Consider the following 344,808-nt stretch of genomic DNA (forward strand, 5'->3'; position numbering starts at 1 on the left):
CCTTGGCGGGCGTGAATGCAAGCTTTCTTGCTGCGGCAACCTTAATTGTGGCGCCAGTCGCGGGATTGCGTGCTTCCCGCTCGGGCGTGTCTTTCGGCTTAAACTTACCAAATCCCGGGATCGACGTTTCAGCGCCTGTGGTCGCGGCCGTGGTGATCTCCCGGAATACGGCTTCGACGATCGCCTTGCTCTGCGCTTTGGTCAACTGATGGTCGGCGGCAATCTTGTCGGCGATTTCATTGGCTGTGGTCATGATCAGTCCCTCTCTAAAAGCATGACCATTTCATCGAAGGACGGTCGATGTCACCTTCCCGGCCGGTCGCCTTGTCCGGTTCATGTGGCATTTCCACAGTTTCCGACGGGAATGTAGCCCTTCTGGCGTTTCCGCCGCGCCAATTCCAGGAAGTGGCGTGCCGCGTCCCGCTCGGTTGAAAAGACCTCGCATTTGATGCCGCCGCGTTTGCCGATCCGCCCCCAGGACCGCACGACAGCCGTCTCGCCGAACAACGTCGTCTCGATCGCCAGCATATAGTAGCGCGCCATGTTGCGTGTGGCGTCAACGCGCTGACAGTAGAGTTTGAACGAATAGAGAGCCATGTCTCAAAGAATCGTGGCAACCGGGCGGCCTGTCCAACGACTGTTTTGAATCGATCAGGCGGGACTGATTCATGGCGTTGATAGATGGATCGCTTCGCGCGGAGCGAGCGGATGAGGCGGTTGCCACACGGTGCCAGATCGCTCCCCCGTTGTCGGCGGCAAGGCCCGTGCCCTGTTGCTGTCAGAGGGGACCCCAGGTGTTGGCGTCACCGGCGCCGGGGACATGCAAACAGACCGCACCGTCGCGCCTACTGCGTTGACCGGCCAGAGCCGCCGCCCGGCTGTTGCCGGGTGTGGCACACCGACGATCTCAGTTGGCCCCAGTGACGGATGGAAGCCGGCGCTCAATTTCCCCGTCGGCGGTGGGGACGAGGAGGCGGGCGATCCTGATGGTCTCGAAATTCGTTCACGCCGTCAGATCTGGCCCGGCGCAATCGGATGGCCATTGCTGCATCAACCTTCGTTCGCGCTCCGGGGCCATTCCCGTTCTCTATGTCGCCTTTCTAAGGGACCGGCCGCAACCAGCGTCAACCCCGCAAGGGGGTTCCCCTGCGCTCCGCTCCGGTGACGCCTGCGGCGCGGCCCCTTCTTCGGGCGCCATCGGGAATGGTCCCGAGCAACCGAAGGAGTAACTACCATGGCCACCACGATCGCAACCCTCACCCAGAAGACTGACGGCAGCCTCGAAGGCATCTTCGCAACCATCCGGGTCAACGCCCCGATCGCCATCGTCCCGAACAGCCACAAGGCAAGCGAGGAAGCCCCCGACTACCGCATCATCCACCGCAAGACCGGTTTCGAGATCGGCGCCGGCTGGAACCGCATCGCCCGCCAGACCGGCGAGGAATACCTCTCGGTCAAGCTGGAGGCCCCTGAGATTGGCGTCATCTTCGGAAACCTCGCCCCCGCGCCCGGCGGCGAACCGAACCGCAAGGTCATCCTCTGGAACAACCCGGCCTGAAGGCCGGCGACCGGCCCCTCAAGGGGCCGGTCCCATCCCGGACACGACACCGCTCCGAAAAGGACCTTCCCATGAGCCGCTACACCATCACCGTCGCCCAGCTTGCCAGCCAAGCAACCGATCCGGATGCCATTATCGGCTACGATCGTCCACTGCAGACCTTCTTCCTGCAGGCATTCCCCGACTCGGAAGGCGAGGATCTCGCCCTCTGGCTCGGAACCGATTTCCGAGCCTACGAAACGCTTTCCGCTCTGCGCACCGCGGCACTGGCTCAGGGCTACGACTTCCTCCCGATGGCCGCCGATACGGTCAGGTCTCTCGCCGACGATCTCGCCCGCGAAGGATGGCGCTCTCATGCCGACCCTCTCCTTGAAGCGCTGTTGAGCGGCAAGACCACCCCGACCTGATCTCGCGGTAACGTCTGAGCCCGCAGTTATCCGATGACGGCCGCGGGCGATATCTGATCCAGAATTTCGTCGGCGCCATTTCGCCGAGCGTGCCTTCCGGGGCTGCTCTCAGAGGCGGCAGCTTCGCTGCCGCTCGCTTTTTGGTGCCACACGAGAGGTTGGTTTTCTGCTCAGACTGTCCAAGTCTGTCATGAGGCAAGGAAGGCCTCAAGGCCCGAGCGGCCCCTCGCAATTTTTCCTCCGCTGCGTTGCACTCCGCTCCAGAAAAATCGGTTCCTCCGCTCGTCCGGCTCCGCCGGTCGCGTTCCGCGAGCCTTGACCCCTTCCTTGCCTCATGACGGCCGTCGGCATCTTTCACGTCAACAAGGATGACGACGATGACGAACAGCTACTATTTCACCCTTGAATGCACCATCGAGGAACTGCGGGCCGAGGCCAAAGAGGCGGCGTCCCTGGAAGAGCGCCGCATGATCGAGGCTGAACTGGAGGTGCTGAAGTCCGAGCTCGAGGAATATGCCCGGGAGCAGCTGCCGTGAGGCAGCTTCTTTCGCTCGGCTCTGGAGCGCGAGAGGCTGGATCGACCGGCCCCTCGCGCTGGCACCGTGTTCCCACAGTTGCGCTATGGCTTGATCGCGATTAGACTCGTGCAGAAACGCCAGTATATGGCAACAGCCGGATTTCCCGCCGTTGCCAGCAGATGCAAGTGAGAGCGCCCTCGTCGCACGCCGCAACCGGATGTCCTTTCATGACAATTGATCCTCACGCCACGACCGATCATTCCGATCCAATTCGGAAAGCTCCCTATTGGCGCTTGCTTGCTTTGCCTTTTGAATTTCTCAAAGCCGTCGGCCGCATCGTCCTCTATTGCATCTGGTATGTCGCCTTCTATCTCCTGTGCGCGTTTCGGCCGTTCACCGGGATGCTGGTTCTGGCGGCAATCGTCATGCCGCCGATGTCGATCGTCGTCCTTGCCCATCCGCAGGCGGCGGCGGGCATGCCGTTTTGGCTGATCGGCCTCATAGCGATCGGGTTTGTCGCCTTTGCCCTTGGCTATACAATGTTCGTCGATTGGTTCACGCCGCCTGGTGCTGAAGAACCGTTCGAGCGATATCGGCGTCAACGGTAGAAACCCGCCGACTGGCGCTACCACGAATGCTGCAAGATTTCTTCAATCCATCGCTCGCCGTCATAGGCAAATTCGACGTCGATCGACATGACAGCTGGGTCGTCGGAAAATCGGGTGCGAACCATCGAAGCGGCAAACGCATTCGAGGCCCGCTCTTCGGCGAGCGAGTCGACAATCTCGGGCGCCACGCAAATGTCTTGCAGGCGCCGACGAGCCAGAGCGTGATATCGTCATGGCCATCCGACGCTCGCCGATCGTCAGCCAGCATACCGTCCAGTAGCTCGGAATTCACCGACTAGCCGGGACCGTGGCAAAGCCAGGCTCTGCTCTGCGTGTGATTGAGAACGGCTGCGGCGATACATGGCCCCATGCCGAACGAACCGATCCTGTTGGGCGCTTCAGCAACGCGGCTTTGCCCCTGTTCCACATCGACCAGTTCACCGTCCATTGTCTTGACCGTATGGTCCTCACTTGGTGTTATCGTCAGTTCTTCACGAAGCGGTTGCGCTTGGACGCCGCGTGCATGTCCTTGCGCCTAAAGTAGATCGCCCGCCCGCAACGCAGCGGCGCTTGGCCCTGGACTATTATGATCTGCTCGTCCTTGCGCATCGATTGGGTGATCTCGTGCGGCATGATCAGCGGCCGGCGCTGGAAGTTGACACTCTCCGATTTGCGCGATGCGCTGTTCTTCGTGTCCCAGCCGATGTTGCGTGAACTTCCCTTCACCTCGACAGTCATCTCGCCGCACTGGGCCGAGACATTGCGCGCCGTATCGAGCGCCTTGATCGCGGCATAGCTCGCGAAGGCGCATCCGTCGATCCACGACGTCGCGCCGTCCTTGCCGAAATGCCGCTCGAGCTGGCCGACCGACTGGTACATCAGCATCATCGAGATGCCGTACTTGCGACCGCGATCCCGCGCCTCCTCAAGCACGCGCATATAGCCGAGGAGATCGACCTCATCGAGCATGAACAGCGCCCGGCGCTGGAACGCGCCATCGGCCTGCACCATGGCATTGATCAGTGAGCCAATGATAACCCGCCCGATTCCTGGATAAGAGCGCAGGATCGAGGCGGGGATATTGAGGAACACGTCCTTCTTGCCCGAAACAATGTCGCTCGACCGGAAAGCATTGCCGCAAACGAGGGCGGCGTAACTGTCGAGCGATAGCCACTGCGTATCCTTCGAGGCGGTCGAATAGACGCCGGAGAAGGTCTGCTCGGTCATGTTGGTGAAGACGCCAAGCGTCTCACGGATAAAGGCGGAGGCGGAATGCTCCTGAATGTCGCGCAACATCGCAAGCACCGAGGGTTCCGGCTCGGAAACGATCTGCCTGAGACTGCGCAAGGTTCGCCGTCCCTCGTAGTCCGGAGAGAGCATCACGTGCGCCAGCAGGCCGGTCAGGAGATTGTGCGCCTGGTTCTGGAAATAAGACCCGGTCGAACTTTCAAAGCGCAGGCTCTCCGACAGCAGCATGTGCGCGATGCCGACGATATCCTCCTCCTTTTGCTTTGACGTCTCGATCCCGTCCAGGACGTTGAAACCCATAACCGGATTGGTCGGGTCGAGCACCATGACCTCTCGGCCAAGGCCGCTCGTCCGGTGCTCGACCACCATCGGCGTGACTTCGGTTGACGGATCGAGGCAGATCAGCGGCCCGGTATATCTGAGCGCCGTCGGCACCACATTGCTGGTTGTCTTGTATCCGCCCGAGCCGGCGAAAAAGAGCATATGGGTCGAGTCGAAATCCTGTTTGTAGGTAAGCAGCGGCGCCTTGCCGCCTTGACCCCAAGTTGCCGGATCGTTGGGATCGAAGGGCAGCTCGTGGACGATTTCCCTGTCGACGCGATAACGCTCACCGACGACGATTTCGCCGTCCGGCGGAAACACTCTTGCCGCCGCCGACATCGGCAGCCAGTCCGCGTCTCCGAAGGTCCCGTGCCTGGCACGCTTCACCGGCTCGGGGACGACCGTCGAGATACGCGCGGCGACCGCGACTACCATGAAGGCTGTGACCGCGCCGAGGACGGCGACCATGTCGAGAAAGGAAAGAGCCCGCTCCCAGGTGACCGTGCCGCTCTCGACGAACGGCGCCAACCGGCCGAACTCGCGTAGCGCATAGAAGCCGGCGACCGTCAGAAAGCACGCGAGGCTGGCAATCGCGATCGGCCGCCGGCGATGCATGGGCAGGGCCCATACGGTCAACATCCCCGAGAGCGGCCCGAACAGCAATGCCGGTAAAGGTGCGGCCCGCAAAAACCAGTATTCGGCTTTTCCGGATAGTCCGGCGGTAAGCCCCTGCCACCGCCAGCCGGTGACATAGATGGCAAACGCAGTGACCGCGACGGGCACAAGAATGAGCAGGAGGCTCGGATGGAGTTTCGACTTCAACGCCATTCCAGCATCTCCTCGACGGGCGTGATCTCTTCCGATTGAGGAGAGGTTCTGAATGCCTTTTCGCCGATGTCGCGCAGTCGCCGATATTCCGACGAGCCTGCTTCCACTCTCGCCATTTCCATAAGTCCGCCGAGTAAAAAGGCCCGGTCGGACGTGGAAAGGCCCGCCCTGACGACGATGCCGCCCAGCAGGAATTTCTCCCGCGCCGCGCGCTTGCGATCAGCTGTCATGAGAAACCTCCGTCGCCGCTCCAGCCCCACTATCTGCTGGTCGACGCACTTGAGGAGAAGCGGCAGCAGTCGCCTTCTTTTCGCTTTGGCGAAATCGCGCGGCGACCTCTTCGAAGATGCGGTCAAGTTCGTCGTCGGGGATCTCCATTTCCGCCAAACCGGACTTCGTGGCGGCGCGAGCAAAACGCTCCGCCGATCTGACGACGAGCAGTTTCCTGCGTTCGCGCAGTTTTTCGATCTGAGCGTCGAGATCAGTGATCGAAGTCTTGGCAGCCATTCCAGTTTCCTTCCCGAGTCGAGACAATCTAAACGATAACGATTATACCGGCTAGAATGCGCCAGTAAAATAGGTTATTTTGCATTTACTCCGAAAACGTAGCTGCCGGGAATCCGGCCATGGCCGCCATCCGGAAAAGCGGCATCGGCCCTTCGGTCCGATCGGTTTGAGGGCGCAATATACGTCGCTGGCGCGACGTGCTTGAGAGGTCTGGAGGCAGTCGTGGCGATCATGTTCGTCAGAGCGCAGGTGATCAGCAGAGGGGCGGGGCGCAGTATCGTCTCGGCCGCCGCCTATCGCCATCGCGCCCGGATGATGGACGAACAGGCCGGCACGTCCTTCAGCTATCGCGGCGGAGCCGCCGAATTGATGCATGAAGAGCTCGCATTACCGGAGGACGTTCCGGCCTGGCTGAAGGCGGCGCTCGACGGCCAATCAGCTGTCAAGGCGAGCGAGGCGCTCTGGAACGCGGTCGACGCGTTTGAGAAAAGAGCCGACGCACAGCTGGCGCGGGAACTGATCATTGCCCTGCCGGAGGAACTGACCCGGGCCGAAAACATCGCCTTGGTTCGCGAATTCGTCCGGGACAACCTGACGTCCAGCGGTATGGTTGCCGATTGGGTGTACCACGACAAGGACGGCAATCCGCACATTCATCTGATGACGACGCTTCGACCCCTGACCGAGGACGGGTTCGGGCCGAAGAAGGTCGCGGTCACGGCAGATGACGGCACGCCGTTGCGCGTCGTCACACCGGACCGGCCGAAGGGCAAGATCGTCTACAGGATCTGGGCCGGTGACAAGGAAACGATGAAATCGTGGAAGATCGCCTGGGCGGAAACCGCCAACCGGCATCTCGCACTGGCCGGTCATGAGGTCCGCCTCGACGGCCGCTCCTATGCCGAACAGGGTCTGGACGGCATCGCGCAAAAGCACCTCGGCCCGGAAAAGGCGGCGCTCGCGCGAAAGGGCGTCGAGATGTATTTCGCGCCGGCGGATCTTGTGCGGCGGCAGGAAATGGCGGACCGGCTGCTTGCTGAACCTGAGCTGCTCTTGAAACAGCTCGCGAACGAACGCTCCACTTTCGACGAGCGTGACATCGCCAAGGCGCTGCATCGCTATGTCGACGATCCCACGGACTTCGCCAATATCCGCGCGCGCCTCATGGCCTCGGACGATCTCGTGCTCTTGCGGCCGCAGCAGGTCGACGGGCAGTCCGTTAGGGTCTCCGAACCGGCGATCTTCACAACGCGAGACATCCTGCGCATCGAATATGACATGGCGCAGTCGGCAGAACATCTCGCCAAGCAGAAAGGCTTTGGTGTTTCGCCGAGGCACGTCGCGGCCGCCGTCGCCAGCATCGAGACGGCCAATCCGGAAAAAGCCTTCAAGCTTGATGCCGAACAGGTGGACGCTGTCCGCCACGTCACCGGTGACAACGGCATTGCCGCCGTCGTCGGTCTCGCCGGTGCCGGCAAGTCGACGCTGCTGGCAGCCGCCCGCGTCGCATGGGAAAGCGAAAGCCGCCGGGTGATCGGCGCAGCTCTCGCCGGCAAGGCCGCGGAAGGGCTTGAAGACAGTTCCGGCATCAGGTCGCGCACGCTCGCCTCCTGGGAGCTCGCCTGGGCCGGCGGCCGGGAATTGCTCCATCGCGGGGACGTGCTTGTCATCGACGAGGCCGGTATGGTGTCGTCTGGGCAGATGGCGCGAGTCCTCAAGACCGTCGAAGATGCAGGCGCGAAAGCCGTGCTGGTCGGCGACGCGATGCAACTGCAGCCGATCCAGGCGGGTGCTGCCTTCCGGGCGATTTCCGAGCGTGTCGGTTTTGCCGAGCTTGCCGGCGTGCGCCGCCAGCGCGATGAGTGGGCGCGCGACGCATCCCGTCTTTTCGCCCGCGGCAAGGTCGAACAGGGCCTCGATGCTTATGCGCAGCGCGGCCACATTACCGAGGCAGAAAGGCGCGACGAAATCATCGGTCGCATCGTTGCCGATTGGACGGAAGCACGTCGTGACCTGCTCCAGAAAATCACCGACGGGGGGACTGCGCCTCGGCTTCGTGGCGACGAACTGCTTGTGCTGGCGCACACCAATGAGGATGTGAAGCGTCTCAATCAATCCCTGCGCAAGGTGATGATGGAGGAGAGCGCACTGACCGACGCGCGCGAATACCAGACGGCACGCGGGCTTCGCGAGTTCGCCGCCGGAGACCGGATCATCTTTCTGGAAAATGCCCGTTTCCTCGAACCGCGTGCGCGCCGCCACGGGCAGCAGTATGTCAAGAACGGTATGCTCGGCACGGTCGTTTCGACCGGTGACAAGCGAGGCGACACGCTGCTGACGGTTCGCCTCGACAATGGCCGCGACGTTGTTCTGAGCGAAGACAGTTATCGCAATATCGACCATGGCTATGCCGCAACGATCCACAAATCTCAAGGGTCGACCGTCGACCGGACCTTCGTCCTTGCCACCGGCATGATGGACCAGCATCTGACATATGTGGCGATGACCCGCCATCGCGACCGCGCCGACCTCTATGCGGCGAGCGAGGATTTTGCGGCGAAGCCGGAATGGGGACATAAGCCACGTGTCGATCATGCCGCCGGCGTCACCGGTGAACTCGTCGCAACCGGCTTCGCGAGATTTCGGCCCGAAGACGAGGATTCGGAAAATCCCTTTGCCGATGTCAGGACAAATGACGGAACCGTTCATCGTCTCTGGGGCGTCAGCCTGCCCAAGGCGCTCGAGGAGGCGGGCGTCTCGGAGGGCGATACCGTCACGCTACGGAAGGACGGTGTCGAGAAAGTCAAGGTGACGATCCCGGTCATCGATGAAAACACGGGCGAAAAGCACTTTGAGGAACGCGAGGTCGATCGCAACGTCTGGACCGCCAAGCTGATTGAGTCCGCCGAGGCTCGCGTGGAGCGGATCGAGCGGGAAAATCATCGGCCGGAGCTGTTCGGTGAGCTTGTCGAGCGCCTTGGTAGGTCCGGCGCCAAGACAACGACGCTCGATTTCGAAAGCGAGGAAGGTTATCGCACGCTGCGCCAGGACTTCGCACGGCGGCGCGGCATCGACACGCTCGCCGGGGTCGCGGCGCGACAAGAGGAGGGTATTTCCCGGCAACTGGCGTGGATCGCGGAGAAGAGGGAGCAGGTCGTAAAGCTCTGGGAGCGTGCAAGCGTGGCGCTCGGCTTTGCGATCGCGCACGAGCGGCGCACGGCTTATAACGAGGAACCGCGCGAGTCCCTCGCAGCGGACATCCCGGCGACCGGGAAATATCTGATTCCGCCCAGCACCATATTCGCCCGCAGCGTCAATGAGGATGCACGCCGGGCGCAACTCGCCTCGCCGCGGTGGAAAGAGCGGGACGCCATCCTGCGGCCGGTGCTCGAAAAGATTTATCGCGATCCGTACGCAGCACTTGTCCGCCTGAACACATTGGCGTCGGATGCAATGATCGAACCCCGCAAGCTTGTCGACGATCTTGGCGTCAAGCCAGAGCGGCTCGGCCGCCTGCACGGGTCCAATCTCATGGTTGACGGTCGGGCAGCACGCGATGAGCGTGCCGCCGCGACGGCCGCGATCAAGGACTTGCTGCCGCTGGCTCGGGCGCATGCGACCGAGTTCCGCCGGACCGCAGGCCAATTCATCGAGCGCGAGGGGACGCGCCGGGAATACATGTCGCTGTCGATCCCGGCGCTTTCGAAACCGGCGATGGCGCGCCTCGTCGAAATCGAGGCGATCCGCGAACGAGGCGGCGAGGGCGCCTACAAGACCGCCTTCGCCAATGCCGGTGAGGACCGAGCGCTTGTCCAGGAGGTCAAGGCCGTCAACGACGCGTTGACGGCACGATTCGGCTGGAGCGCCTTTACTGCCAAGGGAGACGCAGTCGCCGAGCGCCACATCGCGGAGCGCATGCCCGACGATCTTTCCCCTGAACGTCGCGACAAGCTCACCCGCCTCTTCGCCGTCGTCCGGCGCTTTGCCGAGGAACAGCATTTGGCCGAGCGGCAGGACCGATCGAAGATCGTTGCCGGCGCAAGCGTCGCGGCTGTTTCAGAGGCGGTGACGGTCTTGCCGATGCTCGCCGCCGTGACCGAGTTCAAAACGCCGGTGGAAGAGGAGGCGCGGATACGCGCAACGGCGGCCGCCCACTACCGTCATCATCGCACGGCACTCACTGACACCGCGACCCTCGTCTGGCGCGATCCCGCCGGCGGGGTCGAAAAGATTGAGGCGCTCCTCGTCAAAGGCTTTGCTGGCGATCGCATTGCGGCGGCCGTCAACAATGATCCCTCCGCCTATGGAGCGCTCAGAGGGTCCAGCCGGCTGGTGGACAAACTGCTTGCCCCCGGCCGCGAGCGAAAGGAAGCCCTTCTCGCCGTGCCGGAAGCAGCAAGCCGCATCCGTTCGCTCGGTGCGTCCTACGCCAGTGCGCTAGATGCCGAAACACGAGGCATTATCGAAGAGCGCCGGCGCATGGCTGTCGCCATTCCCGGATTGTCAAAGGCGGCCGAAGACGCCCTCAACCGGCTGACGGCCGAAATGAGCAAAAAGGGCAGCAAGCTCGACATCGCCGCCGGTTCGCTCGATCCGGCCATCGCCCGCGAGTTCGCCACGGTCAGCCGGGCGCTCGACGAGCGTTTCGGCCACAAAGCCATTCTGCGCGGCGAAAAGGACGTCATTAATCGCGTGGCGTCGGCCCAGCGGCGCGCCTTCGAGGCAATGCGGGAGAAGATGAAGGTTCTGCAGCAGACGGTTCGACATCAGGGCAGCGAACAGGTTCTCTCCGAACGCCGAAGGCGCGCCATCGATCGCGCGCGCGGCCTCAGTCGATAGCACTTTAGAGACATCAGAGAAGTGAAAGGAAAAGCACATGGCAGGTCAGGACATGCCCTACGAAGCAACCATCCGCACCGAAATCGCCATCAGGATTCTCAATCAGGCGCGCGCCATCGTCACGACACGCGTCTATGCGCTCGAGGAAGAGAATCCCACCGCGGCCGACCAGTTGCGCGACCGCCGCCGCGATCTTTTGGAGCTCCAAGAGAGCCTTGGGCCGGACAATCCTGACGCGGTGGAACATGTCATCGCCATCTGGGGACCGCGCGTCCAGGACGAGACACGCTTCTGGGCGGAGTTTTGATCATGGCGGAGGACGTGGTCGGGTTGCTCTCGCCCGAGAGGAACGAGAAGATTTTTCAGAAAGACATTTTACGCGATTATCTGCCGGAGGGGATGAGACGATCGGAGCGGCCGCGCCTGATCCTGATCGGCGGCCAACCGGGCGCCGGCAAGACGGCGGTTCTAACCGCGAGCCATTACGAACTTGCGCAATCAGGACCGACCATTCGCATTGTTGGTGACGACCTCAGATCCTATCATCCGCAATTTCTTGCCTTCCAGCGTCAGGATCCGGAGACCGCGTCCCAATTCACACAAGGAGATGCCGGACGCTGGACCGAGAAGCTGCTGTCGATTGCGGCTGAACGGCAGGTCAACATCGTCTTCGAGACCACGATGCGCACGCCGGAAAATGTCGCCCGGGTAATTGAAGTGGCGCGGCATGCCGGCTACGCGGTCGAGGTGCGTGCGGTCGCCGTCAATCCTCGCGTCAGTTGGCAGGCAAACCATTACCGCTTCGAGGAAATGCTGCATGCCGGGCTGGCGGCACGGATCCCCCCGCAGCACGTTCATGATGCCGCCATCGACGGTCTTCGCGTCAGTCTCGACAAGATCGAAAGCGAGCATTTGGTCGACCGCGTGCAATTGCGCACACGTGGCGGCTCCGTCATCTACGACAATGAGCGCCGCGACGATCAATGGACGCATCGCCCCAGTGGCCGGCTGGCATTGGAGCGCGAGCAGTCACGGCCAATGACACCTGGAGAGTTGCAACGCTTCGCGGACGATTGGAACCATGTGCTTGCCCGAATGGAAGCGCGCAGCGTTTCGAAGGATCGGATCGCAGCAGTGGAAATCCGTGCACAAGAAGATGTTGCTCATCTGTTGGCGCAACGCCGGGACACAGAGGGCGCCCAAAGCAAAAGACGCGGCAGGACAATCCTGCAGGAACCCGTCGACGGTCATCGCCTGTTCGTCGAGCTCTACGAAAATGCGATCCGCGACGCCGAGCGCCGTCCGATCGGCAATGTCGAGGCTCATGCCGTCGGACGCCTCACGCAGAGCTACATGGCTTTGAAGCTGGTCGAGGTGGCACGCGATCTTGGCCTGCTGCCGGACGAGAGCAAGATCGTCGCAACGCGGGCCTTTGCACAGGACAAGCGCGGGTCGCTCGAATTCCCCGCGGCGCATCGCCTGCCGGCGGACCTCGCCGTGGAAATGCCGGATGGGATCCGACGGCGGCTGACCGACAGTATCCGTCCGAGCGAGACCGCCTTTGAATATTGGATAAAACTGTTCAGACCCTGTCCTTATTCCCAGGCATAAGGACAGTTGGGCAGATGGAGATTTTTGAAGGGGACAGCGGGTCTCGGGTGAGCCGTCTTGAGGTGATCAACACCGGACGGCGGCGTCGATTTACTGAGGATGAGAAGCTGCGGATTGTCGCAGAAAGCTTTGCGGGGAGAGGCCGGGCGTCGGCCACGGCCCGTCAGTACGGCATCAGCCGCTCGCTGTTAAACCGTTGGCGCAAATCGGTTCGCCAGGGTTTGCACAGCCAGAAACAAACCGATGGTTTTGTGCCGGCGTTCGTCATGCCGGAAACTTTTGTGCCGGTGAAGCAGGTCACTCCACCTGCTGCGATGGAGCATCCGGTAGCGCCTCCTTCCGGCCGCATGGAGATTGTCGCGGCGAACGGCCGTCGTGTGGTCGTGGACGGCAGCGTCGACGTTGAGGCGCTGCTGCGGATCATGCGGGGTCTGGAGACGTTGCGGTGATCACGCTTCCTTCCGGTCAAAATGTGCGGGTGTGGATTGCAACGGGCCATACCGACATGCGGTGTGGGTTTCCATCGCTTGCGTTGCGGGTGCAGGAGGTGCTGAAACTGAACCCTCTGGACGGCAATCTTTTTGTATTCCGCGGTCGTAGCGGATCGCTGATAAAAGTGATCTGGAGTGACGGCCAGGGGAGCTGCCTTTTTACAAAAAAGTTGGACCGCGGCCGGTTCGTCTGGCCGTCTGCGGAAGGCGGCGCGATCGCGATATCACCCGCGCAGCTGAGTTATCTTCTGTCCGGGATCGACTGGAGGCACCCTCAAGAAACCTGGCGGCCGACGAAGGTCGGCTAGCATTATTCAATTGAAAATACAGGGGAAATCTGATCGAATGGCTTCATGATCTCAAAGCCTGTCGATCTTCCTGTGGATGTTGTTGGCGCTTACCTGGCGCTGCTTGGCGAGCATGAAGCCTTGCAGGCTAAACACGCTATCGCAGTTGCGGAAGCGGCCAATGCGCAGGCGATGCTCTCTGACAACGAGGCGCTGATCGTTGCTCTGGAATTGAAGATCGAGAAGCTCAGGCGCGAGTTGCGAGGCCAGCGCTCTGAACGCACGGCGCGCCTGCTCGACCAGTTGGAACTGCAGCTCGAGGAACTCGTGACGGCGGCGACGGAGGACGAGGTCGCGGCACAGGCAGCAAGCGCCAGAACCTCGAGCGTACGTTCGTTCACGCGCAAACGACCGGTGCGCAAGCCATGGCCGGACGATATCGAGCGCGAACGTATCGTCATCGAGCCGCCGACGACTTGCGCCTGCTGTGGTGGTTCACGCTTGTCGAAGCTGGGCGAGGACGTCACCGAGACGCTGGAAGAGATTCCGCGCCGGTTCAAGGTGATCGAGACGGTGCGGGAAAAGTTCACGTGCCGTGACTGTGAGGCGATCAGTCAGACGCCGGCACCGTTCCATGCCACGCCGCGCGGCTTCATCGGTCCTCATCTGTTGGCGACGATCCTGTTCGACAAGTTCGGCATGCACAGCCCGCTCAACCGGCAGAGTGCCCGGTTCAAATGCGAGGGGATCGATCTTTCGACCTCGACGCTGGCCGACCAGGTCGGGTACGCAACAGCCGCTCTCATGCCTGTCTTCGATCTGATCGAGGCGCATGTCTTTGCGGCCGAGCGTCTTCACGGTGATGACACCACCATTCCCATTCAGGCCAGGGACAAATGCACGACCGGACGCATATGGACTTACGTATGCGATGACCGGCCATTCGGGGGAACAGCGCCGCCAGCCGCAATCTATTATGCGTCGAGTGACCGGCGCGGCGAACATCCGCAGAAGCACCTGGCCAGATACGGCGGCATTCTACAGAGCGATTGCTACAATGGCTTCGAGCCGATCGCTGTTGCCGCAACGAAAGAGGTGCCGATCACCTTCGCCTTTTGCCATGCGCATGCGCGGCGTAAATTCTTTGAGCTGGCCGATATCCAGAAGAATGCGCGGGATCGCAAACGCAAGGGCAAGCCGATCTCGCCGATCGCGCTTGAGGCCGTCAAGCGCTACGACGAATTGTTCGGGATCGAGCGGCAGATCAACGGATTGAGTGCCGAAGAACGACTGGCTGCGCGGCAGGAGAGAAGCAAGCCGCTGTTCGATGACATGCACGAGTGGTTGACGAAGGAACGCGCCACGCTCAGCAGATCGTCCGAGGTCATCGAGCCGATCGATTACATGCTCAAGCGCTGGGAGGGCTTTGCCCTCTTCCTCGAAGACGGTAGAGTTTGTCTCACGAACAACGCAGCCGAGCGGGCGCTGAGAAGTGTCGCATTGGGAAGACGGAACTGGACCTTCGCCGGTTCCCAGCGTGGGGCCGATCGTGCCGCTGTCATGCTGACCGTCATCACCACCTGCCGCCTCAACGATGTCGACCCAAAGGCGTGGCTTGCCGATGTCCTGGCTCGCATCGCCGACCATCCTGTGACGCGCCTGCACGAACTGCTGCCCTGGGAGTGGAAACGTGCATCGCCGGCAACCGTAATGCTGGCGGCCTGACGATGGTGGCTTCTGCCGTCCGCCTGAAGGTCACCCTCGATCATGTCGAGCCGATAGTGATGCGGCGCGTTGTCGTACCGTTCACCATCAGGCTCAGTCGGCTGCACGAGGTATTGCAGGCGGCGATGGGCTGGACCAACAGCCACCTTTACGAATTCCGCATGCGTGACGTCGGCTTTGGTTTGCCAGACGAGGAATGGGGGGATGGTCCGATCGATGCCCGCAGGGTCTCGCTGCTGTCGGCAGTCCAGGACACCGGTGCGAAATCGTTCAAATACCTTTACGACTTTGGCGACGGTTGGGAACACAGCATCAAGATCGAGCGCACCTTTCCTGCAGTCGGCACGGAAGGACCGATGCTCCTCGAAGCAACGGGACACTGCCCGCCTGAAGACGTTGGTGGTCCATGGGGTTATCAGGAGTTCCGCGAGGCGCTTGCAGACCCGGCGCACGAGCGACATGCCGAAATCCTAGAATGGTGGGGCAGCAGCGATTACAATCCCAACAGCGCCAACTTCTCGCAGCTCAACAAAGCCGTCGATGACCTCGCCGCAAAATGGGTCCGAAAAGCGCGACGCAAAACCTGAACACCGGGCTGTGGGTGAAAGCCGAAACTGGATTTTACCGTGTAAACAACCGGCGGAATAGTTCTTCCGAACGCCGTAGACCTTCGTCCGTCAGGACCAGCGACTTCGACTTGTTCAACGGATCACACAGGACCGCGTCATCGATTTTGTCCTCGTCGATCTCCATTCTGCTATGCTACCACGCGCGAGACCCCAAGTCCCGCGGCCCACCTCGGATGGATACGACCGACATGTTCGGCCTGGAACTCAATCGGGTGGCGATTGACCGCGAGGTGTTCAGTCCGATGGACCGCATGTCGCGTCTCGCCAATGTGGCCGATTCCTGGGCGGAGGCCGCCGGCATGCGAAAAGCCCTCGCCGGGGCGGCAAACGCCGTGGTGCGTGGTGTATCTGCCGATGAGGCGATGTCGCGGATTATCGAGCCGGGATATGCGGTTGCGATCGCTCAAACCCGGCGCCGGCTCGAGCGCAATCTGATGCTCACCGAAAGGGCGGCGATTGCAACCTCGATTGTCAATGTGAACGGAGAGCCCTGCGCGCGATGCGGGACGTCCTTCGCCTCCGCTCGGCCGAGCTGGACAACCGCGCCCGCGCCAAGGCCATGTTGGAGGCCGTGCTCTCCGAGACTGCACGACATGACAGTCTGGAGCCCGCTAAGCGGCGCGCCGCGGACGTCTTCGCGCAGGGCATTGCCGGGAACGAGCGAATGCTGCGGATTGAGACGGAGCGTCACGTCGAGCATGCAGTGGTCTCACCGCGGCCGCTTGTTCCGGCGCGGGAGCTTCCGGACCTCAGCGAAAGCGAAATCGGCGCGCGTCTGCGTCAATCCACGCGGCTTGCCGACAAGCGGACGGAGATCGAACATCTGTCGCGGCTGGTCTTCGGCAACAGCCAGACGGCTTCGCTGGAGGCGATTACGGATGCGCGAACCGGCGCTGCCGCCGGCGACGACGTGCGGGCGGGCCGGCGCGGCGAGTTGGCCGGGGAGGGGCGGACCTGGTGGCGCGGCCCGAGCCCCGAGCGCCAGACGGCCGAAGCACATATGCAGAAGCTCGCAGCGGCGTTGGCCGACTATGGATTGGCGATCGACTTCGAGCGGCATCAGCTCGTCACACAGCACCTTGAGGAACAGGCCCGTCAGCGTGTGGAAATTCCCTCACCGTCCAGCAAACTTGCTGGGGTCCTGTCATCGGAGGGTGAGGAGCGGTTTCGATCCTTCCAGAGTGATGAGGGTCTCAGACGCGAATTTGAACGTCTGTCCCTGGCGGTGACGAAAAGACTTTCGCCGGCCGACCTTGCCCAGTTGAAGGCCGGCGATCTCTCGAGGGTCGCCAAGACCCACGGAATTGACGAGCAGCAGGCAACGAAGGTGAAAACGACAGTGTCGCAGGTGCGTAGCGTGCAGCAGGACATGACGGCGCGTGTCCGGGAACGAGCGCGAACGGAGGCTGTCACTTTGGTGAGGCGCTGAGGCCTCGGAGAATTTCTACGAGATGATCGTAATGCGGGCACGCAGTCATTGTCGCGGAGCTCGAGAACAGGGCTCGTATTCGAAGCGAATGGCCGGGAATCCCTGATCTTCAACTCGTCCGCTGCGATACGATCCACGAATAGAACAATACGTTGATCGGGATCAAATTGACGGGACGCCAGATCAGGCCGTCGATATCCACCGACGCACCGTGAATGGCCTGCGCCCACGAAACGCTGTCAGCGTAGGTAGACTTCGACGTTTCGATCGGGTCTGAGAGGCTAAGGCCCCATGCCTTCAAGTCGGACGCAAAAAGGCTTGCCAGCAGCAGATTGGGTTACGGACAATGATAGTGATCGTCCGCTGTTCGACAGCGGAAAGGCGAACGGATCTCGATTTCATGAAAAATCGATTCAAATACCGTCGCCTCTCTGCTTCTTGCGGCATAGAGCGTCGCCATGCAGTTTCCGCCGCCGTCGTTAACCGGTGCTAAACGCGTAGGTTGCCCCATGCAGAGATTGAATTGTGCTGTGCCAAACGAGGAAAGGTGGTGGGGATGAAGTTTGGTTCCACCTTGAGCGTCCACCTGTTGATGTTCGGAAAAGGCGAAGGTGGCTCGGCCTAACTCGGGATATCAACCGACGACCTCTTGCTGTTCACGGTCGGCCGCAGAAGCAATTTCTTCGGGATGATCCAGGATGTCGACCGGTGTCTTATCATCAAGCCAGCCGTTGGCAGATACGAACCAGAAGGCGCGTTGCCAGGCGGAGAAGGATTGCGGCAGCGGTGCAAGCACCGCATGATTGCCGGATGCGGCCGACCATAATGGAACTGGAACGCTAGGAGATTTTCTGTGCCGCGACGCTGAACCGAAAAGCTGTCTAGCGCCTTTTTCCCGCGCGCCGCTGTTGCATAGGGATTTTTGGCGGAGGATCCTGCCAGGCTTGAGACTTCGGCACTGGTCAACTGCGCGACTTCTCGTATGAACCGGTCGCGAAGCTCGAGGTTGTCCTCGGCAAGAGCGCGTCGCGCCTCCCCAAGTTCATCAGGCAGGATGAGATCGGCAAAATTGTTGATGGCCTCCTCCAACGAGGCCCTGGCCCGAATCAATGTCTTCAGAAATGTCTCGAGAGTGGTCCGATAGTTCTTGGGCATCGCCGGTCGCAATGTCGGTCATGGCACCGGCAAGCCCAGCAAGCTCGGCGTCGTCTTTACCACCTGGTACCGCATTGAGTTTGAAAAGCGTTCGCAGAAAGGCGTTCATGAACGTTTCATGAATTGCCGGCCGATCTCGCGAACGTCTGGCACGCCCCCAGCACGACGGCGTGGGACCGCAAGGCGCTCTTTTGCACACTCATCGGGGAGATCACCCTCCATGTCTCCCGAGACGAGGCGTTGGCACGTCTCGTCCTGCCCTGGAACGGCGGTAAGGCCGCGCTCGCGGCCGGCGACGGTTCGCACCGACGAGTATACGCTGGCGCTGCGGCGGCTGGCACCGCAGTACTCCGGTGCCGTCATCGCTTGCATTCTCAACCGCCAGACCGTCACATCAACGACGGCCTCATTAAGGGCGAACAGATCACCTCAGGTGCCACCTGGCGCATTCGCCTGACGGCGGAACTCAACGCCCGTTTCATCTCCACATGCGGTGACGGCTTCGAACCAACTGCGACGCCACGGAGACCCTCAGCCTGTCGCGCCAAAGTCTGTTGCAGTCGATCAAGTGCGGCGACCTGCAAGCCATCCACGGCGCCCTCGAACAAAGAAAAGGTCTACAGAACATCCGCCACGAGTTAGGGGGCATTATGGCATCGATCGAAAAATTTTTTCGACGTAGGGTTCCGCGCTCACAACGCAGCGAGGCAGCTGCTAAACGAACTGTAGAAGCTGCAGGCAGACGCATGGCACAAATGGGCGATCGTCGTTATTCGACGACCAGTTGTGTGTTCATCTTTTTCCGGTTCCAGGCGTCGGTGTTCGTAACTCAAGTATTCCAGTGCGAAACGCATGCCTTGTCCCTTTCTGGGACAACCTCCTCCTTGGCACCCAGATTGTGAGGGACTCCGTTAGACGATCGCGGTCTCGCCCGGCCGAGGAAGTTTAAAGGAAACTTGCTCAAACGAACCGAATAGACACTGCACAGTTGAGCGGTCCTGCCACAAAAGCATTGCTCGTCTGTCACGGCTGCCGCTGTCACTCCCTCAGCGGCGACCTTGGTTCTTTCCTCGCCTGACGGGCGGTGGCGAGATCCGCCACATTCAAATGGGGCTCAGGCTTCGCGGCAAGTTTGACGATACGACCCAGAAAGCTTTTATTGGCGCGGTTCACTGTCCTCGTCGACTGGGATATCGACAAGCCTCCGGCGATCTTGATCATTGAGAAGCTTGCGCTTTGCCATCGCCCGACTCCATTCATGACCAATCTGCGTGAAGCGTTGTCGAGTCGGGCCGAACAGAGAAATCAAAACTGGCGCATGTCGATGGCAATCCACAGAGATCGGATGTTGCACATCCGAACTACGACATCGTTCCTGTTCCGTTCGGCCTTAGCGTACGATTTCGGACTGCTCTTGTTCTGACCCCCTTCTGCATCGCGGCGCTCATCTGATTGCGGGTGGCAGAGGATAGCCTCCTTTGCCCAGGCCCGGCAAAACCTAACTCGAACTCGGTGTGATCAACTCGGCAATGTCGGATTTTCAACGGTGTCATACATGCGACACCTCTGTGTTAAGATGGGGTGTTGTTTTCGAACAGTTTTTCTGTTGGCACGCCAAGTGCATCGCTTTTCGCAAGTGCAACTTGGAAACGGGGGAAACGGGTTATGATAACGCTCACCGACAGTGCCATTGCCGCAGTGAAATTTGCGCTTTCAAAGGCTCCCAAGCCGGCGACTGGATTACGCATCAAAGTGCAAGCGGGCGGCTGCTCTGGTTTCAAATACCACCTGGTTTTGGAAAGGGAGTCACGCAACGGCGATGCTGTCATTGAGGCGGGAGGGGTTAAAGTATTCGTAGACTCAGACTCTGAACCTCACGTCGGCGGCATGACAGTCGATTTCAAAACGGATGTGAATTCACCCGGATTCATCTTCGACAATCCCAACGCGAGCGAGAACTGCGCCTGCGGGAAGTCCTTTAGCTGACCGGGCAGAACGAGAATACAAGATCATCATGAAAAAGGATCAAGAATGCCGCATCAGTGCTGGTGTCCCAGCGTGCTCCTGGCGTCATTTAAGTAGGCGGAGGGCCACCTGGATGTCGATCTATCTCGATAACAACGCAACGACACGCGTCGATTCCGAAGTTCTCCAGGCAATGCTGCCGTTCTTTGCGGACCAATTTGGCAACCCCTCGTCGATGCACGACATTGGCGCCGCTGCCGGCGCAACGATGAAGACGGCGCGCCAGCAATTGCAAGCGCTGATCGGTGCCAAGTTCGATCATGAGATTATCTTTACGTCGGGCGGGACCGAAAGCAACAATACGGCGATTCTTTCGGCGCTGGACGTCATGCCCGAGCGATCAGAAATTGTCACTTCAGCGGTTGAACACCCGGCGGTTCTAACGCTCTGTGGTCACCTTGAAAAAACAAGAGGAATCAAGGTGCACCGGATCCCGGTCGATCAACATGGCCGACTCAATCTCGACGCCTATCGGGCCGCCCTCACCCATCGTGTAGCAATCGTCTCAATTATGTGGGCGAACAACGAGACCGGGACGATCTTCCCCGTGGCCAGGCTTTCTGAGATGGCCAAGAATGTCGGCGCAATTTTCCACACTGACGCAGTGCAGGCGATCGGTAAGCTTCCAGTGGACCTGAAATCGACCGCAATCGACATGCTGTCGCTCTCCGGTCACAAGTTCCATGGACCGAAAGGCGTCGGAGCACTCTACATAAAGAGCGGCGTGCCCTTTCATGCACTTATCATGGGTGGGCACCAGCAGCGCAACCGACGCGCGGGAACAGAGAACACGCCCGGGATTGTAGGTTTGGGCAAGGCAGGCGAACTTGCCTTGTGGCGCATGGACGAGGAAATCACATGGGTGAAATCGCTTCGCGATCGTTTGGAGGAAGGACTTCTCGAACGCATTCCCAAGACCTTCGTCACCGGCGACCCGCTTGCGCGGTTACCTAACACGACAAATGTGGTCTTCGAGGGCATCGGCAGTGAAGCCGTTCAGTTTCTCCTCAATCGCCACGGCATCACCTGCGCGTCTGGCTCCGCTTGCAGTTCTGGCTCCTCGCGAAAGAGCCATGTTCTCGAGGCGATGAACCCCGACGCTGCGGCACTCGGCGCAGTTCGCTTCTCCTTTTCACACTTCAGCCGCGAGGAGGATGTCGATCAGGTACTCGAGGTGATACCTGGAATTGTGATGAAACTTCGCGGTTCGTTTCCATTCTCTGCGGCAGGTGAAAGGCGGAGGATAGACAACTCCGCGGCCGCAGCACGCTGATCATTTTACGGGAACGGCTTGAAAGGTCCGCTGCCGGGTCGGCTTCAGCGTCTAGCAAGCAACTAGGACCAGAAAACTAATTCCACCTATAGGAGAATGCAATGACTTGTGATGGCGGGGCCGTTTCGAGTGACGCAATTTTCGCGCGGCTACTGAGCTTGTCGACTGCCGAGGAATTCTTTGAGGTCCTTGACGTTTCGTATGAGTCGAAGGTGCTCGACGTCTCACGGCTCCACATCATGAAACGCATGGGACAGTACCTGGCTGAGGAGAACTTTTCAGACCACCGCGCACGTGCGCGCGACGCGCTGGAACGCGCCTACGCGGATTTTGCGACTTCTTCGCCACTATCACATCGGGTGTTCAGGGTGCTTGAGCAACGCGATCCGACTAAAACTGCCGCGCCAGGACAGACGTTTGTACCGTTGGAAACCGTGCTGAAGTCTTTCGGAAGCGACAGGTGAGTTTGGTTTACGACATATTACGTCCCAAATCCGACAAGACTGTCAGCAATCCGATCGTACAGAAACGAACAATGCTTAAATTCCAGTCGGTTACTGACAAGTCATGTGGTTGGCATGATTGGTGCTTTGAAGACAGGCGAAACCTTCGGGCCCAAATGCGATCGGAGCTAAAGAAACCTCATGCACATTGTAGTCTGTATAAAGCAGGTACCGGACTCAGCGCAGATACGCGTCCATCCCGTGACAAACACGATTATGCGCCAAGGCGTGCCGACCATTATCAACCCTTACGACCTGTTTGCTCTCGAAGAAGCCCTCAAAGTGCGCGACCTCCATGGCGGCGAAGTCACGGTGCTCACCATGGGCCCGCCCATGGCAGAGGAAGCACTGCGCAAGGCACTCACTTATGGCGCAGACCGGGCGATACTCCTGACTGACCGTCACTTTGCCGGCTCTGACACGTTGGCGACTTCCTTCGCACTTTCTCAGGCAATATCGCAGATTGGCAACAGCTTTGACATGCCCGATATCGTCTTCACAGGCAAGCAGACAATCGACGGCGACACCGCCCAGGTCGGCCCTGGAATAGCAAAGCGCCTGAACCTCGTGCAGTTGACCTATGTTGCGAAGATTACCTCCATAGATCTCAGCGCGCGGGCGATTACGGTCGAGCGCCGCTCGGAAGGCGGAACGCACGCTCTGAAAAGCAAATTGCCTTGCCTCATCACCATGCTAGAGGGCACCACCGTCATTCGCCGCGGCTCACTTGATGACGCCTTGCGCGCAGCGCGCAGCGAGATCGTCAAGTGGAATGCGGGGGAAGCCGGCATTGAAGACATCGCCAAATGCGGGCTGCGGGGTTCACCGACGGTCGTCAAGCGGGTCTTCGCTCCAACCCCGCGAGAACAAAAAGCGGTGCAAATCGACACTACCGAAAAGAGAGTGCACGACATAGCTAAAGAGCTGGTCGCGTCCATCTTCACTCACCAGCCGGCGCTGCAACACGAGCTCTCCTCTGCTGATAGCGCGTGACGAGATAGGAGCAGATAATGGGAACTCGAAAAACTAAAGCACCGCCACCCGCTGCGCTCGGTCGAGCCGGCACCAAGAAGAACCTTCCTGACCACTTCAAGAACTACCAGCACGTCTGGGTTTTCATCGAGCTGGAGCGCGGTCAGGTCCACCCGGTCTCGTTCGAGCTTCTCGGCGAAGGACGCAGACTAGCTGACCAGCTGGGCGTGCAGCTCGCGGGTGTTGTTCTCGGGCCGCCCGGAGATTCTACCCAGCATGCTGTCGCTGAGGCCTTCGCCTATGATGCCGACCTGGTCTACCTCGTCGAAAAGCCGCTGCTCACCGATTATATAAACGAGTCTTTCACCAAAGCATTAACAGATCTCGTCAACACCTATAAACCCGAAATTCTGCTTCTCGGCGCGACGACGCTTGGTCGGGACCTCGCCGGTTCCGTAGCTACCACACTGCTGACGGGGCTCACAGCCGACTGCACTGGACTTGATGTGGATGCCGACGGTTCCCTCGCAGCCACCCGGCCCACATTCGGCGGCTCCTTGCTTTGCACGATCTACACGCTCAATTGCCGTCCTCAGATGGCAACTGTGCGACCAAGGGTCATGCGCATGCCACAGCGGTCAAACAAGCGAATCGGGCGGGTAATCCGGCATGATTTGCGGATGCTCGAGGATGAGATCGTCACGAAAGTCGTCGGTTTCCTTTCCGATGGCCAATCGGAAAACGCTAATCTCGCCTATGCGGATGTAGTAGTTGCCGGCGGGCTTGGACTCGGCGCTGCTGACAACCTGCAGCTCCTGAAGAATCTCGCGCAAACGATCGGCGGCGATTATGGCTGTTCTCGGCCGTTAGTGCAAAAGGGGTGGATGGCGGCTGATCGGCAGATCGGCCAAACTGGCAAAACGATCCGGCCGAAACTCTATATCGCGGCTGGGATATCGGGCGCGGTCCAGCATCGCGTTGGCGTCGAGGGAGCTGATCTCATAGTCGCTATCAACACTGATCCGAACGCGCCAATCTTCGATTTCGCCAATATCGGTGTTGTCGCCGACGCGGTCAGTTTTTTGCCGGCACTGACGGAAGTTTTCATCAGACGGTTGGCACCGGGCAATCATATCAGACTAGTGAACTGAGGTAGGACCCTATGACCAACGAGAAATTCGACGCTATCGTCGTCGGCGCCGGTATGTCTGGAAACGCGGCTGCTTACACGATGGCAAGACGCGGCCTAAAGGTGCTGCAGTTGGAACGCGGAGAGTACCCGGGCTCCAAGAACGTCCAAGGCGCCATACTGTACGCCAACATGCTGGAGACAATCATTCCGAATTTTCGGGATGACGCACCTCTTGAGCGGCATCTAATCGAGCAGCGTTTTTGGCTGATGGACGACACTTCGCACACCGGAGTGCACTACCGGTCGGACGATTTTAATGAGCCGACGCCGAACCGCTACACGATCATTCGCGCCCAGTTCGACAAGTGGTTTTCGCGCAAAGTGCGCGAGGCCGGTGCGACAGTTCTGTGCGAGACGACCGCGACGGAGCTGGTTGTCGATGGCGGGGGCAAGGTGATAGGCGTACGCACCGATCGTGCTGGCGATCCCATCCACGGGGAAGTGGTCGTCCTCGCAGAAGGTGTCAACGGCCTGCTCGGCACGAGAGCAGGATTTCGCAAGGTGCCGAAACCCGAGGCCGTGGCACTCGCTGTCAAGGAAATGCATTTCCTGCCGGAAGAGGTCATCCGCGAGCGCTTCGGCCTTACCGGCGATCAAGGCTGTGTTATTGAAGCGGCTGGGACAATCTCGCGCGGAATGGCCGGATTGGGATTTCTTTATACCAACAAGGAATCAGTCTCACTCGGTTTCGGCTGCCTTGTCTCCGATTTCGCAGCGACCATGGAAAGTCCGTATACCCTTCTTGACGGCTTCAAGGACCACCCATCAATCCGCCCACTACTTGCGGGTTCGGAGGTTAAGGAATATGCGGCGCACCTTATTCCGGAAGGTGGGTACAAGGCAATTCCGCAGCTCTTTGGAAACGGCTGGGTTGTGGTTGGTGACGCGGGGCAGCTTAACAATGCCGTGCATCGCGAGGGCTCTAATCTCGCCATGACGTCGGGCCGCATCGCCGGCGAGGCGATCTCCATAATCAAGAGCCAAGGATGCTCGATGGCCCAGGAAAACCTCTCCCTTTACAAGGCCATGCTGGACAAATCTTTTGTTGTGAAAGACCTAAAAAAATACAAGGACATGCCTGCCCTGCTCCACACGAACTCACGCAACTTTTTTCTTACGTACCCGCAGCTGCTGTCCAAGGCAGCGCAAAATTTCGTGCGCGTCGACGGCACACCCAAGATCGAGAAGGAAAAAGCGACTACGGCCGCCTTTGTCAAGGCACGTTCGCGATGGGGACTGTTCAGCGACGCGGTCCGCTTGGCACTTGCTTGGCGCTAAAGGGAGAAACGAGATGACAGCTCCATTCGTTCGCATCGAGGACAGGCTTTACCAGAATCGCTATCTGGTGGACGCGGGGCGGCCGCATATTAAAGTGCGACCGCATCTGTCTCCGAGCGCAAACTTGCTCGCACTGACGCGGATCTGCCCAGCCCAATGTTATGAGGTAAATGAAAACGGACAAGTCGAAGTTACTGCTGACGGGTGCATGGAGTGCGGTACATGTAGAGTATTGTGCGAAGCAAACGGTGATATCGATTGGAGCTACCCACGAGGTGGATTCGGTGTCCTCTTCAAATTCGGTTAATAGCAGCTAACTCTAGTCCTCATGAAACCCAAAAGCATCTCGCTTTTGTCGAGCAAGACGGCTACATTCGCGTACTCTCAAGTGCCGATGTAAGCACCTAATAATATTAGCATCGCGGTGGGTTTTCGTTGGGAGCATGAGCGGTCCAGACGGTGTCTCCAGGCTGAAATGCTGCACAATGGGCTCAATGAGGGTATGACTGAACGATCCGCTCAAACTATGCACAAACCGGATTTTTGGGCCAGCGGTATCTATCGGGTATCGAAAGTCTTGATTGGTCCAGCCAGTCTCGAGGCCAAGCTTGCCAATGTCATTAGCGCCCTCTCCGCAATGCTCCCAATGCGGCGCGGCGCAATCGTCGTTCTGAATGCTGGAGGAGCGCCCGAGATGGTTGCAGCGCTTGGCGTGGAGCAAGCATCTCAAGGCGCTCGCTGCATTCCGGCGAAGGCTGCAATAGACAGAATCGTCGCAAAAGGCGCGCCACTGGTCGTGCCGGACACTTGCAAGTCGGACCTGTTCCAGGCTGAGCTCCAAACCAGCTCGAATGCCACCGGCCCGACCACCTTCCTTGGCGTCCCGATGAAGGTGGATCAAGAAACGCTTGGAACGCTATGGCTCGACCGCATCAAGGATGGCGGCACCAGGATACAATTTGAGGAAGAGGTACGTTTCCTGTCCATGATTGCCAACCTTGCGGCCCGGGCCGTTCGGTTGGATCGCCACCAGAGCCGCGATGGTCAACCAACCTTGGGCGAGGAAGGAGCCCGCAAAACTAGTTCAGGCAAGAAGGAACTCCCCGAACCTGGCCAGCGCCTCACAAAAATCGATTGGATCGTTGGGGAAAGCCCTGCGCTCAAACAGGTGGTCGAAAGCGTGAAAGTTGTTGCAATAACCAATTCTGCAGTACTTCTCAGGGGCGAAAGCGGCACAGGCAAGGAGTTCTTTGCAAAGGCCATTCACGAGCTTTCACCTCGAAGAAAGAAGCCCTTCGTGAAGTTGAACTGCGCCGCACTGTCTGCAGGTGTGCTGGAATCGGAACTGTTTGGACATGAAAAGGGCGCCTTTACTGGGGCCATCTCCCAGCGCGCCGGTCGTTTCGAATTGGCGCACGGTGGAACCCTGCTGCTCGATGAGATCGGCGAGATTTCGCCGGTCTTTCAAGCGAAACTGTTGCGCGTCCTGCAGGAGGGTGAGCTTGAGCGAGTCGGCGGCACAAAAACACTCAAGGTGGACGTTCGACTCATATGCGCCACGAACAAGGATCTAGAGGCGGCAGTCGCGGATGGGGAGTTCAGGGCCGACCTCTACTACCGGATCAATGTGGTACCCATATTTTTGCCGCCTCTCAGGGAGCGAAATGGAGATATTTCACGCCTTGCGAGGGTTTTCCTCGACCGATTCAACCGAGAAAACAATCGGGATCTCACATTCACGCCGGCTGCGCTCGAGCTCTTGTCAAAATGCAACTTTCCCGGCAACGTCCGAGAGCTTGAAAATTGCGTCCGGAGGACCGCCACTCTCGCGCGTTCGGGGACGATCCTTCCATCAGATTTCTCCTGTCTGAAAGACCAATGCCTTTCTTCAATGCTCTGGAAAAGCGCTGACCGGCCACTTGCGGGCAATACACTCAATGGGACGGTCGAATCCCCGGTCAGCTTCGGTTACTCCACCGGACCGGCCGGCTTAACGGTGGCACCACATCTAACCGACCGCGAGTTGCTAATCAGTGCTATGGAGAAGGCCGGCTGGGTTCAGGCAAAGGCAGCTCGGATTCTAGGCCTCACACCGCGGCAAGTTGGCTATGCATTGCGTCGCCATCGTATACAGGTGAAGAAGATCTAAGTGGTGAGCCGACGTTATCTTGGGCGTGAGCAACCCCTCTTCCTCAGGCACGCGGGTCTATTGTCCAATTTGGCCGCTTATTGTCGCGACTTCGACAAAACGGCGTCGGAGCAATTGGCGCAAATCGAACACGAAACAACAACGTGTTGAAATTACGATCTGATTTGGTTGGCACAGCGCTTGCATATTTGACAACGACCTTACTCACCAGTGGAGCTGTTCGATGAGTGCACCGATTATTTCGCTTGAAAGCCTGGCCAAGACGACATCCTCTGGGCAGTTGCTGACAACCGCGAAATCCGGTGGCTGCGCATCCTCGTCCTGCGGCTTGTCCTCGAGGCCAACCCACATGGATTCGGCTACCTGGGAGAAGATCAAGGATCACCCATGCTTTTCAGAAGAAGCGCACCACTATTTTGCGCGTATGCACGTCGCAGTCGCACCAGCCTGCAATATCCAATGCAATTACTGCAATCGTAAATATGATTGCTCCAACGAAAGTCGGCCTGGCGTCGTTTCGGAAAAGCTGACACCGGACCAGGCGCTGCGTAAGGTGATTGCCGTCGCCAACGAATTGCCGCAGCTTTCCGTTCTCGGCATCGCGGGTCCGGGCGATGCCTGCTACGATTGGGAGAAGACGAGGGCGACTTTCGAACGCGTCGCTAGGGAGATCCCGGACGTCAAGCTATGCATTTCCACCAATGGACTTGCCCTGCCGGAGCGTGTCGATCAGTTGGCCGAATTGAACATCAGCCACGTGACGATCACCATCAACATGGTTGACCCCGCAGTCGGCGAGAAGATTTACCCGTGGATCTTTTATCGTCATCGCCGATACACCGGTATGGATGCTGCCAAAATTCTGCATGAGCGGCAGATGTTGGGGCTTGAGATGCTGAGCGAACGCGGCATCCTAACAAAAATTAATTCGGTGATGATCCCCGGCGTCAATGACCAGCACCTGATCGAAGTCAACAAATGGGTCAAAAAGCGCGGCGCATTTCTGCACAACGTCATGCCGCTGATCTCCGACCCGGCACACGGCACCTGTTTTGGCCTCACCGGACAGCGCGGCCCAAATGCGCTCGAACTGAAGGCGCTTCAGGATCGTCTCGAAGGTGGCGCCAAGCTGATGCGTCACTGCCGACAGTGCCGCGCCGATGCAGTCGGCCTTCTCGGCACTGATCGCGGCCAGGAGTTCACGCTCGACCACATTCCGCCCGAATTTGGCTACAACGGTGGCAAGCGTCGTGCCTACCGCGAGGTGGTTGCACGCATCCTCGATGACCATTTGGCAGCTAAGAACGAGGCTATGACGACGCTTGCATCAATGAGCACGCGCGGGTCGCTTCAAGTGGCTGTTGCGACGAAGGGGGGCGGACGCATCAACGAACACTTCGGCCATGCGAAGGAGTTCCAAGTTTATGAAGCCTCGAAGACAGGGATTAAATTTGTGGGGCATCGCAAGATCGAGCCGTATTGCCGTGGGGGCTGGGGCGAGGAGGGCACCCTCGGTGGTATCATTGCTGCACTCGAAGGCATAGACGTAGTGTTGTGTGCCAAGATTGGAAATTGTCCCAAGAAGCAGCTCATGGAAGCTGGGATCCGGGCAACGGAGGCATTTAGCTATGATTACATCGAAGCCGCGATTAGCGCTCTTTACGCCGCTGAGCATGGCATCGATCCATCGCAGGCAACAGCTTGAGCTTGCCTATCCAGACACAAACAGGAGTTGATCAATGGCCTTCAAAATCATCGCATCCCAATGCACCCAATGCGGTGCCTGCGAGTTCGAATGTCCTTCCGATGCCATCGAGTTGAAGGGCGAGAAGTACGTGATTGACCCTGACAAGTGCACCGAATGCGAGGGAGTTTACGAGGCCCAGCAATGCGCCTCGGTATGTCCGATGCCGAAGACCTGCGTGCCGGCTTAAACCCGGAATGCAATGGCCGAGCTTACGCGCGCGGCCGGCCATGAGTCTTCCCTGTGTAACCGCAACGATGAAAGAAATGGGGATGGGTGTTGGACGCGAAGAGGAGGTCGAAATCCATAATCCTCCGCGGTTTATGCCGGGTGAGCGGGTTTGTGCCACACGTCACATCAAGAATGACGGCACCTATCCCGGGAAAGAGATCGGAGCAAGCCTCGTCAGGAAAGGCGACGCGGGTTTTGTGCGCGATGTGGGGACTTTTCTCCAGCAGTTTTACATCTATGCCGTCGAATGGATTGATCGTGGCATCGTCGTAGGAATGCGTGCGCGTGAACTGATGAGCCTCGACGAGGTCCCAAGTCTGAAAACTGCTACTGAATGCACGCATCGGAGCGAAGGAAAAGGCAGATGAAAGTAACAATTCGCAGAACCGACAATGGCTTATCAGCATATGTTCCCAGGAAGGATCTCGAAGAGCCGATCGTCGAGATGGAGAACGAAAGCCTATGGGGTGGCGTTGTGGTGCTTGCAAACGGCTGGCGGCTCCTACTGCCCGAGCTTCCAAAGGACACCCGTCTACCGGCCACCGTCGAGGCAAGAAAGATCGTGAACGACGATGTTGGTATGATAGCCCAAAGAGAAACATCATGAAATCAACACTGACTTCCGGGCGTCGTCATTCGGAGCCCCGATCCGACGCAGCGTGACCCGGCGCGGATGAACCTGTGGCGTCGAATAGGTCAGGTCTGCTTGGTACGTACCCTCTGCTCTCGTGCGGTAGAGCAGCCGTTGTCCTTCACGCCGGCGGTGCATCACTCTCAAGCCCCACGACTTGCCGCAGTGCGCCTGCCAATGGAAGGGACCCCGTTGCTGCCGTGGGGAACTGAAGTCTAACGATCGCGGCGTGACGACGACGCGATTTGTGGAGCGCGAAGGTTTGGCCAGGATGATTAACGGTGTCACCGTCTTCGGCCGTAGCATCCCAATCCCCGTGCACAAGAGGAATTGCGAAGGTCGTGTGATGGTTCTCGGCGCCAAGCGATCCGACAAGTCGGCTGCATTCACTGCTAATTTGTCCCAACGGATGAGGCTTTGATCCGGCCAAAGGCGTCGCACCGCTTTATCTACCCGCTCGGCAATGCAAACGACGCGAGCTATATCGCACCGAAGGTCACCTATTACGCGACCGGGCGTCCTATGGCCGATGATGCGTGATGAGTAAGTACGGTGCGTCAGTTGCCAAATTTGCCCTCACTCTCTCGCTGAGAGCTCTTAGCGGTTGGGTGATATGGCACTTCGGTATGCCGCTCGCCTGGTTCGCCGGCGCAATCATCGCCACCGGCGTGGCTGCGCTGTTCAAGCTGCCGGTGGCGATGCCTCCCTTGGCTCGACTGCCAATGACCGCTGCAATTGGTGTAATGCTGGGAGGGTCGTTCTCGCCTGCGGTCTTCAAGCATGCCGATTCACTGTAGGCGCTGTTCTGACAGCACGGTATTCAACGCTTGACGTGTGTCATTGTCACTGCAGGGCCGCAAGGCGCTCCGCTTCAGCCATTGCTGCGACTTTTGTTTTGAATGGCCCGATATCATGTTCCACAGTATCGGGTAGCCATTTCGCCAGGAACCACCAACCGCCGGGGCGGTAGCTGACGTTGCTTCGCAACGATCCGACGTCCTTGGCGAAGAACCAACCGGAATCAATTCCGTCCTGTTCCCAAGTGTTTTTCTCGGTCATGACATACCCGCTCGTGGACTTATCCGAGCATTTTATCCGGGCGATATGACCATGGCAACAAGTCATCGATCTGGCTGTTCGGATGGCCATTGACGATCTTGGTGATGACGTCCGTGAGATAGGCTGTGATTAGGCATGGAATAAGGACCCCGCAAATGGGGTGATCGGCGTCCAAACGGGACCCCCATCTGCGATGGGGTTACAACAGCCTCCGGTTTCATCGGAGGCTTTTTATTTGGATGCTTGTTGTGGAGACAATTCTGAAGATACGGCGGCTTTCCCGTGTGCAGGGTAAGTCGATCAAGGCGATCTGCCGGGAGCTGGGCATATCGCGGAAAGTGGTGCGGAAGGTTCTGCGCACCGATGAGACGGAATTCAAATACGAGCGGACCCGTCAGCCTCAGCCGAAGCTCGGCCCTTGGCGCGATCAGCTCGATGGAATGCTGCTTGCCAATGAAGCCAAATCCTCCCGCGAACGGCTGACGCTGATCCGGATATTCGAGGATTTGCGCGATCTGGGCTACGAAGGCGGTTACGACACCGTCCGACGCTATGCCCGGACGTGGGCGAAGGAGCGCGGGTCCGTGACGGCGGAGGCCTATGTGCCACTCTATTACGCGCCGGGCGAGGCCTACCAGTTCGATTGGAGCCACGAGATCGTCGTGCTGAACGGTGTGACGACGACGGTGAAGGTGGCGCATGTCCGGCTCTGCCATAGCCGGATGATGTATGTGAGAGCCTACCCGCGCGAGACGCAGGAGATGGTCTTCGACGCCCATGACCGGGCATTCTCCTTCTTCGGCGGGGCCTGTACGCGCGGCATCTACGACAACATGAAGACCGCGGTGGAGACGGTCTTCGTCGGCAATGAACGGCAATACAATCGCCGCTTCCTGCAGATGTGCAGCCATTATCTGATCGAACCGGTGGCTTGCACGCCGGCGTCGGGGTGGGAGAAGGGCCAGGTCGAGAACCAGGTCAATCTGGTGCGGGAACGCTTCTTCACGCCGCGGCTGCGCTTCAAATCCTGCGTATTCCGACGAAGCCGGCCATCGATTCCGATTTGAAGCCGGCCAGTCATTCCGATTTCATTCCGGCCGGCGTTCCGATTTGAAGGCGGCCATTTCTCGGACTGATCCTGGGTCTGTCTGATGTTTGGATCTGGTTTCGTTTCAGGTCAAGCTTTGGTGTTTTCGGGTGCGACTGGCGAGCGCTGTTTTCGCATGCTTTCGCCGGTGAGATCGATGCGATAGGCGTTGTGAACGAGGCGATCCAGGATGGCATCGGCAAGCGTTGGGTTTGCGATGATTTCGTACCAGCGATCCAGGGGCACCTGACTGGTGATGATCGTCGAGCGCCGCTCGTAGCGGTCTTCGATGATCTCGAGGAGATCGCGCCGCTGATCATCGTTGAGTTTTTCCGGTCCCCAGTCATCAAGGATCAGCAGGTCGGTCTTGGCCAAGGATTTGAGGATCCTGCCGTATCGCCCGTCGCCTCTTGCAAGTGCGAGCGTGGCGAACAGCCGAGGAACCCGGTGATAGGCGACGGAGAAGTCTTCGCGGCATGCTTTGTGACCAAGCGCGCAGGCAAGCCAGCTTTTGCCGACGCCGGCTGGCCCAGTGACGAGGAGACTGTGATGCTTTCTGATCCAGTCGCAGCCGGCAAGCGCCATGAACAGGTTGCGATCGAGGCCGCGAGCGGCCCGAAAGTCGGCATTCTCGATCTGTGCATCATGGCGTAGTTTGGCGGCCCTGGCACGGGCTTCGAAGCGCTTCTGTCGGCGCATGGTGGCCTCCCGTTCGAGCAGTATGGAAAGCCATTCTCCATGCTCAAGACCGCGGGCTTCGGATTGTGCGTCAAGCTCCTGGAAGGCTGTTGCCATGCCGTAAAGGCCGAGTTCGCGCAGCATGTCGATGGTGGGATTGCTCAGCATTGGTTTGTCTCCTCAATGAAAGTAGTCGGGGCCACGCAGATTTGCGTGATCAACGATGGCCGTCGGTTCGGTGGAATGGCGCGCGGCCCTGTGGTTGGCCAGGAGCGAGGCGATGCTCTTGCAGTTCAGACCGCCGATCTCGACAGCGCGAGCTGACACCGCCTCGGCCCGATCTCGCGTGATATCGCGAAACAGGCGCAGAATGCCCAGGCATGTTCGAAAGCCCTGTTCAGGATGCGGACGACTGGCAAGAACAGCAGTGATCAAACCTTCGGTCTGCGGCCCAATGGATGCAGCCCAGCGCCGAAAGCGATCGGGTGTCCACTCGGCATATCGCCGATGGGAACTGGGCATATGATCCGGGTCGGTTCCATGCCGAGTGCCGCCATACCGCCGCTGATGAACGGCGACGCGCTTGCCGCGGTGGAAGATCTCGATGGTGCGTGCCGTCGCTCTCAAATCAACCTGCTGGCGAATGAGGCCATGCGGTACGGAATAGAGGAAGGTCTTGAACTCGACGTGATAATCGGTCGACACGCGGACCAAACGCCATTCGGCGAATTCGTAGTCTTCACCGGGAAGATTGGCGAGCGCGGCGCGCTCGACACTCTCAAACAGCTGCCGGCGACTGACGCCGAGCCGGCGCATGACATGATCATTGATGCGATCGAGTGCCTGGCCAATGGCAGCATTAGCCTCAGCAAGCGAGAAGAACGTGTGATTGCGCAGACGCCCTAAGATGCACGATTGGGCAAAACGGACCCCGTTCTCAACTTTAGATTTGTCCCTGGGCTTTCGTGGCCGTGCTGGAAGAACGCCGACGCCATAGTGAGAAGCCATCATGCCGTAGCTGCGGTTGATCTCGGGATCATAGAAACTGGCGCGACTGACGCCTGACTTCAGATTGTCGGGAACGATCAGCCGGGGAACGCCGTCAAAGAAGCGGAACATCCGGACATGTGAGCCGATCCAGTCCGGCAGTGTTTGCGTCCAGGTCGCCTCCGCATAGGTGAAGCTAGACGCGCCCAGCACCGCCACGAATATCTCCGCTTCGCGGATCTCGCCGGTCTTGCGATCAACGATCGGAATCTTCTTGCCGGAATAGTCGACGAAGACCTTGTCGCCGGCCGCATGCTCCTGGCGCATCGTCGGCGAAAGCCGTTGCTCAAAGCCACGGAAGAGCTCACAAAAGCGACTGTAGCCGTAACCCTCTGGATGCGACCCACGATACTCATCCCAGAGGATAAGCAGGGTGACGCCGGGCTTCTTGAGCTCGACGGCAAGCTCGGCCCAGTTGGGTTCGACGCGTCGTCTCGTGCCCTGTTTGACGCCATTGCGCGCAAAGAGCTTGTTCTCGAGCGCGTCATCGGTCAGTTCCCCCGGTAGGGGCCAGCTCAACCCAACTGCTGCTGCGCGCTGAAGATTATCCTGCACCGTACTGCGGGCTATTCCCAATACGACGGCGATCTCGCGGGAGCTCGTCCCGCTTCCGGCAAGCCGAAGCATTTGTCTTAATTGTCTCATGGTCAGCCTTCTCTTTGCCGGCATCAAAATGTCCTCGTTCATCGCGAGGTGATTGATGCCAAAGTTGCTGACCCAGGGGGTATCTTCAGTGTCGAAAACTGGCCGGATTTTGATTGGAATGGTGGCCGGCTTCAAATCGGAATGGTGGCCGGTCTTTGGTCGGATTGGCGGCCGGCTTCACGTCGGAATCCGCATCAAATCCTACGACGAGCTGAATGGCTGGCTGCTGGACAAGTGCATCAGCTACGCCCGTGCTCATAAGCATGTCGATCAGACGGAGCGCACGATCTGGGAGGTATTCGAAACGGAGAAGCCGCATCTGGTCAGCTATCCGGGTAAGTTCGACGGCTTCCATGCTGTGCAAGCCTCGATCGGCAAGACCTGCCTCGTGCGTTTCGACAACAACAAATACTCAGTGCTGTCGACCGCGGTCGGTCGCCCAGCCGAGATACATGCCTATGGAACGTTCGCAAATCCTCGACATGATGGGCACGCTGAAGCTGTTCGGCATGCGCAGCGCCTATGACGAGATCATGGCTTCCGGCATCAAGCGCCAGCACGAACCGCCGCGCATCGTCGGTGACCTGCTGAACTCGGAGATCGCCGAGAAGCAGGCGCGCTCCATCAAATACCAGATCACCGTTGCCAAGCTGCCGCTGGCCAAGGACATCGACGACTTCGACTTCACCGACACGCCGGTCAACGAAGGGCTGGTGCGCCAACTCGCGACCGGAGCCTTCCTCGCCGAGCAGCACAACATCGTTCTGGTCGGCGGGACCGGCACGGGAAAGTCCCACCTGTCCATCGCGCTTGCCCGTGCCCTGATCCGCAACGGCGCACGAGGCCGCTTCTTCAACGTCGTCGACCTCGTCAATCGGCTCGAGACAGAAGCACGTAGCGGCAAACAGGGGCGGCTTGCCGACTTCATCACCAGGCTCGACTTCGTCATCATGGACGAGCTCGGCTATCTCCCATTCGCCCAGGCCGGTGGACAGCTCCTCTTCCATCTGATCAGCAGGCTTTACGAGCGGACCTCGATCATCGTCACGACGAACCTGGCGTTCGGCGAGTGGCCGGCCGTGTTCGGCGACGCGAAGATGACCGCCGCTCTGCTCGACAGGCTCACCCACCATTGCGAAATCGTTGAGACCGGGAATGAATCCTGGCGCTTCAAAAACCGCTCTCAAAGCTAAAGCCGAAAAGACAAACAACCCGCGCCCGCAGGCCCCTGCGCTAAATGGACAGCTCCGGGCCTACGCGCGCTGACCCTATGCAACCAGAGGAAGGGGTCCCTTTTGGAAGCCGATATGGGGTCCCGTTACGAAGCCGATTGACATCTTCCGTGCGAGCGACCGGGCTGCAAAGCGCGGAGACATCAATTTGCATTACGGCAGCGAACCCGGATCGAAATTCTATAGCCATCTGTCTGATCAGTACGGCTATTTCAGCATTTTGCCCATCAGTCCGACCGAGAGCGAGGCGGCCTATGTGCTCGATGGGCTCTTCGATCAGGACACGGTCCTCGACATCCATGAATACTTTACCGACACAGGCGGGGCCAGTAATCATATCTTCGGGCTGTTCGCATTGATCGGAAAGCGGTTCTCACCGCGACTGCGCAATCTCAAAGACCGGAAGTTCCACACGTTCGAGAAGAGCGACGCATATCCGACCCTGTCGAACCATATCGGGGCGCCGATCAACACCACCCTGATTCTCGACCATTGGGACGATCTACTCCATCTCGCCGCGTCAATCACGACGCGGTCCGTGGTGCCGTCTACAATCCTCAAGAAACTGTCCGCATCTCCGAAGCAAAGCCATCTCGCGAGGGCGCTCCGCGAACTCGGGCGTATCGAAAGGTCGCTCTTCATGATCGAATGGTACTCAAGCCCGGCACTACGGCGGAGATGCGAAGCCGGTCTCAACAAGGGCGAGGCCGCCCATAAGCTGAAACGCGCTGTCTTTTTCCACGAGCGAGGCAAGATCCGCGACCGGTCGTTCGAAAGCCAGGCGTTCCGCGCCTCTGGTCTCAACCTCGTCGTCAGTGCGATCGTCCATTGGAATACCGTCTATCTCGACCGTGCAATCACACAGCTGAAACGAGCAGGTCAAGATATTCCTGATACTCTGTTGAAGCACATCTCGCCGCTCGGTTGGGAACATGTGTGGACGGCTCCTGCGGCACAGTGGTGATTCATACGATATCTCTCGGTCGATTGCAATCATGTGTCCGGCCTACTCGTGCGACCTACGGGTCGCTGGCCATGATGAAGTCCGCAGACAAGGTCCCAAACACATCATCGGGCTTTACAAGCTCAATGCTCCCAGGGGCTTTCCTCGTCTCCGGTCCGACCGGCTTGATCATCACATTTCAGCACCTCTCCGCCATCTCGGACGTAAAGTTACGCCCGAAATCTCATTCAAGCCGCAACGGACTTCATATACTGCTGCTCGCGGACCAGGAGCGCCCAGATAATCCTCGCTGTTTTGTTCGCGAGCGCGACGGTTACGACCCTTGCTGGCTTTCGGTCCATCAGGCTCACAGCCCAATCGTGACTGGCGCTGCTTCCATCCTTTGCGAAACGGATTATTGCGGTTGCACCGACAACCAATAGCTTTCGAATATATCCGTCGCCCTGCTTGCTAATGCCGCTCATGCGTTCCTTTCCGCCGGAACTGTGCGGTCTTGGCGTCAATCCCAACCAGGAAGCGAAGCGCCGTCCGGAGGAAAAGTTTCTAATGTCCGACACCGCCGCGGTGATGGCGCTCGCTGTTATGGGTCCCACACCTGGTATCGAGAGAAGGCGTCGTGCTGCTGCGTCAGCTCTGACACTGTCTACGATCTTCTTTTCGATCTTTACGACTTCGGCGCCTAATCGCTGCAATTGATCAATAATCGTCCACAGCATTGCGCGCGCCAGCTCCGGCAAGCTGCCCTGGATCTCGTGAAAATGCTCGACAAGTTTGGGGACGTTCTTTGCCCCGCCAGCACCGATGACGCCGAATTCGCTCAAGTGCCCACGCAATGAATTGATCAGCATCGTTCTCTGGCGAACAAGAAGCTCACGAACCTTGTGCATCATCAGTACCGACTGTTGATCGGCAGACTTCGCAGCGACGAACCGCATCGTCGGCCGTGTTACGGCCTCACAAATAGCCTCAGCATCGGCTGCATCTGTCTTGCCTCTTTTCACGTAGGGCTTCACGTACCCAGCCGGCATGAGTTTGACGACATGCCCAAGCTTCTCGATTTCCCGAGCCCAGTAATGCGAGCTTCCGCAGGCTTCGATGCCCACAAGGCACGGTTGGATACCGCGGAAAAACCGTAGTACCTCGCCTCGCCGAAGCTGCCGCCGAACCATAACGTTCCCGAGGTTATCGATGCCATGTACCTGAAAGACATTCTTCGCCAGATCAAGGCCAATCGTCGTAATCTTTCTCATGAACTGCTCCTCTATCGTTTCTGACCGCATGCCACTATGGCACAGCGGTTGCGGAGCAGGAGCCGTCCATCTCAACACATCACATCAACCTTACCGGCATCTACACCTGGGATGCCGAACATCAGATGCCGAACGGATTTCGATCGCTCCGTCTGCCAGCCGGGCTACGGCGGGTCGCATAAGTTCTCATTCCGTTCGCCCTAAGCGTACGATTTCGGACTGCTCTTGTTCTGACCCCAGAAGGGCGAAGCGTAGAGGCTATAGCGGGCAGCGCGTCGGACGAAACGCGCTGACTGTGGGGAACTCCGTCTTTTGCCCTGCTCAGCGGCGGGGACATCCACAGAAGCATCAAAATCGTGTTGGGGACCGCTCAAGAGGCGGGAGCGGTCCTCAAGGTTTCGAGAATGTTCTGCGGAGAAGAGACCTCATAGGGATCGGACTCGCAGTTGTCAGAGAGACCTTCCTCTTCAAACCATTTTTCCACTACGCCATCATTGACCACGGCAGCGTAGCGCCAAGAGCGCATCCCGAAGCCAACATTGTGCTTTGCGACCAGCATGCCCATTTTGCGAGTGAATTCGCCGGAACCATCCGGAATGAGATTGACCTTTTCTACCCCTAAGGCCTTACCCCACGCATTCATGGCAAAGGCATCATTGACTGATAGGCAATAGACCGACTCAATCCCCGCATCCCGGAACTCGTCATATAGCTTCTCGAAATCGGGCAATTGCCGAGTCGAGCAAGTCGGGGTGAACGCACCGGGAAGCGCAAATAGAACGACGCGCTTGCCGCTGAAGTAATCCTCGGTTGTTCTGACTTCCCACCGGTAGAGATTCGGCCCCTTCACTGTCTCGTCGCGAACGCGCGTATGAAAGGCAACGAAGGGAATTTTTTTTGTCATTGGCATCTGCATTTCTCCTTCTTCATTGGCATCAGCATCCTTCGGAAGAGAACCGGCGTCTTCGCCGCGATTGGCAGCTTGGCGGCTACCGACGAGCAAGCAGCAAGAGCCGTGCCACTTGACATCCAAACTGCAGCAGCACTGCTTTGTGGCGCGCATGGCCATGTTGGTGTGCGCGTATTGCCTTTGGCCACAAACTCCAGCAGGCGCCTTTCAAGGCTCAGCCCGTCGGCGCGATGGGCCGGTAGCTGCTGGCGCGTACTATCGCCTGCGAGGCCGATTTGCCGCGTTACGGTTCGGCGTTTCCTGTTGAGTATCCGGCCGCTACTCTTGGCAGAGAACCGACATCTCATGTTATCCTTGTCGTCCTCCTGACACGGCCGCATCCCCCCGAGCTCCTGCCAGACTTTCGTTTAGTCCTTGAATAGCAACCACAAAATTACCTCTTCGGCTCGGCAGATTCGATTGGCACGACACTTGAACCGACTTGGCCAGAATTGCCTTGCGGCAAGCACCCGCGGGCGCTCGGTGTGGTGGAACGAAGAGGGAAGGAAGCAACATGTCAAATCTAGCTCAAGTCCGCGCTTTGTCGAAAGGGAGAACAGTCCTTGGAGCCGGAATCTCCGATCGGCCCGGTTGGCGACAATTGTCCAAACTTCTAGCCCCCGGAGTCTGGCCGTCCGTAGATCTCAAAATGGATTTCGATCAGTACGTGCTTACTTGTGTCCTTTCGCGTGCGCTTGAGGAGATCGATGCCGGCGAGGCAACTGCGACAGAGGCAACGGGCCTTTCGCAAGTCGAGCTTCGAGACATCGTGAACCGCAGTTTTCCCGCACCAACGATTCACGCTTTCTCCCTGGAAGACGTCAGCGATGCGGAGCCTGGCATGGAGGAGGAGCTTCTGCGCGGTCTGCTGCTCGCGCATGCTCGACCGGACGATCCCGCGAGCGTAAGTTTCGCCAAGATCATAGCCCGCCGTGCTTTACGCCACGACCATCTCTGGAGGGAGCTCGGCCTTTTCGATCGGGTCGAACTCAGCCGTTTGCTCTCAACCCATTTCCCCAGGCTTGCAGCCGGCAATACCGACAACATGAGGTGGAAGAAGTACTTTTACCGCAAGCTCTGCGAGGCTGAGGGATTTTCGCTGTGCACGGCGACCGCTTGCCAAGAATGCAAGGAAATGGAGAGCTGCTTTGCCCCTGAGGAAGGGGAAAGTGTTCGCGTGGAGCCCTAGTAGGAGCCAACATTGAGGTAGGCACCGCCGACTCCGGCTGCGGGCCGCTGCGCTTCGCCGATTCAGCGTGCCCGGTTTACGACACATGCATGCACCCGTGGAGGCTATCATGTCGATCGCAGAACTTTACGCGGAGGTCCGCGGCAAGACACCCTTTTATCGTCACCTCTATGTCCAGGTGCTGGCAGCGATCGCCGCAGGCATCCTGCTCGGGCATTTCTATCCGGATATCGGCACTGAGCTCAAACCGCTCGGCGACGCCTTCATCAAGCTCGTCAAGATGATCATCGCGCCGGTCATCTTCCTGACGGTCGCGACCGGTATTGCCGGCATGACCGATCTCGCGAAGGTCGGCCGTGTCGCCGGCAAGACAATGCTCTACTTTCTAACGTTCTCCACTCTCGCGCTCGTCATCGGCCTGGTGGTCGCGAATGTGGTGCAGCCGGGCGCGGGTATGCATATCGACCCGGCCACGCTCGACGCCAAGGCGGTAGCCACCTATACGGCCAAGGCGCATGAGCAATCCGTCACCGGCTTCCTCATGAACATCATCCCGACGACGTTGGTCAGTGCTTTCGCCGAGGGCGACATTCTGCAGGTGCTCTTCATCTCGGTCCTCTTCGGCATTTCGCTCGGCATGGTCGGCAACAAGGCCGAGCCCGTCGTCCATTTCCTGCAGGCGCTGACGCTGCCGATCTTCCGGCTGGTCGCCATCCTCATGAAAGCCGCGCCGATCGGCGCCTTTGGCGCCATGGCCTTCACCATCGGCAAATACGGCATCGCCTCGATCGCCAACCTCGCCATGCTGATCGGCACCTTCTATCTGACGTCGTTCCTGTTCGTCTTCGTCGCGCTTGGCGCGGTCGCGTGCTACAACGGCTTCTCAATTTTCTCGCTCATCCGCTACATCAAGGAGGAGTTGCTGCTGGTGCTCGGCACCTCGTCCTCGGAAGCCGCGCTGCCGGGTCTGATGAACAAGATGGAGAAGGCGGGCTGCAAGCGCTCGGTGGTCGGCCTCGTCATCCCGACCGGCTATTCCTTCAACCTCGACGGCACCAACATCTACATGACGCTTGCGGCGCTCTTCATCGCCCAGGCAACGGACACGCCGCTCTCCATCGCCGACCAGGTCCTGCTCCTGCTCGTCGCCATGCTGAGCTCGAAGGGGGCCGCCGGCATCACCGGCGCCGGCTTCATCACGCTCGCTGCCACTCTGTCGGTCGTTCCATCCGTACCGATCGCCGGCATGGCGCTGATCCTCGGCATCGACCGCTTCATGTCGGAATGCCGGGCGCTAACCAACTTGGTCGGCAATGCGGTCGCGACCGTGGTAGTCGCGAAATGGGAAGGCGAGCTTGCCGGGGCGCATCTTGCAGCCGCCCTTGCAGGCAAGGCGCCGGTCCAGACCATGCCGGCGGTTGTCAAGCCAGCGGAGTAATGCCCTTGAGGCCGGATGATAAATGCCTTTTTTTTCGCGACCTGTTTCGCAGATCGCGCCCACTTTCTTGCGGCGCGACCACGGGCTGCCTGTCTGTGCAGCAGGTATTTACCCCAACCTTCCCGCATTCTTGATTGTCGCCCAAGGGGCAAAGAGCGATTTTGACGGAATTCTCCCGATCGGTTCCGCTCAGATCCTCGACGGCCCACGCAGTTAATGAGTGATTGACAGAAGGGACAAAGCGCGTGAAGACCAACACCATTCCAGATCATGTACCGCGCGAACTGGTGCGGGACTTCAGTCTTTCAGTTCACCTGGCATGGCTCCGACGCCTAACGGCGATCCGCACGCTGCCGTGGCCTGTGTTCATGACGGGCCACCGATCTTTTACTCTCCGTCCAACACGCGTGATGGGCGAGGTACCTGGGTCATAACACGCGCGAGAGACCAGCGCCGGGTGCTGCAGGATACAAGGACCTTTTCCAGCCATCGTAGCATCTTCGCCTCCGCACTGGCCGAACATTGGCCGGTCATCCCGCTCGAACTGGATCCACCGACCCATGGTGTGTTTCGTGCACTGCTAGATCCTCTGTTCTCATCCGAGCGGGTGATTGCACTCGAGCCGACTATCCGCGAGAGAGAGCGCGCTGATCGACCGCATAGCGAGAGAGAGCCAGCTGTGACGTCATGAGGGATTTTGCCTTGCCCTTCACGGTCAGCGTCTTTCTTAGCTTTCTGGGGCTTTCGCAGAGGCGATCCGAAGTATTTGTTGGCTGGGTAAGCGATTTACTCCACGGTAACGCAGACAAGCGAACGGCAGCAGGCCGGTCTATCGTGGGCTTCATTGACGAACTTGCAGCCAGGCGCCGCAGGACACCAGCTTTCGATTTCATGACTTTTGTCGTGCAGGCGGAGATTGATGGCCGCTCCTTAACAGAAGAGGAAGTCCGTGGCATCGGTGTGCTTTTCTTGGTCGCGGGACTCGACACGGTCGCGGCTGCGATAGGCTTTGACATGGCCTATCTCGCACGCAATCCAAAGGACCAGGAGTTGTTGCGGAACGAACCGGATCGGGTCATGCTCGCCGTTGAAGAATTGCTGCGCGCCTATTCAACCGTTCAGATGATCCGCGTGGCCGCAAGGGATATCGTGTTCGAAGGCGTGCCGATCCGTAAGGGATTATGTTTCCTGCGCCACTATGTTTGCCAATCGTGATCCATCGGAATTCGAGTGCCCTGAGAATATCGATCTGGCACGACGGGGGAACCACCACACCGCTTTTGGCTATGGTCCACACCTTTGCATCGGAGCGCACCTTGCACGGCGAGAAATCGTCGTTGGCGTACGCGAAAGGTTGGCGCGCATCCCGACTTTCCGCATCAAAGAAGGTGCGGCGCCGATTACCCATAACGGTCATGTATTCGGGATCAGGGATCTTATTCTGACTTGGACCTGATCGGGAACCGGCCGTACGCAGACGCGCACGGCTCAAAACGCCCAGCCGCTCAACGACCTCCTCAACAAGCAGCGGCTTTAAGGCCGTTAAGACGACTGTCGCCTTTGTCGGCCTGACGACACAGGCTCGTTTGAGCCCATTTCTCGTATATCGCGGCTAAGTAGCTGAAAAAGACACTATAAATGCATTCTTTGGGTGGTCAGCCAGATTGGCATGAACTTTGAACGTGTTCGATTGAGCGGCGGCGCCAAGTTGCTAGTGAGCACACCACCACGGATCTCAGGTTCGAGTGGCCGCGGTTTCAGGAACCATTACCGCACATTCGGTTGAGTTCTCGTGACGCGTCAACGTGGAAGCATAGACCGTCGTAAGCGAAAGGGAAGAACGAGGTGATGAAGACCGCAGAAAGGCCGGCCCTTTTGGGGAAATCTCGAAAACTCCGTTGTCCGGTCCAGGCGGGGCAGCGATGAGCTTCGCGCCGGAAACCGCGTATCTTCGCCGATAACGCGTGGTCCTGCGGACACGCTTCATAGAATTCTGAACCTCTATTGAGCCGATGCATCAGGCAACCATTACCCAACTCTTCGACCGGGAAGCAATCCGCGACTGTCTCCATCGTTACTGTCGAGGGATCGACCGGGCAGACGAGGCCGCTTTGCGCAGCTGTTATTGGCCCGATGCAACTGACAATCACGGAAGCTACTCCGGCTCTGCCCGGGGGTTCATTCAGCTTGCGCTTAGTGTCTTCAAAACCCAGCCGCGCAACGTCCACCAGCTTGCAAACATAATGGTCGAGTTCCTGGGCTCGGCAGAGGCCGCGGTAGAAAGCTATTTCATCGCGCTGCAGCGCGGACCCGACGAGGCAGGCGAGATGAGGCAGATGCTCCTGTGCGGACGATACTGTGATTTGTTTCAGAAAAGGGAAGGGGAGTGGCGCATCTTCGAACGCACCGTAGTCTATGATTGGGTCGAAGAGCAGAGGCCCCCGACGTCCACGGAAGCTGAGCTGTTCGGTCCTCGCCAGCCGATTGGGGCACCGCACCCGAATGATCCCGTCTACGAACTTTTGAAGCGGCGCGCTCCTCTGAAAACTCATCTAAAGAACCGGGTCGGCGGTGGAGAAGAAGAATAATGATTCGACTTCGCTACCCTCCTTTTCCCCCCGCCACCGCCTGCCCGGTGAAGACACGCCTGGACGATTGCCCGGTTCAGCCAGGGCGGGTCATCATCGTGACAGGTGCGGCAGGGGGTATCGGCCGTGCGCTGGTCGATATTTTTGCCACGAGTGGAGACATTGTAGTCGCGGTGGACCTTCCAGACAGCGGTGTGATCGAACTGGGCCGTTATCTCGGCCAGCCCAATCTCGGCCTTGAGTTCGACGTGTCGCGACACGACGATGTCCTCGCATTCTGTACCCTTCTGGAAAAACGATTCTCGCAGATTGGAGTGCTCGTCAATAATGCGGGGATAGGTCCGACGATGGCTGCGACCGTCGACACTCCCATCCAAGATTTTCAACGCGCTCTAGCAGTAAACCTCATCGGGCCGTACTCGATGGCGTGCGAAAGCGCCAAGCTGATGAAACCTGGCGCAGCCATCGTCAACGTCGCTTCGCTTGCTGGCCTCCTCGGCAACCCGAAGCGCAATGGCTACGCCGCTTCGAAAGCTGCGCTGATCTCAATCACGAAATCGCTGGCGTGCGCATGGGCTTCGCGCGGCATCCGCGTGACAGCGGTAGCCCCCGGTTACGTGCGTACGCCAATGGTCGCGGAATTAGAAACAGCTGGCAAGTTGGACGTCAGGGCAATAAGGCGCCGCGTGCCGATAGGCCGACTGGCTCGTCCCGACGAGATCGCGCGACCCGTGCACTTCCTGGCCAGTGAGCAGGCAGGTTTCATCACCGGATCGACGCTTGTAGTCGATGGTGGCTGGATGTCATTCAACCAACCAGGTGCAGCCCACCCAACTCAGGGTAGGACGCCCGGAGCAGAACTCTTACGCCCGGTCGAGGACACCGGTGCGCGAACGGTGGTCGTCATGGATGGTGCTAAAGGCATAGGCGCGGCTATCGCTCGCCGCTTTGCCGCGAGCGGCGATACGGTTGTGATCGCTGACGGAGACGGTGGTGCAGCGGTAAAGCTCGCTGACTTGCTCGGCGACAAGCACCTGTCAAGCCGCGTGGACAGGACAGTCGAGAGCGAGGTCGTCGCGCTCTTCGAAGATTTGCGGAAACGCTTCGGCCACATCGACGTCTTCGTCAACGGCCTTGGCGTGAATGGCACATTCGTCCCCGATCTTGAGCAGGCCACGGCAGGGCTCAAAAACACTCTGGGGATAAATCTTACTGGCGCCTTCACCTGCGTGCGCGAGGCCGCGATATCGATGCGACCTGGTAGTGTAATCCTGAATCTCGCAACTAGTTGCAGGCTCTTACCTCTCTCGATGAAGCATGCTTACGCCGCGTACAACGCTGGCCTGGATATGCTTACCCGATGCATGGCGGCCGAATTCGGGCCGCTTGGGATCCGCATAGCCACAGTCGCTCCAGGTCACATCCGCGCGTCTGGCGACCTCCAGTGCGAAACGGCTACAGGCACACGCCCGAGATCGCTCCGACAGGAGATCCCTTTAGGCAGGTTTGGGGAACCGGAGGAAGTCGCCGAAGCAGTCTACTTTCTGGCATCGTCTGATGCCTCCTACATCAACGGCTCGATCCTGCACGTGGACGGAGGCTGGAGCTCGTCCGGAGACGCGGGGAGCTGAGATTTCCCATGTTGGCTGTGGAGCTCTCACAATGACCCCTTCGACACAGTCGCTTCATCGATCATGGGAGCGTGCTCGTGAATCGAGGTCGTGCCAGGCACGCCTACATGCCCGTACTGACCGCCCGGTCATCACGAGCTGTGTCATCCCCTCCGCAAACAAGGAGACACCATGGAGTTCGCAACGTTCATTCTGGCTGCCCAGCGAGGCTATCATCAATCTTCCGATAGCGTCATCCGCAACTCAGTGGAGCAGGCCGTTCTTTCGGAGCAGGCTGGCTTCCGCACAGCTTGGTTCGCCGAGCACCACTTCAACAACTACAGCCTCGTCCCGTCGCCCTTGCTGATGGTCGCCCACTGTGCCGGATTGACGAGCACCATACGCCTCGGCACCGCGGTCTGCGTGCTGCCACTCTATCAGCCGCAGCGCCTGCTGGGGGAAATCGGCTTTGTCGATATCGTTGCGAACGGCCGACTCGAGCTCGGCGTTGGTTCAGGATACCAGCAGTTTGAATTCGACCGCTTCGGCGTCAATGTAGATGAGGCGCCGGCCGTCTTTTCGGAATACCTCGACATCTTGCTCAAGGGTCTCAAGCAAAAGATCTTTTCCCACAATGGTCACTACACGCAGATCCCTGCGACGGCAATTTCGGTGCGCACTCTTCAAAAGCCAACCCCGCCGATCTGGATTGCCACCGGGTCCTCCAAAACAATGCGCCGAGCCTATCGTGAGGGACACAACCTTTTCGTTACGGCCCTCCATGAGGGCTTGGAAACTCTGGGCCTGCTGCGAGACATCGTCCAGACGGCCGCTGTATCCGAGGGCAAAAAGGTCCGTGACGCCAAGCTGTCGCTTTTGCGCTGCTGCTATGCCAGCGATGATGGAGCGGAAATCAACTGCTATCTCGATAACGCCCGCTTTCAGCGCCGGCTGTCCGAGGCCCTGCATCAGCGTCGGCAACAGAGCAAGGACGGCTACATGTTGGAGGAGGTGCCGACTCATCAGGACTTCTCGTTCGATACTATGCGTAAGAACCTGCCCATCGGGAACATAAATTGCGTGATTGATCGCCTTCTGGAGGAGATCGAAGTCCTGAAGCCGGACCAGATTGCAATTCAGACGCAGTTGGGGGATTTGAACCAAAGAACGATGCTGCGCCAGATAGAGCTCTGGGGAGACAGGATCATCCCAGCAGTCCAGAAATCTCTCGGGCAGCCGGACACTTGAAGTTGTCTGCCTGACTTTCAGATCAGCTCACCTTCCTCACACGCTACCGCGGTACCCGGCAAGTGCAAGCCGGGCCTCCAGATGTAGGGCACGCATGGAGCTCTTCCGAAGGCACCAGCTGTGGATCGTCATAGGACGCATGCACATTCATACGACAGTACCCATTTGAGCTCCGATGGCCGAAGTCACGGTTAAATCCAGTGAGGGCCGGGAAGCAGCGTGAAGCACGCTTGAACGAACGTTTGGCACTTCGCGTTGATAAAGCCTCCACGAGAAGAGCGCTCCCATCCCCTCCTCAGCCCTGATCGGCAGCATCGTCTTGTCGGATCTTAACGTCTGATAGGCGACTGAACCGCGCCGGGTTTGCCGGAGGCTCCAACTTCTGAGAAAGTGGAGCCGATATGAGCAAGACAACAAACAAATTTTCACCTGAAGTCCGCGCCCGAGCAGTGCGGATGGTTTTGGATCACCAAGGGGAATATTCCTCGCGATGGGCGGCGGTTTCCTCGATCGCCGCCAAGATCGGCTGCATGGCGCAGACGCTCAATGAATGGGTGAAGAAGGCGGAAGTGGACGATGGTTCCCGGCCTGGACTCCCAAGCGAAGTCGCCGAGAAGATGAAGGCTCTGGAGCGGGAGAACCGCGAGCTTCGGCAGGCCAATGAGATACTGCGCAAAGCGTCCGCTTATTTCGCGATGGCGGAGCTCGACCGCCCATTGAAGCGATGATCTCCTTTATCGACGAACACCGCTCCGTATTCGGGGTCGAGCCGATCTGCAGGCTGCTGCCGATTGCCCCATCAACCTACTACGAGAACGTTGCCAAACGCCTGGACGTGGACCGGTTATCGGTCCGCGCCCGCAGCGACATTGCCTTGAAGATCGAGATACGCCGTGTGTTCGAGGCGAACTTCCGCGTCTACGGCGTGCGCAAGGTCTGGCGGCAATTGAAGCGGGAGGGCTTCGATATAGCCCGCTGCACCGTCGCCCGGCTCATGCGATCGATGGGACTTCAGGGTATCATCCGGGGCAAGCCGATCCGCACGACGATCCCGGACAAGACGGCTCCGAGCCCGCTCGATCGGGTGAACCGCCAGTTCAAGGCTCCTGCGCCGAACAGGCTCTGGGTTTCGGATTTCACCTATGTGGCCACCTGGCAAGGCTTCGTCTACGTGGCCTTCGTCATCGACGCCTTCGCGCGCCGGATTGTCGGCTGGCGGGTGAGCCGGACGGCGCATGCCGGGTTCGTCCTCGATGCTTTGGAACAGGCGCTTCATGAGCGGCGTCCCGTTCATGGTGGCGGCCTGATTCACCACTCGGACAGGGGCGTTCAATACGTGTCGATTAAGTATTCGGAGCGATTGGCGGAGGCAGGCATCGAGCCTTCCGTCGGAAGCGTCGGCGACTCTTACGACAACGCCCTCGCCGAAACGATCAACGGCCTCTACAAGGCCGAGGTCATCCATCGGCGAGGACCGTGGCGCAGCTTCGAAGCGGTTGAACTCGCCACTCTGGAATGGGTCGACTGGTTCAACCATCGACGGCTTCTGGAGCCCATCGGCAACATTCCCCCCGCCGAAGCCGAGGAGCAGTATTACGCCATGCTGGACGAACCAGCCATGGCTGCATAACTTAAACCAAACAGCCTCCGGCAAACCCGGCGCGGTTCAGACGCTTACGACAATTGCTGGTTACAATTGTCGGTTCCGCGACAAGGATTTGATTTGTGATGCAGGTAGTCTCGTTTCCGCATAAGTAACTGGTAACGTACAACAATGTAACTCTATTCGGTCTACCCGCCGAGTTGGCACGGGTCTTGTAACCATCCTTACGCAGGCGGCAAAAGCTGCCGGCGACATTCATTCTGCGGGCAACCGCGATGGTTCGAACAAACGAAGGAAAGCAACATGGCAGGTCTGCGTCAAATCGCATTCTACGGCAAAGGTGGTATCGGCAAATCCACCACCTCTCAAAATACGCTCGCGGCCCTAGTCGATCTCGGGCAGAAAATCCTTATCGTGGGCTGCGATCCCAAGGCCGACTCCACCCGCCTCATCCTGAACTCGAAGGCGCAGGACACGGTCCTGCATCTCGCGGCAAAGGAAGGTTCGGTGGAAGACCTCGAGGTGGAGGACGTGCTGAAGGTCGGTTACAAAGGCATCAAATGCGTAGAGTCGGGCGGCCCCGAGCCGGGCGTCGGTTGCGCCGGGCGCGGCGTCATCACGTCGATCAACTTCCTGGAAGAAAACGGCGCCTACGATGATGTCGACTACGTCTCCTACGACGTGCTCGGCGACGTGGTGTGCGGCGGCTTCGCGATGCCCATCCGCGAAAACAAGGCCCAGGAAATCTACATCGTAATGTCCGGCGAGATGATGGCACTCTATGCCGCCAACAACATCGCTAAGGGGATCCTGAAATACGCCCACTCGGGCGGCGTGCGGCTCGGCGGGTTGATTTGCAATGAGCGACAGACAGACCGCGAACTCGATCTCGCCGAGGCACTCGCGGCCAAGCTCAATTCCAAGCTCATTCACTTCGTGCCACGCGACAACATTGTCCAGCACGCCGAGCTCAGGAAGATGACGGTTATCCAGTATGCACCGGACTCCAAGCAGGCGGCGGAATATCGCGCGCTGGCTGAAAAGATCCACGCCAATTCGGGCCAGGGCACCGTCCCGACCCCGATTACCATGGAGGAACTCGAGGACATGCTGCTCGACTTCGGCATCATGAAGACCGACGAGCAGATGCTTGCAGAACTCCAGACCAAAGAAGCGGCGGTAGCAGCTGCCCAGTGACTGCCTCGCAGACGAGGTCGGAACTTTACCCGGCGCAACATTCCACCAACGCTGCCTCCTCTTGGAGGCATCACCCGAACCGCGAAAAGGGGCAGGCGAATGAGCCTCGATTACGAGAATGACAGTGCTCTCCATGAGGAGCTTATCACGCAAGTGCTGTCGCATTACCCAAACAAAGCGGCGAAACGTCGCCAAAAGCACCTCAGTGTCGCATCGGATAGCGAGGAGGCCGGCGAGGAAGGCCAGGCCATCTCCGAATGTGACGTAAAGTCGAACATCAAGTCCATTCCAGGCGTGATGACGATCCGCGGCTGCGCCTACGCTGGCTCGAAAGGCGTGGTCTGGGGCCCGGTCAAGGACATGGTCCATGTCTCGCATGGGCCGGTCGGTTGCGGTCAATATTCATGGTCGCAGCGCCGCAATTACTATGTCGGCACGACAGGTGTCGATACATTCGTAACGATGCAGTTCACCTCCGATTTTCAGGAGAAGGACATCGTCTTCGGTGGCGACAAAAAGCTGGAAAGGATCATCGATGAGATCGGGGAACTGTTTCCCTTGAACAAGGGCCTCACCATCCAGTCCGAATGTCCGATCGGTCTCATTGGCGACGACATCGAGGCGGTTTCGCGCAAGAAGGCCAAGGAGTACGAAAAAATAATCGTGCCGGTACGCTGCGAAGGCTTCCGCGGCGTCTCGCAATCGCTCGGCCACCACATCGCCAACGACGCCATCCGCGACTGGGTGTTCGACAAGACGGACATCGAATTCGAACCCGGTCCCTACGATGTCAACGTGGTCGGCGACTACAACATCGGCGGCGACGCCTGGGCCTCGCGCATCCTGCTTGAAGAGATGGGCCTGCGCGTCGTCGGCAACTGGTCGGGGGACGCGACGCTTGCGGAAGTGGAGCGTGCCCCCAAGGCCAAGCTCAACCTCATCCACTGCTACCGCTCGATGAACTACATCTGCCGGCACATGGAAGAAAAATACGGCATTCCCTGGATGGAATATAACTTCTTCGGCCCCTCCCAGATCGAGGCCTCTCTGCGCAAGATTGCCAGGCATTTCGGCCCGACGATCGAAGAACGGGCCGAGAGGGTCATCGCCAAGTACCGGCCGCTGGTCGACGCCGTGATCGACAAGTACTGGCCGCGCCTCCAGGGCAAGAGAGTGATGCTCTATGTCGGCGGTTTGCGCCCCCGTCACGTCATCACCGCCTATGAAGACCTCGGCATGCAGATCGTCGGCACCGGCTACGAATTCGCCCACAACGACGACTATCAGCGCACCGGCCATTACGTGAAGAAAGGCACGCTGATCTATGACGACGCAACCAGTTACGAACTGGATAAGTTCATCGAGAGGATTCGTCCCGATCTTGTTGGCTCCGGCATCAAGGAAAAATACCCCGTGCAGAAGATGGGCATACCATTTCGCCAAATGCACTCATGGGATTATTCCGGCCCGTACCACGGCTATGACGGCTTCGCCATCTTCGCCCGCGACATGGACCTGGCCATCAACAATCCGGTCTGGGACCTCTACGACGCGCCCTGGAAGAAAGTGACCACGCCTGCGGCAGCGGTTGCAGCCGAATAGAAGCGTGGTCTTCCGCGGACCGGAACCCGCGGGAGACCCGACGTCTCAAAAAGTTTTCCTGTGCCGCCGTTTGACGAGGCCAGATGAAAAAGGGTGACCAGTATGCCGCAATCGGCCGAAAAGATTCTTGACCATGCTCCCTTGTTCCGCGAGCCGGAATACAGAAAGATGCTAGCGGAGAAGAAGCTGAATTTCGAATGTCCTCACTCCGATCAAATCGTCACTGACCAAGCTGAATACACCAAGACCTGGGAATATCGCGAAAAGAATCTTGCCCGCGAAGCGCTCGTGGTGAACCCAGCCAAAGCCTGCCAGCCGCTGGGCGCGGTATTCGCCGCCGCGGGATTCGAGCGGACCATGTCCTTTGTGCATGGCAGCCAGGGCTGCGTTGCTTATTACCGGTCGCACCTTTCGCGGCATTTCAAGGAGCCTTCATCGGCAGTCTCATCCTCGATGACTGAGGACGCGGCAGTGTTCGGCGGCCTGAAGAACATGGTCGATGGGCTCGCCAATACTTACGCGCTCTACGACCCGAAGATGATTGCTGTCTCTACCACCTGTATGGCGGAAGTCATTGGTGACGATCTGCATGGCTTCATTGAGAACGCCAAGAGCGAAGGCTCAGTCCCTCCCGAATTTGACGTACCCTTCGCCCATACGCCTGCCTTCGTCGGCAGCCACGTCGACGGCTATGACGCCATGGTCAAAGGCATCCTGGAGCACTTCTGGAAAGGCAAGGAGCGTACGGAGGCGGCTGGCACGATTAATATCATCCCGGGCTTCGATGGCTTCTGCGTCGGGAACAATCGCGAACTCAAGCGTCTGCTCAACCTTATGGGCGTGTCCTACACCTTCATCCAGGATGCCTCCGACCAATTCGATACGCCGTCCGACGGCGAATTCCGTATGTATGACGGAGGCACGAAAATCAAAGACGTAAGAGCGGCACTTAATGCGGAGGCGACGCTCTCGCTGCAGCACTACAATACCCGCAAGACGCTCGATTATTGCCAGGAGTTCGAGCAGGCTACCGCCTCCTTCCACTACCCGCTCGGGGTCAAGGCAACCGACGAGTTCTTGATGAAGGTGTCGGAGATTTCCGGCAAGGAAATCCCCGAGACAATACGCTTGGAACGCGGCCGACTGATCGACGCCATGGCAGACAGCCAATCCTGGTTGCACGGTAAAAAATATGCAATCTACGGCGATCCTGACTTCGTCTACGCCGCAGCCCGGTTCATCATGGAAACTGGCGGCGAACCCATCCATTGCCTCGCCACCAACGGCACGACCGCCTGGGAAGCCGAGATGAAGGAGCTGCTTGCATCTTCTCCCTTCGGCAAGGATGCCCAAGTCTGGCCTGGAAAGGATCTGTGGGCAATGCGATCGCTGCTCTTCACCGAGCCGGTAGACCTGCTGATCGGCAATTCCTATGGCAAGTACCTCGAGCGCGATACCGGCACGCCGCTCGTCCGGCTTATGTTTCCGATCTTCGACAGACACCATCACCATCGTTTTCCGCTCATGGGCTACCAGGGCGGACTCCGTGTCCTAACAACGATCCTCGACAAGATCTTCGACAAACTCGATCGCGAGTCGATGCTGCTTGGTGTGACGGATTATTCTTATGACCTCACGCGGTAAAAGGAGCGGTTGGCTGAGACGCGGCCAACCCTCTTCCGATGGACTGGGAGAATAGCGTAATGCAATCGCCCACTGCTAAAATCCAGGATGTTTTCGACGAGCCCGGCTGCGAGATAAATCGAGCCAAAGATGACAAGGCGCGCAAAAAGGGCTGTTCGAAACCGCTAACCCCCGGCGCGGCAGCCGGAGGCTGCGCCTTCGATGGCGCCAAGATTGTGCTGCAGCCAATCACCGACGTCGCGCATCTGGTTCATGCACCGCTCGCCTGCGAGGGCAATTCCTGGGACAACCGAGGTACGGCGTCGTCCGGTCCCACGCTGTGGCGCACCAGCTTCACCACTGATCTAACCGAACTCGACATCATCATTGGGCAGAGCGAGCGGAAGCTGTTCCACGCGCTGCGCCAGATCAAGGAAGCGTATGCGCCGCCAGCGATCTTTGTTTATGCGACCTGCGTAACCGAACTCATCGGTGACGACATCCAGGCCGTCTGCAAGCGCGCGGCGGAAAAATTCGGCTTACCGGTGGTGCCGATCAATGCGCCAGGCTTCGTTGGTTCAAAGAACCTCGGCAACAAGCTCGCCGGCGAGGCATTGCTCGATCACGTCATCGGCACCATGGAGCCTGATGACGTCGGTCCTTACGACATCAATATCCTTGGAGAGTTCAATCTGTCTGGCGAGTTCTGGTTGATAAGGCCACTTTTGGACCGGCTTGGCATCCGCGTTCGCGCCTGCATTCCCGGTGACGCGCGCTACCGAGATGTAGCCTGCTCGCACCGCGCACGCGCAGCCATGTTGGTGTGCTCGACGGCACTCATCAACCTTGCTCGGAAAATGGAAGAGCGTTGGCAAATCCCCTTCTTTGAGGGGTCCTTCTACGGCATCACCGCCACCTCGGAAGCTCTCCGACGGATTGCGGAGCTGCTCGTAAAGAGAGGTGCCGATGCACAGATCCTCGATCGCACCGATACACTCATTGCAGAGGAGGAGGCGATTGCGTGGAAAAGACTTGAATTATATCGCCCCCGGCTCCAAGGCAAGCGGGTGCTTATCAACAGCGGCGGCGTGAAGTCCTGGTCGCTTGTACATGCATTGATGGAGATCGGCATGGAGATCGTTGGCACCTCGGTCAAGAAATCGACGGCCGGAGATAAGGAGCGCATCAAGCAGGTGCTGAAGGACGAGCACCACATGTTCGAGTCGATGGCGTCTCGAGAGCTCTACACCATGCTCTCAGAGCACAAGGCCGACATCATGCTGTCAGGCGGGCGCACCCAGTTCATTGCGTTGAAGGCAAAGACACCTTGGCTTGATATCAACCAGGAGCGCCACCATCCCTATGCCGGCTATGACGGCATGGCGGAGCTCGTGCGCCAGATCGACCTGGCTATTCACAACCCTATCTGGTCCGAAGTACGGGAGCCCGCACCGTGGGAAATCGATTCTCATGCGGAGGAACAACCGAGCGCGCACACGCTCACCGAGGCTGCGGGTGTCGCGCCCTCAAAAACTCGCCGGCACGACGTCGGTGACTTGTCTGAGTGTTGAGGTAACGTAAATGGTTCACGTCTATCCCCAAACCAAATCAGCAACAGTCAATCCGCTCAAGTCGTCCCAGCCGCTGGGTGCCGCGTTAGCCTTTCTCGGCGTGGAGGGTGCGGTTCCGCTGTTCCACGGCAGCCAAGGCTGCACCAGCTTCGCGTTGGTTCAATGTGTACGCCATTTCAAGGAAACGGTCCCTTTGCAGACTACGGCAATGGACGAATTGGCAGTAGTCGTGGGCGGGGCAGGCCATCTGAAAGAAGCGATTCTCAACTTGAAGGAGCGCGCGAACCCGCGGCTGATCGGGATCTGCACGACGGCTCTAGCGGAAACCCGTTCTGAAGATTTCGCAACGCAAATCGCCAACATCAAAATGATGCGCGCGGATGAACCTGGCACGGAGATAGTGCTGGCAAATACGCCGGATTTCGATGGCGCCCTCGAGGAGGGATGGTCCAAGGCGGTCACCGCAATGATCGAACGGATTACCCGGCGGGGCCAGCAGCCGCGTCGCGCGAAAAAGGCACCAGTGATCGAGAGGATTAGAGAGCCTGGCGAGCAGCCGTTGAAACGGAAGAAACTCGCGATCTTGCCCGGCTGGCATCTCACGGTCGCTGACATAGAGCATTTGCGCGAGATCGCGGAAAGTTTCGGGCTTAAGCCGGCGATCCTTCCGGACGTATCCGGCTCGCTTGACGGAACGGTGCCCGACCGCTGGATACCTGTCACCTACGGCGGCACCAGCGTTGAGGATATCCAGGAGTTGGGCACGGCGGTGCAATGCATTGGAGTCGGAGAACATATGCGGCGGCCGGCTGAACTGCTGCAGAAGCTGACGGGTGTGCCATACACCTTATTCCAGTCGCTGACGGGATTGAGGAACGTCGACCGGTTCGTCTCGCTTCTTTCCGAGATTTCCGGCGTGCCGGCACCGGCAAAGATCCACCGTTGCCGCTCACAGCTGCAGGACGCGTTGCTCGACGGACACTTCCATTTCGCCGGCAAGAAGATCGCGATCGCCGCCGAACCGGACCAGCTTTACCAGTTCGCCACCTTCTTCACCGGGCTTGGCGCCGAGATAGTGGCGGCTGTTACCACTACCGGTGCATCACGAATTCTCGAGAAAGTGCCCGCCGAATCGATCCAGATCGGCGATCTTGGCGATTTCGAAAATCTGGCCGGCGGCGCTGATCTTCTCGTTACCCACTCGCACGGCCGCCAAGCGGCGGAGCGCCTAGGCATTCCTCTCCTGCGCGTCGGCTTCCCGGCATTTGACCGTCTCGGCAGCCAGCACAAGCTCACAATTCTCTATCGGGGCACGCGCGACATGATCTTCGAGGCGGCAAACATCTTCCAGGCCAACCAGCACACGCCATCGCCCGAGATGGTCTATGCACTGCGGAACCGGAGTAATGCCGGATGAATTCGGTTCGTCGCCTGTCGCTCGTCGCTGACGAGATTCACCCGCGGAATCACGGCGCATTGCGCATCGCGATTGCGACGCAGGATATGAAAGCGCTTAATGCCCATTTCGGATCGGCCAAGCACTTTGCAGTCTACGATGTGACGCGTAACGGCTGGGATTTCGTGGAAGCGGTGAGCTTCGATGACGTCTCCGACGAGACCGGGAAGCATCGGATCGAGGGCGATGACCGGATCACACCGAAGGTCAACGCGTTGAGCGGCTGTCACCTCCTCTTTTGTGTGGCTATCGGCGGACCTTCCGCAGCCAAGGTGGTATCGGCGAAAATCCACCCGATAAACGTGGGGCATCCTGAACCCATTCAAGACGTGCTTTCGCGAACCCAGAAAATGCTTAGCACGGCTCCGCCGCCGTGGCTGCGCAAGGCTCTGGCGCAAGCAGGTGTCGCCGAAAAGAAACCGTTCGAGGACGAGGACTGATGTCATGAAAGAAATGTCGGCCACTGCGGGCACGCCCGCTGCCAACGAGCACGAGGCGGCCCTTGCCACCCCTTTCGTCAGATGCCTCATACGACTGATCCGCGCTGAGGATGCTTATGGCTGGCAGGACGGCGCATCGGACGTGGAGCTGTTGGCCAAATTCATCGTCACCGAAGAGCAGCGCCGTCAAATCCCGATCATCTGCGATCCCGATCCGGATGTCATGTTGAGGCTCAATCTCTTTTACACCGCCGTCGGCCTTACAATCGAAGCGCGCACCGGTCTGGTGGCGTCGCCGACTATGATGATCAGCCATGAGGGCTTTGGGCGAGTGCTTCTCACGACGGGGCGGCTGGTCGTCTTTTCGAAAACAGTGCGCGACGTCCACCGGTTTCGCTTCGCGGCGCTTCGGAACCTCGCAGAGGCCGGGGCAAAACTCGTCGACGATGCGATCGCTCTTATCGAAACCTACCCCGAAGTGGCGCGAGCCTGACGGTTGAACCGTCAATAATTTAATCGCTGGCCCTCTCTGCGCTTGAGGACCGACGTGGGCAGCGGCGAGCTTTGCTGTCGACACCACCTGCCGGCGAGGAGCAATGTGTAGCGATCCGAACGGTGGCGTCGAGATTTGTCGGTTCAGCGACACAGGCTCGTTCACCAAACTTTTCTTTGCCTCTGAATAAAGGACTGAAAAGCAGCAACAAACTCCGTTTTTCGTCCAGCCGCCAACTGGCACAAGTCTTGAAGACATTCCATTGAGAGGCGCCGAAAACTGCCGATCGGTAGGGATCAACGAGGGAAGGTAAACATGGCAGGTCTGTGTCAGATCGCATGGAACTGCAAGGAGCGCATGGGCACGTGCGCCGCCACGAGGAAGTATGCTCGCCTCCCTTATCGATCTCGAACCAACATGCATATCGTCAGTGGCGACAGGAGGATCGATTTCAGCTCCCTTATTCTGAACTTCAAGGCGCGGGACTGCGCGGCAGCGCCCATACGTTTCAGATTGTCGGCGGTTCCGACCCTTTCCACATCACCGTCGCGCTTGCGACGCGCGCACCGGCCGCCGGTGGCTCCCCGGATTAAGACGAGAGGTCAACGAGGGCTTCTGGATGCCCGAACCTGGTCGTATTCACCGACGTGTGTCGGTTGGGCTTCGAGACGCTTGGAAAGCTCGCCGGCCGCCGGTGCGAAACTGGTGGGCAATGCGAGCATTGAGATCCATGGGTGTACCGAAGTGGCAGGATTGATGGTCCACCTTGGCAACGACGAACCTCGGCCATCCCGTTCTCCCCGCGGGGCCGACATCAGGCAGCGGGGCCACTCTCTCCACATGCCCCACAGTCCCGCTGCGGCGACCGTCTCAAAGGTCGAGGCTTGAAAAAGCCTCGGCACATTTTTGCAATGGCGGACCGATGATCAGCAGACCGCCACCGATAGGCTGAATAACAAAAAACGGGGATACGGACGGACGAAGACGGTTGTGACGGGATGAGATCGTGTCCGACTTGGAAGACATTCCACGTTCGGCAGCTGCCGAGAGCAGCCTGCGTTGGAGAACTTACGATGACCAATCATTTCTTTACCCGCGATGGCTCGACGTGGATTCCGCAATATCTGACGGCGATTGATGCCGTGACCTGCATTGGCTGCGGCCGCTGCGTCAAAGTCTGCTCGCGCGAAGTCATGCACCTGTACGGCGTCGACGAATCGGGTGAAATCCTCGGCGCCTGCGACGGCGAGGAGGAGGACTTCGATGGCGAGCTCAGTCGTACGATCATGGTTATCGACCACGCCGGCCGCTGCATCGGCTGTGGAGCCTGCGCCCGCGTCTGCCCGAAGAAGTGCCAAACCCATGTCGCGGCTGACCAAATTGTTGGTTGATCTGACGGAGAACCAGGAGAACTGGCGTTGCCTTTCAAGTCCTTATGTCGCGTCCTCGCACGCAAAGTAATCATTATAGCACTGGGTACTTCGGTGCTTCTTCAAGTTGCATATTTCGGAAGCGTTCGTTTTTTGGTTTGGCGGGAGAGGGAGAGGTGCACTCGGAGAACTATCGAAAGGACCGGGCAGAAAGGGCCGGCTCTCACCATTCCCAATGCGCATGGCTGCAAATGCATTTTGCATGGTGGGGAGCGGCTATCTCGCACTAGCATCGGACGGTGCCCGAAGAACGCGTAGTAGATATAAGACTAAGGTAGCATGAAGAATAAGGACTAAAACGATCGGCACATTACCGAATCCCGCTGTTATCCCGGATCTCGACCACGACAAGGTCGTTACCGCTCCTTTTATCAAGTGTCTTGTGCGATTGATCCGCGCGCAGGATGCCAACGGATCTTGGAAGGAAAAGTGCGACGTTGATGTGCTTGACCTCTTAAGTGCTATGCGCTTCCACCCATAGGCGATCCCAATCCGGACGTACTGTGGAGGCTCGACGTGTTTTACCAGGCCGTCGGGTTCGCTATCGAGGAGCGCTCCGGCCTCTTGGTGTCGCGGACTATGAAAATCAGCAATGAGGGCTTCGGGCGTATGCTTTTTACAACCAGACGGCTCGTCCTTCTGTCGAAAACCCTGCGCGATATTTACCGATTCGGCTTCAGGTCTCTTCGTAAACTAGGACGGGCGCTAAGCTGGTCAACGATGCGGCCCGAGTCACCGAAGCTGATCCGGACGTGGCACGGGCGTAGCGCCGCTGTTTTAGAGGAAAAGATCACGCCACAACTGAACCGCGCCGGGTTTGCCGGAGGCTCCAACTTCTGAGAAAGTGGAGCCGATATGAGCAAGACAACAAACAAATTTTCACCTGAAGTCCGCGCCCGAGCAGTGCGGATGGTTTTGGATCACCAAGGGGAATATTCCTCGCGATGGGCGGCGGTTTCCTCGATCGCCGCCAAGATCGGCTGCATGGCGCAGACGCTCAATGAATGGGTGAAGAAGGCGGAAGTGGACGATGGTTCCCGGCCTGGACTCCCAAGCGAAGTCGCCGAGAAGATGAAGGCTCTGGAGCGGGAGAACCGCGAGCTTCGGCAGGCCAATGAGATACTGCGCAAAGCGTCCGCTTATTTCGCGATGGCGGAGCTCGACCGCCCATTGAAGCGATGATCTCCTTTATCGACGAACACCGCTCCGTATTCGGGGTCGAGCCGATCTGCAGGCTGCTGCCGATTGCCCCATCAACCTACTACGAGAACGTTGCCAAACGCCTGGACGTGGACCGGTTATCGGTCCGCGCCCGCAGCGACATTGCCTTGAAGATCGAGATACGCCGTGTGTTCGAGGCGAACTTCCGCGTCTACGGCGTGCGCAAGGTCTGGCGGCAATTGAAGCGGGAGGGCTTCGATATAGCCCGCTGCACCGTCGCCCGGCTCATGCGATCGATGGGACTTCAGGGTATCATCCGGGGCAAGCCGATCCGCACGACGATCCCGGACAAGACGGCTCCGAGCCCGCTCGATCGGGTGAACCGCCAGTTCAAGGCTCCTGCGCCGAACAGGCTCTGGGTTTCGGATTTCACCTATGTGGCCACCTGGCAAGGCTTCGTCTACGTGGCCTTCGTCATCGACGCCTTCGCGCGCCGGATTGTCGGCTGGCGGGTGAGCCGGACGGCGCATGCCGGGTTCGTCCTCGATGCTTTGGAACAGGCGCTTCATGAGCGGCGTCCCGTTCATGGTGGCGGCCTGATTCACCACTCGGACAGGGGCGTTCAATACGTGTCGATTAAGTATTCGGAGCGATTGGCGGAGGCAGGCATCGAGCCTTCCGTCGGAAGCGTCGGCGACTCTTACGACAACGCCCTCGCCGAAACGATCAACGGCCTCTACAAGGCCGAGGTCATCCATCGGCGAGGACCGTGGCGCAGCTTCGAAGCGGTTGAATTCGCCACTCTGGAATGGGTCGACTGGTTCAACCATCGACGGCTTCTGGAGCCCATCGGCAACATTCCCCCCGCCGAAGCCGAGGAGCAGTATTACGCCATGCTGGACGAACCAGCCATGGCTGCATAACTTAAACCAAACAGCCTCCGGCAAACCCGGCGCGGTTCAGGCCTTTGACACTCCTTCAATCAAGTTTAACCGACTCGGATCATTCACATCGAACTCAATTACCCGTGGTACAAAAAGGCGAGCATAGCGTGTAAAGGCGCTCGTCGGCGGGAAGCGAATTACAGTGTCGCATCGCCCTAGTAGATACATCTCAAGGATAGCCGAAATTCCGCCGTCAACCCCAAGCTCTGGAACGTGCAATGGGCCAGTCTGATGCGATCGGAAACGCTTAGGGATGGTGATAAGATCGGGGAACATGTCCGACAAGTAGGCCACCACCTGCGCGTTGTCCGTCGACAAGAATATCCGCACAGGTTTTGGGTGGCCTAAAGTTTTTGCCTTATCAATGGCAGTGCATACTCGGCGCATCGCCAGCTCCGGATCGGCCCAATAGGGTGCATGGTCCATAATGTCTTCGCCGTTGCCATGCCGAACATGAACACCAATGACACTGTGTCCCGCAAAGCTCTCCTGATAGATGGTCTCTATGCGGCTTTGAATCTCAGACCGAGGCTTGACACTCCGAAAAATCTGCCGTTCGGCTCTCTCATCGCAACGCCACATTAAGCACGCGTCGCACACCACAGTTTTAGCGCCCACATCACCTTGGGCCTGAAAAAGCTCGCTTAGTTCATCGCGTTCTCGGAAGACCTGCTCATCTGGTCGGTAAAGGCAATCGATTGACGGCTTATTCCACCAGTCTGGGTAGAATGGTCCCGGGAATGAGAATTCGTTGATCTGGTCGTCGCAAATAACCGACACGCCATCGATGTCTTTGACCGGTTCGAAGAACACCGGAAATGCGTTCGCGAAGGGTTGGTCAAGATAGCACGATCCACGCCAGTCAATGGCGAGCATTCGCCCCGTGCGCTGCGCGTACTGCCAAGCGGCCGCTAACGACCACAGACAGTCACCAAAACCGGTACGCCTCCGAGAGACAACGAACCGATTCTCGATCAACTGACCATCAAGCATTCGCGGCGGCCCCGTTTCCGAATGCAAGGGGGCGAGTTGGATCTGGCGCGGGCGCTCGGTCCATGATTGTTCGACCACGGCGCCGGCCAGTGTGGTGGCGGACCCTGCAGCACCGTGAGAACCTGATGTTTCCTCTTGAAGGCCCACTATTTTTTGCGTCGCTTGCATTTGCCTGATGCACTCTCCTCCACTCAAACTCAGCGCTTTCTAGTGTGGCCAGTGGCATCGGCAAAATTTATTGTTTGGATAGCACCCATCCATGAGATCGATGCAATGCAGTCCGGTCGCGTCCCGGGGCGAGGTGTAATTCGACGGTAGCTAGGCCGCTCGCGAGCGCGCCCACAACAGCGCTGTAGGGAGTGAGCGGCGTAGCGGGTGATCATCAGTGTTTTCCGGTAGGGTCGGGTTGTTCAAGCTCAAACCTGATGGAAAGACCACTGATGACCGACGATATGATGAACTTGCGCTCGCTCGTTGAGAAGAGCGCCGATGCCGATTTGTTGCGTGAGATGATCGGCTTTGCCGCCGAGAAGCTGATGGAGCTGGAGGTCGGCGCCAAGACGGGCGCGCCCTATGGCGAGAAGAATGCACTTCGGCTTGCCCAGCGCAACGGCTACCGCGAGCGGGACTGGGAGACGCGGGCCGGAACCGTCGAGCTGCGTATCCCAAAGCTCAGGACGGGCAGCTATTTTCCGAGCTTCCTGGAGCCGCGCCGCATGGCCGAGAAGGCTCTGACGGCCGTGATCCAGGAAGCCTACATCCAGGGTGTCTCGACCCGCTCGGTCGATGATTTGGTCAAGGCGATGGGGATGAGCGGCATTTCCAAGAGCCAGGTTTCCCGCCTGTGCGAGGAGATCGACGACAAGGTCAAGGCTTTCCTTGCCCGGCCGATCGAAGGCGATTGGCCATACCTGTGGATCGATGCCACCTATCTCAAGGTCCGGCGCGGCGGGCGCATTGTCTCTGTGGCCGTCATCATCGCTGTCGGCGCCAACACCGACGGGCGGCGCGAGGTGCTGGGCATGGAGATCGGCACATCGGAAGCCGAACCGATCTGGACGGAGTTCCTGCGCAAGCTGACCAGACGCGGTCTCAGCGGCGTCAAGCTTGTGGTTTCCGATGCCCATGAAGGCATCAAAGCTGCCGTCTCCAAAGTTCTTTCCGCCACTTGGCAGCGTTGCCGGGTGGGGCTGTTGAAAAATCGAATGTTGGCGGCTGTTATGCGGAGGCCACCAGCAATCCAAATGCAAAGGCTTTTCCTTCTCGCAGCCGATCTCGAACTGAGTTGGGGGCTTCTCGGCAGCACACGAGCAGCAAAATGGCCAGAAATGCGCTCGCCAGGCGTTTCAAGTTGACTGCTGCGGCTGTCAGATAGGCTTGAATCTTCATATTTGTCAGGCCGCGCCGGATCGCTCTCGATAGCCCGTGCGAGGTCTTGGCTTCACCATGGTAGCCCTCTGAGCGCCAGCGGTGGCGCTGGTACAAAGCTCGGTCTTCATCCGACCAGCGTTCTCGACGGCGGCGAGCTCGCAGAAGTGCAGGATAGTCGTCGCCCAGCACCACAGCTTTGTTAACACGTCCCTTCGAAAGACAGAGTCGGGACATATCGCAATGCCGGCAATCGGCAGCTCGCGATGTGAAGAAGCGCCCATGTTTGACAGCGCGACCCGCCTTCAACATCTTGCCGCGCGGGCATTTGGTGTCGTGCTTGGCGTCGTAGCGGAACCGGTGCATAGGCACTGGGCTGCGGATCGGCTCTGCTTTTGCCGGAATAATCGCTTCGATCGCCCGCTTTTCCATGCCAGCAAATACCTTGGCGTAAGCATAGCCGGCGTCTGCTGTTGCAATTTTGATTTCCGAACCTGTCAGCGCGGCGACCGTGTCGAGACGACCAAGTATGACCTGCCCCTCATTGATCTCGCCTGTAGTGACCTCGACATCTAAAACTACGCCGTAAGCATCGTCCACCACGGCATGCTGCTTGTATGCCGGCTCAAGCCTACGATTGCGCCCGTTCGTCGCCATCGACGCGTCGGGATCAGTGACACAGACCTTCTTGTATTTACCGGTTTTACGACTCTTGGGCTCTCCATCAGTGTCTTCGTTGGCGACGGCGACAGCATCCACATGGCGAACTGCGAGGCTCTCCCAGCTCACATCCGCACGGATGAGAGAAGCATCGACATGAACAATCTCTCCCTTGGCGATCTTGGCTGCCACGCAGACTTTTACCGTTCGCTCAAAAATCTTCCGGAAGCGCTCGGCACCCCAACGTTGACGGATGCGTGTCAGCGATGAATGGTCGGGAAGAACTTCATGCAAACCGAAACCGACAAACCAGCGGATCGCAATATTAACCTGCGCCTCACGCATCAGGCGACGGTCGTGGACAATTCCGAGCAGGAAGCCCGCCAGCATCAAGCGAACTGCGACATCTGGGTCAATGCCGGGTCGACCGACACCGGCAGCATAAAGTTCGGCAACCTCCTCGTGCAGCCAGGAGAGGTCTAAAACCGCATTTACTTTAACCAGTATGTGATCGTCCGGGATCAACTCCCGCAGCGAGCCGCACATGTACAGTTCGAGCTGATCGCGTTCTTTACGGCCGAGCATCGTGAACCCTCCAGAGAATCAACGATTGCCCAATTGAATCAGACGCATGAGACTTCTTCAACAGCCCCCGGGTGCACTTCATGAGAAACGCGTTGGCGCATGCCGGAAAGAGTGGCCGACGGGTCGTCTCAGCCTTCATCGCCACAGCCTTTGCCCAGGACACGCCGGAAGCAGCAAGCACACAGTGGCGCAGCGTTGCCGATCAGATCAGGCCGAAAGTGCCAAAGCTCGCAAACCTCATGGACAATGCCGAGCAAGATGTGCTGGCTTACATGACCTTCCCAAAGCAGCATTGGACCAAGCTGCACAGCACCAACCCCATTGAGCGTCTCAATGGCGAGATCAAGCGACGCACTGACGTCGTCGGCATCTTCCCCAACGGTGAGAGTGAAGAGCAATCGATCCAGTGAATCGATTGCCGCTCGAACGCCATCGTCAGGCTCGTCGGTGCACTGTTGCTCGAACAGAATGACGAATGGGCCGTTCAGCGATCCCGTTACATGACCCTTGAGACCATCGCACAAATGAGCGATGATCCCCTCATCAGCCCGCCTGCTGCGGCTCGCTGACCCTTTCCCGGCTCAGCCGGAAAGCACGGCGATCACCAAGCCGAGCTACACCACTCCAAAAGACGCGATCTGCAGTCCCAAGGAGGACCTCGCTGGCGCTTCACGATCCGTGCGCCAATAATATCCGGCAAGCAAAGGCTACCATTCGCCGAGTTCAACGACACATCATGAGCTGCATATTGAGACCACGTACAACAACGCGCCGACAGTCCCCGCACTAGAGCCTTTCATGTTTTGACGGAAGCGTAGCCAGCATTTGAGAAATAGTTGGCGCATTCCTCTGGCTTGATGGTGTCGGCGAGTATGCCCAGATGGCGCCAGGTTTCCTCGATGGTTCGCTTTTGGGCTTGGCGCATCCAGTGCTTGATCTTGGCGAAGGCCTGCTCGATCGGGTTAAGGTCGGGGGAATATTTCGGCAGGAACCAGAGCCTGGCGCCGACGGCCCTGATGGCATCACGGATGGCCTTGGCTTTGTGAGAGCCGAGATTATCGAGGATGACGATGTCGCCAGGTTTGAGGGTCGGGATCAACTGCTGGCGGACATAGGCGTGAAAGCATTCGCCATTGATGGGACCGTCGAAGACGCAGGGCGCAGTGAGCTTGTCGCAGCGTAGGGCGCCGAGGAAGGTGAGGGTGCGCCAGCGGCCATGCGGGGCAAAGCCGCGTAATCTTTTGCCCCTCGGCCCCCAGCCGCGTAACGGCGCCATGTTGGTGCGGATCCAGGTCTCGTCGATAAAGACGAGCCGCTTCGGATCGAAGCGGTCTTGCCAGGCTTTCCAGCGAGCTCTGCGGCGGGCAATGTCGGCGCGGCCCTGCTCAAGGGCGAACAGCGTTTTTTTTAAAGCTCAAGCCCTCGCGGCGCATGAACTGCCAGATGGCATTGTGGGAGACGCTCACACCGCGGGCGGCTAACTCATCCTTCAGCCGATGTAGCGTCAGATGTGATGTCTGCTCGATCTGCTCGACGATGAAGGCGCGGTGCGGCTCCAGCACACGTCGGCGATGGCCGCCCATCTGACCGGGCGACACACTACCGGTGGCCCGATAACGCTGCGACCACTTCACCACGGATGAGACAGCTATGTCGAACCGCTCCGCCACCACCCGGCAGCTCTGACCGTCCACAACCGCTGCAATGACTCGCTCGCGAAGATCATTCGAATAGGGTCGCGTCATGGATGCTGGCCTCCATTCCAGCATCCATCATGAATCACAAATCTGCTGATTTGGGAATCCCGCACCGATTCCGATAAGTAATGATCCGCTCTAGCGCGTCTGAAGGCGCAGACGAGCGCCCCCAAAGCCGAATCACTTGGCTCATGATGCAGAGGCGGCCCACGCTCGAGCGCTTAAATCCGGTCGACCTTAGTCGCATACTTCTACACTTCGACGTAGCGCGAGAACGCAACAGGCGGTTTGGTCGCAAAAAGCAACAGAGCGAAAACCGCTCTGCTGTTCCATAAATTAGGTTACGCCACATTTATATGTAGCGGGGGCACATTCTATCTCGAACTGCAACAAAGGCGCTAAGCTGCCTGCTTTTCGGGAGCCATGGTTTGATCCGTACCTTTTCGCATTTGAGTTTTGACGAACGCCGATCGATTTCCAGGATGTTGGATCAGAAGTTTAGCCAGTCTGAGATCGCCAGACGCCTCGGCCGGGACCGCGCGACCATCTCCCGGGAGATCAAACGCAACTACTGGCACGATCAGGAATTCCCCGATGCCGAGGGCTACTGGGCGATGACCGCCAACGACATGGCGCGCGACAGGCGCCGGCGGATCGGCAAGCTCTTTCGTCGCGAGGATCTGCGGAACGAAGTGATCGGAAAGTTGGAATCCGGCTGGTCGCCGGAACAGATTGCTGGACGACTGAAGATCGAACCAGCGGCCAAGGCAAGCGTCTGTCACGAGACGATCTACCGATATGTCTATTCACCGGAAGGACAACGGCAGCAACTGGCGCGGCTTCTTCCGGAACGGCGGAGAAAGCGCCGGCCGAGATATGCTCGCAAACCGCAGAACCCGGTCTTTCCAGATGAGCGTTCGATCAAACATCGGCCGGAAGCCATCAACGATCGCAAGGAATTCGGTCACTGGGAAGCCGATCTGATGATCTTCGAAAGGGTTCAGGGCAATGCCAATGTGGCAACGGTTGTCGAGCGGATGAGCCGGTTCACCATGCTGTTCAAGAACAACGACCGGCAGTCCAAGCCGATCATGGAGCGGCTCATCAACGTGCTCAGCCCCCTGCCCAGGCATGCCCGGCAAAGTTTGACGTTTGATCGCGGATTTGAATTCGTCTCCTGGCGGCGACTGAAGCAAGGAATGGGAACCGATGCATGGTTCTGCGATCCGTCTGCGCCCTGGCAAAAAGGCTCCGTTGAGAACATGAATCGGCGGATTCGGCGTTACCTGCCGAGGGATACTGCTGTCCTGTCCGTTCCTGATGAATCGATACGATCACTGATCGATCGGTTGAACAGTACGCCGAGAAAATGCCTTGGGTTCCGCACCCCAGCTGAAGTGTTCAGGCGTGAAGTGAACAAATGACGGCAAGCCGGGGCGGAGGACGGATTTCATGAATGATCCTGCGGTGATTGCGCGGCGAGAGAAAGTGTTATTAGGCAGCCAGCGGCAGAATAGAGATCGTCAATGCACGCCGATATCGCTTTGCGTATCCGATTCCAACTGCAGGCAAGCTGCCCAAAGTGGCGTCTTGTGGAAGGATCCATCCTGCAGAAGAGTGAGCCCCTCTCGTGCCTCGTAGAGCAAGCCGAGCCAGCATAAGCGTTGGAAGACGCCATACTGAAGATCGGATTTCAACTCCCAGGCTCCTATGGTCATTTCGGTGTCCGACAAAGGCGCCAGGTCTGGATAGAGGATTTTCACAACGTCCATTGGCGTGCAACCTTCTCTGGCCTTGATATTGAGAAGATTGAGGAACATGCGCCACCAGCGTAACCGCGCTCGGACCTCCTCTTCCCGCTCGGTGGCGTGGACATAGGAATAGAGATAATCCGTGGCGACCAGATCGAAGAAGGCTTGCGGGTTCACCAAAAACTCCCGGCCGCGTCTGGTTGGCAGCAGCACATCCTTTTTCCCGCGAAGAAGCTTCAGATGACGGGCCATGTCGCGCACGACCCAAAGCGGCGACATGTCGCTTTCATTGAGCACCTTGTTCATGCTGTAGAGGTCCTCGGCTGTGAATCCTGGCCAGAGGAAGTGCACAGCGGCCCAATGCACGAACTTGCGGTTCATGGCGCCGGTCGCCGTCAATCCTATGCCACCCTCACCGTCAGCATAGGCAACCGAAAGAAGCATGCCGCGAAGAAGTGGTGACAGCGCGGCGATGTCGACGTCACCTTGCAGGTTGATTTCCGGAAGCATCGTGCGGCTTTGATCCCCAACTGCGCCATGCAAGTCCCAGCGAGTATCGAGCGGTAAAAGAACAATTGCTAGTGAGAAAGCTAAAGCCGAAGGGGTGCGTCATCACCCGCCCCCGCTCCGCCCTTTCAACCCGGCCCAGCCGGTCGGATCGGGGGCTGATCTCCCTGCCCTGTAGTAGCCTTTAAGCCCTTGTTGCATTTACATTAGAAGTCACACCGCAAAGTTAAAGTGTCCTGTTTCTGCAAAGTTGGAATGTCACTCTCCCCGCGTTTTGATGACCTGGGAGATTGCGGATGGGACTGATAGCGATGAGCGAGCGCGACCTGCAGCGGATCGAGGTTTTGTCGAAGGTAATCGCGGGCCGCGAGACGCTGGTGTCGGCGGCACATGTGCTTGAGCTGAGCACGCGCCAGGTGCGTCGGCTGCTGGATCGGATCAAAACTGACGGCGCAGCGTCGATAAGGCATAAGGCGATCGGCCGGCCTTCGAACAACCGGATCGGTGATGGTGTTCGCGATTATGCGGTGACGCTGGTTCGCGAACGCTATGCAGATTTCGGGCCGACGCTGGCCGCCGAGAAGCTTGCCGAGCGAGATGGATTGCGGGTGTCGCGCGAGACTGTGCGCAACTGGATGGTTGATGCCGGCCTGTGGCTATCGCGCAAGTAGCGTCGGACGTTTCATCAGCCGCGACTACGACGCGAGGCTTATGGCGAGTTGGTGCAAATCGACGGCTCCGAGCATCGCTGGTTCGAAGATCGCGGAGATCCGTGCTCGCTGCTGGTCTTTGTTGATGATGCGACCGGCCGGTTGATGCAGTTGCGCTTTGTACGTTCCGAAAGCGCCTTCACCTACTTCGAGGCGCTGGAGCTCTATCTGAAGCGTCACGGCGCGCCTGTGGCCTTCTACTCGGATAAGCATTCGGTGTTTCGGGTGGCGAAGAAGGATGCCAAGGGCGGCCAGGGCATGACCCAATTCGGGCGCGCTCTTTGCGAGCTAAACATCGAGATCCTTTGTGCAAATTCGAGCCAGGCCAAGGGCCGCGTCGAACGGATGAACCGGACGCTGCAGGACCGATTAGTCAAGGAGCTGCGGCTGGCCGGGATCGACACGATGGAGGCAGGCAATGCGTTTTTGCCGGACTTCATGGAGAACTACAATCAGCGCTTTGCGATCGCCCCTGCGCGGTCTGAGGACCTGCATCGACCGATGAATCTGGCGGCGGATCGACTGGCTGAGATCCTGTGCAAGCGCGAGCAGCGTTATGTCGGATCGCAGCTGACGTTTTCGTTTGAACGCAAGCGGATCATGCTGCAGGAGACCGAGGTGACGCGTGGTCTGGTCGGTCGTTATGTCGAGACCTATGCCTATGCTGACGGGCGGCTGGATGTGCGTTGGAAAGGTTATTCTCTGCCCTACTCGGTGTTCGACAAGGACCAGCGGGTGACGCATGCGGCGATTACCGAGAACAAGCGGCTCGGTGAACTCTTAGCCTATATCAAGGAGCGTCAGGACCAGCAGGAAAAGCCGGTCGTGAGGAGCAACAGCGACAAAAATGGCTATAAGCCGCGTGGGCGCAAGCCGGGACGGCGGACGGATTTCATGAACGATCCGGCAGTGATTGCGCGGCGGGAGAAGGCACTCTCGCGGCTCGATGCTGCCGAGTAAGAGCTTTCAAGGGTTGATCAATGGACACCGATTTGGGCTTGCGTGTCGGATTCCAGCTGCAGGCAAGCTGGCCATAGTGGCGTTTTATGGTAAGCGCCCTCCTCCCACATGGCCAGCCCCTGGCGATCTTCATACAGCAAACCCAGCCAGCATAAGGGGCGAATGACGCTGGAACGAAACTCTGATCTCAGCGCCCAATCTTCCACGGTCATCTGCTCTTCGATCAAAGGATAGGATTCGCTTGGGAATAATTCGTTCGCCAGTTCATTCAATGAGCATCCCGATGTCGACATGATATTAATAAGATTAAGGAAGACGTCCCACCAGCGCATCCGGTTGCGCATCTCCCCCTGCCTTTGGCCGTCGTGGATGTATGCATAGAGATAATCCGTAGCGACCAGATCGAAGTAGGCTTTCGGTCTTGCCTGGAAGTCCCGTCCACGTTTGGTCGGCAGCAGCATGTCTTTTTTTCGGCGAAGAAGTTTAAAGTGCTGAAGCATGTCCCGCACTGCCCAAAGCGGAGGCATGTCCGCTTCGTTGAGGACCTTGTTCATGCTGTAGAGGTCTTCGGATGTATAGCCGGGCCAATGGAAGTGAACGGCGGCCCAGTGCACGAACTTGCGGTTCATGGCGCCTGTGGCTGTCAAGCCGATGCCTCCTTGAGTGTCCGCATAGGATAGGGCCAGGATCATTCCGCGCATTAGCGGCGAGAGGGCGGCGACATCGACGTCGCCCAGCAATTTGATTTGCGGAAGCATGGCGCAGTCCTGATTCTAACCTCGCGGCATGTAGATGCCGTCAACCATCTACCAGGAAAAGACGAATTGATAGTGAGGAAGCTAAAGCCGGAAGGGTGGTCCCTCACCCGCCCCGATCTGATCTTGCAACCGGATCAGCCGGTCAGATCGGGGCTGGTCGGTCGTGGCGTACGAAAGATCAAAGTGACATTTCTACTTTGCGGCAAAACGGACATTCCAACTTCTTCGCCACATTTTGTGTAGGGGGGTGGGTTCAAGGATGAAGTGCGACATGCCAATGATTTCAACGGCTTCACTTTGGAGATTTTAGCATGTCCCGATGCTACACGCAGCTTGCTCTCGCCGACCGACGACGCCTACATCAGCTGGTGGCGGCAAAAGTTCCCGTCACCGAAATGGCCCGCCAGCTCGGCCGTCACCGCTCGACCATTTACCGCGAGATCAAGCGCAACACGTTTCACGATCGCGAACTGCCGGACTACGACGGCTACTACAGCACGGTAGCGCACGATATCTCTAAGGAGCGGCGACGCCGGCTGAGAAAGCTGCGGCGGCACCCGGATTTACGCACGGAGATCATCAACCAGCTGGAGGCACGCTGGTCTCCGGAGCAGATTGCCGGGCGCCTGTTGTTGGAGGGGCACAGCCTCGTCCGCGTCTGTAAAGAGACAATCTACCGCTTCATTTACAGCAAGGAAGACTATGGGCTTGGCCTCTATCAGTATCTCCCGGAAGCGCGTCGCAAACGTCGTCCACTGCGCTCCAGGAAGCCGCGCGACGGTGTGTTTCCAGCCTCGCACCGTATATCCCAACGTCCTGATTTTATTGGAGATCGATCGCAGTTCGGGCATTGGGAGGGCGACCTCCTCATCTTTGAGCGTCCACTCGGCCACGCCAATCTCACGTCCCTCGTGGAGCGCAAGAGCCGCTACACCGTTCTCATCAAGAATCCAAGCCGGCATTCACGCCCGATCATGGACAAGATCATTAGAGCGTTTTCTCCTTTGCCGGCCTTTGCACGTCAAAGCTTCACCTTTGATCGCGGTACCGAGTTTGCCGGATTCAGGGCTTTGGAAGAAGGGATCGGCGCGCGTAGCTGGTTCTGCGACCCGAGTGCACCGTGGCAAAAGGGAACTGTCGAAAACGCCAACAAACGTATTCGCCGCTTCATGCCAGGAGCTACAGATCTGGCCGCCGTGTCACAGCGCGACCTCATCCAACTCGCACGACATCTCAACGACCAACCCCGTAAATGCCTTGGCTACAAGACGCCGGCCGAGGTGTTCATGGCGCATTTGCAGGATCAGGTGTGATCCCCTACCCTGCAAAACGGGCGTGATGCACTTGGGTTAGCTCCTCCAAATCTGCCGTGACCTCGGAGGGAACCGTGACGCCGGTCCCCCGGGGTAATTCGGCTGCCGTTGGCTCGCGAGGCCGACGGCAGTCTCCTCTATCCCGACCGTGTACGATGCTGGTCCCGCCAAGCGGAGGCCTGACATGAAAGCGGCCGCGGGCTCCAACGCCTCACCGTCCGGCGCACGGCTCTGCGCCGTCTCGCTCGATGGCTCGTTTCGCGTTCAGGACGATCCGCATCTCAAGCGGGAACAGGCGATTGCGATCTTCGATCTCTTGAACGAGAACAGTTTCGCTCCCGTCTGCCATGACGGCGGCCCCTACCGCCTCCAGCTTGCACTGGTCGACCGCCGCCTGGTGATGACAATTTCGCTGGATGGCGGCGAGCATGTGGTCAGCCACCATCTGTCGCTGACGCCGTTTCGCCGGCATCTCAAGGACTATGCCCTCATCTGCGACAGCTTCAACGACGCCGCCGGCCGCGCCAGTCCGGAGAAGATCGAGGCGATCGACATGGGGCGCCGCGGCATCCACAACGAAGCGGCCGAACTGTTGCAGGCGCGTCTCGCCTCCAAGGTCACCGTCGACATCGACACCGCGCGGCGGCTGTTCACCCTGATCCACGTGCTGCTGATCAGCAACCAGCAGCATCGCGGACACTTGCGGAGGCTGGCATGACGCTGGCGAACGCTTCCGTCCGCAGTCCCGTCCTGCGGTGGCAGTCTCATGATCTGAAGACAAAAAGCAGCGGAGGTGGGCAAAAACTGCGGCAACTGATGACAACATCCGAGGACCACTGGCACCACTGAAGCATCCGCTGTTACTAGGGCTTCCCCGCGTCGATGATCTCAAACCTCTGCAGCTCGAAGCCGCGCTATAACCAGCCGGGCGTCTCACCGATGAGACTTTTTCTCGCTTTCGATACATGAACAACAGGATCTGGAAGCACAGCTTTTGCGGAACCGACTGATTTTCAGGCTCTACCGTAGGGCGAGTTAGTTGGCCTGGTTTTTGCTCCATCTCCCGCCCAAGCTGTCCTTTCCTTGGTGGGATGGGAACAGGCGCATTTTCAGGTATCGGCGCCAAAAGGTTCAACGTGATGTGTTCTAACTCACTGCCCAAGGACTTTTAATTGCGACACTTGCTGGACAAGATGACCGACCTCACCGCAATTGCGGGGAGCGAAGAGAGCCTCAAGGCGGGCCTTGCGAATATCACCGAGCATGCCGTCTACACGGCCCATGCCTACATCTATATTCGCACCGGCTACATTAAAGTCATCTCCAACGACAATGGCGGATGGCAAAGCACCTATTTCAAGAGGAAGCATACGCCCATTCATCCGGCGGCGTTCATGCTGATGTCGGCCGGCTACAAAACGGGGCGCTTTGACGGTGCGGCGCTGGGCGGCTTCATCGTCGTCGGCGCCTTCGGCGGGCCCGGTCGCCGGTGGCCTTCTGATGGCCGGCTTCGGCACTGGTGCACTTGTCGCCGGGCTGGCAAATCAGCCTCTCCGGCACAGCTTCGCGCAGGAACGAATCTTCGTTGCTGCCTGCATCGCCTGCGCGACCTGTGCACTGTCGTGGGCGTTTGCCGCGTCGCTCGCGCTTGGCGGCGCCGGCTGGGTAACGGCGTTATCGGTCCTCGGCGTAAACTGCAATTCGCCAGTCCGCGCTGGGTGGCGGGGCGGACCATCTCGATCTACAGCGCCATCACCTATGGCGGCATCGCTGGCGGCAGCTGGCTCAGGGGACGCGCCGAGACCCACTCGCTTTTCTCTGCGCTCGCAGCTTCCGCCGGGGCGTCGCTGTTCGCCGCCGCCTCGGGTGTCAAGCTGTCGATCAGCAATCGTCTCGACCCGGCACTCGAACCGTCCGGGTCGTTCGTCGCGCCGGCGATCGCGCTCGATCTCAAGCCCAGAGACTGGCCGATCCTGGTCATCATCGAATATTCCATTGCGGACGACAACGCCGATCGGTTCTGTGCAGACGCCGGCATGTGCAAAGCCGGGCTGGGGCAAGGCAATGGACGTTCACCTGCGATGTCAGCGAACCTTCGCGCTGGCTCGAGACCTACCGCACACCAACCTGGATGGATTATCACCGGCTGCATCACCGCCCGGCCGCGGCCGACAAGCAGTTGGACCGGGACCTCATGGACCTCACCCCCGCCGCCCAGCCGCCGAAAACCGCCATTCTCGTGAACGCCCGCCAGGCGCCGCCCGCAAGCCGGCTCCGCTCGTTTCCTATGTTTCGCAGAAGTGAGCAACGCAATGGATAACGGTCGCCCCCTGCGACACCACCCGCGCGTAGCGCAGCTAAAGGTTTCCAAATGCAGTATTTTCGACCCTCGCACTGTCGGTTGACCACCGGTCTCGCCGGACCTCCGTCCCGGCCAAGCGCTGCCGCTTGCGTCAACGTCTAAAGAAGGGCGTCCCACAGGACGCTCGTGTTGTGGAGATTTTCTTATGCAGACAAACGAATCCGCGCTGTTTCGCATCACTTCCGCCGGCATTGAAGGCGCACCCACCGTCGACGAGGCGATCAGAGTTGTTCAGGCGAACTATGGAGTCGACTTCGTCACTTATCATCTCGCCCAGACCATCGCAGGTGCCGTGGACACGCCCTTTGTCAGGACCACCTATCCCGATCCCTGGGTGGCACGCTACCTCCTGAAGGACTTCGTCAAAGTCGATCCTATCCTGCACGAGGGTCTCGTTCGGCAGTTGCCCTTCGATTGGCGCGAGGTCGAAATCCCGAAGGCGGCGCTGGCATTTTATGCCGACGCTATGACGTTCGGTCTTGGCGAGAACGGGTTCTCGATTCCGGTCGTCACCAAGTCGCGCCGCGCGCTCTTTTCGCTGAACTCCAAAAAACCAGACAGCGAATGGAGTGCCCTCGTCGTCGAGCAGCGCGAAGAATGGGTGGAGCTCGCCTTTCTCATCCACAAGAAGGCGGTCCGTGAACTTTATGGCGAAGACGATCCGGTTCCTTTGCTAGGGGGCCGCGAGGTCGAATGCCTGCACTGGGCCGCGCTTGGAAAGGAAGCTCCCCAAATCGCCGCCATTCTCGGCCTGTCAGAGCACACCGTTCGTTCCTACCTCAAATCGGCACAATTAAAACTGGAATGTGCGACCAGATCAGCCGCAACCGCACGCGCAGCACAACTGCGCCTGATCAATCCCTATGGCAATACCCACACTTGAGAGTATCAGGTTGCGGACATTTCCTCCCTGCACTTTCGATTGCATGTTCTCGCCGACATCCAAATGGAGGCGACCATGTATGCATTCGTCCAGGGCCATCAGTACGGCCGATATGAACACTTGCTGGATCAATATTTCCGGTTGAGGAAAACAGTCTTTGCCGATCAGCTGGGCTGGAAGGTCAAGACATCCGGTCCGTATGAACGCGACCGCTATGACGGCCACAATCCGGCCTATCTCATTTGGTGCGATGACGATCGAGACCAGCTCTATGGGGCGGTGCGGCTGATGCCGACCACCGGCCACACCCTTCTTCACGACGTTTTCCGCTCCACTTTTCCCCATGCCGCCGATCTGATCGCACCCGGCATATGGGAGGGCACGCGCATGTGTGTCGACGAGGAGGCGCTTGCCCGCGATTTTCCTGACATGCGGTACGAGCGGGCGCTTTGCCTCCTTCTGCTGGCGCTCTGTGAGCTGGCGCTCGACAACGGTATCCACACAATGATTTCGAACTACGAACCGCATATGCGGCGCATCTATGAAAAAGCCGGCGCAGCCTTCGACGAGCTCGGGCGGTCAGATGGCTTTGGCAAGCGTCCCGTCAGCTGCGGTGCTTTCGAGGTGTCAGCCCGAGTGTTGTCGAACATGCGTGCGAGAATGCAAATCGCAGTGCCTCTTTACCAACACCGTATAACGCCTCGGGCTTTCCGCCCGACTTGCGAGGCGCATCCCGCCTGAACCACGCCGGTCGACCTGCTGCAAGAAGCCAGAAGTGGTGGGCCTCTCCGGAGATAGGCAATTGTATATACACGCTATGGAAGCATTCGTCGCGACCAACGATGCACCAAAGATCAGGTCAGACATCCTCGCATGTATGATCGAGAGATTTCAGTCGGCCGCGCCGCGCTTGAGCGGCGAGCAACTCGACTTCGACGCAGGCCGTGCGATGATGGAAGCTATTAGCGACGGTTTGCTGTTCTGGGTCGGCGCGAATGATTTCTCGGCTTGCTGCGGCATTCGCGCTTTGGTTGAGACGAGTACACGGATGGTCGCACCTAACTTGGATTTTGACACGTGGTATTTTGCGGAAGGCAATCCTTTCGAAACAGTGCGGCGCACTCTTCTGGGACCGCCTGCGGGATGATGCGTTGTGAGCCCTGGTCACATCGAGACGGGTCCAAATGGGCTCCTACTTGTCTAAGTGCGTGCCTACGGGTGCATAGCTGCGCAAGATCTGTCGAAGCACCTAGTCGGTTGATCTGTTGATGTCGCCATTTGCGGCGAAAAACTCGATCATGTCCTTGGGAGTGGTGTAGCTTCGGCGATCGCCGTGCCTTCCGGACAGAGCCGGCAATTGGTCAGCTTGGGGCTGGCAGGCTGATGAGCGGATCCTCGCTCATTGCTGCTATGCCCGCACGCTCAAGCGCACCCTGCCCGCCGTGTTGCAGTTCGATACTGGCATGTCACGGCTCGGTTTTCCGGCGAAGGAGCGTTCTGCCCTGGCGAAGGCGCTCGGCGATAAAAGCAACCTCGAAGTGCTGTTCATCATGAGTCACCTCGCCGCGGCGGATGAACCGGATGAGGCACAGAACGCGGAACAACTCGCCGAGATGCGCCGGGTTGCCGACGAATTGCCGGCCTCGACATCTCCTTCGCCAATTCCGGCGGTGTGTTACTTGGCGAAGCCTATCATGGTGTTCTCGCCCGCCCCGGTATCGCGCTCTATGGCGGTGCGCCGACGACAGGCGTGCCAAATCCGATGGAGCCGGTGGTCAGCCTCGATGTTGCCGTCGTCCAGACCCGCACCGCGCCGGTCGGCACCAAGGTCGGATACGGTGGCGCCCACGTGACAGAGCGCGAAACACGGCTTGCGACCATCGCCGCTGGCTATGCCGACGGGCTGCCACGGAGTTTGAGCGGTCGCGGCGCGGTTTACTATCAAGGGATCCGCCTGCCCATCATTGGCCGCGTGTCGATGGACAGCATCACCATCGATATCTCTGCGCTTCGGAAGGCACGTTGACACTTGGCAGCCTCGTCGAGGTCATCGGCCCCCACCAGACGCTTGAAGACGTCTCGCGCGACGCCGGCACCATCGCCTACGAAATCCTGACCGGTCTCGGTCATCGCTATCACCGTCAGTATCGCTGAGAGCCATACTGCTTTTCAGTCTTGAGGAAATCATGAAAGTCGTTGTTCTCGGGTCCGGCATTGTCGGGGTCACATCCGCCTATCAACTGGCAAAAGCAGGCCATGAGGTCACAGTCATCGATCGTCAGCCCGGTCCTGCACTGGAAACGAGTTTCGCCAATGCTGGCCAGGTTTCGTTTGGCTACTGCTCGCCATGGGCCGCACCCGGCATTCCGATGAAGGCGCTGAAGTGGCTGTTCATGGAGCATACGCCACTGATCCTCAGGCCCAAATTAGATGCCGCCATGCTTTCCTGGCTGCTCAGGATGCTGTCGAACTGCACTTCGGAGCGTTATGCCATTAACAAGAGCCGGATGCTGCGCCTGGCAAACTACAGCCGCATCGCGCTCGCCGAACTGCGCTCGGAGACCGGGCTTGCCTATGACGAGGGCATGCAGGGCACGGTGCAGCTCTTCAGGACCCAGCAGCAGCTCGATGCGTCCGCGAAGGATGTGAAGGCGCTTGCTGCCGACGGCGTTCCCTATGAGGTGCTGGATCGGGACGGCTGCGTGTGGGTCGAACCGGCGCTCGCCCATGTCCGCGACAAGATCGTCGGCGGCCTGTTGACGCCCAAGGACGAAACAGGTGACTGCTTCAAGTTCACCAATGCGCTCGCCGCCAAGGCCGAAGAGATCGGCGTCCGCTTCGTCTAAAATACGGTGGTCAAGCGGCTCGATGTCGAGGGTGGCCAGTTGCGCGGTGTCGTCACCGATCATGAGCGGTTCGGTGCGGATGCGGTCGTGGTGGCGCTCGGCAGCTATTCGTCGGTCTTCCTTGAGCGCTACGGCATTAAGCTACCGGTCTATCCGGTTAAGGGCTATTCGCTGACGATCCCGATCACCGACGCGTCGCGGGCGCCGAAGTCGACCGTGATGGACGAGACCTACAAGATCGCCATCACCCGGCTTGGTGACCGCATCCGGGTCGGCGGCATGGCGGAGATCTCCGGCTATACCAACGATCTCGGCCAGGCCCGCCGCCGCACGCTTGAGCATTCCGTCACCGACCTCTTTCCCGGCGGCGATGTTTCGAAGGCGAGCTTCTGGTCGGGGCTGAGGCCGATGACGCCGGACGGCACACCGGTGATCGGCCCGACGAAGATCGCCGGCCTCTATCTCAATACCGGACACGGCACGCTCGGCTGGACGATGAGCACCGGTTCGGCCCGCCTGATCAGCGATCTCGTCAGCGGCCGCAAGCCGGAGATCGACGCCACACAACTCGCGGTCGCCCGATACGCCTGACGAACCTTCCGACAATGCACACATGGAGTAAAGAACGATGATCACCGCCATTTCCACCGACGAAGCACCGGGCGCTGTCGGCCCTTATTCGCAAGCGATCAGGGTTGGCCATCTGCTGTTCGTCTCCGGACAGCTGCCGATCGATCCGGCGACCGGCGAATTCAACTCCGCCAATGCCATCGAGCGGGCCGAGCAGTGCTTGAAGAACATGGCTGCCATTGCCAGGCAAGCCGGAACAGACCTCTCGAAGACGGTCAAAACCACTGTGCTTTTGACCGATCTGGGGGATTTCGCGGAGGTCAACCGCGTCTATGCCGGCTTCTTTTCGACCCCCTACCCGGCCCGTGCCTGCTATGAGGTCAAGGCGCTGCCAAAGGGCGCCAAGGTTGAGATCGAGGCCGTCATCGCCATCGACTGATTGGGTTGAAGAGAGTTCTGACGCTGCTTGGCCGGAGCGATCGGAAAGGATCGCTCCGGTGCTGCCGTTTTGAGGACGACCGGCTATAGAGTGCGGCTGTTGCAAACCCAAGAGGGGGATCACCGTTGACGCTTTCGCAGTCACTGATGCGGCATCTGAGCAAGCCAGACCTGTTCGCGGACCTGGTATCCGTTGTCGACCTCACCGCTTTGGGGAAGCGTCGGCGCTTTCCGGTGTTCAATCCGTCCACCGGCGAACACCTGGCGGAGCTTCCCGACATGGATGAGGCGGACGTCGCCGTGGCGATTGATCGGGCTGACGCCGCACGGGAGCCCTGGGCCGGTCTCACCGCTCGCGAGCGCTCCGAAGCCCTGTGGCGTTGGCATCAGCTGATCCTCGAGCACAGCGATGATCTTGCCGCCATCCTGACCGCCGAGATGGGCAAGCCGCTTGCCGAGGCGAAATCCGAAATCGCCCATGCTGCGGCCTATTTGCAATGGTATGCCGAGGAAGCCAACCGCATCTATGGCGAGCCGATCTGGGCGCCATCCAACGACCGTCGGATGCTGGTGATCAAACAACCGATCGGTATCGTCGGTGCGATCACGCCATGGAACTTCCCCGCATCGATGGTGGCGCGCAAGATCGCGCCGGCGCTTGCCGCCGGCTGTACCGTCGTTTTCAAACCCGCCGAGCAGACACCGCTCATCGCCGGCGCGATGTTTGTCCTGGCGCGGCTCGCCGGCTTTCCGGACGGAGTGCTCAACCTCATCTATGCCTCCGAGGGCGACGCGGTCGGCCGCAAACTCTGCTCAAAACCCAAGGTGCGCAAGATCAGCTTCACCGGTTCGACGGAGGTCGGCCGGCTGCTGATGCGGCAGTGCTCCGACCAGATCAAGAAGGTGAGCTTCGAACTCGGCGGCAACGCGCCCTTCATCGTCTTCGACGACGCGGATGTCAATGCCGCCGTCGACGGCGCGATCCAGACGAAGTTCCGCAATGGCGGCCAGACCTGCGTTTCTGCCAACCGGCTCTATGTCCATGCCAGCCTGCACGACGAGTTCGCAGCAAAGTTCGCCGATCGGGTCCGGCGTTTACGCGTCCGTGACGGCTTTGACGCCGACGCCGCGATCGGTCCGCTGATCGATCAAGCAGCACTTCAAAAGATCGAAGCCCATGTCGAAGATGCCGTGGCGAAAGGCGGGACGATCCGCTGCGGTGGCAAGCGGATCGGTCAGTCCGGAACATTCTTCAAACCGACCGTGATCACCGGGGTGACAGGCGATATGCGGGTCGCCAAGGAGGAGACGTTCGGGCCGCTGGCGCCGCTCATCGGCTTCGACGATGCCGACCAGGTGGTGCGCGCAGCCAATGACACGATCTACGGTCTTGCCGCCTATTTCTACGCCTCCAATCTCAAACGCGTCTGGAAGGTCGCCGAGGCGCTCGAATACGGCATGGTCGGCATCAACACCGGCCGTATGTCGTCGGAAGCAGCCCCCTTCGGCGGCGTCAAGCAGTCAGGCATCGGTCGCGAGGGATCTCGGCACGGCCTCGAGGACTATCTCGAGATGAAGTATCTCTGCATGGGCGGGCTTTAGTCCGCGGGCCATGCTCATCAACGTCACAGATATCCAACGGATTCCGTGGCCGCGTCTTGCTCAATCAGTCAACTCCATTCCTTGGCCTGAGTTGCTAAAAGAAGGTGAGTGGTGACGATCGCGGTGTCCCTTCCGCTTGGCGCATGAACCGCCTCGCTCATTCGGTTCCCATGCTACCGCCAGGTCACTGCGACGGCACCATCGAAGCCCGCCATCCGTTTCACCGGGGGAAGCGAAGATCTGCTGCAACGGTCGATCACCTTGTCGACGCGCAATTGGAACCGCATGCTGTTGACTCCCACCTTCAACCGTTTGAAAAGAAGTTTCCAACCGGGAGCGTACCATGGCGGACGAAGAAATTCTGGAACAAGCCGAGCCCTTGACCGAGACCGAGACGGCTCCTCCCCCGAAGAAGCGCACATCATCGGCGAAGGGGAAACGTTTGTCTGCCGGCGCGAAAGCGAGCAAGGCTGAGCCGGCGGCGATCAGTGTGCGGCAGCGCCGTTACTCCGACAGCGAGCGCGCCGAAAAGCTCGCGCAGATCGAGGCGCGCGCATCGGCCGGTGACACCCTGAAGGCGGCGATCAAGGACGCCGGGATTTCCGAGCAGACCTATTACCAGTGGAAACGGACCGACGGCGCGGTGGAGGCGCCAGCCGCCAAACCCCAGCCAGACGCCAGGGTCGAGCCAAGCGCCGGCGTCGATACTCTGGCGGACCTGGTCGCGCTCGAAGAGGAAAACAAGCGGCTGCGCCAGCAGCTCGCGGAAAAGCTTCGCGCTGAGAATGCCGAACTGCGCAAGCGGCTCGGTCTGGACTAGGCTGACAGGCTATACCGCCCGCGTGGCAAAAACGCACGCCTTTGCCTATCTGTGCGGTGAACCCTACGTGTCACCGGGTCACTTCCTTCATTTCCGGATAAAGGTCCGCATGAAAGCAAGACGCAATTTCATTGTCGAATTCAAGTCGGGCCGGCGTCAGCAAAGACGCCAAGGCGCCTCGATCTGGGGTGATACCGACCTCAAGGCGATCGCGCGTGCGGTGGAATCCGATCTGGCGGTGACCGGCGGTAGCGCTGACGCAGAGCTCGGTGCGGTGCGGCCATCACCTGCACCCCATCGATCCGAGTCCAGAATTCTCGAGACGATCGTGAAACCCGACGAACAACCGTCCGGGGCGGCCCTCGTGAAGGCGACGACCTCTGACTTGCCGACGCAGCCGGCGGATTTGCCACAACCATCGGCGAAAACGGATGACGCTGCAAACGTGCCAGTGCTCGTCCCCGCGCAAGAAGAGACAGCTCCCGCCGCTCCTGCGAGGCGCCGCGCCGCCTCGAAAGCGATGGGGCCGAGGAAGAAAACGCAAGCCCGATCCGCTTCCGCGGGGATATCGCAGCAGGCTGGCGCCGACGACCTCAACGCGCTCGAGGCCGAAAACCGCCGGCTGAAGGCGCTGTGGCGGGCGCATCTGCATGCGGAGAATGCTGAGCTTCGGAACATGTTGGCCCGCCTTTCCGTGATCTAACGCATCAAGACCCTTGCCGTTGACAAGGACGGTCGGCGATCCGGCAGACCGGAGCGATCGATGGTGCAGCGCCGCTCGCGGTCCCGGTTGCGCTCGCTAATTGTCGGCTGGTCAACGTCAATTCGTTGGTGCTGAAGCTCCCGTTTCGTGCCGCGGCCGCGACCTATCGGAGATGACGGAAGCCCATGTCGTACGCGTGACCCATTGGTTTGGGAGCTAGTCACTTTCGTAGGGTTGATTGCGTTCTTGCCATTCGCAGGGACGATCATTGTCAGACACCATCTTGCCTCGGCTTAGCCAGGTGGCAGCTGCAGAACTCTTGCATGCGGCTGCGACCGCTTTGATGCCGATGGACCCGTAGTTTTGCAGGATGGCGTCCCGCTCTTTGGAGCACGGGGCATTCGGTGGCATGGGCGTTCCCTTTCTCATCATTGGAATGTCGGCCTATTCGTGGGTGGCGAGTGCGTGCTTCACGCGAAGCACCGTGGCCGCCACCGCGACGAATACGAGCGGGATCGACCCGAGAATCAGCAGCGGACTGACTTCCCATCCGGCGTGCTGGCATGCCTCGAAGGCAGTTTTGATGAGGCCGATGAGGTAATAGCTGATGGCAATGATCGAAAATCCCTCGACCGCGCGCTGGATCTTCACCTGCGTCGCCGCCCGTTCCGCCACCGACTTGATCTGGATTGCATTCTGGAATTCGATTTCGACCTGAATGCGGGTTTGCAGCAGATTCAGAAGATGCATAGTGGCGCCAGACAACTGTTCAAGCCGATGGGACGTGGCTTCGCAAGTGCGAACCGCTGGTTTGAAGCGTCTTGTGACGAATATGCCAAATCGTTGGAAGCCCGGCAGATGCGTCTCGCGCAGCTCGCTGATGCGTTCCTCGACGATTTTCGCATAGGCTGCGGTCGCACCAAAGCGGCTGCGGGTTTCCGCCGAAGCCGTGATAATGGCGGAAGAGAATTCCGAGATTTCGTTGAGGAGGCTTTTGTGCTGGTCCGCCGGCGTCGATTGATTGCGGTCTGCCAGGTCTCCAAGGCGCGCCTCGAACTCGGCAAGGCGCGGCGCGAGACGCCGCGCGAGTGGCAGGCCGAGCAGCGCCATTGAACGGTAGGTCTCTATCTCGTAGATCCTGCGGACCATTCGGCCGAGGCGATAGGCGTTCAAATCCCTGTTGAAGAGCAGAATATGGCTCCATCCGTCTGAACGAACACGAAAGTCCGAACATACTTGGCCGGCCCCTGCCCCAATTATTGAAGCGGCGGTGTCACCAAAGCCGAATTTCGCCAGGACATCTCCCAGTTGTTCCGGGGCAGGCCCCGTCACCAGAATACTAACCTGACTGATAACTGTGATTAGGCATGGAATAAGGACCCCGCAAATGGGGTGATCGGCGTCCAAACGGGACCCCCATCTGCGATGGGGTTACAACAGCCTCCGGTTTCATCGGAGGCTTTTTATTTGGATGCTTGTTGTGGAGACAATTCTGAAGATACGGCGGCTTTCCCGTGTGCAGGGTAAGTCGATCAAGGCGATCTGCCGGGAGCTGGGCATATCGCGGAAAGTGGTGCGGAAGGTTCTGCGCACCGATGAGACGGAATTCAAATACGAGCGGACCCGTCAGCCTCAGCCGAAGCTCGGCCCTTGGCGCGATCAGCTCGATGGAATGCTGCTTGCCAATGAAGCCAAATCCTCCCGCGAACGGCTGACGCTGATCCGGATATTCGAGGATTTGCGCGATCTGGGCTACGAAGGCGGTTACGACACCGTCCGACGCTATGCCCGGACGTGGGCGAAGGAGCGCGGGTCCGTGACGGCGGAGGCCTATGTGCCACTCTATTACGCGCCGGGCGAGGCCTACCAGTTCGATTGGAGCCACGAGATCGTCGTGCTGAACGGTGTGACGACGACGGTGAAGGTGGCGCATGTCCGGCTCTGCCATAGCCGGATGATGTATGTGAGAGCCTACCCGCGCGAGACGCAGGAGATGGTCTTCGACGCCCATGACCGGGCATTCTCCTTCTTCGGCGGGGCCTGTACGCGCGGCATCTACGACAACATGAAGACCGCGGTGGAGACGGTCTTCGTCGGCAATGAACGGCAATACAATCGCCGCTTCCTGCAGATGTGCAGCCATTATCTGATCGAACCGGTGGCTTGCACGCCGGCGTCGGGGTGGGAGAAGGGCCAGGTCGAGAACCAGGTCAATCTGGTGCGGGAACGCTTCTTCACGCCGCGGCTGCGCTTCAAATCCTACGACGAGCTGAATGGCTGGCTGCTGGACAAGTGCATCAGCTACGCCCGTGCTCATAAGCATGTCGATCAGACGGAGCGCACGATCTGGGAGGTATTCGAAACGGAGAAGCCGCATCTGGTCAGCTATCCGGGTAAGTTCGACGGCTTCCATGCTGTGCAAGCCTCGATCGGCAAGACCTGCCTCGTGCGTTTCGACAACAACAAATACTCAGTGCTGTCGACCGCGGTCGGTCGCCCAGCCGAGATACATGCCTATGGAACGTTCGCAAATCCTCGACATGATGGGCACGCTGAAGCTGTTCGGCATGCGCAGCGCCTATGACGAGATCATGGCTTCCGGCATCAAGCGCCAGCACGAACCGCCGCGCATCGTCGGTGACCTGCTGAACTCGGAGATCGCCGAGAAGCAGGCGCGCTCCATCAAATACCAGATCACCGTTGCCAAGCTGCCGCTGGCCAAGGACATCGACGACTTCGACTTCACCGACACGCCGGTCAACGAAGGGCTGGTGCGCCAACTCGCGACCGGAGCCTTCCTCGCCGAGCAGCACAACATCGTTCTGGTCGGCGGGACCGGCACGGGAAAGTCCCACCTGTCCATCGCGCTTGCCCGTGCCCTGATCCGCAACGGCGCACGAGGCCGCTTCTTCAACGTCGTCGACCTCGTCAATCGGCTCGAGACAGAAGCACGTAGCGGCAAACAGGGGCGGCTTGCCGACTTCATCACCAGGCTCGACTTCGTCATCATGGACGAGCTCGGCTATCTCCCATTCGCCCAGGCCGGTGGACAGCTCCTCTTCCATCTGATCAGCAGGCTTTACGAGCGGACCTCGATCATCGTCACGACGAACCTGGCGTTCGGCGAGTGGCCGGCCGTGTTCGGCGACGCGAAGATGACCGCCGCTCTGCTCGACAGGCTCACCCACCATTGCGAAATCGTTGAGACCGGGAATGAATCCTGGCGCTTCAAAAACCGCTCTCAAAGCTAAAGCCGAAAAGACAAACAACCCGCGCCCGCAGGCCCCTGCGCTAAATGGACAGCTCCGGGCCTACGCGCGCTGACCCTATGCAACCAGAGGAAGGGGTCCCTTTTGGAAGCCGATATGGGGTCCCGTTACGAAGCCGATTGACACGCAAGAATGCGTCGGACAACAGTGCGGTTGTCCCCTCCAGCCTAGAGTCCGCTTCATTGGCGTGGACTTTCATGCCCGCTCGCCGTACGTCATCAGTATTCTGGCTGTTAAAACCACCTCCCCTCTTCTCCGCGCCTCGTGCTCAAACCCGCTTTTTGATCGCGCATGACGGCCATTCAACATTCAACTCGCGGATAAGGAACACCCGTTTCGGGCCTGATCTTATAATTAATCAAGCATATGGACTGCGCCACGCATGGGGAGAGAAAGTGCGTTTCCGCATATCTGAGTTCGACAAGGCACCATGGTACTCAGCCAACCCGATCCATGAGTTCGGATTGAAGCGTCCTCGCGGTGTACAGCGAAGCGTCCAAGGGCAGGTTCCCAAACGCCACCTGACAAAGGAGATAGTTTGCTCCCGCCTCTTCGACCTGATCTAGCAGAGCCCGTCGGACAAAATCCGCCGTTCCCACCACGCACAATTCATTTTCGATTGCTGCATCGAAGCTCAAGGGGAGATTCGGTGGAACCGGGATTCCATTTAGGACGTACAGGAATTTGAAAGTTTCAAGCCATCGTTCGAAAGCAGGAGCGGCGAGCGAATATGCATGGTCTGCAGACTGCCCGACCACAATCATGCGAAGCAGTCCGAGGAATGGCGCCTGGTTGTTCGCGTCACTGTTGTGTCCTTGCTCGCAGCGGAAGGCGTCGGTGACCTTGCGGACGAATGTGGCAGGACCTAGAGACGCGATGTTCGCGCCGTTTGCAGCGGCCCAGCGTGCAGACTCGGGTTTGTTGGTGGCGATCCATGTCGGCGGGTGCGGGCGCTGATGAGGCTTCAGTGTCAAAGGAACATCGTTTAGCTCAAAATGGTGGCCGCTGTAGGAAAGAGTGCCGCCCCTCATCGCCTCCATCAGAATTTCGCTGGCTTCGAGATAGCGTCCTGGCACTGCGTCCGCACCAATCCCGAAGTAAGCTAGCTCGATTGGAAGGGACCCGCGCCCTATGCCCAACTCGACCCTGCCACCGCTCAAATGGTCAAGCATGCAGATCTCCTCAAATGCACGCAGCGGATGACAAAGGCTAAGCAGCATGGTGAGGGGGCCAAGACGAAGGTGACGGGTGCGCTGCGCGACACTCGATAAGAACAGGTTCGGTGATGGGCCTCTTCCATGCGGCGAGCAATGGTGCTCCGCTACATGGTAAGCATAAAAGCCGAGCCGATCATACGCTTCCGCCAGCTTGAGACGGTCTGCGTATTGTCGCGCAACGGCGTTACCATCCTCGTCCAGATGGTCGAATATGCCGAAAGTTAGGTTTGAAGGAAGGGCTTTTCTCATTGAACTGTCTCCGACTTTGTTCCGATAGCTCCGGACCTTGATTCAAGCGAAATTAGATTTGGGGCTTTTCTTGGCCGGACATCGCTACTGATGCAGAGTCCGGGCCACACGTCCTTCCACGCTCGGCTGTTGCTCAACATCTTTAGTGCTTCTGCCGGGGAAAGCTTCATTGCCTTCGCGGCTATATGCTGTTCTGCAGTTTGACGGCTGGAGAACATGACGTACGACACGTGCAAGCGGGCTATGCATCTGCCTCCTCCTCCCAGGGAGCGGTAGAGCTGGTCAACGCTGTGGGGAGATCTTGCGATCGTTGCTCTGTGTCTTATTGCCGCGATCATTCGCACAGAATGGAATATGTAGCTGCTAAACGGCCGATCGTGTGGAGCTCTCAGCTCCCAAAATCTCATCGACAGCTTCAAGGAACGCATCCATTTGCGATTTTGTCCCGATGCTAACGCGAATGCAATCTTCCAGACCCTCATCAGGGAGGACGGCCACTAGTATCTTTTTTTGCTTCAAGTAGGTTTGCCACCAAGCGCCGTCTCGCCCTGGTGGCACACGGGCCAGCAGGAAATTCGCATGAGAGGGAGTTACAGAGAACCCAAGTTGCGACAGTGCGAACATCACGCGCTCTCTCTCAAACTTAATATGTCTACGGTTCTCCTCGTAGGCCGTGCGGTGAGCAAGGATGCTGACACCAACCGCATGGGCGATCACATTCATGTTGAACATGTTCTGGAGATTGCGCAGCCGCCCTACAACCTCAGGATGGCCGAATCCGAAGCCAACGCGAAGGCCGGCCCCCGCATAGCTCTTAGAGAACGTTCGCAAGATCAGAAGGTTCGAATTGCGGTCAATTAAACGGAGAGCGCTGTCAGGCGCAAAGTCTACATAGGCTTCGTCCAGCACGATCAACCGGTCAGATTGTGCGACGAGACTTTCAATATCCGCAATCGGGACAAAAGTGCCGGTAGGATTGTTCGGATTAGCCAAGAGAATAAACTTGGCCTCCTTTGCAGGACCGAAAAGCAGTTTGTGTATCGGCAACGAGCAAGACTCGCCGGATCTGATTTCAAGCAATCGAGCACCTTGCAGCAGCGCGAGCTTGTGGTTGTATGCAAAGCCAGGGGACAACATCGCGACGCTGTCACCCGGGTCAAGGAATGCTCTGTATAGAAGCGAAAGAAGTTCGGAGGAACCGTTGCCGGCGATCACCTGATCCGGGGAAAGGTTATAGGATGCGGCAGCTGCTTCCCTCAAGCTGACGTTATCATCCTCCGGATATAGATACTGCCGTTCGAGAGCAGCGACAGCGCTCTGCATTACCGCTGCCGGCAAGGCAAATGGATTCTCGTTTGTGTTTAGTTTGACACAGTCGGCATCTGGTCCCGGACGACCGGACGGAAGAGGATTCAGCTGTCTATACACCTCTGAAAGAGACGAAAGCACGCGTTGCAGTTTGGTGTCAGACATAGTTCTTATCTTTTGCAGTCGCAGACGATAGTCGCTTTCTCAGCCATTCACCGCGAGCCGATTATCAGGTGCCGTGCGGTTACTGGCCTAAAAACTCAATGGACGATTCTTCTAGTTCAGGTCTGCCGCTCCAGCAAAATCATTTGTTTGCATCGCAGCCATAGATGCGATGAATAGTGAGCGCGACGAACAGCCCACGGCTTTCGGCGTTGACGGGATCGCAATAGCGCTTTCTTTCAGAACTTCTGCTTTGCCCGCTTCGGCATAAAGTAGGTTCGGATATTGACGAGTGCTTCTGCCACGGCACCAGCATCCTGGCGGGTCGCTTTCCGTTTTGTCTCGCCGAGCTTGCGGATGGGCGCGATGATATCGCCCGTGACGGCATGGCCTCGAAGAACCGGCTGCCAAAGCCTCGGCGCGTATCCTGTTCCCAGCAAAAAGCAGAGGTCCCAGTCGAATGGATCAAAGGTCTGATCATCAATCCTGGTGAACCTGGGCCGGTGGTCTTTCGGTGTTTCGGAAAGGCTCGCAGAGATGCGGTTATACTCTGCAACGATCGTCTGTACGGCCTGATGTTCTGTTGTCTCCATCGGCAGGTTGAGGGCATCCGGACCGGTCAGTTCCGGTATCCATTTGCGTGGGTCGATGAACTTGGGACCGATGATGAGAGCCGTAAGATAACCATCGAGACCGCTCATTGACCAGATTGGCGATGCTGGACGACGTGCCTTATAAACGCCTCGAACGCCTCATCATCAAGCTTCGGTCGTGCGGTCGTCTCTTGGCCGTTGTGCGTCATGCCGCCCGTCGCTCCTGCTCTGTCATCGCCTCGCGCTCAGCCTTCCAGGTCCAAGGCAGGAGACTTTCCATCTCGTTGGCTTTCACCTTGCCCGCAATGATGCGTTCCAGCACATCGTCAAGCCAAGCCTCGGGGTCCACGCTGTTCAATTTACAGGTGTTGACGAGCGATGCGAGGACCGCGAAGGTCTTGCCACCGCGCTCGTTGCCCACGAACAACGAGTTCTTCCTCGTCAGGGCCACCGATTTCATCGAACGCTCGACCACATTGGAGTCCACTTCGATCCGGCCATCCTCCAGGAAGGCTGCCAGTCCGCTCCAGCCCAGCGCCGATTTAGCCGACACCTCGTCGCGCAGTTCGGTGAGATGGACGTTCAGTTCTCTCATGACCGGAGCTGCCTCGCGACGCCTCACGACGAGCCGGATATCGGCACTTTCGCCGAGCAGTCTCGCTTCAATCCGATAGATCTCGGCAATCCTGGCAAGGTTTGACAAAGCCTCCGAAGAGCCGGTCAGCTTGACGACATCGACGAACTTCCGCCGGGCATGGGCAAGCCAGAAGGCCAGCCGCATCGGGGCGATATTGCTCTTGCCCCGACGTTTGACCATTGTTTTATAGGCTTGGTATCCATCGACTTGCAGCACGCCGGCGAATGACGACAATTGTCGCTCGATCTCGCGCGCGCTGCGGCTTTCGGCAAAAATATAGGCGACCGCCGGCGGCGCCGGACCATTCCAGGGGCGGTCGTCAACCGCTTGTGCCCATAACTGGCAGACCTTGGTTCGTTTACGCCCCGAGCCGCGGGAGCGGCGTCTCGTCACCGAATGCCCTCGGCTGCGAGCGGATGAAGGCAGTGAGCGCATCATAGAGAAGCTCCAGCTACCAGGCGACCCGCCCGACCCAGGCGCAGAGCGTCCCGCGATCGATGATGACGCCGCAGGAGGCCAGCATCTGCGCCTGTCGATTGAGCGGGAGATGTCAGGCAAACTTCGAAACAGCGACATGCGCGGCAAACGCCGTGGTCACCATGCCACCGTCCATCACGCGCGCTGGTGCCGACGCCTGCACAACAACGCTTTCGCAGGCCCGGCATGCATAGCGCGGCCGGATCGTCCGTTTGACCCGGACAACCGCGGGCACGATGTCGACCGCCTCGCTGACGTCCGTGCCGATGCAATGCAGTTCGAACGAACAGCACGGGCAAGTCTTGCTTTCCGGCTCGATGACCTCGTCATAACGCGGAAGGTGCTTGGGCAAGCGGCCGATATTGCGGGCTGGTGATCGCCGTATCTGCGCTTTGTCGTCACCGACCGGCGCGACATCGTCATTGGCAGCAACGGGAATGTCGCTCACATCGCCAAGGTCGAGCATTGCCTGCGTCGGATCGATGATTGTCATCTTCTCCGATTTCGTCCCGAAGAGCTGGCGCTCGAGGAAGGCCACGCGCGCCTTGAGATCGGCATTCTCTTCGTCGAGCGAGAGAATGATCCGGGTCAATCGCGCAGCATCCTGGGGCAAGGGATCGGGTCGAAGCGGCATGACAGACCCTGTCATATGAGCCTGAATCTTTAAGCCAAACCAATCGAATCAGCCTGCTTTTGAGGGTTTCCTCACCGCGTTTCGTTTGACGCGCGTCCAGTCAATGCCGGCCAGCAAAAGCGAGAACTCCTGGGCACTCATCTGCATCGCGCCATCGCGGATCGGCGGCCAAACGAACTTGCCCGCCTCCAGCCATTTCGTTGCCAGGATCATGCCTGATCCATCCCAGTAAATGCAGCGAAGTCTATCCAGACGCTTGGCGCGGAACACGAACACGTCGCCGCAATAGGGATCGGCCGCAAGAGCTGACGCCACCAAAGCCACCAGGCCATTCATGCCGCGCCGGAAGTCGACAGGTTGCGTCGCAACCATGATCTTCACGCCATTTGGCGAAACTCCGATCACCGGCACCCTCTCAACGCCGCCACCATCGCTTGTGCCAGCTCAGGCGCTACCGAGCCGATAACCGTCATGCGCGCGCCAGCAAGCTCGATCTCAATCCGACCCGCGGCGAAGTGGGCAAAATCCGACGGCGAGCTCTCGGGAGGCGTTCGATCGCCAACCACCGTCACCGGCACGAACATCGCCTGCTGCGCGCAGGTCTTGGCAGAGCGAAGAGAGGTCAGGCCAGCTTCCCGACGCCAGACGTTCAGCAAGCCGCGATTGACGCCCCAGCGCCGGGCAACGGCCGAGATGTTCACGTCAGGTTCTGCGCTTTCCGCAAGAATCCGCGCATTCTCCTCGTCAGTCCAATTCCGCCGCTGCCGCCGACCGGTGATCACCTCGATCCGACCTTTCCCTCATGCCTGGCTTCATGCATGCCTTCAAGCATGGCATCAGCGCGATCTCCAACCATTCCATTCCGCTCCTATCGATGAAGAAGCTTATCTCGCGGCCTCAATCTCAAAAGGAAAGGTGGGGTGTTTGTCGCGCTCACATTTATGCAGGGCGCGGATGGTACCATGCGGATAATTAATTTGACCCCTCTTCTCCAATGTTACGACTAGAATCGCATTTAGGCCGGAGGAGACAATTAGCACCGCCGCGAGGCTCGTCGCAGTTGTCTCAAGGATGAGCCGGCAGGATTTGGGCCATGAGCTTAACGACGGATTTTATTGCAGAGCTGAGCAGGGCTGCAAACGGCGTAGAGAAACTCACGCATTATGAGGTAAGCCGCCTCTTAGAGCTATCAATCGATACCATCCGCGACAAGCGTAGGCAGACTGGCGTCGCAGGAATACACAGTGCTCGAGACGTTCAGATTGATCTCAGGTTATCCTCGGAGCGCGCTCGCGACCTGCTGCCGGAACAAGTCCAGGACGCTCTCATGGACGCAGCCGACGTCCTTGGGTCATTGAAAATCGTACTGGACCGGGACTGAGCGAGTTGTTGACGTCACTTGTCCCGACTGAAGCCGATCTGGGACAGCGTACTTCATTAATCAAGCCCGCAACAAGTCATTGCGGCAGGATCCCGCCGGTCACCACGGCATTACCAAGGAAATGAATGTATACTGGGGCCTAAAAGGCTGTGACAACCTAACCGCTTCCTGCGTTCTTGGGGCTTGCGCCGACAATACCGCTGCTGAAGAACGCACTCTTTCTGTTTGGCATGTGTCATGGTTCGATGGACGTAGCTATGAACAGCTGGGCGAGTGAGGTGGAGAAATACATGAGGCGGTCAGTGATGTAGTCGCCATGTGGAATGTGGGGGCTGTGGGCGCGCAATCGACAGCGGGGGTGGAAATCGCTTGAAAGCGAGCTATCACATGACCGCCATCTGCAAGCACGTAGCCGAGGCGCACGCCGGCCGCGCGAAACGTTCAGCGCCGCACGCAGGTCTTCGACTTGCTGGTCTGGCGCATGATCTAGACGAACTCACTGCCGTTATCCACGTCCAGGACCAGAAGGGGAAAAGGCAAACCGGCGCGGATGCGCTCGAGTGTCTCAACGACGAAACTGCCTTTCCGAACCACAATCGGGCAGCCTCCGTCCAGCCGGTGGTGATATCGGTCAGCACCAAGCTGTGAATGAAGCTGCCGCGGTTGGCATTCCCGCAATGGTCAACCAAGTCCATTTCCATGCTGCCGGGAAGCGGTTCATTTCAATCGGCGAACGTCCGCATTTTGATCTGACGTTTTGGTTCTGGTACGATGCGCGGCTTTTTTGCTCGGCTGCTGTGCCTCGGCATCCTGAGTAGGCGGTCGATCGTCGCGGCACTCATCGACAGCGTCTTGTGCCGAATCTCCTCCTCGAGTTTCAGGTGACCATTGCGTTCCAGCGCGGGCAATAAGACCGGCAACAACGCCTTGAGGCACTTGCCGCAAACTCGATCGGAAGCCTCCCACAGCACGATCATCGCGCTCCGAGCGGCCTCGTCGTAAAGCGGCCGGCGCTGACGGACCTGCCGGCTCGTCGGCGCCGGCTGATGATTCAGAACACGGATGGCGGATTTCTCGTGATATCCCGTCGCGGCAATGAACTCCTCCAGGATCCTGCTTTTCTCTTTTCCGGTCGCATTGGCGAGTTCCATGCGCATCGTGCGCGGCATCGCTGTTGTCATCGTGATACCCTCCCTGGCGGTCAGGGTATCCATCACGTGCAGTCACAAGTAACATTCTAGATGAGGAAACGAACGCGCTTGGTAACATTTTCACTGAGGCAACGCGACTTGATGTTTGGCGCCGATTTTATGACATTAGGCGTCGCCGAAGTAAGGCAGTCGATACGAAGAAGGGCAATACGCCAAAAATGAAAAGTATACCAAAATGGAACATCACGTCGGCGGCTGGCCGGCCGAACATTGCCGGGCGAATGAGGTCGATCGCATGTGCCAGCGGCAAGAATGTCGCCATCTGCTGAACTTTACCGGGCAATTGAGTTGCCGGGTAGACAGCACCGGACAAGAACAGCATCGGCGTGAGAATGAGGGTCTGGTAGAAGATGAAATAGTCGTAGCTGGGCGCGAGCGCCACAACGATCATTGCCAGACTCGCAAACGCGATTCCGGTCAGGGCTATCACCGGCACCACATAAGGAATGGATGACCAAACCGCATAACCCAGAATGGCTGCGACGACCGCAATCGCAGTTCCGGCCAAAAGGGCCTTGGTGGCTGCCCAGGCGACTTCTCCCAGCACTACGTCGCCAAGGGTCATCTGCGTGTATAAGATCGCCTCCCAACTGCGTTGATCGCGCATGCGCGCGAAGGCCGCATAGATGGTTTCGAACGTAGACGCCGTCATCGCGCTAGCCGCGACCATGCCAGTTGCCAGGAAAGCAATATATGACATGCCTTCGACTCGTCCGACCATCAAACCAAGACCGGTCCCCAGACCAAAAAGATAGACCATGGGATCTGCTAGGTTGCCGAGAATTGACACAAGCGCGGCTTTTTTCCACGCGAGGTAGTTGCGGCGCCACATCGCAGTCCAGTTCCAGCCATTGGCAGGCAGAACTGCCGCATAATTTTCCCACATCTTTCAATCCTTCATCTCGCGCCCAGTCAGTCGTAGAAAAACGTCCTCGAGATTGGGGGGGCGCTGTAAAAGACGCAGATCCGTACGCTCCCGCAATTGTATTCGCACCTGCTCAGGAGCGGAGGAGTAACAAAAGAGGGTTTCTCCGCTTACCTCAATGCGCTGCGCGCATGTTTTGATACGCGCGCGCAGTTCATGTGGATTGCCGCCATTGATCTCAATGACTTGGCAGCCAATCTGCTCGTCGATCAGCTCTTGGGGCCGACCTTCGGCGATCTTCTGTCCTTCTTCAAGGACGCATAGCCGGTCGCATAACCGCTCTGCCTCCTCCATGAAATGCGTAGTAAGCAGGATCGTCTTGCCGCGTGCCAACAGCGAGCGCAGCCGCTCCCAAATCAGGTGGCGCGCGTGCGGGTCGAGACCGGTGGTGGGCTCATCTAATATGAGCAGTTGTGGGTCGTTGATGAGCGCGCGTGCCAGCATCAGGCGCCGTTTCATACCACCGGAAAGGCCTGCGACCCGCGCATCCGCCTTACTCTCAAGTCTGGCAAACTCTAGGAGTGACGGGATAACGGCTTCGATCTGACGGGTGCTCATATTGAAGTAGCGCCCAAAGACCAACAGGTTCTCACGCACTGTGAATTCCTGATCAAGGTCGTCGAATTGCGGAACCACCCCAATGCTTGCCCGCGCCAGACGAGCCTGCGCAGGCACTGGTGCGCCAAGCACCGTGATCTTGCCTGCGTCGGGCGGCGTCATACCAAGGACCATGCGCGCAATCGTGCTTTTGCCGGCACCGTTGGGCCCGAGGAGCCCGAAGCACTCTCCTTTTTTGACGGCGAACGAAAACCGATCGACAACAGTTCGGTCGATATAGGTTTTCGTGACGTCAATCAAACTGATTGCTATCGCGGCCATGTGCTTGCCGAGAAAGCCGTGCAGTCCACCGGGGATACATCGGTTTCGCTCGTCCTTGTAAGCAGCAAGCCATCGCACCATACGTGGCCTATTTGTCCCCACTCGCAAGCCGCTGCAGCGTCGGGGAAAAAACCCCGGCCGTGATAGTTGGCACTCGTGTTGCAAAGCAGCGGAATACCGGTGAGACTTTCATATTCGGCCAAAAGCTTCGAGACTTCGTGCTCGGAGTTTCGCGAGATCGTTTGAAGTCTCGCAGTTCCATCAAGGTGCACTACAGCAGGGATCCGTGCTCGCCATTCCGGGCGTGTCGTATGATCGAAGAGCATGTAGGGATCTGGAGTGCCGGGGTCGAAGATATCCTGTGCGCGGTCTTCGAAGCAAATTGGGGCTACAGGCCGGAAATGCTCGCGGAATTTCACTTCGTTGAGATGATCCTTCATTTGCGGGGAAGTCGCGGCGGCCAAGATGCTTCTGCCTCCCAACGCCCGTGGCCCAAGTTCTGCACGGCCGGCAAGAAAAACAACCGGTTTGTTAGATGCCAATATCCTGGCGAGTTCGGCCAAGGTGCATGGAGCAGCTTTCCACCCTGGCGGGATCGCGCTACTCTTCAGCTCAGGGCCGCTGTAAACTGACCAGTCAAGCGGAGCGAGACCACGCTCGACAGCAAGCGCGCAGCAGGCGGCGCCAATAGCCGATCCGCTGTCGTTGGGAAATGGGGGCACCCAGACTGATTCAAACAGACCACTGGCTCTGAGCGCGCTGTTCCATTTGATGTTAAGGCCGCATCCGCCGGCCACGCACAAGTTTCGGGATTCGAATTGCGACTGCGTCTGTAAAGCAATCGTCATCTCTCCAACGAGGAGGTGTTCAAGGAAAACATGAAATGAAGCAAGTACATCCTGGGGTTTTTCAGACTGTAACCGGGACGCGCTTGCGTCGAAGTAATCATTCACGCGTGCAAGCAATGCGTCTGCATTATGAATGTTTTCCCTATAACCGACCGCGCGCAGCGTTTCTCCGGCGAAGTGTTCCTTGTAGAGCTCCCGAAACACGTTTAGGATGTTCTCCTGAGCCGCGCCAAGTGCAATGTAGGCCATTAGCTTTCCAGCGACACCCAGGTCCCAGCTTTTTGGATCCGCCTTCCTGTACGGCCCGAAGTGATGGCCGGCGACAGCATAGGCATGACCTATCATCGGGAACATGCACTTGATTGATCGGATCCCTTTGGGCTCCGCATAGTAGAGCCGTGGAAATATGCAGCCATCCCATACCAAGCAGAACGAAGGTTCTCCGGCTCTGGCAAACGGACTGGTGCAGTACGCGGAGACGACGTGGCTTATGACGTGCGGAAAACTTTTGTAGGGGAGGATCGAACCGCTGAGCGAGAGACCCGAGCTGTCATGGGACTTTAGAGGGCTCTCTGGCCACCGTTCGATATAGGGAGCTCCACTGAGAGTTATGGGGAGGCCTTCGCTGAAGACCTGGAACTCTGATTCAAGTTCTCCGTCCCACCCGTCGATGACGAATTGATCAACGTCCCCTACGCTCAAACCGTGTTCGTTCAGGGCTTGGACAATCGCGTCAAGGCTGTCGATAGCTTGATAGCGGAGATTGTTGTTGCGCTTCTCCTGCTCAATACAGAAGATAAGTTTCCCGTCTTCGATGAGGGCAACTGCACCGTCGTGTGTGAGTTTAATTCCGCAGATGCGCATAAGATCTCCATATCTAACGCGGTAGCCGGATCATTGAGAAACGGGGTGGCGATATCGGGTAAGCAAACAGTCTTCGTTGGTGGTTTGGCCGACGCATCGCACACGATCAATTTGGACCAATTCCTGATCCAACATCGTAATGACGGTTTCGGCACCAGCCACGTGACCCCAACGTTGGCAGCTCGCATCACCTGCCGATCCGAATATTAGATGCCCGGATGGCGCGAGCATTTGTGCCAAGTTGCGGACAGCCGTTCGCATCTCAGCAACGCTCTCAAGGTAATAGAGCACCTCAGCTACCACGATCAGATCAAAGAGTTTTCGTGCCGAGAACTGGAGGATATCGCGGCTTATCCAGGAGATATTCGGCGGATCCTTTAGTCGTCGACGCGTTCGAGCGAGCGCATGGGGCACCACATCAATTACGGTGAGTTGCTCGCAATGCGGCGCAAGTCTTTCGGTGAACGCCCCGGCTGCGCATCCGACTTCGAGCGCGTTTGTTATTGATTGCTGCGCAAGCGCCAGCCGTAGCATTTGACTATGTCGCTCCTGCTCGAACGGGTTGCTGTCAAGCCGCCATGGATCGTCTTCAGCCAACTCATCATGCAGCAACTGATAATGCTTTTTCTGATTCAACTTCCTGCACCTCTTTTGGCCAATCCCGCAACTGATGTTAGGTTTGTCCGCCTTCAGCCTCGCCGTCAGCTGGAACATCCAAAGCCGACCAAGACTTCGGATGCTCGCGAAAAGGTTAATCCATCGGTAGAGATTTAAGGGATGATGTTTCCGCGCTGCGGGGGGGGGGTTGCAAGACATCAGTGCGAGAGAGCCAAGCACTATTGCTTAACGTACACAGCGCATATGCTTTAAGGGGAAGAATGAGGAAAAGGTTGATTGGCGTGTGGGCAGCGAAAGTTAGAAATCGAAGCTGGCGAGCGCGAAGCGCAGCCACACAGGTGCGCACCACCGTCATGAATGCTATCATCGTTATCGTCGACCACGGTATCGTGGCTGCCACCGCAATCTGCGCAAGCCCCATCAATACCGACACAGCAAGAAGCAGCGGCCCGAGATTCTGCCCGATCACGTCCAATGTTAGATACCGGTCAAGCCTGCGTAACAAGCGCAGCGCTAGCAACGTGTCTCGGAAGGTGCTGCGCGCCCAGCGCAACTGTTGGCGCAGATACGATGCGAGCCGGTCTGGCACGACTGTGGCTGCAATGGCATCCGCAACATACTCGGTCCGAAAACCAGCTTTGAGCATTAGGATTGTAAGATGACGGTCCTCACCAAAATCGCTTGTTTTGCCGCGAAACAGTTGCGTCTCGTATTGGTCGAGCACCAAAAGCAGTGCAGATCGGCGGTACATGGCGCATGGACCACAACAGCACATCACCGCACCAAAACGTGCCTGTGCCGCCCGCTCCTCGTTGCAGGCCAGCCAGTATTCCATGTCGATCAGTCGTGTCAGCCATGTGTCGCTGCGATTTCTGGCTACTAATTGTCCCATAACCGCGCCTATCGATGGATCGCGCATCTTGTGGACGAGCTTCGTGACCATGTCGGGAGCAAGCGTGGTGTCTGAGTCGACGTTTAGAAGCAAGTCACCGGATGAGCGGCGTATCGCGGCGATCTGCGCCTTGCGCTTTCCGGCATTTGTAGGGAGCAGAATGAAGTTGAACCGCGGATCTCCCGCATATGTGTTGTGTACGGGTGCGAGGTCCTCGCGGTTTGTAGAACCATCATCTACCACAAAAACCTGCAGCTGCCCAGAATAATCCTGATTTGCGACAGACTCGAGGCACGCCGAGAGAATGTCCGGGTGTTCATTGAAACAGGGAACAATCACGTCGACGCTTGCCAGCGCGGCGGAGGGGGGGGGGCTTTCGGAAGAGGCAGAAAAAGAACTTGCCGTTGGGGCATACAGGACCTGCATGCCCTTATAGACGCCAGAAAGAAGCGCATACAACGAAATTGCCACCGTGCCGGCTGTACCAAATAGATCCATGCAGATACCGTCCGTTAATTATCCTGGGAGAGCGTTCGGATGACAAAACCACGGTCGTGCAACCCGGTAATGACACGGGAAAGCGCCATGAGCGTCTGGTCGCGCAAGCCAGAAAGCTTGTGTCCTACAAGCTCGTTAGGGGGGCACCCGTCGTGCAACAGCACGATGGCGCCTGGCTCGACTGAAGCCAGCACTGCATCAACAATGGCGTTGACACCAGGGCGCGACCAGTCCCGCGGATCTACGGACCAATGTACAGCTTGGAGCCCCATGCGCGCTGAGATGCTTAGCACGTTTTCGTTCCAGAGCCCGTATGGAGCGCGGATAAACTTGGGTTCAGCCTGAGGAGAGGCCGACTTGATGGCCTCTCTTGCTTCGGTGATCTGATATTTTATTTCCTCGATTCCGCATGTCGTCAGATCCGGATGGGTCATAGTATGGTTGCCAACCTCGTGCCCTTCGGCAACGATTCGTCGGATAAGTTCTGGTTGATCCGCGGCATAAGCACCGATGACGAAGAACGTAGCGGGTACGCGTTGCTCCGCCAGAACATCCAGGATATCAGGCGTGCAATATGGGTTTGGTCCGTCGTCGAACGTCAGATAAACGCTACGGTTGGCGCTGTTGCCCGAGACTTTGCAACTACAATCCAGCTGTTTCATAGCTCTGGGCCATTACGATCAATTAGCGTGCCGGAAGGCCACTCGTTCATTGAGCGCGCTATGGGAAACACGACAGCGAGGGGGTCCTCAATTCGCGTGGCTGGCAGATCGAGGTAGACCTCTGGGAGAGTGGAGCGGACGCGGACCCCTGGGAGGATGGTCGCAATACCGCCGCGGCACAGTCTCTCAACGTGCTTGTACAGCGCGTGCCGAACCGTGCCGAACGCGAATGGGACGCCGAGCCGCTGCAACTCCGGATACAGCGTAAACATTGAATGACTAAGCCCAAGTCCTTCAAGATCGGCACGCACTCCCCACAACCCCAGTTCCCCCACCAGGAGATCCACCTCGCCGACCTTGATGAAACGCCGCAACATGCCCATGTGGGCGGCAACGCCATGCGAGTCGTAAGCAATCACGCGCATTTCAGGCCGCGCTCCGGCCCAACTCCGGCCACCTTCGAAGGGCATTGCATTGAACGCGCCTGTCGGCCCGTAGGTATTACGAAAGAATGCAGAAAGTTCTGCGTGATCATCGACCTGCAGCTCATTTTCCCAACAAAGTTTCCATTGCACGTCAGCAGGCATTTTTGTCTCTCTATGCTTCTGGCAAAACTTGCGGTTATCCGCACGCGTCTAGTATGCAGCATATGAATAACCAGTGGTATTAGTTCTATGCAGTAATGGCTGCAATCAGTGAAATTGATTGTTTGGATGAAACTCATCCATCCCGTGGATGGAGCATATGTGCAGAACCTGTTTGGCCCGCGATCGGTTTCTTCTCCACTTGCAGCTCCTGCGTGCTTTGGTTAATCAAGCATCAAACTTTTTCCGAACGCAGATGGTCCAGTTGGAGCTGCGCATGGATGTCTTGCTACTCTAGCTTCGGTAAAGCCGAGATGGTAAACTCGCGGTCGTTGCTATACTTCCCTGAACGCTAGAACTGCGTTCAGGCCCCCCATGGCAAAGGCGTTGCTTAGCGCTATTCGAATCTTCCTTTCACGCGCAACATTTGGCGTGACGTCGAGATCGCAATTGGGGTCGCGTTCATTGTAATTTGCCGTGGGCGGAACGATCCCTTCGCGGATCGCCATCACACACGCAATCATTTCGAGGGCGCTCGCCGCACCCAGGCAATGTGCGTGCATGGACTTGGTAGACGAGATCGCCATTGAATATGCGCGCTTACTGAAGACGTGCTTGATCGCTGCCGTCTCGACTTCGTCATTCGCTTTGGTGCCAGTGCCGTGCGCATTAAGATAATCGACGTCGTCAACATTCAACCTCGCATCTTTGAGACAGGCGCGCATCGCTGCTTCGGGTCCCTCAGCCGCCGGCGCCACAATGTCGAAGGCATCCGCCGAAACGCCGATACCGGCGATCTCAGCGAGGATAGATGCGCCACGTCGTGAAGCGTGCTCATAGCTTTCCAAGACGGCCATGCCTGCACCCTCTCCAAGCACCACTCCCTTGCGGTCCGCGGAGAAGGGGCGACAAGTGTCCGGGGCAAGTATGCGCAGAGCCTCCCATGATTTCAGCACGCCCCACACAAGCGGCGCATCGCTGCCGCCGGCGAGCATGATGTCGGCCCGTCCAAGCCTGATCTGATCCGCCGCCAAAGCAATCGCGTGATTAGCCGAAGCGCAGGCAGACGTTGCGCCAAAAACTGGTCCGCGCAGACCGAATTGCATGCTGACCTGGCCGGCAGCTGCGCAAGGCATCACCTTTGGCGCCGTAAGAACTTCAGCCCGCTTCGCGCCACTCAGAAGGAGTGCGCGGTAATTCTCCTCAATCGCCTCCCAGCCGCAGACACCGACGCCAACGGCGGCACCAAAGCGGTGCGGATTTCCTTCTTCACCGGAGAGCCCGGCCTGTTGCATTGCTTCTCGCGCGGCAAGCACGGCAAGAAGACTGAAGCGGTCCATGGTCGCGAGCTGCCTTCGACTGATGTCGTGCTTCGGCAACGTCTTGATCTCAGAGCCAACGACACCCGCCAGCTCACGGAGCTGAGGATTGGCCATCGGCCCGATGGCGGAGACGCCTTTACACATGCTACGCCAGATAGAGGCGGCATCCGTACCGAGCCCGCACAACCCACCAACTCCGGTGATAACGACGCGCCCATCCATTCAAGCCTCCTTGGCAAGCAAGCTTCGGACAGCCACGACCACATCGCCGACCGTCTGTAGGTTCGACCAAGCATCCGCCGTATTCATCTCGATCTTGATGTTGTAGGCTTGCTCAAGGTCCCAGAGGATATCAGCGAACGCAAGAGAATCGAGGCCGAGCGAGGTCAACTCGGTTGCCATAGTCAATTCGGCGCTCGGAGTGGCGGTTGTCGACTCATCTCGCTCCGCTAGCGCGCGATTGTTGATTGTGGCAATAACCTCCCTAGCAAGTTGATCAGACATACTGTTCCTTTCATCATAAGTTTCAATTTAGACGCCGCCTGATCCTGAACTCGTTGCTGAATTGAACCCAGCAAGCTCGTGCCGTCGATCAAGCCGATTGTGAATGGAAATCGGATGTGAGCCGGCCGGATCTTGGCTGAGCATCGAGACCATCGAGGGTTGCCATTGCCCTGAGCATCAGTTGCTTTTGCTATGCAGCATTGATGGGGATAAGAAAAATCTATTGTTTCGATTGCAGCCATCCATACCCTGGATGGAAGGATCTCTTTGTTGAGGCGGATGGAGCGGATGCGCGCCTAGACTAGATGCCGTAATGGGCCGGCGTCTCATGAGTAGCCAGTTGGGTGGCTGTCCCTCAGAATGATGATGTTTGGAAACGAGGTCCGAGCGATCGGCCTCAAGCATCATGAGAGGAACAGCCATGGAATATTATGCAGGAATCGACGTCTCGCTGAAAGAGAGCAGCGTGTGCGTGGTCGACGCGACGGGCAAGTTGGTTCGCGAGGTCAAGGTAGGCAGCGAGCCTGAATGCCTGGTCGGGTATTTTGATCAACTGGACTTTCCGGTAGAGCGCATCGGCCTTGAAGCGGGGCCGTTGTCCCAATGGCTACACGCGGCTCTCGTTGCTGCGGGTCATGAGGTGGTTTTGCTGGAAACGCGGCATGTGAAGGCGGCGCTTTCGGCGATGACGGTGAAGACCGACCGCAAGGATGCACGGGGGATCGCGCAACTGCTCCGCATGGGGTGGTATCGTCCGGTCCACGCCAAATCGTCGCCGGCCCAGGACACTCGGGCTCTCCTGGTTGGCCGCAAGCTTCTGCAATCCAAGCTGCTCGACGTCGAGCTCAGCATCCGGGGTATCCTGCGTGGCTATGGATTAAAGGTCGGCGAAGTCAGCCGAGGGCGTTTCGAGGCGCGCATCCGCGAACTGATTGCAGGGCATGCGATATTGTCGATGGTGATTGACGCGATGCTGACGGCGCGAGCAGCGCTGTGGAGCGAATTTACGAAGCTGCACCGCGAGATGCTCAGGATCGCCCGCGCCGACAGAGTTTGCCAACGGCTGATGAGTGCGCCGGGTGTCGGTGCCTTGGTTGCGCTGACCTACCGCTCCGCGGTCGATGATCCAGCCCGGTTCGAAAAGTCCAGCACAGTGGGTGCCTACTTCGGGCTGACGCCGAAGAAATATCAATCCGGCGAAACTGATCGCGATGGCGGTGTCAGCAAGGTCGGCGACGCGATGGTGCGAACCGCATTGTTCGAGTCTGCGCACATAATGCTGACGCGGGCGACGCGCTTTTCCAGTCTAAAGCGCTGGGCGCTCGATGTGGCCAGGCGTCGCGGGATGAAGCGCGCGAAGGTTGCCCTCGCACGCAAACTGGGTGTCGTACTTCACCGCATGTGGATGGATGCGACGTATCCATCCGAGGTGGGCCGCGGGACTTGGGGTCTCGCGCGTGGTAGCATAGCAGAATGGAGATCGACGAGGACAAAATCGATGACGCGGTCCTGTGTGATCCGTTGAACAAGTCGAAGTCGCTGGTCCTGACGGACGAAGGTCTACGGCGTTCGGAAGAACTATTCCGCCGGTTGTTTACACGGTAAAATCCAGTTTCGGCTTTCACCCACAGCCCGGTGTTCAGGTTTTGCGGCGCGCTTTTCGGACCCATTTTGCGGCGAGGTCATCGACGGCTTTGTTGAGCTGCGAGAAGTTGGCGCTGTTGGGATTGTAATCGCTGCTGCCCCACCATTCGAGGATTTCGGCATGTCGCTCGTGCGCCGGATCCGCAAGCGCCTCGCGGAACTCCTGATAACCCCATGGACCACCCACGTCTTCAGGCGGGCAGTGTCCCGTTGCTTCGAGGAGCATCGGTCCTTCCGTGCCGACTGCAGGAAAGGTGCGCTCGATCTTGATGCTGTGTTCCCAACCGTCGCCAAAGTCGTAAAGGTATTTGAACGATTTCGCACCGGTGTCCTGGACTGCCGACAGCAGCGAGACCCTGCGGGCATCGATCGGACCATCCCCCCATTCCTCGTCTGGCAAACCAAAGCCGACGTCACGCATGCGGAATTCGTAAAGGTGGCTGTTGGTCCAGCCCATCGCCGCCTGCAATACCTCGTGCAGCCGACTGAGCCTGATGGTGAACGGTACGACAACGCGCCGCATCACTATCGGCTCGACATGATCGAGGGTGACCTTCAGGCGGACGGCAGAAGCCACCATCGTCAGGCCGCCAGCATTACGGTTGCCGGCGATGCACGTTTCCACTCCCAGGGCAGCAGTTCGTGCAGGCGCGTCACAGGATGGTCGGCGATGCGAGCCAGGACATCGGCAAGCCACGCCTTTGGGTCGACATCGTTGAGGCGGCAGGTGGTGATGACGGTCAGCATGACAGCGGCACGATCGGCCCCACGCTGGGAACCGGCGAAGGTCCAGTTCCGTCTTCCCAATGCGACACTTCTCAGCGCCCGCTCGGCTGCGTTGTTCGTGAGACAAACTCTACCGTCTTCGAGGAAGAGGGCAAAGCCCTCCCAGCGCTTGAGCATGTAATCGATCGGCTCGATGACCTCGGACGATCTGCTGAGCGTGGCGCGTTCCTTCGTCAACCACTCGTGCATGTCATCGAACAGCGGCTTGCTTCTCTCCTGCCGCGCAGCCAGTCGTTCTTCGGCACTCAATCCGTTGATCTGCCGCTCGATCCCGAACAATTCGTCGTAGCGCTTGACGGCCTCAAGCGCGATCGGCGAGATCGGCTTGCCCTTGCGTTTGCGATCCCGCGCATTCTTCTGGATATCGGCCAGCTCAAAGAATTTACGCCGCGCATGCGCATGGCAAAAGGCGAAGGTGATCGGCACCTCTTTCGTTGCGGCAACAGCGATCGGCTCGAAGCCATTGTAGCAATCGCTCTGTAGAATGCCGCCGTATCTGGCCAGGTGCTTCTGCGGATGTTCGCCGCGCCGGTCACTCGACGCATAATAGATTGCGGCTGGCGGCGCTGTTCCCCCGAATGGCCGGTCATCGCATACGTAAGTCCATATGCGTCCGGTCGTGCATTTGTCCCTGGCCTGAATGGGAATGGTGGTGTCATCACCGTGAAGACGCTCGGCCGCAAAGACATGCGCCTCGATCAGATCGAAGACAGGCATGAGAGCGGCTGTTGCGTACCCGACCTGGTCGGCCAGCGTCGAGGTCGAAAGATCGATCCCCTCGCATTTGAACCGGGCACTCTGCCGGTTGAGCGGGCTGTGCATGCCGAACTTGTCGAACAGGATCGTCGCCAACAGATGAGGACCGATGAAGCCGCGCGGCGTGGCATGGAACGGTGCCGGCGTCTGACTGATCGCCTCACAGTCACGGCACGTGAACTTTTCCCGCACCGTCTCGATCACCTTGAACCGGCGCGGAATCTCTTCCAGCGTCTCGGTGACGTCCTCGCCCAGCTTCGACAAGCGTGAACCACCACAGCAGGCGCAAGTCGTCGGCGGCTCGATGACGATACGTTCGCGCTCGATATCGTCCGGCCATGGCTTGCGCACCGGTCGTTTGCGCGTGAACGAACGTACGCTCGAGGTTCTGGCGCTTGCTGCCTGTGCCGCGACCTCGTCCTCCGTCGCCGCCGTCACGAGTTCCTCGAGCTGCAGTTCCAACTGGTCGAGCAGGCGCGCCGTGCGTTCAGAGCGCTGGCCTCGCAACTCGCGCCTGAGCTTCTCGATCTTCAATTCCAGAGCAACGATCAGCGCCTCGTTGTCAGAGAGCATCGCCTGCGCATTGGCCGCTTCCGCAACTGCGATAGCGTGTTTAGCCTGCAAGGCTTCATGCTCGCCAAGCAGCGCCAGGTAAGCGCCAACAACATCCACAGGAAGATCGACAGGCTTTGAGATCATGAAGCCATTCGATCAGATTTCCCCTGTATTTTCAATTGAATAATGCTAGCCGACCTTCGTCGGCCGCCAGGTTTCTTGAGGGTGCCTCCAGTCGATCCCGGACAGAAGATAACTCAGCTGCGCGGGTGATATCGCGATCGCGCCGCCTTCCGCAGACGGCCAGACGAACCGGCCGCGGTCCAACTTTTTTGTAAAAAGGCAGCTCCCCTGGCCGTCACTCCAGATCACTTTTATCAGCGATCCGCTACGACCGCGGAATACAAAAAGATTGCCGTCCAGAGGGTTCAGTTTCAGCACCTCCTGCACCCGCAACGCAAGCGATGGAAACCCACACCGCATGTCGGTATGGCCCGTTGCAATCCACACCCGCACATTTTGACCGGAAGGAAGCGTGATCACCGCAACGTCTCCAGACCCCGCATGATCCGCAGCAGCGCCTCAACGTCGACGCTGCCGTCCACGACCACACGACGGCCGTTCGCCGCGACAATCTCCATGCGGCCGGAAGGAGGCGCTACCGGATGCTCCATCGCAGCAGGTGGAGTGACCTGCTTCACCGGCACAAAAGTTTCCGGCATGACGAACGCCGGCACAAAACCATCGGTTTGTTTCTGGCTGTGCAAACCCTGGCGAACCGATTGCGCCAACGGTTTAACAGCGAGCGGCTGATGCCGTACTGACGGGCCGTGGCCGACGCCCGGCCTCTCCCCGCAAAGCTTTCTGCGACAATCCGCAGCTTCTCATCCTCAGTAAATCGACGCCGCCGTCCGGTGTTGATCACCTCAAGACGGCTCACCCGAGACCCGCTGTCCCCTTCAAAAATCTCCATCTGCCCAACTGTCCTTATGCCTGGGAATAAGGACAGGGTCTGAACAGTTTTATCCAATATTCAAAGGCGGTCTCGCTCGGACGGATACGATGCGACGGACTTTCGCTGGAGCGCAAACCCTATGGCGGCATGAAGAGAGCTACGTGATTGACGCGGGCAAGTGCAAGGCTTGCGTCTGATGAGGTCCCGTCGCTGGGACGCAGGCTTGGCAAGGTCGTGTGTAGTGCTGTGACCGCTTCGGCGAAGCACGCTTTCTAGATTGACCTGTCGGCTTGTTGATCTGATGGCATAGTGTGGCGGTCTTCGTGCTGACCACGGACAGAAGCATGGCCTCAGCGACGAGATAATCATTCAGAGGGACTTGACGAACAAAGGCCCATTACAGAAGCATTACAGTTGCATTTATTTGCATTGCCTGAATCTATAGGTCTCCATGATTCGGAGGTCATGGATGATTGGTGCATCGATAGAGACGACGCTGGAGCTTTGGGCATCCTCGCTGCGCGAGGTGAAGGGTCGTATGAGCGGATTGTTTACGCAGGAGCGCGTTGCCGCATCGGCAAACCTTTTTCTGGACGGCTTGCTGGGTGACGAGCGGCGCAAGACGGGATGGATGCGCGCGGAAGCGGCTGGCGATCCCGGCCCGTGGCGGCAACAGGCGATTTTGGGCCGGGGACACTGGGATGCGGATGCTTTGCGCGACATCGTTCGTGGCTATGTCCTTGAGACACTGGCTGATCCTGATGCAGTCCTGGTGATCGACGAGACTGGTTTTCTCAAGCAAGGCAAGGCGTCCTGCGGGGTCGGTCGGCAATATACAGGTTCGGCGGGCAAGATCACCAATTGCCAGATCGGCGTGTTCGCATCGTATGTCTCCCTGCATGGTCATGCCTTCATCGACCGGGCACTCTATCTGCCGAAAGCCTGGACGGATGACCGGGAACGTATGGCCAGGACCCATGTGCCGGACAATATCGGCTTTCTGACCAATCCGGCATTGGCGCTCACGATGATCGAGCGGGCGATCGCTTCGGATGCGCCGTTTTCCTGGGTGGCTGCCGATAGTGTTTATGGCGTGGGCGACATCGAAATGGCACTCAAGCGAGCCGCCAAGGGCTATGTGCTGGGCGTGAACGCCAACCATCCCTTCCGCTCCTGGGGTAAGCCGCTTGCTGTGGCCGGCACGGCGAAGGACATCGCTGAAGCCCTGCCTGAGAATTTCTGGCGACGCCTGTCGGCAGGCGATGGCACAAAAGGCGCACGGTTGCATGATTGGGCATATCTCGAACTGGCCGATCTCGACGCCGATGTTTTCGACGCGGCATTCCCCGGTATCTGGACACGCGGACTGCTGATCCGCCGCAGCATCGCCGATGGCGATCTTGCTTTCTTCTCCACATGGTGCCCGGTTGGCACGTCCATGGAAAAGCTGGTGACGGTGGAAGGCCATCGTTGGGCGATCGAAGACAGCTTCGAGACTGCCAAAAACGAGCTTGGTCTCGATCACAATGAGACCCGATCATGGCATGGCTGGCATCGCCACGTCTCCCTCGTCATGCTCGCATTCGCCATGCTGGCAGTGATCCGGTACCGCGCCAACGACGCGACACCCCAAAAAAGACCGAGGATGCCGACCATCAAGATCTGATCCGCTGGTCCGTCCAGGAAATCCGGCGCATTGCCACCAGGCTTGCCAAGCGTCGCATAAAGCCAGCCTACATCATCGCATGGTCATGCTGGAGGCGAGCCCATCAGGCCGCCGCTCGACGAGCTCATCTGAAAACTAAAATGCAACTGTAATGCTTCTGTAATGGGCCTTTGTTCGTCAAGTCCCTCTGAATGATTATCTCGTCGCTGAGGCCATGCTTCTGTCCGTGGTCAGCACGAAGACCGCCACACTATGCCATCAGATCAACAAGCCGACAGGTCAATCTAGAAAGCGTGCTTCGCCGAAGCGGTCACAGCACTACACACGACCTTGCCAAGCCTGCGTCCCAGCGACGGGACCTCATCAGACGCAAGCCTTGCACTTGCCCGCGTCAATCACGTAGCTCTCTTCATGCCGCCATAGGGTTTGCGCTCCAGCGAAAGTCCGTCGCATCCATCCACATGCGGTGAAGTACGACACCCAGTTTGCGTGCGAGGGCAACCTTCGCGCGCTTCATCCCGCGACGCCTGGCCACATCGAGCGCCCAGCGCTTTAGACTGGAAAAGCGCGTCGCCCGCGTCAGCATTATGTGCGCAGACTCGAACAATGCGGTTCGCTCCATCGCGTCGCCGACCTTGCTGACACCGCCATCGCGATCAGTTTCGCCGGATTGATATTTCTTCGGCGTCAGCCCGAAGTAGGCACCCACTGTGCTGGACTTTTCGAACCGGGCTGGATCATCGACCGCGGAGCGGTAGGTCAGCGCAACCAAGGCACCGACACCCGGCGCACTCATCAGCCGTTGGCAAACTCTGTCGGCGCGGGCGATCCTGAGCATCTCGCGGTGCAGCTTCGTAAATTCGCTCCACAGCGCTGCTCGCGCCGTCAGCATCGCGTCAATCACCATCGACAATATCGCATGCCCTGCAATCAGTTCGCGGATGCGCGCCTCGAAACGCCCTCGGCTGACTTCGCCGACCTTTAATCCATAGCCACGCAGGATACCCCGGATGCTGAGCTCGACGTCGAGCAGCTTGGATTGCAGAAGCTTGCGGCCAACCAGGAGAGCCCGAGTGTCCTGGGCCGGCGACGATTTGGCGTGGACCGGACGATACCACCCCATGCGGAGCAGTTGCGCGATCCCCCGTGCATCCTTGCGGTCGGTCTTCACCGTCATCGCCGAAAGCGCCGCCTTCACATGCCGCGTTTCCAGCAAAACCACCTCATGACCCGCAGCAACGAGAGCCGCGTGTAGCCATTGGGACAACGGCCCCGCTTCAAGGCCGATGCGCTCTACCGGAAAGTCCAGTTGATCAAAATACCCGACCAGGCATTCAGGCTCGCTGCCTACCTTGACCTCGCGAACCAACTTGCCCGTCGCGTCGACCACGCACACGCTGCTCTCTTTCAGCGAGACGTCGATTCCTGCATAATATTCCATGGCTGTTCCTCTCATGATGCTTGAGGCCGATCGCTCGGACCTCGTTTCCAAACATCATCATTCTGAGGGACAGCCACCCAACTGGCTACTCATGAGACGCCGGCCCATTACGGCATCTAGAGCTGGGGCGCCAGGTTCGAGACCCCAGCCGCAGGAAATCCGGGCCGAAACCGGAAAGCTAGGGCGGCGCGCCGGGCAGACGGTGGCGAAGGTGTAGGCATTTGTAGCCGGTCCCGCGGCCGCGCGAACAGGCTCCACGTGGGGCTAGACCCGTATCAATGTTCCTTATTGGCCGATTTGCCTCATGTTTTTGAATGAGGTCGCCTCCTCTCGGGCGACTACGCTTCGTCATCCAAAAAGAAGGAGCCACCGCATGCAAATCAGGCAGATCGGGGCCGACATCGTTTTTCGTCAATAATTCACCAGATCACGGCTGATCACGTTCTTCGAACAAAATGGCCAAAAGCGTTTCGTCGCCTTCCAGGCTTGTTCCGGCGCATGTTGGCTGGCATTCCAGCGGCTCCCATTGTGGCTTGGGCAATTTCGCCCAAATAAGCCGGATTCGCTGAAGCAGGATCTGACGGGACTGTCGTTTCTTCTTGCAAAGCGGAGGCGAACCATACACTCGAACCAATTCGATCATTTTACCCTTGGCGAGGCCACCGGCGATTTCTGCCACTGCGGCGGGGAAGTCTTTTTGCATCCCCCTGGGTCCCTTCCCCTGGCTTCGGGTGACGGGGACGCGGCGTCAGCCGCACGAACGCGAGTTCGGCCAGTTGCGCGGCCACAGTGCGCTCCTGCATGACAGCCCCGAGCATCTCCTCGATCCGTCGCTTCAGGTCTTTGCGCCGCCAGCGCATTACGCCGTAGCGCTCGGGATCGGGGTCTTGTTCCACCAGCGCCACCAACGCGGCCTTCTGCGCCGGCGTCAGCCATGGCGGGCGCCCCGGTGACCTACGGTTGGAAAGCCCGCTCAGCCCGTCCGCATTGTAGCGATGGACCCAGTCGCGCGGCGTCTGGCGATCCATGCCACAGGTCTCGGCCGCCGTCTTATGGTCGACGCCCTCCAAGACCAGAGCAGTCGCCAGCATCCGACGCGCCCCAGGGCATCCCGCATCTTCGCTGCAGCAGCCCGAACTTGCGCCGCCGTCAGGTCCATCCCTGTGACTGCAATCCCTGCCATCCAAACCTCCTTCAGCTCGGGTCGTTGCTATCATTCCATGTTGGCGCAGATTTTCCACGGCAGCGCCGATCTGCTGCTCAGTCCTAGAGCCGGTTGACCTGTGTTGAACAAAGGATCGAAGCAATGGTCGCGCTGGCTTCTCCCAAGGCTTCCGCCATCTCCATCGTGCATGTGCAGGGGGCAATCTCGGCGGCTATGGTACGCTTTTCGTGAATGCAAAGCGGATGCGTAGGAACTCCATAAGGGCAAGGACTTCGCGGCCCGATTAGGCCCAAAGCTTCAACACGGTGAGCTTCGCCTCTCTCATTACTCGGCTAGTGGAAAATAGCGGCCGCCACGATAAACCAATGAGCCGCCGTTGCCGATGCAAATGCCGACGACGCGGCCGAGCACAATTACATGGCTGTATCGTTCTATGGCTTCCTCAACCTTGCAGTCCACGGCCGCCACGGCATCCTTAAGGACAGGCGCGCCGCTGATCAATTGCGTCCACTCAGCACCGCGATAGCGTTCCGCGCCTTTCAGCCCGCCTCGACCGGCGAACTGGTTCGCCAGTATCTCGTGGGCGTGGCCCAGGATGTTGACGCAAAAATGCTCGAACCGCGCGACTGCAGGCCACGTCGACGAGGAACGATTGAGGGAAACGAGCATGCATGGTGGCTCGATCGAGAGGGCAGTCGCGGAAGTAACAGTTGCTCCTGTACGCTCTTCACCCTCCCCTGCGGTGATGATGCTAACGCCACCGCCCATCCTGCGCAAAGCACATTTCAGGGCGTCGGAGTTCACCGGGTCTGCGCCATTGCGGATCACTATGTCGGTGTGCACGTGCAACTGGTCCGGCATGGGATTACTCCTTTGTTTAGGAAGCAATCTTCCTCGAGCCGCCTCACCCAACGGGGTAAACGAAACAGCGTGCCCATTGCTGCGATCTATGGTGCTGTCGCAGGATTATGCAGCATGCGGCGAGATGCGAGAAATCGCTTGTTTGCATGGCAACCATCGGTGCCGTGAATGCGCCAAGGCATGCATCAGGTTCGCGTAATCATAGCAGAGCTTGATCGCCCTTGCCGAACAGGCCTTCGCGAAGTCCGGATTTGTGCCAGGTTCGATGTCGCGAGGCCAGCGACAAGCATTTCAATTGCACAAAAGCGTCGGCTTACCCATCGGGCTTATGGAGCGTCGACCTTGAGCTCCGTAGAAACGTCTGGTGTGAGGGCGCTAGAAAAGCGCGACCAGCCTGCGCGAGTTGAGGCGTGCGATGGATGGGCACACCTTGGTGAGAGCTAATAGCGAGGCAGTCGCTATTAGCTCCGGGTGCTTCAGTCGCTTAAGATATTCAGTCTCAGACCCGGTGCGTTCGGGCAGCGCGAGCGCAGGATTTGAGCCACTTTGATGGCAAAGCCGTTTGCCACAGGCCCTTCCCTCACAGCTCTTGACCACGGTGGCATACTCGTTACTCTGATCGAGATAACCTAGGTGCAATGTCCGGCCGCCACATTTGTTCCCGCGATCAAATGTGAGCCTTTGCAGAAGCCTTATATCCAGCATCGCTGGTGTGCCTGGGCCCGATAGCGCCGCCGCGAGAAGGGGCTCGCGCGCGCACCGGCAGTGCCTGTGCGGCGTGGCACTATTCAGCTCGCTTGGCGCTTTCTCCAGTTCCAGAAGGACGGCGCCGTGCCCGCTGATTCGACGAAAGCGTGCCTACGACCGCAAAACCACTGGAAGAAATGATCGCGGCGCTTGCCTGCACGTTGCCGATTGCACTCTGGCCTCTTGCCACTGCAGGCGAGGTGCCCGAGGGCATTGTCCTGCGGCCGGCTTCCTGAGAGACGCGCCCGGTCCAAAAGCCCAAAGCCTATCATTCAGTCTCCTCACCCCTTGATTTGTCGTTTGGTGCGTTCCGGTCAGGTCGCGCTGCCGCGGCGATTTCGTGGCGGAGCCACTGATGTTCCGGGTCACGATGGGAACGCTCGTGCCAGATCAACGCAACCTCATATGGCGTCAGGTCCACGGGAGGATGGAGAACCGCGAGCGGCAGCATGGTAGCGATCTGGGTAGCGATGCGATGCGGCATGACGAGGACAAGATCGGTCGCCGCAATCACAACTGCCGCCGTCAGCACATTGGAGACCGCGATCGGATACCGGCCCAATATCCCCAGCTTGGAAAGTTCGTCATAGACCTGACCGAAGCGGTCGTTGGCGTCTGACAAAATGGAGGCGTGACGCAACTCAGCGAAGGCACTTATGCTCCACTCTCGCTCTAGCACTGGGTGGTCGTGGCGTAGCAGACAGGTGAGGCGGTCCGCGTAAAGCTTACGCCGCAAGAAGCCCGGCGGTGCGGCACTGATCTGCCCAACAGCTAAATCAATCTCACCTTGCTCAAGCCGCCGCAGCGCACAGTCCAACAGCGGATTGGTGACGATGTCGAGATGAGGTGCACGCTCCTGCAGACGGGGCAATAGACGCGGAAGCAAGATGAGCGCTTGATGGTCGGGAATCGCGATAGTTGCCTTCCAGCGCATGTCTCTGGGGGTTAAGCTACGATTCACCATTTCGCGGATCGCGTTCAATACAGACGGCAGCATATTGCCCAGGCGTTCGGCCCGCGGCGTCGGCACCAAACCGCGCGAGCCGCGAACCAACAGATCGTCATTGAACATGCCACGCAGTCTTGATAGTGCCCGGCTCATTGCCGGTTGACTTCGGCCGATGTGTTGGGCCGCATGTGTTATATTCCGGTACTGCAATAGCGCTTCGAGCTCCACCAGCAGGTTCAGGTCGATTGATGTCAAGCTCGGCATCTGTCGTTGCTGTGCGGCGTCACCGTCAACGATGAACGAATGTGACCTCTTCCAAACGGAGTGATCCATAATTTTCTCTCCTCGGACAATGATGTTCTCACCCCACACCCTTGGCCGTTTGCGAGGGATTAAGAAAATCCTTCCTCCGCCTTTCACGATAGCGAACGGCGGGTCGGTTGGAAGCACTTAGGCTATGACGATGCGTTCAAGGGTCCGGCGCGGTATAGACATTTGCAGGCATTCCCTAACTTGAGTTTAGCTCAACGCGCCAAAACAGCATGCCCGACATATGCCGAAATTATATTCGTTTCCTGAACTCAGTTTATTGGATGCCCGAACTGCCAATTATGATCCCTTTGCAACAATGCCTCTCGGCGTGATTCCACTTTGCCTGCGATAGTGCACACGCCTTTCTAGTCGAATTCCCCGAGAGTGCAAAAATCGAGTTTCGCATGGCTGTCATCCACGCCATGGATACATTCGTTTTCATGCTTCTTGGTCAATGTGCTCGTACTAACTGGAGGCCCTCACCTCCGACGCTCAGGACCTGTGTCGCGCCAGCGGCCCTGTCCGGCCGCGTTGATGAGCCCTACGCCAGCGCTGTTTCGCTAACGCTTCTTCGCAAGGAGTTCCTCAATCATGTCCGCAGCGCATGTTGGGATTTGAAGTTTGCATGGCAAGGAAACGTCAGAAAGCACTAGGATGTCCTTACTATTCATTTATCGGAGAGAGATCCCATTGATGTGTCCACGACATTGCAGCCCGGAGCCAGGCCCAACAAAGATGATGCGGTTTAGCAGTGGGCGGTGGGACGCACAAATGGGGGCTGCGTGCTCTGCCGGCGAGCTGACGCACCAAGGCGGCCATACGCTAGACCAAGGCTGCACGACACCAAAAGCTATTCTGAATCTTGACGCGCGGGTGCCTATTCAGCCACGCACTTCATGGCAATTGCATCGCCGCTAAAATGATCATGACGATTAGCTGCGGTCAAATTGACTCGGCCACGTTGTGGTCGAGCGCCCATTCGCATGAGGGTGTCTAAGACACGCCAGGTTGAGTTCTACTGAGCGCCTGATCCCTGTTTCGCGGTTTCATAGAGACCCGTGACTTGCCCTGAGCGCCGTTACCCCGACGGCGTCATTTGGCAATAAGAGTTACTGTTTGGATGTCAATGACCCGCACTGTGGACACGTCAAAGCATGCGTTTTAAGGGCCTCGATCTCAATCTTCTAGTTGCGTTCGATGCTCTGATGTCACAACAAAGCGTCACCGCAGCTGCACGTAGCATTAACCTCAGTCAGCCGGCCATGAGTTCTGCTCTCGCCCGGCTACGCACCTATTTCGGTGATGAGCTGTTTACAATGCAGGGCCGCAAATTCCTCCCAACTCCGCGTGCCAAAGCCCTTGCCCCCGCAGTCCGCGATGTTCTGCTTCATATTCAGTTTTCCATCATTTCATGCGACGTGTTCAATCCTGCCATGTCCGAGCGACGTTTCAGAATTATTGTGTCCGATTTCGTGACACTTGTCTTCTTCGAAAAGGTTGTAGAGCGTGTGGCGCGGGAGGCTCCAGCCGTCGGCTTTGAATTGCTGGCTCCCGCCGATGAACCCAATGAGCTACTCCGGCGCGGTGAAATCGATTTCCTAATCCTTCCTGAGCAGTTCATGTCGAACGCGCATCCCCAAGCGAGACTGTTTGAGGAGACACTCGTCTGCGTGGGCTGCGCCATGAACAAACAACTTTCACAGCAGCTTTCCCCTGAGAAATACCTGTCGATGGGGCATGTTGTAGCCAAGTTCGGGCCTGCGCTGAAGCCCTCCATCGAAGAATGGTTACTGGTCGAGCACGGTCTAAAGAGGCGCATTGAGGTCGTCGCGCCCGGCTTCAGCTTGATCCCGCCGCTGCTGTCAGGGACCGAGCGTATAGCGACCATACCCTTGCGGCTCGCCTGTCATTTCGCAAAGTTAATTCCCTTGCGGATCGTCGAGCTCCCGCTGGCACTTCCAGCATTTACCATGGCCGTCCAGTGGCCCGCCCGTCGCAACAGGGATCAGGCAAGCATTTGGATGCAAGAGATTTTGCTACAGGAGGCCGGTCGCATGGCTGCCCTGACTAACGCCAGCGGACGTCCTGGGCCCAGCGGCGTTTGAGAAATGCATTTCACAGACTTTGACAGTTCTCATGGTGTGCTAGGTGTCGCCGCTGCACGAGGCCCTTCTCGCCCTTGCACTTAATGTAGCCATCCATTACGTGGTCTGCTCGTCGACTTGGCTCCTTCTAGCAGGTCTGGCTGGTCCTCGCCTTGCCATTCGAAGAAGAGCTGGCCGAGCTCGGCGCGCGCCGCCGCCGGCGGCACTACCCCAAGAGGGGCCGCCACCGAGAGCCAATCGATCTGACGGAATAGGCTTTGCCACCCGCTTCTGTCAAGCGAAGCGAGGAATTGACCCCTTGGGCGAAACGAAGATTTGACCCCCTTCATTGATTGGTCGTTTCGTTTGGTTCAAGCGCCGCTCCGGCCTTCTGCAGAAGGCCGGAGCGGCGCTTTTCGCGAAGCCGATAGCTGTCGCCTCGGATGGTGATCACGGTCGAATGATGAAGCAGGCGGTCCAGTATCGCCGTGGCAACCACTGGGTCACCAAAGACGCTTCCCCATTCTCCCACAGAGCGGTTGGAGGTGATCAGGATTGATCCCTTCTCATAGCGCCGAGAGACCAATTGGAAGAACAGGTGGGCGGCGTTGGCTTCGAACGGAAGATAGCCGAGCTCGTCGATGATCAGCAATTTCGGCCGCGACAAGATCGTCAATTGCTTGTCGAGCGAACCATCGTTGTGTGCTTTGGCCAGCATCGCTACCAACGTGGCAGCGGTCACGAACTGCACGTTGTAGTTCTGACGTATCGCCTCGCGGCCAAGGCTGACAGCAAGGTGGGTTTTACCCGTACCAGGAGGCCCAAGGAATAGGACCGTATCGCCGTGAGCGATCCAGCGGCAGGTCGCCAGTTCCCTGATTTGCCCATGATCAAGCGACGGCTGCGCCTCGAAGTCAAAGCCGTCGAGTTCGCGCACGAACGGGAACTGCGCCAGCTTGCTCGACATGGAGATGCGCCGCTCATCGCGCCGGGCAATCTCTCGCGATACCAGGAATGCCAGAGCTTCGCGCAAGTTCATCTTCGAGCGGGCCGCCTCGTCAAGCAGAGTGTCGAGCTGATCGCGGATCGCCGTCAGTTTCAGTCGATCGAGTGTTGCGATGAGCAGGTCGTGATCCACGTTCGTCATCACCAGCCTCCTCCAACAACCGCCTCGTATTCGGCGAGCGGCCGCAGCAAGGCGGCTGGCGCTATCTCAACTGGAGCTGTGCGCACCAGTCCTTCGCTACCAGCCACGCCAACAAAATGGGACCGGTCCACGATCCGTTGTCGCCGTCCCTGGCAGAGAGCATGATCGGCCACTACCTGGCCCGCGTGACGGATGATCACACGGCCTGCCAGCACAACGACTTGAACGCTCTCGCCGATTAGGCGCCAAGGTACCGAATAGCTGTTCGTGTCTAGGTCTATCGCGCAGTCCGCCTGAACTTTGCGCACGAGATCGCGCAATTGTCCGAACGGTGCGCGGCCAGCCAGCGGACGAAGCGCGTCAGCCTCCGCAGCAAAGCGTTCCGTCGGCGCTACGCCGGTCGTGCCGTGTTCACGCTGGTCGGCAACCTCGCGTATCCACCGGGCCAGATGCGCCTCGAACGATGCCCAGCTCTCGAACCGGCGACCGGCGATCGCGTTCTTCTTGACGTAGCCGACTCCGCGCTCGTCCTTGCCCTTCGTACGGGCGCGATATGGTGCGCAAGCTCGTGGGGTGAAGCCCCAGTAACGAGCAAAGGCATGCAATCGCGCATTGAACCGCACCTCCCGGCTGACCGCATCGTGGTGTTCGACCAGCGGCTTCGCATTATCCAGCAACACCTCATTGGGAACGCCGCCAAATCGAAGGAACGCACCTTCCATTCCTTCGAACCAGTCGGTTTGCCCCTCTCGCAACGAGGCTCGGATATGGATGCGTCTCGAGTAACCCAACGTTGCGACAAACACGTACACCCGAAGCCGCTCACCGCCGATCCATACGCGCGTCTGGCCAAAGTCGATTTGCAACTGGCGACCTGGTGGAGTTTCGAACCGAACTGTCGCACGCTTCTGTGCCTTCAACTCCCGTCGCGTGCGTATTCCGACGAAGCCGGCCATCGATTCCGATTTGAAGCCGGCCAGTCATTCCGATTTCATTCCGGCCGGCGTTCCGATTTGAAGGCGGCCATTTCTCGGACTGATCCTGGGTCTGTCTGATGTTTGGATCTGGTTTCGTTTCAGGTCAAGCTTTGGTGTTTTCGGGTGCGACTGGCGAGCGCTGTTTTCGCATGCTTTCGCCGGTGAGATCGATGCGATAGGCGTTGTGAACGAGGCGATCCAGGATGGCATCGGCAAGCGTTGGGTTTGCGATGATTTCGTACCAGCGATCCAGGGGCACCTGACTGGTGATGATCGTCGAGCGCCGCTCGTAGCGGTCTTCGATGATCTCGAGGAGATCGCGCCGCTGATCATCGTTGAGTTTTTCCGGTCCCCAGTCATCAAGGATCAGCAGGTCGGTCTTGGCCAAGGATTTGAGGATCCTGCCGTATCGCCCGTCGCCTCTTGCAAGTGCGAGCGTGGCGAACAGCCGAGGAACCCGGTGATAGGCGACGGAGAAGTCTTCGCGGCATGCTTTGTGACCAAGCGCGCAGGCAAGCCAGCTTTTGCCGACGCCGGCTGGCCCAGTGACGAGGAGACTGTGATGCTTTCTGATCCAGTCGCAGCCGGCAAGCGCCATGAACAGGTTGCGATCGAGGCCGCGAGCGGCCCGAAAGTCGGCATTCTCGATCTGTGCATCATGGCGTAGTTTGGCGGCCCTGGCACGGGCTTCGAAGCGCTTCTGTCGGCGCATGGTGGCCTCCCGTTCGAGCAGTATGGAAAGCCATTCTCCATGCTCAAGACCGCGGGCTTCGGATTGTGCGTCAAGCTCCTGGAAGGCTGTTGCCATGCCGTAAAGGCCGAGTTCGCGCAGCATGTCGATGGTGGGATTGCTCAGCATTGGTTTGTCTCCTCAATGAAAGTAGTCGGGGCCACGCAGATTTGCGTGATCAACGATGGCCGTCGGTTCGGTGGAATGGCGCGCGGCCCTGTGGTTGGCCAGGAGCGAGGCGATGCTCTTGCAGTTCAGACCGCCGATCTCGACAGCGCGAGCTGACACCGCCTCGGCCCGATCTCGCGTGATATCGCGAAACAGGCGCAGAATGCCCAGGCATGTTCGAAAGCCCTGTTCAGGATGCGGACGACTGGCAAGAACAGCAGTGATCAAACCTTCGGTCTGCGGCCCAATGGATGCAGCCCAGCGCCGAAAGCGATCGGGTGTCCACTCGGCATATCGCCGATGGGAACTGGGCATATGATCCGGGTCGGTTCCATGCCGAGTGCCGCCATACCGCCGCTGATGAACGGCGACGCGCTTGCCGCGGTGGAAGATCTCGATGGTGCGTGCCGTCGCTCTCAAATCAACCTGCTGGCGAATGAGGCCATGCGGTACGGAATAGAGGAAGGTCTTGAACTCGACGTGATAATCGGTCGACACGCGGACCAAACGCCATTCGGCGAATTCGTAGTCTTCACCGGGAAGATTGGCGAGCGCGGCGCGCTCGACACTCTCAAACAGCTGCCGGCGACTGACGCCGAGCCGGCGCATGACATGATCATTGATGCGATCGAGTGCCTGGCCAATGGCAGCATTAGCCTCAGCAAGCGAGAAGAACGTGTGATTGCGCAGACGCCCTAAGATGCACGATTGGGCAAAACGGACCCCGTTCTCAACTTTAGATTTGTCCCTGGGCTTTCGTGGCCGTGCTGGAAGAACGCCGACGCCATAGTGAGAAGCCATCATGCCGTAGCTGCGGTTGATCTCGGGATCATAGAAACTGGCGCGACTGACGCCTGACTTCAGATTGTCGGGAACGATCAGCCGGGGAACGCCGTCAAAGAAGCGGAACATCCGGACATGTGAGCCGATCCAGTCCGGCAGTGTTTGCGTCCAGGTCGCCTCCGCATAGGTGAAGCTAGACGCGCCCAGCACCGCCACGAATATCTCCGCTTCGCGGATCTCGCCGGTCTTGCGATCAACGATCGGAATCTTCTTGCCGGAATAGTCGACGAAGACCTTGTCGCCGGCCGCATGCTCCTGGCGCATCGTCGGCGAAAGCCGTTGCTCAAAGCCACGGAAGAGCTCACAAAAGCGACTGTAGCCGTAACCCTCTGGATGCGACCCACGATACTCCTCCCAGAGGATAAGCAGGGTGACGCCGGGCTTCTTGAGCTCGACGGCAAGCTCGGCCCAGTTGGGTTCGACGCGTCGTCTCGTGCCCTGTTTGACGCCATTGCGCGCAAAGAGCTTGTTCTCGAGCGCGTCATCGGTCAGTTCCCCCGGTAGGGGCCAGCTCAACCCAACTGCTGCTGCGCGCTGAAGATTATCCTGCACCGTACTGCGGGCTATTCCCAATACGACGGCGATCTCGCGGGAGCTCGTCCCGCTTCCGGCAAGCCGAAGCATTTGTCTTAATTGTCTCATGGTCAGCCTTCTCTTTGCCGGCATCAAAATGTCCTCGTTCATCGCGAGGTGATTGATGCCAAAGTTGCTGACCCAGGGGGTATCTTCAGTGTCGAAAACTGGCCGGATTTTGATTGGAATGGTGGCCGGCTTCAAATCGGAATGGTGGCCGGTCTTTGGTCGGATTGGCGGCCGGCTTCACGTCGGAATCCGCACGTCGCCACTGCCGAACTCGAAGCTCTACAGAACGCAGGCCGATGACAATTCCGTGCTCGCTCGCCAACTCCTGGCGGATTACATCCGCATTGCTGTCATGACGGAAAAAACGTTCTCGCAGCCAATCGTCCAGCCCGTCAAACGAACTGCGCCGAGCAGGTTTCTTGAAAGGCGAGACGCCGCCTTCTCGCAAATATCGGCGAACCGTGTTGCGCGCACATCCAAATTCCCTAGACAGCCGCTTGGCCCCCCAACCAAGCGCATGTAGTCGCAACATTGCCACCACCTCATCAGCCTGAAGCATATCCCCGCCCTGCATCGTTCGCGACAATGCAGGATGCAATGAAATCTCGCTCGTCATCCAACTCTCCTCGTTTTGACACGAGGGGTCAGTTCTTCGCTTCGTTAGGGGGTCAGTTTCTCATTTCGGCCGACAGCTTCCGACATACGGTTCGATATCGATATGGCGCGGTGTGCGTTTTTGAAAGCAGGCCCATAACTGGGCATAGCTCTTCGGCAACCCGGCCGAAGTTAGTTCTCGCCAGAACGGCGTATCATTTCTGCCACCATCATAGTGCAGCCGGAGGTAATTGCGGATGCTCGTTCAGAATCGTACGTTTGCGCTGTTGAAGGCTTCGATGACATGAGCGGGCACGATTCCGCCTCCGCTGGCGAGAATACGCTCCAAATTCCTCAACTGCTCGAAGGTATGGGCGGTAAGCCAGCCCCCAGGGCTCGACGAATCCGGAAAGCCGTTCCGAGCGCCACCACATTGTTGACCCAGGCAGTTTCAATATAGCTTGATCGAACGAAAGCTCGTGCCTTGGCTGGACATGATATCCAATACGGTGCTGGAGCTCCGCCATCATCATCGCATCGTCGGTATGTCGTGAGCGTCCGGTGAGCTGTTTTTGCTGATCGGGCAAATCAGGCGATGTTCTGGCATTAGAACCAGCATTAGTGCTGACATTAATACCAGAGCAAAGAGGTTTCATGGCTCGCATAGAGATCATGTCCGGTACCGAGCGCAGACGGCGTTGGTCGGACGAGGCGAAGCTGAGGATACTTGCGGAAGCTGATGAGCCCGGTGCTCGCATTGGCGATGTGCCATCGGGAAATGTGCGGGTCTACCTGGCCTGCGGAGTGACGGATATGCGGCGTGGCATCGATGGCCTATCGGCGCTGGTCGAAACGGTCGTGAAGGAGGCGCCGGGCTTCGGGCGCAATCTTTGGCTTCCGCGGAAAGCGCGCTGACCGGATCAAGCTTCTCTGGTGGGACGGTCAGGGGTTCTGCCTATTCTACAACGATCTGCATTCATACTGCATCTCTCTTTCGCATTCAGTTGAAGGTTTTGGCGTGTCCGGCATTTTGCTTACGGGCGGCGACGCGATCGATGAGCTGGTTCCATCGACTGCATTGCTTTTGCGGTAAATCCGTCTTCGGAAGCTCGTACAGGTAGTAGTGCCCGTTGTAGGCGTGGCTGGTGACGAGGCCGTGTTCAGCCCATCTGGCGAGTGTATGTTCATGGATATTGAGGTGTTCAGCCGCCTCCTTTTTTGTCAACATCCCGCGATCCCGGAGCCGGTCATAGCGTGATCTCAGCCTATATTCGCGAACGAGATAGGTGACGCGTTTGGTTGTGAAGCGTGCATTGCGCTGGTCACGGCGCGTCACCGAGCCCGGACGATATCCCTGATCGTTGAGAATCTCTGCGATCTCGGAAAAAATATGATTGTCGAGGAGGTTATCGATCAGTGCGATGATATCGGGGTTCGTCTTGATCTGCTGGCTGGGAGATTTTGGGCTCATGGTGACGAGTGTCTCGGTTTTACCGCCCTTGAAGCGAATATGAGCCTTGGTTGTGCCTCTTTTCGGTAGTTTGAGGAGGGTGACGTCCTCGATGATGTGGGCAAGCAGGCGCTTTCGTTCGCGGTTCGGGGTCTCTGGATTGGTCCAGAGTTTTTTGAAGTCCGCCGTCATTGCGACCAACCGCTCGTGGACGGCCTTATCGAGGATGAATTCGTGCTCCCGGGCGCGCTCGCGCTCTTCGCGGGCATTGGCCAGGATGCGGAGCTTCTCGTTCCATTCGCCTTCGAGCGTGTCGGCGACGAGGCGGTTATTGGGATCGACGAGCATGAAACGGCGCTGGGCGAGATCGGCTTCAGTTTGCGCGCGCTCGATCGCGCGACAGCGCAGCCGATCCGCCTCTTCATGTCGCGCTTCGATCTCTTTGCGGACTTCAATCGCCAGTTCGATGGCTGCCGGCGTCATCTGCTCGGCGATCAGCATACCGATGGCTTCGTCGACAGGAGGTGCAGCGATCGCCTGGCACAGGGGTTCACCGCGATCGCTACGGGCGCGATCACAAACGTACCAGGCTTCCTGCCGGCCGCGTCGGGCAGCGTAGCGCATGCGAAAATGCCTGCCGCATTGCCCACACACGGCCCGCCCCTGCAGCAGTGCCGGACCTTCGCGCGGAGGTGATGCGACCCCCGCGTTCCATTTATGGCAGATGTTCGACTTCAGAATCCTCAGGTTCTCCTGATGCTGCTCCCAACTGATGTAGCCGGGATGGGCATCTGGAATACATGCCGTCCAATCATCATTATCTTGTTCACGCACAATCCTCTTGCCATCAATGGTGCGTCGATAGCGGCGGCGGCCATAGGCATAGGCTCCGGCGTAACGTGGATTGTGCAGCACACGCATCGCCGTCGAAGTCGTCAGTGGCCGGAATACCGTCTGGCTGTCGTGCAGGCGTGAGGGAAAGAGAATGCCTTCCTGACGAAAGGCCTTGACGGTCTGGGAGGCGGATCCGACGCGAGAGAACGTCTCGAAGAAATGGACGATCGTCTCTCTGACTTGCATGTCTGGTTCAAGTGCCACATTGCCGGAATGGTCATAGACCAGCCCGGTTGGCAGGGGGCAGCGGAACTCGCCGCGCCGCGCCTTGTTGAGGATGCCGCCGCGCAGCCGGGCCTTGATCACATGCAGTTCGGCCTCACTCATTGTTCCCTTGAGGCCGAGCAAGAGGCGGTCGTTGAAGCTTGCCGGATCGTAGACGCCGTCCTCATCGAGGATCAGGGTGTCGGCAAGGGCGCAGATCTCCAGCAGACGCTGCCAGTCGGCATTGTTGCGGGCCAGACGGGAGACCTCCAGGCCCATGACGATCCCGGCATGCCCCATGCCGACATCGCTGACCAGCCGCTGAAATCCCTCGCGCCAGACCGCCGATGCGCCGGATTCACCCTGATCGTTATCGATGACGATAATCTGCTCCTCGCGCCAACCAAGGGCGATAGCGCGCCCGCGAAGCGCATATTGCCGCATGGCGCTCTCGGTATTGTCGATGACTTGCCGCATCGAAGATTGGCGGATGTAGAGGTAGGCGCTGCGTTCGAGGTGATGAGGCTGGACTTTGAGATGTACATTCATCGTGATCTCCGATCGTTGATGCTCATGGCGATTGTCGCAAGGACGTGGACGACGGCGCTGTGTCCGCGGTGCAGCGGCCAAGCAATTGACGATGGGTAATTCTGCTCTCGCGGGGTGCTTGCTGTTGCGGTCAGCGTCTGAGCCCATCCCCACATGCCCCGGCGCAAAAAGAGCATCAGGCCGCTACGGGCCATAAGCGGCAGCGCTGCGCCGAGAGCAGCCTTGCGCAAGACCTCGTACTGGGAGGCGATGGTCGACGGTAGGATCGGGCATGCCGCCGTCGCGGCAATGTTTACCTGCCGCTTTTTTTTAGAACCCGCTCGATCGATCTGGGATGAAGCTCGATGTCGAGTTCCTGGCGAAGCAGCTTGGCAAGTTCCCGGGCGCGAACGGGTTCTCCTGGAGCGAGCTGCGCCTGCAGAAATGCCACGACCTTGTCGTCGATCTTGTGGGGACCGCGGGGCCCCGGCTTCGTCGGCACCAGTCCGGCAATGCCGGCCATATCGAAGTTCACCTTGGCCTGGTAGTAGGTCGGCCTGGAAACACCGTACTCGTCGGAGGCCTCCGTCACCGACACCTTGTCGATGGAGACGCGACGCAGCATCTCGTATTTGACCTGCACGGCGTCGTGCGGATCGAAGAACTCGCTGCCCCGAAACTTTGGATCGCGCACCTTCTCGGGGGTGGGATTGAACGTACCCTCTTCGATGAGGGCATCCGTCTTTGTGCGCTTGCTGTCGTACTTCGCAGACATCGATGGCTCCGAGGACATGAAGCGACGTAATCGTAATGTTAATTATGACGTATTTTTCTGCCTCGTCAAGGTGGTCCTCATGGTTTAGCATCATTCAGTCCTGTAATTGCGGGAATAATTCCACAAAAATAAGACATATGCGGCATAATCCGCTTTACAGATGCGGCATATTTATCTTTACACATCCGCACATCATCGTGTTCTGGAAAGGCGCTCTACCAGGGCGGCCAATTCCATTAAGTCGGCGACCCGCAAGAGCGACCGTCCGTTGCCCATGACAACTTCAGGATCTGGGCTCACAAGGTCAGTCCATTGCGGGGGAACGGACCAAACGGTGGCATCCTCTGTCTGCAGTAAAAGACGCTCCCCATGCGAATTGCAGCGCCTGCCGACACACGGCAACTGCTGTCCAAGTAGTGGATGAAACGGATGTGTGACCCGCACTAGCTGCTCATCTGCGCTGGTCGCGGCTGCATTCTCTTGTGAGGTACAAGATTTTGGAGCGCGGATACTTTCCCTGGCCGACGACGAAGGATGGGGTAGCGCACCTGACGCAGGCGCAGCTTTCCATGCTCGTTGAGGGGAGCGATTGGCGACGCCCGGCGTGGACGTCAGCTCCCAGCCGAACGGGATAAAAGCAATATTTTGCAGAGGCATCCGAGGCTTAATGCTGGCGCGTCAGAGGCAAATCGGCTAGTTTCGCGGGTATGGAAACAGCGCCGCTGGACAGTCAGGACGAGCTCACTGCTTTGCGCGCACTCGTCGCCGAACAGGCGGCGAAACTTGAGAGCCAGGAAGCCGAGGTCATCAAGCGAGACTCCATAATTGGGCTTCTTCGCGCGCAACTGGAGCTTCTCCGACATCGGCAGCATGGCGCGTCCTCGGAAAAGATCGACCGGAAGATCGAGCAATTCGAGCTGATGCTGGAGGAGATCGAGGCCTCCCGTGCCGAGGCTGAACAGCGCTCCGGGAAAACTCCTCTGCCGGAGTTGGAAATCCGAGAAGCCGAAGCGCAAGCCTCTCCCCGATGATCTCGCCACCGAAGAACTGGTCTATGCGGCTCCCTGCAATTGCCCGACCTGCGGTGGCACTTCGTTCCTGAAGTGCGCCCGACAGGGTGGTTCAGGTGTTGGAGCACGTGCCGGCGTCGGTCAAGATTGTTCGGCATGTCGAGAAGCGCATGATCTGCAGGGAATGCGATACGACGGTGGCAGGCGGAATGCCGATCTTGCCGATCGAGCGCGGCCAACCCGGGCCGGGACTACTCGCCCATATCATGATCGCCAAATTCGACGATCACATTCCCCTCTACCGCCTGTCAGAGATGTACGACCGGCTCGGGATAGACATCTCCCGATCCGTGATGGCCGACTGGGTCGGCCGCGTATCCGCTTTGCTGACACCACTCGTCTTGTTGATCAGAGCCCATATCGCCGCGCTCGACCGAATACATACGGACGATACTCCGGTCGATGTTCTCGACCCCGGGCGGGGCAAGACAAAAACCGGCAGGGTCTGGGTCTACGTCTTTGACGGCAGTGGCTATCAATCCGCCACTCCCGCAGCCATCGCCTATTACTACAGTCCTGACCGAAAGGGCGCGCATCCGGCTGACCACCTCGCAAGCTTCAGCGGCGTCATGCATGCCGGCGGCTACGGGGGCTACAAGAAACTCTACGGCAACCAGATCATCGAAGCCGCCTGCATGGCGCATGTGCGGCGCAAGTTCCATGATGTGATCAAGCTGAAGCCTTCTTCGATCGCAGAGGAAGCGCTGTCGTGAACCGCGCCAGGTTTGCCGGAGGCTGTTTGGTTTAAGTTATGCAGCCATGGCTGGTTCGTCCAGCATGGCGTAATACTGCTCCTCGGCTTCGGCGGGGGGAATGTTGCCGATGGGCTCCAGAAGCCGTCGATGGTTGAACCAGTCGACCCATTCCAGAGTGGCGAATTCAACCGCTTCGAAGCTGCGCCACGGTCCTCGCCGATGGATGACCTCGGCCTTGTAGAGGCCGTTGATCGTTTCGGCGAGGGCGTTGTCGTAAGAGTCGCCGACGCTTCCGAGGAAGGCTCGATGCCTGCCTCCGCCAATCGCTCCGAATACTTAATCGACACGTATTGAACGCCCCTGTCCGAGTGGTGAATCAGGCCGCCACCATGAACGGGACGCCGCTCATGAAGCGCCTGTTCCAAAGCATCGAGGACGAACCCGGCATGCGCCGTCCGGCTCACCCGCCAGCCGACAATCCGGCGCGCGAAGGCGTCGATGACGAAGGCCACGTAGACGAAGCCTTGCCAGGTGGCCACATAGGTGAAATCCGAAACCCAGAGCCTGTTCGGCGCAGGAGCCTTGAACTGGCGGTTCACCCGATCGAGCGGGCTCGGAGCCGTCTTGTCCGGGATCGTCGTGCGGATCGGCTTGCCCCGGATGATACCCTGAAGTCCCATCGATCGCATGAGCCGGGCGACGGTGCAGCGGGCTATATCGAAGCCCTCCCGCTTCAATTGCCGCCAGACCTTGCGCACGCCGTAGACGCGGAAGTTCGCCTCGAACACACGGCGTATCTCGATCTTCAAGGCAATGTCGCTGCGGGCGCGGACCGATAACCGGTCCACGTCCAGGCGTTTGGCAACGTTCTCGTAGTAGGTTGATGGGGCAATCGGCAGCAGCCTGCAGATCGGCTCGACCCCGAATACGGAGCGGTGTTCGTCGATAAAGGAGATCATCGCTTCAATGGGCGGTCGAGCTCCGCCATCGCGAAATAAGCGGACGCTTTGCGCAGTATCTCATTGGCCTGCCGAAGCTCGCGGTTCTCCCGCTCCAGAGCCTTCATCTTCTCGGCGACTTCGCTTGGGAGTCCAGGCCGGGAACCATCGTCCACTTCCGCCTTCTTCACCCATTCATTGAGCGTCTGCGCCATGCAGCCGATCTTGGCGGCGATCGAGGAAACCGCCGCCCATCGCGAGGAATATTCCCCTTGGTGATCCAAAACCATCCGCACTGTGCGGATTCCGACGTGAAGCCGGCCGCCAATCCGACCAAAGACCGGCCACCATTCCGATTTGAAGCCGGCCACCATTCCAATCAAAATCCGGCCAGTTTTCGACACTGAAGATACCCCCTGGGTCAGCAACTTTGGCATCAATCACCTCGCGATGAACGAGGACATTTTGATGCCGGCAAAGAGAAGGCTGACCATGAGACAATTAAGACAAATGCTTCGGCTTGCCGGAAGCGGGACGAGCTCCCGCGAGATCGCCGTCGTATTGGGAATAGCCCGCAGTACGGTGCAGGATAATCTTCAGCGCGCAGCAGCAGTTGGGTTGAGCTGGCCCCTACCGGGGGAACTGACCGATGACGCGCTCGAGAACAAGCTCTTTGCGCGCAATGGCGTCAAACAGGGCACGAGACGACGCGTCGAACCCAACTGGGCCGAGCTTGCCGTCGAGCTCAAGAAGCCCGGCGTCACCCTGCTTATCCTCTGGGAGGAGTATCGTGGGTCGCATCCAGAGGGTTACGGCTACAGTCGCTTTTGTGAGCTCTTCCGTGGCTTTGAGCAACGGCTTTCGCCGACGATGCGCCAGGAGCATGCGGCCGGCGACAAGGTCTTCGTCGACTATTCCGGCAAGAAGATTCCGATCGTTGATCGCAAGACCGGCGAGATCCGCGAAGCGGAGATATTCGTGGCGGTGCTGGGCGCGTCTAGCTTCACCTATGCGGAGGCGACCTGGACGCAAACACTGCCGGACTGGATCGGCTCACATGTCCGGATGTTCCGCTTCTTTGACGGCGTTCCCCGGCTGATCGTTCCCGACAATCTGAAGTCAGGCGTCAGTCGCGCCAGTTTCTATGATCCCGAGATCAACCGCAGCTACGGCATGATGGCTTCTCACTATGGCGTCGGCGTTCTTCCAGCACGGCCACGAAAGCCCAGGGACAAATCTAAAGTTGAGAACGGGGTCCGTTTTGCCCAATCGTGCATCTTAGGGCGTCTGCGCAATCACACGTTCTTCTCGCTTGCTGAGGCTAATGCTGCCATTGGCCAGGCACTCGATCGCATCAATGATCATGTCATGCGCCGGCTCGGCGTCAGTCGCCGGCAGCTGTTTGAGAGTGTCGAGCGCGCCGCGCTCGCCAATCTTCCCGGTGAAGACTACGAATTCGCCGAATGGCGTTTGGTCCGCGTGTCGACCGATTATCACGTCGAGTTCAAGACCTTCCTCTATTCCGTACCGCATGGCCTCATTCGCCAGCAGGTTGATTTGAGAGCGACGGCACGCACCATCGAGATCTTCCACCGCGGCAAGCGCGTCGCCGTTCATCAGCGGCGGTATGGCGGCACTCGGCATGGAACCGACCCGGATCATATGCCCAGTTCCCATCGGCGATATGCCGAGTGGACACCCGATCGCTTTCGGCGCTGGGCTGCATCCATTGGGCCGCAGACCGAAGGTTTGATCACTGCTGTTCTTGCCAGTCGTCCGCATCCTGAACAGGGCTTTCGAACATGCCTGGGCATTCTGCGCCTGTTTCGCGATATCACGCGAGATCGGGCCGAGGCGGTGTCAGCTCGCGCTGTCGAGATCGGCGGTCTGAACTGCAAGAGCATCGCCTCGCTCCTGGCCAACCACAGGGCCGCGCGCCATTCCACCGAACCGACGGCCATCGTTGATCACGCAAATCTGCGTGGCCCCGACTACTTTCATTGAGGAGACAAACCAATGCTGAGCAATCCCACCATCGACATGCTGCGCGAACTCGGCCTTTACGGCATGGCAACAGCCTTCCAGGAGCTTGACGCACAATCCGAAGCCCGCGGTCTTGAGCATGGAGAATGGCTTTCCATACTGCTCGAACGGGAGGCCACCATGCGCCGACAGAAGCGCTTCGAAGCCCGTGCCAGGGCCGCCAAACTACGCCATGATGCACAGATCGAGAATGCCGACTTTCGGGCCGCTCGCGGCCTCGATCGCAACCTGTTCATGGCGCTTGCCGGCTGCGACTGGATCAGAAAGCATCACAGTCTCCTCGTCACTGGGCCAGCCGGCGTCGGCAAAAGCTGGCTTGCCTGCGCGCTTGGTCACAAAGCATGCCGCGAAGACTTCTCCGTCGCCTATCACCGGGTTCCTCGGCTGTTCGCCACGCTCGCACTTGCAAGAGGCGACGGGCGATACGGCAGGATCCTCAAATCCTTGGCCAAGACCGACCTGCTGATCCTTGATGACTGGGGACCGGAAAAACTCAACGATGATAAGCGGCGCGATCTCCTCGAGATCATCGAAGACCGCTACGAGCGGCGCTCGACGATCATCACCAGTCAGGTGCCCCTGGATCGCTGGTACGAAATCATCGCAAACCCAACGCTTGCCGATGCCATCCTGGATCGCCTCGTTCACAACGCCTATCGCATCGATCTCACCGGCGAAAGCATGCGAAAACAGCGCTCGCCAGTCGCACCCGAAAACACCAAAGCTTGACCTGAAACGAAACCAGATCCAAACATCAGACAGACCCAGGATCAGTCCGAGAAATGGCCGCCTTCAAATCGGAACGCCGGCCGGAATGAAATCGGAATGACTGGCCGGCTTCAAATCGGAATCGATGGCCGGCTTCGTCGGAATACGCACGCACTGCTCGGGCGCGGACTTCAGGTGAAAATTTGTTTGTTGTCTTGCTCATATCGGCTCCACTTTCTCAGAAGTTGGAGCCTCCGGCAAACCCGGCGCGGTTCAGTGTGCCCAGGATCACAGTGGTTGGCGAGGAAGCTTCAGGGGTTTGGCCACAAGGTAAGGATCGTGGCGGCGAAGTTCGTGAAGCCCTACGTCAAATCCAACAAGAGCGACATAATTGGACGCCTCTAAAAACCTCCCGCTTTCGCGAGTTTTCTGATTCAATCCGGCTTGCGTGACTTGCAGGGAACGGACGATGCGGGGACAGCCTGGTTTTTGGGATCTGGACGAGCGGTATCAGCAGGTGAGTGCCGTCGGCGATCCGCTGGAGAAGCTCAACGCCATCATTCCCTGGGCTGTATTCGAGAAGTCTTTGGCGAAGGCGCTGAAGCGATCCGACGGATCGAAGGGGGGGACGGCCTGCCTTTCCTTCGGTGCTGATGTTCAAGATCCTGGTGCTACAGGCGCTCTACAATCTCTCCGACAACCAGGCTGAATTCGTCATACAGGACCGGCTGTCGTTCATGCGGGTCCTCGGCCTTTCCCTGTCCGAGAAGGTGCCGGACGCCAAGACGATCTGGCTGTTTCGCGATAACCTGGTGCGGGCCGGTGCCATCGACAATCTGTTCGCCCCGCTTCGACAAGCATCTGTTGCGGTCCGGCTACCTGGCCAAGGGCGGTCAGATCGTTGGTGCAACGATCATCCAGGCCCCCAAGCAGCACAATAGCCAGGACGAGAAAGAGGCGATCAAAGCGGGCGAGATCCCCGAGGCCTGGAAGGACAAGGCCGGCCAAGCTTGCCCAGAAGGATCGTGACGCGCGTTGGACGGTGTTCGAGGACATGCGCTACCTGGAGAGCCGGATCGCAGAGGCAAGTCGACAGATTGAAGCCGTCGCCGATGGCAGCGACACCGAACGCCGACTGATGACCGTTCCCGGCATTGGCGCTCTGGCGGCAACGGGTCTCATGGCTGCAGCCGGGACTGGGCGGCAGTTCCGCAGAGCACGCGACATGGCGGCTTGGCTCGGTCTGGTTCCCCGAGAGTATTCAACCGGAGGCAAGACGACGTTGCTCGGTATCAGCAAGCAGCTCCTATCTGCGTAGATTGTTGATCCATGGTGCCCGAACGTGCTTGCTCCACCTCAATCGAGCCCGCGACCGTCTTGGGTCATAGCTGGATAGCCTCCAATCCCGAATGCACAACAACAAGGCGGCCGTTGACTAGCGCCTCCTTCAGATCGCGGCTTTCACGACGCAGCGCTTTCACCTCATCACTGGTCGCCGAGCGGGCGGTGTCACCGGCAAGCCGTTTCTTGCCCGCCTCCAGGAATTCCTTCAACCAGCTATAATACAGGCGCTCCGCGATCCCCTCGCGACGGCAGATCGCGGCGATGCTGTCGTCGGCGCGAAGGCCCTCCAGCACGATACGGATTTTGTCCTCGGCCGAATGATGCTTGCGCGTGGGGCGCCGAATGTCCTTGATTGTCTTCTCGGCCGCCGATGTCTGCGGCCCGGATTTATGTCCCATGTTCACTTCCTTCGATAGAGCTACGATGAGCCGAAAATCCTCTTTTCTCAACTAAACCAACGCTGTCTCATGGGCGCTGATCCGGGACAATCGACAATGGATTCTCAGCAACATCGCCTTCGGCGCGAGGCTGTTCGAGCACTTCGGCGAACTGCTGCAACAATGCACGAGTTCCCGGAAGCATTTCCTTCGCTGGGCCGATGATATGGCATACGAGGCGATAGGCAAGGCGTCGCTTCTCGCACTCGGGCAACAGAATCGGCAGGGTCTGGATCGCGTGCTCCACCTCATCGCTGGCTATAGATGCCTGCTGACGAATTATGGTTTGCAGGCGTTCAGTGTCTAGCGACTTAAAAGGTTCAATTTTGAGGACATCCACCCAGCGCCTGAGACGATCGCGGCGTACTGAGTGACGATCTTTCACAAGGAGCACCAACATGCGAATGACAGCTTCGACGAAGCCGCCGGCTTTGCTGTCCGAAAGCGCTGTAATGGATCCGGATACCTGCTGCCGATCATCAACAAGGGTGCTTTCTTCGTTCCACTTGCGGAAATGTTCAATGTAGCATACCCAAGGCGTGTTCCAGAGGGTGAGAAACAACATCTCACTGGACATGTCACGACACTCGCGCCAGAACTCCAGGGTCGACCTAACGCTCAGGACCCAGGCAGCTTCCACAGCTAGAAAGGGGTTATCCTCTGAGGCTTTGTGGCGGCATTCTCTTACCAGTTTGGCTGCATACTCGACGCTGCCAGTGAACGGATTGTTTGAAGACGTTAACGTCCGCGAAAGACGCAGCGGGTGCATGGCCCGGCCGAGTTCTGCTCCAAAATTCGTGACTGCCATCTTTACAAACGGGCGTGCCAGCATCTGATAGAGCTGCGCCTGAAACTCGGAGACGCGGCTGACGGCGGTGAAGGCGCTTTCGCAATCAAAATTGTCGCAGAGAGCTCTAATGTCGTCAAAGCTGCGCTCCGCGATTTCGACAGAATAAGGCTCGTTTGCTCCAACCTCTTTGAAATTCTTAATGCATAGCTCATAGATACCGGGTGCCAGCAACTCGATTGCATCTAGCGTTGTGACGACCTCGTGGTACTCTTTGCTCATGACATCTGACGAGATGAAAATTCCGAGATGGCCAACTTCATCGTTTAGTAAGTAGATGATGCGCTTGCCGAGCAAGCGTAGTTCTTGCTTGTGCTGGGGGAGTAATTTGGTCGCCGTGGCTGGAAAAGACGACAAGGGGTGCGCGGATTTCCTTCAGATCGATAGCTGGTCGCCCAGGCTCCAATCGAGCTCGGCCTTTCACGAGCCGACTGCCGACAAAAAGATGTTCAATGATCCAACGGATTTCGTTCTCAGCGAGAAGGCAGAAGCTACTCCACCATGTCTCGGCTCGAATAAAAGTCTCCTGCGCCGTGTCTACGTCGCGGAACAGATCGAAATAGCGGAACAGCTGACGATCAGGTCTGAACATCAAGAAATTCAATGTGAGATGGGCGCCGTCGAATAGTCCGCCCCCAAGATCGGACAGGAACATGACTGTCCAAGTCCCACCGAGTAGACCTGCATTGTAACGGAAGGAGTGGTGTCCGAGCTTGCCCGCGGTGAACGACACTGGAGCGCCATTGACCACGACGGGACCTTCCAAGTCGGGGTATGTTGCAACGAGGTTAAGAGTCGCCCAACCACCTTGGCAGTTTCCAATCAAGACTGGTTTGCTGGCGTTTGGATGCCGACGCGCGACCTCGCGGACGAATACCATTTCGGTCTCCATGACGCTAGAGAGATTCTGCCCCTCCTCCGGCAGGCGTCGGAACGAAATAAGGTAGACCTGATGTCCGCAGCGCAGTGCCCAACCAACTTGGCTTTCGGCGTTGTGGCCGCCAGCGCCTACACCATGTCCAGCGCGCGGACAGATTATAATAACTGGGCGACGAGTTTCATCGACCACTACATCATCTGGCGGGATTATACGAAGCAACAAATAATTGGACTTTACGGGCAAATCCCGTCCATCCATGATTACTTCATGTTCGTAGAACAGTACGGGGGGACATCCGGCCGCCTCATGTTCGTTGAAGAGGTCGCCAGTCACTCTGAAGACATCCGCAGTTAACGCGGAGCGTTCGGCCGCGTCCTGAAGGTATTCCCACCAAAACGCCTCAAGTTTTCCGTTTTCGTTCACTTCGAGCAGCCGCGCTAACAACTCCTTATTACTCCGGAGTTTGTGGGCGTTGCTCTCCAATTGGGCGTTGACTATGCGCTGAATGCGCCGATGTAGGGCGATCAATATGGTGAACGCAGCGCCATTGGTTGCAGCCACAATGTCTTCTAGGAAGGTCCCAAAGCAACGTGGAATGCAGAACTGTTCTAGTTGACTTGATGTCGCTTTCGAACGGCGGACCGGATCGTGCATTGCAAATTGGTTTGCCATGATATGCTCTCCTTCGCTCGTTTGCCGCTGTCGATGGTCGGCAGGCTCAGGTTCGACATAAACTCGTTCGACGGATGTGAGCCGAATGGTACGGCTTGGGCAGCAGTCTGCCTGCCCACCTCTTCGGTCATCACGCGAGTCGATCCTTGCATGTGTCGAAGTCCTCGGTCGTGATCCCATTACCAACAGGCAACCTCAACAACTTTGCGGCGAGCAGTTCCGAGATTGTTGATCTCCTCGGATCGCTAATCGTGAGACGTATCTCGCCCATCTTTTGAACCGCACGTGGCATGCCAAACGAGAAACTCTTTAGTAACAACATGATCGCGCTGAAACACAATGGCTCATTCCGAACATTGTCCAACATCCGACCAAGGGTTCGAGGTGTGCGTTTAGGTTGACCTGCCACTGAACTTTCATCGAGCGGCGATTAGAGTCTCGGTGGTTTTGAACCGCTCCCAAACGTTGGACCAGCGGAGGCTGGAGTTTTCCGGCTTCAGTCAGGGAGGCGGGCTGGTTACGCTTCCCGGATTCATCAGTGCGATCGGGACCTTGTTTCCGATCGCACCATGTGGCCGAACCTCATTGTAGTCTCTACGCCAATCCTCCATCTTTTCGCGGGCATCCGCAAGGGTCAGGAACCAATGTTGGTTCAGGCATTCTGCCCGGAAGCGGCCGTTGAACGCCTCGATGAATGCGTTATCGGTCGGTTTGCCAGGGCGTGAGAAGTCCAGCGTGACGCCTTTCGCATAGGCCCAGAGATCGAGATCGCGTGATACGAACTCGGTGCCCTGATCGACGCGGATCGTCTTGGGATAGCCGATCTGGCGGCATACCCGCTCGAGCGTTTGCACAACATCTTCTCCGCGATAGCTGTGCCTTGGATCAAGCACCGGGACGTAGCGTGAGAAGGTGTCCACCACGGTCAGAACGCGTAGCTTCTTGCCGGTGGCGAGCTGGTCGTGAACAAAGTCCATCGCCCATACATCATTCGGTCCGACGGCTATTTGCCGATCCTCGCGCAGCTTGGCTTTCACCCGGCGTTTCGGTGTCTTGTTACGCAATTGCAGGCCCAAGTCCCTGTAAATGCGGTAGGTCCGCTTGATATTGGCACCCCAACCCTCGCGCTCCAGCAGCACATGCACACGACGATAACCATAGCGGACACGGGTCTCGCAGATCTCACGGATACGACGCTCAAGACCGGCCTGATCGGCACGGCGGGAGGTGTAGTGATGGGTCGACCGATCGAAGTCCAGCGCCCCACAGGCACGCCGGATCGATATCGCCCAGTCCTGGCACATGCCTTTCACCATCTCCCGCTTGCGAGCAGGCCTTAGAGCTTTCGGCGAATGACGTCCTGCAACATCTCGCGGTCCAACGTCAGATCCGCGACGATCTTCTTCAGCCGCGCATTCTCGTCCTCGAGCTGCTTCAGCTTCTTCATCTCCGGAGGCAGCATGCCCGCGTATTTTTTCTTCCAGTTGAAATAGGTCGCCTGGCTGATCCCCGCCTTCCGGCAGATCTCGGCGACCGTCACGCCTTCATCACCCTGCTTCAAAATGAACGCCTTCTGTGCGTCCGAAAACTGCGATGCTTTCATCGTCTTCCGTTCCTTTCCCAGCCAGGAAAAATGCACCGGAAAACTCTAGCCAAAACTGGTCCAGTTTGAAGGGTTCAGATCACTTGCGGGTATGACCCCGAGTAAAGTGGACGTGCTCTAATAGTCGCTTGGTTTGAATTGGCTGTCATGGCGGCAAAACGTGACGGCGACATACGGCAACAAAAGCCTCTCCATTCGCCCAAGCTGCGGTCCCCGACGGAAGATGGCCCAACTCATCAACGCCGAGGCGTCAAAGCCACAAGTTACTCCAAATGAACTTCTAGTGGCTCAATTAGTCTCCTGAACGTCGCCAGAACGATCCACATTCCCAAGACAACCAAGGCTATAGTGGGATGTCCATAGTCGGGAAACTGAGCAAAGAAGCCTGAGATGTCATTATTCAACCCTTCGGAGATCGGCTGTTCATACTTTTGGAGCATATGATTGGTGAGTAGCCAGCCAAAACAGGCAAGGAAAAACGACGTCAGGCTTGACACCCCGAAGCACTTTATCAACAAAGGTACATAAAAGGGGAGAAAACTATAAAATATCCTGGTCACGTCCGATCCGCCACCTATTGACAAAAATCCGGAGTATACTGATGCGACGATGGAAAATATCACGGTGTCGTCCGATTTAATGTGGTTAAATGTCCGCTTATCCAAAACAACGTACAGCGGACCGAGAGTAAGCGATATAGCAGCGAGCGAGCCTAAGACATGAGCGGGCTCAGATAGAAAGCGATAGAACCAAAAGAGTGCGGTAATGAGTTGCGATTGGGGTTCGCACTCGGATACTAAAAGCATCAGTTCTTTTAGAGCATACCCCGAGATGATAATAGATATACATGTCATCCAAGCGGCGCTGCTTCTCTGTGCATTTTTGATATAGAAACCTACCAGCAGTGGCAGAAGATAAAAACCAGCTTCCCTGAATGGAATTCCTGCCAAGCATATAATACTTGCGAGAAGATAGTTCTTCTTTATGATGAAAATCAGACAAAACGAAAGGATAAGGAGAAACGGGGGGTCCATGTAAGCCGGATAGAAGTTTGTAAATTTTACCGGCGCAAAATACAGGAAGGACGACGCCGCAATCACTGCCGTCAAACCTTTCATGCTCCCATGCCAGAGTGAGCGTGTTGCAAGTAGCAAAGTGGCGGAGAACAACCCCGAGGCAACCAAGTTGAACCCATAAAAGCCGAAGCGATTATGAAAAATGTTCACGAGGATCCAAGGTGTCCCAACGCGGGCACAATATGGAAAGGCTATGCGCGACCGCAAGCTACCCTCAGCAGCTAAGAACCGAAGAAGTCTGTCATAGTATACTGCATCCCACTCCGAGCCATTCGATATGCGGAACGGTTCTTGAGCAATGAAAATCCATATCACGCCGAACATGCCAGCAATGATGAAAGATCCAGCAATAAAGTATTCTATTTGCTTTGTTGTTGGAACGAAGCCGATCACATCCTTACCCTCTTGAAAAGCCCCTCCGGGATAAGTCTGATGATCAGCATGATCATATGCCAGGCTGGACGAACGTATATAACGTTCTTCTTTCGCTCGACGGCGACGACGATACTTTCGGCAACCTCGCTCGGTTGCGCCGTGAGCCTTGCTGGGAGATTCATGCCTTCAGTCATCTTGGTCGCGACATAACCCGGTAGCACAGTCACAACATGTACGCCGCGTTTCGCCAAACGACTGCGAAGCCCGGACAGAAAGGCAGTGAAGCCCGCCTTCGCGGAGCCGTAGACGTAATTGGTCGCGCGTCCGCGCGTGCCCGCGACCGAACTGAGGCCAACCAGAGTGCCGGATCCGCGTTCTTCGAACCGGTTGGCCAACAATGCCAGGATATTGGCAGGCCCTTCGTAGTTGCTACGCATAATGCAACTGGCGAGGAGCTGATCGCGCTCGCTTCGTTCCTGGCTCCCCATCAAGCCGACGACGCTTACGGCGACCTCGGGCAACTCGGGCAGCATGGCCAGGAACTGGGCGTGAGTTTCCGTCAGAAGTGCATCAAATTCATGTAGGGTGACTGGGACTCCATATCGTAGCTGCAAATTAGTCTTTTCAGCATCGAGTGTTTCTGATTGGCGCGCGGCTAATTGGATCGGATGGCCCAGCGCTGCAAACTTGTGCGCCACGGCATTGCCTACATCCGAACGTGCACCCAAGATAAGAACGGACGGCTTCATCACAGCACAAGTCTTTCCGCTTGCGCCGATTGGAACGAGCTTTTCCAGCCGTTTTTCGCCCTCATTCGAACGAAGCTTGCAACCCGGCCATCGGAAGCACGTAGCGTTTCAGCAGACATGCGGCTGTCCTTTGCGAGATAAAAGCGCCCGCCGTGCTCGATTGTAATTCGGTCAAGGTTTGCCAATAGATGGGAGGTTTTGGTCGTGATGGGAAAATCAAGAGCAAGGGAGTAGCCTTCCATTGGGAATGAAAAGCGGCTCTCCTGCGGACCGAACCGCTTGAGAACGGCCAAGAACGATCCAAAGCCTGCCTTGGCGACTGTCTGCAGCAAAGCCGAGAGCCCTTCTTCCGAGCGCTTTATGGGAATGACGCACTGGAACTGGGCGAACCCCTTGCGCCCGTAGATCCGATGCCATTCGGCAACTGCGTCGAGGGGATAGAAGTAGCTATCCCAGTCAACGAGTTGCTGACCTCGATTCCAAACGCCAATTCGATAGTATAGCGCGTTGAAGGCCCGAAGACTAAACCGATTGAGAGCAAAGCCTGGAAAATTGAACGGAACGGAAAGTTTGCGTTTTGCCGGAGTAGCGAAAGGGTGCAGAGACCGATATGTTGGAAGATCAGAGGCGTTCGCGTGATCTCCCAGGAAGACAAGGGAGCGCCCCAGGTTTTTCCCCGTCCCAAGGCAGTCAATCCACGCCACAGAATAAGTCGAATCTTGAGCCCGTTCTAGAGCTGTCATCGCTGATTTGAGGTTCGGCGCGGGTATTGTTGTCTGGCGGATCCATCCGGTTTCGACTGAGCGCAAACGGATTGCCGCCCGCAAAATGATTCCGGTCAGCCCCATGCCGCCGAGAGTGTGCTCAAAGAGCTCTACGTGGCTTTTGCGTGAGCAGCGCTGGATGGAGCCATCGACCCCCATTACATCGATCCAGTCCACGCATCCCCGAAAACTTCCATGCTTGCGATGGTTCTTGCCATGAACGTCGGCGGCTATCATGCCGCCCAACGTCACGAACTTCGTGCCCGGCGTGACCATCGGGAACCAACCTCGGGGCAGGAAAGCCGCGATGATGTCGCAAAGAATAACTCCAGCTTCCGCGATCAACTGTCCCGTTTTCGGATCAAAGGCCAACATTCGGTTCAAACGCCGCATATCAATTGTTGCTGATGAATTGATGGCGCTGTCCCCATAGGCCCTACCGCAGCCGCGCGCGATCACACTCGGCTTTGAAGCTAACAGCTTCTGGAGAGCTTCGAGGTCACGGGGCACATAGACTTGCGCGTTCACGAGCGGAGACCTTCCCCAACCCGAGAGCTTCATGGAGCAATCCTCACTCGGTGACCTGCAAACACGAAGCGTTTATCTAGTTGGTACTTGACCAGATAGCCGATTGTCAGACCAACGGCAGCACCCAAGTCACGCATCAGCTCAGTTCTCCAGACCCACCAGGAAGCCGCCTCAGCACTCCAGAAAATGATTGTGGTGAGGGCGCCCACTGCCGTATAGAGTGAGAACTTCCACCCATCGTTTTTGAGGCCGATTTCCTGATCGTCGAAAATCCAAAACTTGTCGAGCAGGTATTTGATCATCAGCCCGGCAATGGTGCCTACGCTCATGGCAAGCACAAAAATGGCGCTCCTATTCCCGAACTGAAGGACGGAATGTTGCATGGTGACATTGACCACCATTGCGATGGCGGCGAATGCCGCATAGCGTAACGCTAGACCCTGCCGTTTCACCTCAGCACTCCGCCTGCAACGAAGACCAGAATGATCGCTAGGCATACCTGGCTGGTCCGATCCTTCGCGGCGTAGATCACCGGGTCGTCATGCATATTGCCGCGGTGCGACACCATCACTGTGCGGGTGATCCAATAGAGCAGGATTACGCAGACGCCCCACAGCATTTGAGGATGGGGATAGAGCTCCATTACGAGAGGCGAATTCACATAATATGTCATCACCAGCACAGATACGTACCCCGCCCCAACCGCGATCATGGAGATGATTGGCAGGTCGTTGACGTGGTAACCTCGACCCGTAGCCTGCAGACTCCTACGCTCGGCGCCGTCAACCAATTCACTTTGTCGCTTCACCGCGGCTAACGACAGAAAAAAGAATACTGAAAAGGCAATGAGCAAGACGGATAACGGAGTTGATGTCGCGATTCCACCGGCAACGATGCGAATGGTGTAGAGACCTGCGAGAATACAGATATCGATTACAATGCGTCGTTTCAAATGCAGGGAATAGGCCGTGGTCACAAGGAAATAGCCCGCCACCACCAGGAAAAAGCCCCAGCCGATGAACATTGCTATCAGTCCGCCTGGAAGAATGAGCCCCGCTGCCATCCAGGTTCCGTGTGCGGTGGGGATGCTGTGTGAGGCAAACGGGCGGTACCGCTTGCGCGGATGCGCCCGATCTGCGCAGACATCAAGGAGATCGTTCATGACATAAACGCTAGAAGCCACCAAGCTGAAGCAGACGAACGCTTCCAGTGATAAGAGGAGCGTCGGCCAATCGAGTTTATGTGCAGCGAGGGCCGGCAAGAACACCAACACATTCTTCAGCCATTGGTGCGGCCGAAATGCATTGACGTAGGGCTTGAAGGACCTCGCTTCAGCTATAGTCGTTTCCGACACTGTCTGGCCACCCCCGCAATGGGTATCGGCGAACCCATCGCAGGCATCAGACTTACCGTCGAGCATTGCGGCAACATCATTTGCCCCGGCGTTCTCAAAACCATAGGGCGCGACGGTAAACACCCGCGGCCGAACTGTTCTCTTGAATACCGTGGAGTCAAATGCATGGTGGGTGATGTGGGGCTCGAACCCGATGGTCCCAGTGTCACCTGGACTTGGGTGTACATGAGCCTTCTCGTCTTTGCTGCCGACACTCATAGTATCCTCTCACTTTGAGCCAAAATGGCATCAAGCTGGCTTACAAAAAACATCCAGTTGAGCACCATAGAAATGGTCCAGTCGGAAGGCCGATCCGAACTCAGTATCTGCCTGGTTGCGATGAGACCAACTGGTTCGACGGGGCGGCCTCACCACATTAGAAGCTTCTGCTATGCAAGATTGAACAGAATCAGGAAAATTGATTGTTTGGATGGTTGGCATTCACACTATGGATACAAGCGAATTGTTTTCAGCACAGAACTAGCAGTTGAAGGAAGCGAAAATGGCCAGCGACCGAAACCACTGGACTACTTGATCTGGCGGATCTTCGGATTGATCAGTTCGGCAACCAGCCAGCGGGGCCGGAAGTCCTAAGAGTATGCTCGATCAATAGTTATCCTTTCTGGGCTCGCGCGATTTGCTCTTGCCGTTTGCCGGACTGATGCGCTCAAGAGCCAAGGCTCGGATGAGGCGATTGACGCTTCCAAGTCCTTGTCGAGGTGCAGGCATGGCCGAGCCATGCGAAAGGGCCCGGTGCGTACGTCGCTGCGAAAACGGCCAACTGAGAGAACAGATCGGGAATATTCTGCTCGTGAGTTGAATGGGGGATGTCCGCACGCAAAGATGCCTGCACGCAGGCCGAGTCGTGTGGGAGCGTGGCGTGAAACGAGATTGGGATGGAGCAGAGCTTTCCAGGTGGTGGAGCCTGAGTTTTGACGAACTGGAGCTGATCGAAACGAAACCGCCGCGGACCCGGCTTGGTTTTGCCGCACAGTTGAAGATGTACCGCCTTGCTGGCCGCTTCGCCGAACATGTGGGTGAAGTCGCGGCGGAACCCGTCGCCTATTTGGCCGAACAACTCGCGGCCGCCCCGTCCGATCTGGAGGAATATGACTGGGCCGGTCGCACCGGCCGACGACACCGCGAAGAGATATTGGCGTTTCTTGCCATCCGTCGCATGACGGAGGACGATCGAAACGATCTCGCAACCTGGCTTGAAGCTGAGATCTGCCCCAAAGCGATGTCGGTTGCGGCGATGGTTGACGAGGTTTGTCTGTGGTGCCGCGACCGTGACATCCAAACGCCGGCGATCGGCGAGGTGGACCGTTTTACGCGCTCGGCGCGCCGCACATTTGAAGGGGGCTTTCTGCAGCGGATTGCTTCCGTCTTGAGCTCGGATGCTGCCGCAAAACTGGAGGTTTCGCTGACCGACGCCGACAGCCCGACTGGCTTCAATACCATGAAGGCCGATCCGGGGCGGGTTGGATTGGAAAGCATCTTCGTCGTGGCTGAGCGGCTTTCCTTTATCCGCTCGTTGCAGCTTCAGGCCGGCCTGATTGCCGGTGCAGGCGCCGCTACTGTGGAGCGGTTGTACCGCCGCGTCAGCCAGGAAACCGCGCGAGAAGTTCGGCGCCACCCTCAGCCGCGGCGCCTGGGTCTTTACGCCATCTTCCTTGCCTGCCGCGAGGCGGAAATCGTTGACGCGGTCGTCGATCTCCTGGTCGAGACGGTGCACAAGATGGCAGCGAAGGCGGAACGCAAGGTCGTGGCGTCGATCGCCAAGGACATTCAGAAAGTGCAGGGCAAGGAGCGCCTGCTGGCTCGGATCGCCGAGGCGGCGATCGACGCGCCGGATGGAGCGGTGCGCGAGGTCATCTTTCCGATTGCCGACCAAGCGATACTTGCGGCTCTGGTCCGCGAATACAAGGCTGGCGGTTCCTACCAACAGCGAGTCCATGCGGTCCTGCGTTCCTCCTACGGCGGTCATTATCGACGCATGCTGCCGAAGTTGTTGAGCCTGCTCGAATTCCGGTCGAACAATGCAGCACATCGGCCCGTCATCGCGGCGCTGGAATGGCTCAAGCGTCTGCTCGACGAGGGCGACGACCGACGCATCGTTCGCCCGCAGAACGGTCTGCCGATTGAGGGCGTGGTTCCCGCACGGTGGCGAGACCTGGTCGTGGAGTCGGACGATGCTGGCGGTTGGCGTGTCAACCGCATCAACTATGAAATCTGCGTGCTGACATCGCTGCGAGAGCGGATTCGCTGCAAGGAAATCTGGGTGGTTGGAGCCGACCGCTACCGCAACCCGGACGAGGACCTGCCCCAGGATTTCGGCGAGCGACGTGCCGACTATTATCGCGATCTCGGCCAGATCATGGACGCACAAGCATTCGTTGCCCGTCTCAAGGGGGAGATGACGACGGGGCTGCGTCGCCTGGATGCCGGCCTCCCCGGCAATCGACATGTTCGGCTCTTGTGGCGCGGCCGCAACCGTATTTCGCTATCGCCTCTGGAGCCACTGCCGGCCCAACCAAATCTCGATACGGTGAAGGCGGAGATCGAACGCCGCTGGCCAGCGACCGGTCTGCTGGACGTGCTCAAGGAAGCCGCGCTGCGGACAGGTTTTCTGGAGCAGTTCAGGACCTCCGGCGATCGCGTTATCCTCGACCCTGACACCCTGCAACGCCGGTTGCTGCTTTGCCTTTACGGTCTCGGCACCAATGCCGGGCTGAAGCGTGTCAGTTCCGGCACGGAGGGTGTCACCTATGCCGAGTTGCTCCATGTCCGTCGTCGCTTCATTCAAAAAGAGGCGCTAAAGGCAGCGACTGCCTCTGTCACCAACGCCTTGCTTGCCGTGCGCGACCCTCTTGTTTGGGGCGAAGGCACCACGTCGTGCGCGTCGGACTCGAAAAAGTTCGGCGCCTGGGATCAGAACCTGATGGCCGAATGGCATGTCCGTTATGGCGGGCGCGGTGTGATGATCTATTGGCACGTCGCACGCCAGGCAACCTGCATTTATTCGCAGCTCAAGCGCTGCTCCTCTTCCGAAGTCGCAGCGATGATCGAAGGGGTATTGCGGCATTGCACGGACGCTGAAATTCAGAGCCAGTATGTCGACAGCCATGGGCAGAGCGAGGTCGCTTTCGCCTTCTGCCGGCTGCTCGGTTTCGAACTCGCGCCGCGCCTCAAGGCGATCGCCCGCCAGAAGCTCTACCTGCCTGATGCCGGAATGGCGCAGGAGCTTCAAAACCTGCTGCCGATCCTGACGCGGGCGATCGACTGGAAACTGATCGAGCAGCAATATGACGAAATGATCAAATATGCGGCGGCCCTGCAGCATCGTACAGCCGATGCCGAATCAATCTTGCGCCGTTTCGCGCGGACAAACATCCAGCACCCGACCTATAAGGCGTTGGCCGAGCTCGGCAAGGCGGTCAAGACGATCTTCCTCACCCGCTATCTCGACTCGGAAGCCTTCCGGCGCGAAATCAACGAGGGGCTGAACGTCGTCGAAAACTGGAACAGCGCCAACGGCTTCATCTTCTTCGGCAAGAGCGGCGAGGTCGCGACGAACCGGCTCGAAGACCAGGAAATCTCGGTTCTGGCTTTGCACCTGCTGCAGAACTGCCTTGTCTACGTCAATACCCTGATGATGCAGAATGTGCTGACCGAACCGGCCTGGGCGGCACGTATGGCCGTCGAAGACTACCGGGGACTGACGCCGCTAATTTACGCTCACATCAACCCGTATGGCGCCTTCGATCTTGATCTTGCGCGCCGGATCGACTTCGACGCGAGATCCGCCGCCTAGCCGGAAGCGTACCCCCGAGCCTACAAACAAGGCCGCTTATAAACAAAATGTCGCTCTTGCGTGTAAACACGCCTCATCTACAATCACGTGGCCATGTCGATCCAGAGAGCTCGCTCGACCACCTTCAGTCTCGGCCTTGCCATCCTGCTCACCTGTTCGGTGGCGCCGGCGGCCAGAGGGAACATGTCCTCAAGCGACCCGCTGATCTCCCTCCACGAAGGCTTCGCTGACGAGGCGGAATGCGCCACCTGCCACCAGAGCGAGGTAGACGCTCTTTCGACGTCGCACCACGCCAAGGCGATGGCGGTCGCCAACGACAGGACGGTGCGCGGCGATTTCGACGATGTGACCTTTGAGCATGACGGCATCATGACAACCTTCTTCCGCCGCGACGGGGACTATTTCGTCCGAACCCAGGGGCCGGATGGCAAGCAAGGCGAATTCGCGATCAAATACACTTTCGCTTACGAGCCGCTGCAACAATACCTGATCGATCTCGGCGGCGGCAAGCTGCAAGCCTTCGACATCGCCTGGGATACAGAAGCGCGACGGTGGTTCTGGCTCGGCAATGGAGATCCAGCAAATCCGGGCTCCACCTATCATTGGACAGGACCGTTCTATCGCTGGAACCGGACGTGCATCGACTGTCACTCCACCGACCCGGTCAGCAATTTTGCGCCGACGACCGGCTCCTACGCCTCCTCCTATGTCGCGACCAGCATCGGTTGCCAGTCGTGCCATGGGCCGGGCGCTGCGCATATCGCCTGGGCGAGGGCCGGCAGCATGAGTGGGGACAAGGGATTGCCCGAGGTCGGGCCGGACGCCTGCTTCGGCTGTCATGCACGGCGTGTGCGGCTTGTCGAGATGTCCCGACCCGACCGCGCCTTTCTCGACCAGTACGCGCCTGATCTGATGCGCAGCGAACTCTATTTCCCGGACGGACAGATCCTCGACGAAGTCTTTGAGTACGGTTCCTTCCAGAGGAGCAAGATGGCGCGCGCTGGCGTCACCTGCCTTGATTGTCACCGTCCTCATGAGGGAAGGGTAAAGGCCGAGGGCAATGCGCTCTGCACCCAATGTCACGCCGAGACGGCGCCGGACCGCTTTGCCGACACGAGTTTCGATCCGAGTGGCGAATTCGACACGCCGGCGCATACCCATCATACGAAGGGCTCGCCCGGCGCAGAGTGCGCCAACTGCCACATGCCGAAGCGCACCTATATGAAGGTCGACCCCCGGCGCGATCATTCCTTCGTCATCCCAAGGCCGGATCTTTCGGAAACGATCGGCACGCCCAATGCCTGCACCACCTGCCACCAGGACAAGACGAACATCTGGGCGGCGGAACGGCTGGACGATTGGTACGGAAGCGACTGGCGTAAGCGGCCGTCGATCGCCCATGCTTTTGCAGCCGCCGGCCATAACGACATCAGCGCCGTCGACGCGTTGCGCCGCTTTCTCGCCGACCGCGGGCAGCCCGGTTTTGTGAAGGGCAGCGCCGTCACCGAAATTGCCAGGCTCAGCGGAGCGGCGTCAGTGGATGACGTCAAGCGAGCGGCGTCCGATCCGGATGCGCTGGTGCGACTGGGCGCTGCACGCGCAGCCGAGAACCTGCCGCCGGAGTACAGGCTGGCGGCGATTGGTAGCCTCCTCTCCGACCAGGCTAGGGCGATTCGCATCGCTGCCGTCACGGCACTCGGTCCTGTGCCGTCACTTTCGCTTTTAGGAGACCAGCGTCGCGCCTTCGACACGGCTGTGGCGGAACTCGAGACCTATGCCAAGGCTAATGCCGACGTTGCCGGGGCACAAACCGATTACGGACTGTTTCTCGCCCGTCAGGGTCGCCCGGGCGAGGCGGAGACGCTTCTCAGGCGCGCGATCGCACTGGATCCATCACTTATCGGCGCGCACGCAAATCTTGCGGAACTCTACCGCAGCCAGGGCGACAACGCACAGTCCCAGCGCGTCTATGCCGACGCGGTCGCCGCTCTGCCAGACAGCGCAGAATTGCGCTATGGTCACGGGCTGTCGCTGGTGCGGACGCAGGAGCGAGCAAGGGCCCTACAGGAATTTCGGGAGGCGTCCCGGCTTGATCCGGCCAATTCGCGTTACCGCACAACGCTGGCGATCGCGCTTGACGACGTCGGCAGAACCGGTGAGGCATTCGATATGCTCTATTGGGCGGCTGTTTCGGGCGCCAGCGACGCCAACATGCTCGGCACAGCGATCCAGTTCGGTCTCAAGCTCCAACGATTCGACGAGACGCTGAAGCTGGCCGAGGCCTTCAATCGCATGCAGCCGGGGAATACGCAGGTCCAAGATCTGCTGCGGCAGCTACGCGCCATCGCTGGAGCCGGAAGATAGGGACGCGCGGATCGTACATGATGGCACTTGCGATCCGCGCTAGTGGCTTTCGGGAGGCCTCCAGCCCGCGTTTCTGAGGCCCTTGACCAGTGCGTCCACAATGTCTTCAGTCGCCTGGTGGCGGCGATAGACGGCGGCTGGATCGCGATTGAGCGCCGGCGCGACTGCCGCCATCCTTTCGAGCGCGTCGCGGGCGGCCGCCTCGTTTCCAAGCGCGCCTTGAGCGATCGCCACCAGTGACCAACTCACGCCGGAACCGTCAACGGTGCCGTTCTTTGCGGCGTTCAGCATTTCCGCATAGCGCCCGTTCAGGTAGTGGTCGATAGAGACGAGGTGGAAGTACCAGCCAGGCGGATTGACCGTGCGGTCGATTGCCTGTTTGAGATAGGGGATCCCATCTGCGAACTTTCCGCGCACAGCCAATCGCCAGCCGAGTTGCGCCAGCGTATCGGGGTCGTTGTGATTGAGCGACAGCGCCCGCCGCTGTATGCGCTCGCCCTCCTCGAAGTTGCCCATGTAGTGGTTGATCGAGGAAAGCGCCTTCAGGGCCAGCACGCTACGGCCGTTCAGGGTCACTGCATGGGAGGCAGCATCGAGTGCAAGATTGTATTCCCGTTCGAGATTGCCGTCGGCCGTCCAGCCGAAGCGCCCAGTATCGAGATGCGTCCAGCCGAGCATGGCCCACGCCTCGGCATAATCCGGGTCGCGCTTGACCGCCGCCTCAAGGCATGTCTGGACCGGTCCATACAGGACGCGCGTGAAGCTGCGACGATAGGCATAGGCCTGCAGCACGCATTCATAGCTTGGCATACTCGGCGTGATATCCCGTGGAAGGTGGCTCGTCTCGTCGTTGTGGACAACGCCATAGGGTTGTCCGAGCACCGTCGCGACCTCTGCGGCGATCTCGCCCTGAACGTCGAGCAGGCTCGCCGCCGTTAGCTTGCGATCATAGGTGCCGGTCCATAGGATGCGCCCGCTTGATACGTCCACCAGTTTGGCGCCAATACGCACCGTATCTGCATCGGTGCGCACGCTGCCGTCGACGACATAGGAGACGCCACGACGTCTGCCGGCCTGCATTGGATCTTCGGCTGCCTGCGGACTTGTCGTCGGCTGAGGCAGATAGAGGCGGATATCGGGAAACGGCTGAGTTCGGCGGTGATCTGGTCGGCGATGCCGGTGGCCATTAGTCGATATCGCTCGCCGTCACCTTCCGCCGAAAACGGCATGACCATCAGCGCCGTTCCGCGCTCCGCCGGTTCCACGGCTGTTTCCTGGCGATGCTCCCTGCCCAGAATATACGAGAGGACCGCGATCGCCAGGAGGCCTGCAAGGGCGACGGCCCAGGTCCAGAACGGGAGGCTGCGCGGAACCGACGCTGTTGCGGGATTGCTTGTGTAGGCTGCGGCGGAAGCAGCCTCCATGGGATTTGCGGCAGCCTGCGGCGGCAAATGGCGTTCCGCCTCCCGGACGATGATTTCCGGGACATATTGACCCTTGGGAATGACGATGCGCAGCAGACTGTCGCGGCCTTCGGAGACATAGTAGCCGTCGAGGTCGTGGCGCAGCCGGCGGGCCTCCAGCCGGACGACTGGATCGGCCTGCGGATCGAAGTTCTCGTCACGGCCGAAGATGCTGACGCCGACCGAATAACCCTTGAGGTTCTCGCCGCGACCGGCAAGTGTTTCCTCGACGAGAAAGCGCAGCATCGCGCGGCGCCTTGGTGTGGCGCGAAATTCGCTGCTGTCGAGAATGCGCTGGAGTTCCACCCGGATGTCGGGGGGCGAGACATTGCTGCCCGGAGCCGTAGTTCCTGGTCCCGTTTGCCGCGCAGATGCTATCTGGAAAAGCTTGAAGCTGCCGCGCAAGAGACGCCCCTCTCAATCTCCCGTTGCGGGCGCAGTGTATTCCAACTCGAGCCAGACCGGAAGCGCCGAGAAGTCGAAGTAGGCAGGCGAATCACCTGTTCGTACCTGTTCGCACCTTGTTTGTGACGGAGTGCGACGGCCACACTCACGTCCGTGACGATCAAATCCGGGGGGCAGGTGATGCCGGACGTGGCTTTTGTCATCGGACGTTTCCCAAGACACGAGCTGGCGGTCCGACGACTCTATGCGGCGATGCCGGAATTCAAGTCTCTCTGCGAGGCCTACGCCACGGCGTGTCGCGCCCTCGATACATGGAAGGAGGATCCGGCCAAGGCAAGTGACTACCGCCAAATCCTGAATGAGCTCGGAGAGGAGATCCTCGACCTGATCGAGGCTGGACCGCGCACAGATGACGGGTCGGGATAAACCCGGCCATCCAACCACGGAGATTGACGATGCTAAGACGGACGGCAGCCAGACTGCTTCTCGCTTGCGGGGCGATTTCGCTCGCGAGCGCGACAGCACTTGCGCAGGATGCGCAATCAAAACCGAATATCCTGTTCATCGTTTCGGACGATACCGGCTATGGCGACCTCGGCCCCTATGGTGGGGGCGAAGGGCGCGGCATGCCGACGCCCAACATCGACCGGCTGGCCAATGAGGGCATGACTTTCTTCTCGTTCTACGCCCAGCCGAGCTGCACGCCCGGTCGGGCCGCCATGCAGACCGGTCGGATCCTCAACCGCAGCGGCATGACGACCGTGGCCTTCCAAGGGCAAGGCGGCGGTCTGCCCGCAGCGGAATGGACGCTCGCTTCCGTCTTGAAACAGGGCGGTTACGACACCTATTTCACCGGCAAGTGGCACCTCGGCGAAGCCGACTACGCGCTTCCGAACGCGCAGGGCTACGACGAGATGAAATATGTCGGCCTCTATCACCTCAATGCCTACACCTATGCCGACCCGACCTGGTTCCCGGACATGGATCCGGAGCTGAGAAAGATGTTCACGGAAGTGACCAAGGGCTCGCTCTCCGGCAAGGCCGGCGAGCCCGCCAAGGAAGACTTCAAGATCAACGGACAGTACGTCGACACGCCCGCCAAGGGCGTCGTCGGCATCCCCTATTTCGACGGTTATGTCGAGAAGGCGGCACTGGAGTTCCTCGACGAAGCGGCGAAAAAGCCCGACACCCCGTTCTTCATCAATGTCAACTTCATGAAGGTGCACCAGCCCAACCTGCCGGCGCCCGAATACGAGCACAAGTCTCTGTCGAAGAGCAAATATGCCGACAGCGTCGTCGAACTCGACTCACGCATCGGTCACATCATGGACAAGCTGCGTGAGCTGAAGTTCGACCAGAACACGCTGGTCTTCTACACCACCGATAACGGCGCCTGGCAGGATGTCTATCCCGATGCCGGTTACACGCCGTTCCGCGGAACCAAGGGCACTGTGCGCGAGGGCGGCAACCGCGTACCGGCGATCGCCTGGATGCCCGGCAAGATCGCGGCCAATTCCAAGAACCACGACATCGTCGGCGGCCTCGACCTGATGGCGACCTTCGCCAAGGTCGGCGGTGTGCCGCTGCCGGAAAACGACCGCGAGGACAAGCCGATCGTCTTCGACAGCTATGACATGACGCCGGTCCTGTTCGGCAGCGGCAAGTCGGAGCGCAAGGCCTGGTTCTACTTCACGGAGAATGAGCTCACACCGGGCGCTGCCCGCGTCGGAAACTACAAGGCCGTCTTCAACCTGCGCGGCGACAACGGTGTCGCCACCGGCGGCCTCGCCGTCGATTCTAACCAGGGCTGGAAGGGACCCGACAAATATGTCGCAACCGTTCCACAGGTCTTCGACCTCTGGGCCGATCCCCAGGAACGCTATGACATCTTCATGAACAACTTCACGGAGCGCACCTGGACGCTGGTGACTATCAACGATGCCGTCAAAGAGCTGATGAAAACCTATGTCAAGGAACCGCCGCGCAAGCTGCAGAGCGAGGTCTACACCGGTCCGGTCACGCTCTCACAGTACCAAAGACTGCAATATGTGCGGGAGCGGCTGAACACGGAAGGCATCAGCATACCGCTGCCCACTGGCAACTGACGAAAGCCGCCGTCGCCGGCCCCTCGTCGGCGGCGACATCTCTTTGACCTGAACCAGAGGCAACCCATGTCTCAGCATTTCCTTTGCCTTCCCAAGGCTACCTTCGCAGCGATCGTGATGACTAGCCTGACCATCTCATCCGCGCTTGCGGCAGATCTTGCGTCCTGGAACGACGGCGCGACGAAGAAGAGCATCATCGATTTCGTCACTGCGGTGACGACCGAGGGCGGACCGGACTATGTCGCACCGGCCGATCGCGTCGCCACCTTCGACAATGACGGAACACTTTGGAGCGAGCAGCCGATGTATGTGCAGCTCGCCTTCGCGCTTGACCGGATCAAGACGATGGCTGCAGATCATCCCGAATGGAAAGACCAGGAGCCCTTCAAGTCGGTGATCGCAAACGACATAAAAGGCGTGGCGGCTGCTGGCGAGAAAGGTCTCACGGAGATCGTCGCCACGACGCATGCCGGCATGACCGGCGAGGAGTTCACCAAAATCGCCACCGACTGGATCGCCACGGCGACACATCCGAAGACCGGCAAGCCTTATACCAAGATGATCTACCAGCCGATGCTGGAGCTCGTCGACTATCTGAGGGCCAACGACTTCAAGGTCTTCATCGTTTCCGGGGGCGGCGTCGAGTTCATGCGGCCCTGGACCGAGACAGTCTACGGAATCCCTCCGGAGAACGTCATCGGCTCCTCGATCAAGACCAAATACGAGGTCAAGGAAGGCACGCCTGTCATCGTTCGCCTACCCGAGATCGATTTCATCGACGATAAGGAAGGCAAGCCGGTCGGCATTCAGAAGTTCATCGGCAAGCGCCCGATCGCAGCCTTCGGCAATTCCGACGGCGACTTCCAGATGCTGGAATGGACTACGGCGGGTTCCGGCAGGCGCTTCGGCCTGCTCGTGCACCATGACGATGGCATTCGAGAGGTCGCCTATGATCGGGAATCGCATTTTGGCAAGCTCGACCGCGGCCTCAACGAGGGGCCGAAACGGGGTTGGACCATCGTCAGCATGCAGGACGACTGGGGCCGGGTCTTCCCGGAATGAATGACATCAGGATCGACCCACTTTCGACTTACTCAGCGTAACGGCTATCGCGATCGCGACTGGGAGACCCGAGTTGGCGCCGTCGATCTGCGGATTCCAAAGCTTCGCACCGGCACTTACTTTCCGATGAATCATCGCTCAACAGCCGGCCTTGGGGCGGCCTGAAATCAGCCAGAGAAGCAGCCTCACGTCCCACAGCTGTGGCGGCAGGCCTCGGCTAGCCACGCCCACTGAATACTTGGGGTAGGCGCGAGTTCAGTATTGAGGAAGAGTGTAACTAAAGGTCGATTCTGAAAACCTTTTGGGGGAGTAGGAGCTGTCTGTAAGCGAGAGTCGCGATGACACGCGTATAAACGGGGGAAATATGCGTACCATTCGTGTTGGAATCAGTGCTTTTATCGCTGCCGCCATCGCCGGCTTCTCCTGGCTGGCTGTGTCAGACCAGGCATATGCAGCCAATTGCAGTGCTCGCGGTGGTTTGGCTTATCTCGGAAACACCAAAGGGGCTGCCAACTCCGTCTGGCTTTCGGGCACGAGCGCCGGATCATTCGGTCTTGAAGCGGCGCAAGGCAATCAAACTGTTGATACGTGGAACAAGACCAGACGCGGCCTTCATCTCTCGCTTTCACCGGTTGTTTCAAATGGCAACGGAGGCACGCACAAGCTCTATGACCTCTCGGGCGGAAAGCCATGCCGGCTCAACACCCAGAACCAGGTGCGCGGCGGGATACTCCCGAGCATAGACTGGCCCGACGGTCGGCCAGATGTCGGACCACAACCGGTCTTCCCAGGCTTCGATTGGCCGTCCGGACGTCGGGCCGCAGCCGGTCTTTCCAGGGTTCAAGCCGCGTACGCCGACTGTGACCAGAGGCGGCCGCGTGGTCGCAGCCAGGACACCGGATACCTGTATCGACCAGCGGTCGTCCGATGCCCAAGAACGGCGCGATCTGCCGATCTGCAGGGACCTCGCTGCCGAGGAAGCCGCCGCGCGAAGTGCCGACCGATCACAGGTGCCATTGACACCCGGCCGCGATCTGCCGGCGCCTTCGCTCTGGAACTTCTGGTCGGACCTCCAGTTCACCGACATTTCCGACGAACGCTATGACCGCGACAGCGACACGCTCGCCCGCTCGTTGACGATGGGTCTCGATCGCCGGATCGCCGACAACTTCGTCGTCGGCATGACCGTTTCGCTGGAGGACAGTTCGACCGATACCTTCGACGGCACGTTGGGCATCGACACCGACGGCTTCAGTTTCGGTCCCTACGCGGCCTATCGCCTCTCGAAACACTGGGCGATCGACGCATCGCTGACCTATGGGCGCTACAACAACGACATCGAACTAAGCGCGCTGAACGGCGAACAGGATTCAGAGCGACTTGCCGGCGAGATCGCGCTCCACGGTCAGTACAAGCTCGATGCCTATGACATCCGACCCAAGCTATCGGTCACCTGGTCGCATATCAACAGTGACGACTACGACCTCTCGGGCAGCATCCTCGACATACCGGTCAGCATCTCCCTTCCCGGTGACAGCTACAATTATGGCGTTCTTGTCTCTCGACCGAGGTCAGCCGCTACTTCCGCCTGCCAGACGGACAGCCGTTTCTCGTCTTCGCCGAACTCGGGGGCGAATACCAGTTCGAGCGACCCAACGACGGCAAGATCCTGACCGGCGACCTGTCGGAAGTAACGCCCTCGCCCTGGTCGTTCTCACTGCGCTCGGGCTTCCGGATGCTAGTAAATAACAATCTCCAGATCGAAGCGACCGGCGGCTACTTGAGTTTCGGCCAGGACGATCTCGATGTATGGGAGGGCAAACTCCACGTTTCTTGGAGTTTCTGAACCGCGCTACCAGCTGTTCCCTGCCTGACGACGGTTTGCGTCAACACAGTAGGAACGCGCGGACCACATGGTTTGGATCGGCGCAACGAGGCACTTTCGTAGTCGCGGTCTGAAGGTTCGCCACATTCTCCCGACCTCGTTTTCAGTGCAGGCCGACGAGACGGACGCAGGCCTTGCCAAGCCCCTCGTCGAGAAACGCGATTTGGGCAAAACGGCCGAGCGCAAACGTTCGTTTGCGCAACGGTTTCCCGGCGTCAGCAGAAACAGGAGCTTGATGCGCGCGCAAACCTGTTGCATAACAATAAGCATTGGCAACAGATTTATGTGACAGCAATGCTCGTCGGCTATGCTCGTGTCTCCAAGACAGACGATCAGGACCCTGGTCTGCAACTTCGTGCGCTCAAAGCTGCTGGCTGCAAGCGGATTGCGGAGGAGCGAGCATCGGGAAGACGCTGGGATCGACCCGAACTCTATCGGCTTCTTGGCGAACTCGACGAAGGCGACATCGTGGTTGTCTGGAAACTTGACCGACTAACCCGGTCGCTCAAGGACATGCTTCTTATCCTCGAGAAGATCGAAGCCGCTGGCGCCGGGTTCCGGTCACTGACCGAGGCAATCGACACGACCACGCCGGCAGGCCGCATGATGATGCAGATGCTCGGCTCCTTCGCCGAATTCGAGCGCGCCATCGTACGTGAACGCACCATGGCGGGACTACAGGCGGCCAGGGAGCGCGGGCGAAAAGGCGGTCGTCGCCCGAAGCTGACGTCCGATCAGCGCTCCGAAATCATCGGCATGCTGAATGACGGCCGCCCCGCGGCTGAAATCGCCCGTCTCTTTCGCGTTCATAGGGCTACCGTCGGACGCATCGGCGCTGAGGCCAAAGTAGCCGTTCGCTGATTGTTCTTTCAGTTGGCCGTTTTCGCAGCGACGTACGCACCGGGCCGAGCTGCTGACCGACCAGGATGTCGAAACGCTCAAGCATCTCGTCAACCAAGGCATGGGCGACAATACGCTGCGGGCTCTCACCTCCGACCTCGCCTATCTCGAAGCCTGGGGATTGGCCGCGACCGGCCGCTCCTTGCCCTGGCCGGCGCCCGAAGCGCTGCTGCTCAAATTCGTCGCCCATCATCTCTGGGATCCGGAAAAGCGCGCGAACGATCCCGATCATGGGATGCCTGTAGACGTCGACGACAAGCTTCGGCACCAGGGGTTCCTGAAGTCCGTTGGCCCGCATGCGCCGGATACCGTGCGCCGGCGGCTGGCCAGCTGGTCGACCCTCACAAAATGGCGCGGTCTCTCTGGTGCCTTCGCCTCCCCTGCCCTCAAATCCGCCATTCGGCTCTCCGTGCGAGCCGTCCCGAGTCAGCGCCGACGCAAGAGCGCCAAGGCCGTTACCGGCGACGTGCTGGCAAAACTGCTGACCACCTGCGCGACCGACAGCCTTCGCGATGTCAGGGACCGGGCGATCCTAATGGTCGCCTTCGGCTCCGGCGGCCGCCGGCGCAGCGAGGTTGCCGGGCTACGCGTCGAGCAGTTGACAGTCGAGCCGCCGATCGCGGTGCCCGGCGGCGCTCCCCTCCCCTCTCTCGCCATTCATCTCGGCCGCACCAAGACGTCCGATGGCGAACAGGATGAGGTGGTCTATCTGACCGGCCGACCTGTCGAGGCGCTCAACGCCTGGCTTGCGGTTGCCAGGATCGAGACGGGCAGCGTGTTTCGGGCGATCGGGCGCTGGGGCACGGTGTCGCGGCGCGCGCTCGATCCGCAGTCGATCAATGCCATCCTGAAGCAGCGGGCGGAGATGGCGGGGTTGGCCAAGGGGGATTTTTTGGCTCATGGGTTGAGGTCGGGCTATCTGACCGAAGCGGCGAACCGCGGCATCCCTCTCCCTGAGGCCATGGAGCAATCGAGGCATCGGTCGGTGCAGCAGGCCTCCAGCTATTACAACAACGCGTCGAGGAGGACCGGCCGGGCGGCTCGGCTTCTCTTAGATGATTGAGGCCGAGGCCGTTCGTTCACCGTCCTTCTGTGCCGCGTGCCTATTGCTCCTTCATCAGCGAAAGCAGGAACAAACTATTTGCGGCACAGCCCACGCCGGCGAATCCATCAAAACTCATCCCACCCGCCGTCTGACGCAGCCGTCGCGGGACCTCTAACGGCGCCCGCTACTCTTTTTAACATTCTGAGGGCGGGAGACGCTACCGGCCTGTCAGTCGTTGTGGCGAGACCGATTTGCCTCTGGCTCTTTCCTTCGAACCGACGCCCGAGTTGGAAACCCTCGACCAAGCCGCGCAGCCGCGCCGTCTCCTGAGCCAGAGTCGCGCCGGCGGCATTCGTTTCCTCAACCATCGCCGCATTCTGTTGAGTCACCTGGTCCATCTGATTGACGGCAGAATTGACCTCAGAAAGCCCGGTGGCCTGCTCCTTGGCGGAACTGGCGATCGCCTCCATATGGTCGTTCACCGCTGCAATATTGTCCTGGATGGTGCGCAGGGAATTCCCGGTCTCGCTGACCAGCTTGACGCCGGTGCTGACCTCCTCGCTCGAATTGCGGATCAGGCCCTTGATCTCCTTGGCGGCCTGAGCAGACCGCTGCGCCAGCTCACGGACTTCCTGCGCGACAACGGCAAAACCCTTGCCGGCCTCGCCGGCGCGTGCGGCCTCGACACCGGCGTTGAGCGCCAGGAGGTTTGTCTGGAAGGCGATCTCATCGATCACGCCGATGATGTTCGAGATCTGGTTTGATGAAGTTTCGATGCGCGACATGGCTGCAACAGCATCGGCAACGACCTGACCTGAGCGCTCGGCATTGCCGCTTGCGGTCGCTGCAGCATGTCGGGCCTCGTCCGCCCGTCGGGCTGCATTCGTGACGTTGAGGGTGATTTCGTCAAGCGCTGCCGCCGTCTCCTCGAGCGAGGCGGACTGTTGTTCGGTGCGGCGGGACAGGTCCTCTGCGCTCTGACTGATCTCGCGCGTACCTACGGCGATCTGGTCCGTCGAATGCGCCACAGCACTCAGCGCATTTCGCATTTGGCTGAGCGCCTCATTCATCGTGCGCCTCAGGTCTTCGAAGTCTGCTGTGAAAGGCTCGTCGAGGCTGAAGGATAGGTCGCCTTGCGCCAATTTCGTCAACGCAGCGCCGATCGTGGTTACCGCATGCACGCGCTCAGTGACATCAGTCGCGAACTTTACCACCTTGGTAATTTTTCCCTTCGTGTCGAGGATCGGATTGTAGGCGGCATTAATAACAACGATCTTGCCATTCTTGCCGTAGCGGGTGAACTCCGCCGACTGGACTTCGCCCCTGCGCAGTGCTGCCCAAAACTCGCTATACTCCGGCGACTGCGCATAGGCCGGATCGACCAGCATACTGTGCGGCCGGCCCTTGATCTCATCCAAACGGTAACCGATGGCCTTGAGAAAGTTCTCGTTAGCGGTCACTATTTCGCCTTCGGTCGTGAACTCTATCACACCCTGGGAGCGACTGATTGCGGTCATCTGTCCCTGGTAGTCCATGTTTTGCAACCGCTCTTTCGCGTCCGCCCACTCGACGGCAAAACCGGTTATTTTGCTGCCGGAGCGCAACGGGGTCACGATGAGGTCGAAGGCCCGATGGCCGATCCAGATCGTTGCCCTGTGCTGTGACTTGAGCGCGGCGAGCATGTTGCGTTGATGCGACAGATTCTTGTGGAAGATGTCGATGTTGCTGCCGATAAGCTTGGCGAAATCGAAACGGGGAAGCTCTTTCTTCAGGTCCGCTTCCGCCTCCCTGAGCAATTCCTTAACGGCGTTGTTCATGTACCGAATGTTGAGACTTGCGTCAGCGATCATGACGTTCGCCGTGATCAGATCGAGCGAATTCGTTTGCATAAGGGTCTTGCTGGCATGACCGAACATCTAATGTCGTTCCTTGGGTTAGAAGACTGCTTAAAACGGTTGCTGAACCCGCAGTCTGATTTTGTCTAAGGCTGCTTTTGAGTTTAAAGATCCCCGTTCTATGGCGCTCGATTCTCCAAGGTTTCGGTAACAATAGCCTCAAGCGTTGTGGTGATAGCAGCAAGACGATGTCGCAACTGCATTAGGCAACCCGTGAGATCATTGGTGCTCTCATCGGCTTTCGCCTCCGCTGCATCCGCAGAATGGTGATCCTTTGCACCGCGATGGGGAAAGACCAGAATGTTTGACGTCGACATTTCCCTTGAAGGATACGGGAAGAGCCGCTCGGGAATTGGCCAGCTTGGGCTCATCAAAACTCCTCCCAGCTTCCGACTTGCGCGGCAGCCCCGAAACCGACGGCACCAGCGACCTTGGAGAGCATCCGACGGGCGGGCGAAGAAAAAGGAACATGGTCGGCTCGCGCTGGTTCCGGGCTCCGATTGACGGCCCTTGCGGCACCAAGCTCGATGCGAAATTCGCCGACGATGCTTCTCAGCCGGTTGACTTCGCCTGCCAGCGAACTGCTTGCCGCAGTCGACTCCTCGACCATTGCAGCATTTTGTTGAGTAACCTGATCCATCTGGTTGACCGCAGTATTCACCTCGGCAAGACCGACCGATTGTTCCTTTGCCGACGTTGCAATAGCGTCGAGCTGGCTGTTGATCGAGGCGACTTGCTCCTCGATCACTTTCAGAACCTGGCCGGTTTCTCGCACAAGCGTGACGCCCGTGCTAACCTCATCGACCGAATTGCGAATTAGATCTTTGATTTCCTTCGCGGCCTGCGCCGACCGCTGAGCGAGTTCGCGGACCTCCTGAGCAACGACCGCGAACCCTTTGCCAGCCTCTCCCGCTCGGGCAGCCTCGACGCCAGCGTTCAGAGCGAGGAGGTTCGTCTGGAAAGCAATTTCGTCGATCACGCCGATGATGCTGGAAATCTGCTGCGACGACTGCTCGATCCGCTGCATGGCGTTCACGGCATTGGAAACGACCTCGCCGGAATGGCGCGCCGACTTGTTCGCTTCTGCCGCGACGTGGCGCGCTTCTTCAGTTCGCTTTGAAGAATTGGCCACATTGGTCGTAATTTCGTCCAGCGCGGCTGCGGTTTCCTCCAGCGACGCGGCTTGTTGCTCCGTGCGCTTTGACAGATCCGACGCACTCTCGCTGATCTCGCGCGCGCCATTGTCTATTGAACTTGTAGCTTCGGAGACAGCGCGAAGACTTTCGGCAAGTTGGTCCACAGCTGCGTTGAAATCGGACCGAAGCGTTTCGAAGTCTCCAGCAAAAGGCTCGCTCAGGCGGAATGTCAAATCACCATTCGACGGCACATTCTATCTCGAACTGCAACAAAGGCGCTAAGCTGCCTGCTTTTCGGGAGCCATGGTTTGATCCGTACCTTTTCGCATTTGAGTTTTGACGAACGCCGATCGATTTCCAGGATGTTGGATCAGAAGTTTAGCCAGTCTGAGATCGCCAGACGCCTCGGCCGGGACCGCGCGACCATCTCCCGGGAGATCAAACGCAACTACTGGCACGATCAGGAATTCCCCGATGCCGAGGGCTACTGGGCGATGACCGCCAACGACATGGCGCGCGACAGGCGCCGGCGGATCGGCAAGCTCTTTCGTCGCGAGGATCTGCGGAACGAAGTGATCGGAAAGTTGGAATCCGGCTGGTCGCCGGAACAGATTGCTGGACGACTGAAGATCGAACCAGCGGCCAAGGCAAGCGTCTGTCACGAGACGATCTACCGATATGTCTATTCACCGGAAGGACAACGGCAGCAACTGGCGCGGCTTCTTCCGGAACGGCGGAGAAAGCGCCGGCCGAGATATGCTCGCAAACCGCAGAACCCGGTCTTTCCAGATGAGCGTTCGATCAAACATCGGCCGGAAGCCATCAACGATCGCAAGGAATTCGGTCACTGGGAAGCCGATCTGATGATCTTCGAAAGGGTTCAGGGCAATGCCAATGTGGCAACGGTTGTCGAGCGGATGAGCCGGTTCACCATGCTGTTCAAGAACAACGACCGGCAGTCCAAGCCGATCATGGAGCGGCTCATCAACGTGCTCAGCCCCCTGCCCAGGCATGCCCGGCAAAGTTTGACGTTTGATCGCGGATTTGAATTCGTCTCCTGGCGGCGACTGAAGCAAGGAATGGGAACCGATGCATGGTTCTGCGATCCGTCTGCGCCCTGGCAAAAAGGCTCCGTTGAGAACATGAATCGGCGGATTCGGCGTTACCTGCCGAGGGATACTGCTGTCCTGTCCGTTCCTGATGAATCGATACGATCACTGATCGATCGGTTGAACAGTACGCCGAGAAAATGCCTTGGGTTCCGCACCCCAGCTGAAGTGTTCAGGCGTGAAGTGAACAAATGACGGCAAGCCGGGGCGGAGGACGGATTTCATGAATGATCCTGCGGTGATTGCGCGGCGAGAGAAAGTGTTATTAGGCAGCCAGCGGCAGAATAGAGATCGTCAATGCACGCCGATATCGCTTTGCGTATCCGATTCCAACTGCAGGCAAGCTGCCCAAAGTGGCGTCTTGTGGAAGGATCCATCCTGCAGAAGAGTGAGCCCCTCTCGTGCCTCGTAGAGCAAGCCGAGCCAGCATAAGCGTTGGAAGACGCCATACTGAAGATCGGATTTCAACTCCCAGGCTCCTATGGTCATTTCGGTGTCCGACAAAGGCGCCAGGTCTGGATAGAGGATTTTCACAACGTCCATTGGCGTGCAACCTTCTCTGGCCTTGATATTGAGAAGATTGAGGAACATGCGCCACCAGCGTAACCGCGCTCGGACCTCCTCTTCCCGCTCGGTGGCGTGGACATAGGAATAGAGATAATCCGTGGCGACCAGATCGAAGAAGGCTTGCGGGTTCACCAAAAACTCCCGGCCGCGTCTGGTTGGCAGCAGCACATCCTTTTTCCCGCGAAGAAGCTTCAGATGACGGGCCATGTCGCGCACGACCCAAAGCGGCGGCATGTCGCTTTCATTGAGCACCTTGTTCATGCTGTAGAGGTCCTCGGCTGTGAATCCTGGCCAGAGGAAGTGCACAGCGGCCCAATGCACGAACTTGCGGTTCATGGCGCCGGTCGCCGTCAATCCTATGCCACCCTCACCGTCAGCATAGGCAACCGAAAGAAGCATGCCGCGAAGAAGTGGTGACAGCGCGGCGATGTCGACGTCACCTTGCAGGTTGATTTCCGGAAGCATCGTGCGGCTTTGATCCCCAACTGCGCCATGCAAGTCCCAGCGAGTATCGAGCGGTAAAAGAACAATTGCTAGTGAGAAAGCTAAAGCCGAAGGGGTGCGTCATCACCCGCCCCCGCTCCGCCCTTTCAACCCGGCCCAGCCGGTCGGATCGGGGGCTGATCTCCCTGCCCTGTAGTAGCCTTTAAGCCCTTGTTGCATTTACATTAGAAGTCACAGACATATGCTTCAGACCTTTCGCAAGGCCTGAGGTCGCCTGCGCCATATCCTCCGCGCGCCGACGTTCCTGTTCAGCCGCCCGCGCCCGCTCCGTTGAACGCGATGCGCTTACGGTCATCAGGTGTCGTCGCCGCGAGACGTGCAATTTCGATGTCGAGCATCCGCCGGTTGGGAAGCCCTGTCAGGCCGTCATGGAAGACGGACCAGTTTATCTTTCGCTCCGCGTCGCTGCGTCGTTTGGCCTCGACCCTCAGATCCTTCAAACGCAAAATCGAATAGGCGAAACCAAGAACGCCAGCGACGGTCAGCGCAGAAAATACGTCGTCGAGCTGGTAAGCCTCATGCGAGAGGAAGAGCCGATCGAGCGCCTCATGCGCATCGAACTCCACCGCAAGCGCGGTGACCACCACATAGACGGCAATCCACGCAAGTATCTCGACGTGGTATCGATTACGGAAATACGGCATGCAACCTCCGACGCGGATTGGCCTCATGCCAGCTCAAGAGGTCTGCATCGACCTTCTGATATGTGACACAGCAGCTAATGCCACCCGCCCCAACAACGGCGGCCAGCACCCGCAGCAAAAATTCTCGACCGCAGCCTGCGTGTCCCCTGCCTCAGTTGGTCGGTGTGCCGGCATTCATAGTTCCAAAGAGCGCCCGCTGAAGCGGCGCGGCAAGCGTCGCCGCAAAAGGGGTCGCGATGTGGTGGCGGTCGCGGAAAGTCAGCTTGCCGCCAATCATGGCGGGGCAGGTCGTTCTGTTGCAGAATAGGTCGGTGATGTCGACGTAAGAAACATTCCCGATATCCGAAATGGCCTTCCTTTCCGCGTCCGGGATCGTCTCTTCCATCGCCCCGCTGCGCGGCGTGTCACAGGTCTCGGGCGCCCTTTTTTGCCAGAGCGCGCGCGCGACGCATTTGTCGAGATAGGTCTTGTGCACGGGCCCATCCCGGAGCACGGCGATCTTTGTGACAAAGCTTCCCAGGGCGTCCACGGTCCTGCGGAGCCCCCGAGCCCATGTGGCGGCGTCGATCTGGTGGGCAGATATGACGTTGGCGTCATTCTTGACGTAGGACGAGGAATATTCCGAAATGATCACCATGTCGGGCTTGCGTGTGGCAATCTCACGCATCGCGAGCTGCCGCCATCGATCGCATTCCTCGTAATTCCGCATGAGCATCGAATTCCAGATCGTGATGTCCGCCGCTGGGCAGGAAGATTTCAGATAGGTAACGAGCTGCCACTGGTTACTTTTGGCGATGCTGATCAGCGGCGTCGACCAGTGGTCGGCATGTGAATCCCCGAAGAGAACGATCGTCTTGCCGGGGTTTTTGGCGCCGAATTCACAGGGTTTGGGCTGCACCTGTTGGGCGTTGAGAAGACAGCCATCGTCGAACTGCCGGGCGGACGAATCGAGCTCAGCGCTTCGGAGGATAAGATTCTGCTGGGGATCGATGTTGTGATTGGCCACCTGTGCGCTTCCATAGGCTGCCGCTGCACCACACGCGGTCAGAAGCGCGGCAAAACCGAGGGAGCGGCTCGTCCTTGCCAACAGCCAGGGGTTCCTCCGCATCGGGTTTTCGACCAAGCAGTAGCTGAAGACTGAAAGGCCTAGGATCAGCGCGAGGCACAGGAACCGTTCGAAGATAGTGAGCTCGGGTTTCAAGATGCTGGAATAGACGATCACCGGCCAATGCCAGAGGTAAAGCGAATAGGATATCCGTCCGAGCCACTGCAGCGGCGGTAGCGAAAGGAGGACTTGCGGTCCCGCCGGGCCCGGCCGGGTGCCGCTGAGAAGCACCATCACTGTGCCGGCCACCGGAACCAGAGCAGTCAGTCCTGGAAAGGGCACGTCCTCTGACATGCCGAGATAGGCCGTCACGATCAGGCCGATTCCAGTCCAGCCAAAGACGGGCGTCAGCCGAAAGCGCTTGGCCGCTTCCTGAGAGATCATCGAGGCGAGTCCTCCGCAGGCGAACTCCCACGCCCGGAGCGGTGAAAAGTAAAATGCCCATGGTTGGGATATGGCGGTATAGCGCCAGCAGAAGGCGAAGGAGATGACGCCCACTAGCGCCATTGGGAGGAAAAGCCCGTATCTGCCGAGGCGGAGCCGAGCGAATAGGAGCAGCAGGGCCGGCCAGACGAGATAGAATTGCTCCTCGATTGAGAGCGACCAGAAATGGATGAACGGATTGTTAAACGCGTCCGGGGCGAAATAGTCGGCGGCCCAGCTGATAAGCCACACATTAATCATATAGGCGGACGCGTAGAACGACTCCTTAGAATAGAGCTGCTGCTCGGGCGGCGAAAGAATGAAGTAGCCGAAGAAGAGCGTCGCCAGGATGACGAAACAGGATGCAGGAAGAAGCCGGCGAGCTCGTCGCGCGTAAAACCGCAGGAGGTCGAGCGAGCCGGTTCGCTCGATTTCCAGCTGGATGTGCCTGGTGATGAGATAGCCAGATATGACGAAGAAGATATCGACACCGACAAAGCCGCCGGGCACACTGGTCATGCCAAAGTGAAATGCGATTACTCCCGAAACGGCAAGGGCACGCAGCCCCTCGATATCCATTCGGAAATGATGTGTTTCAGTTCGTGTAGCCATATCGAAACTTGAATGCCCTATGTTGCGGTCTCACCGCATCAGTACCGACGAAAAAGTACAGATCTTGCTGGCCAGCATGTGAAGGCAGGCTCTCCTATGCATTATCCGGAACCGCCATGCGTGACGCCTCCTCGATCAATATCTGACGCATCCAGATACTGGCCGGATCACCGTTATGAAGTGCGGGCCACTGAACTGCTTCCGTGAAAGCAGGAAGCGGCAGCGGAAGATTCATAACTCGCAAGGGTATCGCTTTCTCAAAATACTTGACCAATCGTAAGGGCATAGTGGCGATGCGGTTTGTGCCGCTCAGCACCTGTGGTATCAAGCTAAAACCTTGCATGACGACTTCGACGCGTCTCTTGATCCCATGTTCGAGCAAGTACCATTCTTCGATCGAGGGCCTCATCGAGCGCCCGAACATAACTGCGACGTGTCCCATCGACATGTATTGCTCGAATGTGAGCTCCCGCGGTGCCGCGTTGTTGGTTGGACAACTCACGCATACGAGTTTCTCGTCGAAGAGCTTCGCGGCGGGATGCGAGTTCGCCATAAACAGATCCGGTAGCAGGAGAAAATCAACCTCACCGCGCCGGAGGAGCTCGTTCGGGTCACTATCGAGAGACAGAAGCTCGAAACTGACGGCAGGTGCTTCCCGCGCAACACGGGCAATGACCCTATGAAGAAAAACAAGCGTCATGAAATCCGAAAGAAGGATCCTGAACCGGCGGTCGGATTGAGCTGGGTTGAATGGCTCCCAAGAAATAATTGAACATCGAATTTTCAGGAGAACGTCGCGCACCGCCGGGGCGAGTCCTTCGGCTCGGGGTGTGAGGCAAAGTTCACGGCCGTTCATCGTGAACAGGTCATCGCGAAAATATTCTCTTAGCCGGCCGACGGCCGCACTCATGGCGGGCTGACTCAGATTGATGTTGCGTGCCGCCACCGTAAGATTCCGTTCGGTCATCAGCGCGTCGAGCGCGACGAGAAGATTTAGATCAAGGCCTTTGAATCGCACGTTTGAAACCATCCATACTGTGGATCTTTTTCGGCTACCAATTTCATGGAGATGCCATTGACAGCAGCCGCTGTTGGCAAGCGCTCCGAACACGGCCGAAACAAGCGATGCGACGACCACGGCTCCCGCTACAAAGGCATGGTGGATGCTGGCCCTCAGCCGCACTTCGATCGTATCCTCTTTGCTTTGGCCCAGATTGGCATCATACTGGCCGGTAAGAAACATCCAGTTTGGCAGAAAGGAGATAGTCCAGTCGGAAAAGCAAGTGGCGACCGGGCGCGCGCCCAAGACGGGTGCGCGCCGGATTTTTGAAGCGCTCAAGCATCAGATTCTCCGTCGCGTCTACGAAGCGGGAAGCCAGCTGCCATCCTCACGCAGCCTGGCGAATGAACTGCATGTGTCGCGGACAACGGTCACGGTCATCTATGAGCAGCTTGCCGCTGAAGGCGCTTCTTGGAACTGCGCCATGGCGGGTGTGCACGGGGTCACGGCGTTGCAGCTGCGACAGCGCCTGCGTGAAATCAAGGCTGCCGCTCTCGCGTCTGATATGCTCACGGAGCGCTTGGTAACACTCCATGCTCATCCGCTCAATTCTGGGTGCAGGCACGGGCGTAAAGGGCAGTCCGGCTTCGCGAGAACAACGTGCGAGGCAAGCGAGCAAACGCCGGGGCTGTAGTAAAGTTTCGGGCAGAACTCCGGGGAAACGCGAGGGTAGTTGGGATGATGACATCGCTTGGGGGATTGCTCCCTTTCAGGCACAGGCCTTTATCGACGCGGTGCGACGGGCGCCCGCTTGCCGCGGCCCCACAGGATGAAGGTCACGAGGGGAAGCAGGATGAAGTTGAGCGGCAGGGCGGCAAACTCACCCCGCATGGCATGGAAGATGATTGCGCAGATTTGCAATATTGTGCAGCCCAGCGCCGCAAGCACGGTGAGGCGCGGCTGGATGCGGGTAAGAGCAGGCAAGAGGATGCCGATCCCACCCGCTACATCGATCAATCCGGTAAAGCGCAATAGCGTTGGATGTTCGACTGACCATTGCGTCTGCCACATAGCTGCCAACGCCTCGGCGGGCATGAAGAGTTTCTGAAAACCGAACAGGGTGAAGGCGGCGAATATCAGCGTTTGAACGCTCCAGAGGCTGATTTGCAGTACTTTCCCGGCTGGCTGGATGGGAGTGGAGACGGTGTTTGCTTGCATGGAAAACTCCTGTTTCAGTAAGGCGGCTTCAGGCGGCGATACGAGCGATCCGCGCCCGCGCGGCGGTCATGGCATTTGCGGCGCCATCGGCGCCTCGGTTCACACCTTCGACACGGATCACCTCGACATCGGTGATACCGATGAAGGCGAGCACTGACTTCAGGTAGGGCGTGGCATGATCAAGCGCTGCCGCCGGGCCTTCGGAGTAGATCCCGCCCGAGGCTAAGACGATGTAAGCCTTCTTTCCCTTGGCCAGTCCCTCGGGACCGCTAGCCGTATATTGGAAGGTCTTGCCTGCTCGGCCGATATAGTCGATCCAGGATTTCAGATTCGAGGTGATGTTGAAGTTGATGAAGGCGGTCCCAATCACCAGCGTATCTGCCGCCAGAATCTCTGCCACCAGTTCATCCGACAGGCAGAGTGCAGCCGCTTCAGCAGCGGTCAGGTCTTTGGCAGGTTTGTGGATTCCGGTCGTGAACCCACCATCCATATGCGGCAACGGGTTGGCGGCGAGGTCACGGTGAACAAGGGCGCCGGCAGGATTGACTGCTTGAAGCCGCTCGGCAAGCTCGATGGCGATCTGGGTCGAGAAGGAGCCGGGGCGCGGACTGGCGGTGAGAAGCAGGATGGATGACATGTGCAGTTCCCTTCGAAAGAATGCGGCAGGTGAATTAGCCATGACATAAAGCTTGCTGGTCATCGGGAAAATCGGCATAAATTCGAACCAACATATCGATAGGGTCGATGAGATATGCAGCCCCACCCAACCTTGGATCAATTTCAGGTATTCCTTGCCGTAGTGGAGAAAGGCAGTTTCTCGGCGGCGTCCCGCGCGCTCAATCGCACCCAATCGGTCATTAGCTATACGATCGCCAATCTCGAGGCGCAGCTAGGAGTGGCGCTCTTCGGCCGTTCCGGGACGAAGCGGCCGCAACTTACGGAGGCTGGCAGGTCCGTTCTCGAGGACGCGCGCCGGTTGCTTGGCGATCTCGATTTGATGCGGGCGCGGGTGAAGGCGCTAAACGAGGGCCTTGAGGGAGAGCTGCCCATCGCCATCAGCAGCGCCGTGCCCTCAGACATCGTTGTCGCTGTGCTGCGCGCCTTCCGAAACCTGTACCCGACCGTGTCTGTGAATGTCACCGTCGGCACGCTCGGGATCGTGATGGATGCGGTCATTACCGGTAGGGCGACCGTCGGCTTCGGCGGTTCCATGGCGACGGGAAATCATCAGATCGTTTCCGAACGGATCGGCCATTCGGCGATGATACCCGTCGCAGCTCCGGACCATCCCCTTGGAATGCTGGGTCGGACTATCAGCCTCGCCGACGTCAGGGACGAGACGCAGCTCGTGGTATACGACGCCTCTGGGCTGACAAAGGGACGCGACTTCAACGTCTTCTCACTCAAGACTTGGCGGGTCAGCGACAACGCAACGAAGCATCAGTTTATCCGCGGCGGATTGGGCTGGGGCGGGCTCCCGGCATCCCTGGTTAAGGATGACATCATCAATGGCCGCCTTGTCCAGCTTTGGTTTCCCACTTTCGACCAGGGCGAGTATCCGATCTACGCCATCCACAATGTCGCCAACCCGCCGGGGCCGGCCGCGGGGTGGCTTACCGCTGAGGTTCGCGCAAGGCTGTCCAGCGAATTCCACGGCTCGAATGGTGTCGGTACCGATCCGTGACAGCAGGTCCTCAGCGCTCGTGGTCACTCGAGTGCTTGACTGTTCCCTCGAAGAATACTCACCAGTCCGGGTATACAGGTTCAAACAGGAATTGGCCCATACGTCTTCACGTTCTCCATCGACACACAGGTGCGGAAACTTCTGACATTTCCACCTTCGAAGAAAAGGGTCCTCGTAAGCTCGTTGTATTCCGCCATGTCGCGGACGTTGCCCGTCTCCGACTTCCTCAAGCTGCGCGACGTACTCGCCCTTGAGATCGCCGACGGCTCGCCGTGCATCTGGGAAATCCGGATGGTGAAGACCCCGGCCGAGATCGACCACATCCACTATATCTGCCAGATCGCAAGCGATGCCTACGAGGCCCTCCCCGCCAGCATCGCCGTCGGCGAAAGCGAACGCGAGATCGTGAGAAAGCTCAGGATCGACATCGCGCGTCGCGTCGCGGACTCCACGCCGTTCATGCCGGCAATTTCCGGACCCGGCGGCGTCCCGCAGATCGTCTGCGGTCCACATGATCGTTTGGTGCAGGAAGGCGACGTGCTCTTCATCGACACCGGATCGACCTTTGACGGCTACTTCTGCGACTTCGACCGCAACTACGCCATCGGCAACATCTCCGACGATGCCAAGCGGGTCCACGATGCCCTTTGGCTTGCCACTGAGGCGGGGATCAAGGCCGCGGTTCCCGGCGCGAAGACCGATGACGTGTTCCGCGCAATGGCCGAGATCATCGAGGAGGCCGGAGCCATCGGCAACAATGTTGGCCGACTGGGACATGGCCTCGGCATGCAGTTGACGGAACCGCCATCGCACAGGCTCGGCGACGGGACCGTCATTGTCGAGAACATGGTGCTGACGATCGAGCCGGGGATGGAATACGCCCTCGGCAAGATGATTGTCCACGAAGAAAACATCGCCATCACCAGGGACGGACCGCGGCTTTTGACGAAACGCGCCCCCAGAGAGATGCCGATCATCCGGTGACCCAAGGTTGACGGAGACAGAAATCGTCACTCGGGCGGATGGTCCGTCCGGGCAATCAAAAAGGGGAATGAAAATGAAAAAAATCGCAATGAAGACCGCTATCCTGCTCGCCGCGATGACGACTCTCGGCACAGCGTCCGCCGCCGTCGCCCAAGATCTCAAGACGATCACGCCAGGTATAATCTCGGTTGGCTCCGACCAGGTCTATCCGCCCTATGACTATCTCGAGGACGGTGTGACAAAGGGCTTTGATGCCGATGTCATGGCCGTGCTCGCTCCAAAGCTCGGCGTTAAAGTGCAGTTCATGAACACCAGGTTCGCCAGCCTGATTCCAGCTTCAGGCGAACCGCTTCGATATGATCGCCTCCGCGCTCTATGTCACGCCCGCCCGTGCGCAGGTCGTGGACTATATCGCCTATGCAAAGACGGGCGGCTCGCTGACGGTCCCCTCCGATGACACCTTCGAGCCCAGGAAGCCTGAAGACCTTTGCGGCAAGCGCGTCGCCAATCTCAAGGGCGCGGCCTGGGTGCCGGAACTCCAGAAGGTCTCTCAGGCCAAATGCGGATCCAACCCGATCGACGTCAAGGAATTCGCCACGTCGGCCGAGGCGGCACAGGCGCTGCTGTCGCGCGGTGCGGATGTGGTGTTCGACGATGCCGGCGTCTCCAAGGCTGCCGTCGTGGCTTCGGGCGACCGTCTCAAGATCACGTCCACGGAAATCCTGTTCCCCGTCGTCATGGGTCTGGCGGTGAAGAAGGGTAACGACGAGCTCTTTAACCGCCTGAAGGAGGCCTTCGAGCCTCTCAAGAACAGCGATGAATACAAGGCTATTCTCGCCAAGTACAACCTCGCTCTGCCGACCGACGCCGAGGTCGCCGCGGCTCTCGTCGAAAGCAATTGATCCATCCTCCCGGGCCGCTACCGGCGGCCCGGTCAACTTCACTGGAAAAAGACAATGGCTTTCGATTGGTCTTACACGATCGGGTTCTTCGTCGCGCTCGCGGACCGCTCCAGCCTGATGGTGGTTCGTCGGGCTGCCAGACTGTACGTCTGGTTCTTCAGAAGCCTTCCGCTCCTGGTCCTGCTGATCTTCGTCTACAATCTTCCGCAGGCGTTCCCGTCGACCTCAGGTCTTCTGTCCATTCCATTCGTCGCAGGCCTTCTGGCGATGGTGTTGAGCGAGACAGCCTACATCGCGGAAATCCACCGCGGAGCGCTTGTCGCGGTCGGCAAGGGCCAATATGAGGCGGGAAAGGTCCTTGGGCTTTCGCGCACGGGCGTCCAGCGGCACATCGTGATCCCGCAGGCGCTGCGCATTGCCCTGCCCTCGCTCGGGAACGAATTCGTCTCCATCGTAAAGCTGACGTCTCTCGTGTCGGTGATCTCGCTTGCCGAAATCCTGCTTGTCGGGCAGCGCTACTATACCCGAAACTTCAAGGTCATCGAAACCATGGTGGCGGTCGCCTGCTACTACGTCCTGATCGTCACCGTCTTGCGCTCAAGGCGTTTGAGCGCCGCCTCGACTTCTCGCGGCGTCTTGCCGAGCTGACCACCGAAGAGGCCGAGCCTAGCGGCGCTGTCGTCAAGCAGATCGTGGACGACGTCCGCACCTCGGCCGCCGAACCCGCCATCCGCCTCGAAAAGGGCGGGAAGTCCTACGGTATTCACCAGGTATTCAAGGACCTAGACCTGTCGGTCAAGCCGGGCGAAGTCGTCTCGATCATCGGGCCGTCCGGCTCCGGCAAGAACAACGCTCATCCGCTCCCTCAACGGTCTTGAGACACTGGAACACGGGGTCGTCTATCTCGAGGAAAAGCCGTTTCTTGCCGGGACCCGGGAGAAGCTCGCGAAGACCATCCGGCATGACAGCGCTGATGCACTAAGGATCGGAATGGTGTTCCAGAACTTCAACTTGTTTTCCCCACAAGACGGCTCTTGAAAACGTCATGATGGGCCCGGTCTACCATCATCGCGGCAGCCTTTCGGACATTCGGAAAGACGCACGGTCGCTTCTCGCCCAAGTTGGCATGCTGGTCCACGAGAACAAGTACCCGCACCAGCTCTCCGGCGGACAGCAGCAACGCGTTGCTATCGCCCGGGCGCTGGCCATGCATCCCTCCATTCTGCTTTTCGACGAGCCGACTTCGGCACTCGACCCCGAGACCGTTGGCGAAGTGCTCCGCATCATGGCTGCTCTCGCCAAGTCCGGCCGGACCATGGTGATCGTCACCCACGAAATGAAGTTCGCGATGGAAGTCTCCGACCGGGTGATCTTCATGGAAAAAGGCAAAGTCGTGTTCGACGGCTCCCCGTCACTGCTGGAGGAACGCAGAAAGCAAGATGGCCGTATCGCAGAGTTTGTCCGGATTTGACCCACGGCAACCCCCTGATTAGCCACCGCTTAAAAATGACCGACTTGCTCGGAGGAATGAACATGACCGACATTTCGATAGACGGCGCGCGGTTGATCGGCCGGATCCAGGAACTCGGAAGTCTTGGACGAGATGGTGACGGGCGCCTGGCGCGCCTCGCCGCCAGCGACGCCGACAAGCTTGGACGAGACCTCTTCGTCTCCTGGCTGCGGACGGCGGGCCTGGATGTGGCGGTGGATCGCATCGGCAACATCTTCGGCATCTGGGAGCCTCCGGGTTGCGAAGGCAAACTGCCATTCATGATGGGCTCCCATATCGACACAGTCATCAACGCCGGCATCTATGACGGATGCTACGGTGTCCTTGCGGCGCTGGAAGTGATCGAAGCCATGCAGGACGAAGGCTTCGTTCCGTCTCGTCCGGTCGTGGTCGCCGCGTTCACCAATGAGGAAGGCGTTCGCTTCGCACCCGACATGATGGGCTCCGTCGTCTACTCTGGTGGGATGGACACGGACACAGCCTTGGCTACGGTCGGAACCGACGGGGCCCTTCTCGGCGATGAACTCGGCCGGATCGGTTTCGCCGGACCAAAGGAGCCGGGGTTTCTCAAACCTGTTGCTTATGTGGAACTCCATGTCGAACAGGGGCCAGTCCTTGAACGTGAGGGTATCGACATCGGTGCGGTCGAAAACCTGCAAGGCATCTCTTGGCAGAAGGTTACAATCAACGGTACCGCCAATCATGCCGGCACCACGCCGATCACCATGCGCAGCGACGCGGGATACGGCGCTGCGCGCGTCGTCACCTATTTGAGAGAGCGGGCTCTGGCCTCCACTTCGCCGATGGTCGCGACTGTGGGATGTATTGAATTCGAGCCCAATGCGATCAACGTGATCCCGTCCCGGGCGACCCTGACAATCGATCTTCGCCACCCGGTCGAAGATCGGCTGCTGGAAGAAGAACGAGCGCTGTCGGAGTTCCTGGGGCGGCTGGCCGCCGACGAGGGACTGTCGATCAGCACCGAGCGACTGGCGCGCTCGACGCCCGTTGTGTTCGACCAAGAGATCGTCGCCGTCATAGAGGACGCGGCGAAAAAGCGCGGGTTATCCTATCGGCGGATGACGTCGGGGGCTGGACACGACGCGCAGATGATGGCGACGATTGCCCCAACCGCCATGATCTTCGTACCAAGCGTTGCCGGTATCAGTCACAACCCAGCCGAACTTACTCATGACATTGATCTGATCGCGGGTGCCAACCTCCTGTTGGATGTCGCACGGATTCTCGCCAAGTCTTGATGGTTTTGTAAGCTCAGGCTTCTTGCCGCGGTTGACGACGTGATCGTTCACGCAGTTCAGCTCACGATAGCAGCTTTCGATAGGTTGTCGGCGCCAAGAAGCTGCGCCGCAAGAGCATTGTCGGATGTCCGGAAGGCAGACCTGTGGTCGCGCAGAATCTGGAATCGGGCGCGGTATTCGTTCGGAGTGACGCCGATAGTCTTGGCGAAGGCCCGCCGCATGGCTGCGACATCTCCGAAACCGCATGCCTTGGCGATTGCCTGAAGTGGGCGCTCGGTATCCTCCAGGAGCCGGCGTGCAGCATCGGTCCGCGCAGCGATGATGAAGTCGAGCGGGGTCATTCCGAGCTCATGTCTGAATACGCGGCCAAAGTTGCGTGTGCTCATTCCGACATTCCTGGCGATTGCATCGACATGCAACTCCCTCTCAAGATTGGCCAGTATGAAGTCTTGCGCCTTCTGAATGAAGCTCGTTTCGGACATCTGGCCGACAAGGTGCGTGCTGAACTGCGATAGACCGCCGGGCCTCTTCACGAACATAACCATGTATCTGGCCACGGCCAGTGCGACCTCGCGCCCAAGATCCTCCTCCACAAGCGCGAGAGCAAGGTCGATGCCGGCGGTGACCCCGGCGGCGGTGATGAGTTTGCCGTCACGGATATAGATGGCGTCCGGTTCAAGCTCGATGTGGGGGTATTCCTTGCGGAAGCGTGGCGTGCATTCCCAGTGGGTCGTGACCCGCTTTCCTTCAAGCAGTCCTGCCGCAGCAAGCAGGAAGACACCGGTACAGATTGATCCATATCGCCTGACGGTGGGCACGCGTCGGCGCAGCCAGGAAATAACCTTCGGATCGATTGCCTGAAACGACGGGTCGCCTGCGACCAGCAAGGTATGGATTGGTTCATCGCTGTCAAAGATCGTACGATCTGCAAGGAACCGCAACTGGCCGGTGCCTCCGATCGAAGGTTGGCCGGTGGACATAATCTGGATGTCGTATCTGCTCATGTCGCCGCAGCGCCGCGCGGCCTCCCAGAAGACCTCTGCAGGACCCACAACATCCAAGGATTGGACGCCCGGTGGCGCGAGAATAACGATCCGCATTGGCGTACCCTTGAACAGGTTTGTCTATCTGAAGTCCGAAGCAAAATTCCTGCCAATAAAAGGCCACCGCCCGGGCGCGGGCGATGGTCACCTTCAGAAATCACTTGGCCGAGGTCAGTCGGGTGTCGAAAAAGCCGGTGCGCGACATGTCCCTGGCGGACTTTGCGGCAGCGAGCACCATGACATCGACGAGCGGCTCGATCAGGATCACTGCCATGTAGGCAAGACCGAAATTCCCGATGGACAGCAGGTTCTCAAACGTGAAGCCGTGACCGTAAAGCGCCCAGAACGCCACCCAGGAAACGATCCCGCCCTGGTAGGCCGTCGATAGTGTCAGCGCCTGTCGATATTTCAAGTCGACATAAGCGGTATTCGGCGTGACGACCTTGCTTGCAATGACCTGCAGCGCGAAGAGCGGCACGAGCAGGGTCGTGACGTTCATACCATATTGGGGCAGGTCGAACGGCGCGAAGAACAATCCCTGGAGCAGCAATCCAGCAGCAAGGCCGATTGCCGCCGGCGCTGCGCCGAACAGCAGGAAGAGCGTCGAACCGAGGATCAGATGCACCTCCGACACGCCGACCGGATAATGCGGAAGGATCTCGAAGAAGGAAAAGACAAGGGCCGTTGCGATGGCGCTTCGCCCCATAAGTGAGGACAGCCCTCGACGCCGGAGCTCGGCGCGCGCATATTTCAGGGTGAAGAGCGCAGCGCCGGAGGCGGTGGCGTAACTCAGGACGATCTTGGCGCCGTTCACGATACCAGGTTCGATATGCATGTGGGTGTCTCCGTGAAAGCTGTTACTGGTTGACTTGATCGCCGAGAGAGAAGAACTCACGCAGTTCCGAGGCGGTCAAAAGGTTGGTCTTGACGACGGCGCTCTCAAGCGCCGTCAGAAATTGATCGTAATAATTCCACGATGAATAATCGGCGGGATGTTCATCTTCCCACCTCTTGATCGAGGCAATCAGTTCATCGCGAAAATAGTCCCATTCGAAATAACCTTCCTTTGCGAGCGCGAGCGCAATCCCGAAGGACGTACGTTCCCAGTCGGACCCAAAGCAAAGAGTGCCATTGGCCCGAGGCGGACTGTCCGGCTGGCCCAGCATTTCGGTGACGGCAAAGTGTTCGAACTGCGTCAGCATCGGGACCTCAGGCTGCCTTGGCGACGGCAACGCCCATCATGGCTTCCGGTGTGACGAGAGCTTCAAGTTCTGTCTCCGACAAACCTTCGGTTCCTGCTGGCCGCTCAGGCACGACAAACCAACGGATCTGAGCACTCGAGTCCCATACCTTGACCTCAACATCCTCCGAGATCGGCAAGCCGAATTCGGCAAGCACCGCACGCGGCTCGCGGGCAGCACGGCTACGGAAGGTCGGATCCTTGTACCAGTAGGGCGGCAGCCCAAGAACCGGCCAAGGGTAGCAGGAGCAAAGCGTGCAGATGATCAGATTGTGGACGCCCGGAGCATTTGCGACGGCACGCATGTGCTCGCCTTCCGCGCCGGCCATGCCGTCCGGCAGGTCGAGTTCAGCGATCGCCTTTGGCGTATCCGCGACAAGCCGTTCCTTGAAGGCTGGATCCACCCAGGCGCGGGCGACGATCTTTGCGCCGTTGAAAGGCCCCATCTTGGTCTCGAAGAACTCGAGCACGGTATCGACGGTCCGGTCGGTGATAATGCCCTTCTTGATGAGCAAGGCTTCGAGAGCCCGCACGCGCGCCGCACTGTAAGCTTCGCGGTCATCGCGATACTTGAAACGTTCAGTCATTTGTTTCTCCCCGATGAATTGATTAGGCGGCCTTGACCGATAGCGGAACATCGGCCGGGGCGACGTAGCGCGCGTAAAGGTCGGCATAGAGGCTGAAGTTCGGTTCAGCATTGCCCGGCCACAGTTCGTTCGGATCGAAGCGGACGCAGTAGACGGTCATCGCTTCGCCGATACCGTCGGGGCCGGTGTCGCAGAGATACGTGTAAGCGCCGGGATACACGGTTTCGACGACTCCCGTCCTATTCCGCAAGAAGCCAGGCAGACGAGTATGCTCGACGCTCGGGACATTCGCGATCCGGACCACGTCGCCGACGGAGAACTTAGCCGCCACCGGCACGTCGCGTGCTGGACTGTCGCCTTCGACCAGATACTGGACGACACGGTCATCGATTGCAGCGTCGCCTGCGCTTGGCAGGGGCTTCGAGGGGTCGGCGTAATACTCCTCCGTCAGAGCGTCGAGCTCCTCCTCAGTGATGTAGCCATGCTGAATAAAGTAGCCCGAAATTCCGCCCAGCCACTTCTCGTAATAGCGATACCTGAAATAGTCGAAGGGATTGAGGCTTTCGGCCCCCTTGCGCAGATCGGCCCAGGTCCAGATCGTATGGAAGGCCGATGGCGTTTGGGGAAGCGGCAATTGAGCCGACAGAGCCATCATCGCCGTGTGGATCCCGAAGATTCGCGTTTCCCAGGGTTCAACGAAGACCCTTGTTTCTGTGTTGACCGGACCGAGTCCTTCCAGTCCGCCAAGATAATGTTGGATCTTCATGATGATCTTATCCTAGTTAGAGCAGACGATGAGTCAGGCCGCCATCGCCTTTGAGCCGGCGAGCAGGCGCGTGCCAAGCTCCGAGACGAAACCAAAGATCGCTCCAATCAGCATGGCGGCCATGGTCACGAGAGTTGGATGGGACAGACTTGACGTGACGATGGTGGTGTCGGTTGCCGCCGACGTGCCGACGAGGGAGGCATAGCCAAACACGACAGCAGGCGTGAAATTCAAGATTGGCACTGCGGAGGTGAGAACCACGAGCGAAGTTTCAGCACCGACAAGGATGGCTGCGAACAGGGGATGGGCGGGGCCAAACTCGACGATCAACAGGGTGATTGAGGCAATCGTGACACCCGCCCAGTTAGAGGCGAGCGATTTGATCAGTCCTGCCTGGCCGCCTCCACAAGCGAAGAACGATGCCCAGGCAATAAAGGTGACCCAGACCGGAACCGGAAACAGGGTCGCCGTGATATAGGTGTCGAGTGCACCCAGAACACCGAGACTGATCATTGCAGCGACAAGAGGTGGCATGAGGCTTCTCCTTGTTGTGGTGAGGCACTTCTCATGTGGCCACGGCCAGGGCGCAAGGAACACAACTTTCGAGACCGCGGCCAAGCTCTGCCTCGTCGAGATTGCGGCCGATAAAGACGATCTCGCTCAGGCGGGGATCGCCCATCCATGGCTTTCCCGGACGGCCCTCGAGCGTCATATGGACGCCGTGGAATACATAGCGGCGGGCTTCGCCGGCGAAGTTCACCACCCCCTTCATCCGTAGGATATCGGCGCCGCTCGCCTGTACGAGGCGGTTCAGCCAGCTATTGAAGGCGGCTGGGTCCAATGGTTCTGCACGCTGCAATGCGACGCAGGAAATGGACTGGTCATGTTCATGCTCATGATCTTCGAGGATGGCCGGATCGATCGACAAGATGTTCTTGAGGTCGAAGGCACCAAGGTCGAGAACCGAGCTCATCGGAATAGCACAGTCTTTGGTGTGAACGACCCGAGCCAGCGGATTGAGCTGCCTGATACGTCTCTCCACCACGGCCAACTTATCCAAGGACACCAAATCGGTTTTGTTGAGCAGGATGAGATCGGCAAAGCTGATCTGTTCGACGGCTTCATCCTGACCGAGCTGCTGATCGTCGTGACAGGCATCGACAACCGTGACGATCGCGTCCAGTTGAACATGGCTCGACAAGACCTCGTCCAGAACGAAGGATTGGATGACGGGCGCCGGATCGGCGAGACCCGACGTTTCGATGACGATGCGATCGAAGGCGCGATCTGACGCAAGAAGATTGCGAAGGGCGCCGATCAGGTCGTCGCGCACCGTGCAGCAAATGCAGCCGTTATTCAGTTCGACGACGTCCTCCGTCGTTTCGATGACAAGCTTGCCGTCGATACCGACCTGACCAAACTCATTGATGACGACCGCGATACGCTCATCGGGGCGTTCGGTCAGAAGACGGTTGAGCAGCGTTGTTTTGCCCGCGCCCAGAAAGCCGGTGAGAATGGTCGCGTTGATTTTTCTCATTTTTGTCTCCAGTTCAAAACAACACTCGACCAGCCCGATCCCGTGAGATCCGGAGAATGGCTTCAGATGGTGGGGTCAGTAAGCCTGTCTGGATTGCAGTATTGGCCATCATTACATTACGAAGGTGCCCGGCTCACAATGGGTCCATGAATGCAGTTTCAGCCAAATCACATGCAGAATACGCCAATCTGCGCCCAAAATATATACACGGCTAATAATTGAGCATATGAGCAAAATGTGGGCGTTGGCTGGAGATGCTGTTACCCAACTGCCAATGCGCTGTAGCATGCCGATAAACTCTGGGAGTAGGTGGATTGCGAGATCAACCCGCTTTGTCGTCGTTCGCCGCTCTGCCCAAACCCGATTCACGGAGGCGTCCCTCAAAGAACGTCGACGGACGCTGGAGTATCGCGCCATCTGACTTGAAGCGTCGGTATCGGTACATCTTGGGGAGCCGGCGTTCACCGAAGTCGATTTTCGCGAGCTTGTCGATCGCCTCTCGCGACGATGCGCCCTGACGAAGCAAACGTCTCCGACGGAGTCTCCCCATACGCTTCACTATAGGCTGCAGCGAACCGTCCCATGTGCGTGAATCCAGCCTTCCGCGCCACGGTAGAAATCGATGGAGGGGACGTGCTGTTTAGCAACTCCTCGCGTGCAGCCGCGAGCCGCATCGCTTGGAGATAGCTGAGAGGTGTAGTTCCTTTGAACCGCCTGAACGCGAGCTGCAAGGCCCTGACGCTTATCCCAGCCTCGCGCGCAATGGATGCCACCGTCATGGAGTGCCCGAGATTGGCGCGCATATATCCGATAGCGCGCTTTACGTGCCAAGGCATTGCCGGCGACGCAGATCGCCCCTTTCGTCGAAGAGGACTTGCGACGATTGCCCAACAGAGGGCGGTAACAACGGACTGGACGAGGCAGTGGACAGCCTTGCACCCAAGCCGATGTGCTTCCGGGGCGTCGATACAATCCCAGATGAGATCGACAAGCCCTGCCAAGTGTGATCCGGTCGGCAAGTCCAGGTCGATTTCCTCATCCAATTCGGAACCTGAAAGTGCAGACTTCCCGAGGAGCACACTCAAGGCTTTCCCTAATGCGGCCGCCTCGAACGCAAAAACCAAGTGGTTGCCCGCGTCGACCAGCAGGCGTTCTCTGGTGGCGCTCCAGCTACTTGAAAGGAAACCGCGGGCTTGAGTCTTCATAGCGGATCCGACGCCGCTGGCTGCTTTATCCGCGTCGATTATTGGCAGGCACAGGATACAAAGCCCGGACATCTTACTCAGAGCATTTATGATTTCTGAAACACGGTCTTCGCCGGCCGAACCCGTTCGGCCAATCAAGAATCTGTGCCCTGCGATCGCGTGGTCCTGATCTCCCAGCTTGAGTGTGCCCTGATTTAGACCGGACCGACCATGAAACCCAGGCTGCCCACATCCGGTAGCAGCAATCTCAATAAGCCGCACAATCGCCCTCCGCCAAGCAGATAGTCGCGGAGGTAGGCGACGCACAGCCTTCCACCCCCAACCATCAATCAGTCGAAGATCGGTCAGCAATCCTCAGGCCAGTTCGAAACCGTTTATTAATACTTTGAAATAATTGCCTTATCGAGTCGGAAAGCGCCTCTCCGGGATCCAGTTTCCTCACAGAATGTCCCACAATTGAGACGCGCGGTATCATCGCTGAAACATTCAGGCAAGATGCTGGAGGAAGCATCCCCACAAGCCGATCCTGGAGTTTGCGGCCGGGCGACCGTCGTCGAACGGGAGCGTCAAGTGAAACTCCGCCGGTTCGAGCCGGCGGGGGAGCTCGCCACTCATTCCGCTCGACGAAGAATACGACCTGGCGACAGCCATTTCTTTGAAATGACGATGCAAATGCGACCGGTCAACGCTCACTGGCTCAATCCACGCCATCTCTGTCCATATTGCGAACATTGTCCAGATAACGCCGCGAACCATGCACGTCGATCTCGTCTCTATGACACTGTTAATACTTAGCGACTCAAATCCACAACATGTCGGGCTCGATCTGTTGACAACGCATCCAAGTAGGGAATGCGCGGCAAACAATAATCGTAAGGCCCCGAGAGTCTTAAAACCCGTTCAATACCCGGAGAGAAGGATGCGTAATATTTCAATGCGGAATAAGCTGGTTCTGTTCATCTGTGGCCTGGCATTCGCGTTGTCCATAACGGCGGCCGGCCTGGTCAAGACCGCCATGGACAATGTCTCAGGTGAGCGGATCGAGGCGTTGAAGAGCCAAGTGGATATTGCCTATTCGATCATGAATCACTTCTACGAAGCCGAGAAATCCGGAGCGTTAAGTCATGAAGCGGCCCTGTCCTCGGCTGCCAACGCAATTGAAGCGATCCGCTTTGAACCAACCGGCTACATATTCGGGTACGACTACAATGGGGTGCGCGTATTGATGCCGGACAAAAAGGACGTCGGGACGAACTTTATTGGCACCAAGGACAAAAACGGGGTCCCCGTCGTCAAAACATTGATAGAGCTTGCTCGCAATGGGGGCGGATCATTGCAGTACTACTGGCCAAAGCCGGGACGTCCTGCCGAGGAACAAGTCGTGAAAACGGCTTATGCGCGGGATTTTGCGCCATGGCAGATCGTGCTGGGGACAGGTACCTATATGGACGATATCGACGGCAAGAACTACCAGATTTACAAGAATGCTGCGATTATTGGCCTATCAGTACTTGCTGTCAGCGTGGCTATTGCAGTTGCTTTGCTGAGAAGCATCACGGTGCCATTTTCGGAGATCCGCAAGGCGCTCGGTGCAATAGCCGCACAGGACATCTCCTATCAAATTCCCTACACTGATCAGCCAAGTGAAATCGGCATGATGGCCACTTCGATCAAGACCCTTCAAGACAGAGTGAGAAGGCGGCTGGAGTTGGAGCGTCGCGATGCCGAGAACAAACTCGCCCTAGAAGCCGAACGGGAGCAGCGATTGCAGCTCGAAGAGGCTGAGCGATCGGTCCAAGCGCATGTTGTTTCCACGATCAGTGGGGCACTGGAAGCATTATCCCGCGGCGACCTTACCGTCAGATGCGCTGATCTAGGCGAGAAATATGCTGCCCTGCGCTTGAACTTCAACACTGCGATAGAGAAACTCGAACTGGCCTTGGCTGTCGTCAACCAGAAAGGCCAGGTCATTTCGATGAGCAAGGATGAAATTTATCGCGCGTCAGCCGATCTTGCACGCCGAAGCGAGCTTCAGGCAGCGAACCTCGAAGAGGCTTCAGCTGCGATTGATGAACTGGCGGTTACCGTCCGGGAAACAGCGCAGGGAGCGCATAGCGCAGCAGCCAAGGTTAGCGCCATCAGCCAGGAAGCTACCCAAAGCGAAGCAATTGTCGTGAAAGCAATCAGCGCGATGGCTGGAATCGAACATTCTGCGAGAGAGATCTCCAATATCATCAGTGTCATCGATGAGATTGCGTTCCAGACCAACCTCCTTGCACTAAACGCTGGCGTCGAAGCCGCTCGAGCAGGTGAGAGCGGTAAGGGCTTCGCAGTTGTTGCCCAGGAAGTGCGCGAGCTGGCACAGCGTTCAGCCTCTGCTGCGAAAGAGATCAAGGATCAAATCTCCAAGTCGACGCTTCAGGTCACCGAAGGTGTGAGCCATGTTGGCAATGCCGGTCAGGCGCTCCAGCGCATATCGAGACAGATAGAAGAAGCCGATGAATTCGTAGCAAGTATCGCCCGTAGCGCCAAAGAACAGGACACGACACTCTCCAGCGTGGCAAGCTCGATCAATGAACTTGACGTGGCAACCCAGAAAAATGCTGCCATGGCGCAGGCATCGACCGAAATTGCAGCGGCTTTGGCAACTGATACCGAAGGCCTGCTCAGCTTGATTGCCAACTTCAAAACCGAAGCCAGCAATCGTGACACTCTTCTTTCTGAGGCTGCGTAACGCGCGAGCGCGTTCGGTGAATGAACTGCTTTTACCGCAAATGAAACTTCACTGCCTTCGACGGCTTCGTGCCGCCGGAGGCAGTGGACCCCCACCGGGGCAACACAGCGCTCAAATTGCGAGGCATTGTTCTGCAAAGCCATAGGAGGTGCAAATGCGTCTTGGAAGTTGTCGGATGAAAAGAGCCAATAGTGACTACCCTTCTCCCTTACGTACCAGTGACGTTGGGTTCACTGTGCCACCTTGTTCTGTCGGTTCGCGATCAGGTCATCCACGACAGCCGGATCTGCGAGCGTCGAGGTATCACCGAGCGCGCCGAAATCATCCTCGGCGATCTTGCGCAGGATACGGCGCATGATCTTGCCGGAACGGGTCTTCGGCAGACCGGGCGCGAACTGGATCTTGTCCGGTGTGGCGATCGGGCCGATTTCCGTACGGACATGCTTCACCAGGTCCGCCCGCAGCGCGTCATTGCCTTCGTGGCCCGACATCAAGGTGACGTAGCAATAGATGCCCTGGCCCTTGATGTTGTGCGGGTAACCCACGACGGCCGCTTCGGAGACGAGGTGGTGCGAGACCAGCGCCGATTCGACTTCGGCCGTGCCCAGGCGGTGACCGGAGACGTTCAGGACGTCGTCCACGCGACCCGTGATCCAGTAGTAGCCGTCTTCGTCGCGGCGGCAGCCGTCACCCGTGAAATACTTGCCCTTGTAGGTGGAGAAGTAGGTCTGCACGAAGCGATCGTGATCGCCATAGACGGAGCGGGCCTGGCCCGGCCAGCTGTCGGTGATGCAGAGGTTTCCGTCGGTCGCGCCTTCCAGCACTTGACCCTCATTGTCCACCAGCTCCGGCTTGACCCCGAAGAAAGGTCGCGTGGCCGAACCGGGTTTCAGCGCGGTCGCACCCGGCAGCGGCGTGATCATGATGCCGCCGGTTTCCGTCTGCCACCAGGTATCGACGACGGGCGACTTCTGCTCGCCGACGACGTTGTAATACCACTCCCAGGCTTCCGGATTGATCGGTTCGCCCACGGAGCCGAGAAGGCGGAGCGACGAACGGTCCGAGCGCTTCACGAACTCGTCGCCGGCACCCATCAGCGAGCGGATCGCGGTCGGTGCGGTGTAGAAGATGTTGACCTTGTGCTTCTCGATCACCTCCCAGAAGCGGCCCTGATCCGGGAAGGTCGGGATACCCTCGAACATCAGCGTCGTGGCGCAGTTCGAAAGCGGCCCGTAGACGATGTAGGAGTGACCGGTCACCCAGCCCACATCGGCCGTGCACCAGTAGATGTCACCATCGTGATAGTCGAAGACATATTCGTGCGTCATTGAGGCATAGACGAGATAGCCGCCGGTCGTGTGCATGACGCCCTTCGGCTTGCCTGTCGAACCCGAGGTGTAGAGGATAAACAGCGGATCTTCCGCCTTCATCTTCACCGGCGGGCATTCGGCCTTGACCGTGTGCACTTCCTGATGGTGCCAGATATCGCGGCCCGGTGCCCAGCCGATCTTGCCGCCGGTGCGGCGCACGACCAGGACCTTGTTGACGATCACATACTGCTTGGCGGCGATTTCGATCGCGATATCGGTGTTTTCCTTGAGCGGAACCGGTTTGCCGCCACGAACACCTTCGTCGCAGGTAATGACGAAGGTCGATTCACAGTCGACGATGCGACCTGCGAGGGCTTCTGGCGAGAAGCCGCCGAAGACCACCGAATGCACCGCGCCGATGCGGGCGCAGGCGAGCATGGCATAAGCCGCTTCCGGGATCATTGGCATGTAGATGGTGACGCGGTCACCCTTCTTCACGCCGTGCTTCTTGAGGACGTTCGCCATGCGGCAAACGTGCTCGTAGAGCTCGTTATAGGTGATCTTCTTGTCGATATAGGGGTTGTCGCCTTCCCAGATGATGGCGGTGCGTTCGCCATGCGTCTTCAGGTGACGATCGATGCAGTTGTAGGAGACGTTGGTCAGGCCGTCCTCGAACCACTTGATCGGGACCTTGCCCTTGAAGGACGTGTTCTTGACCTTCGTATAGGGCTTGAACCAGTCGATCCGCTTGCCGTGCTTGCCCCAGAACTTCTCGGGATCCTCGATGCTCTCCTGATACCACTTCTGGTACTTCTCGTCATCGATCAGGGCACGAACTTTTGCCGATTTCAGCACCGGATAGGTTTTGGCTGACATGAACTCCTCCTCATAAATTAGCGATTTTCCTGAAGCATCAGGCACTTCATTGGAGGGTGAATCTCAGGAGCCCCCTGCAGCTTGCTTTTTGTGGTCGCTGCACGAGACCGCCGCAGGATGTCCTCGCAGATATTCAAGCATTTCAGGGCCCGCGGCTGCACCGGCCAGAGCTCAACTCGTGGTCCGCCTAATTTGTGAGTTGATCAGACTCTTTTGACGGGGCGTTCCGCGGACCCCTAAGAGAAGTCCGGGCGAGTTGCCCGGACTTCGTCTACGTCGATCTGTTGGCGGCTCAGGAAACCAGGCGACTTGACAGTCGACTTGCCGAGTGAACCACTTCGCCGCGTCAGCTGTTCAGATCGCGGCCTCGCGTTTCAGGCAGGAGAAGCGCACCGATCACGGCCGTCAGTCCGGCAAACGCGACGGTGTACCAAAGTCCACCGAAGATGTTGCCGGTGGCGATCACCACCGCCGTCGCGACAAAGGGAGCGAATCCCCCGATCCAGCCGTTCCCGAGCTGCAAGGCGACGGAAACACCACTATAGCGGATACGGACAGGGAAGAGCTCCACAAGAAGCGCTCCGAGAGGGCCGTACACCATCGTGGCCAGGAACACGAGGCAGAACAAGATGCCGATCACTGCGGGTCCGTTCGGTTGAACGGGTGCTTTCGGATCAGGCAAGCCAGTTGCAGTCAAAGCCGCGAGCAGTTCGGCTTCGTTATACGGCTTCGCCTCGCCGCCGTTGACTTGAACCCGCAGGGGTTCTGCGTCGGTCTTGACCGTGTAGGGGACCGCCCGGGCTGTCAGAAGCGCCTTCGCCTTCTGGCAATCAGTCGTCGCCTGGGGACTGAACAATTGCCCGATGAATGACTGATCGTGGTCGCAGTCGTTTCCAACGAGCGTGACCGACGTCTTTGCACGGAACTCGGCAAGGGTGGGGTTGCCGTAGGTCCCCAGCGCCTGGAAGAGTGGCATGATCAGGAACGCCGACAGTGCGCAACCTGTCACGACAATCCATTTGCGTCCGATTTGATCGGAAAGCCAGCCGAAGAACAGGAAAAAGGGCGTACCGAGCGTCAGCGCGATCAGGAGGTAAAAGTTGGCCTGATCATGCGTCATCTTCAGCGTCGTCGTCATGAAGTAGAGGCTGTAGAAATGGCCCGTGTACCAGATCACAGCCTGGCCTGCGACGACACCAAAGATCGCAACCATAATCAGCCGAAGATTCCGGCTATCACCGAGGGTCTCGGCGATCGGATTCTTCGAGCCCTTACCCTGTGCCTTCATCTCTTGGAACACAGGCGACTCATGCAACTTCAGTCGGATGTAGAGCGAAAGAACCAGAAGCACGATCGAGCCGACGAAAGGCAAGCGCCAGCCCCAGCTTGCAAAGGCTTCGGGCGACATCGAGCTGCGGCACAGCACAATCACGAGCAACGACAGGAAGAGACCGAGCGTCGCCGTGATCTGGATCCAGCTGGTCGTTAAACCACGTTGATTGTGATCGGCGTGCTCGGCAACATAGGTCACGGCGCCGCCGAACTCGCCACCCACAGCCAATCCCTGGAGAAGACGCAAGGCCACCAGCAATGCAGGGGCAGCCCAGCCAATCGATTCGTAGGTCGGCAAGAGACCAATTGCAGCCGTTGCAAGGCCCATGACCAGCATGGTGACGAGGAAGGTCTTTTTCCGGCCGACGAGGTCGCCTAGCCGTCCAAAGACGACCGCGCCGAAGGGCCGAAGGACAAAGCCGGCGCCAAAGGTCGCAAGTGCCGCAAGAAGTGCCGCGGTCTCGTTACCCTTGGGGAAGAACAGCGTACTGAAGAATGCGGCAAGCGACCCATAGATGAAGAAGTCGTACCACTCGAAAACGGTCCCGAGCGCAGCAGCGAAGACCGTGCGTTTTGTGTTCCGGTCGAGGCCCTCGGCCTTTGCTACGGTTCCAGACGAAAGTTCATGAACAGACATTTCGAGCCCTCCCCTAGATGGCATGTTGCGAGAGGCCTTGGCCGCTCGTCTGAGAAACCGGATCTTCACAGGCCCGCAGAAATGCTGCCAGCATTTCATTGAATTTGTGAGGCTGCTCGAGCATCGGGAAGTGTCCCGCATTCTCGACCACCTCCAGCCTGCTGTCCGGTATGCCCTCAGCCAGGATTACCGACTCCGCCGGCGGCGTGATGATATCCTCGTTTCCGACGACCACCAGGGTCGGGACCCTGATGTCGCCAAGACGCGAACGACTGTCGGATGCATTTAGTGACGCGATCGCTTCGCGCGCCACGAAATCGGGGGTCTGTGCGACCTCCTGCCTGGCAAAGTTCAGGAGTTCCTGACTGGCCGCGCTGCCGAACGACCGATCAATGACGTTCTGGCTGGCCTGGACAACGCCGAGGTCGTCAATCGCCTTCAGAACATTATCGACATTGACGTCCTCTCCAAGTCCATGCGGCGTCGCTCCGACGAGCACCAACGCCTGTACGCGCTCCGGATGCGCCAGCGTAAAGCTCTGTGCGATGGTTCCGCCCATCGAGAGGCCGACAAGGACGGCCTGGCGGATGTCGAGCTTGCTGAAGACTTGGAGCACGTCGTTTGCGAAGGCGTCGATGGTATAGCTGCGACCGGCAGGTCTTGGCGACACGCCGTGCCCCGGCAGGTTGATACGGATGACTTTGTAGCGGGATGAGAAGGCCTCGACCTGCCCGCGCCAGAATTCCGCGGTCGTCGTAAATCCGTGCACGAAGACGAGCGGTTGGCCCGCGCCCGACACCCGGACGATCGTATCGCCTATCTCTATTGTTTCTGTATGCATGATATCTGCTCCCCTTTCGGTTTTTACGCCAAGGAGCATCGCAAGCCATGGGCCAGTTCCACGTATGCCAGTCTTGCTCAATCTAACACCCTCAAGACAAACGATTATTGGGAATGGAAGGTGGATTCCCACTGTCTTGCTGACCAGGTGAGCTCCATCTCTTTGTCTCGTTTGCGGCACAAAAATTCTCGCATCTGAGACAAAACCCGCTAACATGCGATTTGCGATATCTCAGTAGTAGTCAGGCAGCTGATATGACCCTTCCCGAATGGCTAGCAGGTTCTTCCGAGGAAGCCGGATTCCTCCGGCTTGTCCTCGATCACGTTTCCGATTGCCTTGTCGCCGTCGACACGGAAGGAACGATCGTCCTGATCAACGACCCCTATTGCCGCCTCCTTGGCGGTGAGGCCGAGGAATTTCTCGGGCGGCACATCACCGATGTGGTGGGGCCGCAAACTAGACTTCATTTCGTCGCGCGGGGTATTGGCACTCATATTGGTTATCCGCTCGAAGTGCGCGGCCATAAGCTGGTGACGAAGCAGGTCCCTGTGCACAAGGACGGAAGGATCATCGGCGCCGTGGGTCTGGCGCTGTTCTCCGACTACGATGCCCTGAAAAAAACCTACGGCCGGATTTCGAAGGCGGAACTCGCCATTCCTTCGAAGCCGAAAGCTTGGCAGTCGAAGTTCGGTCTCGACGATGTCATCGGGACTGATCCGTTGATGGAAGCGCATCGCGACGCACTTAAACTGGCGGCCGCGTATGATCTGCCGGTTCTCATCTGCGGTGAGACAGGCACCGGCAAGGAACTGGCCGCGCAGGCAATCCATTCCTTGTCGGACCGCTCTACCGGGCCATTCGTGTGGGTCAACTGCGCATCCATTCCCAGCGAACTTATCGAAGCAGAGCTTTTCGGCTATGAGGGCGGGGCTTTCACGGGTGCGCGCAGCCAAGGTAAACCTGGCAAGTTCGAACTGGCGACTGGCGGCGTGCTCTTCCTTGACGAGATTGGCGACATGCCGCTGGCCCTGCAGGGCAGTCTTCTGCGCGTGCTCCAGACCGGCGAGATCGTCCGCGTCGGCGGCACCAACCCGGTCGGCATCGATCTTCGCATCATCTGCGCTACCAACAAGCCACTCGTCGAACTGGTGCAGACAGGGCGTTTTCGCGAGGACCTCTATCACCGGCTCAACGTTCTGCCGATCGAGGTCCCGGTCCTGAGAGAAAGGGGCGATCTGGCTCATCTTGCCGAACACCTCCTTGCACGCATCGCCACGCGGCTGTCCGTCCCGGCGCCAGTATTGACAGCTGAGGATCATGAGCGGCTTGTCGCTCATACGTGGCCGGGTAACGTCCGGGAACTGGAGAATGCCCTCACGCGCATGATCGTGACGGGGCATCTATCCACTGCATCGCTCGATAGTCGTCGCCCGTCACCCTCTGCGAATGCGAAGAGCGACTTGAAGAGTCGCATGAAATCCGAAGCCCATGCAGCCCTGCGCGCCGCCCTCCAGCAGGCCGGAGGCAACAAGCAACGTGCAGCCGAGATGCTCGGCATCAGCCGGGCGCAACTCTATCGGCTGTTGAAAGAACAAGGCCCCGCCTAGCAAGGAGCGCTTTAGTCGCGAAAGGCTTAAGCCGCCGAATGCGATATTGAGCCTGAGGTCCGGCTGGTCGGAACCAGGTTATGCAAATTCGAGCGCCGTCAGAAGATCTTCAACGAGATCTTCGGCGTCCTCGAGACCGACCGAGCATCGAATTGCGTCCTCGCCGAGGTTGACGCAGAACTGGCTGCCGACAAGGGACAGATGACGGGCACCGGTGAGCCGAGCTGAGCCACAAATGAAACTACCAACCTCCGCCAGATCTCCGCCTGACTTGATCAGGCTCAGTCTCTTGATCATTGCCGTGGCGCCCTCCGGGCCTGTCTCAAGCGCAAAGGCGAGCATCCCGGAGCCGCCCGACATCTGACGGCGCGCAATTTCATGATCGGGATGTGACGTGAGGAAAGGATATCTCACCCAGGCAACCGAGGGATGGGCCTCCAGTGTCAGAGCAAGGACGTGCGCGGTGTTGCAATGCTGATTCATTCTGAGCGCCAGAGTACTGAGCCCGCGCAGGATCAGGAACGCAGCTTGCGGCGAGATGGTGGTGTCATGGCGCTCGCGCAGGCTTTCGTGGCGCAATTTTCGAATATCCGCCGCCGTCCCAAGTAATGCGCCGCCGACCGTATCACCGTGCCCGTTCATGTATTTCGACAGCGAGTGCAGCACGATGTCCGCCCCATGTTCAAGCGGCCTTTGAAGGGCCGGCGTTGCAAATGTGCTATCAACTGCCACCTTGAGGCCGAACGCGTGAGCGTGTTCAGAAATGGCCGAGACATCCAGAACGCTGTTCAAAGGATTGGTGGGCGTATCGAAATACACCAATCTTGTCCGTTCGGTTATCGAACGGCCGATCACGTCCGGCTCCGAAAGATCCACCGCGACAAGCCTTGCGCCGACCGCCGAAACAATCTCCAGCATTAGGTACGCTGTGTCGGTGCAGACCGGCCTGTGAACAATAATCTCGTCTCCGGCAGCAAGAAATGACCGGGCAAGCGTGCGAAAGGCAACCAGACCTGAGGAGAGGACAAGACCGGCCTCCGCCCCTTCAAGACGGGCAAGCTTGTGCTCGAGCAGCCATGTCGCCGACCGATCCCCGTCCGCCCCGCCTGGCTGGACAAGGGTGGTCCGACCGCAGACAGAAGCCGATGGTCTACTCCGAAGGGAGGCAATCGCAGTAGACGGGAACGGCTCATGTATGGAGCGGGTCGAAAAGCCGAGATCATTGACGTCAGGCGAGGCCTTGGCCGAAACTGGCTGATTTGTCGTTATCTTGCTGCTCATCTGCGCCCCGATCGTCGATCGCTAAAGACCCGTCCTCACCCGAGGTCGCTGCAGTTCCGCCACAGCCATTACGAACCGTAGTTCATCGTTTCCACAATTCATGTAGGCGTGCTTGTCTTCGGTTCGCGCCAGAACGGATGAACCCGCGTGAACCAAGTGCTCGCTGTCTGCAAACTTCAGGGTGAGCTCACCCGTTTCGACGTTAATGAGCTCGAGTGTGCCGGGCGAATGGCCGGGAGATTCAAATATCTCGCCCGGGAAAAGCGTCCAGCGCCACAGCTCGATCTCGTCCGGCCCGTTGGTTCCAACGAGAAGTGTTGCGCTTCCGCCCTTCGGACCGTGCCACAGGGTCGATGCGTCCTGTGCCGGGACTATGCGAACAGGAACACTCGACGCCACCCCGACGAAATCCGCAACCGACACGCCCAAGGCGGTAGCGGCCCGGCACAGTGTGGCGATGCTCGGATTGGCTGTTCCCTTCTCGATCTCGACCAGCATGCCCTTGCTCACGCCGGACTTCCGGGACAGTTCGTCCAGCGTCAGGCCGCTCTGGCGCCTGAAGGTTTTCAGGTTCTGGGAGACGGTTGCGCTGACGCGCTCGACATCGGCGACCGTGTCGGTCGATATATTGACTTTCTTTTCCATGGTCGGTATTATAGACTAAATTGGTCAATGGGAGCTAGAGGGCATGTTGGATTTTCCGCTCATCGACAGGTCTGTCGCAGAAATAGCGCCGGATTTCCGTGCGATCAGCATCTTGGTTGATGCCAGCGATCCGACCCGCGGGCCAATGGCGCGCGACGTGCTTGGGGAAGCCTGTGATTTCGTCCGCGCCGGTGGACCACAATGGGGCGACGCCCATCTTGCCAGTTGGGCGGACGTCTATAGCCGTTTCGGGGCCAAACCCAACCGGACGCCGTGCTCTGCACAGGCGCTGAAGAAGCGGGTTGAAAAGGACGGTCGCCTACCCACCATTAATCCGTTGGTCGACCTCTACAATGCCGTCAGCCTGCGTTTTGCCGTGCCCGTCGGGGGCGAGAATTTTGATGCCTATGTCGGCAAGCCGCGGCTGGCGATTGCCGACGGTACGGAAGCGTTCGACACGGTCGCGAATGGCGAGGCAATCGTCGAACATCCGTCCGTTGGTGAGGTGATCTGGCGCGACGATATCGGCGTGACATGCCGCCGGTGGAATTGGCGACAGGGAACGCGCACGCGCCTGGATTCAATCGGTGGTCGAATGTGGTTCATCCTGGAGAGCCTCGAAACGATGCCAGAGGAGGCACTTGAGGCGGCCGCCGACATGCTGGTCAGTGGTCTTCGGCAACTGGCGCCGGGGTGCGACGTCTATAGGCAGAACCTTCTCCCAACATAGCTGGCGCCTACGGAGCAAGTGGCGAAAGTCAAGATATTGACCGGTGGCCGCTGGCTGGGGGTGGAAAGCAGCTGACAACCGGCGTCACTCGCCACACGGAAGAAAAATTGCGTCGCGGCGTCGCGGCGGCGGCGAAGCTTTGCCCGGAGGAGCGGGCACTCGTCGCATCGTAAAGGAGGAACAATGCGCACTGAGAAACACCCGCCCGCTCTGGTCGTGAGTGATGTTCACAAGAGCTATGGAGCCCACAAGGTCCTGAAGGGCATTTCCCTGTCGGCCGAGAAGGGCGATGTCGTCTCGATTATTGGATCGTCAGGTTCGGGCAAAAGCACCTTCCTGCGCTGCATCAACTTCCTTGAGATTCCGGATTGTGGTTCCCTCCGCATCAATGGCGAAGAAGTCGCGTTGCGAAGTGGGCGCGGCGGAAAATCGCAACCCGCCAACTGGCGCCAAATCGAAAGGCTGAGAACCGGCCTGGGCATGGTCTTCCAGAGCTTCAACCTCTGGCAGCACATGACCATCCTTCAGAACGTCATCGAAGCGCCGGTACATGTGCTCGGGGTCGAGCGGGCCATAGCCATCGAGAAGGCCGAAGCACTGCTGGCCAAGGTCGGTCTTTACGACAAAAAGGACGCCTACCCCGCCTTCCTGTCAGGCGGACAACAGCAGCGCGCGTCCATCGCTCGTGCACTCTGCGTTGATCCCGCTGTCATGCTGTTTGATGAGCCGACATCGGCTCTTGATCCCGAGCTTGTCGGGGAGGTGCTGAAGGTCATCCGCGGCCTCGCCGAGGAGGGCCGCACCATGATCATGGTTACCCACGAGATGAAGTTCGCTCGGGATGTCTCGACACGCGTCATGTTTCTGCACCAAGGCCAGGTTGAGGAGGAAGGTTCCCCCGCACAGGTCTTCGGCGCGCCCACGAGCGCTCGCTGCAAAGAATTCGTTGCAGCCGGTTCGCACTGACCAATCAATCTTTTCAACAGCAAAAAGGGGAATGCAAATGAAGCATCTGGGAAAAGCTCTGGCCATCGGCATGATCATGATGGCGGCAAATGCGCACGCCGACATCCGCTTTGGCATCGTCAACGAGGCCTATCCGCCTTACACGACCAAGGACGCCTCCGGCAAGGCGATCGGCTGGGAGATCGACCTGATGGACGCCGTCTGTGAGGAGCTGAAGGAAAAATGCGCGATCGTCGACGTTGCCTGGGATGGCCTCATTCCGGCGCTGGAAAGCAAGAAGATCGACGTGATCTGGTCCTCCATGTCGATCACCGACGAGCGCAAGAAGCGGATCGACTTCACCGACAAGTACTATTCAGCGCTGGCGGGGATGATCGGCCCGAAGGACGGCGCCATGGGGGTTGCGGCCAAGGAGCTGAAGGACAAGACGGTGGGCATTGCCGTCTCGACCACCCAATCCGCCTATTTCAAGAAACACTTCGCCGACGTCGCGAGCGAGAAGAGCTATGCGACGGTCGATGAGTCCTTCCAGGACCTTGCCTCCGGACGCATCGACTACGTCTTTGCCGACACCGGCCCGCTCAAGGAATTCCTGAAAACAGACCTCGGAGAAGAGTGCTGCGAGTATAAGGGCAATGTCGAGCCGGACGACACCATCCTCGGCGCGGGGGTCGGCGGTGGTGTGCGCAAGGGCGACGACGCGCTGCGCGAAAGACTGAACGCCGCCATCAAGGCCGTCAGGGACAGCGGCAAGTATGCCGAATTCAGCAAGAAGTACTTCGACTACGACCCCTATTGAGACCAAGGCGGTTGCGGATCGCCACACAGCTGTGCGGCGATCCCTGCCTTGACTGGAAGGCTTCCCATGAACCCCACACATTCAGCGCTGGATCTTCTGTCCATCGCGCCTCCCGGCTGGGGAGGCGTGCTCCTTGCGGGTGCCCTGGCCACTGTCCTGATCTCGTCCGGAGCATATCTGGTCGGGATGCTAATCGGACTGTTCGGCGCGCTCGGAAAACTGAGTGGGTTTCGGCCGCTCCAACTCCTGCTTAATGCCTATACCACGATCATTCGTGCCGTACCCGAGCTGATACTGATCGTTGCCCTCTATTACGCCGGAACAGACGGCGTGAACCGTATCCTTGCCTGGGCGGGACTGGGACCTATCGAAATCAACGGTCTTGTCGCGGCTATTGCGGTCCTTGGCTTTGTGCAGGGTGCCTACATGACAGAGGTGCTGCGCGGCGCAATCCTTGCAATCCCTGTCGGGCAACTGGAAGCCGCGAAAGCGTTCGGAATGCGTCCGGCGTTGCGCTTCCGCAGGATCGTCTTGCCAGGCCTCATCCCGAACGCGCTGCCGGGCTTTGCCAATCTCTGGATGTCGGTCATCAAGGACAGTGCATTGATCGCCGTCGTTGGTTACCAGGAACTGGCGCTTGCCGCGCGCGTCGCAGCAAGCAACACCAAGGAATACATGGTGTTCTTTCTAGCTGCTGCGGTGCTCTACCTCGTCATCACCATAGTCTCGAACATGCTCTTCGCTGCGCTGGAAGCCTACTTCCGTCGCGGACAAAGACCGAATGCGTAAGGGAAGCGGACATGGATTTCAGCTGGATTTTCCCCTACCGCGATCTCATTCTGCAAGGTGCTTTCCTCACCTGCCTGCTGCTTGTGATCTCGGTGACCTGCGGCTTTGGCCTGGCGATCTTCCTTGCGATTGCCCAGGTGGGCAAGAGCCCCGGCGCACGCTGGGTTGCGAAGGGATACTGCACGTTCTTCCGCGGCACACCGCTTCTGATTCAGCTCTGGCTCATTTACTACGGCCTGGGCACGTATCTGCCTTACGTACCGGGACTGAGAACAAGTTTCCTGTGGCCGATATTGCGAGAAGGCCTGTTCTTCGCCGCCTTTGCTTTGACGCTGAATTTTGCAGCCTATCAAGGTGAGATCCTCAGAGGCGCCATGTTGGCGGTTCCGAAGGGTGAACTAGAGGCTGCTCGCGCCGTTGGCATGTCGCCCGCCATGATCCTGCGCCGGATCTGGCTTCCCCGTGCAATCCGCATCGGCTTGCCCACCTTTGCCGGAGAAGTGGTCCTTCAGCTCAAGGCCACACCGATCGTGTTTTCGGTGACGGTCATGGACCTCTATGGCGCCGCCTACAAGATCCGCCAGGACACGCTGCTCGTCTATGAACCGCTGCTCCTCGTCACCCTCTTCTATGTCGGTCTGACCTTTCTCATCACCCAGGCCTTCCAGAAGCTCGAAAATGCTGTGCCGACGCGCCGCTAGCGCGGCCCCTAAACCCCGAACAACCAGAGACCCACGACATGTCCAGACCAGACAAACACGAGCTTTCGACGCTCTCCTTCAACACGCTTTCGGTGCATGGCGGCAACGAGATCGACAAGACCTCCGGCGCGATCCGCACACCGATCGTCATGGCCAATTCCTATCTTCTGCCCTACGACCCCTCGACCATGGACTGGTCGGACACGGAGGCGCCTTCCTATACACGCAATTCCGGTCATAACCAGATCTGCCTGCAGCGCAAGCTGGCGGCCATGGAAGGTGGAGAGGACGCAGCCGTCTTCGCAACCGGTGTAGCTGCCCTCCACGCCGTGTTCTTCACCTTCCTGAAAAGCGGCGATCATGTGATCGTCGGCGATGTCACGTATGAAGCCGTCTGGCGGCTCTTCGCCGAGCTCTTGCCTCAGCGCTACAAGATTGAGGCAACCTTCGTCGATATGGGCGACATGGAGGCAGTCAGAGCTGCCGTCCGGCCCAACACGAAGCTTATCCATACGGAAACGATCGCCAATCCGACGACGAAGGTTGCCGACATCGCGACACTGGTCTCCATAGCCAGGAAGGCTGGCGCGCTTCTGTCGGTCGACTCCACCTTTACGCCTCCCCCATTTTTCCGGCCGCTGGCGCTCGGCGCCGATCTCGTCATCCACTCCCTGACCAAGTACATCAATGGCCATGGTGATGCGATGGGCGGTGTGGTGGTCGGTTCCAAGGAACTCATCCATCATGTCAAGGCGGACGCCCTTGTCGATCTCGGCGGAACAATCTCCCCCTTCAATGCCTGGCTGATTACCCGCGGCTCGGTCACGCTTCCATTGCGCCTCAAACAGCAGTTCGCCACCGCACAGGTCGTTGCGAATTCCCTTGCTGGCGACGAGCGGGTTGCCTACGTCACTTATCCCGGGCTCGAAAGCCACGACCAGCACCAACTGGCAAAGGCTCAATTTGCAGGCAAGGGTTATGGCGGCGTCATGGCCTTCGCGGTCGAGGGGGACCCGGACGCCCAAAACCGCTTCGTTTCCAATCTGAAGGTGATCACCTCGGCGGTCTCGCTCGGCCACGACGAGACCCTGATCGTGCACGTCGGGGGAAGCGGCCGCGGAGGCGCCGAACGCTATCCGCTGAATTTCCAGAAATATGGACATCTGCGTCTTTCCATCGGCCTGGAGGATCCCGAGGATCTCATCGCCGATATCAATAACGCTCTCGACGAGACCTTCGACCGGTCCTGAAGACGCGAGTTCCGACGCCAGGTGCAGCGGGAAGCCCTCTCGTCGGGATCTTCCCGCTATGTCAGCGACGTTCTCAAGGAAAACACACTATGCATTGGATTATTCTGCTCATCGCCGGGCTGCTCGAAGTGGTCTGGGCCTTCTATATGAAAAAGTCCGAAGGCTTCACACTGCTTGTTCCGTCGGCAATCACGGTCGTCGCAATGATTGCAAGTGGTGTGCTGCTTTCATTCTCGATGCGCGTTCTTCCGCTTGGCACGGCCTACACTGTCTGGACTGGCATTGGAGCCGTCGGGTCGTTCCTGCTTGGCGTCCTGGTCTTGAACGAGCCAGCTGCCCCAATGCGCATTCTCGCCGGCGCCATGATACTCTCCGGTCTTCTGATGATGAAGCTGTCGAACGCCGGATGAAAGAAGGTTAGCGACGGTCATTCGCGCGCTCCGGTGGCAGCAATTTTGCGCGCCAAGCCCAGACAAGAACAAACTTCGCCAACCGTCACATGCAGACTGGACTCGAGCCATGATAGACTACCAGGCAGTCAAGGCCGTCGTTTCTGTCATCAGATTGGGCAGTTTCGACAGAGCTGCTCGCGAACTGAAGGTTACGCAATCAGCTGTGTCGCAGCGGGTCAAGCAGTTGGAACAACGCCTCGGCGTCGCGCTGATCGTCAGAGGAAGCCCGTGTTCCGCCACCACGGCGGGTGCTCAGCTCGTCTACCATTTCGAGCGCGTCGAACTGCTCGAGCGCCAATTGGCCTCCAGAATGCCCGGTCTCATCGGTCCTGGCTCACTGCCTGAACGCATGACCATCAGGATTGCCGCCAATCCGGAATGGCTCGGGAGCTGGATCCTGGATGCCGTCTCCGACTTCGTACGATCCGCACCGTTTCTCGTCGACCTGGTTCTGAATGAAACCATTCGGACGCTAGAAAGGCTGCGAGCCGGCGAGGTTGTCGCTGCGGTCACCTTAGGCGAGGAACTGCTTGAGGATCACGACAGCCGTTCGTTGGGCAGCCTTCGCTTGGTAGCCGTGGCAACCCCGGGCTATAGCAGCCGCCATTTTCCACAAGGGGCAAGCGCCGAGGCGATGGCCAAAGCGCCTGGTCTGGCCATGGGGTCGACGGACCCCTTTCCGAAGCGATGGGTCAAAGTTGCGCTCGGCGATGATGTCGAGTTTCCGGTGCATCGGCTGCCCTCGCGCGCAAGCATCTTCGATGCAGCCCTCGCAGGCATCGGATGGGGCGTTGTCCCGGCTCACCTTGCTGCGGCCCATCTCAGGTCCGGCACTCTGACAGAATTGATCAAAGGGACAGGTGTCGACTTGCCGGTGCGATGGCAGGTTCATCGCGTAGCAGTCCACCAGCTGGAGGGGCTGACCGCGGCCATCGTTCGTCTTGCGCAGCAAAGCCTTGAACTCGATGGAATTTCATAGATGTCAGTGTTGTTGCAGGACCTCCAGCAGCTCGCCGGATTGCTCGCAAAAGAAGCAATGAGCGCAAGCGTCGTGACGCTGGCATTTTGGGCGAAATGCCTCCTCCTTTGGCCGATTTGCGCCGTTCCCACTGAGCGGTCTGCCTCGCATTTTCGGCGAGCAGAGAACGTCATTGGTGTCATTGGAGGATTGTCATGACCGTCTACAACATTGCTCTCATCGGCTTTGGCGGCGTAAACCGCGCTTTGGCCGAGCTTATCGCGACAAGGAACCCGCTGTGGGAGCGGGAGCTTGGGTTCCGTCTGAATATTGTCGCTGTGAGCGATCTTTATCTCGGCTCCGTGATCTCACCAAACGGGCTCGACGCGAAGACGCTGATTGAAGCCAAGTTCACCAAGGGTGGGTTCGGCCAACTCTCAGGCGGCAGTGCGGAAGCGGACAACGAAACGATCATCAGGACCGCACCGGCAGACATTGTTGTAGAGGCAACGTTCACCAACCCGACGGACGGCGAGCCCGCAGTCTCCCATTGCCGCTCAGCGCTTGCAAGCGGCAAGCATGTTGTCACGACGAACAAGGGTCCGGTGGCACTTGCGGCGTCGGAGCTGAAGGCCCTCGCTGAGGCAAATGGCGTCCGATTTGAGTACGAGGGTTCCGTGATGAGCGGAACGCCGGTGATCCGGATGGCCGAGAAGACGCTCGCGGGCGCTGAGGTCGATGGCTTCGAGGGAATTCTGAACGGCACTTCCAACTTCGTTCTGGGACGGATGGAAAGTGGCCTGGATTTCGATACCGCCGTCAGGCAAGCACAGGAGCTCGGCTACGCGGAAGCCGATCCCACGGCGGATGTCGAAGGCTTCGACGTCCGCTTGAAGGTCGTCATCCTTGCCAATGAGCTGCTTGGCGCACAACTCAAACCGGATGATGTCTCCTGCAAGGGCATTTCGCAGCTTTCGCCTTCTGACATCAGGGATGCAGCCAAGGCCAACAGCCGCTGGAAACTCATTGGTTCCGCCTCCCGGGGGGAAGACGGCCGCGTCGTCGGAAGCGTCATGCCGAAGCAACTGCCGTTGGAGCATCCTCTCGCCGCCGTCAACGGTCCAACCAATGCCGTTTCGTTCAGCACGAAGCTGCTCGGCTCCGTGACGGTTACCGGACCCGGTGCGGGACGAATTGAGACTGCGTATGCTCTATTGTCCGACATCGTGGCAATTCACGCGCAAAGCACGTCCGCCATTGCCAGGGAGGCTGCATGATGCACAGCCTCGCCCTGACCAGCCCCATGCCGAGCGATGAGATCGTCGTGCGCAACCCTTTCGACGGATCGGTCGTCGGAACTGTTCCCAGCAGCGATGCTTCTTGCGTGGGCAGCCTTATCGAACGTGCCGGCCGCGGAGCGCAGGCCGCCAAAGCTCTGCCGCGCCACAAGCGAGCTGCAATCCTTGAAAAGGCAGCCGCCGCCATCGAGGCGGCGCATGAAGAATTCGCGCTTCTGATCGTCAAAGAGGCCGGCAAAACGGTAAACCAGGCCCGCAAAGAGGCGACCCGATGCGTCAACACGCTAAAACTCTCGGCCGATGAGGCCAAACGCAACGCCGGCGAGGTCATTCCGTTCGAGTCCTATGCTGGGTCCGAAGCCCGGCAGGGTTGGTACACCCGGGAGCCGCTCGGGATCATTGCGGCCATCACCCCTTATAATGACCCGCTGAACCTGGTCGCCCATAAGCTTGGGCCGGCGATTGCCGGTGGAAACGCCGTGCTCCTCAAGCCGTCTGAGCTTGCTCCCCTGTCGGCGCTCAAACTGGTCGACGTTCTGGTGCAAAGCGGCCTTCCGGAAGAGATTGTTACGGTTGTCATCGGTGGCGCGGATCTTGGCAAGGCACTCGTCGTGGCAAGAGACGTGCGAATGATTTCGTTCACGGGCGGGTTTGCCACGGGGGAGGCAATCGCCAAGGCTGCAGGCATCAAGAAGCTGGCGATGGATCTGGGAGGCAATGCACCAGTCATCGTCATGGAAGACTGCAATTTTGTCGCTGCGGTCGACGGCTGCCTGTCTGGAGCCTACTGGGCGGCCGGTCAGAACTGCATTGGCACCCAGAGGATCCTGATCCAGCGCTCCATTTATGAGCGGTTCAAGTCGGAGTTCGTTGCAGCCACAAAAATGCTCAAGACTGGAAACCCACTTGAGCCTGACACTGATGTCGGCCCGATGATTTCGGAACGTGCCGTTCAACGCGCAACGGCGATGGTCGACCGCGCCATTGCTTCTGGCGCCGACCTCCTTTGCGGCCACAGCCCGGCGGGCAACCTTTACCCACCGACGGTCTTGGAAAATGTTCCCTTTGGTTGCGACCTATGGAGCGAAGAGGTGTTCGCCCCGATCGTAATCCTCGAACCCTTCGATGCGCTCTGCGATGCCATCCGCCTTGCGAATGCGCCAGACTACAGTCTGCACGCCGGTATATTCACTAATGACCTCGAGGGAGCCCTCGAGGCGGCCAGCGGGATTGATGCCGGAGGGATCATGATCAACGACTCTTCCGACTACCGGTTCGACGCTATGCCGTTCGGCGGCTTCAAGTATGGCAGCATGGGCCGCGAAGGGGTGCGCTTTGCTTTTGAAGACATGACCCAACCAAAGGTCGTCTGCATCAACAGGCTCAAACGGCAATAGATCACCAGCCAACAAGCCCATCAGCAACATCAGGAGTACCATTTTGTTCAAAGGTTCCATCACCGCACTTGTTACACCCTTTGCTGATGGGCGTGTCGATGAAGGCGCGCTGCGCGCCCTTATCGACTGGCAGATCGAGGAGGGATCATCCGGACTGGTCCCATGTGGAACGACAGGCGAAAGTCCGACACTCACGCATGCCGAGCACAAACAAGTTGTCGAGATTACGGTCAAAACGGTCGGCGGCCGTATCCCGGTCATTGCAGGGGCAGGCTCAAACAGCACGGCGGAGGCAATCGACTTCGTCCGCCATGCACAGGAAGCCGGCGCCGATGGATTGCTGGTCGTCTCACCCTATTATAACAAGCCGACGCAGGAGGGCATCTATCAGCATTTCAAAGCCATAGATGCGGAGGCCGAGCTCCCGATCATCGTCTACAATATTCCAGGTCGCAGTGTGATCGACATTCAGGTCGAGACGTTGGCGCGCATTTTTAGCGACTGCAAGAATGTGAGCGGTGTGAAAGACGCCACCGGCAATCTCCTGCGACCTTCACTGGAGCGCATGGCCTGCGGCAAGGACTTCAACCTGCTGACCGGGGAAGACGGCACCGCCCTCGGCTACATGGCCCAGGGCGGGCACGGGTGCATTTCTGTGACCGCCAACATTGCACCGCGCCTGTGCGCTGAATTCCAGCGCGCCTGCCTTGGGGGCGACTTCACCTCGGCCTTGGAGATCCAGGATCGTCTGATGCCATTGCACCGGGCGCTCTTCCTGGAAACAAACCCCGCTGGGCCGAAATATGCCCTGGAGCGGCTGGGCCGCATCCGTGGGGACCTGCGATTGCCTCTTGTTCCCGTCAGCAGCTCGGTTCGCGAACAGATCGATCGGGCGATGCTCCACGCTGGCGTTTTGAGTTGAGGTCACCGATGAAGATCGATCGCATAGAAACTGACCTCATCGGGCCTCTCTCCATTCCCGCGGGTAAGCTGTTTGGCGTGCATACCCAGCGCGCGGAGGAGAATTTCAACGTCACAGGCTTCCGCCTGAGAGACTTTCCCGAGCTCATCCAGTCGATGGCGATGGTGAAGCAAGCCGCAGCGCTGACCAATATGGAACTCGGACTGCTGTCTTCTGAGAAAGCTCTTGCGATCGCAGAGGCGTGCGACGATCTCATCGAACTAAGAGCGATTGATGACAATTTTCCCGTGGACATGATGCAAGGCGGAGCGGGCACCTCCACCAACATGAACGTCAACGAGGTCGTGGCCAATCTTGCTCTTCTCAAGCTGGGCGCCAGCGTCGGAGACTATTCCACGCTTCACCCAAACGACGACGTCAACCTCTCGCAGTCGACTAACGATGTCTACCCGACAGCGATCCGGTTGACCCTGTTGCGCACCTGCGACGCGCTCATCGCCGCGCAGGTCAATCTTCGGGACACTTTCCGTCGGAAAGGTGCTGAATTCGTGGATGTCATAAAGGTTGGACGCACGCAGCTCCAGGACGCCGTGCCCATGACTGTCGGCCAGGAGTTCGAAGCCTTTGCGGAACTGATCGACGAGGACATCATCCAAGTGCAGTCTGCCAAGAAACTTCTTCAGGAGGTCAATCTTGGCGGCTCTGCAATCGGAACCTCGATCAATGTGCCGCCGGCCTTTCCGAGCGTTGCGTGCAGAAAACTCTCCGAGATCTCCGGTCTGCCGCTCATCACAGCTCGTAACTTGGTGGAAGCGACATCGGATACAGGCGGGTTTGTCGCCTTTTCAGGCATTCTCAAACGAATTGCCGTCAAGATGACGAAGATCTGCAACGATTTGCGGCTCTTGAGCAGTGGCCCAATCGGGGGACTGGGTGAGATCCGGCTGCCGGCGATGCAGGCAGGCTCCTCGATTATGCCCGGCAAGGTCAATCCGGTCATTCCGGAAATGATGAATCAGATCGGATTTCAGGTGATCGGCAATGACCTGACGGTGACGCTTGCCGCAAGTGCCGGACAACTGCAACTCAATGCGATGGAGCCGGTCATTGTCCTGAACATCCTGCTGTCAATACGCATGCTGACCAGAGGGATGGAAATCTTCGCCAACCGGTGTGTGGCGGGGATCGAGGTCGATAAGGATCGTTGTAAGGCTTTGTTGGACCAGTCTCTCGTTCTGGCTACCCCGCTAGCAAAGCTGATCGGCTACTCCAAGGCGGCTTGGCTGTCGAAGAGAGCACTATCTGAAAAGAGAACTCTGCGCTCCATCGTCGAGGAAGACGGATGCCTGACCAAACGGCAGATCGAGGAAATCTTCAGCGACTACGCGGCGTTTGCAAACGTCCCGCAGCGCACGCCCGCTTGAGGGGAAGTCATGGCGGTATTTACCGAACTGTCTGACGAAGACCGCCACGCGATCGTGGAAGCATACGGCTTGACAGGTCTGTCCTCGGTGATCGGCATCGCCGACGGCGATCGTGAAACGACCTATCTGTTCCGGTCTGCCGAAGGCGAGTTCATCGTGACCCTGTTTGAAAACGGGGCCGAGCCGCTTGATCTCGAACGCGCTTTCACGACGATGGAAACGCTGCATCGGGCGGGCGTCCCCTGCCCCGAACCCAGGCGCACCGTCGACGGCAATGCCACGTTTCAGGCTGCGGGTCGGCTTGTGGCCATTGTAAGCTTCGTGTCCGGGTCATCGACAAGTGATCCTTCGCCAGCCAAATGTGGCAGTGTGGGCTGCCTTATGGGCCAGATACACATGAGTTTTCAGAGTGGGCTCAACCGCCAGCCTGACTTACCATCGGGACCCGTACATGGTGCATTGGTCTTCGCGAATGTCTTTTTTCTTGGCGATGAAGTCAGCGGTGTCATCAATTTCAGGCTTCGCCATGATGACGCCCTCATCGCCGAGATCGCCGACGTTCTCGTTGACTGGACAGGCGTGCCCGGCGGCGGTTTGGACCGGCGCAAAGCCCATGCGCTCTTGAGCGGTTATCAAACCATCAGAAAGCTCTCGGCAGCAGAAAAAGCAGCTCTGCCTGCGTTTGTTCTTGCCTCAACAGCCAAGCGCGCCGCCGCGGACGCGAGAAGGAGTTCGGTCCCTGAGTGTGCCCTTGTCGCCTATCATTCGGTCACGCCAGATATCTTCGACCAATAGAGGCGGCAACGGGATGAAATATCTTCTGGACCGAATAGATGAACTGGTACTTGCCGAACTCAAAAACAACGCCCGCATTTCGCACGCGGAATTGTCGGCAAAGGTGAACCTGTCCCGAAACGCCGTGCGGGTGCGCATCGAACGGCTCGAACGAGAAGGTTTCATCAAAGGCTACACGATCGTCACCGGTGAGGGCGGAAACGACCGGCAGGTGACCACCGCACTCATGTTCGTCTATCGCCATGACCGCATGAGGGGCGGTGACGTCATCAACGTCCTACGCAAAATCCCGGAGGTTGTCGCCTGTGACGTCATGACCGGCGATTTCGACCTGGTGGTGAGGGTCGAGTCTTCGCAAGCCGATCGTATTCGCCAGATCTGGCAGCAAATATCCGAACTTCCAGGGGTACGCGACACGCTTACGGCATTCGCGCTCTCCTCCGTCGTTCGAAAGGCCTGATAGACCCAGAGGTATAATTGGCAGGACCTTGGCTTGGTCAAAGGAGCGCGTATAAGCCCGCCGATAGCAGTAAATTGAAACGCTCGGTCGCGATCTGAAAAAATACGACTATAGCGATGTCGGACCGGGCATTAGATCGTAGGGGTGTCGCCATCCTGGCAGATCCCGGATCCTGTCCTTCCACTTGGCGATGTGAGGAAACTCCTCCTGAGGCAGGCCCGCATCTTCGGGCATGTAGACGTAGCCTGCAAGAGACAGGTCCGCGATGGTGGGCCGAGCAGCCACAAGGAACGGTGTTTGCCGCAAGTGATCATCCACGATGCGGTAGGCCGCAATTGCACGTTCCCTCAAGAATTGCGTCACCGCCGTCTCCCCAGTTTTCTTGATGCCATACAGGAAGCGCAAGGTGGCATAGTAGCTGGTGAATTTGTGATTATCGAACAACATCCACCGCCAGATTTCCTGTTTCTCACGGACGTTTTCGGGACCGAATTTTCCAGTCGCCTCAGCCAGATAGTCGAGAATGAGCGCCGACTGGCTGAGCCTTGCCCCCTTGTGCTCGAGGACCGGAACCTCGCCCTGTTCATTAACCTCCTGTCGCCATTGCTCTCGGTGCGTTTGCCCACCGAAATAGTCGACGAACACCGGCGTCCAATCCATTTCCGCCAAGGCGAGAAACAGAGCCACTTTGTAGGAGTTGCCTGACATTGCAAAGCAATGCAGTTTGAATTCGGACATGCTCGACCTCCTTTTATTGGGGCTCGTTCAGAAATGGAGAAGTTTGCTGGCATCTCGTGCCACAGGGGCTGCATTTGATCCGCAACAAGGACCGGGTCCCGCTAAAGTACACGATACGTGATCATCAGCGAGCCTATCAGCAAAACGGCTATGACCGCGGCGCCAAAAGGCAACATGGCCCGGTAGACTGCGCGCTCTTGTCCGCGACAACCTGCCATATTGCAAACAATGGACATGCGAACTGGTGAAATCAGGTTCAGCGCCAGGGCGGCGGTATGTTGCAGGGCAATCACGGCCGCGACATTGAGGCCCGCTTCCTTCGCAAGACTGACCTGCGAACTCATGAACAGGCCGTTTGCGGCGTTACCACTGTTTGCAAGGGCTCCGAACACTGCCGAGACAAGAGCAAGCCATGTCAACGCGCCTCCGCCGGCTGCGGAATGTATCCCCTCTCCCAATGCCGCGGCAATCCCGGAGCTGGATAGCAGCTCTGCCATCATCGAGAAGATGATGATGGCAAGAATTGCGAGCCGTCCGGTTCTCCAGGCTGTCAGGACTTGCGATCCTAAGCTGGAAACATGACCATAGACGAATGCGCAGATGACAGCGCCTAAAGCCAACCACGTGCCCGCATGAAACAGCGGCGACCAGGCCGGGGCTCCGACGAACGGCTCGAGCCGCCCAGTTTGCAGCAGGAATTCGCTCAGGGGCGAGATCAGCCGGGTCGCCATGAGCCATGTGATGAGGATCGCGAACGGCGCCATTCTCCGCAGGGCGTCAAGGAGTCGGCCCGCATTGGGGCGCTCATCGACAAGATAACGCAGCACGATGACCGGTCCATAGGCGCAGAGCATCGCAACTTCAGGCCCCAGTGCTCGCGTTGCCGCAATCAGCAGAAACAGGCTTCCGCCGAGCCAGACGACCTCGCTGAGACACTCGCTGGATGAAGCCCCGACGCCTGCTTTTTCGGCCATCCTCCAGTAGAGCGGCAACCAGAGCGCATTCAGGGCGACTTGAAAAAAGCTGGCATTGACAGCGAGCATGGTCGGATCGCTTCGAGAGAAGGCGCCAGCGACGATCGCGCCGTTGCCCATGCCGCCCCACAGGATCATTGTCTGGCTGAGCAGGCTGAAGGCCATGAGATAGACCGGTTGCAGGTCGAGCCTGCGCAACAACAGCATCGTCCCGACGATTCCGACGCCGAAGCCGGTCGCGGATTCTGAAAACGGGCCGATCAGGAAGCACGCAGCAAACAGCAGACGTCGCTTGGACTGCCTGTTCTGCCGGAGACTCTCGACCGGCATCGCTGCATCCCCGGGCCGAATAGCCATCTGCCAGAATAACAGCCCGCCCAGTATATATGGTACGACGATCCACCCGATCCATGCGCCGCGAAAGAGCGCGCTGGCGCCGTCGCGCAACTGAAATTCGCCGGGCGCCGCGCCAAGCGCGACAACGATTGCCACCAGCAGGCTGATGCTTGCGGCAACGAGCGTGGAAGCCCGACCGCTTGCCAGCAGGCCGATGACGATGAGCGCGGGCAATGCCCAGACGATGTAAAGCAATGCCGTCGTGATCCTCCGTCGGCGTCTGACCTAGCTAAGCGTCACGCCAGATCCTGCTCGAGCAAGGTCAGGCAGTGTGCTACCTTCTCTTTTGCAAGCGGCGGTATTGGGAGGATGGGACGGGGCGGCTCGGCCCGGCAGACGCCAAGCAGATCGGCCATCGTATAGACGGTTCGCAGGCTGGAGAACTGCTTGAAGAGCTCCCAGATAGGGGCAAGACTTGCATCGATCCGGAGTGCCTCTTCAGTATCGCCGTTCTGAGCTGCTCTCACGAGGCGCAGGCACACGTCCGGAAGAATGCCGGCGAGCACGCTGTACCAGGTATCGGCCCCACGGGTCATGGCTTCGGCAGCATTCCAGTCGCCGCTATAGCCGATCGAGAAGCTCTTGGGTGTGGCGGATCTCTGCTGCCCCAGGTGGCTCGCGATCTCCTCGGGTTTTTCCGTCGGATTCTTGATCGCCAAGATGCCAGGCACCTGAGCCAACCGTTCCACCAGGACCGCCGTGAAGCGGAAATGGGTCGTCCCCGGATTGTCATAGATCACGATGGGAAGGCCGCTCTTTCGAGCAACGGTGGAAAAATGCTCGAAGACTTCATCCTCCGTCAGCGGCGCGTACGAAACGGCGGCAAGAAGACCTGCGGTCGCGCCTGCGGCCTTGGCGTCCTGCGCCAGCCTGACCGCCTCGTCGGTCCGCAAGGCGCCGACGCCTGCCACGACCGGTATCGCCCCGCCGGCTTCCTCAATGGCCGCGCTTAAGGCTCGTCGCCGCTCCTCGCGGGACAGATACATGTAGGTTCCGGTGCTCCCGAGAAGGCCGATGGAGTCGACGCCTGCGATGCAAAGCCGCGCCACAAGCCTCTTGAGAGCGGCAGTGTCGACGCGACCGTCCAGGTCACTCGGCGTCATGGGAAATGCGGAAAGCCCGCTCAGGAAAGCCATTCGATGCTCCGGATCCGGTTCTGTGCTTCTATATTCGCAGTCGTCAATGCGGGCGTTACAGGGTCGCGAGCGCCTGCCTCAGGTCGCCAATCAGGTCATTTACGTCCTCAAGACCGACAGAAAGACGGATGAGGTCGTCACCAACGCCCGAGACCATATGGGCGTCTTTTCGGATCGATTGCCGCGCCCTCGTAATGCTGGCCGGATGATAGATCAGGGTGTCGGTGTCGCCGAGGCTCACCGCGCGTGTCATTAGTTGCAAGCGATCGAGCATATTTCTTGCTCCGTCAAACCCGGCGTGAAGCCCAAAGGCGAGCATGCCCGACCCCTGCGCCATTTGCATGCGCGCGATCGCCTGATCGGGATGCGATTCCAGGAAGGGATAGCTCACCCAGGACACGGCGGGATGCGCTTCGAGCATACGGGCGATCGCCAGAGCAGAGGCGCTGTGCCGATCCATTCGAAGCGAAAGTGTTTTCAGACCGCGCATGATCAGGAAGCCGGAGTGTGGCGCCAAGGTGGCGCCGGTAATGTAACGCAGACCCGTTTCGTGCAGGCGGTGGAGCGTTTCGGCGTCGCCGAGTAGCGCCCCACCCAACGTGTCGCCATGACCGTTGATGTATTTCGTAAGAGAGTGAAGCACGATATCGGCGCCATGCTCGATCGGCCGCTGGAGCGCGGGAGAAGCAAAGGTACTGTCCACTGCGACCTTCACCCCACGCGCGTGCGCGCGCTCTGAGATTGCCGCAATGTCGAGAATGCTGCTGAGCGGGTTCACGGGCGTCTCGAAATAGACAAGCTTGGTCTTTTCCGTGATCGCCGCGTCGAGGTTTGACGGATCGGAGAGGTCCACGGGAACGACCTTGATGCCGAAGCGCGGCAGCCCCTGCTCCACCATTGCCACAGTATTCGAGTAAAGCGTTTTGTGAACGACAAGCTCGTCGCCCTGCGACAGCAAGGAGAGGATCAGAGTGCCGAAGGCGGCCATACCGGTCGATACGACAAGGCCCGCCTCCGCCCCTTCCAGGTTCGCAAGCCTCTGCTCGAGGATCTCTGTGGTCGGATTGTATTCCCGCGCGTAAAGTCGGCCGCCAAGCGCTGCTGCGGCGTCATTGGCCTCGACGCTCTCGAAGCCGTAGGTCGAGGTCAGGAAGACTGGCGGCTGGACTGCCCGTTTGTAGTCCCCCGGGCTGAACGCATGATGAATGGCTCGCGTGTCGAATGCGTAGCTTGCCGCGTGAAATTGGTCGTCATGCTCGCTGCCGCCTGTCATAGCTGGATCGTATCCTCTTTGCTTTGGCCCAGACTGGCATCATACTGGTTGGCATGAAACATCCAGTTTGGCAGAAAGAATATGGTCCAGTCGGAAAACCAAGCGGCGGCAGTGCACGCACCCAGAATGGGCGCACGCAGGATTTACGAGGCACTCAAGAGTCAGATCCTTAGCCGTGTCTATGAAGCGGGAAGCCAACTGCCGTCTTCACGCAGCCTGGCGAATGAACTGCATGTGTCGCGGACAACAGTTACCGTTGCCTATGAACAGCTTGCCGCTGAAGGCTTTGTGGAACTGCGCCAAGGCGCTCGCCCGCGTGTGACAGCGCTGGAGCCGAGACAGCGGCCGCGAGAATCCGACACCACACAGGAGGCGTTCGGGCCGCTTTCTGCTTACGGCGAAAGACTTCGGGCGCTTTCGCCGTGGCTCGACTATCTGCCAACCAACCTGGCGGTTGATTTTCGGTACGGAGACCTTGCCCCATCTGACTTTCCGGCACTGGCGTGGAAGCGCGCTATCAATTCGGTGATTGCCCAAAGACCCGGGCGGCTGGCCTATGAGGACCCACGAGGATCCCGGCGCCTGCGGCAAGCCCTTCAGGGTTACCTTTGGCGGGCACGGACGTTGCAATGCGATCTTGAGCAAATCATCATCGTCAACGGCTCCCAGCAGGGGCTGGATCTCTGCGCGCGGATCCTCCTCGACGCGAACAGCGCATTTGTGATGGAGAATCCCGGCTACCGAATGGCTCGCCAGATCTTCTCAAGCACCGGGGCTTGCGCCGTGGCAGTGGACGCGGATGCGGGCGGCCTGAAGACCCCGGACTTATCAGGAATCGACGCCCGGATGGCCTATGTCACACCATCCCATCAGTTTCCCTTGGGCGGTGTCATGCCGATCAGCCGACGCCACCAGCTTCTCGCTTGGGCTCGGGATAGAGACGCCTACGTGGTTGAGGACGACTACGACAGTGAGTACCGGTACGACATCAGCCCGGTTCCGCCCCTCCAGAGCCTGGCGGACGGGCGCAACGTCATTTATCTGGGCACCGTTTCAAAGACACTGTCGCCGATGATGCGCATTGGCTACCTCGTCGTGCCAAAACAATTGCAGGAGGTGTTCGCAACCGCCAAGCAATTGACCGACCGCCATACACCCATGACCGAGCAGGAAGCGCTCGCCTCTCTGATCGAAAGTGGCGCCTATGAGAGCCATGTGCGTCGCGTCAGACGACTGAATAGGGAGCGCCGGGAGATATTATTGAGCGCTCTTGGGACTGCATTCGGCGACCGCGTCACGGTCGAGGGTGCGGATGCCGGATTGCATGTCGTCGTCTGGTTCAAAGACCTGCCGGGATCAGCTGAGATCGCCCTGATGGATGCTGCTCGCGAACGCGGCGTCGGCCTCTACGGTATTTCACCGCTCTACGATTCTGCACCAGAAGCAAGTGAGGCGCCACGAGAGCGGCTCGGATTGGTAATGGGCTATTCCGCGTTGACAGGAAGGCAGATCGAGAAGGGCATTCAACTTGTCGCCTCGGCCGTCGATGCGGTGAAGGGTTCGGGCTGACAGCAATACCCGGCTCGCCGAGCATCTTATTGCATCCTCTCCTGGCACGCCTCCAACCTTCGCCAAACTGGACTAGGAACATGCTGGTAAACTGGCACTGTTGACGAAGCCAGTTTCACGGCAGATTTCCCCATCAGCCGGGACCGGTGAGACATGGGATGATCCCATGATGAGAGCACCAGGCCGCCGGCGCGGAGATCCATTTCGATCAAAGGCAAGGCATTGCGGGAGCCGATACATGACTTGGCGGGGGAGTCTGCTCCACATTCACATTGCGCCGGCCGCTTCCTACGAAATGGAAGAACTCGCCGAGGCGCAACTCATCGCTGGCCGCGGCATTGCGGGCGACCGCTATTATCTCGGAACCGGGACTTATTCGCCCAAGCCTGACGTCCGCGAAGTCACGCTGATCGAGGTTGAGGTTCTCGAGGCGATTGCCAAGGGAGAGCCGAAGATTCCCGGGTTCAAAGGCATGCTTAAACCCGAAGATCACAGGCGCAACCTGACGACCCGCGGCGTTCCGCTCAATCATCTGGTCGGCGAGCGCTTCCGGGTCGGCGAAACGATCTTGCGAGCGGCACGGATGAACTTTCCCTGCAAATACATCGAGGAGCTTCTCGGCATGTCGGGCCTCTACGAAGGACTGCTGAACCGTTCCGGTCTCAACTGTTCGATCGAGGTCGGTGGTATAATCCGCCCTGGCGACCCGATCCTGCCAATCGACGAGTGACGCGACATGGGATCTCCACGTATCATCATGAAACTGATCGTTGCCGGCGTCCACGACGAGCCGGGCGACGTCCGCGTGATTGAGCTGAGACACCCACGCAAGCCTCTTCTGCCGCCCTTTGAACCAGGATCGCATGTCGACGTCCACCTCCCCGACGGGAAGGTACGCCAATACTCGCTCTGCGGTGACCCGGAAGATCTCAGCCGCTACACGATAGCGGTGAAGCGCGAAACCGATGGCCGGGGCGGCTCGGCATGGATCCACGATACTATTGCAGCAGGCGCCGAGCTGCCCGTATCCGCCCCGCGCAATCATTTCCCGCTCAGGGAGTGTGACGGGCCGGTCCTTTTGCTGGCAGGAGGCATAGGGATCACACCTATCCTTGCCATGGCGCGGGCTCTCTGTCGGCAGCGCAAGGCTTTTGAGCTCCATTATTTTTCGCGGAGCCGAAGCCTGACACCGTTGCTGGGAACTTTAGAGAAGATCATCGGCTCCGAAAGCCTGAGGCCCCACTTCGACGATCAAGTCGAAACCCGGCAGGACATTGATAGCCTGTTGTTGGCGCGGCCCGATGGTGCGCAGCTTTATTACTGCGGGCCTCCCGGCTTCATGGCAGCCGTTGCCCAGGCTTCAAGGCACTGGCCGGATGGCACGGTCCATTTCGAAGCCTTTCAGCCGCCGGCCCGGGATGATGCTCCACCCGAACCGTTCACGATTGTGCTTCGTAACGGGACGGTTGTTCCGGTACCTGCAGACGAGTCAGCGCTATCGGCCATTCGCGCCGCCGGCGTGTTGCTGATGGCGTCCTGCGAGAACGGCGTCTGCGGAACCTGCGAGTGCGGGTATTTGGAAGGACAGCCAATTCATCGCGATGCAGTGCTTTCAAACGACGCGCGTGACCGTCGGTTTATCCCATGCGTATCACGCGCGACGGGCGTTCTGAAACTCGACTTGTAAAAGAGGGGGAGTGATGAACTCCAAGATCAGCTATCTGAACGAAATTGAACGCTGCGTTTCCTGGCTTGCCGCCTGGACGATCCACCACGCCAACCATATCCGCGAAGCAGACGAGGTGAAGGTTGGCGGGCACCAGGCTTCGTCAGCGTCGCTTAGCACCATCATGACCGCGCTCTACTGCTCGGCGCTTCGTCCTGAGGATCGGGTCGCGGTCAAACCCCATGCAGCACCGATATTTCATGCTCTCCAATATCTGGCAGGGAACCAGACCCGGGAGAAGCTCGAAAACTTTCGAGGTTTCAAGGGCGCACAGAGCTATCCATCACGGACCAAGGATGTCGATGACGTCGACTTCTCCACCGGCTCGGTCGGTCTCGGTGTGGCGCAGACGCTGTTTTCTTCATTGGTTCAGGACTATGTCTCGGCACACGGCTGGATGAACGACCGGCCTGAAGGACGCATGGTCAGCTTGATCGGCGATGCCGAGATGGACGAAGGCAATATCTATGAGGCCCTGATTGAGGGTTGGAAACACGGCCTGAGAAACTGCTGGTGGGTCGTCGACTACAATCGCCAGTCGCTGGACGCTGTGGTCCGCGAAGGCCTCTGGGAGCGGTTCGAACAGATATTCAGAAACTTCGGCTGGGACGTCGTTATCCTACGCCATGGCTCTTTGCAAGAAGCCGCGTTTGCCGAGCCCGGCGGGGACAAGCTGCGGCAATGGATCGAGGCGTGCCCGAACCAGCTCTATTCCGCTCTGACCTTCCAGGGTGGCGCGGCATGGCGCAAACGGTTGCTGGACGAGATCGGTGATCAGGGGCCTGTGACTGCCTTGATAGAGCGACGTTCCGATGCGCAACTGCAAGTGCTTATGGGCAATCTCGGAGGACATGATCTGCCGAGCCTGCTCGAAGCCTTTGGACAAGCTTCGCAGCACGACCGCCCGGTCTGCTTCATCTGCTATACGATAAAGGGATATGGCTTGCCGCTTGCAGGCCACAAGGATAACCACGCCGGTCAGATGACCCCGACGCAAATCGAGGGCTTCCGCCAGCAGATGGGCGTAAAGCAGGGACAGGAATGGGAGAAATGGGCGGCGGCTACACTGCCGGCTGGTGAGCTCGAATCCTTCCTTGCTCAAGTATCGTTCTTCAGCGAGGGCCGCCGCAGACTGTCTTCGCCGGCGATCCCGATTCCTCCTACGCTTCCCTCCCCTGGGCAGCCAGGCAAACTGCTTTCAACCCAGATGGGCTTTGGCCAGATTCTGAACGATATCGCGCGTGACGACACGCTGCTCGCCGAGCGCATCGTCACGACCTCTCCGGACGTGACTGTGTCAACCAACCTCGGCCCCTGGGTCAATCGGCGCGGGTTGTTTGCCCGTGAGGGCATGTCCGACCTCTTCAAGGCGGAGCGGATTCCGTCGACCTACAACTGGGAGTTCGGTCCTAAAGGCCAGCATCTCGAACTGGGGATTGCCGAATCCAACCTGATGATCATGCTTGGTGCGCTCGGCCTTTCCCATTCGATCAACGGCGCCCGGCTCCTGCCCATCGGCACTGTCTATGATCCGTTCATCTACCGCTCGGCCGACCAGTTGAACTACGCCTGTTACCAGGATGCGCGCTTCCTGCTGGTCGCAACACCGTCCGGCGTGACGCTTGCTCCGGAAGGCGGCGCGCACCAGTCGATCGGCACGCCACTGATAGGTATGGCACAGGACGGGCTGTGCTCGTTCGAGCCTGCCTTCGTCGACGAGCTTTCGGTCATCATGCGCTTTGCCTTCGACTACATGCAGCGCGACGGCGAAGGTGACCCCGATGAAACAACGTGGTTGCGCGATCAGACCGGTGGATCCGTTTATCTCCGCCTGTCGACGCGCCCGCTCGAGCAGCCAGCACGCCAAATGGCGCCTGATCTGGAGCAAGACATTATCAATGGTGGCTACTGGTTGCGTCGGCCAGGTCCCAACGCCAGTGTGATCATTGCCTATCAGGGAGTCATCGCGCCCGAGGCGATCGCCGCAACAGGTCTGCTCGCCGAAGATCGACGGGACGTTGGATTGTTGGCGATCACCTCAGCGGACCGGCTCAATGCCGGCTGGCAAGCTGCTGAACGCGCCCGGCAACGTGGAGCGGTCGGGGCGATGAGCCATATTGAACGCCTGCTGGCGCCTTTGTCACGGGATTGCGGGATCGTCACGGTGATCGATGGCCACCCAGCCACGCTCTCCTGGATTGGGGGGGTCTATGGTCACCGCGTCAAGTCGCTGGGGGTCGAACATTTCGGCCAGACCGGCACAATTGCAGACCTTTATCGGCATCATGGTCTTGATACAAATGCGATCATGCACGCAGCTCAAGCCGTAAGCGGCGGACGGACCGTTCGTTATCTTCAAGCCCTTTCATGAAGCTGAACCGGCTGCTTGGCAACCTTCTGTCTCAGAGACGTCTTGGTCGGGATGGGATCGCCTGCGATTGCTCTTCAATCGCCGTAAGGAATTGTTCATCAGCCAAAGGACCAGATCGTCTGAAGGGAAATAATCAAGCGGCTGTGAAAAGCAGCCACTTGATCGGTCGCCGGTTCGAGAGTTTTGTGTTGTCGGTGATCGGTTCATGCTTCAGAAGCACGCCCGCAACTGCCTCTAGATGGTGTTACGAAACTGCTTCAGCGTGAGCACCGAGCCACCTCTTGTATCCGGCCGCGCGGTCATTGAATTGCGCTCTGTAATCTCTTGGCAAGAGGTTATGTGAAGGCATTATTGGCATGGGCCACAGCAGTTAGTACCATTGACCTGGCCGTATTGTGCAATCAAAACGGGTAATGACGTTCTAACGTCTGTACCGTCATCCAACGCAAATCAGTGAATTCAGCGATGCCTGCCCGTCCGCCGAAACGGCCGATGCCAGATGACTTTACACCGCCGAGTGGCAGCTGCGCCTCGTCGTGAACGGTCGGACCGTTTATATGGCAAATACCGCTTTCGATCCGCAACGCCACCTGCCAGGCCCGTGCAATGTCAGCACCGAAGACAGCAGCCGAGAGGCCGTACTAAGAATCGTTGGCAATCGCAATCGCCTCTTCCACATCGTTCACCCGTAGGATCGGTTTGACTGGCCCAAAACTTTCCTCCCGAAACATACGCATGTCCGGCGTGACATGGTCGATGAGGGTCGCAGGCATCAGCGTCGAATTGCTCTTACCGCCAATAATCACCGTAGCCCCACGGGCGACTGCATCGTGGATTAGCTCGTTGCAGCGCTCCACCGTCGAGTGATTGACCACCGAACCTAGGACGACCGGCCCTCGACGGGGATCGCCCGCAGGCAGCGTCTTCGTCTTCGCCACCAGCTTCTCAACAAAGCCGTCGGCGATCTTCTCGTCGACAATTATCCGCTCCGTGGACATGCAGATCTGGCCCGAGTTCATGAATGCGCCGAAAGCTGCCGCCTGAACCGCAGCATCCACGTCGGCATCGTCGAGAATGATAAGGGGGGCCTTGCCACCGAGCTCAAGCACAACGGGCTTCAGATATTTCGCGCAGGTCAGGGCAACCGCGTGACCGATCTTCGTTGAACCGGTGAAGCTCACCCGCCGCACCGCCGGATCAGCGACCATCGCCTCAAAGATGCGGCTGGCGTCGGCAGGTGCGTTGGTAATGTAATTGACAACCCCAGGAGGCAGTCCACCTTCGGCCATCGCCTCGATGACTAGGCGTGGGTGCGGGGGCACTGCTCCGAACCTTTGAGAACAACAGTATTGCCGCAAGCGAGCGGCGCCGCAATCGCCCGGACAGCGAGGATGACCGGCGCGTTCCAGGGCGCAATGCCCACAGTAACACCTGCAGGCACCCGTACTGCCATCGCCAGCGAACCGCGCACGTCCGAAGGAATGACTTCGCCACCGATCTGGGTCGTCATAGCCGCGGCTTCTTCCAACATGTCAGCTGCGAGATGCACGTTGAAATCGGCCCAGACCTGGGTCGCGCCGATCTCAGCCTTCATCGCATCGGCAAAATCAGTATGCCGAGCGCGGATGCCGGCCGAAGCCTTCATCAGCATGTTGCGCCGCTCGTGAGGTCCGAGCTTGGCCCAACGCGCAAACGCGCTGTGCGCGGCCCTCACTGCAGCGATTGCATCCGCCTCGGTCGCGGCAGGCGCCGTGCTCACTATCTCCCCACTGATGGGGTTACCCCGCTCGAAGACTGCACCGTTCGACGCGCCTCGGAACTGATTGTTGATAAAAAGCCCAGTTTCGAGAACCTCGTCTCGGTCGGGATCTGCAAGTATGCTGCTCATATCGTACTTCTCCCTAGATGCCGTAATGGGCCGGCGTCTCATGAGTAGCCAGTTGGGTGGCTGTCCCTCAGAATGATGATGTTTGGAAACGAGGTCCGAGCGATCGGCCTCAAGCATCATGAGAGGAACAGCCATGGAATATTATGCAGGAATCGACGTCTCGCTGAAAGAGAGCAGCGTGTGCGTGGTCGACGCGACGGGCAAGTTGGTTCGCGAGGTCAAGGTAGGCAGCGAGCCTGAATGCCTGGTCGGGTATTTTGATCAACTGGACTTTCCGGTAGAGCGCATCGGCCTTGAAGCGGGGCCGTTGTCCCAATGGCTACACGCGGCTCTCGTTGCTGCGGGTCATGAGGTGGTTTTGCTGGAAACGCGGCATGTGAAGGCGGCGCTTTCGGCGATGACGGTGAAGACCGACCGCAAGGATGCACGGGGGATCGCGCAACTGCTCCGCATGGGGTGGTATCGTCCGGTCCACGCCAAATCGTCGCCGGCCCAGGACACTCGGGCTCTCCTGGTTGGCCGCAAGCTTCTGCAATCCAAGCTGCTCGACGTCGAGCTCAGCATCCGGGGTATCCTGCGTGGCTATGGATTAAAGGTCGGCGAAGTCAGCCGAGGGCGTTTCGAGGCGCGCATCCGCGAACTGATTGCAGGGCATGCGATATTGTCGATGGTGATTGACGCGATGCTGACGGCGCGAGCAGCGCTGTGGAGCGAATTTACGAAGCTGCACCGCGAGATGCTCAGGATCGCCCGCGCCGACAGAGTTTGCCAACGGCTGATGAGTGCGCCGGGTGTCGGTGCCTTGGTTGCGCTGACCTACCGCTCCGCGGTCGATGATCCAGCCCGGTTCGAAAAGTCCAGCACAGTGGGTGCCTACTTCGGGCTGACGCCGAAGAAATATCAATCCGGCGAAACTGATCGCGATGGCGGTGTCAGCAAGGTCGGCGACGCGATGGTGCGAACCGCATTGTTCGAGTCTGCGCACATAATGCTGACGCGGGCGACGCGCTTTTCCAGTCTAAAGCGCTGGGCGCTCGATGTGGCCAGGCGTCGCGGGATGAAGCGCGCGAAGGTTGCCCTCGCACGCAAACTGGGTGTCGTACTTCACCGCATGTGGATGGATGCGACGGACTTTCGCTGGAGCGCAAACCCTATGGCGGCATGAAGAGAGCTACGTGATTGACGCGGGCAAGTGCAAGGCTTGCGTCTGATGAGGTCCCGTCGCTGGGACGCAGGCTTGGCAAGGTCGTGTGTAGTGCTGTGACCGCTTCGGCGAAGCACGCTTTCTAGATTGACCTGTCGGCTTGTTGATCTGATGGCATAGTGTGGCGGTCTTCGTGCTGACCACGGACAGAAGCATGGCCTCAGCGACGAGATAATCATTCAGAGGGACTTGACGAACAAAGGCCCATTACAGAAGCACTACTTTGGCAGAATTGAATTTGGGGTCATTAGGAACCTGATACGGCAGTGAGGACATCGTTGTGGTGGATAGTGGTTTGAGAGCGCGGCTATGACAGCGCGTCGGATGGCCGGCAGTGTCGGCTTAGGCGGGCCGTGCCTCTTCCTTTTTTTCCCGCTTTGCCTTCTTGAGGCGTTGATGTTGAAGAAAGGCATAGGCAATCATCGTCATCAACGCGTGTCGGTGGAGGCCCTGCCATGATCGGCCTTCAAAGTGATCGAGGCCGAGCTCTTCCTTCATCTGCTGATGGGCCTGCTCGCAGACCCATCGCGCCTTAATGGCCGCCGCGAGCGCTTTTAAGGTCGCCTCGGCCGGTAGATTGGCGAGATAATACTTGCGCTCGTCGTTTGAGCGCCATTCACCAACGAGCCACGCCTCTTCGCCCGGCATATGCTGCTGTCCCTTGTCGAGGATGCGTTGCGGGTTGCCATCAGCAATCCGAATGCGCAGGGCAGCGAAGCGTGCGGTCAGTCGACCTTTTGTGCCGTGACGCCAACTGACCTTCTTCCAGGTGGTTCCTTCCAGGATCATTTCGGCTGCGGTCGAAAGGGTGTCGGGGATTGAATGCTTGCGCGGCCTTCCATGGCCGGCGACAGGAAAGATCAATGCAACATCATGAGGATAAACCTTCTGATGCTTGGGAATACCGACAGCCCAGGTGAGATTGCGTGCACTGAGCCCCTGGCGAAACGCAGCCGACAGACCATAGCCGGCATCCGCAAGCACGGTGCCAAACCGCACGCCTGCGGCCATCCGCCGATCGATCTCGTCGAGCGCGATCTCCGGTTTGGTGCGGGGTAGACGCATCTCCTCGGGAACACCAGCCTTCGCCATCCGATCCTGATCACTGGTCCAACTGTCGGGCAAGAACAATCGTAAGCCCACTGGGACGGGAACCTCGTCGCGGGCCAGCGTCAACGACACCAGCGTCTGGCAATTGGCGCGCTTTGCCGAGCATCGACGCGTACTGCGGCGCGACCCCAACAGAATGGTCGCCTTTCTTCGGTATGAACCGCGCCGGGTTTGCCGGAGGCTCCAACTTCTGAGAAAGTGGAGCCGATATGAGCAAGACAACAAACAAATTTTCACCTGAAGTCCGCGCCCGAGCAGTGCGTGCGTATTCCGACGAAGCCGGCCATCGATTCCGATTTGAAGCCGGCCAGTCATTCCGATTTCATTCCGGCCGGCGTTCCGATTTGAAGGCGGCCATTTCTCGGACTGATCCTGGGTCTGTCTGATGTTTGGATCTGGTTTCGTTTCAGGTCAAGCTTTGGTGTTTTCGGGTGCGACTGGCGAGCGCTGTTTTCGCATGCTTTCGCCGGTGAGATCGATGCGATAGGCGTTGTGAACGAGGCGATCCAGGATGGCATCGGCAAGCGTTGGGTTTGCGATGATTTCGTACCAGCGATCCAGGGGCACCTGACTGGTGATGATCGTCGAGCGCCGCTCGTAGCGGTCTTCGATGATCTCGAGGAGATCGCGCCGCTGATCATCGTTGAGTTTTTCCGGTCCCCAGTCATCAAGGATCAGCAGGTCGGTCTTGGCCAAGGATTTGAGGATCCTGCCGTATCGCCCGTCGCCTCTTGCAAGTGCGAGCGTGGCGAACAGCCGAGGAACCCGGTGATAGGCGACGGAGAAGTCTTCGCGGCATGCTTTGTGACCAAGCGCGCAGGCAAGCCAGCTTTTGCCGACGCCGGCTGGCCCAGTGACGAGGAGACTGTGATGCTTTCTGATCCAGTCGCAGCCGGCAAGCGCCATGAACAGGTTGCGATCGAGGCCGCGAGCGGCCCGAAAGTCGGCATTCTCGATCTGTGCATCATGGCGTAGTTTGGCGGCCCTGGCACGGGCTTCGAAGCGCTTCTGTCGGCGCATGGTGGCCTCCCGTTCGAGCAGTATGGAAAGCCATTCTCCATGCTCAAGACCGCGGGCTTCGGATTGTGCGTCAAGCTCCTGGAAGGCTGTTGCCATGCCGTAAAGGCCGAGTTCGCGCAGCATGTCGATGGTGGGATTGCTCAGCATTGGTTTGTCTCCTCAATGAAAGTAGTCGGGGCCACGCAGATTTGCGTGATCAACGATGGCCGTCGGTTCGGTGGAATGGCGCGCGGCCCTGTGGTTGGCCAGGAGCGAGGCGATGCTCTTGCAGTTCAGACCGCCGATCTCGACAGCGCGAGCTGACACCGCCTCGGCCCGATCTCGCGTGATATCGCGAAACAGGCGCAGAATGCCCAGGCATGTTCGAAAGCCCTGTTCAGGATGCGGACGACTGGCAAGAACAGCAGTGATCAAACCTTCGGTCTGCGGCCCAATGGATGCAGCCCAGCGCCGAAAGCGATCGGGTGTCCACTCGGCATATCGCCGATGGGAACTGGGCATATGATCCGGGTCGGTTCCATGCCGAGTGCCGCCATACCGCCGCTGATGAACGGCGACGCGCTTGCCGCGGTGGAAGATCTCGATGGTGCGTGCCGTCGCTCTCAAATCAACCTGCTGGCGAATGAGGCCATGCGGTACGGAATAGAGGAAGGTCTTGAACTCGACGTGATAATCGGTCGACACGCGGACCAAACGCCATTCGGCGAATTCGTAGTCTTCACCGGGAAGATTGGCGAGCGCGGCGCGCTCGACACTCTCAAACAGCTGCCGGCGACTGACGCCGAGCCGGCGCATGACATGATCATTGATGCGATCGAGTGCCTGGCCAATGGCAGCATTAGCCTCAGCAAGCGAGAAGAACGTGTGATTGCGCAGACGCCCTAAGATGCACGATTGGGCAAAACGGACCCCGTTCTCAACTTTAGATTTGTCCCTGGGCTTTCGTGGCCGTGCTGGAAGAACGCCGACGCCATAGTGAGAAGCCATCATGCCGTAGCTGCGGTTGATCTCGGGATCATAGAAACTGGCGCGACTGACGCCTGACTTCAGATTGTCGGGAACGATCAGCCGGGGAACGCCGTCAAAGAAGCGGAACATCCGGACATGTGAGCCGATCCAGTCCGGCAGTGTTTGCGTCCAGGTCGCCTCCGCATAGGTGAAGCTAGACGCGCCCAGCACCGCCACGAATATCTCCGCTTCGCGGATCTCGCCGGTCTTGCGATCAACGATCGGAATCTTCTTGCCGGAATAGTCGACGAAGACCTTGTCGCCGGCCGCATGCTCCTGGCGCATCGTCGGCGAAAGCCGTTGCTCAAAGCCACGGAAGAGCTCACAAAAGCGACTGTAGCCGTAACCCTCTGGATGCGACCCACGATACTCCTCCCAGAGGATAAGCAGGGTGACGCCGGGCTTCTTGAGCTCGACGGCAAGCTCGGCCCAGTTGGGTTCGACGCGTCGTCTCGTGCCCTGTTTGACGCCATTGCGCGCAAAGAGCTTGTTCTCGAGCGCGTCATCGGTCAGTTCCCCCGGTAGGGGCCAGCTCAACCCAACTGCTGCTGCGCGCTGAAGATTATCCTGCACCGTACTGCGGGCTATTCCCAATACGACGGCGATCTCGCGGGAGCTCGTCCCGCTTCCGGCAAGCCGAAGCATTTGTCTTAATTGTCTCATGGTCAGCCTTCTCTTTGCCGGCATCAAAATGTCCTCGTTCATCGCGAGGTGATTGATGCCAAAGTTGCTGACCCAGGGGGTATCTTCAGTGTCGAAAACTGGCCGGATTTTGATTGGAATGGTGGCCGGCTTCAAATCGGAATGGTGGCCGGTCTTTGGTCGGATTGGCGGCCGGCTTCACGTCGGAATCCGCACAGTGCGGATGGTTTTGGATCACCAAGGGGAATATTCCTCGCGATGGGCGGCGGTTTCCTCGATCGCCGCCAAGATCGGCTGCATGGCGCAGACGCTCAATGAATGGGTGAAGAAGGCGGAAGTGGACGATGGTTCCCGGCCTGGACTCCCAAGCGAAGTCGCCGAGAAGATGAAGGCTCTGGAGCGGGAGAACCGCGAGCTTCGGCAGGCCAATGAGATACTGCGCAAAGCGTCCGCTTATTTCGCGATGGCGGAGCTCGACCGCCCATTGAAGCGATGATCTCCTTTATCGACGAACACCGCTCCGTATTCGGGGTCGAGCCGATCTGCAGGCTGCTGCCGATTGCCCCATCAACCTACTACGAGAACGTTGCCAAACGCCTGGACGTGGACCGGTTATCGGTCCGCGCCCGCAGCGACATTGCCTTGAAGATCGAGATACGCCGTGTGTTCGAGGCGAACTTCCGCGTCTACGGCGTGCGCAAGGTCTGGCGGCAATTGAAGCGGGAGGGCTTCGATATAGCCCGCTGCACCGTCGCCCGGCTCATGCGATCGATGGGACTTCAGGGTATCATCCGGGGCAAGCCGATCCGCACGACGATCCCGGACAAGACGGCTCCGAGCCCGCTCGATCGGGTGAACCGCCAGTTCAAGGCTCCTGCGCCGAACAGGCTCTGGGTTTCGGATTTCACCTATGTGGCCACCTGGCAAGGCTTCGTCTACGTGGCCTTCGTCATCGACGCCTTCGCGCGCCGGATTGTCGGCTGGCGGGTGAGCCGGACGGCGCATGCCGGGTTCGTCCTCGATGCTTTGGAACAGGCGCTTCATGAGCGGCGTCCCGTTCATGGTGGCGGCCTGATTCACCACTCGGACAGGGGCGTTCAATACGTGTCGATTAAGTATTCGGAGCGATTGGCGGAGGCAGGCATCGAGCCTTCCGTCGGAAGCGTCGGCGACTCTTACGACAACGCCCTCGCCGAAACGATCAACGGCCTCTACAAGGCCGAGGTCATCCATCGGCGAGGACCGTGGCGCAGCTTCGAAGCGGTTGAATTCGCCACTCTGGAATGGGTCGACTGGTTCAACCATCGACGGCTTCTGGAGCCCATCGGCAACATTCCCCCCGCCGAAGCCGAGGAGCAGTATTACGCCATGCTGGACGAACCAGCCATGGCTGCATAACTTAAACCAAACAGCCTCCGGCAAACCCGGCGCGGTTCAGTAGACCTGTGTCGTCGATCACCAGAAAAGCATCTGAAGCCCCGACAATCTTGTCGGCCTGCACCGCCAGTTCCGCCTCAAGAGGACCGGCATCCCAAATCCCATCCGAGATGAAATGATGCAGGCGGTCGTAGCGATCAGGTGCCAGACGTTCCGCCATCGGCTCGATACTCTTGCGATCGCCAGGTCCGATGAGGCCCGAAATATAGACCGGGCACATCTGCCGCCGCTTCTTGTGACCAAGCTTCTCGACGAACGGCTTCAGCCAATCTGCCAGCGCAACATCCAGTTCCGACATCTCGCACACCCCTGTGAAAGTGCCCAAGATGGCCCATCATCGTAAATGGCCGGTTAATCTGCCAAAGTAGTGCTTCTGTAATGGGCCTTTGTTCGTCAAGTCCCTCTGAATGATTATCTCGTCGCTGAGGCCATGCTTCTGTCCGTGGTCAGCACGAAGACCGCCACACTATGCCATCAGATCAACAAGCCGACAGGTCAATCTAGAAAGCGTGCTTCGCCGAAGCGGTCACAGCACTACACACGACCTTGCCAAGCCTGCGTCCCAGCGACGGGACCTCATCAGACGCAAGCCTTGCACTTGCCCGCGTCAATCACGTAGCTCTCTTCATGCCGCCATAGGGTTTGCGCTCCAGCGAAAGTCCGTCGCATCCATCCACATGCGGTGAAGTACGACACCCAGTTTGCGTGCGAGGGCAACCTTCGCGCGCTTCATCCCGCGACGCCTGGCCACATCGAGCGCCCAGCGCTTTAGACTGGAAAAGCGCGTCGCCCGCGTCAGCATTATGTGCGCAGACTCGAACAATGCGGTTCGCACCATCGCGTCGCCGACCTTGCTGACACCGACATCGCGATCAGTTTCGCCGGATTGATATTTCTTCGGCGTCAGCCCGAAGTAGGCACCCACTGTGCTGGACTTTTCGAACCGGGCTGGATCATCGACCGCGGAGCGGTAGGTCAGCGCAACCAAGGCACCGACACCCGGCGCACTCATCAGCCGTTGGCAAACTCTGTCGGCGCGGGCGATCCTGAGCATCTCGCGGTGCAGCTTCGTAAATTCGCTCCACAGCGCTGCTCGCGCCGTCAGCATCGCGTCAATCACCATCGACAATATCGCATGCCCTGCAATCAGTTCGCGGATGCGCGCCTCGAAACGCCCTCGGCTGACTTCGCCGACCTTTAATCCATAGCCACGCAGGATACCCCGGATGCTGAGCTCGACGTCGAGCAGCTTGGATTGCAGAAGCTTGCGGCCAACCAGGAGAGCCCGAGTGTCCTGGGCCGGCGACGATTTGGCGTGGACCGGACGATACCACCCCATGCGGAGCAGTTGCGCGATCCCCCGTGCATCCTTGCGGTCGGTCTTCACCGTCATCGCCGAAAGCGCCGCCTTCACATGCCGCGTTTCCAGCAAAACCACCTCATGACCCGCAGCAACGAGAGCCGCGTGTAGCCATTGGGACAACGGCCCCGCTTCAAGGCCGATGCGCTCTACCGGAAAGTCCAGTTGATCAAAATACCCGACCAGGCATTCAGGCTCGCTGCCTACCTTGACCTCGCGAACCAACTTGCCCGTCGCGTCGACCACGCACACGCTGCTCTCTTTCAGCGAGACGTCGATTCCTGCATAATATTCCATGGCTGTTCCTCTCATGATGCTTGAGGCCGATCGCTCGGACCTCGTTTCCAAACATCATCATTCTGAGGGACAGCCACCCAACTGGCTACTCATGAGACGCCGGCCCATTACGGCATCTAGGCCGTCGACTCATAAACTTTGGCACCAGATTCTCGTGGCGACGAGCTTTACGGCAGCGAGGTAGTTTTCGGGGCGCTTGTCGTATCGGGTTGCAATGCCTCGGAACTGTTTGATCCTGTTGAAGAACCGCTCAACGAGGTTGCGCTGCCGATAGACCCAGCGCGAGAATACGAAGGAGCCCTTGCGGTTTGACTTCGGCGGAATGTTGGCCCAGGCCTTTCGCTCGGCCGCCTTGGCCCGAATGACATTGCTGTCATACCCGTTATCGGCCAGTAGGATGTCTCCCTCGCCGAGCTCGTCCGTCAACGCGTCGGCCTCGGTGCAGTCAGCGATCTGCCCGCCGGTCAGGCGGAGGGTGACGGGGCGGCCGTCTGCGTCGACGAGCGCATGGATTTTGCTCGTAAGTCCGCCGCGGGAACGTCCCATGCCGCCATTGTCTCCATCCCCCTTTTTCCCGTGGCCGCATGCTGGTGAACGCGGACACAGGTCGAGTCGATCATGACGATGTCGCCATCGTAAGCCTCCGAAACCGCCTCAAAAAGCCGATCCCAGACCCCGGCTTTCCGCCAGCGGACGAAGCGGTTGTAGCAGGTGGTCGACGGACCGTAGCGCTCTGGGATTTCCGCCCAGGGCGAGCCCGTCCGGAACGGCCAGAGAATGCCATTTAGCACCCGCCGATCATCGACGCGGGGAACGCCGCCGGCCTTGTTGGGCAACAGTGGCGACAGGATCGACCATTCGTGGTCGGTGAGTTCGTAGCGGCGACGCGTCATAGAGGCTCCCTCTTTCGGAAGCCTTGAATCACGACAGCCGGTAAACACCAAGCAATTTTATGAGTTTACGCCCTAGGACTAGCTATAGGCGCAGACATAGATGCTCGCAGTCTGTGAAATCGTCTCTCCGCCATACCGTACCCAACCCCGATGCTGATAGACGGGGTCTCCTTGTCGCTTACCGAGTTCCTGGGCGAGCCCGATGAGAAGGCCATCAGCCCACGGAGCCTACAAGCTTCGCGCCCGTCTGCGGGCCTTTCAAGCGTCTCGTTAAGGTCGTATACGGTGAACATGGCCCGGAGGTACTCTCGCGCGGTGACCGGCATTGGCCACCTAACACGCCCGCAATGTCAGCCCGGCCCCCCTGGCTGGCAACGGCCGCGGCTTGCACAACTCAGGCGGCAAGCCGTTCTTGCAGGTTGTTTAGATAATCTTCTGCGTAGGTTTGCGCCATCGTAATCGGCAGATTGATCCCGGCCGTGGCCGCCTCTTCCAGTGCCTTCTTTACGAGCCCATTGCGAATTGCCAGCTTGACCTCGGGGCCTGCGACCAGGCTGAGCGCCTGCGCTCCAATACTGATGCCAGCTTGTTGCAGCGCCTGCTTCATATTGCCTCCGGTAATGGCTGTACGGAGAAGATTTGCCGCTTGCGCTTCGCACGCAAGAGCCATTGAAGCCGCGTCGGCCACTTGGCCTAAGACAGGAACGAAGCTCAACAAACCCACCGCCGTCGCAGCCCAATCGAGCACCGGCGAGACCACCTTGAGCACATCGCCGACTGCGTGGACAAAGGCTCCTCCGTTTTTTTTGGGCGTTTTGGCATTAGGCTGGTCCGTCCGACCCATCATCATATCTGAGACGGCGTCCTGTTGTGCAGCGGTTTGGGGAGCATGAGCCTTCCACTGCTGAACGGTGCGGTTCGCTGACGACATGCTGTCGCAAAAATGTGCAAAGTCCTTTTTGCTGATGTCACCGGAGTCCACCGTGTGTCCGCCGCCGAAGTCGAAGAACGAATTATGGGTCTTATACCCCGTAATCGTATTGTTTAGCAGACCAAATAATAGAGGATCTGAGAGTAGTTGCGAGGCTGCTTTCTGTACTTTCGGATCACAGCGGTTATCCTCTGCCATGCTCGCGAGCTTGTCACGAGTGAGATCACCACTTCCAAAGAAGGCGTCCTGATTGCCTTTTATCGATTCAATTGTGTCCAGCTCGGTTTGCGTGAGACTCATTGCCGATGAAGCAACCTGCAGAAAATCCTCTTTGTGCACCTGGTCTATCGCACCACCGTATAACTGCTTCCATTCGTCCGGGCGCTCGACGAAGTACTGAGCCGCCGCAATGACCTGAGGCGGACATTTGCCCGTTTTCGCTTCGCCTTCGACGATCCGCTTAAACTCAGCGACACTGAGGTTTTTGGGCAGGTTTTCGGAGTACCGGTAAAGCTCGCGTAACGCATCGTTCCGTGTCATGGCCGATGGATCGGGATTCCCAATGCTGTCGGATGGAATGTAATTCTGCGTATAGCTTTGCGCCTGATTCTCCAGAAATTCAGTAATTTGTGAATGGTGGTCACAGAATGCTGACAAGTCTTGAGCCGTAAATCTGCCGCCGCAGCGGCCATCACCCTGCGAGCCGATAGCATAAAAGAGCTCTGGATCCTCCTGCAATCCCTCGATAGCCGCTTTCAGATCCGGCGGCGTTGAGGGATCATTCGCTTTGTCTCCCAGCGATTCCCACTTGAGCGGACATTGGTCCTTATGACGGTTTAGCACTGCTACAATCTGTAACTCGACTGAGGTGAGCGTCCCGCCGTCCCACTTGATTCTCTCGCTTTTTACGGGCGTCGTTGCGACTGACGAAGATTCGATCGATGAAGTTTCCGGGCGCTGACCCATTGATTCTAGTGCCGCCTTCATATGTGGCGGCAGCAGGTCCAATGGGTGCCGCGTCAATTCCTCCAACGACGACCCGGCTGTCGGCGACAGCGATTCCGACGCATGCTGGCACAACCGTTCCAAAGGCAATGCGAGGCTCCGGAGCGCGAACTGACCGGTCCTTCCTTCAGGCCGGCAAATGGAAAGCATCGCATCGAAGTTCTGCTGAGTCTTACCGAGCGCGGGTACTGAACCATACCAACCCCGTGCCGACTGCGAAAAAACCTTGGCGATATTGTTTGACATTGTGGCTCCTCGGACGAGATTGCAATCCCCTGGGAGATGCAAGATTAGTTCACGAACGTTGGCAAAACCGGGCATTGAAGAGGTCGCTGCATTTTCGCCGCGCCGTGCTTAGTTGCCCCGCCATTTTAGGGCTCTCAGTTCATTCTGGCACTCAATGGCCAGGATTGTTGGAGATCCTGAATTGGATCATGAGCGGTTCAGCTTTCGAGAACCTGACGAATCCATGCGAATTCACTTAGGACCGCTGTCGGTTACGTTTTCTCCAGACACCGGGGCATGTTCATCGATGTCATTTCCGCTTCAGCTGAGGCTTCTCGGCAACACCATCCTGTTGCGGCACGTCAGAAGAATAAGACGATTCGGGTCGTCCACCTCGCACGACCATGGTCGAGGAGCCCCGAAACAACAACAGCAAGGGTTCCTCACTCGGTGCCGGCGCGACATGCGGCTGCGCTTGCGCCTCCGCAAGCAGCCCGTTGAACGTCTCCTCCACGAGCGCGAGGAACCGCGGTGGACCAGAAACCAAAACGAGGTCACTTCCCGCCGCGGATTTCACGACAAAGCGCTCATCTGAGATGCCGAGCTCATCGAGGGCCGCCTTGAACGCATCGAAGCGAATCGGGGTCAATACAAACATCTTAGATCGCGCTTCTTTGGCGGCAGATACATAGAGTACAAGCCCATCATAGTACCATTGTAGATCGTACAGCTTACTCAAGCGATCGAGGAACTCCCGCGGTGGCAAATCGGGCATACGTCCGCGAATCCGCCCCCTCACCTCGGCGCTGATACTGACCCTGATATTTAGGTTGTTTCCGAATTGCTGCAGCGCGGCAGCGAGATCCTGGTCCAACACCGTATACCTATAGGGTGTAGAGGGGAGCGACAGAGGGGCGCCGACGGCTGTATGTATTCCGGCCGAGAGAAAAATCCCGACGCAGAGAACTCTGGTCAGGTTGTGCAGGATCGTGGATAGAATGAACGATGTGGACATCTCGTCCTGATAATCGAACGGCCGAAACTCTCACAAGTACAAAAATCGCTAAGTTGAGTTTTTAGATAATGATGCGCTCTCGTCAGCTTACAGTCAGCTCACCTCTCTAGGTACAGGCGCAACAGCTGGTGATCGCCGGCTAAACGCAATCCGCGAGACGCAAACAATCGAGTCGTTGCATTATGCTGCCTGTTAACTCAATCTCTGCCAGTCTGATTGACTTTGTACCCAAGGTTGCTTCCCCCTCATTGGGAGAGCAGGCTCAGTTTGAGCGCGCGCTAGCGCAGGCGGCCGCCTCTACAAAAAATGATACCGGATTGTCGCCAGCTACGGCAGCGCCAGTTCCTCCGCAGTTGGATGTCCAGCGCGCAACTCCACAGCCAAGCTCGCCCGGCGACCGTGTGCTCCAAACTCTTTCTTCCATGTACCGCGAACAGACGGTTGGTTCTGTCGCGCTTGACCATCAGGTAGACCTTGCAAAAAACGCTCCACTCCGAGCGGCACAGAGGCTCCCTGTCGAAGGTGGGACGCCGGCAAGATCGACGGGACCCGATTTCGGGTCGACAATCTCTAATCTACGGGATCTCTACAGTGGCGTCACTACAGTTTCTCTAATTTCTAAAGGTGTCAGCGGCATCACCTCATCTGTGAACACGCTAATAAAACAAGGATGAACCGCTCGTATGATTGGCTCAGCACTTGGCGAAATCCGGCATAGCCGCCTGTCGGGTCTTCGTTCGCTTCGTTTGGTCGTTCTGCCACTTCTCTTCACCTTGAGTGGTTGCAAGACCGATCTGTATACGCAACTGCAGGAGCGCGAGGCGAATGAGATGCTCTCGCTTCTAATCGACAACGGGGTTGATGCGGTCCGGGTTGCCGCGAAGGATGGGACCAGCGCGATCCAGGTCGACGAAAAGCTGCTTGCGTTGTCAATCAACCTCTTGAATGCCAAGGGGCTACCCCGCCAGTCGTTCAAAAACCTCGGGGATATTTTCAGCGGATCAGGCCTGATCGCCTCGCCGACCGAGGAGCGTGCTCGTTACATCTATGCCCTAAGCGAAGAGTTGTCGCGTACTATCAGCGACATCGACGGCGTCTTGTCAGTACGTGTTCATGTCGTTCTGCCGAATAACGATCTGTTAGGTTCGGATGGCACGCCATCCTCGTCCTCGGTCTTTATACGGCACGACGCCAAATCGAATCTCCCAGTTCTCCTGCCGAAGATAAAGTTGTTGGTCGCCGACAGCATCGAGGGCCTGTCCTACGAAAAGGTGGAGGTGGTTTTGGTGCCAGTGGAACCGTCCGGACCTGACTACCGGCGCGCTCCGGCGACTGTTTCGGCCCAAACATCCAGCTCTTTTCCACCGCCACTTCTGCCAATCGTGATGGGTGTTGCCGCAGCTGCATTCGCAGCGGCGTGCTATCAATTAGTCGGTGGTCTAGTGCGTCGGCCCAAGCAATCATCGGGCCAACTATCCAAGGTCGAAGGTTCCTCCGGGGCTTCCGCTGTCGAGGCCATTCGCAAAGAGATCAGCGCATAGGTAATAATCCCAATGTCGATACCGATACAGGCTGCCGGACTCCATCGGTCCCTCCAACTGAATTCCATGTGGCTAAACGACCTTGCTGCTATGGCTCACCCGACTCGTCTTGCCGCTCGTCTTGACCCGGCGTTGTCCGCTGCGACGTTGGAACAGTTGCAGAAGCGTCCCAGGCTGCAGCCAAGACTGGCGGAGTTGCTGTTTGATAATGAATTGCATTCGGACGGAACCGGCCTTGGGCCAGATCTGCTCCGCGGACATGATCCGCGTCAGACTGCTATCCTTGCCGGCAGTATCTGGCATGCCCGTTCGCTGTTGAAGCTTGTCTCAAAGCCCCACCTGACTGCGCTTATTGACCATATCGGCGCTGATGCCCACGCGTTCGGAATTCGGCATCTGGCGCAGGCGATCGCAACCAGCTTGATCGCTGATCCGAACAGGCTCGCGCAGCAAATCGAACACGATGGACATGCCTGTCTTGGAGCTTGGCTCAATGACAGTTCCGCGCTTGAGCGTAGCCATGTGCTTCTTCGATTGCCGGTCGGGACCGCTGCGGAGAATCCTTTGCCCGAACACAGTAAAGCCTCCGGGCAATTGTTTGCGCTTGTCCTCGCCCATCTTGATACGGAGAACCCGACGAAATGACGGGAGATTATTCCGCCAAGCTCGTCGCGCCGCAAATGCGCCCGGTTGGGCCACTGATCCCGGCGAGTGAGCTTGAAATCTGGCATATCGCCGCAAAAGCGCGTGACGCAGCACAACGGTATCAACAGCGGGTTCGGAGCTGGGCACGCGAGGCCTACGAGCGTGAGCGGGCGCTCGGCCATGCCGAGGGCTTGAATGCAGGGGCCGAGGAAATGGCTAGCATAATTGCGCAGGCAGCCTCCGATGTGGCGCGACGAAAGGCGGTCCTCGAGCAGGAATTGCCGCAGCTGGTGATAGAGATACTAAACGATCTTCTGGGCGCTTTCGATCCGGGCGAGCTGTTGTTGAAAGCTGTTCGCCACGAGATTGAGCGCAAATATACCGGCGCGGAAGTTTGCCTCCACGTGTGTCCCACGCAAGTCGATATGCTCGCGCGCGAATTTGCGCGTTGCGATGGGCGGGAAGGTCGGCCGAGGGTGCGGATCGATCCAGATCCGACTTTATCGCCCCAACAATGCGTGCTGTGGAGCGAGTACGGCAATGTAGATCTTGGACTTGATGCACAGATGCGCGCGCTCCGCCTCGGCTTCAGGCCGTATTCTGAAGAAGGAGAACTGTGATCACGCCGCTATCACAGCATAAAAATCTCGCCGGCAAGCGGAGTCTCGTTTCTGCGATCTCATCTTTGAGGTCCACAGCAAAGCAGATCGACACGCGTGTCGTGCGCGGCCGGATCACGCGGGCTATCGGTACACTGGTCCATGCCGTCTTGCCAGACACTCGGATTGGGGAACTTTGTCTTCTGCACGATACGCGAACCGGCCTGTCGCTCGAAGCCGAGGTGATCGGCTTTTCGGACAATGGCGTGTTGCTCACGCCGATCGGTGACCTGGTAGGCCTGTCCAGCCGCTCAGAAGTCGTGTCCACTGGACGAATGCGTGAAGTGCCAGTCGGGCCCGATTTGCTTGGCCGTGTGATTGACAGCCGTTGCCGCCCACTTGACGGCAAGGGTGAAATCAAAACCGTCGAAACTCGACCGCTGCACGGCAGGGCGCCCAACCCAATGAACAGGCGCATGGTTGAGCTCCCATTCCCGCTCGGGGTTCGTGTTCTGGATGGTCTCCTCACATGCGGCGAGGGCCAGCGAATAGGGATTTATGGCGAGCCTGGCTGTGGCAAATCGACGTTATTGTCGCAGATCGTAAAAGGTGCCGCCGCCGACGTTTTCGTAGTCGCGCTCATAGGCGAGCGTGGACGTGAAGTTCGTGAGTTCATCGAGCGTCATCTTGGAGAGGCGGGCCTCCGTCGTACGGTCGTTGTGGTTGAAACCTCCGACCGCTCGGCAGTGGAGAGGGCGCAATGTGCTCCTATGGCGACCGCGCTCGCGGAGTACTTTCGCGAACAAGGGCTACGCGTCGCCCTCATGTTGGACTCGCTGACGCGCTTCTGCCGCGCCATGCGCGAAATTGGCCTTGCTGCGGGCGAGCCACCGACCCGGAGGGGCTTTCCTCCCTCCGTGTTTGCCATGCTGCCAGGTCTCCTTGAACGTGCCGGTATGGGTGAGCACGGCTCAATCACGGCCTTTTATACTGTGCTTGTCGAAGGTGATGGCACAGGCGATCCAATCGCGGAGGAATCGCGGGGCATTCTCGATGGCCATGTCGTCCTCTCACGCGCTATCGCTGCGCGGTCGCATTTCCCAGCTATTGATGTGCTGCAGAGTCGCAGCCGAGTCATGGATGCGGTCGTTTCTGGGACACATCGCAAGGCAGCATCTTTTTTCCGTGATCTCCTCTCGCGCTATGCCGAGTCCGAGTTTTTGATCAAAGTCGGCGAGTACAAGCAGGGCGGCGATCCGTTAACTGACCGAGCTGTCGCTTCGATTGGCGACCTGAGGGAATTTTTGTGTCAGAGCGAAGGCGAGGCGTCGGATTTTGAGGAAACGGTCGCATGGATGTCGCGTCTGACCGCGTGACTCGTGTTCACACTTCGAGGTTGCGGCTTCTTAAGGATATGCAAGAGCGTAGTGCCTTTAGAGAGCTGTCCGAGAAGCAAGCCCAACACGATATGGCCACCTTAGCCTTGCAGAGTGCCTCCCAGGAGCTTGCAAACGCACAGCAACATTTTGCACGGGCCGAAGCGGCGCTCTACGAGGAGCTGATGTCCCTTGACAAATGGTCTAGCGCAGCACTCGACCATCACCACCTTCAAATTGAGCGGCTTGCCGCTGAGGTCTCTTCGAAACGTCAGATGCTCGACGATGCGCACATCGCTCAAAAAGAGGCCGAGGCAGTGTTATCTAAGATGAGAACCGTGTGGGTCAGACGTTCGGCCGCAAGCCACAAATGGCAACAAATCGAGGACGAAGTCAGGCGCGCCGTCGAAATACAGTCCGAGGCGGCAGGCGAGATAGAGGGCGACGATGAGATATCGCTTCGATATGGCAGTTTTGCTCGCCCAGATGTCGCGCGATCAGACCCGATGATGGGAGCTTCTGTGGAAACGCTATACCCCAGCCTTGAGTCGCCTTGGTAACCACAGTGGTCAGACCTGCTATATTCGAACCTGCGCTAACACTGTCCCACGTGGTCGTCTCGTGGCTCAATGATGTTGCCGCTTTCCGCAGCCCCTTTCAGAGCTGGATTAGCGAGAAGCCGCTGTCGGTGCGTATACAAGGGCTTATTTGGCAGCAGAAACCTTCTGCCATTCCGATGCTTGACTGTGTTTGGCGCTTGGGAACTGAAACGATCGTCTTATCGCTGTCACGAGGCCTTGTTGAGGCGCTTATCGCGACGGTGCAGAGCGGTCTTGCATTCCCTTCCGACCCAACTGCTTCACTCATTCTCGAGCTTGCACTTGAGCCGCTTGTCGCTCGATTAGAGGATCAGACGCAGCTGGATGTGCAGCTCTTGAAGGTGCGTGAGGCTTTGACAAAGGCTCCTTGTCTGGAACTTGATATCGCCTTCGGCTCAGTCAATGGCAAGGGCCGTCTATTCCTGTTTTCTCCCCTTGATGGCTTGGTCCCGCCTGCATTCCACGCCTTAGGCGAACTGCTTGGCCAATTGCCCCGACAGCCGCGCGAGCACTTCCCAGAGCTACCGGTTGCAGTTGCAGGAAGAATCGGCACGCTTTCCGTTCCGGCAGTGGTTCTTCGCAAGGCATGTGTCGGTGATGCTCTGTTGCCAGACATATCGCCGTTCGGCCACGGCAAGATAACGCTATCCGCGGGCCAGCTATGGGCCTGTGCAGATATTGAAGGCGACGACCTCATCCTGCGGGGGCCCTTCCGCCCACTATCATCCCCCTTGGAGACTGTGCATATGACGACACAACCCGAATTACAGCAGGATCCCTCGGAAGCCGATCTCGATGATCTCGAGATCGTGCTTGTCTTTGAATGCGGCCGCTGGGCTATGCCTCTAGGCGAATTGAGGAGTGCGGGCGAAGGGCATGTTTTCGAACTTAGTCGGCCGATCGATGGTCCGGTCGACATATTGGCCAACGGGCGGCGTATCGGGCGTGGCGACATCGTGCAGATCGGAGATGAACTGGGCATTAGGCTGCGCGGCAGGTTGGCATGCAATGACTGAGATTCAACCAGCGATTCTGTCGCTTCTCGCGATTACAGCCGGAATCGGCCTGCTTGTTTTAGCGCTCGTCACAACCACGGCATTTATAAAAATCTCAGTTGTTCTCTTCCTGGTCCGCAATGCGCTGGGGACCCAGACAATCCCACCGAACATCGTGCTTTACGCTGCGGCACTCATCCTAACAATTTTCATCAGCGCACCTGTAGTCGAACAGACCTATGAACGGGTGGCCGATCCAAAGTTCCGCTACCAAACGTTCGACGACTGGGTAAATGCCGCCAAAGAAGGGCGTGAACCGCTGCACGATTACCTTAAGAAGTTCACAAACGAAGAGCAGAGCCGCTTTTTCCTATCTTCGACGGAAAAAATTTGGCCAGGGGAGATGCGCGACAGAACCACCCCGGATGATTTTGCCATTCTTGTGCCGTCTTTTCTAATATCAGAACTCAAGCGTGCGTTCGAAATAGGTTTTCTTCTCTACCTTCCCTTCATCGTGATCGATCTTATTGTAACGACAATCTTGATGGCGATGGGCATGTCAATGGTATCTCCGACAGTCATATCTGTCCCGTTCAAGCTCTTTCTATTTGTCGCTATTGATGGTTGGTCGAGATTAATGCACGGACTTATTTTGAGTTACGCCACACCTGGAGGTTGATCATTACTCAGTCCAGCATTGTTACTTTTATGAACCAGTCGTTGGTGGTTTTCATGATCTGGATTCTCCCACCGCTCATTGCATCAGTGATTGTTGGCCTGGTCGTCGGGATCATCCAGGCGGCAACGCAAATCCAGGATGAAAGCTTGCCACTTACCGTGAAGCTTTTGATCGTTGTGGCGGTGATCAGCCTGTTTGCCCCTGTTCTGAGCGCTCCGCTCGTAAGGTTGGCCGACCAGATCTTTGCGGAGTTTCCCACAATGACCCCAAGCTACCAGCCTAGATCGTGATTGCGTCCGAAATTCAATCCCTGATCCATGGGGCTATTGAGCTCGTCCTCGCAGCCGGCATAGGCGCGGCCCGCGCAATGGGCCTCATGATGATTCTTCCTGTATTTACACGGGCTCAAATAGGCGGGCTCATCCGCAGCTGCCTGGCTGTAGCCTTCACGCTCCCGTGTTTTGCACACGTCAGTCACTGGTTGCAGACGCTGGATCCTGAGACACGTCTGATTCAAGTAACACTACTTGGAGTTAAGGAGATCTTTGTCGGCTTGCTACTTGGCATTTTTCTTAGCATCCCGTTATGGAGCCTTCAGGCCGCCGGTGAGCTTATCGACAACCAACGCGGCATTAGCAGCCCATCAGCTTCGTCAGACCCCACAACGAACAGTCAGGCTTCCGCTATGGGAATTTTTCTCGGGATCACGGCACTGACGATCTTCGTGGCGTCGGAAGGCCTAGAAGGTGTGGTCAGTACCCTCTATGGAAGCTTTCGGATCTGGCCTGTGTATCGATTTCACCCCACGTTCACCGCGCAGGCAGCTATGGAGTTATTGAGGCTCCTGGATCACACAATGCTCACGACCTTGCTGGTCTCTGGACCCGTAGTGTCCTTCCTTCTGTTAGTTGACATATCAATGATGATATTGCGGCGCTTTGCGCCGCAGTTCAAGTCCAGCCAACTGTCACCAATGATCAAGAATATCGGGTTTCCGATTATTATGATTGCCTACACTGCCTATCTCATCGAGGGGATCAGCCTGGAGATCACACAAGCGAATGGCGCGCTTGAGTGGATGGACAAGCTGCTGAAATGAGTGACACGAGTGAAGAGAAGACACACGCCGCCACCCCGCACAAGCTAAACGAAGCGCGCAAAAAAGGGCAGATTGCGCACAGTTCCGATTTCGTCCGTGCGGTCGCCACTTGCGCTGGGTTCGGCTACCTTTGGCTGAGAGGGAGCGTCGTACAAGACAAATGCCAGGAAGCGCTACTAGTAGTCGACAATCTGCAGAATCTGCCCTTCAATCTAGCGGTCCGGCAGGCACTGGTCCTCCTGATCGAACTCACATTCGAGACGGTTGGACCACTGCTTGGAACTCTCGTCGCCGCGGTGATTTTGGCCGGGCTGATAGCCAATGGTGGATTTGTCTTCTCACTGGAGCCGATCAAGCCCAACCTCGAGAAAATTAACCCGTTTGAAGGGCTTAAGCGCGTGGCCTCTGCACGTTCTGCTGTGGAAGCCGGCAAGACGCAGTTTAAAGTGATGGTCCTGAGCGCGAGCTTTCTCCTCTTCCTTCTCGGAACGTGGAAAACGATGGTCTATTTGCCTATCTGCGGCATCGGCTGTATCGGTCTCGTTTTTACGCAGGTGAAGCTGCTGAGCGCGATTGGCGCCGCTGCACTTTTGATCGGCGGACTTATCGATCTGCTGTTGCAGCGTGCTTTGTTTCTGCGAGAAATGCGCATGACAAAGAGCGAAGTGGCGCGCCAGCTCAAGGAACAGGAAGGCACGCCGGAGCTGAAGAGTGAACGACGTCGCCTACGCGAGGAGTCCGCGCACGACCCTCCCCTTGGCGTGCACCGGGCCACGTTGGTGGTGAGGGGGAAGGGCATACTCGTTGGTATGCGTTACGTTCGCGGCGAGAGCGGCGTGCCCGTCTTGGTTTGCCGCGCCGCGGGCGAGGCTGCTTCAGAATTGTTGAATGAAGCGCGGGCGCTACGCGTCTATGTTGTCGATGATCATGTGCTTGCGCATCAGCTCATCAGCACAACGAAGCTGGGCGACGCCGTTCCTGCGCAATGTTTCGAGTCTGTCGCCAAAGCACTCTTTGCCGCAGGCGTGGTATAGGTGTGACCACCGCCTTGGCCGGCCAATGTCGGCCGCATGATTTCGCCGCGATACGGCGCGCGATGGGCCGATCCTAGGCCATCGACTCATAAACTTTGGCACCAGATTCTCGTGGCGACGAGCTTTACGGCAGCGAGGTAGTTTTCGGGGCGCTTGTCGTATCGGGTTGCAATGCCTCGGAACTGTTTGATCCTGTTGAAGAACCGCTCAACGAGGTTGCGCTGCCGATAGACCCAGCGCGAGAATACGAAGGAGCCCTTGCGGTTTGACTTCGGCGGAATGTTGGCCCAGGCCTTTCGCTCGGCCGCCTTGGCCCGAATGACATTGCTGTCATACCCGTTATCGGCCAGTAGGATGTCTCCCTCGCCGAGCTCGTCCGTCAACGCGTCGGCCTCGGTGCAGTCAGCGATCTGCCCGCCGGTCAGGCGGAGGGTGACGGGGCGGCCGTCTGCGTCGACGAGCGCATGGATTTTGCTCGTAAGTCCGCCGCGGGAACGTCCCATGCCGCCATTGTCTCCATCCCCCTTTTTCCCGTGGCCGCATGCTGGTGAACGCGGACACAGGTCGAGTCGATCATGACGATGTCGCCATCGTAAGCCTCCGAAACCGCCTCAAAAAGCCGATCCCAGACCCCGGCTTTCCGCCAGCGGACGAAGCGGTTGTAGCAGGTGGTCGACGGACCGTAGCGCTCTGGGATTTCCGCCCAGGGCGAGCCCGTCCGGAACGGCCAGAGAATGCCATTTAGCACCCGCCGATCATCGACGCGGGGAACGCCGCCGGCCTTGTTGGGCAACAGTGGCGACAGGATCGACCATTCGTGGTCGGTGAGTTCGTAGCGGCGACGCGTCATAGAGGCTCCCTCTTTCGGAAGCCTTGAATCACGACAGCCGGTAAACACCAAGCAATTTTATGAGTTTACGCCCTAGTCTTGCAAGGCGCGACCGTATCTACAGCCGCGCCCAGCCGCGCATGCCGTCAAGATCGAAAAAGGCCTTTGCAATGTTGCGCGCTTCAACGGTCCGGTCCTTCTCGACGTGATCGAGCGGTGCCCTCCAGAGGACGTCAGCGGTCCGTGGGGATCCGAGCAATCCCTGTGGCCCTTGCCGTCAGCAACCATGAACTGCACGACGAATTGGTCACACTACGATCCCACAGTGAGCGCGACGAACAGCCCACCTTTTCTTTGCTGATTGCGACCGCGAGATAAGCTTCCTCCTCCATCAACAGACGAAAGCCGTGGGATGCTCGTCGCGCACACATCCCATGAAAGTCCATGTTGCGAAACTCAGCGACAACGGCGACTCAATAGCCGCAAAATGGAAACGCCGATCACGCAAGAGAACTCGAGCCTGCGTCCCTCGGCGAATGCTTACAGTCTGGCCGTCACCCTCGCTGGCTGTGGATACGAACGAAATTCAAGGGAACGCTCTCGCTCAAGCAGCTCGTCAATCTCGCGCGCGTGCAGATCGAGACAGCGACATCTACGAGCTCTATTGCGCCACGTAGGACCTTGGTACCGCCTTCCTCGTGCGGGCGCAGACGAACAGGCTGCCCGAGTGTCGCCCCAAGATCCTGGCGTTCGCGCCTTCGCCCAGTGCTCTTGGACGGGATGTCATCGCATCACAACGACCCGACTTGGCTGCAGGTGAAGTGCTATCAAAACCTTGACCGGTTTGCACGACATCGCTTTCGGCATCTCTATTGGATCAAGCTCGACGATGTGGGTCAATCGGCAGCCCTGCCGGATGGATGACCGTGCATCCGGACAACGCCTTCGTCAGCCAGTAGTCAGCCAAGTCGTCTATCTAGGGCTGCCGCGCCAAGCAACCTAAACTCACGTCAAAACACAGGAGCGAATCGTCATGTATGGTCGAATTGGTGACTCTTCTGATATCCAATACACGCGTAGGGGGAGGCGGCAAACGGATGCAGGAAGCTAAGAGTTCGCGGCCACGTTTGCCCGGATGCACATAACCGCATTGGCTTCCAGCGGCGGCTCATCGTCAGCGGCTACGCAAGCTTACTCCCTCCAAGCCAACCCTCCGGTGGTGCAGATCGACAGATCTACTTTCTGGAAGGAGGCGAGGCAATTTCACGGCGCTGAGATCACGCGCATTGCAGACAATCCACAAGAGTATTCGGAATTCATATCATCACGCGCCAGACGCACTGCGGACGTTGCTAGTCAATACGGCGTGAGTCGAGACTCGGAGCACGCGCGCCGGAAAGTTCGGCAGCTTCCCGGCCTGGCTGTGCGTGGCGGTCACTCCGATCGATCTCGTGGTGAAACTCGCGCCGCAGGCAGTGCAACTTCCAGAGCGTCCGCTGGCCTAAACCCGCTCAGGCGGGATGGGATGGGATATTGGCGATGAGATTTACGTGTGCATCTGGGCGATTGCACATGTCAGCCAAACCCTGGCCAACGAGCGCTGAACGACACCAGCCCGCAAAATGATAGGCACGGCATTTTCGCCGTTTCGGAGATGGAATATGACGGTCATTGGCCCACCTGGGAACTCGCGTGTTAGGAATGCTGGGGCCGACAATATTTCGGGATCAAGCAGTTCGCGCTCGCAATCAGGCCCTCCCCTGCCGGAGGGCCGCGAAAAGTTCAATTCCATCCTGGAGGTGATGCACTCTGGGTCTCAAGGCACAGGTGCGTCCTGCGCACGCACTGCCGACGAAGACCCTGGGGAGAGGTCGTCCGGCCCTTCCGCGGGCGCACGGCGAGTGCTGGCCGCTGTTGTTCGAGCAACCGCGCTGACAAGAGCAGGCGCCGTGCGGCGGCGCCGTCTTCCCTCAGTCCCGGAGGGTGATGCCACAGTTCTAGTCGCTGACCAGCCATCCAACTCGTACATGGCAGTCCCGCTTTGTATAACCGCCGGACAAATCAAGGCAGAAGATCAACAGATGAAAGGCTTGCTTGCAGAATTTGAGTCTAGCCGCCTTGAAGCTAGCCTAACCGCCAACCGAGGCCCTACCCTGGAGGAGAAGCAAGAGGCGCTCGATCGAATCGTCGATGCAGGCTCAACAGTTCTGGAATATCACGCGAGTCTGGCCCCAGGGAGCGATAGCATTCTGTCCAATGATCATGCGCGTCTAACCCGGGATCTGGTGCTCGATGCGGCATCGGAATGCATGGAACTCGCCAAGGACGGCATGCAATTGCTAGAGATTCGTAACAAGGCGCGCGCCGTGCTCGCCTTGGTCCTCCGATCCAACCCTGGCCCCGCCAAGCTGAGCCAAGCGGTTTCCAGTGTGGCAAGGCACTATATAGCTTGCGTGGAGTTTTGGGAAAAGAAGACATGGCGCGCGGAACGCATCCAGTTAGCCTATGCCGTCACTGCCAACCTACCAAATACAAATGCCGAGATCCAGCAGGCCGAAGAGGCCAAATTGCGACTGCATACCGGCTCGACACTGATGTCGAGGTTCATGGTTCTGCAATCGCGGATCGAGCTGGCGCAGTTGTTAATTGAGCCACGAGCGAGCAGTTTCCAAGCGCCACTGAGGGAAATGCTTATCGGTGAGAACGGGCGAGTACCGCTGTTGGATGCCCTCAGCGCCTCAGTTTTGCCGGCGGTGCATCGGACGCGCGGCGCTCTTCAGGCCAAGGCAGGGCGCCCACTCGACTCGATAGACTGCTCCGTTCTGCAAGGCGTCATGCAAAGGCTTTTGGATTTTGCATCGGCGTTGCCCGACTTGCTTGGCAGGCTAAGCGATGACCGAACAGGTGCCGACCTCCCGTTGGAATTGTTGGGTCAGATAGCGGAAGGCGCGCGAGGCACTGCGGACCAGGTCCTGCAACTCTTGGACCTGCAGCCAACGAGATCATCCATCAGCGAATGGCCGGCTGCCGCTGTGACTGCGACCGACACTACCGGCCAGGCTGTGACGGAGAGGGCTGCACCGGCCGAAGGCACTTCGACCCGCAGGAAGGGGAAAAGCAGGCGCAAGCCCTCCGCTGGCGCCCCAAGTTCGGCCCCCGGGCGACCGGAACCGCAAGTCGTTTCGGGCAAGAGCGGCACGGCGCAAGCAACCGAGGTTCTCTCCCTTGGCAACAGTTCATCGGGCCCCTCCATTAGTCCACATCGAATTGCGGACGCTGCGCCCCGTGCAGGCATTACCGCGGGGCGTGTTCTTCCCTCGTTGTCGGTTGATGGAGCGCGAGCTCGAGAAAAAAGCTTCGTGGGCGAACCCCGGCCCGGCGATCAAGGACCCGGAACATCGCAACCGGACGCGCTCCCAACTGGTAGCCAGACTGTGGGCATTGGGGAAGCTGGATCAAGCAGCTCGCCCCCGCAATCAAGTCACGACGTTGGACAGAGCAGCCAATCGTCCGATGTCGGCGTGCAGCGGACGCTCGCTGGCTCCCAGTATAAACGAATGTCCTATGCTCGCGTTGTGCTAGGGGCCGACGAAGCCCTTGGCGGCAAATCCGCCGATTCATCCATAGGTCCCGCCCGAGCCCTCACGACTCCGCGACGGGCAGCCAGTGGGCCTCAACATCATTCTACCCAAGGTCCGCAAGGCGAAGTAACGGCCAGGGAAAAAAAGTCTTTGCGTTTTCATGAGAACTGGCGGCTCCGCGATCCAAAGCCGAGTCGCTCGCAACCAGACACGCTCCCACCTCAGGAGCAAAGCGAGCCCAGGCCAGCGGCAGGAGCGGGACGGCGGCGTTTCGACAATGTAGCCGCACAGAGCTACAACGAAGCACTACTTAATGACGCTTTACATGAGATTTCCTTCGCTCCCGGCATCACTGAATTCTCGTGCGCTGTGGTGAAATACGACAAGAGTCTGCAAGGCCAGGCACATCATGCAACATTCCTCCAAAGGGCCGCTTCCGAGTTCACTCGTCAATTTATTCCAAGATGGGAGCAAGATGTCCGCGTCCGCAATACCTGGGGGTACGCCACCTCCTGCAACTCGATCAGCCGGGAAACTGGCGGTCAGGCAGGCATGGAAGCTTGCCGCGCCATGGCAGCTCAGGTGTCGAGACTCGGCAGCGCGCTGAAAGACGTTGAAAGTAAAACGCTTTCACTGTTCGTATTGTCTTTCAGTCGCTATCCCCGAGTAGCGGAATGTCGCAATGGAATGATTGGTATCGCCAAGGTTTTTCATGAGCAACGCGGAGCGCTTTCGGAGCTCAACGGTCAAAGTCTGGCACTGCTGGTCAACGGCTTTAGCAAATGGCCGGAACACGAGAACGCTCGTAAAGCCGCGATAGCAGTTGCCGCCGAGATTCGCCGCCGCCCCGCCGGGCTGTCTGATTTTGGTCCGCAGAACTTGGCTAACGTTGTGAACGGTTTGAGCAAGTGGCCGCAAGAGGCGGAGTGTTGCGGCACTATCAATGCAATCGCCGATAAGGTCTGTCACCGCGCCGATAAAGACGCCAATCTATCCGGGTTTAATCCGCAGGCTCTGGCAAACCTGGTGAACGGCTTCAGCAAAGCGCCGGAACTGGTACACTCATGCCAAGCAACCGTCGTCATAGCCGATGCGGTCTGTCGCCGCGCCGATAAAGACGCCGATCTATCCGGGTTTCATCCGCAGGATCTGGCGAACCTGGTAAACGGCTTCAGCAAGTGGCCCGAGGACTGCCGCGGAGCTATCGCTGCGATCGCGCGTGCGGTGCCTTGCGCCGCCGGTGAGCTGTCGTGTTTCATTGGGCAGGATCTGGCGAACCTGGTGAACGGCTTCAGCAAGTTGCAGGCGGCGGAGTGCTCACGCGCTTCCGTCGCAATTGCCAGTGAGGTCTGTCACCGCGCAAGCCGCCCCGAGGTCGGGCTCTCTGATTTCAATCCGCAGCATCTGGCGAACCTGGTGAACGGCTTCAGCAAATTGCAGGCGGCGGAGTGCTCACGCGCTGCCGTCGCAATTGCCGGTGAGGTCTGTCATCGCGCCAGCCGCCGCGAGGTCTGGCTTTCTGATTTTGATGGGCAGCATCTGGCGAACCTGGTGAACGGCTTCAGTAAATGGCCGCAAGAGGAGAATTTGGGTCACGCCACCAACATCGTCGCTGACGAGGTGCTTCGCTGCGCCGACCAGCTGCCTATGTTTGATGCGCACCACCTGGCGAGCCTGGTGAACGGCTTCAGCAGGTGGCCGCAATCGGAAAACTCCTATCAAGCCACAGTTGCGGTCGCAGGTGCCGTGGTTAGCCGCCCCGGGCGCCTGCAGGGATTCACTGGGCAGGATTTGGCGAACCTGGTGAACGGCTTCAGCAAGTGGCCCGAGGACTGCCGCGGAGCTATAGCCGCGATCGCGCGGGCGGTGGCTCGCGCCGCCGGCGAGCTGTCGGGATTTAATGAGCTAGATCTGGCGAATCTGGTAAACGGCTTCAGCAAGTGGCCCGAGGACTGCCGCGGCGCCATCGTTGCGGTCGCGCGTCAGGTCGGTGGCCGGGCCGACCAGCTGCCTGTGTTTGGTCCGCAGGCACTGGCGAACCTGGTGAACGGCTTCAGCAAGTGGCCTGACGAGGCTGGCTGCTGCGACGCCGTCGTTGCCATCGCTGCGGAGGTGGTCAGTCGCGCCAGCCCCAGCGACCTGCTGCCTGGATTCGATCCGCAGGCACTTGCGAACCTGGTGAACGGCTTCAGCAAGTGGCCGCAAGAGGAGAAATCACGCCAGGCCGCCGCGGTAATCGCCGGCGAGGTAATTCGCAGCGCTAACCAGCTCCCTGATTTTACATCGCAGCACCTTGCGAACCTGGTGAACGGCTTCAGCAAGTGGCCGCAAGAGGAGAAATCACGCCAGGCCGCCGCGGTGATTGCCGGCGAGGTGATTCGCGACGCCGATCGGCTCTCTGGTTTTAGCTCGCAGCAGCTGGCAAATCTGCTCAACGGCTTCGACAGGTGTGCGGAAGAGGAGGCATGCAGCCAGGCGGTTTTGGAGATCGCCCGCAGACTTGGCCCGGCCGGTCGACCATACCGTCATTTTACGACGCACGGGCTCTCCAGTATCGCCAACAGTTTGGCGCGTGGGGTTATGAGGAGAGAGGACGCCGGAGAGATCGCAGAGGCCGCGCTGCTGAAAGATCGACTACACAAACTGGCTCATTATCTTCATTATGCGAGCGATCGCATCGGCGAGGCCGACGCGGTGGCCGTCACGAGCATCTTGAAGGCGTTGGCCAAGGCCCAGTTGCATGACGATCTTAGCTTGCTCGCAGCCCCTGGAATAAATCGACTGAGGCAATTGCATCAGGCCCCTGGCTTTGCCGTTGAGAACAACCTCGAAATTATGGGAAACATTTGCGCCGTTCTGCTGCCGCTGGCGCGCAGCCCGCGCAAGCAGCTGCGTTGGCACCGAAGGCAGGCTTTGAACTTGCTTAATGATATCCAACCTATCGTGGAGCACAAGATCGAGGCCCATCTCAGGGCAAGCAATGCCGAGCGGAACCGGGGGCCGAACTCGACACGCCGTCCCGCGCTGTCGATTTATCAAGTGCTCAAGGCCCGTGCGAACCTGGCAACATTGCTGCGGCGGCCGTATGTTGAGGGCAGCAAGTCTGATTTGCGTGTGAGGCGCGACGAGCTGCAGTCCAAGACCAAGGAAATCCTGGACAGCACGCGCGAGCTCATCGAAAGCGACCTTTCCAGCATGAGTTGGAACTTGATCGCGCAAATCGAGGCTGAACGTCCGATCGATGCGCTCGACACGTTCGTGGCGCAGAATGCCGCGACGGTCCAAGCCCAACATTCGGCGTCCGTCTTCGACGTCCATCAGGTTCTGCGAGCCATGGACCATGAACCAAAAGCGCCGCAGGGTGAGGCGGGATTGATGCGATTGCCGGTAGTCGACATGCAGGGCCGGCAACTGGCCACGGACCCCGAGACGCGCTATTCGATCTTTCATCGCCTGACCTCGGGGGCAGTGAAGATGGTTGCGGTGCAACTGCCAGGAAAGCCGAGCCCGTTTATGCTGGCACGCATGTTAACCGTCGAGGGCGTGCCATACCGCATGGATCTGTTCGGCGGAAGCAAGTTAAAGCCGCCGCGAAAAACCCTTTCCCAGATCGCGGCCAAACTTCCAGGTCGGGGGGAACCAGAGCCTTCCGGCGGGAAGCTGCTGGCGATTCCCTATGCCGAAACCGCACCAGGCACTTCCTTTGAGAAGCTGTCGCGCGCCTGGGCACCTTTCAAAGAGGCATATTATTACACTCAGCGCCGGGGTTTTGCCGCGCCGCCGGCTCTCAAGGACTTAGGTCCTCACGATTATGCGCTGGAAGGCACATTCAAACTGTCGTTGCTGCCGGACCGCCCTGCCAGTGAACATCCCTTCAAGCTAACTGGACGGGAAGGCCCGATTGCGTTGCGACCGCATGACGGCTGCGGCTTCATCAAGGCTTCGCTGGCCACTCGTATGAAGGCTGTTCGCCTGGCCGGTGGGCAGGAAGGTGCTGCTCGGGTGCCTGCGTTTGGTGAAGGAAGGAGATCGTCCCTGCCTGCCACGGCGCTGCAACATTATCCGCGAAGCGAGATGGTGGCAAATGAGGTGCGAGAGAAAGCTAAGATTTGGCTCGATAGTCGACAGGGGCAACGACTGACGGCCGAGGAGTTGTTTCGAACCCTGACTAGCGGACATATCGACGGTCCCGGCGCGATTGCGGTACCGTCCGGTGATGAATGTCTCCATGTGCCGACGCTCAAAAGCGAGACCTTGACGGGGACGAACGGCGTGCTGATCGGGCGCTCGCCGTACGATAAGCCCAACCTGCGGCCAATCGCCACCGACCTGGTCAGGTCAGCCGCTGGTGGGGACCCGACAGCAGTGTTCCTAGGCGCGTGTGTGGCCATGCAATACAGCTTTAATGTCGCCCAGAAATCGGGCGAGGAACTCGCGGCCGACGATCCGACTTTCTTTGCTAAAGGCATTCTGATCGTCGTGCCGGACAAGATGTGGCCGGCGAACTACGCCGATCGTGCGCTGGTGATGTCTGCGGAGGACGTTAAGTGCCATTCGCAGTGGACGACAGGCAAGGACCGCGTCAAGGAGGATACGGCACTCGACTGCCTCGGCGTCCTGCAGGCCACCGAGGTGTTTGCCCCGGGGTCGTTGATCGCCGTGCCGACCGGTGAACAGAAAAAACTTGACGGTGACTTCGACGGCGACACCGTCATCATCATCGGGGACCGGCCGCAGCTTTATGAGCATGTGCGTGAATTCGATGAAAAGGAGCAAGCTCTCGGACTTCCATCCCTTAAGCCGCCAAAGTCGCATACCCCAGCACTTGACGGCGACACCTACCAGTTTGGTCGCGCCAGCCAGATTCTCGCTGCCACCCAGGATGTCTTGGAAACTTACAGCGGTCTACAGCGAAACTTTCTGGCTCAGTCTCATGAATCACGGCGCTGGTTTGCGGAGCGAGCCATCTTTGGCACCTACGAGGGCGTCCACCATGAACTCCGACGCGACATTGGTCAGTTGCTAGGCCGGGAAGAGGTGAGCGGCCAGGATATCGAGAACCTGTTTGCGAGAGCGCGGCGCGAGATCGAGATCGCTCAACATCCGGTTGCTCGCGAAATGGCCGAGTTGCTCGTTGCCGACCTTGAAGCATGGGCAGAGGGGCATGAGGTGGAGCCAATTCCCGAGACAGTCGAACACGCGGAGGGCATCGAAAGAACGACGCTCAGCGCAGCTGTCTCGGATCTTCTCCCGGATTTGGCGGATGCCTATCCGGCAACTTCTCAACCAAGAGACCGCATCCGGGCTTTGATCGACAACTATCCGGCGCGGATCGATCCTCGCCCGGACGGTTACAATCCGGATGACCTGGTGCAAAGCGCAAACAACCTCCTGAGCCTCGGAATCAAGGTCGGCACCGACGCCTACAAATCCAATACTGGCGCTCAGCTGTTTTCGAAGAAGAGCCGGGACCTTCAGCGGCTGCTGCATACAACGCCTGGCTTGAGGTCCGTGCCATACGTCAAGAGCCTGGCAACGTCTCTCAACCATGGAAGTTTTGACTTCAGGGCAGCCTTGAAGGATCTGGAGGACAATCCCACGCTGACGGCTTCAGTCATGCAAACCTCGATCAGTCTCGCTGTGGACGAGCGCATCTTGCGCGAGCCCTCGGGCTTACCGCCCGCAGCAGCGAATTCCGATGAGACGATTACGCTGACCCGCGAGGAGGCCTCAGAGCACGCTAGAAGTGAGGTTGCCCGCGCAATGAAAGAAGAGGGCAAAATCACCGCAGCGGCACTCAACGTCGCTGCGAGCCTCAGAAAAATGGGCATTCAGGTGAAAATGCCTCATTTGGAGCGCCGGCTGAGATCGGAACGCTCCATACGAGAGCAGCTCGCCGGAACGAGCGTTTCATCCGACAGCACCCAACAGCTGATCAGCAGTGCGGTACGCCACGTCTTCGAAATTCCTGACAAGGATTTTACACGTGCCTTCAAGGCAGCCATTCTGGCGTTCGAGGAGCAGGATTATACCGAAATCGAGGTGACCAACTGGTTCAAGTTCGAGCGTCCCGCTTATCTCGGCATCCACGCGGTACTTGCCACAGCAGCAGGCTATCGCTTCCAGATGGAGTTCCACACCCCGGCCAGCTACAGCGCCAAAGTTGACAACCACGATACTTATAAAGAGCTGCAGCAGCTGAAGCGCCGCGATGCGCCTGAGAAGACAGAGGAACTCGAGCAGAAGGTAATGGAGAGCTACAAGGCCGTTAGCAGACCCGATGACGTGCTGAGCATAACACACTGGAGCGATGGTAAGGGTAGCGTCGCAGTAGCTGGATTGCGAGCTGCGGGACAATCAAGAAAGTCGGAGATCGCCAGGCCACCGGAGGCTACGGACATTGTCGCTGCCCTCGGCGGGCGGCCGATCGTGCTCGTCGGAATGTCGGGCGCTGGCAAATCCACTATTGGCCCAGGTCTCGCGGGTCGGTTGGGGCTGCCCTTCATTGATACCGACAGAAGAATCGAGCAGAAAATCGGCAAATCGATATCGGAGATCTTTAGGGAGCACGGCGAGGATTATTTCAGGAGGTTGGAGGCAGGTGAGATCGCGAAGTTGCTCGAGGCCGGGACAGGGGTGATCGCGACCGGCGGCGCCGCGGTCTTGAATGAGCAGACCCGACACCTCATCGGCAGCAAAGGGCTCTCGATCTGGTTAGATACCGACCTAGACGCAATCCGAAAGCGAACAAGAAATGACCCCAAACGCCCCCTGCTGCAAGGCCCCGATCCGGACCAGAAGCTCGCCCGGCTGATGAGCGAGCGCCGGCCGCTCTATCAACAAGCCAACCTCAGGTTTGTCCCACCCCACAGAAACGATCGAAAAAACGCAGACCCATGCTTGAAGGCGCTCCACACGTACCTGTGCGCGCCCAACGCAGACCGCAGCCCCCCAGGTACCGCATTGCGCGACGATATCCATTCTGGGCCGACGCCGACGCCCCCCACCTTCGAGGCTCGGATCGGGAGGTCCGATGCGCCAGCTTCGAAACGCTCGGAGGCGTCGGTGCTCGGGACCACCGAGTGGCTGAGCGATGCCCATATTCAGAGGGATTACGATTTCCTCGAGCAGCAGCTGCAGGGGATCGATCCAACGCTTGCCGCCAGCGTAAGGCTGGTGGATCCGTCGGTATCCCATCTGCTGCGCCACATGGAGCTGCAACACGCGCGAGGCATGCTGCGGTCGATCTATAATCGAAACGCCGCCCCGGCCGACTTCCTGTTCCTTCCAGTGAACAATGGCGCTCTTGATGGCCGCGGCACCCATTGGTCGCTGCTGCTCGTCGATCGCCGCGATCCGGAGCGGCAGGTCGCCTATCATTACGACTCCCTCCAGCAAAGAAGATACAACGATGAGGCCGCAACACAGCTGGCAGAACGGCTGGACGCCACCTTGGCGCCAGCCCGCATGGCCGCACAGCCGAACGACTACGATTGCGGCGTCTTTGTCGTGGACGGCACGCGGGCGTTGGTCAAGCGATTGGTGGACGGGGAGCGGCCAGCCCACGAGCCACTGCACCTCGACACCCTCATCGCCGATCGGCAGGCGCTGCAAAGCCGACTGACGAGGTATTGATACGTATGCTGGAAACATGCACACCAAGCCAGTCGAATTTGCAAACCCTGGTCTTTGCGACAGGATTGAACGAAGCAGCCGCTGGCGCCAGTCGCGCCGAGCTAAGGGCAGTCGAATGAGCCAAGATCTGCCAGCAATCATGCGGTGTTTCGTTCACAGCACCAGAGCAAGCAAACCAGTGCAGTAGCGAGCGGTACATCGACTGAGCTGGTCGGCGAAGGGTAAGCGGCAAGGAGACCCCGTCTGGCGTAGGGGGTTGGCTGTCGGATATCGATAGCGCACGTTGTGAGCCGATGTGAGCTTCTATGTCTGCACCTAGTTCTGGAACTAGAACCTTCCACATGATCGAAGCTGTCGCCGAGCGCCTCGAGGGTGCGCCACGGCAGCTTCGCCGACGGTGGTCGGATGAGTTCAAATCGCAGGTGGTGGCCGAGGCGCTGTAAGCGGTGTCTTGACCCCACCTTCCGGATCAGTGCGCGAATGTTGATGTTGTCGCCGAATGAGGCTTCGACATATGACGATTACAGGGTTTACGCATGGCACCAGTGAAGATGTGCCGTTGCAGCGGTTTGAGGTTTTCTGCGGATTCCGACGTGAAGCCGGCCGCCAATCCGACCAAAGACCGGCCACCATTCCGATTTGAAGCCGGCCACCATTCCAATCAAAATCCGGCCAGTTTTCGACACTGAAGATACCCCCTGGGTCAGCAACTTTGGCATCAATCACCTCGCGATGAACGAGGACATTTTGATGCCGGCAAAGAGAAGGCTGACCATGAGACAATTAAGACAAATGCTTCGGCTTGCCGGAAGCGGGACGAGCTCCCGCGAGATCGCCGTCGTATTGGGAATAGCCCGCAGTACGGTGCAGGATAATCTTCAGCGCGCAGCAGCAGTTGGGTTGAGCTGGCCCCTACCGGGGGAACTGACCGATGACGCGCTCGAGAACAAGCTCTTTGCGCGCAATGGCGTCAAACAGGGCACGAGACGACGCGTCGAACCCAACTGGGCCGAGCTTGCCGTCGAGCTCAAGAAGCCCGGCGTCACCCTGCTTATCCTCTGGGAGGAGTATCGTGGGTCGCATCCAGAGGGTTACGGCTACAGTCGCTTTTGTGAGCTCTTCCGTGGCTTTGAGCAACGGCTTTCGCCGACGATGCGCCAGGAGCATGCGGCCGGCGACAAGGTCTTCGTCGACTATTCCGGCAAGAAGATTCCGATCGTTGATCGCAAGACCGGCGAGATCCGCGAAGCGGAGATATTCGTGGCGGTGCTGGGCGCGTCTAGCTTCACCTATGCGGAGGCGACCTGGACGCAAACACTGCCGGACTGGATCGGCTCACATGTCCGGATGTTCCGCTTCTTTGACGGCGTTCCCCGGCTGATCGTTCCCGACAATCTGAAGTCAGGCGTCAGTCGCGCCAGTTTCTATGATCCCGAGATCAACCGCAGCTACGGCATGATGGCTTCTCACTATGGCGTCGGCGTTCTTCCAGCACGGCCACGAAAGCCCAGGGACAAATCTAAAGTTGAGAACGGGGTCCGTTTTGCCCAATCGTGCATCTTAGGGCGTCTGCGCAATCACACGTTCTTCTCGCTTGCTGAGGCTAATGCTGCCATTGGCCAGGCACTCGATCGCATCAATGATCATGTCATGCGCCGGCTCGGCGTCAGTCGCCGGCAGCTGTTTGAGAGTGTCGAGCGCGCCGCGCTCGCCAATCTTCCCGGTGAAGACTACGAATTCGCCGAATGGCGTTTGGTCCGCGTGTCGACCGATTATCACGTCGAGTTCAAGACCTTCCTCTATTCCGTACCGCATGGCCTCATTCGCCAGCAGGTTGATTTGAGAGCGACGGCACGCACCATCGAGATCTTCCACCGCGGCAAGCGCGTCGCCGTTCATCAGCGGCGGTATGGCGGCACTCGGCATGGAACCGACCCGGATCATATGCCCAGTTCCCATCGGCGATATGCCGAGTGGACACCCGATCGCTTTCGGCGCTGGGCTGCATCCATTGGGCCGCAGACCGAAGGTTTGATCACTGCTGTTCTTGCCAGTCGTCCGCATCCTGAACAGGGCTTTCGAACATGCCTGGGCATTCTGCGCCTGTTTCGCGATATCACGCGAGATCGGGCCGAGGCGGTGTCAGCTCGCGCTGTCGAGATCGGCGGTCTGAACTGCAAGAGCATCGCCTCGCTCCTGGCCAACCACAGGGCCGCGCGCCATTCCACCGAACCGACGGCCATCGTTGATCACGCAAATCTGCGTGGCCCCGACTACTTTCATTGAGGAGACAAACCAATGCTGAGCAATCCCACCATCGACATGCTGCGCGAACTCGGCCTTTACGGCATGGCAACAGCCTTCCAGGAGCTTGACGCACAATCCGAAGCCCGCGGTCTTGAGCATGGAGAATGGCTTTCCATACTGCTCGAACGGGAGGCCACCATGCGCCGACAGAAGCGCTTCGAAGCCCGTGCCAGGGCCGCCAAACTACGCCATGATGCACAGATCGAGAATGCCGACTTTCGGGCCGCTCGCGGCCTCGATCGCAACCTGTTCATGGCGCTTGCCGGCTGCGACTGGATCAGAAAGCATCACAGTCTCCTCGTCACTGGGCCAGCCGGCGTCGGCAAAAGCTGGCTTGCCTGCGCGCTTGGTCACAAAGCATGCCGCGAAGACTTCTCCGTCGCCTATCACCGGGTTCCTCGGCTGTTCGCCACGCTCGCACTTGCAAGAGGCGACGGGCGATACGGCAGGATCCTCAAATCCTTGGCCAAGACCGACCTGCTGATCCTTGATGACTGGGGACCGGAAAAACTCAACGATGATCAGCGGCGCGATCTCCTCGAGATCATCGAAGACCGCTACGAGCGGCGCTCGACGATCATCACCAGTCAGGTGCCCCTGGATCGCTGGTACGAAATCATCGCAAACCCAACGCTTGCCGATGCCATCCTGGATCGCCTCGTTCACAACGCCTATCGCATCGATCTCACCGGCGAAAGCATGCGAAAACAGCGCTCGCCAGTCGCACCCGAAAACACCAAAGCTTGACCTGAAACGAAACCAGATCCAAACATCAGACAGACCCAGGATCAGTCCGAGAAATGGCCGCCTTCAAATCGGAACGCCGGCCGGAATGAAATCGGAATGACTGGCCGGCTTCAAATCGGAATCGATGGCCGGCTTCGTCGGAATACGCAGTTTTCACCGGAACAGGGCGTCGCGGCGACTGGAGCGACGAGGAGAAGGACCGCATTGTCGCCGAGAGTTATAGCGGCGAGATGTCGGTCAGTGCTGTTGCGCGTCGGCATGGATTGCCGCCCGGCCAATTGTTTACCTGGCGCCCAGGTGCGAAGTCAGGCGAAGCAAGAAGCACCGCCTATGTTTGTGCCAGCGGTAATTGATCGTCCGGCAGAGCTACCCCCAACGCTGAGAAAGACGGCGAGAAGCTCTCGTCCAATAGCGGCAATCGAGCTGGAAGTCGGTGGCGCGATCGTCAGGATCGCATCGGGTACGGACCGCGCAACCATTCGCATCCACGTTTTTGTCGGGACACTAAGTTATTCGCGGCGTTCGCACACCCGCGTATCGCTACGCGAGCGTCAGACGGATTGGTTCGAGGGGATGGAAGGCGCCTTCTTACGGTTCGGCGGAGTAACGGCAGAAGTGCTGATCGATAATGCGAAGGCGCTCGTCGAGCACCATGATCGTGTGACACGGGAGGTAAGATTCAACCCGCGTCTGCATGCTTTCGCACGGTACTGGGGGTTCATGCCGCGGGCCTGCGCACCCTATCGGGCACGTACGAAAGGCAAGGACGAGCGGGGTGTCGGCTTCGTCAAGAAGAACGCCATTGCCGGCCGCCGCTTTGAAAGCTGGGCTGCATTCGAGGCACATCTGGATCGGTGGACGCGTGAGGTTGCTGATCAGCGTGAACACGGGATCACCGGCATAAAACCGGCTGATCGTTTTGCTGAAGAGGCGAAGGCGTTAAGCCCATTGGCCGGCCGGGCACCATTTGGACAGTTGCGCGATTTGGTCCGCAAGGTTCAGTCGGATTGTGCCGTTGACCTCGATACAAACAGCTATTCGGTCCCTTGGCGCCTGATCGGTGAGAGTGTCCAGGTGGTGGTCTTGGCTGGCCGTGTCATTATACGGCATGCCGGCTAAGTGGTCGCCGACCATGCCGTTTGCGAGGGACGACGACAACGGATTGTGGACCGAGCGCATTTTGTCGGCGTTGCCGGCGCCGAGGGTCTCGTGCGAGCCGCTGCACCGATCGAGCGTTCGCCCCCCAGCCTCTTGCGTCCGCTTGCGGAATACGAGGCAGTTGTTGGAGGGGGCTGGTGATGGCGAATGTTGATCATGACCTGTTGATCGCGACGCTCGATCGGTTGAAGCTTACGGCGATCCGCGACCAGCTCGACACTCTGCTGAACGAAGCAGCTCGTTCAAAGATGAACCTGCGCGAGGCGCTGGCTTTCCTTGTATCGCGCGAGATTGCCCGGCGCGACGAGCGACGAATATCGATGTCGAGCAAACTGGCGCAATTCCCGTTCGTTCGGGAATTGGATGGCTTCGACTTTGAGGCGCAGCCATCACTGGATCAGGGCCAGATCCGGGAGCTCGCGACCTGCCGCTGGATTGCCCATGGCGACACGGTGCTATTCCTTGGGCCGCCGGGCACAGGCAAGACCCACTTGGCCGTGAGCCTTGGCCGGGAAGCCATCCGTCAAAACTACAACGTCCAATTTGTCACGCCGGCGACGCTGGTGGCAATGCTGGCGAAGGCCCATAGCGACGGCTCACTCGATAAGCAGTTGACCATCCTGTCGCGACCGAAGCTGCTGATTATTGACGAGCTGGGTTACCTGCCCTTCGAGGCCAACGCCGCCCATCTGTTCTTCCAACTGGTGTCCCGCCGTTACGAAAAGGGCTCGATCCTGATCACCTCGAGCCGTTCTGTAGGGGAATGGGGAAGCGTATTTGGCGACCCTGTCGTGGCAACGGCGATATTGGACCGTCTGCTTCACCACTCGACCGTGATCACTATCCGCGGCGACAGCTATCGACTGCGCTTGAAACCAATGAAACTGCAAATCAATGAGGGGGTCAGTTCTTCAATTCTTCGCTTCGCTTGACAGAAACTCGATCACAGATCCAGCAACAGCGGGCAACGTGGGATCAAAACACCGGTTACGGTCAACCTTGGCGAAGTCGTCTCGATCATCGGACCCTCTGGTTAAGGCAAGACAACGCTCATCCGCTCCCTCAACGGTTTTGAGACGCTCGAACACGGAGTCGCCTATCTCGAAGAAAAGCCGTTTCTTGCCGGGACGCGGGAGAAGCTTACAAAGACCATCCGGCATGACAGCAGCGACGCCGGTGCTGAATCGAATATTGGCTCTCGAAAGAATTGCTCGGCGTTCAGTTCGGTCATGCAGGGCCGGCGCTCTGATAATCGAGACTCAGGAATGTCCTCCGCTCAATGGCCGCCCTCGCCGTATCCGTCCGAGCGAGACCGCCTTTGAATATTGGATAAAACTGTTCAGACCCTGTCCTTATTCCCAGGCATAAGGACAGTTGGGCAGATGGAGATTTTTGAAGGGGACAGCGGGTCTCGGGTGAGCCGTCTTGAGGTGATCAACACCGGACGGCGGCGTCGATTTACTGAGGATGAGAAGCTGCGGATTGTCGCAGAAAGCTTTGCGGGGAGAGGCCGGGCGTCGGCCACGGCCCGTCAGTACGGCATCAGCCGCTCGCTGTTAAACCGTTGGCGCAATCGGTTCGCCAGGGTTTGCACAGCCAGAAACAAACCGATGGTTTTGTGCCGGCGTTCGTCATGCCGGAAACTTTTGTGCCGGTGAAGCAGGTCACTCCACCTGCTGCGATGGAGCATCCGGTAGCGCCTCCTTCCGGCCGCATGGAGATTGTCGCGGCGAACGGCCGTCGTGTGGTCGTGGACGGCAGCGTCGACGTTGAGGCGCTGCTGCGGATCATGCGGGGTCTGGAGACGTTGCGGTGATCACGCTTCCTTCCGGTCAAAATGTGCGGGTGTGGATTGCAACGGGCCATACCGACATGCGGTGTGGGTTTCCATCGCTTGCGTTGCGGGTGCAGGAGGTGCTGAAACTGAACCCTCTGGACGGCAATCTTTTTGTATTCCGCGGTCGTAGCGGATCGCTGATAAAAGTGATCTGGAGTGACGGCCAGGGGAGCTGCCTTTTTACAAAAAAGTTGGACCGCGGCCGGTTCGTCTGGCCGTCTGCGGAAGGCGGCGCGATCGCGATATCACCCGCGCAGCTGAGTTATCTTCTGTCCGGGATCGACTGGAGGCACCCTCAAGAAACCTGGCGGCCGACGAAGGTCGGCTAGCATTATTCAATTGAAAATACAGGGGAAATCTGATCGAATGGCTTCATGATCTCAAAGCCTGTCGATCTTCCTGTGGATGTTGTTGGCGCTTACCTGGCGCTGCTTGGCGAGCATGAAGCCTTGCAGGCTAAACACGCTATCGCAGTTGCGGAAGCGGCCAATGCGCAGGCGATGCTCTCTGACAACGAGGCGCTGATCGTTGCTCTGGAATTGAAGATCGAGAAGCTCAGGCGCGAGTTGCGAGGCCAGCGCTCTGAACGCACGGCGCGCCTGCTCGACCAGTTGGAACTGCAGCTCGAGGAACTCGTGACGGCGGCGACGGAGGACGAGGTCGCGGCACAGGCAGCAAGCGCCAGAACCTCGAGCGTACGTTCGTTCACGCGCAAACGACCGGTGCGCAAGCCATGGCCGGACGATATCGAGCGCGAACGTATCGTCATCGAGCCGCCGACGACTTGCGCCTGCTGTGGTGGTTCACGCTTGTCGAAGCTGGGCGAGGACGTCACCGAGACGCTGGAAGAGATTCCGCGCCGGTTCAAGGTGATCGAGACGGTGCGGGAAAAGTTCACGTGCCGTGACTGTGAGGCGATCAGTCAGACGCCGGCACCGTTCCATGCCACGCCGCGCGGCTTCATCGGTCCTCATCTGTTGGCGACGATCCTGTTCGACAAGTTCGGCATGCACAGCCCGCTCAACCGGCAGAGTGCCCGGTTCAAATGCGAGGGGATCGATCTTTCGACCTCGACGCTGGCCGACCAGGTCGGGTACGCAACAGCCGCTCTCATGCCTGTCTTCGATCTGATCGAGGCGCATGTCTTTGCGGCCGAGCGTCTTCACGGTGATGACACCACCATTCCCATTCAGGCCAGGGACAAATGCACGACCGGACGCATATGGACTTACGTATGCGATGACCGGCCATTCGGGGGAACAGCGCCGCCAGCCGCAATCTATTATGCGTCGAGTGACCGGCGCGGCGAACATCCGCAGAAGCACCTGGCCAGATACGGCGGCATTCTACAGAGCGATTGCTACAATGGCTTCGAGCCGATCGCTGTTGCCGCAACGAAAGAGGTGCCGATCACCTTCGCCTTTTGCCATGCGCATGCGCGGCGTAAATTCTTTGAGCTGGCCGATATCCAGAAGAATGCGCGGGATCGCAAACGCAAGGGCAAGCCGATCTCGCCGATCGCGCTTGAGGCCGTCAAGCGCTACGACGAATTGTTCGGGATCGAGCGGCAGATCAACGGATTGAGTGCCGAAGAACGACTGGCTGCGCGGCAGGAGAGAAGCAAGCCGCTGTTCGATGACATGCACGAGTGGTTGACGAAGGAACGCGCCACGCTCAGCAGATCGTCCGAGGTCATCGAGCCGATCGATTACATGCTCAAGCGCTGGGAGGGCTTTGCCCTCTTCCTCGAAGACGGTAGAGTTTGTCTCACGAACAACGCAGCCGAGCGGGCGCTGAGAAGTGTCGCATTGGGAAGACGGAACTGGACCTTCGCCGGTTCCCAGCGTGGGGCCGATCGTGCCGCTGTCATGCTGACCGTCATCACCACCTGCCGCCTCAACGATGTCGACCCAAAGGCGTGGCTTGCCGATGTCCTGGCTCGCATCGCCGACCATCCTGTGACGCGCCTGCACGAACTGCTGCCCTGGGAGTGGAAACGTGCATCGCCGGCAACCGTAATGCTGGCGGCCTGACGATGGTGGCTTCTGCCGTCCGCCTGAAGGTCACCCTCGATCATGTCGAGCCGATAGTGATGCGGCGCGTTGTCGTACCGTTCACCATCAGGCTCAGTCGGCTGCACGAGGTATTGCAGGCGGCGATGGGCTGGACCAACAGCCACCTTTACGAATTCCGCATGCGTGACGTCGGCTTTGGTTTGCCAGACGAGGAATGGGGGGATGGTCCGATCGATGCCCGCAGGGTCTCGCTGCTGTCGGCAGTCCAGGACACCGGTGCGAAATCGTTCAAATACCTTTACGACTTTGGCGACGGTTGGGAACACAGCATCAAGATCGAGCGCACCTTTCCTGCAGTCGGCACGGAAGGACCGATGCTCCTCGAAGCAACGGGACACTGCCCGCCTGAAGACGTTGGTGGTCCATGGGGTTATCAGGAGTTCCGCGAGGCGCTTGCAGACCCGGCGCACGAGCGACATGCCGAAATCCTAGAATGGTGGGGCAGCAGCGATTACAATCCCAACAGCGCCAACTTCTCGCAGCTCAACAAAGCCGTCGATGACCTCGCCGCAAAATGGGTCCGAAAAGCGCGACGCAAAACCTGAACACCGGGCTGTGGGTGAAAGCCGAAACTGGATTTTACCGTGTAAACAACCGGCGGAATAGTTCTTCCGAACGCCGTAGACCTTCGTCCGTCAGGACCAGCGACTTCGACTTGTTCAACGGATCACACAGGACCGCGTCATCGATTTTGTCCTCGTCGATCTCCATTCTGCTATGCTACCACGCGCGAGACCCCAAGTCCCGCGGCCCACCTCGGATGGATACCCCTCGCCAGCGGTTGCCCCGACGCCACACTTCAGAGATCGCTCCGTTATCCGTTAGTTGAATGGTGACATGCAAAAACACAATTTCCCAGTGCCCAGTATCAATGTCAGTGTCCTCGCACAAGCGCCAGATCTTTGTTCTCGTAACAGAAGGAGAGCCTTATGTCTTCCAATCGGATAGATGGTACAGGGTCCTTGCCCTCCCCGCTGGGGTATGTCGACACACAGGATGATAAACTATTCAGGCACGCTGTGAATGAAACCAAATCACCGACTGACGCGCTTCTATCGAATGCTCCGATTTGGAGATCGAGCGCTCCATATGCAGGCTTTTCACACGGTCGCTATGCTTGGAACAACGACATATATGGTAAGAGCGCTGGACCTCAGACGCTTTCAGTCCATGCAGACAACCAGTGGAGCGTGTGGTCGAACCAGCCTAACACTGATGGCATCAAGAGCTACCCCCATCAGGCTGTCGATATTGGGAAGCCGCTCAGTTCAATCAACAGTCTGACGTCAAGCTTCAATCAGAAAGTTCCTGCTGGTGGCGCCTGGAACACCGCCTACGACATCTGGGACAGCTCACAACAGAATGAGATAATGCTCTGGACAAACTATACCGGACATCCGGACGGCAGCGGCAATGTCAAGCCCATCTCAAAACATTATGACGCTTCCGGGGCGGCGGTTCCGATCTACCACAATGTCAATGTAGGCGGAGCGAGTTGGAACGTGTTCGAAGGCTATAATGGTCACAAGGTCATCTCACTGCTGCTCACTTCCAAGACCGATACCGGGACGGTGGACATAAAGAGTATCCTAGATTGGCTCAAGTCGAAGGGCCACTTTGGCGACGTAGACGTCGACAGCGTTCAATACGGCGTCGAGATTACATCGTCCCCAGGCGGGATGAAATTCAACTTCAAGAATTGCTCCGTGAGCTCGACGTGACATACGGCCGCAGAGCCAGCTACTCATTATTTCTGAAGGGAGTCCGAAGTCGAGTTCGCAAGGCCCCACCCGGGAAAGGAGGTGCCCACGACACTCTCTCTATCACGGGACGAGTTGGTGAAGCAGGGCGGTCACGCTGAGAGGAGAAGAAATGGCGATTGACGCCACGGTTATGCTGATTGGCTTGTCATCAAGCAGGATGATGTGACGGTTGCCGAACACCAGCGCAACTTCGGCCGCGGCGAGACTGTCTATAATCCCTGGCACTATGTTGCCGTTCTCGCTCGCAAACCCGGTGCCTTGCGCACGGCGTTCCATTCCGGGAATGGGTTTTGCCAACTGCGAGGGAGAAGGTCCGCAAACGGTTGAAGAGCGCCGATGACGGTTATCGACAGATGGTCGCCATACTCGGATGTGTGCCTGCTGATGGTCTCGCCGCCGTTGAGGCCGCCTGCCAGGAAGCGCTCGATCACGGCGTCTGCTCTGCCTCGGTGATCTGCAGGGGTTGCGGCGCGAAGCCGCAATCCGCCTCCCGCCGCAACCCCTGCAGATCACCGATGCGCTTCCGCTTGCCGTGGAAAGCTTCGGCTTGGATCGATGAATATGAACCCGGCGGCAGGCGGCGAGTTCTCACCGGCAACTCAAGCGCTGGCACGAGATCGGAGCAGCAGAAGCGAACAGCCGTGATCGGCTTGTACTCTCGAGGTGAGAGTGCCCGTTCGGTGGCTCAGAAGGTAGGTGTGAGCCGGCAGACGTTGTACGACTGGAAGAACCAGCAACTTGGTCGTGAGGTCCCTGCATCCATGACACGCCGTCGCAAACTACCACCGACTGCCAGCCGAGGCGAACTCGAGCGTGAACTCGAGGCACTGCGCAGTGATGTGAAGCGCCTTCAACTTGAACATGACTTGCTTACGAAGGCTAACGAACTCATTAAAAAAGATCTGGGCATCGATCTGCGGCTCCTGGGAAATCGGGAAAAGACACTGCTGGTTGATGCCCTGCGACCGACATATGCATTACCGGAACTCCTCACTCAGCTTGAGTTCGCCCGCAGCTCCTGTCTTTATCATCGGTCTCTGCTTTCTCTCGAGGACCGATACGCAGATCTTCGCCACACCATTGCGGTGCTCTTCGAAACCAACCGTAACTGCTACGGCTACAGACGCATTCATGTTGCACTGGCCAGAGGCGCAGAACAGGTCTCCGAAAAGGTAGTACGCCGCTTGATGAAGCAGGAGCAGCTCATCGTGACCACTGCCAGGCGGCGGCGGTATACGTGTTACCAAGGCGAACTAGATCCTGTGCCGGAAAATTTGCTCAATCGTGATTTCCACGCTGAAAGCCAAACGAGAAATGGCTTACCGATATCACCGAGTTCCAAACTGCCAGCGGGTAAAGTATACCGTATCCATCCGAGGAGGGCCGCGGGACTTGAAGTCTCGCGCGTGATATTATGGCAGAATGGAGATCGACGAGGACAAAATCGATGACGCGGTCCTGGCCCTGTTATGGCTGACGCTCCACAACGAACGTTGCGCCTGGAAGGGATTTGACTGGGCGACGACGGACCGGTTGCATGAGAAGGGACTGATCTGTGATCCGGTCAACAAGTCGAAGTCGCTGGTCCTGACGGACGAAGGTCTACGGCCTTCGGAAGAACTGTTCCGCCGGTTGTTTACACGATAAAATCCAGTTTCGGCCTTCCCCTACAGCCCGGCGTTCAGGTTTTGCGGCGCGCTTTTCGGACCCATTTTGCGGCGAGGTCATCGACGGCTTTGTTGAGCTGCGAGAAGTTGGCGCTGTTGGGATTGTAATCGCTGCTGCCCCACCATTCGAGGATTTCGGCATGTCGCTCGTGCGCCGGATCCGCAAGCGCCTCGCGGAACTCCTGATAACCCCATGGACCACCCACGTCTTCAGGCGGGCAGTGTCCCGTTGCTTCGAGGAGCATCGGTCCTTCCGTGCCGACTGCAGGAAAGGTGCGCTCGATCTTGATGCTGTGTTCCCAACCGTCGCCAAAGTCGTAAAGGTACTTGAACGATTTCGCACCGGTGTCCTGGACTGCCGACAGCAGCGAGACCCTGCGGGCATCGATCGGACCATCCCCCCATTCCTCGTCTGGCAAACCAAAGCCGACGTCACGCATGCGGAATTCGTAAAGGTGGCTGTTGGTCCAGCCCATCGCCGCCTGCAATACCTCGTGCAGCCGACTGAGCCTGATGGTGAACGGTACGACAACGCGCCGCATCACTATCGGCTCGACATGATCGAGGGTGACCTTCAGGCGGACGGCAGAAGCCACCATCGTCAGGCCGCCAGCATTACGGTTGCCGGCGATGCACGTTTCCACTCCCAGGGCAGCAGTTCGTGCAGGCGCGTCACAGGATGGTCGGCGATGCGAGCCAGGACATCGGCAAGCCACGCCTTTGGGTCGACATCGTTGAGGCGGCAGGTGGTGATGACGGTCAGCATGACAGCGGCACGATCGGCCCCACGCTGGGAACCGGCGAAGGTCCAGTTCCGTCTTCCCAATGCGACACTTCTCAGCGCCCGCTCGGCTGCGTTGTTCGTGAGACAAACTCTACCGTCTTCGAGGAGAGAGCAAAGCCCTCCCAGCGCTTGAGCATGTAATCGATCGGCTCGATGACCTCGGACGATCTGCTGAGCGTGGCGCGTTCCTTCGTCAACCACTCGCGCATGTCATCGAACAGCGGCTTGCTTCTCTCCTGCCGCGCAGCCAGTCGTTCTTCGGCACTCAATCCGTTGATCTGCCGCTCGATCCCGAACAATTCGTCGTAGCGCTTGACGGCCTCAAGCGCGATCGGCGAGATCGGCTTGCCCTTGCGTTTGCGATCCCGCGCATTCTTCTGGATATCGGCCAGCTCAAAGAATTTACGCCGCGCATGCGCATGGCAAAAGGCGAAGGTGATCGGCACCTCTTTCGTTGCGGCAACAGCGATCGGCTCGAAGCCATTGTAGCAATCGCTCTGTAGAATGCCGCCGTATCTGGCCAGGTGCTTCTGCGGATGTTCGCCGCGCCGGTCACTCGACGCATAATAGATTGCGGCTGGCGGCGCTGTTCCCCCAAACGGCCGGTCATCGCATACGTAAGTCCATATGCGTCCGGTCGTGCATTTGTCTCTGGCCTGAGCCCATGTGTCAGTTGATTGCCGCGCCTCCCGTGGATGAAGCCATCGGTTTGCTGATTGCTGAGCAAATGACGCCGGCGGCCGTCGAACCTGCAATTGGAGCCCGAAAAGAGATCCAAGCCGTAAGCGGTGTGCCAGTCACACTGGGGATTTTATTTCCAAGAGTCTGGTTTGCTGTCATGCAGTTTTATGAGGCGCTCGCACCCACCAAGTTGTTCGGATGCCTCCTTGGCCCAACTCTTCGCCTGCTGTTCGGAAAGGGCTAGGGTTTTATCACCACCTGATGCCATCAGCTTTAAGGTCGCGCTTTCCAGCTTATCGATTGAAACTGCAACATCTTGATAAATTTCTGTTTTGGAACCGCAGCCTTGCCTATTCAGATATCCTAAAAACTTTTGCCCCATAGAGACGGGCTTGGCACCGCAATACTTTTCCGCGAGTGCATGCATCATAATCGCGTAGCTAATGCCCATGAAACGGGTCTCAGTCTTTTCGCCAGGCGCAAAGCTGGTTCTACAAAAACGTGGGGGTTCTGCATGAGCTTCTGTTAGCGCAAAAAAAGACAAAACTATCATACCGAAAAAGCGAAGCATGTGGTGTCCTCAATCAACTACGTTAAATGACTGACCGATTTATCCACGACGAGCAATGCGTAATCTCAGTCTAAGCAATTGATTACTTCAGATTCCACGGCAGTAGCTCACCGATCCGGCTCTGCTTGTGGCCGCTGACGATGGCGGTAAGTGTGCTGGTCAGATAGGCCATCGGATCGACGGCATTGAGTTTGCAGGTCTCGATGAGCGAGGCGATCATCGCCCAGTTCTCTGCTCCAGCGTCATGCCCAGCAAAGAGTGCGTTCTTCCGATTGAGGGCGATGGGCCGGATGGTTCGCTCGACGCTGTTGTTGTCGATCTCGATGCGGCCGTCGGTCAGGAAGAGCTTCAGGCCGTCCCAATATTTGGCGATGTAGGCCAGAGCCTCGCCGAGAGGGGACTTGGTCGCTACACGGGCACGGTGATGGATGAGCCAGGTCTGCATGTCGGCGATCAGCGGCGCTGACCGCTCCTGCCGTCCGGCAAGGCGAGCCTCCGGATCAAGGCCACGCAATTCGGCTTCGATCCGATACAGTTCACCGATCCGTTTGACGCCGTCCTCGGCAATGGGTGCTGTAGCGTTGCGGGTGATATCCACCAGCTTGCGGCGAGCGTGTGCCCAGCAATAGGCAAGCCGAATGTCGGGACCGACCCTGTCCGGTGCGATCAGCCTGTTGTATCCGGCATAGCCATCGACCTGCAGAACGCCGGAGAAGCCCTGCAATATTCGTTCGGCATGAACACCCCCGCGACCGGGAGCGTAGGTGAAGGCGACGCCCGGCGGAGCACCGCCGCCCCAAGGGCGATCATCCCGCGCCAGCGCCCAGAAGTATCCGGTCTTGGTCTTGCGCGAGCCGGGATCGAGAACCGGGGCACGGGTCTCGTCCATGAAGAGCTTGGTCGAGCGCTTCAGGTCGGTGGTCAATGCATCGAAGACGGGGCGCAATTCGAACGCTGCTCGCCCGACCCAGTCGGCAAGTGTGGAGCGATCAAGATCAACGCCCTGGCGGCTCATGATCTGAGCCTGCCGATAGAGCGGAAGGTGATCGGCATATTTGGTGACCACCACATGGGCGACGGTCGCTTCCGTCGGCATTCCTGCCTGGATCAGCCGCGCTGGAGCCGGGGCCTGAACGACGCCGTCGGTGCAGGCACGGCATGCATATTTGGGGCGGCGGGTGACAATGACGCGGAACTGCGCCGGGACTACATCCAGCCGCTCGGAGACATCCTCGCCGATGCAATGCAGGCAACCGCCGCAGGCACAGACTAGGCTTTCCGGTTCGATTACCTCTTCCACACGGGGAAGATGTTGAGGAAGGGAGCCGCGATTGGTCGCTCGTGATCTTGAGACCTTGTTGCCTTGAACGACGTCGGCTTCTTCCTCGGCATGGATCGCTGCCATCGCCGTTTCCAGGTCTTCCAGTGCCAGATCGAACTGCTCGGAATCGGTCTTCTCGGACTTGCGCCCGAAAGCTGCCTGTTTGAAGGCCGCGACCAGCCTCTCAAGCCGTTCGATCCGCTCGTCCTTACGAGCAATCTGCGCGTCCTTGCCTGCCTCGCGTGCCTGCGCCGCGATCAGCATCGCCTTCAGGGCGGCAACATCATCGGGAAGATCGGCGGCATCAAGCATGCCCAGAAGTTACCAAATCCCGGCCCGTTTTGCCTTCGGAATCTTTCGCGCTGAGTCATCGTGCCGCAGCTATTCGACAGTCTCCGGCGTTCTCGTCTTGACGGCATGAACCCGCCGCCAATCGAGGCCCGCAAACAGGGCTTCGAACTGGGCGTGGGTCAGCGTCATCAATCCATCCCGTATGCTGGGCCAGGTGAAGGTGTGCTCTTCCAGCCGCTTGTACCTCACAAGAGAATGCAGCCGCGACCAGCGCAGATGAGCAGCTAGTGCGGGTCACACATCCGTTTCATCCACTACTTGGACAGCAGTTGCCGTGTGTCGGCAGGCGCTGCAATTCGCATGGGGAGCGTCTTTTACTGCAGACAGAGGATGCCACCGTTTGGTCCGTTCCCCCGCAATGGACTGACCTTGTGAGCCCAGATCCTGAAGTTGTCATGGGCAACGGACGGTCGCTCTTGCGGGTCGCCGACTTAATGGAATTGGCCGCCCTGGTAGAGCGCCTTTCCAGAACACGATGATGTGCGGATGTGTAAAGATAAATATGCCGCATCTGTAAAGCGGATTATGCCGCATATGTCTTATTTTTGTGGAATTATTCCCGCAATTACAGGACTGAATGATGCTAAACCATGAGGACCACCTTGACGAGGCAGAAAAATACGTCATAATTAACATTACGATTACGTCGCTTCATGTCCTCGGAGCCATCGATGTCTGCGAAGTACGACAGCAAGCGCACAAAGACGGATGCCCTCATCGAAGAGGGTACGTTCAATCCCACCCCCGAGAAGGTGCGCGATCCAAAGTTTCGGGGCAGCGAGTTCTTCGATCCGCACGACGCCGTGCAGGTCAAATACGAGATGCTGCGTCGCGTCTCCATCGACAAGGTGTCGGTGACGGAGGCCTCCGACGAGTACGGTGTTTCCAGGCCGACCTACTACCAGGCCAAGGTGAACTTCGATATGGCCGGCATTGCCGGACTGGTGCCGACGAAGCCGGGGCCCCGCGGTCCCCACAAGATCGACGACAAGGTCGTGGCATTTCTGCAGGCGCAGCTCGCTCCAGGAGAACCCGTTCGCGCCCGGGAACTTGCCAAGCTGCTTCGCCAGGAACTCGACATCGAGCTTCATCCCAGATCGATCGAGCGGGTTCTAAAAAAAAGCGGCAGGTAAACATTGCCGCGACGGCGGCATGCCCGATCCTACCGTCGACCATCGCCTCCCAGTACGAGGTCTTGCGCAAGGCTGCTCTCGGCGCAGCGCTGCCGCTTATGGCCCGTAGCGGCCTGATGCTCTTTTTGCGCCGGGGCATGTGGGGATGGGCTCAGACGCTGACCGCAACAGCAAGCACCCCGCGAGAGCAGAATTACCCATCGTCAATTGCTTGGCCGCTGCACCGCGGACACAGCGCCGTCGTCCACGTCCTTGCGACAATCGCCATGAGCATCAACGATCGGAGATCACGATGAATGTACATCTCAAAGTCCAGCCTCATCACCTCGAACGCAGCGCCTACCTCTACATCCGCCAATCTTCGATGCGGCAAGTCATCGACAATACCGAGAGCGCCATGCGGCAATATGCGCTTCGCGGGCGCGCTATCGCCCTTGGTTGGCGCGAGGAGCAGATTATCGTCATCGATAACGATCAGGGTGAATCCGGCGCATCGGCGGTCTGGCGCGAGGGATTTCAGCGGCTGGTCAGCGATGTCGGCATGGGGCATGCCGGGATCGTCATGGGCCTGGAGGTCTCCCGTCTGGCCCGCAACAATGCCGACTGGCAGCGTCTGCTGGAGATCTGCGCCCTTGCCGACACCCTGATCCTCGATGAGGACGGCGTCTACGATCCGGCAAGCTTCAACGACCGCCTCTTGCTCGGCCTCAAGGGAACAATGAGTGAGGCCGAACTGCATGTGATCAAGGCCCGGCTGCGCGGCGGCATCCTCAACAAGGCGCGGCGCGGCGAGTTCCGCTGCCCCCTGCCAACCGGGCTGGTCTATGACCATTCCGGCAATGTGGCACTTGAACCAGACATGCAAGTCAGAGAGACGATCGTCCATTTCTTCGAGACGTTCTCTCGCGTCGGATCCGCCTCCCAGACCGTCAAGGCCTTTCGTCAGGAAGGCATTCTCTTTCCCTCACGCCTGCACGACAGCCAGACGGTATTCCGGCCACTGACGACTTCGACGGCGATGCGTGTGCTGCACAATCCACGTTACGCCGGAGCCTATGCCTATGGCCGCCGCCGCTATCGACGCACCATTGATGGCAAGAGGATTGTGCGTGAACAAGATAATGATGATTGGACGGCATGTATTCCAGATGCCCATCCCGGCTACATCAGTTGGGAGCAGCATCAGGAGAACCTGAGGATTCTGAAGTCGAACATCTGCCATAAATGGAACGCGGGGGTCGCATCACCTCCGCGCGAAGGTCCGGCACTGCTGCAGGGGCGGGCCGTGTGTGGGCAATGCGGCAGGCATTTTCGCATGCGCTACGCTGCCCGACGCGGCCGGCAGGAAGCCTGGTACGTTTGTGATCGCGCCCGTAGCGATCGCGGTGAACCCCTGTGCCAGGCGATCGCTGCACCTCCTGTCGACGAAGCCATCGGTATGCTGATCGCCGAGCAGATGACGCCGGCAGCCATCGAACTGGCGATTGAAGTCCGCAAAGAGATCGAAGCGCGACATGAAGAGGCGGATCGGCTGCGCTGTCGCGCGATCGAGCGCGCGCAAACTGAAGCCGATCTCGCCCAGCGCCGTTTCATGCTCGTCGATCCCAATAACCGCCTCGTCGCCGACACGCTCGAAGGCGAATGGAACGAGAAGCTCCGCATCCTGGCCAATGCCCGCGAAGAGCGCGAGCGCGCCCGGGAGCACGAATTCATCCTCGATAAGGCCGTCCACGAGCGGTTGGTCGCAATGACGGCGGACTTCAAAAAACTCTGGACCAATCCAGAGACCCCGAACCGCGAACGAAAGCGCCTGCTTGCCCACATCATCGAGGACGTCACCCTCCTCAAACTACCGAAAAGAGGCACAACCAAGGCTCATATTCGCTTCAAGGGCGGTAAAACCGAGACACTCGTCACCATGAGCCCAAAATCTCCCAGCCAGCAGATCAAGACGAACCCCGATATCATCGCACTGATCGATAACCTCCTCGACAATCATATTTTTTCCGAGATCGCAGAGATTCTCAACGATCAGGGATATCGTCCGGGCTCGGTGACGCGCCGTGACCAGCGCAATGCACGCTTCACAACCAAACGCGTCACCTATCTCGTTCGCGAATATAGGCTGAGATCACGCTATGACCGGCTCCGGGATCGCGGGATGTTGACAAAAAAGGAGGCGGCTGAACACCTCAATATCCATGAACATACACTCGCCAGATGGGCTGAACACGGCCTCGTCACCAGCCACGCCTACAACGGGCACTACTACCTGTACGAGCTTCCGAAGACGGATTTACCGCAAAAGCAATGCAGTCGATGGAACCAGCTCATCGATCGCGTCGCCGCCCGTAAGCAAAATGCCGGACACGCCAAAACCTTCAACTGAATGCGAAAGAGAGATGCAGTATGAATGCAGATCGTTGTAGGCCATCACCAAGCCGCTGCCATCCCAGTAGATCAGCTTCAGCCGGTCTGCTTTCCGTGACCGGAATACGAAGACCGTCCCTGTAAAAGGGTCCCTGTGCAACTCGTTTTTGACCAGCGCCGCTAGGCCATCGTGGCCCTTGCGGAAATCGACCGGCTTGGTGGCTACCATGATCCGAACCCGGTTCGACGGAAAGATCATGCCGGAACCGCGCAGGCACGCGCGACAGCGGCGATCCGCGCAGCAGATGCACCTTCCTCAATACGGATGGTGACAGGGCCGACGACAATCTCGGCGCGGGAGACTGCTTTCGCAGTCGGCGGCTCCGATACGGGCATCTCGACAACCATGGCCGCGAATTCGACTGCGTCTTCCGGCTCCGGTAAAACCAGCTTGCCCTGCCGTGCCAGCGTTCGCCAGGACGACAGGTGATTGGCCTTCAGCCCGTGACGTTCCGCGACCTCGTTCACCGTCACGCCCGGACGCAAGCTCTCCGAAACGATCTGCGCCTTGACCTCGTCCGGCCATTGACGGTGAGCCTCCCGTCGGCTCCGCCGCGTCGTGAGAACCTCCAACGTAGTCTCCATGGAGAAAATCCTTGTCGCTTCCATGGAACGTCGATCACAGATCAGGCGACATCGGGCAATGTGGGGCTAGAACACCGGTTACGAGGCGCTGGAGCCGGGCGCGAGCGTGTCGGCGATCGCCCATCGGATAGGCATTCGTCCGTCGCAGCTGTTCGCCTGGCGTCGTGACGCTCTGGACTATGCCGCCTCGCAGCGTTCGGCTGGCAAGGTCGCCTCGGCGCGCCCGGCTGCCCCGGTGATCGAGGTTGCTATTGGCGACATTGTCGTGCGCGCCGGCGCAGATGTCGACGAGGCGCACTTGCAGCGGGTGATCCGGGCGGTGCGTTCGGCATGATCCCGTCCGGCGTGAAGGTGTTCCTGGCCAGTCATCCGGTCGACTTCCGCAAGGGCCCGGACAGCTTGCTGTCGCTCGTGCGGGATGCCGGCAGTGATCCGTTCTTATGTGTCGGGCGAGATTATGTGGCGGATCCGTCCCGGCGCTAGCCGAGGCCCGTCTAATCTGGAATTCTCCGCCACATAATATTTAGATACTGTTCAGCAGTTGGAGCACGGCGTCATTTGGTCGGAAACGGACGCCAAGATCGCCGGCGACTCCAGCCTTCTCGAGACCTTTACGCATCATCTCGACATCGGCAGTGGCATAGCGGTGGGTTGTAGCGACCTGTGCGTGCCCGAGCCAGGCTTGGATCGTCAGAAGGTCAACGCCCGACTGGAGAAGCTTCATGGCCAGTGAGTGTCGGAAGATGTGCGGCGATATAGGCTTTTGGGCCAAGGCCGGCCTGATGTTCACGGCCTGGGCCACCGCTCGCCGCACGATGTGGGTTGCTCCGAAGCGCGTCAGGCGCTCGTTGCGGGCGCCGACGAATATCGGTCGCGGCTCGTGGCTCGCGATCCGTGTTCGGCCAACAAGGCTGTCAGTGCTCGCGCCAGATCCCGAGGAATGGGGATGATGCGGTCTCTGCGCCCTTTGCCGCGCAGCAGTACTTGTGGGTGCGACCGTTCCAACTGAAGGTCGTTTGCGTTGACGCCGGTAGCTTCGGAGACCCGCGCGCCGGTCCGTGCCAGGAACAGTAGAAACGTGCGGTCACGCCGACCGCGGGGCGACCTTGGATCAGGCGCTTCAATGAGGGCGTCCACTTCGGCCTTGATGAGGTGATGCGTCACCTCGACGTGCGCCCGTTTTATGGGAATCGTCAGCACGCGTTGGGCGACACCGAAGGACGCTGGATCGGAGGCTGCGACATGGTGGAAGAACGATCGGATCGCCGCTAGGCGGGCGTTGCGCGTGGAGATGGTGTTGTTCCGCTTCTCCTCGAGTTCGTCGAGAAAGGCGAGAATGAGGTCTCGATCGAGCTCCTCGAGCACCAACGCCGCCGGCTTCTTCCGCAACCGCGTGGCGGCAAAGAGGATGAGCATGCGCAAGGCGTCGCGATAGCTGGCCATGGTCGCGGGAGTCGCGTTGCGTTGCTTGGTCAGGCGTCGGCGAAAGTAGGACTCCAAGAGCGGTGCCAGGAGTAAGTGTTCACTCATGCTGCGCCTCCATCGAGGAAGGCGCGCTCCGCCGCCATGGCGAGAAGATCCACCGAGCCAGTGAGGTAGTAGGCTGTGTCACTGTAGTTGGCGTGGCCGAGATAGGTGGCGAGCACCGGGAGTAGCGCCTGGACGTTGGCGCGTTGTTGATGCCAAAGGCTCATGCGGGTCACGGCAAACCGGTGCCTAAGATCGTGCGGCCGCAACGGCTTGCCGTCATCAAGCCCTGCGAACTTGCGGACCTGAGCAAATCCGCTTTGCAAGCCAGTCGCCGAGAGGCGGTTGCCACGAGAGCTGAGGAAGAAAACCTGGTCCTTGGGACTGGGAAAAGCGGCATCGCGCGCACGGGCATAGCGGCGAAGCGCTGTTTGGGTCGTCGTGTGAACTGGAACGAGACGGTCCTTGCGGAACTTCGTCTTCCGAATGAGAAGAACCCCGTTGGTCAGATCGACGTCGGAACGATCAAGCCTGACCACTTCGCCCGATCGCAGTCCCGTACTTGCCAACAATCCGATCAGCGTCTCCATCGTCCGCCCCCTGAGGGGGATGCCTGGCGAAATGCGGGTGCATGCGTCGATGAGCGACGCCAACTCTGCCTCGCTGAGGATACGTGGAGGTGGAATCGCCCTGGATCTAGGAAAGGCTCTGCGCTCCAAGGATTCGGTTTGGGCGTCATAGACCGCGAGATACTCGTAGAAGCGGCGGAGCACGCCGTGACGAGTAGCGCGGCTGTTGGCGGCGCCGCCGAACGACAGGACGAAGTCCAGCGCCATCGTCCGGGTGGCGGGCGCATCGAATTGAGCGCGTTCAACGTAGCGGACGAAGGCGTGCAACGTACCGGCTTGTTTGCTGAAAGAGTAGCCGAGCGAGTGGCGCAGTTCGATGTAACGCTCGACCTTCTCGCCGAGGAATCGGGCGAAGGCGGTCATGCAGCGCCTCCGGGAAAGGGGAGTGCGACCTCGGCGAGCTGCGAGGCCGCAACCTTCACGTACAGCGCCGTTGTGTTGATACTCCGGTGACCAAGAAGATCGGCGACCTCGTTGATTGGCCTTCGCTGCCCGACAAGCTGGGTGGCGAGGCTGTGGCGCAGGAGATGTGCACCGGCGACCCGCCCGAGTTCGACCCCGCCATGCCGCAACCGCTTCCTCACGATTCTTGAAACAGGCGCCGCAGACTTGAACGCTCCCACCGGCGGCGTGAACGACAGGAACAGATACGGACTGTCCACCTTCGGTCGAGCGCGCAGGATGTAGTCGACGAGCGCCGCGCCGGTCTCCTCGAGGAGTGGCACCACCCGATCACGCTTGCCTTTGGTCCGCCGGATAAAAACCTCGCCAGTACGCCAGTCGATATCCTGCAGTCGAATGGCACGTAACTCGCCGTTGCGAATGCCCGTGGTGGCGAGCAGCAGCAGGACGGCTCGATCGCGGATAGCGACCGGCGTCGTTGGGTCGATCGCATCGATTGCGCGCCGAACGTCACCCCATGCAAGGCGTGGCGGCAGATGCGCCAAACGCCAATACGGCGTTCTCGGCACGATGCGGGCAAGATCTTGGTGATGGTGGCCAGCCCAACATAAGAACCGAAGAAATGTTTGAATGTGAGAAGTCGCTGCCGTGCGGGTGCCGGAGGTCGCCGATAGCGACAGCCGATACTCGACAGCAGCAAGCACGTGCTCAGCTGTCAACGCCTCAAGACTTTGGCCGGGGCGGTGATGGCGGAACCAATCCAGAAAACGGCGGCCGCCCAGAAGAACGCCTTCGCGGGTCTTCGGCTCCAGGCCCCGTACCCTGCGCAGATAGTCCGAAAAGGAGGCCAGAAGCGGAGCATCCGGATCATTCTCTTCACCTGAAACGGAAATAATAAACCGCTCCGGAGCCACTCGCCGTGCATGAGCCAGAGCCGATACTGCCCCAATGCGCGGAGTATCACTAGTAAACGCGCCCAAATAGCTGTCAATTACATCTTGATGGATCGGCATCGGACCACAGTGCGTCAAGGCAAACTGGCTAAAACGCGCAATCCGGCTCAGGTAAATGAACCGCGCCGGGTTTGCCGGAGGCTCCAACTTCTGAGAAAGTGGAGCCGATATGAGCAAGACAACAAACAAATTTTCACCTGAAGTCCGCGCCCGAGCAGTGCGGATGGTTTTGGATCACCAAGGGGAATATTCCTCGCGATGGGCGGCGGTTTCCTCGATCGCCGCCAAGATCGGCTGCATGGCGCAGACGCTCAATGAATGGGTGAAGAAGGCGGAAGTGGACGATGGTTCCCGGCCTGGACTCCCAAGCGAAGTCGCCGAGAAGATGAAGGCTCTGGAGCGGGAGAACCGCGAGCTTCGGCAGGCCAATGAGATACTGCGCAAAGCGTCCGCTTATTTCGCGATGGCGGAGCTCGACCGCCCATTGAAGCGATGATCTCCTTTATCGACGAACACCGCTCCGTATTCGGGGTCGAGCCGATCTGCAGGCTGCTGCCGATTGCCCCATCAACCTACTACGAGAACGTTGCCAAACGCCTGGACGTGGACCGGTTATCGGTCCGCGCCCGCAGCGACATTGCCTTGAAGATCGAGATACGCCGTGTGTTCGAGGCGAACTTCCGCGTCTACGGCGTGCGCAAGGTCTGGCGGCAATTGAAGCGGGAGGGCTTCGATATAGCCCGCTGCACCGTCGCCCGGCTCATGCGATCGATGGGACTTCAGGGTATCATCCGGGGCAAGCCGATCCGCACGACGATCCCGGACAAGACGGCTCCGAGCCCGCTCGATCGGGTGAACCGCCAGTTCAAGGCTCCTGCGCCGAACAGGCTCTGGGTTTCGGATTTCACCTATGTGGCCACCTGGCAAGGCTTCGTCTACGTGGCCTTCGTCATCGACGCCTTCGCGCGCCGGATTGTCGGCTGGCGGGTGAGCCGGACGGCGCATGCCGGGTTCGTCCTCGATGCTTTGGAACAGGCGCTTCATGAGCGGCGTCCCGTTCATGGTGGCGGCCTGATTCACCACTCGGACAGGGGCGTTCAATACGTGTCGATTAAGTATTCGGAGCGATTGGCGGAGGCAGGCATCGAGCCTTCCGTCGGAAGCGTCGGCGACTCTTACGACAACGCCCTCGCCGAAACGATCAACGGCCTCTACAAGGCCGAGGTCATCCATCGGCGAGGACCGTGGCGCAGCTTCGAAGCGGTTGAATTCGCCACTCTGGAATGGGTCGACTGGTTCAACCATCGACGGCTTCTGGAGCCCATCGGCAACATTCCCCCCGCCGAAGCCGAGGAGCAGTATTACGCCATGCTGGACGAACCAGCCATGGCTGCATAACTTAAACCAAACAGCCTCCGGCAAACCCGGCGCGGTTCAAAATCTTGGCGGACGCTCGCTTATAACCGAGCGCGAAAAAATGCTCCGCGAGGCGATCCATCTCGCCACCAAGCGCACCACTACGCAGGCGCTTGAGCACCCCACGATACGAGAAATAGAACTCGAGCATGTTGTCCCTCCGAATAGCGGCGCGGGGGATCCCGCACCCATCTCAAGAGGCACAAAATATTATGTGGCGGAGAATTCCAGATTAGACGGGCCTCGGCTGGCGCCGGGACGGATCCGCCACATAATCTCGCCCGACACATAAATAGGGATCGGCCGCAAGAGCTGACGCCACCAAAGCCACCAGGCCATTCATGCCGCGCCGGAAGTCGACAGGTTGCGTCGCAACCATGATCTTCACGCCATTTGGCGAAACTCCGATCACCGGCACCCTCTCAACGCCGCCACCATCGCTTGTGCCAGCTCAGGCGCTACCGAGCCGATAACCGTCATGCGCGCGCCAGCAAGCTCGATCTCAATCCGACCCGCGGCGAAGTGGGCAAAATCCGACGGCGAGCTCTCGGGAGGCGTTCGATCGCCAACCACCGTCACCGGCACGAACATCGCCTGCTGCGCGCAGGTCTTGGCAGAGCGAAGAGAGGTCAGGCCAGCTTCCCGACGCCAGACGTTCAGCAAGCCGCGATTGACGCCCCAGCGCCGGGCAACGGCCGAGATGTTCACGTCAGGTTCTGCGCTTTCCGCAAGAATCCGCGCATTCTCCTCGTCAGTCCAATTCCGCCGCTGCCGCCGACCGGTGATCACCTCGATCCGACCTTTCCCTCATGCCTGGCTTCATGCATGCCTTCAAGCATGGCATCAGCGCGATCTCCAACCATTCCATTCCGCTCCTATCGATGAAGAAGCTTATCTCGCGGCCTCAATCTCAAAAGGAAAGGTGGGGTGTTTGTCGCGCTCACATTTATGCAGGGCGCGATTTTTTTCTAAGCTCGTCAGCTTGTCGAAAGGTGACGAGCTTAGCTTGAGGAGGTGGATGCAGAAGACGGCATCGCCGCCCATTGACAAATAAGATAAACGCCGGAGTACCTGATGGTCGCAGTAAATGGAAGTTTTGGCAGCTTCGGTGCTCTCTTGGCCCGTACAGGGGGTCATGAGCGTTCGAACCGACAACCGTCGGACGTACCTGATCATAAAAGGCCGGCCGATCCTAACACGCAGCCAGACCCCAAGAGGTCCGAAAGGGGGCACGATTGGACGGACATTCCGCTTACTTCTGGCGACGGCTCGCAAACTGCATCTCAACAAGAAGCCTTTCAGCTGGCTCTCAACGCCGTAGCGTTAACTATCATGAACGATGTCATGGCTGATGCCGAGGAGGCTATGGCAGAGACAGAAGAGGATACCTGATGCTGGATAGAGGTCCTCGTCAGGAGTCGGCGTGTCGTTGATGACGGCACAATTGGAGAAAGGAAAGCAATATGTCAAGTAAAGTTGGGTCCAATAGTAGCAAAGGTAGTTCAGGAGCCACGGGATCTACAAATACAAAGGCCAAGAATGATGGGGCTGATGCGTTCAAAGCGCAAATGGAGGAGCTGGCGGCGGTTAGCACCGAGGCTACGAATAGGAGTATGTTGCTACGCACTGTTACAACGCAACTCTCGACGGTCAAGAAGGTCGCCGACGAGCGCGTTCAATAATGTTTGAAGCGTGACTCACGTAGTCTCGGTCGCAGCATTTGGTGACGCGATGTGGAACTGAAATGAGTCGCACGGCAATTGCCGTGCGGCTTCTATCCTTGTGCGGAAGAATATCCTTGAATGACACGATTGCTCTTCATTTCGAAATCCTGTCTGGCCTCTATTGCGGGCTGACCGGTGTGCTGGATCCAGAAGCGAAAGTAATCGGTAGTGGCCTCGACGCCGACATAATCTTTATCGAGCAAGGATTAGCGCCTCAACATCTTCGCATCACTTTTCTTGCAGATTCGATCGAAGTCGAAACCCTTGGAGCCGGAATTAGCGTTCAGGGCAAAGGGAATATTGCCGCCGGCGAGCGTGTTGTGCTTCCTATTCCGGTCGTGATCGACGTAGGCGCGATGTCCATGCTCTGGTCGGCAGAGGGTGCAGCGCCCGCTGAATCAGTCGACACACCACGCCTCTCGATCCGCATACTGGCCTTCGTACTATTGGGCTCCGTCGGGATCGGCGCGCTCGCAATGATTTTCTCCTACTACGTTAGCGCCGATGTATCGAGCGCCAATTCACCTGCTGCTATCCCTAAACCCAAGCTGACCGAAAACCACGCTGACAATCAGACGGCCGTTGCAGCGGCCAGAGATCTGCAACGGGAAGCGGCTAGAGCAGGCCTGCTCAATATTAAGGTCGACTGGGCCAAGGGGGTTGTTACAGCTGAAGGCACCGTCTCGTCTGCATCGGCCACCAGTTGGCAGAAGGTTCAGGAGTGGTTCGATCATCGCACAAATGGAGCTCTAACACTGGTCAATAAAGTGATCACCAAAGAGGAGAAGGCACCGTCGGCAATCGCGATTGAAGCAGTGTGGCGCGGGTCCTCGCCGTATGTTGTCATTGATGACGAGAAGTACTTCGTCGGGGCCCTTTTGGATGATGGATGGACAATCGATCGGATCGAAGACAGCCGCGTGCTGCTGAGCCGGAATGGCCACGTTGCTTCTCTCCCCTATTAAGTGCTTTCCGGTTCGCAGGCCATAGGAGAACTCCAATGCTCAAGCTGCCCCACCTGCCCTGTTGCACTCGGTATCATCCGGAGATGCAGGAGTAAATTGTTGTCCCGTTACGGCGGCTGCTCCTGCTCCAGCAGATCGGCCACCAGCTTAATCAAGGGCGAGACGATAGCGGCACAGGACCCAGCGTGAACGACGAAGGTCTCCGAAGCAGGTGGTGTCGCGCGCTTATCCCCAGGCAAGGCGCGATTTCCTGTGCTCCCTCTTTTACGTCTGCCTCGCATGTGAAAAGAGCGCAGGAAACTTGCCCCGGTTGCGGCACCTACATCCGATCATTTTCGGGATGTTCAACTGCTGCGACTTCTCGCCTCTGCGCTCGTAACGGCCGATGTTGGCGGTGGAGCCTGACGGGCCTGGACACGCTGTATACACCCGGGGCCACCGCTTTCGCAGTCTCAGTCTCGAGCGTCGCCATGCGCTGGTGGACCTTCGAAAGCTGCGTAAAAGCAGAGCAATTCTCAAACGATAAAAAGGGCCTCCATGGGAAATATCATTCGTAACCTCATCGAGCGCGCGCCGGCCAGCCCGGACTTAATGGTTGCGCTGATGCTGCTTATGGCAGTGGCTATGATGGTGATGCCAGTACCAACCGCAGTGATCGACACACTGATTGGATTCAATATGGGTTTGGCCATACTGCTGCTAATGGTTGCTTTGTATATCAGCACACCCCTTGAATTCTCTTCTTTGCCAGGCGTCATCTTGATTTCCACGGTCTTCCGTCTGGCGCTCACCATCGCAACGACGCGATTGATCCTGGCCGAAGGCGAGGCGGGCAGCATCATCCACACGTTCGGCGATTTCGTAATCTCAGGCAATATCGTCGTAGGTATCGTCATATTCCTAGTCGTGACCATGGTGCAGTTCATGGTCCTCGCGAAGGGCGCTGAACGCGTAGCAGAAGTGGCCGCCCGCTTCACGCTCGACGCCCTGCCGGGCAAGCAGATGGCGGTCGACGCAGAGTTAAGGAACGGCGATATAGATGCCAGCGAATCTCGCAGGCGGCGCGGCGCATTGGAGAAGGAAAGCCAACTTTACGGCGCTATGGACGGCGCGATGAAGTTCGTGAAGGGTGACGCGATCGCGGGGCTCGTCGTTATTTTCATCAACATGCTGGGTGGGATTTCGATCGGTTTGCTTTCGAAAGGTATGCCCTTCGGCGAGGTGTTGCGACATTATACCCTTCTCACCATCGGTGATGCGCTAATCTCGCAGATCCCGGCCCTGCTGCTCTCAATTACCGCGGCGACCATCGTCACTCGTGTAACTGGGGCCGGGAGCCTCAACCTTGGGACCGACATAGTCAATCAACTCACGGCGAGCAGGCGAGCATTACGGTTGGCGGCTTCCGTCTTGGTTGCGATGGGGTTCATTCCTGGCTTCCCTCTACCCGTCTTTTTTATCTTGGCCGCGGTATTCGCCGCGGCAAGCCTTCTAAAGGGTGATGTGCTGGGCGCCGGCGGTGTCGATGCTACACCTGCAGCTCCAGTGGAGCCTCAAAACCAAACGATGCCTGCGGAGGCATGTCCAATCGCTCTCTTCCTTGCGCCGAACGTTATGCAAGCCATCGACCAGGTCGAACTAAAACAGCATATTGCACGCGTGTCGCAATTGGTCTCAGCCGATCTTGGCATCATTGTTCCCCGCATCCCTGTTGCGGTCGATCAGCGGCTGCCCGAGTCGAAATTCAGAATAGATATCGAGGGCGTGCCGGTAGAACAGAATCTGATTGATTCGACACAGCTAATGCTTAAAGACGATCGGGCGAACATTCAGTTGAGCGGCATCCCCTTTCGCCAAGATTCTAAAAAGGACATAATCTGGGTCGAACAATGCCATGCGCAGGCTCTTAAGGCTGCCAGCATCCGACATCATCGCCCCAGCGAACTCCTCGCGTTGCGTGTGCAAGGGGCGTTAACCCGCTATGCACCGCGCTTGGTCGGCATTCAGGAGACCAGCCAATTGTTGGGGCGGATGGAGCAGGAATATGCTGATCTGGTAAAGGAGGTGCTGCGCACGACACCGATTCCTCGGATTGCCGACGTACTGCGCCGTCTGCTGGATGAAGGTATCCCGATCCGCAACACCCGCGTTGTCTTGGAGGCATTGGCCGAACGGAGCGAACGTGAGCAAAATGTCGCCCTTCTCACCGAGTACGTTCGTTCTGATATGAAGCGGCAGATCTGTCACCGCTATGCCAATGAACACGGAATCGTGCCCGCGTTCATTATCGAACGTGAGACTGAGGATGTGGTGCGCAGCGCGGTTCGGGAATCGGCCGCGGGGCCCTACCTCGCCCTAGAGGATCGGCAAAGCGAAGCACTACTGTCACAGATGCGTCAGATCCTATCCAGCACAGCGCCTGATCAGACCCGGCCTGTCGTATTAACTGCAACGGATATCCGACGCTTCGTCCGCGGCTTTCTCGCACGAAATCAGATTGATCTTGCTGTGCTGTCTTACCAGGACCTCGCGCCCGACTTCACCATCCAGCCCGCCGGATCCGTTAAGCTCCGCCTTGAAACAACAGTGGACCGTCAGGGGCTCGCGATTTCCGCATTGCCGCAAGTTGATAGCCAAGACCTCGATGATAGGTGAGAACTGAAGATGACTTCGCATAAGAATACAGTCGCTGCAACATTAGTTTCATATCGATTGAACTCAGTCCTCTTCGCAGTACTCGCCATCCTGCCTCTCGGAGGTTGCGCCAGCTGGAATAAGCCAGCTCTTTCGGTGAAGGAGACGTCGCCCCCATCGTTGCTCGGCGCCAATCATATCGACCCGGCAATGCGCGAACGCATATTGAGCGCAGTTGGCAAAATTTCTGAAGAGCAAGCGTTACACAATCTGAAGCAGCATCCAGATAATATTGATGCGGCAATCAGTTTTACCAAGATATTGCTGGCGCAGAAACGAGGACATGAGGCGCTTCAGGTACTCGACGGAGTGCTTGCTACGGATCCAAGTAATCTGCGTGTATTGAACGCGAAAGGAGTTGTCTTGGATCTTCAGGGCCGGCATGACGCCGCACAAGTGCTATATCGGCAAGCTCTCAAAGCAGAGCCAGACAATCAGATGTTGCAACACAATTTGAACCTGTCCTTGGATACAGACGGGAAGTCCGATCCACGTGCGTTGGCACCGTAGCATAACTGTGCGCAGCACAGCCTCGATGGTATCCGTCCGAGCGAGACCGCCTTTGAATATTGGATAAAACTGTTCAGACCCTGTCCTTATTCCCAGGCATAAGGACAGTTGGGCAGATGGAGATTTTTGAAGGGGACAGCGGGTCTCGGGTGAGCCGTCTTGAGGTGATCAACACCGGACGGCGGCGTCGATTTACTGAGGATGAGAAGCTGCGGATTGTCGCAGAAAGCTTTGCGGGGAGAGGCCGGGCGTCGGCCACGGCCCGTCAGTACGGCATCAGCCGCTCGCTGTTAAACCGTTGGCGCAAATCGGTTCGCCAGGGTTTGCACAGCCAGAAACAAACCGATGGTTTTGTGCCGGCGTTCGTCATGCCGGAAACTTTTGTGCCGGTGAAGCAGGTCACTCCACCTGCTGCGATGGAGCATCCGGTAGCGCCTCCTTCCGGCCGCATGGAGATTGTCGCGGCGAACGGCCGTCGTGTGGTCGTGGACGGCAGCGTCGACGTTGAGGCGCTGCTGCGGATCATGCGGGGTCTGGAGACGTTGCGGTGATCACGCTTCCTTCCGGTCAAAATGTGCGGGTGTGGATTGCAACGGGCCATACCGACATGCGGTGTGGGTTTCCATCGCTTGCGTTGCGGGTGCAGGAGGTGCTGAAACTGAACCCTCTGGACGGCAATCTTTTTGTATTCCGCGGTCGTAGCGGATCGCTGATAAAAGTGATCTGGAGTGACGGCCAGGGGAGCTGCCTTTTTACAAAAAAGTTGGACCGCGGCCGGTTCGTCTGGCCGTCTGCGGAAGGCGGCGCGATCGCGATATCACCCGCGCAGCTGAGTTATCTTCTGTCCGGGATCGACTGGAGGCACCCTCAAGAAACCTGGCGGCCGACGAAGGTCGGCTAGCATTATTCAATTGAAAATACAGGGGAAATCTGATCGAATGGCTTCATGATCTCAAAGCCTGTCGATCTTCCTGTGGATGTTGTTGGCGCTTACCTGGCGCTGCTTGGCGAGCATGAAGCCTTGCAGGCTAAACACGCTATCGCAGTTGCGGAAGCGGCCAATGCGCAGGCGATGCTCTCTGACAACGAGGCGCTGATCGTTGCTCTGGAATTGAAGATCGAGAAGCTCAGGCGCGAGTTGCGAGGCCAGCGCTCTGAACGCACGGCGCGCCTGCTCGACCAGTTGGAACTGCAGCTCGAGGAACTCGTGACGGCGGCGACGGAGGACGAGGTCGCGGCACAGGCAGCAAGCGCCAGAACCTCGAGCGTACGTTCGTTCACGCGCAAACGACCGGTGCGCAAGCCATGGCCGGACGATATCGAGCGCGAACGTATCGTCATCGAGCCGCCGACGACTTGCGCCTGCTGTGGTGGTTCACGCTTGTCGAAGCTGGGCGAGGACGTCACCGAGACGCTGGAAGAGATTCCGCGCCGGTTCAAGGTGATCGAGACGGTGCGGGAAAAGTTCACGTGCCGTGACTGTGAGGCGATCAGTCAGACGCCGGCACCGTTCCATGCCACGCCGCGCGGCTTCATCGGTCCTCATCTGTTGGCGACGATCCTGTTCGACAAGTTCGGCATGCACAGCCCGCTCAACCGGCAGAGTGCCCGGTTCAAATGCGAGGGGATCGATCTTTCGACCTCGACGCTGGCCGACCAGGTCGGGTACGCAACAGCCGCTCTCATGCCTGTCTTCGATCTGATCGAGGCGCATGTCTTTGCGGCCGAGCGTCTTCACGGTGATGACACCACCATTCCCATTCAGGCCAGGGACAAATGCACGACCGGACGCATATGGACTTACGTATGCGATGACCGGCCATTCGGGGGAACAGCGCCGCCAGCCGCAATCTATTATGCGTCGAGTGACCGGCGCGGCGAACATCCGCAGAAGCACCTGGCCAGATACGGCGGCATTCTACAGAGCGATTGCTACAATGGCTTCGAGCCGATCGCTGTTGCCGCAACGAAAGAGGTGCCGATCACCTTCGCCTTTTGCCATGCGCATGCGCGGCGTAAATTCTTTGAGCTGGCCGATATCCAGAAGAATGCGCGGGATCGCAAACGCAAGGGCAAGCCGATCTCGCCGATCGCGCTTGAGGCCGTCAAGCGCTACGACGAATTGTTCGGGATCGAGCGGCAGATCAACGGATTGAGTGCCGAAGAACGACTGGCTGCGCGGCAGGAGAGAAGCAAGCCGCTGTTCGATGACATGCACGAGTGGTTGACGAAGGAACGCGCCACGCTCAGCAGATCGTCCGAGGTCATCGAGCCGATCGATTACATGCTCAAGCGCTGGGAGGGCTTTGCCCTCTTCCTCGAAGACGGTAGAGTTTGTCTCACGAACAACGCAGCCGAGCGGGCGCTGAGAAGTGTCGCATTGGGAAGACGGAACTGGACCTTCGCCGGTTCCCAGCGTGGGGCCGATCGTGCCGCTGTCATGCTGACCGTCATCACCACCTGCCGCCTCAACGATGTCGACCCAAAGGCGTGGCTTGCCGATGTCCTGGCTCGCATCGCCGACCATCCTGTGACGCGCCTGCACGAACTGCTGCCCTGGGAGTGGAAACGTGCATCGCCGGCAACCGTAATGCTGGCGGCCTGACGATGGTGGCTTCTGCCGTCCGCCTGAAGGTCACCCTCGATCATGTCGAGCCGATAGTGATGCGGCGCGTTGTCGTACCGTTCACCATCAGGCTCAGTCGGCTGCACGAGGTATTGCAGGCGGCGATGGGCTGGACCAACAGCCACCTTTACGAATTCCGCATGCGTGACGTCGGCTTTGGTTTGCCAGACGAGGAATGGGGGGATGGTCCGATCGATGCCCGCAGGGTCTCGCTGCTGTCGGCAGTCCAGGACACCGGTGCGAAATCGTTCAAATACCTTTACGACTTTGGCGACGGTTGGGAACACAGCATCAAGATCGAGCGCACCTTTCCTGCAGTCGGCACGGAAGGACCGATGCTCCTCGAAGCAACGGGACACTGCCCGCCTGAAGACGTTGGTGGTCCATGGGGTTATCAGGAGTTCCGCGAGGCGCTTGCAGACCCGGCGCACGAGCGACATGCCGAAATCCTAGAATGGTGGGGCAGCAGCGATTACAATCCCAACAGCGCCAACTTCTCGCAGCTCAACAAAGCCGTCGATGACCTCGCCGCAAAATGGGTCCGAAAAGCGCGACGCAAAACCTGAACACCGGGCTGTGGGTGAAAGCCGAAACTGGATTTTACCGTGTAAACAACCGGCGGAATAGTTCTTCCGAACGCCGTAGACCTTCGTCCGTCAGGACCAGCGACTTCGACTTGTTCAACGGATCACACAGGACCGCGTCATCGATTTTGTCCTCGTCGATCTCCATTCTGCTATGCTACCACGCGCGAGACCCCAAGTCCCGCGGCCCACCTCGGATGGATACCCTCGATGCGCATGTCGAAAGTGGTTGAAACGGGCCCTTATTTATCAGATAGAAGCGCACTAGCTCTTTGCCAAACCGGCTTGCCTGAACTACCTTCCTTGTCGAGCAGCCAGCATTTGCCGGTGCTCCGTGTGGGCAAACGGATGACGCGGGTGAACGCTGGGGAAAGCTTGACGCGGTAAATTGCAACGCAAGCGTCCTGCCGCTTCCGATTGTAGCCCCGCTTTTCATTAGACTTAACGTGATAGGCGGTGAAGGCGGCGTCATACAGCGTTGTCAGCTGACGGGCATGCATCGGCCCGCCCGCGGTGGGATTTCGACTGACGCCCTTGGAAGACGGCCCTTTGTTCATCAGCAAGATCGATCTGCAAAAGTTCATCCAAGCGCGCGAGTAGCTGGCCCAGGGTCTCCGCCGAGGCCGGCCATGGAGCGATGGCTGGCAACTCCGGCTGCAGTTCTAGGAGGTGGACGACCTCTCCGCAGTGATCCACGCACCGTCTTCGATCTGGCCCAACAGATCTAATGGAGGTCGGCAGTTGTTCGGTGGTCGCTTAGCTTTGCGAGCAGACCGTGCGACACCGACGCAAACTCCGATAGCCTCTCTAAGACCCCTTCCAAATCGGCGCAGCGCTCTGGCTCGAGCTGCCGCCCCCTTGCTCAACATTACAGCTTCGTCCGTCGAGATGAATGCCGGGAAAACGTCGTCTATGGAGGTTGCCAGCGGACGAACATGCCCGTTCTGACGCGGGAGGATTTCCCCGACGGGTGCTTCGAACCCGTTCGCCTGCGGGCTAGCCTTGAGTTGCACGGGAGCGATCTGCGATTGCAGGTGCATGTGCATGTGCATGTGCATGTGCATGTGCATGATCGTGGTATCGATTAGCCAGCCGGTGTGCAACTGTAGTGTGGCCTGATGGAGTACAATGCGGAGCCAGGCAGACTTCCACACGATGACGCGCGTGCGGCCCAGTTTGCTCAGAGCATGGGCGAGAGAAGTCCCGCTTTATTGGTCAGACCGCCGCGACGTCGCCCGTGCCTTAACTTGCGGCTAAAGGTTTGGCGAATCTTGGTTTGCTCGCCGACAATCCCGGAACTGCGCGCGCGCCTAACCTGCGCAAATATGTTCATCGCGTTTGCGTCGAATAGACGGACTTAATTGCTGATACAGCACTAGGCCAAGCCACGCGCCAAGTGCCGGTCGTTAAGCAACAATGCCCGTCGCCATGGGGCGAATGGCTTTCGTATTGCCGGCGACGGTATGGCGCGCTGTTGCGGACGATTTGTTCGCCCGGCCTCCAAATAGCCCTTTCCGTTCAGCCGGTTTCGACCAGCGGCCGCATCCCGTCGGGATCGATCCCGCTGACCAGAAGACTGGCGTTCAGCCCCGAGCAGCGTGTGGACAGCAGCTCACGCTGGGATAGAGCCTGCGGCATGCATCCACCCCCTGAATGTAACTGATTGAAAGAATGGATTTTTCTAAACCGCTTCTCGAAGATAACCCTTTCAACCATCCGAACGATGGGCACCTGGACAATGCCGGAGCTCGTAGACCTTGGGCCGCACTGAGGAGAATCGATGCTAGAAAAAATCATCAGGGAGGTTGGTAGTGTTTTGGGCCCGCCGACCGACGGTTCCGATCCAATAGTCTTCACATGCTGCTGCCCGCGAGCTTTTCGGCGTTTGCATGCTCGTGCCAAGGCAACGAGTTGCGTGAATTCTGCTGTCACCTTAGCTCAATAGCCGGCGGCGACCTGCTCCGATTCTTCTAGTTTGATTATGAGGCGAAATGCGAACGCTACTCGTTGATCATCATGCGGAACTTGCACGCGCGGTACTTGCTGCGCTCGCGGATAGCGGGTTTGCCGTTGATGTAGCTTGCACTCTCGAGGAGGCCTCGTGTGCATTTCATTGCGCGAGCTATGAAATTCTCCTGCTGGAGTTGGTTCTGCCCGATGGCGACGGCTTAGGCTGGTTGAAGCAACTAAGAAGCGAGGGCCACTCAGTTCCCGCCGTCGTTATGAGCTGCTTCGACGATCGCGAGAAGCGAATTGCCTCTTTCAATGGTGGCGCGGACGATTTCCTGCGCAAGCCCGTCTCTCCTGTTGAGCTCATCGCTAGAATGCGGGCCATTCAGCGCCGGGCGATACAGTTGACCGATCCCATCCTTGTATTTGGAAATCTCAACTTCGACCCAATCAGTCGAGCGCTTACCGTTGCAGGTGATCGGCTGACGATCGCACGTCGGGAGCTATGTATTCTTGAGCATCTACTTAAGCGTGCCGGCCGCATCGTGCCGCGTGCGCAGCTGGAAGGTCACCTCTATTCGTTCAACGAGGAGGTGACTACCAACGCGCTCGAAGTCGGGATTTATCGCTTACGTGGACATCTGAGTAGGTCAGGTGCGACGCCACAGATAAAGACTGTTCGTGGCATTGGCTACATTCTTGAATTGCCTGGCGCGGTATCAGCATGATTGGTCGAATGTGAAAGAAAGACTGCCTTGAAGATTGTTCCAATTCATCATCCTGACACCCATCGGCCGCTGGCTCTCATCGGAGGACCGAGGCCCCCTAGTCGTCTTTACTTGGGCCCTCTCATCTGCGCGCTCATGCTGTTATCTCCGCTCTCTACCGCGGCCCAAACCAGCGGGGATGAAGGGGCGCTGCGTGCCACTTCCAGTAGTATCAATGCCACGCTAAACCTCTCCTCTTCGCTCGGCCAGACAGTCCGTCTCCCCGCGCCAGCCGCTACGATCTTTGTTGCCGACCCGACGATTGCGGACTACCAGGCACCCTCGAGCGAAACCATCTTCGTCTTTGGCAAGAAACCCGGGCGGACTACCCTGTTCGCCTTGAACGACAGAGGCGTGGCTCTCGCCCAGATGCAGATCGTCGTTACGGATCCAATCGGCGAGCTGCGAGCCATGTTGAGGGATCAGGTCGGAGACTATCCGATCCGTGTCAAGTACACCCCGCGCGGCGCGATCCTTAGTGGTACAGCGCCCGATGCCGAAGCCGTCGACACTGCGAAAAGAATTACCGAGCAATTTCTCGGTGACGGTGCGCAGGTGGTCAATAAGATCAAGGTCGCAGGGTCGCTGCAGGTGAATCTCAGTGTGCGGGTAGCGGAGGTCTCCCGTGGCGCGATGAAGGAGCTTGGGATTAACCTGTCGGCCCTCGGGCAAATCGGAAGTTTCAAGGTGGGTTTGTTAGGCGGCGGCGGTAGAGGCGCCAGCTCTGGTGCCGCTAGTGGTGGTGGTACAGCAGAAATTGGATACAATGATGGTAATATCAACATCGGCGGGGTTCTCGACGCGCTGGCCAAGGAGCACGTCGCTTCCATCTTAGCGGAACCGAATCTCACTGCGATGTCCGGCGAAACCGCCAGCTTCCTCGCTGGCGGGGAATTCCCCGTTCCTGTCCCACAGGAAAATGGGCAAGTCTCAATTGAATTTCGTCGCTTCGGCGTTAGCCTGGAATTCATACCCACCGTTCTCAGCAACAACCAGATAAATATTCGCGTAAAGCCGGAAGTCAGTGAACTCACGTCACAAGGTGCCGTTCAATTCAGCGGAATTTCCGTGCCCGCAATTTCTACCCGCCGAGCCGATACAGTCGTCGAACTCGCCAGTGGGCAGAGCTTTGCAATTGGTGGGCTCATCAGGCATACCGTAACCAATGATATCAGTGCATTTCCCGGACTCGGTCAGGTGCCGATCCTTGGCGTCCTATTCCGTTCGTCGTCGTTTCAAAAAGAGGAGTCGGAATTGGTCATTCTGGTCACTCCTTACATCGTCAGACCGGGGTCAAACCCGGACCAGATGAGCGCACCCACGATGGCGTCGCCCTTGGATGGGGGGGCCACTGGATCGAATTCGCTACGTCTGCCGCAGAGCCGCGCTACTGGCCGCACTGGCATGCCAAGCGGCAAGAGCAGTGTCGGCTTTATCATCGAATGACGTTCCGGGGCAAAGTTCACCTAGTCGCTCTAACAGCAAGCCTGAGTGGCTGCGCAAGCCCGCCGATCCATGTTGAGCCATCGACACCCACCATAATCCAGCAGGAGACCAGCGTCTTGATTCTAGAGAGCCTTCGCGCCTCCGAACTGCAGCGCTTGCGTATTTTCCTTGGGAGGGCCAGCGGTGGTCGGCGCGACGCACTTCATCTGCTAATCAGCGGGTCGCCCCCGCTCAGCACAGAGGCAGTGCATCAGGCAAAACAGATGGGCATCTACGCTTCCAATATTCAGTTATTTAACCAACACGAGGGCGGCCATTCAGCGCGAATAGAGGCGATCGTCTATGATGCGAGACCTTCTGACTGCCCGTCATTGTCCAGCACTTTGCCCAATGACGTTGACCAGCCGCTGGGCTGTTCGACGCGCCATAACCTCGCGGTGATGGTAAACGATCCGCGGGATTTGTTCGACAATCAAGTTATCAAGGCAAGCAACGGCGAGCGCGCGGCCGCACCAGTTGCCAAATACAGGACATTCACGGCAGACAAAAATGAAGAATAACCCGCGGCTAATCCCGGGAGCTGACCTGCGTTCGAAGACATGAACCTCTACGGGCAAGTGACTAACAGCGTCCTTGACCATTACTGTCGCAGCTTCAACTTCCCCAACGAATGGGCGACCGGTGTTGTCGCCGATGACTGCTGTACGGGAGGAATCATCGTCAGTCCGATGATCAGCCCCTTGAGATACTGCAAAGTAGTTAAGGCCGACAGCCGGACTTCCGCAGCCGCGACAGAAGCCGATCCAGTGCCCGAGAGCCGAATAGCAAGGTTGAGCGCCCATGTCGCCGAGGCGAGTTTGACGCCATGCGCGACCGCAAGATGAGACGCGCGAAAACGCTTGCCGTAATGGGAAGAAGAATAATTGTTCCTGGTGCTTCGATTCCCTACCCTTTTGCATGCCCGCCCGGTCGCTGACAAATATCATCCTCCGGCTGCTTTTCCTCTCGATTTGACGCGCATCAAAGAAGCGGGCGCAGCATGTCTTAAAAGGTGTTCAAGGGGCTAAACCGACTTAAGAAACAGGAGACATGCAATGCGTTTGAAATTCTGTCCGATCGCAGCTACGGCAGTCTTGATTGCTTCGGCCGCGCCGTCGATGGCGGCCGACCATCAGATTCAGATGCTGAACAAAGGTGCGGATGGCGCGATGGTGTTCGAGCCGGGCTTCCTCAAGATCGCTCCCGGCGACACCGTAACCTTCATTCCCAAGGACAAGGGCCACAATGTCGAGACCTTCAAGGGCCTCATTCCCGACGGCGTCCCTGAATTTAAGTCCAAGTCGAGCGAGCAGTACCAGGCGAAGTTCGATATTCCGGGCGCTTACGTGCTGAAATGCACTCCGCATGTCGGCATGGGTATGGTCGCGCTGATCCAGGTTGGCGATAACCCGGCCAACCTCGACGTGATCAAGAACGCGAAAGTGCCGAATATGGTGCGCAAGCGGCTTGATGCCGGCCTTGCGCAGATCACGCAGTAACTATATCGGCACTGCGGATGGCGGCGCTCGCCTGCCATCCGCCACCGGCTGTAAGATGAGCCACAAGCGCAAATTCTCTGTTTCCTGAATCCTTGTCTGAACTCTAATAGGTTAATTGATGGAAGGCTCGTCGATCCCGGCCCCAGCGTTCTGAAAACTGCCTCGACCGCATTTGCGACGGTGTGAACACGCCGGTCGTCACCATTCCTGGCCATCGTCAAAAAGCCGACCGAAAGCTCTCCAATTAGCTGACATGGAACTGTCGCCGCGCAGCAATCGAAGAAGTTGGCGGGATCGTTATTTCTGCCGATTGTGAACTCGATCCTCTTTGCTTGGTCCGGGTCCGAAAGTGACGAAACCAGGGCTGCGACCAACGGAATTGTTGGCATCAACAGCACTTAACGGAGCGGGCAATTGGTCCGAGCGGCCGCCATCGATCCGTAAGCGACTGCGGCGGCGGCACCCGAAGAAGACCCTCGACTTTGAAGTCTGAGGGTCGTCGCCGCGGACGCCATTCACTCGGCCAAAATTGCTGAAAACCCCAGCACCAGCAGGCAATTCGGCTCCGAGCCGAAAAGCGCGACATTGGTGATTCCTGATCGGGGCGAAAATCCTCTTCCCGCGGCACAGTCTTTGCTCCCCGCTTTTGGATGGGGACAATTAATCTGCTTTTCGCACGATGTTTAACATGGGTGGCATTGCGGCGTCACCAAGTTGGGAAACGGTCTGTAACAGGCATTGGCGTGATGGATGGACGATGGCAATACCTCAGCATGGTGCACATCTTCTCGTCGTCGTCGACGATCCGCGCATTCGAATGATGTTGACGCACTATTTCGAAGAAGAGGGTTACGCTGTGTCTTCCGCCTCCGACGGGATCGAGATGCGGATATATCTGCGTCATCAGAATTTCGATGCCATCCTGCTCGATCTCGTCCTTCCCGGCGATTCGGACGGCTTTGATCTCGCCGGAGAAATTTGCGCCCAGTCCGATGTCCCGATTATTATGCTGACATGCTCGGACGATTACATGACGAAACCCTTCCACCTCGGGGAAGTCCACGCGTTTGAAGTCGATCCTGCGTCAGCGGCAATCGTCGGCACGCAATGCCGAGCCCGTCAGCGACCAAGTCATCGGTTTCGCGGGTTAGAAGCTCAATCTCAATCGCCGCCAGCTACTCGACCCGAGGGTGCGGAGGTAGAACTGACGACCGGCGAATTCGAGACGCTGACGATCTTTGTTCGGCATACGGGCAGGGTTCTCGGCCGCGACCTGCTGGTGGCTTTAACCAGGGGCTGAGACCTAAGCTTTCGATCGGACGATTGATGCCCAAATTGTCCGGCTGCGCGAAAGATCGAGACTGATCCGAAGAGGCCGCAATTCATCAAAGCCGTGCGCGGCGTGGGCTACGTCTTCACTGCTAAGCTGGATTGATCTTTTGGTATCAAAGCCAATGGCGGCTCCGCAACTCCCGTGTATGGCCTAGTGCGGGCCGCTTTCTCGCTTGGCTGTGATTGCTCGATGGCGATCAAGCCGCGTCGAGCACGGCCGCCCCCGGTAAGCCGACCGGCACTTTCCACTGGCGCGCCTAGAGATCGTCGAGGGCTTTGCGAAGCTTCTGATTTTCTTCTTCGAGCTTCAACAGATCAGTAAAGGCATCGACCTCAAGCGGTGCCGATTCAACCTCGCGTGGCCGCTTGGCTGCGCCTTCGCCGCTGCAGTTTTCTTTCCTGGGCGCGGGTCTACTTCGCGATTGGACTGACAGACGTCACAGCAGCAGCTTTGGGCGCAGCATGGGGCTTGCGGAGCGTGCGAACCTCCTCTTTCGCTGAAGGGAGGCGATCTGCTACGCCCGGCGCGCAAGGACATTGCAGGCTGCCTCCATGGAGGTGAGTTTCTGCAAAATGCAGTCGCGGCCGTCTCAAGTCGCCAACAGCGTTTGTTGCGATGGGGACGGTTTGACTTCAATCGGCACGATCAATTGATTATCGAAAACTGTGACCTCTGAGAGCATCTGAGCTTGCCAACCGCTAGCGAGGAGTGAGTTTATCAGCTTCGGGTGCGTTTGTGCGATGAGCGATGAAATGCCGGCGGCACGGCAGAATTCCAGCACCCCAACCATCAGGACGCGTGACGCGGAAACGCCGTCAATCATCTCCTTCGCATCTGTGACGGCACATCGCGTCCATTCGAAAACATCATGCGAGCGTGGCCAGTTCCGACCTTTCATGATCTGGGGATAAACGTTTGAAAGAAGGTGCGGCTGAATAGTAGGAAGTAATCGAGAATACCCTATTATCGTATCGTTCTTGAGGAGCGCAAAATGTATCGCGCTGTCGTGATCAAATTGATCGATTTCTCGCCCATCACTCTTACGCAGTGCTTCCCAGCCCCGTCGTTCGACGAACTGTTGATGCCGGAATCGCCAGATTTCCTCCATCAAGGCACTGTTCGCATCCGACTGCCCAATGCAAATCTTGATCATCGCTCCACCTCACATCGGAAGTCAGTGTGTATGATCTCTTTCCGCTGAAAAATGAGTAGAACTACTCAGTTTCAGAGTCTGATGAATTTTGCACGACCGACAACGTAGCCTGCATGAGCGTCCACCAGATGAAATCTGGGCTTACGATGCTGTCGCCGCCAGAGAGTAAATCTACTCATTTACCTCATGCAGCAATGATTATAGCAAATAGCTTGTGGCTACAGAGAATGAGCGCTCGACAGAGTTGAAGTCGAGTGACGCGCTAATGTCAATTTATATGGAGCCGACTTGATCGGCCCAGCGTCAAACGGACAATCCCCACAGAAAGGACAATGAAATGACCTTGCACGTCAGTTATGCCAACAAAGAAATAACCGATCAAGCTCGTGCATCGCAGTCCGCAAGTGCAGCGCTCGCCCAGGGCACGCAATACTCTCTGCTACTCAAGAACCAATCGGCCCAGCCATGGACCTTCTACGTATATCAAAAAATGCCGCAGCCGTCCGCCGACGTTTTCTCCTTGGCTTGGTTTTGCTCTCCGTACCAGATCCGCGTCGGGAACCAGATCAAGTTTACCTGGGAAATCGCATATAATTTCGTCTGGAGCGACACTGGGGAACTGATAGCCGGGGTGGATTTTCTCGCTTCCGGCGTTCAGGACTGCAGCCCCGACGGTCAGAACACGACAACGTTTTCCTTGAAGGGTGGCCCCGGCCTCTCCAATTCGGTCAAGGGTCCGCCTTCCGGATCCCTACTCATCAACGACGACTCAACTGTCCCAAACAGTCGGTTCTCAGTCGGCATCGGAATGTCCGGAACGGGAACGTATGTCGTTCAAGCAGGTACCAATCTGCAACACACCTTTACGCCGACTCCGAGCTATTGGATCGCCGCAGGAACGAATGTCAAAGTCGGCACAGTTCTCAGCATCGACACCATTACCCAAACAAAGGAGGCCAAATTTCCCTCCGCTGTGTTCAATCTTGTAGGGGTTCTGGATGAAACCAATACCTGGGATATCAGTCCGGCCTGACGGCCGCTGCGGTTAGGTGTCGCTCCGTAAATTGGACGGAGCCCCAGGGAAGGGAGTGCCAGCTCCTGATGCAATTGGCGTAGGCACTCGCTTCCGAACAAGCATCTTAATCAAAGGACGGAACAATGTTCTCAGGACCTCCTATCGGTACTGTGTGCCCTTTTGCAGGCCAAGTCGATCCGGTGTCGGGTTCGCAGAACACGATCTGGGCAAATGCGGCCTGCGCAAGCTCGGGCGCAACGGCGGGAACAAAGGCCAACGCTCCTCTCAACTACGTCGAGGCTCAGGGCTGGATGCTTTGCGACGGGCGCTATCTTAGTACGCTCGCCTATCCGGAACTCTATTCCGTGATCGGGGGTCTCTATGGAGAACGGAATTCGGGGACGGGTCTGGAGTTTCGTATCCCGGACTATCGCGGGCTGTTCCTACGTGGCTTTGATGCCGGCGCGGGAATAGACCCTGATGCAAAACAGCGACTGGATCCGACCGGCAACAATGTCTCAAACATTGTTGGGTCGCTTCAGTGCGATGCAATGCAGACCCATTCGCATTCCTACGGGGTGACGACGCCGTCGGGAATTTCGCAGCAGGGGAGTGCCGCGGGAACATCCATTTCCAGCAAGTCTACAGGCTCACCGGAATCCCGCGCGCGTACAGCTTCTGAAACGCGCCCCAGGAATGTTGCCGTCAATTACCTCATCAAGTTTCGGTAAATCGCGATAAGACTTCACTAAGTCTTTCCTTTTCACGAAGCGTAAGTGGCAATGGATCGCATTCGACCGATCCGTAAAGAGGAGAAATTGTAATGTTTCCGACAGTAAGAATGCTAGGATTCGCTTGGGTTTTTGGGCTGGCCGTCACCGCAGCGCAGACAGTCGCAGCAGCAGACCATCACAAGGCAAAGATCGGCGTAAATCCCGTGACCACGGGAGTGGTTATACGCGGCGTCACCCTCGCCGGCCCGGTCGGTGCTCCGGGCACGCCAACAGGCAAGACATGCGACTTCAGCGGTGAGCCTGTGGATCCGTCTGGGCGCATGGAAGGGGCAAGCGTCAACTGCAGGCCAAACGGCAATCTTGCCAATACACTGCTTGGACTGCCCGCACGGTTCAACGCCTATTGCATGATCCAGGCACCGGTTAAGAGCGCGAGACTCATTCAAGCCTCGCGACCGGATAATGCCAACCACTGCGATCTCTCCGGCATCACTCCGAAGGATGCAACGGGCCAATTTAGAGGTGCCGTCTGGCGATAAGCAATAACTCGCGAACCCCGCGCGGCACGCAACAGCGTCCGGGCACATCCTGTCTCCTAGTAGTGTGGATGTGCCCTGATCCGACAGGCAACTGAACTCCTGTTTGCTCTGGTCCTTAGTAGGCGGATCCACCTCAGAGGAGTCGGCATCTACTCGCCGTTTAATATAGGCCAGCCCGGAACTTGCTCCATCAATTGCGCACAGATTCACTGATAGCGTCAAAACTAAGCGTCACTCCATATAGCGCCTTGGGTATCGCCGCATTTGAGCAGTTGTGCCTCTGGCATTGACTTTAGCGAATTATTCCGAACCGAAAACTTTCGGCGACCATCTGAGGTGTATTTACGACATCGAGCTTTCGTTGAACGTTGAAAACCTCATTTTGAATTGTTCGATGCGATCGCCCCAGGATCTTAGCGATCTCTATCGCCGTCTTACCAGCGGCGCACCAATGTATGATCTCGCGCTCTCTTGCTGTAATCCTAGGAAGTTCTTTAGCCTTTTGTTTCGCGTCTTTCACGATCTGATCACGAAGCAAACTATGCGCGTAAGCTGATAACACATACAGAGCTCTTCTAGCGGTGTTCGATAAGTCCACCTTTTCAGCTCCAAAGCTGACTATCGACTGAAATCCAGCGGCGGTATGCAAAGGAATGGTGTAGCCATCGATCATCTTGAATTCGCTAGCCTCGTTCATGACCCGCCGGCCCTGTCGATCGAGCTTTTGATTTATCAGAACCTCCGACCATATAAATGCGCGATCGCATGTTTTGCTGAGGTGGACCACTGGGTCGATGTGTACGAAGTTGCCTTCCAAATAGCGGTCGAACCACTCCCCTGACCAATCGCTGAAAAACAAATAGGGATCGATACGCTCGTTAGGCGATGGTATCCCGGAGATCGCAAAGCTGGTAAATCCAAAGTATCGTGAAATCTTGCCAAATGATAACAACAGGGCGTCCTTGCTTGTCGCGCTAGATGTCTCTGAAAAAAAATCCGACATTACATTTGAGATCGCCGAGATTTCTCCGTTCACTTTGAGCTCCATCGCGTTGTTCCAAGGTGACCACAGTATATAATCAGTTACGCACCGTTTGAAGCACTAGCTGCGTGGTGACGTGTGTATTCCAGTGAGACTGTAGGTCGTTCAGAATTCGCGAGGCGGTGGACTCGCCGATCGCCTCTTTCCGTAGCCCGATCTCACGTAGCACTCACATGTTCCTCCCCTCCTCGGCCCATCAATTGGAGTTCGGCGATATAAAACAGCTCGGCAACTCGCCGCCGCCGATTGGAAGATTCAAGGCTCGTGCCAATTACGGCTGCTTTAGTCAAATCGAACGCTTTATGGTTACTTTTCGGCCGGTTGGCTCAATAATCAGGGAGCGCGTATCACATACGCCTGCGTCTCAATACAGACAAAGGCGACAGGAGTATCGGACATGTCGATGACGGGCGGACCACGACAAAGCGGAACTGCACAATCGGCGGCGCTACGAAATTTACACAGATCGCGCTCGTGGTACTAGACTGCGCACTTACTGGTCATCCGCGCGGAGCAAAACCTGACCAAGCAGCGAGATCGCGACCGCGCCGGAAGGTGGTTGCGCATCACCAATCGCTACGGCGAGCTCCGTCCATTACGCGGCGCGCCGTTTCGTCATGCCTTGCTTCAGGCAGGGAGAATTTCTTCTCGCGTCAGAAGAGTGTTAGCCGAGGGGCCTAACATTACAGTTGCATTTATTTGCATTGCCTGAATCTATAGGTCTCCATGATTCGGAGGTCATGGATGATTGGTGCATCGATAGAGACGACGCTGGAGCTTTGGGCATCCTCGCTGCGCGAGGTGAAGGGTCGTATGAGCGGATTGTTTACGCAGGAGCGCGTTGCCGCATCGGCAAACCTTTTTCTGGACGGCTTGCTGGGTGACGAGCGGCGCAAGACGGGATGGATGCGCGCGGAAGCGGCTGGCGATCCCGGCCCGTGGCGGCAACAGGCGATTTTGGGCCGGGGACACTGGGATGCGGATGCTTTGCGCGACATCGTTCGTGGCTATGTCCTTGAGACACTGGCTGATCCTGATGCAGTCCTGGTGATCGACGAGACTGGTTTTCTCAAGCAAGGCAAGGCGTCCTGCGGGGTCGGTCGGCAATATACAGGTTCGGCGGGCAAGATCACCAATTGCCAGATCGGCGTGTTCGCATCGTATGTCTCCCTGCATGGTCATGCCTTCATCGACCGGGCACTCTATCTGCCGAAAGCCTGGACGGATGACCGGGAACGTATGGCCAGGACCCATGTGCCGGACAATATCGGCTTTCTGACCAATCCGGCATTGGCGCTCACGATGATCGAGCGGGCGATCGCTTCGGATGCGCCGTTTTCCTGGGTGGCTGCCGATAGTGTTTATGGCGTGGGCGACATCGAAATGGCACTCAAGCGAGCCGCCAAGGGCTATGTGCTGGGCGTGAACGCCAACCATCCCTTCCGCTCCTGGGGTAAGCCGCTTGCTGTGGCCGGCACGGCGAAGGACATCGCTGAAGCCCTGCCTGAGAATTTCTGGCGACGCCTGTCGGCAGGCGATGGCACAAAAGGCGCACGGTTGCATGATTGGGCATATCTCGAACTGGCCGATCTCGACGCCGATGTTTTCGACGCGGCATTCCCCGGTATCTGGACACGCGGACTGCTGATCCGCCGCAGCATCGCCGATGGCGATCTTGCTTTCTTCTCCACATGGTGCCCGGTTGGCACGTCCATGGAAAAGCTGGTGACGGTGGAAGGCCATCGTTGGGCGATCGAAGACAGCTTCGAGACTGCCAAAAACGAGCTTGGTCTCGATCACAATGAGACCCGATCATGGCATGGCTGGCATCGCCACGTCTCCCTCGTCATGCTCGCATTCGCCATGCTGGCAGTGATCCGGTACCGCGCCAACGACGCGACACCCCAAAAAAGACCGAGGATGCCGACCATCAAGATCTGATCCGCTGGTCCGTCCAGGAAATCCGGCGCATTGCCACCAGGCTTGCCAAGCGTCGCATAAAGCCAGCCTACATCATCGCATGGTCATGCTGGAGGCGAGCCCATCAGGCCGCCGCTCGACGAGCTCATCTGAAAACTAAAATGCAACTGTAATGCTTCTGTAATGGGCCTTTGTTCGTCAAGTCCCTCTGAATGATTATCTCGTCGCTGAGGCCATGCTTCTGTCCGTGGTCAGCACGAAGACCGCCACACTATGCCATCAGATCAACAAGCCGACAGGTCAATCTAGAAAGCGTGCTTCGCCGAAGCGGTCACAGCACTACACACGACCTTGCCAAGCCTGCGTCCCAGCGACGGGACGGTAATCCCCCCGTTTTGAACGGGGCTTCGCAGTAGAATTCACGCGGCCATTTTCAGTTTCTGGGCGGGTGTGATGCCGCCGATGCCCATATTGGGCCGTTCGTTGTTGTAGGTCCATAGCCACTGCGTGGCGAATTCCTGCGCCTCCTCAATGCTTTCGATGATGTGTTGATCAAGCCATTCATGTCGGACGGTGCGGTTGTAGCGCTCGACATAGGCATTCTGTTGCGGCTTTCCGGGCTGAATGTGGCTCAAGGCAATTCCTTGCTTTTCGGCCCATTCCATCAGTTTGCCGCTGACATACTCAGGTCCGTTATCCACACGAATGGCGAATGGTCTGCCTCGCCATTCGATGATCTGGTTCAGGCTGCGGATGACGCGTTCAGCAGGCAGCGAAAAGTCCACCTCGATGCCCAGTCCCTCGCGGTTGAAGTCGTCCAGGACATTCAACAGTCGGAATTGCCGACCATCCTCCAAACGATCCGCCATGAAATCCATTGACCAGACCAGGTTAGGCGCATCCGGCACAGTCAGAGCGTCGGGTTTGTCCCGCCTCAAACGCTTGCGTGGCTTGATCCTGAGGTTTAACTCCAGCTCGCGGTAGATGCGGTAGACGCGCTTGTGGTTCCAGCGATGTCCTCGGACATTCCGCAGGTATAGAAAGCACAGGCCAAAGCCCCAGGTCTTCTTTGCCCGCGTCAGCCCGATCAGGAGATCGGCGATCTGCTCGTTCTCGTCGTTCAGCTTGGCGCTGTAACGATAGCAGGTCTCGCTGACCTCGAAGGTGCGGCAGGCAAGTGCAATGCTCACCCCGCGCAACGCCACAGCTTTCCCGGCCATCTCTCGGCGTTGAGATGGCCGTGTCATTTTTTTCCCAAAGCCTCCTTCAGCAGTTCCGCCTGCATGCTCATCTCCGCATACATCTTCTTCAGCCGACGGTTCTCATCCTCCAGAGCCTTCATCTGGCTGATCATAGAGGCGTCCATACCGCCATACTTCGAACGCCACTTGTAAAAGGAGGCGGTGCTCATTCCATGTTCCCGGCATAACTCCGGCACCGGAACGCCGCCTTCTGCCTGGCGCAGGATGGCAAGGATTTGGGGTTCGCTAAATCTGCTCGTCTTCATCAAAATCTCCTCGTTCATAAAGCCCGAGAAAATTCTACTTTTGAAGCCCGTTAATTGGCGGGGGGATTACCGGACCTCATCAGACGCAAGCCTTGCACTTGCCCGCGTCAATCACGTAGCTCTCTTCATGCCGCCATAGGGTTTGCGCTCCAGCGAAAGTCCGTCGCATCCATCCACATGCGGTGAAGTACGACACCCAGTTTGCGTGCGAGGGCAACCTTCGCGCGCTTCATCCCGCGACGCCTGGCCACATCGAGCGCCCAGCGCTTTAGACTGGAAAAGCGCGTCGCCCGCGTCAGCATTATGTGCGCAGACTCGAACAATGCGGTTCGCACCATCGCGTCGCCGACCTTGCTGACACCGCCATCGCGATCAGTTTCGCCGGATTGATATTTCTTCGGCGTCAGCCCGAAGTAGGCACCCACTGTGCTGGACTTTTCGAACCGGGCTGGATCATCGACCGCGGAGCGGTAGGTCAGCGCAACCAAGGCACCGACACCCGGCGCACTCATCAGCCGTTGGCAAACTCTGTCGGCGCGGGCGATCCTGAGCATCTCGCGGTGCAGCTTCGTAAATTCGCTCCACAGCGCTGCTCGCGCCGTCAGCATCGCGTCAATCACCATCGACAATATCGCATGCCCTGCAATCAGTTCGCGGATGCGCGCCTCGAAACGCCCTCGGCTGACTTCGCCGACCTTTAATCCATAGCCACGCAGGATACCCCGGATGCTGAGCTCGACGTCGAGCAGCTTGGATTGCAGAAGCTTGCGGCCAACCAGGAGAGCCCGAGTGTCCTGGGCCGGCGACGATTTGGCGTGGACCGGACGATACCACCCCATGCGGAGCAGTTGCGCGATCCCCCGTGCATCCTTGCGGTCGGTCTTCACCGTCATCGCCGAAAGCGCCGCCTTCACATGCCGCGTTTCCAGCAAAACCACCTCATGACCCGCAGCAACGAGAGCCGCGTGTAGCCATTGGGACAACGGCCCCGCTTCAAGGCCGATGCGCTCTACCGGAAAGTCCAGTTGATCAAAATACCCGACCAGGCATTCAGGCTCGCTGCCTACCTTGACCTCGCGAACCAACTTGCCCGTCGCGTCGACCACGCACACGCTGCTCTCTTTCAGCGAGACGTCGATTCCTGCATAATATTCCATGGCTGTTCCTCTCATGATGCTTGAGGCCGATCGCTCGGACCTCGTTTCCAAACATCATCATTCTGAGGGACAGCCACCCAACTGGCTACTCATGAGACGCCGGCCCATTACGGCATCTAGTTGGCGACATGCTGCAAGCATTTACTCAGCTCGATCAACGGATCGGCGCCTTCGATGCCGCGACGAAGCCCCCGCACGCGCCGACTCCCCCCTCAGCGGCTTGGTCCAATCCTCCCACGCTTCAATTGCAGAATGATCCAGTCATGACACAAATTAACTCGCCGCCCCGTGCGGTCAGGTCACTGGCGTGCAAGAACTGCCCAAATGGTGCTATGCTATTCTCCTCACCCACGAAAGAAAACAGCAGGTTCGCTGGCGTTACAGCAACCCTGCCTGCTCAAGCCTCGCGGCGGAGATTTTGCCGAGGGCGGACGGATCTGTTGAATAACGAGTCCTGCCGCCAAGGATCCCAGATCACCGCAAACCTTGAGGCTACGCCCGCTCGTATAGCCGTAGAGGAAGCCGGCAGCGTAGAAGTTCCCGGCCCCTGTCGTGTCGACCAGTTCTGTGATGTCCGTCGCCTTGATGATCACTGTCTCCTTCCCGCAAACGATCAATGATCCTCTTTCGGCGCGTGTCACAACGCCAATGTTGCAATCCTTGCGAACGGCATCGAGCGCTTCCTCGAGCCGCCGCCGATCCGCGAACTCAGATTCCCCAAGCAGCTTGCTTCCTCTCGCCCGAAGCGGGCTCGACCATATCTCTATTCGAGGAAGACATCCAACGCCTCCTGTCGGCCGCTCTGGAGATGCCGTCGATATACCCGCTGCAACCTCAGGCCATGGACATATTATTGCCTGTTCGGGCTGCTGAGCGTTTCCGGTTTTCGGCTCGGCGAGGCGCGCAACCTCAAGCTCGCGGATGTTGATTTCGACGCTGCGGTGTTGACGATCCGCGGAACGAAGTTCAGAAAGTCACGTCTTGTACCGATGCACGCATCGACACCTCAAACAACTCCGCGGAAGAATGCGATCGTCACCGCGATATTCAATCGCCTGCTGCACCAATCAACGTTGAATACCATCCGCGGCGACAGCTACCTTCTCGAAAAGCGCCGCTCCGGCCTCTGCATCAGGTCGGAGCGGCGCTTGAAACTAACGCGACCGCAAACCAGTGAGGGCGCAGTTCTTCAATTCGTCAAGGTTGCAATCCCTTGAGGGGAGCACCTCTGGAGCCCACGGCGCAGCTCTGACTCATCGAGATCTCGACCAATCAAGACGATCTCGGTGAGGCGGGGATGTTCCCTCCATGGTTTTCCAGCACGCAATTCGCGCATCAGATAAACGCCGTTCAAGACATAACGGTAGGCTGCGCCAGGGAAATTCACCACCCCTTTTATACGCAGCATGTCGGTTCCCTTCACCTGCGCGAGGTGCTTCAGCCAGCTATCGAAGGCTGTCGGATCCAGCGGTTCCGCTTGCCGCAGCGCGACACAAGAAAGGTTTTGGTCATGTTCATGATAATGGTTCTCGAGGATGAATGGCACTTTCGACAAGACGTTCTTGAGATCGAAAGCGCCAATGTCCAAAACAGCGCCCATAGAGACTTCACAATCCTTCGTCCGAAGGAGCCGAGCCAGCGGATTAAGCTGTCGGACGCGTCTCTCAACCACAGCAGGCTCGTTGCTGGAGACGCGGTCGGTTGTATTGAGTAGGATGACATCGGCAAGGCTAATCTGCAGAGTGGCTTCGTCGTGGCCGAACTGCCGACTGACATGATGAGCATCGACCACAACGACAATCGCATCGAGTTGAACATACTTCGACAAGACCTCGTCCACTACGAAGGACTCGATAACAGGCGCGAGCCAGGTCAAACCCGAGGTTTCGATGACAATGCGATCGAAGACGCGATCGGATGCGAGGATATCGTGAAGTGCGCCGATCAGGTCGTCACGAACCGTGCAGCAGATGCAGCCGTTGTTCAGTTCTACAACGTGCGCCGTTGTTTCGATGAGAAGCCTGCCATCGATACCGACGTCACCAAATTCATTGATGACCACGGCAATGCGTTCGTCATGCCGCTCGGCCAGAATTCGGTTGAGCAGCGTTGTCTTGCCAGCCCCAAGAAAGCCGGTCAGAATGGTCGCCTTGAGTCTTTCCATGACAGCCTCCAATACTGCAGCAACATCCGATCTGCCCCGATCGGAGGCGCATTGTGGGAGCCCGAGGAATGACCGATTTCATTCCTCGCTGTTTGCGTTCTCTGCCCTGTCCTGGATGCCGAGCAGATTCGGACGGCATGACAGGCGGCTAAGTGCCGGGCAACCCGCGCGGCTATTCCGAAGGTAGGGAGGATGTGTCGAACATTCCTCTCAATGACTTGTTTATGTCTATTAGAAATTTCGACGCTATGGCCTGAAAATCTCTCGCATGGCCGAAGGTTAGTTCGAGTCGTTCCCGGACGAACTTCGATTGGAGTTCGAAAATCTGAGAGGGCGTTTTTGCTGCAGCTAACGCCTGAAGGTGACCTAGATCGGCCTCGATAGTCGCTTGCAGGGCTGCTGTTGATCGCAACGATAGTTCATTGTTAGCCCGAACTGTGATTTCTGAGATCTGTTTCTGCATTTCTTGACCTGCGCGAGCGCTTGAGGTGAGGGTCTGAATGCCGCCCTCCAGGCTTGCGGTTGGGCTCGTGGCAGCGACGCGAGGGTATCCAGTCGCTTCAGGGGAACGGCTGTCGATTCTTTCAGTGGGGTTGGAGTTATCTGAGATCCTGACCATTGACTTATCTCCGATGAATGACCAAAAGGGAGGAAACGGTCGTGACTGTTTCCCGTTTTTTTCCTTGTTGTGATCGGCGCACCGCCGATCGGCTCACCATATACTTCAAGATTTGTGCCAACGCGTGAGACTGAGAGCAGGAAGAGGATTTTTGCTTTGATATCAGCCGTTTGCCCAAGACACGTAAGTCTATCCGTGCGGCGGAGAGCCGACAAACACGACGCATGTGTAGCATCTCAGCCAAGGTGTAAGCCTGACGTCTTTGACCTGAGACCTATATTCCCTCCAGCTTTCGGGAGAGTCTTGGGTTTTCATGAAGTGGAACCCGATTTTGGACCACCCGGCTGGGATTTCCCGTAGGGTATTGCTCATGGCGGACCGGGTGCGCGGGAGCCGTTCATGAGCGATATCGGCGGTTTGTTCCCGATGGCGCTGTGAGGGCGAACCTCGTTGTACAACAGGGCGACTGAACACCCACGGGACCGAGGTTCGAGAGCTTCTATATCCGTGGCACCCTTGGTCTGGGCGGCATGTCCATACCCATGGACTGGTGGACAAGGGGTCTGCTGTGTTCCGCTGCAGCTTACCGGGTTCGATGTCATGCCGGTTGCTCCAAGTTCCGGTGTGGATGTTTGACCAAACACTGAGCGCACGGTTGGCCTTGCCAATTGCGTATACCGATTTTGCTTGCCTGCTTGCGGCAAAGTTGCTGGAAAAGGCCGGTACTCCGTCACAAGGCGCGGATATGAGCGCAGCATTGATCTCTGTGAGGGTAAGTTAGCGTAAAGACGTTTGGCTGTACTTCAATGGACTGACAATCAGTATAGAGTATCTGCCAAAGTGGAGCATCACCATGGATTGGCAGCCAATCACAACCCCTTCCGGGCTTCGCCCCCCTCAGCCGCTTACCGGGCGGGCGCAATCAATCAGCCATTACTTCCCCGAGCACTCGCACACCTTGCACCAGCTTATTTAGGTCGCGTCCCGGGGCGATGAGCCATATTGAACGCCTGCTGGCGCCTTTGTCACGGGATTGCGGGATCGTCACGGTGATCGATGGCCACCCAGCCACGCTCTCCTGGATTGGGGGGGTCAATGGTCACCGCGTCAAGTCGCTGGGGGTCGAACATTTCGGCCAGACCGGCACAATTGCAGACCTTTATCGGCATCATGGTCTTGATACAAATGCGATCATGCACGCGGCTCAAGCTGCCAGCAACGGAAGGGTCCCCCGCTATCTGCAGGCGCTTTCATGAAATTGGGCTTCGGGCTTTCGAAACAGCTTCTGTCCGGTGATATCCCTGGTTCAGCGGAAGACTGATTTAGGTAATCGATCCTCCTTTAGAGCTTGCTGGGCGCTGGGCGTCCAGATTTGCAGTCCGCTGGTGTCCAAAGAGAGTTCGTCTTAGAGAATCTATCAAGCGGCTACCGTTAGCAGCCGCTTGAGCAGTCAACGGATCGCGCTGCTTCCGCTTTCTCGACAAAGTCGAAAACTTCAGAAGCTGGCGGCTGCGGCCGCACCTGACCGTCCTTCAAACTGCTTCAGCGTGGGCGCCGAGATAGATCTTTCCGACGACGGGATTGTTCATGATGCTCTCGGCGCTCCCATCAATCTGGTTTTTTCCCTCTGCAAGAATGTAGCAGCGATCGGAAATCTCCAGCGCCTTATGAGCATTCTGCTCAACCAGCAGCACGCCGACGCCTTGTCTATGACTTATCTCGCGTATGTGCTGGAATACTTCGTCTGTTGCCTTTGGCGACAGGCCAGCGCTTGGTTCGTCAAGCAGCAAGACCGAGGGTCCAGCCATGAGCGCTCTGCCGAGCGCCACGACCTGCTGCTGGCCACCGCTTAGCTTACCAGCGGTCGCTGTCCAGTAATCGGCCAGGTTGGGCAGAATTTCACGCACCACCGCCTGCCGCTCCTTGACCGAACCCGGGACGGCAAAAAGACCCATACGCAGGTTTTCTTCGACGCTCATCGTGGCGAAGACATTGCGCACCTGAGGGACATATCCCAGACCGGAGCGCAAACGATCACGCGTCGGAGCGTGGGTGATATCGATCCCCTTAAGCTTGATGGTTCCCCCTTTGGGCTTCAACAGGCCCGCAAGTGTCTTCAGTAAAGTTGACTTACCGCAACCATTCGGACCGATAATGGTGACGATCTCACCTGCGGCCAACTCTAGGCTCACTCCATGCAAGATCTGCATCTCGCCGTAACCGGCGACAAGGGACTCGGCTGTTAAAATGATCTTCTTGTTCATGCGCTCACCCCTCCAAGGTAGGCGTCCAGCACTTCCTTGTTCGATTGAATCTCAACAGGCGTGCCTGCGGCAATTACCTGCCCCCTGTCCATGACGATCACCCGCTCGCACAGTTCCATGATGACCGTCATGTTGTGCTCGATGATCAACAGCGTCACACCAGAGGCATGAATGCGCCTGAGAACCGCCATCAGATGTCGTATGAGGGTCGGATTGACTCCGGCGGTAGGCTCATCGAGCAACAACAGCTTTGGGTCAGCCATCAGGCAGCGGGCAAGTTCAAGAAGCTTTTTCTGACCACCCGAAAGTAGGGCTGCCGGGTGTTGAGCCTTTTCACCCAAGCCGACCATATCCAAGACCCCCTGCGCCTTCTGCAGGTTGATCCTTTCCTCGTCGCGAACGCGCTTGCCGGGCAAGAGGACCGACCGCACCTGGTCGCCGAACTGCCCCTCGGGCACCAGCAGGAGGTTCTCAAGCACGGTCATCTGTTTAAGTTCGCGCGGAATCTGAAACGTGCGGCGAAGGCCGAGCCGGGCGATATCGTGCGCGCTCAGCTTTTCGATGTGGTTCCCATCGAACAGGACCTCGCCGCTGTCGGGGCGAACGAAACCACTGACCAAACTGAAAAGGGTGGACTTTCCGGCTCCGTTCGGCCCGACGAGCCCGGTTATGCTGCCGGCGCGGACGGAGAACCGGCATTTGTTGACGGCCTGCAGGCCTCCAAAACGCCGGCTGACGTCCTTGATCTCGAGTATCTGTTTCATCATGCCCTCCCCGGGCGGTAGCGAACCATTACGATCGCGATCAGTGCAAGTCCGAGCACCATCAGGCGCAGAGCCGCCAATTCCACACCATCGACAAATGTGATGTAGTCCTTGAGCAGGCGCGTCCCTTCAAGAAGCGCAGCAACCAGAGCCGTGCTCAGGAGAGTTGCCACGCTCGAGCCCTGTGCGCCAATCAAGACGGCCGCAAGGACGTAAATGCTCACGTTCGGACCAAACATATCCGGCGAGATGTAGCTGAGGTAGCTGGCAAAAAACGCACCACCCAAGCCAGCCAAAGCTGCGCCCAACAGGAATGCTTTTGTCTTGTATGCCAGTGCGACCTTGCCGACGGAGGTGACAACGCCCTCGTCTTCCCGGATCGCCTTGAGCGTCCGCCCGATGGGGTAACGCTCGATACGCCGGGTGAACCAGAAGGCGAGCGCAAGCGCGAGTGCCGTGACGACCAGAAAGGAAGTCTCCGATCCAAGTCCGGGGAATGATGCGGGACGCGGTACGCCTGCAATCCCGTCAGGTCCCCCCGCCAGCCATTTCTCATTCAGCAGGACCAACCTGACGAACTCGCTGAAACCGAGTGTTACAATGGCGAGGTAATCCTCGCGCAGACGCGGTGTGAACATTGCAACGGCAGCACCGAAGACGCCGCTCAAGGCCGTCGCCACTCCGACCGCCAGCAGAAAGGGGACGCCCGCTTTCGAAAGAAGGGCAAACGTGTACGCGCCAACTGCGAAGAATGCGACCTGACCCAGATTGATAAGCCCGGTCAGGCCCCATTGGATGTTGAGACCTAGCGCCACAAATCCGTAGATGCCCGCAAAAATCAGGATCGCGATGAGATAGTCGATCATGGCTTAGCTCCTGGATTTCACAAGGCCGCTTGGGCGAACCAGCAAGACGAGGGTAAGTACGAGAAATGCCAGCGCGGTTTTGTAGCTCGATGGCAGGATGAAGAGGCTGAACTCTGACGTCAGGCCCACCAGTACCGCGGCAAGTGCTGCACCGACAACGCTCCCAAGACCGCCCAGGATCGCGACTGCGAAAAGGGGTATCAGGACGCGCCAGCCAAGAAGCGGATTAAGAGACGTCTCGGTCGCCAGCACAATTCCGCCGACGGCAGCGAGGAAGCCGGCTGCAAACAAGACGGCGCCATAAACCCGTTCAGGCTGGACACCTGTTACGATGGCAAGCTCGGGATTGGTCGACGTTGCTCGTACCGCGCGACCAAACTCGGTGTAGCGCAGGCCCAGGAAAATCCCTGCGAGAATGACGATGACAAGCCCGATAATTGCTGCTTGCACCGGGGTGATGATGAAGCCGGCAATGATGAACGGTCGCATCGGCAGGATCGGGAACTGCAGATTTCCGTTGCCCCATCCGAAACGGACGAAATTTTGCAGGACCAGCATCAGCCCCAAGGAAAGCAGCACCGGCGGGAGAATTCCAGCCTTGCGCACGAAACGGAAAGCCGTCTGGTCGACTGCAAGCGCAATAAGGCCTGTAACGACCGCCGCCAGAAGCCCAGCCGTCCACAGCGGCAATGAGAAACCGCAGAGAAGAAGCGTGAGATAGGCACCGAGCGTCATGAACTCGGGGATTGCAAAATTGGGATAGCGCAGCACACCGTAGATGAGCGAAATGGCTGCCGCCGGCAGACTCCATATCGCAGCCATCACGAGCGCCGAGATGAGGTAGATCTTGAATTCCATCGTGGCGTTACCTTCGGCTGAAGGCGCCGCACCAATGCGGCGCCTTGATCGGTGCGATTAAAACTGCACTTCGCTGATCTTCCCGACAGGAGCGGTCTTGCCGTCCTTGACCTCGGAAACGCGGAAGTTCGCCTTTGCAATGTTGCCGTTGGCATCGAAGTCGAGCGGTCCCGACGCACCGTCGTAGTCGATGCGCTCACCTTTTCGCAGCGCTGCCACCCCTTCAGCAAACGACGTGACCTTGGTGCCGCCAGTGCCGGTGATCTCACGGATCGCCTTGTCAAGCGCCTTGCCGTCTGTCGACTTTGCCGCTTCGATCGCAAGCGCAAGAATGACCATTTCGTCATAGGCCTGCGCGCCGAAGGAGTAGTAGCGATCAGAGCCTAGCTGTTTCGCGAGCCGCTGATAGGCGGGCGAGTCCTCGGAAACGCCCTCTTCGACCAGAAGCAGGCCGTCCGCTGCAGGACCGGCATTCTTGATCAAGTCGGCACTGACAGAAAAGCCCGGGACGATAAAGCGGGTTGTCAAGCCTGACTGGTAAGCAGCCTTCAGGATCGCGATCGTGTCCGGTTCGTAGCCAGAAATGTGGACGAAGTCGGGCTGGTCAGACAGGACGCGCGCAACTTCCGTGGTGAAAGTCGTTTGCTCCTCGTTATACGTGACGAAGCTCGTGATCTTGCCGCCGCGCTCTTCGAAGCGCTGCTTCAGAGCGTCAACTGTGCTCTGGGTGAAGGGTACGTTCAAGCCGAGGACCGCTGCCTTTTTCCAGCCTTGCTGGGCGGCGTATTCGGCGTAAGCCTTTCCGAACAGCAGGTCGTCCGGTTCAAGCCGGAACACATGTCCCTTCTTCTGGACTTCTGTGATGCGGCTCGCACCCGAATTGGACAAAAGGATCAAGCCCTTCTCTTGGACAATGGGTGCAACGGCAAGCGTGACACTGCTTGCCCAGGTTCCGAAAATTGCGCTCACCTTGTCGACGTCAACGAGCTTGCGCGCAGCGCGAACGCCAGCCTCAGCGTTGGTCTCGTCGTTCTCCTCAACAAGTCTGATCTTACGGCCCAAGGGTCCGCCAGCCGCGTTGATCTCCTCGAGTGCAACTTTCGCCGAAGCGAGCATTTCCTGACCGAATGGACCGCCCGCGCCAGAAAGAGGCATCAACGCTCCCAAAACGATCTCGCTGTCGTCTGCCGCAGCTGGGCTCGGACCCAGCAAAGAGGCAATGGCGGCTGCGCTGACGCAGGCTGCCAGGAAGAGACGGCGTGAAGACATTGCCCAGCCGGTGGATTTCATCTCTGCATTTGTCATTTTTTGAGTTCCCTCTGTTGAATTTATGCTGATTAAGATGCACTGCGACAGACGCCTTGGGCGGCGTCATCCTGCCTCCTTCTTTGCTCTTAGATGGGGCGCAATTCCTCCTGGCGCCGCGCTCACCACATCTCAAAAACCGATGTTACGCGGAAAGTCGGTAGTGTTCCTGGCACCGTCTTCGGTGATGAGCATCACATCAGAATGTCGGAAGCCGCCGACACCCGGTATGTAGACCGCAGGCTCGACCGAATTGACCATGTTGGCCATGAGCTTTCCGGAATTGTAGATCCGCAACTCTCCACGCTCTTCGCGTCCGCCAGCACCGATCATGATACCGAGCGCGTGTCCGGTTCCGTGGCGCACGTAGTCGGCAAGATCGACCTTTCGGAAAATCTCGCGTTCCATAAGCGCCATGTCTGACATGGTGACGCCCGGCTTAAGCGCCAGCTTGATGGCATCGAAGGCTTCATTCACCGCGTCGAGCGGCTTCTTCTGAGCCTGCGTCGGCTCACCGAACACAAAAGTGCGTTCAAGTTCCGTGCAGTAGCCCCACATCACGGGGAAGATGTTCAGTGCAATCAGATCGCCACGTTTCAGCCGCCGACTGGTCGGATGCAGATGCGGCGTGAGTGTGTGATCGCCAAACTGGGCGTAGGCATAGGTGCTCGTGAGACCATTGATGGACAATGCTCCCATTGCCTTGTTCGTCTCAGCGACTGCGTGCGCTGCCACCGCAAGCTCGGTGACGTTCTCGTGAAGAGCTTCGAGAAACGCATTTGCGCCAATTTTTGCCAACTGGCCGCCGAGTTCGAGAAGACGGACCTCTTCATCGGATTTGATGAGACGCAGGTCCTCAATCAGTGGGCTGATCTCAACAAATTCCGCCTGTGAGAACCTGGCAGTCAGAGCGCGATGGATGCCGACCGGCATCAGCGCTTCCTCGATCCCGATGCGAACTGTGCCTGAACTCTGTCGGGCAATGAAATCGGCGCACATCCTGAGGCTGGTATGGACGACATTCTCGTCATCCCCATAAGCGAGCACCTCGTCGAAAACGCTGTGAGCTTCCATGGTCTCTTGTTCGAGCGCTGCCCCGCAAACGGCGCTGGTGCCGGATACGGGCAGTATCGCCCACATGGGTCGGCCCCACTCCGAAAGCAGCGGGACACCGCTCATATAAAAGACGCTGTCAGCCGTATGCATGAACGCGAAGTCGATGTTTGCGGCAGCGAGTTTCTTCCGAAGAGACTCGATACGGCGGGACATTTCGGATCTTGAAAAATAGGTCATCCCCTCATTTCCTTTCTTGATTTCCGGTTGTTTGATCAGGCGGGCGGTTGTGCCTGCTAGACAAGATCCAGGCTGATCTCCTCGAATGCGATTCCGGACGTCGTCGCCTTCCATCGTTGGCCAGATTGGGCAGGCAGAGCGACCGTTAATGTACCAGTGGTGACGATGTCGCCGGAAGCCAACGGCTGGCCACCAAAGCGCTCCAGCTCACGCACCAGATAGCGAAAGGCCTTGATCGGGCCCCCAAGCACTTGAGCTCCGCCTCCGGTCGCGGAAGAACCTTCGTCGCTGGACAACGTGGCAGTAAAACTCTCAAGTTGCGCTGCCCACTTCCCGTGGTCGCCAGCAATCGGGTGTCGCTTGCCGAGAAGCAATGCGACATGCACACCAGTGGCTGCGCCGTCGGCGACCTTGAACTGCCAATCTGGAAAGATTGACGTGCAGACCTCGAAATCGAGTGCCGCCCATTCCACGCAGTCCAGCAGCTCTTCTTCGCTCATCTGAGTATTGGGCGCAGCCTTGAGACCCAGCGCAACCTCCGCCTCCATACGGACATTCGGCCAATTGCGGACCTCAAGGGTGCTCGTCTCGCTGAGCTCAAACGTCGTCGTATCATAGAGATAATTCCAGAGCGGCCCCGCGATGCCGTAGCCTGCCCAAGCGGCGGAGTTGGTGAAGCCGATCTTCCGACCGATGATCTTCTCCCCATTTGCTTCTCGCCTCCGACGCATTTCCTCCACCACCCAATAGGAGTCCGCCAGCTCGAAATGAGGGTACCGCTGTGAAAAGGGCACGACTTCTGTCAACACACCACGCGTTCGGAACACCTCGTCGGCGATTTCAGATCTGATAGGATTTGTCAGCGACATCTTTACCTCGGTTTGTTTGTTGTTCCCGGATCAGGAGTTTCTCAAGCTATTACCAGGTCACAGCAATGTACTTGGTCTCGCAAAATTCCAGGATGCCATGATGAGCCCCTTCTCGCCCAAGTCCGCTTTGCTTCACGCCGCCGAACGGCGCGGCTGGATCTGATGCCAGGCCACGGTTGAGACCAATCATTCCAGCCTCGAGTCTCTCCGAAACGCGGAGGCCGCGGCCAAGATCACGCGTGAAGACGTAGGCAATCAGGCCGTATTCTGTGTTGTTGGCCGCAGCGATAACCTCATCTTCGCTTTCGAAGGTGCTCAAGGCGGCGATCGGCCCAAAGATTTCCTCGTTGGCGATCGCCGCATCAGCTGGGACGTCGCGAATAACCGTGGGTGGGAAGTAGAAGCCGTCTTGATCAAGGGCAGTGCCTCCCGTCAGCACCTTCCCCCCGCGCTCGGTCGCGTCCGTCACCAGGCCACCAATTCGATCAAGTGCCTTCCTGTTGATGACCGGTCCGCACTGGGTGGATTTGGAGTAGCCTGCTCCGACCGTCAGTGCCGCCATGCGTTCAGTAAGCTTTTGCGAGAAAGCCTCGACGATGCCGGTTTGCACATAGAAGCGGTTGGCCGCCGTGCAGGCCTCGCCGCCATTGCGCATCTTAGCAACCATCGCGCCCTCGATGGCGGCATCCAGGTCAGCGTCATCGAAAACAATGAATGGTGCATTGCCACCAAGTTCCATTGAGCAGGAGATGATTGTGTCGGCCGCTTCGTGCAGGAGCTTTCGACCGACTTCAGTAGAACCGGTAAATGACAATTTGCGGACACGCGGATCATGCAACATCTTGCTGACCACGGCGCCTGACCGTTCAGTCGTGATCACATTGACAACGCCATCTGGCACCCCCGCCTCAGCATACAGTGCGGCAAGCGCATAGGCGGTCAACGGCGTCTCTGTCGCCGGTTTAAGCACGCAGGTGCAGCCGGCGGCAAGGGCCGGTGCGATTTTGCGCGTCGCCATCGCTGCGGGAAAGTTCCAGGGTGTCACCAGGACTGCAACGCCAATTGGTTGATGTTGAACCACGATCTTGTTCGCCCCTGAGGGGGCGGTCGAGATTTCGCCGTTCAGGCGAACTGCTTCTTCCGAGAACCAGCGAAAGAACTCAGCGGCGTAGGTCACTTCACCGTAGGCGTCACTCAAGGCCTTGCCGTTTTCGAGGCTGATCAACTCTGCCAACATGTCCTTTCGCTCGACCATCAGCTCAAAGCATCGGCGCAGAATCTCTGATCTCCTCCGCGGCGGGGTCGCCGCCCAGGCGGGTCCCGCATCGTACGCCGCCTGAACAGCGTCTAGAGCATCTTCGATCGTTGCATTGGCAACGTCTGAGATGACAAGACCGGTAGACGGGTCAAGAACGTCAATCCGCCTAGCCGAGGCTCCAGGGCGCCACTTTCCAGCAATATAGAGGTCAGTAGGGACTTGTTTGAGGTCAAAGCTGATCTGGGACGTGATTGTCGGCGTCATTGTCAATTTACCTTCCATGCTTTTGCATCGTTCCTCAGTCCAATTCGATCACCCGTGAAGGCAGCGCCGACCAGACTGGTCATAACTGTTGGATCGAGGAGGCGCGGATTGTTCTTGATCAGTCTGGCACTGCCCATCGCCTGTTCGGCAACTTGCGGCAACTGAGCCTCCACGATCCCCAAGTCGGCAATCGACTTCGGGATTCCAATCGACGCGAAGAGTGCTGCAACCGCATCTATCGTCTCGCTGGCAGCGTCGAACGAGGATCGGCCCTGAAGATCAAGTCCCATGGCCTTGCCAATCTCGACCAATTCCGGCTCGCAAAAATTGCGATTCAGCTCCATTACGTAGGGCATCATGACAGCGACGCCCGCGCCGTGGGCCGTGTGGGTCATGGCTCCAATCGGATACTGGATGGCGTGAGCCGCCGCAGTCCCGGCCGTCCCGAAAGCAAGACCTGCTGTCGTCGCCCCCAGCATCAGGCGTTCGCGCGCTGTGTGATCGTCGCCATGATCATAAGCACTTTTAATGCTGGAAGAGATGTGGGATATGGCCATCAGCGCATAGGCATCGCTCAGGGCGTTTTTGCCCAGGAAAACATGATCATGCACGATCGTATCGGTCGGTGTGCGACGAATGGTCGTGTAGGCCTCGATTGCATGTGTGAGCGCGTCGGCGCCGGAAACTGCGGTGAGGCTGGGCGGACAGGAGTACGTCAGTTCTGGATCGCAAATCGCCGTGTGGCAAATCAGTTCCGGACTTGCAATTCCGACTTTCACAGCTCGATCGGGATCTGTGATGACTGCCACCGGCGTTACCTCAGAGCCGGTCCCGGAGGTGGTTGGCAGAAGAATCAGCGGCAATATGGGACCGGGGACCTTGAACTCGCCATAATAGTCGCTGGGCTTACCCTTGTGTGCGATAAGCAGTGCACAAACCTTGGCGGCGTCCAGGCAGCTGCCGCCGCCGATGCCGATGACGAGGTCTGCACCAAATTTGCGGCCGGCTTCCACACCCTGAGCGATGCACTCAAGCGGCAGTTCCGCAATGGTGCCGTCGAATACGTGCACTGCCACACCTGACGACGCCAGAGCATCCACCATCTTGCGAAAATCTGCCTCGTTGCTCAAACGAGCGTCCGTGACAACTAGCGCACGACGACCGAGCTTTGCGGCATAGCCCGGTAGGGCGGCGCGTTGGCCGGCCCCGAACACGAGATTGCGCGGGGTGCGCAGGGCTCCAAATAGGGTCAATAAAACCTCCTGTTTCATTCAGCAGCACCAAGGCCGGCTAGAACTTGAATTTGTTGCCAGACTTCCTCAGCAAGCGGCACGCCCTCCTTCAGGCGCTGGTCGCGACAAGCTCGCCCCCGCTCTCCAGGTATCACGACGGCCGGGAAACCATCTGCTGGCTCCAACGCGCGGAGTGCCTCGAGATAGGCCTGCAGGTCCCGCTGCGGACCGTCGATGACAATGAATAGGTCTCCCTTGTTGCACACCGTCGTATCGTCGAGCGTTCCCGTGACGTCTCGTCCGATCGCGGCTCCGGCCAGGCTTGTCACAAGCAGTTCAAAGGCGAGGCCCAAGGCGTATCCTTTTGCTTGACCGAAGGGAGCGATTGCCCCCTTCTTCGCGGCGGCTGCGTCTGTGGTGGGATTTCCGTTTTCATCCAGCGCCCAATGAGAGGGGATTGGCTGGCGCCTGTTGGCGTGATCGTGAATCTCGCCCATCGAAACAACACTCGTCGCCGTATCCATCATGAAGGAAGCGCCACCCGTCGGCACGCCTATTGCGATCGGATTGGTCCCGATCATGGCCTTGCGCCCGCCCCAGGGATGAACAAGCGCCTCGCTCGTTGACAGTGCAATAATCGATAAACCGTGTTCTGCGACACGCTCTGCGTACCAGCCGAGCATCCCTATGTGATTGGAATTGCGGATGGCAGCGACGGCAATGCCGGTGACCTTCGCACGCTCTATCAACGAAGTAATCGCCCGGTTCGCGACGACAGGCCCTAGACCGCGCTGACCGTCGACGGCCAGAAACGCCTCCTTGCGCCATCTATGCTCACCCCGGGCGTGCGGGTCCGTAACGCCGTTCTCAATCCGGCGAATGATGCGCCTGAGGCGCAACAGTCCGTGGGAGGGTACCCCCCTCAAATCGGCTTCCAGCAAGAGATCAAGCTGTTCTGATGCGTGCTCTTCCGGTACGCCGGCGCGGTGGAGAGCCAGCCGGGCAACTTCACGAATATTATCCACGGAAACCGTAATCATAGATCAAATCCGATCGGATATCTGATTGCATTTTCCGCACTATGTTGATAAGAAATTGCTGCGTCAAGAAGGAATTTTGAAAATGACGAATCGGAATGGTGAGTTGAAGAACGGCGACACAGGATTGCTACGGCGACCCACCCGTCTCGCCGATGAGGTCTATGGGGCAATCTACTCACAGCTCATGTCACTGAAGATCCCGCCTGGTGGTCGCATTGCCGTGGACAATCTGGTGCGGGAACTCGGCGTCTCGCAAACACCCATCCGTGAAGCGCTTTCACGGCTTGAAGCTCAGGGGCTGGTGGTAAACACGCACCTCATCGGGTACAGCGCGGCGCCGCAGATGGATCTTTCGGGGTTGGAGCAGCTTTACGACCTTCGCATGCTGGTGGAGCCATTTGCGGCAGCCCAGGCGGCGAAGCTTATGTCTGACGAGGCCATCACATCGCTCGAAGCCATCGATTCGGATATGCGTCAAATCCGCAACGAGGATGCGCGTTCAGCCTACAGCCGCTTCGCGCAAAGCGACGGCGCCTTTCATGATGCAATTGCTGTCGGCAGCGGAAACGGACTTATTCATGAGGCGCTGGCACGTCTTCACACCCACGTGCATCTTTTCCGCCTCTATTTTCACACGCGGGCGACTTCCGATGCAAACAAGGAGCATGCGCGGATTTTAGCCGCAATCAAAGACAGGAATCCTAAAGGGGCCGAGGCGGCTATGAGGGATCATATCGAGCGCTCCCGCAAGCGATTCATGAAGTTCTTTACTGATGCCCAAGGCTGAGTTCAGCCTCTGCTGGAGGCTATAGAGTGCCGACAATATAGAGCTCTAATTTCATACCATTCCTCAGGCCGGGCGTGGGATCTGTGCCGGGTGACGCGCCCAACACCCTGCCCCCCCGCCCGCCGAAACAGCCGATGTCAGACGACTTTATACTGCCGAGTGGCGTCTTTGCCTCCTCGTGAACGGTACGACCGCTTCTGTGGCACATACCGCTTTCGATCTGCAAGGAAGGGCGGTCCTTGAGGGGATCGCCGCAGGCAGCGTCTCCGTCTTTGCCACCAGCTTCTCGACTTCGCCGTCGACGATCTTCTTGTGGACAATTATCCGCTCCATCGGCATGCGGATGTGGCCCGATTTCATGAAAGCGCCGAAAGTTGCCGCCTGAACCGCAGCAACCGCGTGACCGATCTTCGTTGAACGGGTGAAGCTCACCCGCCGCACCGCCGGATCAGCGACATCGCCTCAAGGATGCGGTTGCCGTCTGCAGGTGTGTTGGTAATGTGTTTGACAGCCTCAGGAGGCGGTCCACCTTCGGCCATTGCCTTGATGACTAGGCCAAGGGCGAGGCGCTACCCCGACATTTGAGAACAGCAGTATCGCTGCAAGCCAGCGGCACCGCAAGCGCCAGGACAACGACGATGACGCGTTCCAGGGCGCAATGCCCACAGTGGCGCCTGCAGGAACCCATACTGCCATCGCCAGCGAAGCGGGCAGATCCGGAGGAATGACTTCGTCGTCGATCTGGAACGCCATTGCAGCAGCTTCTTCAGCATGTCAGCTGCGAGGCACACATTGAAATCGGCCCATACCTGGGTCGCGCCGATCTCGGCCTTCATCACAGGGCAAAATCGGTATCCCAAGCGCCGAAGCCTGCGGGAGAAAAAAATGCAAAGGCTGAAGCAAAAGCCCGGCGTTATGCACGGGCATCATAGGCCTGCTGGGCAGCCAGCACGGCATCCATATTGTGCTCCGCCCAATGTGCCAGCGCCGAAACGGTTTCTGTCAGTGTCCGCCCAAGAGACGTCAGCGCATATTCCACCGTCACCGGTACCGTCGGGAAAATCGCCCTTGAGATCAGGCCGTCACGTTCCAACTTCTTCAGCGTCTGGGAGAGCACTTTCTGGGAAATGCGTTATATCCCGCCTGAGATAGTTGAAGCGTACCGGCTCGCCTTCCAGCCGGTCGAGGATTAGAAGCGCCCATTTATCCGCCAGCCGGTCAAGAACGAGCCGCGTCGGACACCGGTCTTCAAAAACATTATAGGCGTGCTTCATCTCTGGTTTTCCTTTGCTTTCGTCTCAACGGTTTACTTGAAGTAACCACGTGACCCGAAAGTGCCTTCTTTCCCTCAGTGCAATCGGACTGTATCTATCAGAAACAAGGTTTCCAGTAGATACTAAGGAGAATGTTAATGAAAGGCAAGATTCTCGTTCTCGGCGCAACCGGGAATGTCGGCACGCCCCTCGTCAAGGTACTCCAGGCCAAGGGTTACGCAGTCCGCGCCGCTTCGCGTTCCGGCAAGTCAGTGGAGGGCGCTGAAGGCGTCGTGTTCGATTTCGCCAACCCGGCGACCATCGCACCAGCCTTCGCCGACGTCGATGCCGCCTACGTCATGCTGCCGACCGGATACGTCGATTCCAAGGGCCTGCTGTTGCCGGTGATCGCGGCCGCCGCCGCCGCCAACGTCAAAGTCGTTTTTCAGAGCGTACTCGGCGTCGATGCCGATGACAGTATCCCTTACCGCCAGGTTGAGATCGCACTCGAAAAAACCGGCGTTCCCTACGTCATCCTGCGTCCGAACTGGTTTGCCGACAACTTCCACACTTTCTGGAAGGCCGGCATCGACCACGGCGAGATCGCCGTTCCGGCTGCGGACGGGAAGTCCAGCTTCATCGATGCGCGCGACATCGCCGAAAGCGCAGCAGCGGCCCTAACAACCGAGAAGTTCGACAACAGAGCCTTCAACCTGACAGGCCCCGAAGCTCTCGGCTACGCCGAGGCGGCCAAGCTCATTTCGGCGGCAATCGGGAAAGACGTCGCCTACAATCCCCTCAACGACGAAACATTCATCGGCATTCTGACCGGCGTAGGCGTACCGGCCGATTACGCCTCGTTCCTCGCATCGATTTTCTATCCGGTCCGCGAGGGCTGGACTGCCCTCGTCACCGCTGACGTCGAGGTGCTGACCGGAAGGCCGGCACGCAGCCTCGAAACCTACGTCCAGGACAACATCACCCTCCTTATGGCCTGATCCGGCAGCTAAACCAGCCAGATCCTTGGGAGTGTTGGCGGAAGCTTCCAACGCGGCGGACGATGCTGATATCGCGCCGCAGCTGCGGCGGCAGTGCGCCAATCATCAGTTCCCAGGACGCGGCCAATGTTGCGGAGCAGTCGAAAGCAGGAGGCGCCGGAGCCGGGCAGCCTTCCACCGCTCGTCGAAAGCCGCCAGCCGCTGAACGGCCCCTGTGTCACCAGTCTGCTATGCCTCGTCCGCGTCCGGCTCCAGTTGCAGCGGCGCCTTTGCCCAGACTTCGCCTTCGAGGGCAACGCGGTCGGTCGGCAGCGGACCAGGCGCCATGATTTCCCGTTCATTCTGCAAGATGAGCTCGATCGACAGAGCAGTCATTTCTGAAACGCGTCCCCGTCGTTCATCTGTTGGCGCTGCTCGCGTGCGATCGGCAAACGGAGAACCGGCACACACCGCCCTTTCACTTGCTACCATATGGTGCAATTGACGCAAACGGGACCTCCTGTCTGGTTCAGGAAACCCGGCCGGCGATGGGCTGGTCAGGATGTCTTCGCAGCGATCAATTTCGACGAAACCAGGCGGAAAATCTCCGCCTGATATAGCGCGTCCTGCAGGCAATCATGCGTACCTGCCAGGTTGGGTTTCAGGTGTTCGGCTATCCGGCTCGAACGCGTCTCCCGCCATGTGCAACCCGTCGCACCCATATAGAGCGCTTTGATATCGAGCGCTGTGAAGCCAAACGGATTGCGACCGGTGAAGCGGTGGAAGTAATAGTTGACGAAGGACCAGTCGAAGGGAGAATTAAAGCCCACAAACACGGGATCGCCGTCGGGGCCAGCGATCTCGGCGACCCAATTTGACAACGCGGCCATGGCGTCGGATGGCGGCAATCCGGTTCGGTCAAGCTCTTCTAAAGAAAGCCCGCTCACTTTCAAAGCCTTCGGGTCGAAATTCCGATTGATCGGCTGGAGTTCACAGGTGAATGTCTTTTCCGGTTCGAAAACAGAACAGGCGCCGATCGACAACAAACTGAACTCGCCGGGTATCGGGCCGGCGGTCTCCACGTCCACCGACACAAAGACTTCGCGTTTTTCGCTCATGAGATCAACGGCTCCGCAGGTACGAGAGAGGGGCGGTTGCGAATGGCCTGCCAGTGTTCCCGGAATGCCCGCCGCCTCTCCTCGACGGTTCCGGTCGTCTTCCAGTGTAGACCGGAGAAAGTCGTAATATCGAAGGGAAGGCTCGTCCCTTCCCGCACCATGACCATCGTCGGCAAGCCGCGACCGAGAGCATATCCAAGTTCGAGAAAGCAATTCGGCCGCGCGCCCGTTATGTCGGCCAGAACCACGCTCGAGCGATGAAGCTTTGCGAAAATCTCCTCGTCGATCCTTGAATGCTCATAGGCCTGACGCCCGTCGATGACGATCAGACGATAGCCCAACTCGTCCTCGACGACCGGCTGGACGACCGTGTCGAAGAAATTTTGAACATCGTTATAGTCGGCAAGCTCCGGATTGAGAAGGCGCACGGCAAAGGCCCTTGGTCTTTCAAGGGATTCCAAAAGCTCGACCAACAACGAAACGCGTTCTGCAACGGGCTGTCGGCGTGGAAAACGGATCCGATTGATCCAGTCGTGCGCGTCGCCGTCATCCGCAATTTGAAACAGACGACGGGATTGGCTGCTGTTGAGCCCGAAACTGTAAAGGCGCCTCGCACCCGTTGTTTCCGGGCAAAGCGCGAGATTGAGCGGCACGACCGGCTTGCCGGCATCATGATAGAGATTTGCCAGGAACAGCACGCCCTCGGTGCCCCCGAGGGCAACAAGGATGTCGCCGAACTGGGCTTGAGCTTCCATGCGCTTGCTGTTCATGTTCCAGTGGGCGGCATTTTCGATCTTGATCAATTGCGAGCCACGCAGTTCGTCCCACAGATCGACCTTATCGTCAGGAATCTGGTCCTCGGTCTTGTGATGCTGGACCGCGACGACGAGAGGACCTGGTACATTTTGCGGTCTCAACACCAGATTGTCCTTGATCGACTTCCAGACCAGCCAATCAAAGCAGATCGGCAGACCGTCGGCCTTGCGCAACGGTTCGGCATCGACAGGCAAAACGAAGTTCGCGCCCCTCCTCATCAGCTCCTTGACAAGTGATGCGACCAGCTCCCGGGCCGACTGCACGTTGTCGGTCGAGGCAACGGCCAGATCGTCGACGATGCTTCCCGAGATGTGGATGCGACGGCCGAACAAGGGTGATCGCGGCATCATTTGTCCTCCATAATCGGCGAAGCATGCATTGCGCCAGCCACCGATTTCAGATGCTCAAATCTCAGGGGCTCTTTCGGATAGGCTCTTGCCAGAGCGGCGGGGTAGAGACGCGTGCGAATGTCGGAATATGTCCAGGAAGGATGCTTGTCACGTGCGCCTGTCGCCGCGACAAGCTCGGCAATCTCAGCCGCCTGCAGGCCCAGGCCTGCGAGGTCCATCTGGAAAAGCTGCCGCCGATCGTCGTCCGACGGACGCCTGAACTCCTCCATGATGGCGGCTCGCCGCTTCAAAGCGGCATCCAAGATCGAAAGACGATTGGTACACAAAATGACGACAATCCGACCGCCGTACTTGCGCAAATCATCGACGCCCTGGATCAGCGTGTTGACCGCCACCTTGTCTTCGTGGTGGCTATGATCCTGGGTGCGCGAGGCAGCAAGACTGTCGCCTTCATCGATGATGAGAATGGCGCGGCGCGATTTGCCGGCCGACTGGGTCACCTTGCGGAAAGCTTCGGCAATCAGCGTTCCCATTTCGCCGACCATACCGCTGCCGCGCACACGGTTGGAAAGCTTGAACAGGATGGAATCCTCGCTCTTCGCCTCGGTTACCAGTTTGTTGGCAATGCATTCAGCCGTCGCTGTCTTGCCCGTACCGACATCGCCGTGGAAGATAACCAGCGGATATTGCTCGGCGACGAGGTCGCAGATGGCGAGCTTGCCCGCGTGAAACTTGCGGTTCCACTCCCCCAGACCACCGACGTTGAGAAGCAGCCGCAACTGATCGTGAATGCGTGCATAGCGGGCCTCGAAGCCCAGCAATGTACGTTCGCGCCTGAAGAGCTCATCGCTCGGAAGCGGTGTCTCGCTGTCAAAAATGCTTGGCTGGCTCACGCTGCCCAATCCTTTCTTTGCATGCCGTAGGCATTGCTGGCGTAATCACGCCCGCCCGACGACGTCAGGGACGAATGGCTGGTATCGGCTTTAGACGGCGACCAGTTGATCTTGAGTTTTCCACGGGTCGCTTCACGGGCGGCACTGGTGTAGGCACCCGTATAACGCAGGACGACGCGCAGGTACGGCGACGGTACTTTCGGCCACAACACGCCGCCCGGCCTGCTGGACGTCAGCGAGCCTGCATCCGTGTTGACATCAAAACGAGTTGCCCGCTGTTCGAGGTCATTACTCAGAAGCGTCACATCGACGGACGCAAGATAGCCTGCCTTGGCGAGAACCTCGACATCGTGGGCATAGTTCGCGGCTTCTGTCGGCGTCCACGCGCCGGTGCTGTCGCCAATCATGATCAGGTCCGCTTTCATGCGCCGGACCACGTTCTCGACGTCGACATCCGTATAGGTCGCGCTTGCGCTGGCGGTGCGGGTCTGGCTCATCTCATTCCTCCGTCTTGAAGCGGGGGCCGAAAAGCTCCTTCCACACTTCATTGTCGTTTTCGGCAGATGCAAAATTCGCAGCCTCCCAAGCCTCCTCCGCCGCCGCCACGATCTCCTTGCGTTCAGCTTCCGAGATCCTGCTCGTCACGTTGTTGAGGCTGTAGACCGGATCAAGGATGACGACGGGATCCGAGAAGGTGGCGAAAGGCGCGGTGTTTTCCGGAAACCGGATCTCGTCCTTGAGACCGGACTGGGCTATGTAGAGAAGAAAATTGCGGAAGCGCTGTTCGATACTGCCGGAGCTGCCCTGTGTTGCCAGCACATGGGCCATGATCAGCTCGATGTGAAACGATTTCAGCGGCTTCAGTTCGGCCTGGTTGCGCCACTTCTTTCCCAGCCGCACCAACGTGCGAAAATCGCCGTCCTGGTTCTTTCGATCGCGAACGAACTTGATCTGGCAAGGCGCGCAGGTCTCGACCTTCGACCCGTCATGAATGTCGAACTGCCAGCCATATCCAGGCCTGGCCTCATCCTCGATCACCGGGACGATATCGACGCTGAGGCCCGTGCCGACGAAGGTCACTGTCGCCGCCTTACGCTGGATTTCGAAATCCTCGACGGATTTATTCGGATAGATCTTGATCAACAGGTCGTAGATCGTGTTGTTCAGGCTATCGAGCGTCTCCTTGCTGGCGTCGCGGCCGGCAATGTAGAAGACGACATCGACGTCGACCGGATCGACGCTGGTCTTGCGCAGGATCGTGAATTTCGCGAAAGAACCGGCCTTCACCACTTTCGTGATCTTGATCTCGGTCTTGTCACGCACCCCTTTGCACAGTTCCGCTATCAACCGGTCGACCTGCTCGTGATACGCCTTGCGCTTGTCGGCCGGCAGGCGCAGGACATTGCTGTCGTAGTAACGCAGTTCGGTGTTGCTCAACGCCATTTGCCATTTCCTTTCGCGCCGATACCAATCTGGGGGCCGCCAATCGGCGGCATATCCCCGGTGTGCATCCTCGGTTTACAAAGACAGACTTTGAATGACGCGGATATGACATAGAGAGCCGCAGATCGCGTTTCAAGACATTATAGTTTACAAAATTTCCACTAAATCGTACTATTGGAAACCGAAGCAAAAGGAGGCCATCATGATCGGAAACAAGCTCAAAGTAGCCCGGTCGGCATCGGGCCTGTCGTTGCGCGCACTCGCCGATGCCATGGGAGGCATCGTCTCCGCACAGGCCATCGGCAAATACGAGAGAAACGAAGACATGCCGAGTTCGCGCGTGCTGATCGGACTGTCGCGGACGCTCGGCGTTGCGGAAGAATATCTCCTCAGTGAGGATGAACTTGCGCTGGAAGGTGTCGACTTCAGGAAAAAGATCGGAACGTCGGCAAGAGAGGAGGCGATCCTCGAGGCGCGCGCGATCCACATGCTGGAGCGCTATCTGGCCGTCGAGGATCTTCTTCAAATGCGCAGTGTCGAATGGGAACAGCCGCGAAGCGCGCCACATCCGGTTGCCGACTTGCGTGATGCGGAAGACGCCGCACGGTCAGTGCGCGAGGATTGGGGTCTCGGCAACGATCCCGTTCCACAACTTGCCGAATTGCTCGAAGAACGCGGCATCAAGGTGTTATCACTCGACCTCGACGACGTTGACGGTCTCGCCGCCAAAGTCAGGCGCAAAGGACGAACGGCCGCGCGCATCATTGTCGTCAAGCGCAGCACGTGGTCGGAACGCAAGCGCTTCAACCTCGCCCACGAGCTCGGCCACATGGTCATGGCGCCGTGTGAGGGGGTAGACGAGGAAAAGGCCGCACACCGCTTCGCGGGCGCCTTTCTTATGCCGGCGGATGTGCTGCGCGCCGAAATCGGTGCGCACCGTTCATCGATCAGCATTGGTGAGTTTGTCGCCTTGAAAAAGCGCTTCGGCGTGAGCATCCAGGCCTTGGCCTATCGGTGCAAGGATTTGGGCATCATCAACCAGGCTGCCTTCGCGAGACTCTTCAAGGTGTTTGCGGAACGCGGATGGAGAGCAGCGCCATTCGAAGAACCGGAGACGATGAAACCGGAGCTTGAGGAGCCCAGGCGCTTCGAACGGCTCTGCTACCGGGCGTTGGCCGAAGGCGTGATAGGCGATTCGCGCGCCGCCGAACTGCTCGGAATTTCGGTGCGAGAATTGGATGCAAGACTGGATCAGGTGGCGGCTTGACCGGTGTCGATCCTTGTCTCCGATACCTCTGTGTTGATCGACCTTGAACGGGCTCGGTTGCTTGAGGACATGTTCAGGCTGCCTGTGGGCTTCGCTGTGCCTGACCTTCTTTTTGAGCGGGAACTGGCAGGCGCACTCGGCGATCAGTTGGTGGCGTTAGGACTTCTCGTTGAGGTCCTGACGCCTGCCGAACTCACTCGGGCGACTCATCTGAGCCGGCAGAATGCCCGCCTTTCGATCCCCGATACGTTTGCCTTCGCCATCGCTGAAGGGCGAGGCTGGACACTGTTGACGGGCGATGGCGTGTTGCGCGAACTGGCGAACGCCCAGGCTGTCGATATGCACGGAGTCTTTTGGCTGTTCGACCAGTTTGCCGAAGGCAACCACGTTCCCCTCGATCGCCTCCACAGCGGTCTGACGACGCTATTCAGCCATCCGAGATGCCGACTGCCCGCAGCCGAAGTACGCCGCAGGTTAGCTCGATACCGTTCCGTCTGAGCCTACTCCACATGAGAGACAAACAGAATAACGCTGGCGTGCCACATCGCCGCGCGTGCCCGGAATTAGGGATCTTGGTAGCCTTTGTCCGCCGGCAGCCGGACGCACAACTCAGCGCCGCCGGCCGCACAATTGCGGGCACTGACAGTCCCCCCATAGTCCTGAACGATAGAAAAGCTGATCCATAGACCGAGCCCGGTGCCCTCACCGACCGTTTTGGTGGTGAAGAAAGGTTCGAAAATCTTGCCCAGGTCGCTATCCTTGATCCCGTCGCCGTTGTCGCGGACTGTGAATTCAATGGTTCCATCGCCCTCGTCCCGGCGAGCGCGTAGCCAGACTCGCGGATCCCTCACTTTGGCAACCGCATCGAGCGCATTGTCAATGAGGTTTACGAAAACCTGGTGCATCTGGCCTTCATGGGCTTCGATCAAAAGATCGGGGTCGCTGTCGATCTCAACATTGGCGCGTGAGTTCTTGGCGCGCACGGCGAGATGGGCGGAGTTGCGCAGCAGCCGGTCTAGATCGACAGATTGGCGCTCGCCAGTTCCGCTGAAGGACAAGCGCCGGAGATTCTTGACGATATCGCTAATCCGGTCGGCGCCTTCGATCGTGCCTTCCAGCAACGGATCAATATCGCCGACGATTGCATCAATCTTCAACGTCTTGCGCAGCCTTTCAATCTCGTCGGGGCCGGCGCCCTGGTGCATCGCATTCAGGTAGGACACCAGGTTCTTGCGGTAGCGGTCGAGCGTGTAAATATTGGCATAGACGAAGGAGATGGGATTGTTGAGCTCGTGGGCGACGCCCGCGACCAACCGGCCGAGGCTCGCCATCTTCTCCTGCTCGATCAGCTTGCGCTGCGCCTGCTGCAATTCGAGATGCGCCAGGTGGAGCGCCTGATAGGCCTGCCGCAATTCGCTGATCGGCCGGCCCGTGAGGACGGCGCCGAACCTGCGGCGGCGCCCGTCGAACAGGGCGGCGCACCGCATAGCAAGGCATTCCTCGCGGCCGGCTGCGGCATTGAAATGCAGGTCCCCTTCGAGCACCCTGCCCTGCTGCCCGGCACTCATCAGCCGCTCGGCTTCCTTGCGGTCGGTCTCTACGACATAGTCGAAGATGCGGGTGCCGATAACGGCAGTCTCCTCCATGCCGACCAGGTGAAGGAAGGCGGGGTTCACCTTGCGGATCATGCCGTCGCTGCCGCAGGCAATCAGGATGTCGGAGACCGACGCCACCACGCTCGAAATGAAGGTTTGCGCCTCTTCGAGCTCGGCATTCTTGCGCTCGAGATCGGTCTCGTTGCGCAGGAGTTCGGAATAGACCTCATCCATGCGGTGAATGACGTCGACCCACATGGATTCGCTCGAACCGTCGAGTGCGAAGAGGCTGGGCAGCGAGATCTTGCTGATCAGGTCCTCGCCGGCCGGCCGTTCGTTCTTGTTAATCGGTTTCGTCATCAGGGTAGCGCTTGAGGTCGTAGCACTCGATCTTGCTCCGCAAACCAACGCGCGACAAGCCCAGTTCGTCGGCGCTACGGCTGATATTGCCGTCGTGGCGGGCTAGCGCCGCCTCGATCGCCGACCGCTCGACCTCGGCGACAATGTCCTTGAGCTGGCGCATGCTGCCGTCGGAGGCCGTGGCGGCAGGTTCGCCGTTGCGGATGGCGGGGGAGAGCAGCTCCGCCGCGAGCGGCGCATTCCCGTCCGACAGGACCGTCATCCGCTGGATCTCGTTGTGCAGCTCGCGGACATTTCCGGGCCAGGAATAGGCGATCATCAGGTCTAGCGTTCGGGGATGGAAACCCGCAACCTCCCGGTTGAACGACTGGTTGATCTGGGTGAGGAAGCGCTCGGCAATCGCCGGAATGTCCTCGATCCGGTCCTTGAGCGCCGGCATGTGGATCGGAAAGGCCGCGAGCCGGTAGTAGAGGTCGCGGCGGAACCGGCCCGCGGCGACCTCGGCAAGTAGATCGCGGTTGGTCGCCGAGATCACCCGCACATTGACCTTGCGCGGCCTTTGCGCGCCGAGCGGCCGAATCTCGCCCTCCTGCAGCACGCGCAGCAGCTTGACCTGGAAAGCGGGCGAGGTCTCGCCGATCTCGTCGAGGAAGATGGTGCCATTGTCGGCCAGTTCGAAGAGGCCGATGCGGTCCTGATAGGCGCCGGTATAAGCGCCCTTCTTGCAGCCGAAGAGTTCGCTTTCGAGCAGTTCATCTGGCAGGGCACCGCAGTTTTCCACCACGAAGGTCTTGTCGGCGCGGGCTGATTCCTGATGGATCGCGCGAGCGAGCAACTCCTTGCCGGTTCCCGACGCACCGGTGATCAGGACCGAAACATCGTAGCGCGCGGCGCGGCGGGCGAGTGAAATCGAGCCTGCGAGCGGACTGTCGCTGCGATGGATGATGCGGTCAAAGCCGAAGGATTGGCCCAGGTTGCGCCGGCGGTCGCTGAGGACCTTCTGCAGCGCCTCGCTCGCCGGCTTCACCTCGATGCGCATGTCGGTGACTTCGTGCTGCAGGCGCCAGAGATTGGCGCTCTCGCGGACGCAGTCGATCAGCTTGTCGGGGCTCCAGGGCTTGGTGATATATTGATAGATGCCGGCATTGTTCAGGCCTTCGATGATGTCGGTGGAGTCTGTATAGCCCGAGATGATGATGCGGATAGTGTCCGGCCAGAGTTCACGCACGCGCTTCAGGAACTCGACGCCGGATTCGCCGGGCATACGCTGGTCGCAGAGGATGACCTGCACCATCTCTCCTTCCAGCACCTCCTCGGCCTCCTTGGCGTTGCGGGCGCCGATGACCTCGAATTCGTCTGACAGGACGCGCTGGATCGCCTCGATCGAGCGCACTTCGTCATCGACGACAAGCACGGTGGCGTGCGGGTTGGTCATCGCATTGTCCTCTTGCGGTCCGTCTCGCCGCCACCCGCCCGGTGGATAGCAAGGGTCACCGGCGTGCGCGACTTGGGCGTCTTGCGGATGAAATTGTAGCGCGCGACGTGATAGCTCGGGTCGAAGCCGTAGAAATTGCGCCGCATGCGCTGCAACTCCTCCTCACGGTAGGCGGCGAGCGGCTTTTCGGCTTCGTCGCGGGCACGCAGCGCGCGCTTGGCGGCAATGCGTTCCGCCAGATCGGGGGACGCCACCAATTCGGCCGCCGCCCGATGCAGTTCGACCTCGGCGGCGATGACATCGGACGGCAGGCGGCGTGTCGCCAGGCCAAGTTCGAGCGCCTCGTCAATGCCCATCGGCAGCCGCGCCTGGGTCACGACACGGGCGCGATCCTCGCCGATGCGGGCCGGAAGGAGATAAGTCCAGTATTCGGAGCCATAGAGGTTGCCCATGTCCTTGTAATGCGGATTGAGGATAACGCCGTCGCGCATCCACACCTCGTCGGCGGCGAGCGACAGGAAGACGCCGCCCGCGCCGGCATTGCCGGTCACGGCTGCAATCACCAGCCGGTCACCGGTCTCGATGATCTCCCGCACGAGGTCGTTCATCGCATTGATATTGCTCCAGGATTCGTCCGCCGCGCTGTCAGCGCTTTCGATCATGCCGAGATGGATGCCGTTCGACCAGCAGTCAGCGTCGCCCTTGAGGACCAGAACCGGAAGCGCGCGCTGCTTGGCGGCGACGACCGCATGCCGCAGGGTTTCGCAATCCTCGGAGGACATCGCGCCGTTATGGAAGCGGAAATCGAGAAAGCCGACGCCGTTCTCCTCATGATAGCGGCAGAGTTCGGGGCCGGCGATCTCATGCAGGTCTGCCGCTTCGGCGCCGAGAAGCCGGCCGGCCGGCAGTTTCAGGCTCCGCGCCTCCGGCCGGCGGAGATGGCCGATCCAGAGCGCGCCGTCCCGGAAGGCCATGGCGACCGACTGCCGGGATCGGCCGAGCATCGTTCCGGGCAGCCCAGAGAGCCCGGCAGCCAGCTCGGCGTCAAACGCCAGATAGCTCTGTCCGGCGATAGTCAGCACAGCACCGGGGTCGCCATCCGAGGCACGGATGATGCCAAGCGCTTCCTCCGCGGAATGACGTGCGGGATCGAGCGTCCGGTCCGACTTGCGGCAGGCGGGCCGCTCGCGGCCCCTGCCCCAGTTCGCCGGCATGACTGGGCCATTCCCGCGTCCGAGGCGCTCGATCGCTTCGAAGACACAGGCCGCGGCAGCCTCGGTCACTTCGTGCCGGTAGATGCTCGATTTCCGTGCCGCCCGCATCGGGAATTCCCGCCATGCCCAGACCGGCCCGGCATCCATCTCCTCCCGCGCCTCGATCAGCGTCACGCCCCAGGTCGTCTCGCCGTCGAGGATCGCCCAGTCGAGCGCGCTTGGGCCGCGATCACCCCGGATGCCGGGGTGGACGATCAGGCAGTGCGTCCGCCGCCAGACATCGGCCGGAATGGGCCGCTTGAGGAAGGGCGCGATGACGAGATCGGGCGCGAACAGCGCGACCGCCTCGCGTGTCAGGTCGCCATGAATGTCGAGTTCGACCGAGACCTCGTGCCCCGCCCGTCTGAGATCGATATGCAGGCGCTGGGAAAGCGAATTGAAGCTGTGGCAGAGGAGCAGGATGCGCATCACCGTCCTCAGCAGATCCGGGGCAGTTGCTCGCCCGACAGCCAGTCGACGATCCGGCCGCCGCCGAACGAGGTCGCCATCTGCACGAAGTAATTATCATCCGCCACGACATGGCCGATCAACGCCGACTCCTTACCGAGAGGATGAGCGCGCATCGCCGCGAGCACCGCGTTGGCACCCTCCGGCGCGACCACGGCCACCAGCTTGCCCTCGTTGGCGACATTAAGCGGATCGAGCCCGAGGAATTCGCAAGCCGCGGCGACTTCAGGCTTGAGCGGGATCGCCTCCTCGTCGATGCGGAAACCGACCTTCGACTGGCTGGCGATCTCGTTCAGCGTCGCAGCGATACCGCCGCGCGTCGGATCGCGCATCAGCCTGATATGCTGCCCGCCGGCCGCAACCATTGCCGCCACAAGCCCGTGCAGCGCGGCACTGTCGGAGACGATGGCCGTATCGAATTCCAGGTTCTCGCGCTTCGACATCACGGCGACACCGTGGTCGCCGATCGAGCCGGAGACGATCACTGCATCGCCCGGCCGGGCGGCATCGGCGCTGAAATCGAGCCCGTCGGGCACCCTGCCGACAGCGGCCGTCGAGATGAAGATGCCGTCGGCCTTGCCGCGCTCGACCACCTTGGTGTCGCCGGTGATGATCGGCACGCCGGCCTCGCGCGAGGCCGCACCCATGCTGTCGGCGATGCGTTCGAGATCGGCGAGCGAGAAGCCCTCCTCGATGATGAAACTCGCCGAGAGATAGAGCGGCACCGCGCCAGCCATGGCAATGTCGTTGATCGTGCCGTGGACGGCGAGCATGCCGATATTGCCGCCGGGGAAGAAGAGCGGCGAGACGACATAGCCGTCCGTCGTCATCACCATGCGCCCGCTCTGCACCGTGAACGCCGACTGGTCGTTGCCGGCGCGCAGCCAGTCATTGTCGAAGGCCTTGTGGAAGATGCCCTCGATCAGCTGGCCCATGGCCCGGCCGCCGGCACCATGCGAGAGATCGACGCGGCCATTGGCGATATCGAGCTTTCGCTTGTAGGCCTTGATCATCATGTTCATGCGACCGCCCTCCCGGCATCCATCTGCCGCGCCTTCTCACGGAAGCGGCCATAGGTCCAGTGCGCGGCGCAGGCGCCTTCCGACGACACCATGCAGGAGCCCATCGGCGTGTCCGGGGTGCAGACCGTGCCGAACAGCTTGCAGTCGGCCGGCTTCTTGACGCCACGCAGGATCGCGCCGCATTCGCAGGCCGGATTGTCCTTGGCGGCCGGCGTCTCCATCGAAAAGCGCTTCTCGGCATCGTAGGCCGCATATTGCGGCCGAAGCCTGAGCGCACCACAGGGGACCTCACCGAGACCCCGCCATTCGAAGCTCTCGCGGAGTTCGAAGAAGTTGGCGACCTCGGCCTGTGCCTTCTCGTTGCCAAACGTGGTCACCGCACGGATATACTGGTTTTCCACCTCGTGGCGGCCTTCGTTGACCTGCTGGACGAGCATCAGGATCGCCTGGATGACATCGAGGGGCTCGAAGCCCGCCACGACAACCGGCTTCCGGAATTCCTCGGCGAAGAATTCGTAAGGCTCGGTGCCGATCACGGTCGAGACATGGGCAGGGCCGATGAAGCCGTCGATCTTGATCGTGCCGAGCTTGCGGACGTCGGGGCTCTCTAGGATGTTCTGGATCGCCGCGGGCGTCAGCACGTGATTGCAGAAGATCGAGAAATTGCGGAGGTCCTTCGCGATCGCCGCCTTGAGCGCCAGCGCCGTCGGCGGCGTCGTGGTCTCGAAGCCGATAGCGAAGAACACGACCTCGCGGTCGGGTTCGGCCTCGGCGATCCGGAGCGCGTCGAGCGTCGAATAGACCATGCGGATATCGGCGCCGGCCGCCTTGGCCTTGAGCAGGCTCGATCCGTTCGAGCCCGGCACCCGCATCAGGTCGCCATAGGTGCAGAGCGTGATCTCGGGCCGCAGGGCAAGCGCGATGGCCGCATCGATGCGGCCGATCGGCAGCACGCAGACGGGACAGCCCGGCCCATGGATCATCTTCACATTCGGCGGCAGCAGGTCTTCCAGGCCATAGCGGGAAATCGCATGGGTGTGCCCGCCGCAGAATTCCATGAAATGATACGAACGCGCCGGGTCGGCAAGGGCGGCGATCTGCCGGGCGATGTCCTTGGCGAGCCTGCCGTCGCGATATTCGTCGATATATTTCATGCCGCATCTCCCATCGCAGCTTCACGGATCAGGGCCAGTGTCCTCTCCGCCTCCTCGGGATCGATCTTGGCGAGCGCACAGCCGACATGCAGCACCACGTAGTCGCCGACCTTCACGTCATCGACGAGCGCCGTCGAAACGATCTTCGAGACGCCGTCGAGCGTGACCTTCGCCATGTTGTCGGGTAGTACTTCCTTGACCTGGACCGGTATGGCTAGGCACATGTCCGGTTCTCCTCCATTAATGCTTGTTCGTTCATGACGACCTGCCGCGCATGGGCCGCCTGGCCGAGCGCGATGCCGCCGTCATTGGCGGGTGCGAGACGCGGCAGGTATGGTTCGAGGCCTCGGCTCTTCAAAGCTCGTACGAGACCTTCCGCAAGCACGCGGTTCATCATGCATCCTCCGCCGAGCGCGACCTGCCGGGTGCCAAGCGCGGCGACGCCACCGGTCGCCCAATCCGCCAGACCCGCGATCAGCGTGCCGTGAAAGAGGTCGGCAGCCTCGGTGCCGCGCAGACCCCGTTCGGCGAGGCGCAGGATGAGTGGCCGGAAATCAAGCGCCCCGTCGGTGATCGAATATCCGCCGGCGAGGCAACGCGGTGCCTGGACCAGAGCCTCGAACTCCATCGCGGCCTGTCCTTCGTAGCCCTGGACGAGGCGAACACCCGCGATCGCCGCCGCGGCGTCGAACATCCGGCCGAGACTGCTCGTCACCGAGGGACGCAAGCCGCGTTCGAACATCGCGGTAAGTTGTGCCACGCCGGAATGGTCGGGCCAGAACCGTGGCGCGAGGTCGATCCGCCCGGCTGCCTGAAGCGCCGCGACACCCATGCGCCAGGGCTCGCGCGCCGCGCGGTCGCCACCCGGCAGCGACAGGGGCATGAGAGATCCCGCGCGATGCCAGCGGGGACCGTCGACGGCGAGCATTTCGCCGCCCCAGCTCGTGCCGTCGGTGCCGAAGCCGTGGCCGTCGAGCGCAAGGCCGAGAACCGGCCCCTGAAGGCGATGCTCCGCCGCCACGGCCGCGACATGGGCAAGATGGTGCTGGACCGGCACGAAGGGCAGGTTCAAGCCCTCCGCCATCCGGACCGAGCGGAAATCCGGATGCAGGTCGCAGGCGGCGAATTCCGGCTTCACATCCAAGACCGAACAGAGATGGCTGATCGCCTCGCGCTGGAAACGGATCGCCTCGGCATTGTCGAGCCCGCCGACATGCTGGGAGAGAAACGCCTCGCGGCCGCGCGTGATGCAGACGGTGTTCTTGAGGTCGGCGCCGGTGGCGATCACGCAAGGACCATCCGCGCCGAGATCGACAGGCTCCGGCACGAAGCCACGGGCGCGGCGGATGAAAGCGGGCGCGCCGTCGATCACCTGCATGACGGAGTCGTCGGCGCGGACGGCGATGTCACGGTCATGGGTGACGATCAGGTCGGCGATCGCTGAGAGGCGGCGCGCGGCATCGGCATTGTCGGCGACCAACGGCTCGCCGCCGGGATTGGCACTGGTCGCGACCAACGCGGGGGGACAGTGCGGAGAGGCGAGCGCATCGAGCAGTAGATGATGAAGCGGCGCATAGGCGAGCATCAGCCCGATGCGGCGGAGACCGGGCGCGATCCCGCCTGCAACCGCACCGGCCCGGGCTTCGACGAGCACGATCGGACTGGCCGGAGAGACCAGCAGCGCCTCTTCGGCTTCGGTCGGCTTCGCGAACTGCCGCGCCGCCTCGATATCGCGCACCATCACGGCGACGGGCTTCTCATCGCGCGCCTTGCGCTGCCGCAGGAGGGCGACCGCCGCATCGTTGCGCGCGTCGCAGACGAGATGGAAGCCGCCGATCCCCTTGAGCGCGACGATCGCGCCGTCCTGGAGCCGGGCCGCTACTTCCGCGATGGGATGGCTGAGCTTCGGGCCGCAATCGGGGCAGGCAACAGGCTCGGCATGGAAGCGCCGGTTCTCCGGATCGACATAGTCAGCCGCGCAGGCCCGGCACATCGGAAAGGACGCCATCGACGTTTGCGCCCGGTCATAGGGCAGCGCGCGGGTGATGGTGAAGCGCGGGCCGCAATGGGTGCAGTTGACGAAGGGATAGCCGAAGAAGCGGCTCGCGGGATCGGTCAGTTCGCGGCGGCATTCGTCGCAGGTCGCGGCATCGGCCCCGATCCGGGTCGCGCTCTTGCCGCCCAGGCTTTCGAGGATTTCGAACTGCTCGCCGCCGGCGGGCGGAAGCTCCAGAACATCGATCGAGTCGATGCGGGCAAGGGGTGGCGCATAGGCGCGGATCGCATCGGGAAAGCGACCGGCATCCTCACCCTCGATCTCGATCAGCACGCCGGCGCTGTCATTGAGCACGAAGCCGGAAAGCCGCATCGTCCGCGCCAAGCGGAGGGCGAAAGGCCGGAAACCGACGCCCTGCACGGCGCCGCAGACCCGGAGCCTGAGGCGCCGGATCGGGCTTTCCATCTGTCGTGCGAGAGCCGGCGCCATGGTTTATGCCACCTTCGGCCGAGCGGCCCGCCGGGCGGCGGAGGCTTCGAGCCAGGCATAGAAGGCCTCCATGCCCTCGCCCGTGCGCGCCGAAACGGTCAATGTCTGCAGCCGCGGATTAACGCGCAGCGCGTTGGCGATGCAGAAGCCCACATTGAAATCGAGATGCGGCAGCAGGTCGGCCTTGTTGAGGATCATCAGGTCGGCCGCCGCGAACATGTCGGGATATTTGAGCGGCTTGTCCTCGCCCTCGGTGACGGACAGTACCACGACCTTGTGTGCTTCGCCGAGATCGAAGGCGGCGGGACAGACGAGGTTCCCGACATTTTCGATGAACAGCATCGAGCCGGGCTCGGGCGCGAGATCCTCCACCGCGTGGCCGACCATGTGGGCGTCGAGATGACAGCCCTTGCCGGTATTGATCTGGATGGCGCGGGCGCCGGTCTCGCGGATGCGCGCCGCATCGTTCGACGTCTGCTGGTCGCCTTCGATGACGCTGATGGTGACGCGATCCCTGAGGTCGGTGATCGTCCGGACCAGCAGGCTGGTCTTGCCCGAGCCGGGGCTGGAGACGAAATTCAGCGCGAAGATGCCGTTGCGGTCGAAATAGCGCCGGTTCGCGGCGGCATAGCCATCGTTCTTCGAGAGGATGTCGCGCTCGACCTGGATGATCCGCTCCTGGCTCATGCCGGGAACATGAACGCCGGCTATGCCCTTGCCATAGTGGACGCTGCCGTCTTCGCCATGATGATGGTCGTGCTCGTGGTCACCATGGGCATGGTGATGGGCGTGACCATCGTCATGATGGTGATGGTGGTGGTGCCCATGGCCGTGGTCATGGTCATGGTGATGCCCATGACCCCCGGCCTCGTGCTCGTGGCCCTCGATGGCCGACGTCCCGCAACCGCATACCGTGCACATCAGATCACCTCCATATCCCTGATCTTCAATTCGTCGCCGGCCGTCATCTGGACGCGATGCCGGCCGCAGTCAGGGCAGGCCCCGAACCGCTCCTCCAAGGCCACCGTCTTGCCGCAATCGAGGCACCAGCCCTCACCGGCGATCCGGTTGATCTCAAGCGTTGCGCCATCGGCGATTGTGCCATGCCTGACAGCTTCATAGCAGAAGAGCAGCGCATCCGGATTGACATGACTCAAGACTCCGACATCGAGCCGGATCGACTTGACGCGCGTCACGCCGTTCTGTCGCGCCGTGTCGCAGGCGATTTCGATCACGCTTTCCATCAATGACATTTCATGCATCGGCCGCCTCCCTGATATCGACGTCGAAGGCCACGCAGGGGTCGAACAGCACCGCGAGAAGCGATACCGACCGTATGGCTGTGTCGCCGGTCCCTATAGGTGAAGACAGCAGCGTCTCGACGAAGGGACCGGCCGGATGGAAATTCCACTCGGTCGGCGCGAGAATCCGGTAGGCCGAGAGCCTGCCATCGGCGCCGATCTCCGCCTGATGATAAAGCCTGCCGCGCGCACATTCCACCGCGCCGTAGCCGCCGGCGCCCGGCGTCGGGCCGCCGCCGGCGAGGGACGCCCAGTCGAGCGCGCCATCGCCAAGGATGGAGCCAAGCTGGTCGAGCGAGGCGCGAACGTCGGCTATCCGCGCGCGAAGGCGTTGCGCCAGATGGGGGCCTTCCTGCGAGCTGGCCGGGGCAAGGCGAACATAGGCGCCGGTCTCGACGACGCGGCCGCGCAGATGCGGAAGGCTGGCATAGCCGGGTTCCGTGCAGAGCCGCACGACAACGTCGGCGTCGTCCCTGCTGGTCAACGGGTCCGGGCTGTGGCCGGCGAAGATATGGTCGTGCTCGACATCCTCAAGCATCGCCGCGCAAGCCGTTCCCTTCATGGGAGCATCGGCCTCGCGCGTGACGCCGAGTGCTGCGGCCGCCGCCGTCAGCCTCTCGACCGGCAATTCGAGATGCGCGCGATCGACCTTGCCGGCCTTGACCCTGGCGATGATCGCCTGCGAGGCGGCCAGCGCATCGCGGAGATGCCTGCCGGCGGACGCGGCCAGCGTGACGGGAAGGGGCACCGGCCATTGGAGAATGAGGGCGCGCAGGGTCTCGAATATGCGTTCGGCGAGCAGGCCCAACCCTGCGCCGATCCGCTCATCATCGCTCATCGCACGATCTGTGGCATTGAGGGTCGCGAGGCGGGCGGCCACCGACTGGGCAAAGCCGCAGAGCGAAAAGACCTGGCCCGCAAGCAGCGGCGCCTCGTCGGCTATGCGGCCGAGAAACATGCATGTCAGGCCCTGCGGGCGGCTTGCCGCAACCGCGACCGAGCAGGCGAGGCAGCGCGATACCGCGACCTGGATCCTGATCGTGCCGGCGCCGAGAAGGAAGGTCATTTCGCCATCTCCTCGCGCTTGCGGAATTGGCCGCGCAGCAGATCTCGCCGGTTCACCGCGGCGGGTGGCGCCGGCGGCGGTTCGAGCGTGGCGGGATCGAAGAAGGCGCGGACGGCCTCCTCGGCCGTGGCGAGTGCTGCCTCCATCGTGGCGAATTCGAAGACCGGCGAGAACAGGGAACAAGAATCCACCCTGCCGACGCCGTCGAGTTCGCCAGTGATGAACTCGACCTCGCCCGCCGGCAGCCCGACGCGCAATGTCGTGCCGGAGACGGCGGCGGCCGATGGCGCGCCATCCGGCAGGTCGACCGCCACGAGGTTCATGAACCAGGGCGTGGTGACGATGCCGAAGGCGCGCGCCCCAAAGGCGCGGAAACCGGTCGCGGCAACGCCGAGCGCCGGGTTGCAGATCGGCACATCCACCATGGCTGTGGCATGGATATGCCGATAGCAATCCTCGAGCCGAGCCCCGAGCTGACGGGCCGGATCGGGCCCGACCGGTTCCGCACGCTCAGCGTCCATCGCCCAGCCTCATGAACTTGGACTGCAGCGCATCGCAGTTCGGACAACGCCAGTCCTCGGGCAGGTCGGCGAAGGCCGTGCCCGGCGGGATCTGCCAGACCGGATCGCCTTCGGCCGGATCATAGACATGCCAGCAGATGCCGCATTCCATCCGGTCCTCGTCCGACAAGGTCTCGCGCTTGCCGAAATTCTCGAAGGCGCTCATTTGAAATAGGCCTCCTCGATCTCGCGGAGTCGCATTTCGGAATCGCGGAAGTCCTCCTCCGCAGCCACGGCGACCGAGGGTATGTCGCAGATCTCCAGCGTATCGAGGATGATCGTGTCCATGGCGTTGTAGAACTGCACCGACCAGACATTGCGCGCGCCGGTCGCCACGATACGGCAGGTGCCATAACCGCGCGAGGTGAGTTGCACCGGGCCTGCGCCCAGCGTCTCCTGCAGGAAGGCCATGTCCTCCGGGCTCATGGGGAAAAGCGAGAAGGTGATGACATGGGTCGGTTCGCCGTCGCGGTAGCGGGCCGCCCGGTCGCCGACCTCGGTCAGCACCGGCATGACGTTCATGGCGCCGGCCGGGGCCGGACCATGGCTGATCGATGGGTGCAGCGCCGAACAGGCCTGACGGACTGCGGCCGGGATGCTCGCCACCTCGACATAGTCGCCGATCAGACGGCCTTCGACATCGGTGAACCGGATGCGCCAGACGCCGGCCATGACGGCCTCCTGCATCTGCGCCGTGATGCCGTTGGCAAGTGCGGCGACGCCCGCGACCTCGCCTTCGCCCAGCGTCTGGGTGATCAGCTCGCGGTCGTCCTCGGGATAATCCGTGATGTCGAACAGCCGACCCGGCGCGCCGGCCTTCTGCACCGCGAGTGCATCGGCGATGTCGGGCAGGAGCATCGCCGTCCGCCGACAGCGCCGGATCATTTCCTCGGCGCTGCTGGTGGCGAGGAAATTGATCTTGCGCGCGCGGAGCGGCGGCTCGGCGCCGATCGGCATCACCGTCATCGCGGCGTCTTCACCTTCGGGGGCTACCCAGAAACCGGCCTTCATCGCACGATCTCCTTGCCGGCATGGGTGATCTCGACCTTCGGACCGCCCGAGGCGACCATGACCGGTGCGTCGGGCGCCAGCCAGGCTCCGATCTTGTCGACATATTCCGACCAGTCGCGGATCTTTCCGATCACGCCCACCGGCTGATCGCGGCGCGTGACGACAAGGCTTGGCATGACGACCACATTGAAGCGGGCCTTGAGCTTGTCCTCTGCCGCACGCCGCACCACGGCGCCCCGCAAGCGACCGCGATAGTGGCCGAGCAGTTCGGGCAGGACCACGGCGACGTCATCGGCCTCGGGCCGCTGCGCCGGATCGCCGGTGAAAAACAGCACAGCATTATCAGGCTCGCCCGCGGCAGGGGCCAGGAAGGCATCGATCGTCGTCTCGTCGACGACGGGCAGGCGCGCCCGCTCGCTCAGGGCGCGGACCAGGGCAGATGGCATTGTCTCCTCCACAAATCATCATGCAAGTGTTCTGCAAGATGATCTGCAAACAGCGTGCCAGATCGGAGGAAGTTGGATTCCATTGATCTGGAAGGGAAATTTTCGCTGGAGAGAAGTATCGCCGGCCGCGAGATGGAAAGTCAATTTCCAGATTGGAAATTTTCTTTTCAGATGTCGCGCAAATGCGCCGGCAGTTCCGGCTCGCGCGTGAGGAGGTCCGCAAAGAGATTGTCGAAGGCGCGGCCCTCGACCGCCTCGGCGAGGCCGGCCAGCGCGTCGTCGATCGCGCGCGCCTCCTCGGCATCAAGCACGCGGATTGCGGAGCCAAGATGGGTGAGCACATGGGTTCCCGGAGACTGCGGGCCGACCAGCATCAGGGAGATGGAGGCCACCTCGCCATGTCGTTCGCACTGGGCAACGAATTCGTTGCCTGCGATGACCTGCATGGGAATGCCGATGCACATGCGCTTCACCTTGGTTCTGGACTTGCGAAATCGGGAGCCGCAGGGCGCAGGGGTGCCCGTACGGCTCCCGTCAGGCCGAAGCCTTGGGAGAAAGTGCGGTTCAGCCGCTGAGCAGTGCAGCGCCGGCAAGAGCGACAGCCGCACCCGCAATGCGGGCGACGATCTGACTTGCCCGGCCGAACCGGAGCGAGGCGAGCCCGATGCCGAGGCCATGCAGCGCGATGGTCGCGGCCAAGAACCCGGCCACATAGCCCGTTGCGTTCGCCATCGCCGGCAGTTCGGCGCCGTGCGCCTGTCCGTGGAAGAGCGCAGCTATGCCAACGATGGCCGCGGCGACAGGCGTGGGAACCTTCACCTCGAAGGCCACCAGCAGGCCAAGCACCGCGACGGTCAGTGCGATCGCGGTCTCGATCATCGGAAGCGCGGCGCCTTGGATGCCGAGAATGCCGCCGACGGCCATGACAGCGACGAAAGCCAATGGCACGATCCAGCGCGCCCTGCCGCCGAGCGTCGACGCCCAGAAGCCGACGGCCACCATCGCAAGCATGTGGTCGAGGCCGCTGAACGGGTGGGCGAGGCCTGCCAGCGTGCCATCGGAATGCAGCCCGACATGGGCATGGGCGACGCCCGGCAGCGTCAGCGCGGCGAATGCCGCTACAATTCTCCGGTAATTCATGGAATCCTCCTCAGTGGCTCAGCGCGGCCGGTTCGGCGCGCCGCTCATAGCGTTCGAAATCGATGTCGTTCTCGAGGAGCGGCGATGCCTCCGCCCCTTCCGGCCGCGCGGTGACCGCAACGCCCCACGCCCTCAGCACCCGGACCGCGGTCTCTACGGCGGCGGGTATCACCGCCTTGACCGGCGCGGTCAGCGGACCGCCCCAGTCCTCAAGATCGAGCGGCTGGCAACCGATCAGCGTCAGCCGCTCGGGATAGTGGCCCATCAGATCGGCGGCGCTCAGCACTTCCTGGAAGCCGGTCTGGTGCAGGCTCATCTTCTTGGCGCCGGTGAATTTCGGCACCTCGTCGTCCTCCACCACCTTCATCGTGCCCGGCTCGAGGCCGTAGTCGATGGCGTCGAAGACGATCAGCCGGTCGTGCTCATTGACGAACTGCACGAGGTAGAGCCCTTGGGTGCCGCCATCGAGGATGGTGACATTCTCGGGCACTTCATAGCTCCTGTGGAACTGCTCCACCGCGCGTACGCCAAAACCTTCGTCGGCCCAGAGGATGTTGCCGATGCCGAGCACGAGGATGCGCGGCGAAGAGGAGGATGGGATGGCCATCTAGTCCTCCCTGTCCTTGAAGAGCCGCTCGCCCGAGATCATCGACGAGATGATGCTCTGCCGACTCATGATGTCTTCGCGCACGGCCACGTAGATGTGGACCATGACGAAGACGAGGATCACCCACATGCCGAGATGATGGAAGGTGTGGATGTCCTGGCTGTTCGGCCAGATCGAGAACACCCAGCCGAAGAGGGAATATTCCCAGCTGTCGCGGCCGGCGCCCTCGCTGTAGAGCGCGAATCCCGTGATCACCATGAAGAACAGCGGCAGGGTGAACATCAGGAACATGGTGAACTGAGCGAGCGGATTATGGCCGACATATTTCTTGGGCTGCCGCGCGAGGAACGTGTACCAGCGGACCTCATGGAGCCATTCCTTCCAGAAGCGACCGCTCCAGAACGGCACGTAGAAGATCTGGCGGGCATGGATGTTGCCGACGAAGGCCCAGTAGACCCGGAGGATCAGGAACACGGCGAGGACCTGCCCCGCCGCGAAATGGACGAAGCGGATATAACCCATCAGGAAGTTGGCGCTCGCCTCGCCCGGCACCGAAGGCAGGGGCGAGGCGATGAAATAGCCGGTCAATGCCAGCGTCAGGATCGCGAAGGCGTTGACCCAGTGCCAGATGCGCACCGGGGCCTCGTAGACATAGACGCTCTGGCGCTCGATGGCCTTTTCGCCATGCGCGTCGGCAGCGGCGAGGTTCTCATGGACCGTCATGACCGTCCCTCCTCACCGGACCTGAACCTTGGCCATTTCCTGTCCGTCCGGGCTCATGACATGCGTCGAGCAAGCCAGGCACGGGTCGAAGGAATGGATGGTTCTTAGGATTTCGAGGGGCTGAGTGGGGTCGGACATCGGCGTGTCCATCAGCGACGCCTCGAAGGCGCCGATATTGCCGGCGGGATCGCGCGGGCTGCCGTTCCAGGTCGTGGGTACGACACACTGGTAATTGTCGATCTTGCCGTCTTTGATCTTGATCCAGTGGGCGAGCGCGCCGCGCGGCGCCTCAGTGAATCCGACGCCCTTGACCTCCTTCGGCCAGGTCTCCGGCTTCCATTTGTCGACAAAGGCGGTGGCGGAGTCGCCGGCCTTGATATTGGCGATCAGCTTATTCTGAAAGTAGCGCATCTGGTGGCCGGCCCAGCTCGACTCGAGCGCGCGCGCCGCGGTACGGCCAAGTGTCGAGAACAACGCCGACACCGGCAGGTCGAGATCCTTTAGCACCTTGTCGACGGGATCCTTGAACTCGGCCTTGTTCTGGGCATAGCCCACGACCCAGCGCGCGAGCGGCCCAACTTCCATCGCATTCCCGCGCCAGCGCGGCGCCTTGATCCAGGAATACTTCGCGCCCTCGTCGAGCTCCACGATATTGGTCTTGGTTCCCTTGGCATTGGGGCCGAGCTCATAATGCGGCTCGGTGATGCCGTCCCAGGGGTGAAGGCCCTTGGTCTCGTCGGGATATTTGTACCAGGAGTGGGTGACGAACTCCTGTATCTGCTCGGGGTCGGCATGATCGACGGGCAGGACTTCTGCCAGATTGCCATTGATGATCGCGCCGCGCGGCAGCTTGAGGCTCGACTCCGAATAGTCATTTGCGTGTTCCGGCACATCGCCATAGGCAAGCACGTTCTTGCCGGACAAGCCACCGCCATAGAGCCAGTCCTTGTAAAAGGAACCGATGGCCATGATGTCGGGCACATAAACCTTGTCATTGAACTCGATGATCTGATCAATGATCGAGGTCACCATGTTGAGCCGTTCCATGTTGATCGCGCCAACGGAGCCCGTGCCATCGATATTGATCGGACAGGGCACGCCGCCGACGAGCCAGTTCGGATGAGGGTTCTTGCCGCCGAAAATCGTGTGGATCTTCACGATCTCCTTCTGGAAGTCGAGCGCCTCGAGATAATGCGCCACAGCCATCAGGTTTGCTTCCGGCGGCAGCTTGTAGGACGCATTGCCCCAATAGCCGTTCTTGAAGGGCCCGAGCTGGCCAGACTCGACGAATTTCTTGAGCCGTGTCTGGATGTCCTTGAAGTAGCCAGGCGAGGACAGCGGCCAGTCGGAGACGGACTGCGCCAGCGCCGAGGTCGCCTTCGGGTCGGCCGACAGCGCCGAGACCACGTCGACCCAGTCGAGTGCGTGCAAGTGATAGAAGTGCACGACATGGTCATGCACCTGCAGCGCGAGCTGCATCAGGTTGCGGATCGAATTGGCATTCTCAGGAATGGTGATGCCAAGCGCATGCTCGACCGCGCGCACCGAGGTCAGCGCATGGGTACCCGTGCACACCCCGCAGATGCGTTCGGTGAAGGCCCAGGCGTCGCGCGGATCGCGATTCCTGAGGATGACCTCGATACCGCGCCACATCGTGCCGGTCGACACGGCGTTGCGGATGATGTTGTTTTCGTCGACATTCACCTCGACCCGCATATGCCCCTCGATGCGGGTGACGGGATCGACGACGATGCGCTTGCCGGAATTGTCCAGCGTGAAGCCGTTGGGTGTCTGGATCGTCATGATGGTGCTTCCTGCCCTTGATGTTTATGCGTCGGCTTTTTCGCGCTTGGTGGTCACGCGCTTGACTGCAGTGACCGCCGCATGCGCGGCGACCGCTCCGCCGACGACGCCGGCCGCAGTCAGGCCAACCGTGTCGGCATTCGCCTCGACGCCAAATTGATGGAGGTTGGTCAGCCGGTCATAGAAGCTGCCATTGTCCCAGAAGCCGTCTTCGGAGCAGCCGATGCAGCCATGGCCCGACTGAATGGGGAAAGATACCCCGCCGTTCCAGCGCACGGTGGAGCAGGCATTGTAAGTGGTCGGGCCCTTGCAGCCCATCTTGTAGAGACAATAGCCCTTGCGCGCGCCCTCGTCGTCCCATTCCTCGACGAACTGGCCGGCATCGAAATGGGGGCGGCGATAGCACTTGTCGTGAATGCGCTGGGAATAGAACATCTTCGGCCGGCCCTGCCGGTCGAGTTCAGGCAGCTTGCCGAAGGTGGTGATGAAGGTCACGACGCCCGTCATCACCTCGGCGATGGGGGGACAGCCCGGAACCTTGATGATCGGTTTGTCGAGGATCACTTTGTCGATCGGCGTCGCCTGGGTCGGATTGGGCTTGGCCGCCTGGACGCAGCCCCAGGAGGCGCAGGCGCCCCAGGCGATAATCGCCATTGCGTCCTCGGCCATCCATTTCAGCTTCTCGACGAAGGGCCGGCCGCCGTCGATGCAGAACATGCCGTCCTCGTTGAGCGGGGGATTGCCTTCAACGGCGAGGATGTACTTGCCCTTGTACTTCTCCTTGGTCTCCTCGAGGATCGCCTCGGCCTGATGACCGGCGGCGGCCATGATCGTATCGTCATAGTCGAGCGAGATCATCGACAGCACGACATCCTTGACCAGCGGATGGGCCGAGCGGATGAAGCTTTCGGAACAGCAGGTGCATTCGAGCCCATGCATCCAGATGACGGGCACTCGCTCCTTGGTCTCGAGCGCCTCGGCCATCGCGGTCGCGGCACCTGGAGCGAAGCCCAGGCTCGCGGCGGTGAGGCTGCAGAACTTGGTGAAACTGCGCCGGGTAATTCCCTGGCGGCGGATGACGTCATAAAAGGTTTCGGCAGCTGCCATGTTGCTCCTCCAGCAAACCCATCCCGATCGCATCGCCTGGATAAACATCCGGGCTCTGTCGTGAAGAGCTTTGCAAGAAGCGGACCAGTTCGTATTCCGGCGCTTGATTTCCTTCTATGTAACTGAAACAATTTACCTATTTTAGCGACGCCGCGCGTCCGTCCATCCTGTCGGCGGAAGGTTGGCGGAAAGCCACCTTTCAGCGCTGAAAGCCGCATGACCGCCCTGCGGAGGCGAATCAATGCGCAGTGCAGACCATGCAGGGGTCGAAGGAGCGAATCACATGTTGCAGGGCCGCGGACTTCGCACCCATTCCCCGAGTGTCGAGGCCGGCAAGGGCGGCCTCCAACGGGCCGGGCACGCCGGCCGCGTCGCGCGGTGAAAAGTTCCAGGTGGTGGGGGCGATGATCTGGTAGCGCTCGATCGGGTCGTCGCGAATGCTCACCCAATGACCGAGCGCGCCCCGCGCCGCTTCGACGAGACCGGCCCCCTCGGCATTCTCAGGCAGGGCGAAGTGGCTGGAAAACTCATCCTTGAGCCGCAGTTCGCGCAGCCATCCGCCCATGGAATGGACCAGAAGCGCCGTCTCGATCAGCCGAGCGACGATCCGGGTGCGGACCGACGTACCGCCGTCACGCGCGATCAGCGACAGGATGAGAGGATGCCCGGCAACGGCAAGCCGCGCAACCGCGCCGGCCTCGGCCGGAGCCTTGGCGAGACGCGGCGCCTTGGCCCAGGAATAGGCTTTCTCTTTCTCGGCGGTCGGAACGGTTTCGGCATTCCATGGGCGGTCGCCGGTCTCCAGGAACCAGGAATGGGCCACGTCCTCGGATATGCCGCCGGCGTCGAGCGGCAGGATTGTGCCGTCAGCCTGGGCGACACCCGCAGGCAGGAGCGATCCCTCGGCCGTGTGGTAGGCACCGTAAGAGAGCAGCCAGCCCGGCCCCTTGCCGAGACGCGAAAGCGCCAGATCCTCCGCCAGCCGGAGGAAGAAGCGGAAGTCGCCCGCCATACCCTCAGCATAAGCCGCGAGTTCATCCTCCGTCTCCAGCGACAGGATCGTATCGAGCGAGTCGCCATAGAGCGACTGTTCGAGAAAGACCTGGAATTCGCCGAGCAGGGTCGCGAGCTGGACCCGCTCGCCGACATCGATGGCGCGCGTCGTGCCGCCGGGCTGGAAGGCGAGCGAATGCGGCCATTTGCCGGCGATCACGCCCATGACCTCGAGCAGCCGCTTGCGCATCGGCAGGAACTGTGCCGAACCGCTGCCGCTCACCGCCTTGAAGCGCGGCACGGCCTCGCCGAACCAGGGCCGCCCGGCATACTCGTCGCGGGCGAAATCCGGCATGAAGAACAGATAGAAATGCGTCAGATGGTCGGCGATGTTTTCCGCCGCATGCGCGAGATTGGCGGCGATATAGCCGTTGGGCGCCGCGCGTCCGCCGGCAAGATTGCGCAGCGCGGTCGCGGCGGCGATCGACTGCGACACCGAGCAGATGCCGCAGATACGCGGCGCGATTACCAGTGCATCCAGCCCCGGCCGGCCGCTCAGTATCTGCTCGAAGCCGCGATAAAGCGTCGTGGTGACCTCGGCTCGCTCGATGATGCCGTCCCTGATATCGAGCGCGACTTCGAGATCACCCTCCACCCGATTGAACGGCCCGGCGATGATGCGGCTCATGCACCCACATCCTTATTGCGCCGGGTATCAAGAACAACGCGGTCGGAGGTGGCGTTCTCCCGCACCCGGTCGGGTGTCGCCGACTTGGAGAGCGCGGCCAGCGCCACAAACCAGGCCTTGGGCATGTCCCGAGGCAGACCCACCGGTATACCTCCGATCTTTGGCGTTTCGAGAAAGCCCGTTTGATCCTCGAAAGCAGGCTCGGTACAAGCGACACAGGAGAAGCCGCCATGGGTACAGGAGCCGCTACCATTCCAGCCACGCTGATTGCAGTCGCCGGCGGCCTGGGTTGCCTTGCAACCGAGATGTTCCATCATGCAGCCGAGATCGGAGAATTTTTCCGCACTCGCCTTGAACTCGTAATATTCGTTGCGCTCGCAACCATGATGGGCGAGCGTTTTCGTATAGAATTTTGGCCTGCCGAGCAGGTCAAGGTCGCGTTCATCGAAATCACCCATTTGCAGTGCGACGATCGTCTCCATGATCCAGCCGGGATGCGGCGCACATCCCGCGACATTGATGACAGGGAGACCTGACAAGGAACGATAATCAGCGCTGAGCGCGCCCCCCACCTCCGAGCCCTCATACTGGAGGCCGCAAGCTTCAATTGGATCAGGCGCCGCTGCATGGATGCCGCCATAGGAGGCGCAGGTCCCGACCGCGATGCAGTGCCTGGCGCGAGGCGCCAGCCGCCTGATCCAGTCGAACATCGTTCGGCCAGTCCCACCCAGCCGATTGAACAGACCGGTGCCGTTCGGACCGCGCAGGACGGAACCTTCGATACACAGGAAATCGAGCGGGGTCCGGCCCTCGGACACCGCCTCGAGGATATCGACCGCCTCAGCGCCGCTTTCTTCACTCAGGGAGGGATGCCAGAGGAGCTCGATGCCGAAGGATCTGAGCTCCCGAGCCCAGCCCTGCGCCCCGTTTTCCAGCACCGACATCGTGCACCCGCCGCAACTGCCTGCTTGCAGCCAGAGCAGTGTCATAGGGGGATCAGATTTGGACAAGCCGGATAACATCGTTGCAGAATCTCGCATCTTGAGGCGAGCCGGTCAACCGCGCCATCGACTTGCGCGATTCACAATGAATACCCTTACGCTCCAAGCGATTGCCACGACTATCTCTGGAGACCGGCTATGCACAGCCAATCGGCGAAATGTTCGAGTGTCTCTAAACGGAAGGTCGGTCTGCTGTCGATTTGGGTGGAGCCTTCTACAAGTAGCGACGGCATGCCGGCGGCGGCAGCCGCCGCAATATCTGCCTCACCATCCCCGACCATGATACAGGCGGCTGGCGGCACGCGCAGCTCGCGTGCGGCGTGAAACAACATGTCCGGTGCGGGCTTTCGTCGGTACGGGCTGTCACCGCCGACAGTGATCCCGAAGCACGATAGGAGGCCGAAATGATGCAGAATCTCCCGTGCGAAACGTTCCGGTTTGTTAGTAACGAGTGCCAATGGTACCCCCAATGCATTCGCAGCACTCACGGCCTCCGCTGCGCCCGGCAATAAGATGGTGCGGCATACGAGCTGCCGAGCGTAGATGACGTTCATGCGCCTTGTCGCCTCGTCCAGGCCGTCGCCCGAAAGCGCAAGACCGCAGGCGAGATGCGCCCTTTCGACAAGCTTGCGAATACCATGACCGATCATCGCCCGGACGGACGGCACAGACAGTGGGCCAAGCGCACGCTCACCCAAGACCTCGTTGACGGCATTGGCGAGATCCCCGGCTGAATCTATCAGCGTTCCGTCAAGATCAAACAGAATCGCCATAGGCTTCGACACCGCGACCAAACCGCGATGGGAGCATGGCCTAGAATCCGCGCCCATGCTGCTCCCCATCTGCTCTCCCTATGTGGCGGTTGAAAGAGCGCCTTCTGCCGCGCTCCGGATCGCTAGAATATTTGACCTGTATCCCGCCTCATCCTTGCCGCCGAATATGGCCGATCCAGCGACAAGAACGTTGGCGCCTGCAGCCGCAACCAGCGAGGCAGTCTCCGGCGTCACGCCGCCGTCGACCTGGATATCGATCGGCCGCGCGCCGATCATCGCCTTGACGCGGCGGATCTTTTCGAGAACCGGCGCGATGAAGGACTGGCCGCCGAAGCCGGGGTTCACCGTCATGAGCAGTATCAGGTCGACGCGGTCGAGCACATAGTCGATCGCGCTTTCTGGCGTGGAAGGGTTGAGTGAGACGCCCGCCTTCCTGCCCAAGCCGCGGATCGTCTGCAGCGACCGGTCGAGATGCGGCCCCGCCTCGGCATGCACCGTGATGACGTCGGCGCCGGCCGCGGAGAATTCGGCGAGATAGGGATCGGCGGGCGCGATCATCAGGTGACAATCGAAGACGCGGTCGGTGCGGTTGCGCAGTGCCCTGATCACAGGCGGTCCGAAGGTGATGTTGGGGACGAAATGGCCGTCCATCACGTCGAGATGGATCCAGTCTGCGCCGGCGCGGACCACCGCCTCCACCTCGTCGCCCAGCCGCGAAAAATCAGCAGACAGGATCGAGGGCGCGATAATGATGTCGCTCATGATGTGTTG

At 58.9% G+C, this 344,808-nt stretch carries 291 protein-coding genes, 48 pseudogenes and 5 other annotated features (1 of these 344 cut by a window edge); of the genes and pseudogenes, 169 read left to right on the top strand and 170 right to left on the bottom strand.

Annotation, left to right across the window (positions count from 1 at the left end; genetic code table 11):
• Positions 1 to 253, bottom strand: partial view of an HU family DNA-binding protein gene (locus NBG89_RS28940; RefSeq protein WP_416068605.1) — the 5' portion only. 26 nt of this gene lie to the left of the window's left edge; the window shows 253 of its 279 coding nt (coding positions 1-253); its start codon is at positions 251 to 253; the stop codon falls past the left edge of the window.
• Between the two features lie 80 nt (positions 254 to 333).
• Positions 334 to 597 (bottom strand): WGR domain-containing protein, encoded by a 264-nt coding sequence (locus NBG89_RS28945; RefSeq protein ID WP_416068604.1) that lies wholly within the window; start codon positions 595 to 597, stop codon positions 334 to 336.
• A 637-nt stretch (positions 598 to 1,234) separates the two neighbouring features.
• Here NBG89_RS28945 and NBG89_RS28950 point away from each other — a divergent pair.
• The 4 genes from NBG89_RS28950 to NBG89_RS28965 all read left to right on the top strand — a co-directional run bounded on the left by NBG89_RS28950 (position 1,235) and on the right by NBG89_RS28965 (position 3,091).
• Positions 1,235 to 1,558 carry a DUF736 domain-containing protein gene (locus tag NBG89_RS28950; protein ID WP_416068603.1) on the top strand — a complete coding sequence of 108 codons (324 nt, stop codon included), beginning with the start codon at positions 1,235 to 1,237 and terminating at the stop codon, positions 1,556 to 1,558.
• A gap of 71 nt (positions 1,559 to 1,629) precedes the next feature.
• Positions 1,630 to 1,965, top strand: coding sequence for a hypothetical protein (locus tag NBG89_RS28955; RefSeq protein WP_069460878.1), 336 nt, complete (start codon positions 1,630 to 1,632; stop codon positions 1,963 to 1,965).
• Between the two features lie 377 nt (positions 1,966 to 2,342).
• Complete coding sequence (locus NBG89_RS28960; protein ID WP_416068602.1) at positions 2,343 to 2,501, top strand: hypothetical protein; 159 nt, start codon at positions 2,343 to 2,345, stop codon at positions 2,499 to 2,501.
• A 209-nt stretch (positions 2,502 to 2,710) separates the two neighbouring features.
• Positions 2,711 to 3,091, top strand: a complete 381-nt coding sequence (locus tag NBG89_RS28965; protein ID WP_416068601.1) for a hypothetical protein — start codon at positions 2,711 to 2,713, stop codon at positions 3,089 to 3,091.
• 17 nt (positions 3,092 to 3,108) lie between these two features.
• Here the strand turns inward: NBG89_RS28965 and NBG89_RS28970 are convergent, their stop codons facing one another.
• From NBG89_RS28970 to NBG89_RS28985, 4 genes are all read right to left on the bottom strand, one after another.
• Positions 3,109 to 3,279 (bottom strand): hypothetical protein, encoded by a 171-nt coding sequence (locus NBG89_RS28970; protein ID WP_416068600.1) that lies wholly within the window; start codon positions 3,277 to 3,279, stop codon positions 3,109 to 3,111.
• Positions 3,280 to 3,574: 295 nt separating this feature from the next.
• Positions 3,575 to 5,488, bottom strand: a complete 1,914-nt coding sequence (gene traG, locus NBG89_RS28975; protein ID WP_416068598.1) for a Ti-type conjugative transfer system protein TraG — start codon at positions 5,486 to 5,488, stop codon at positions 3,575 to 3,577.
• Positions 5,479 to 5,718: a conjugal transfer protein TraD gene (locus NBG89_RS28980; protein WP_413990702.1), complete on the bottom strand. Its 240-nt coding sequence runs from the start codon at positions 5,716 to 5,718 to the stop codon at positions 5,479 to 5,481. Before NBG89_RS28980 ends, traG begins: the two co-directional genes overlap by 10 nt.
• A complete protein-coding gene (locus NBG89_RS28985; protein ID WP_416068597.1) occupies positions 5,708 to 5,995 on the bottom strand; it encodes a TraC family protein in 288 nt (95 codons plus the stop codon). Before NBG89_RS28985 ends, NBG89_RS28980 begins: the two co-directional genes overlap by 11 nt.
• Positions 5,996 to 6,217: 222 nt before the next feature.
• Between NBG89_RS28985 and traA the strand changes: the two genes are divergently transcribed.
• Genes traA through NBG89_RS29020 form a run of 7 tightly spaced genes read left to right on the top strand, consistent with a single transcriptional unit; the run spans position 6,218 to position 15,535 of the window.
• Positions 6,218 to 10,834, top strand: coding sequence for a Ti-type conjugative transfer relaxase TraA (gene traA, locus NBG89_RS28990; RefSeq protein WP_416068596.1), 4,617 nt, complete (start codon positions 6,218 to 6,220; stop codon positions 10,832 to 10,834).
• A gap of 37 nt (positions 10,835 to 10,871) precedes the next feature.
• Positions 10,872 to 11,141 (top strand): hypothetical protein, encoded by a 270-nt coding sequence (locus NBG89_RS28995; protein WP_416068595.1) that lies wholly within the window; start codon positions 10,872 to 10,874, stop codon positions 11,139 to 11,141.
• A gap of 2 nt (positions 11,142 to 11,143) precedes the next feature.
• Positions 11,144 to 12,445, top strand: coding sequence for a zeta toxin family protein (locus NBG89_RS29000; protein ID WP_416068594.1), 1,302 nt, complete (start codon positions 11,144 to 11,146; stop codon positions 12,443 to 12,445).
• Positions 12,446 to 12,459: 14 nt separating this feature from the next.
• Complete coding sequence (gene tnpA, locus NBG89_RS29005) at positions 12,460 to 12,894, top strand: IS66-like element accessory protein TnpA (protein WP_416068530.1); 435 nt, start codon at positions 12,460 to 12,462, stop codon at positions 12,892 to 12,894.
• 56 nt (positions 12,895 to 12,950) lie between these two features.
• Positions 12,951 to 13,244: an IS66 family insertion sequence element accessory protein TnpB gene (tnpB, locus tag NBG89_RS29010; RefSeq protein ID WP_112982801.1), complete on the top strand. Its 294-nt coding sequence runs from the start codon at positions 12,951 to 12,953 to the stop codon at positions 13,242 to 13,244.
• Positions 13,245 to 13,289: 45 nt separating this feature from the next.
• Positions 13,290 to 14,948, top strand: a complete 1,659-nt coding sequence (gene tnpC, locus NBG89_RS29015; RefSeq protein WP_416068531.1) for an IS66 family transposase — start codon at positions 13,290 to 13,292, stop codon at positions 14,946 to 14,948.
• A 2-nt stretch (positions 14,949 to 14,950) separates the two neighbouring features.
• Positions 14,951 to 15,535 carry a plasmid pRiA4b ORF-3 family protein gene (locus NBG89_RS29020; RefSeq protein WP_416068532.1) on the top strand — a complete coding sequence of 195 codons (585 nt, stop codon included), beginning with the start codon at positions 14,951 to 14,953 and terminating at the stop codon, positions 15,533 to 15,535.
• 34 nt (positions 15,536 to 15,569) lie between these two features.
• Here NBG89_RS29020 and NBG89_RS29025 read toward each other — a convergent pair whose 3' ends face one another.
• Entirely contained in the window at positions 15,570 to 15,701 is a 132-nt protein-coding gene (locus NBG89_RS29025; protein WP_416068533.1) for a DUF6429 family protein, read from the bottom strand.
• A gap of 375 nt (positions 15,702 to 16,076) precedes the next feature.
• Between NBG89_RS29025 and NBG89_RS29030 the strand changes: the two genes are divergently transcribed.
• On the top strand, positions 16,077 to 17,006 hold the full coding sequence (locus NBG89_RS29030) for a BID domain-containing protein (protein ID WP_416068593.1): 930 nt from the start codon (positions 16,077 to 16,079) through the stop codon (positions 17,004 to 17,006).
• A 634-nt stretch (positions 17,007 to 17,640) separates the two neighbouring features.
• On the opposite strand, the gene NBG89_RS29035 is transcribed toward NBG89_RS29030, so the two are convergent.
• The 3 genes from NBG89_RS29035 to NBG89_RS29045 all read right to left on the bottom strand — a co-directional run bounded on the left by NBG89_RS29035 (position 17,641) and on the right by NBG89_RS29045 (position 18,524).
• Positions 17,641 to 17,802, bottom strand: a complete 162-nt coding sequence (locus NBG89_RS29035) for a hypothetical protein (RefSeq protein ID WP_431324643.1) — start codon at positions 17,800 to 17,802, stop codon at positions 17,641 to 17,643.
• A gap of 249 nt (positions 17,803 to 18,051) precedes the next feature.
• Positions 18,052 to 18,270: a hypothetical protein gene (locus NBG89_RS29040; protein WP_431324644.1), complete on the bottom strand. Its 219-nt coding sequence runs from the start codon at positions 18,268 to 18,270 to the stop codon at positions 18,052 to 18,054.
• Positions 18,267 to 18,524, bottom strand: coding sequence for a hypothetical protein (locus NBG89_RS29045; protein ID WP_431324645.1), 258 nt, complete (start codon positions 18,522 to 18,524; stop codon positions 18,267 to 18,269). Before NBG89_RS29045 ends, NBG89_RS29040 begins: the two co-directional genes overlap by 4 nt.
• A gap of 1,302 nt (positions 18,525 to 19,826) precedes the next feature.
• Here NBG89_RS29045 and NBG89_RS29050 point away from each other — a divergent pair.
• The 8 genes from NBG89_RS29050 to nifA all read left to right on the top strand — a co-directional run bounded on the left by NBG89_RS29050 (position 19,827) and on the right by nifA (position 27,553).
• Entirely contained in the window at positions 19,827 to 20,147 is a 321-nt protein-coding gene (locus tag NBG89_RS29050) for an iron-sulfur cluster assembly accessory protein (protein WP_416068590.1), read from the top strand.
• Positions 20,148 to 20,259: 112 nt separating this feature from the next.
• Positions 20,260 to 21,459, top strand: coding sequence for a cysteine desulfurase NifS (gene nifS, locus NBG89_RS29055; RefSeq protein WP_416068589.1), 1,200 nt, complete (start codon positions 20,260 to 20,262; stop codon positions 21,457 to 21,459).
• A 101-nt stretch (positions 21,460 to 21,560) separates the two neighbouring features.
• Entirely contained in the window at positions 21,561 to 21,923 is a 363-nt protein-coding gene (gene nifW / locus NBG89_RS29060; protein ID WP_416068588.1) for a nitrogenase stabilizing/protective protein NifW, read from the top strand.
• A 180-nt stretch (positions 21,924 to 22,103) separates the two neighbouring features.
• The gene (locus NBG89_RS29065) at positions 22,104 to 22,955 is read left to right on the top strand and encodes an electron transfer flavoprotein subunit beta/FixA family protein (protein ID WP_416068587.1); all 852 of its coding nucleotides are present in this window, start codon (positions 22,104 to 22,106) and stop codon (positions 22,953 to 22,955) included.
• A 17-nt stretch (positions 22,956 to 22,972) separates the two neighbouring features.
• The gene (locus NBG89_RS29070; RefSeq protein WP_416068586.1) at positions 22,973 to 24,085 is read left to right on the top strand and encodes an electron transfer flavoprotein subunit alpha/FixB family protein; all 1,113 of its coding nucleotides are present in this window, start codon (positions 22,973 to 22,975) and stop codon (positions 24,083 to 24,085) included.
• Between the two features lie 11 nt (positions 24,086 to 24,096).
• Complete coding sequence (locus NBG89_RS29075) at positions 24,097 to 25,404, top strand: FAD-dependent oxidoreductase (protein WP_416068585.1); 1,308 nt, start codon at positions 24,097 to 24,099, stop codon at positions 25,402 to 25,404.
• A 13-nt stretch (positions 25,405 to 25,417) separates the two neighbouring features.
• Positions 25,418 to 25,711, top strand: a complete 294-nt coding sequence (locus NBG89_RS29080; protein WP_416068584.1) for a ferredoxin family protein — start codon at positions 25,418 to 25,420, stop codon at positions 25,709 to 25,711.
• Between the two features lie 195 nt (positions 25,712 to 25,906).
• The gene (gene nifA / locus NBG89_RS29085; protein WP_416068583.1) at positions 25,907 to 27,553 is read left to right on the top strand and encodes a nif-specific transcriptional activator NifA; all 1,647 of its coding nucleotides are present in this window, start codon (positions 25,907 to 25,909) and stop codon (positions 27,551 to 27,553) included.
• Positions 27,554 to 27,757: 204 nt separating this feature from the next.
• Here nifA and NBG89_RS29090 read toward each other — a convergent pair whose 3' ends face one another.
• Positions 27,758 to 27,904: a hypothetical protein gene (locus NBG89_RS29090; protein WP_431324667.1), complete on the bottom strand. Its 147-nt coding sequence runs from the start codon at positions 27,902 to 27,904 to the stop codon at positions 27,758 to 27,760.
• Between NBG89_RS29090 and nifB the strand changes: the two genes are divergently transcribed.
• From nifB to NBG89_RS29120, 6 genes are all read left to right on the top strand, one after another.
• Positions 27,834 to 29,258 (top strand): nitrogenase cofactor biosynthesis protein NifB, encoded by a 1,425-nt coding sequence (gene nifB, locus NBG89_RS29095; protein WP_431324660.1) that lies wholly within the window; start codon positions 27,834 to 27,836, stop codon positions 29,256 to 29,258. The genes NBG89_RS29090 and nifB overlap by 71 nt on opposite strands.
• A gap of 34 nt (positions 29,259 to 29,292) precedes the next feature.
• Positions 29,293 to 29,487 carry a 4Fe-4S binding protein gene (locus NBG89_RS29100; RefSeq protein ID WP_069456679.1) on the top strand — a complete coding sequence of 65 codons (195 nt, stop codon included), beginning with the start codon at positions 29,293 to 29,295 and terminating at the stop codon, positions 29,485 to 29,487.
• A gap of 82 nt (positions 29,488 to 29,569) precedes the next feature.
• Positions 29,570 to 29,896 carry a nitrogen fixation protein NifZ gene (locus tag NBG89_RS29105; RefSeq protein WP_416068581.1) on the top strand — a complete coding sequence of 109 codons (327 nt, stop codon included), beginning with the start codon at positions 29,570 to 29,572 and terminating at the stop codon, positions 29,894 to 29,896.
• The gene (gene nifT, locus NBG89_RS29110) at positions 29,893 to 30,135 is read left to right on the top strand and encodes a putative nitrogen fixation protein NifT (protein ID WP_416068580.1); all 243 of its coding nucleotides are present in this window, start codon (positions 29,893 to 29,895) and stop codon (positions 30,133 to 30,135) included. Before NBG89_RS29105 ends, nifT begins: the two co-directional genes overlap by 4 nt.
• A 441-nt stretch (positions 30,136 to 30,576) precedes the next feature.
• Positions 30,577 to 30,699: a hypothetical protein gene (locus NBG89_RS29115; protein WP_416068579.1), complete on the top strand. Its 123-nt coding sequence runs from the start codon at positions 30,577 to 30,579 to the stop codon at positions 30,697 to 30,699.
• Positions 30,699 to 30,956, top strand: a complete 258-nt coding sequence (locus tag NBG89_RS29120) for an AbrB family transcriptional regulator (RefSeq protein ID WP_416068578.1) — start codon at positions 30,699 to 30,701, stop codon at positions 30,954 to 30,956. The genes NBG89_RS29115 and NBG89_RS29120 overlap by 1 nt, the downstream gene beginning before the upstream one ends.
• 46 nt (positions 30,957 to 31,002) lie before the next feature.
• On the opposite strand, the gene NBG89_RS29125 is transcribed toward NBG89_RS29120, so the two are convergent.
• Both NBG89_RS29125 and NBG89_RS29130 read right to left on the bottom strand, forming a co-directional pair.
• Positions 31,003 to 31,218 (bottom strand): hypothetical protein, encoded by a 216-nt coding sequence (locus NBG89_RS29125; RefSeq protein WP_416068577.1) that lies wholly within the window; start codon positions 31,216 to 31,218, stop codon positions 31,003 to 31,005.
• Positions 31,219 to 31,237: 19 nt separating this feature from the next.
• A pseudogene (locus NBG89_RS29130) lies at positions 31,238 to 31,342 on the bottom strand (transposase domain-containing protein); the annotation flags it as partial.
• Between the two features lie 115 nt (positions 31,343 to 31,457).
• On the opposite strand from NBG89_RS29130, the pseudogene istA (NBG89_RS29135) reads away from it, so the two are divergent.
• Positions 31,458 to 32,246, top strand: a pseudogene (gene istA, locus NBG89_RS29135) (IS21 family transposase); the annotation flags it as partial.
• 149 nt (positions 32,247 to 32,395) lie between these two features.
• On the opposite strand, the gene istB (NBG89_RS29140) reads toward istA (NBG89_RS29135), so the two are convergent.
• Both istB (NBG89_RS29140) and istA (NBG89_RS29145) read right to left on the bottom strand, forming a co-directional pair.
• On the bottom strand, positions 32,396 to 33,151 hold the full coding sequence (istB, locus tag NBG89_RS29140) for an IS21-like element helper ATPase IstB (RefSeq protein ID WP_416068576.1): 756 nt from the start codon (positions 33,149 to 33,151) through the stop codon (positions 32,396 to 32,398).
• A gap of 12 nt (positions 33,152 to 33,163) precedes the next feature.
• A complete protein-coding gene (gene istA / locus NBG89_RS29145) occupies positions 33,164 to 34,675 on the bottom strand; it encodes an IS21 family transposase (RefSeq protein WP_431324646.1) in 1,512 nt (503 codons plus the stop codon).
• 187 nt (positions 34,676 to 34,862) lie between these two features.
• Between istA (NBG89_RS29145) and NBG89_RS29150 the strand changes: the two are divergent.
• The 3 genes and pseudogenes from NBG89_RS29150 to NBG89_RS29160 all read left to right on the top strand — a co-directional run.
• Positions 34,863 to 35,177 (top strand): annotated as a pseudogene (locus tag NBG89_RS29150) (Mu transposase domain-containing protein); the annotation flags it as partial.
• Positions 35,134 to 35,868: an IS21-like element helper ATPase IstB gene (gene istB, locus NBG89_RS29155; protein WP_416068548.1), complete on the top strand. Its 735-nt coding sequence runs from the start codon at positions 35,134 to 35,136 to the stop codon at positions 35,866 to 35,868. The pseudogene NBG89_RS29150 and the gene istB (NBG89_RS29155), both read left to right, overlap by 44 nt.
• 142 nt (positions 35,869 to 36,010) lie before the next feature.
• Positions 36,011 to 36,844 (top strand): annotated as a pseudogene (locus tag NBG89_RS29160) (Tn3 family transposase); the annotation flags it as partial.
• Between the two features lie 254 nt (positions 36,845 to 37,098).
• Here NBG89_RS29160 and NBG89_RS29165 read toward each other — a convergent pair.
• The gene (locus NBG89_RS29165; RefSeq protein ID WP_416068574.1) at positions 37,099 to 38,121 is read right to left on the bottom strand and encodes an IS110 family transposase; all 1,023 of its coding nucleotides are present in this window, start codon (positions 38,119 to 38,121) and stop codon (positions 37,099 to 37,101) included.
• Positions 38,122 to 38,491: 370 nt separating this feature from the next.
• Complete coding sequence (locus NBG89_RS29170; protein ID WP_416068782.1) at positions 38,492 to 39,031, bottom strand: peroxiredoxin; 540 nt, start codon at positions 39,029 to 39,031, stop codon at positions 38,492 to 38,494.
• Between the two features lie 553 nt (positions 39,032 to 39,584).
• Between NBG89_RS29170 and NBG89_RS29175 the strand changes: the two genes are divergently transcribed.
• The 17 genes and pseudogenes from NBG89_RS29175 (at position 39,585) to NBG89_RS29255 (ending at position 60,642) form a co-directional block, all read left to right on the top strand.
• Positions 39,585 to 40,259 carry a nitrogen fixation protein NifQ gene (locus NBG89_RS29175; protein ID WP_416068573.1) on the top strand — a complete coding sequence of 225 codons (675 nt, stop codon included), beginning with the start codon at positions 39,585 to 39,587 and terminating at the stop codon, positions 40,257 to 40,259.
• 109 nt (positions 40,260 to 40,368) lie between these two features.
• Positions 40,369 to 41,697 (top strand): dicarboxylate/amino acid:cation symporter, encoded by a 1,329-nt coding sequence (locus NBG89_RS29180; RefSeq protein WP_431324647.1) that lies wholly within the window; start codon positions 40,369 to 40,371, stop codon positions 41,695 to 41,697.
• 245 nt (positions 41,698 to 41,942) lie between these two features.
• Positions 41,943 to 43,153: pseudogene (locus NBG89_RS29185) on the top strand (cytochrome P450).
• A gap of 556 nt (positions 43,154 to 43,709) precedes the next feature.
• Positions 43,710 to 44,285 carry a nuclear transport factor 2 family protein gene (locus NBG89_RS29190; RefSeq protein ID WP_416068571.1) on the top strand — a complete coding sequence of 192 codons (576 nt, stop codon included), beginning with the start codon at positions 43,710 to 43,712 and terminating at the stop codon, positions 44,283 to 44,285.
• Positions 44,285 to 45,916, top strand: a complete 1,632-nt coding sequence (locus NBG89_RS29195; protein WP_416068570.1) for an SDR family oxidoreductase — start codon at positions 44,285 to 44,287, stop codon at positions 45,914 to 45,916. Before NBG89_RS29190 ends, NBG89_RS29195 begins: the two co-directional genes overlap by 1 nt.
• A gap of 171 nt (positions 45,917 to 46,087) precedes the next feature.
• Positions 46,088 to 47,143 (top strand): LLM class flavin-dependent oxidoreductase, encoded by a 1,056-nt coding sequence (locus tag NBG89_RS29200; RefSeq protein ID WP_416068569.1) that lies wholly within the window; start codon positions 46,088 to 46,090, stop codon positions 47,141 to 47,143.
• 401 nt (positions 47,144 to 47,544) lie between these two features.
• Positions 47,545 to 48,773, top strand: a protein-coding gene (locus tag NBG89_RS29205) for an IS3 family transposase (RefSeq protein ID WP_431324648.1) whose coding sequence is annotated in 2 segments (ribosomal slippage) — positions 47,545 to 47,839 and positions 47,839 to 48,773 — 1,230 coding nt in all. Because the reading frame shifts where the segments join, the coding sequence is not laid out codon by codon here.
• Positions 47,826 to 47,942 (top strand) — a sequence feature (AL1L pseudoknot). It overlaps the preceding gene by 117 nt.
• A 276-nt stretch (positions 48,774 to 49,049) precedes the next feature.
• A complete protein-coding gene (nifH, locus tag NBG89_RS29210) occupies positions 49,050 to 49,943 on the top strand; it encodes a nitrogenase iron protein (protein ID WP_416068568.1) in 894 nt (297 codons plus the stop codon).
• A 99-nt stretch (positions 49,944 to 50,042) separates the two neighbouring features.
• Positions 50,043 to 51,545 carry a nitrogenase molybdenum-iron protein alpha chain gene (gene nifD / locus NBG89_RS29215; RefSeq protein ID WP_416068567.1) on the top strand — a complete coding sequence of 501 codons (1,503 nt, stop codon included), beginning with the start codon at positions 50,043 to 50,045 and terminating at the stop codon, positions 51,543 to 51,545.
• Between the two features lie 102 nt (positions 51,546 to 51,647).
• Positions 51,648 to 53,189, top strand: a complete 1,542-nt coding sequence (gene nifK, locus NBG89_RS29220; RefSeq protein WP_416068566.1) for a nitrogenase molybdenum-iron protein subunit beta — start codon at positions 51,648 to 51,650, stop codon at positions 53,187 to 53,189.
• Positions 53,190 to 53,248: 59 nt separating this feature from the next.
• On the top strand, positions 53,249 to 54,739 hold the full coding sequence (nifE, locus tag NBG89_RS29225) for a nitrogenase iron-molybdenum cofactor biosynthesis protein NifE (protein ID WP_416068565.1): 1,491 nt from the start codon (positions 53,249 to 53,251) through the stop codon (positions 54,737 to 54,739).
• Between the two features lie 10 nt (positions 54,740 to 54,749).
• The gene (gene nifN, locus NBG89_RS29230) at positions 54,750 to 56,156 is read left to right on the top strand and encodes a nitrogenase iron-molybdenum cofactor biosynthesis protein NifN (RefSeq protein WP_416068564.1); all 1,407 of its coding nucleotides are present in this window, start codon (positions 54,750 to 54,752) and stop codon (positions 56,154 to 56,156) included.
• Positions 56,153 to 56,635, top strand: a complete 483-nt coding sequence (gene nifX, locus NBG89_RS29235) for a nitrogen fixation protein NifX (protein WP_416068563.1) — start codon at positions 56,153 to 56,155, stop codon at positions 56,633 to 56,635. The genes nifN and nifX overlap by 4 nt, the downstream gene beginning before the upstream one ends.
• 4 nt (positions 56,636 to 56,639) lie before the next feature.
• Positions 56,640 to 57,128, top strand: a complete 489-nt coding sequence (locus tag NBG89_RS29240; RefSeq protein ID WP_416068562.1) for a NifX-associated nitrogen fixation protein — start codon at positions 56,640 to 56,642, stop codon at positions 57,126 to 57,128.
• A gap of 1,073 nt (positions 57,129 to 58,201) precedes the next feature.
• The gene (fdxB, locus tag NBG89_RS29245) at positions 58,202 to 58,519 is read left to right on the top strand and encodes a ferredoxin III, nif-specific (protein ID WP_416068561.1); all 318 of its coding nucleotides are present in this window, start codon (positions 58,202 to 58,204) and stop codon (positions 58,517 to 58,519) included.
• Between the two features lie 340 nt (positions 58,520 to 58,859).
• Positions 58,860 to 59,325: pseudogene (locus tag NBG89_RS29250) on the top strand (NifX-associated nitrogen fixation protein).
• 88 nt (positions 59,326 to 59,413) lie between these two features.
• A protein-coding gene (locus tag NBG89_RS29255) for an IS3 family transposase (protein ID WP_416068522.1) occupies positions 59,414 to 60,642 on the top strand; the annotation gives its coding sequence in 2 pieces (ribosomal slippage) (positions 59,414 to 59,708 and positions 59,708 to 60,642; 1,230 coding nt in all).
• Positions 59,695 to 59,811: a sequence feature (AL1L pseudoknot), on the top strand. (Overlaps the previous gene by 117 nt.)
• Positions 60,643 to 60,678: 36 nt before the next feature.
• On the opposite strand, the gene NBG89_RS29260 is transcribed toward NBG89_RS29255, so the two are convergent.
• Positions 60,679 to 61,656, bottom strand: a complete 978-nt coding sequence (locus NBG89_RS29260) for a nodulation protein NodZ (RefSeq protein WP_416068781.1) — start codon at positions 61,654 to 61,656, stop codon at positions 60,679 to 60,681.
• A 440-nt stretch (positions 61,657 to 62,096) separates the two neighbouring features.
• Between NBG89_RS29260 and NBG89_RS29265 the strand changes: the two are divergent.
• Positions 62,097 to 62,855 (top strand): annotated as a pseudogene (locus tag NBG89_RS29265) (IS256 family transposase); the annotation flags it as partial.
• A 19-nt stretch (positions 62,856 to 62,874) separates the two neighbouring features.
• Here the strand turns inward: NBG89_RS29265 and NBG89_RS29270 are convergent.
• A complete protein-coding gene (locus NBG89_RS29270) occupies positions 62,875 to 64,269 on the bottom strand; it encodes a transposase (protein ID WP_431324649.1) in 1,395 nt (464 codons plus the stop codon).
• A 68-nt stretch (positions 64,270 to 64,337) separates the two neighbouring features.
• On the opposite strand from NBG89_RS29270, the pseudogene NBG89_RS29275 reads away from it, so the two are divergent.
• Positions 64,338 to 64,838, top strand: a pseudogene (locus tag NBG89_RS29275) (transposase); the annotation flags it as partial.
• 227 nt (positions 64,839 to 65,065) lie between these two features.
• Here NBG89_RS29275 and NBG89_RS29280 read toward each other — a convergent pair.
• Positions 65,066 to 66,014 (bottom strand): IS630-like element ISRel6 family transposase gene (locus NBG89_RS29280; protein WP_416068559.1). Its coding sequence is split into 2 segments (ribosomal slippage): positions 65,066 to 65,677 and positions 65,679 to 66,014, totalling 948 coding nucleotides; the frame shifts between segments, so codons are not numbered across the junction.
• 380 nt (positions 66,015 to 66,394) lie between these two features.
• Here NBG89_RS29280 and NBG89_RS29285 point away from each other — a divergent pair.
• The gene (locus NBG89_RS29285; protein ID WP_210633345.1) at positions 66,395 to 67,390 is read left to right on the top strand and encodes an IS30 family transposase; all 996 of its coding nucleotides are present in this window, start codon (positions 66,395 to 66,397) and stop codon (positions 67,388 to 67,390) included.
• A 99-nt stretch (positions 67,391 to 67,489) separates the two neighbouring features.
• On the opposite strand, the gene NBG89_RS29290 is transcribed toward NBG89_RS29285, so the two are convergent.
• The gene (locus NBG89_RS29290) at positions 67,490 to 68,227 is read right to left on the bottom strand and encodes a hypothetical protein (protein WP_431324650.1); all 738 of its coding nucleotides are present in this window, start codon (positions 68,225 to 68,227) and stop codon (positions 67,490 to 67,492) included.
• Positions 68,228 to 68,520: 293 nt separating this feature from the next.
• Here NBG89_RS29290 and NBG89_RS29295 point away from each other — a divergent pair.
• A pseudogene (locus NBG89_RS29295) lies at positions 68,521 to 69,894 on the top strand (ISNCY family transposase).
• Between the two features lie 17 nt (positions 69,895 to 69,911).
• Here NBG89_RS29295 and NBG89_RS29300 read toward each other — a convergent pair.
• Positions 69,912 to 70,652 (bottom strand): hypothetical protein, encoded by a 741-nt coding sequence (locus NBG89_RS29300; RefSeq protein ID WP_416068557.1) that lies wholly within the window; start codon positions 70,650 to 70,652, stop codon positions 69,912 to 69,914.
• Between the two features lie 311 nt (positions 70,653 to 70,963).
• On the opposite strand from NBG89_RS29300, the gene NBG89_RS29305 reads away from it, so the two are divergent.
• Positions 70,964 to 71,965, top strand: a complete 1,002-nt coding sequence (locus NBG89_RS29305) for an IS30 family transposase (RefSeq protein WP_431324651.1) — start codon at positions 70,964 to 70,966, stop codon at positions 71,963 to 71,965.
• Between the two features lie 184 nt (positions 71,966 to 72,149).
• A complete protein-coding gene (locus NBG89_RS29310; RefSeq protein WP_416068556.1) occupies positions 72,150 to 72,683 on the top strand; it encodes a UPF0262 family protein in 534 nt (177 codons plus the stop codon).
• A 433-nt stretch (positions 72,684 to 73,116) separates the two neighbouring features.
• On the opposite strand, the gene NBG89_RS29315 is transcribed toward NBG89_RS29310, so the two are convergent.
• Positions 73,117 to 73,335 (bottom strand): hypothetical protein, encoded by a 219-nt coding sequence (locus tag NBG89_RS29315; RefSeq protein ID WP_416068555.1) that lies wholly within the window; start codon positions 73,333 to 73,335, stop codon positions 73,117 to 73,119.
• A 130-nt stretch (positions 73,336 to 73,465) separates the two neighbouring features.
• Here NBG89_RS29315 and NBG89_RS29320 point away from each other — a divergent pair.
• The 10 genes and pseudogenes from NBG89_RS29320 to NBG89_RS29365 all read left to right on the top strand — a co-directional run bounded on the left by NBG89_RS29320 (position 73,466) and on the right by NBG89_RS29365 (position 82,189).
• A pseudogene (locus tag NBG89_RS29320) lies at positions 73,466 to 74,285 on the top strand (MFS transporter).
• Positions 74,286 to 74,472: 187 nt separating this feature from the next.
• Positions 74,473 to 75,210, top strand: a complete 738-nt coding sequence (locus tag NBG89_RS29325) for a LuxR family transcriptional regulator (protein WP_416068554.1) — start codon at positions 74,473 to 74,475, stop codon at positions 75,208 to 75,210.
• A 75-nt stretch (positions 75,211 to 75,285) separates the two neighbouring features.
• Positions 75,286 to 75,951 (top strand): acyl-homoserine-lactone synthase, encoded by a 666-nt coding sequence (locus NBG89_RS29330; RefSeq protein ID WP_416068553.1) that lies wholly within the window; start codon positions 75,286 to 75,288, stop codon positions 75,949 to 75,951.
• A gap of 76 nt (positions 75,952 to 76,027) precedes the next feature.
• A complete protein-coding gene (locus NBG89_RS29335) occupies positions 76,028 to 76,357 on the top strand; it encodes a hypothetical protein (RefSeq protein WP_416068552.1) in 330 nt (109 codons plus the stop codon).
• Positions 76,358 to 76,622: 265 nt separating this feature from the next.
• Positions 76,623 to 77,364, top strand: a pseudogene (gene alr / locus NBG89_RS29340) (alanine racemase); the annotation flags it as partial.
• Positions 77,365 to 77,396: 32 nt separating this feature from the next.
• Positions 77,397 to 78,647: pseudogene (locus NBG89_RS29345) on the top strand (D-amino acid dehydrogenase).
• Between the two features lie 37 nt (positions 78,648 to 78,684).
• Entirely contained in the window at positions 78,685 to 79,065 is a 381-nt protein-coding gene (locus tag NBG89_RS29350) for a RidA family protein (RefSeq protein ID WP_416068551.1), read from the top strand.
• A gap of 146 nt (positions 79,066 to 79,211) precedes the next feature.
• Positions 79,212 to 80,666 carry an NAD-dependent succinate-semialdehyde dehydrogenase gene (locus NBG89_RS29355; protein ID WP_416068780.1) on the top strand — a complete coding sequence of 485 codons (1,455 nt, stop codon included), beginning with the start codon at positions 79,212 to 79,214 and terminating at the stop codon, positions 80,664 to 80,666.
• A gap of 343 nt (positions 80,667 to 81,009) precedes the next feature.
• Complete coding sequence (locus NBG89_RS29360; RefSeq protein ID WP_416068550.1) at positions 81,010 to 81,486, top strand: transposase; 477 nt, start codon at positions 81,010 to 81,012, stop codon at positions 81,484 to 81,486.
• A gap of 109 nt (positions 81,487 to 81,595) precedes the next feature.
• Positions 81,596 to 82,189 carry a hypothetical protein gene (locus NBG89_RS29365; protein ID WP_416068549.1) on the top strand — a complete coding sequence of 198 codons (594 nt, stop codon included), beginning with the start codon at positions 81,596 to 81,598 and terminating at the stop codon, positions 82,187 to 82,189.
• Positions 82,190 to 82,633: 444 nt separating this feature from the next.
• On the opposite strand, the pseudogene NBG89_RS29370 reads toward NBG89_RS29365, so the two are convergent.
• A pseudogene (locus NBG89_RS29370) lies at positions 82,634 to 83,545 on the bottom strand (DUF3422 domain-containing protein); the annotation flags it as partial.
• Between the two features lie 115 nt (positions 83,546 to 83,660).
• On the opposite strand from NBG89_RS29370, the pseudogene istA (NBG89_RS29375) reads away from it, so the two are divergent.
• Together istA (NBG89_RS29375) and istB (NBG89_RS29380) are read left to right on the top strand one after the other, a co-directional pair.
• A pseudogene (gene istA / locus NBG89_RS29375) lies at positions 83,661 to 84,764 on the top strand (IS21 family transposase); the annotation flags it as partial.
• Positions 84,706 to 85,440, top strand: coding sequence for an IS21-like element helper ATPase IstB (istB, locus tag NBG89_RS29380; RefSeq protein ID WP_416068548.1), 735 nt, complete (start codon positions 84,706 to 84,708; stop codon positions 85,438 to 85,440). The pseudogene istA (NBG89_RS29375) and the gene istB (NBG89_RS29380), both read left to right, overlap by 59 nt.
• Before the next feature lie 455 nt (positions 85,441 to 85,895).
• Here the strand turns inward: istB (NBG89_RS29380) and NBG89_RS29385 are convergent, their stop codons facing one another.
• The 6 genes and pseudogenes from NBG89_RS29385 to tnpA (NBG89_RS29410) form a co-directional block, all read right to left on the bottom strand.
• Positions 85,896 to 86,924 carry an LLM class flavin-dependent oxidoreductase gene (locus NBG89_RS29385; RefSeq protein WP_416068547.1) on the bottom strand — a complete coding sequence of 343 codons (1,029 nt, stop codon included), beginning with the start codon at positions 86,922 to 86,924 and terminating at the stop codon, positions 85,896 to 85,898.
• 363 nt (positions 86,925 to 87,287) lie between these two features.
• The gene (gene hisC, locus NBG89_RS29390) at positions 87,288 to 88,397 is read right to left on the bottom strand and encodes a histidinol-phosphate transaminase (protein ID WP_416068546.1); all 1,110 of its coding nucleotides are present in this window, start codon (positions 88,395 to 88,397) and stop codon (positions 87,288 to 87,290) included.
• Positions 88,398 to 88,633: 236 nt separating this feature from the next.
• A pseudogene (locus NBG89_RS29395) lies at positions 88,634 to 89,196 on the bottom strand (UPF0149 family protein).
• A pseudogene (gene tnpC / locus NBG89_RS29400) lies at positions 89,193 to 90,735 on the bottom strand (IS66 family transposase). Before tnpC (NBG89_RS29400) ends, NBG89_RS29395 begins: the two co-directional pseudogenes overlap by 4 nt.
• A 48-nt stretch (positions 90,736 to 90,783) precedes the next feature.
• Positions 90,784 to 91,140, bottom strand: a complete 357-nt coding sequence (gene tnpB / locus NBG89_RS29405) for an IS66 family insertion sequence element accessory protein TnpB (RefSeq protein ID WP_192239914.1) — start codon at positions 91,138 to 91,140, stop codon at positions 90,784 to 90,786.
• Positions 91,137 to 91,591: pseudogene (gene tnpA, locus NBG89_RS29410) on the bottom strand (IS66-like element accessory protein TnpA). Before tnpA (NBG89_RS29410) ends, tnpB (NBG89_RS29405) begins: the two are co-directional and overlap by 4 nt.
• Before the next feature lie 237 nt (positions 91,592 to 91,828).
• On the opposite strand from tnpA (NBG89_RS29410), the gene NBG89_RS29415 reads away from it, so the two are divergent.
• The gene (locus NBG89_RS29415) at positions 91,829 to 92,116 is read left to right on the top strand and encodes a hypothetical protein (RefSeq protein ID WP_416068545.1); all 288 of its coding nucleotides are present in this window, start codon (positions 91,829 to 91,831) and stop codon (positions 92,114 to 92,116) included.
• A gap of 387 nt (positions 92,117 to 92,503) precedes the next feature.
• Positions 92,504 to 92,764: a hypothetical protein gene (locus tag NBG89_RS29420; protein WP_416068544.1), complete on the top strand. Its 261-nt coding sequence runs from the start codon at positions 92,504 to 92,506 to the stop codon at positions 92,762 to 92,764.
• A gap of 74 nt (positions 92,765 to 92,838) precedes the next feature.
• Here the strand turns inward: NBG89_RS29420 and NBG89_RS29425 are convergent, their stop codons facing one another.
• The 10 genes from NBG89_RS29425 to NBG89_RS29470 all read right to left on the bottom strand — a co-directional run bounded on the left by NBG89_RS29425 (position 92,839) and on the right by NBG89_RS29470 (position 101,923).
• The gene (locus NBG89_RS29425) at positions 92,839 to 93,273 is read right to left on the bottom strand and encodes a hypothetical protein (RefSeq protein ID WP_431324652.1); all 435 of its coding nucleotides are present in this window, start codon (positions 93,271 to 93,273) and stop codon (positions 92,839 to 92,841) included.
• A 151-nt stretch (positions 93,274 to 93,424) separates the two neighbouring features.
• Positions 93,425 to 94,213, bottom strand: a complete 789-nt coding sequence (locus tag NBG89_RS29430; protein ID WP_416068542.1) for an ABC transporter permease — start codon at positions 94,211 to 94,213, stop codon at positions 93,425 to 93,427.
• 3 nt (positions 94,214 to 94,216) lie between these two features.
• Positions 94,217 to 95,131 (bottom strand): nodulation factor ABC transporter ATP-binding protein NodI, encoded by a 915-nt coding sequence (nodI, locus tag NBG89_RS29435; protein WP_416068541.1) that lies wholly within the window; start codon positions 95,129 to 95,131, stop codon positions 94,217 to 94,219.
• Positions 95,119 to 96,843, bottom strand: a complete 1,725-nt coding sequence (gene nodU / locus NBG89_RS29440) for a nodulation protein NodU (RefSeq protein WP_416068540.1) — start codon at positions 96,841 to 96,843, stop codon at positions 95,119 to 95,121. Before nodU ends, nodI begins: the two co-directional genes overlap by 13 nt.
• Positions 96,844 to 96,873: 30 nt before the next feature.
• A complete protein-coding gene (gene nodS, locus NBG89_RS29445) occupies positions 96,874 to 97,479 on the bottom strand; it encodes a nodulation methyltransferase NodS (RefSeq protein WP_416068539.1) in 606 nt (201 codons plus the stop codon).
• Between the two features lie 115 nt (positions 97,480 to 97,594).
• Positions 97,595 to 98,851: a chitooligosaccharide synthase NodC gene (gene nodC, locus NBG89_RS29450; RefSeq protein WP_416068538.1), complete on the bottom strand. Its 1,257-nt coding sequence runs from the start codon at positions 98,849 to 98,851 to the stop codon at positions 97,595 to 97,597.
• A gap of 14 nt (positions 98,852 to 98,865) precedes the next feature.
• A complete protein-coding gene (nodB, locus tag NBG89_RS29455; protein ID WP_416068537.1) occupies positions 98,866 to 99,513 on the bottom strand; it encodes a chitooligosaccharide deacetylase NodB in 648 nt (215 codons plus the stop codon).
• A complete protein-coding gene (locus tag NBG89_RS29460) occupies positions 99,510 to 100,100 on the bottom strand; it encodes a NodA family N-acyltransferase (protein ID WP_416068536.1) in 591 nt (196 codons plus the stop codon). The genes nodB and NBG89_RS29460 overlap by 4 nt, the downstream gene beginning before the upstream one ends.
• Positions 100,101 to 100,432: 332 nt before the next feature.
• Positions 100,433 to 101,641 (bottom strand): beta-ketoacyl-[acyl-carrier-protein] synthase family protein, encoded by a 1,209-nt coding sequence (locus tag NBG89_RS29465; RefSeq protein WP_416068535.1) that lies wholly within the window; start codon positions 101,639 to 101,641, stop codon positions 100,433 to 100,435.
• The gene (locus NBG89_RS29470; protein ID WP_416068534.1) at positions 101,642 to 101,923 is read right to left on the bottom strand and encodes an acyl carrier protein; all 282 of its coding nucleotides are present in this window, start codon (positions 101,921 to 101,923) and stop codon (positions 101,642 to 101,644) included.
• Between the two features lie 421 nt (positions 101,924 to 102,344).
• Here NBG89_RS29470 and NBG89_RS29475 point away from each other — a divergent pair.
• Both NBG89_RS29475 and NBG89_RS29480 read left to right on the top strand, forming a co-directional pair.
• Positions 102,345 to 103,340: pseudogene (locus NBG89_RS29475) on the top strand (IS110 family transposase); the annotation flags it as partial.
• 56 nt (positions 103,341 to 103,396) lie between these two features.
• Positions 103,397 to 103,528: a DUF6429 family protein gene (locus tag NBG89_RS29480; protein WP_416068533.1), complete on the top strand. Its 132-nt coding sequence runs from the start codon at positions 103,397 to 103,399 to the stop codon at positions 103,526 to 103,528.
• A gap of 34 nt (positions 103,529 to 103,562) precedes the next feature.
• Here NBG89_RS29480 and NBG89_RS29485 read toward each other — a convergent pair whose 3' ends face one another.
• The 4 genes and pseudogenes from NBG89_RS29485 to tnpA (NBG89_RS29500) form a co-directional block, all read right to left on the bottom strand.
• Positions 103,563 to 104,147: a plasmid pRiA4b ORF-3 family protein gene (locus NBG89_RS29485; protein ID WP_416068532.1), complete on the bottom strand. Its 585-nt coding sequence runs from the start codon at positions 104,145 to 104,147 to the stop codon at positions 103,563 to 103,565.
• Positions 104,148 to 104,149: 2 nt separating this feature from the next.
• Positions 104,150 to 105,808 carry an IS66 family transposase gene (tnpC, locus tag NBG89_RS29490; RefSeq protein ID WP_416068531.1) on the bottom strand — a complete coding sequence of 553 codons (1,659 nt, stop codon included), beginning with the start codon at positions 105,806 to 105,808 and terminating at the stop codon, positions 104,150 to 104,152.
• Positions 105,809 to 105,853: 45 nt separating this feature from the next.
• Positions 105,854 to 106,147: an IS66 family insertion sequence element accessory protein TnpB gene (gene tnpB, locus NBG89_RS29495; protein ID WP_112982801.1), complete on the bottom strand. Its 294-nt coding sequence runs from the start codon at positions 106,145 to 106,147 to the stop codon at positions 105,854 to 105,856.
• A 56-nt stretch (positions 106,148 to 106,203) separates the two neighbouring features.
• Positions 106,204 to 106,637, bottom strand: a pseudogene (tnpA, locus tag NBG89_RS29500) (IS66-like element accessory protein TnpA).
• A 433-nt stretch (positions 106,638 to 107,070) separates the two neighbouring features.
• Between tnpA (NBG89_RS29500) and NBG89_RS29505 the strand changes: the two are divergent.
• On the top strand, positions 107,071 to 108,285 hold the full coding sequence (locus tag NBG89_RS29505; RefSeq protein WP_431324629.1) for an IS701 family transposase: 1,215 nt from the start codon (positions 107,071 to 107,073) through the stop codon (positions 108,283 to 108,285).
• A 409-nt stretch (positions 108,286 to 108,694) separates the two neighbouring features.
• Here NBG89_RS29505 and NBG89_RS29510 read toward each other — a convergent pair whose 3' ends face one another.
• From NBG89_RS29510 to NBG89_RS29530, 5 genes are all read right to left on the bottom strand, one after another.
• Positions 108,695 to 109,726: an IS110 family transposase gene (locus tag NBG89_RS29510; RefSeq protein WP_431324653.1), complete on the bottom strand. Its 1,032-nt coding sequence runs from the start codon at positions 109,724 to 109,726 to the stop codon at positions 108,695 to 108,697.
• A 427-nt stretch (positions 109,727 to 110,153) separates the two neighbouring features.
• The gene (locus NBG89_RS29515) at positions 110,154 to 110,429 is read right to left on the bottom strand and encodes a hypothetical protein (protein ID WP_431324668.1); all 276 of its coding nucleotides are present in this window, start codon (positions 110,427 to 110,429) and stop codon (positions 110,154 to 110,156) included.
• Entirely contained in the window at positions 110,371 to 110,913 is a 543-nt protein-coding gene (locus NBG89_RS29520) for a helix-turn-helix domain-containing protein (protein ID WP_431324654.1), read from the bottom strand. The genes NBG89_RS29515 and NBG89_RS29520 overlap by 59 nt, the downstream gene beginning before the upstream one ends.
• A 302-nt stretch (positions 110,914 to 111,215) precedes the next feature.
• Positions 111,216 to 111,752, bottom strand: coding sequence for a flavin reductase family protein (locus NBG89_RS29525; RefSeq protein ID WP_416068527.1), 537 nt, complete (start codon positions 111,750 to 111,752; stop codon positions 111,216 to 111,218).
• A 1,015-nt stretch (positions 111,753 to 112,767) separates the two neighbouring features.
• Complete coding sequence (locus tag NBG89_RS29530) at positions 112,768 to 113,781, bottom strand: LysR family transcriptional regulator (protein WP_416068526.1); 1,014 nt, start codon at positions 113,779 to 113,781, stop codon at positions 112,768 to 112,770.
• A gap of 1,133 nt (positions 113,782 to 114,914) precedes the next feature.
• Here NBG89_RS29530 and NBG89_RS29535 point away from each other — a divergent pair.
• Positions 114,915 to 115,865: a LysR family transcriptional regulator gene (locus NBG89_RS29535; protein ID WP_416068525.1), complete on the top strand. Its 951-nt coding sequence runs from the start codon at positions 114,915 to 114,917 to the stop codon at positions 115,863 to 115,865.
• Between the two features lie 325 nt (positions 115,866 to 116,190).
• On the opposite strand, the gene istB (NBG89_RS29540) is transcribed toward NBG89_RS29535, so the two are convergent.
• The 6 genes and pseudogenes from istB (NBG89_RS29540) to NBG89_RS29565 form a co-directional block, all read right to left on the bottom strand.
• The gene (gene istB / locus NBG89_RS29540) at positions 116,191 to 116,991 is read right to left on the bottom strand and encodes an IS21-like element ISSme2 family helper ATPase IstB (RefSeq protein ID WP_416068524.1); all 801 of its coding nucleotides are present in this window, start codon (positions 116,989 to 116,991) and stop codon (positions 116,191 to 116,193) included.
• Positions 116,991 to 117,920, bottom strand: a pseudogene (istA, locus tag NBG89_RS29545) (IS21 family transposase); the annotation flags it as partial. The gene istB (NBG89_RS29540) and the pseudogene istA (NBG89_RS29545), both read right to left, overlap by 1 nt.
• Positions 117,921 to 118,071: 151 nt before the next feature.
• Complete coding sequence (istB, locus tag NBG89_RS29550; RefSeq protein ID WP_416068576.1) at positions 118,072 to 118,827, bottom strand: IS21-like element helper ATPase IstB; 756 nt, start codon at positions 118,825 to 118,827, stop codon at positions 118,072 to 118,074.
• 12 nt (positions 118,828 to 118,839) lie between these two features.
• Positions 118,840 to 120,351: an IS21 family transposase gene (gene istA / locus NBG89_RS29555; RefSeq protein ID WP_416068575.1), complete on the bottom strand. Its 1,512-nt coding sequence runs from the start codon at positions 120,349 to 120,351 to the stop codon at positions 118,840 to 118,842.
• 193 nt (positions 120,352 to 120,544) lie between these two features.
• Positions 120,545 to 120,907: pseudogene (locus tag NBG89_RS29560) on the bottom strand (IS21 family transposase); the annotation flags it as partial.
• A 60-nt stretch (positions 120,908 to 120,967) separates the two neighbouring features.
• Positions 120,968 to 121,144 (bottom strand): tryptophan 7-halogenase, encoded by a 177-nt coding sequence (locus NBG89_RS29565; RefSeq protein ID WP_431324661.1) that lies wholly within the window; start codon positions 121,142 to 121,144, stop codon positions 120,968 to 120,970.
• Between the two features lie 395 nt (positions 121,145 to 121,539).
• On the opposite strand from NBG89_RS29565, the gene tnpB (NBG89_RS29570) reads away from it, so the two are divergent.
• Positions 121,540 to 121,800 carry an IS66 family insertion sequence element accessory protein TnpB gene (gene tnpB / locus NBG89_RS29570; protein WP_431324655.1) on the top strand — a complete coding sequence of 87 codons (261 nt, stop codon included), beginning with the start codon at positions 121,540 to 121,542 and terminating at the stop codon, positions 121,798 to 121,800.
• The gene (gene tnpB, locus NBG89_RS29575; RefSeq protein ID WP_431324662.1) at positions 121,772 to 121,978 is read left to right on the top strand and encodes an IS66 family insertion sequence element accessory protein TnpB; all 207 of its coding nucleotides are present in this window, start codon (positions 121,772 to 121,774) and stop codon (positions 121,976 to 121,978) included. Before tnpB (NBG89_RS29570) ends, tnpB (NBG89_RS29575) begins: the two co-directional genes overlap by 29 nt.
• Here the strand turns inward: tnpB (NBG89_RS29575) and NBG89_RS29580 are convergent.
• From NBG89_RS29580 to NBG89_RS29590, 3 genes are all read right to left on the bottom strand, one after another.
• On the bottom strand, positions 121,886 to 123,982 hold the full coding sequence (locus NBG89_RS29580; RefSeq protein WP_416065937.1) for a recombinase family protein: 2,097 nt from the start codon (positions 123,980 to 123,982) through the stop codon (positions 121,886 to 121,888). The two genes, tnpB (NBG89_RS29575) and NBG89_RS29580, sit on opposite strands and share 93 nt — an antisense overlap.
• Positions 123,983 to 124,274: 292 nt before the next feature.
• Positions 124,275 to 124,736 (bottom strand): helix-turn-helix domain-containing protein, encoded by a 462-nt coding sequence (locus NBG89_RS29585; RefSeq protein WP_062369699.1) that lies wholly within the window; start codon positions 124,734 to 124,736, stop codon positions 124,275 to 124,277.
• 192 nt (positions 124,737 to 124,928) lie between these two features.
• Positions 124,929 to 125,180 carry a DUF5372 family protein gene (locus tag NBG89_RS29590; RefSeq protein ID WP_416065938.1) on the bottom strand — a complete coding sequence of 84 codons (252 nt, stop codon included), beginning with the start codon at positions 125,178 to 125,180 and terminating at the stop codon, positions 124,929 to 124,931.
• Positions 125,181 to 125,218: 38 nt separating this feature from the next.
• On the opposite strand from NBG89_RS29590, the gene tnpB (NBG89_RS29595) reads away from it, so the two are divergent.
• Both tnpB (NBG89_RS29595) and tnpC (NBG89_RS29600) read left to right on the top strand, forming a co-directional pair.
• On the top strand, positions 125,219 to 125,371 hold the full coding sequence (tnpB, locus tag NBG89_RS29595; RefSeq protein ID WP_431324656.1) for an IS66 family insertion sequence element accessory protein TnpB: 153 nt from the start codon (positions 125,219 to 125,221) through the stop codon (positions 125,369 to 125,371).
• Positions 125,372 to 125,443: 72 nt separating this feature from the next.
• Positions 125,444 to 126,516, top strand: a pseudogene (gene tnpC / locus NBG89_RS29600) (IS66 family transposase); the annotation flags it as partial.
• A gap of 39 nt (positions 126,517 to 126,555) precedes the next feature.
• On the opposite strand, the pseudogene NBG89_RS29605 reads toward tnpC (NBG89_RS29600), so the two are convergent.
• Positions 126,556 to 127,729, bottom strand: a pseudogene (locus NBG89_RS29605) (IS3 family transposase).
• Positions 127,386 to 127,502, bottom strand: a sequence feature (AL1L pseudoknot). It overlaps the preceding pseudogene by 117 nt.
• Positions 127,730 to 127,931: 202 nt before the next feature.
• Between NBG89_RS29605 and istA (NBG89_RS29610) the strand changes: the two are divergent.
• The 4 genes and pseudogenes from istA (NBG89_RS29610) to NBG89_RS29625 all read left to right on the top strand — a co-directional run.
• Positions 127,932 to 129,443 (top strand): IS21 family transposase, encoded by a 1,512-nt coding sequence (gene istA / locus NBG89_RS29610; RefSeq protein WP_416068575.1) that lies wholly within the window; start codon positions 127,932 to 127,934, stop codon positions 129,441 to 129,443.
• 12 nt (positions 129,444 to 129,455) lie between these two features.
• Positions 129,456 to 130,211 (top strand): IS21-like element helper ATPase IstB, encoded by a 756-nt coding sequence (gene istB / locus NBG89_RS29615; RefSeq protein ID WP_431324657.1) that lies wholly within the window; start codon positions 129,456 to 129,458, stop codon positions 130,209 to 130,211.
• A gap of 258 nt (positions 130,212 to 130,469) precedes the next feature.
• Positions 130,470 to 130,583 (top strand): annotated as a pseudogene (locus tag NBG89_RS29620) (IS110 family transposase); the annotation flags it as partial.
• Positions 130,584 to 130,659: 76 nt separating this feature from the next.
• A pseudogene (locus NBG89_RS29625) lies at positions 130,660 to 131,575 on the top strand (transposase); the annotation flags it as partial.
• A gap of 45 nt (positions 131,576 to 131,620) precedes the next feature.
• Here NBG89_RS29625 and NBG89_RS29630 read toward each other — a convergent pair.
• The 8 genes and pseudogenes from NBG89_RS29630 to NBG89_RS29665 form a co-directional block, all read right to left on the bottom strand.
• Positions 131,621 to 131,932, bottom strand: a pseudogene (locus NBG89_RS29630) (transposase); the annotation flags it as partial.
• A gap of 67 nt (positions 131,933 to 131,999) precedes the next feature.
• Positions 132,000 to 134,550, bottom strand: a pseudogene (locus tag NBG89_RS29635) (DUF3141 domain-containing protein).
• 320 nt (positions 134,551 to 134,870) lie between these two features.
• Positions 134,871 to 135,973, bottom strand: a protein-coding gene (locus NBG89_RS29640) for an IS3 family transposase (RefSeq protein WP_416068523.1) whose coding sequence is annotated in 2 segments (ribosomal slippage) — positions 134,871 to 135,712 and positions 135,712 to 135,973 — 1,104 coding nt in all. Because the reading frame shifts where the segments join, the coding sequence is not laid out codon by codon here.
• 263 nt (positions 135,974 to 136,236) lie between these two features.
• The gene (locus NBG89_RS29645) at positions 136,237 to 137,442 is read right to left on the bottom strand and encodes a hypothetical protein (protein WP_416068521.1); all 1,206 of its coding nucleotides are present in this window, start codon (positions 137,440 to 137,442) and stop codon (positions 136,237 to 136,239) included.
• Positions 137,439 to 138,173: an SDR family oxidoreductase gene (locus tag NBG89_RS29650; RefSeq protein ID WP_416068520.1), complete on the bottom strand. Its 735-nt coding sequence runs from the start codon at positions 138,171 to 138,173 to the stop codon at positions 137,439 to 137,441. The genes NBG89_RS29645 and NBG89_RS29650 overlap by 4 nt, the downstream gene beginning before the upstream one ends.
• Positions 138,173 to 139,498 carry an FAD-binding oxidoreductase gene (locus NBG89_RS29655; protein ID WP_416068519.1) on the bottom strand — a complete coding sequence of 442 codons (1,326 nt, stop codon included), beginning with the start codon at positions 139,496 to 139,498 and terminating at the stop codon, positions 138,173 to 138,175. The genes NBG89_RS29650 and NBG89_RS29655 overlap by 1 nt, the downstream gene beginning before the upstream one ends.
• Positions 139,495 to 139,917 carry a GtrA family protein gene (locus NBG89_RS29660; RefSeq protein WP_416068518.1) on the bottom strand — a complete coding sequence of 141 codons (423 nt, stop codon included), beginning with the start codon at positions 139,915 to 139,917 and terminating at the stop codon, positions 139,495 to 139,497. Before NBG89_RS29660 ends, NBG89_RS29655 begins: the two co-directional genes overlap by 4 nt.
• Positions 139,914 to 141,077 (bottom strand): UbiA family prenyltransferase, encoded by a 1,164-nt coding sequence (locus NBG89_RS29665; protein ID WP_416068517.1) that lies wholly within the window; start codon positions 141,075 to 141,077, stop codon positions 139,914 to 139,916. The genes NBG89_RS29660 and NBG89_RS29665 overlap by 4 nt, the downstream gene beginning before the upstream one ends.
• 661 nt (positions 141,078 to 141,738) lie before the next feature.
• Between NBG89_RS29665 and NBG89_RS29670 the strand changes: the two genes are divergently transcribed.
• Both NBG89_RS29670 and NBG89_RS29675 read left to right on the top strand, forming a co-directional pair.
• Positions 141,739 to 144,672, top strand: a complete 2,934-nt coding sequence (locus NBG89_RS29670; protein WP_431324658.1) for a Tn3 family transposase — start codon at positions 141,739 to 141,741, stop codon at positions 144,670 to 144,672.
• A gap of 93 nt (positions 144,673 to 144,765) precedes the next feature.
• Positions 144,766 to 147,036: a tetratricopeptide repeat protein gene (locus NBG89_RS29675; RefSeq protein ID WP_416068515.1), complete on the top strand. Its 2,271-nt coding sequence runs from the start codon at positions 144,766 to 144,768 to the stop codon at positions 147,034 to 147,036.
• 39 nt (positions 147,037 to 147,075) lie between these two features.
• Here NBG89_RS29675 and NBG89_RS29680 read toward each other — a convergent pair whose 3' ends face one another.
• Positions 147,076 to 148,116 carry a hypothetical protein gene (locus NBG89_RS29680; protein ID WP_416068514.1) on the bottom strand — a complete coding sequence of 347 codons (1,041 nt, stop codon included), beginning with the start codon at positions 148,114 to 148,116 and terminating at the stop codon, positions 147,076 to 147,078.
• A 968-nt stretch (positions 148,117 to 149,084) separates the two neighbouring features.
• Between NBG89_RS29680 and NBG89_RS29685 the strand changes: the two genes are divergently transcribed.
• The 7 genes and pseudogenes from NBG89_RS29685 to NBG89_RS29715 form a co-directional block, all read left to right on the top strand.
• Positions 149,085 to 149,330, top strand: a complete 246-nt coding sequence (locus tag NBG89_RS29685; RefSeq protein ID WP_416068513.1) for a hypothetical protein — start codon at positions 149,085 to 149,087, stop codon at positions 149,328 to 149,330.
• A gap of 29 nt (positions 149,331 to 149,359) precedes the next feature.
• On the top strand, positions 149,360 to 151,009 hold the full coding sequence (locus tag NBG89_RS29690) for an arylsulfatase (RefSeq protein ID WP_416068512.1): 1,650 nt from the start codon (positions 149,360 to 149,362) through the stop codon (positions 151,007 to 151,009).
• A 66-nt stretch (positions 151,010 to 151,075) separates the two neighbouring features.
• Positions 151,076 to 152,071 carry an HAD family hydrolase gene (locus NBG89_RS29695; RefSeq protein ID WP_416068511.1) on the top strand — a complete coding sequence of 332 codons (996 nt, stop codon included), beginning with the start codon at positions 151,076 to 151,078 and terminating at the stop codon, positions 152,069 to 152,071.
• Positions 152,072 to 152,095: 24 nt separating this feature from the next.
• Positions 152,096 to 152,197 (top strand): annotated as a pseudogene (locus NBG89_RS29700) (transposase); the annotation flags it as partial.
• Positions 152,198 to 152,835: 638 nt separating this feature from the next.
• Positions 152,836 to 153,744 carry an autotransporter outer membrane beta-barrel domain-containing protein gene (locus NBG89_RS29705; RefSeq protein ID WP_416068510.1) on the top strand — a complete coding sequence of 303 codons (909 nt, stop codon included), beginning with the start codon at positions 152,836 to 152,838 and terminating at the stop codon, positions 153,742 to 153,744.
• 506 nt (positions 153,745 to 154,250) lie between these two features.
• Positions 154,251 to 154,817 carry a recombinase family protein gene (locus NBG89_RS29710; RefSeq protein ID WP_416068779.1) on the top strand — a complete coding sequence of 189 codons (567 nt, stop codon included), beginning with the start codon at positions 154,251 to 154,253 and terminating at the stop codon, positions 154,815 to 154,817.
• Positions 154,818 to 154,842: 25 nt separating this feature from the next.
• Positions 154,843 to 155,919: pseudogene (locus NBG89_RS29715) on the top strand (site-specific integrase); the annotation flags it as partial.
• Between the two features lie 107 nt (positions 155,920 to 156,026).
• Here the strand turns inward: NBG89_RS29715 and NBG89_RS29720 are convergent.
• Entirely contained in the window at positions 156,027 to 157,817 is a 1,791-nt protein-coding gene (locus tag NBG89_RS29720; protein ID WP_431324610.1) for a methyl-accepting chemotaxis protein, read from the bottom strand.
• A 349-nt stretch (positions 157,818 to 158,166) separates the two neighbouring features.
• Positions 158,167 to 159,177, bottom strand: a pseudogene (locus NBG89_RS29725) (methyl-accepting chemotaxis protein); the annotation flags it as partial.
• Between the two features lie 63 nt (positions 159,178 to 159,240).
• On the opposite strand from NBG89_RS29725, the gene NBG89_RS29730 reads away from it, so the two are divergent.
• Entirely contained in the window at positions 159,241 to 160,236 is a 996-nt protein-coding gene (locus tag NBG89_RS29730; RefSeq protein WP_210633345.1) for an IS30 family transposase, read from the top strand.
• Positions 160,237 to 160,335: 99 nt separating this feature from the next.
• Here NBG89_RS29730 and NBG89_RS29735 read toward each other — a convergent pair whose 3' ends face one another.
• The 4 genes from NBG89_RS29735 to NBG89_RS29750 all read right to left on the bottom strand — a co-directional run bounded on the left by NBG89_RS29735 (position 160,336) and on the right by NBG89_RS29750 (position 164,914).
• Entirely contained in the window at positions 160,336 to 161,073 is a 738-nt protein-coding gene (locus NBG89_RS29735) for a hypothetical protein (RefSeq protein ID WP_416068508.1), read from the bottom strand.
• Between the two features lie 287 nt (positions 161,074 to 161,360).
• The gene (locus tag NBG89_RS29740; protein WP_416068507.1) at positions 161,361 to 161,756 is read right to left on the bottom strand and encodes a hypothetical protein; all 396 of its coding nucleotides are present in this window, start codon (positions 161,754 to 161,756) and stop codon (positions 161,361 to 161,363) included.
• A 151-nt stretch (positions 161,757 to 161,907) separates the two neighbouring features.
• Positions 161,908 to 163,896: an acyltransferase family protein gene (locus NBG89_RS29745; protein WP_416068506.1), complete on the bottom strand. Its 1,989-nt coding sequence runs from the start codon at positions 163,894 to 163,896 to the stop codon at positions 161,908 to 161,910.
• Between the two features lie 94 nt (positions 163,897 to 163,990).
• Positions 163,991 to 164,914: a LysR family transcriptional regulator gene (locus tag NBG89_RS29750; RefSeq protein ID WP_416068778.1), complete on the bottom strand. Its 924-nt coding sequence runs from the start codon at positions 164,912 to 164,914 to the stop codon at positions 163,991 to 163,993.
• Between the two features lie 145 nt (positions 164,915 to 165,059).
• Between NBG89_RS29750 and NBG89_RS29755 the strand changes: the two genes are divergently transcribed.
• Positions 165,060 to 165,590: a GntR family transcriptional regulator gene (locus tag NBG89_RS29755; protein ID WP_416068505.1), complete on the top strand. Its 531-nt coding sequence runs from the start codon at positions 165,060 to 165,062 to the stop codon at positions 165,588 to 165,590.
• Between the two features lie 89 nt (positions 165,591 to 165,679).
• Here the strand turns inward: NBG89_RS29755 and NBG89_RS29760 are convergent, their stop codons facing one another.
• Positions 165,680 to 166,114 carry a DoxX family protein gene (locus NBG89_RS29760; RefSeq protein ID WP_431324611.1) on the bottom strand — a complete coding sequence of 145 codons (435 nt, stop codon included), beginning with the start codon at positions 166,112 to 166,114 and terminating at the stop codon, positions 165,680 to 165,682.
• 28 nt (positions 166,115 to 166,142) lie between these two features.
• Positions 166,143 to 166,751: an FMN-dependent NADH-azoreductase gene (locus NBG89_RS29765; RefSeq protein WP_431324612.1), complete on the bottom strand. Its 609-nt coding sequence runs from the start codon at positions 166,749 to 166,751 to the stop codon at positions 166,143 to 166,145.
• 114 nt (positions 166,752 to 166,865) lie between these two features.
• Here NBG89_RS29765 and NBG89_RS29770 point away from each other — a divergent pair, with 114 nt between their 5' ends.
• Positions 166,866 to 167,798, top strand: a complete 933-nt coding sequence (locus NBG89_RS29770; RefSeq protein ID WP_416068502.1) for a LysR family transcriptional regulator — start codon at positions 166,866 to 166,868, stop codon at positions 167,796 to 167,798.
• A gap of 80 nt (positions 167,799 to 167,878) precedes the next feature.
• On the opposite strand, the pseudogene NBG89_RS29775 reads toward NBG89_RS29770, so the two are convergent.
• Positions 167,879 to 168,007, bottom strand: a pseudogene (locus tag NBG89_RS29775) (Lrp/AsnC family transcriptional regulator); the annotation flags it as partial.
• An 82-nt stretch (positions 168,008 to 168,089) separates the two neighbouring features.
• Here NBG89_RS29775 and NBG89_RS29780 point away from each other — a divergent pair.
• The 4 genes and pseudogenes from NBG89_RS29780 (at position 168,090) to NBG89_RS29795 (ending at position 172,453) form a co-directional block, all read left to right on the top strand.
• Entirely contained in the window at positions 168,090 to 168,782 is a 693-nt protein-coding gene (locus NBG89_RS29780; protein WP_431324613.1) for a M24 family metallopeptidase, read from the top strand.
• Positions 168,783 to 168,897: 115 nt separating this feature from the next.
• Positions 168,898 to 169,684: pseudogene (locus tag NBG89_RS29785) on the top strand (transporter substrate-binding domain-containing protein).
• Between the two features lie 54 nt (positions 169,685 to 169,738).
• Positions 169,739 to 171,155: pseudogene (locus NBG89_RS29790) on the top strand (amino acid ABC transporter permease/ATP-binding protein).
• A gap of 62 nt (positions 171,156 to 171,217) precedes the next feature.
• Positions 171,218 to 172,453 carry a Zn-dependent hydrolase gene (locus NBG89_RS29795; protein WP_416068498.1) on the top strand — a complete coding sequence of 412 codons (1,236 nt, stop codon included), beginning with the start codon at positions 171,218 to 171,220 and terminating at the stop codon, positions 172,451 to 172,453.
• 56 nt (positions 172,454 to 172,509) lie between these two features.
• Here the strand turns inward: NBG89_RS29795 and NBG89_RS29800 are convergent, their stop codons facing one another.
• The 8 genes from NBG89_RS29800 to NBG89_RS29835 form a co-directional block, all read right to left on the bottom strand.
• Positions 172,510 to 173,553 (bottom strand): GlxA family transcriptional regulator, encoded by a 1,044-nt coding sequence (locus NBG89_RS29800; protein ID WP_431324614.1) that lies wholly within the window; start codon positions 173,551 to 173,553, stop codon positions 172,510 to 172,512.
• 100 nt (positions 173,554 to 173,653) lie between these two features.
• Positions 173,654 to 174,331, bottom strand: coding sequence for an energy-coupling factor ABC transporter permease (locus NBG89_RS29805; protein WP_416068763.1), 678 nt, complete (start codon positions 174,329 to 174,331; stop codon positions 173,654 to 173,656).
• 22 nt (positions 174,332 to 174,353) lie between these two features.
• Complete coding sequence (locus NBG89_RS29810) at positions 174,354 to 174,698, bottom strand: nitrile hydratase accessory protein (RefSeq protein WP_069457464.1); 345 nt, start codon at positions 174,696 to 174,698, stop codon at positions 174,354 to 174,356.
• A gap of 7 nt (positions 174,699 to 174,705) precedes the next feature.
• A complete protein-coding gene (nthA, locus tag NBG89_RS29815; protein ID WP_416068762.1) occupies positions 174,706 to 175,323 on the bottom strand; it encodes a nitrile hydratase subunit alpha in 618 nt (205 codons plus the stop codon).
• Positions 175,324 to 175,345: 22 nt separating this feature from the next.
• Positions 175,346 to 176,089 (bottom strand): nitrile hydratase subunit beta, encoded by a 744-nt coding sequence (gene nthB, locus NBG89_RS29820; RefSeq protein ID WP_416068761.1) that lies wholly within the window; start codon positions 176,087 to 176,089, stop codon positions 175,346 to 175,348.
• Positions 176,090 to 176,122: 33 nt separating this feature from the next.
• Positions 176,123 to 176,623 (bottom strand): DUF1097 domain-containing protein, encoded by a 501-nt coding sequence (locus tag NBG89_RS29825; RefSeq protein ID WP_416068760.1) that lies wholly within the window; start codon positions 176,621 to 176,623, stop codon positions 176,123 to 176,125.
• 31 nt (positions 176,624 to 176,654) lie between these two features.
• Positions 176,655 to 177,626: a CobW family GTP-binding protein gene (locus tag NBG89_RS29830; RefSeq protein ID WP_416068759.1), complete on the bottom strand. Its 972-nt coding sequence runs from the start codon at positions 177,624 to 177,626 to the stop codon at positions 176,655 to 176,657.
• Between the two features lie 461 nt (positions 177,627 to 178,087).
• Positions 178,088 to 178,903, bottom strand: coding sequence for a helix-turn-helix transcriptional regulator (locus NBG89_RS29835; RefSeq protein ID WP_431324663.1), 816 nt, complete (start codon positions 178,901 to 178,903; stop codon positions 178,088 to 178,090).
• 847 nt (positions 178,904 to 179,750) lie between these two features.
• Between NBG89_RS29835 and NBG89_RS29840 the strand changes: the two genes are divergently transcribed.
• Entirely contained in the window at positions 179,751 to 181,565 is a 1,815-nt protein-coding gene (locus tag NBG89_RS29840; protein WP_416068758.1) for a methyl-accepting chemotaxis protein, read from the top strand.
• Positions 181,566 to 181,795: 230 nt separating this feature from the next.
• On the opposite strand, the gene acs is transcribed toward NBG89_RS29840, so the two are convergent.
• From acs to NBG89_RS29855, 3 genes are all read right to left on the bottom strand, one after another.
• Positions 181,796 to 183,751, bottom strand: coding sequence for an acetate--CoA ligase (gene acs / locus NBG89_RS29845; RefSeq protein WP_416068757.1), 1,956 nt, complete (start codon positions 183,749 to 183,751; stop codon positions 181,796 to 181,798).
• A 346-nt stretch (positions 183,752 to 184,097) separates the two neighbouring features.
• On the bottom strand, positions 184,098 to 185,720 hold the full coding sequence (locus NBG89_RS29850) for an MFS transporter (protein ID WP_416068776.1): 1,623 nt from the start codon (positions 185,718 to 185,720) through the stop codon (positions 184,098 to 184,100).
• Positions 185,721 to 185,733: 13 nt separating this feature from the next.
• Positions 185,734 to 186,561, bottom strand: coding sequence for an alpha/beta fold hydrolase (locus NBG89_RS29855; RefSeq protein WP_416068756.1), 828 nt, complete (start codon positions 186,559 to 186,561; stop codon positions 185,734 to 185,736).
• Between the two features lie 254 nt (positions 186,562 to 186,815).
• Between NBG89_RS29855 and NBG89_RS29860 the strand changes: the two genes are divergently transcribed.
• Positions 186,816 to 188,168, top strand: a complete 1,353-nt coding sequence (locus NBG89_RS29860; protein WP_416068755.1) for a sigma-54 interaction domain-containing protein — start codon at positions 186,816 to 186,818, stop codon at positions 188,166 to 188,168.
• Between the two features lie 78 nt (positions 188,169 to 188,246).
• Here NBG89_RS29860 and NBG89_RS29865 read toward each other — a convergent pair whose 3' ends face one another.
• Positions 188,247 to 189,449 carry a trans-sulfuration enzyme family protein gene (locus NBG89_RS29865; RefSeq protein WP_431324615.1) on the bottom strand — a complete coding sequence of 401 codons (1,203 nt, stop codon included), beginning with the start codon at positions 189,447 to 189,449 and terminating at the stop codon, positions 188,247 to 188,249.
• Between NBG89_RS29865 and NBG89_RS29870 the strand changes: the two genes are divergently transcribed.
• Complete coding sequence (locus NBG89_RS29870; RefSeq protein WP_431324664.1) at positions 189,390 to 189,530, top strand: hypothetical protein; 141 nt, start codon at positions 189,390 to 189,392, stop codon at positions 189,528 to 189,530. The two genes, NBG89_RS29865 and NBG89_RS29870, sit on opposite strands and share 60 nt — an antisense overlap.
• On the opposite strand, the gene NBG89_RS29875 is transcribed toward NBG89_RS29870, so the two are convergent.
• Positions 189,471 to 190,094: a helix-turn-helix domain-containing protein gene (locus NBG89_RS29875; protein WP_077981883.1), complete on the bottom strand. Its 624-nt coding sequence runs from the start codon at positions 190,092 to 190,094 to the stop codon at positions 189,471 to 189,473. The genes NBG89_RS29870 and NBG89_RS29875 overlap by 60 nt on opposite strands.
• A 43-nt stretch (positions 190,095 to 190,137) precedes the next feature.
• Here NBG89_RS29875 and NBG89_RS29880 point away from each other — a divergent pair, with 43 nt between their 5' ends.
• The 14 genes from NBG89_RS29880 to NBG89_RS29945 all read left to right on the top strand — a co-directional run bounded on the left by NBG89_RS29880 (position 190,138) and on the right by NBG89_RS29945 (position 203,035).
• Entirely contained in the window at positions 190,138 to 190,824 is a 687-nt protein-coding gene (locus tag NBG89_RS29880; protein WP_416068753.1) for a B3/B4 domain-containing protein, read from the top strand.
• A gap of 183 nt (positions 190,825 to 191,007) precedes the next feature.
• Entirely contained in the window at positions 191,008 to 191,790 is a 783-nt protein-coding gene (locus NBG89_RS29885; protein WP_416068752.1) for an ABC transporter ATP-binding protein, read from the top strand.
• 37 nt (positions 191,791 to 191,827) lie between these two features.
• The gene (locus tag NBG89_RS29890; protein WP_416068751.1) at positions 191,828 to 192,589 is read left to right on the top strand and encodes a transporter substrate-binding domain-containing protein; all 762 of its coding nucleotides are present in this window, start codon (positions 191,828 to 191,830) and stop codon (positions 192,587 to 192,589) included.
• A gap of 66 nt (positions 192,590 to 192,655) precedes the next feature.
• Positions 192,656 to 193,378 (top strand): ABC transporter permease, encoded by a 723-nt coding sequence (locus tag NBG89_RS29895; RefSeq protein WP_431324616.1) that lies wholly within the window; start codon positions 192,656 to 192,658, stop codon positions 193,376 to 193,378.
• 11 nt (positions 193,379 to 193,389) lie between these two features.
• Entirely contained in the window at positions 193,390 to 194,079 is a 690-nt protein-coding gene (locus NBG89_RS29900) for an ABC transporter permease (protein WP_416068749.1), read from the top strand.
• Between the two features lie 38 nt (positions 194,080 to 194,117).
• On the top strand, positions 194,118 to 195,329 hold the full coding sequence (locus NBG89_RS29905) for a trans-sulfuration enzyme family protein (RefSeq protein WP_416068748.1): 1,212 nt from the start codon (positions 194,118 to 194,120) through the stop codon (positions 195,327 to 195,329).
• An 89-nt stretch (positions 195,330 to 195,418) separates the two neighbouring features.
• Positions 195,419 to 195,739, top strand: a complete 321-nt coding sequence (locus NBG89_RS29910; RefSeq protein WP_416068747.1) for a DMT family transporter — start codon at positions 195,419 to 195,421, stop codon at positions 195,737 to 195,739.
• A 109-nt stretch (positions 195,740 to 195,848) separates the two neighbouring features.
• The gene (locus NBG89_RS29915) at positions 195,849 to 196,760 is read left to right on the top strand and encodes an ArgP/LysG family DNA-binding transcriptional regulator (RefSeq protein ID WP_431324617.1); all 912 of its coding nucleotides are present in this window, start codon (positions 195,849 to 195,851) and stop codon (positions 196,758 to 196,760) included.
• Between the two features lie 194 nt (positions 196,761 to 196,954).
• Positions 196,955 to 198,016, top strand: coding sequence for a homoserine dehydrogenase (locus NBG89_RS29920; RefSeq protein WP_416068745.1), 1,062 nt, complete (start codon positions 196,955 to 196,957; stop codon positions 198,014 to 198,016).
• Positions 198,013 to 199,434, top strand: a complete 1,422-nt coding sequence (locus NBG89_RS29925; RefSeq protein ID WP_416068744.1) for an aldehyde dehydrogenase family protein — start codon at positions 198,013 to 198,015, stop codon at positions 199,432 to 199,434. Before NBG89_RS29920 ends, NBG89_RS29925 begins: the two co-directional genes overlap by 4 nt.
• 43 nt (positions 199,435 to 199,477) lie before the next feature.
• Positions 199,478 to 200,356 (top strand): 4-hydroxy-tetrahydrodipicolinate synthase, encoded by an 879-nt coding sequence (gene dapA / locus NBG89_RS29930; RefSeq protein ID WP_416068743.1) that lies wholly within the window; start codon positions 199,478 to 199,480, stop codon positions 200,354 to 200,356.
• Between the two features lie 8 nt (positions 200,357 to 200,364).
• Complete coding sequence (locus NBG89_RS29935; protein WP_431324618.1) at positions 200,365 to 201,780, top strand: aspartate ammonia-lyase; 1,416 nt, start codon at positions 200,365 to 200,367, stop codon at positions 201,778 to 201,780.
• Positions 201,781 to 201,789: 9 nt separating this feature from the next.
• The gene (locus NBG89_RS29940) at positions 201,790 to 202,575 is read left to right on the top strand and encodes a phosphotransferase (protein ID WP_416068741.1); all 786 of its coding nucleotides are present in this window, start codon (positions 201,790 to 201,792) and stop codon (positions 202,573 to 202,575) included.
• Between the two features lie 13 nt (positions 202,576 to 202,588).
• Entirely contained in the window at positions 202,589 to 203,035 is a 447-nt protein-coding gene (locus NBG89_RS29945; RefSeq protein ID WP_416068740.1) for an Lrp/AsnC family transcriptional regulator, read from the top strand.
• A 108-nt stretch (positions 203,036 to 203,143) separates the two neighbouring features.
• On the opposite strand, the gene NBG89_RS29950 is transcribed toward NBG89_RS29945, so the two are convergent.
• The 4 genes from NBG89_RS29950 to NBG89_RS29965 form a co-directional block, all read right to left on the bottom strand.
• On the bottom strand, positions 203,144 to 203,773 hold the full coding sequence (locus NBG89_RS29950; protein WP_416068739.1) for a glutathione S-transferase family protein: 630 nt from the start codon (positions 203,771 to 203,773) through the stop codon (positions 203,144 to 203,146).
• Positions 203,774 to 203,874: 101 nt separating this feature from the next.
• Positions 203,875 to 205,338, bottom strand: a complete 1,464-nt coding sequence (locus tag NBG89_RS29955; protein WP_416068738.1) for an L-lactate permease — start codon at positions 205,336 to 205,338, stop codon at positions 203,875 to 203,877.
• Between the two features lie 41 nt (positions 205,339 to 205,379).
• Positions 205,380 to 206,279, bottom strand: a complete 900-nt coding sequence (locus NBG89_RS29960; RefSeq protein WP_416068737.1) for a dihydrodipicolinate synthase family protein — start codon at positions 206,277 to 206,279, stop codon at positions 205,380 to 205,382.
• 55 nt (positions 206,280 to 206,334) lie between these two features.
• Complete coding sequence (locus NBG89_RS29965) at positions 206,335 to 207,552, bottom strand: trans-sulfuration enzyme family protein (protein ID WP_416068736.1); 1,218 nt, start codon at positions 207,550 to 207,552, stop codon at positions 206,335 to 206,337.
• A gap of 81 nt (positions 207,553 to 207,633) precedes the next feature.
• Here NBG89_RS29965 and NBG89_RS29970 point away from each other — a divergent pair, with 81 nt between their 5' ends.
• From NBG89_RS29970 to NBG89_RS29985, 4 genes are all read left to right on the top strand, one after another.
• Positions 207,634 to 209,121, top strand: coding sequence for a PLP-dependent aminotransferase family protein (locus NBG89_RS29970; protein ID WP_416068735.1), 1,488 nt, complete (start codon positions 207,634 to 207,636; stop codon positions 209,119 to 209,121).
• Positions 209,122 to 209,359: 238 nt separating this feature from the next.
• A complete protein-coding gene (locus NBG89_RS29975; RefSeq protein WP_416068734.1) occupies positions 209,360 to 209,851 on the top strand; it encodes an MOSC domain-containing protein in 492 nt (163 codons plus the stop codon).
• Between the two features lie 6 nt (positions 209,852 to 209,857).
• Positions 209,858 to 210,808 carry a PDR/VanB family oxidoreductase gene (locus NBG89_RS29980; protein ID WP_431324619.1) on the top strand — a complete coding sequence of 317 codons (951 nt, stop codon included), beginning with the start codon at positions 209,858 to 209,860 and terminating at the stop codon, positions 210,806 to 210,808.
• A 13-nt stretch (positions 210,809 to 210,821) separates the two neighbouring features.
• On the top strand, positions 210,822 to 213,218 hold the full coding sequence (locus NBG89_RS29985) for a transketolase (RefSeq protein ID WP_416068732.1): 2,397 nt from the start codon (positions 210,822 to 210,824) through the stop codon (positions 213,216 to 213,218).
• Between the two features lie 401 nt (positions 213,219 to 213,619).
• Here NBG89_RS29985 and NBG89_RS29990 read toward each other — a convergent pair.
• Positions 213,620 to 215,106, bottom strand: a pseudogene (locus NBG89_RS29990) (aldehyde dehydrogenase).
• Positions 215,107 to 215,239: 133 nt separating this feature from the next.
• Between NBG89_RS29990 and NBG89_RS29995 the strand changes: the two are divergent.
• The gene (locus NBG89_RS29995) at positions 215,240 to 216,271 is read left to right on the top strand and encodes an IS110 family transposase (protein WP_099086550.1); all 1,032 of its coding nucleotides are present in this window, start codon (positions 215,240 to 215,242) and stop codon (positions 216,269 to 216,271) included.
• Positions 216,272 to 216,652: 381 nt separating this feature from the next.
• On the opposite strand, the gene NBG89_RS30000 is transcribed toward NBG89_RS29995, so the two are convergent.
• The 3 genes from NBG89_RS30000 to istA (NBG89_RS30010) form a co-directional block, all read right to left on the bottom strand.
• On the bottom strand, positions 216,653 to 217,552 hold the full coding sequence (locus NBG89_RS30000) for an IS701 family transposase (protein ID WP_431324620.1): 900 nt from the start codon (positions 217,550 to 217,552) through the stop codon (positions 216,653 to 216,655).
• Between the two features lie 279 nt (positions 217,553 to 217,831).
• A complete protein-coding gene (istB, locus tag NBG89_RS30005; RefSeq protein WP_416068576.1) occupies positions 217,832 to 218,587 on the bottom strand; it encodes an IS21-like element helper ATPase IstB in 756 nt (251 codons plus the stop codon).
• Positions 218,588 to 218,599: 12 nt separating this feature from the next.
• Entirely contained in the window at positions 218,600 to 220,111 is a 1,512-nt protein-coding gene (gene istA, locus NBG89_RS30010; RefSeq protein WP_416068575.1) for an IS21 family transposase, read from the bottom strand.
• Between the two features lie 202 nt (positions 220,112 to 220,313).
• On the opposite strand from istA (NBG89_RS30010), the gene NBG89_RS30015 reads away from it, so the two are divergent.
• Positions 220,314 to 221,488 (top strand): IS3 family transposase gene (locus tag NBG89_RS30015; protein WP_416068715.1). Its coding sequence is split into 2 segments (ribosomal slippage): positions 220,314 to 220,554 and positions 220,554 to 221,488, totalling 1,176 coding nucleotides; the frame shifts between segments, so codons are not numbered across the junction.
• Positions 220,541 to 220,657: a sequence feature (AL1L pseudoknot), on the top strand. It overlaps the preceding gene by 117 nt.
• A gap of 40 nt (positions 221,489 to 221,528) precedes the next feature.
• Here NBG89_RS30015 and NBG89_RS30020 read toward each other — a convergent pair.
• The 5 genes and pseudogenes from NBG89_RS30020 to NBG89_RS30040 form a co-directional block, all read right to left on the bottom strand.
• Positions 221,529 to 221,825: pseudogene (locus tag NBG89_RS30020) on the bottom strand (transposase); the annotation flags it as partial.
• Between the two features lie 327 nt (positions 221,826 to 222,152).
• Positions 222,153 to 223,184: an IS110 family transposase gene (locus NBG89_RS30025; protein ID WP_431324621.1), complete on the bottom strand. Its 1,032-nt coding sequence runs from the start codon at positions 223,182 to 223,184 to the stop codon at positions 222,153 to 222,155.
• A 129-nt stretch (positions 223,185 to 223,313) separates the two neighbouring features.
• Positions 223,314 to 224,077 (bottom strand): IS5 family transposase gene (locus NBG89_RS30030; protein WP_416068729.1). Its coding sequence is split into 2 segments (ribosomal slippage): positions 223,314 to 223,762 and positions 223,762 to 224,077, totalling 765 coding nucleotides; the frame shifts between segments, so codons are not numbered across the junction.
• A gap of 394 nt (positions 224,078 to 224,471) precedes the next feature.
• Positions 224,472 to 226,259, bottom strand: coding sequence for an HrpF/NolX family T3SS translocon protein (locus NBG89_RS30035; protein WP_416068716.1), 1,788 nt, complete (start codon positions 226,257 to 226,259; stop codon positions 224,472 to 224,474).
• A 289-nt stretch (positions 226,260 to 226,548) separates the two neighbouring features.
• Positions 226,549 to 227,253: a nodulation protein NolW gene (locus NBG89_RS30040; RefSeq protein WP_416068717.1), complete on the bottom strand. Its 705-nt coding sequence runs from the start codon at positions 227,251 to 227,253 to the stop codon at positions 226,549 to 226,551.
• Positions 227,254 to 227,435: 182 nt separating this feature from the next.
• Between NBG89_RS30040 and NBG89_RS30045 the strand changes: the two genes are divergently transcribed.
• Positions 227,436 to 227,927: a nodulation protein NolB gene (locus tag NBG89_RS30045; protein ID WP_416068718.1), complete on the top strand. Its 492-nt coding sequence runs from the start codon at positions 227,436 to 227,438 to the stop codon at positions 227,925 to 227,927.
• A 9-nt stretch (positions 227,928 to 227,936) separates the two neighbouring features.
• A complete protein-coding gene (gene sctJ, locus NBG89_RS30050; RefSeq protein WP_416068719.1) occupies positions 227,937 to 228,794 on the top strand; it encodes a type III secretion system inner membrane ring lipoprotein SctJ in 858 nt (285 codons plus the stop codon).
• Positions 228,795 to 229,121: 327 nt separating this feature from the next.
• On the opposite strand, the gene NBG89_RS30055 is transcribed toward sctJ, so the two are convergent.
• Complete coding sequence (locus NBG89_RS30055; RefSeq protein WP_431324622.1) at positions 229,122 to 229,412, bottom strand: hypothetical protein; 291 nt, start codon at positions 229,410 to 229,412, stop codon at positions 229,122 to 229,124.
• A 23-nt stretch (positions 229,413 to 229,435) separates the two neighbouring features.
• Here NBG89_RS30055 and sctL point away from each other — a divergent pair, with 23 nt between their 5' ends.
• Genes sctL through NBG89_RS30095 form a run of 8 tightly spaced genes read left to right on the top strand, consistent with a single transcriptional unit; the run spans position 229,436 to position 235,820 of the window.
• Positions 229,436 to 230,059: a type III secretion system stator protein SctL gene (gene sctL, locus NBG89_RS30060; protein WP_416068721.1), complete on the top strand. Its 624-nt coding sequence runs from the start codon at positions 229,436 to 229,438 to the stop codon at positions 230,057 to 230,059.
• Complete coding sequence (gene sctN, locus NBG89_RS30065; RefSeq protein ID WP_416068722.1) at positions 230,056 to 231,414, top strand: type III secretion system ATPase SctN; 1,359 nt, start codon at positions 230,056 to 230,058, stop codon at positions 231,412 to 231,414. Before sctL ends, sctN begins: the two co-directional genes overlap by 4 nt.
• On the top strand, positions 231,390 to 231,974 hold the full coding sequence (locus NBG89_RS30070) for a hypothetical protein (protein ID WP_416068723.1): 585 nt from the start codon (positions 231,390 to 231,392) through the stop codon (positions 231,972 to 231,974). The genes sctN and NBG89_RS30070 overlap by 25 nt, the downstream gene beginning before the upstream one ends.
• Entirely contained in the window at positions 231,968 to 233,029 is a 1,062-nt protein-coding gene (gene sctQ / locus NBG89_RS30075) for a type III secretion system cytoplasmic ring protein SctQ (protein WP_431324623.1), read from the top strand. Before NBG89_RS30070 ends, sctQ begins: the two co-directional genes overlap by 7 nt.
• Entirely contained in the window at positions 233,022 to 233,687 is a 666-nt protein-coding gene (gene sctR, locus NBG89_RS30080) for a type III secretion system export apparatus subunit SctR (RefSeq protein ID WP_416068725.1), read from the top strand. Before sctQ ends, sctR begins: the two co-directional genes overlap by 8 nt.
• Before the next feature lie 29 nt (positions 233,688 to 233,716).
• Positions 233,717 to 233,977, top strand: a complete 261-nt coding sequence (locus NBG89_RS30085) for an EscS/YscS/HrcS family type III secretion system export apparatus protein (RefSeq protein WP_416068726.1) — start codon at positions 233,717 to 233,719, stop codon at positions 233,975 to 233,977.
• Positions 233,974 to 234,786, top strand: a complete 813-nt coding sequence (gene sctT / locus NBG89_RS30090) for a type III secretion system export apparatus subunit SctT (protein WP_416068727.1) — start codon at positions 233,974 to 233,976, stop codon at positions 234,784 to 234,786. Before NBG89_RS30085 ends, sctT begins: the two co-directional genes overlap by 4 nt.
• On the top strand, positions 234,783 to 235,820 hold the full coding sequence (locus NBG89_RS30095) for an EscU/YscU/HrcU family type III secretion system export apparatus switch protein (protein ID WP_416068728.1): 1,038 nt from the start codon (positions 234,783 to 234,785) through the stop codon (positions 235,818 to 235,820). Before sctT ends, NBG89_RS30095 begins: the two co-directional genes overlap by 4 nt.
• Positions 235,821 to 235,906: 86 nt before the next feature.
• Here the strand turns inward: NBG89_RS30095 and NBG89_RS30100 are convergent.
• A protein-coding gene (locus NBG89_RS30100) for an IS5 family transposase (protein WP_416068729.1) occupies positions 235,907 to 236,670 on the bottom strand; the annotation gives its coding sequence in 2 pieces (ribosomal slippage) (positions 235,907 to 236,355 and positions 236,355 to 236,670; 765 coding nt in all).
• Between the two features lie 2,060 nt (positions 236,671 to 238,730).
• Between NBG89_RS30100 and NBG89_RS30105 the strand changes: the two genes are divergently transcribed.
• The 10 genes and pseudogenes from NBG89_RS30105 to NBG89_RS30150 all read left to right on the top strand — a co-directional run bounded on the left by NBG89_RS30105 (position 238,731) and on the right by NBG89_RS30150 (position 256,534).
• Positions 238,731 to 247,865: a shikimate kinase gene (locus NBG89_RS30105; protein WP_431324624.1), complete on the top strand. Its 9,135-nt coding sequence runs from the start codon at positions 238,731 to 238,733 to the stop codon at positions 247,863 to 247,865.
• A 774-nt stretch (positions 247,866 to 248,639) separates the two neighbouring features.
• Positions 248,640 to 250,151 carry an IS21 family transposase gene (gene istA, locus NBG89_RS30110; RefSeq protein ID WP_416068575.1) on the top strand — a complete coding sequence of 504 codons (1,512 nt, stop codon included), beginning with the start codon at positions 248,640 to 248,642 and terminating at the stop codon, positions 250,149 to 250,151.
• Positions 250,152 to 250,163: 12 nt separating this feature from the next.
• Positions 250,164 to 250,919, top strand: coding sequence for an IS21-like element helper ATPase IstB (gene istB / locus NBG89_RS30115; protein WP_416068576.1), 756 nt, complete (start codon positions 250,164 to 250,166; stop codon positions 250,917 to 250,919).
• A gap of 203 nt (positions 250,920 to 251,122) precedes the next feature.
• Complete coding sequence (locus NBG89_RS30120) at positions 251,123 to 251,272, top strand: transposase (protein ID WP_416068774.1); 150 nt, start codon at positions 251,123 to 251,125, stop codon at positions 251,270 to 251,272.
• Positions 251,273 to 251,282: 10 nt separating this feature from the next.
• A pseudogene (istA, locus tag NBG89_RS30125) lies at positions 251,283 to 252,218 on the top strand (IS21 family transposase); the annotation flags it as partial.
• A complete protein-coding gene (gene istB, locus NBG89_RS30130; protein WP_416068713.1) occupies positions 252,218 to 253,009 on the top strand; it encodes an IS21-like element ISSme2 family helper ATPase IstB in 792 nt (263 codons plus the stop codon). The pseudogene istA (NBG89_RS30125) and the gene istB (NBG89_RS30130), both read left to right, overlap by 1 nt.
• Before the next feature lie 450 nt (positions 253,010 to 253,459).
• Positions 253,460 to 253,893 (top strand): annotated as a pseudogene (tnpA, locus tag NBG89_RS30135) (IS66-like element accessory protein TnpA).
• A gap of 56 nt (positions 253,894 to 253,949) precedes the next feature.
• Positions 253,950 to 254,243, top strand: a complete 294-nt coding sequence (gene tnpB, locus NBG89_RS30140; protein ID WP_112982801.1) for an IS66 family insertion sequence element accessory protein TnpB — start codon at positions 253,950 to 253,952, stop codon at positions 254,241 to 254,243.
• Between the two features lie 45 nt (positions 254,244 to 254,288).
• A complete protein-coding gene (gene tnpC, locus NBG89_RS30145) occupies positions 254,289 to 255,947 on the top strand; it encodes an IS66 family transposase (RefSeq protein WP_416068531.1) in 1,659 nt (552 codons plus the stop codon).
• Between the two features lie 2 nt (positions 255,948 to 255,949).
• A complete protein-coding gene (locus NBG89_RS30150) occupies positions 255,950 to 256,534 on the top strand; it encodes a plasmid pRiA4b ORF-3 family protein (protein ID WP_416068532.1) in 585 nt (194 codons plus the stop codon).
• A gap of 34 nt (positions 256,535 to 256,568) precedes the next feature.
• Here the strand turns inward: NBG89_RS30150 and NBG89_RS30155 are convergent, their stop codons facing one another.
• Entirely contained in the window at positions 256,569 to 256,700 is a 132-nt protein-coding gene (locus tag NBG89_RS30155; protein WP_416068533.1) for a DUF6429 family protein, read from the bottom strand.
• Between the two features lie 218 nt (positions 256,701 to 256,918).
• Here NBG89_RS30155 and NBG89_RS30160 point away from each other — a divergent pair, with 218 nt between their 5' ends.
• The 4 genes and pseudogenes from NBG89_RS30160 to NBG89_RS30175 all read left to right on the top strand — a co-directional run bounded on the left by NBG89_RS30160 (position 256,919) and on the right by NBG89_RS30175 (position 259,399).
• Positions 256,919 to 257,710, top strand: coding sequence for a GH12 family glycosyl hydrolase domain-containing protein (locus NBG89_RS30160; protein ID WP_416068712.1), 792 nt, complete (start codon positions 256,919 to 256,921; stop codon positions 257,708 to 257,710).
• Between the two features lie 165 nt (positions 257,711 to 257,875).
• A pseudogene (locus NBG89_RS30165) lies at positions 257,876 to 258,259 on the top strand (IS21 family transposase); the annotation flags it as partial.
• A 29-nt stretch (positions 258,260 to 258,288) separates the two neighbouring features.
• Positions 258,289 to 259,116: pseudogene (locus tag NBG89_RS30170) on the top strand (IS3 family transposase); the annotation flags it as partial.
• Between the two features lie 58 nt (positions 259,117 to 259,174).
• Entirely contained in the window at positions 259,175 to 259,399 is a 225-nt protein-coding gene (locus NBG89_RS30175) for a DUF6429 family protein (RefSeq protein WP_416068711.1), read from the top strand.
• A gap of 34 nt (positions 259,400 to 259,433) precedes the next feature.
• On the opposite strand, the gene NBG89_RS30180 is transcribed toward NBG89_RS30175, so the two are convergent.
• The 5 genes and pseudogenes from NBG89_RS30180 to tnpB (NBG89_RS30200) form a co-directional block, all read right to left on the bottom strand.
• Entirely contained in the window at positions 259,434 to 260,018 is a 585-nt protein-coding gene (locus tag NBG89_RS30180; RefSeq protein WP_416068532.1) for a plasmid pRiA4b ORF-3 family protein, read from the bottom strand.
• A 2-nt stretch (positions 260,019 to 260,020) separates the two neighbouring features.
• Positions 260,021 to 260,862: pseudogene (tnpC, locus tag NBG89_RS30185) on the bottom strand (IS66 family transposase); the annotation flags it as partial.
• A 152-nt stretch (positions 260,863 to 261,014) separates the two neighbouring features.
• Positions 261,015 to 261,455, bottom strand: a complete 441-nt coding sequence (locus tag NBG89_RS30190; protein ID WP_416068709.1) for a hypothetical protein — start codon at positions 261,453 to 261,455, stop codon at positions 261,015 to 261,017.
• 82 nt (positions 261,456 to 261,537) lie between these two features.
• Complete coding sequence (gene tnpC, locus NBG89_RS30195; protein ID WP_431324625.1) at positions 261,538 to 263,088, bottom strand: IS66 family transposase; 1,551 nt, start codon at positions 263,086 to 263,088, stop codon at positions 261,538 to 261,540.
• Between the two features lie 69 nt (positions 263,089 to 263,157).
• On the bottom strand, positions 263,158 to 263,316 hold the full coding sequence (gene tnpB / locus NBG89_RS30200) for an IS66 family insertion sequence element accessory protein TnpB (RefSeq protein ID WP_416068707.1): 159 nt from the start codon (positions 263,314 to 263,316) through the stop codon (positions 263,158 to 263,160).
• Positions 263,317 to 263,354: 38 nt separating this feature from the next.
• Here tnpB (NBG89_RS30200) and NBG89_RS30205 point away from each other — a divergent pair, with 38 nt between their 5' ends.
• The 3 genes from NBG89_RS30205 (at position 263,355) to NBG89_RS30215 (ending at position 266,649) form a co-directional block, all read left to right on the top strand.
• Positions 263,355 to 263,606 (top strand): DUF5372 family protein, encoded by a 252-nt coding sequence (locus NBG89_RS30205; RefSeq protein WP_416065938.1) that lies wholly within the window; start codon positions 263,355 to 263,357, stop codon positions 263,604 to 263,606.
• A 192-nt stretch (positions 263,607 to 263,798) separates the two neighbouring features.
• The gene (locus NBG89_RS30210) at positions 263,799 to 264,260 is read left to right on the top strand and encodes a helix-turn-helix domain-containing protein (protein ID WP_062369699.1); all 462 of its coding nucleotides are present in this window, start codon (positions 263,799 to 263,801) and stop codon (positions 264,258 to 264,260) included.
• Positions 264,261 to 264,552: 292 nt separating this feature from the next.
• Complete coding sequence (locus NBG89_RS30215) at positions 264,553 to 266,649, top strand: recombinase family protein (protein ID WP_416065937.1); 2,097 nt, start codon at positions 264,553 to 264,555, stop codon at positions 266,647 to 266,649.
• 42 nt (positions 266,650 to 266,691) lie between these two features.
• Here NBG89_RS30215 and tnpB (NBG89_RS30220) read toward each other — a convergent pair.
• Both tnpB (NBG89_RS30220) and tnpA (NBG89_RS30225) read right to left on the bottom strand, forming a co-directional pair.
• Positions 266,692 to 266,889: pseudogene (gene tnpB, locus NBG89_RS30220) on the bottom strand (IS66 family insertion sequence element accessory protein TnpB); the annotation flags it as partial.
• Positions 266,886 to 267,275 (bottom strand): IS66-like element accessory protein TnpA, encoded by a 390-nt coding sequence (gene tnpA / locus NBG89_RS30225; RefSeq protein ID WP_431324626.1) that lies wholly within the window; start codon positions 267,273 to 267,275, stop codon positions 266,886 to 266,888. The pseudogene tnpB (NBG89_RS30220) and the gene tnpA (NBG89_RS30225), both read right to left, overlap by 4 nt.
• Before the next feature lie 106 nt (positions 267,276 to 267,381).
• Between tnpA (NBG89_RS30225) and NBG89_RS30230 the strand changes: the two genes are divergently transcribed.
• The gene (locus NBG89_RS30230) at positions 267,382 to 267,609 is read left to right on the top strand and encodes an IS66 family insertion sequence element accessory protein TnpB (protein ID WP_431324627.1); all 228 of its coding nucleotides are present in this window, start codon (positions 267,382 to 267,384) and stop codon (positions 267,607 to 267,609) included.
• Positions 267,610 to 267,798: 189 nt separating this feature from the next.
• Here NBG89_RS30230 and NBG89_RS30235 read toward each other — a convergent pair.
• The 3 genes and pseudogenes from NBG89_RS30235 to NBG89_RS30245 all read right to left on the bottom strand — a co-directional run bounded on the left by NBG89_RS30235 (position 267,799) and on the right by NBG89_RS30245 (position 270,687).
• A pseudogene (locus NBG89_RS30235) lies at positions 267,799 to 268,805 on the bottom strand (tyrosine-type recombinase/integrase).
• On the bottom strand, positions 268,802 to 269,734 hold the full coding sequence (locus NBG89_RS30240) for a tyrosine-type recombinase/integrase (protein WP_416068702.1): 933 nt from the start codon (positions 269,732 to 269,734) through the stop codon (positions 268,802 to 268,804). Before NBG89_RS30240 ends, NBG89_RS30235 begins: the two are co-directional and overlap by 4 nt.
• On the bottom strand, positions 269,731 to 270,687 hold the full coding sequence (locus NBG89_RS30245; RefSeq protein WP_431324628.1) for a site-specific integrase: 957 nt from the start codon (positions 270,685 to 270,687) through the stop codon (positions 269,731 to 269,733). Before NBG89_RS30245 ends, NBG89_RS30240 begins: the two co-directional genes overlap by 4 nt.
• A gap of 208 nt (positions 270,688 to 270,895) precedes the next feature.
• Between NBG89_RS30245 and NBG89_RS30250 the strand changes: the two genes are divergently transcribed.
• Positions 270,896 to 272,124, top strand: a protein-coding gene (locus NBG89_RS30250; protein ID WP_416068522.1) for an IS3 family transposase whose coding sequence is annotated in 2 segments (ribosomal slippage) — positions 270,896 to 271,190 and positions 271,190 to 272,124 — 1,230 coding nt in all. Because the reading frame shifts where the segments join, the coding sequence is not laid out codon by codon here.
• Positions 271,177 to 271,293 (top strand) — a sequence feature (AL1L pseudoknot). Its footprint overlaps the gene before it by 117 nt.
• A gap of 1 nt (position 272,125) precedes the next feature.
• Here NBG89_RS30250 and NBG89_RS30255 read toward each other — a convergent pair.
• The 3 genes and pseudogenes from NBG89_RS30255 to tnpA (NBG89_RS30265) form a co-directional block, all read right to left on the bottom strand.
• A complete protein-coding gene (locus NBG89_RS30255; RefSeq protein ID WP_416068700.1) occupies positions 272,126 to 272,293 on the bottom strand; it encodes a hypothetical protein in 168 nt (55 codons plus the stop codon).
• Between the two features lie 141 nt (positions 272,294 to 272,434).
• Positions 272,435 to 272,554: pseudogene (gene tnpB / locus NBG89_RS30260) on the bottom strand (IS66 family insertion sequence element accessory protein TnpB); the annotation flags it as partial.
• Positions 272,551 to 273,005: pseudogene (gene tnpA / locus NBG89_RS30265) on the bottom strand (IS66-like element accessory protein TnpA). The pseudogenes tnpA (NBG89_RS30265) and tnpB (NBG89_RS30260), both read right to left, overlap by 4 nt.
• A gap of 935 nt (positions 273,006 to 273,940) precedes the next feature.
• Between tnpA (NBG89_RS30265) and NBG89_RS30270 the strand changes: the two are divergent.
• From NBG89_RS30270 to NBG89_RS30300, 7 genes are all read left to right on the top strand, one after another.
• Complete coding sequence (locus tag NBG89_RS30270) at positions 273,941 to 274,831, top strand: SctD/MshK family protein (RefSeq protein ID WP_416068699.1); 891 nt, start codon at positions 273,941 to 273,943, stop codon at positions 274,829 to 274,831.
• A 537-nt stretch (positions 274,832 to 275,368) separates the two neighbouring features.
• A complete protein-coding gene (sctV, locus tag NBG89_RS30275; protein ID WP_416068698.1) occupies positions 275,369 to 277,486 on the top strand; it encodes a type III secretion system export apparatus subunit SctV in 2,118 nt (705 codons plus the stop codon).
• Positions 277,487 to 277,495: 9 nt separating this feature from the next.
• A complete protein-coding gene (locus NBG89_RS30280; RefSeq protein ID WP_416068697.1) occupies positions 277,496 to 278,035 on the top strand; it encodes a hypothetical protein in 540 nt (179 codons plus the stop codon).
• 116 nt (positions 278,036 to 278,151) lie between these two features.
• Positions 278,152 to 278,586: an IS66-like element accessory protein TnpA gene (gene tnpA / locus NBG89_RS30285; RefSeq protein WP_416068530.1), complete on the top strand. Its 435-nt coding sequence runs from the start codon at positions 278,152 to 278,154 to the stop codon at positions 278,584 to 278,586.
• Positions 278,587 to 278,642: 56 nt separating this feature from the next.
• Positions 278,643 to 278,936, top strand: a complete 294-nt coding sequence (gene tnpB, locus NBG89_RS30290) for an IS66 family insertion sequence element accessory protein TnpB (RefSeq protein WP_112982801.1) — start codon at positions 278,643 to 278,645, stop codon at positions 278,934 to 278,936.
• A 45-nt stretch (positions 278,937 to 278,981) separates the two neighbouring features.
• Positions 278,982 to 280,640 (top strand): IS66 family transposase, encoded by a 1,659-nt coding sequence (gene tnpC, locus NBG89_RS30295; protein ID WP_416068531.1) that lies wholly within the window; start codon positions 278,982 to 278,984, stop codon positions 280,638 to 280,640.
• A gap of 2 nt (positions 280,641 to 280,642) precedes the next feature.
• The gene (locus NBG89_RS30300; protein WP_416068532.1) at positions 280,643 to 281,227 is read left to right on the top strand and encodes a plasmid pRiA4b ORF-3 family protein; all 585 of its coding nucleotides are present in this window, start codon (positions 280,643 to 280,645) and stop codon (positions 281,225 to 281,227) included.
• A gap of 34 nt (positions 281,228 to 281,261) precedes the next feature.
• Here the strand turns inward: NBG89_RS30300 and NBG89_RS30305 are convergent, their stop codons facing one another.
• A complete protein-coding gene (locus NBG89_RS30305; protein WP_416068533.1) occupies positions 281,262 to 281,393 on the bottom strand; it encodes a DUF6429 family protein in 132 nt (43 codons plus the stop codon).
• A gap of 94 nt (positions 281,394 to 281,487) precedes the next feature.
• Positions 281,488 to 281,808 carry a hypothetical protein gene (locus NBG89_RS30310; protein WP_416068696.1) on the bottom strand — a complete coding sequence of 107 codons (321 nt, stop codon included), beginning with the start codon at positions 281,806 to 281,808 and terminating at the stop codon, positions 281,488 to 281,490.
• Between the two features lie 1,428 nt (positions 281,809 to 283,236).
• On the opposite strand from NBG89_RS30310, the gene NBG89_RS30315 reads away from it, so the two are divergent.
• The 5 genes and pseudogenes from NBG89_RS30315 (at position 283,237) to NBG89_RS30335 (ending at position 288,381) form a co-directional block, all read left to right on the top strand.
• Entirely contained in the window at positions 283,237 to 283,923 is a 687-nt protein-coding gene (locus NBG89_RS30315; protein WP_416068695.1) for a response regulator, read from the top strand.
• 27 nt (positions 283,924 to 283,950) lie between these two features.
• Positions 283,951 to 285,408, top strand: a complete 1,458-nt coding sequence (locus NBG89_RS30320; RefSeq protein WP_416068694.1) for a type II and III secretion system protein family protein — start codon at positions 283,951 to 283,953, stop codon at positions 285,406 to 285,408.
• Entirely contained in the window at positions 285,405 to 285,968 is a 564-nt protein-coding gene (locus NBG89_RS30325) for a CpaD family pilus assembly lipoprotein (protein WP_416068693.1), read from the top strand. The genes NBG89_RS30320 and NBG89_RS30325 overlap by 4 nt, the downstream gene beginning before the upstream one ends.
• Before the next feature lie 534 nt (positions 285,969 to 286,502).
• Positions 286,503 to 286,946 carry a pseudoazurin gene (locus NBG89_RS30330; protein WP_416068692.1) on the top strand — a complete coding sequence of 148 codons (444 nt, stop codon included), beginning with the start codon at positions 286,503 to 286,505 and terminating at the stop codon, positions 286,944 to 286,946.
• A 757-nt stretch (positions 286,947 to 287,703) separates the two neighbouring features.
• A pseudogene (locus NBG89_RS30335) lies at positions 287,704 to 288,381 on the top strand (winged helix-turn-helix domain-containing protein).
• Positions 288,382 to 288,868: 487 nt separating this feature from the next.
• On the opposite strand, the gene NBG89_RS30340 reads toward NBG89_RS30335, so the two are convergent.
• A complete protein-coding gene (locus NBG89_RS30340; RefSeq protein WP_416068691.1) occupies positions 288,869 to 289,432 on the bottom strand; it encodes an acyl-homoserine-lactone synthase in 564 nt (187 codons plus the stop codon).
• Positions 289,433 to 289,769: 337 nt separating this feature from the next.
• Between NBG89_RS30340 and NBG89_RS30345 the strand changes: the two genes are divergently transcribed.
• From NBG89_RS30345 to NBG89_RS30355, 3 genes are all read left to right on the top strand, one after another.
• Entirely contained in the window at positions 289,770 to 290,465 is a 696-nt protein-coding gene (locus NBG89_RS30345; RefSeq protein ID WP_416068690.1) for a protein rhiA, read from the top strand.
• Positions 290,466 to 290,590: 125 nt separating this feature from the next.
• Positions 290,591 to 291,178, top strand: a complete 588-nt coding sequence (locus NBG89_RS30350; protein WP_416068689.1) for a phage tail protein — start codon at positions 290,591 to 290,593, stop codon at positions 291,176 to 291,178.
• A 92-nt stretch (positions 291,179 to 291,270) separates the two neighbouring features.
• Positions 291,271 to 291,720, top strand: coding sequence for a protein rhiC (locus tag NBG89_RS30355; RefSeq protein ID WP_430961189.1), 450 nt, complete (start codon positions 291,271 to 291,273; stop codon positions 291,718 to 291,720).
• 292 nt (positions 291,721 to 292,012) lie between these two features.
• On the opposite strand, the gene NBG89_RS30360 is transcribed toward NBG89_RS30355, so the two are convergent.
• Positions 292,013 to 292,756, bottom strand: a complete 744-nt coding sequence (locus NBG89_RS30360; RefSeq protein WP_416068773.1) for a helix-turn-helix transcriptional regulator — start codon at positions 292,754 to 292,756, stop codon at positions 292,013 to 292,015.
• A 732-nt stretch (positions 292,757 to 293,488) separates the two neighbouring features.
• Between NBG89_RS30360 and NBG89_RS30365 the strand changes: the two genes are divergently transcribed.
• A complete protein-coding gene (locus tag NBG89_RS30365) occupies positions 293,489 to 294,703 on the top strand; it encodes an IS701 family transposase (protein WP_431324629.1) in 1,215 nt (404 codons plus the stop codon).
• Positions 294,704 to 295,101: 398 nt separating this feature from the next.
• Here NBG89_RS30365 and NBG89_RS30370 read toward each other — a convergent pair.
• The 3 genes and pseudogenes from NBG89_RS30370 to NBG89_RS30380 all read right to left on the bottom strand — a co-directional run.
• A protein-coding gene (locus tag NBG89_RS30370) for an IS3 family transposase (RefSeq protein ID WP_416068687.1) occupies positions 295,102 to 296,189 on the bottom strand; the annotation gives its coding sequence in 2 pieces (ribosomal slippage) (positions 295,102 to 295,940 and positions 295,940 to 296,189; 1,089 coding nt in all).
• Positions 296,190 to 296,314: 125 nt separating this feature from the next.
• Positions 296,315 to 297,346 carry an IS110 family transposase gene (locus NBG89_RS30375; RefSeq protein WP_099086550.1) on the bottom strand — a complete coding sequence of 344 codons (1,032 nt, stop codon included), beginning with the start codon at positions 297,344 to 297,346 and terminating at the stop codon, positions 296,315 to 296,317.
• Between the two features lie 378 nt (positions 297,347 to 297,724).
• A pseudogene (locus tag NBG89_RS30380) lies at positions 297,725 to 298,032 on the bottom strand (PfkB family carbohydrate kinase); the annotation flags it as partial.
• Positions 298,033 to 298,215: 183 nt separating this feature from the next.
• Here NBG89_RS30380 and NBG89_RS30385 point away from each other — a divergent pair.
• Positions 298,216 to 298,563 carry a tyrosine-type recombinase/integrase gene (locus NBG89_RS30385; protein ID WP_431324665.1) on the top strand — a complete coding sequence of 116 codons (348 nt, stop codon included), beginning with the start codon at positions 298,216 to 298,218 and terminating at the stop codon, positions 298,561 to 298,563.
• On the opposite strand, the gene NBG89_RS30390 is transcribed toward NBG89_RS30385, so the two are convergent.
• The gene (locus NBG89_RS30390) at positions 298,536 to 299,510 is read right to left on the bottom strand and encodes a CobW family GTP-binding protein (RefSeq protein ID WP_416068686.1); all 975 of its coding nucleotides are present in this window, start codon (positions 299,508 to 299,510) and stop codon (positions 298,536 to 298,538) included. The two genes, NBG89_RS30385 and NBG89_RS30390, sit on opposite strands and share 28 nt — an antisense overlap.
• 172 nt (positions 299,511 to 299,682) lie before the next feature.
• Complete coding sequence (locus tag NBG89_RS30395) at positions 299,683 to 300,129, bottom strand: phasin family protein (RefSeq protein WP_431324630.1); 447 nt, start codon at positions 300,127 to 300,129, stop codon at positions 299,683 to 299,685.
• 953 nt (positions 300,130 to 301,082) lie between these two features.
• Here NBG89_RS30395 and NBG89_RS30400 point away from each other — a divergent pair.
• Positions 301,083 to 301,385, top strand: a pseudogene (locus NBG89_RS30400) (transketolase); the annotation flags it as partial.
• 276 nt (positions 301,386 to 301,661) lie between these two features.
• Here NBG89_RS30400 and NBG89_RS30405 read toward each other — a convergent pair.
• The 10 genes from NBG89_RS30405 to NBG89_RS30450 form a co-directional block, all read right to left on the bottom strand.
• Complete coding sequence (locus NBG89_RS30405) at positions 301,662 to 302,393, bottom strand: ABC transporter ATP-binding protein (RefSeq protein WP_416068685.1); 732 nt, start codon at positions 302,391 to 302,393, stop codon at positions 301,662 to 301,664.
• Positions 302,390 to 303,160, bottom strand: a complete 771-nt coding sequence (locus NBG89_RS30410; RefSeq protein WP_416068684.1) for an ABC transporter ATP-binding protein — start codon at positions 303,158 to 303,160, stop codon at positions 302,390 to 302,392. The genes NBG89_RS30405 and NBG89_RS30410 overlap by 4 nt, the downstream gene beginning before the upstream one ends.
• A complete protein-coding gene (locus NBG89_RS30415; protein WP_416068683.1) occupies positions 303,157 to 304,023 on the bottom strand; it encodes a branched-chain amino acid ABC transporter permease in 867 nt (288 codons plus the stop codon). The genes NBG89_RS30410 and NBG89_RS30415 overlap by 4 nt, the downstream gene beginning before the upstream one ends.
• A gap of 3 nt (positions 304,024 to 304,026) precedes the next feature.
• Complete coding sequence (locus NBG89_RS30420; RefSeq protein WP_416068682.1) at positions 304,027 to 304,881, bottom strand: branched-chain amino acid ABC transporter permease; 855 nt, start codon at positions 304,879 to 304,881, stop codon at positions 304,027 to 304,029.
• 57 nt (positions 304,882 to 304,938) lie between these two features.
• Entirely contained in the window at positions 304,939 to 306,186 is a 1,248-nt protein-coding gene (locus NBG89_RS30425) for an ABC transporter substrate-binding protein (protein WP_416068681.1), read from the bottom strand.
• A 132-nt stretch (positions 306,187 to 306,318) separates the two neighbouring features.
• Complete coding sequence (locus NBG89_RS30430; RefSeq protein WP_431324631.1) at positions 306,319 to 307,479, bottom strand: M24 family metallopeptidase; 1,161 nt, start codon at positions 307,477 to 307,479, stop codon at positions 306,319 to 306,321.
• A gap of 56 nt (positions 307,480 to 307,535) precedes the next feature.
• Positions 307,536 to 308,348 (bottom strand): 2-keto-4-pentenoate hydratase, encoded by an 813-nt coding sequence (locus NBG89_RS30435; RefSeq protein WP_416068679.1) that lies wholly within the window; start codon positions 308,346 to 308,348, stop codon positions 307,536 to 307,538.
• Between the two features lie 49 nt (positions 308,349 to 308,397).
• The gene (locus tag NBG89_RS30440) at positions 308,398 to 309,870 is read right to left on the bottom strand and encodes an NAD-dependent succinate-semialdehyde dehydrogenase (RefSeq protein ID WP_416068770.1); all 1,473 of its coding nucleotides are present in this window, start codon (positions 309,868 to 309,870) and stop codon (positions 308,398 to 308,400) included.
• A gap of 2 nt (positions 309,871 to 309,872) precedes the next feature.
• A complete protein-coding gene (locus tag NBG89_RS30445; RefSeq protein ID WP_416068769.1) occupies positions 309,873 to 311,123 on the bottom strand; it encodes an iron-containing alcohol dehydrogenase in 1,251 nt (416 codons plus the stop codon).
• Between the two features lie 14 nt (positions 311,124 to 311,137).
• On the bottom strand, positions 311,138 to 312,142 hold the full coding sequence (locus NBG89_RS30450) for an Ldh family oxidoreductase (RefSeq protein ID WP_416068678.1): 1,005 nt from the start codon (positions 312,140 to 312,142) through the stop codon (positions 311,138 to 311,140).
• 25 nt (positions 312,143 to 312,167) lie between these two features.
• Here NBG89_RS30450 and NBG89_RS30455 point away from each other — a divergent pair, with 25 nt between their 5' ends.
• Entirely contained in the window at positions 312,168 to 312,929 is a 762-nt protein-coding gene (locus NBG89_RS30455) for a GntR family transcriptional regulator (RefSeq protein ID WP_416068677.1), read from the top strand.
• Between the two features lie 147 nt (positions 312,930 to 313,076).
• On the opposite strand, the gene NBG89_RS30460 is transcribed toward NBG89_RS30455, so the two are convergent.
• Positions 313,077 to 313,289 (bottom strand): hypothetical protein, encoded by a 213-nt coding sequence (locus NBG89_RS30460; RefSeq protein WP_431324666.1) that lies wholly within the window; start codon positions 313,287 to 313,289, stop codon positions 313,077 to 313,079.
• Positions 313,290 to 313,842: 553 nt separating this feature from the next.
• Positions 313,843 to 314,203 (bottom strand): annotated as a pseudogene (locus NBG89_RS30465) (winged helix-turn-helix transcriptional regulator).
• Positions 314,204 to 314,340: 137 nt separating this feature from the next.
• Between NBG89_RS30465 and NBG89_RS30470 the strand changes: the two are divergent.
• A complete protein-coding gene (locus NBG89_RS30470) occupies positions 314,341 to 315,180 on the top strand; it encodes an SDR family oxidoreductase (RefSeq protein ID WP_069456841.1) in 840 nt (279 codons plus the stop codon).
• A 228-nt stretch (positions 315,181 to 315,408) separates the two neighbouring features.
• Here NBG89_RS30470 and NBG89_RS30475 read toward each other — a convergent pair whose 3' ends face one another.
• The 6 genes from NBG89_RS30475 to NBG89_RS30500 all read right to left on the bottom strand — a co-directional run bounded on the left by NBG89_RS30475 (position 315,409) and on the right by NBG89_RS30500 (position 319,779).
• On the bottom strand, positions 315,409 to 315,555 hold the full coding sequence (locus tag NBG89_RS30475) for a hypothetical protein (RefSeq protein WP_416068676.1): 147 nt from the start codon (positions 315,553 to 315,555) through the stop codon (positions 315,409 to 315,411).
• Between the two features lie 161 nt (positions 315,556 to 315,716).
• Entirely contained in the window at positions 315,717 to 316,277 is a 561-nt protein-coding gene (locus tag NBG89_RS30480) for a 3'-5' exonuclease (protein ID WP_416068675.1), read from the bottom strand.
• A complete protein-coding gene (locus tag NBG89_RS30485; protein WP_416068767.1) occupies positions 316,274 to 317,440 on the bottom strand; it encodes a hypothetical protein in 1,167 nt (388 codons plus the stop codon). Before NBG89_RS30485 ends, NBG89_RS30480 begins: the two co-directional genes overlap by 4 nt.
• Positions 317,440 to 318,336 carry an AAA family ATPase gene (locus tag NBG89_RS30490; RefSeq protein WP_416068674.1) on the bottom strand — a complete coding sequence of 299 codons (897 nt, stop codon included), beginning with the start codon at positions 318,334 to 318,336 and terminating at the stop codon, positions 317,440 to 317,442. Before NBG89_RS30490 ends, NBG89_RS30485 begins: the two co-directional genes overlap by 1 nt.
• Positions 318,333 to 318,833, bottom strand: a complete 501-nt coding sequence (locus NBG89_RS30495; protein ID WP_416068673.1) for a hypothetical protein — start codon at positions 318,831 to 318,833, stop codon at positions 318,333 to 318,335. Before NBG89_RS30495 ends, NBG89_RS30490 begins: the two co-directional genes overlap by 4 nt.
• Position 318,834: 1 nt before the next feature.
• Positions 318,835 to 319,779 (bottom strand): CBASS oligonucleotide cyclase, encoded by a 945-nt coding sequence (locus tag NBG89_RS30500; protein WP_431324632.1) that lies wholly within the window; start codon positions 319,777 to 319,779, stop codon positions 318,835 to 318,837.
• 202 nt (positions 319,780 to 319,981) lie between these two features.
• On the opposite strand from NBG89_RS30500, the gene NBG89_RS30505 reads away from it, so the two are divergent.
• Positions 319,982 to 321,046, top strand: coding sequence for a helix-turn-helix domain-containing protein (locus NBG89_RS30505; RefSeq protein WP_416068671.1), 1,065 nt, complete (start codon positions 319,982 to 319,984; stop codon positions 321,044 to 321,046).
• Between the two features lie 3 nt (positions 321,047 to 321,049).
• The gene (locus NBG89_RS30510) at positions 321,050 to 321,544 is read left to right on the top strand and encodes a hypothetical protein (protein WP_431324633.1); all 495 of its coding nucleotides are present in this window, start codon (positions 321,050 to 321,052) and stop codon (positions 321,542 to 321,544) included.
• A 65-nt stretch (positions 321,545 to 321,609) separates the two neighbouring features.
• Here the strand turns inward: NBG89_RS30510 and NBG89_RS30515 are convergent, their stop codons facing one another.
• The 24 genes from NBG89_RS30515 to rpe form a co-directional block, all read right to left on the bottom strand.
• Entirely contained in the window at positions 321,610 to 323,001 is a 1,392-nt protein-coding gene (locus NBG89_RS30515) for a sensor histidine kinase (protein ID WP_416068669.1), read from the bottom strand.
• Complete coding sequence (locus NBG89_RS30520; RefSeq protein ID WP_431324634.1) at positions 322,985 to 324,436, bottom strand: sigma-54-dependent transcriptional regulator; 1,452 nt, start codon at positions 324,434 to 324,436, stop codon at positions 322,985 to 322,987. Before NBG89_RS30520 ends, NBG89_RS30515 begins: the two co-directional genes overlap by 17 nt.
• Complete coding sequence (locus tag NBG89_RS30525) at positions 324,433 to 326,118, bottom strand: enoyl-CoA hydratase-related protein (protein ID WP_416068667.1); 1,686 nt, start codon at positions 326,116 to 326,118, stop codon at positions 324,433 to 324,435. The genes NBG89_RS30520 and NBG89_RS30525 overlap by 4 nt, the downstream gene beginning before the upstream one ends.
• 8 nt (positions 326,119 to 326,126) lie before the next feature.
• The gene (hypE, locus tag NBG89_RS30530; protein ID WP_416068666.1) at positions 326,127 to 327,179 is read right to left on the bottom strand and encodes a hydrogenase expression/formation protein HypE; all 1,053 of its coding nucleotides are present in this window, start codon (positions 327,177 to 327,179) and stop codon (positions 326,127 to 326,129) included.
• Positions 327,176 to 328,333 carry a hydrogenase formation protein HypD gene (hypD, locus tag NBG89_RS30535; RefSeq protein ID WP_416068665.1) on the bottom strand — a complete coding sequence of 386 codons (1,158 nt, stop codon included), beginning with the start codon at positions 328,331 to 328,333 and terminating at the stop codon, positions 327,176 to 327,178. The genes hypE and hypD overlap by 4 nt, the downstream gene beginning before the upstream one ends.
• Positions 328,330 to 328,557, bottom strand: a complete 228-nt coding sequence (locus NBG89_RS30540) for a HypC/HybG/HupF family hydrogenase formation chaperone (protein WP_416068664.1) — start codon at positions 328,555 to 328,557, stop codon at positions 328,330 to 328,332. Before NBG89_RS30540 ends, hypD begins: the two co-directional genes overlap by 4 nt.
• On the bottom strand, positions 328,548 to 330,818 hold the full coding sequence (hypF, locus tag NBG89_RS30545; RefSeq protein WP_431324635.1) for a carbamoyltransferase HypF: 2,271 nt from the start codon (positions 330,816 to 330,818) through the stop codon (positions 328,548 to 328,550). The genes NBG89_RS30540 and hypF overlap by 10 nt, the downstream gene beginning before the upstream one ends.
• A 3-nt stretch (positions 330,819 to 330,821) precedes the next feature.
• Positions 330,822 to 331,739 (bottom strand): hydrogenase nickel incorporation protein HypB, encoded by a 918-nt coding sequence (gene hypB, locus NBG89_RS30550; protein ID WP_416068662.1) that lies wholly within the window; start codon positions 331,737 to 331,739, stop codon positions 330,822 to 330,824.
• Positions 331,739 to 332,080 (bottom strand): hydrogenase maturation nickel metallochaperone HypA, encoded by a 342-nt coding sequence (gene hypA, locus NBG89_RS30555; RefSeq protein ID WP_416068661.1) that lies wholly within the window; start codon positions 332,078 to 332,080, stop codon positions 331,739 to 331,741. Before hypA ends, hypB begins: the two co-directional genes overlap by 1 nt.
• A complete protein-coding gene (locus NBG89_RS30560; protein ID WP_416068660.1) occupies positions 332,073 to 333,185 on the bottom strand; it encodes a hydrogenase assembly protein HupF in 1,113 nt (370 codons plus the stop codon). The genes hypA and NBG89_RS30560 overlap by 8 nt, the downstream gene beginning before the upstream one ends.
• Complete coding sequence (hybE, locus tag NBG89_RS30565) at positions 333,182 to 333,706, bottom strand: [NiFe]-hydrogenase assembly chaperone HybE (RefSeq protein WP_416068659.1); 525 nt, start codon at positions 333,704 to 333,706, stop codon at positions 333,182 to 333,184. Before hybE ends, NBG89_RS30560 begins: the two co-directional genes overlap by 4 nt.
• A complete protein-coding gene (locus tag NBG89_RS30570; RefSeq protein ID WP_416068658.1) occupies positions 333,696 to 333,911 on the bottom strand; it encodes a rubredoxin in 216 nt (71 codons plus the stop codon). Before NBG89_RS30570 ends, hybE begins: the two co-directional genes overlap by 11 nt.
• Positions 333,908 to 334,756, bottom strand: coding sequence for a hydrogenase expression/formation protein (locus NBG89_RS30575; protein WP_416068657.1), 849 nt, complete (start codon positions 334,754 to 334,756; stop codon positions 333,908 to 333,910). The genes NBG89_RS30570 and NBG89_RS30575 overlap by 4 nt, the downstream gene beginning before the upstream one ends.
• A complete protein-coding gene (locus NBG89_RS30580; RefSeq protein ID WP_416068656.1) occupies positions 334,753 to 335,202 on the bottom strand; it encodes a hydrogenase accessory protein in 450 nt (149 codons plus the stop codon). The genes NBG89_RS30575 and NBG89_RS30580 overlap by 4 nt, the downstream gene beginning before the upstream one ends.
• 167 nt (positions 335,203 to 335,369) lie before the next feature.
• The gene (locus NBG89_RS30585) at positions 335,370 to 335,666 is read right to left on the bottom strand and encodes a HypC/HybG/HupF family hydrogenase formation chaperone (RefSeq protein ID WP_416068655.1); all 297 of its coding nucleotides are present in this window, start codon (positions 335,664 to 335,666) and stop codon (positions 335,370 to 335,372) included.
• Between the two features lie 100 nt (positions 335,667 to 335,766).
• Complete coding sequence (gene hupE, locus NBG89_RS30590) at positions 335,767 to 336,342, bottom strand: nickel permease HupE (RefSeq protein ID WP_416068654.1); 576 nt, start codon at positions 336,340 to 336,342, stop codon at positions 335,767 to 335,769.
• Between the two features lie 10 nt (positions 336,343 to 336,352).
• Positions 336,353 to 336,949, bottom strand: coding sequence for a HyaD/HybD family hydrogenase maturation endopeptidase (locus tag NBG89_RS30595; RefSeq protein ID WP_416068653.1), 597 nt, complete (start codon positions 336,947 to 336,949; stop codon positions 336,353 to 336,355).
• Positions 336,950 to 337,672 (bottom strand): Ni/Fe-hydrogenase, b-type cytochrome subunit, encoded by a 723-nt coding sequence (gene cybH / locus NBG89_RS30600; protein WP_416068652.1) that lies wholly within the window; start codon positions 337,670 to 337,672, stop codon positions 336,950 to 336,952.
• A gap of 12 nt (positions 337,673 to 337,684) precedes the next feature.
• Positions 337,685 to 339,475 carry a nickel-dependent hydrogenase large subunit gene (locus NBG89_RS30605; RefSeq protein ID WP_416068651.1) on the bottom strand — a complete coding sequence of 597 codons (1,791 nt, stop codon included), beginning with the start codon at positions 339,473 to 339,475 and terminating at the stop codon, positions 337,685 to 337,687.
• Positions 339,476 to 339,499: 24 nt separating this feature from the next.
• On the bottom strand, positions 339,500 to 340,582 hold the full coding sequence (locus tag NBG89_RS30610) for a hydrogenase small subunit (protein WP_416068650.1): 1,083 nt from the start codon (positions 340,580 to 340,582) through the stop codon (positions 339,500 to 339,502).
• A 238-nt stretch (positions 340,583 to 340,820) separates the two neighbouring features.
• A complete protein-coding gene (locus NBG89_RS30615; protein ID WP_416068649.1) occupies positions 340,821 to 342,263 on the bottom strand; it encodes a nickel-dependent hydrogenase large subunit in 1,443 nt (480 codons plus the stop codon).
• Positions 342,260 to 343,252: a HupU protein gene (locus NBG89_RS30620; RefSeq protein WP_431324636.1), complete on the bottom strand. Its 993-nt coding sequence runs from the start codon at positions 343,250 to 343,252 to the stop codon at positions 342,260 to 342,262. The genes NBG89_RS30615 and NBG89_RS30620 overlap by 4 nt, the downstream gene beginning before the upstream one ends.
• Positions 343,253 to 343,383: 131 nt before the next feature.
• Entirely contained in the window at positions 343,384 to 344,037 is a 654-nt protein-coding gene (locus NBG89_RS30625; protein ID WP_416068647.1) for an HAD-IA family hydrolase, read from the bottom strand.
• A 78-nt stretch (positions 344,038 to 344,115) separates the two neighbouring features.
• On the bottom strand, positions 344,116 to 344,799 hold the full coding sequence (gene rpe / locus NBG89_RS30630; RefSeq protein WP_416068646.1) for a ribulose-phosphate 3-epimerase: 684 nt from the start codon (positions 344,797 to 344,799) through the stop codon (positions 344,116 to 344,118).
• Positions 344,800 to 344,808 lie beyond the last annotated feature (9 nt).

The sequence above is a fragment of the Rhizobium sp. YTU87027 genome (genome assembly GCF_050644135.1).
Classification (GTDB): Bacteria; Pseudomonadota; Alphaproteobacteria; order Rhizobiales; family Rhizobiaceae; genus Rhizobium.

Coding starts and splice junctions, on each gene's coding strand:
- NBG89_RS28945 (WP_416068604.1), bottom strand. CDS start 597: ATGGCTCTCTATTCGTTCAAACTCTACTGTCAGCGCGTTGACGCCACA.
- NBG89_RS28950 (WP_416068603.1), top strand. CDS start 1,235: ATGGCCACCACGATCGCAACCCTCACCCAGAAGACTGACGGCAGCCTC.
- NBG89_RS28955 (WP_069460878.1), top strand. CDS start 1,630: ATGAGCCGCTACACCATCACCGTCGCCCAGCTTGCCAGCCAAGCAACC.
- NBG89_RS28960 (WP_416068602.1), top strand. CDS start 2,343: ATGACGAACAGCTACTATTTCACCCTTGAATGCACCATCGAGGAACTG.
- NBG89_RS28965 (WP_416068601.1), top strand. CDS start 2,711: ATGACAATTGATCCTCACGCCACGACCGATCATTCCGATCCAATTCGG.
- traG (WP_416068598.1), bottom strand. CDS start 5,488: ATGGCGTTGAAGTCGAAACTCCATCCGAGCCTCCTGCTCATTCTTGTG.
- NBG89_RS28980 (WP_413990702.1), bottom strand. CDS start 5,718: ATGACAGCTGATCGCAAGCGCGCGGCGCGGGAGAAATTCCTGCTGGGC.
- NBG89_RS28985 (WP_416068597.1), bottom strand. CDS start 5,995: ATGGCTGCCAAGACTTCGATCACTGATCTCGACGCTCAGATCGAAAAA.
- NBG89_RS28995 (WP_416068595.1), top strand. CDS start 10,872: ATGGCAGGTCAGGACATGCCCTACGAAGCAACCATCCGCACCGAAATC.
- NBG89_RS29000 (WP_416068594.1), top strand. CDS start 11,144: ATGGCGGAGGACGTGGTCGGGTTGCTCTCGCCCGAGAGGAACGAGAAG.
- tnpA (WP_416068530.1), top strand. CDS start 12,460: ATGGAGATTTTTGAAGGGGACAGCGGGTCTCGGGTGAGCCGTCTTGAG.
- tnpB (WP_112982801.1), top strand. CDS start 12,951: ATGCGGTGTGGGTTTCCATCGCTTGCGTTGCGGGTGCAGGAGGTGCTG.
- tnpC (WP_416068531.1), top strand. CDS start 13,290: ATGATCTCAAAGCCTGTCGATCTTCCTGTGGATGTTGTTGGCGCTTAC.
- NBG89_RS29020 (WP_416068532.1), top strand. CDS start 14,951: ATGGTGGCTTCTGCCGTCCGCCTGAAGGTCACCCTCGATCATGTCGAG.
- NBG89_RS29025 (WP_416068533.1), bottom strand. CDS start 15,701: ATGGAGATCGACGAGGACAAAATCGATGACGCGGTCCTGTGTGATCCG.
- NBG89_RS29030 (WP_416068593.1), top strand. CDS start 16,077: ATGCGGGACGTCCTTCGCCTCCGCTCGGCCGAGCTGGACAACCGCGCC.
- NBG89_RS29040 (WP_431324644.1), bottom strand. CDS start 18,270: ATGAACGCCTTTCTGCGAACGCTTTTCAAACTCAATGCGGTACCAGGT.
- NBG89_RS29045 (WP_431324645.1), bottom strand. CDS start 18,524: ATGACGGCACCGGAGTACTGCGGTGCCAGCCGCCGCAGCGCCAGCGTA.
- NBG89_RS29050 (WP_416068590.1), top strand. CDS start 19,827: ATGATAACGCTCACCGACAGTGCCATTGCCGCAGTGAAATTTGCGCTT.
- nifS (WP_416068589.1), top strand. CDS start 20,260: ATGTCGATCTATCTCGATAACAACGCAACGACACGCGTCGATTCCGAA.
- nifW (WP_416068588.1), top strand. CDS start 21,561: ATGACTTGTGATGGCGGGGCCGTTTCGAGTGACGCAATTTTCGCGCGG.
- NBG89_RS29065 (WP_416068587.1), top strand. CDS start 22,104: ATGCACATTGTAGTCTGTATAAAGCAGGTACCGGACTCAGCGCAGATA.
- NBG89_RS29070 (WP_416068586.1), top strand. CDS start 22,973: ATGGGAACTCGAAAAACTAAAGCACCGCCACCCGCTGCGCTCGGTCGA.
- NBG89_RS29075 (WP_416068585.1), top strand. CDS start 24,097: ATGACCAACGAGAAATTCGACGCTATCGTCGTCGGCGCCGGTATGTCT.
- NBG89_RS29080 (WP_416068584.1), top strand. CDS start 25,418: ATGACAGCTCCATTCGTTCGCATCGAGGACAGGCTTTACCAGAATCGC.
- nifA (WP_416068583.1), top strand. CDS start 25,907: ATGACTGAACGATCCGCTCAAACTATGCACAAACCGGATTTTTGGGCC.
- NBG89_RS29090 (WP_431324667.1), bottom strand. CDS start 27,904: ATGTGGGTTGGCCTCGAGGACAAGCCGCAGGACGAGGATGCGCAGCCA.
- NBG89_RS29100 (WP_069456679.1), top strand. CDS start 29,293: ATGGCCTTCAAAATCATCGCATCCCAATGCACCCAATGCGGTGCCTGC.
- NBG89_RS29105 (WP_416068581.1), top strand. CDS start 29,570: ATGGGTGTTGGACGCGAAGAGGAGGTCGAAATCCATAATCCTCCGCGG.
- nifT (WP_416068580.1), top strand. CDS start 29,893: ATGAAAGTAACAATTCGCAGAACCGACAATGGCTTATCAGCATATGTT.
- NBG89_RS29120 (WP_416068578.1), top strand. CDS start 30,699: ATGAGTAAGTACGGTGCGTCAGTTGCCAAATTTGCCCTCACTCTCTCG.
- NBG89_RS29125 (WP_416068577.1), bottom strand. CDS start 31,218: ATGACCGAGAAAAACACTTGGGAACAGGACGGAATTGATTCCGGTTGG.
- istB (WP_416068576.1), bottom strand. CDS start 33,151: ATGCTGAGCAATCCCACCATCGACATGCTGCGCGAACTCGGCCTTTAC.
- istA (WP_431324646.1), bottom strand. CDS start 34,675: ATGAGACAATTAAGACAAATGCTTCGGCTTGCCGGAAGCGGGACGAGC.
- istB (WP_416068548.1), top strand. CDS start 35,134: ATGGAACGTTCGCAAATCCTCGACATGATGGGCACGCTGAAGCTGTTC.
- NBG89_RS29165 (WP_416068574.1), bottom strand. CDS start 38,121: ATGAGAAAGATTACGACGATTGGCCTTGATCTGGCGAAGAATGTCTTT.
- NBG89_RS29170 (WP_416068782.1), bottom strand. CDS start 39,031: ATGCCAATGACAAAAAAAATTCCCTTCGTTGCCTTTCATACGCGCGTT.
- NBG89_RS29175 (WP_416068573.1), top strand. CDS start 39,585: ATGTCAAATCTAGCTCAAGTCCGCGCTTTGTCGAAAGGGAGAACAGTC.
- NBG89_RS29180 (WP_431324647.1), top strand. CDS start 40,369: ATGTCGATCGCAGAACTTTACGCGGAGGTCCGCGGCAAGACACCCTTT.
- NBG89_RS29190 (WP_416068571.1), top strand. CDS start 43,710: ATGCATCAGGCAACCATTACCCAACTCTTCGACCGGGAAGCAATCCGC.
- NBG89_RS29195 (WP_416068570.1), top strand. CDS start 44,285: ATGATTCGACTTCGCTACCCTCCTTTTCCCCCCGCCACCGCCTGCCCG.
- NBG89_RS29200 (WP_416068569.1), top strand. CDS start 46,088: ATGGAGTTCGCAACGTTCATTCTGGCTGCCCAGCGAGGCTATCATCAA.
- nifH (WP_416068568.1), top strand. CDS start 49,050: ATGGCAGGTCTGCGTCAAATCGCATTCTACGGCAAAGGTGGTATCGGC.
- nifD (WP_416068567.1), top strand. CDS start 50,043: ATGAGCCTCGATTACGAGAATGACAGTGCTCTCCATGAGGAGCTTATC.
- nifK (WP_416068566.1), top strand. CDS start 51,648: ATGCCGCAATCGGCCGAAAAGATTCTTGACCATGCTCCCTTGTTCCGC.
- nifE (WP_416068565.1), top strand. CDS start 53,249: ATGCAATCGCCCACTGCTAAAATCCAGGATGTTTTCGACGAGCCCGGC.
- nifN (WP_416068564.1), top strand. CDS start 54,750: ATGGTTCACGTCTATCCCCAAACCAAATCAGCAACAGTCAATCCGCTC.
- nifX (WP_416068563.1), top strand. CDS start 56,153: ATGAATTCGGTTCGTCGCCTGTCGCTCGTCGCTGACGAGATTCACCCG.
- NBG89_RS29240 (WP_416068562.1), top strand. CDS start 56,640: ATGAAAGAAATGTCGGCCACTGCGGGCACGCCCGCTGCCAACGAGCAC.
- fdxB (WP_416068561.1), top strand. CDS start 58,202: ATGACCAATCATTTCTTTACCCGCGATGGCTCGACGTGGATTCCGCAA.
- NBG89_RS29260 (WP_416068781.1), bottom strand. CDS start 61,656: ATGCTTGATGGTCAGTTGATCGAGAATCGGTTCGTTGTCTCTCGGAGG.
- NBG89_RS29270 (WP_431324649.1), bottom strand. CDS start 64,269: ATGCTCGGCCGTAAAGAACGCGATCAGCTCGAACTGTACATGTGCGGC.
- NBG89_RS29290 (WP_431324650.1), bottom strand. CDS start 68,227: ATGCTTCCGGAAATCAACCTGCAAGGTGACGTCGACATCGCCGCGCTG.
- NBG89_RS29300 (WP_416068557.1), bottom strand. CDS start 70,652: ATGCTTCCGCAAATCAAATTGCTGGGCGACGTCGATGTCGCCGCCCTC.
- NBG89_RS29305 (WP_431324651.1), top strand. CDS start 70,964: ATGTCCCGATGCTACACGCAGCTTGCTCTCGCCGACCGACGACGCCTA.
- NBG89_RS29310 (WP_416068556.1), top strand. CDS start 72,150: ATGAAAGCGGCCGCGGGCTCCAACGCCTCACCGTCCGGCGCACGGCTC.
- NBG89_RS29315 (WP_416068555.1), bottom strand. CDS start 73,335: ATGCTTCCTCTTGAAATAGGTGCTTTGCCATCCGCCATTGTCGTTGGA.
- NBG89_RS29325 (WP_416068554.1), top strand. CDS start 74,473: ATGCAGACAAACGAATCCGCGCTGTTTCGCATCACTTCCGCCGGCATT.
- NBG89_RS29330 (WP_416068553.1), top strand. CDS start 75,286: ATGTATGCATTCGTCCAGGGCCATCAGTACGGCCGATATGAACACTTG.
- NBG89_RS29335 (WP_416068552.1), top strand. CDS start 76,028: ATGGAAGCATTCGTCGCGACCAACGATGCACCAAAGATCAGGTCAGAC.
- NBG89_RS29350 (WP_416068551.1), top strand. CDS start 78,685: ATGATCACCGCCATTTCCACCGACGAAGCACCGGGCGCTGTCGGCCCT.
- NBG89_RS29355 (WP_416068780.1), top strand. CDS start 79,212: ATGCGGCATCTGAGCAAGCCAGACCTGTTCGCGGACCTGGTATCCGTT.
- NBG89_RS29360 (WP_416068550.1), top strand. CDS start 81,010: ATGGCGGACGAAGAAATTCTGGAACAAGCCGAGCCCTTGACCGAGACC.
- NBG89_RS29365 (WP_416068549.1), top strand. CDS start 81,596: ATGAAAGCAAGACGCAATTTCATTGTCGAATTCAAGTCGGGCCGGCGT.
- istB (WP_416068548.1), top strand. CDS start 84,706: ATGGAACGTTCGCAAATCCTCGACATGATGGGCACGCTGAAGCTGTTC.
- NBG89_RS29385 (WP_416068547.1), bottom strand. CDS start 86,924: ATGAGAAAAGCCCTTCCTTCAAACCTAACTTTCGGCATATTCGACCAT.
- hisC (WP_416068546.1), bottom strand. CDS start 88,397: ATGTCTGACACCAAACTGCAACGCGTGCTTTCGTCTCTTTCAGAGGTG.
- NBG89_RS29415 (WP_416068545.1), top strand. CDS start 91,829: ATGAGCTTAACGACGGATTTTATTGCAGAGCTGAGCAGGGCTGCAAAC.
- NBG89_RS29420 (WP_416068544.1), top strand. CDS start 92,504: ATGACCGCCATCTGCAAGCACGTAGCCGAGGCGCACGCCGGCCGCGCG.
- NBG89_RS29425 (WP_431324652.1), bottom strand. CDS start 93,273: ATGCGCATGGAACTCGCCAATGCGACCGGAAAAGAGAAAAGCAGGATC.
- NBG89_RS29430 (WP_416068542.1), bottom strand. CDS start 94,213: ATGTGGGAAAATTATGCGGCAGTTCTGCCTGCCAATGGCTGGAACTGG.
- nodI (WP_416068541.1), bottom strand. CDS start 95,131: ATGGCCGCGATAGCAATCAGTTTGATTGACGTCACGAAAACCTATATC.
- nodU (WP_416068540.1), bottom strand. CDS start 96,843: ATGCGCATCTGCGGAATTAAACTCACACACGACGGTGCAGTTGCCCTC.
- nodC (WP_416068538.1), bottom strand. CDS start 98,851: ATGGATCTATTTGGTACAGCCGGCACGGTGGCAATTTCGTTGTATGCG.
- nodB (WP_416068537.1), bottom strand. CDS start 99,513: ATGAAACAGCTGGATTGTAGTTGCAAAGTCTCGGGCAACAGCGCCAAC.
- NBG89_RS29460 (WP_416068536.1), bottom strand. CDS start 100,100: ATGCCTGCTGACGTGCAATGGAAACTTTGTTGGGAAAATGAGCTGCAG.
- NBG89_RS29465 (WP_416068535.1), bottom strand. CDS start 101,641: ATGGATGGGCGCGTCGTTATCACCGGAGTTGGTGGGTTGTGCGGGCTC.
- NBG89_RS29470 (WP_416068534.1), bottom strand. CDS start 101,923: ATGTCTGATCAACTTGCTAGGGAGGTTATTGCCACAATCAACAATCGC.
- NBG89_RS29480 (WP_416068533.1), top strand. CDS start 103,397: ATGGAGATCGACGAGGACAAAATCGATGACGCGGTCCTGTGTGATCCG.
- NBG89_RS29485 (WP_416068532.1), bottom strand. CDS start 104,147: ATGGTGGCTTCTGCCGTCCGCCTGAAGGTCACCCTCGATCATGTCGAG.
- tnpC (WP_416068531.1), bottom strand. CDS start 105,808: ATGATCTCAAAGCCTGTCGATCTTCCTGTGGATGTTGTTGGCGCTTAC.
- tnpB (WP_112982801.1), bottom strand. CDS start 106,147: ATGCGGTGTGGGTTTCCATCGCTTGCGTTGCGGGTGCAGGAGGTGCTG.
- NBG89_RS29505 (WP_431324629.1), top strand. CDS start 107,071: ATGATTCGGAGGTCATGGATGATTGGTGCATCGATAGAGACGACGCTG.
- NBG89_RS29510 (WP_431324653.1), bottom strand. CDS start 109,726: ATGGAATATTATGCAGGAATCGACGTCTCGCTGAAAGAGAGCAGCGTG.
- NBG89_RS29515 (WP_431324668.1), bottom strand. CDS start 110,429: ATGCAAAAAGACTTCCCCGCCGCAGTGGCAGAAATCGCCGGTGGCCTC.
- NBG89_RS29525 (WP_416068527.1), bottom strand. CDS start 111,752: ATGCCGGACCAGTTGCACGTGCACACCGACATAGTGATCCGCAATGGC.
- NBG89_RS29530 (WP_416068526.1), bottom strand. CDS start 113,781: ATGGATCACTCCGTTTGGAAGAGGTCACATTCGTTCATCGTTGACGGT.
- NBG89_RS29535 (WP_416068525.1), top strand. CDS start 114,915: ATGCGTTTTAAGGGCCTCGATCTCAATCTTCTAGTTGCGTTCGATGCT.
- istB (WP_416068524.1), bottom strand. CDS start 116,991: ATGACGAACGTGGATCACGACCTGCTCATCGCAACACTCGATCGACTG.
- istB (WP_416068576.1), bottom strand. CDS start 118,827: ATGCTGAGCAATCCCACCATCGACATGCTGCGCGAACTCGGCCTTTAC.
- istA (WP_416068575.1), bottom strand. CDS start 120,351: ATGAGACAATTAAGACAAATGCTTCGGCTTGCCGGAAGCGGGACGAGC.
- tnpB (WP_431324655.1), top strand. CDS start 121,540: ATGGCTCGCATAGAGATCATGTCCGGTACCGAGCGCAGACGGCGTTGG.
- NBG89_RS29580 (WP_416065937.1), bottom strand. CDS start 123,982: ATGAATGTACATCTCAAAGTCCAGCCTCATCACCTCGAACGCAGCGCC.
- NBG89_RS29585 (WP_062369699.1), bottom strand. CDS start 124,736: ATGTCTGCGAAGTACGACAGCAAGCGCACAAAGACGGATGCCCTCATC.
- istA (WP_416068575.1), top strand. CDS start 127,932: ATGAGACAATTAAGACAAATGCTTCGGCTTGCCGGAAGCGGGACGAGC.
- istB (WP_431324657.1), top strand. CDS start 129,456: ATGCTGAGCAATCCCACCATCGACATGCTGCGCGAACTCGGCCTTTAC.
- NBG89_RS29650 (WP_416068520.1), bottom strand. CDS start 138,173: ATGAAGCCGTCCGTTCTTATCTTGGGTGCACGTTCGGATGTAGGCAAT.
- NBG89_RS29655 (WP_416068519.1), bottom strand. CDS start 139,498: ATGAAGCTCTCGGGTTGGGGAAGGTCTCCGCTCGTGAACGCGCAAGTC.
- NBG89_RS29665 (WP_416068517.1), bottom strand. CDS start 141,077: ATGAGTGTCGGCAGCAAAGACGAGAAGGCTCATGTACACCCAAGTCCA.
- NBG89_RS29675 (WP_416068515.1), top strand. CDS start 144,766: ATGTCGATCCAGAGAGCTCGCTCGACCACCTTCAGTCTCGGCCTTGCC.
- NBG89_RS29680 (WP_416068514.1), bottom strand. CDS start 148,116: ATGCAGGCCGGCAGACGTCGTGGCGTCTCCTATGTCGTCGACGGCAGC.
- NBG89_RS29685 (WP_416068513.1), top strand. CDS start 149,085: ATGCCGGACGTGGCTTTTGTCATCGGACGTTTCCCAAGACACGAGCTG.
- NBG89_RS29690 (WP_416068512.1), top strand. CDS start 149,360: ATGCTAAGACGGACGGCAGCCAGACTGCTTCTCGCTTGCGGGGCGATT.
- NBG89_RS29695 (WP_416068511.1), top strand. CDS start 151,076: ATGTCTCAGCATTTCCTTTGCCTTCCCAAGGCTACCTTCGCAGCGATC.
- NBG89_RS29705 (WP_416068510.1), top strand. CDS start 152,836: ATGTCGGACCACAACCGGTCTTCCCAGGCTTCGATTGGCCGTCCGGAC.
- NBG89_RS29710 (WP_416068779.1), top strand. CDS start 154,251: ATGCTCGTCGGCTATGCTCGTGTCTCCAAGACAGACGATCAGGACCCT.
- NBG89_RS29720 (WP_431324610.1), bottom strand. CDS start 157,817: ATGTTCGGTCATGCCAGCAAGACCCTTATGCAAACGAATTCGCTCGAT.
- NBG89_RS29735 (WP_416068508.1), bottom strand. CDS start 161,073: ATGCTTCCGGAAATCAACCTGCAAGGTGACGTCGACATCGCCGCGCTG.
- NBG89_RS29740 (WP_416068507.1), bottom strand. CDS start 161,756: ATGCCGTATTTCCGTAATCGATACCACGTCGAGATACTTGCGTGGATT.
- NBG89_RS29745 (WP_416068506.1), bottom strand. CDS start 163,896: ATGGCTACACGAACTGAAACACATCATTTCCGAATGGATATCGAGGGG.
- NBG89_RS29755 (WP_416068505.1), top strand. CDS start 165,060: ATGCTGGCCCTCAGCCGCACTTCGATCGTATCCTCTTTGCTTTGGCCC.
- NBG89_RS29760 (WP_431324611.1), bottom strand. CDS start 166,114: ATGCAAGCAAACACCGTCTCCACTCCCATCCAGCCAGCCGGGAAAGTA.
- NBG89_RS29765 (WP_431324612.1), bottom strand. CDS start 166,751: ATGTCATCCATCCTGCTTCTCACCGCCAGTCCGCGCCCCGGCTCCTTC.
- NBG89_RS29770 (WP_416068502.1), top strand. CDS start 166,866: ATGCAGCCCCACCCAACCTTGGATCAATTTCAGGTATTCCTTGCCGTA.
- NBG89_RS29780 (WP_431324613.1), top strand. CDS start 168,090: ATGGTGAAGACCCCGGCCGAGATCGACCACATCCACTATATCTGCCAG.
- NBG89_RS29795 (WP_416068498.1), top strand. CDS start 171,218: ATGACCGACATTTCGATAGACGGCGCGCGGTTGATCGGCCGGATCCAG.
- NBG89_RS29800 (WP_431324614.1), bottom strand. CDS start 173,553: ATGCGGATCGTTATTCTCGCGCCACCGGGCGTCCAATCCTTGGATGTT.
- NBG89_RS29805 (WP_416068763.1), bottom strand. CDS start 174,331: ATGCATATCGAACCTGGTATCGTGAACGGCGCCAAGATCGTCCTGAGT.
- NBG89_RS29810 (WP_069457464.1), bottom strand. CDS start 174,698: ATGCTGACGCAGTTCGAACACTTTGCCGTCACCGAAATGCTGGGCCAG.
- nthA (WP_416068762.1), bottom strand. CDS start 175,323: ATGACTGAACGTTTCAAGTATCGCGATGACCGCGAAGCTTACAGTGCG.
- nthB (WP_416068761.1), bottom strand. CDS start 176,089: ATGAAGATCCAACATTATCTTGGCGGACTGGAAGGACTCGGTCCGGTC.
- NBG89_RS29825 (WP_416068760.1), bottom strand. CDS start 176,623: ATGCCACCTCTTGTCGCTGCAATGATCAGTCTCGGTGTTCTGGGTGCA.
- NBG89_RS29830 (WP_416068759.1), bottom strand. CDS start 177,626: ATGAGAAAAATCAACGCGACCATTCTCACCGGCTTTCTGGGCGCGGGC.
- NBG89_RS29835 (WP_431324663.1), bottom strand. CDS start 178,903: ATGTCCGGGCTTTGTATCCTGTGCCTGCCAATAATCGACGCGGATAAA.
- NBG89_RS29840 (WP_416068758.1), top strand. CDS start 179,751: ATGCGTAATATTTCAATGCGGAATAAGCTGGTTCTGTTCATCTGTGGC.
- acs (WP_416068757.1), bottom strand. CDS start 183,751: ATGTCAGCCAAAACCTATCCGGTGCTGAAATCGGCAAAAGTTCGTGCC.
- NBG89_RS29850 (WP_416068776.1), bottom strand. CDS start 185,720: ATGTCTGTTCATGAACTTTCGTCTGGAACCGTAGCAAAGGCCGAGGGC.
- NBG89_RS29855 (WP_416068756.1), bottom strand. CDS start 186,561: ATGCATACAGAAACAATAGAGATAGGCGATACGATCGTCCGGGTGTCG.
- NBG89_RS29860 (WP_416068755.1), top strand. CDS start 186,816: ATGACCCTTCCCGAATGGCTAGCAGGTTCTTCCGAGGAAGCCGGATTC.
- NBG89_RS29865 (WP_431324615.1), bottom strand. CDS start 189,449: ATGAGCAGCAAGATAACGACAAATCAGCCAGTTTCGGCCAAGGCCTCG.
- NBG89_RS29875 (WP_077981883.1), bottom strand. CDS start 190,094: ATGGAAAAGAAAGTCAATATATCGACCGACACGGTCGCCGATGTCGAG.
- NBG89_RS29880 (WP_416068753.1), top strand. CDS start 190,138: ATGTTGGATTTTCCGCTCATCGACAGGTCTGTCGCAGAAATAGCGCCG.
- NBG89_RS29885 (WP_416068752.1), top strand. CDS start 191,008: ATGCGCACTGAGAAACACCCGCCCGCTCTGGTCGTGAGTGATGTTCAC.
- NBG89_RS29890 (WP_416068751.1), top strand. CDS start 191,828: ATGAAGCATCTGGGAAAAGCTCTGGCCATCGGCATGATCATGATGGCG.
- NBG89_RS29895 (WP_431324616.1), top strand. CDS start 192,656: ATGAACCCCACACATTCAGCGCTGGATCTTCTGTCCATCGCGCCTCCC.
- NBG89_RS29900 (WP_416068749.1), top strand. CDS start 193,390: ATGGATTTCAGCTGGATTTTCCCCTACCGCGATCTCATTCTGCAAGGT.
- NBG89_RS29905 (WP_416068748.1), top strand. CDS start 194,118: ATGTCCAGACCAGACAAACACGAGCTTTCGACGCTCTCCTTCAACACG.
- NBG89_RS29910 (WP_416068747.1), top strand. CDS start 195,419: ATGCATTGGATTATTCTGCTCATCGCCGGGCTGCTCGAAGTGGTCTGG.
- NBG89_RS29915 (WP_431324617.1), top strand. CDS start 195,849: ATGATAGACTACCAGGCAGTCAAGGCCGTCGTTTCTGTCATCAGATTG.
- NBG89_RS29920 (WP_416068745.1), top strand. CDS start 196,955: ATGACCGTCTACAACATTGCTCTCATCGGCTTTGGCGGCGTAAACCGC.
- NBG89_RS29925 (WP_416068744.1), top strand. CDS start 198,013: ATGATGCACAGCCTCGCCCTGACCAGCCCCATGCCGAGCGATGAGATC.
- NBG89_RS29935 (WP_431324618.1), top strand. CDS start 200,365: ATGAAGATCGATCGCATAGAAACTGACCTCATCGGGCCTCTCTCCATT.
- NBG89_RS29940 (WP_416068741.1), top strand. CDS start 201,790: ATGGCGGTATTTACCGAACTGTCTGACGAAGACCGCCACGCGATCGTG.
- NBG89_RS29945 (WP_416068740.1), top strand. CDS start 202,589: ATGAAATATCTTCTGGACCGAATAGATGAACTGGTACTTGCCGAACTC.
- NBG89_RS29950 (WP_416068739.1), bottom strand. CDS start 203,773: ATGTCCGAATTCAAACTGCATTGCTTTGCAATGTCAGGCAACTCCTAC.
- NBG89_RS29960 (WP_416068737.1), bottom strand. CDS start 206,279: ATGGCTTTCCTGAGCGGGCTTTCCGCATTTCCCATGACGCCGAGTGAC.
- NBG89_RS29965 (WP_416068736.1), bottom strand. CDS start 207,552: ATGACAGGCGGCAGCGAGCATGACGACCAATTTCACGCGGCAAGCTAC.
- NBG89_RS29970 (WP_416068735.1), top strand. CDS start 207,634: ATGGTCCAGTCGGAAAACCAAGCGGCGGCAGTGCACGCACCCAGAATG.
- NBG89_RS29975 (WP_416068734.1), top strand. CDS start 209,360: ATGACTTGGCGGGGGAGTCTGCTCCACATTCACATTGCGCCGGCCGCT.
- NBG89_RS29980 (WP_431324619.1), top strand. CDS start 209,858: ATGGGATCTCCACGTATCATCATGAAACTGATCGTTGCCGGCGTCCAC.
- NBG89_RS29985 (WP_416068732.1), top strand. CDS start 210,822: ATGAACTCCAAGATCAGCTATCTGAACGAAATTGAACGCTGCGTTTCC.
- NBG89_RS29995 (WP_099086550.1), top strand. CDS start 215,240: ATGGAATATTATGCAGGAATCGACGTCTCGCTGAAAGAGAGCAGCGTG.
- istB (WP_416068576.1), bottom strand. CDS start 218,587: ATGCTGAGCAATCCCACCATCGACATGCTGCGCGAACTCGGCCTTTAC.
- istA (WP_416068575.1), bottom strand. CDS start 220,111: ATGAGACAATTAAGACAAATGCTTCGGCTTGCCGGAAGCGGGACGAGC.
- NBG89_RS30025 (WP_431324621.1), bottom strand. CDS start 223,184: ATGGAATATTATGCAGGAATCGACGTCTCGCTGAAAGAGAGCAGCGTG.
- NBG89_RS30035 (WP_416068716.1), bottom strand. CDS start 226,259: ATGTCAAACAATATCGCCAAGGTTTTTTCGCAGTCGGCACGGGGTTGG.
- NBG89_RS30040 (WP_416068717.1), bottom strand. CDS start 227,253: ATGTCCACATCGTTCATTCTATCCACGATCCTGCACAACCTGACCAGA.
- NBG89_RS30045 (WP_416068718.1), top strand. CDS start 227,436: ATGCTGCCTGTTAACTCAATCTCTGCCAGTCTGATTGACTTTGTACCC.
- sctJ (WP_416068719.1), top strand. CDS start 227,937: ATGATTGGCTCAGCACTTGGCGAAATCCGGCATAGCCGCCTGTCGGGT.
- NBG89_RS30055 (WP_431324622.1), bottom strand. CDS start 229,412: ATGGGCGAGGACAAGCGCAAACAATTGCCCGGAGGCTTTACTGTGTTC.
- sctL (WP_416068721.1), top strand. CDS start 229,436: ATGACGGGAGATTATTCCGCCAAGCTCGTCGCGCCGCAAATGCGCCCG.
- NBG89_RS30070 (WP_416068723.1), top strand. CDS start 231,390: ATGGATGTCGCGTCTGACCGCGTGACTCGTGTTCACACTTCGAGGTTG.
- sctR (WP_416068725.1), top strand. CDS start 233,022: ATGACTGAGATTCAACCAGCGATTCTGTCGCTTCTCGCGATTACAGCC.
- NBG89_RS30085 (WP_416068726.1), top strand. CDS start 233,717: ATGAACCAGTCGTTGGTGGTTTTCATGATCTGGATTCTCCCACCGCTC.
- NBG89_RS30095 (WP_416068728.1), top strand. CDS start 234,783: ATGAGTGACACGAGTGAAGAGAAGACACACGCCGCCACCCCGCACAAG.
- NBG89_RS30105 (WP_431324624.1), top strand. CDS start 238,731: ATGAAAGGCTTGCTTGCAGAATTTGAGTCTAGCCGCCTTGAAGCTAGC.
- istA (WP_416068575.1), top strand. CDS start 248,640: ATGAGACAATTAAGACAAATGCTTCGGCTTGCCGGAAGCGGGACGAGC.
- istB (WP_416068576.1), top strand. CDS start 250,164: ATGCTGAGCAATCCCACCATCGACATGCTGCGCGAACTCGGCCTTTAC.
- istB (WP_416068713.1), top strand. CDS start 252,218: ATGGCGAATGTTGATCATGACCTGTTGATCGCGACGCTCGATCGGTTG.
- tnpB (WP_112982801.1), top strand. CDS start 253,950: ATGCGGTGTGGGTTTCCATCGCTTGCGTTGCGGGTGCAGGAGGTGCTG.
- tnpC (WP_416068531.1), top strand. CDS start 254,289: ATGATCTCAAAGCCTGTCGATCTTCCTGTGGATGTTGTTGGCGCTTAC.
- NBG89_RS30150 (WP_416068532.1), top strand. CDS start 255,950: ATGGTGGCTTCTGCCGTCCGCCTGAAGGTCACCCTCGATCATGTCGAG.
- NBG89_RS30155 (WP_416068533.1), bottom strand. CDS start 256,700: ATGGAGATCGACGAGGACAAAATCGATGACGCGGTCCTGTGTGATCCG.
- NBG89_RS30160 (WP_416068712.1), top strand. CDS start 256,919: ATGTCTTCCAATCGGATAGATGGTACAGGGTCCTTGCCCTCCCCGCTG.
- NBG89_RS30175 (WP_416068711.1), top strand. CDS start 259,175: ATGGAGATCGACGAGGACAAAATCGATGACGCGGTCCTGGCCCTGTTA.
- NBG89_RS30180 (WP_416068532.1), bottom strand. CDS start 260,018: ATGGTGGCTTCTGCCGTCCGCCTGAAGGTCACCCTCGATCATGTCGAG.
- NBG89_RS30190 (WP_416068709.1), bottom strand. CDS start 261,455: ATGCTTCGCTTTTTCGGTATGATAGTTTTGTCTTTTTTTGCGCTAACA.
- tnpC (WP_431324625.1), bottom strand. CDS start 263,088: ATGCTTGATGCCGCCGATCTTCCCGATGATGTTGCCGCCCTGAAGGCG.
- NBG89_RS30210 (WP_062369699.1), top strand. CDS start 263,799: ATGTCTGCGAAGTACGACAGCAAGCGCACAAAGACGGATGCCCTCATC.
- NBG89_RS30215 (WP_416065937.1), top strand. CDS start 264,553: ATGAATGTACATCTCAAAGTCCAGCCTCATCACCTCGAACGCAGCGCC.
- tnpA (WP_431324626.1), bottom strand. CDS start 267,275: ATGGAGACTACGTTGGAGGTTCTCACGACGCGGCGGAGCCGACGGGAG.
- NBG89_RS30240 (WP_416068702.1), bottom strand. CDS start 269,734: ATGACCGCCTTCGCCCGATTCCTCGGCGAGAAGGTCGAGCGTTACATC.
- NBG89_RS30255 (WP_416068700.1), bottom strand. CDS start 272,293: ATGCTCGAGTTCTATTTCTCGTATCGTGGGGTGCTCAAGCGCCTGCGT.
- sctV (WP_416068698.1), top strand. CDS start 275,369: ATGGGAAATATCATTCGTAACCTCATCGAGCGCGCGCCGGCCAGCCCG.
- NBG89_RS30280 (WP_416068697.1), top strand. CDS start 277,496: ATGACTTCGCATAAGAATACAGTCGCTGCAACATTAGTTTCATATCGA.
- tnpA (WP_416068530.1), top strand. CDS start 278,152: ATGGAGATTTTTGAAGGGGACAGCGGGTCTCGGGTGAGCCGTCTTGAG.
- tnpB (WP_112982801.1), top strand. CDS start 278,643: ATGCGGTGTGGGTTTCCATCGCTTGCGTTGCGGGTGCAGGAGGTGCTG.
- tnpC (WP_416068531.1), top strand. CDS start 278,982: ATGATCTCAAAGCCTGTCGATCTTCCTGTGGATGTTGTTGGCGCTTAC.
- NBG89_RS30300 (WP_416068532.1), top strand. CDS start 280,643: ATGGTGGCTTCTGCCGTCCGCCTGAAGGTCACCCTCGATCATGTCGAG.
- NBG89_RS30305 (WP_416068533.1), bottom strand. CDS start 281,393: ATGGAGATCGACGAGGACAAAATCGATGACGCGGTCCTGTGTGATCCG.
- NBG89_RS30315 (WP_416068695.1), top strand. CDS start 283,237: ATGCGAACGCTACTCGTTGATCATCATGCGGAACTTGCACGCGCGGTA.
- NBG89_RS30325 (WP_416068693.1), top strand. CDS start 285,405: ATGACGTTCCGGGGCAAAGTTCACCTAGTCGCTCTAACAGCAAGCCTG.
- NBG89_RS30330 (WP_416068692.1), top strand. CDS start 286,503: ATGCGTTTGAAATTCTGTCCGATCGCAGCTACGGCAGTCTTGATTGCT.
- NBG89_RS30340 (WP_416068691.1), bottom strand. CDS start 289,432: ATGATCAAGATTTGCATTGGGCAGTCGGATGCGAACAGTGCCTTGATG.
- NBG89_RS30345 (WP_416068690.1), top strand. CDS start 289,770: ATGACCTTGCACGTCAGTTATGCCAACAAAGAAATAACCGATCAAGCT.
- NBG89_RS30350 (WP_416068689.1), top strand. CDS start 290,591: ATGTTCTCAGGACCTCCTATCGGTACTGTGTGCCCTTTTGCAGGCCAA.
- NBG89_RS30355 (WP_430961189.1), top strand. CDS start 291,271: ATGTTTCCGACAGTAAGAATGCTAGGATTCGCTTGGGTTTTTGGGCTG.
- NBG89_RS30365 (WP_431324629.1), top strand. CDS start 293,489: ATGATTCGGAGGTCATGGATGATTGGTGCATCGATAGAGACGACGCTG.
- NBG89_RS30375 (WP_099086550.1), bottom strand. CDS start 297,346: ATGGAATATTATGCAGGAATCGACGTCTCGCTGAAAGAGAGCAGCGTG.
- NBG89_RS30390 (WP_416068686.1), bottom strand. CDS start 299,510: ATGGAAAGACTCAAGGCGACCATTCTGACCGGCTTTCTTGGGGCTGGC.
- NBG89_RS30395 (WP_431324630.1), bottom strand. CDS start 300,129: ATGGTCAGGATCTCAGATAACTCCAACCCCACTGAAAGAATCGACAGC.
- NBG89_RS30405 (WP_416068685.1), bottom strand. CDS start 302,393: ATGAACAAGAAGATCATTTTAACAGCCGAGTCCCTTGTCGCCGGTTAC.
- NBG89_RS30410 (WP_416068684.1), bottom strand. CDS start 303,160: ATGATGAAACAGATACTCGAGATCAAGGACGTCAGCCGGCGTTTTGGA.
- NBG89_RS30415 (WP_416068683.1), bottom strand. CDS start 304,023: ATGATCGACTATCTCATCGCGATCCTGATTTTTGCGGGCATCTACGGA.
- NBG89_RS30420 (WP_416068682.1), bottom strand. CDS start 304,881: ATGGAATTCAAGATCTACCTCATCTCGGCGCTCGTGATGGCTGCGATA.
- NBG89_RS30425 (WP_416068681.1), bottom strand. CDS start 306,186: ATGACAAATGCAGAGATGAAATCCACCGGCTGGGCAATGTCTTCACGC.
- NBG89_RS30430 (WP_431324631.1), bottom strand. CDS start 307,479: ATGACCTATTTTTCAAGATCCGAAATGTCCCGCCGTATCGAGTCTCTT.
- NBG89_RS30435 (WP_416068679.1), bottom strand. CDS start 308,348: ATGTCGCTGACAAATCCTATCAGATCTGAAATCGCCGACGAGGTGTTC.
- NBG89_RS30440 (WP_416068770.1), bottom strand. CDS start 309,870: ATGACGCCGACAATCACGTCCCAGATCAGCTTTGACCTCAAACAAGTC.
- NBG89_RS30450 (WP_416068678.1), bottom strand. CDS start 312,142: ATGATTACGGTTTCCGTGGATAATATTCGTGAAGTTGCCCGGCTGGCT.
- NBG89_RS30460 (WP_431324666.1), bottom strand. CDS start 313,289: ATGAAATCGGGCCACATCCGCATGCCGATGGAGCGGATAATTGTCCAC.
- NBG89_RS30470 (WP_069456841.1), top strand. CDS start 314,341: ATGAAAGGCAAGATTCTCGTTCTCGGCGCAACCGGGAATGTCGGCACG.
- NBG89_RS30475 (WP_416068676.1), bottom strand. CDS start 315,555: ATGACTGCTCTGTCGATCGAGCTCATCTTGCAGAATGAACGGGAAATC.
- NBG89_RS30480 (WP_416068675.1), bottom strand. CDS start 316,277: ATGAGCGAAAAACGCGAAGTCTTTGTGTCGGTGGACGTGGAGACCGCC.
- NBG89_RS30485 (WP_416068767.1), bottom strand. CDS start 317,440: ATGCCGCGATCACCCTTGTTCGGCCGTCGCATCCACATCTCGGGAAGC.
- NBG89_RS30495 (WP_416068673.1), bottom strand. CDS start 318,833: ATGAGCCAGACCCGCACCGCCAGCGCAAGCGCGACCTATACGGATGTC.
- NBG89_RS30500 (WP_431324632.1), bottom strand. CDS start 319,779: ATGGCGTTGAGCAACACCGAACTGCGTTACTACGACAGCAATGTCCTG.
- NBG89_RS30505 (WP_416068671.1), top strand. CDS start 319,982: ATGATCGGAAACAAGCTCAAAGTAGCCCGGTCGGCATCGGGCCTGTCG.
- NBG89_RS30515 (WP_416068669.1), bottom strand. CDS start 323,001: ATGACGAAACCGATTAACAAGAACGAACGGCCGGCCGGCGAGGACCTG.
- NBG89_RS30520 (WP_431324634.1), bottom strand. CDS start 324,436: ATGACCAACCCGCACGCCACCGTGCTTGTCGTCGATGACGAAGTGCGC.
- NBG89_RS30525 (WP_416068667.1), bottom strand. CDS start 326,118: ATGCGCATCCTGCTCCTCTGCCACAGCTTCAATTCGCTTTCCCAGCGC.
- hypE (WP_416068666.1), bottom strand. CDS start 327,179: ATGAACATGATGATCAAGGCCTACAAGCGAAAGCTCGATATCGCCAAT.
- hypD (WP_416068665.1), bottom strand. CDS start 328,333: ATGAAATATATCGACGAATATCGCGACGGCAGGCTCGCCAAGGACATC.
- NBG89_RS30540 (WP_416068664.1), bottom strand. CDS start 328,557: ATGTGCCTAGCCATACCGGTCCAGGTCAAGGAAGTACTACCCGACAAC.
- hypF (WP_431324635.1), bottom strand. CDS start 330,818: ATGGCGCCGGCTCTCGCACGACAGATGGAAAGCCCGATCCGGCGCCTC.
- hypB (WP_416068662.1), bottom strand. CDS start 331,739: ATGTGCACGGTATGCGGTTGCGGGACGTCGGCCATCGAGGGCCACGAG.
- hypA (WP_416068661.1), bottom strand. CDS start 332,080: ATGCATGAAATGTCATTGATGGAAAGCGTGATCGAAATCGCCTGCGAC.
- NBG89_RS30560 (WP_416068660.1), bottom strand. CDS start 333,185: ATGACCTTCCTTCTCGGCGCCGGCACGATCAGGATCCAGGTCGCGGTA.
- hybE (WP_416068659.1), bottom strand. CDS start 333,706: ATGGACGCTGAGCGTGCGGAACCGGTCGGGCCCGATCCGGCCCGTCAG.
- NBG89_RS30570 (WP_416068658.1), bottom strand. CDS start 333,911: ATGAGCGCCTTCGAGAATTTCGGCAAGCGCGAGACCTTGTCGGACGAG.
- NBG89_RS30575 (WP_416068657.1), bottom strand. CDS start 334,756: ATGAAGGCCGGTTTCTGGGTAGCCCCCGAAGGTGAAGACGCCGCGATG.
- NBG89_RS30580 (WP_416068656.1), bottom strand. CDS start 335,202: ATGCCATCTGCCCTGGTCCGCGCCCTGAGCGAGCGGGCGCGCCTGCCC.
- NBG89_RS30585 (WP_416068655.1), bottom strand. CDS start 335,666: ATGTGCATCGGCATTCCCATGCAGGTCATCGCAGGCAACGAATTCGTT.
- hupE (WP_416068654.1), bottom strand. CDS start 336,342: ATGAATTACCGGAGAATTGTAGCGGCATTCGCCGCGCTGACGCTGCCG.
- NBG89_RS30595 (WP_416068653.1), bottom strand. CDS start 336,949: ATGGCCATCCCATCCTCCTCTTCGCCGCGCATCCTCGTGCTCGGCATC.
- cybH (WP_416068652.1), bottom strand. CDS start 337,672: ATGACGGTCCATGAGAACCTCGCCGCTGCCGACGCGCATGGCGAAAAG.
- NBG89_RS30605 (WP_416068651.1), bottom strand. CDS start 339,475: ATGACGATCCAGACACCCAACGGCTTCACGCTGGACAATTCCGGCAAG.
- NBG89_RS30610 (WP_416068650.1), bottom strand. CDS start 340,582: ATGGCAGCTGCCGAAACCTTTTATGACGTCATCCGCCGCCAGGGAATT.
- NBG89_RS30615 (WP_416068649.1), bottom strand. CDS start 342,263: ATGAGCCGCATCATCGCCGGGCCGTTCAATCGGGTGGAGGGTGATCTC.
- NBG89_RS30620 (WP_431324636.1), bottom strand. CDS start 343,252: ATGACACTGCTCTGGCTGCAAGCAGGCAGTTGCGGCGGGTGCACGATG.
- NBG89_RS30625 (WP_416068647.1), bottom strand. CDS start 344,037: ATGGCGATTCTGTTTGATCTTGACGGAACGCTGATAGATTCAGCCGGG.
- rpe (WP_416068646.1), bottom strand. CDS start 344,799: ATGAGCGACATCATTATCGCGCCCTCGATCCTGTCTGCTGATTTTTCG.